Annotated in this window: 313 protein-coding genes, 7 tRNA genes and 1 other RNA gene (1 of these 321 running past the window's edge); 194 read left to right on the plus strand and 127 right to left on the minus strand. The window is 70.5% G+C overall.

Annotation, left to right across the window (positions count from 1 at the left end):
- The 5 genes from RWH44_RS11880 to ffs form a co-directional block, all read left to right on the plus strand.
- Nucleotides 1-1,238: the 3' portion of an extracellular solute-binding protein gene (locus RWH44_RS11880; RefSeq protein ID WP_316004729.1), read on the plus strand. 121 nt of this gene lie to the left of the window's left edge; 1,238 of the gene's 1,359 nt are visible here — the last part of the coding sequence; its start codon lies off the left edge, out of view; the stop codon is at nt 1,236-1,238.
- A gap of 2 nt (nt 1,239-1,240) precedes the next feature.
- On the plus strand, nt 1,241-2,173 hold the full coding sequence (locus tag RWH44_RS11885) for a carbohydrate ABC transporter permease (protein ID WP_298873596.1): 933 nt from the start codon (nt 1,241-1,243) through the stop codon (nt 2,171-2,173).
- Nucleotides 2,170-3,081, plus strand: coding sequence for a carbohydrate ABC transporter permease (locus RWH44_RS11890; protein ID WP_298873594.1), 912 nt, complete (start codon nt 2,170-2,172; stop codon nt 3,079-3,081). The genes RWH44_RS11885 and RWH44_RS11890 overlap by 4 nt, the downstream gene beginning before the upstream one ends.
- A gap of 29 nt (nt 3,082-3,110) precedes the next feature.
- The gene (locus tag RWH44_RS11895) at nt 3,111-6,137 is read left to right on the plus strand and encodes an alpha-mannosidase (RefSeq protein ID WP_316004730.1); all 3,027 of its coding nucleotides are present in this window, start codon (nt 3,111-3,113) and stop codon (nt 6,135-6,137) included.
- Nucleotides 6,138-6,240: 103 nt separating this feature from the next.
- Nucleotides 6,241-6,337, plus strand: an RNA gene (gene ffs, locus RWH44_RS11900) — signal recognition particle sRNA small type.
- 50 nt (nt 6,338-6,387) lie between these two features.
- Here ffs and RWH44_RS11905 read toward each other — a convergent pair.
- The 3 genes from RWH44_RS11905 to RWH44_RS11915 form a co-directional block, all read right to left on the minus strand.
- Complete coding sequence (locus RWH44_RS11905) at nt 6,388-7,173, minus strand: COG4705 family protein (protein WP_316004731.1); 786 nt, start codon at nt 7,171-7,173, stop codon at nt 6,388-6,390.
- On the minus strand, nt 7,170-7,802 hold the full coding sequence (locus RWH44_RS11910) for a DedA family protein (protein WP_298873591.1): 633 nt from the start codon (nt 7,800-7,802) through the stop codon (nt 7,170-7,172). The genes RWH44_RS11905 and RWH44_RS11910 overlap by 4 nt, the downstream gene beginning before the upstream one ends.
- 135 nt (nt 7,803-7,937) lie before the next feature.
- Nucleotides 7,938-8,615, minus strand: a complete 678-nt coding sequence (locus RWH44_RS11915; protein ID WP_298873590.1) for an NUDIX domain-containing protein — start codon at nt 8,613-8,615, stop codon at nt 7,938-7,940.
- An 88-nt stretch (nt 8,616-8,703) separates the two neighbouring features.
- On the opposite strand from RWH44_RS11915, the gene pta reads away from it, so the two are divergent.
- From pta to RWH44_RS12015, 20 genes are all read left to right on the plus strand, one after another.
- Nucleotides 8,704-10,848 (plus strand): phosphate acetyltransferase, encoded by a 2,145-nt coding sequence (gene pta / locus RWH44_RS11920; RefSeq protein WP_316004732.1) that lies wholly within the window; start codon nt 8,704-8,706, stop codon nt 10,846-10,848.
- Nucleotides 10,845-12,071, plus strand: coding sequence for an acetate/propionate family kinase (locus RWH44_RS11925; protein WP_316004733.1), 1,227 nt, complete (start codon nt 10,845-10,847; stop codon nt 12,069-12,071). The genes pta and RWH44_RS11925 overlap by 4 nt, the downstream gene beginning before the upstream one ends.
- A gap of 104 nt (nt 12,072-12,175) precedes the next feature.
- Nucleotides 12,176-12,910, plus strand: a complete 735-nt coding sequence (locus RWH44_RS11930; RefSeq protein WP_316004734.1) for an HAD family hydrolase — start codon at nt 12,176-12,178, stop codon at nt 12,908-12,910.
- A gap of 121 nt (nt 12,911-13,031) precedes the next feature.
- Complete coding sequence (locus tag RWH44_RS11935; RefSeq protein WP_298873570.1) at nt 13,032-15,569, plus strand: glycoside hydrolase family 65 protein; 2,538 nt, start codon at nt 13,032-13,034, stop codon at nt 15,567-15,569.
- A 464-nt stretch (nt 15,570-16,033) separates the two neighbouring features.
- Entirely contained in the window at nt 16,034-19,060 is a 3,027-nt protein-coding gene (locus RWH44_RS16110) for a DNA polymerase III subunit gamma and tau (protein WP_437127292.1), read from the plus strand.
- Nucleotides 19,060-19,653, plus strand: a complete 594-nt coding sequence (recR, locus tag RWH44_RS11945; protein ID WP_056229546.1) for a recombination mediator RecR — start codon at nt 19,060-19,062, stop codon at nt 19,651-19,653. The genes RWH44_RS16110 and recR overlap by 1 nt, the downstream gene beginning before the upstream one ends.
- A gap of 206 nt (nt 19,654-19,859) precedes the next feature.
- Entirely contained in the window at nt 19,860-20,396 is a 537-nt protein-coding gene (locus tag RWH44_RS11950) for a hypothetical protein (RefSeq protein ID WP_316004735.1), read from the plus strand.
- Nucleotides 20,393-22,099, plus strand: a complete 1,707-nt coding sequence (locus RWH44_RS11955) for a protein kinase domain-containing protein (RefSeq protein WP_316004736.1) — start codon at nt 20,393-20,395, stop codon at nt 22,097-22,099. The genes RWH44_RS11950 and RWH44_RS11955 overlap by 4 nt, the downstream gene beginning before the upstream one ends.
- A 440-nt stretch (nt 22,100-22,539) precedes the next feature.
- Nucleotides 22,540-23,556: a phosphate ABC transporter permease subunit PstC gene (gene pstC / locus RWH44_RS11960; RefSeq protein WP_298873563.1), complete on the plus strand. Its 1,017-nt coding sequence runs from the start codon at nt 22,540-22,542 to the stop codon at nt 23,554-23,556.
- The gene (gene pstA, locus RWH44_RS11965; protein ID WP_316004737.1) at nt 23,556-24,875 is read left to right on the plus strand and encodes a phosphate ABC transporter permease PstA; all 1,320 of its coding nucleotides are present in this window, start codon (nt 23,556-23,558) and stop codon (nt 24,873-24,875) included. Before pstC (RWH44_RS11960) ends, pstA (RWH44_RS11965) begins: the two co-directional genes overlap by 1 nt.
- Nucleotides 24,872-26,467: a phosphate ABC transporter substrate-binding protein PstS gene (pstS, locus tag RWH44_RS11970; RefSeq protein ID WP_316004738.1), complete on the plus strand. Its 1,596-nt coding sequence runs from the start codon at nt 24,872-24,874 to the stop codon at nt 26,465-26,467. Before pstA (RWH44_RS11965) ends, pstS begins: the two co-directional genes overlap by 4 nt.
- 145 nt (nt 26,468-26,612) lie before the next feature.
- Complete coding sequence (locus RWH44_RS11975; RefSeq protein ID WP_316004739.1) at nt 26,613-29,291, plus strand: hypothetical protein; 2,679 nt, start codon at nt 26,613-26,615, stop codon at nt 29,289-29,291.
- A gap of 88 nt (nt 29,292-29,379) precedes the next feature.
- Nucleotides 29,380-30,480 carry a hypothetical protein gene (locus RWH44_RS11980; protein WP_298873555.1) on the plus strand — a complete coding sequence of 367 codons (1,101 nt, stop codon included), beginning with the start codon at nt 29,380-29,382 and terminating at the stop codon, nt 30,478-30,480.
- A gap of 29 nt (nt 30,481-30,509) precedes the next feature.
- The gene (locus tag RWH44_RS11985) at nt 30,510-32,069 is read left to right on the plus strand and encodes an Ig domain-containing protein (protein WP_316004740.1); all 1,560 of its coding nucleotides are present in this window, start codon (nt 30,510-30,512) and stop codon (nt 32,067-32,069) included.
- 148 nt (nt 32,070-32,217) lie between these two features.
- A complete protein-coding gene (locus RWH44_RS11990) occupies nt 32,218-33,381 on the plus strand; it encodes a COG1470 family protein (RefSeq protein WP_316004741.1) in 1,164 nt (387 codons plus the stop codon).
- Nucleotides 33,378-34,169 carry a hypothetical protein gene (locus RWH44_RS11995; protein WP_316004742.1) on the plus strand — a complete coding sequence of 264 codons (792 nt, stop codon included), beginning with the start codon at nt 33,378-33,380 and terminating at the stop codon, nt 34,167-34,169. The genes RWH44_RS11990 and RWH44_RS11995 overlap by 4 nt, the downstream gene beginning before the upstream one ends.
- Nucleotides 34,170-34,477: 308 nt before the next feature.
- Nucleotides 34,478-35,296 (plus strand): sortase, encoded by an 819-nt coding sequence (locus RWH44_RS12000; RefSeq protein WP_316004743.1) that lies wholly within the window; start codon nt 34,478-34,480, stop codon nt 35,294-35,296.
- A gap of 443 nt (nt 35,297-35,739) precedes the next feature.
- Nucleotides 35,740-36,513, plus strand: a complete 774-nt coding sequence (locus RWH44_RS12005) for a phosphate ABC transporter ATP-binding protein (protein WP_437127297.1) — start codon at nt 35,740-35,742, stop codon at nt 36,511-36,513.
- Entirely contained in the window at nt 36,510-38,174 is a 1,665-nt protein-coding gene (locus tag RWH44_RS12010) for a phosphate ABC transporter substrate-binding protein PstS (RefSeq protein WP_316004744.1), read from the plus strand. Before RWH44_RS12005 ends, RWH44_RS12010 begins: the two co-directional genes overlap by 4 nt.
- Before the next feature lie 36 nt (nt 38,175-38,210).
- Nucleotides 38,211-39,023, plus strand: coding sequence for an LmeA family phospholipid-binding protein (locus RWH44_RS12015; protein WP_316004745.1), 813 nt, complete (start codon nt 38,211-38,213; stop codon nt 39,021-39,023).
- 146 nt (nt 39,024-39,169) lie between these two features.
- Here RWH44_RS12015 and RWH44_RS12020 read toward each other — a convergent pair whose 3' ends face one another.
- Nucleotides 39,170-40,567 carry a threonine/serine exporter family protein gene (locus RWH44_RS12020; protein ID WP_316004746.1) on the minus strand — a complete coding sequence of 466 codons (1,398 nt, stop codon included), beginning with the start codon at nt 40,565-40,567 and terminating at the stop codon, nt 39,170-39,172.
- A gap of 182 nt (nt 40,568-40,749) precedes the next feature.
- Between RWH44_RS12020 and RWH44_RS12025 the strand changes: the two genes are divergently transcribed.
- The 7 genes from RWH44_RS12025 (at nt 40,750) to RWH44_RS12055 (ending at nt 48,388) form a co-directional block, all read left to right on the plus strand.
- The gene (locus RWH44_RS12025; RefSeq protein WP_298873538.1) at nt 40,750-42,036 is read left to right on the plus strand and encodes an aspartate kinase; all 1,287 of its coding nucleotides are present in this window, start codon (nt 40,750-40,752) and stop codon (nt 42,034-42,036) included.
- A 222-nt stretch (nt 42,037-42,258) separates the two neighbouring features.
- Nucleotides 42,259-43,329, plus strand: a complete 1,071-nt coding sequence (locus RWH44_RS12030; protein WP_316004747.1) for an aspartate-semialdehyde dehydrogenase — start codon at nt 42,259-42,261, stop codon at nt 43,327-43,329.
- Nucleotides 43,330-43,428: 99 nt separating this feature from the next.
- Nucleotides 43,429-44,901, plus strand: a complete 1,473-nt coding sequence (locus tag RWH44_RS12035; RefSeq protein ID WP_437127293.1) for a malate:quinone oxidoreductase — start codon at nt 43,429-43,431, stop codon at nt 44,899-44,901.
- 7 nt (nt 44,902-44,908) lie between these two features.
- Nucleotides 44,909-45,514, plus strand: coding sequence for a thymidine kinase (locus RWH44_RS12040; RefSeq protein ID WP_316004748.1), 606 nt, complete (start codon nt 44,909-44,911; stop codon nt 45,512-45,514).
- 176 nt (nt 45,515-45,690) lie between these two features.
- Nucleotides 45,691-46,719 (plus strand): UDP-glucose 4-epimerase GalE, encoded by a 1,029-nt coding sequence (gene galE, locus RWH44_RS12045; protein ID WP_316004749.1) that lies wholly within the window; start codon nt 45,691-45,693, stop codon nt 46,717-46,719.
- A gap of 62 nt (nt 46,720-46,781) precedes the next feature.
- Nucleotides 46,782-47,555: a FadR/GntR family transcriptional regulator gene (locus RWH44_RS12050; RefSeq protein ID WP_316004750.1), complete on the plus strand. Its 774-nt coding sequence runs from the start codon at nt 46,782-46,784 to the stop codon at nt 47,553-47,555.
- 11 nt (nt 47,556-47,566) lie between these two features.
- Nucleotides 47,567-48,388, plus strand: a complete 822-nt coding sequence (locus RWH44_RS12055) for a siderophore-interacting protein (protein ID WP_316004751.1) — start codon at nt 47,567-47,569, stop codon at nt 48,386-48,388.
- A 104-nt stretch (nt 48,389-48,492) separates the two neighbouring features.
- Here RWH44_RS12055 and RWH44_RS12060 read toward each other — a convergent pair whose 3' ends face one another.
- Together RWH44_RS12060 and RWH44_RS12065 are read right to left on the minus strand one after the other, a co-directional pair.
- Entirely contained in the window at nt 48,493-49,272 is a 780-nt protein-coding gene (locus RWH44_RS12060) for an HAD-IIB family hydrolase (protein ID WP_316004752.1), read from the minus strand.
- A gap of 132 nt (nt 49,273-49,404) precedes the next feature.
- The gene (locus tag RWH44_RS12065) at nt 49,405-49,659 is read right to left on the minus strand and encodes an META domain-containing protein (RefSeq protein ID WP_316004753.1); all 255 of its coding nucleotides are present in this window, start codon (nt 49,657-49,659) and stop codon (nt 49,405-49,407) included.
- Between the two features lie 274 nt (nt 49,660-49,933).
- Between RWH44_RS12065 and RWH44_RS12070 the strand changes: the two genes are divergently transcribed.
- Nucleotides 49,934-51,937, plus strand: a complete 2,004-nt coding sequence (locus tag RWH44_RS12070) for a hypothetical protein (RefSeq protein ID WP_316004754.1) — start codon at nt 49,934-49,936, stop codon at nt 51,935-51,937.
- Between the two features lie 230 nt (nt 51,938-52,167).
- Here the strand turns inward: RWH44_RS12070 and RWH44_RS12075 are convergent.
- The 4 genes from RWH44_RS12075 to RWH44_RS12090 form a co-directional block, all read right to left on the minus strand.
- Nucleotides 52,168-52,244 (minus strand) — tRNA-Pro (locus RWH44_RS12075).
- 156 nt (nt 52,245-52,400) lie between these two features.
- Nucleotides 52,401-53,897 (minus strand): hypothetical protein, encoded by a 1,497-nt coding sequence (locus RWH44_RS12080; RefSeq protein ID WP_316004755.1) that lies wholly within the window; start codon nt 53,895-53,897, stop codon nt 52,401-52,403.
- A gap of 114 nt (nt 53,898-54,011) precedes the next feature.
- The gene (locus RWH44_RS12085; protein ID WP_316004756.1) at nt 54,012-54,935 is read right to left on the minus strand and encodes a metallophosphoesterase; all 924 of its coding nucleotides are present in this window, start codon (nt 54,933-54,935) and stop codon (nt 54,012-54,014) included.
- Nucleotides 54,932-57,631 carry a transglycosylase domain-containing protein gene (locus tag RWH44_RS12090; RefSeq protein WP_316004757.1) on the minus strand — a complete coding sequence of 900 codons (2,700 nt, stop codon included), beginning with the start codon at nt 57,629-57,631 and terminating at the stop codon, nt 54,932-54,934. Before RWH44_RS12090 ends, RWH44_RS12085 begins: the two co-directional genes overlap by 4 nt.
- Nucleotides 57,632-57,747: 116 nt before the next feature.
- On the opposite strand from RWH44_RS12090, the gene sp36 reads away from it, so the two are divergent.
- The 3 genes from sp36 (at nt 57,748) to RWH44_RS12105 (ending at nt 59,277) form a co-directional block, all read left to right on the plus strand.
- Nucleotides 57,748-57,966 carry a Sp36 family protein gene (gene sp36 / locus RWH44_RS12095; RefSeq protein ID WP_316004758.1) on the plus strand — a complete coding sequence of 73 codons (219 nt, stop codon included), beginning with the start codon at nt 57,748-57,750 and terminating at the stop codon, nt 57,964-57,966.
- Nucleotides 57,963-58,430 (plus strand): RidA family protein, encoded by a 468-nt coding sequence (locus tag RWH44_RS12100; RefSeq protein WP_316004759.1) that lies wholly within the window; start codon nt 57,963-57,965, stop codon nt 58,428-58,430. The genes sp36 and RWH44_RS12100 overlap by 4 nt, the downstream gene beginning before the upstream one ends.
- 142 nt (nt 58,431-58,572) lie before the next feature.
- A complete protein-coding gene (locus tag RWH44_RS12105) occupies nt 58,573-59,277 on the plus strand; it encodes a phosphatase PAP2 family protein (RefSeq protein ID WP_316004760.1) in 705 nt (234 codons plus the stop codon).
- Nucleotides 59,278-59,366: 89 nt separating this feature from the next.
- On the opposite strand, the gene acs is transcribed toward RWH44_RS12105, so the two are convergent.
- The gene (gene acs / locus RWH44_RS12110) at nt 59,367-61,334 is read right to left on the minus strand and encodes an acetate--CoA ligase (RefSeq protein WP_316004761.1); all 1,968 of its coding nucleotides are present in this window, start codon (nt 61,332-61,334) and stop codon (nt 59,367-59,369) included.
- Between the two features lie 406 nt (nt 61,335-61,740).
- Between acs and RWH44_RS12115 the strand changes: the two genes are divergently transcribed.
- The 13 genes from RWH44_RS12115 to RWH44_RS12175 all read left to right on the plus strand — a co-directional run bounded on the left by RWH44_RS12115 (nt 61,741) and on the right by RWH44_RS12175 (nt 73,383).
- Nucleotides 61,741-62,751, plus strand: coding sequence for a TadA family conjugal transfer-associated ATPase (locus tag RWH44_RS12115; RefSeq protein ID WP_316004762.1), 1,011 nt, complete (start codon nt 61,741-61,743; stop codon nt 62,749-62,751).
- 32 nt (nt 62,752-62,783) lie between these two features.
- Nucleotides 62,784-63,620 (plus strand): type II secretion system F family protein, encoded by an 837-nt coding sequence (locus tag RWH44_RS12120; protein WP_316004763.1) that lies wholly within the window; start codon nt 62,784-62,786, stop codon nt 63,618-63,620.
- A 42-nt stretch (nt 63,621-63,662) separates the two neighbouring features.
- Complete coding sequence (locus RWH44_RS12125; protein WP_298873507.1) at nt 63,663-63,899, plus strand: DUF4244 domain-containing protein; 237 nt, start codon at nt 63,663-63,665, stop codon at nt 63,897-63,899.
- Nucleotides 63,900-63,952: 53 nt separating this feature from the next.
- Nucleotides 63,953-64,378, plus strand: a complete 426-nt coding sequence (locus RWH44_RS12130; protein ID WP_316004764.1) for a TadE family type IV pilus minor pilin — start codon at nt 63,953-63,955, stop codon at nt 64,376-64,378.
- Between the two features lie 11 nt (nt 64,379-64,389).
- Nucleotides 64,390-64,707 carry an Rv3654c family TadE-like protein gene (locus RWH44_RS12135; protein WP_316004765.1) on the plus strand — a complete coding sequence of 106 codons (318 nt, stop codon included), beginning with the start codon at nt 64,390-64,392 and terminating at the stop codon, nt 64,705-64,707.
- A 60-nt stretch (nt 64,708-64,767) separates the two neighbouring features.
- Complete coding sequence (topA, locus tag RWH44_RS12140) at nt 64,768-67,674, plus strand: type I DNA topoisomerase (RefSeq protein WP_316004766.1); 2,907 nt, start codon at nt 64,768-64,770, stop codon at nt 67,672-67,674.
- Nucleotides 67,671-68,345: a dTMP kinase gene (gene tmk, locus RWH44_RS12145; RefSeq protein ID WP_316004767.1), complete on the plus strand. Its 675-nt coding sequence runs from the start codon at nt 67,671-67,673 to the stop codon at nt 68,343-68,345. The genes topA and tmk overlap by 4 nt, the downstream gene beginning before the upstream one ends.
- Before the next feature lie 65 nt (nt 68,346-68,410).
- Nucleotides 68,411-69,589, plus strand: a complete 1,179-nt coding sequence (locus tag RWH44_RS12150) for a DNA polymerase III subunit delta' (RefSeq protein ID WP_298873498.1) — start codon at nt 68,411-68,413, stop codon at nt 69,587-69,589.
- Nucleotides 69,586-71,127 carry an alpha/beta hydrolase gene (locus tag RWH44_RS12155; RefSeq protein ID WP_316004768.1) on the plus strand — a complete coding sequence of 514 codons (1,542 nt, stop codon included), beginning with the start codon at nt 69,586-69,588 and terminating at the stop codon, nt 71,125-71,127. The genes RWH44_RS12150 and RWH44_RS12155 overlap by 4 nt, the downstream gene beginning before the upstream one ends.
- A 56-nt stretch (nt 71,128-71,183) precedes the next feature.
- Nucleotides 71,184-71,855 carry a deoxyribose-phosphate aldolase gene (deoC, locus tag RWH44_RS12160; RefSeq protein ID WP_316004769.1) on the plus strand — a complete coding sequence of 224 codons (672 nt, stop codon included), beginning with the start codon at nt 71,184-71,186 and terminating at the stop codon, nt 71,853-71,855.
- Between the two features lie 65 nt (nt 71,856-71,920).
- Nucleotides 71,921-71,993, plus strand: a tRNA-Thr gene (locus RWH44_RS12165).
- A 211-nt stretch (nt 71,994-72,204) separates the two neighbouring features.
- A complete protein-coding gene (locus tag RWH44_RS12170; protein WP_298873495.1) occupies nt 72,205-72,600 on the plus strand; it encodes a hypothetical protein in 396 nt (131 codons plus the stop codon).
- Nucleotides 72,601-72,804: 204 nt separating this feature from the next.
- Entirely contained in the window at nt 72,805-73,383 is a 579-nt protein-coding gene (locus tag RWH44_RS12175) for an isochorismatase family protein (protein ID WP_316004770.1), read from the plus strand.
- Here RWH44_RS12175 and RWH44_RS12180 read toward each other — a convergent pair.
- The 3 genes from RWH44_RS12180 to RWH44_RS12190 form a co-directional block, all read right to left on the minus strand.
- Entirely contained in the window at nt 73,372-74,496 is a 1,125-nt protein-coding gene (locus RWH44_RS12180) for an ATP-binding protein (RefSeq protein WP_316004771.1), read from the minus strand. The two genes, RWH44_RS12175 and RWH44_RS12180, sit on opposite strands and share 12 nt — an antisense overlap.
- A 106-nt stretch (nt 74,497-74,602) precedes the next feature.
- Nucleotides 74,603-76,189: a molybdopterin-dependent oxidoreductase gene (locus RWH44_RS12185; protein ID WP_316004772.1), complete on the minus strand. Its 1,587-nt coding sequence runs from the start codon at nt 76,187-76,189 to the stop codon at nt 74,603-74,605.
- 43 nt (nt 76,190-76,232) lie between these two features.
- Nucleotides 76,233-77,189, minus strand: coding sequence for a DMT family transporter (locus RWH44_RS12190; RefSeq protein ID WP_316004773.1), 957 nt, complete (start codon nt 77,187-77,189; stop codon nt 76,233-76,235).
- Nucleotides 77,190-77,269: 80 nt separating this feature from the next.
- Here RWH44_RS12190 and RWH44_RS12195 point away from each other — a divergent pair, with 80 nt between their 5' ends.
- Both RWH44_RS12195 and RWH44_RS12200 read left to right on the plus strand, forming a co-directional pair.
- Nucleotides 77,270-77,758: an Lrp/AsnC family transcriptional regulator gene (locus RWH44_RS12195; RefSeq protein ID WP_316004774.1), complete on the plus strand. Its 489-nt coding sequence runs from the start codon at nt 77,270-77,272 to the stop codon at nt 77,756-77,758.
- Between the two features lie 76 nt (nt 77,759-77,834).
- On the plus strand, nt 77,835-78,533 hold the full coding sequence (locus tag RWH44_RS12200) for a hypothetical protein (RefSeq protein ID WP_316004775.1): 699 nt from the start codon (nt 77,835-77,837) through the stop codon (nt 78,531-78,533).
- A 7-nt stretch (nt 78,534-78,540) separates the two neighbouring features.
- Here the strand turns inward: RWH44_RS12200 and RWH44_RS12205 are convergent, their stop codons facing one another.
- The 4 genes from RWH44_RS12205 to RWH44_RS12220 all read right to left on the minus strand — a co-directional run bounded on the left by RWH44_RS12205 (nt 78,541) and on the right by RWH44_RS12220 (nt 82,024).
- Entirely contained in the window at nt 78,541-78,726 is a 186-nt protein-coding gene (locus tag RWH44_RS12205; protein ID WP_316004776.1) for a hypothetical protein, read from the minus strand.
- Between the two features lie 92 nt (nt 78,727-78,818).
- Entirely contained in the window at nt 78,819-79,859 is a 1,041-nt protein-coding gene (locus RWH44_RS12210; protein ID WP_316004777.1) for an aldo/keto reductase, read from the minus strand.
- 132 nt (nt 79,860-79,991) lie between these two features.
- Nucleotides 79,992-81,020: a methionine synthase gene (locus tag RWH44_RS12215; RefSeq protein ID WP_316004778.1), complete on the minus strand. Its 1,029-nt coding sequence runs from the start codon at nt 81,018-81,020 to the stop codon at nt 79,992-79,994.
- 20 nt (nt 81,021-81,040) lie between these two features.
- Nucleotides 81,041-82,024, minus strand: a complete 984-nt coding sequence (locus RWH44_RS12220; RefSeq protein ID WP_316004963.1) for a putative oxygenase MesX — start codon at nt 82,022-82,024, stop codon at nt 81,041-81,043.
- A gap of 120 nt (nt 82,025-82,144) precedes the next feature.
- Between RWH44_RS12220 and RWH44_RS12225 the strand changes: the two genes are divergently transcribed.
- From RWH44_RS12225 to RWH44_RS12240, 4 genes are all read left to right on the plus strand, one after another.
- Nucleotides 82,145-83,092 carry a LysR family transcriptional regulator gene (locus RWH44_RS12225; protein ID WP_316004779.1) on the plus strand — a complete coding sequence of 316 codons (948 nt, stop codon included), beginning with the start codon at nt 82,145-82,147 and terminating at the stop codon, nt 83,090-83,092.
- A 61-nt stretch (nt 83,093-83,153) separates the two neighbouring features.
- On the plus strand, nt 83,154-83,768 hold the full coding sequence (locus RWH44_RS12230; RefSeq protein WP_316004780.1) for a hypothetical protein: 615 nt from the start codon (nt 83,154-83,156) through the stop codon (nt 83,766-83,768).
- A gap of 182 nt (nt 83,769-83,950) precedes the next feature.
- The gene (locus RWH44_RS12235) at nt 83,951-85,144 is read left to right on the plus strand and encodes a low temperature requirement protein A (protein WP_316004781.1); all 1,194 of its coding nucleotides are present in this window, start codon (nt 83,951-83,953) and stop codon (nt 85,142-85,144) included.
- 145 nt (nt 85,145-85,289) lie between these two features.
- Complete coding sequence (locus RWH44_RS12240; protein ID WP_316004782.1) at nt 85,290-85,748, plus strand: helix-turn-helix domain-containing protein; 459 nt, start codon at nt 85,290-85,292, stop codon at nt 85,746-85,748.
- 133 nt (nt 85,749-85,881) lie between these two features.
- Here RWH44_RS12240 and RWH44_RS12245 read toward each other — a convergent pair whose 3' ends face one another.
- A complete protein-coding gene (locus RWH44_RS12245; protein WP_316004783.1) occupies nt 85,882-87,180 on the minus strand; it encodes an RES family NAD+ phosphorylase in 1,299 nt (432 codons plus the stop codon).
- A 309-nt stretch (nt 87,181-87,489) separates the two neighbouring features.
- Between RWH44_RS12245 and RWH44_RS12250 the strand changes: the two genes are divergently transcribed.
- Entirely contained in the window at nt 87,490-88,299 is an 810-nt protein-coding gene (locus tag RWH44_RS12250) for a hypothetical protein (protein WP_316004784.1), read from the plus strand.
- A gap of 16 nt (nt 88,300-88,315) precedes the next feature.
- Here the strand turns inward: RWH44_RS12250 and RWH44_RS12255 are convergent, their stop codons facing one another.
- The 6 genes from RWH44_RS12255 to RWH44_RS12275 all read right to left on the minus strand — a co-directional run bounded on the left by RWH44_RS12255 (nt 88,316) and on the right by RWH44_RS12275 (nt 96,033).
- Entirely contained in the window at nt 88,316-89,665 is a 1,350-nt protein-coding gene (locus RWH44_RS12255) for a DNA methyltransferase (protein WP_316004785.1), read from the minus strand.
- Nucleotides 89,666-89,739: 74 nt separating this feature from the next.
- Nucleotides 89,740-90,255: a DUF1643 domain-containing protein gene (locus RWH44_RS16085; protein ID WP_367575652.1), complete on the minus strand. Its 516-nt coding sequence runs from the start codon at nt 90,253-90,255 to the stop codon at nt 89,740-89,742.
- Between the two features lie 6 nt (nt 90,256-90,261).
- Nucleotides 90,262-92,067 carry a hypothetical protein gene (locus RWH44_RS12260; RefSeq protein ID WP_316004786.1) on the minus strand — a complete coding sequence of 602 codons (1,806 nt, stop codon included), beginning with the start codon at nt 92,065-92,067 and terminating at the stop codon, nt 90,262-90,264.
- A gap of 9 nt (nt 92,068-92,076) precedes the next feature.
- Nucleotides 92,077-94,716, minus strand: coding sequence for an ATP-binding protein (locus tag RWH44_RS12265; protein WP_316004787.1), 2,640 nt, complete (start codon nt 94,714-94,716; stop codon nt 92,077-92,079).
- 174 nt (nt 94,717-94,890) lie between these two features.
- Nucleotides 94,891-95,514 carry a DUF3846 domain-containing protein gene (locus tag RWH44_RS12270; protein ID WP_316004788.1) on the minus strand — a complete coding sequence of 208 codons (624 nt, stop codon included), beginning with the start codon at nt 95,512-95,514 and terminating at the stop codon, nt 94,891-94,893.
- Between the two features lie 171 nt (nt 95,515-95,685).
- Nucleotides 95,686-96,033: a hypothetical protein gene (locus tag RWH44_RS12275; protein ID WP_316004789.1), complete on the minus strand. Its 348-nt coding sequence runs from the start codon at nt 96,031-96,033 to the stop codon at nt 95,686-95,688.
- Between the two features lie 247 nt (nt 96,034-96,280).
- Between RWH44_RS12275 and RWH44_RS12280 the strand changes: the two genes are divergently transcribed.
- The gene (locus RWH44_RS12280) at nt 96,281-97,093 is read left to right on the plus strand and encodes a GIY-YIG nuclease family protein (RefSeq protein ID WP_316004790.1); all 813 of its coding nucleotides are present in this window, start codon (nt 96,281-96,283) and stop codon (nt 97,091-97,093) included.
- Here RWH44_RS12280 and RWH44_RS12285 read toward each other — a convergent pair.
- From RWH44_RS12285 to RWH44_RS12305, 5 genes are all read right to left on the minus strand, one after another.
- Nucleotides 97,090-97,401 carry a hypothetical protein gene (locus RWH44_RS12285; protein ID WP_316004791.1) on the minus strand — a complete coding sequence of 104 codons (312 nt, stop codon included), beginning with the start codon at nt 97,399-97,401 and terminating at the stop codon, nt 97,090-97,092. The two genes, RWH44_RS12280 and RWH44_RS12285, sit on opposite strands and share 4 nt — an antisense overlap.
- Nucleotides 97,402-97,522: 121 nt before the next feature.
- On the minus strand, nt 97,523-98,332 hold the full coding sequence (locus RWH44_RS12290; RefSeq protein WP_316004792.1) for a hypothetical protein: 810 nt from the start codon (nt 98,330-98,332) through the stop codon (nt 97,523-97,525).
- 299 nt (nt 98,333-98,631) lie between these two features.
- A tRNA-Lys gene (locus tag RWH44_RS12295) sits at nt 98,632-98,707 on the minus strand.
- Nucleotides 98,708-98,747: 40 nt separating this feature from the next.
- Nucleotides 98,748-99,746, minus strand: coding sequence for a FecCD family ABC transporter permease (locus RWH44_RS12300; RefSeq protein ID WP_316004793.1), 999 nt, complete (start codon nt 99,744-99,746; stop codon nt 98,748-98,750).
- Nucleotides 99,743-100,795, minus strand: a complete 1,053-nt coding sequence (locus tag RWH44_RS12305; protein WP_316004794.1) for a FecCD family ABC transporter permease — start codon at nt 100,793-100,795, stop codon at nt 99,743-99,745. The genes RWH44_RS12300 and RWH44_RS12305 overlap by 4 nt, the downstream gene beginning before the upstream one ends.
- 47 nt (nt 100,796-100,842) lie before the next feature.
- On the opposite strand from RWH44_RS12305, the gene RWH44_RS12310 reads away from it, so the two are divergent.
- Nucleotides 100,843-101,871, plus strand: a complete 1,029-nt coding sequence (locus RWH44_RS12310) for an iron-siderophore ABC transporter substrate-binding protein (protein ID WP_316004795.1) — start codon at nt 100,843-100,845, stop codon at nt 101,869-101,871.
- Between the two features lie 110 nt (nt 101,872-101,981).
- On the opposite strand, the gene RWH44_RS12315 is transcribed toward RWH44_RS12310, so the two are convergent.
- Nucleotides 101,982-102,653, minus strand: a complete 672-nt coding sequence (locus RWH44_RS12315) for a fasciclin domain-containing protein (protein WP_316004796.1) — start codon at nt 102,651-102,653, stop codon at nt 101,982-101,984.
- A gap of 310 nt (nt 102,654-102,963) precedes the next feature.
- Between RWH44_RS12315 and sigK the strand changes: the two genes are divergently transcribed.
- The 4 genes from sigK (at nt 102,964) to RWH44_RS12335 (ending at nt 106,358) form a co-directional block, all read left to right on the plus strand.
- A complete protein-coding gene (gene sigK / locus RWH44_RS12320) occupies nt 102,964-103,566 on the plus strand; it encodes an ECF RNA polymerase sigma factor SigK (protein WP_298873472.1) in 603 nt (200 codons plus the stop codon).
- Nucleotides 103,563-104,384: an anti-sigma factor gene (locus RWH44_RS12325; protein ID WP_316004797.1), complete on the plus strand. Its 822-nt coding sequence runs from the start codon at nt 103,563-103,565 to the stop codon at nt 104,382-104,384. Before sigK ends, RWH44_RS12325 begins: the two co-directional genes overlap by 4 nt.
- A gap of 70 nt (nt 104,385-104,454) precedes the next feature.
- Complete coding sequence (locus RWH44_RS12330; RefSeq protein WP_298873470.1) at nt 104,455-105,093, plus strand: DNA-directed RNA polymerase subunit beta; 639 nt, start codon at nt 104,455-104,457, stop codon at nt 105,091-105,093.
- 380 nt (nt 105,094-105,473) lie between these two features.
- Entirely contained in the window at nt 105,474-106,358 is an 885-nt protein-coding gene (locus tag RWH44_RS12335) for an aminodeoxychorismate lyase (protein ID WP_316004798.1), read from the plus strand.
- A gap of 67 nt (nt 106,359-106,425) precedes the next feature.
- Here RWH44_RS12335 and pstB read toward each other — a convergent pair whose 3' ends face one another.
- The 4 genes from pstB to RWH44_RS12355 all read right to left on the minus strand — a co-directional run bounded on the left by pstB (nt 106,426) and on the right by RWH44_RS12355 (nt 110,624).
- Nucleotides 106,426-107,205, minus strand: coding sequence for a phosphate ABC transporter ATP-binding protein PstB (pstB, locus tag RWH44_RS12340; RefSeq protein ID WP_264631205.1), 780 nt, complete (start codon nt 107,203-107,205; stop codon nt 106,426-106,428).
- Nucleotides 107,206-107,224: 19 nt separating this feature from the next.
- Entirely contained in the window at nt 107,225-108,307 is a 1,083-nt protein-coding gene (pstA, locus tag RWH44_RS12345; protein WP_298873465.1) for a phosphate ABC transporter permease PstA, read from the minus strand.
- Nucleotides 108,304-109,341 (minus strand): phosphate ABC transporter permease subunit PstC, encoded by a 1,038-nt coding sequence (gene pstC / locus RWH44_RS12350; RefSeq protein ID WP_437127294.1) that lies wholly within the window; start codon nt 109,339-109,341, stop codon nt 108,304-108,306. Before pstC (RWH44_RS12350) ends, pstA (RWH44_RS12345) begins: the two co-directional genes overlap by 4 nt.
- A 155-nt stretch (nt 109,342-109,496) precedes the next feature.
- Entirely contained in the window at nt 109,497-110,624 is a 1,128-nt protein-coding gene (locus RWH44_RS12355) for a phosphate ABC transporter substrate-binding protein PstS (protein WP_298873463.1), read from the minus strand.
- A 159-nt stretch (nt 110,625-110,783) separates the two neighbouring features.
- Between RWH44_RS12355 and RWH44_RS12360 the strand changes: the two genes are divergently transcribed.
- Nucleotides 110,784-114,728 carry a Pls/PosA family non-ribosomal peptide synthetase gene (locus RWH44_RS12360; protein ID WP_316004799.1) on the plus strand — a complete coding sequence of 1,315 codons (3,945 nt, stop codon included), beginning with the start codon at nt 110,784-110,786 and terminating at the stop codon, nt 114,726-114,728.
- Nucleotides 114,725-116,023 carry a M1 family metallopeptidase gene (locus tag RWH44_RS12365; protein ID WP_316004800.1) on the plus strand — a complete coding sequence of 433 codons (1,299 nt, stop codon included), beginning with the start codon at nt 114,725-114,727 and terminating at the stop codon, nt 116,021-116,023. The genes RWH44_RS12360 and RWH44_RS12365 overlap by 4 nt, the downstream gene beginning before the upstream one ends.
- A 20-nt stretch (nt 116,024-116,043) precedes the next feature.
- Here the strand turns inward: RWH44_RS12365 and RWH44_RS12370 are convergent, their stop codons facing one another.
- The 4 genes from RWH44_RS12370 to RWH44_RS12385 are packed head-to-tail and all read right to left on the minus strand — an operon-like array spanning nt 116,044 to nt 120,411.
- Nucleotides 116,044-116,562 carry a 4'-phosphopantetheinyl transferase family protein gene (locus RWH44_RS12370; RefSeq protein WP_316004801.1) on the minus strand — a complete coding sequence of 173 codons (519 nt, stop codon included), beginning with the start codon at nt 116,560-116,562 and terminating at the stop codon, nt 116,044-116,046.
- Complete coding sequence (locus tag RWH44_RS12375; RefSeq protein ID WP_316004802.1) at nt 116,559-117,497, minus strand: NUDIX hydrolase; 939 nt, start codon at nt 117,495-117,497, stop codon at nt 116,559-116,561. Before RWH44_RS12375 ends, RWH44_RS12370 begins: the two co-directional genes overlap by 4 nt.
- The gene (locus tag RWH44_RS12380; protein WP_316004803.1) at nt 117,494-119,662 is read right to left on the minus strand and encodes an RNA degradosome polyphosphate kinase; all 2,169 of its coding nucleotides are present in this window, start codon (nt 119,660-119,662) and stop codon (nt 117,494-117,496) included. Before RWH44_RS12380 ends, RWH44_RS12375 begins: the two co-directional genes overlap by 4 nt.
- Before the next feature lie 56 nt (nt 119,663-119,718).
- Complete coding sequence (locus RWH44_RS12385; RefSeq protein WP_316004804.1) at nt 119,719-120,411, minus strand: winged helix-turn-helix domain-containing protein; 693 nt, start codon at nt 120,409-120,411, stop codon at nt 119,719-119,721.
- A gap of 117 nt (nt 120,412-120,528) precedes the next feature.
- Here RWH44_RS12385 and RWH44_RS12390 point away from each other — a divergent pair, with 117 nt between their 5' ends.
- The 4 genes from RWH44_RS12390 (at nt 120,529) to RWH44_RS12405 (ending at nt 123,746) form a co-directional block, all read left to right on the plus strand.
- Nucleotides 120,529-120,819 carry a hypothetical protein gene (locus tag RWH44_RS12390; protein ID WP_298873450.1) on the plus strand — a complete coding sequence of 97 codons (291 nt, stop codon included), beginning with the start codon at nt 120,529-120,531 and terminating at the stop codon, nt 120,817-120,819.
- A 131-nt stretch (nt 120,820-120,950) separates the two neighbouring features.
- The gene (locus RWH44_RS12395) at nt 120,951-121,550 is read left to right on the plus strand and encodes a heme-binding beta-barrel domain-containing protein (RefSeq protein WP_298873448.1); all 600 of its coding nucleotides are present in this window, start codon (nt 120,951-120,953) and stop codon (nt 121,548-121,550) included.
- Nucleotide 121,551: 1 nt separating this feature from the next.
- Nucleotides 121,552-122,640, plus strand: coding sequence for a CAF17-like 4Fe-4S cluster assembly/insertion protein YgfZ (gene ygfZ, locus RWH44_RS12400; protein ID WP_316004805.1), 1,089 nt, complete (start codon nt 121,552-121,554; stop codon nt 122,638-122,640).
- The gene (locus tag RWH44_RS12405; protein ID WP_316004806.1) at nt 122,637-123,746 is read left to right on the plus strand and encodes an FUSC family protein; all 1,110 of its coding nucleotides are present in this window, start codon (nt 122,637-122,639) and stop codon (nt 123,744-123,746) included. The genes ygfZ and RWH44_RS12405 overlap by 4 nt, the downstream gene beginning before the upstream one ends.
- A gap of 85 nt (nt 123,747-123,831) precedes the next feature.
- Here RWH44_RS12405 and RWH44_RS12410 read toward each other — a convergent pair whose 3' ends face one another.
- Nucleotides 123,832-124,620, minus strand: coding sequence for a class I SAM-dependent methyltransferase (locus RWH44_RS12410; protein ID WP_316004807.1), 789 nt, complete (start codon nt 124,618-124,620; stop codon nt 123,832-123,834).
- 60 nt (nt 124,621-124,680) lie between these two features.
- Between RWH44_RS12410 and RWH44_RS12415 the strand changes: the two genes are divergently transcribed.
- On the plus strand, nt 124,681-125,427 hold the full coding sequence (locus tag RWH44_RS12415) for a phosphoglyceromutase (protein WP_298873440.1): 747 nt from the start codon (nt 124,681-124,683) through the stop codon (nt 125,425-125,427).
- A 57-nt stretch (nt 125,428-125,484) separates the two neighbouring features.
- Here the strand turns inward: RWH44_RS12415 and phoU are convergent, their stop codons facing one another.
- The gene (gene phoU / locus RWH44_RS12420; RefSeq protein WP_298873438.1) at nt 125,485-126,168 is read right to left on the minus strand and encodes a phosphate signaling complex protein PhoU; all 684 of its coding nucleotides are present in this window, start codon (nt 126,166-126,168) and stop codon (nt 125,485-125,487) included.
- Nucleotides 126,169-126,340: 172 nt separating this feature from the next.
- On the opposite strand from phoU, the gene RWH44_RS12425 reads away from it, so the two are divergent.
- Both RWH44_RS12425 and RWH44_RS12430 read left to right on the plus strand, forming a co-directional pair.
- A complete protein-coding gene (locus RWH44_RS12425) occupies nt 126,341-127,555 on the plus strand; it encodes a sensor histidine kinase (RefSeq protein WP_316004808.1) in 1,215 nt (404 codons plus the stop codon).
- Complete coding sequence (locus RWH44_RS12430) at nt 127,552-128,235, plus strand: response regulator (protein ID WP_298873432.1); 684 nt, start codon at nt 127,552-127,554, stop codon at nt 128,233-128,235. The genes RWH44_RS12425 and RWH44_RS12430 overlap by 4 nt, the downstream gene beginning before the upstream one ends.
- Nucleotides 128,236-128,302: 67 nt before the next feature.
- Here the strand turns inward: RWH44_RS12430 and RWH44_RS12435 are convergent, their stop codons facing one another.
- The gene (locus tag RWH44_RS12435; RefSeq protein WP_316004809.1) at nt 128,303-128,866 is read right to left on the minus strand and encodes a DNA modification methylase; all 564 of its coding nucleotides are present in this window, start codon (nt 128,864-128,866) and stop codon (nt 128,303-128,305) included.
- Between the two features lie 174 nt (nt 128,867-129,040).
- Between RWH44_RS12435 and RWH44_RS12440 the strand changes: the two genes are divergently transcribed.
- Both RWH44_RS12440 and ispD read left to right on the plus strand, forming a co-directional pair.
- Nucleotides 129,041-129,523, plus strand: coding sequence for a CarD family transcriptional regulator (locus RWH44_RS12440; protein ID WP_056229249.1), 483 nt, complete (start codon nt 129,041-129,043; stop codon nt 129,521-129,523).
- A gap of 88 nt (nt 129,524-129,611) precedes the next feature.
- Entirely contained in the window at nt 129,612-130,814 is a 1,203-nt protein-coding gene (gene ispD, locus RWH44_RS12445; RefSeq protein WP_316004810.1) for a 2-C-methyl-D-erythritol 4-phosphate cytidylyltransferase, read from the plus strand.
- Between the two features lie 9 nt (nt 130,815-130,823).
- Here the strand turns inward: ispD and RWH44_RS12450 are convergent, their stop codons facing one another.
- A complete protein-coding gene (locus RWH44_RS12450) occupies nt 130,824-131,285 on the minus strand; it encodes a GNAT family N-acetyltransferase (protein WP_298873429.1) in 462 nt (153 codons plus the stop codon).
- 68 nt (nt 131,286-131,353) lie between these two features.
- Between RWH44_RS12450 and cysS the strand changes: the two genes are divergently transcribed.
- From cysS to RWH44_RS12465, 3 genes are read left to right on the plus strand one after another with little or no spacing between them, the layout of a single operon-like run.
- Nucleotides 131,354-132,748: a cysteine--tRNA ligase gene (gene cysS, locus RWH44_RS12455; RefSeq protein WP_316004811.1), complete on the plus strand. Its 1,395-nt coding sequence runs from the start codon at nt 131,354-131,356 to the stop codon at nt 132,746-132,748.
- Nucleotides 132,741-133,736 (plus strand): 23S rRNA (guanosine(2251)-2'-O)-methyltransferase RlmB, encoded by a 996-nt coding sequence (gene rlmB / locus RWH44_RS12460; protein WP_298873427.1) that lies wholly within the window; start codon nt 132,741-132,743, stop codon nt 133,734-133,736. Before cysS ends, rlmB begins: the two co-directional genes overlap by 8 nt.
- A gap of 19 nt (nt 133,737-133,755) precedes the next feature.
- Entirely contained in the window at nt 133,756-134,397 is a 642-nt protein-coding gene (locus RWH44_RS12465) for an NAD(P)-dependent oxidoreductase (RefSeq protein WP_298873426.1), read from the plus strand.
- A gap of 207 nt (nt 134,398-134,604) precedes the next feature.
- Here RWH44_RS12465 and RWH44_RS12470 read toward each other — a convergent pair whose 3' ends face one another.
- Both RWH44_RS12470 and RWH44_RS12475 read right to left on the minus strand, forming a co-directional pair.
- A complete protein-coding gene (locus RWH44_RS12470; RefSeq protein WP_298873425.1) occupies nt 134,605-135,927 on the minus strand; it encodes a DUF4032 domain-containing protein in 1,323 nt (440 codons plus the stop codon).
- Between the two features lie 83 nt (nt 135,928-136,010).
- Nucleotides 136,011-137,114, minus strand: coding sequence for an ABC transporter ATP-binding protein (locus RWH44_RS12475; protein ID WP_316004812.1), 1,104 nt, complete (start codon nt 137,112-137,114; stop codon nt 136,011-136,013).
- Nucleotides 137,115-137,327: 213 nt separating this feature from the next.
- On the opposite strand from RWH44_RS12475, the gene RWH44_RS12480 reads away from it, so the two are divergent.
- The 3 genes from RWH44_RS12480 (at nt 137,328) to RWH44_RS12490 (ending at nt 138,820) form a co-directional block, all read left to right on the plus strand.
- A complete protein-coding gene (locus RWH44_RS12480; RefSeq protein ID WP_316004813.1) occupies nt 137,328-138,281 on the plus strand; it encodes a DsbA family protein in 954 nt (317 codons plus the stop codon).
- Nucleotides 138,282-138,322: 41 nt separating this feature from the next.
- Nucleotides 138,323-138,700: a hypothetical protein gene (locus tag RWH44_RS12485; RefSeq protein WP_316004814.1), complete on the plus strand. Its 378-nt coding sequence runs from the start codon at nt 138,323-138,325 to the stop codon at nt 138,698-138,700.
- Between the two features lie 47 nt (nt 138,701-138,747).
- Nucleotides 138,748-138,820, plus strand: a tRNA-Thr gene (locus RWH44_RS12490).
- A 33-nt stretch (nt 138,821-138,853) separates the two neighbouring features.
- On the opposite strand, the gene RWH44_RS12495 is transcribed toward RWH44_RS12490, so the two are convergent.
- From RWH44_RS12495 to RWH44_RS12505, 3 genes are all read right to left on the minus strand, one after another.
- Nucleotides 138,854-139,327: a nucleoside deaminase gene (locus RWH44_RS12495; RefSeq protein ID WP_316004815.1), complete on the minus strand. Its 474-nt coding sequence runs from the start codon at nt 139,325-139,327 to the stop codon at nt 138,854-138,856.
- A 78-nt stretch (nt 139,328-139,405) separates the two neighbouring features.
- Entirely contained in the window at nt 139,406-139,687 is a 282-nt protein-coding gene (locus RWH44_RS12500) for a hypothetical protein (RefSeq protein ID WP_316004816.1), read from the minus strand.
- Between the two features lie 11 nt (nt 139,688-139,698).
- Complete coding sequence (locus RWH44_RS12505) at nt 139,699-141,507, minus strand: amylosucrase (protein ID WP_437127298.1); 1,809 nt, start codon at nt 141,505-141,507, stop codon at nt 139,699-139,701.
- Nucleotides 141,508-141,727: 220 nt separating this feature from the next.
- On the opposite strand from RWH44_RS12505, the gene RWH44_RS12510 reads away from it, so the two are divergent.
- Nucleotides 141,728-142,669, plus strand: coding sequence for a DMT family transporter (locus RWH44_RS12510; protein ID WP_316004817.1), 942 nt, complete (start codon nt 141,728-141,730; stop codon nt 142,667-142,669).
- Between the two features lie 162 nt (nt 142,670-142,831).
- Here RWH44_RS12510 and RWH44_RS12515 read toward each other — a convergent pair whose 3' ends face one another.
- Together RWH44_RS12515 and msrB are read right to left on the minus strand one after the other, a co-directional pair.
- Nucleotides 142,832-143,401 (minus strand): nitroreductase family protein, encoded by a 570-nt coding sequence (locus RWH44_RS12515; RefSeq protein WP_298873418.1) that lies wholly within the window; start codon nt 143,399-143,401, stop codon nt 142,832-142,834.
- A complete protein-coding gene (msrB, locus tag RWH44_RS12520) occupies nt 143,398-143,817 on the minus strand; it encodes a peptide-methionine (R)-S-oxide reductase MsrB (RefSeq protein WP_298873417.1) in 420 nt (139 codons plus the stop codon). Before msrB ends, RWH44_RS12515 begins: the two co-directional genes overlap by 4 nt.
- 72 nt (nt 143,818-143,889) lie before the next feature.
- Here msrB and RWH44_RS12525 point away from each other — a divergent pair, with 72 nt between their 5' ends.
- The 9 genes from RWH44_RS12525 to RWH44_RS12565 all read left to right on the plus strand — a co-directional run bounded on the left by RWH44_RS12525 (nt 143,890) and on the right by RWH44_RS12565 (nt 150,317).
- On the plus strand, nt 143,890-144,879 hold the full coding sequence (locus RWH44_RS12525; protein ID WP_316004818.1) for a DUF2332 family protein: 990 nt from the start codon (nt 143,890-143,892) through the stop codon (nt 144,877-144,879).
- A gap of 9 nt (nt 144,880-144,888) precedes the next feature.
- Nucleotides 144,889-145,143: a DUF3263 domain-containing protein gene (locus RWH44_RS12530; RefSeq protein ID WP_298873415.1), complete on the plus strand. Its 255-nt coding sequence runs from the start codon at nt 144,889-144,891 to the stop codon at nt 145,141-145,143.
- A 35-nt stretch (nt 145,144-145,178) separates the two neighbouring features.
- On the plus strand, nt 145,179-145,781 hold the full coding sequence (locus tag RWH44_RS12535) for a LytR C-terminal domain-containing protein (protein WP_316004819.1): 603 nt from the start codon (nt 145,179-145,181) through the stop codon (nt 145,779-145,781).
- 131 nt (nt 145,782-145,912) lie between these two features.
- Nucleotides 145,913-146,113, plus strand: a complete 201-nt coding sequence (locus RWH44_RS12540) for a cold-shock protein (RefSeq protein WP_076676782.1) — start codon at nt 145,913-145,915, stop codon at nt 146,111-146,113.
- A 171-nt stretch (nt 146,114-146,284) separates the two neighbouring features.
- Nucleotides 146,285-147,904: a chaperonin GroEL gene (groL, locus tag RWH44_RS12545; RefSeq protein WP_298873413.1), complete on the plus strand. Its 1,620-nt coding sequence runs from the start codon at nt 146,285-146,287 to the stop codon at nt 147,902-147,904.
- Nucleotides 147,905-148,030: 126 nt separating this feature from the next.
- Entirely contained in the window at nt 148,031-148,435 is a 405-nt protein-coding gene (locus RWH44_RS12550; RefSeq protein WP_316004820.1) for a YbaB/EbfC family nucleoid-associated protein, read from the plus strand.
- A gap of 4 nt (nt 148,436-148,439) precedes the next feature.
- Entirely contained in the window at nt 148,440-148,754 is a 315-nt protein-coding gene (locus RWH44_RS12555; protein ID WP_316004821.1) for a hypothetical protein, read from the plus strand.
- A gap of 77 nt (nt 148,755-148,831) precedes the next feature.
- A complete protein-coding gene (locus RWH44_RS12560) occupies nt 148,832-150,040 on the plus strand; it encodes a hypothetical protein (RefSeq protein WP_316004822.1) in 1,209 nt (402 codons plus the stop codon).
- Nucleotides 150,041-150,044: 4 nt separating this feature from the next.
- The gene (locus RWH44_RS12565) at nt 150,045-150,317 is read left to right on the plus strand and encodes a hypothetical protein (protein WP_316004823.1); all 273 of its coding nucleotides are present in this window, start codon (nt 150,045-150,047) and stop codon (nt 150,315-150,317) included.
- 287 nt (nt 150,318-150,604) lie between these two features.
- Here the strand turns inward: RWH44_RS12565 and RWH44_RS12570 are convergent, their stop codons facing one another.
- The 5 genes from RWH44_RS12570 to RWH44_RS12590 form a co-directional block, all read right to left on the minus strand.
- Entirely contained in the window at nt 150,605-152,272 is a 1,668-nt protein-coding gene (locus tag RWH44_RS12570; RefSeq protein WP_316004965.1) for a sensor histidine kinase, read from the minus strand.
- A gap of 136 nt (nt 152,273-152,408) precedes the next feature.
- Nucleotides 152,409-153,101, minus strand: a complete 693-nt coding sequence (locus tag RWH44_RS12575) for a response regulator transcription factor (RefSeq protein WP_076676776.1) — start codon at nt 153,099-153,101, stop codon at nt 152,409-152,411.
- Between the two features lie 69 nt (nt 153,102-153,170).
- Nucleotides 153,171-154,820 carry a DNA repair helicase XPB gene (locus tag RWH44_RS12580; protein ID WP_316004824.1) on the minus strand — a complete coding sequence of 550 codons (1,650 nt, stop codon included), beginning with the start codon at nt 154,818-154,820 and terminating at the stop codon, nt 153,171-153,173.
- Between the two features lie 47 nt (nt 154,821-154,867).
- On the minus strand, nt 154,868-156,598 hold the full coding sequence (locus RWH44_RS12585) for a helicase-associated domain-containing protein (protein ID WP_316004825.1): 1,731 nt from the start codon (nt 156,596-156,598) through the stop codon (nt 154,868-154,870).
- A 1-nt stretch (nt 156,599) separates the two neighbouring features.
- Nucleotides 156,600-156,881, minus strand: coding sequence for a multidrug ABC transporter ATPase (locus RWH44_RS12590; protein WP_298873404.1), 282 nt, complete (start codon nt 156,879-156,881; stop codon nt 156,600-156,602).
- Nucleotides 156,882-156,987: 106 nt separating this feature from the next.
- On the opposite strand from RWH44_RS12590, the gene RWH44_RS12595 reads away from it, so the two are divergent.
- A complete protein-coding gene (locus RWH44_RS12595; RefSeq protein ID WP_076676768.1) occupies nt 156,988-157,371 on the plus strand; it encodes a cold-shock protein in 384 nt (127 codons plus the stop codon).
- Nucleotides 157,355-158,053 (plus strand): DUF3027 domain-containing protein, encoded by a 699-nt coding sequence (locus tag RWH44_RS12600; RefSeq protein ID WP_316004826.1) that lies wholly within the window; start codon nt 157,355-157,357, stop codon nt 158,051-158,053. The genes RWH44_RS12595 and RWH44_RS12600 overlap by 17 nt, the downstream gene beginning before the upstream one ends.
- A 65-nt stretch (nt 158,054-158,118) precedes the next feature.
- Here RWH44_RS12600 and serC read toward each other — a convergent pair whose 3' ends face one another.
- A complete protein-coding gene (gene serC / locus RWH44_RS12605; protein WP_316004827.1) occupies nt 158,119-159,240 on the minus strand; it encodes a phosphoserine transaminase in 1,122 nt (373 codons plus the stop codon).
- Nucleotides 159,241-159,339: 99 nt separating this feature from the next.
- Here serC and RWH44_RS12610 point away from each other — a divergent pair, with 99 nt between their 5' ends.
- From RWH44_RS12610 to RWH44_RS12645, 8 genes are all read left to right on the plus strand, one after another.
- Nucleotides 159,340-160,038: an iron-dependent transcriptional repressor DtxR gene (locus tag RWH44_RS12610; protein ID WP_316004828.1), complete on the plus strand. Its 699-nt coding sequence runs from the start codon at nt 159,340-159,342 to the stop codon at nt 160,036-160,038.
- Nucleotides 160,039-160,497: 459 nt separating this feature from the next.
- Nucleotides 160,498-161,214 carry a M23 family metallopeptidase gene (locus RWH44_RS12615; protein WP_316004829.1) on the plus strand — a complete coding sequence of 239 codons (717 nt, stop codon included), beginning with the start codon at nt 160,498-160,500 and terminating at the stop codon, nt 161,212-161,214.
- 341 nt (nt 161,215-161,555) lie between these two features.
- Complete coding sequence (locus RWH44_RS12620) at nt 161,556-162,053, plus strand: HNH endonuclease (RefSeq protein ID WP_298873390.1); 498 nt, start codon at nt 161,556-161,558, stop codon at nt 162,051-162,053.
- A 246-nt stretch (nt 162,054-162,299) separates the two neighbouring features.
- Nucleotides 162,300-163,046: a 3-oxoacid CoA-transferase subunit A gene (locus tag RWH44_RS12625; RefSeq protein ID WP_316004830.1), complete on the plus strand. Its 747-nt coding sequence runs from the start codon at nt 162,300-162,302 to the stop codon at nt 163,044-163,046.
- On the plus strand, nt 163,043-163,681 hold the full coding sequence (locus tag RWH44_RS12630; protein WP_316004831.1) for a 3-oxoacid CoA-transferase subunit B: 639 nt from the start codon (nt 163,043-163,045) through the stop codon (nt 163,679-163,681). The genes RWH44_RS12625 and RWH44_RS12630 overlap by 4 nt, the downstream gene beginning before the upstream one ends.
- Before the next feature lie 3 nt (nt 163,682-163,684).
- Complete coding sequence (locus RWH44_RS12635; protein WP_316004832.1) at nt 163,685-164,851, plus strand: thiolase family protein; 1,167 nt, start codon at nt 163,685-163,687, stop codon at nt 164,849-164,851.
- Between the two features lie 75 nt (nt 164,852-164,926).
- Nucleotides 164,927-165,703 (plus strand): IclR family transcriptional regulator domain-containing protein, encoded by a 777-nt coding sequence (locus tag RWH44_RS12640; RefSeq protein WP_316004833.1) that lies wholly within the window; start codon nt 164,927-164,929, stop codon nt 165,701-165,703.
- A gap of 196 nt (nt 165,704-165,899) precedes the next feature.
- Nucleotides 165,900-167,051 carry a SpoIIE family protein phosphatase gene (locus RWH44_RS12645; protein ID WP_316004834.1) on the plus strand — a complete coding sequence of 384 codons (1,152 nt, stop codon included), beginning with the start codon at nt 165,900-165,902 and terminating at the stop codon, nt 167,049-167,051.
- Between the two features lie 69 nt (nt 167,052-167,120).
- On the opposite strand, the gene opgC is transcribed toward RWH44_RS12645, so the two are convergent.
- From opgC to RWH44_RS12665, 4 genes are read right to left on the minus strand one after another with little or no spacing between them, the layout of a single operon-like run.
- A complete protein-coding gene (gene opgC / locus RWH44_RS12650) occupies nt 167,121-169,721 on the minus strand; it encodes an OpgC domain-containing protein (RefSeq protein WP_316004835.1) in 2,601 nt (866 codons plus the stop codon).
- 5 nt (nt 169,722-169,726) lie between these two features.
- Complete coding sequence (locus RWH44_RS12655; protein ID WP_316004836.1) at nt 169,727-170,143, minus strand: ATP-binding protein; 417 nt, start codon at nt 170,141-170,143, stop codon at nt 169,727-169,729.
- A complete protein-coding gene (locus RWH44_RS12660) occupies nt 170,136-170,471 on the minus strand; it encodes an STAS domain-containing protein (RefSeq protein WP_316004837.1) in 336 nt (111 codons plus the stop codon). The genes RWH44_RS12655 and RWH44_RS12660 overlap by 8 nt, the downstream gene beginning before the upstream one ends.
- Nucleotide 170,472: 1 nt before the next feature.
- Nucleotides 170,473-172,389: a glycosyltransferase family 2 protein gene (locus RWH44_RS12665; protein ID WP_316004966.1), complete on the minus strand. Its 1,917-nt coding sequence runs from the start codon at nt 172,387-172,389 to the stop codon at nt 170,473-170,475.
- 363 nt (nt 172,390-172,752) lie between these two features.
- On the opposite strand from RWH44_RS12665, the gene imuA' reads away from it, so the two are divergent.
- The 5 genes from imuA' (at nt 172,753) to RWH44_RS12690 (ending at nt 180,739) form a co-directional block, all read left to right on the plus strand.
- Nucleotides 172,753-173,469 (plus strand): DnaE2-dependent mutagenesis accessory factor ImuA', encoded by a 717-nt coding sequence (gene imuA', locus RWH44_RS12670; protein ID WP_316004838.1) that lies wholly within the window; start codon nt 172,753-172,755, stop codon nt 173,467-173,469.
- Nucleotides 173,469-175,013: a DNA polymerase Y family protein gene (locus tag RWH44_RS12675; protein ID WP_316004839.1), complete on the plus strand. Its 1,545-nt coding sequence runs from the start codon at nt 173,469-173,471 to the stop codon at nt 175,011-175,013. Before imuA' ends, RWH44_RS12675 begins: the two co-directional genes overlap by 1 nt.
- A 132-nt stretch (nt 175,014-175,145) precedes the next feature.
- Complete coding sequence (locus RWH44_RS12680) at nt 175,146-178,685, plus strand: error-prone DNA polymerase (RefSeq protein ID WP_316004840.1); 3,540 nt, start codon at nt 175,146-175,148, stop codon at nt 178,683-178,685.
- 66 nt (nt 178,686-178,751) lie between these two features.
- Nucleotides 178,752-179,882, plus strand: coding sequence for a DUF2510 domain-containing protein (locus tag RWH44_RS12685; RefSeq protein WP_316004841.1), 1,131 nt, complete (start codon nt 178,752-178,754; stop codon nt 179,880-179,882).
- 191 nt (nt 179,883-180,073) lie between these two features.
- Nucleotides 180,074-180,739 carry a peroxiredoxin-like family protein gene (locus RWH44_RS12690; protein WP_316004842.1) on the plus strand — a complete coding sequence of 222 codons (666 nt, stop codon included), beginning with the start codon at nt 180,074-180,076 and terminating at the stop codon, nt 180,737-180,739.
- A 40-nt stretch (nt 180,740-180,779) separates the two neighbouring features.
- On the opposite strand, the gene coaBC is transcribed toward RWH44_RS12690, so the two are convergent.
- Entirely contained in the window at nt 180,780-181,991 is a 1,212-nt protein-coding gene (coaBC, locus tag RWH44_RS12695; RefSeq protein ID WP_316004843.1) for a bifunctional phosphopantothenoylcysteine decarboxylase/phosphopantothenate--cysteine ligase CoaBC, read from the minus strand.
- 314 nt (nt 181,992-182,305) lie between these two features.
- Between coaBC and RWH44_RS12700 the strand changes: the two genes are divergently transcribed.
- The 15 genes from RWH44_RS12700 to RWH44_RS12770 all read left to right on the plus strand — a co-directional run bounded on the left by RWH44_RS12700 (nt 182,306) and on the right by RWH44_RS12770 (nt 196,312).
- A complete protein-coding gene (locus RWH44_RS12700; RefSeq protein ID WP_316004844.1) occupies nt 182,306-183,112 on the plus strand; it encodes an NRDE family protein in 807 nt (268 codons plus the stop codon).
- Between the two features lie 14 nt (nt 183,113-183,126).
- Nucleotides 183,127-183,199: transfer RNA gene (locus RWH44_RS12705), tRNA-Arg, on the plus strand.
- A 285-nt stretch (nt 183,200-183,484) separates the two neighbouring features.
- Nucleotides 183,485-184,675 (plus strand): thiolase family protein, encoded by a 1,191-nt coding sequence (locus RWH44_RS12710; protein ID WP_316004845.1) that lies wholly within the window; start codon nt 183,485-183,487, stop codon nt 184,673-184,675.
- Nucleotides 184,676-184,799: 124 nt separating this feature from the next.
- Nucleotides 184,800-185,648, plus strand: a complete 849-nt coding sequence (locus tag RWH44_RS12715) for an enoyl-CoA hydratase/isomerase family protein (RefSeq protein ID WP_316004967.1) — start codon at nt 184,800-184,802, stop codon at nt 185,646-185,648.
- Nucleotides 185,645-186,520, plus strand: coding sequence for a 3-hydroxyacyl-CoA dehydrogenase family protein (locus RWH44_RS12720; protein WP_316004846.1), 876 nt, complete (start codon nt 185,645-185,647; stop codon nt 186,518-186,520). Before RWH44_RS12715 ends, RWH44_RS12720 begins: the two co-directional genes overlap by 4 nt.
- Complete coding sequence (gene paaZ / locus RWH44_RS12725; protein WP_316004847.1) at nt 186,517-188,589, plus strand: phenylacetic acid degradation bifunctional protein PaaZ; 2,073 nt, start codon at nt 186,517-186,519, stop codon at nt 188,587-188,589. The genes RWH44_RS12720 and paaZ overlap by 4 nt, the downstream gene beginning before the upstream one ends.
- Nucleotides 188,590-188,600: 11 nt before the next feature.
- On the plus strand, nt 188,601-189,107 hold the full coding sequence (paaI, locus tag RWH44_RS12730) for a hydroxyphenylacetyl-CoA thioesterase PaaI (protein ID WP_316004848.1): 507 nt from the start codon (nt 188,601-188,603) through the stop codon (nt 189,105-189,107).
- The gene (paaK, locus tag RWH44_RS12735) at nt 189,107-190,417 is read left to right on the plus strand and encodes a phenylacetate--CoA ligase PaaK (protein ID WP_316004849.1); all 1,311 of its coding nucleotides are present in this window, start codon (nt 189,107-189,109) and stop codon (nt 190,415-190,417) included. The genes paaI and paaK overlap by 1 nt, the downstream gene beginning before the upstream one ends.
- 186 nt (nt 190,418-190,603) lie before the next feature.
- Complete coding sequence (gene paaA, locus RWH44_RS12740; protein WP_316004850.1) at nt 190,604-191,578, plus strand: 1,2-phenylacetyl-CoA epoxidase subunit PaaA; 975 nt, start codon at nt 190,604-190,606, stop codon at nt 191,576-191,578.
- Complete coding sequence (paaB, locus tag RWH44_RS12745) at nt 191,578-191,883, plus strand: 1,2-phenylacetyl-CoA epoxidase subunit PaaB (RefSeq protein ID WP_055838158.1); 306 nt, start codon at nt 191,578-191,580, stop codon at nt 191,881-191,883. Before paaA ends, paaB begins: the two co-directional genes overlap by 1 nt.
- Before the next feature lie 149 nt (nt 191,884-192,032).
- Nucleotides 192,033-192,908 (plus strand): 1,2-phenylacetyl-CoA epoxidase subunit PaaC, encoded by an 876-nt coding sequence (gene paaC / locus RWH44_RS12750; RefSeq protein WP_316004851.1) that lies wholly within the window; start codon nt 192,033-192,035, stop codon nt 192,906-192,908.
- The gene (gene paaD, locus RWH44_RS12755) at nt 192,902-193,387 is read left to right on the plus strand and encodes a 1,2-phenylacetyl-CoA epoxidase subunit PaaD (protein WP_298873349.1); all 486 of its coding nucleotides are present in this window, start codon (nt 192,902-192,904) and stop codon (nt 193,385-193,387) included. Before paaC ends, paaD begins: the two co-directional genes overlap by 7 nt.
- Entirely contained in the window at nt 193,387-194,550 is a 1,164-nt protein-coding gene (gene paaE, locus RWH44_RS12760) for a 1,2-phenylacetyl-CoA epoxidase subunit PaaE (protein WP_316004852.1), read from the plus strand. The genes paaD and paaE overlap by 1 nt, the downstream gene beginning before the upstream one ends.
- 9 nt (nt 194,551-194,559) lie before the next feature.
- A complete protein-coding gene (locus RWH44_RS12765) occupies nt 194,560-195,330 on the plus strand; it encodes an enoyl-CoA hydratase/isomerase family protein (protein ID WP_298873345.1) in 771 nt (256 codons plus the stop codon).
- A gap of 124 nt (nt 195,331-195,454) precedes the next feature.
- Entirely contained in the window at nt 195,455-196,312 is an 858-nt protein-coding gene (locus tag RWH44_RS12770; RefSeq protein WP_316004853.1) for a hypothetical protein, read from the plus strand.
- 119 nt (nt 196,313-196,431) lie between these two features.
- Here the strand turns inward: RWH44_RS12770 and RWH44_RS12775 are convergent, their stop codons facing one another.
- On the minus strand, nt 196,432-196,716 hold the full coding sequence (locus RWH44_RS12775) for a Fe-S cluster assembly protein HesB (RefSeq protein WP_298873340.1): 285 nt from the start codon (nt 196,714-196,716) through the stop codon (nt 196,432-196,434).
- 113 nt (nt 196,717-196,829) lie between these two features.
- Complete coding sequence (locus RWH44_RS12780; RefSeq protein WP_316004854.1) at nt 196,830-197,630, minus strand: helix-turn-helix transcriptional regulator; 801 nt, start codon at nt 197,628-197,630, stop codon at nt 196,830-196,832.
- Nucleotides 197,631-197,821: 191 nt separating this feature from the next.
- Between RWH44_RS12780 and RWH44_RS12785 the strand changes: the two genes are divergently transcribed.
- Both RWH44_RS12785 and RWH44_RS12790 read left to right on the plus strand, forming a co-directional pair.
- Nucleotides 197,822-198,175 (plus strand): DUF485 domain-containing protein, encoded by a 354-nt coding sequence (locus RWH44_RS12785; RefSeq protein ID WP_298873336.1) that lies wholly within the window; start codon nt 197,822-197,824, stop codon nt 198,173-198,175.
- Nucleotides 198,172-199,788 (plus strand): monocarboxylic acid transporter, encoded by a 1,617-nt coding sequence (locus RWH44_RS12790; protein ID WP_316004855.1) that lies wholly within the window; start codon nt 198,172-198,174, stop codon nt 199,786-199,788. Before RWH44_RS12785 ends, RWH44_RS12790 begins: the two co-directional genes overlap by 4 nt.
- A 104-nt stretch (nt 199,789-199,892) precedes the next feature.
- Here the strand turns inward: RWH44_RS12790 and RWH44_RS12795 are convergent, their stop codons facing one another.
- Nucleotides 199,893-200,426, minus strand: a complete 534-nt coding sequence (locus RWH44_RS12795; RefSeq protein ID WP_316004856.1) for a methylated-DNA--[protein]-cysteine S-methyltransferase — start codon at nt 200,424-200,426, stop codon at nt 199,893-199,895.
- Between the two features lie 226 nt (nt 200,427-200,652).
- Between RWH44_RS12795 and RWH44_RS12800 the strand changes: the two genes are divergently transcribed.
- Nucleotides 200,653-204,333, plus strand: coding sequence for an AAA family ATPase (locus RWH44_RS12800; RefSeq protein ID WP_298873330.1), 3,681 nt, complete (start codon nt 200,653-200,655; stop codon nt 204,331-204,333).
- Nucleotides 204,334-204,461: 128 nt separating this feature from the next.
- Complete coding sequence (locus tag RWH44_RS12805; RefSeq protein ID WP_298873328.1) at nt 204,462-204,674, plus strand: hypothetical protein; 213 nt, start codon at nt 204,462-204,464, stop codon at nt 204,672-204,674.
- 70 nt (nt 204,675-204,744) lie between these two features.
- Here RWH44_RS12805 and mscL read toward each other — a convergent pair whose 3' ends face one another.
- The 3 genes from mscL to RWH44_RS12820 are packed head-to-tail and all read right to left on the minus strand — an operon-like array spanning nt 204,745 to nt 206,083.
- Complete coding sequence (mscL, locus tag RWH44_RS12810) at nt 204,745-205,164, minus strand: large conductance mechanosensitive channel protein MscL (RefSeq protein ID WP_298873326.1); 420 nt, start codon at nt 205,162-205,164, stop codon at nt 204,745-204,747.
- Between the two features lie 34 nt (nt 205,165-205,198).
- Complete coding sequence (locus RWH44_RS12815; protein WP_298873324.1) at nt 205,199-205,468, minus strand: FmdB family zinc ribbon protein; 270 nt, start codon at nt 205,466-205,468, stop codon at nt 205,199-205,201.
- Between the two features lie 18 nt (nt 205,469-205,486).
- Nucleotides 205,487-206,083, minus strand: a complete 597-nt coding sequence (locus tag RWH44_RS12820; protein ID WP_298873322.1) for a 5-formyltetrahydrofolate cyclo-ligase — start codon at nt 206,081-206,083, stop codon at nt 205,487-205,489.
- A gap of 63 nt (nt 206,084-206,146) precedes the next feature.
- Between RWH44_RS12820 and galU the strand changes: the two genes are divergently transcribed.
- The 5 genes from galU (at nt 206,147) to RWH44_RS12845 (ending at nt 209,951) form a co-directional block, all read left to right on the plus strand.
- Complete coding sequence (galU, locus tag RWH44_RS12825; RefSeq protein ID WP_298873321.1) at nt 206,147-207,037, plus strand: UTP--glucose-1-phosphate uridylyltransferase GalU; 891 nt, start codon at nt 206,147-206,149, stop codon at nt 207,035-207,037.
- 14 nt (nt 207,038-207,051) lie between these two features.
- On the plus strand, nt 207,052-207,675 hold the full coding sequence (locus tag RWH44_RS12830; protein ID WP_316004857.1) for a GNAT family N-acetyltransferase: 624 nt from the start codon (nt 207,052-207,054) through the stop codon (nt 207,673-207,675).
- An 81-nt stretch (nt 207,676-207,756) separates the two neighbouring features.
- Nucleotides 207,757-208,830 carry a large exoprotein gene (locus RWH44_RS12835; protein WP_316004858.1) on the plus strand — a complete coding sequence of 358 codons (1,074 nt, stop codon included), beginning with the start codon at nt 207,757-207,759 and terminating at the stop codon, nt 208,828-208,830.
- A gap of 170 nt (nt 208,831-209,000) precedes the next feature.
- Nucleotides 209,001-209,076: transfer RNA gene (locus RWH44_RS12840), tRNA-Ala, on the plus strand.
- Between the two features lie 119 nt (nt 209,077-209,195).
- Nucleotides 209,196-209,951, plus strand: a complete 756-nt coding sequence (locus RWH44_RS12845; RefSeq protein WP_316004859.1) for an alpha/beta fold hydrolase — start codon at nt 209,196-209,198, stop codon at nt 209,949-209,951.
- An 85-nt stretch (nt 209,952-210,036) separates the two neighbouring features.
- Here RWH44_RS12845 and RWH44_RS12850 read toward each other — a convergent pair whose 3' ends face one another.
- The 7 genes from RWH44_RS12850 to RWH44_RS12880 all read right to left on the minus strand — a co-directional run bounded on the left by RWH44_RS12850 (nt 210,037) and on the right by RWH44_RS12880 (nt 217,989).
- Nucleotides 210,037-210,474 carry a VOC family protein gene (locus RWH44_RS12850; protein WP_316004860.1) on the minus strand — a complete coding sequence of 146 codons (438 nt, stop codon included), beginning with the start codon at nt 210,472-210,474 and terminating at the stop codon, nt 210,037-210,039.
- A 72-nt stretch (nt 210,475-210,546) separates the two neighbouring features.
- Nucleotides 210,547-212,133 (minus strand): hypothetical protein, encoded by a 1,587-nt coding sequence (locus tag RWH44_RS12855; protein ID WP_316004861.1) that lies wholly within the window; start codon nt 212,131-212,133, stop codon nt 210,547-210,549.
- Nucleotides 212,115-212,858, minus strand: a complete 744-nt coding sequence (locus RWH44_RS12860; protein WP_316004968.1) for an ABC transporter ATP-binding protein — start codon at nt 212,856-212,858, stop codon at nt 212,115-212,117. Before RWH44_RS12860 ends, RWH44_RS12855 begins: the two co-directional genes overlap by 19 nt.
- Nucleotides 212,859-213,032: 174 nt before the next feature.
- A complete protein-coding gene (locus tag RWH44_RS12865; protein ID WP_316004862.1) occupies nt 213,033-214,325 on the minus strand; it encodes an ABC transporter permease in 1,293 nt (430 codons plus the stop codon).
- Complete coding sequence (locus RWH44_RS12870) at nt 214,325-215,221, minus strand: ABC transporter ATP-binding protein (RefSeq protein ID WP_316004863.1); 897 nt, start codon at nt 215,219-215,221, stop codon at nt 214,325-214,327. Before RWH44_RS12870 ends, RWH44_RS12865 begins: the two co-directional genes overlap by 1 nt.
- Entirely contained in the window at nt 215,218-216,219 is a 1,002-nt protein-coding gene (locus RWH44_RS12875) for a permuted SH3 domain-containing protein (protein ID WP_316004864.1), read from the minus strand. The genes RWH44_RS12870 and RWH44_RS12875 overlap by 4 nt, the downstream gene beginning before the upstream one ends.
- A 270-nt stretch (nt 216,220-216,489) precedes the next feature.
- Entirely contained in the window at nt 216,490-217,989 is a 1,500-nt protein-coding gene (locus RWH44_RS12880; protein WP_298873300.1) for an amino acid permease, read from the minus strand.
- Between the two features lie 175 nt (nt 217,990-218,164).
- Here RWH44_RS12880 and RWH44_RS12885 point away from each other — a divergent pair, with 175 nt between their 5' ends.
- The 3 genes from RWH44_RS12885 (at nt 218,165) to RWH44_RS12895 (ending at nt 219,688) form a co-directional block, all read left to right on the plus strand.
- Nucleotides 218,165-218,506 carry a histone-like nucleoid-structuring protein Lsr2 gene (locus RWH44_RS12885; protein ID WP_316004865.1) on the plus strand — a complete coding sequence of 114 codons (342 nt, stop codon included), beginning with the start codon at nt 218,165-218,167 and terminating at the stop codon, nt 218,504-218,506.
- A gap of 55 nt (nt 218,507-218,561) precedes the next feature.
- Nucleotides 218,562-219,281, plus strand: a complete 720-nt coding sequence (locus RWH44_RS12890; RefSeq protein ID WP_316004866.1) for an acetolactate decarboxylase — start codon at nt 218,562-218,564, stop codon at nt 219,279-219,281.
- Nucleotides 219,282-219,349: 68 nt separating this feature from the next.
- Entirely contained in the window at nt 219,350-219,688 is a 339-nt protein-coding gene (locus RWH44_RS12895) for a histone-like nucleoid-structuring protein Lsr2 (RefSeq protein ID WP_298873294.1), read from the plus strand.
- 62 nt (nt 219,689-219,750) lie between these two features.
- Here the strand turns inward: RWH44_RS12895 and RWH44_RS12900 are convergent, their stop codons facing one another.
- Nucleotides 219,751-220,824: a Glu/Leu/Phe/Val dehydrogenase family protein gene (locus tag RWH44_RS12900; protein ID WP_298873292.1), complete on the minus strand. Its 1,074-nt coding sequence runs from the start codon at nt 220,822-220,824 to the stop codon at nt 219,751-219,753.
- A gap of 248 nt (nt 220,825-221,072) precedes the next feature.
- On the opposite strand from RWH44_RS12900, the gene RWH44_RS12905 reads away from it, so the two are divergent.
- Entirely contained in the window at nt 221,073-221,549 is a 477-nt protein-coding gene (locus tag RWH44_RS12905) for a YbaK/EbsC family protein (RefSeq protein WP_316004867.1), read from the plus strand.
- Between the two features lie 166 nt (nt 221,550-221,715).
- On the opposite strand, the gene RWH44_RS12910 is transcribed toward RWH44_RS12905, so the two are convergent.
- The 4 genes from RWH44_RS12910 to RWH44_RS12925 form a co-directional block, all read right to left on the minus strand.
- Nucleotides 221,716-223,668: a glycogen debranching N-terminal domain-containing protein gene (locus RWH44_RS12910; RefSeq protein WP_316004868.1), complete on the minus strand. Its 1,953-nt coding sequence runs from the start codon at nt 223,666-223,668 to the stop codon at nt 221,716-221,718.
- Nucleotides 223,665-224,498: a carbohydrate ABC transporter permease gene (locus RWH44_RS12915; RefSeq protein WP_437127299.1), complete on the minus strand. Its 834-nt coding sequence runs from the start codon at nt 224,496-224,498 to the stop codon at nt 223,665-223,667. Before RWH44_RS12915 ends, RWH44_RS12910 begins: the two co-directional genes overlap by 4 nt.
- Before the next feature lie 77 nt (nt 224,499-224,575).
- On the minus strand, nt 224,576-225,691 hold the full coding sequence (locus tag RWH44_RS12920; protein WP_298873284.1) for a carbohydrate ABC transporter permease: 1,116 nt from the start codon (nt 225,689-225,691) through the stop codon (nt 224,576-224,578).
- A 2-nt stretch (nt 225,692-225,693) separates the two neighbouring features.
- Complete coding sequence (locus tag RWH44_RS12925; protein WP_316004869.1) at nt 225,694-226,932, minus strand: sugar ABC transporter substrate-binding protein; 1,239 nt, start codon at nt 226,930-226,932, stop codon at nt 225,694-225,696.
- A 219-nt stretch (nt 226,933-227,151) separates the two neighbouring features.
- Between RWH44_RS12925 and RWH44_RS12930 the strand changes: the two genes are divergently transcribed.
- On the plus strand, nt 227,152-228,156 hold the full coding sequence (locus tag RWH44_RS12930; protein ID WP_316004870.1) for a LacI family DNA-binding transcriptional regulator: 1,005 nt from the start codon (nt 227,152-227,154) through the stop codon (nt 228,154-228,156).
- Between the two features lie 287 nt (nt 228,157-228,443).
- Here RWH44_RS12930 and RWH44_RS12935 read toward each other — a convergent pair whose 3' ends face one another.
- Nucleotides 228,444-229,217, minus strand: a complete 774-nt coding sequence (locus RWH44_RS12935; protein WP_316004871.1) for an IclR family transcriptional regulator — start codon at nt 229,215-229,217, stop codon at nt 228,444-228,446.
- A gap of 61 nt (nt 229,218-229,278) precedes the next feature.
- Here RWH44_RS12935 and hutH point away from each other — a divergent pair, with 61 nt between their 5' ends.
- Genes hutH through hutI form a run of 3 tightly spaced genes read left to right on the plus strand, consistent with a single transcriptional unit; the run spans nt 229,279 to nt 233,752 of the window.
- Entirely contained in the window at nt 229,279-230,838 is a 1,560-nt protein-coding gene (gene hutH, locus RWH44_RS12940) for a histidine ammonia-lyase (RefSeq protein ID WP_316004872.1), read from the plus strand.
- Nucleotides 230,835-232,568, plus strand: a complete 1,734-nt coding sequence (gene hutU / locus RWH44_RS12945) for a urocanate hydratase (protein WP_316004873.1) — start codon at nt 230,835-230,837, stop codon at nt 232,566-232,568. The genes hutH and hutU overlap by 4 nt, the downstream gene beginning before the upstream one ends.
- Entirely contained in the window at nt 232,565-233,752 is a 1,188-nt protein-coding gene (gene hutI, locus RWH44_RS12950; protein WP_316004874.1) for an imidazolonepropionase, read from the plus strand. Before hutU ends, hutI begins: the two co-directional genes overlap by 4 nt.
- Before the next feature lie 19 nt (nt 233,753-233,771).
- Here hutI and RWH44_RS12955 read toward each other — a convergent pair whose 3' ends face one another.
- From RWH44_RS12955 to RWH44_RS12975, 5 genes are all read right to left on the minus strand, one after another.
- Nucleotides 233,772-234,236, minus strand: coding sequence for a SixA phosphatase family protein (locus RWH44_RS12955; RefSeq protein WP_316004875.1), 465 nt, complete (start codon nt 234,234-234,236; stop codon nt 233,772-233,774).
- Complete coding sequence (locus RWH44_RS12960) at nt 234,233-235,300, minus strand: arginase family protein (protein ID WP_316004876.1); 1,068 nt, start codon at nt 235,298-235,300, stop codon at nt 234,233-234,235. The genes RWH44_RS12955 and RWH44_RS12960 overlap by 4 nt, the downstream gene beginning before the upstream one ends.
- Entirely contained in the window at nt 235,297-235,650 is a 354-nt protein-coding gene (locus RWH44_RS12965; protein WP_298873267.1) for a gamma-glutamylcyclotransferase family protein, read from the minus strand. The genes RWH44_RS12960 and RWH44_RS12965 overlap by 4 nt, the downstream gene beginning before the upstream one ends.
- A 77-nt stretch (nt 235,651-235,727) precedes the next feature.
- The gene (locus RWH44_RS12970) at nt 235,728-237,002 is read right to left on the minus strand and encodes a DUF445 domain-containing protein (protein ID WP_316004877.1); all 1,275 of its coding nucleotides are present in this window, start codon (nt 237,000-237,002) and stop codon (nt 235,728-235,730) included.
- Entirely contained in the window at nt 237,002-238,162 is a 1,161-nt protein-coding gene (locus tag RWH44_RS12975) for an acyl-CoA dehydrogenase family protein (RefSeq protein ID WP_316004878.1), read from the minus strand. Before RWH44_RS12975 ends, RWH44_RS12970 begins: the two co-directional genes overlap by 1 nt.
- 110 nt (nt 238,163-238,272) lie before the next feature.
- Here RWH44_RS12975 and RWH44_RS12980 point away from each other — a divergent pair, with 110 nt between their 5' ends.
- Nucleotides 238,273-238,677 (plus strand): pilus assembly protein CpaE, encoded by a 405-nt coding sequence (locus RWH44_RS12980; protein ID WP_316004879.1) that lies wholly within the window; start codon nt 238,273-238,275, stop codon nt 238,675-238,677.
- Between the two features lie 73 nt (nt 238,678-238,750).
- Here RWH44_RS12980 and RWH44_RS12985 read toward each other — a convergent pair whose 3' ends face one another.
- Nucleotides 238,751-239,956, minus strand: coding sequence for an MFS transporter (locus tag RWH44_RS12985; RefSeq protein WP_298873259.1), 1,206 nt, complete (start codon nt 239,954-239,956; stop codon nt 238,751-238,753).
- A 499-nt stretch (nt 239,957-240,455) separates the two neighbouring features.
- On the opposite strand from RWH44_RS12985, the gene nrdH reads away from it, so the two are divergent.
- The 6 genes from nrdH (at nt 240,456) to RWH44_RS13015 (ending at nt 246,143) form a co-directional block, all read left to right on the plus strand.
- On the plus strand, nt 240,456-240,689 hold the full coding sequence (gene nrdH, locus RWH44_RS12990; protein ID WP_055838040.1) for a glutaredoxin-like protein NrdH: 234 nt from the start codon (nt 240,456-240,458) through the stop codon (nt 240,687-240,689).
- Nucleotides 240,690-240,717: 28 nt separating this feature from the next.
- The gene (gene nrdI / locus RWH44_RS12995) at nt 240,718-241,158 is read left to right on the plus strand and encodes a class Ib ribonucleoside-diphosphate reductase assembly flavoprotein NrdI (protein ID WP_298873256.1); all 441 of its coding nucleotides are present in this window, start codon (nt 240,718-240,720) and stop codon (nt 241,156-241,158) included.
- A complete protein-coding gene (nrdE, locus tag RWH44_RS13000) occupies nt 241,140-243,296 on the plus strand; it encodes a class 1b ribonucleoside-diphosphate reductase subunit alpha (protein ID WP_316004880.1) in 2,157 nt (718 codons plus the stop codon). Before nrdI ends, nrdE begins: the two co-directional genes overlap by 19 nt.
- 38 nt (nt 243,297-243,334) lie before the next feature.
- Nucleotides 243,335-244,309, plus strand: coding sequence for a class 1b ribonucleoside-diphosphate reductase subunit beta (gene nrdF, locus RWH44_RS13005; RefSeq protein WP_074696716.1), 975 nt, complete (start codon nt 243,335-243,337; stop codon nt 244,307-244,309).
- Between the two features lie 110 nt (nt 244,310-244,419).
- On the plus strand, nt 244,420-244,998 hold the full coding sequence (locus RWH44_RS13010; RefSeq protein WP_316004881.1) for a TetR/AcrR family transcriptional regulator: 579 nt from the start codon (nt 244,420-244,422) through the stop codon (nt 244,996-244,998).
- Nucleotides 244,995-246,143, plus strand: coding sequence for a GDSL-type esterase/lipase family protein (locus RWH44_RS13015; protein WP_316004882.1), 1,149 nt, complete (start codon nt 244,995-244,997; stop codon nt 246,141-246,143). Before RWH44_RS13010 ends, RWH44_RS13015 begins: the two co-directional genes overlap by 4 nt.
- Nucleotides 246,144-246,227: 84 nt before the next feature.
- Here RWH44_RS13015 and RWH44_RS13020 read toward each other — a convergent pair whose 3' ends face one another.
- The 3 genes from RWH44_RS13020 to RWH44_RS13030 all read right to left on the minus strand — a co-directional run bounded on the left by RWH44_RS13020 (nt 246,228) and on the right by RWH44_RS13030 (nt 249,144).
- Nucleotides 246,228-247,154, minus strand: a complete 927-nt coding sequence (locus tag RWH44_RS13020; protein WP_316004883.1) for a nucleoside hydrolase — start codon at nt 247,152-247,154, stop codon at nt 246,228-246,230.
- The gene (locus RWH44_RS13025) at nt 247,151-247,987 is read right to left on the minus strand and encodes a PfkB family carbohydrate kinase (protein ID WP_316004884.1); all 837 of its coding nucleotides are present in this window, start codon (nt 247,985-247,987) and stop codon (nt 247,151-247,153) included. The genes RWH44_RS13020 and RWH44_RS13025 overlap by 4 nt, the downstream gene beginning before the upstream one ends.
- Before the next feature lie 131 nt (nt 247,988-248,118).
- Nucleotides 248,119-249,144, minus strand: a complete 1,026-nt coding sequence (locus RWH44_RS13030) for an FUSC family protein (protein ID WP_316004885.1) — start codon at nt 249,142-249,144, stop codon at nt 248,119-248,121.
- A gap of 306 nt (nt 249,145-249,450) precedes the next feature.
- On the opposite strand from RWH44_RS13030, the gene RWH44_RS13035 reads away from it, so the two are divergent.
- The gene (locus RWH44_RS13035) at nt 249,451-249,915 is read left to right on the plus strand and encodes a DUF3817 domain-containing protein (protein ID WP_316004886.1); all 465 of its coding nucleotides are present in this window, start codon (nt 249,451-249,453) and stop codon (nt 249,913-249,915) included.
- A gap of 29 nt (nt 249,916-249,944) precedes the next feature.
- On the opposite strand, the gene RWH44_RS13040 is transcribed toward RWH44_RS13035, so the two are convergent.
- From RWH44_RS13040 to RWH44_RS13055, 4 genes are all read right to left on the minus strand, one after another.
- Complete coding sequence (locus tag RWH44_RS13040) at nt 249,945-250,490, minus strand: hypothetical protein (protein WP_316004887.1); 546 nt, start codon at nt 250,488-250,490, stop codon at nt 249,945-249,947.
- A gap of 167 nt (nt 250,491-250,657) precedes the next feature.
- Entirely contained in the window at nt 250,658-251,761 is a 1,104-nt protein-coding gene (locus tag RWH44_RS13045; protein ID WP_316004888.1) for a class I SAM-dependent methyltransferase, read from the minus strand.
- A gap of 55 nt (nt 251,762-251,816) precedes the next feature.
- Nucleotides 251,817-251,966 carry a hypothetical protein gene (locus RWH44_RS13050; protein ID WP_298873232.1) on the minus strand — a complete coding sequence of 50 codons (150 nt, stop codon included), beginning with the start codon at nt 251,964-251,966 and terminating at the stop codon, nt 251,817-251,819.
- A gap of 24 nt (nt 251,967-251,990) precedes the next feature.
- Nucleotides 251,991-252,803: an EI24 domain-containing protein gene (locus RWH44_RS13055; protein ID WP_316004889.1), complete on the minus strand. Its 813-nt coding sequence runs from the start codon at nt 252,801-252,803 to the stop codon at nt 251,991-251,993.
- 75 nt (nt 252,804-252,878) lie between these two features.
- Here RWH44_RS13055 and RWH44_RS13060 point away from each other — a divergent pair, with 75 nt between their 5' ends.
- The 5 genes from RWH44_RS13060 to RWH44_RS13080 all read left to right on the plus strand — a co-directional run bounded on the left by RWH44_RS13060 (nt 252,879) and on the right by RWH44_RS13080 (nt 259,140).
- Entirely contained in the window at nt 252,879-253,709 is an 831-nt protein-coding gene (locus RWH44_RS13060; protein WP_316004890.1) for a hypothetical protein, read from the plus strand.
- 87 nt (nt 253,710-253,796) lie between these two features.
- Nucleotides 253,797-256,322 carry an ATP-dependent Clp protease ATP-binding subunit gene (locus RWH44_RS13065; RefSeq protein ID WP_316004891.1) on the plus strand — a complete coding sequence of 842 codons (2,526 nt, stop codon included), beginning with the start codon at nt 253,797-253,799 and terminating at the stop codon, nt 256,320-256,322.
- A gap of 204 nt (nt 256,323-256,526) precedes the next feature.
- Nucleotides 256,527-257,225 (plus strand): MmpS family transport accessory protein, encoded by a 699-nt coding sequence (locus RWH44_RS13070; protein WP_316004892.1) that lies wholly within the window; start codon nt 256,527-256,529, stop codon nt 257,223-257,225.
- Between the two features lie 245 nt (nt 257,226-257,470).
- Nucleotides 257,471-258,352, plus strand: coding sequence for an LLM class flavin-dependent oxidoreductase (locus RWH44_RS13075; protein WP_316004893.1), 882 nt, complete (start codon nt 257,471-257,473; stop codon nt 258,350-258,352).
- Nucleotides 258,349-259,140 (plus strand): LLM class flavin-dependent oxidoreductase, encoded by a 792-nt coding sequence (locus RWH44_RS13080; RefSeq protein WP_316004894.1) that lies wholly within the window; start codon nt 258,349-258,351, stop codon nt 259,138-259,140. The genes RWH44_RS13075 and RWH44_RS13080 overlap by 4 nt, the downstream gene beginning before the upstream one ends.
- A gap of 26 nt (nt 259,141-259,166) precedes the next feature.
- Here the strand turns inward: RWH44_RS13080 and RWH44_RS13085 are convergent, their stop codons facing one another.
- Entirely contained in the window at nt 259,167-259,658 is a 492-nt protein-coding gene (locus tag RWH44_RS13085) for a GNAT family N-acetyltransferase (RefSeq protein ID WP_316004895.1), read from the minus strand.
- A 131-nt stretch (nt 259,659-259,789) separates the two neighbouring features.
- On the opposite strand from RWH44_RS13085, the gene RWH44_RS13090 reads away from it, so the two are divergent.
- A complete protein-coding gene (locus RWH44_RS13090; RefSeq protein ID WP_316004896.1) occupies nt 259,790-260,197 on the plus strand; it encodes a DoxX family protein in 408 nt (135 codons plus the stop codon).
- 353 nt (nt 260,198-260,550) lie between these two features.
- Here RWH44_RS13090 and RWH44_RS13095 read toward each other — a convergent pair whose 3' ends face one another.
- Nucleotides 260,551-262,215, minus strand: coding sequence for a RecQ family ATP-dependent DNA helicase (locus RWH44_RS13095; protein WP_316004897.1), 1,665 nt, complete (start codon nt 262,213-262,215; stop codon nt 260,551-260,553).
- Nucleotides 262,216-262,402: 187 nt separating this feature from the next.
- Between RWH44_RS13095 and RWH44_RS13100 the strand changes: the two genes are divergently transcribed.
- Complete coding sequence (locus RWH44_RS13100) at nt 262,403-263,947, plus strand: ATP-dependent DNA ligase (protein ID WP_316004898.1); 1,545 nt, start codon at nt 262,403-262,405, stop codon at nt 263,945-263,947.
- A 4-nt stretch (nt 263,948-263,951) separates the two neighbouring features.
- Nucleotides 263,952-264,578: a hypothetical protein gene (locus RWH44_RS13105; protein WP_316004899.1), complete on the plus strand. Its 627-nt coding sequence runs from the start codon at nt 263,952-263,954 to the stop codon at nt 264,576-264,578.
- 296 nt (nt 264,579-264,874) lie between these two features.
- On the opposite strand, the gene RWH44_RS13110 is transcribed toward RWH44_RS13105, so the two are convergent.
- A complete protein-coding gene (locus RWH44_RS13110; RefSeq protein WP_316004900.1) occupies nt 264,875-265,735 on the minus strand; it encodes an NYN domain-containing protein in 861 nt (286 codons plus the stop codon).
- A 293-nt stretch (nt 265,736-266,028) separates the two neighbouring features.
- On the minus strand, nt 266,029-267,012 hold the full coding sequence (locus tag RWH44_RS13115) for a Gfo/Idh/MocA family protein (protein ID WP_316004901.1): 984 nt from the start codon (nt 267,010-267,012) through the stop codon (nt 266,029-266,031).
- A 178-nt stretch (nt 267,013-267,190) separates the two neighbouring features.
- Between RWH44_RS13115 and RWH44_RS13120 the strand changes: the two genes are divergently transcribed.
- The 10 genes from RWH44_RS13120 (at nt 267,191) to RWH44_RS13165 (ending at nt 279,540) form a co-directional block, all read left to right on the plus strand.
- The gene (locus RWH44_RS13120) at nt 267,191-268,513 is read left to right on the plus strand and encodes a M20/M25/M40 family metallo-hydrolase (RefSeq protein ID WP_316004902.1); all 1,323 of its coding nucleotides are present in this window, start codon (nt 267,191-267,193) and stop codon (nt 268,511-268,513) included.
- Between the two features lie 129 nt (nt 268,514-268,642).
- Entirely contained in the window at nt 268,643-269,668 is a 1,026-nt protein-coding gene (locus RWH44_RS13125) for a LacI family DNA-binding transcriptional regulator (protein WP_316004903.1), read from the plus strand.
- Between the two features lie 317 nt (nt 269,669-269,985).
- Complete coding sequence (chvE, locus tag RWH44_RS13130; protein WP_316004969.1) at nt 269,986-271,089, plus strand: multiple monosaccharide ABC transporter substrate-binding protein; 1,104 nt, start codon at nt 269,986-269,988, stop codon at nt 271,087-271,089.
- Between the two features lie 107 nt (nt 271,090-271,196).
- A complete protein-coding gene (gene mmsA, locus RWH44_RS13135) occupies nt 271,197-272,723 on the plus strand; it encodes a multiple monosaccharide ABC transporter ATP-binding protein (RefSeq protein ID WP_298874211.1) in 1,527 nt (508 codons plus the stop codon).
- Nucleotides 272,710-273,981, plus strand: coding sequence for a multiple monosaccharide ABC transporter permease (gene mmsB, locus RWH44_RS13140; protein ID WP_316004904.1), 1,272 nt, complete (start codon nt 272,710-272,712; stop codon nt 273,979-273,981). Before mmsA ends, mmsB begins: the two co-directional genes overlap by 14 nt.
- A gap of 131 nt (nt 273,982-274,112) precedes the next feature.
- Nucleotides 274,113-275,300, plus strand: a complete 1,188-nt coding sequence (locus RWH44_RS13145) for a Fic family protein (protein ID WP_316004905.1) — start codon at nt 274,113-274,115, stop codon at nt 275,298-275,300.
- A gap of 153 nt (nt 275,301-275,453) precedes the next feature.
- Nucleotides 275,454-276,644: a substrate-binding domain-containing protein gene (locus RWH44_RS13150; RefSeq protein WP_316004906.1), complete on the plus strand. Its 1,191-nt coding sequence runs from the start codon at nt 275,454-275,456 to the stop codon at nt 276,642-276,644.
- Between the two features lie 81 nt (nt 276,645-276,725).
- The gene (locus RWH44_RS13155; RefSeq protein ID WP_316004907.1) at nt 276,726-278,048 is read left to right on the plus strand and encodes a sensor histidine kinase; all 1,323 of its coding nucleotides are present in this window, start codon (nt 276,726-276,728) and stop codon (nt 278,046-278,048) included.
- On the plus strand, nt 278,036-278,701 hold the full coding sequence (locus RWH44_RS13160) for a LuxR C-terminal-related transcriptional regulator (RefSeq protein WP_316004908.1): 666 nt from the start codon (nt 278,036-278,038) through the stop codon (nt 278,699-278,701). Before RWH44_RS13155 ends, RWH44_RS13160 begins: the two co-directional genes overlap by 13 nt.
- Entirely contained in the window at nt 278,698-279,540 is an 843-nt protein-coding gene (locus RWH44_RS13165) for a hypothetical protein (RefSeq protein ID WP_316004909.1), read from the plus strand. The genes RWH44_RS13160 and RWH44_RS13165 overlap by 4 nt, the downstream gene beginning before the upstream one ends.
- Nucleotides 279,541-279,610: 70 nt before the next feature.
- Here RWH44_RS13165 and RWH44_RS13170 read toward each other — a convergent pair whose 3' ends face one another.
- Together RWH44_RS13170 and RWH44_RS13175 are read right to left on the minus strand one after the other, a co-directional pair.
- Complete coding sequence (locus RWH44_RS13170) at nt 279,611-283,912, minus strand: DUF3418 domain-containing protein (RefSeq protein ID WP_316004910.1); 4,302 nt, start codon at nt 283,910-283,912, stop codon at nt 279,611-279,613.
- A gap of 104 nt (nt 283,913-284,016) precedes the next feature.
- Nucleotides 284,017-285,177, minus strand: coding sequence for a glycoside hydrolase family 3 N-terminal domain-containing protein (locus tag RWH44_RS13175; RefSeq protein WP_316004911.1), 1,161 nt, complete (start codon nt 285,175-285,177; stop codon nt 284,017-284,019).
- 281 nt (nt 285,178-285,458) lie between these two features.
- Between RWH44_RS13175 and RWH44_RS13180 the strand changes: the two genes are divergently transcribed.
- Complete coding sequence (locus tag RWH44_RS13180; protein WP_316004912.1) at nt 285,459-286,688, plus strand: glycosyltransferase family 4 protein; 1,230 nt, start codon at nt 285,459-285,461, stop codon at nt 286,686-286,688.
- A 155-nt stretch (nt 286,689-286,843) separates the two neighbouring features.
- Here the strand turns inward: RWH44_RS13180 and RWH44_RS13185 are convergent, their stop codons facing one another.
- The 8 genes from RWH44_RS13185 to RWH44_RS13220 form a co-directional block, all read right to left on the minus strand.
- A complete protein-coding gene (locus RWH44_RS13185; protein WP_316004913.1) occupies nt 286,844-288,094 on the minus strand; it encodes an LCP family protein in 1,251 nt (416 codons plus the stop codon).
- Nucleotides 288,095-288,236: 142 nt separating this feature from the next.
- Nucleotides 288,237-289,412: an ABC transporter substrate-binding protein gene (locus RWH44_RS13190; protein WP_316004914.1), complete on the minus strand. Its 1,176-nt coding sequence runs from the start codon at nt 289,410-289,412 to the stop codon at nt 288,237-288,239.
- A gap of 73 nt (nt 289,413-289,485) precedes the next feature.
- A complete protein-coding gene (locus RWH44_RS13195; protein ID WP_316004915.1) occupies nt 289,486-290,268 on the minus strand; it encodes an ABC transporter permease in 783 nt (260 codons plus the stop codon).
- A complete protein-coding gene (locus RWH44_RS13200) occupies nt 290,265-291,068 on the minus strand; it encodes an ABC transporter ATP-binding protein (RefSeq protein WP_316004916.1) in 804 nt (267 codons plus the stop codon). The genes RWH44_RS13195 and RWH44_RS13200 overlap by 4 nt, the downstream gene beginning before the upstream one ends.
- Nucleotides 291,065-292,036 carry an ABC transporter permease gene (locus tag RWH44_RS13205; protein ID WP_316004917.1) on the minus strand — a complete coding sequence of 324 codons (972 nt, stop codon included), beginning with the start codon at nt 292,034-292,036 and terminating at the stop codon, nt 291,065-291,067. The genes RWH44_RS13200 and RWH44_RS13205 overlap by 4 nt, the downstream gene beginning before the upstream one ends.
- Before the next feature lie 7 nt (nt 292,037-292,043).
- Nucleotides 292,044-293,090: a TIGR03842 family LLM class F420-dependent oxidoreductase gene (locus RWH44_RS13210; RefSeq protein WP_316004918.1), complete on the minus strand. Its 1,047-nt coding sequence runs from the start codon at nt 293,088-293,090 to the stop codon at nt 292,044-292,046.
- An 11-nt stretch (nt 293,091-293,101) separates the two neighbouring features.
- Entirely contained in the window at nt 293,102-294,538 is a 1,437-nt protein-coding gene (hydA, locus tag RWH44_RS13215; RefSeq protein ID WP_316004919.1) for a dihydropyrimidinase, read from the minus strand.
- Between the two features lie 2 nt (nt 294,539-294,540).
- Nucleotides 294,541-295,389: a nitrilase-related carbon-nitrogen hydrolase gene (locus tag RWH44_RS13220; protein WP_316004920.1), complete on the minus strand. Its 849-nt coding sequence runs from the start codon at nt 295,387-295,389 to the stop codon at nt 294,541-294,543.
- 115 nt (nt 295,390-295,504) lie between these two features.
- Between RWH44_RS13220 and RWH44_RS13225 the strand changes: the two genes are divergently transcribed.
- From RWH44_RS13225 to RWH44_RS13235, 3 genes are read left to right on the plus strand one after another with little or no spacing between them, the layout of a single operon-like run.
- Nucleotides 295,505-296,899, plus strand: a complete 1,395-nt coding sequence (locus RWH44_RS13225; RefSeq protein WP_316004921.1) for an aminotransferase class I/II-fold pyridoxal phosphate-dependent enzyme — start codon at nt 295,505-295,507, stop codon at nt 296,897-296,899.
- A 53-nt stretch (nt 296,900-296,952) separates the two neighbouring features.
- Nucleotides 296,953-297,789, plus strand: coding sequence for an aldo/keto reductase (locus RWH44_RS13230; RefSeq protein ID WP_298873167.1), 837 nt, complete (start codon nt 296,953-296,955; stop codon nt 297,787-297,789).
- A 19-nt stretch (nt 297,790-297,808) separates the two neighbouring features.
- Complete coding sequence (locus tag RWH44_RS13235; RefSeq protein ID WP_316004922.1) at nt 297,809-299,632, plus strand: thioredoxin domain-containing protein; 1,824 nt, start codon at nt 297,809-297,811, stop codon at nt 299,630-299,632.
- 232 nt (nt 299,633-299,864) lie between these two features.
- Here RWH44_RS13235 and RWH44_RS13240 read toward each other — a convergent pair whose 3' ends face one another.
- A complete protein-coding gene (locus RWH44_RS13240) occupies nt 299,865-300,626 on the minus strand; it encodes an AAA family ATPase (RefSeq protein WP_316004923.1) in 762 nt (253 codons plus the stop codon).
- A 30-nt stretch (nt 300,627-300,656) separates the two neighbouring features.
- The gene (locus tag RWH44_RS13245; protein WP_316004924.1) at nt 300,657-302,228 is read right to left on the minus strand and encodes a dolichyl-phosphate-mannose--protein mannosyltransferase; all 1,572 of its coding nucleotides are present in this window, start codon (nt 302,226-302,228) and stop codon (nt 300,657-300,659) included.
- A 23-nt stretch (nt 302,229-302,251) separates the two neighbouring features.
- On the opposite strand from RWH44_RS13245, the gene rsmI reads away from it, so the two are divergent.
- Nucleotides 302,252-303,070 carry a 16S rRNA (cytidine(1402)-2'-O)-methyltransferase gene (gene rsmI, locus RWH44_RS13250; RefSeq protein WP_316004925.1) on the plus strand — a complete coding sequence of 273 codons (819 nt, stop codon included), beginning with the start codon at nt 302,252-302,254 and terminating at the stop codon, nt 303,068-303,070.
- A 109-nt stretch (nt 303,071-303,179) separates the two neighbouring features.
- On the opposite strand, the gene RWH44_RS13255 is transcribed toward rsmI, so the two are convergent.
- From RWH44_RS13255 to RWH44_RS13275, 5 genes are all read right to left on the minus strand, one after another.
- On the minus strand, nt 303,180-305,342 hold the full coding sequence (locus RWH44_RS13255) for a glycosyl hydrolase 53 family protein (protein ID WP_316004926.1): 2,163 nt from the start codon (nt 305,340-305,342) through the stop codon (nt 303,180-303,182).
- A 37-nt stretch (nt 305,343-305,379) separates the two neighbouring features.
- Nucleotides 305,380-306,300 carry a sugar ABC transporter permease gene (locus RWH44_RS13260; RefSeq protein ID WP_316004927.1) on the minus strand — a complete coding sequence of 307 codons (921 nt, stop codon included), beginning with the start codon at nt 306,298-306,300 and terminating at the stop codon, nt 305,380-305,382.
- Entirely contained in the window at nt 306,297-307,931 is a 1,635-nt protein-coding gene (locus tag RWH44_RS13265; protein WP_316004928.1) for an ABC transporter permease subunit, read from the minus strand. The genes RWH44_RS13260 and RWH44_RS13265 overlap by 4 nt, the downstream gene beginning before the upstream one ends.
- Before the next feature lie 72 nt (nt 307,932-308,003).
- Nucleotides 308,004-309,239, minus strand: a complete 1,236-nt coding sequence (locus RWH44_RS13270; protein WP_316004929.1) for a sugar ABC transporter substrate-binding protein — start codon at nt 309,237-309,239, stop codon at nt 308,004-308,006.
- A gap of 116 nt (nt 309,240-309,355) precedes the next feature.
- Nucleotides 309,356-311,380 (minus strand): beta-galactosidase, encoded by a 2,025-nt coding sequence (locus tag RWH44_RS13275; RefSeq protein WP_316004930.1) that lies wholly within the window; start codon nt 311,378-311,380, stop codon nt 309,356-309,358.
- Nucleotides 311,381-311,547: 167 nt separating this feature from the next.
- On the opposite strand from RWH44_RS13275, the gene RWH44_RS13280 reads away from it, so the two are divergent.
- The 3 genes from RWH44_RS13280 to RWH44_RS13290 are packed head-to-tail and all read left to right on the plus strand — an operon-like array spanning nt 311,548 to nt 315,171.
- Nucleotides 311,548-312,564 (plus strand): LacI family DNA-binding transcriptional regulator, encoded by a 1,017-nt coding sequence (locus tag RWH44_RS13280; RefSeq protein WP_316004931.1) that lies wholly within the window; start codon nt 311,548-311,550, stop codon nt 312,562-312,564.
- Nucleotides 312,565-312,613: 49 nt separating this feature from the next.
- A complete protein-coding gene (gene metG / locus RWH44_RS13285; protein ID WP_316004932.1) occupies nt 312,614-314,188 on the plus strand; it encodes a methionine--tRNA ligase in 1,575 nt (524 codons plus the stop codon).
- Entirely contained in the window at nt 314,185-315,171 is a 987-nt protein-coding gene (locus tag RWH44_RS13290) for a TatD family hydrolase (RefSeq protein WP_437127295.1), read from the plus strand. Before metG ends, RWH44_RS13290 begins: the two co-directional genes overlap by 4 nt.
- 249 nt (nt 315,172-315,420) lie before the next feature.
- Here RWH44_RS13290 and RWH44_RS13295 read toward each other — a convergent pair whose 3' ends face one another.
- Nucleotides 315,421-316,875 carry a sugar porter family MFS transporter gene (locus tag RWH44_RS13295; protein ID WP_298877142.1) on the minus strand — a complete coding sequence of 485 codons (1,455 nt, stop codon included), beginning with the start codon at nt 316,873-316,875 and terminating at the stop codon, nt 315,421-315,423.
- Between the two features lie 66 nt (nt 316,876-316,941).
- Between RWH44_RS13295 and rsmA the strand changes: the two genes are divergently transcribed.
- Both rsmA and RWH44_RS13305 read left to right on the plus strand, forming a co-directional pair.
- Nucleotides 316,942-317,781, plus strand: a complete 840-nt coding sequence (gene rsmA / locus RWH44_RS13300) for a 16S rRNA (adenine(1518)-N(6)/adenine(1519)-N(6))-dimethyltransferase RsmA (RefSeq protein WP_316004933.1) — start codon at nt 316,942-316,944, stop codon at nt 317,779-317,781.
- A 427-nt stretch (nt 317,782-318,208) separates the two neighbouring features.
- Nucleotides 318,209-319,144: a phosphodiesterase gene (locus RWH44_RS13305; protein ID WP_316004934.1), complete on the plus strand. Its 936-nt coding sequence runs from the start codon at nt 318,209-318,211 to the stop codon at nt 319,142-319,144.
- On the opposite strand, the gene RWH44_RS13310 is transcribed toward RWH44_RS13305, so the two are convergent.
- Entirely contained in the window at nt 319,095-320,675 is a 1,581-nt protein-coding gene (locus RWH44_RS13310) for a stealth family protein (protein WP_316004935.1), read from the minus strand. The two genes, RWH44_RS13305 and RWH44_RS13310, sit on opposite strands and share 50 nt — an antisense overlap.
- 240 nt (nt 320,676-320,915) lie before the next feature.
- Between RWH44_RS13310 and RWH44_RS13315 the strand changes: the two genes are divergently transcribed.
- The 9 genes from RWH44_RS13315 (at nt 320,916) to RWH44_RS13355 (ending at nt 328,601) form a co-directional block, all read left to right on the plus strand.
- Nucleotides 320,916-321,848, plus strand: coding sequence for a 4-(cytidine 5'-diphospho)-2-C-methyl-D-erythritol kinase (locus tag RWH44_RS13315; protein ID WP_316004936.1), 933 nt, complete (start codon nt 320,916-320,918; stop codon nt 321,846-321,848).
- Between the two features lie 466 nt (nt 321,849-322,314).
- Nucleotides 322,315-322,617, plus strand: coding sequence for a DUF427 domain-containing protein (locus RWH44_RS13320; RefSeq protein ID WP_298877155.1), 303 nt, complete (start codon nt 322,315-322,317; stop codon nt 322,615-322,617).
- A 13-nt stretch (nt 322,618-322,630) separates the two neighbouring features.
- Nucleotides 322,631-323,455 (plus strand): ABC transporter ATP-binding protein, encoded by an 825-nt coding sequence (locus RWH44_RS13325; RefSeq protein ID WP_316004937.1) that lies wholly within the window; start codon nt 322,631-322,633, stop codon nt 323,453-323,455.
- The gene (locus tag RWH44_RS13330; protein WP_316004938.1) at nt 323,452-324,132 is read left to right on the plus strand and encodes an ABC transporter permease; all 681 of its coding nucleotides are present in this window, start codon (nt 323,452-323,454) and stop codon (nt 324,130-324,132) included. Before RWH44_RS13325 ends, RWH44_RS13330 begins: the two co-directional genes overlap by 4 nt.
- Nucleotides 324,129-324,890, plus strand: coding sequence for an ABC transporter permease (locus RWH44_RS13335; protein WP_298877165.1), 762 nt, complete (start codon nt 324,129-324,131; stop codon nt 324,888-324,890). The genes RWH44_RS13330 and RWH44_RS13335 overlap by 4 nt, the downstream gene beginning before the upstream one ends.
- Before the next feature lie 38 nt (nt 324,891-324,928).
- On the plus strand, nt 324,929-325,846 hold the full coding sequence (locus RWH44_RS13340) for an ABC transporter substrate-binding protein (RefSeq protein ID WP_298877168.1): 918 nt from the start codon (nt 324,929-324,931) through the stop codon (nt 325,844-325,846).
- 289 nt (nt 325,847-326,135) lie between these two features.
- Nucleotides 326,136-327,929, plus strand: coding sequence for an ABC-F family ATP-binding cassette domain-containing protein (locus RWH44_RS13345; protein WP_316004939.1), 1,794 nt, complete (start codon nt 326,136-326,138; stop codon nt 327,927-327,929).
- A gap of 103 nt (nt 327,930-328,032) precedes the next feature.
- Entirely contained in the window at nt 328,033-328,170 is a 138-nt protein-coding gene (locus tag RWH44_RS13350; protein WP_316004940.1) for a hypothetical protein, read from the plus strand.
- The gene (locus RWH44_RS13355) at nt 328,146-328,601 is read left to right on the plus strand and encodes a hypothetical protein (protein ID WP_316004941.1); all 456 of its coding nucleotides are present in this window, start codon (nt 328,146-328,148) and stop codon (nt 328,599-328,601) included. Before RWH44_RS13350 ends, RWH44_RS13355 begins: the two co-directional genes overlap by 25 nt.
- A 128-nt stretch (nt 328,602-328,729) precedes the next feature.
- Here the strand turns inward: RWH44_RS13355 and RWH44_RS13360 are convergent, their stop codons facing one another.
- Together RWH44_RS13360 and RWH44_RS13365 are read right to left on the minus strand one after the other, a co-directional pair.
- Nucleotides 328,730-329,242: a hypothetical protein gene (locus tag RWH44_RS13360; protein ID WP_298877186.1), complete on the minus strand. Its 513-nt coding sequence runs from the start codon at nt 329,240-329,242 to the stop codon at nt 328,730-328,732.
- A complete protein-coding gene (locus tag RWH44_RS13365; RefSeq protein ID WP_437127300.1) occupies nt 329,239-329,691 on the minus strand; it encodes a MarR family winged helix-turn-helix transcriptional regulator in 453 nt (150 codons plus the stop codon). Before RWH44_RS13365 ends, RWH44_RS13360 begins: the two co-directional genes overlap by 4 nt.
- A gap of 128 nt (nt 329,692-329,819) precedes the next feature.
- Between RWH44_RS13365 and RWH44_RS13370 the strand changes: the two genes are divergently transcribed.
- From RWH44_RS13370 to RWH44_RS13400, 7 genes are all read left to right on the plus strand, one after another.
- Nucleotides 329,820-329,891, plus strand: a tRNA-Gln gene (locus tag RWH44_RS13370).
- Between the two features lies 1 nt (nt 329,892).
- Nucleotides 329,893-331,341 carry a bifunctional UDP-N-acetylglucosamine diphosphorylase/glucosamine-1-phosphate N-acetyltransferase GlmU gene (gene glmU / locus RWH44_RS13375; RefSeq protein ID WP_316004942.1) on the plus strand — a complete coding sequence of 483 codons (1,449 nt, stop codon included), beginning with the start codon at nt 329,893-329,895 and terminating at the stop codon, nt 331,339-331,341.
- Nucleotides 331,331-332,365 (plus strand): ribose-phosphate diphosphokinase, encoded by a 1,035-nt coding sequence (locus RWH44_RS13380; protein ID WP_316004943.1) that lies wholly within the window; start codon nt 331,331-331,333, stop codon nt 332,363-332,365. Before glmU ends, RWH44_RS13380 begins: the two co-directional genes overlap by 11 nt.
- 404 nt (nt 332,366-332,769) lie before the next feature.
- Nucleotides 332,770-333,276, plus strand: a complete 507-nt coding sequence (locus RWH44_RS13385) for an FMN-binding protein (protein WP_316004944.1) — start codon at nt 332,770-332,772, stop codon at nt 333,274-333,276.
- 4 nt (nt 333,277-333,280) lie between these two features.
- On the plus strand, nt 333,281-334,159 hold the full coding sequence (locus tag RWH44_RS13390; RefSeq protein WP_316004945.1) for an FAD:protein FMN transferase: 879 nt from the start codon (nt 333,281-333,283) through the stop codon (nt 334,157-334,159).
- Nucleotides 334,160-334,190: 31 nt separating this feature from the next.
- Entirely contained in the window at nt 334,191-335,744 is a 1,554-nt protein-coding gene (locus tag RWH44_RS13395) for an FAD-dependent oxidoreductase (RefSeq protein ID WP_316004946.1), read from the plus strand.
- Between the two features lie 20 nt (nt 335,745-335,764).
- The gene (locus RWH44_RS13400) at nt 335,765-336,241 is read left to right on the plus strand and encodes an NUDIX domain-containing protein (protein ID WP_316004947.1); all 477 of its coding nucleotides are present in this window, start codon (nt 335,765-335,767) and stop codon (nt 336,239-336,241) included.
- 36 nt (nt 336,242-336,277) lie between these two features.
- On the opposite strand, the gene RWH44_RS13405 is transcribed toward RWH44_RS13400, so the two are convergent.
- From RWH44_RS13405 to RWH44_RS13430, 6 genes are all read right to left on the minus strand, one after another.
- Nucleotides 336,278-337,723 (minus strand): sensor histidine kinase, encoded by a 1,446-nt coding sequence (locus RWH44_RS13405; protein ID WP_316004948.1) that lies wholly within the window; start codon nt 337,721-337,723, stop codon nt 336,278-336,280.
- A 119-nt stretch (nt 337,724-337,842) separates the two neighbouring features.
- Complete coding sequence (locus tag RWH44_RS13410; protein ID WP_298877220.1) at nt 337,843-338,577, minus strand: response regulator transcription factor; 735 nt, start codon at nt 338,575-338,577, stop codon at nt 337,843-337,845.
- Between the two features lie 5 nt (nt 338,578-338,582).
- Complete coding sequence (locus tag RWH44_RS13415) at nt 338,583-339,104, minus strand: VanZ family protein (protein ID WP_316004971.1); 522 nt, start codon at nt 339,102-339,104, stop codon at nt 338,583-338,585.
- Entirely contained in the window at nt 339,059-340,654 is a 1,596-nt protein-coding gene (gene gnd, locus RWH44_RS13420) for an NADP-dependent phosphogluconate dehydrogenase (RefSeq protein WP_298877223.1), read from the minus strand. The genes RWH44_RS13415 and gnd overlap by 46 nt, the downstream gene beginning before the upstream one ends.
- An 85-nt stretch (nt 340,655-340,739) precedes the next feature.
- Nucleotides 340,740-341,252, minus strand: a complete 513-nt coding sequence (locus RWH44_RS13425) for a gluconokinase (RefSeq protein ID WP_316004949.1) — start codon at nt 341,250-341,252, stop codon at nt 340,740-340,742.
- A gap of 41 nt (nt 341,253-341,293) precedes the next feature.
- On the minus strand, nt 341,294-341,989 hold the full coding sequence (locus RWH44_RS13430) for a FadR/GntR family transcriptional regulator (RefSeq protein WP_298877229.1): 696 nt from the start codon (nt 341,987-341,989) through the stop codon (nt 341,294-341,296).
- 140 nt (nt 341,990-342,129) lie between these two features.
- Between RWH44_RS13430 and RWH44_RS13435 the strand changes: the two genes are divergently transcribed.
- The 3 genes from RWH44_RS13435 to RWH44_RS13445 are packed head-to-tail and all read left to right on the plus strand — an operon-like array spanning nt 342,130 to nt 345,314.
- Nucleotides 342,130-343,518, plus strand: coding sequence for a GntP family permease (locus RWH44_RS13435; protein WP_316004950.1), 1,389 nt, complete (start codon nt 342,130-342,132; stop codon nt 343,516-343,518).
- Complete coding sequence (locus tag RWH44_RS13440) at nt 343,515-344,294, plus strand: SDR family oxidoreductase (protein WP_316004951.1); 780 nt, start codon at nt 343,515-343,517, stop codon at nt 344,292-344,294. Before RWH44_RS13435 ends, RWH44_RS13440 begins: the two co-directional genes overlap by 4 nt.
- A gap of 18 nt (nt 344,295-344,312) precedes the next feature.
- Nucleotides 344,313-345,314, plus strand: coding sequence for a zinc-binding dehydrogenase (locus RWH44_RS13445; protein ID WP_316004952.1), 1,002 nt, complete (start codon nt 344,313-344,315; stop codon nt 345,312-345,314).
- Between the two features lie 246 nt (nt 345,315-345,560).
- On the opposite strand, the gene RWH44_RS13450 is transcribed toward RWH44_RS13445, so the two are convergent.
- Complete coding sequence (locus tag RWH44_RS13450) at nt 345,561-345,686, minus strand: hypothetical protein (protein ID WP_298877244.1); 126 nt, start codon at nt 345,684-345,686, stop codon at nt 345,561-345,563.
- A gap of 319 nt (nt 345,687-346,005) precedes the next feature.
- Here RWH44_RS13450 and RWH44_RS13455 point away from each other — a divergent pair, with 319 nt between their 5' ends.
- Nucleotides 346,006-346,644, plus strand: coding sequence for a 50S ribosomal protein L25/general stress protein Ctc (locus RWH44_RS13455; RefSeq protein ID WP_298877247.1), 639 nt, complete (start codon nt 346,006-346,008; stop codon nt 346,642-346,644).
- A gap of 108 nt (nt 346,645-346,752) precedes the next feature.
- Nucleotides 346,753-347,337 carry an aminoacyl-tRNA hydrolase gene (gene pth, locus RWH44_RS13460; protein WP_316004953.1) on the plus strand — a complete coding sequence of 195 codons (585 nt, stop codon included), beginning with the start codon at nt 346,753-346,755 and terminating at the stop codon, nt 347,335-347,337.
- A 137-nt stretch (nt 347,338-347,474) separates the two neighbouring features.
- On the opposite strand, the gene RWH44_RS13465 is transcribed toward pth, so the two are convergent.
- Together RWH44_RS13465 and RWH44_RS13470 are read right to left on the minus strand one after the other, a co-directional pair.
- Nucleotides 347,475-347,954, minus strand: coding sequence for a hypothetical protein (locus tag RWH44_RS13465; RefSeq protein WP_316004954.1), 480 nt, complete (start codon nt 347,952-347,954; stop codon nt 347,475-347,477).
- Between the two features lie 107 nt (nt 347,955-348,061).
- On the minus strand, nt 348,062-348,550 hold the full coding sequence (locus RWH44_RS13470; protein ID WP_316004955.1) for a hypothetical protein: 489 nt from the start codon (nt 348,548-348,550) through the stop codon (nt 348,062-348,064).
- 420 nt (nt 348,551-348,970) lie between these two features.
- Between RWH44_RS13470 and mfd the strand changes: the two genes are divergently transcribed.
- Nucleotides 348,971-352,558 carry a transcription-repair coupling factor gene (gene mfd / locus RWH44_RS13475; RefSeq protein ID WP_316004956.1) on the plus strand — a complete coding sequence of 1,196 codons (3,588 nt, stop codon included), beginning with the start codon at nt 348,971-348,973 and terminating at the stop codon, nt 352,556-352,558.
- Nucleotides 352,559-353,126 lie beyond the last annotated feature (568 nt).

The raw sequence follows: 353,126 nt of genomic DNA on the forward strand, positions 1-353,126 counted from the left end.
AGACCACGGCGACGTTCAACCAGATGCAGACGCTGATGGAGAACGCGAAGAAGCAGTACGAGGCCGCCCACGAGGGCATGACGGTCGAGCTCGTCCCGATCCAGGCCGAGGGCGCCGACTACTACACGAAGCTCGCGCTGATGAACAAGTCGGCCAGCACCGCTCCCGACGTGCAGTACGAAGACACGTTCAAGATCCAGTCCGACGCCGCGGCCGGCTACCTCCTGCCGCTGGACGATTACCTCGCGAAGTGGGAGGACTGGTCCCAGTTCGCCGACGGCGCCAAGCAGGCCGGCCTCGGAGCCGACGGCAAGACCTACGGCGTCTCGCTCGGCACCGACACCCGCGGTCTCTGGTACAACAAGGCCCTCTTCGAGGCCGCCGGCATCTCCGTGCCGTGGCAGCCCAAGACCTGGGACGACGTGCTCTCGGCCGCCGAGAAGGTCAAGGCCTCCAACCCCGACGTCATCCCGATCAACGTCTACTCGGGCAAGACCGCCGGCGAAGCGGCATCCATGCAGGGTCTCGAGATGCTCATGTACGGCACCGAGGACACCCTCTACGACACCGACAGCAAGAAGTGGGTCGTCGGCAGCCAGGGCTTCAAGGACTCGCTGCAGTTCGTCAGCGACGTCTACCAGGGCGGTCTCGGACCGTCGCTGCAGCAGGCTCTCGACCCCAACATCTTCACCAGCGTGACCGCCGACTGGCTGCCCTCGAGCAAGCTGGCCATCGCCCTTGACGGCTCCTGGCAGTCGGCCGCGTGGGTCGACGGCGGCACCGCCGCGTGGCCCGAGTGGAGCGACGCCCTCGGCATCGCCGCGATGCCCACGCAGAACGGCCAGGCGCCCGGCACCACCAGCATGTCGGGTGGATGGACCCTCGCGATCGGCAAGAACACCAAGAACGCCGACGCCGCGTGGGACTTCCTCTCCACCGCCGTGAACAAGGACAACGCCACCGCCTACGGCATCGACAACAGCCAGATCGCCGTGCGCGCCGACGTGGCCGAGTCCAGCGAGTACCTCGACGCCAACCCGAGCTTCAAGACCTTCTCGAGCTTCGTCGACACCACCCACTTCCGCCCCGCGACCGAGGACTACGACAAGATCTCGAACCAGATTCAGGTCGCCATGGAAGCCGTCATGACCGGCCAGTCCAGCGTGGACGACGCGGCCGCCGCCTACGACCAGGCCGTCATCGGCATCGTGGGCGAAGACAACACCCAGCAGGGCTGATCGTGACCGCCCTGGCTTCCCCCGGGGCGACCGGAACCGGCCGGGGGTCGCGCGTGAAGACGCGCGGCCTCCGGTCGTCGGCCCGGGCGCTCCCCCTCCTGCCGGCGGCCCTGCTGCTGGCCGTCTTCCTTCTCGGCCCCATCCTGGTGTCGCTGTGGGGCTCGCTCACCAACGCGACGCTGTCGGGATCGACCGCCGTCGCCAGCGACTTCGTCGGCTTCGACAACTACATCCAGCTCTTCAAGGCCCCCGACTTCCCTGTCGCGGTCGTCAACACGATCGTCTTCGTGTTCTTCTCCGCCGTGATCGGCCAGAACGTCCTCGGTCTGGCCCTCGCCCTGATGATGCGCTCGGGCAACCGCGTGGTGACGGCCGTCGTCGGCACCATCGTCGTGACCGCGTGGGTCCTCCCCGAGATCGTCGCGGCGTTCGCCGCATACGCGTTCTTCCGCGACAACGGCACCCTCAACGCCGTGCTCGCCGTCTTCGGCGTCGAGCCCGTCAGCTGGTTGTTCACCCTGCCGGTGCTCATGGTCATCTTCGCGAACATCTGGCGCGGCACCGCGTTCTCGATGATGGTCTACTCCGCCGCGCTGTCCGACGTCCCTCCCGAGATCACCGAGGCGGCCGAGGTCGACGGCGCGAGCGGCTTCAAGCGCCTCATCCACGTCACCATCCCGATGATCCGCTCGACCATCGGCACGAACTCGATGATCGTCACCCTTCAGACCCTGTCGGTGTTCACGCTCATCTTCGTCATGACCGGTGGCGGCCCCGGCACCAAGAGCACGACGCTGCCGATCCTCGCCTACCAGCAGGGTCTGAAGTTCGGCGAGCTGGGCTACGGCACCGCGATCGCCACGATCATGCTCGTCATCGGCGCGGTCTTCTCCTTCTTCTACGTCCGCGCCCTGCGCGAGGAGGTCTCGTCATGAGCGCCACCACGACCCTCCCCGAGGTGACCGGCCGTACCCGGTCGGCCGCGCGGGTTTCGAAGAGCGCGAAAGCGTCGCTGTCGTCGCCGCGCACCCGGGCCCTCCGCGTGCTGAGCAACACGCTGCTCATCGTGATCGGCATCCTGTTCGTCGTTCCGCTCATATGGCTGGTCACGGCCTCGCTCGACGCGCAGCCGACGCTCGCGATCAAGATGCCCGAGGTGATCACCCTCGACAACTTCGCCGCGGTGATGAAGCCCGACCTGCTGTTCCTCCCGCTGTGGAACAGCGTGCTGCTGGCCGGCGGCACCGCGATCGCGACGGTCGTGCTCGCCTCGCTGGCGGCCTACCCGCTCTCGCGGTACAAGATGCGCGTCGGAAAGCCCTTCCTCTATGCGGTGCTCTTCGGCACGTGCCTGCCGATCACGGCGATCATGGTGCCGGTCTACAGCCTGTTCGTGCAGCTGAACCTCATCGACTCCGTCGGCGGCACCATCCTCTTCCTCACCGCGAGCGCGCTGCCGATCGCGATCTGGATGATGAAGAACTTCATGGACGGCGTGCCGGTCGAACTCGAGCACGCGGCCTGGATGGACGGCGCGGGATCGATGCGCACGCTCGTGCAGATCGTGCTCCCGCTCATGCGCCCCGGGATCGCCGTCGTGTTCATCTTCACGTTCATCCAGGCGTGGGGGAACTTCTTCGTCCCCTTCGTGTTGCTACTCAGCCCCGACTACCAGCCGGCCGCGGTCAGCATCTTCAACTTCTTCGGGTCGTTCGGAGCCGTGGCCTACGGCCAGCTCGCGGCCTACTCGATCGTCTACTCCCTTCCGGTCCTCGGCCTGTACGTCCTCGTGCAGCGCGGACTCGGCGGCACCTCGGCCCTGGCCGGCGCCGTCAAGGGCTGACCCGTCCCCCCAGACAAGGAACACACCCCATGCACGACCGCACAGCGCTCATCGAGATGCGCATCGAACGCTTCATCCGCGAGCGTCTCGCTCCCTCCGTCTACCGCCTGCGCCAGCCGCTCACCGTCTCCGCGTGGGTGGCGCCGGGCGAGCCCGTCACCTTCGCCGAGGCGCGGGATGCCGACTACCGCCCGTTCGCGATCGGCACGCCGTGGGGCCGGGCATGGGGGACCACGTGGTTCGCCGTCGCGGGGGAGATCCCCGCCGAGTGGCGCGACGACGCGGGTGCCCTCCCCGAGGGCACCGTCGCCGAGCTCGTCATCGACCTCGGCTTCACCGCCGGCCAGAGCGGCTTCCAGTGCGAGGCGCTGGTGTGGAACCGCGACGGAGCGCCCATCAAGGGCGTGTCGCCGTTCAACAACGCCAGCCCCGCCGCGGTCGACGCCGAGGGCCGGGTCGACGTGCTGGTCGAAGCGGCATCCAACCCCGACGTCGGCAGCCTCTTCACCTTCGAGCCGACGCCCGTGGGCGACCCCGCCACCGCGGGGGAGGCTCCTCTCTATGTGCTGCGCGAGATGTCGATCGGCCTCCGCGACCTCGCGGTGTGGAACCTGCTGCAGGATTTCCGCCTCCTCCACGGCCTCATCGCCGAGCTCGACGCCACCTCCGCGCGCCGCGCGACCCTGGTGGAGGGGATGGATGCCGCGATCGACGCCGTCGATCCGCACGACGTCAGCGGCACGGCGCAGGCCGGTCGCGACGTGCTGGCCCCGCTGCTCGCGGCGCCCGCGGCATCCAGTGCCCACGTGCTGCACGCCGTCGGTCACGCGCACATCGACTCCGCGTGGCTGTGGCCGGTGCGCGAGACGGCGCGCAAGGTGTCGCGCACGTTTAGCAACGTGCTCTCGCTCATGGACGAGGATCCCGAGTTCGTCTTCGCGAGCTCGTCGGCGCAGCAGTTCGCCTGGATGAAGGAGCACTACCCGGCGCTCTGGGAGCGGCTCAAGGCGCGCGTCGCCGAGGGACGCTTCGTGCCCGTGGGCGGCATGTGGGTCGAGTCCGACACCAATATGGTCGGCGGCGAGGCCATGGCTCGGCAGTTCGTCGAGGGCAAGAGCTTCTTCCTCGAGGAGTTCGGCATCGACACCGAAGAGGTGTGGCTGCCCGACTCGTTCGGCTACAGCGGAGCCCTGCCGCAGATCATGAAGGCCGCCGGCGCCCGGTGGTTCCTCACGCAGAAGATCTCGTGGAACGAGACCAACCGCATCCCGCACCACACCTTCCGCTGGGAGGGCATCGACGGATCGCGCATCTTCACGCACTTCCCGCCGGTCGACAAGTACAACTCCGAGGTCACCGCGGCCGACCTCGCGCACGCCGAGCGCAACTTCGCCGACAAGGGACGCGCGCGCACCTCGCTCCTGCCGTACGGCTTCGGCGACGGCGGTGGGGGACCCACGCGCGAGATGACCGCGACGATCGCCCGTGCGCACTCGCTCGAGGGCGCGCCGATCGTGAAGCACTCGACCCCGCGCGAGTTCTTCGAGACGGCCGAGGCGGAGTACGCCGACCCGGCCGTGTGGGCGGGGGAGCTGTACCTCGAGTTCCACCGCGGCACGTACACGAGCCAGCTGCGCACCAAGCAGGGCAACCGCCGCAGCGAGCACCTGCTGCGCGAGGCGGAGCTGTGGGCCGCCACCGCCACCGTGCGCACCGGCGCCGCCTATCCGGCCGACGCGTTCCAGCGCCTGTGGCGGCTCGTGCTGCTGCAGCAGTTCCACGACATCCTGCCCGGCACCTCGATCGCCTGGGTGCACCGGGATGCCGAGCGCAACTACGCCGCGATCCAGGCCGAGCTCGAGCAGATCATCGCCGACAGCCTCCGCGCCCTCGTCGGCGAGGGCGACCGCACGCTGCTCGTCAACGCCGCGCCCCACGCCCGTGCCGGCGCCCCGGCCCTGGGCATCGCGTCGGCGCCGGGTATGCGCGACGTCACCCCTCGCGCCGAGGGCGACGGCTTCGTCCTCGACAACGGCATCGTCCACGCCGTGATCGACGCCCGGGGTCTGCTCATCTCGCTCGTCGACGTGGTGACCGGCCGCGAGGTCGTGCCCGCGGGCCAGGTGGCAGGACTCTTCGAGGTGTTCCGCGACACGCCCACCCAGTGGGACGCGTGGGACATCGACGAGACCTACCGCCGCCACGCCACACGCCTCGACAGCGCCGACGTCGTGCGCGTCGACGGCGACGCGGTCGTCGTGGAGCGCTCGATCGGCGACTCCACGATCGTCACGCGCTTCGCGCTCGCCGCGGGCGCGCGGACCGTGCGTCTGTCGCTGGACGTCGACTGGCACGAGCAGCAGAAGCTGTTGAAGCTCGGCGTGCCGGTCGACGTGCACACCGACCGGGCGGCATCCGAGATCCAGTTCGGACACATCGTGCGCCCGACCCACACGAACACCTCGTGGGACTCGGCGCGCTTCGAGACCGCCGCGCACCGATGGGTGCGGGTCGCGGAGCCGGACTTCGGCGTCGCCGTGACCAACGACTCCACCTACGGGCACGACATCACCCGCCACGAGCGCGACGGCGGCGGCACCTTCTCGCTCGTGCGCCTGTCTATCATCCGCTCGGCGATGTTCCCCGACCCGGGGCAGGACCAGGGCGCGCACCACCTCGAGGTGGGCATCGTCGTGGGGGCAGACGTCCTCGACGCCGTCGCGGAGGGCTACCGCACGAACCTGCCCGCGCGGACGGTGACGGATGCCGCGGCGGAGACCGTGGCGCCCCTGGTGGCCATCGATGCTCCCGGTGTCGTGGTCGAGGCCGTGAAGCTCGCGCAGGACGGGTCGGGCGACGTGGTCGTCCGTCTCTACGAAGCCCTGGGGGAGCGCACGCAGGCGCGTCTCGAGGCCGGCTTCGACGTCAGCCGCGTGAGCGAGACCGACCTGTTGGAGCGCGACGTGGATGCCGCCGCGATCACCGACACGCAGGGCACGATCGTGGATCTCGAGCTGCGGCCGTTCCAGCTCGTGACGGTGCGGTTGTCGCGCTGACCGTCCATCGACATGCGGCCGGGGTGCGATGCGCACCCCGGCCGCTTCGTCGTTCGGACGATCTCCGCGGGTGGGAGCGGCCCCGCGGGTCGGGTAGGCTGTACTCGGCTCTCCGCGTGGCGGTATCCCGGCCAACTCCCCCAGGACGGAAACGTAGCAAGGGTAACCAGGCTCTATCGGGTGCGCGGAGGGTCTTTTTCTTTGCCCGGATGCCGGGCGGTCCCGAGACGGTGGGTCCTCTCGTGGGTCCTCAGGTGCCGGATTCGCGGCGGAGGGGTCCGTTGCTCACGGAAGAGCCGCGCGGGAGTCCGGCTCCCACGCTCAGCGCCGACACCAGCAGCACGATGAGCACCAGGGTGATGCCTCCGACCGTTCCGGATCCCCACCCGAGGCCTCCGCGTCCCGGCTCCACGCCGAGCCAGTCCGCGATCGACGCCCCGAGCGGGCGCGTCACGACGTACGCGGCCCAGAACCCCACGACCGGCCCCGCGAGCCGGGCGGAGCGCAGGCCCAGGATGACCGCCATCACCGCGGCGAAGAAGAAGGCCCCGCCGAGGTAGCCGAGGTCGGCGGTCGAGGCGAGCAGGTCACCGGCGGCGGTACCGGCTGCGAAGGTCGTGATCACGGCGGCCCAGTACAGCAGTTCACGTCGATCGGTCGTGACGTCGTGCACGTCGACCGAGCCCTCCGCGCGGTGCCAGACGACGAAGACCACGGCCAGCGCCAGAAGGAACACCGGCGTCGATACCGCGTACGGGATGCCGAGGGCGACGTGGACGACGTCGGCGGCCATCGTGCCGAAGATCGCCACCATCGACACCGCCGCCCAGTACATCGCCGGGACGTAGCGGCGCAGGCGCAGTTGCGCGCCCAGCACGACGACGAAGACGAGCGCGGTCAGCAGGACGGTAGGCACGGGGTCGAATCGCGTCACGAGGAAATCGGACACCGCTTCACCCATCCCGGTCGTCAGCACCTTCACGACCCAGAACGACGCGGTGGGTTCGGGAACGCGCGAGCGCGACTGTCGGTTCATGCCCCGGTTTCCTCTGCGGCGCGGGCGGCGCGTCGCCGTCGCCGCACCGCCGCGATGACCACCGGCAGCACCGATACCGCGACGATCACGATGACCAGCACGTCGATGTTGTGGGCGACGAACGGGATGCCGCCCAGCAGCACGCCCACGAGCGTCATCGCGCACGACCATCCGACGGCGCCGACGGCGTTCCACACCAGGAAGCGGCGGTAGGGCATGTCGGCTGCGCCGGCGACGAGGGGGACGTAGGTGCGCACGATGGGGACGAAGCGGCCGACCACGAGCGACAGGCCGCCCCACCGGGCGAAGAAGGCCTCGGCCTCGGCGAGACGGGCGGTGGTCAGCAGCCGCGCGTCGTCGCGGAACAGGCGCCGCCCGAACCGGCGGCCGAGCCAGAAGCCCACCTGATCGCCCGCCAACGCGGCGAGCGAGGCGACGAGGGCCACCTGCCAGGCGGCGATGCCGAGGGGGTCGCTGAGGATCGCCGCCGTCACCAGCAATGAATCGCCGGGCAGGAAGGGGAACAGCACCCCCGACTCGATGAACACCAGCAGGGCGATACCGGCGAGCACGTAGGGGCCGAACGCCTGCAGCACGGATGCGGCATCGAAGGGGTTCAGGGCGGTCACGGGCGATCCTCCGATCGTCGGCGGAGTCCGCCGCGGCGTCGGGGGCGCGCGCCCCGACCGAGACGAGCCTAGAGAAGCCTCACCCAGACGGCGCCAAGAATCGACGGCGCGAGGGGGTGAGGTCTTCCGCGGGGGTCAGCGCCGGCGGGCGAACGGTCCGTCCAGCACCGCCCACTGCAGCAGCATGATGGTCTTGGCATCCTGGATCGATCCGTCGCGGATCATCGACAGGGCGTCGTCGATGTCGTATTCGAGGATCTCGATCTCCTCGTCCTCCTCCGCGAGGCCCCCGCGGTCGCCCTGGCGCCTGGATCCGTCGTAGGCGGCCGCGAAGAAGTGAAGGCGCTCCGTGACCGATCCCGGGCTCATGTAGACGTCGAAGACGTGCTCGACCTCGTCGACGCGGACACCGGTCTCCTCCTCCGCCTCGCGGCGGATCGCCGTCACCGGATCGTCGTCGTCGAGGAGCCCCGCCGCGGTCTCGATGAGCATGCCGTCGGGGTGATCGTTGACGTACACCGGGTAACGGAACTGGCGGGTGAGCAGGACGGTGCGACGGGCCGGGTCGTAGAGCAGGATCGTCGCGCCGTTGCCGCGGTCGTAGGTCTCGCGCGTCTGCGTGCTCCACAGGCCGTCGTCACCGCGGTAGCGGAACGTGGTCGCGCGCAGCACATGCCAGCCTGCGGCGAGCAGACGCACGTCGGCGACCTCCACGCGCGGGTTGCGGTCGAGGTCGAGACCCGTGAGGTGTAGGCCGGTGCGGCCACGGTGGTCGGGGACGGTCGTGCCGGGTCGTGCGGGCTCGGAGGTCACGAGGGCGAGCTTAGGCGTCGGTCGTCCGGATCACTCGACGCCGAAGCAACCCCGGAGCGGTGTCGGGGGCCCGCTCTAGGCTGGACGCGTGACGCAGAGCATCTACATCACGTCGGCCGAAGGTCATTCGGGCAAGTCCACCGTGGCCCTGGGCGTCCTCGACGCGCTGAGCCGGGTGACGCCGCGCGTCGGCGTCTTTCGGCCGATCTCGCGCTCCACCGCCGAGCGCGACTACGTGCTCGAGATGCTGCTCGACCACGACGGCGTCGACCTCGCGTACGACGACTGCGTGGGGGTCACCTACGACGACGTGCGCGACGACGCCGATGCCGCCCTCGGGCGCATCGTCGAGCGGTACAAGGCCGTCGAGGCGCAATGCGACGCGGTGGTCGTCATCGGCAGCGACTACACCGACGTGGGCAGTCCCGCCGAGCTCGCCTACAACGCGCGGATCGCCGCCAATCTCGGCGCCCCGGTCCTGCTTGTGCTGGGCGGGCGCGCACAGCAGGGGCAGGGCGAGACCCTCGGCCTCTCGGTCGCCCGCACCCCGCAGGAGGTCGGCCAGATCGCGACCCTCGCGGTCTCCGAGCTGCTGCACGAGCGCGCCGAGGTGTTCGCCGCGATCGTCAACCGCGCCGATCCCGATCACCTCGACGAGATCATCGCCTCCGTCCGCCACATCATCGACGCGGCTCCCGTGCGCCCCACCGGCGAGCGTCGTGCGGTGCCCGTGTGGGCCCTGCCCGAAGACCGCTTCCTCATCGCCCCCTCCATGCGCGGCGTGCTGCGCTCGGTCGAGGGCGAGCTCATCAAGGGCGACCCCGAACTGCTCACCCGCGAGGTCCTGGGTGTGGTCGTCGCCGGCATGTCGATGGTCAACGTGCTGCCGCGCCTCAAAGAGTCGGCGGTGATCGTCATCCCGGCCGACCGCACCGAGGTGCTGCTGGCCACGCTCCTGGCCAACGCCTCGGGGACTTTCCCCTCGCTGGCCGGCGTCGTCCTCAACGGCGGGTTCGAGCTGCCCGACGCGATCGTGCGGCTCATCGACGGCCTCGGCTCCCCGCTGCCGATCATCGCCACCGACCTCGGCACCTACGACACCGCCGTGCGCATCATGAACACGCGCGGGCGCCTCGCGGCCGACTCGCAGCGCCGCTACGACACCGCGCTGGCCATGTTCGAGCGGCACGTCGACACCGAACTGCTCACGCGGGAGCTGGGCATCGCCCGCCCCAGCGTCGTCACCCCGCTCATGTTCGAGTACGGCCTGGTCGACCGGGCGCGCGCCGACAAGCGCCGCATCGTGCTGCCCGAGGGCACCGACGACCGCGTCCTGCGTGCGGCGGCGACCGTGCTCTCGCGCGGCATCGCCGACCTCACCATCCTCGGCGAACCGATCGAGGTGCGCGGCCGCGCGATCGAGCTCGGCATCGACATCCGCGACGCCGAGGTGCTCAGTCCCTTCGACGCCGTGCACGTCGACAAGTTCGCCACCGAGTACGCCCGGCTCCGCTCCCACAAGGGCGTGACCTACGCCCAGGCCGCCGACACCGTCACCGACGTGTCGTACTTCGGCACGCTCATGGTGCACCTGGGCCTCGCCGACGGCATGGTCTCGGGCGCCGCCCACACGACCGCCCACACCATCCGCCCGGCCTTCGAGATCATCAAGACCGCTCCGGGCGTCTCGGTGGTGTCGAGCGTGTTCCTCATGGCTCTCGCCGACCGCGTCCTGGTCTACGGCGACTGCGCCGTCATCCCCGATCCCACCAGCGAGCAGCTCGCCGACATCGCGGTGTCCTCCGCCGCCACGGCCGAGCAGTTCGGCATCGAGCCGCGCGTGGCGATGCTGTCGTACTCGACGGGAGAGTCCGGCACCGGCGCCGACGTCGAGAAGGTGCGCACCGCGACCGCCCTCGTGCGAGAACGCGCGCCCGAGCTGCTCGTCGAGGGACCGATCCAGTACGACGCCGCCGCCGACGCGGCGGTCGCCCAGGCCAAGATGCCCGGCTCCCAGGTCGCCGGTCGCGCCACGGTCTTCGTCTTCCCCGACCTCAACACCGGCAACAACACCTATAAGGCCGTGCAGCGCTCGGCCGGCGCCGTCGCGATCGGACCGGTGCTGCAAGGGCTCAACAAGCCCATCAACGACCTGTCGCGCGGCGCGCTCGTCGACGACATCGTCAACACCATCGCGATCACCGCGATCCAGGCCCAGGGGAGCCCCGAATGAGCGTCGTGCTCGTCGTCAACAGCGGATCGTCGTCGTTCAAGTACCAGTTGCTCGACATGGCGCGGGAGCAAGTGCTGGCCTCCGGCCTGGTCGAGCGCATCGGCGAGCCCACCGGGGTCGCGAAGCACACGATCCTCGCTCTCGCGTCTGCTGAGGGCCCGGCGCCGACGGTGACGGATGCCACGTACACGATCGAGCGCGAGATCCCCGACCACACCGCCGGCTTCGCCGTCATGCTCGAGGCCTTCGCCGCGCACGGACCCGCGCTCGACGCGCACCCGCCGGTCGCCGTGGGCCACCGCGTCGTGCACGGCGGGGCGCGCTTCTTCGCCCCCACCGTCGTCACGCCGCTGGTCGAGATCAACATCGACGAGCTGTCCGTGCTCGCGCCGCTGCACAATCCCGCGAACCTCGCCGGCATCGTCGCGGCCAAGAAGGCCTTCCCCGACGTCCCGCACGTGGCCGTCTTCGACACCGCCTTCCACCAGTCGCTCACCCCCGAGGCCTACACCTACGCGATCGACCGCGAGATCGCCGAGGCGCATCGCATCCGCCGTTACGGGTTCCACGGCACCAGCCACAAGTTCGTCAGCGAGGCCGCTGCGGCTTTCGTCGGGCGCCCGCTCGGCGAGCTGAAGCAGATCGTTTTCCACCTCGGCAACGGCGCGTCCGTCGCGGCGATCGAGGGCGGCCGGTCGGTCGACACGTCGATGGGTCTGACCCCGCTCGAGGGGCTCGTGATGGGCACGCGCTCGGGCGACCTCGACCCCGCCGTGCTCCTGCAGCTCGCCCGCCGCGCCGACATGTCGACCGCCGACCTCGACACCCTGCTCAACAAGAGGTCCGGTCTGCTCGGCATCGCGGGGGTGTCCGACATGCGCGACATCCAGGAGCGACGGGATGCCGGCGACCCGGCCGCACGGCTCGCCTTCGACGTCTACATCCACCGCCTGCGGGCCTACGCGGGCGCGTACCTCGCCCAGCTGGACGGCGTCGATGTCATCTCGTTCACCGCGGGAGTGGGGGAGAACGCCCCCGCCGTCCGGGCGGAGGCGATGGCCACCCTGGGCTTCGCCGGCGTCGAGATCGACCCCGAGCGCAACGCGGCGCGGGAGCGCGGCATCCGTCGCATCTCCACCGATGCCTCGCGCGTCGAGGTGCTCGTCGTGCCGACCGACGAAGAGCTCGAGATCGCCCGGCAGACGCTGTCGGTCACGGACTGATCCATCGCGCCGCACTACGCTCGTCGCGTGGGGCCTCGTCCCGATATCCGCGACGCGTGCCGAACACCGCCCCCGAGTCCGCCCCACCTGAACCGGAGCCCGCCGTGACCGACACCGCAGACCTGCCCGACCTCACGTCCTTCGACGGCGTGCTGTTCGACCTCGACGGGGTCCTCACCCCCACCGCCGAGGTGCACATGCGCGCGTGGAAGACGATGTTCGACGAGCTCTTCGCGGCGTGGAAGATCGAGCCGGCCTACACCGATCGCGACTACTTCGAGTACGTCGACGGCAAGAAGCGCTACGACGGCGTGGCCAGTCTGCTGCGCAGCCGCGATGTCGAGGTGCCGTGGGGCGACCCGTCGGACGACCCGAGCGAAGACACCGTCTGCGGGGTGGGCAACCGCAAGAACGAGGTGTTCTCGCGCATCCTCCGCAGCGAGGGCATCCGGCCCTACCCCGGGTCCATCGCCCTCCTCGACGTGCTCCAGGCCGCCGGCACCCCGATCGCCGTCGTGTCGAGCTCGAAGAACGCCGTCGAGGTGCTCGAGGCCGCGGGCCTGCGCGACCGGTTCCCCGTCGTGATGGACGGCGTGGTCGCCGAGCGCGACCACCTGGCATCCAAGCCCGCCCCCGACGTGTTCGCCGAGGCGGCTCGCATGCTGGGCGTCGATCCCGCGCGGTCGGTCGCGGTCGAAGACGCCCTCAGCGGCGTGCGATCGGCCGTCGCGGCCGGGTACGGCGTCGTGGTGGGCGTGGACCGCGGCGTCGGCGCCGACGACCTCTCCGCAGCCGGCGCGACCGTGGTCGTCGACGACCTCTCCGCGTTCGTAGACTGAGCCGTCGCCTGCGCGCGACGCCCCCGTCGCCGTTCCCGAGCGGCGAGACCGTGCACCACCCGTGCCGACGACTCGATGCCGTCGCGCTCCGACCTGAACCCGCCACCGGAAGGCACGCCCGATGATCGATCGCGATCGCTTCCCCATCGACGAGTGGCGACTCGTCGAGACCCAGTTCTCGCTCGACGACGTGGGGGTCACCGAGACCCTCTTCGCCGTCGGCAACGGCTACCTGGGCCTGCGCGGCAACTCCATCGAAGGACGCTTCGCCCTCGAGCAGGGCACGTTCATCAACGGCTTCCACGAGACCTTCCCGATCCGTCACGCCGAGCAGGCCTACGGCTTCGCCGAGGTCGGCCAGACGATCATCAACGCACCGGATGCCAAAGTCCTGCGCGTCTACGTCGACGACGAGCCGCTCTCGCTCGACGTCGCCGACGTGCGCGAGTACGAGCGCGTGCTCGACATGCGCCAGGGCATCCTCCGCCGCGACATCCTGTGGGTGACGCCCTCGGGCAAGCGCGTGCGCATCCAGGACGAGCGCTTCGTGTCGTTCGACGAGAAGCACCTCGCCGTGCTGCGCCTGACCGTCACCGTCCTCGACTCCGACGCGCCGGTCACCGTCAGCAGTCAGCTGCTCAACCGCCAAGACGGCGAGGGCATCTACGGCGGCTCGCCGATGGCAACCCCGCAGTCCGGGTTCGACCCGCGCAAGACCGAGAAGCTCAGCGATCGCGTGCTCCAGCCGCGCGAGTACTGGCAGGACGGCGAACGCTCGGCCCTGAGCTACGAGGTCAGCGAATCGGGCATGACCCTGGCCGTCATCGCCGACCACCTCGTCGACACGCAGAACGAGTACACGTCGCGGCGTCTGATCGAGCCCGACATCGCGAAGAACGTCTACCGCGTGCACGCGCGCGCCGGCGTGCCCACCACCATCACCAAGCTGGTGAGCTACCACACGTCGCGCGGCGTGCCCACGGGCGAGCTCCTCGACCGCTGCCGCCGCACCCTCGACCGCGCCGTCGAGACGGGCATCGACCGCCTCGTCGAGCAGCAGATCGCCTGGTACGCCGACTTCTGGGACCGCTCCGACGTGCGCATCGGCGGCCACGGCGACCTGCAGCAGGCCACCCGCTGGTGCCTGTTCCAGCTGGCGCAGGCCGCGGCCCGCGCCGACGGCCAGGGCGTGCCCGCGAAGGGCGTGACCGGGTCGGGGTACAGCGGCCATTACTTCTGGGACACCGAGGTCTACGTCCTGCCGTTCCTCGCGTACACGTCGCCGCTGTGGGCGCGCAACGCCCTGCGCATGCGCTATCTGATGCTCCCCGCGTCCCGCAAGCGCGCGCACCAGCTCAACGAGGCCGGCGCCCTCTTCCCCTGGCGCACGATCAACGGCGAAGAGGCCTCGGCGTACTACGCCGCCGGCACCGCGCAGTACCACATCAACGCCGACGTCGCCTTCGCCCTCGCGAAGTACGTCCGCGCCACCGGCGACGAGGAGTTCCTGGCCCGCGAGGGCGTCGACATCGCCGTCGACACGGCGCGCCTGTGGTCGACGCTCGGCTTCTGGCGCTCCAGCGACGCCGCCGCCGACGGTGAGCACGACTCGTTCCACATCCACGGCGTGACCGGGCCCGACGAGTACACCACCGTCGTCAACGACAACCTGTTCACCAACGTCATGGCGCGCTTCAACCTCCGCTTCGCCGCGCGCACGGTGCGCGACCTCGCCGAGAACGACCCCGAGGCCTACGCGCACATGGCCGACCGCATGAACCTCGACCCCTCGGAGCCCGAGCGGTGGGAGAAGGCGGCCGAGGCCATGCACATCCCGTTCAGCGAGGCCCTCGGCATCCATCCCCAGGACGCCGTGTTCCTCGAGCGCGAGATCTGGGACCTCGAGAACACCCCGCCCGACCAGCGTCCGCTGCTGCTGCACTTCCACCCGCTGGTGATCTACCGGTACCAGGTGCTCAAGCAGGCCGACGTGGTGCTCGCGCTGTTCCTCCAGGGCAATCACTTCACGGATGCCGAGAAGCTCGCCGACTTCGAGTACTACGACCCGCTGACCACCGGCGACTCCACGCTGTCGGCGGTCGTGCAGTCGATCCTCGCCGCCGAGGTGGGCTATCAGGACCTCGCGTTGGAGTACTTCCGCCAGGCCGCGTTCGTCGACCTCGGCGACCTGCACCACAACGCCTCCGACGGCGTGCACGTCGCCTCGGCCGGTGGGGTGTGGACGGCGCTCGTGAGCGGCTTCGGCGGCATGCGCGACCACTTCGGTCGGCTGACCTTCGACCCGCGCCTCCCGGCCGACTGGCCGGAGCTGTCGTACGTGCTGCACTGGCACGGCACGCGGCTCGACGTCACCCTCACCGCCTCGGCCCTGACGCTGCGGGCCGGGGGAGAGGGCGGCACGGTCGCTTTCGCGGTGCGCGACGTCGACTACACCGTGGCGCCGGGCGAGACCGTTCGCGTGGCCCTGCACGGTCAGGGTCCGGTGCGGCCGGGCCGTCCGTCCATCCGCCAGCTCGAGGGCTCGGTGCGCGAGGACGGCACCCTGCTCTCGGCATCGGTGCCCATCGTCACCGCGACGATTCCCATCGTGAGCGACGACGAATCGCCCATCGCGGTGGGTCTCGACGGCGGCTTCTGACTCCCGCTCGGACGCGGCGTCACTCCTTCGGGGGTGTCGCCGCGTTCGTCGTCGCGGCGGCGGGAACGGTCGTCTCCCGCTTCGAGGGGGCATCGGACGGCCGGCCCCGGGACGTCGACGTGGGCCGTCGAGAACCGGGGATCCGCTGAGAGCAGGACGGATGCCGTGCGATCGGCCTGCCCCGGGGTGATTCCCTGTTCCGGGGCCGGGGCCGGGGCCGGGGCCGGGGCCGGGGCCGCGGGCGTGCGGCGACGCGCGGGACGTTTCGGCCGCACGACGTGCGATGGTTCGCGGCGTCGCCCGAGCGGCGCTGGTCGCCGGGAGCAGGGGATCCGCCGAGAACAGGACGGATGCCGCGGGCATCGGCCTGCTCCGGCGCGATCTCCTGTGCCGGCGCGCGCGGTGCGCACCCGGTCGGGGTCGGTCCCGGGAGCGATGTCGGAGGGACGCCGTAGGCTGGAGGGGTGACGACAGCCCTGTACCGCCGATACCGCCCCGAGGCGTTCGGCGAGATGATCGGGCAGTCGCAGGTGACCGAACCGCTCATGACCGCCCTGCGCAGCGACCGCGTGGGTCACGCGTATCTGTTCTCCGGTCCGCGCGGCTGCGGAAAGACCACGTCGGCCCGCATTCTGGCGCGCTGCCTCAACTGCGCGGCCGGTCCCACCGACACCCCCTGCGGCGTGTGCGACAGCTGCGTCGAGCTCGGTCGCGGCGGCGGCGGATCCCTCGATGTCGTCGAGATCGACGCGGCGAGCCACAATGGCGTCGACGACGCGCGCGACCTGCGGGAGCGGGCCATCTTCGCGCCCGCCCGCGACCGCTTCAAGATCTTCATCCTCGATGAGGCGCACATGGTCACCCAGCAGGGGTTCAACGCCCTGCTGAAGCTCGTCGAGGAGCCCCCCGCGCACGTGAAGTTCATCTTCGCGACCACCGAGCCCGAGAAGGTGCTCGGCACCATCCGCTCGCGCACCCATCACTATCCGTTCCGCCTCGTCCCGCCCGCGGCCATGCTCGAGTACGTGCAAGAGCTCTGCGAGAGCGAGGGCGTCGGCGTCGAAGCGGGAGTGCTGCCGCTCGTCGTCCGCGCCGGGGGAGGGTCGCCCCGCGACACGCTGTCGCTGCTTGACCAGCTCATCGCCGGCAGCGACGCGGATGCCGAAGGCCACGTGCTCGTGCGCTACGAGCGAGCCGTCGCGCTGCTGGGCTACACGCACTCCGAGCTCCTCGACGAGGTCGTCGACGCGTTCGCCGCCGGAGACGGGGGAGGGGCGTTCGCCGCGGTCGACCGTGTCGTGCAGACCGGTCAAGACCCGCGCCGCTTCGTCGACGACCTGCTCGAGCGCCTGCGCGATCTGATCGTCGTGGCCGCCACCGGCGCGGGGGCCTCGGCCGTTCTGCGCGGCATCCCCGACGACGAGCTCGAGCGCATGGCGCGACAGGCCACCGCCTTCGGCGTGCATCGCCTCTCGCGGACGGCCGACCTCGTGGTCGCCGCGCTCGACGAGATGACCGGGGCCACCTCTCCGCGTCTGCAGCTCGAGCTCCTCGTCGCCCGCGTGCTCACCCACGCCGGCGTCGCGCAGGGCACCGCCCCGGCGACAGCCCACGATCTCGACGTCGCGCACGCAGGAGCCTCCGCTCCCGTCGCTCCCGCGACCGGGCGTCCGGCCTCGCCCGCCGCCGACATCGCCGCCCCCGGCGTCGCCGATCGGCACAGCGGGCGAGCGACGCCCATCCCGCGTGTCGCCGCTCCCGCGGCCGCGTCGCCCGCGATCGCGTCGCCGGGCGCACCGCGCATCGCCGCCCCCGGCGTCGCCTCGCCGAGCGTTGCCGCGCCGAGTGTCGCCGCGCCGACCGTCGCCTCGCCCGCCGTCGCCTCGCCCGGCGCGTCACCGAGGGTGGCGTCGCCTGGCGTCGCCGCCCCGACCGTGGCGGCCCCCGACGCGTCGCCGAGGGTGGCGTCGCCCGGTGTCGCAGCGCCCACGGTGGCGTCGCCGGGTGCCGCACCCGCGGCGTCGCCCGTAGCCGCACCGACCGTGGCCGCACCCGGCGATGCATCGACGGTCGCGTCTCCCGCTCCCGCGTCGGCGCCCCCGGCTGCTCCCGGTATCGCCGACCCCGGCGCGACGTCGGACCGGTCGCAGACGGATGCCGCCCCGCCCGCAGTCGCGAGCCCGCGGGGCGCTCACGCGGCTTCCGCCCGCCCGGAGACTGCGCCGAGCGCGTCGGCGACGCCCGCCGGCTCCGAGCCGTCTCTCGCCGACGACGACGACGCGCCGCCGCCGTTCACCGACGACGATGCACCACCGCCCTTCGACGACGACGGCGACGCGCACCCGTTCGACCTCGCCCCGACGCCCGGTTCGCAGGTCGCGCCGGCGCCGGCACCCGGTGCATCGCGCTCCGCTGCGGAGGGCGCACCGTCTACCGATGCGAACGCCCCCTCCGACGCATCCGCGTCCGAGCCGAGTGCGCCGTCCGAGGCGGCCGCCACCTCCGAGGCGACCGCGGCCTCCGAGGCGCCAGCCCCCGCTGAAGCGACGCCCCCGACCACGTCGACCGGGAGCCCCGGCACTCCTGAGGCGTCCGCGCAGACCTCCCGTGCGGCGCGTCTCACCCCGGCATCCGACCGTCCGATGTCATCCGCACCGACGGACGCCAGCGCCCCCACCGACGACCCCACGCCTCTCGAGCCGACCGCGCCGACCCCGCCCGCGATCCCCGTCGGCCCGATCGAACTGGGCCACGTGCGAGACGCGTGGCCCGAGGTGCTCGGCCAGCTCGAAGTCTCGAGCAGGTCGTCGTGGTTGGTGGTGTCCACGGCCACCGTCGCCGCCTTCGACGCCGACGTGCTCACCCTGGCCTTCCGCACCGCGGCAGACCTGACGGCGTTCAAGACCCGCACCCCCGAGGGCGGTCCGAGCGAAGACCTGCGTCAGGCGATCCAGGCGGTCCTGGGCGTTCGCGTGAAGTACCTCGCGCGCCTCGACGGCGATGGCGGCCCGGGCGGCTCCCCGCGACGACCGGCCGACGCCCCGTCGTCCGGACCGGGGATCACCCGTAGCCCGGTCGCTCCGGCATCCGGTCCGCGAAGCCCGTCGACCTCGGCGCCCTATGCCTCCTCGGTGACGGAGTGGGCGGTCGCCCCCATCCCGTCGTCGGACGGGGGAGCGCCCACCGCCCTGGCCGTCGACGACGAGCCCGACGACGCGGTGGTCGAACCCGCGCAGACCGCGCCGCCCTCCGGTGCGGTGCTGCCCCCGCGCGAGGTCGCGCCGTCGGTGTCCGCGCCCGATGAGGTCGACGACGACGACGTCATCCCGCCCGCCGACGAGACCGAGGCGCCGCTGCCTCCCGTCGTCGTGCCCCGCATGGCTCCGCTTCGCGGCGGCGTGCAGCGCTACGGCGAGGCCGTGGTGCGGCAGATGCTCGGCGCCACGTACGTGCGCGACGAACCCTACGAGCCCCCGACGAGGTTCAGCTGATGTACGACGGCATCGTCCAAGACCTGATCGACGAGTTCGGGCGGCTGCCCGGGATCGGCCCGAAGTCGGCTCAGCGCATCGCGTTCCACATCCTGCAGTCGCCGTCGTTCGACGTCTCGCGTTTGTCGACGCTGCTCGGCGAGATCCGCGACAAGGTGAAGTTCTGCGAGATCTGCGGCAACGTCTCCGAGCAGGATCGCTGCTCCATCTGTCGCGACCCCCGGCGCAACGCCACCCTCATCTGCGTGGTCGAAGACGCGAAAGACGTCGCGGCGATCGAGCGCACGAGGGAGTTCCGCGGCCTGTACCACGTGCTCGGCGGGGCCATCAGTCCCATCGCGGGCATCGGACCCGACGACCTCCGCGTCACCCAGCTCATGCAGCGACTGGCCGACGGCACCGTGCAAGAGGTCATCCTCGCCACCAACCCGAACCTCGAGGGCGAGGCGACGGCCACCTACCTCAGCCGGCTGCTGCACACCCTCGAGATCCGCGTCACGCGCCTGGCATCCGGTCTCCCGGTCGGCGGCGACCTCGAATACGCCGACGAAGTGACCCTCGGTCGCGCCTTCGAAGGGCGTCGCACGCTCTGACCGCCCCTCCATCGCGTCGAGCCGTCGCGGTGTCCGGCGAGCAATGCCCGTGCCGCGCGCGTGCGTCATTCGTTGCGGGGTGGTGAACCGCCCGTTCACCCGTTGCTCGCGGCGCGGCAAGGCGGGAGGAGCACTTTCATCTCTGCGGAGCAGTGCCGGACGACCCGTAAGTCCCGCACAGAGGTCCGTCAGACAGGGGCCATTCCGTGAGCGACCAGCTCTCCGTCGCGCCCGCCCGCCGGGGCCGCGTGATCTTCGACACTTTCCGATCGTCCTACGATCCGCGACTCGCCGCGTGGCTGCTCTTCCGCTCGTACGTCCTACCCGAGTTCGCCGCCTCCCCGATCGCCGCCGAGGAAGTCGTGCCCGGCGCCGGACTGGTCTCGCTGGGAGTGTTCGGCGTCTGGCGCCTGCTCGCGACCAACAACCGCGAACTCGCCCGGTGCGCCGCGGTGTTCTCGTCGCCGGCCGCCGCCGTCGAGGCGGCCGTCGCCGACCAGCGACGCATCGCCGACCTGCATTTGAGCGCCGTGCGCGGTCCCACGGCCACCAAGCACGCCTGGGTGCTACGCGGCGGAGGACGCCCGGTCGTCACCAGCGCGCGGTGGTATGAGTCGGCCGGGGAGGCGGTGGCGGCCGGCCGGATGGCGACGGCCGTCCTCGCCTCCGCCGCCGTCACCGAGACCGTCAGCATCGGGACGGCCTCGGGTCGGCGGTCCCGCGTGCTCGAGCGCTCCACGTGACGGGCCAGGGCGATCCGACGAGCGGGACCAGCCTGATCGCCGGGCGGTTCCGTCTCGGAGAGCTGCTCGGGTCGGGAGGAACGGCGTCGGTGTTCGCCGCCGTGGACTCCGTCACGGGCCGACGACTGGCGGTCAAGGTCCTGCACCCGCACCTGTCGGAGAGCGCGGCGGTCCGCGATGCGTTCCTCGCCGAGGCCCGGCGCGCGGCGCAGGTCGTGCACCCCGCCGTCGTCGTCATCGTCGACATCGGCGTGTTCGACGACCATGGCATCCCGATCGCCTGGATCGCGCAGGAGCGCGTTCCGGGTCGCCCACTGTTCGAGCACGTCCGCGCAGAGGGGCCGCTGACGTCGACTGAGGTCGTGACCGTCGGCGCAGACGTGCTGGCGGGACTGGCAGCGGCGCACGCGGCGGGCGTCGTGCATCGCGACGTGTCACCCTCGAACGTCCTCGTGCGGCGGGAGGACGACGGTGCCCTTCGCGCGACTCTTCTCGACTTCGGTCTCGCCGACGCCGCGGGCCGCACCGCTCACGGCGACGACGTGCTGCGAAGCGCCGTCTCGGGGGTCCCGGCCGGCGTCGTCGGCAACGTGCAGTACGCCTCTCCCGAGCAGCTGGCCGGTCGGCCGGTTGGGCCGCGTGGCGATCTGTACCAGGTCGGCGGTCTCCTCTTCTTCGCGCTCACCGGGCGCCCGCCGTTCGATGGCGGTGACCGGCTCGCGGTGATGCGGGCGCATCTGAGCGCACCGCCGCCCGTTCCTTCGGTGGGCCGGCGCGGGATCCCCCCGGCGCTCGACCGCGTGGTGGTGCGCGCCCTGCTGAAGGAGCCCGACGACCGTTTCGCCGATGCCCGGGAGATGCGAGGAGCGTTGCTCGACGCCCGGGTGCAGGCGATGCGGACGCCCCCGACCGCACAACCCCGACCGACCACGACGACCGTCGCCGCGACTCTCCCTCCCACGCTCGCTCGCCCCGCCGCCGCCGCTGCTCGCTCCGCCGCCGCACCGCCGGCCGTTCCGGCGCCACCGCTACCCGTGCGTCGCTCGACGGGGTGGGGCACGGTCGTCGCGATCACCGTCGTCCTCGTCGCGGCCGCGACGGCCGTGCCCCTCATGGCAAGCGCGGGGCGTGAGGTCCCCGTCGCGCGGTCGGCGACCCAGGCGCCCCACCCCACGCCGTCCGCCGTCGCTTCGGATCCCGCGCCGCCCGTCGCGAGCCCGACCACCCCGCCCCCCGTCACCGTCCCCGGACTCACCACCCTCGCCGATGCGCCCTCCGTCCTCGCGTCGGCCGGACTGCGAGTGGGAGACGTCGCCGTGCGCGACGAGGCCGCCGTCGCCGGCACCGTCCTCGAATCGATCCCCGGTGCGGGTTCCTCGGTGCCCCGCGACAGTGCGGTGGCTCTGGTCGTGGCATCCGGGTCGAACGTGATCCCGGAGGTGTCGGGGATGGATGCCGCGACGGCGACCTCGCGCCTGCGTGCGGCCGGCTTCGCCACCATGCTCGTGGCCCTGGTGTCCGAGCGTCCGGAGGGGCTCGTCGTGGCCCTCGAGCCGGCGGCCGGGAGCTCGCTCACCCTCGGCACCGAGGTGCGCGTGCTCGTGGCGACGGCTCCCGTCCCCACGCACGCTCCTTCGTCGCCGTCACCGACCTCCTCGCCGACGCCGACCCCCGCGCCGACGCCCACACCGTCCTCTCGCTGACGGGTCCGGCGGGCTCGCGCCGCGGAACGGCGCGGCCACGCGCCCTTCGCGACGGCGATGACCCGGGATCCGGACACCGCTCGTCGTCGACGGTGCGGCGTCCCCACGCGCCCTCGCGCCCCCGCGCCTTCCCTCAGCGCGACCTCGCGCCCCGCGCCCCCACGCGCACTGGCGCCCCGCGCCCCCGCCCCCGGCCCCTGCGCCCGCCGACGTCCGTCGTTCACCTTCGCTCGCTCGGCGTTCACTCGGCGGCCAGGGCGTGTGGGGGATCGGTCCCGGCCGCGTTCACAGCCCGCTCCTACCGTCGCTGATACCGGCTGCCCCGAGCCGGTTCCCGGCACACGAGCGACGCGCGTCGCCGGTCCTGCGCACGCGCCCCCGTTCCGCCCGCCCCGGACCGTGGGGCAGCGCACGGCCGACCGCGCTCGATGGAGAACGCGATGACCGACATCACCACGGAGGTCCTGCCTCGGCAGGCCGCGGGGCCGATCGAACCGCGATCGCTCAAGAGCGCCCCGGTCGTGGTCGACCGGATCTTCCGCGGCAGCGCCTACACGGCGGGCGCCATCACGGTGGCCGTCATGCTGGCCGTGGGCGTCTTCCTCACGGCGCGCGCGGGAGATGCGCTCCTGGTCGCGGGACCTTCGTTCCTCACCACCCAGGAGTGGTCGCCGGAGACCGGCACCTTCGGCGTCGCCGCGGTCCTGTTCGGCACCGTCACGATCGCCATCGTCGCGATGTCGGTCTCGGTCCCGCTCGCCCTCGGCACGGCGCTGCTGATCAGCGAGATCGTGCCTGCGCGCCTCCGGTCCCTGCTCATCACGATGGTCGACCTGATGGCGGCCGTCCCGAGTGTGGTGTTCGGGCTGTGGGGGGTGTTCTTCCTGCAGGCGAACGTCATCCCCGTGGCCGAATGGATCTCCACCTACTTCGGCTGGATCCCGATCTTCCAGGTCACGGATGCCGCGGGCGCGCGCCTCACCGAGGCGGGGGCGTTCACTTCGTCGGCCTTCATCGCCGGTATCGTCGTCGCGCTCATGGTGGTCCCCACCCAGACCTCGGTCATGCGGGAGGCGTTCTCGCAAGCCCCCCTCGGCGAGCGGGAGGGAGCTCTGGCGCTCGGCTCGACGAGATGGGGGATGATCCGCGCGGTGGTGCTCCCCTTCGGTCGGGGCGGCATCATCGGCGGCACGATGCTGGGCCTCGGACGCGCCCTGGGCGAGACGATCGCGGTGGTCATGATCATCTCGCCGATCTTCTCCATCAACACGCAGCTGCTGAAGACCGGCACCAACTCCGTCTCGGCGCTCATCGCCCTCCGCTACGGCGAGGCGAGTCAGTTCGGACTGTCGGCTCTGATGGCGGCCGGCCTCGTGCTGTTCATCATCACCCTGATCGTCAACTTCACGGCATCCACGATCGTGGCCCGGAGCCGCTCCGGGGCGGAGAGCAACTGATGGCCATCGTCACCCCCGACACTCCTCTGGCCGACGAGGGCACCCCCGGCGAACCGATCCGGACCACGATCCCGCTCCGTGACGGTCACGTCGGCGAGCGTCGCGATCTGCGGACCGTGCCCTTCGGCGACCGCTTCGACCTGCTGGGCAGTGCGGCGGCGGCGCTCGCGGTGTCGACGCTGCTGTTTGGGTGGCTGACGCCGATGACGGGCCCCATCGGGTGGGTCGTGCTGTCGTTCGTGGGTTTCCTCGGGATCTACGCGGTCATGTCGTCGCTGCGTGCCGACCGCCTCGCCGTGCGCGAGCGGATCGTGACGGCCCTGTTCTATTCGGCGGGGGTGATCCTGCTGGGTGCGCTCCTGTTCGTCCTGTTCTTCACGCTCATCCGTGGTTCCTCCGCCCTGATGAACGGCAATTTCTTCGTCGAGACGATGACCACGGCCGGACCCCTCGATCCGCTGACCACGGGCGGCATCGCGCACGCGATCGTGGGCACGCTCATCCAGATCGGCATCGCCCTCTCCATCACCATCCCCCTCGGGGTGATGACGGCGGTCTTCCTGAACGAGATCGGCGGGCCGTTCGCCCGCTTCGTGCGGACGGTGTCGGATGCCATGACCGCGCTGCCCTCGATCGTGGCGGGGCTGTTCGTCTACGCCGCCGTCGTCACGCTCATCACGCACGAGCGCTCGGGTTTCGCGGCATCCCTCGCCATCAGCGTGATGATGCTGCCCATCATCATCCGCGCCTCCGACGTCGTGCTGCGCCTGGTCCCGAACAACCTCCGCGAGGCGTCCTACGCGCTGGGCTCGAGCCGCTGGAGCACGGTGTGGAACGTCGTCCTCCCCACCTCTCGTTCGGGCTTGGTCACCGCGGTCATCCTCGGAACCGCGCGTGGCATCGGCGAGACCTCGCCCGTGCTGCTGACCTCGGGCGTGACGGCGCAGATGAACCTCAACCCCTTCTCGGGGCCGATGATCTCGCTCCCGCTGCAGGTGTTCGACTTCGTCAAGTCGCCCGAGCCCAACATGATCGCGCGCGGGTTCGGTGCGGCGGCCACGCTCGTCCTGCTCGTGCTGACCCTCTTCATCGTCGCGCGCCTCATCGGCGGCCGTGGCCCGGGACAGCTCTCGGACCGTCAGCGCCGCGCCGCGGCTGCGGCCTCCGCACGGGACGTCCGGCGGATGGCCGACGGCGCCGCCGCCCTCTCCCGCGCCGCCCGCCGACTCACGGCGCCGAGCCGTTCGGCATCCCGTCTCCCGTTCCGCCGCGGCACCGCCGCCCCTCACCCCCGATCCTCCGAGGAGAACCCGTCGTGAACCTTCGTCGTCACTGGGGCCGCATCGCGGCCGCGCTCGCGGTCGTGACGCTCGTGGCCCTCGTGCCCGTCCCGGCGCAGGCCGACGGGTACGTCCCCATCTCGGGGTCGGGCTCGACGTGGTCGCAGAACGCCCTCGATCAGTGGCGCAAGAACGTCGCGAACAACTACGGCATGACCGTCAACTACTCCGGCACGGGGTCGTCGGCGGGTCGCAACGACTTCATCAATCAGACGGTCGACTTCGCGGTCAGCGAGATCCCGTTCCAGGGCCAGCCCGAAGACGGTTCGCCCCCCGAGAAGCCGACCACCGGATACGCCTACATGCCGATCGTCGCCGGCGGCACGTCGCTGATGTACAACCTCAAGATCGGCGGGAAGCGGGTGACCAACCTGCGCCTGTCGGGAGAGGTGATCGCGAAGATCTTCGCCGGCCAGATCACGAAGTGGAACGACCCCGCCGTGCAGGCCGACAACCCGGCGCTGGCGATGCCCGACGTCTCGATCACCCCTGTCTACCGCTCGGACGGATCGGGGACGAGCGCGCAGTTCACCCTGTGGATGTCGAAGCAGTTCGGCGGCGTCTGGACCTACGGCATGCGCTCGCAGTTCCCCCAGGTGACCCCGGCGTTCAAGGGGCAGAACGGCTCGCTCGGCGTCGCCGGCTACGTCAGCCAGAACTACGGCGAGGGCGCGATCACCTACGTCGAGTACTCGTACGCGATGAAGTCGGGCTTCCCGGTCGTCAAGATGCTCAACAACGCCGGCTACTACGTCGAGCCGACGTATCAGTCGGTCGCTGTCGCCCTGATGTCGGCGGCCATCAACCCGGACCTCACGCAGAACCTCGACGGGGTCTACAACAGCACCGATCCGCGCGCGTATCCGATGTCGAGCTACTCCTACATGATCGTGCCCACGCAGACGAACAAGGTCTTCACGGCCGAGAAGGGGCGCACGCTCAGCCGGTTCGCGACCTACATGCTCTGCGAGGGGCAGCAGCAGGCGTCGGCCCTGGGGTACTCGCCGCTGCCGATGAACCTCGTGCAGGCGGGCTCCGACGTGCTGAAGAAGATCCCCGGAACCGAAGGGGGCGTCGACTTCGCGAACTGCAACAACCCCACTTTCAAGCCGGGGGACTCTCCGGAGAACAATCAGCTCGCCCTCACCGCCCCGGCCCCGCCGGACTGCGACAAGAAGGGTGCGACCCAGTGCGTCGAGGGAACCGGAGGCGCACAGGAGCAGACGCCGGCGACCGGGGCGGGAGGGGTGAGCGGGGGATCGAACAGCGCCGCCGCCGCGGCCGGGACGACGGGTGCGTCCGACGCTGCCGCCGCGAGCGATCCTGCTGCCGCGGGGGCGGCTGTCGCGGCGACCGCGGCGGAGCCGGTGTACGACGCCAACGGCAACCTCGTCTCCGCCGCTGCTGCGGGCGGCGCGACGGCCGCGGTCTCGGCGCCGTTCTCGCTCGCCGAGAACGGGTGGGGTACGCCGCAGTTCATCATGCTCGCGGCGGGACTGCTCGTGGTCGCCGCGATCCTCATCCCGCCGTTCCTGGGCCGGCGCGCACGCGACGCTCGCCGTCCGAGATGACCGTTTCACCTGGTCTTTTCACCCGTTCGCACGTGGAGCCCACGGCGGCGGTGCCTCGTTACCGCCGCGTTCATCCCGCCGACACCCGCCGCCCGTCAACTGGTCTCGACGCTCGATCGAGTCGTCCGTTCGAGAAGGAATCCCCGTGACTGAACCGCGCCAGCGTCTCCGCGCCGCGCCCCCCTCCGGGGGCCGTCGAGCGCGACGGGCGTCGTCGCCCCGACGCCGCGACGAGACGATCGCCCGACTGCGTCGCCTGCTGGCGTCGGCAGCGGTCGGGGTGACCGCGGGCATCGCCATCTTCGGTGTCACGGGTGGGAGCGGCACCCTGTTCGCGACGGGTCAGGCCGCCGTCGCCGACGACTCCTCGGCGGTGACCGTCACGGCCAAGGAGCAGGACGCCGACGCCGCCGACGCCCCGTTCCCCGACCTGGCGGTGACGGTGTCGCAGACCCGCGCGCTGGAGTCGCAGGGCATCGTCGTGTCGTGGACCGGGGGCAAACCCTCCACCGTCCCCAGCTCGCAGATCGGCGGCGCCGACTTCCTGCAGGTCTTCCAGTGCTGGGGCGACGACCCCGCGAACCCCGGAACCCCCGACCGCACGACCTGCCAGTACGGTCTGGGCGGTGTGCCCGGATCGCACCGCGACGATCCGCGCGACAGCGACGCCTCGGTCGCCGACCAGGACAAGGCCTACACGGTCTACGGGGACGGGTTCGCGACGCCCACGTACACCTCCATCCCGTTCCGCGCGGCCAACGGCCGCGTGATCGCCAACGTCTCCGACGGGAAGTTCGCGTACACGAAGGACGCCGAGGGCAGAGACGTCCTGGCCGACATGAACACGAACGAGTTCTTCTCGAAGTACACCACCAACATGGTCGCCTGGGCGGGTTCAGGTGGTGACGGTACCGGCTCGGTGAAATTCGAGGTGCAGACCGCTCTGCAGTCCCAGGGACTCGGCTGCGGATCACCGGTCACCGCCGCCGACGGCAGCGTGTCGGGGTCGAGCTGCTGGCTCGTCATCCTGCCCCGCGGCCAGGCCGACGCAGGAGCGTCCTTCATCACCAAGTCGGGTCTGTTCTGGGATGCCTGGAAGCACCGCATCGCGGTGAAGCTCGATTTCAAGCCGCTCGGGGTGCGCTGTCCGATCGGCGCGAGCGAGCGCCAGCTCGCGGGGAGCGAATTGATCAGCCGCGCGATCTCGTCGTGGCAGCCGGCGGTGTGCAACCAAGCGGGCGGATCGGTGTATTCGGCGATCACCGGCGCCGAGTCGGATGCCGCCCGCGCCGCCAACGGGACCGCCCCGGCGCCGCTCGCCCTCACCTCCCGCCCACTCGATCCGAGTCTGGGCGCGGACGCCCTCCGTTACGCCCCGGTCGCGGTGACGGGAGCTGCCATCTCGTTCGCGATCGACCGCAACCCCCGGCCCGGTGACGACACCGTCCCCGAGGCGGACCGCTCGCGCGTCGGACTGCCGTTCACATCGCTCAAACTCACGCCGCGGCTCGTCGCCAAGCTGCTGACCAACTCCTACCTCGACTCTCTGCCGACCTTCGCCGATCGCGATCACCTGAGTCACCTGGACGGGGGGACACGCGTCTTCAACCCGCGCAATCTCGTCAGCGACCCGGACTTCCTCGCCATCAACGACCCGGAGTGGAAGTATCAGTCGCTCGCGGCCGCGTCGCTCGCCGATGCCCTCGTCCCGCAGGGGCGATCGGATGCCGCGTACACGATCTGGCAATACGTGTTGAGCGACGAGTCCGCTCGGCGTTTCCTCGAGGGCACCCCCGACGACTGGGGCATGACGGTCAATCCGTGGAGCGCGACGACCGATGACGCGAACGCGTCGAAGCAGGCGATGATCCTGCCGCGCGAGGACTTCCCCAAGGCCGATCCGATCGAGCAGGCCGCGACCGCGGCCTCCGGACCGGTCAACCTCGTCACCTGGCGGCCGTACGTCAACGACCTCGATGCCGGCGCCTACAACACGCTCCGCGGCGACGGACTCACCCTCGGCGGTTGGGACCCGATCGCCACGCCGCCGAAGTACGGCAAGGCGGACCGGAGCCTGCCCGGTCGCCAGACGGTGATCGCCGTCACCGATACGGCATCCGCCGCGCGGTATCAGATCGTCACGGCGGAGCTGAAGAATCCCGCGGGCGAGTTCGTGGGGGCGACGACGGATGCCATGGCCGCCGCGGCCGCGGCCATGACGCCCGACTCCGGCCAGGCGCAGGTGGTCTCCTTCGACCCGGCGTCCCCCGCGGCCGCCGCGGCGCGCGGCGCCTACCCGCTCACGATGCCCGTGTACGCCGCGGTCAACCCGAAGGCGATGGACGCCGACCTCCGCCGCAGCTACGCCGCCTTCATCCGATTCGCCGCCACCGACGGCCAGCAGCCCGGCACGGCGATCGGGCAGCTCCCACAGGGCTTCCTCCCGCTACCCGACGCCTGGCGCGACCTCGCGAAGGTTGCCGCCGACGACATCGAGGCGGGACGGATGCCGACCTCCGGGAGCGGCCCGGTGGCGACGACGCCGGCGTCGTCGACCACGCCGGTAGCCGGCATCCCGTTCCCGAGCGGGGGTGTGGTGGGAAGTGCTCCCGCCGCAGCGGTGACGGCGAGTGGCTCGACCGCCGCCACGACCGTCGCCGACCCGTCGGCGACGGGAGCACCCGCGCCGGCCCGCGCGGGAGCGACGACCCCCGATGATCCCGACCTCGGCGCCCTGCCGGCCGCCCTCCCCGTCAGCGTGGCCGGCGGTCTCGCCTCCGCCTTCGCCGTCCCGCTGCTCGGCCGCCTCCGTCGACGCCTCTGACGTCACGACGCCGACGCCCCCACGACCCGCCCTCTCCCAACTGAACACCCGACCCACATCACTGCATCACACATCGAAAGGCATTGAGTTGAAGCTCAAGAAGCTGGTCGCCATGGGCGCGGCCTGCGGTATCGCGATCGCCGGGTTCGGCGTCGCCTCCATGGCCTCGGCCGAACCGGTCTCGAACAGCTACGCGCTGGTCGGCTCCGACACGCTGCAGGACTCCGTCAACGCGATCACGAACGGCACGACCCTCACGGGCTCGCTGGTTCGCGTGACGTCCAACAACAAGACGCTCGGCAACTTCGACGCGTTCGGTGCGACGGCGATCCAGACCAAGCAGGGCGGCCCGTTCTTCGGTCGCCCCGCCGGTTCGGGCGCGGGCGTCACGGCCCTGCGTGCCTCGATCACCGGCGCGCTGTACAGCGGCAACGCGGCGGTGCCGACCCGTCCGATCACCGGTCAGGTCGACATCGCCCGCTCCTCCAGCGGCCCGGGCTCCAACGCCAACGCCAACGGTCTGCTGGCCTACGTCCCCTTCGCCCGCGACGCCGTCGGCTTCGCGTACAAGGGTGGGGACTCGTCGTGGGCCACCCTGAGCGCCGCTCAGCTGAAGTCCATCTACGAGTGCACCACCACCTCCATCGGCGGCGTCACCGTGAAGCCGCGCCTGCCCCAGAGCGGTTCGGGCACGCGGAACTTCTTCCTCGGTGCGATCGGCAACCCCGCCCTCGGCTCGTGCGTCACCGACGCCAACGGGACCACGCCCGAGAACGACGCGTCGGTGCTCGGCGCGAACGACCTCATCCCGTTCAGCGCGGCCAGCTGGATCGCGCAGGCCAACGGCGCCACCGGCATCAACACGACCACCGCCTCGGGCGTGAACTTCGGTTCGCCGGTCGGCGGTGAGCCCGCCTTCACCGGCACCGCGCCCAACCTGGTGCCCAACACCGACTTCTACAAGGACGCGACCTTCGGCCGCGACACCTACCTGGTTGTCGAATACGCGCGCATCGTCCCCGGTGACGCCAAGTACGACGCGGGCCTGGCGAACCTCGTCAACCCGTCGGTCGCCAACAGCCTCACCAGCTTCGGCGCGCTGCCGGTCTCCGTGGGCGGCGTGAAGAAGAAGTTCGGCTTCCTCGCCCCCTCCACCACCACCATCCAGCGCGCGTTCGCGACGCTGTGACCCTCGAGAACGGAAAAGGACTCCATCTCATGAACATCAAGAAGTTCGGGACGATCGTCGCCGCGGCGACGGCGGTCTCGCTTCTCGCGGGCGGCTTCTCGGCCACCGCGGCGAACGCCGCCACGACGGCGCCGCAGTTCTACCTCCTCGACGGTGGCGACGGGCACCTGCTCGCCGACGACACCGTCATGCACTGGGACTCGCAGGTCCTGGCCACCCCCGGACCGACCGTCGACGACATCACCGTGCTCTTCCCGGGCACCCCCGACGCCACCGGCGTGGCCTACTTCATCGCCCCGCCGGGCAAAGAGAACAGCATGGCGGACTGGACCGCGTCCAGCGACGGTGCGCTCACCCCCAACACGGTCGACATCATGTCGCCGAACCTGACGCTCTCGGGCTTCCTGTTCGGCAACTGGGCCCAGGTCAAGGCGAACGGCGGTGATTTCAGCCTCGGCTTCGCGTGGACTCGCAACAACGGCCTCAACATCGCCAACGCCGGCGTGAAGTACGTCGGCATCCACGTCAAGCCCGGTGGTGACTGGACGTTCGACCCGCAGAGCTCGGGACCCTCGGCCTCGGCTCCGACCACCGTCACCGGCACTGTCGACGGCATGGTCGTCGGCACCGCGTTCTCGCAGACGCTGACCGCCGACGGCACCGCACCGATCACGTGGTCGATCAAGGACGGCGGCTCGCTTCCCGCCGGCCTGCGCCTCGATGCGTCCACCGGCGTCGTTTCGGGAACGCCCACCGCCGGCGGTGCGTACAGCTTCACCGCTGTCGCGACGAACAGTGCGGGAAGCGCCGAGAAGGCCTTCTCGGGCACCGTCACCACCGGCAAGACGGGACCCGACAAGCCCTCGGGCTCCTCGGCGAACAAGGTCGACGTCGCCGACCCGGCCAAGGGCGCCAAGACCGTCGTCGTCCCCGCGGGTGCAGCCAATAAGGGCAAGACGCTCGAGGCTTGGGCCTGGTCGGAGCGCACCGACCTGGGCCAGGTGACCGATGACGGCAACGGCAACTTCTCGGTCGACATCTCTAGCCTCCCCGGCGGCGAGCACACGATCGCCCTCGTGACCCCCGGCGACGCCGACTTCGGCATCCTCGCCTGGGACACCTTCACGAAGGTCTCGGAGTCGGGCGACCCGGTCGCCGACAACATCGACCTGACCGCCGCCGTGACCGCGAGCGATCTGTGGTCGCTCAACGCCGAGGCCACCAAGGTGGACTTCGGCAGCGTCGCGCGCGACAAGAGCGTGACCAAGCCCCTCGGCAAGGTCACCGTCGTCGACGACCGCAACGTCCTCAAGGGCTGGGACCTCACTGCCGCGTGGAGCCCCTTCACGAACGGTGCGGGCGACGAGATCCCCGCGACCGCTCTCGCGGTGGCGCCGAAGGCGTTCTCCGGTTACACCCCCATCACCGGTGTGACCGTGGGCACGGGCTCGAAGATCGCCTCGAGCACGGCCGTTTCGACGCTCACCACGGGTGCGCTCTTCGACGCCGACCTCACCTTCACCGCTCCGAAGGACGCGCAGACGGGCGACTACACGTCGACCCTGACGGTCACTCTCACCTCCAAGTGAGCTGACCCGCGCTCCGACCGCGCGGAGGGATCGGATCGATCCCTCCGCGCGGTCCTGCGCCGGCGAGCGCTCGCGCTCGATCCGTGCCCATCAGCCCTCGTTCACCTCGGCGACACGCCTCCGTCGCCCCCATCTGCGGAGATAGAACGTGCTCTCCTCGACCTCGCGGCGCCGCTTCCCGGCTCTGGGCGCCGCATCGATCGCCACCGCCGCGATCGCCGCCCTCCTGTGCTTCCCGACGGTCGCGTCCGCCGCGTCCGCCCCCGGCGCAGCGTCCGCTCCCGCGATCGCCGCCCCCGCGTCCGCTTCACCGTCGATCCTCGCCGCCGAGGGCGATGCCGCCACCGTCGGTGTCGCCACCCGCCCCGCGGGCGAGGACGGCCGGCCCGACGGCCGGTCCCGGTTCACCTTCGCGGCCGACCCCGGTCAGAGCGTGACCGACCGTGTGCTCGTGGGCAACACCGGCACAGCGCGCCAGGACTTCACCGTCTATGCCACCGACGCGTTCAACGACGACGCCGGCGAGTTCTCGCTCCTTCCCACCGCGACCGCGCCGACCTCGGTCGGGCGGTGGATCCGTTTCGACGACGGCAGCGACCGCGCCACCTTCTCGCTCGAACCGCAGGAGGTGCGTCTGCTCACCTTCACCGTCGCCGTTCCGGCGGACGCGACGCCGGGCGATCATGTCGGCGGGGTCGTGGCATCCGTCATCGAGAGCGGCGCGCAGGTCACCGTCGACCGCCGTGTGGCGACCGCGATCTTCGCGCGCGTGTCGGGAGATCTCCAGCCGCAGCTCTCGCTCACCAGTTACGACGCGTCGTACGAGGGAGAGTGGTGGAATCCGTTCTCCGGCTCCGTGCGGCTGCGCTACACCGTCACCAACCCCGGCAACATCGCGCTCGCCGCCAACCTCACCTCGGGGGTCGGCACATGGTTCGGTATCCCGACGACGGGCGAGCAGGGGGGCGGCGTCCCGGTGCTCCTTCCTGGCAACAGCGCGAGCTACGACTACACCGTCGACGGTGTCGGCCAGTGGCTCTACCTCAACCCGCACACGGTGCTCAACCCGTTCGTCGAATCCCCCGATCCGTCCATGCAGCTCACGATGGTCCCGATCACCCGGGATGCCGTCACCTTCGCCGTGCCGTGGACCGTGCTCATCGCCGTCGTGCTCGCCGCCACGGTCATCCTGCTCATGCGCTGGCGTCGACGTCGCGACGAGGAGCGGGCCCAGGAGTGGATGGACTTCGTCGCGCGCACCGCGGCCGACGACGCCGCTGCCCTCGTGGGGGCCCGGGCGGACGGCTCGTGAGCCGCGCCCGGCGGCCGCGTCCCGTCGGGATCGCCGTCGCGCGTGCCGTCCTCGCCCTGGCGGTCGTCGCAGGGTCGCTCGGCCTCGGCTCCGCGGCATCCGCCGACGATTCCGGCACCCTCACCGTGACCATCACCGACGGTTCCACGACGCCGTCGCCCAGCCCCATCGCCCCCGCGGGAGGCGGTCCGGGCAGCGCGGCCGGCGGCTCGAGCGGCTCGGGCAGCACCTCCGTGAGCGGGGTGCGATCCGTCCCCGCCCCGGCGTCGGGAGCCGGCGGCGGTTCCCCCGCGGGGGGCGGGAGCGCGCCGACGAGCGAGGTGAGCATCGCCGGAATGCTCTACGTCGGCGGGTTGAACGCCTCGGCGGCACCCGCGGTCGATCCGACCGGGGGCGTCGTCGACGTGTGGTTCACGATCCGTAACGCCTCGTCGACCCCCATCGACGCGACTGCGGACTTCTGGATGGACACGAGCATCTTCCCGCAGCGCCTCGACGCCGTCGACGATGTCGCCGTGACCGCCCTGCAGCCGGGGGAGACCCGTGTCGTCAGCGCCCGCCTGCAGCACGGCGGACAGTGGACCCTGCTGTCGACCCATGTCACCGTCACCCCGCCCGACAGCGTGGACGGGATGACGCTGACTCCGGTCACCCGTGACGCGCTGGCGCTGATGTTCCCCTGGGTGCTCATCTCCCTCCTCGTGCTCGTCGTCGTCAGCGTGGCGCTCGTGGAGGTCATCCGTGGTGGGCTGCGCCGTGCCGCGATCGCCGTGGCGGTGACGCCGTGACGCTTCTCGACCGGTTCGGGTCGCGGCTGGGCGATACCGCCCGCGCGGTGGCCGCGGCGCTCCCGTCGATCGGGGCGCGACCTTCCGGTGCCGTCGGGCTGCCCGCTGTCGAATCCCGGCGGGCGGGCGTCGTCGCATCCATCGCGTCCGCTCCGGTCGACGCTCCACGCCCGGGCGAGTCGATGCCGCGCGCGGTCGCTCGGGGCGGCAGCCCGGTCGCGGGGCCGCCGCCGCGACCGCCCCGTCGGCCCCCGCGTCCGCGTCCCGCCTACGCCCCGCTGGCTCCGGGTCAGGTCTTCCTCCGCGGCATGCTCGTGTCTCTGTCGGTGCTGGTGCTGGTGTTCCTGCTGAACCTCCTCGTCATCAGCCACGTCTCCCACTTCGCCGCACAGCAGCAGGCGCGCGACGACTTCCGTATGCAGCTGGCGGCCGGGACGGCGCCGGTCAGCGAGGGCGACTTCGAAGACCATCTGCTTCCGGACGGGGCTCCGGTCGGCATCCTGTCGATCCCGCGTCTCGGCGTCGACGAAGTGATCTCCGAGGGCACGACCTCGGGAGTGCTCATGCGCGGGCCCGGACACCGACGCGACACCGTCCTTCCCGGTCAGGCGGGGGTGAGCGTGGTGATGGGGCGCGCCGCGGCGTTCGGCGGGCCGTTCGGTCGTCTGCAGTCCCTCCAGCCGGGGGAGACCTTCACCGTGCGCACCGGTCAGGGAGAGCAGACCTTCGAGGTGCTGGGCGTCCGCTACGCGGGGGATCCGACACCACCGGCTCCGGTGCGGGGCGAGAGCCGGTTGATCCTGATGACCGCGCGCGGGGCGCCGTACCTGCCCACGGGTGTCGCCTACCTCGATGCCCGCGCCACGGGCACGGCGAAGCCCGCCGGCACCCGCCAGACGACCTCGATGACCCTTTCCCCGCAGGCGAAGCCGCTCGCGACCGACATGACGACGGTGTGGGCGCTCGTCTTCGCCCTGCAGTTCCTCGTTGCGGCGGAATTCGTCGCCGTCTGGGCCTACCGCCGCGTCGGGTGGCAGAAGACGTGGATCGTCTTCGCGCCCGTCCTCCTGCTGGCGAGCGTGTTCGTCTCCGACCAGCTCATCCGCCTCCTCCCCAACCTCGTGTGAGTGAACCCGTCATGACCTCTTCCCTCGAATCCCCGCAGCCCGATGATGGCGCCGCCGACGAGTGGACGCTCGACGACCCGGAGCGCACCGACGTGGTCCACGCGGGCCCTCAGGCCGAACCCGACCCCTACATGACCGACGTGCTCGACGCCGACGAGGCTCGCATCCTCGCCGAGCTCGAGCTCGACGGTGTCACCGGCGACATGGCGGGCGCTCCCGCCGCGCTGCCGCGCTCGCGCCGGAGCGGGCGCTTGTTCGCACGCTCCTCGAGCGCCCCCGCGCAGGCCGCCGACGCCGACGCCCACACGGCGGTCTTCGCCCCGGTCGTGGAGCCCGCGCAGGCATCGACCTCCGCGGTCTCGCTCCTCGGCGGCGCCTCGGCGACGGCGGAGCGCCTGGCCGCGGCCGAGCACGCGCTCGCCGGGGGGACGCAGCGCGCCCCGCTGTCCGAGCTCGACGCCCGCTCGATCTCCGCGTGGTTCGGCGACCATCAGGTGCTGCTCGACGTGTCGCTGACGATGCCGGCGGGCCAGGTGACGGCCCTGATCGGCCCGTCCGGATGCGGCAAGTCGACGTTCCTGCGCATCCTGAACCGCATGCACGAACTGGTGCCCTCGGCATCCCTCGCCGGCGAGGTGCTGCTCGACGGCGACGACATCTACGACGCGGGTCATCGCCTCATCGACGCTCGCAAGCACATCGGCATGGTCTTCCAGAAGCCCAACCCCTTCCCGGCGATGTCGATCTACGACAACGTCATCGCGGGCCTGAAGCTCACGGGCGTGCGTGCCTCCCGGGATGAGAAGGATCATCTCGTCGAGACCTCGCTCGCATCGGCCGGCCTGTGGAAAGAGGTGAAGGACCGTCTCCGCGCCCCGGGCGGCGGCCTGTCCGGTGGTCAGCAGCAGCGCCTGTGCATCGCGCGATCGCTCGCGATCAAGCCGCGCGTGCTCCTCATGGACGAGCCCTGCTCCGCCCTCGACCCCACCTCGACGCGCGTGATCGAAGAGACGATGGGCGAGCTGCAGAAGGAGCTGACGATCGTGATCGTCACGCACAACATGCAGCAGGCGCAGCGCGTGTCGCAGCAGTGCGCGTTCTTCCTGGCATCCCAGGGGCAGCCGGGCCACATCGTCGAACACGGCGACACCGACGCCATGTTCGACTCGCCCATCGACCCCCGCACCTACGACTACGTGAACGGACGCTTCGGATGATCCCCACCCGCCCGCGCGCGACGGCGACCGCGATCGCCGTCGCGGCTCTGCTCGTGGTGCCGACGACGGCGGCGTACGCCGAGGACTCCGCATCGATCTCGGGCGAGGGATCGACGTGGGCGCAGAACGCCGTCGATCTCTGGCGCCGCGACGTCGCGGCCGCCCCCGGCCTGACCGTCTTCTACGCGGGTGTCGGCTCCGCGGCGGCCGTATCCGATCTCGCGGCCGAGCGCGTGGACTTCGCCGTGACCGACATCCCCCTCGGAGATGGGGCGTCGACAAACGTGCCGTCGGTCCCGCACGCCTCCGTTCCCGTCGTCGCAGGAGGGATCGCCTTCGCGTACGACCTGGTGGTGGACGGTCGTCCCTTCCGCGACCTGCGTCTGTCGGGAGACGCGGTGGCGGGCATCTTCTCCGGTGTCATCACGCGATGGGACGACCCGCTCCTGCGGGCCGACAATCCCGGCGTCGCGCTCCCGGCCCAGGACATCACCCCCGTGGTGCGCGCGGACGCGGCGGCGACGAGCCTCGGACTCACTCGGTGGATGCAGAGCGAGCACTCCGACGTCTGGTCCCTCGGCGCCTCCACGGTGTTTCCTGCCGTCGGTCCCGCGTTCCGTGCCCGGAACGGATCGCTCGGTGTCGTCGGGGATCTCGCGCAGAGCTACGGTCGCGGAGCGATCACCTACGTCGAGAACGCCTCCGCGGTCGGTGCCGGTCTCCCCACCGCGAAGATCCTGAACACCGCCGGGTACTACGTCGCTCCGACGCCGGAGGCCGTGTCGATCGCCCTGGGGGGTGCGACACCGGATGCCATCGGCACCGGTGTGTGGCGGCATCCCGACGCCCGCGCCTACCCCCTCGCGACCGTGTCGTCGGCGATCGTGCCGACGCAGCCGACGCGGGTCTTCACGGCGGAGAAGGGGCGCACCCTCTCGCAGTTCCTCGAGCACGCCCTCTGCCGGGGCCAGCAGGATGCGGCCGGTCTCGGCAACGCGCCTCTCCCGCTCGGACTCGTCCGGTCCGCCGCCGGAGTCCTGGCCGCGATCCCGGGGAGCGCAGGGGGGATCGACCTGGCCACGTGCGCCAATCCGACCTTCGTCCCCGGGGACTCCGCGGTCGACAACGTCCTGCTGAGGAGCACGCCGATGCCCCCCGACAGCGACAAGCGGATGCCGTCGGGCTCGGAGGGATCCACCGGTACCGACATCGACGTCACCGTCACGGCATCCGATCTCTTCCAGCTCACGGCACCGACCGCGACCTCCATCGACTTCGGGGATCTCGGGCGCGGTCGCGACGGCGTCGCACGCACTCTCGGACGGTTCACCGTCGTGGACGACCGCAACCGCCTCGCCGGGTGGAGCATGCAGATCACCGTGAGCGACTTCATCGGAACCGGTGATCCTGCGCCGCGGTTCTCGTCGTCGGCGCTGGGCATCGATCCGCGCGAGGTCGTCCACCACGACGGCGTCGTCGTCGCGTCGTCGCAGGAGGCGGGGCGGGCGGTCTACCCGATGACCCTGGCGTCCGCCGCTCCGGGGACGACCACGACCCTGGAGGGGGCGACTTTCGACGCCGATCTCGCCCTCCGCGTCCCTCGCGACGCCGCGGTGGGCGACTACCGCTCCACGGTGACCCTGACCCTGATCGCCCGGTGACCTCGTGCGCCGGACTCCCTGGAAAGAAGGCGCGGCATGACCCTCTTCGACGAGCGGACCGAGACACTGCCCGCACCACCGCGCGTCGACGAGTCCGAACCGGCGGGGTCCGGGTCGGGCGTGGCGATCGCGCTTCTCGCGGGGCTCGTCCTCGTGCTGCTGGCGGCGGGGATCTTCATCGCCGAGACCCTCGCCCGGGCCGAGGCCGAGCGGGCGATCGAGGACGGGGTGCGCAGCGCCCTCGCGCTGTCCGACGGAGAACGTGTCGAGGTCGAGGTCGGCGGGCCGGTACTGCTGCAGAACGTGCGCGGACGCCTCGACAGTGTTCGCCTCACGGTGTACAGCTTCCCGACCGGGCGGGCCAACGCCGATCTGACGATGTTCGTCGAGGGACTCCACGGCGTGGGGGATTCGTGGGGGGCGGACCGGATCTCCGGGGCCGCGACCGTCTCCGCCGCACAGGCCACGGCGCTCTTCCTTCCGACCGAGGCCCAGGGGCGGATGCGCGTCGGCTTCTCCGGCGGCGACATGGTCATCAGCCCGTCCGCCCCGGGCGGCCTCGCGATGAGCGCCGCGGTGACCCCGCACGTCGAGAACGGGCGGTTGAGCGTGGGGCTGACGTCGGTGACCATCGGCGACAAGACCCTCACCCCCGATGAGGTCGCCGCGCAGACCGGTCTCGATCCCGCCGCCTTGCAACCCGCATCGGTCTGCCTCGCCGACGAGATGCCGCGGTTCCTGCAGCTGCGGGACGTGCGGATCACCGACCAGCAGCTCCGCTTCGAGGTGGACGCCGACCCCGCCCTGCTGGACGCCGCGTCGGGCGACGAACACGGTTCCTGCCCGTAGGGCGCGGACGCCGAGCGCGCACCGGCGGGGGACGCGTCCAAACCGCCGAGAGGCGGGCGCACGTCCGGAGCTCCCGGTCGGATGCCGGACGCGCCGTCGCCGGTGAGCCGCCCCTCGGATCGTTCACCAGTGCCGGGCGTGGCCTCTCAGCGCCTCACCCGCGCCCGCACCCGCGTCACGCTCGACAGCGTCGCGCGCACCGGCTGCCCGAGGTAGATGCCGAGCGACGCCCCCACCGCGAGCGCGATGCCGATCGTCGCCGCGCCCGCGAGGGTGGTGACGCCGGTCATGAGCACGGCCGGGTCGTCTCCCGACTCCACGATCCCGAGCAGTCCCCGGAACACCGCGGCCCCGGGCACGAGCGGCAGGATGGCCGCCGTCGTGATCGCGACCGACGGCACGTGCAGCCGGTAGGCGACGACGATGCCGACGAAGCTGCCGATGAACGCGCCCACGCCGCTGGCCGCGGCCACCTCGAATCCGAGTCCGGTCGCCGCGACGTAGCCCGCCCACGCGACCAGGCTGAGGGCGGCGCTGACGACGATGATGCGCGCCCCCGCGCCGTTGAAGACCGCCACCGCGACCGCGATCACCGCGGCGCCGACGAACTGGAACACGACCGGTCCGAGGGGGAGGGCGTTCGACGGCGGAGACATCCCGAGCCCGAGCACCCGCACCGTCTCGAGCCCGGCCAGGATCCCGAGCACCACGCCCAACGTCTGCGTCGTGAGTTCGAGGATGCGTCCCGTGGCCGTCAGCGCGAAACCGTCGATGGCATCCTGGGCAGCACCCACCACGGTGAGCCCCGCGAGCATGAGCACGATCCCGGATGCCACGATCACCGACGGTCTGATCGCGGCGGCCGCCTCGATGCCGGTGTAGCGCAGCAGCGGCGACAGCGCCGCGACGACGGTCAGCACGAAGCCGCCCGCGATCTGCGCGAAGAAGTAGGGCACGCGCGCGCGGGCCATCACGTACTGGGTCGTCGCGGCCAGCGCCGCGGCGATGAACGACAGCACCAGCGCGAGCCAGTTCGCACCGAACATGATCGCGACCCCGGCGGCGAGGGTGGCCTGTGAGGCGATGACGATCGCCGGACGATAGCGGAACGGGAGGCGGCGGATGGCGCGGCAGCGGGCGATCGCATCGTCGAGGGCGAGCCCGCCGGCGACCTCGGTGACGAGGGCCTGCAGGCGCTGCAGCTTCGCGTGATCGGGGACCGATCCGCGCACGACGCGCAGAAGGGTCGTGGGGTGCGAGGCGCCCGGGCGACTGTGCGCGATGGTGATCGAGTTGTAGGTGACGTCGACGTGGACGGGGTCGAGTCCGTACGCCCCGCACACGCGCACGATCGTCAGCGTCACCTCGTTCGCGGGAGCGCCGACGACGAGCATCGTTTCGCCGATGCGGATCGCGAGGTCGAGGATGCGCGAGGCCAGTGCCTCGTCGATGACGGGGAGCAGCGTCGTGTCGAGCGACGTCGTGTCGTCGGTGTGCACGAGTCGTCGCAGCGACGACAGCCAGCGGCCGGGGGTGGGCGGCATCCGATCGCTCCAGGAAGGGGGGAGGGGTGGAACCCGTCGATCCTATCCGCGGGACCTCCGCGCATCCGCCCGGGCGACGCATGGCGGAGCGGTCATACGTGCGCCCCTAGGATTGTCCACGGCGCGGCACGAGCGCCGGCGTCGTGACACCCCGACGCACGACCCCTCCGGGAGTTCTCCTCATGGCTCTGATCGTCCAGAAGTACGGCGGTTCCTCCGTCGCCGACGCCGAGAGCATCAAGCGGGTCGCCAAGCGCATCGTCGACACGCGTCGCGCCGGCCACGAGGTCGTCGTCGCGGTCAGCGCCATGGGCGACACCACCGACGAGCTGCTCGACCTCGCGGGCCAGGTCGCCCCGATCCCCGCTCCGCGCGAACTCGACATGCTCCTGTCCAGCGGGGAGCGCATCTCGATGGCGCTGCTGGCTATGGCGATCCACTCGATGGGCTTCGAAGCGCGCTCGTTCACCGGCAGCCAGGCCGGCATGATCACGGATGCCACGCACGGCGCGGCCCGCATCGTCGACGTCACCCCCGTGCGCCTGCGCGAGGCGCTCGACGAGGGCGCGATCGTCATCGTCGCCGGCTTCCAAGGCTTCAACCGCGACACCCGCGACATCACGACCCTCGGTCGCGGCGGCTCCGACACCACCGCCGTCGCGCTCGCCGCGGCGCTCAACGCCGACGTGTGCGAGATCTACAGCGACGTCGACGGCATCTTCACCGCCGACCCGCGCGTCGTCCCGCTCGCGCGCAAGCTCGACCGCGTCGGCAGCGAAGAGATGCTCGAGCTCGCCGCCAACGGCGCCAAGGTCCTCTACATCCGCGCGGTCGAGTACGCGCGGCGCCACGGCGTGCTCATCCACGCCCGGTCCACGTTCAGCTCGGGCGAGGGCACCTGGGTGCTCGACGCCTCGAAGAAATCCCCGCTCGTCCCCGAGGGAGCCACCATGGAAGAGCCCATCGTCGCCGGCGTCGCCACCGACCTCAGCCAGGCCAAGATCACCGTCATCGGCGTGCCCGATGTGCCGGGCAAGGCCGCCGACATCTTCAAGATCGTGGCGAAGTCCGGCGCGAACGTCGACATGATCGTGCAGAACGTCTCGGCCGCCGCCACCGGTCGCACCGACATCTCGTTCACCCTCCCCAAGACCGACGCCACGACCGCCCTCAAGGCGCTCGCCGGCGAGCAGGCCGAGGTCGGGTTCGAGAGCCTCGTGCACGACGACCAGATCGGCAAGCTGTCGGTCGTCGGCGCCGGGATGCGCACGCACTCGGGCGTCTCGGCGACGCTGTTCGAGGCGCTCAGCATGGCGGGCGTGAACATCGAGATGATCTCGACCTCCGAGATCCGCATCTCCGTGGTCGTCCGCGGCGTCGACCTCGCCGAGGCCGCCCGGCTCGTGCACACCGCCTACGGTCTCGACGGCGACGCCGAGGCGACCGTCCACGCCGGCACCGGTCGCTGACCCGCGCCCGACACGTCGTCGGGACACCGCGTCCCTGCGCACGTCGCAGGAGTTTTCCGCCTCGCGGCGCTCGCGTCGGCGGAAATCCGCCACCTCGCGCAGCGTGGCCGTCAATTCTCCTGCGTCGGGTCCCGGCCGTCGCCAGAGCCCCAGCGACCCGCGCTACCCTGACCCGAACGCCGCGTTCGCGGCATCCACCACCCGAAGCACCGAGGTACCCGCATGACCCGCATCTCCGATTCCGGAATCTCCCTCGCCGTCGTCGGCGCCACCGGCCAGGTTGGCACCGTCATGCTCGAGATCCTCGCCGAGCGATCCTTCCCGATCCGCGAGCTGCGCCTGTTCGCCACCGCGCGCTCGGCCGGTACGTCGATCGAGTTCGGCGGGCACTCCGTGATCGTCGAAGACGTGGCCACGGCCGACCCGGCGGGCGTCGAGGTCGCGCTCTTCTCCGCCGGCGCCACAGGTTCGCGCGCCCACGCCCCTCGCTTCGCCGCGGCCGGTGCCCTCGTGATCGACAACTCCAGCGCGTGGCGCATGGATGCCGAGGTCCCCCTCGTCGTGAGCGAGGTCAACCCGCACGCGATCGACCAGGCGGTCAAGGGCATCGTCGCCAACCCCAACTGCACCACGATGGCCGCGATGCCGGTGCTGAAGGTGCTCGACGCCGAGGCGGGTCTCGAGCGTCTGATTGTGAGCACCTACCAGGCCGTCTCCGGTTCCGGTCTCGCCGGCGCGCGGGAGCTGCTCGGCCAGGTCGAGGGCGTCCTCGCGCAGGGCGACGTCGAGCGTCTCGTGCGCGACGGGTCGGCGCTGGACTTCCCCGAGCCCGAGAAGTACGTCGCACCGATCGCGTTCGACGTCATCCCCTTCGCCGGCAACCTCGTCGACGACGGCCTCAACGAGACCGACGAGGAGAAGAAGCTGCGCAACGAGAGCCGCAAGATCCTCGAGCTGCCCGACCTCCGCGTCGCGGGGACCTGCGTGCGCGTCCCCGTCTTCACCGGGCACTCGCTCAGCATCAACGCCGAGTTCGCTCGCGAGCTCTCGCCCGAGCGTGCTCGCGAGATCCTCGCGGATGCCCCCGGCGTCCAGCTCGAGGAAATCCCTACGCCGCTGCAGGCCGCAGGCACCGACCCCAGCTATGTCGGCCGCATCCGCGCCGACCAGTCGGCCCCCGAGGGTAAGGGTCTCGTGCTGTTCATCAGCAACGACAACCTGCGCAAGGGCGCGGCGTTGAACGCGGTGCAGATCGCCGAGCTGGTCGCCCAGAAGCGTCTCGCGACGGCCTGAGGCCACGGCATCCGGGCGCGCGTTGCCAGGTGTCTCGACATCGAACCGACCGATCTCTCGATGTCGAGACACCTCACGGCCCGCACCTAGAATCGACGGGTGACTGAAAACGTCGATGTTCTCCTCATCGGTGGCGGCATCATGTCCGCCACTCTCGGCACGCTGCTGAAAGACCTCCAGCCCGATCTGAAGATCGCGGTCCTGGAGCGGCTCAGCGACGTCGCGCAGGAGAGCTCCAACGCGTGGAACAACGCCGGCACGGGCCACGCCGCCCTGTGCGAGCTGAACTACACGCCCGAGGGCAAGGATGGCTCGATCGATCCCGCCAAAGCGGTGACGATCAACGAGCAGTTCCAGCAGAGCCGTCAGCTGTGGGCCTCGCTCGTGGCCGAGGGAGTGCTCGACGAACCCTCGACGTTCATCAACGCGACGCCGCACATGACCTTCGTGCGTGGCGAGAAGGACGTGGCCTTCCTCCGCAAGCGCTACGAGGTCCTCAAGCAGCAGCCGCTGTTCGCGGGCATCGAGTACAGCGAGGACTCCCGCGTCATCAACCAGTGGGCGCCCCTTCTCATGCAGAAGCGTCGCAAGGGCGAGCCCTTCGCGGCGACGCGCGTCCCCGCCGGCACCGACGTCGACTTCGGCTCGCTCACGCGCCAGCTCTTCGCGAACCTGCGCGAGAAGGGCGTCGAGGTCGTCACGAACCACGATGTCAAGAAGCTGAAGAAGCAGAAGGACGGCTCGTGGGAGGTGTTCTACCGCCATGTGATCGGCGGCACCCCCGGCTCCATCAACGCCAAGTTCGTGTTCGTCGGCGCGGGGGGCTGGGCGCTCAAGCTCCTGCAACGCTCCGGCATCCCCGAGATCAAGGGCTACGGCGTCTTCCCCATCGGCGGACAGTGGCTCAAGACCTCGAACCCCGACATCGTGTCGAAGCACCGCGCCAAGGTCTACTCGCAGGCTTCGGTCGGCGCGCCGCCCATGTCGGTCCCGCACCTCGACACGCGCGTCATCGACGGCGAGTCCTCGCTGCTGTTCGGGCCGTTCGCGACCTTCAGCCCGAAGTTCCTCAAGAACGGGTCGATGCTCGACATCGTCACGCAGGTGCGCCCGCACAACATCGGGCCCATGCTCAAGGTCGCCGTCGACAACCCGGGCCTCATCAAGTACCTCGTGAGCGAGCTGCTGAAGACCCACTCCAAGAAGGTCGACAGCCTGCGCGACTTCATGCCGACGGCGAAAGACGAGGACTGGGAGCTGCTCGACGCCGGTCAGCGCGCCCAGGTCATGAAGCGCGACAAAGAGAAGGGCGGCGTGCTGCAGTTCGGCACCGAGGTCGTCACCTCCGCCGACCACTCGATCGCCGGGCTCCTGGGTGCGTCGCCGGGCGCCTCGACCGCCGTGTCGATCATGCTCGGCCTCATCAAGACCTGCTTCCCCGAGCGGATGCCGCAGTGGGAGCCGCGCCTGCGCGACCTCATCCCGAGCTACGGCGAATCCCTCAACACGCACCCCGAGGCTGCTCGCAGAGAGCTGGATGCCACCGCTCGCGCGCTCGCGATCAACCCCTGAGGCTCGCGTGGCGAAGCTGTACTTCCGCTACGGCGCGATGAACTCGGGAAAGTCCACCGCACTGCTGCAGGCGGCGTACAACTACGAGGAGCGGGGCCAGCGCGTTCTGCTGGCCAAGCCCGAGATCGACACGAAGGGCGCCGACCAGATCGACAGCCGTCTCGGCGTCACCCGGCCGGTCGATTTCCTCGTGGGCCCCGGCGACGATCTGCGGGTGAAGTTCCATGCCACGGCCGGTCACGCTCCGGTGGCTTGCCTGCTCGTGGACGAGGCGCAGTTCTTCACGGCGGGTCAGGTCGACGACCTGCTGCGGATCGCGGTGCTCGACGGCATCCCGGTGCTCGCCTACGGCATCCGCACCGATTTCCGTACCGAGGCGTTCCCGGGGTCGGCGCGACTGATGGAGATCGCGCACAGTCTCGAGGAGCTCAAGACCATCTGCCGCTGCGGTCGCAAGGCGATCTTCAACGCACGGCTGGTCGGGGGGCGGTTCGTCTTCGACGGCGACCAGGTCGCGATCGACGAGGGTCAGATCGCCGGAGAGGTGACCTACGAGTCGATGTGCGCGGCCTGCTACCTGCGCGAATCCGGCGGTCGGCTCGACGGACGCTGAGGCGCCGGCGTCTCGCATCCCGTGTCCTGACGTGCCCCTCCGACCGCTCCGCGGCTGCAGGGCGGCTTCCGGCTGACGTGTGCGTCGCCGGAATACCACTGCGCGATCAGCGTCGCGCCGTCCCGACCGGTGGACGGCGGCGCGGACGGCTCTGCGCCGAGCGATAGCCTGGGGGTATGCGCGTCCTCCTCGCCGGCGGTGCCGGTTACATCGGAACCCACACGGCCGTCGCCCTCCTCGAGGCCGGCCACGACGTCGTCCTGCTCGACGACCTGTCCGGCACGCACGCGGTCGCCGCGGAGCGGGTCGAACGCATCACCGGCAAGCCCGCGCCGCTGGTCATCGGCGACGCCGCCGACGAGGCCGTCGTCACGGCCGTCTTCGACGAGCACGGTCCGATCGACGCGGTCATCCACCTCGCGGCGTTCAAGGCCGTGGGGGAGAGCACCCAGAAGCCGCTGGCCTACTACTCCAACAACCTCGACACGACGTTCTCGCTGCTGAAGGTCGGTATCGCCCGCGGCATCCGGTCGTTCGTCTTCTCGAGCACGGGTACGGTCTACTCCGACCCGGCCGACCTGCCGTTCACGGAGGAGTCGACCACGAGCATCGACCTGTCGAACGCCTACAGCAAGTCCAAGCGCATGAACGAGGTCGTGCTGGCGGACGTGGCCCGGGTGAACCCCGAGCTCAACGTCACGGTCCTGCGGTACTTCAACCCCGTGGGCGCGCACGCCTCGGGTCTCATCGGTGAAGACCCCGCCGGCATCCCGAACAACCTGATGCCGTTCGTCTCGCGCGTCGCGATCGGCACGCTCGACGAGATCGGCGTCTTCGGCGACGATTACGACACTCCCGACGGCACCGGCCTGCGCGACTACATCCACGTCGTCGATCTCGCGGAGGGCCACGTCGCCGCCCTCGAGCAGGCGCAGCCCGGGCACCAGGTGTTCAACCTCGGCACGGGGCGCCCGGTGAGCGTCCTCGAGCTCGTCGCGTCGTTCGAGAAGGCCGTCGGCCGCGAACTGCCGAAGAAGATCCTCGCGCGTCGTCCGGGCGACGTCGCCGCGACCTACTGCGACCCGACGAAGGCCGCCGAGGTGCTGAAATGGCGCACGCGTTTCTCGATCGACGACGCCTGCCGCGATTACTGGAACTGGCAGACGGTGAACCCGGCCGGGTACCAGACCACCGCCTCGGAGTGACCCCGCGCGCGTAAGGTGATGTGGTCTGGCCACATCGTCGGGCCGGGCGAAGGGGGAACCTCATGCCGGACAGCGCACCGCGGGCATGGCAGGTCGTGCTCGAGCGGATCGAGGGCGATCTCCGTGACGGCCGCCTCGGTCCGGGCGACCGATTGCCGCCCGAACGCGAACTGGCCGCGCAGCTGGGCGTGGGTCGTTCGAGCGTGCGCGAGGCCGTGCGCGTGCTCGAGGTGCTCGGTGTCGTGCGTACGGCTACCGGTTCCGGTCCCTCGGCGGGGGCGATGATCGTGACCACCCCGCGCGGGGGACTGGCGGCGTTCCTGCGTCTGCAGGTGGCGGCGAACGGTTTCCCCCTGAGCGACGTGGTGCGCACCCGCGTCGTGCTCGAGTGCGATGTCGCCGAGCGGCTCGCCCGAACCGACGCCGACCTGGCCGAGATCACCGGCATCCTCGACGCGATGGATGCCGAGTCCCTTCCCCCGCGGGAATTCCTTGCTCTCGACGCGCGCTTCCACCAGGCGCTGGCGGAGGCATCCGGCAACGCCGTCGTCTCGGCGATGATGGCGGGGCTGCGCAGTTCGATCGAGGCCTACACCCAGGCCGGAGCCGCTCGTCTGAGCTCGTGGACGGTTACCTCCGAGCGGCTGCGGGGGGAGCATCGGCATATCGTCGACGCCGTATCGCGCGGAGACGCCGCCGCCGCGCGCGAGCGCGTGCGCGCACACATCACCGACTATTACACCGAGGTGGCGCAGGCTTTGAGCCCGTCCGACCCCGCCGACGACGCGATCGACGGCGCGGTGCGCGCCGCCGTCCGCGCCGCGGCGACCGCGTGAGAGGAATCCCCGTGACCGATCGTCCCGCGCGCGCGCCGCGCCCCCAGCACATCCTCCACGTCGTGGATACCCGGCGGCTGAGTCCGCACCTGGTGCGCGTGCGCGCTCGAGGGACGGATCTGGCGGCGTTCCGCGACAGCCCTCACACCGACGCGTACGTCAAGATCACCTTCGCGAAGCCCGAACTGGGCCTCGAGCCGCCGTACGACCTGGTCGCTCTGCGCGAGACGCTGCCGGCGGAGGACCTTCCCGTCACCCGCACGTACACCGTGCGCGCCGTCGACGGCGACGAGCTGACCATCGACTTCGTCGTGCACGGAGACGAGGGCCTCGCCGGTCCCTGGGCAGCGCGGGCCCAGCCCGGCGACCGGCTCGTGGTCTCGTCCCCCGGCGGGGGATACGCCCCCGACCCGTCCGCAGACTGGCACCTGTTCGCCGGTGACGAGTCCGCGCTGCCTGCGATCGCGGCCGCGCTCGAAGCGCTGCCCTCGGATGCCGTCGGCGCGGCGTTCCTCGAGGTGCAGAGCGCTGATGAGCGCGTGCCCCTCTCGGCTCCCGCCGGCATCGTGGTGACCTGGGTGCACCGGGGCGAGGCCCCGGCGGGCTCCACCCCGGTGCTGGCCGAGGCGGTGGGTGGGTGGCATCCCCTCAAGGGGCGCGGGCAGGTCTTCGCGCACGGGGAACGCGAGGCGATGAAGGCGCTGCGCGACATCGTCTTCACCCGGTGGGGGCTGCGACGGGAGCAGGTGTCGCTCTCGGGGTACTGGGCGTACGGCCGCACCGAGGACCGGTTCCAGGCCGAAAAACGCGAACCGATCGGGAAGATCCTCTGAGGGTGACCCAATCCTCAGAGGCGTGTCGAGATCCGGCCCGCGGGGCTCCCGGGCAGGTTGCGTAGCTCGAGCCCGACTTCGCTCCGGTTCCCCGGCGCGGCCGGTCAGGCCTGGTCGCGCTCCGGGAGAGTCGGGATGAGCTGCTCGAGGAACGCGGCGGTGTCTTCCCAGCCGTGCACGGCGTGGCAGGCGACGCCCATCGCGAGCACCGGGTAGTCGTTGCCGTCGGGGTCGAGCCGGTCGCCGACGAAGAGCATGTCGTCGAGCGGGATGCCGGTGGTGTCGGCGAGCTTGCCCATGCCGTAGGCCTTGTCGATGCCGCGGTGGGTGATGTCCACCGAGGTCGAGCCGCCCGAGCGCACCTCGAGGTCGGGGATGCGCGCGGCGACCGCCTCGCGCAGGCTGTTCTTCTTCTCACCCGTGGGGTCCCACGCCATCTTCGCGTCGAGAGGGGCCGACTGGCCGAGGGCGGAGAACGTGATCTGCGAACCGCGGTCTTCGAGGATGTCGCCCCAGGGCTCGGCCTCCCACAGGCCGAGCCGCTCGGCCTCTTCGCGCACGGCCGACAGGGCGCGCTGCTTCTCGTCATCGGTGAGGGAGTGGGCGTACACGGTCTCGATGCCGGCCGGGGTGAGACGGTAGTACTGCGTGCCGCAGGTCGGCATGAGGTGGAACCGCGAGAGCAGTTCGGGGGAGGCCTCGGGCAGGCGCTCGACGACCTGGGTGCGGAACTGCTGCAGCTGCCCGCCGGAGATGATGGCCACCTCGACCCGCTCGGCCAGGGCGAGCAGCAGCTCGCCGATCCGCGGATCGATGGCTGACTTCGACGGGGCGAGGGTGTCGTCGAGGTCGAAGGCGACGAGGCGGGGCGTGGCGTCGGACACGGGGCTCCTAGGGAAGAGGTGGTCGCGCGCGGGAGAGTGTCGACCCTCATCAGGAGACATCGCGCGGGGCTCAGCGATTCTACCGGGGCCACTCGGGGTGCCCCTGCGGATGATCACCGGGTGACAGGCCCCTCAGACCTTGCGCGTGAGGATGCCGATCTGCGCGCCACGCCGGTCGAAGACGGTCATCGTGTCACCTGCGATGTCAGCCGATCCGATGGCGCGCAGCCACGTGTCGACCCCGAGGCACGCCTTGAGCGTCCCGATGCCGAGCGAGAAGGTCAGGTGCCCACCCTCGGTGGTGTACGTGCCCAGGATGCCATTGCATCCGTCGCTTCCCCTCACCTCGCCGTCGAGCAGCGCGAGGTGCTCCGTGCCGGCTCCCACCCACTCCTCGCCGCGGAACGGAGATTGCGCTCTCCCGCCCCGAAGAATCATCATTCCAACGCTCATGAATGCGACGGCCGATAGAGCCCCCCACCAGCGAATCATGAGAATCTCCTCATCTGTGACGGAATGCGAAAAATGTTCTTATGCAACGCTCAGGTTGTCGTAAGGTAAGCCGCGACGCTGAGAGATGGGTGGGGGCCCTGTCACCGGTTCCTGTCCTGCTCGGAGTGCGTTTTCCCTAACGACACGAGAAGAGACGATGACACGAAACATGAAGCGTATGGGGTGGGCCGGTGCGTCCGCCGCTCTCGCGCTCACCGCGTCCGGCTTGCTGGCCCCCGGGGTCGCCTTCGCCGGTGACGATCAGTCGGTTGCGCTCACATCGGGCCCCGAATTCGACGCCACCGCCAAGCAGCTGCTGAGCAGTGACGACCAGGTGCAGGCTGTTGCGAAGGACGGAAACGGCAACGTCGTCGTTTACGCCACGGCCGACGAGAGCGCGCTCCAGGGCGAGGCGAAGACCTTCGTCGAGTCGAAGTCCAACGTCGAGGTGAAGGTCATCTCGAGCCCGATCATGGCGCTGGCCGAGAATGATGTCGTCGCCGGTGCCGGCTACTTCTCGACGGATCCTGCGAACCCCGGCCTCGGAGGTCTGTGCTCCATCGGCTTCGCGGGTTGGAGCCCGCAGGGCAAGCCGGCGGTCATCACGGCCGGCCACTGCAACGAAGACGGTCTCTTCTCGCAGAGCTTCCTGACGCTGCCGTCCGGCGACCCCGCCGGCGGTGGGGCGGAAGACAACTCCACCGCCGCCCTCGGGGATGATCTCGGTACGCTCGCGTTCACCCAGTTCGGCGGCCCGGGCAACTCCGAGGGCGCTGACGGTGATGCGAACTCGGTCGACATCGCCGCGATCGACGTCACGAATTCCGATCTCGACCTGCTTCCCGAGATCACCGACTGGACGACGGCGAAGAGCGACGACCTCTCGTCGTCGGTGATCGACGTGAAGGCAATCGGTTCAGCTCAGCTCGAGCAGCCGGCATCGAAGTCGGGCCGTACCACCGGATACACCACCGGTACCGTCACGGGCATCGACGGATGGTCGCGCATCACCAAGCCGGACAACACCTTCCGTTGGGTGAAGGGATTCGCGGTCGAGAGCGACTCGCGCATCGTCAAGGAGGGCGACTCCGGCGGAGCCGTCTTCCAGGGGAACACCGCCGTCGGTGTCGTCTCCGGCGGAGACCAGGACGGCGTCCTGATGTGGGCCGCGGACTTGCAGGCCGGTCTCGCGCAGACCGGCGGCTACACGGTCGCTCTGAAGATCGACGCCCCCGCACTCACCACTCCCGCCGACGGCGGCACGGTGGGCATCGGCGGCGCGATCTCCGGTACCGCCCAGGTCGGAACCGCGCTGAAGGTCAAGCCGTCCACCGGCGACGCGTTCGATGTGACCGTCGACGGGGCGGGCAACTGGAGCTTCCCCGCTCCCGACAAGCTCGGCGCCTACTCCTTCTCGCTCACCTCGGTCAGCGGCTACAACACCTCGGCCACCGTCGACGCGTCGGTCCAGGTCAAGGCGGAGGCCCCGGTCATCACGAGCCCGGCCAACGGCTCGACGATCGAGAACGAGCTCACGGCGATCTCGGGCACCGGTCTCGCCGGCGCCATGGTGACCCTGACGGGCGACGTCAAGGGCACCGCGAAGGTCGCCGCCGATGGCAGCTGGTCCGTCGAGACCGATCTGAGCATCGGCCAGTACGAGGTCACCGCCACCCAGGCCCGCGACGGCGAGACGTCGGCTGCGGCCACCGTCGAGTTCACCGTCGCCCCCTCCGCGCCGGTCATCACCGGCGTCCAGGACGGGGAGTCGTACACCGGCGCCGCTGTTCCCACGGCCATCTCGGGAACGGGCCTCACCGGTGCCGACATCACGGTGACGATCAACGACGCCAAGGTCGGCGAGACCGTCGTCAAGGACGGCACCTGGTCGGTCGTGCTGAAGGACGCCCTCGCCGCCGGTGACTACGCCGTGGTCGCCACGCAGACGGTCGACGGTGTCTCGAGCTCCGCTTCGGTGCGATTCTCGGTCACGGCCGCTCCGGCACCGGCACCTTCGCCCAGCGGCACTCCCGCTCCGGGCGGTAACCCCGGCGGCGGACTCGCCAACACCGGTATGGGTGACGTCGCCCCCCTCGCGTGGGGCGCTCTGGCCCTCATGCTGGGTGGCTTCGGTGCCCTCGGATACCGCAAGGTGCGTCGCGCCACGCGCTGAGCACCCTGAGTGAGCGCCCCCGGTGCCTTTCCGTTTCGGAAGGCTCCGGGGGCGCTTTTCTCTGGGAAAGGACTGGAGTGATGCACGGCGTTTCGGCGGGCCGCGCCGGGGACTGGCCGAGCCCGTCCGTGCCGAGTCCGAGCAGGGGTGGTCTGGTGGTCGGGAGAGGGCCGTCGCGAAGGAAAAGGAGAAGGGCCCCCGCTGAGCGGGAGCCCTTCTCGATGATGCGATGGTCGGGGTGACAGGATTTGAACCTGCGGCCTCGTCGTCCCGAACGACGCGCGCTACCAAGCTGCGCCACACCCCGTTGCAACTTGAAAAGTCTACCCTGCCGCGGGCCATGCTCCGAACCACGACGGCATCCGGGCGTGCCGTCCTCGACGACAGACCGGTTGCACGCTGAGCTCCCGGGCGGTGAGGTGCGGGCGGCGGCTCCCTGTCGGTGAACCGCCGCCCGGTGTCCTCAGGTGCGCAGAGCCCGACGTCGACGCCCGAACGCGCACGCGACTGCGCCCAGTCCCAGAGCGGTCACCGCGGCCCCCACCGCGCCCGGGAGTGCGGCGGCGGGCGATCCTGTCGCGGCGAGCGAGGCGAGCGCGGGCGGAGCCGCCGGGGGCAGCGGTTCCGCGCCGGTGGGAGGGGGAGTGGGAACAGGGGTCGTCGTGGGCGCGGGCGGTGCGACCTGCTCGGTCTGGGTGGGGGAGGCGAACCGCTCCTTCCATCGGAATCCGAGGGGGAGGTGGGCCGAGACGCCCGGGTCCTGCTCCTCCCGGTCGATCCGCCACACGGCGGTGTAGACACCCGGGCCGGGAAGCTCGGAACTCTGCACCGTATAGGTACCCGCCCCTACCGACGGATCGGTGGTGAGGCTCAGGTGCGTGAGGGGCGAGAGGTTCGCGGGGATCTCATCGGCTTCTGCGGGCCACGCGCCCGTGCGGTAGACGTCGGCCGTCGCCGTGATCGGCACGAAGGACCCGTCGCTGCGTCGAGGCCAGATGCCGTCGACGGGTGAGACCGTGACGTCGTCGACGAACCGCCCGTCGGTGATCCGCGCCGTCGTCTCGATGCGCGGGGAGAACTGCACGGGCCGGGGCGCGGCATCCTGCGTCGACAGGTCGAACCGCGTGGGTTCGGCCGGGCCCGCGGAATCCTGCTGCCCGGGGGTGGTGTAGAAGTGGACGGCCGCAGCGGGAACCGTGAAGGAGCCCGTCGCGCGAACGGTATAGGGACGGCCGTCCTCGGAGGCCGAGGAGGGGGCGATGATCGGGTAGGTCTCGCCGCCGCGGACGTTCTCGCGGACACCGCTGCCCGTGTCGGCGAAGACGGCGTTCTCGAGGTGCACTCGGCCCGTCGCCGCCGGGTCGACGTCAACGCGCACGGATCCGCGGGTGGGATCGCCCTCGTCGGTCGTGAGCGACAGAGCGCCACCGATCCGCGGAACGGGTACGGCCTCGGCCTCGGCGAGGTATTGCATCGTCTGCGCCTGGATGGCGCCGCTGTTCTCGGGGCTGGCGCGTCGCATGATGAAGTCGATCGCGCCGGGCAGATCGTTACCCTCGTATCCCCAGGAGTGCAGCGTGGTGTCGCGGTCGACGACCGCTTTGACCGCCCAGGCGACGCTCGCGGCCTGCACCGGATCGTCGGTCTGCCCGTAGGAGGTCACGAGATGGTTGATCGACACGAGCTGCTGGGGAGAGAGCCCGTTGACGTCGCTGGATGTGCCGTGGTCGGTCGTCGCGTCTGTCGGCACGGGCAGGCCGGGGTGGATGCAGTACGTGTGGACGTCGCCCACCCGCATGGATCCGTGCCATCCCGTGCGGGAAAGCGGGGCCCACGTGCCGAAGCCCGTGCCACGTTCGGTCGCCTGAGCGGCGGGTGCGACGGCGAAGGTGCCGATGAGGATCGTGAGGAGGGCGAGCGCGGCCGGGAGACGACGCGTCGACGGAGGTGGATGGTGCATGAGGGATTCCCTTCGATCGAGGAGTTCGATCGTCCGGGATCCACCGGCCGGTGCATGCGGAGAAGGGACCGATCCGTGGATGGATCGATCCCTTCGCCGACTGTGGAGGAAAGGTCAGCGCGGCAGCAGCGTGAGCAGACTCGCCTCCGGCCGGCAGGCGAAGCGCACGGGAGCGTAGATCGAGTGCCCGAGCCCGGCGCTGACGTTCAGCGGCACGGTGCGACCCGCCGCGTTCCATTCGCTCAGACCTCGCGCCTGATCGAGGGGCAGGTCGCAGTTCGACACGAGAGCCTTCCTGCTGAAGGGCACGCGCACTTGGCCGCCGTGCGTGTGACCGGCCAGCAGGACGTCGGCACCGAGCTCGACGAAGGTGTCGAGCGTCCGACGATAGGGCGCGTGCATGACGCCCAGCGTGAGATCGGCGCTGGGGAGCGTGCCGAGCACCGGCGGGATGAGCTCGGGCTTGTCCCACTTCCGGTGCGCGTCGTTCACGCCGAAAGCCGTGACGCGAAGGCCCTTCACCTCCACCGACACCGCTGTGTCATCCAGAACACTCCAGCCGAGATCGTCGGTGAAGAACCGGTCCAGGGCGTCGACGTCGAGGTGCTTGTGGGCGGGGAGATTGCCCGAGGGGCCGAGGAAGTAGCGCAGCGGGTTGCGCGGAGCGGGTTCCTGGAAGTCGTTCGACCCGTGCACCACGAGGCCCGGGATGCCGCGGAGGGGGGACAGAGCGGCGCGGATACCCGTGAGTCCGTCGCGGTGGCCGAGATTGTCGCCGGTGTTGACGACGAGATCCGGCGAGAGCTCGGCCAATCGCGCCATCCACTCCTGCTTGCGATGCTGCCACGGCGCCATGTGGGCGTCGGACACGTGCAGGATGCGGACGGGCTCGGCGCCCTTCGGAAGGACGCGGAGGGCGTGATAACGCACCGTGAACAGGTATCGCTCGATACCCATGCCCCACACGGCCGCCCCGACGGCGGCCGCCCCCGCGACCCCGAGGGGCGCGAGGGCGGCCTTCACCACAGGACCGGTCACGAGGGGCAGTCCTTGGCGACGATCGTCAGGACCACGTTGGTGCTCTTGCTGGCCGCCGTTCCACCGGCCGGGTTGGTCGAGACGACCTGACCCTCCGCCGGGGCCTTGTCGTCCTTCGAACAGCCGCCGATCGAGACGGTGCCATACCCTGCGGCCAGCATGGCCGCACGGGCCGAACTGACCGGCTGTCCGGACACCTCGGGCACGGTACCGCTCTGCCCGTTGCCGGGGCTCAGGGTGATGACCGAGCCGGCCGGAGCGGACCCGCCGCCGGGGTTCTGGGCCGCGACACGGTCGTTTCCGAACTCCGCGTCGACCGGGTCGCCGATCGAGACACGGAAGCCCGCGTTCTGGAGCGTCGTCCGGGCACTGTCGATGGACTGACCCACGACGTTCGGCAGGTCGGCCTGCTTCGTCCGCAGGGCATTCGAGGGCGGGTCGGGGAAGGCATCTCCGCCGTAGAACTCGTCGGCTGCGCTCTGGGTCGCCCGAGCGATCGAATACCGCATGTCGGACAGCTGCTGACCGTTCCAGTACTTGCCGAACAGCGTCTCGATGCCGCGCCAGTTACCGACCCACACCGCCGTGGTGACCTTGGTCGAGGACTCGATCATCCACGTGTTCCATCCCTCATGCGTACCGGTCTTACCGAGCACGGGAGTGCCGTCGTAAGGGTTCGCCGAGGAGCCGGTTCCGCCGCTGGCCATGACGCCCTGCAGTGCGTAGCCGACCGCGGCCGCGACGTCGGAGGTGAGCGCGGGCTCGCACGCGCGCTCGGGGATCCTCCGCTCCGCGCCGTCGCTGTCGGTGACCTTGTCGATCACCTTGGGCTGGCAGTGCGTGCCCCCGTTGGCGACCGTGGCGTAGGCGCCCGCCATCGCGAGAGGCGACACCGGGTCGTTGCCGATGACGTTGTTCGCGACGGCCATGTCGATGTCGGTTCCGTTGCCGCGCGTGACACCGAGCTTCTTCGCCGTCTTGGCGATGTCGCAGAGGTCGAGTTCGGATGCCATCGCGAGATAGCCGGTGTTCAGCGAGTCGCGCGTGAAGCGCAGGGGGGTGCCGACGTAGCCGGAGCTGTTCCCGAAGTTGTTGATCGTGACCTTGCCGGCGTTGATCCAGTCTCCGGTGCAGGAGTTCTTCATGTTCGGAACCGGTCCGAGACGGCCGTTGAGGTTCTCGTTGAGCGAGTGCCCCTTCTCGATCCAGTCGACGAGGGTGAAGAGCTTGAACGTCGATCCCGCATTGAATCCGTCGGACCCGCCGTAGGTGCTGTCGCCGGCGAACACGATCGAGTTGTACGACGGGTCCGCTTCGGCCTGAGCAGGGTCCTGGGTGAACTTGGTGTTCTGCGCGATGGCGAGGACGCGTCCCGTGCCCGCCTCGAGGCTCACCGCCGTCGAACCGAAGTCCATGTTCGCGTACATGGCGGGCGCGTTGTCGTTCATCGCCTGCTGGGCGGCATCCTGAACACGCCAGTCGAGGGTGGTCTGGATCGTCAGACCGTCCTGGCGGAGGGCGCGCACCCGGTCGTCGGTCTCGTCGCCGAAGGCGGGGTCGTTGAGGATCGTCGCGACGACGTACTGGCAGAAGTACGGGGCGGCGGAGACGACGCAGCCCTGATCGGTCGAGGTGATCGACGGGGTGATCGGCTCGATCGCGAACTGCACGTACTGTTCGTGCGTGATCTTGCCGTCCGCCTCCATACGACTGAGCACGTAGAGCTGACGGCCCTTCGTCTCGCTGTAGCCGTCGGCGGCGTTGACGAGCTGCTCCTGCGTGATCTCGCCGTTGTCACGCAGCGTGTACAGCGCCTGGATCGTGCCCTGGTCGACGTCGTCGATCGATCCGTCGGGAGCCTTGTTCCACGCGGTCGTGCCGTCGTTGATCGATCCCTCGGGGATGTCGATGCGAAAACGGTTCGGGTTCTGCACCATGCCCGCGAGAACGGCGGCCTGTCCGACGTTCAGCTGCGAGGCCGGGACGTTGAAGTAGCGCTTGGCCGCGGCGTCGATGCCGTAGGTGACGCCGCCGAAGTTGGCGATGTTGAGGTAGCCCAGAAGGATCTGGTCCTTCGTGTACTCCTTCTCGAGCTGCACGGCGTAGCGCATCTCCTGGAGCTTGCGCTGGTAGCCCGCGGCGCCGTCGGACTGGATCGCTTCGAGGGCGCACTTCTGCAGAGCCTCGTCGCGCGTCATGGCCGGCTGGGTGTCGGTCGCCTCGACGGCCTTCGCGTCGCGCTCGCAACGCTGGACGAGCACGTTCTTCACGTACTGCTGGCTGATCGAGGAACCACCCTGGGTCTCGCCACCGGAGGCGTTGCTGAGCAGGGCTCGCGTCGTTCCGATGAGGTCGACGCCGCCGTGCTGGTAGTAGCGGGGGTCTTCCGACGACAGGATCGCGTCGTACATGACCGGGTTGACCTGGTCGAAGGTGACGGGGGAGCGGTTCTGGTCGAAGAACTTCGCCAGCACCTGGTCGCCCGCCATCAGCGTCGTCGGCTGCATGAGCTCGTCGGGCTTCAGGTAGCTCGGCATCTTGTCGAAGATCGTGATGGCGCTGGATGCAGCGGCGCCGGAGACGGCGATGGCCGGCGTCACGGCGGCGGTGACGAGGAGTCCGGCGACCGCGCTCAGGCCGACGAGGCCGACGATGCCGCCCAGGGCACCGCTAGCCGTTCGTTTGTTCTCGGGCATAGGGTTGATGCTAAGCGACGTTGCTGGGCGATGCCTCGAAGGCGTGCGCTCGCGCGCGCACGAAACCGTCCCCGCGCGTGAGATCACGCGCGCCGACCCACCGCCGGGAGCCTCGAATGACCACGTGGGAATACCTCACCACGCCGCTGCTGATCCACAACACCGCCGCGATCCTGAACAACTGGGGCAAGCAGGGCTGGGAGCTCGTGCAGGTGGTGCCCGGCCCCGAGGGGGGGCTCGTCGCCTACTTCAAGCGTCCCGTCGGCGGCGGGAGCGCCAACGCCGGTCTCGGTGCCGCGGAGGCGGCCGCGCGTCAGTTCGAGGGTCAGCAGTGAGCGTCAGCGAGCGGCTCGCCGCCCTCGGCGTCGAGGTCCCCGCGGTCGTCCCGCCGGTGGCGTCCTACATCCCCGCGAAGCGCCACGGCGACCTCGTCCACACCTCGGGTCAGCTGCCCATGGTGCAGGGCGCCCTTCCCGCGACCGGCAAGGTCGGGGAGTCCGCGGGTCTGGTTACCCCGATGGATGCCAAGGGCTACGCCCGCCAGTGCGCGCTGAACGCCATCGCCGCTGCGGCGGCGCTGGTCGGCGGTGTCGACAACCTGACCGGTGTCCTCAAGCTGACCGGGTTCGTGGCATCCGTCCCCGAATTCACCGGGCAGCCGGGGGTCATCAACGGAGCGAGCGAATTCCTCGGCGAGGTGTTCGGCGAGACCGGCGCGCACGCGCGGTCGGCCGTCGGCGTGCCGGTGCTGCCGCTGGACAGCCCGGTCGAGGTGGAGGTCGTCTTCACCGTCGCCTGACGGAGCGATCAAGGAGGGGCCGTGGACGCAGACGCCGTCCGCGGCCCCTCGTCGTTCCCGCGGCCGTGCCGGTGGGGAACGACGGCGTCCGTCAGCGTGCGACTCGGCGGATTCTGAACGAGGGAGGAGGACGATCGGCCTCGTGACTCCTCCTCCCGTGCGGCCCGGCTCTTCGCTGGTCGACCCTCCCGTGCACCCGCGACGCTCGGTCGTGGTCGCCGTCGCGACCGTCATCAGCCTCGTCATGGTCGGACTCCTGCTGCGTCTGGGGGAGTTCGACGCGGCCGGATCCGCGGCCGTGCACCATCTCCGCGGAGGGCCGCTCGGTCCGGTGGCGGAGGTGCTCTACCTCGCCCTCAAGCCGCTGCCCGCGACGCTGACGATGCTGGCGGCGACGGGGGCGGTCGCGGGCCTCACCCGGTCGTGGCGGCCCGCCGTCGTCTTCTCGGGGACGATCGCGGTGACCTGGGGGTCGGCCGAGGCGGTCAAGCTCGTCGTCGACCGTCCACGACCCGGACTCAGCGAGGCGGCGATGGCGACGATCGGGCGCGCCGCCGACGCCTCCTTCCCGAGCGGTCACGTCGCCTTCACCGCGGCTCTCGTCGCCGTGTGCGCGTGCCTGGCGTGGGGCACACGGTGGCGCTCGGTCGTGATCGTGCTGGGTGCTCTCCTCGTGGTGTGCATGGCCGCCGCCGTCGTGATCGAGGGAGTGCACTACCTCGGCGACGCCGCGGCATCCCTCGTCTGGGTGGCGGGGGTGTTCCCGGCGGTACGCGGGGGGTGGGCGATGGCCGTCGCGAGGATGGATGCCACGCTGCGGCGCCGACGCTCGCACCGGGTCGTCTGACTCACGGCACGACGGATCTCACCCGCCACCGTCACGCTGCCACGACGGCGGGAGCGTGACGGGGACACGGCGTCCCCGGCCGGCGGACGTCACTTCACCTGGGCGCTGATGACGCTCATCACGGCGGTGTCGGCGAGCGTCGTGGTGTCTCCGACCTCGCGTCCTTCCGCCACGTCGCGGAGCAGGCGGCGCATGATCTTGCCCGAGCGGGTCTTCGGCAGCTCCCCGACGATGTAGACGTCGCGCGGGCGCGCGATGGGGCCGATCTGCTCGCCCACCCATCTGCGCAGCTCGTCGCCGAGTCCTTCGACGGGGTTCTGCTTCAGGTAGCGGCTCTTGATGATCACGAAGGCGACGACGGCTTGGCCGGTGGTCTCATCGGATGCCCCGACCACGGCCGCCTCTGCGACACCGTCGTGCCCGACCAGGGCCGACTCGATCTCGGCGGTCGAGAGGCGGTGGCCCGAGACGTTCATGACGTCGTCGACGCGACCGAGCAGCCACACGTCGCCGTCGTCGTCCAGGCGGGCGCCGTCGCCGGCGAAGTAGTAGCCCTTGTCGGCGAACTTGTCCCAGTACGTTTCGCGGTAGCGGTCGGGGTCGCCCCAGATGCCGCGCAGCATGCTGGGCCAGGGTTCGGTCACCACGAGCAGACCGCCGCTGCCGTTGCCGACCGGCTCGCCGCCGTCGTCGACCACCGCGATCGAGATCCCGGGCACGGGCACCTGCGCCGAGCCCGGCTTGGTCTCGGTGACCCCGGGCAGGGCCGAGATCATGATCGCGCCCGTCTCGGTCTGCCACCACGTGTCGACGATGGGCGTCTCGTCGGCGCCGATGATCTCGCGGTACCAGACCCACGCCTCGGGGTTGATGGGCTCACCGACGGAGCCGAGCAGGCGCAGCGACGACAGGTCGAACTTCTGCGGCACGTCGCGTCCGATCTTCATGAAGGAGCGGATCGCCGTGGGCGCGGTGTAGAAGACCGTGACGCCGTGGTTCTGGATGAGCTCCCACCAGCGACCCGGGTGCGGGGTGTCCGGGGTGCCCTCGTAGAGGAGCTGCGTCGCGCCGTTGGCGAGCGGGCCGTAGGCGACGTAGGTGTGGCCGGTGATCCAGCCGATGTCGGCCGTGCACCAGTAGACGTCGGTCTCGGGGTGCACGTCGTGCACGACGCGGTTCGTGAACGCCGCTTGCGTGAGGTAGCCCCCCGAGGTGTGCAGGATTCCCTTGGGCTTCCCGGTGGTCCCCGAGGTGTAGAGGATGAACAGCGGGTTCTCGGCGGGGAAGGCCTCGGCCTCGTGCTCGCTCGAGGCCTGCGGCACGACGTCGTGCCACCAGATGTCGCGGTCGGGGGTCCATTCCACCTCGTTCTCGCCGCGCTTGACGACCAGGACGTGCTCGACGGTCTCCTGGATGCCGGAGCCGTTGCGGTCGGCGAGGGCCTGGTCGACCGCGGGCTTGAGGGGGGACACCTTGCCCTTGCGCCAGCCGCCGTCTGCGGTGATGACGACCTTCGCTCCGGCGTCGTCGATGCGCGCGCGGAGGCTGTCGGCCGAGAACCCGCCGAAGACGACGGAGTGCACGGCGCCGATGCGGGCGACGGCGAGCATCGAGGCGATGGCCTCGGGGATCATCGGCAGGTAGAGCGCCACACGATCGCCGCGTTCGACGCCGAGGCCGAGGAGGACGTTGGAGAGGCGCTTGACCTCGTCGGTCAGCTCCGCGTAGGTGACGTTGCGCTGGTCGCCGGGCTCGCCTTCCCACCGCAGCGCGATGCGATCTCCGTTGCCGGCTTCGACGTGACGGTCGAGGCAGTTGTAGGCCACGTTCAGCTCGCCGTCGGCGAACCACTCCGCGAACGGGGGGTTGGACCAATCCAGCACCTGGGTGAAGGGCCTGTGCCAGTGCAGTTCGCGGGCCTGGTCGGCCCAGAAGCCCTCGCGGTCGGCGGCTGCGCGCTCGTACAGACTCCGGTCTGCGACGGCGTTCTCGGCGAAAGCGGCCGACGGGGCGAACCGGCGGGTCTCGTTGAGGAGGTGGTCGATCTGGCTGCTCATCGCGGCGCTCCTTCGCGTTCACGTCACACCGCGTCGATGCGCGGCGTTCTACCCGGGTCACGCTAGCGACCGCTCATTCCGGGGGCCACCTCCGATAGTTGGCATCGCCGTCGCCCGGGAAACAGGTGATATATCGCAATGAATAGGTCGCGAGAGTTGGTCCGGCTCATTCACGCGCGTACTCTTAGAACGCCCGAACATCGCTTCCGGCACTCGCGTCGGGGGGAGCCCCCCAATTTTCCTCCGGCGCGCGGCGGCATCCCTCGCCCCCCACTGTAGGGATGCCGCCCCCTTCTTTTTCCGGCCGCTCACACCTTTCCTCCCCAGTGAGGAGAGCCGGCCTGTTGTCCACGGAAGCCCATCCGCGCCCCGCGACGGGGCCCCGCCGATGCCTACCGTCGTGGTCGTGGCATCCCTTCCTTCCCTCGCATCGACCGCCCCGCCCGTGGCCCGGCCGGCGGATCCTGGTCGCGCCGACGACGGGGCCGATGACGATGCCGCGCTGACATTCCTCCGCCCCTTCCTCGACGACCCCGTCGTCACCGACCTCTTCATCAACGGAGAGCACGGGCTCTTCGTCGACCGTGGCGCCGGGATCGAACGGGTGGCGTCCTGGCGGGCGAGTGAAACGGAGGTGCGGCGTCTGGCGGTGCGCCTGATCGCGCGGGGCGGTCGCCATCTCGACGACGCCTCCCCGTGCGTCGACGTGCGGTTGGAGCGGGGCGTGCGCGTGCACGCGGTGCTCGCGCCGGTCGCCGCCCGCGGAACGACCATCTCGGTGCGCGTCCCCCGGTGGGACACTCCCGACCTCGCGCTGTTGGAGCGGACCGGGATGCTGTCCGAGGTTCAGCGCGAACGCCTTGAGGACTTCGTGGACCGACGGCAGAACCTGCTCATCACGGGGGCGACGGGCGCGGGCAAGACCACTCTTCTCTCCGCACTCCTGGCCCGAGTCCCCACCACGCAACGCATCATCACCATCGAAGAGGTGGCCGAGCTGCGTCCCGCGCATCCCCATCACGTCGCGCTCGAGGCGCGCCAGGCGAACATCGAGGGAGCCGGCGGCATCACCCTCGCACGGCTCCTCCGCGAGGCGTTGCGCATGCGCCCCGATCGCCTCGTGCTGGGGGAGTGCCGCGGCGAAGAGCTGCGCGAGCTCCTGATGGCGCTGAACACCGGGCACGACGGGGGAGCCGGCACGCTCCACGCGAGCGGCCTCGCCGACGTCGCGACGCGTCTGGAGGCGCTGGGGGCGCTCTCCGGAATGGATGCCGTGACCACGGCGCGGCAGGTGGTGAGCGCGGTCGGTGCGGTGGTCCACGTCGACCGATCGGACGGGCGCCGACGCGTGACCGCGTGGGGGAGACCGGTCATCCGCGACGACCGACTCGTCATCCAGCCGGAGGAGTGGTCGTGACGGCCCTAAGAACAGACCCTTACGCGACCGTGGTGCGTCTCGCTGTCCTGCTCGGGGGCGGAGCTTCGCCCGCTCTCGCGTGGCGGCACCTGGCGGAGGGAGGAGACCCCACCGCGGCAGCCGCGGCCCGGGCCGCTGACCGGGGTGAGGACGTCGGCGCCGTGCTGACCGCGGCGGGCGGGGCCTGGGTCGACATCGCGGCCGTCTACAGCGTCGCCGTCGAGACGGGGGCTCCCTTGGCCGAGACGCTCCGTTCCGTGGCGGGCGCTCTGCGCGACGCGGCCGAAGTGGCCTCCGAGGTGCGCATCGCGCTGGCCGAGCCGCTCGCGACGGCGCGCCTGCTCGGTTGGCTTCCCGCGGCGGGTGTGCCCCTCGGGGCGCTTCTCGGCGCCGATCCCCTCGGCATGCTTCTCGGCGATCCCCTCGGGCGCGGGTGCTTGGTCGGCGGGGTCGCCCTGGTCGCCGGGGCGCACGTGTGGTCGCGGAGGCTGGCGCGGTCGGCGCGTCCGTCCGCGAGGGTGCCGGGACTCGAGGCCGAGCTGTGGGCGGTCGCGCTCTCGGCGGGCGCGCCTCCCGAGCGTGCGCGCGCGGTGATCGCCCGCCGTGCGCGCAGCCCCGGCGAGTCAGGGGCGCCCGCCATCCACGAGACGCTCGATCTGGCGCTGCGAGCCGGCGTCCCCGCCGCGGAGCTGCTTCGCGCCGACGCCTGGGCGTCCCGGCACCGGGCTCGCACCGAGGGGCGGGAGGCGGCGGCACGCCTCTCGACGCGTCTGCTCCTCCCGCTCGGGGCGTGCACCCTGCCCGCTTTCCTCCTGCTCGCCGTCGCACCGATCGTGCTCGGCCTGCTGCGCTCCGGCGTTCTCCCGTGACCGCTTCATCGATCCCGAACACCCCAACATGAAGGAGACCCCATGTCCGACCTCGATCCTCGCGCCCCGTTCGTCCACGACCCCTCGTCGTTCCCCTTGCTCACCGGCGCCCGCGCGCGCCGAGCGTTCCTCGACGAGCGCGGCGCCGCCACCGCGGAGTACGCCATCGCAACGATGGCGGCCGTGGCCTTCGCCGGGCTGCTGGTCGTCATCATGCGCAGCGACGAGGTGCGCGGCATCCTGACCGACCTCGTGCGCCGCGCGCTCACGGTGCAGTGACGCGGTGGTGTCGGTCGGGCGCCGTCGCGCGCTCGCGGCGGTGCCTGCGGAGAGTGGGCGCCGCCTCGCGCGCGCGGCTGCGCCTCCGGGCCGTTGGCGCGGCCTCGCACTCGCGGCTGGGCGAGTCGGCTGCCACGGCCGCCTCGCGCGTGCGGCTCGGCGACCGGGGCGCGGTCGCGGCGGAGTTCGCCGTGACCCTCCCGGCCGTGCTGATCGTCCTGGCGCTGGGAGTGGGGGTGCTCGGCACCGCCGCGACCACGCTGCGTCTGCAGCACGCGGCGACCGAGGGTGCTCGGCTCCTCGGCCGTGGAGACGACGTCGGAGCGTCGGCCGCGCTCGCCGCAGCCGGCGGCTCGATGACCGTGACGCACGACGACGGTCTCGTGTGCGTGTCGACGTCTGCGACCCGTTCGGTTCCGCTCGCCCTCCCCCTCCCGCCGGCCGCGGCGCGCGCTTGCGCGCTCGACGGTGGCCGCTGATGGCGGGCAGCGTGTCGACCGTCGGTGTGCTGGCGGTCGTCGCCGGTATGGCGGTGGCGGTGGCAGCGGTCGGAGGGGCCGCGTTGACGGCGCGGCGGGTGGCCGGCACGGCGGATGCGGCTGCCCTCGCGGCGGCCGATACGGCCAGTGGCGCGGTGAGCGGCTACCCGTGCGACGCGGCGGCGCGAGTGACCGCCGCAGCCGGGTGGCAGCTGACGGAGTGCCATGTCGACGGCCTGATCGCCACGGTCACCGTCGCCGGGGCGTACGGTGGAGTGCCCCTCGATGCGCGCTCGCGAGCCGGACCTCCCGATGTCTCGAGCCCGTGAGACCTCCCGGAACCCGAACAGGGAGGCGTGTGTATGGTGTGCATCGAAGAAAGGACCCCAGTGGCAAACGGAAAGAAGCTCGTCATCGTCGAGTCCCCGACGAAGATGAAGTCGATCCAGGGATACCTCGGCGACGACTACGAGGTGCTCAGCTCGGTCGGTCACATCCGCGACCTCGCGTCGAAGAAGGAGATCCCGGCCGACAAGAAGGCGGCGTACGGCAAGTACTCCATCGACGTCGAGAACGACTTCGACCCCTTCTACGTGGTCAACGACCGCAAGACGAAGACGGTCGCCGAGCTCAAGCGCGCGCTGAAGACCGCCGACGAAGTCCTGCTCGCCACTGATGGTGACCGAGAAGGCGAAGCCATCGCGTGGCACCTGCTCGAGGTCCTCAAGCCCAAGGTCCCCGTCCGCCGCATGATCTTCCACGAGATCACCAAGGACGCCATCCGCGATGCCGCGGAGCACACGCGAGACCTCGATGTCTCGCTCGTCGACGCTCAGGAGACGCGCCGCGTCCTCGACCGTCTCTACGGATGGGACGTCTCGCCGGTGCTCTGGCGCAAGGTCGGTTCCGGACGCGAGGGAACGGCGCTCAGTGCCGGCCGCGTGCAGTCCGCCGCCACGCGCATGGTCGTCGAGCGTGAGCGCGAGCGCATGGCGTTCGTCTCGGCGTCGTACTGGGATGTCGAGGCACTCGCGTCGCAGTCGGGCTCGTCGTTCACCACGCGACTGAACCGTCTCGACGGAGCCCCCATCGCCCGCGGTGGAGACTACGACGACAACGGTCAGCTCAAGAGGGCCGTCGTCGTCCTCGACGAGTCTGCTGCTCGCTCGCTGGCCGACGCGATCACCGCCGCGGGGCGCGCCACGGTGTCGAAGGTCGAGGCGAAGCCGGGCACGCGCAGTCCTCGTGCTCCGTTCACGACCTCGACCATGCAGCAGGAAGCCGGCCGCAAGCTCTCGATGAGCGCGAAGCACGCCATGGGCGTCGCACAGCGTCTGTACGAGAAGGGCTTCATCACCTATATGCGTACCGACTCGGTCGCGCTGTCGGGGCAGGCGATCTCGGCCGCCCGCGCCCAGGCCGTGGCTCTGTACGGCGACAAGGCGGTTCCCGCGAACCCCCGCGTCTACAAGAGCAAGTCGAAGAACGCGCAGGAGGCGCACGAGGCCATCCGCCCCTCGGGCGAGACCTTCCGCACGCCCGCCTCGCTCGCGTCGTCGCTGGACCGCGACGAGCAGAAGCTCTACGACCTCATCTGGAAGCGCACCGTCGCCAGCCAGATGGCGGATGCCAAGTACGAGACGACGACGGTCACCCTCACCGTGCAGGCCGCGGCGCAGGTCGCCGAGTTCACGGCATCCGGAACCGTCTACACCTTCAAGGGCTTCCTCGAGGCGTACGAAGAGGGCGCTGACGAGAAGCGCAACGACGACGACGCCGACCAGTCGCTGCCCGCCGTCGCCGTGGGCGACGAACTGGCGATGAGCGATGTCGAGCCCAAGGGGCACAGCACCTCTCCCAAGCCGCGCTACACCGAGGCGAGCCTGGTGAAGGCGCTGGAGGAGAAGGGCATCGGTCGCCCGTCGACCTTCGCGAGCATCATCGGCGTCATCCTCGATCGCGGCTACGTCACCAAGCGGGGCCAGGCGCTCGTTCCGAGCTGGCTCGCCTTCAGCGTGGTGCGACTGCTCGAAGAGCACTTCGCCGACCTCGTCGACTACGACTTCACGGCGGCGCTCGAAGACGACCTCGACGCGATCGCCCGCGGGGAGCAGCGCCGGACCGAGTGGCTCAAGTCGTTCTACTTCGGTTCGGAGAAGCAGGTCGGCCTTCGCCACATCGTCGACAACCTCGGCGAGATCGACGCGCGCGAGCTCAACTCCACGCGTATCACCGACACGGCCGTGCTGCGGTTCGGCAAGTATGGTCCCTACCTCGAGGTCACCGATCCCGCGGCGGACGCCGATGCCAAGCCGCGGATCGTGAACATCCCCGAGGACCTCGCACCCGACGAGCTCACCCCCGACAAGGCGCGGGAGCTGATCGAGGCGCCGGTCGCCGGCGATCGCGTGCTGGGGGAGAACCCCGAGAACGGCAAGCTCGTCGTCGTCAAGGACGGTCGCTTCGGACCCTACGTGCAGGAGGTCGACGCCGAGGAACCCGAAGAGGTCGATCAGGCCACGGGCGAGGTCGTCGAGGCCCCGAAGAAGCGCGGCGCGAAGAAAGAAGCCGCCCCGAAGCCCCGTACGGCATCGCTCTTCCGCTCGATGTCGGTCGACACGATCGAACTCGACGCGGCTCTACAGTTGCTCTCCCTCCCGCGCGTCGTCGGTGCCGATCCGGCGACCGGCGACGAAATCACCGCTCAGAACGGGCGATTCGGCCCGTACCTGAAGAAGGGCACCGATTCGCGATCGCTCGACAACGAGCAGCAGATCTTCGACATCACGCTCGAGGAGGCGCTCGCGAAGTACGCCGAGCCGAAATACGGCGCGCGTCGCGCCTCGAGCGCGCTGAAGGAGTTCGACGCCGACCCGGTGAGCGGCAAGCCGATCAAGCTGAAGGACGGTCGATTCGGCCCCTACGTCACCGACGGCGAGACGAACGCCACGGTTCCCCGCGGTGAGAACGCCATGGAGATCACCTTCGAGCGTGCGGTCGAGCTGATCGCCGACAAGCGGGCCAAGGGCCCGGCGCCCAAGAAGACGACCACCGCGCGGAAGACGGCCACCACGAAGACGGCGGCGAAGACGACCGCCGCCAAGACGACCGCCACGAAGACGGCGGCGACCAAGGCGACGGCGACGAAGACGGCTGCGTCCAAGACCACCGCGACCAAGACGGCGACGACACGGACGACGGCAGCCAAGACCACGGCAGCCAGCACGACGGCAGCCAAGACCACGGCAGCCAAGACCACCTCGACCACCCGCAAGGCCCCGGCGAAGAACTCGTGACCGGCCTCGAATCCCGGCCGCTGCACGCCCCACGGGCGGCACCGGCCGGGGGTCCGGGGCTCTTCGTCACCTTCGAAGGGGGAGACGGCGCCGGCAAGACCACCCAGGCGTCGATGCTGGAGGAGTGGCTCGCGGCCGACGGTCGCGACGTCGTGCGTACCCGCGAGCCGGGAGGCACCGAGGTGGGCGTGCGGATCCGGGAGATCGTCCTGCACCACCGCGGTCACATCGCCGCCCGCGCGGAAGCGCTGCTGTACGCCGCCGATCGCGCGCATCACGTGGAGACCGTCGTCCAGCCCGCCATCGCCCGTGGTGACGTGGTCATCCAGGACCGTTATCTGGATTCGTCGGTCGCATACCAGGGCGCGGGCCGTGTGCTCGACGCCGACGACGTGCGCGCGCTGTCGCTGTGGGCGACGGGGGGCCTGCTTCCCGACCTGACCGTGCTGCTCGACCTCGACCCGACGGCGGCACGGCGACGGCTCGATGCCGCCGACAAGCCCTTCGACCGGCTCGAGGCGGAGAAGAGCGACTTCCACGCGCGGGTCCGCGCGGGCTTCCTGGCGCTCGCGCTACGCGAGCCCGAACGCTTCCTCGTGCTCGACGCGACCCAGGCGCCGGAGATCCTGGCCGCGCGGGTGCGGGACGCGGTCGCCGAACGCCTGCGCTGAGCCGGACGTGCACCGACAGCCGATGCTCAGCGGCGGTGTCGGACCCCGGGATTAGGCTGGAACCCATGTCCGTCGCGCTCGAGCCGTCTCCGCGGGCCGCCGGCGCGGCCCCCTTCCCGTGGGACGCCGTGTGGGGTCAGGACGAGGCCGTCGCGAGCCTGCGCCACGCGGCATCCGACCCGTCCGCCCTCGCCCACGCGTGGCTCATCACCGGGCCGCCCGGTTCGGGGCGATCGACTCTCGCCTACGCGTTCGCGGCGGAGCTCATCGCCGACCCCGGCGACGAGCGGGCGCAGCATCAGGTGCTCGCGCGCACGCACCCCGACCTCACGGCTCTCCGGACGGAACAGGTCGTCATCCGTATCGACGAGGCACGCCGTCTCGTCGAGCGGGCCTCCTTCGCGCCCTCGCTCGGCCGTCACCGCGTGATCGTCGTCGAAGACGCCGACCGCATGGCCGAGCGCACGTCGAACGTTCTGCTGAAGGCTCTCGAAGAACCGCCCGAGAAGACCGTCTGGGTGCTCTGCGCGCCGAGCGACGCCGATCTGCTCCCCACCATCCGTTCGCGCGTCCGCGTCCTGCGGCTCCGCGAGCCCTCCGTGGCCGACGTCGCGGGTCTCATCGTCGAACGCACAGGGGTCACGCCCGACGTCGCCGAAGAATCGGCCCGTCACGCGCAGCGCCACATCGGCATGGCGCAGCGTCTCGCCACCGACGACGACGCCCGGGCGCGCCGCGCCGAGACACTGGCGGCGGTGCTGGCCGTGCGGGGGATCGGCGACGCGGTCGAGGTCGCCGGGCAGATCGTGCGTCTGGCGACCGACGACGCGAAAGCGCTCACCGCCACCCGCGACGAGGAGGAGCGACGGGCTCTGCTCCGCATGCTGGGGGTGGCAGAGGGGGCCGCGGTTCCTCCGTCGGTGCGCGGGCAGGTGAACGCGCTCGAAGACGATCAGAAGCGCCGGGCCACGCGGAGCCTGCGCGACGGGATCGATCGGGTGCTCACCGATCTCCAGTCGCTGTTCCGCGACGTCGTGATGGTGCAGTACGGCCGCGAAGCCGACCTGGTCAACGTCGAGCGCCTCGACGCTCTGCGCGCGCTGGCGACGCAATGGACCCCGGCACGCACCCTCGGGGTCCTCGATCGCATCTCCGTGACGCGCCGCAACCTCGAACAGAACGCGGCACCGCTCCTCGCCCTGGAGAGTCTCATGATCACCGTGGCGAACGGATCCGCGCCGTGAGCGTGCGACGGCGCCTGACCGCCCTGGTCGCGGGCCTCGCGGGCGTCGCGCTGGCGCTCACGGGCTGTCTGTACGCGCAGATACCGCCGATGGCCCCCGACGGAGGCCGCTCCCTCGCACCGCAGACCGAGGGCATCGATTCCGCCCTCCTGCCCTACTACGGGCAGACGCTGACCTGGACCGCATGCGGCAGCGCCGGCTTCGACTGCACCACCGTCACCGCTCCGCGCGATTACTCCGACCCGTCGGCGGGTGACCTGCAACTCGCCGTCATCCGGCATCGCGCGACCTCCGGCGAACCGCTCGGGTCGCTGCTGACCAACCCGGGCGGCCCGGGCGTGAGCGGCGTCGACACCGTCCGCGACTCGTTGTCGCTCGTCGCCGACGAGGCGCTCACGCGGTCCTTCGACGTGATCGGGTTCGACCCCCGAGGCGTCGGCCAGTCGACGGCGGTGTCGTGCTACGACTCCGCCGGGATGGATGCCTACCTGTACGACATCCCGCCGGGAAAGCGCGGCAGCGACGAACGCAACGCGGCCCTCGAGCAGCGGCAGGCGGACTTCGCGAAGGCCTGCGAGGCCGGGAGCGACGGCATCCTGCCCTACATCTCCACGGAAAACGCGGCGCGAGACATGGATCTGCTGCGGGCCGTGCTCGGTGACGAGAAGCTCAGCTATCTCGGCTTCTCGTACGGCTCCCTGCTCGGCGCGACGTATGCCGGGCTGTTCCCGGAACGCGTCGGGCGCATGGTGCTCGACGGAGGCATCGATCCGAGCCTGGCCGGCAGCGACAGCGGGATCGCGCAGGCGGTCGGCTTCGAGAACGCGCTGCGTGCGTTCATGGCCGATTGCCTCCGCGCCTCGGACTGTCCCTTCTCGGGATCGGTCGACGACGCGATGGATGACGTGGCGTCCATGCTCGCCCGCGCCGACTCGCGCCCTCTCAGGGGCGCCGACGGGCGCCTCCTCGGCGCCGACTCGCTGCTCACGGCCATCATCGCCGCGCTCTACAGCGACGAGAACTGGCCCTACCTGCGCGTGGCCCTCGCCGACGTGCAGAACGGCGACGCCTCCGTCGCCTTCCAGCTCGCCGACTTCTACAACGGCCGCGTCGACGGGCAGTACATCGACAACACCATGCAGGCCCTGCGCGCCTATAACTGCGTCGACTACCCTCGCGAAGACGATGCCGACGAGGCGGCGCTGCAACAGGAGCTGGAGCAGAAGGCTCCGGTCGTCGCGCCCTACTGGGTCGGTCCCGACGCGTGCGCCGCGTGGCCGGCGCCGCCTACCGGGGAGCCTGGCGCCATCACCGCCCCGGGGTCGCCGCCCATCCTCGTACTGGGCACCACGGGCGACCCCGCCACGCCCTACGCCGAGGCCCAGGCGCTGGCCGATCAGCTCTCGCAGGGAGTCCTGGTCACCTACGTCGGCGAGGGGCACCTGGCCTACAACAAGGGCAACGACTGCGTGAACGGAGCCGTCGACGACTACCTCATCGACGACACCGTGCCCGCCCCCGACCTGCGCTGCGAGTAGCGCCGCGGCGACGCCGTGCGCCTACGCTTGATCCGTCACATCCCGAGGAGACCCCTATGACCGCGCCCATCGCCGACCTGGCGAGCTACATCGACCACACCCTGCTCAAGCCCGAGGCCACGCGCGCCGACGTCGAGCGCATCATCGCCGAGGGCGCCGAGCTCGGCACCTACAGCGTGTGCCTTTCGCCGTCGTTCCTGCCGGTCGAGCTGCCCGACGGCCTCAAGCTGGCCGTCGTGTGCGGATTCCCCAGCGGGAAGCACCACGCCGAGGTCAAGGCCGCCGAGGCGGCGTTGTCGGTCGCCCAGGGCGCGCACGAGATCGACATGGTCATCGACATCGGCGCCGCCATCGAGGGGCGCTACGAGGTCGTGGAGGCCGAGATCCGCGCCGTCCGCACCGCGGCTCCCGCGCCCACCGTCCTGAAGGTGATCATCGAGTCCGCCGCGCTGTCCGACGAGGCCATCGTGGCCGTGTGCGAGGCCGCGGTCGAGGCGGGTGCCGATTTCGTCAAGACGTCGACGGGCTTCCACCCCGCGGGCGGTGCCACCGTCCACGCGGTGCAGCTGATGAAGCGCACGGTCGGGGACCGCGCCGAAGTGAAGGCGTCCGGGGGAGTGCGGACGCGCGCCGCGGCCGAAGAGATGATCGCCGCGGGGGCCTCTCGCCTCGGGCTGTCGTCGAGCCGCGACATCCTCGCCGACCGCTCCGCGACGGGCGACTACTGACCGCGTACCGCGAGGGCCGCGGAAGCATGTAAGATCGATGATCGTGCACGCGACAGCGCGCACATGCCGCCTTAGCTCAGACGGCAGAGCGATTCACTCGTAATGAATAGGTCAAGGGTTCGATTCCCTTAGGCGGCTCCGAAGGCCCCCACCCGCTTCCACCGGGTGGGGGCCTTTCTTCGTCATCGAGATCTCACCGGTCTGACGGTCATCGCACCGCGCGTCCTCGCTCCCGTCGCCACGCGGCGTCTGGAGGCCCCCAAGGGGCCGGGAAGCTCCACGGGTGTCCCGATAGGCTGGAGAGCCGTTCCGCGTCCGCGTGACGCGTCGTCAGCCCGCAGGAGTCCCCGTGTCGAACGCCCTCGATGCCCTCATCGAGATCTTCACGTGGGTCGGGCTGGGCGGCGGACTGCTCCTGGCCTTCGCGGCGGTGGTCCTGCTGCTGCTCGACGGCACGTGGGCACCGGCGCGGGCCGTCGTCGAATCGGTCGACGGAGGCCGCGTCGTGCGGTGGTTCGACGACCGGGGCGGCGTCAACGAGGCGCCCCTGTCGGCCCACGACGACGCGAAGATCGGCACGGCCGACATGGCCGACATCTTCTACCGCCGCGGGGTGCCGCATCGCATGCGTCTCACGCGGAACTCGCCCGTGGTGCGTTTCGTCTCCCTGCTCGCCGCCGGCGTCCTGGCGCTGGGGGCGGTGGCGTTCGTCGTCTCGATCGTGCTGCTGTTCGCCCGCGGGTGACCCCACTCGGCGCCTGAGCCCGGGCCGTGGTCGGCGCGGGTCGCGTCGCGCCCCCGACCCGCCTCGCGCCCGCCCCACCCGTCCCCGACCCGCGTCGCGCTTGACCCGCGTCGCGCCCGACCCGCGCCCGCCCCACCCGCCCCGTACCACGCGCGTCCGCCCCGGCTCCGGCCCGCCCCCGCCCGACGCGCGTAGGCTCGCCTCATGAGCCGCGCCCTGTTCATCGTCGACGTCCAGAACGACTTCACCGAGCGCGGGGCGCTGGGCGTGCAGGGTGGCGATGAGGTCGCCGCTCGCATCTCGGGCTATCTCGCGGCGCACGCCGACGACTACGCGCTGGTCGTGGCCTCGCGGGACTGGCACCACGGCGAGGACGACAACGGCGGGCACTTCTCCGCCACCCCCGACTTCGTCGACACCTGGCCCGTGCACTGCGTCGGCGGCACGTACGGCGCCGACTACGACGAGGTCTTCGACACCACGCGCGTCACGCACCACCTGAAGAAGGGCCAGGGGAAGCCCGCCTACTCGCTCTTCGAGGGGGTCTCCGACGACGGCGAGACCGCCGCGCAGCTCCTCGAGTCCCACGGCATCCGCGACATCGACATCGTCGGCATCGCGACCGATTACTGCGTTCGCGCGTCGACCCTGGATGCGGTGGCGGCGGGCCGCGGTGTGCGCGTGCTCACCGACATGATCGCCGGGGTGCACCCCGATTCGAGCGCCGCAGCACTGCGCGAGATCGAGGCGGCCGGCGCGGTGCTGACCCGCTCAGTCGACTGAGTCCCCGAGCGCGACCGGTTCGTCGTCGTCGGAGCGGGGGATCGTCAGCGTCACGGTCGTGCCCTCACCCGGGGCGCTGGTGATGCGGATCGACCCCCCGTGCTCGGAGACGACGCGCTGCACGCTCGACAGACCGATACCCCGGCCGCCGTCCGTCGCGACCGCGTAGCGCCCCCGGTGGCCCTCCTGCGTGATCGTCGCGAGATCATCGGGGTGGATGCCACGACCGTGGTCGCGCACGCGGACGGCGGCGCCCTCGTCGGTCTCGAACGTGTCGATCTCGATGACATCGTCGGAGTACTTCGCCGCGTTCTCGAGGACATTGGCGATCGCACGACGCAGTCCCAGCACGTCGGCGCGCACCGGGACGGCATCCATGATCCCGAACCGGACGCGGCCGAGTTCGCCCGGCAGCACGAGGGAGACGGCACCGCGGGCGACGAGGTCGAGGGTCGCCCGACGCCGACCGCGCTCGGAGGACGAGTCGACGTCGGCCATGAGCGCCTGGGCCATCGCCACGATGTGGTCGCTCGCCTCTCCGGCGAGGCGCAGCAGGCGGTGGTCCGGCGGCAGTTCCTCGCCGATGAGGTCGAGATAGCCGCGAAGTGCGGTGACGGGGGAGAGCAGGTCGTGCGCGAAGGTCCTCTGCAGGGCCGCCTGTTCGTCGGCGGCGCGCTTCTCGCTCGTGAGATCCCGCACGATCTTGACGAACCCGAGCACCTGGCCCTGGTCGCTTCGGATGGCGGAGATCGTCACGCGCGCCCAGAACTCGCTCCCGTCGCTGCGGACGCGCCAGCCCGTGTCCTCGACGTGGCCGTCGCGCTGGGCAGCGGCCAGCAGCTGGTCGGGGAGACCCCGCTGCTGCGCCTCCTTGCGGTAGAAGCGCGAGAAGTGCGAGCCCAGGATCTCGTCTTCGCTGTAGCCCTTGATGCGCTCCGCGCCGAGGTTCCAGCCGCGCACGAAACCACCGCTGTCGAGCTTCACGATCGCGAAGAGATCGACCTGCTCGTCCCAGTCGCGGGGGACCGAGCGACGGATGCTCGTCAGAGGGTGGTCGCGCATCGCCCCCGGAGTCGCGGGGAGGGTGGGAGGCTCATCCGGTACGGAGGTCATGCGACGCTGTCGTGGGTCGGGATGCTTGCTGAAGGCATCTTCCGATCATGTCGCCCACCCGCCGTGATGAACAGCGATTGACATCACGACCCACCCTCGATCTCGGTCACGAAACGGTCACGAGTGTGCGCTGCCATCCGCTCGACCCGTCGGGAGCGATCGGGGCCTGCTCCTGGATCTGCAGGTTGCCGTCCTTGTCGGTCGCGCGCACCGCGATGTAGTGGCTGCCGGCCTCGGCGGCCCACTCGAGACGCCACTGCACCCACGACTGATCGTTGATCGGCGTCGACAGCTGGGTCTCCTGCCAGTCGCCGTTGTCGATCTGGACCTCGACCTTCTGCACCCCGACGGGCTGCGCCCACGCCATTCCCGCGATGACCACGGTGCCGGCGGGCACCGGAGCGCCGATCTTGGGCGTGTCGACGCGCGACGAGAGCTTGATGGGAGCCTGCGCCGCGTAGCCGCGGGGAGTCCAGTACGCCTCGTCCTTGTCGAAACGCGTGACCGTCAGCTTCGTGACCCACTTGGTCGCCGAGACGTAGCCGTACAGGCCCGGCACCACCATGCGCACCGGGAAGCCGTGCTCGAACGGCAGGGGCTCGCCGTTCATGGCGACCGCGAAGATCGCATCGAGGTTGTCGTCGGTCAGCGCGCTGAGGGGAGTGGATGCCGTGTACCCGTCGACGCTCTCCGAGAGCACCATGTCGGCGTCCGACTGGACGCCCGCCATGCGCAGAACGTCGCGGATCGGGACGCCCGTCCAGATCGCGTTGCCGACCAGGCTTCCGCCGACCTCGTTCGAGACGCAGGTCAGGGTGACGCCGTACTCGTTCAGGCCCATGTTGACGAGGTCGTCGAAGCTGAGCTCGACCGGGGTGTCGACCATGCCGTCGATCTGCAGGCGCCAGGTCGTGGGGTCGACGTTGGGCACCGTCAGTGCGGTGTCGACGCGGTAGAAGTCGCCGTTGGGGGTGATGATGGGGCTCAGCCCGTCGATCTCCCAGTTCGCGCCCTCGGGCACGGTGACCGTGGTGCGCGGCGCGGGCAGACGCAGGGCCTCGCGAGCGGCGGCGACGGAGGAGGTCGTGGCGTTGAGGATGCGCGATCCCACGCCGACGACGACCGCGCCGACGGCGGTCAGACCGGTGAGCAGGAGGAACTGACGGCGGCTCGTGCGCGCCTTCTCGCCGTCGCGGTCCTCGGCCGCGGCGACCCAGCGCTTCAGTCGCGCGATGGTGAGGATGAGGACGGCGACGCCGCCGATCGTTCCCAGGACCGGGGGCAGCCACGCGAGGGCCCCGGCTCCGGCGCGGGTGATGATCGCCACGGTGGCGAGGACGCCGCCGATGCCGACCAGCACGGCTCCGACCGGACGGAACCGGTACTGCAGCACACCGGCCACGGCGGCAGCCACGGCGGCGCCGAGTCCGACGCCGACGAGCAGGGCGATCTTGTCGGTCTCGCCGAACAGCGTGATCGCGAGTTCTTTCAGCGGACGCGGCACGATGTCGACGATGAACGAGCCGACGGCCAGGACCGGGCTGGCGGAACGGGCCACCAGTGCGGCGAACAGTTCGGCGATCGCCAGAAGGGTGGCGGCCGACACGATGCCGGCCAGGGCTGCCCAGATCCAGGCGTGCGGTCGGCGCACCGTGGTGGTGTCGGCGGTGGGGGCCGCGGTGTCGGTGGTCATGGCATCCTCGTTTCCGGTGCCGCGCACGCGCGACCCTGCCTCATCACCTGTTCGGAGCGGACGCGGGATCGGATGCCATCGGGCGCGACGCCGTGCGCGCAGGGGCGAGGGCGAAGGCGGCCACCCCGCAGGTGATCAGCACCAGCGCGACGACGAGCCCGGCGGAGAGCGGCTCGCCGAGCAGGGGGACGGCCACCAGAGCGGTCAGCACCGGGCTCAGTGCTCCGGCGGCGGCGGGGATGCTGCTGCCGAGGTTCTTCACCGCGACGACGTAGCAGGCGGTCGACAGTAGTCCCGTCCCGACGCCTTGCACGAGGGCGTAGGCCGCCCAGGCCGGGAAGTCGACGTTTCCCTGGAACGCCTGCGACGGCATCGCGCCGGTGGCGGCGAGGGCGAGCGCGGCGAGGAGCGACGCGACGGAGACGACGGCGATGACCCCGACGGGATCGAGCCGCGTCCGCGCGAGACCGATCGTGTACGCCGCCCAGACGAGACCCGCCGCGAGCAGAACGGCGATACCGCCGGCATCCACGATCCCGCCGATGAGGATCGTGCTCGCCGCGACTCCCGCCACGATCGCCGCGAGCGCGATGAGCCGGGTCCGCGACACCGTCGTCCGCCGGTGCAGGAAGAGCAGGATCGTGACGAAGAGGGGGACCGTCCCGGGCACGAGGAGTCCCGTCAGAGCGGCCGAGGTGAGGTGTGCGCCCCACGCGAAGAGGAGGAAGTGCGGGAGCCCGGCGAGCAGGACGAGGGCGGTGACCGTCGCCGGCTCCCCGCGCAGTCGGCGCAGCGTCCGAGGGATCCACGGGGCGAGCAGGACGGCGGGGACGCCGAAGCGCACGATCGCCGCGTCGCCGATGCCCATCCCGGTCGCCTCGAGCGCTCGGGTCGACAGGGCGAACGACGACCACAGGCAGACGACGGCGGCCACGGCCGCGATCCCGACCACCGTGCGGCGCGACAGGGCCGAGGGGCGGGGCAGGACGAACGTGGTCACACTGCGAGCGTAGGAAGGAGGGCGGCGCAGCGGATTGCGAAGATTGCTCGCTCGACTCGTCGTTTGGCAGAATCTGCCACATGGAAGCCCTCGACGCGATCGATCGCCTCATCCTCGCGGAACTGCAGCGAGATGGTCGTCTCACCAACCAGGACTTGGCCGACAGGGTCGGGCTCTCGCCGTCGCCGTGTCTGCGCCGCGTGCGCCGGCTCGAAGAGGCGGGGACCATCTCGGGGTACCGCGCCGTGGTTTCGCCGAAAGCCGTCGACCTCGAGATCACGGCGTTCGTGCGCCTGCGGTTGGCCTCGCACGAGGGGGCGACGGTGGATGCCGTGGAGCAGCGCCTGCGCGCGATCCCGTCGATCGTGGAGGCCCACCTGCTCGCCGGCGACTGGGATTACCTCGTGCGCATCGTCACACCGACCTTCGAAGCGTACGAACGCCTCCTGCGGGAGCACCTGCGCGCGATCCCCTCCCTCTCCTCGATCGACACCACCTTCGCCTTCGGGGTCACCAAGCCGCTCTCGCCCCTGCCCGTCGACGGTGCGAGCGCGCCCCGTGGGAGCTGACGCGCACCTCGCTACGATGTGACCACCCCGCTCGGGCGTCGCCGGGGCCCCACCGCTCGAGAGGAGCCGCACCGCCGTGGACGACCTCGCGCGCTGGACCGCGGCCCTGACCACGATGGTCGGACTCGGGGTGACGTTGGGCCTGAATCCGGCGCTCTATGCCGCGACGGCCGACGCCCTCGCGCAGAACACCCGGGTCGTGGCGCGCGTGGGCTGGATGGTCGCCGGACTGGCCACCGGGGCGACCGTGCTGTACCTCGCGCTGCAGAGCTTCGACCCGACCGAGTTCGTGGCGGCGGCGGAGCGCGGCACGACCGAGGCGGTGCTCGATCGTCGCGTCGACCTCGCCGCCGGCGCGGTGTTCCTCGCCGGTGCGGTGGCCGTGGGGATCTGGAGACTCCGGAGGCCCGCGCAACCGCCGCATCGCTCGACCGCGTCGTCGCATGCCCATGGGTGGAGCTCGTACGTGCTCGGCGTCAGCTGTTCGATCGTGGGGTTCACCACGTTGCCCATCATGTACATGACCGGTCGCGTGGCCGACGGGGTGAGCGATCACCCCCTCCTGCGGTGGCTCGCGTACGCGGTGTTCCTCGCCGCTCTCGTCGCCCCGTTCGTGCTCCTCGCGACGGCCTGGATGCGATTTCCCACGACGGCCGCGCGCGTGAACGGCGTCTACATGCGGCTGATCGAGAAGGACCACCGCGTGTTGTACGCGGTGGTCCTTCTCGTCGCGGGCGTCGCCTGTGTCATCCTCGGGGTCGTCCCCGGGCGGTGATGCGCGGTCAGCGTGCCCGGCGCTGCTTCGCGAGCTTCGCCACCACGCGACGGCGCACCCTCTGCACCTTGGGGTCGGTCCACACGCGGTAGGCCACGGTCCCCGCGGCCACCGCGCGCCCGATCGCCGTCCGCGCGATCACCGCTCCCGCCAGTCCCACGGCTCCGGTTCCGATCCATCGTGCAACGCCCATGGCGCCTCCTTCAGTCAGCTGGAGACCCAGCCAACGCGATGAAGAGAGGGATGCCGTGCCGCTTGCGCCGCGAGCGGCGGTGTGCTGTCCGCTCAGGCGATGCGCTCGCCGACACCGGCGGCGAAGGGCTCGAGTGCCGCGATCACGTCATCCGACAGTGCCGTGGTGCTGGCGGTGACCGCGTCGTCGATCTGGCTCGTGCGCGAGGCGCCGATGATCGCGGTGGTGACGACCGGGTCGCGCAGCACCCAGGCGACGGCGAGCTGGGGGATCGAGAGCCCGGCCTCGCGCGCGACGCCGTCGATGCCGCGGATGCGCTCGAGGTAGTCGTCGGTCAGCGCCGAGGCGTCGAGGAACCGGCTGTCGGCGGCCCGGGAATCGGCGGGCACGGTGCCGTCGAGATACTTGGCCGTCAGCAGGCCCTGCGCGAGGGGTGAGAACACCGCGCTGCCCACGGCGAGGCCGCGCAGCGTCGGGAAGAGCTCCGCCTCGGGCGTGCGGTCGAAGAGCGAATACCGCGGCTGGTGGATGAACAGGCGCACGCCCTCGGCCGCGAGGAGCTCGTGCGCGCGTCGGGTGAGGTCGGCGGGGTAGTTCGAGATCCCGGCGTAGAGGGCCTTGCCGCTGCGCACGATGTCGGCGAGGGCGTGCACGGTCTCTTCGATCGGGGTGTCGGGGTCGACGCGGTGCGAGTAGAACACGTCGACGTAGTCGGTGCGCATGCGCGTGAGGCTCTGCTCGAGGGAGCGCATCAGGTACTTGCGCGAGCCACCGTCGCCGTACGGCCCCGGCCACATGTCGTAGCCCGCCTTCGTCGACAGGAACAGCTCGTCGCGGTAGCGCCGGAGGTCGCTGTCGAGCACCGTGCCGAACGTGCTCTCGGCGGCGCCGTAGGGCGGGCCGTAGTTGTTGGCCAGGTCGATGTGCACGATGCCGCGATCGACCGCGTGACGCAGGATCTCGCGCTGGACGTCGAGCGTGCGCCCGGTGCCGAAGTTCTGCCACAGCCCGAGGGAGATGCGGGGAAGGGGGATGCCACTGGCCCCGGCACGCTGGAAGGGCACGTCGTCGTAGCGGGTCGGTGCGGCTTCGAAGGGGGAGACGAGGCGGGGGTCATCGGCGGCGATGGGCATGGGACTGCTGCTCCTCGGAACGGGGAAGGGATCGTTCCGACTCTGCCACGTCATCCGCATTCTCGACGGGAATCGGCCCGCGTGGGGCGGTCGGTCAGGGGCCGGGTTGCGGTCGCGGCCCCTGACCGGGCCTCAGTCCGCGAGCTCCTCGCGCAGCAGCGCCGCTCCGGCGGTCAGCGCGCTGACCTTGTCGAACGCGACACGACGCGGCAGCGGCGCCATGCCACAGTTGGAGCTGGGGATGAGCTTGTCGGCATCGACGAACTGCAGGGCGCGGCGGAGGGTGTCGGCGACTTCCTCGGGCGTCTCGATGCGTTCGCTGGCGACGTCGAGGGCGCCGAGCATGACCTTCTTGCCGCGGACCAGCTCGACGAGGTCGATCGGCACGTTCGAGTGGTGGCTCTCGAGCGAGACGATGTCGATGCTCGAGCGCTGCAGCAGGGGGAACGACTCCTCGTACTGGCGCCACTCCGAGCCCAGGGTGGCCTTCCAGTCGGTGTTGGCCTTGATGCCGTAGCCGTAGCAGATGTGCACGGCGGTCTCGGCGCGGAGGCCCTCCGCGGCGCGCTCGAGGGCGGCGATGCCCCAGTCCTTCATCTCGTCGAAGAAGACGTTGAACGCGGGCTCGTCGAACTGGATGATGTCGACGCCCGCGGCCTCGAGCTCGCGCGCCTCGTCGTTCAGGATGGTCGCGAACTCCCACGCGAGCTTCTCGCGGCTGCCGTAGTAGCGGTCGGACAGGGTGTCGATCATCGTCATGGGACCGGGCAGCGCCCACTTGATCGGCCGGTCGGTCTGCGCGCGCAGGAACGCGGCATCCTCGACGAACACCGGACCACGTCGGCTGACGGCGCCCACGACGGTCGGCACGCTCGCGTCGTAGCGGTTGCGGATGCGCACCGTCTCGCGGTTCTCGAAGTCGACGCCGTCGAGGTTCTCGATGAAGGTGGTCACGAAGTGCTGACGCGTCTGCTCGCCGTCGCTGATGATGTCCAGGCCACGGCGTTCCTGCTCCTGCACCGCGGAGCGCAGCGCGTCGTGCTTGCCCTCGACGAGCACGTCGCCCTCGAGCTCCCACGGCGACCACAGCACCTCGGGCTTGGCGAGCCACGCGGGCTTGGGGAGGCTGCCGACGGTCGAGGTGGGCAGGAGCGTCGTCACGGGGCTGGTTCCTTCGAAGGTCATCGGACGGGAGCGGCGTGGTCGGCTGCCCACGCGTCGAGGATGTGGCGGTGGGGCTTCACGAAGTGCTCCTCGGCGTAGCGTCCCTGCGTCACGGCGAGCTGGCTGCGCTCCTCGCGGTCGTAGTCGATGCCGGTCCGCACGAAGTCGGGCTCGTCGAGCGTGGGGCGGTACACCTCGCCCGCCGGGCTGACGGCGTTGTAGATCTCGGGGCGGTAGATCTTCTGGAACGTCTCCATCGTGGCGATCGTCCCGGCCAGCTGCAGGTCGGAGTACTCGGAGGTGAGGTCGTCGCGGAAATAGAACGCCAGCGGCGCGACGCTGCCGCGCGGCATGAAGTACCGCACCTGCAGGCCCATGCGTCCGAAGTAGTCGTCGGTCAGCGAGAAGGAGTCCTGCGCGTACTCGACGCCGAGCACGGGGTGCACGACGCCCGTGCGCCGGTAGGTGCGGCTCGTCGACACGCTGATGCAGATCACGGGCGCCTGCGCGAAGCGCTCGCGGTAGGCGTCGGAGTCGAGGAAGTGCTGGAAGATCTTCCCGTGCAGGATGCCGAAGTCCTCCGGCACCGTGAACCCGGTGCCGCCGGCGTTCGCGGCGGGCAGCACGACGCTGAAGTCGTAGTCGCGAAGGTACGAGGAGAAGTTGTTGCCCACGATGCCGCGGTGGCGCTCGCCGGTGCGCGTGTCGAGGATGCTGACGTCGAGCACCTCGATGACGGGGAACTCCTCGTCATCCGCCCCGTCTCCGAAGCGCAGGTGCACCGAGACGATGTCGAGCTCGACGCGGTACCGGTCGGCATCTCCCGGCACGAGTTCGTTCAGTCGGTGGTTCATCATCGACAGGGCGTTGCGCAGGTTCTGCTGACGGCCCGCGCCGCGCGCCAGGTTGGCGAAGTTCGTCGTCACGCGCGAGGCCTCGGCCGGGGCGTAGTCCTCGTCGAAACGGGTGGTGGTGATGCTGAACGTGATGTCGTTCGCCATGACGGGCCAATCGGGTGCGGGGGCCGGGTGGGCCCGCGGTTGGTGGTGTTCTCCATCGTGCGCCGAGGGCTCGGTCATCGGGTAATTCCCGCCGACTATGCAGTGCTATAGCTTTGAGCTATGGCTAAGCGGTCGAGCGGGATCACGCTCCAGCAACTGCAGTACTTCATCGAGGTCGCCGCCGAGGGCTCGATCTCCGCCGCCGCCGATCTGCTCTACGTCGCGCAGCCCACCATGTCGGCCGCCATGAAAGACCTCGAGACCCGGGTCGGCCGCGACCTGCTCACCCGCTCGGCCCGGGGGATCACGCTCACCAACGACGGCGTGGAGTTCCTCGGCTACGCCCGCCAGGTGGTGGAGCAGGCCGAGCTCCTCGAGCGGCGCTACCTCGGCCGCCCGCCCTCGCGGCGCCTGCTGGGCGTCTCGGCCCAGCACTACTCGTTCGTCGTCGACGCGTTCGTGCGCATGGTGAAGGCGACGGATGCCGCGGAGTACGAGTTCTCGCTCCGCGAGACGCGCACGTTCGACATCATCGAAGATGTCCGCACCCTCCGCAGCGAGCTCGGCATCCTGTTCCGCAACGATTTCAACCGCAACGTGCTCGACAAGCTGCTGCGCGATTCGGGGCTGGCCTTCCATCCGCTGTTCGTCGCGGAGCCGCACATCTTCGTCTCGCGGCGGAACCCCCTGGCATCCCGCCCGCGGGCGACGCTCGACGACCTCGTCGACCTTCCGCGCCTCACCTTCGACCAGGGCGCGAACAACTCCTTCTACTTCGCCGAGGAGATCCTCTCGACGCTGTCGAGCCGCCAGGAGATCCGCGTCTCCGACCGCGCGACCATCTTCAACCTCATGATCGGCCTCGACGGCTACACGATCTCGACGGGCATCATCAGCGACGACCTCGACCCCGAGATCGTCGCCGTGCCGCTCGAGGTCGACGAGCAGATCGAGATCGGCTGGATCGACCGCACCGCGATCCCCCTCACCGAGCAGGCGCAGCGCTACCTCGGAGAGGTGCGCGCGGTGGTCGCGGAGTTCGGGGTCGAGCTCCTCGACGAGGGATGACGGATGCCGCGGCCCCGCCGCATGCCGTCGCGGTGATGCACCGTGCGGCACACTGACCCGCATGCACGGGGGAGCACGACGCGGTATCGGTTCGGTGGCCATCGGCCTTTCTGCTTTGCTGGCGACGGGGTGCGGGGTGATGCCCTCGCCGGAGGCGGAGCTGCAGGACGCGCTCGCGCGCTCGGTGGACAGGGCGCAGGACACGTTCTGGCCGTACCGCGCCGACATCGTCTCCGACCCTGAGGCCGCGATCGCCCGGATCGGATCCGTCTCCGACGTGCGACCCGCGTACGCCGATCCCGCCGTCGTCCCGGCCGGGGGGTCGTTGAAGCTCCTCGGCCTCGCGGCATCCGATGACGGCACGTCGCTGATCCTCGCGACCTCCGCAGGGGTCGAGACGGGCGGCGGTCTCTTCTACGACCAGCGCAGCGCGGCGGTCTGCTTCGAGCTGCGCTTCCCGGCCGGCGAGCGGAAGATCCACACCTTCGCCTCCGACTGCACCGACGGGCAGGGGCACGGCCTCGCCGACGTCGCCGAGGTCATCGACTACACGCGCTACGGGGAGCCACGGTCGATCGACGGCCTCGACGTGCGGCGCACCGTGACCACCGAGGACTATCCGTCGATGCCGTGCCAGTGCGCCAGCGGTGGGACGTGCGACTGCCCGGGCGGGTGAGGCGGTCGGTGCGGCCGCTCTCGCAGAAGACGCGGTCACGGTGGGACCGACCTTCTCGGCTCCGTTTCGGGTTCTCGTCGTGACGGCTCGAGCCGGTCGTCGTCCGGTGCGAGTCGTGCGGGCCCACGGACGCGGATGTTGTCGCTCCGCCTGGGGCCAGCGCGTCAGTGTCAGGATGGGGCATGGCATTCGGGATGGCCCGCGACGTGTTGCGCCCCACGGACTCCTCGCGCGCGGATCGGGTGACGTACGTCGAGCTGTTCTTCGACCTGATGTTCGTTCTCGCGCTGACGCAGTTGTCCGCTTACCTGTACGAGAACCAGACTCCGCTCGGCGGTTTCGAGGGCATCATCATGGTCTGCGCACTGTGGTGGGCGTGGGTGTCGACCACCTGGGTGACCAACTGGCTCGACCCCGTGAAGCTTCCCGTGCGCGGAGCGGTCGTCGCGCTGGGTTTCGTCGCGCTCGTGATGAGCGTCTCGATCGCGGAGGCATTCGGTGATCGAGCGTGGGCGTTCGCGCTGTCGTACGTCGTCCTGCAGGTCGGGCGCACGGGGTTCATCGTGTGGGCGACGGTTCGTCACGACCGGCGGGTGGCGCACGATTTCGCTCTGATCCTCGGATGGACCGTCGTCGGCGGCGCCCTCTGGATCGTCGGTGCCGTGCTGCCGCATGCGTGGCAGCTGCCGTTGTGGACGGCGGCTCTCGCCCTCGAACTGCTCGGCACGATTCTGGGGTACCCGATACCGGGTCGAGGGAAGGTGCGGCTGCAATCGTGGGATCTGTCCGGTCCCCACATCGCCGAACGGACGGCGCTCTTCGTCCTCATCGCCGTCGGCGAGGGGCTCCTCGTCACCGGCCTCGCGTTCGTCGAGAAGGAATCATCCGCGTCGTCGGTCGCGGCGCTGGTGACGGCGTTCGTCGCTGCCACGGCCGCGTGGTGGATCTACTTCGATCACGGCGAGCGCGTCGGTGCGGAGGCGATCGAGGCGTCGGACGAACCGGGCCGACTCGCTCGCACGGCGTACACCTGGGTGCACCTTCCGATCATCGCCGGGATCGTGTTGATGAGCGTGGGCGACAAGGAGATGCTCTCGCATCCCGACCAGCGAAGTGTCGCCGCGACCATCGTCATCGTCGGCGCGCCAATCCTCTTCCTCGCCGGCACCGCGCTCTTCCGGCGCACGCTCGAAAGACGGTGGTCGCGAGCTCAGCTGGTCGGCCTCGTCGGTCTGGCCGTGCTTGCGGCGATGGCTTTCTTCCTCCCGTTCTTCGACGCGCTCCGGCTGTCGATCGCGGCCGCGGTCCTTCTCGTCGGTGTTGCCGCGGGGGAGACCGTCGAGCGGGTGCGTCGCGGGCGCAAGGCGGGGGGATGACTCTCCTCCCGTCAATCGATCGCTGCTGACGAGGAGCGCCCGCATGCTGGAAGCAGAACCGCCCATGGCAACAGGGTCGCGCGAAGTGCTCGGAGGTCGGGACTCCCGCGGAGATCGCTGAGGCGGATATCCGAGGAACGTTGACGTGGTGGGCACGGTAGGACCAGCCTCTAAAAAATCAGCAGGGCTGCTTCCACCCCTGGAAAAACTGCAGAAGTTGGCTGAACTCGCCGCGGTCGTGCCCGCAGATCCCGATACTGACCTGGACGAAACTGGCCGCTCGTGGCTGATCCGCCGCCGTCTCAGCTACGAGCAGGTTGCAGAACTAGTGGAGCTGTATCGATCGGGTGTTGGAACGCCGGCGCTGGCTAAGCGTTTTGGCATCTCGAAGCCGAGTGTGCTCGAGCTGCTCCATGATCGAGGCGTCCGTATGCGCCGTCAGCCACTAACGAAGACGCAACGAGCTCGGGCGGTACGGCTGTACGAAGAGGGTCTCGCCATCAAGCCGATCGCGGCCGAGCTTGGTTCCAGCTTCGGTGCTGTCCACCGCGTGCTCAAGGCAGAGGGTGTCAGGCTGCGTCCGCGCCCTGGTCAGTACATGTAGCCTTCTTGGTTTCATTGCGGGCATGCGCGAATAGCGCTTTCGCGGTCGAGACTGTCGTTCACAAATACCACTGGGGAACGCTTCACTGGGATCGGCGCAATACGGACCGGCGTGGCCGTTCAAGAGCGCTGGCCTACCCACCGGTATCGAAGAGCGAGGTGTCCTCGGCCCCGTCAGTCTTCACGCCCCAAACTCGTGCTGTCTTTACCATGATGCTCCGGTCCACGCGGTACCGGTGCACTGTGTTTGGATCGATGATGAACAGCGCGTCCTCCGAACCACGCTCTGTGCCTCGCTTGTAACGGTCCATCCGACTGGCGGGCTTGTCGACTTGCTCAAACCAGCGAGGGTCACCGAAGAACAGCACGACGTTCTTGCCACTCTTGTTGACACGCGAGGGGTACACAATGCCATCAAGTCGAGGCCTCGCCCAATATCGGAAAGCGTCTGTGAGCACCTGTGTTGGGGCGTAATCCACCGGATGATTCCCATCCAGGATGACCGGCTGTGTGATTCGCTGGACGTAATAGGCCAGCGAGGCCAGCCGGTCGTCGCCCTCGCGAGGTGGGGAGTCGTCAAACACGCTGCGAATAGTAAGCGACGACGTGAGGTCGAGAACGCGGAGACGCTGCTGAAGGACGAAAGCGCCAGCCACTGGCTCGTCATAAGGGCTGTGGGTGGCTACCTCTGCGCACGCAGTCTCCGCATCAAAGGCAGCATAAAACATGGGCACCCCTTGTGCATTCATGCGACCTGCGCTCGCGCGGTCTGCTGGCGCTGGACCGAGTTCAACTGCGGGCGACTCGCGTGCGTCTCGCTCGAGCTTGCGCGAGTCGCGCTCTATACGGGCGCGATACAACTTCGTTCCTGGCTGTAGATGTTGTGTGAGCCCGACGTGCTTCTCTGCGAACACCAGGAGAGACCTCACGAAGGTCCAGTTTCTCTCGGGAGCAGTCTCAGCACGGTCGTTCGAGGGCGGTGTCAGTAGTCGGGACTCGTGCTTCACGCTCTGCTCAAAGTCGTCCCATTCGAACTCGACGCCGGCTTCATAGTCCATGTCGTACGGCTCGAACCAGTCCAGCTCCTCATAGATGAGAGCCGCGACACGTCGGCCCAGGTCATCTACGACATCCCCCGCGACACATCCGTCGAGAAGGTTCGCTACTACTTCTTCCGTCGTCATCGGCTCGAGCAGTTGCTCACCGTCGAAGAACTGGCCCTCGTGGTTGTAGTACTGCGTCGCCGCCCAGTCCACTAGTTCCGCGACATGCTGCAGGTTTACGACCGGTCCACCGAATCGGAGACCGTCTGGCGGACACAGCGCGCAGCTGCCTTCCTCTGCGAATGGAGCGATACGGCGCAGGAGGTGAGCGTCAGAGATGTGCGCGACGCACATCGCGTCCGTTGTCGCGGTCACGCGAGGAAGTTCCATCTGCTCATCGTGCCGGACTTTGTCATCCCAACATGTTGCCACCCTGCGCGACACCTAGAACTAATGTGGGCGCTGCGTACATGCAGCCATCGGGTACGTAAGCATGGCGGAATTGGGTGTCGAGGTGTCGCCTACAACGAAAGCTGGAGTCGGATGAGATAGGCCGGACGATGCTGAACGCTACAGGCCGGTCGGAGGTGGAATCGAGGCCTCTCCGCGGACTGGAAGGCTGTCGCGGCGGAACTCGGTCTAGTCTGGTGCGCAGGCGGATCGGGCAGTAGAAGACGGCGACGCTCGCATGTCTGCCCGATGCGCGACAGGGACCAGGTTGACGCCGAGAACTGGGGAGAGATGGGTACGAGCGAGGACGAGCGCGAATTTCTTGAGGAGGCATCTCAGGCGGTAGATTCTGAGGTTTGCTTCTTGCCTAGCGCTACGGATCAAGCAGTTCGTGTTCTCGGAGCCATCCGCGATTCCGCCACCTGGGTTGCAAGCGATCGTCCCGACTTTTATTCGTTGCCCAATCAAATTGGTCTCGAAGTTATGCGCGTGGACGATCATCCGAAGGTCGGAAAGGTCACGAATCCAACACTGGCGAGGGAGCGCGAAGTCAAGCGCGAGCTTCTTGCTGCATTCCCCTCGATCGCTAAGGATGCGAGAATATCCGTTCTTGCGAGCACGGACCTGCCAAGCTATCAGGACCATAATATTGAGGCCTACCGTGACATCTTCCATCGCGTTCTCACGGGGCATGCGCGGAAGGTTGAGGCATACCGAGAGAACCATCCCGGATATTTGATAGTAATGCTCGTCCGGGACGAATCTTCAGCATATGCGATCACCGAGCAGCCGGTCCCCGTCTTGAGAAACGGGCAGTCAACGCCTGCTAGGCCTCATCTCTGGTTTCTAGACTCTCACTTTACAAATGTGATCGCTGAATCGAACGCGGACTTCATTATCTGGTCGACTCCGTATAAGCATGTGTGGCATCTCGACCCAAGTGGCCAGCGTGTGAAAATGGATCTGCCGGCGCTCGCGATTTATGATGTCGCCGAGATGGCGCGCTGGTCAGAGTCTGTGACGTACGATCCAAGATTTATCGTGAGCCTCGAAGAATAGGCGCAGGTGAACGGAATCAAGCGACATTCTTGCGCATGATGAGGATTGTTTCTCTCGCCATAGTTTCGCCTGCCGCGTTCCGTCTTGCCATGCGTTTCCGTGATGGAAGTAGTCGATCGATGCTGCGCACGTGGCGATAGTTGAGCGCCTCGAGTATCTCCTGCGTGAATGCCACCAGGGGGACATCGGCGTCCGCGACGCGTCGCTCGCCCAGAGTCAGGAATATGTAACCGCCCTGGCGGAGTGCACGGTCGGCCGAACGAAGTGCCCGGCGATAGTCGTCAACGAAGGTAATAACCTTCTGCGTCGTCCCATTTTTGTAACTGCGGTCATTAATCCACTTGGTTAGGGAAGGCACCTCTTCCGCAATCTGAGATGGCACCCCCTTCGCAGCGGTGAGTCGACGTCCCCCCAGACTGACCGTGTCGAGCGTTCCAGGACGTGAGATTCTGTCGATGACTACCTCCCCAACGAGATCGCTCGCTGCTATCCATTGGAGCGGCAGGTAACTGTACTGACCGTACGGCACGGTTGTGTGGTTGTCGCCATATGGAGGAGAAGTCATGATTGCATCGACAAGGGTACCGTCGGGCAGCCCCTCCATGACGTCCTCACAAAAAAGCGTGACAGTCCCGTGATTCGGCGGCAATGCGGTCTCATGGTCTCGGATGCCGTCCACGTTGCTTGAGAGAATTAGCCCAAATTGCTTCAGCGCGTCAGGCGATCTATTCTCCATATCCTCATCTGAGTACTTATGCAACTTAAATGTCGAGAGGCGGGAATTTGATACGAACCGAACAGTTTCGGCTAGGCACACCCATAGAAAGCGTCGTAATCTTTTGTCTTCTTCGCCTCTGATGGCCTCGTGAAGACGGCTCAGATCTCTGATCACGGTCGGATCAAACCACTTGTCGCGGTGCGCGAAGTTCAGAGTCCACTCGGAAGTCGAATATATGGCGCGGTTCAAGACACGCTTTCCGCCGTCCCGAGCAAATTCGCTCTGTGGCGGGTGAGCTTTGACATGACTGAGTAGCACGGCCATGGGGTTGATGTCTGAGCCGATAAACGAAAGGCCCAGATAAAGGGACTCCAGTAGGACAGTTCCGGATCCCATGAATGGATCGTAAATCAGCTCCACGCCGGGATCTGTCTCAAGTAGATCCTCCAGAAGGGCTCGTTGCAGTTCTGGGACCATCATGGCCGGATATTGGAAGTACCCGTGGCCGCCCACCCGGCCGCTTATTCCCCTGAAGTCCCAGTAGTGCGGGTTCTCCTGCGCTCGTTTGTCGAGGCGCGCCTCGAGTGACTCTGCGGGGCCCTCGGTCAGAGTCGGGAGGTCGCTTCGAAGCGCATGCTCAGGTATCATCTCGCGTCGAGCCTAGTCCCAGGGAGGCGGCATCTAAGCATCACGCGGCCCGGACATCGTTGTTCCTAACACGATCACGCACTGAGGGCATCGCTGATGGGTACCTGGCGAAGCTGCTCCACCAATCGCTCCTCGAAAGTTCCACCTGAGGTCCGACCGTGCCGGTCACTCAGGTACTGGTGCCAACGAGATGGGTGACGAGCATTCCCGACTTGCCATACGTACGCATGCGATGCCAGCTCGAGCTGGCGCCGTAGCCACGCCTTCTGGTCGTCGAGGTGGGCTTTGGCTAACCCCGACACGGGAATCGTCCCGAATCCAAGCAGGACTGCGTCCGCCGATCTCAGCTCGCGACTGATTAGATCGCGTGCCTTCAGCCAACCGTGACGATCGCAACCGAGTAGGCGGATGTCTCGCGAGCTTTTGCTCGGCTCAGCGAACAGATTCGCAATCGTGATATCCGGGAAGCCAAGCAGAGTGCCGGCGGCCTGCACTCGCCGCGCCGTGCGGCTGTATTGATCCAGGGAAGGGTTCGCGAGAATTGCCAGAAGGCGGCGCGTGTACTTCCCTCTCTTAGTCAGTCCTGGCATCGCGCGTTAGATCACGTACTCCGGGGCCGCCTGGACAGAGCCGGGTGGCATCGTGTGTCGCATGATCTCGGCGGGCGTATCGGGCCTGGACTGGTACTGCGACAATTGAACAAGCAGCGCCTTCGCGTGCGCCTCAACCAGGCGACTCACGCGTCTCACCCCGAATGTAACGGCCCCAGTGTCCGCCGTCACCTGAAGGCTTATCGTCCCGTCCACGAACAACTGACCGAATGCCGCTTCGTAGAGCCGCTCGGCAACCTGAGCCCGCTCTGCAAACTGGTCCTTCGCGGGTAAGAGCACAATGCTGGCCTCTGCGGTTTTAACTCGAGATGCGGTCCAGTCGCGTAGCTTCTTCGGAATCTTCGCCCATCCTGCGGAAAGAGCGTGAGGGTTTGCAAGAGACTTGTTGATCTTCGATGATCCGTCTGTGGAAAGAACACACGCATCCAGAACCTGAGGCGGAAGGTAGATCCTGCGCGCAAGATTCGCAAATAGGCGAGCCTTCGTCTCAGGCCTCAAAGTGCCCACCGGGAACAGGCGCGCGGCAGACCCATCGGTAATTCGGGGTTCTTCCTCGAGCATGGCCAGAGTGAAGGCGGTCGGCGCGTGAGCCCGCTCGCCGTTCTTTCTCACCATGAGATCGCATGACTGGGCTAGAAGGATGGCGTGGCCAGTACGTCCATCTCGCCCGGTCAGTTCGTAAATGTCGCCCACTTCGGTCGCGCTCTTCGCCGCGATTAGGTCGGCCGTGTCATCGAATCGCTCTCCCCATTCCAGGGCGCGCGTATCTGACGAGCGGGGGAGAACGTCAGAGATCGTCCTCGCGGCGGCCCTTCTGAGCCTTTCCATCTCTGATGTGGGTGGATTATGAGCGAGGTGTTTCTCGGTTCGGCGGCGAAAATATGATCGAGCAAGCCTCAAGAGGCCGTCGCCTTCAAAGACGCCCTCGTCATATGCGCTCGCAGCGGATGCGAGGATTACGTAGTAGCCGATTCCTTCGAGAAAATCTTGCGTCTCTCTGAACGCTTCAGCCAGGGCGCCGTTGGTGTGTTCCTTCACGCGGGCGAGTTCGGTCACATGAAGGAAGAAACGAAGACCCTCGACAAAATCTTGTGGCGCGCGTACTCGATCTTTTCCAATGGCTGGAATTGCCTTCTTGATCTTCGATCGAAGTTCCTCCGAGACTTTCACCTCAGCTTCCGGTCCGCGCGCGTCCTGGGTCAAGATTCCGCAGTAGACGCCGCTTCGTTCCGTCTCATGAAGCTCGCGAATGAAATCGTCGCCGCCTGTTGGCCCAGCGTTTGCTCGGGACAAATTTCGGTCGAAGAAAATAAGAGTGCCGGGGTGCCCCTCGCTCAGGAGGGTGTCGCGCTGAGCTCGCCATTCTGCGACGGAGAGCGGGATGTACTCGACCCTTCGTGGCAGGTACGGTTTGATGGCGTCTAAGGTGGCAAGGTTGCGAGGAGTGTCGTCCGGCGCGGGGAGCGCTCGGATGATGGACAACTTCTCCGTATTGTCGAGATCCTGCCAAAGTGAGTCTATGTCGTCTCGAATTTCGTCTCCTAGTGAGGAGTCGCGACTATCTTCCACAAGTTCATCGATCCCGTGGATGGCAGCCGCAGCGGAGAGTTCGGCTCTCACATCAAGGTAGCCGACCTTGACGTCGATCAAATTCTGCTGATCTGCTTCCGCGTCAAGGTCGTCGTCGATGACAAGGAGGCGAGTAATCTTCAGCTGTTGGAGCAACTCGCTGATCGCGTTGCGCACTTCCGGACTAGGTGCGGAATCTGCAGACAAGACACCAGTGCTCATCATCAGTCCTCAGCGTTGAAGGTTGACACGAAAGCGGAAGCGGTTGCCAGCAGTATTGCGCGCTGGGTCGAGTGAGATTGAGAAGCCTTCCGATGCGAGCAGCTGCTGCACGACGAACAGTCCGAGACCCCTGCCCTGTCTTGCGGGCTTTCGGGTGACGAAGGGATCGAACAAGAATTCGTCGACGGTCGGATCCACGCCTGGTCCGTTGTCTTCGAGGGTAAACCCATTCTCATTGATTGTGATCAGCACGCGACCGTGATCTACCCAGCCGCGCCGAATCGACTCCATTACCCAAAATTCGCTATTGAGTATGAGGTTGTCCAACACTTGACCGAGTTTTCCGCGGCTCATCTTCACGGAGAGGGGCGCGGTCGTTGCCACCTCGAACGAGATCTGATCACCCCGCCATCTGGCGTTGAAGTATTCCGCGGTCTCCGCGACAACGTGACCCACGTTCACCGTCTCCCTCCGGTCTCGTACGTAACGCATCGACGAGTCAAGATGAGAGACTTGCTTGTGGAGCGACTGTATGGAGGAACGGACCTGTTCGATGTATTCACCGAATCTCGAATTGCGTACTTCTACGTCGTTATACTGCGCGATTTGACGGCTACGCTCTCTGAGCCTGTCAGTAACGTTGAGTACCTCGTGTGAAACCGCCTCGGCAGTGATCCCAAGGGACACGACCTCCCAGACTTCCCTAACCTGACGCTCGGCCTCGATGAGCCGTTCCAGAAGGAGGTCCACGACCTCGCGCCGATCTGCAATCTCACTTGTGGCGGTCTGAACCGCCATCAGCTGATTTTGGAGGGCATTCAGCGCACCAGCCATGTCGTGAGCAATTTTTGCGTTCTCCGAGATGAGATCCGGCGTGACAACATAAGAGGACTCGAGACGCTTCTGCTGAACTTGGAGTCTCGTCAGTTCATTTTGCGCATTCCGTGATGCAGCAGTTGCGGCCACGGCCTTGGTTTGCGCTTGATGAGCTCGCTCGAATTGCTGAGTAATGTCGCGCGCAAGCTCCTTTGACGATGACCGCTCGCTTAGGCCGTTACGGTCCTGCTTCCTAAACTTGAGGTAGTCGTTGTAGCCGCGCCGAACGACTGTCTGAAACAGCTCGGATAGCTCGAGCCAATTCCGGAGTATCAGCTGAAAATTTCGGTAGGGTGCAAGATCGCGAAATTCTTCGCGATTACTAGTCTCCTCGAGGGCGGAGTTGTGTTCCGCGGTGAGGTTAATGTGACCGACCACGTTATCTGGGCGGAGCGTGTAGTAGGAGCTTCCTGTGGTCCACTGCGCACCCAGATTGAGCCAGTCCTCTCGCATCCGGATGCCGAAGCCGTTTCGGTAAAGCCTCACGCCTGTGACCGCCTTGACCCATTGCGAGTAGTCCCCGCGGTCATCAAAAACGTTCTCTGCGGCGCGCCGTGCAAGCATGTCGATGCGACCCTCGAAAGGGCCAGGGTCTGCGATTGCGCCGTCCTTCCCTGTTTCGATTCCAGGGATGCTACTTGCTACGACGGCTGTCTCAAAGAAGCAAAAGTGTCGGTAGTCACCTCGCTGAAGTTTTAGTCTTTCAGCGCGCGGCTTGCGATTGCTGGAGAACCATTCGAGGAAGGCCGCGCCGTCGTCGGGTTCAATGAATTCCGCCCAGTCGGCGGCTCCTTCGGGATTCCTATCGGGACGAAGATACTCTTTTCGCATGCCTCCCCGCACGTGCAGTACGCCAGAGTGGTACTCCAATTCATACGTCACAGGGGCGATATCGAGAGCCTGATGTGTCAACTCGCGGAGATCAATCCGGGTGCCGTTCACGCGCAGAGTAATACGAAATCCCTGCGCATCGTCGTACGGGGATATCATGTCAGCGATATCTCGCTGGAATAGTGCTCTCGAACGGTCCCAATGGTCCGGCTGTCGGAGGCCGCGAATATTGATAGTGGTTCCGGTGCGCGACGGATCATCTGTCTGACGGATGATGATCGGGACGTCCGAAAGGGCGTCAACGTCGGTGAAATCGTCCCAGAATATCGAGGCGACGAGCGTGGCGTCGGCGGTCTGTGTCCGAGTCTTTAGATCGAGCGCTCGACCGAGGCGTTGCGCCCCCAGGCGGCCGAGCCCTTTATCGCCTAGTGGTGTGCGATTGTATTGAGTGGTGCGCTCTCCGCGCGCCTTCATCTGCCGCTTTGGACTGGCAGAGACTGTGAGCCAGCCGCGCTTAATGTCGTCTATTGACATTCCTATGCCGTCGTCCGCAATCTCGATATTCCCCTGGACGGGCTCGGGCATCCGTCGTAACCGGTCCTCGAGAACGAGAATCTGGTCCATTGCCTCGTCGTGCGAGATGACGGGACTGTCTTGTCCGTCAATCACGAGATGGAGCCCTTGTAGCTCGGATTCTATGGCGCTGCGCTGAGCGATAATGGTTCGGGCTTCGTCCGGGGATATACGTTTCCCTGAACGGAGTTCGGTCCACACCGCCGTGTCGATTACAACCCGGACGCTTGGAGAATCTGCATCATAAGAGTTTTTCATCAACTCGGTTAGCGCCTGAACATCGTCGGTGATTAGGTCTTCGCCGAGCTTGAAGACGACGGACGGGTGCACGGTCAGCGCGAAAAGTTCTTCCTTCGGCGTCGACGTCACTCTTGCCCCTCCCTAGAGATCATCTTCCACAGACTAGCTTTTCTGCAGCCACGCCCGGCGCGGTGGGGCGTCGAGCCGTGACGCAACGTGCTGCACAGGGGAGCTCGGATCGAGGTCAGCCTGTTGAGGTTGGGTCTGCTCCGCTAGACGTGCGGAGTTGGATGTGTGGCCGCGCTATTGCCGAGGGGCCGATCTCCGCCCGGGGCTGCGATGCAAGGTCGACGGTTGAGGCGTGATTTCGAGTTCTGCAAGCGAAGAGGCGGCGACCATGCACAACGGTCGCCGCTTCCGTCGCGGCTGCTCGCCCTCATCGCTGCAGGCCTCAACGCGCTCAATCTCCACTTCAAGAGCGCGTGACATCTCCTGTAGGAGCGCCGCCCAGATCACCGTTTCGAAGTAGTCGTCGCGGTAGACCGGCTCCTCGTGCCACCGGTTCCCATCGAGCTCCCGGCTCCGGACTCGGTAGACCCCAGGTTCGAGCAGCCGCTGACGGATCTCGCTCGGCAGATCGGTACTCTCGCCCTCGTCGTCGGTCAGTCCGACGACCGCGACGTCTTCGACGAGCCGCGCGTCGCGCGCCTCTGGAACGTTGAACCGCCACAGGAACGTGGCGCGCCGATTGAATGGCAGGTCGCGGATGAGTCCTTCCTCGTTGACATACATCGTGACGCCGAGGTCCGGGATGTCGACCGCTTCAATCCAGCCGCCTACGGCCCGCTGAAAGTCTTCGAGCGAATCCAGCGCGTCAGTCCTGAGGGGTGCGGTGTTGTCTGCCGGAATGATGATGCCCTGAACCATGGTGGTGTTCCTCCTTTGTGCGTGCGACCGGGAACCGGGGTGGTTCTCGTTGAATCGCAGAGCACAAACGAGGTCGGGTAATAGGTGCGGGGGAGTTGGTGCGGGGCGGCCGGCGAGCAAGCGTCCGAGTGAGACGTCGCTCGAGCCGGCCGCCCGGGTGAGGTGAAGCCGTCAGGTGCCCTGCGGCTTCGGCGGCGTGCGCGGGGGCTTCGGTGCCGGTGTGGCGTCGAAGATGGCGGCGATGGCGTCGCGTTTGCCTGCCGCCTCGCGCTCGATGTCGTCGCGCACATCCTTCGCGCGGCGTTGGATGGCTGGGTCGGCTTTGGTCTTGTCGATCCAGGCTTCGATGGCGAGGCGGACTTCGTCGGTGACGGTCCGGTCGTTGAGCTGGGCGATGATGTCCAGCTGAGTGCGGGTGGCCTCGTTGAGTCTGACCGCGAGGGGTCTGATCGGGCCGTAGCCGAGTCCGTTGGCGGACACAGCCGAGGCGGGCGGAGTAGTGGTGTTGGACTCGCTCATGGACGGGTCACCTTCCTTGACGGGTGCGGCCCGAGAACTCGAATGGTTCTCTCCAAGACCGCATACCGGCAACGAAGCTGTGGAGCGGGTGCCAGGACTGAACTGCAACACCCGCTGCCACCAGTGAACGACGGGACGCGCGGCGCGCCAACCGTCCGATCGAACAAGAGCCGAGGTGCATTGGAATATGGCGGGGTGGCGTGAAGCTCGCGATACTGTGGCGCTCAGTCTGACAAGGAGCCGCGCAATGCCTCTCACGTTCGGTCCGATTTTGCTCGACGCGGGCATTGACCCAGCACGAATCCTTGTCATTCGTCACGCCTTCGTGCAGGAGCACGAGGAGAGCGGCCTTCGCGGACTCCATGCGGACTCCACGCACAGCGAGATCTTCGACTACACCCGCCAACAGTCAGCGGATGCGCGTCGTTTCCCTGTCTCTCCGCCAGGGATCTGGGTCGTTTTCATCCGAGAGGGCGGCGATCGAGCGCGGCTTTGGTCTGTGGTCGAGAACCGAGGCGAGGTGGCGAACACCGGCGTGCTGAGGACTTTCGACGTAGTGGAGACCGGCCACCTTGCGGATCTCCGATCTCGCCTAGTGATCGAATGGAAGTCGCCTAGGACGTGGCGCATGAGCGGGACCGCTGCCGCGTCATATGCAGTGATGAGCATCGCGGACGCCGAGCCTGTTCCGTTCCCGGGCTTTGGTCAGCTGCTGCTCGACTACTCGACCATGCAGGCGGTGCTGCGCGAGCCCCGCTACGCCTCATGGCGAACCGCGCTGTCGTCCGTTCTCGGCGTCTATCTCATTACCGACACTCGCAGCGGCAAGCATTACGTGGGCAGAGCCAACGGCAAGGAGAGTGTTCGGCAGCGGTGGGGTGCCTATGCCGCCAACGGCCACGGCGGCAATGTTGAACTTCGCGGCCTCGACCCTTTGGGCTTCCGGTTCTCGTTACTTCGTGTTTTTGATCCGTCGACGCCTCCGCGGGAGATCGACGCGGCTGAGCGGCACTTCAAGGACGCGTTAGATTCGCGGCGACACGGACTGAACAGAAACTAGTCATCATCATCATCCGCGGTGTCGTCATCCTCCCCGTACCAGAATTGCTGAGCGCTACCGACCTGACTCATCACGGACTCGAAGTCGGCGGTAGCGTTCTCCAGATCAATTTCCGCCTGGGCGTGTTGAGCTTTTAGAGCAGCGGTGAGCGCCTCATCGCCGCGAGCGTATGCGGCGTCAATCTCGGCCACGAGTCGCTCTTCTCGAAACTCGGCTTCCTCCTGAAGAGCGCCGGCCTTTCGGGCTTCTTCTTGAAGTCGCTCCAGATCTGCTGCCGCCTGGTCGGGATCGTCATCTGCTCGCGTCATGCCTCTAGAGTGCCATCGGAGCGTTGAGGAGGGACAGGCCGGTCGTGGGTGCGACGGGCCTGTCCCTCCTCAGGTGTTCGTCTACGCCATCAGGACATTAAGTTCGACCTAAGGCGAGCCGTCAGCAGGACGGCGATGCCAGCCAAATTAGCGTGCTGGCGCCAATCCCCGTTGTAGCCGTTGCCCTGGCGTCGAACCCAGTCACTGCCAAGCCATCGCTTACGGTCAGTGCTGCGTATGCCGAGCCGCTGGTCGCTCCGCGCACCTCGATCTCGTGTGCGCCTATGGCCACATCCGATTGGATGGTAACGGTCTTCGAGATCGTCCCATCCGCACTTGCGGTGGTCGACAGCAGCTTGACCGGTGTGGAGTGGAGCCAGATCTCGACCTGCTCACCGGCCGCGAGGCCGGATGCATTCACCGTGATCGGGTTTCCGCGGGCGACCGTGGTCGACGACAGCGAGATAGCGATCGGTTTCGATGTAGCGATCGGAGAAGGGGAGGGCGTCTCGGTTGACTGCGGGGTGGGCGTCGCAGTCGGCTCAGTAGTAGGTTCCGGTGATGGCGTGCCCGTGGGCTCGGGCGACGGAGTCGCCGTGGCGGTTGGAGTGGGCGTAGGGCTAGGGGTGGGGTCGACCTTCTCGGGCACGGTGAAGGTGTAGGGCTCAACGATGTCCTTGATGGGGAGACAGTCGCAGTACCGCAGGTACGTACTCATGATGTGCCGGGTGTAGGTCCCCGGCTTCAAGGTGACACTCTGATCGAATGTCGCAGGCCCGTCGACTCCGGTGAGCTGCTTGCCGAACGTCGTGCGCTCTCCGGCAGCGTCATCGACGTACACATCCAGCAGAGGGTCGATTCCTTCCCGCTCTATGTCGGGACGCAGGTCGTAGTCGAAGGTGATCGTGACCTCTCCGGTGTTGGAGTACATCGATGCCGCACTCTCAATACTGGAGCGCCCCGGCGACCTATACGCCGGTGCTACGGACGAACAGCGACGGATGCTGAATCAGGCGGTGTTCTCGCGCATCTATGTCGAAGCAGACGAGGTGACGGGCGTGGAGTTTAACGAGCCGTTCGACGTGCTCATCGCCGCCGACGAGCAGTACGCGAACGCCACCAGCAGCGGAGAAACCAAAACCGCCCCTGCGAACAGGGGCGGTGGGAAATCGTCGGAAGTCGCGACTCTCGTAAACATCGCCAAGGACGATATTTCGAGTAACGCTGACGTGGTGGGCCCGGAGGGGCTCGAACCCTCGACCCGCGGATTAAAAGTCCGATGCTCTGCCAACTGAGCTACAGGCCCTGATGACTCCAGCCTACCGGGACGCCCGAGCCCGACGTGCTCATCGACGCGAGCGGGCGACGATCCAGAACAGATAGGCGCCGCCGACGACCCCGGTGAGCAGTCCCACCGGGATCTGCAAGGGCGCGAGCGCCCGCTGCGCGACAACGTCGGCGATCACGAGGACGGTCGCGCCGGTCAGGGCCGACCCGAGCAGGGGGATGCCGCTCGTTCCGAAGAGCCGTCGGGCGAGCTGGGGCGCGGCGAGGGCGATGAAGCCGATCGGGCCCGACACCGCGGTCGCCGTTCCGGTCAGCAGCGCCGCGACGACGAGCAGCACCAGCCGCACCCGCGGCGTGCGCACCCCCAGCGAACGGGCGGTGTCGTCGCCGAGTTCGAGCGCACGGAGGTCGCGGCAACGCAGCACGAGAACGAGACTCAGGATGCCGATCGACGCGATGAGCAGGACGACGTCATCCATCGAGGTGGCGGCGAGGCTGCCGTGCAGCCATTGGTCGGCGTTACGGGCGATCTCGATCGGCGCACGCGTCAGCAGGTAGTCGTTCACCGCGGCAAGCAGCATCGACAGGGCGATGCCCGCGAGGATCGTGCGCTCGCGCGAGACGCCGACGCTGCGCGCGATGAGCATGACGACCGCGACCGTGAGCAGTCCGCCCATCCACGCGCCCGCGGCGGGCGACGCCGTGGGCGCCACGACGATGAGTCCGACGAGGGCTCCGGTGGCCGAGCCGGCGGTGAAGCCGACGATGTCGGGGCTCGCGAGCGGATTTCGGGCGAGAGTCTGGAAGACGGCGCCGGCCAGTCCCAACGCTGTTCCGATCAGCAGGGCGGCGAGCACGCGCGGCACCCGCAGCCCCAGCACGACGACGCTCGTGCGCGCATCCGCACCGCCCGAGAAGACGGATGCCACGTCGCCCAGCGACGCCTGGAACGATCCGGTCGTCACGCCCACGACGGCGGCGCCGAGGGCGACGACGACGATCGCCGCCGTGACCGCGGCGTACCGACGTCGTCGCGCGACGGCCGCGGCGGCGGTCATGAGGCCCTCCGGATGACGAGCCACAGCAGCAGGGGAGCGCCCAGGAACGCGGCGACGATCCCCGCTTCGATCTCGCCCGGGGGAGCGATGACCCGCCCGATGACATCGCTCGCGACGGTGAGGGCCGCCCCGGTCGCCGCGGCGAGGGGGAGGCATCCGCGGACGTCGATGGCCCCGAGCCCGCGCACGAGATGGGCGACGAGCAGTCCGATGAAGGCCAGGGGTCCGGCTGCGGAGGTGGCCGTCGCGCACAGCAGTGTGATCGCCGCACCCGCGCCGATCACCACGAACGCGGGGGACACCCCGAGAGCGCGCGCCAGGTCGGCACCGAGGCGCAGCTGATCGAGACCGCGCGAGACGATGATCGCGATCGCGACGCCCACGACCGCGAACGGCAGCAGCTGCAGGGCGACATCGGGGTCGCGCCGCTCGAACGACCCGACCGCCCAGAAGCGGAACGACTCGAAGGTGTCGTCGTCGACGAGCGTGATGATGCGCACGACCGCTCCGAGGCACGCGCTCAGCGCCACTCCCGCCAGCACGAGACCCACGGTGTCGCCGCGCCGACCGGCCCGGGCCGCGGCCGTCACCAGCACCGCCGCGCCCGCGGCGCCCGCGAACGCGAACCAGACGTAGCCGCTCGCCGTTCCCACGCCGAAGAAGGCGATCGCGGTGACCACTCCCACCGCAGCCCCCGCGTTGACCCCCAGCAGTCCCGGGTCGGCGAGCGGATTGCGGGTCACGGCCTGCATGAGCACTCCGGCGACGCCGAGGCACGCGCCGGTCAGCAGCGCCGTGAGGGTGCGCGGCGCGCGCAGCTCGTGCACGATGACGCCCACGGCATCCCGTCGGTCGGAGAAGAGGGTGGCGATGACGTCGCCCGGGGCGAGAGGGCGGGATCCGATCGCGAGACTCGCGACCGCCAGCAGTGCCACTGCCCCGAGCATGGCCAGGGTGACGACGATCGTGCGCGCGCGGGTGCGGCGACGCCGCGCGAGGACGTGTTGTGCGACGACCGATGGCGGGGCGGCGGCGGTCACGTCGGGCACACAGGTAAGGATAACCTAACCGTGTGACCGTCTTTCGTTCTTCGTCCGTGACCCACCGTTTCCGTCCCCGGTACCTGCTCGGTGCCCTCGCCGCGGCGACCCTGCTGACCCTCGTGGGGTGCGCGGGGACCGCCGCCCCCGCCGTGTCCGTCGACTCCGAGGCCGGGTCGACCGGTGACTGGGTCGTGGCGCGCGACCTCGAACCCGGGATGGGCTCGAGCGAGGGCGACGGGGTCTTCCCCCGCGAGGTGACGCACTTCGCCGGCGTGACCCAGATCGCCGCGGCGCCCACGCGCATCGCGGTGGTCTCCACCGGTCAGCTCGACGCGCTGCTCACCCTCGGCCAGGTGCCCGCCGCCGCGACCCGCGCCGAGAACAGCGGCCTCGTGCCGGCGTACCTCAGCGAGGCCTTCCCTCAGGATGCCGCGGCCCTCGATGCCATGACCGACATCGGTCAGCGGACGGAGCCCGACCTCGAGGCCATCGCGCAGACGGCCCCCGATCTCATCCTCATCAACGCCACGCGCGGTGCCGAGCTCTACGACGCCCTGTCGGCGATCGCGCCGACGGTCGTCACCAAGGGCAACGGTGTGAATTGGAAGAGCGACTTCCTGCTCATCGCCGATGCTCTCGGCGACGAGGGGGCGGCCCGCGGCATCCTCGATTCCCTCCAGGGCGAGAGCGCGGCGTTCGCGGCCGGACGAGAGCAAGGCGCGACGACCGTGTCGTTCCTGCAGTCGACCGGTGACCGGACGCGCATCATGGGCGTGCCGTCATTCACCGGCGGTCTCGCGCAGGACCTCGGCCTCGGCCGCCCGTTGTCGCAGCAGTTCGATGAGACGTCGCAGGAGATCAGCGCGGAGCAGATCGACCTCGCCGACGCCGACCACGTGTTCTACGCGGGCACGGGCGAGGGGGTCGCCTTCATCGAGGGTGCTCCGCTGTGGTCCACGCTCGCATCGGTCGCCGACGGGAAGGCCGTGGCGGTCGACTACGACCCGTGGTTCCTGAACGCCGGGCCGACCGCTGCTCGCCTCGTGCAGGACGAGATCATCCGCGAGGTCGGCGCCGACTGACCCGCAGACGAAAGCGAGCGCCGAACCCCCTCGCCTGGGGTCCGGCGCTCGCCGTCAGGTCCGATCAGACATCGATCGGTCGGTAGCGCGATTGCTCACGCTCCGAGGACTTACATCGGGGGCATCAGCACCGAGTCGATGAGGTACACGGTCGCGTTGGCGGTCTGGACGCCACCGCAGATGACGTTGGTCGAGTCGTTGACCGTGATGGCGTCACCCGAGCCGGCGACCGTCAGGTCCTGGCCCTCGACGGTGGTGTGCGTGCCGTCGATCTCGTCGGGGGTCAGCTGGCCCTGGACCACGTGGTACGTGAGGATCTTGGTCAGCAGGTCGCTGTCGGTCTTCAGCGTGTCGATGGTCGCCGAGTCGATCTTGGCGAAGGCGTCGTCGACCGGGGCGAAGACGGTGAACTCGCCGCCGTTGAGCGTGTCGACCAGGTTCACGTTGGGGTTCAGCTGGCCGCTGACCGCCGCGGTGAGCGTGGTGAGCAGCGGGTTGTTCGAGGCGGCGACGGCGACCGGGTCAGCGGCCATGCCCTCGACCGAACCAGCGCCCGAGGGAACGGCGGCGGCGTAGTCGGCGCAACCGGGGCCCACGAGGTTGGCGGCGGGGTCCATCATCGACGCCGACGCGGAGGGCGACGCCTCCATCGAGGGGGCCATCGAGCTGCTGTCCTCGGCGGTGCCGCCCGAGGTGGTGCCACCGGAGCAGGCGGTGAGAGCGAAGGCCGAACCCAGAACGAGGGCGAGACCGGCGACGACAGGCTTCTTGTTGGTGAGCATGACATTCCTCCGAAATCGTTCGGATCGCGTCTGCGACCCGGCAGGGACACCCCGGTGCGAGGGGCGGTTCGCCGTGGAGCGGCTTACACAGGGTCTTCGGGACCCCCCGGGGATCGGATTGCGAAATGTTGCGACAGCGGGCGGAATGGCATCCCATTTGCGGTAGAAAGGCCCGGTCAGCGCAAATTAAATATTCTTGAGACTGTTTTTGCCCACGGCCCCACAGCGTCCTCGCGTACGCTGTCGTGCCACTCCCTAGCTCAACCGCGACGCGCGCGCACGTGCGAGGGACTCTCGGCGTCGGTAGGCAATGATGGATGCCATGGTGATCGACGGCTACGACCTCCCCGACGACGGGGCGGGCGCTGCCGACCAGATCGGTACTCTTCTGCTGCGCGTCGCCGATGGCGATCGCTCCGCGTTCGCGGCGGTCTACGACGCCCTCTCCGCTCGCGCGTTCGGACTCATCCTCCGCGTCCTCGTCGACCGCGCCCAGAGCGAGGAAGTCCTCCAAGAGGTTTTTCTCGAGGTGTGGCAATCCGCCGCACGGTTCACTCCGAATAGAGGTCAGGGAAGATCGTGGGTGCTCACGATCGCGCATCGGCGAGCGGTGGACCGGGTTCGGTCGTCGCAGTCGAGCACGGATCGGGATGTACGCGCGGGATTCCGCGATATGGACGTCGCCTACGACGACGTCTCCGAGAGAGTAGAACTGAAAATGGAAGGGCGGCGCGTCGTCGATGCATTGGCGACGCTTCCCGACGCCCAGAAGGAAGCCCTCACGCTCGCCTACTTCGGTGGATACAGCCAGAGTGAGATCGCAACCCTCGTCGGGGCGCCGCTGGGTACGGTCAAGACCAGGATGCGCGACGGTCTGTCGCGACTGAGGATGGAAATGGGGGTGGACAAGTGAACGAGAGGGATTTCGCCGACCTCGCCGTCGGACACGCATTGCATGCGTTGTCGGAGGCAGATGAACGCGCGTACCAGGAGGCACTGGCGGGCAATCCGCACTGGGACCACCACGTCCGCGACGCGAGCGACATCGTCGCCGCGATCAGCGCTTCCGTCGAGCCCGTCGAGCCTCCTCCGTCCGTGCGCGCATCCCTGTTCGCGCGCATCTCGGAGCTCCCCCAGGACTCAGCCTCACCCGCGATGTCGGGAGATGACCTCTCGCCGCGCCTCGACGACGAAGACTTCGCCGCCCTGGGTGCCGCCCCTGTCGAGCCCGAGCGCGAGACCGTCGCCGTCGGCCCGTCCGCGGCATCCGGGTGGGGACCGCGTCGATGGTTCACGCTCGCAGCTTCGTTCGCGGCCGTCCTCGTGCTCGGTTTCGGTGCCGTGACCGTCAGCCAGATCTTCGCCCCGCCGGCCGCCGTCGTGGCGCTGCAGCAGATCGAAGACGCCCCCGACGCGCAGTCGGCGACCGCGACGATGGCCGATGGCACCGTGGCGACCGCGCACTGGTCTCCGTCGACGGGTCAGAGCGTGCTCGTCACCGACGGCATGCCCGCTCCCGAGCAGGGCAAGACCTACGAGCTCTGGTTCGTCCGCGATCAGACGCCGATCGCCGCGGGCACCTTCAAGCCGGATGCCGACGGCAAGGCGACAGCGGTCCTGCAGGGCGAGATGCACAGCGGTGACGTGATCGCCGTGACCATCGAGCCCGACGGCGGCTCGCCCGACGGCACTCCGAGCACGGCGCCCGTCGTCACTGTCGCGACGGCCTGACCCGCGGTCGTCGGACGGTCGCCTCGTGCCGTCCGGCCCGCCCCCGCGGGGCACGCCCTAGCCTGGAACGATGAGCGATTCACCCCGCGAATTCCACAAGCCGGTCCGGCGACCCGCCGAGCTCTTCGACCGCCTGTTCTCGGCGGAGGACCCCGCCGAGGTGTCGCGCGTCGCCCACAGCACGGCTCAGGCCCTGCTGTCACGGGTTCGCGCGGATCCGAGCGTCGATGTGGTGGAGCGCCTCGTCGCGTTCACCGATGATCACGGCATCGACGACATCGCGGAGCTCTGGTCGCGGTCGCCCGCTCGGTCGCTCCCGGGTGCGCTGTGGCGCCTGTACCTGCTGCAGCTGATGATCCACGACGACGCCGCGACGGCGGCGCTGCTCTACGAGCGTGGACGGGTGGAGATGGCCACCGTCGACGCGGTCGTCGCGGGCGCGCCCGCCCCGGCCGGACCGGAGGAGCTCGTGCAGCTCATCGACACCATTCTGCGCGGTCTCTTCGAGGGCGACTTCGCGGTCGCTCTCGATCGCGCCGCCGCGTTCTGCCGCGTCCAGGCCGCCGGTTCGACGCATCTCGCCGACGATTACGAGAACACGGAGTCCGAGCGCGCGACGGCGCTCACCACGCGCGCGCTGCGCCTTGCGACCTACGCCGACGACCTCTCGGCCTCCGCGTCGCTCTGGCGCCGCGACGCCCTCACCTGAGCCGTCGCACCCTGCGCCAGCGGCCCTCTCCCTGTTGAGCGTCCAGCACACGCCGCGTCCGCGCACACTCCATCGGCGTGTCCTGGACACTCGCAGCAGGGCAGGGTGCCGTGGGTCACGCCGTGCGCGTGAGGGGAGGGGAGCGGCTGGGCGGAACGACGTCACGCGAAAGCCCCGCGTCGGCGATGGATGCCGGAAAAGAGAAGTGCCGGACCGCAGAACGCCTCTCGGCGCAAGGCCGCTCATAGCGGCAGAAGATGGAGCCCGGGGTTACTGCGGCCCGGCTAGAGAAGTGTAACAAGGCCGCCCCCGAGACATTCCCTCCGCGGCCCCCGTTGACAAGGCCCGGGCGTGTCGGCACCTCCGTCTAGGCTCGCAGCATGGCTTGGCGTTTCGCTCTCATGATCGACCCCGTGGCATCCGACGACGAGGTCGGCGACGTCGCGAGCACGCTCCGCCCGATCGATCCGACCGCCCCGGCCCTGCAGCTTGGCGATCTGAGCGCGCAGCGCGGCGACGGCGTGTTCGAGTCGATCGGGGTCGTCGACGGGCACCCCCACGAGGTCGGCCCGCACCTCGAACGTCTCGCTCATTCGGCGTCGCTCTGCGATCTGCCGGCACCCGACCTCGCGCAGTGGCGCGCCGCGGTCGAGCGCGTCTGCGCCGAGGCGGGACCGGGGGAGAGCGTCATCAAGCTCATCCTGAGCCGCGGCGTCGAGGGAGGCCCGACGCCGACCGCCTGGGTCACTCTCGCGACCGCCCCCGACAACGCCGCGGCGCGACGCGACGGTGTCCGCGTCGTGACGCTAGATCGCGGGTACCCGCTCGACGTCCCGGCCCGCGCGCCGTGGCTCCTCCTCGGCGCGAAGACGCTCTCGTACGCCGTGAACATGGCCGCGATCCGAGAAGCGAAGCGCCGGGGAGCCGACGACGCGGTGTTCGTCACGACCGACGGGTTCGTGCTCGAAGCGCCCACGGCATCCGTGCTCCTGCGCATCGACGGCCGGTTCGTCACTCCCGCGCCGAGCGCCGGGATCCTGCACGGTACGACGCAGCTCAGCGTGTTCGCGCACCTCGAGCAGCGTGGCCTCGCGACAGCGTACGAGAACGTTCCCGTTGCCGACCTGGAGCGGGCGGATGCCGCCTGGCTCATGTCGAGCGTGCGCCTCGCGGCCCCGATCTCCGCCGTCGACGGCCGCCCCCTCTCCGTTGACCACGCCCTGACCGATGAGCTGAACGGCTTCCTGCTCGGTCGCCGCGGCTGACCCGAGACCGCCGAGGGACGAAGAAGGCCCCCGCCGGAGCGGGGGCCTTGCACTCGCATCGGACTGCTTACCCGAAGCGTCCCGAGACGTAGTCCTCGGTGGCCTGCACAGTCGGCGCCGTGAAGATCGTCGAGGTGTCGTTGTACTCGATGAGCTTGCCCGGCTTGCCGGTGCCCGCGATGTTGAAGAACGCCGTCTTGTCGCTCACGCGCGACGCCTGCTGCATGTTGTGCGTGACGATGACGATCGTGTACTCGTTCTTGAGCTCGGAGATCAGCTCCTCGATCGCGAACGTCGAGATCGGGTCGAGGGCCGAGCACGGCTCGTCCATCAGCAGCACGTCGGGAGACACCGCGATGGCGCGCGCGATGCACAGACGCTGCTGCTGACCACCGGACAGGCCGCCGCCGGGCTTGTCGAGGCGGTCCTTGACCTCGTTCCAGAGGTTGGCGCCCTGCAGCGACTTCTCGACGAGGGCGTCGCCGTCGCTCTTCGACAGGCGCTTGTTGTTCAGGCGCGCACCGGCGAGCACGTTCTCACGGATCGACATCGTGGGGAACGGGTTCGGGCGCTGGAAGACCATGCCCACGTGACGACGCACGAGCACGGGGTCGACGCCCGGACCGTAGAGGTCGTCGCCGTCGATGAGCACGCGGCCCTTGACGTGGCCGCCGGGGATGACCTCGTGCATGCGGTTCAGGGTCCGCAGGAACGTGGACTTGCCGCAGCCGGAGGGTCCGATGAAGGCGGTGACGGAGCGAGGCTCGATGTCGATCGAGACGCCCTCGACCGCGAGGAAATCGCTGTAGTAGACGTTGAGGTCCTGGACCTCGATGCTCTTGGACACGAAAGGTGCCTTTCTGGGCTCAGCGCGCCTTGGGCGCGAACACCGCCGCCACGATACGGGCGATCAGGTTGAAGATGACGACGAGGACGACCAGGAGGAAGGCGGCTCCCCAGGCCTGGGCCTGGGAGGCGTCGATGTCCTGCCCGGGGAAGCTGTACGCGGTGTACGCCATGACGGGGAGGGTCTGCATCGGGCCTTCGAACGGATTGGCGTTGAAGTTGTCGGTGAAGCTCGCCGCGATGAAGATCGGCGCGGTCTCACCCACGACGCGGGCCACTGCGAGCACGACGCCGGTGATGATGCCCGAGGCCGCCGTGCGCAGCACGACCTTGATGATGGTCGCGGAGCGCGGCACGCCCAGGGCGAGGGAGGCCTCACGCAGGTCGGCCGGCACGAGACGCAGCATCTCCTCGGTGGAGCGGATGACGATCGGGATCATCAGCACCGACAGGGCGATGGATGCCGAGAACCCGCTGAACGCCTTCGGGCCCACGATCAGGCTGAACAGCGAGAACGCGAACAGACCGGCGACGATGGAGGGGATGCCCGTCATGACGTCGACGAGGAAGGTGATCGCCCGACGCAGCGGGTTGTTCGGCTGGGCGTACTCGACCAGGTAGACCGCGGCCAGGATGCCGATCGGCACCGAGATGAGGGCGGCGATCCCCGTGATGATGAGCGTTCCGGTGATCGCCTGCCAGGCGCCGGCGGTTGCGACGACCTCGAGGGTGTCGGGGTCGAACGCCGTGCCGCCGACCTGGGTGATGAACTGCAGGTTCACCACGGCGAGTCCCTTGGACACGACCGTCCAGAGCGTCGAGATCAGCGGGGCGACGGCGAGCAGGAACGCCGCGGTCACGAGTCCGCGCACGACGCGGTCGACGGCCTTGCGACGGTTCTCGACGATGCTCGAACCGACGCCGATGGCGATCAGGTAGAGCACCGCCGTGAGGATGAGCCATGCCGCGAGATTGAACCCGCCGAACAGCAGCTGCAGGCCCGCGACGACGATCGCGACGCCCACGAGCACCATCGGCTCGATGAAACGGGGCAGCTGGCCGCTGGTGAGAGCCAGCGGCGCGGAGGGAGCCGTGACGGTCATGAGCGCTTGCCCTTCTTGCGACCCTTGGCGCCGGGGCCCGTCGCGCCGATGATGTAGCGGGCGAACATGTTGACCGCCAGCGAGATGACGAAGAGCATGAGGCCCGTGCCGATGAGCGCGGAGCGCTGCAGGTCGGTCGCGATGGGGAAGTTCAGCGCGATGTTGGCCGCGATGGTCTGCGAGTTGTACCCGTCGGTCAGCAGCAGCACCGAGTAGATGAGGCTCGGGGAGATGATCAAGGCGATCGCCATGGTCTCACCGAGCGCGCGACCGAGCCCGAGCAGCGTGGCCGAGACCATGCCGCTGCGGGCGTAGGGGAACACCGAGAGGCGGATCATCTCCCAGCGCGTGGCGCCCAGGGCGAGTGCGGCCTCTTCGTGCAGGCGCGGGGTCTGCAGGAAGATCTCGCGGGTGATCGAGGTGACGATCGGAAGGATCATCACCGCGAGCACGACGCCACCGGTGAGCATCGTCGAGCCGGTCGACGACACGGGCCCCTGGAAGAGCGGGATCCACCCGAGGTACTGGTTGAGGAACTCCCCGACGGGCAGGAGCAGCGGGCGCATGACGATGATGCCCCACAGGCCGAACACGATCGAGGGCACCGCGGCGAGCAGGTCGACCACGTATCCGAGGGCGCCGGCGACGCGGCGGGGCGCGTAGTGCGAGATGAAGAGCGCGATGCCGATGGCCACCGGGGTCCCGATGATCATGGCGATGAACGCCGCCCACACGCTGCCGAACAGCAACGGGCCGACGTACTCCCAGAAGTTCGACCACTGGCCGTTCTGGTAGCCGGCGAGGTCTCCCTCGCTCCAGTTGGCCGTGATCGCCGGGAGGCCGCGGATGATCAGGAAGATCGCGACGCCCGCGAGGATGATCATGATCGACACCGCTGCCGTGGTCGACAGACCGAGGAAGACGGAGTCACCGAGTCGGCGCTTGCCCACGATGCTCGTACGGGCCGGGGTCGAGGCGTTCGGATCGGTCGGTTCGGTCGGGGCGGTCTCGGTGTCGGAGACGGTGTCAGTCACGGGGGACCTCACGCTCGGCACGGGTCATGGGTGCTCCTCGGTCGGGTGGTCTCTGAGGATTCGGCTCAGCGGAGCGTTCGATCGGGTCGACCGTTCCGATCAGCCCGGCCCGACCCGCACGCGAGGTGCGGGCCGGGCCGAAACCGAAGAGATGTTTACTTGATGGCGGCGAGCGTCTCGGCGGCCGCCTCGAGCACCGAGTCGGGCAGCGGGGCGGAGCCGGCGTTCTTCGCGGCGACCTGCTGGCCGAGGGTGCTGGTGACGAAGCCGAGGTACGACTTCACGAGCTCGGCCTGCGTGGCGTCCTTGAACGTCGAGCAGGTGATCGCGTACGACACGAGCGGGATCGGGTAGGAGTCGGCGGTCAGCTTCGAGTAGTCGAACTTCTTCGACAGGTCGCCCTCGACACCGTTGCTGGCGTCGACCGCGGCGGCCTCGAAGGTCGCGGTGACGGCCTCGGCGCTGTAGGGGACAGCGGTTCCGTCGGTGACGATCGCTGCGGCGTTCAGGTCGCCGATGGCCGAGTGGTCGGCGTAGCCGATGGTGCCGGAGCCGGCCTTGACGGCCTCGACGACGCCCGAGCCGCCCTTCTGCTTCGAGACGTTGCCCTCGATCGGCCAGTCCTTGCCGGCGGGGGAGGTCCACACCGACGACTGGGTCGCGGCGAGGTAGTTCGTGAAGTTCTGGGTCGTGCCCGAGCCGTCCGAACGCGCGACCGTGGTGATGGCGCCGGCGGGGAGCGCGGTGCCGTTGTCGGCGGTGATGGCCGGGTCGGACCAGTCGGTGATCTGGAGCGCGAAGATCTTGGCGATGGTCTCGCCCGAGAGCTTGAGATCGGTCACGCCGGGGATGTTGAAGATGATCGCGACGCCGTCGAGGTAGACGGGGATGTTGACGCCGCCCTCGGTGCACAGAGCCTCGGACTGCGCGGTCTGGTCGGCGTTGAGGGGGGCGTCGGAGCCGGCGAAGTCGTACGCGCCGCTCAGGAAGTTGGTGACGCCACCGCCGGAGCCCTGCGACTTGTCGTAGTTGATCGTGACGCCCTTGGCCTGCGCGTTGTAGGCGCTGGTCCACGCGGCCTGCGCGTTGGACTGGGCGCTGGAGCCGCCCGCCGTGATCGTGCCCGAGAGGTTCGGGTCGATGCTGAACGCCACGTCGGACGAGGTGGGCGATGCCGAGGAGCCCGCGGCGTCGCCGGAGCCCGAGGTGCCGGCGCAGCCGGCGAGAGTCAGGGAGGCCACGGCGGCCAGGGTGCCCAGCTGGGCGAGTCGGGAGAGCTTCACGGTGTGAATCCTTCGCATGTTTGGGAACGGAACCCGGTGCAGGGTTCGTCGGGAACGGTAAACAGCGACTCTTAAGAGTGTGCGTTGCGTGGGTGAACGGAAGGTGAACCGGGGTGGCCCGTACGGGGTGTTTCCCGGGGCCTTGTACTGTTCACCCCCGTGACGACCTCTGCCTCCGCCGCCCAGGCTCCGCTCGATCGAACGGATGCCGCGGCCCCCGCGCGCACGCTCATCGATCTGCTGTCGGCGGTGGCCGCGCGGCATCCGGAAGCATCGGCGATCGACGACGGCTCCGGCGCCCTCAGCTATCGAGAGTTGCTGGCCCGTGTCTGGCGGACGGCGGCGGCCCTGCACGACGCGGGAGTGCGACGCGGCGACCGGGTGGGTGTGCGCATGCCCTCGGGGTCGAAGGAGCTGTACGTGTCGATCCTCGCCGTGATGGCCGCGGGGGCGGCCTACGTGCCCGTCGACGCCGACGATCCCGACGAGCGGGCGCGGCTGGTCTTCGGCGAGGCGGGCGTGCGCGGCATCATCGCGGGCGACGGGGAGTTCGTCTCGGACGAGACCGCGGGCGACCTCGTGCGGCTGTACGACGGAGCGGCGCCGCATCCCAGTACCAGCGCCGTGCCGATCGTCGCACCGCCCACCGTCGACGACGACGCGTGGATCATCTTCACGTCGGGCTCCACGGGGGTGCCCAAGGGCGTCGCGGTCACGCACCGCTCGGCGGCGGCGTTCGTCGAGGCCGAGGGGCGCATCTTCGTGCAGGACGAGCCTCTCGGCCCCGGCGATCGCGTGCTCGCCGGCCTCTCCGTCGCCTTCGACGCGTCGTGCGAGGAGATGTGGCTCGCCTGGGGGCATGGCGCGTGCCTCGTCCCCGCCCCGCGCTCCCTCGTGCGCTCCGGCGAGGACCTGGCGCCATGGCTGCTCCGGCAGGGGATCACGGTCGTGTCGACCGTCCCCACCCTGGCCGCGATGTGGCCGGCCGACTCGATCGAGAACGTCCGTCTGCTGATCTTCGGCGGCGAGGCCTGCCCGCCGGAGCTCGCCGCCCGCCTCGTCGCCGAGGGGCGCGAGGTCTGGAACACCTACGGCCCCACCGAGGCGACCGTGGTGGCATGCGCTGCTCCGCTGGACGGATCGCTCCCGGTGCGCATCGGCCTACCCCTCGACGGGTGGGCACTCGCCGTGGTCGACGGCGAGGGTCAGCCGGTGGCCGAGGGCGAGGTGGGGGAGCTCATCATCGGCGGCGTGGGGCTGGCGCGCTATCTCGACCCGGCGAAGGATGCCGAGAAGTACGCGCCGCTGCCCACCCTCGGCTGGGCGCGGGCGTACCGCTCGGGCGACCTCGTGCGCTTCGAGTCGGAGGGACTGGTGTTCCAGGGTCGCGCCGACGACCAGGTGAAGGTCGGGGGCCGCCGCATCGAGCTCGGCGAGGTCGAGTCCGCCCTCCAGGACCTCCCGCAGGTGAGCGCGGCGACCGTCGCGGTGCGCACGACCGAAGCCGGCGTGCCGGTGCTCGTGGGGTACCTCGTGATGGAGGAGGGCCGCGAGCTCGACCGGTCGGCCGCCCGTGCGCTTCTGGCCGAGCGCCTGCCAGCGGCGACGATCCCGCTGCTCGGCGTCGTCGAGGCGCTCCCCGTGCGCACGTCGGGGAAGGTCGATCGCGCGGCGCTGCCGTGGCCGCTCCCGGGGGTGGAGGCTCCGGCCGCCACCGACTTCTCGGTCGACGAGTCCTGGCTCGCCGAGCAGTGGCAGGCCGTGCTGGGACTGCCGGTGACCGATCGCAAGGCCGACTTCTTCGACCTCGGCGGCGGATCCCTCGCCGCCGCCCAGCTCGTCTCGCGCATCCGTGCGCGCGTTCCCGAGTTCTCGGTCGCCGACATCTACGACGTGCCGCGTCTGGGCGCGATGGCCAAGGCGCTGGGGCCGCAGCTGGTCGACGAGACGCCGGCATCCTTCCACCGCGCCGTCCCCACGCCGCGCGCGACGCAATGGGTGCAGACGGTCCTGGGCGCTCCGCTGTTCATCCTCTCCGGCATCCGCTGGCTCATGTACCTGCTCACCGCCTCCGCGATTCTTCGGCTGCTGCCCGGCTTCGACGTGCTGCCGAGCGTTGCGTGGCCCGCGCTGGTGATCGGACTGCTGGTGTTCGCGACGCCCTTCGGGCGCATGGCGATCGCCGTGGCATCCGCTCGTCTCCTGCTCGCGGGTGTGCGGGCGGGCGACTACCCGCGCGGTGGCTGGGTGCACATCCGTCTCTGGCTGGCCGAGCAGATCTCCGATCAGGTGGATGCCGTGGGCCTGGCCGGAGCGCCGTGGGTGTCGTACTACGCCCGCGCCCTCGGCGCCCGCATCGGCCGCGACGTCGACCTCCACGCCCTGCCACCCGTGACGGGACTGCTCGTGGTCGGAGACGGCGCCTCGATCGAGCCGGAGGTGGATCTCACCGGGTATTGGATCGACGGCGATCTCGTGCGCATCGGCGAGGTGCGCATCGGTGCGGAGGCGACGGTGGGGGCGCGCTCCACGCTCGCGCCGGGAACGCGCATCGGGCGACGCGCCGAGATCGCCCCGGGTTCGGCCGTGTTCGGACGCGTCAAGGCGGACCAGTCGTGGGCCGGTTCCCCCGCCGTCCGTGTCGGCGGCACCGCGAAGGACTGGCCGACCGAGCGCCCGGCGATGCCGACCCGCTGGCTGTGGGCCTACGCCGCCTCGGCGATGCTGCTCGCGATCCTGCCGCTGGCCGCCTTCACCGTCGGAGGGCTCGTCCTCGCGCAGGGCATCCGCGGGTCGGCGACCCTCGCCGCGGCCGCGGGGGCGGCCTTCGCGTGGCTCGTGCCCGCCGTCGCGGTGACCGGGCTCGTGTTCGCGGCCTCCGTGGTGCTGCTCGTGCGCGTGTTCTCGCTCGGCCTGGTCGAGGGAACGCATCCGGTCCGCAGTCGCATCGCCTGGCAGGCGTGGACCATCGAGCGCCTCCTGGATGCCGCCCGCACGATCCTCTTCCCGCTGTATTCGTCGCTGTTCACCCCCGTCTGGCTGCGGATGCTGGGCGCGCGCGTCGGCCGCGACGTCGAGGCGTCCACCGTCCTGCTCATCCCGTCGATGGCCCGCATCGAGGACGGGGCGTTCCTCGCCGACGACACGATGGTCGCCTCGTACGAACTGCGCGCGGGATGGATGCGGCTCGGGCCCGTGCGCATCGGCAAGCGCGCCTTCCTCGGCAACTCCGGGATGGCGGCTCCGGGCCACCGCGTGCCGCGCGACGGGCTCGTCGCCGTGCTGTCGGCCGCGCCCCGGAAGGCGAAGGCCGGGTCGTCGTGGCTCGGTTCGCCCGCGGTGCGCCTTCGACGCCTGTCGGCGGAGGGCGACGAGTCGCGCACGTACCGGCCGACCGCGGGGCTGCGGCTGGCCCGCACCCTGTGGGAGCTGTGCCGTTTCGTTCCCGTCGTCGTGACGTGCGGGATCGGTCTCGGCGTGATCTTCGCGCTCGCCGCGCTGTGGGAGGGCCTCGGGCCGGTGTGGACCCTGCTGCTGTCGGGCGTCGTGATGCTCGCCGCCGGCGCCGTCGCGGCGGGCGTCTCCACCGCCGCGAAGTGGGCGATCGTCGGCGTCATCCGGGCGGGGGAGCAGCCGCTGTGGTCGAGCTTCGTCTGGCGCACCGAGGTCTCGGACACCTTCACCGAGATGGTCGCGGCGCCGTGGTTCGCCCGCGCGGCGGCCGGTACCCCGGCCCTCGCGGTCTGGCTGCGGAGCCTCGGCGCGCGCATCGGCCGGGGCGTCTGGTGCGACAGCTACTGGCTGCCGGAGCCGGATCTGGTGACGCTCGGCGACGCGTCGACGGTGAATCGGGGATGCGTCGTGCAGACGCACCTTTTCCATGATCGAATCATGAGCATGGACACCGTCGAGCTCGAGCCCGGGGCCACACTCGGGCCCCACAGCGTCGTGCTGCCCGCCTCGACCCTGGGTGCACACGCGACCGTCGGTCCCGCCTCGCTGGTCATGCGCGGCGAGACCGTCCCCGTCGGCTCGCGGTGGAGCGGCAACCCCATCGGCCCCTGGCGTGCGGTGAAGGTGCGCGCCTACCAGTCGACGACGTGAGCGGCGCCGACCCGTACGCCCCGCAGAGCGGAGACACCTCGTACGACGTCGAGTCGTACGACCTGGCGCTGAGCTATCGCGTGCGCACCAACCGCCTCGAAGGGGTCGCGACGGTCTCGGGCATCGCGCGAGAAGCACTGTCGTCGTTCGCCCTCGACCTCGTCGGCCTGCGGACGAATCGCGTCCGGGTGGACGGCGCACCCGTGCGGTTCTCCGCGGGCCCGCGCGTGCTGCGCGTCACCCCCGGCCGCACGATCGCCGCGGGGGAGCGTTTCGCGGTGGAGGTGACCTACGGGGGCGCCCCGGCGCCCCGACGCTCCCGGTGGGGCACGGTGGGCTGGGAGGAGCTCACCGACGGCGCCCTGGTCGCGGGGCAGCCGATCGGGGCCCCCACGTGGTTCCCCTGCAACGACCGGCCCGACGCCCGCGCAGGAATGCGGATGGAGATCACCGTCGACGACGGCTACACGGTCGCGGCCACCGGTGCGGCGGGAGCGACCACGCGCCGCGGCGGGCGGGTGACGACGACCTTCTTCTCCGGCGTTCCCACGGCGACCTACCTCGCGGCGGTGCACGTCGGCCGGTACCGCACGCGTCCGCTCGTCGGCAGCGGTGACGGCGTCGTCCCGCCCGTGACCGTCACGGCCCCGCCCGCGTTGACGGCGGCCGCCGATCGCGCGTTCGCGACGGTGCCCGAGATGCTGCGGCTGTTCGACCGTCTGTTCGGCCCCTACCCCCAGGAGGCGTGCAGCCTCGTCGTGACGGCCGACGAACTGGAGATCCCTCTCGAGGCGCAGGGGCTCGCCGTCTTCGGCATGAACCACCTCGTCCCCGCCGCACAGCGGCTCGTCGCGCACGAACTCGCCCACCAGTGGTTCGGCAACAGTGTCGGGCTCGCGCGCTGGAGCGACATCTGGCTCAACGAGGGCTTCGCCTGCTACGCGGAGTGGCTGTGGTCGGAAGAGTCCGGCGGCGCCGACGTCGAGACCTGCGTCGCCGAGAACCACGCCGGCCTGGCCGCCCAGCCCCACGACCTGCTGCTGGTCGACCCCGGCCCCGACGACATGTTCGACGACCGGGTCTACAAGCGCGGCGCAATCGCCCTGCACGCCGTGCGACGCACCCTCGGCGACGCCGCGTTCTTCGATCTGCTCCGCGCCTGGACGGCCGAGAACCGCCACAGCCTGGTGACGACCGACGACTTCCGTCGCGCGGTCGAGGGGGCCGGCGGAGCGGATGCCGCGGACGTGCTGTCGCGATGGATCGATCACGAGGCGCTTCCCCCGCGTCCCTGAGCGGACCGCGCGCGACGGGCTCAGCCGAGGGCGACGGCCGCGACGAGGCCGTCGGGTGCGTCGAGGTCCCAGCCGCGCCACACGATGGACGAGGGCGCATCGTCGGGGGTCCGCGGCCGGATGACCGCGTTCCACGGGGAACCGGGACCGCGCACCTCGACGCGCGCCGGGTCGACCGCGAGTCCCCGGCCGTCCGCTTTCAGCACCGCCTCGACGCGGGCCCAGTCGATCGCCGTCGCCGTGGCGTCCGCGAGGACCCGCTCCAGTCCGCGCGCCCCACCGGGAGCCGTGTCGACACCGAGTCGCGTACGCTCCCGCGTCATCGCGACGACCGCCCACCCCGGCGCGTACGAAACCGAGACCACGGCATCCGCCCCCTCCACGTGCACGCGACCGTGATCACCGCCGCAGGTCGGGCACCGCGAGGCGAAGCGCGCCTCGGGCACGAGCTGGGCCAGCAGGCGCCGCGACACCGCTCGCCGCGCCGTGCCCGCGGGCACCTCGCCCCAGGCGACGACGACCCCCGTGGGGAGCGTCACACCTGCGGCTCGTGGGTCTCGATCGCCACGATGCCCGCGCCCGGGTGCTCGACGGGCACGTGCACCACGGAGAACGCCGCCGGCTCCAACGCCGAGGCGCTGCCCAAGTACGACCCGCTCATCGTTCCCGTGGCGAGGGCGAGCTCGTGCAGGATGTCGGGGAGCACGGGGCCGTGGCTGGCGAGGACGACCGGTTTGCGCGACCGCACCCGCTGACCGATGACCGACCGCGCGTCGGCGCGCCCCTCCTCCCAGGCGTCCTGGCTGATCGACGGGGAGAACTGCACGCGTTGGCCGATCGCCTGGGCGATGGGCGTCGCGGTGCGGACGCACCTCTCGGCGGGGCTCGAGATGACCCGTCGCACGCCGAACGCGAGAAGCGGCCCCACGATCGCCTGGGACTGTCGACGACCGCGCGGGGTGAGAGGCCGCGCGTCGTCGGCGCCCTCCCAGTCGTCGCGCGAGCGTGCTTTGGCGTGGCGGAGGACGACGATGGGGAAGGTGGGCAGAGCGCGTTCGTCGACCAGACGCTGGAACTCGTCGAGGATCTCGACGTCGACGGGGTAGCTCAGATTCTTGCGCGCCTTCTTCAGGCTCATCCACTCGATCGCCGCGACCTCCTTGTTCGGCACGAAGCTGGAGGTGCGCACGGCCGCGTCGGTGGCTTCGGCCGCCCAGTAGTGCACGATCTTGGTCCGGCCGTTCGGCATCCGGTATCTCGACACCCCCACGGGCACGCCGAGGGCCACGCGGATGCCGGTCTCTTCCCGGATCTCGCGGACCGCGGTCTCGGCGAGGGTCTCACCGGGGTCGACCTTGCCCTTGGGGAGCGTCAGATCGCGGTACTTGGTGCGGTGGATGAGGAGCACGCGGAGCTTGCCCTCGACCATGCGCCACACGACACCGCCCGCGGCGTAGACGGCGGTCTCGGTCACCGGGCCGTCCGTGCGCGTCGCTTGCGCTGCACGAGCGCCATGGTGTGCTCCTGCAGGTCGACCAGGGGCGCTCCGTCGGCGTCGACGCTGCGACGCGTCCACTCGCCTTCCGATCCCAGGTGCCACGAACTGGTTCGGTCGTCCATGGCCAGGTCGAACAGCGTCGTCAGTTCGCGCAGCTGGTTCTCGTCGATCACGCGCACGAGCGCCTCGACGCGGCGGTCGAGATTGCGGTGCATCATGTCGGCGCTGCCGATGAAGATCTGCGGGTCGCCGTCGTTCGCGAAGGAGAAGATGCGCGAGTGCTCCAGGTAGCGGCCGAGGATCGACCGCACCGTGATGTTCTCGCTCATCCCGGGCACGCCCGGCTTGATCGAGCAGATGCCGCGCACCCACACCTCCACGCGCACACCGGCCTGGCTCGCCCGGTAGAGCGCGTCGATGATCTGCTCGTCGACCATCGAGTTGACCTTGATGCGCACGCCCGACGGCTTGCCGGCGAGGGCGTTCTGGCGTTCCTTCTCGATGTGTCGCAGCAGGCCCTTGCGCAGGTGGAGGGGGGCGACGAGCAGGCGCTTGAACTTCTTCTCGATCGCGTAGCCGCTGAGCTCGTTGAACAGGCGGGTGAGATCGCGCCCGACCTGGTCGTCGACCGTGAACAGGCCGAAGTCCTCGTAGATGCGGCTCGTCTTGGGGTTGTAGTTGCCGGTGCCGACGTGGCTGTAGTGGCGCAGCCGCCCCTCTTCTTCGCGGATGACGAGGGCGAGCTTGCAGTGGGTCTTCAGACCCACGAGACCGTAGACGACGTGCACGCCGGCCTTCTCGAGCTTGCGGGCCCAGACGATGTTGTTCGCCTCGTCGAAGCGCGCCTTGACCTCGACGAGCGCGAGCACCTGCTTGCCGGCCTCGGCGGCGTCGATCAGGGCCTGCACGATGGGGCTGTCGCCCGAGGTGCGGTAGAGCGTCTGCTTGATGGCGAGCACGTGGGGGTCGCGTGCGGCCTGCTCGAGGAAGGCCTGCACGCTCGTCGCGAACGACTCGTAGGGGTGGTGCACGAGCACGTCGCCCTTGCGGATCGCTCGGAAGAGATCGGCGCGCCCGTTCTGCTCGGGCGGCTGGAACGCCAGGGCGGTCTTGGGCACGTGCGGCGGGTAGTGCAGGTCGGGGCGGTCGATGCGGGAGAGGTCGAACAGGCCGCGCAGATCGAGCGAGCCGGGCAGGCGGTAGACCTCCTGCTCGGTGATGTCGAGCTCGCTCAGCAGCAGCGCCCGGGTCACGTCATCCATGTCTTCGGTGATCTCGAGGCGGATCGGCGGACCGAACCGGCGACGCAGCAGCTCGGCCTCGAGGGCCTGGATGAGGTTCTCGGTCTCGTCCTCCTCGATCGTCATGTCCTCGTTGCGGGTGAGGCGGAAGGCATGGTGGTCGAGCACCTCCATCCCCGGGAACAGGTCGCCGAGGTGGTTGGAGATGAGCTCCTCGAGGGGCAGGTAGCGCACGCCCGGGCCGTCGCCGGCGACCTCGACGAAGCGGGGGAGCATCGGCGGCACCTTGAGGCGCGCGAACTCCTGCCGCCCGGTGCGGGCGTTGCGGATGCGGATGGCCAGGTTGAGCGAGAGTCCCGAGATGTAGGGGAAGGGGTGCGCCGGGTCGACCGCGAGGGGCATGAGCACCGGGAAGACGTTGCGCTGGAAGTACTCGGTCAGACGCGCGGCGGTGTCGTCGTCGAGCGAGTCCCAGGTGACGACCTCGATGCCGGCCTCGGCGAGGGCGGGGCGCACCTTCTCGGTCCACGCTGCAGCGTGGCGCAGCTGCAGGCGGTGGGCCTCGGCGGAGATGTCGGTGAGGACGTCGAGCGGGGCGCGGCCGACGTTGGTGGGGACGGCGAGACCGGTGACGATGCGGCGCTTGAGGCCGGCGACGCGCACCATGAAGAACTCGTCGAGGTTGCTGGCGAAGATGGCCAGGAAGTTCGCGCGCTCCAAGACCGGGACGGTCGGGTCTTCGGCCAGCTCGAGCACGCGCTGATTGAACGCCAGCCAGCTCAGCTCGCGGTCGAGGTACCGGTGGTCGGGAAGCTGATCGTCTTCGGCCTCGACGGCCTCGTCGAAGTCGTCGTCGTCGGCGTCGCCGAGTCCGGCATCCAGCGCGTCGTGTTCCATCATCCCCACATCATGGCAGGGGTCGGTGACACGGGAGTGAACGGGCGGTTCCGCGCGTCTCAGGCGGGGGTGGATGCCGCTGCGGGCGCGTCGTCCTCGTAGACGTTGAAGCGGTAGCCCACGTTGCGCACGGTGCCGATGAGCTGCTCGAGATCGCCGAGCTTGGCGCGCAGTCGTCGCACGTGCACGTCGACCGTGCGGGTGCCGCCGAAGTAGTCGTAGCCCCACACCTCGCTGAGCAGCTGCTCGCGCGTGAAGACGCGCGAGGGGTGCGTGGCGAAGAAGTGCAGGAGCTGGAACTCCTTGTAGGTGAGGTCGAGCGGTTTGCCGTGCACCTTCGCCGAGTACGACGATTCGTCGATCGTGATGCCGGAGGTCTGGATGCGGGTGGACACCTGATCGACCGTGCGGCGCCCCATGGCGAGGCGGATCCGCGCGTCGATCTCGGCCGGGCCGGCGCCGACGAGCACGACGTCGTCGATGCCCCAGTCGGTGGACACGGCCGTGAGCCCGCCCTCGGTGACGATCAGGACCAGCGGGGCCTCGACGCCGGTGGTCGACATGATCTTGCACAGCGACTTCGCACCGACCAGGTCGAAGCGGGCGTCGATGAAGATGACGTCGGCGCTGGGGGCGTTGATCAGCTGCGCCGCTTCGGCGGGGATCTGGCGCACGCGGTGGCTCAGCAATTCGAGCGCGGGCAACGCCGCACCGCCGCCGGGGGCGGAGCTGAGAACGAGAAGCTGAGCCAAGTTGGACCTCCCCGCGCGGCCTGCCGCGCACCCGATCATCTTAGGGTGACGCGCCCCGGCGCACCGTCACCGGCGCTTCGCGTGCACCGACGAGGCCTCCTGGGCGATGATGGGGGCATGTCCACTCCCGACCTCGCTCCGCGGCGCACCTTCGGCGGGATCGTCGCCGTCTGGGTGCTCGCCGCCCTGGCCGGCGTCGCGATCGGCCTCTTCGCCCCGGCGGAGTGGCGCGCCCAGTGGATCAGCGTCGCCCTGGGCGGTTGCATCATCGCCGCGTTCGCCGTGCAGCTCTGGTACGGCCGCTCGCAGGCCTTCATCCAGCGGATGGCGCTCAGCAGTCTCGGCGCGCTCGTCGTGCTCGGCGTCATCACGGCCGGTTTCGCGCTGGCCGAGCTCGCCGCCCTCTAAGATCGAAGCATGGACCTCCTCGCGCTCGAACTGTTCTTCGTGGGACTTCTCGGCCTCGCCTCGTTGGCGATCGCGTTCGTGTCGGGAACGGTCATCTGGAACCTCTATCGCGGCCAGCGCTGAGCGCTCTCGTGATCGAGATCCCGACCGACCTCCCGGCCGACCTCGTCCCCCTGTCGTGGCTCGTCGGCGTCTGGGAGGGCACCGGCGTCATCGACTACGAGGCCGACGGTCGCGCCTTCTCGGGTGAGTTCGCGCATCGCGTGAGCTTCAGCCACGACGGAGGCGCCTTCCTCAACTACTCGGCCGACGCCTGGCTGCTCGACGGCGACGAGCGACGCCCGCTGGTCTCCGAGATCGGATACTGGCGTCTGGCGCGTCCCGCCACCGACGCCGACGCCGGTCCGGCACTGCTCCCCGCGACCGCCGCGGCCGTCGAGCGCACCGCCGACGACGTGGAGTCCCTGCGCAACGCCGACGGCGGATTCGACATCGAGGTCAGCCTCGCGCACGCCGACGGCGTCCTCGAGCTCTACGTCGGGCAGGTGAAGGGCCCGCGCATCGACCTCGCGACCGACGCGGTCGTGCGCACCGCCGGCGCGAAGCCGTACGCGGCCGCCACGCGGCTCTACGGTCTCGTCGACAATCACCTCCTCTGGGCGTGGGACATCGCCGCCCTCGGCCGCGAGCTCGGCTCGCACGCCTCGGCCCGTCTCGCGCGGGCGGAGTGAGATGAGCGCGCTCACCGACGTCCCCGGTGCCGTCGTCGACGAGCGGGGTCTACGCCATGTCGGCTCGCCCGTGGCGGAGCAGCGGAGGCTGGCATCCGGTGGGGCCCTCGCACCCCTCGGCGACCGTCGCGTCATCTCTGTGGGCGGCGAGGATCGACGGAGCTGGCTCGACTCGCTGTCGTCTCAGGCGCTCACCCACCTCGCTCCCGGCGTGTCGACCGAGCTGCTCATCCTCGACCCGCAGGGTCGCGTCGAGCACGCCGCGGCGGTGGTCGACGACGGCGAGACCACGTGGCTCCTCGTGGACGCGTCCGACGCCGAGGCCCTCGCGACGTGGCTGAACCGGATGCGTTTCCGTCTGCGGGTGGAGGTGCGCGACCGCTCCGACGACCTGTTCGTCGTGGGGGGCACGCGTGCCGCCGTCGCGGCGCTGACGACGGTCGCCCCGGCGTGGGTGGATCCCTGGCCCGAGGTCTCGCCCGGGGGGTGGGCCTACGCCCGGGTCGAGCCGCACCCCGGCGCCGAGCGCGACTGGGCGGAGGCGATCGTGGATGCCGCGGAACACGTGCGTCTGATCGATGCCGCCGTCCGTGGCGAGGTCGCTCTGGCCGGTCTCGACGCCGTCGAGGCGCTGCGCGTCGCGGCATGGCGTCCCCGCGTGGGCGTCGACGCCGACGAGCGGCTCCTGCCGCACGAGATGGACTGGCTGCGCACGGCCGTGCACCTGTCGAAAGGCTGCTACCGCGGGCAGGAGACGGTGGCCAAGGTGCACAACCTCGGTCACCCGCCGCGCCGCGTGGTCGCCCTGCAGCTCGACGGCAGCGACAACATCCTGCCCGCCCGGGGCGACGAGGTGCGCGCCGGCGATACGGTCATCGGAACCATCACGTCGGTGGCCGTCCACCACGAGGAGGGGCCGATCGCCCTCGCCCTCGTCAAGCGCACCGCTCCCGAGGACGTACCCCTCGTCGTCATGACCGCCGACGGTCCGCTCGCCGCGTCCGCCGAGACGGTCGTCCCGGCTGATGCCGGAGCGACCGCCGCGGTTCCGCGACTGCCGCGCCTGGGCCGCCGCCGCGCGGCGGAATGAGCGGCGACGAGTCGTCGACGACCGTCGGGGTCGTCGTCCCTCGTTCGCGCTGGCGGTCGACGCTGTCGCGTCGGCTGCATCGCGTGCGCGAGTCGGTGCCCGCGATCGCGCAGATCGTGGTGGCGGCGACCGCCGCGTTCGCCTTCGCGCACGTCGTCCTCGGCCATCCCGTCCCGCTGCTCGCCGCGACCGTGACGGTGTCGAGTCTCGGCCTCGTGCGCGACGCGCGCCCGTGGCGGGTGGCCGAGACCGTCGTGGGCATGCTCGTCGGCATCGCCATCGCGGAGGTCGTGCTGCTGGTCGCGGGCAGCGGGTGGTGGCAGATCGCCCTGGCGATGACGCTGACCCTGGTCGTCGCGCGATTCCTCTCCCCGCAGCCGGGTTTCGCCCTGGCGGCCGTCGTGCAGTCGCTGATCGCTCTCGTGCTCGTGACGGGAGCGCCCTTCCTGCGATTGGTCGACGGGGCGATCGGCGGTGTCGCGGCCCTGATCGTCACCGCGCTGATCCCGCGCACGCTGCGGCGCACCGAGCTCCGCGACGCCGACGAGCTCTTCGACGCTCTCGACGCGGCGATGGCGACGATCGTCCGCGCGCTGCGCCGAGGCGATCGCGCGCGGGCCGAGCGCGGCCTCGAGCGCGCGCGCTCCCTGCAGACCTACGTCGACGCGTGGTCCGGGTCGCTCGAGTCGGGCCGCGAGGTGGCGCGCATCTCGCCGTTCCTCCGCCGCCAGCGCACCGAGCTGCAACGCCACGCACGCGTGCGGGAAGCGCTGGATCTCGCGACGCGCAACCTGCGGGTCGTCGCCCGCCGTGCCGCCTACCTGTGCGCCGACGGGCAGCCCCGGCCCGTTCCCGCCGATCTGCTCGCCGAGCTCGCCCGCGCCGCGGGGCTCGTGCGGGAGGGGCTCGACGACATCTCGCTCGAACCCGCCGCCCGCGAGACGCTCTCCGCCCTCACCCGTCGCCTCGACCCCGCGAGGCTGCTCCCTGAGGGCGGGGTCGGCGAGCTCAACCTGATCGCCGCGATGCGCCCGCTCGCCGTCGATCTGCTCGTCGCGGCGGGGATGCCCTCGGCCGAGGCGCGTGCGCTCCTGCCGCGCATCTAGCGTCGGCGGCCCCGCTCGGCTCCGGCCCATCGCCGACCGGCCGGTTTCGGCGGTCCGCACGCGGATCGCACGATGGCTGCACGGATCAGCCGGGAGCGACGGCCTCCCACGCCACCCCGACCTCGCCCAGGCGCCACCTGTCCGTCCGCACGAGCGGCCAGCCCGCGTCGGCGAGGGCGGCCATCGCCGTGCGCCAGCGGTGGGTCGGGCCGAAGGGAGCCACCGCCGCCGCGCGCGTCCATTCCCGATCCAGGGATGCCACGAACTCGTGCACCCGCTCGCCGGCGACGTTGCGGTGGATGAGCGCCTTCGGCAGCCGCTCCGCCGCGATGGCGGGGGATTCCAGGTGACTCAGGCTCAGCGACACCGTGAGGCTGCGAGGGACGGCATCCGCTCCCACCTCCGCCCAGGTGGCGATGCGTCCGATCTCGTCGCACGTGCCCTCGACGAGGATGCCGTCGGGCTGCAGGCGGTCGCACATGCGCGCCCAGGCGTCGGCGACGTCGGCCTCGTCGTACTGCCGCAGCACGTTCATCGCGCGGATCACGGCGGGGCGGCGTCCGCCCGCCACGGGGACCTCGAAGCCCCCACGGGCGAAGGCGACGCCGGCGACCCCTGCGGCCTGCTCGCGTGAGCGGGCGACCCGGTCGGGGTCGATCTCGAGGCCTAGGACGGTGGCATCCGCTCGTTGCCGCCTCAGACGGGCGAGGAGCTCGAGGGGCGTCACCGCGCTGGCCCCGAACCCGAGGTCGACGACGAGGGGGTCGTCGGTGCGGCGGAGGACGGGGTGGCGGGCTATCCAACGGTCGACGCGTCGCAGGCGATTGGTCCCCGTGGTGCCGCGCGTGGGGCGTCCGACGGGCGAGGGTGTCACTCGGACATGATGCCAGCAACCACTCGCGGAGCGCGGGTCCCGCGTCGATAGCATGGAGTCATGCCTCACACGCTGATCCTCCTCCGCCACGGGCAGAGCGAGTGGAACAAGACCAACCAGTTCACCGGCTGGGTCGACGTGCGACTCACCGACCAGGGCAAGGCCGAGGCCCAGCGCGGCGGCGAGCTGCTGGCCGAGTCCGGCGTGCTGCCCGACGTGCTGCACACCTCGGTGCTCAGCCGCGCGATCCAGACGGCCAACATCGCCCTCGACGCGGCCGACCGCCTGTGGATCCCGGTGAAGCGCTCGTGGCGCCTCAACGAGCGCCACTACGGCGCGCTGCAGGGCAAGGACAAGGCGCAGACCCTCGAAGAGTTCGGCAACGAGCAGTTCATGCTCTGGCGCCGGTCGTTCGACGTGCCGCCGCCCCCGCTGCCCGCCGACGACCAGTACAGCCAGGTCGGCGACCCGCGCTACGTGGGGATCGACGGCGAGGTGCCCGACACCGAGTCGCTCGCCATCGTCATCGACCGCATGCTGCCCTACTGGCACTCCGACATCGTGCCCGACCTGCAGGCCGGAAAGACCGTGCTCGTGACCGCGCACGGCAACTCGCTGCGCGGCCTCGTGAAGCACCTCGAGGGCATCAGCGACGCCGACATCGCCGAGCTGAACATCCCCACCGGCATCCCGCTCGTCTACCGTCTCGACGACGACATGAAGCCCCTCGGCCCCGGCGAGTACCTCGACCCCGAGGCCGCTGCCGCCGGTGCGGCCGCCGTCGCCGCGCAGGGCAACAAGCACTGACGCCGACACGACGAAGGGGTGGATGCCACGGCATCCACCCCTTCGTCGTGTGCGCGGTCAGATGACCGGGCTGGGCTCCTGCTCGGTCTCGTCGTCGGCGCCGGCCCAGTCGCCGGTGGCCAGGTAGACGACCTTCTTGGCGACCGACACCGCGTGGTCGGCGAAGCGCTCGTGGTAGCGGCTGGCGAGGGTGGCGTCGACCGTGGCCGTGGCCTCGCCCTTCCAGGACTCGCCGAGGACCTTCTCGAACACGCTGATGTGCAGCTCGTCGATGTCGTCGTCGGTGTCGCGGATCGACTCGGCGATGCGGAGATCCTGCGTGCGGAGCAGCTCGGCGAGCTTGCGCGCGACCTCGACGTCGAGTTCGCCCATGCGGGTGAACGTCGTGCGCAGGCCCTTGGGGATGGCGCGCTCGGGGAAGCGCGAGCGCGCGAGCTGGGCGATGTGCTCGGCCATGTCGCCCATGCGCTCGAGCGATGCGCTCACCCGCAGTGCGGTGACCACGATGCGCAGGTCGCGGGCGACGGGCTGCTGGCGGGCCAGGATCTCGATGGCCAGCTCGTCGAGCTCGACGGCCTTCTCGTCGATGACCGCATCGGCCTCGATGACCTCTTCGGCGAGGGAGACGTCGCTCGTGCCGAAGGCGCGCGTGGCGCGGTCGATGGCGACCGTCACGAGGTCGGCGATCTCGACCAGGCGGCTCTGGACGTCCTCGAGGGACTGGTGGAATACTTCGCGCATCGCGGGTACCTTCCTCGTCGGCGGCACGGCACATGGGTGTCCCGCAACCCTCGGGGATTCTTCCCAGCGAAGGTTAACGAGTGGTGCTGTGACAGTGAATAGTAGCTGCTGCCCGACGCCGGGCGGGGGTGAACGGCGGGTGACGTCGCATCCGCCCCTCTACGCTGTGGATATGGAACAACCGCAGCTCTCGCTGCTCGCGCTCCTGGCAGGCCTTCTCATCGGGGCCGCGGTGGTCGGCCTCATCGCCGGAGCCATCCGCGCTCGCAACCGCACTCTGGCTCAGACCTCCACCGAGGTGCCGGAGGGCGTGGAGGCCATGCTGGATGCGATGGACGACCCCGCCTTCGTATGCGACACCTCGTCGACCGTGCTGGCGCTCTCGCCGGCGGCGGAGGTCTTCGGAGTCCACGCGGGCGAGGTGATCGCCAGCGAAGAGCTCAAGCGCGTCGCCCGCGTCGCCCGTGACACCGGCTCCGGCATCGCCGAGAACCTGCGCCTGCGCCGGGGCGCTGCCCCGGCCGAGCCGAGGCTGGTCGCGGTGCGCGCCACCCCCATCTCGGGACGACTGACGCTGCTGGTGCTGCGCGACATCACCGAGCGCGAGCGCGTCGAAGAGATGCGGCGCGACTTCGTCGCCAACACCAGCCACGAACTGAAGACGCCCGTCGGGGCGGTGAGCCTGCTCGCCGAGGCCATCGAGTCCGCTGCCGACGATCCCGCCCAGGTGCGGCACTTCTCGACGCGCCTGCAGGCCGAAGTGACCCGGTTGAGCGCGCTGGTCAACCGCATCCTGAGCCTGTCGCGCCTGCAGGCGGCCGACGAGCTGCGCGACGTGCGGGATGTGTCGATCGACGAGGTCGTGACCGCCGCGGTCGAGGCGTATGCGGTGCAGGCCGACGCCGCCCAGGTGACGGTGGTCCGCGGCGGCACGAAGGGGCTGTGGGTGCGCGGCGAGCCGCAGATCCTCACCGAGGCGCTCGGCAACCTCGTCGCGAACGCGATCGCGTACTCCCCGGAGGGGTCCAAGGTCGGCGTCGGGGTCAAGCTCGACGACGGGGTCGTGGAGATCGCCGTCACCGACCGCGGGATCGGCATCCCCGAGAGCGACCAGCACCGGGTGTTCGAGCGCTTCTACCGCGCCGACCAGGCCCGCTCGCGGCGCACCGGGGGAACGGGGCTCGGCCTGTCCATCGTGAAGCACGCGGTGCAACGGCACGGCGGCGAGGTGCGTCTGTGGTCCCGGCCCTCCCGCGGCTCGACCTTCACCATCCGCCTTCCGCTGTCGGAGACACCCGATCTCGACGGCGTCCGTTCCAAACCGCGTCGCAAGGGCCGCAAGGCCATCGCAGCGATCGCCCCACCCGTGAAGGGAGACACCGCATGACCCGCGTTCTGATCGTCGAGGACGAGCCCGACCTCGCCGACCCGCTGGCCTACCTCCTGCGCCGCGAAGGGTACGAGGTCGAGATCGCCGAAGACGGCGCGCTCGCGCTGACCGCCTTCCGCGAGCGGGGAGCGGACATCCTGCTGCTCGACCTGATGCTCCCCGGGATGCCCGGGACCGAGGTCTGCCGCCAGCTCCGTCTGACCTCGCAGGTACCGATCATCATGCTGACCGCGAAGGACTCCGAGGTCGACATCGTGGTGGGCCTGGAGCTCGGCGCCGACGACTACGTCACGAAGCCGTACTCCACGCGCGAACTGCTCGCGCGGATGCGGGCGGTGCTGCGTCGCCGCACGCCCGATGACGCCGATCTCGACGACCGGGTGCTCTCGGGTGGGCGTGTGGTGCTCGACATCGACCGGCACACGGTCGCCGTGGACGGGAGCGAGATCAGCATCCCCCTCAAGGAGTTCGAGCTGCTCGAGGTGCTCATGCGCAACGCCGGTCGCGTGCTCACGCGCGGTCAGCTCATCGACCGCGTCTGGGGGACCGACTACTTCGGCGACACCAAGACGTTGGACGTGCACATCAAGCGCATCCGCTCGCGCATCGAACAGAACCCGAGCGAGCCCAGCATGCTCGTCACGGTGCGGGGCCTCGGTTACCGCTTCGAGGCCTGACGCCGGTCGGACTCACCACGAACGACGAAGGCGCCGACGGAAATCGTCGGCGCCTTCGTCGTTCGTGTCAGGACGTGGGGGTCGCGGAGGGCGACGGCGTCACGGTCGGCATGACCGGGATCGGGGTCACCGAGAACGACGGAGTCGGCGTCGGGGCGAGGGGGGAGAGGTACTCGAGAGCCCCGTCGAGCACGGGCACCTGCATGAGCGAGCCCTCGCCGTCGCCGGACTGGAAGTACACGGGCACCGTCGTGCCGGGCATCGCGTCGATGCCGTCGAGACGCAGCGGCTCGGTGTCGCTGGTGAGGTCGCCCAGGCTGACGGTGCGGTTGGCCGGCACGTTCACGGTCGCCTTGACGGCCGAGGAGCCCTCGCCGACCTCGACGCGCAGCGTGAGCGGGTCGGTGGTGTCGTTGACGATGGCCGCGACGAAGTTGCCGGTCGTGCCCTCTTCGTCGGCGACGATGAGGGCGTTGCGCACGTGCAGCGGGCCCGCGGCGGCGGGCACGTTCACGCCGTCGGAGGCGGAATAGTCGATGGTGGTCGCCTGCGGTGCGATGAGGTTGCACCCCGTCGTACCCAGGACGACAGCGGCACCCACGGCGATGGACGCGATCAGGCGCGTTTTCACGGATCCTCCAAGAACGGCAGACGACATCGGAATCATCCTACGTGGTCCGCGGTGGCGCCCCGGTCCCGCCTCCCGCCTCGCGTACGCGGGGGCGAGGGGTGGCATCACGGTGGGCGGAACCTTAGCGCATGCGGGCCTGTGGTATCCTGGATGTTGCCGAAAGGACATAACTCCATGCTTTTTGAGGTTGGCGAGACCGTCGTTTACCCGCACCATGGCGCGGCCACGATCATCGAGGTCAAAGAACGCGTTATCAAGGGCGAGACGAAGAAGTACCTGAAGCTCAACGTCACCCAGGGAGACCTCGTGATCGAGGTCCCTGCCGACAACGTCGACCTCGTCGGCGTCCGTGACGTCATCGGCAAAGAGGGTCTCGACCGTGTCTTCGAGGTGCTGCGCGCGCCCTTCACCGAGGAGCCGACCAACTGGTCGCGTCGCTACAAGGCGAACCTCGAGAAGCTCGCTTCGGGCGACGTGATCAAGGTCAGCGAGGTCGTTCGCGACCTGTGGCGCCGCGATCAGGATCGCGGCCTGTCGGCCGGCGAGAAGCGCATGCTCGCCAAGGCGCGCCAGATCCTCGTGTCGGAGCTCGCTCTGGCCGAGAAGACCGACGAAGACCGTGCGAGCGTCGTGCTCGACGAGGTCCTCGCGTCCTGACGTCTTCGACATCGGCGCGCGTCCTGCGGGGTGCGCGCCGACAGTCGTCGTGGGCGCTGCGAACGCGCGGCCGCGCTAGCGTGAACGGGTGACTCTCACTCCGGTTCCGCGTCTCGCTGTCATCGTCGTCGCCGCCGGTTCCGGCACCCGTCTGAAGGGTGGTGCGCCCAAGGCCTTCGTCGGCCTCGACGAGCGCAGCATCCTCCACCACGCTCTCCGTGGCGTCTTCGCGGCCGCCTCCGCGCAGGTCGTCGTCGTCGTGCCCCGCGGGTTCGAGGGCGAGGCTCTGACCGACGCGCGCGATGCCGCCGGTGAGCGCGCCGACCTCGTCACGATCGTCACGGGCGGCGAGACCCGCCAGGCGTCGGTGGCCGCGGGACTCGCGGCGCTGTGGGCCGACGTGGAGATCGTCCTCGTGCACGACGCGGCCCGCGCGCTCACGCCCCCCGCGGTTTTCGACCGCGTGGTGGGCGCGATCGATGCGGGGGCTGCCGCGGTGATCCCGGCCGTGCCGGTGGTCGACACGATCAAGCGCATCGACGCCGAGGGTCGCGTGATCGCGGCCGTGGACCGTTCCGAGCTGGCGGCGGCGCAGACCCCGCAGGGGTTCCGTCGGGACGTCTTGGAGGCTGCCTTATGTGACGCGGAGGCCGACCACACCGACGACGCCGCGGCCGTGGCATCCGCCGGTCACCCGGTTGTGACGGTGGAGGGAGACGCGGTGGCGTTCAAGATCACGACGGCGTCCGACCTCGACCGCGCGCGAGCACTCGTCTCCGAACGCCCATCGATCGTCGCCGCCCCGACGCGGGCTCCGCGCGGGCCCCAGGTGGGCATCGGAACCGACGTGCACGCCTTCGGGGGCGAGGGCACGCTGTGGCTCGCGGGCCTCGAGTGGCCCGGAGAGGCCGCCCTCTCGGGACACTCCGACGGGGACGCCGTCGCTCACGCGATCGTCGACGCTCTGCTCGCCGCCGCGGGGCTCGGCGACATCGGGACGCATTTCGGGACCGACCGCCCCGAGTTCGCCGGCGCCCACGCCGACGCCTTCCTCTCGCACACGGTCGGGCTGCTCTCGGCCGCGGGCTGGCGGGTGGGCAACGTCTCGGTGCAGGTGCAGGCGAATCGGCCCCGTTTCGCCTTGAGGCGCACGGAGGCGGAGAAGGCGCTCTCGGCCGCGGTCGGTGGGGCGCCCGTCTCGGTCAGCGCCACCACCACCGACGGGCTCGGATTCACCGGGCGCACCGAGGGTGTAGCCGCATTCGCGACCGCGCTCGTGCTGCCGGCCTGAGCCTGCGGGTCAGAGCCGCCGCGTCATGAACGTCGACAGCGGGTCGGGAGCGTAGGGCGGGAACGCCGGGCACTCCTCGAATCCCTCGCTCGCGTACAGCCGGCGCGCGGGGACGAAGTCGTCGGTGCTGCCGGTCTCGAGCCAGAGGCTGCGGATGCCGCGCTCCTGCGCGTCCTCGACGATGTGACGGAGGATGGCGCGACCGATGCCCTGACCGAGGAACGCCTCGACCACCCGCATCGACTTCAGCTCCGCGCGATCGTCGCCGAGGTCTTTGCAGGCCCCGATCCCGGCGAGCTCGTCGTCGACCCACGCCGACCACACCGTGATGCCGTCGGCGGTGAGACCGTCGAGGTCGAGGGCGTGCACGCTCTCGGCGGGGGTGTTCTCGTGCATCCCCGCGAGGTGCGCGGCCGCCAGTGCGCGCGTGGCATCGGAGGTGAGGTCGTCGGGGCGGATCAGCAGAGGCACCCCGGCACCCTAGCGGGGTCGTGTTTCACGCACGGGTCGTGCGGAGGGGCGGCCGGTAGGCTGGGAGGGTGACCGTTCGGCTGTATGACACGAAAGCGCAGGCTCTGCGCGAGTTCGTCCCTCTCGACCCCTCGAACGTCACCCTCTACGTCTGCGGACCGACCGTCCAGTCCGGTCCCCACATCGGTCACGTCCGGGCGGCTCTCGCCTTCGACCTGCTCCGCCGGTGGCTGCACCACCGCTTCGGGCGGGTGACCTTCGTGCGCAACGTCACCGACATCGACGACAAGGTGCTCGCGAACGCCACCGAGACTGAGCCGTGGTGGGCGCTGGCCTATCGCATGGAGCTCGAGTTCTCGCGGGCGTACGCGGCCGTCGGCATCCTTCCGCCCACCTACGAGCCGCGCGCCACCGCGTCGGTGACGCAGATGCAGGAGCTCATCGCCGAGCTCATCGAGCGCGGCCACGCCTACGCCGCCGAGGGCGACGTGTACTTCGACGTGCGCTCCTGGCCCGCTTACGGCGAGCTCACGCGACAGGGCCTGGATGCCATGGAGCCCGCCGCGGACGCCGATCCCCGGGGCAAGCGCGACCCGCACGACTTCGCGCTGTGGAAGGGCGCGAAAGAGGGGGAGCCGGCGTCGGCGACGTGGGCCTCGCCGTGGGGTGCGGGTCGCCCCGGCTGGCACATCGAGTGCTCCGCGATGTCGCGGCGCTACCTGGGCCCCGAATTCGACATCCACGGCGGCGGCCTCGACCTGCGCTTCCCTCACCACGAGAACGAGATCGCGCAATCCACCGCCGCGGGCGACGCGTTCGCGAGGTACTGGGTGCACAACGGCCTGGTCACCGTGGACGGGCAGAAGATGTCGAAGTCGCTGGGCAACTTCACCCTGGCCGCCGACGTGCTCGACGAGCACGACCCACGCGTCGTGCGATACGCCCTCGCGGCCGCCCACTACCGCTCGAGCCTCGACGTGTCGGACCGGGCGTTCGCCGAAGCCGCCAGCGCGCTCGAGCGCATCTCGACGTTCCGCCAGCGTGTCCTGCGCGCAGCCGACGCCGATCCGCTCGTGATCGTGCCGGGCGAGGTCCCCGCGGAGTTCGCCGCCGCCATGGACGACGACCTCGGGGTGCCCCAGGCGCTCGCGACGCTGCACGAGACGGTGCGCGCCGGCAACGCCGCGATCGACGCGGGAGACACCGCCGCCGCGGTCGCCGCTCATCGCTCGGTCGCGGCGATGCTCGGCATCCTGGGATTGGATGCCGCCGAGCCCGCCGTCGCCACCGGTGCTGCGGACGCCGCACTGGACGCCCTCGTGCGGGAGATGATCGCGCAGCGCGCCCGCGCTCGCGCCGACAAGGACTGGGCTGCCGCCGACCGCATCCGCGATGCCGTCGCCGCCGCCGGAATCACGCTGGAGGACACTCCGGCCGGAACCAATTGGAGTATCGATGCCTAAGCCAGGACGCCCGGGAGCACGCAACCCCGGCAAGAAGAAGGGCCCCCTCAAGGGCACCGGCGGGCACTCCCGCAAGGCGCTCGAGGGGCGTGGTCCCACCCCCAAGGCCGAAGACCGCGCCTGGCACCCCGCCGGCAAGCGCAAGGCCGCCGAGGAACGCTACGCGGCCGCCGGTGGCAAGGGCCGGCCCGGTGTGCGCGCGGTCGGCAACCCCAACCGCAAGAGCCCCAAGGCCGCCGACGACACCGAGACGGTCACCGGCCGCAACTCCGTGCTCGAGGCCCTGCGCGCGAAGATCCCGGCCACGGCGATGTACATCGCGCAGCGCGTCGAGATGGACGACCGCGTGAAGGAGATGCTCTCGATCGCGACGAACCGCGGCATCCCCGTCCTCGAGGTGACGCGGCCCGAGCTCGACCGCATGGCCGGGTTCGACGGCGTCCACCAGGGCGTCGCGCTGAAGGTGCCGCCGTACGCGTACGCCCACCCGCAGGATCTGCTCGAGAAGATCATCGACCGCGGTGAGGTGCCGCTGCTCGTGGCCCTCGACGGCGTGACCGACCCGCGCAACCTCGGTGCCATCATCCGCTCCACGGGTGCCTTCGGCGGTCAGGGCCTGATCATCCCGCAGCGTCGTTCGGCGAGCGTCAACTCCGCCGCGTGGAAGACCAGTGCCGGTGCCGCCGCGCGCATCCCGGTCGCTCTCGCCGCGAACCTCACGGCCACGCTCAAGGAGTTCAAGAAGCAGGGCGTGTTCGTGCTGGGACTCGACGGCGACGGCGACGTGTCGCTCCCCGCCCTCGAGCTCGCCGACCGTCCCGTCGTGATCGTCGTCGGATCCGAGGGCAAGGGTCTGTCGCGCCTGGTCACCGAGACGTGCGACCAGGTCGTCTCCATCCCCATCTCCGCCGCCACCGAATCGCTGAACGCCGGTATCGCCGCATCCGTCGCCCTGTACCAGGTGTCGACGCTGCGCGGCACTGTCTGACTCCCCGAGAGGAACGCTCATGCCCCGCATCGCCGTCATCGGAGGCACCGGCTACGCCGGCAGCCACATCGTGACCGAGGCCGTCCGTCGCGGCCACACGGTCGTCTCGATCGCGCGCACGGTGCCCACCGAGCGCGTCGAGGGGGCGACCTACCTCGAGGGCACCGTCCTGGACGTTCCGGGCCTGGTCGCCCAGCTCGAGGGCGTCGACGTGGTCGTCTCGGCCGTCGCCCCCCGCGGCGACATGGAGGGCAAGCTGCGCCCCGCCGTGGCGGAGCTCGTCGCGGCCCTGCCGGAGAACGTGCGCATCGGCGTCGTGGGCGGGGCGGGCGGATCGCTCGTCGCCGAGGGCGGGCCGCGCCTGATCGACACCGACGGTTTCGCCGAGGAGTACAAGCCCGAGGCGCGCGAGGCCATCGGCATCCTCGAGGACCTCCAGGCCGACGACACCGGCCGGGACTGGTTCTACGTGCACCCGGCCGGCGGCTTCGGCTCCTGGGCGCCGGGGGAGCGCACCGGCACCTACCGCGACGGCGGCGACGTGCTCGTCGTCGACGACAAGGGCGACTCGTTCATCGGCGGGGCCGACTTCGCCGTGGCCGTGCTCGACGAGATCGAGACCCCGAAGCACACGCGAGAGCGCTTCACGGTCGGCTACTGAGCCGTCGCGACACCGAGGCCGCGGCATCCCGGATCTGATCCCGGATGCCGCGGCCTTCGCCGTGCGGCCGCGCGTCGCCGCTCTGCGCAAGGGCGCACGATCGCCGCGAGGTGACACCTCGCGGCGGTGGCGGAACGCGGGGTCTCGGACCCACGGTGCGACCTCGCGGGTGGAGGATGGCCGCACCGTCGGCGACGCGCGGGCGGCTCAGACCAGGTCGCGCCAGTTCACCGCGTCGGTGTCGGTCGTCGGGACCTCTCCCGTGGCGGGAGCGTCGGCGTCGGAGACCGTCGGGAGCGACATCGTGTCGGTCGGCGGACCCATGACGGTCGCCTCGTCGCGGCGGTGGCGCAGAACGTCGTCGATGTACGAGCTGACGACCTCGGCCAGGGGCACGGACCGGCCGCGCGCCTGCGACATGTACCAGCGGTGCTCCAGCACCTGGTGGAACACCTCGGCGGGCTCGAGCTTGGCGCGCAGGTCCCACGGGATCGCCATGACGATCGGCTCGAACACGCGCGTGAGCCATTCGTGCGCGACCATCTCCTCGTCGGCGCCGAGGCGCGACACCCGAGCGCGGAACTCGTCGAGGTCGTTGAGCAGGCGGCGGGCCTGATTCTCCTCGACGTCGAGCCCGGTCAGCCGCAGCAGACGGCGCTGGTGATGCCCGGCATCCACGACCTTCGGCTGGATCGAGACCTGCGTCCCGTCGCTCGCGGTGCGGATCGACATCTCGCCAATGTCGAAGCCCAGGGCGTTCAGGCGGTGCACGCGCTCGGTGATGCGCCACGACTCGTCGACAGCGAACGTCTCCTTGTCGGTGAGGGCTCCCCACAGCGAGTGGTACGAGGCGACGAGGCCGTCGGCGATGGCGATGGCATCCACACCGCCCTCGAGACGCCCGCCGGCCTCGAGGTCCATGATCTCGCCGGCGATGTTGGTGCGGGCGATGTCGAGGTCGTGTGCGCGCTGGCCCGGGCTCAGGCGGTTGCCGTGCAGCTCACCGGTCTCGGCATCGACGAGGTAGGCGGCGAACTCGCCCGCGTCGCGACGGAAGAGGGTGTTCGACAGCGACACGTCGCCCCAGTAGAACCCGACGTTGTGCAGCCGCACGAGGAGGACGGCCAGAGCATCGACGAGGCGCGTCGCGGTGTGCGGTCGCAGCACCTGCGTGAACAGGGCGCGGTAGGGGAGCGAGAACTTCAGGTGCGCGGTGACCAGGGCCGCGGGCAGCGGGCGTCCCGAGGCGTCGGTGCGCCCCGCGATCACCGCGACGCGGTCGACGCAGGGAGCGTCGAGACGGTCGAGGTTGCCGAGCATGTCGTACTCGCGTCGAGCCATCTCCTCGGTCGTCTCCTTGATGGCCACGACGCGACCGGAGAGGTTCGCGAAGCGCACGAGGTGACGCGAGATGCCCTTGGGCAGGGCGACGATGTGGCTGCTGGGCCAGTCGGCGAGGCCGGTGGACCAGGGCAGCTGCAGGAGGCCCGGATCGACGGTGCTGGCGGTGATGCTGAGCGATTCGGACACGGGAACCTCCGGTGAAAACGGTGCGGCGCGCCCCCGGCCCGACGAGGTCGGGGTTCCGGGGACGCGCCGCGTCGGTGCGTGGGTCAGGCCGAGGCGATGGCCCGGTCGGTCAGGCGCTCGCCCGACTCGAGGTCGAACACGTGCACGTGTCCGGGGACCGGGGCCAGAACGACCGTCTCGCCCGCGTTGGGGTGACGACGACCGTCGACGCGCGCGACCAGGTCGGTGCGCTTGCCGTTGATGTCGGTGTGACCGTAGAGGTAACCGTCGGCGCCGAGCTCCTCGACGAGGTCGACGACGACCGAGAGGCCGCGGCCGTCGGCCGGGGCGACCTGGATGTCTTCCGGACGGACACCGATCGTGACCTCGGAGCCGTGCGCCTTGCCGATGGTGTCGGCCTCGACCGGGACCACCATGTCGCCGAACTGGACGCCACCCTCGGCGAGGTCCGCCGTGAAGAGGTTCATCGCGGGCGAGCCGATGAAGCCGGCGACGAAGACGTTCTTCGGGGTCTCGTACAGATCGCGCGGGGTGCCGACCTGCTGGAGCAGGCCGTCCTTGAGGACCGCGATGCGGTCGCCCATGGTGAGGGCCTCGGTCTGGTCGTGCGTGACGTAGACCGTGGTGACGCCGAGGCGGCGCTGGAGAGACGCGATCTGGGTACGCGTCTGGACACGGAGCTTGGCGTCGAGGTTCGACAGCGGCTCGTCCATGAGGAAGACCTGGGGCTGACGGACGATCGCGCGGCCCATGGCGACGCGCTGACGCTGACCACCGGAGAGCGCCTTGGGCTTGCGGGTGAGGTACTGCTCGAGGTCGAGGAGCTTGGCGGCCTCGAGGACGCGAGCGGCGCGCTCCTCCTTGCCGACACCGGCGATCTTGAGCGCGAAGCCCATGTTCTCGGCGACGGTCATGTGCGGATACAGCGCGTAGTTCTGGAAGACCATCGCGATGTCGCGGTCCTTCGGGGGCACGTCGGTGACGTCGCGGTCGCCGATGAGGATGCGGCCCGAGTTGACCTCTTCGAGGCCGGCGAGCATGCGCAGCGAGGTGGACTTTCCGCAGCCCGAGGGACCGACGAGGACGAGGAACTCACCGTCCGCGACGTCGAGGTTGAGCTTGTCGACCGCGGGGCGGGTTCCGCCCGGGTACAGACGGGTTGCGTTGTCGAAGGTGACGGACGCCATGTTTTCTTCTCCTTCACCGGCAGGTACGTGCCGGACGATCCGTAGTGAATGGAATGAACGGGGGCGACCCCGTGCGCCCGACAGTGGACGCAGGGTCAGTATCGCACGTGTCTGGTCATTTCTCAGCCAGCCTGGTTAGCATCGTTGATCGTTCGCCCCACCCGCGCGTTCCCCCCGATTTCATGCGGCAGACGTTTATGCCCGGAAGGTTTCATGTCCCACGACCAGTCCCCGAACGTTCCCGCCGAACGCGACCGTCGCGAGGCGGTGCGTGAGAAGGCGCAGCAGGTGAAAGCCAAGCAGACGCGCTGGCGCATCGCGCGCCGCTCGTTGCTGGCCGTCGGGGCCGTCGCGGTGATCGCCGTGGGAGCGGTCGGCGTCTCGGCCGCGCTGAACTCGCGCGAGGCTCGCTCGCAGGCACTCCCCGACGCCGCGACCGACGACGGTTTCGTCGTGACCTCGGCATCCGGTGTCGCCGACCCCCTCGCCGACCAGACGGTCGACGGCAGCGCCGCCACGATGTCGGCGGATGCCGCGCCCACGGCCGCTGCGACGCCGGAGCCCACCGCGACCGCCGCTCCCGTCGACATCCGCGTGTACGTCGACTACATGTCGACCGAGGCGCACGAGTTCCAGGCGGCCAACGCGACGCAGTTGTCGAAGTGGGTCGACGACGGCGCGGCGACGCTCACGTACTACCCGGTCGCGATGCTGACGTCGAAGTCCAACGGCACGAAGTACAGCCTGCGTGCGGCGGGTGCGGCCGCGTGCGTCGCGACCCACGCCTCCGACCGCTTCTTCGCCTTCAACCACGAGCTGCTCACGAACCAGCCCGCGGTGGATTCCGACGGGTACAGCGACCAGCAGCTCGCCGACATGGCCCAGGGTGCCGGTGTCAGCGACGTGGCGACCGTGCGCGGCTGCATCGAGGACGAGACGTACACCTCGTGGGCGAAGGCCGCGACCGACCGCGCCATCAAGGGTCTGCCCGGCACCGATGGTCACGCGCTCACCGCGACCCCGACGGTCCTCGTCAACGGCACGGAGTACGTCGGCAACATGGATGACGCGAAGGAATTCGCCCAGTTCGTGCTCACGGTCGACAGCAACGCCTACTACTCCACGGCGACTCCCACCCCCACCCCGTCGACGACCCCCGCGGGTTGATCGCGCCGCTGCGACGCAGCGACTTATGAGATTCTGGTGAAATGGAAGACGAGCTCGAGGACTCCCCGCCGCGGCGGTCCCGTGATCAGCTGCGAGCGTGGGTCGAGGAGTTCCTCTCGCAGGGTCATGCCATGACCGGCACGATCAAGGTCGTCGACCAGGAAGACGCCGACGGGCAGGACACCGGTCTGGTCGTGATGACCATGCGCAACACCACGGCGTCGGTCTACATGCAGCCGCGCGGCTACGACGACCCTCTGTGGGAGGCGACGCTCACCGCGCGTCCCGACGACCTCACGCTCAGCCCCCACGACATGGCGAGCCTCGCCGCCGAGCTGGTGATCGCCGGCAACCTCTGCTCGTTCCTGCAGTTCAAGTCGCTCGAGTGGGATCGACACAGCGGCCGACACGCGGAGTGAGCGCGTCGAGGTCATAGACTCGATCGCCGAGGCGATGATCGCCTCCCGCCGGCTTGGCGCAATTGGTAGCGCACCGTACTTGTAATACGGGGGTTGCAGGTTCAAGTCCTGTAGCCGGCACCTCACCCACGGAACGACCCGGGCGTCCGGCGCTCAGGACCCGCGACGCGCGGTCCACTCCCGGAACGGCGCCGTCGCGTCATCCACCCGGACCTGCTCGGCGGGCAGCGACCGGTGCTCCGGAGCCTTCGCGTACTCGTCGTAGAACGTCGCCAGCGATATGAGCCGGTTGCCGTCTTCGTAGTGCTCGCCCTCCTCCTCGCGCGTGACGGCGAAGAAGAGGCGGTCGGGCTGGGCGTAGTAGACGGCGCCCAGGCACATCGGGCACGGATAGGCCGTGACGTACATGTCGTAGCCGGACAGGTCGCCGATGCCCTTCTCGGCCGCGGCGCGGATGGCGCGGATCTCGGCGTGGGCGGTGGGATCGCCGTCCTGCGCGACGTGATTGACCGCCTCGACGACGATCTCCCCGTCCTTGACGATGAGACAGGCGAAGGGCTTGCCTCCGGCGTCGACGTTCTCCTGGGCTCGCGAGACGGTGAGGGCGGACAGTTCCTGGTGGTTCATGGCTCGACGCTAGGTGGCCGCCCGCCCGGCGTCGGGGGCTGGGCTCCCGGGGGCAACCGTGCTACCGCCTCCGCTGGTTCACGAGAGGGCGTTCGCGAGCGCGACGAGGAAGACGCCGGCCGCGGCGATCGTGACGAGCCCCGCGAGCAGGGCGCCGGCGATCGCGATCGGCCGCAGGGGGCCGGGCCGCGTGCCGGTCTCCCAGGCGAACAGGAGGGCCGCGACGCCGACGACGAGCATGATCAGGTCGCCCACGAGACCGGCCGGTGCCCACACGACGCTCGCCATCGCCGCCAGCCCGGCGAGCAGCGCCAGGACGTGGCGCACGTGATTGCCGGGCGGGGCGGCGTCGGAGCTCATGGCGGGGCTCGTCAGCGCGGCTGAACGCGCAGCCACCGCGTCCCGTGCGCACCGAGGGTCAGCCCCGCCCCCAGCCAGACCGGCGCCGAGGAGACGAGGTCCAGCGCCTCGGGCGCCAGGCCCGACAGGGTCAGTCCGTCGATCTCGACGGCCGAGTCGGCGACGTTGGCGACGACGAGGACGGCGAAGCCGGTGTCGCCGGGGCGGAGGAAAGCGACGACCGACGGAACGTGCGCGTCGAAGGCGATGAGCTCGTTGCCCGCGAACTCCGGGGTGGAGCGGCGCACGTCGAGCAGGCGCGAGAGACGGGCGAACACGCGTCCGGCCGGGGTGGCGGCATCCGCCCGGTCCGCGTAGTTCTGCGCGGGACGGAACGGGCGGTGCACCCACCGACTGTCGCCCGCTTCCTCGGGGCGGTCGGAATAGCCGTAATCGTTGAGCTGGGCCACCTCGTCTCCGAGGTAGAGCAGCGGGATGCCGCCGGTCGACAGGGCGAGCGCGTGGGCGAGGATGACGCGGTCCTCGCCGCCGGCGTCGCCGGCCTCGATCCCGGCGAGGGAAGCCGTGGTGCCGGTGACGCGGGCGTCGCCCGTGCGCGGGTTCTCCTGGAACGGCACGCCGCGCGCGAACGTGCCGGGGGCCTGACCCACGTAGAAGTCGTTCAGGAACCGGCGGTGCGGGTAGCCGTCGATGCCGAGCTCGGCGGCGTCCTCATCGGCGAAGGTCCAGCCGATGTCGTCGTGGCTGCGGACGTAGTTGACCCACGCCGTCCCCTCGGGCAGGGCGTGTCGACGCTCGAGGGCCTGCTGCAGCAGGCGTCCGTCGCGGGTGGCCAGCGCCTCCCACGTGAGGGCCATCTGCAGCGGGTTGTAGGAGAGCTGGCATTCCTCGGGGGAGATGTAGGAGACGACCTCGTCGGGGTGCACGATCGCTTCCGACTTGAACAGCAGTCCCGGGGCGGCCATCCGCAGCACCGCGTTGAACGCCTGCAGCAGCAGATGCGCCTCGGGCAGCGACTCGCACGTGGTGCCCAGTCGCTTCCAGATGAAGGCCACGGCATCCATCCGGAGGATCTCCACGCCCTGGTTCGCCAGGAACAGCATCTCGCCGGCCATCGCCTCGAAGACGGCGGGGTTGGCGTAGTTGAGGTCCCACTGGAAGTGATAGAACGTCGCCCAGATCCAGCGCCCGTCTTCGAGCTGCACGAACGAGCCCGGGTGGTCGTCGGGGAAGATCTCGCGCGTCGTCTGCTCGTAGGCGTCGGGCATCTCGCGGTCGGGGAAGATGAGGTAGAAGTCCTCGTACCCGCGCTCGCCGGCGATGGCCTTCTGCGCCCAGCGGTGCTCGTTGCTGGTGTGATTGAAGATGAAGTCGACCACGAGCGAGATCCCGGCCCGGCGCAGCTCCGCGGCGAGCTCGGCCAGTTCGGCCATCGTCCCCAGCTCGGGGTTCACGCGACGGTAGCTGGACACCGCGTAACCGCCGTCGCTGTTGCCCTCGGGGCTCTCGAACAGCGGCATGAGGTGCAGATAGGTGAGGCCGAGCTCGCGGAAGTACGGAATGGAGTCCCGGATGCCGCTGAGCCCGCCCGCATAGCGGTCGACGTAGCAGACGCCCCCGACCATGCGCTCGCTCTCGAACCACTCGGGGTCGCTCTCGCGCGCGCGGTCCAGGGCCTTGAGGTCGGCGGGGCGCGCCGCCCAGGAGCGCCGTGCCAGATCGACCACGGATGCCAGACGCTCGAAGCCGTCGACCCGCTCGCCGTAGAGCTGGGTGAACAGGTCGTGCAGACGAGGGAGGTGCACCTCGGCGTTCGCCAGGAATTCGCGGTCGACGTTGTCGGCGGTGAGATCGGCGAGGATCGCGGAGACGTCGTGGGAGGTGCGCTGGAGCTGTGTCACGAGGGAAAGCCTGACGCATGCCGGGGCCTCTCGTCGACAACGATCCGAGAGCGGACCGACCCTGGTGGCGCACCGGCCCTCCCGGCGCCTCGCCGTACGATCGAGGGTGGCCCCCGAGCGGGGGAGCGAGGGGAGAGCGGTGTCGGAGCGCGGAACCGTCGGCATCGCCGGCGCCGGAGCGGTGCTCATCGGCGCCCTCACGGCTCTCCAGGCCCGTATCAACGGCACCCTCGGAGCCGAGATCGGCGACGGGTTCGTCGCCGCCGCGATCTCCTTCGGTTCGGGATTGCTCATCCTCATCGTGCTCTCGGCCGTGCTGCCGCAGGGGCGCAGCGGGTTCGGACGCCTCGTATCCGGCATCCGGTCGCGCACGATCCCCGCGTGGATGCTGCTCGGCGGTCTCGCCGGAGCGTTCACCGTCGCGAGCCAGGGGCTCACGGTGGCGACGATCGGGGTCGCCCTGTTCACGGTCGGCTTCGTCGCCGGGCAGACCACCGGCGGGTTGGTGCTGGATCGTGTCGGGTTCGGGCCGGCGGGTGTCGTGCCGGTGACGGTCCGACGCGTCGTCGGCGCGCTGCTGGCCATCGCCGGGGTCGTGGTGTGCCTGTCGGGGGACGCGCTCGGCGGCGTCCCCCTCTGGATGCTCGTCGTACCGGCGATCGCCGGCGCGGGCGCCGCCTGGCAGCAGGGGACGAACGGGCGACTGCGCGTGCGCGTGGAGAGCCCGCTGACCGCGACGCTGGTGAACTTCATCGGCGGCACCGTGGTGCTGCTCGTGGCGGCGTCGGTGCACGTCGGTGTCGTGGGCGCTCCCCGCGTCGTGCCGACGGAACCGTGGCTCTACATCGGCGGAGCGGTGGGCGTGATCTACATCTTCCTGTCGGCGGTGGTCGTGCGCCGCACGGGCGTGCTGCTGCTGGGGCTCGGGTCGGTGGTCGGCCTGCTCACCACCTCGGTGCTGCTCGACGCGCTGTGGCCCGCTCCCGCCGCCCCCGCGACGGCGGTGGCGCTGCTCGCCGCAGCGGTCGCGATCGCCGGGGTCGCCGTGGCCGCCGTCCCGTGGAGGCGCCGGAGTCGCTGAGTCCCGTACGGGACGGATGCCATGGGCCCGCCGTTCGGCCCTGCCCGGCCGCGGCCGGTCGGTTTCGCCCGCCCCGGCCGTGGGGCGGCGAGATCACCCGCCGAGAACGCGACGACGCCGCCGACCGGAGCCGGCGGCGTCGGGGCCGTTCGATCGTGCGCGTCAGAGGCGCGCTTCGTCGACCTTGCGCTTCTTCTTGCCTCCCGGCATGCGGGAGAGGTGCTTCGCGGCATCCACCGTCTTGCGTCGCACGGGCCGCGACATCTTCGGCTTGCCGCCGACGTAGAGCCAGCCCAGCAGCACCTCGTGCTTCGCCAGCCCGTGCGCCTTGGCGAGCACCCTGTGGCGGGTGTTGTCGTCGGTGCGCCAGAACACCCCGAATCCGGCCTCGTCGAGCACGAGGCTCAGCATGTGGGCGACACCGGATGCCACGGCCTCCTGCTCCCACGCGGGGATCTTCTTCGAGCCGAGATCGGCCACCACCGCGATGATGAGCGGCGCGCGACGCGGCTTGGAGGAGTACCCCTTCTTGCCGTCCGCCTTGTTCAGCGCGCGCGCGAGGAGATCGCGATCGGCGCCGCGGATCTCGATGAGTCGCCACGGCTTGAGGCTCTTGTGGTCGGCGACGCGACCGGCCGCGGCGACGAAGGCCTCGAGCTCGGGGCCGGTGGGGGCGAGGTCGGTGACCTTCGACCACGACCGGCGGTCGCGCATCGCCTCGAGGGCGCTCATGCCTCGTCGGCGGGGGAGTCGGCGGGGGTGAAGTTCAGCGACAGCGAGTTCATGCAGTAGCGGTCGCCCGTGGGGGTGCCGAAGCCGTCGGGGAAGACGTGGCCCAGGTGCGAGCCGCAGTTCGCGCATCGCACCTCGGTGCGCTGCATGCCGTGGCTGTTGTCGTCGAGAAGCTCGACCGCCTCCGGCCGCACCGACTCGTAGAAGCTCGGCCACCCGCAGTGCGAGTCGAACTTCGTGCCGCTGCGGAACAGCTCGTTGCCGCACGCGGCGCAGGTGTACAGGCCGGCGCGGCTCTCGTCGAGCAGCTCACCGGTCCAGGCGCGTTCGGTGCCCGCCTGGCGCAGGACGGCGTACTGCTCGGGGCTGAGTTCGGCGCGCCACTGGTCGTCGGACTTGTCGACGGCGTAGGTCATGTGTTCTCTCCTTCGTCTGCCTCCATTGTCTCGTGCCGGGCGCCGGTCAGGTCGTGCTGCGATGATTCGACGGTGGATCAGGATGCCGTGCATGCCGTCGTCGAACGCTACGGGCGGTTCGCCCGCGACGAGGCGCCCGGCAGATCCGCGGTCTACGAAGCGTGGGCGCGTCGGGTGGTGGACGATCCCGCGGTCGCGGCGGCCCTCGCACCGATCCCCGACACCCGTCGTCAACCCCCGCTGGTCTTCGCCGTGATGCGCGTGCTGGGGGCGCCGATGAGCGACGTCGACGCGTGGGCGCGATGGGTGGTCGCCAACGCCGAACAGGTCGCCGCGCAGTGCGCGGCGCGCAGCGTGCAGACGAACGAGCCGTTGCGGTGCGCGGCGCTGCTGCCGGCACTCGCTCGCATCGAGGGACCGATCGCGCTGCTCGAGGTCGGCGCGAGCGCCGGGCTGTGCCTGTACCCCGACCGGTATTCGTACCGGTACCACCGGGGAGACGAGCTCGTCGCCCTCGATCCCGCGGACGGTCCCTCCGCCGTCGAACTGCACAGCGACCTCACCGGTGACCCCGCGCTGCGGATGCCCGAGATCGTCTGGCGCGCGGGAATCGACCTCCACCCCCTAGACGCCCGCGACGAGGACGACAGGGGGTGGCTCGAGGGTCTGGTGTGGCCGGGGGAGGAGGGGCGCCGCGAGCGCATCGCCTCCGCTCTCGACATCGCCGCCGCGGACCCGCCGCGACTCGTGTCGGGCGACGGTGCCGAGGCCCTGCCCGCGCTCGCCGCCGACGCGCCGACGGGCGCCACGCTCGTGGTCACGACGCCGGGGGTGCTGGCGCACGTGCCGCGCGCGCGACGCGGCGCGATCATCGACGCCGCCCGGGCCGCGGGCCGCTGGGTGACACTGGATGCCCCCGCGCTCCACGACGGGTGGACGAGCGTGCCGCGTCGGGAGCGAGGCGGTTTCGCCCTCGCCCTCGACGGCGAGGTGCTGGCCGAGGTGGATCCGCTCGGCGCGTGGGTGGCGTGGCATCCGGGGCGGACGGCGGCAGCGCAGTAGCGTGGCCGCGTGCCTCTTTCGGACCGCGATCTCGCCTTCCTCGCCTTCGAGGGTGAATGGCGGCGCCACGCGGGTGCGAAGGAGGAGGCGATCCGGGCCGAGTTCGGTCTTACGCCTGCCCGCTACTACCAACTGCTCGGACGATTGATCGACACTCCTGAGGCCCTCGCGCACGATCCCATGCTCGTGCGCCGTCTGCGGCGGCGACGCGACGACGGGGCCGCCCAGCAGCGCGCGCGGCTGGGCCGGACGGCCGCCCGCTGACGGGGCGCCCCGGCGTCGACCGATAGCATCGTCCAATGGCCAGATCGACCTTCCCTCGGGATCGCTTCGACGACCTGCCGGACTCCACCGGCCGCGTCGGAGCGCACCGGGCCGAGAGACCGCGCCTGCGCGGATGGATCGTCTTCCTCTGGGCGGCCATAGCCACGCTCGTGCTCATCATCGTGGGCATCTTCGGCTCCCTCGTGGCGTCGGGCCGCATCAGCTTCGGAGCCGACGACGTGCCCGCTCCGACGGTCTCGGCCGAACCGACCACGCCCGCCGTCGTCGACACCTCGTACTCCGTCGTGGTGCTCAACGGCACCGGCCAGGACGGCCTCGCTGCATCGGTGCGCGATCAGATCGTGGCGGCCGGCTGGTCCGGCGACACGGTCGAGACGGGCGACTCCGACACCACCGACTTCGCGCAGACCACCGTCTACTACCTCCGCGACGCCGACGCGGCGGCGGCGCAGGGCCTCGCGCAGACCATCGGCGGTGCCGAGGTCGCGCAGAGCGATTTCCTGCAGCCCACCGACGACCCGAACACCCCCGACGACGAGAGCGCCGTCAAGCGCCTCGTCGTGGTGATCGGACTCGACCGCGCCTCCGGCGCGACCCCTTCCGCCACGGCCCCGTGACCCCGGGTACGCCGCGTGTTTCCGCGGCGTAACAAGTTGGGGGCACGCGCGTCAACAATGGCCGGAGGGGCCGGTTCGGCGGCGTCCGGCGTGCTTACGATGACCGAGTCATCCAGCAACAGGAGATTCGCATGACGCAGGGCACCGTCAAATGGTTCAACGCCGAGAAGGGCTACGGGTTCATCACCGTGTCCGATGGGCAGGACGTGTTCGTCCACTACTCGAGCATCGAGATGTCGGGTTTCCGCGTCCTCGAGGAAGGTCAGGCGGTCGAATTCACCGTCGGCACCGGTCAGAAGGGCCCGCAGGCGGAGTCCGTGCGCCTGGCCTGATCCGCTGGCTTCAACGCCGTGGCATCCCTCTCGGGGATGCCACGGCGTTCGTCGTCTCGCGACAGTGCCGCGGCTTGCACTCCCCAGGGGCGAGTGCCAGAATGAGTTAGCACTCGCTTTCGTCGAGTGCCAAAATCTGGAAGTCACCCGTCCGGGAGGGACGACACACTTATGGCAAAGATCATCGCTTTCGACGAAGAGGCCCGCCGCGGTCTCGAGCGCGGCCTCAACACGCTGGCCGACGCCGTCAAGGTGACCCTGGGCCCCCGCGGTCGCAACGTCGTGCTCGAGAAGAAGTGGGGCGCCCCCACGATCACGAACGACGGTGTCTCGATCGCCAAGGAGATCGAGCTCGACGACCCGTACGAGAAGATCGGCGCCGAGCTGGTCAAGGAGGTCGCCAAGAAGACCGACGACGTCGCGGGTGACGGCACCACCACGGCCACCGTTCTCGCCCAGGCGCTCGTTCGCGAGGGCCTGCGCAACGTCGCCGCCGGCGCCGACCCCATCAGCCTGAAGAAGGGCATCGAGAAGGCCGTCAAGGCCGTCACCGACGAGCTCCTCGCTTCCGCCAAGGAGGTCGAGTCCAAGGAGCAGATCGCCGCGACCGCGTCGATCTCCGCCGCCGACCCCGCGATCGGCGAGCTCATCGCCGAGGCCATCGACAAGGTGGGCAAGGAAGGCGTCGTCACCGTCGAGGAGAGCAACACCTTCGGCACCGAGCTCGAGCTCACCGAGGGCATGCGCTTCGACAAGGGGTACATCAACCCCTACTTCGTCACCGACCCCGAGCGTCAGGAAGCGGTCTTCGAAGACCCGTACATCCTGATCGCGAACCAGAAGATCTCCAACATCAAGGACCTTCTGCCGATCGTCGACAAGGTGATCCAGGAGGGCAAGGAGCTCCTCATCATCGCCGAGGACGTCGAGGGCGAAGCTCTCGCAACTCTCGTGCTCAACAAGATCCGCGGCATCTTCAAGTCGGTCGCCGTCAAGGCTCCCGGCTTCGGCGACCGTCGCAAGGCGCAGCTGCAGGACATCGCGATCCTCACCGGCGGCCAGGTCATCACCGAAGAGGTGGGCCTCAAGCTCGAGAACGCGACCGTCGACCTGCTCGGCCGTGCGCGCAAGGTCATCATCACCAAGGACGAGACCACGATCGTCGAGGGTGCCGGTGAGTCGGAGCTGATCGAGGGTCGTGTGACCCAGATCCGCCGCGAGATCGAGAACACCGACAGCGACTACGACCGCGAGAAGCTCCAGGAGCGCCTCGCGAAGCTCGCCGGTGGCGTCGCCGTCATCAAGGCCGGAGCCGCGACCGAGGTCGAGCTCAAGGAGCGCAAGCACCGCATCGAAGACGCCGTGCGCAACGCCAAGGCAGCTGTGGAAGAGGGTGTCGTCGCCGGTGGTGGCGTCGCGCTCATCCAGGCCGGCAAGAACGCCCTCGGTGACCTCAACCTCACCGGTGACGAGGCCACGGGTGCCAACATCGTGCGCGTCGCCATCGAGGCCCCGCTCAAGCAGATCGCGCTCAACGCCGGTCTCGAGCCTGGTGTCGTGGCCAACAAGGTCGCGGAGCTGCCCGTCGGTCACGGCCTGAACGCCGCCACCGGCGAGTACGGTGACCTGTTCGCACAGGGCATCATCGACCCCGCCAAGGTGACCCGCTCTGCGCTGCAGAACGCGGCATCCATCGCCGGTCTGTTCCTGACGACCGAGGTTGTCGTCGCCGACAAGCCCGAGAAGGCCGCCGCTCCCGCGGGCGACCCGACCGGTGGCATGGACTTCTGATCCACGCTGACGCCTGAGAACGCCCCCTCCTCCGGGAGGGGGCGTTCTTCGTTCACGGGCCGGACTCGAATGAGAGTTCTCTTATCCGGCCTCCGCCGCGTGCAGCCTCCGACTACGCTCGGTGGAATGAGTGATCTGTTCTCTTCTCGTGAGGCGGAGGCGGCGATCGCGCGGATCGAGCAGCAGGTCGCCGAGGCGCAGCTGCGGGCGGAGCAGGCACAGCAGGTGCAGGTCGACATCGATGCCGTGCGGGCGACGGCGACGGCGCCGCGTCGCGAGGTGTCGGTGACGGTGGATGCCACGGGCCGGTTGGTCGGTATCCGTCTCGCCGACGCGGCGTACGAGTTGCGCCCCGACGCGTTGGAGCGGCTCATCGTCGAGACGGCGGGGGATGCGCAGCGGCTGGCGGGGGAGCAGGCACTGGAGATCTCGCGTGCCGCGTTCGGTGCGGACTCGGCGATCGTGGAGCGGTTGGCGGGCGAGATCGAGCGGCAGTCGCCGCCGTCCCAGCCGATGGGCTTCCGGGTCTGACGCCGTGGCGGAGCGTATCGCCGTCGATGTCGGGCTGATCGGCTCGCACGCGTCGCGGTTGGGGGCCGTGGCATCCGATATCTCCGTCGCCCGTGACGCGGGCTCGGCGGGCGGGCTGCACGCGGAGGCGTTCGGGGTGTTGTGCGCGTTCCTGGTGCCGCCGGCGACGATGGCCGCGGATGCCGCGGGGTCGTTGATCGGCGCGGCGGGAGAGATGGTGCGTCGCTCGGCAACCGAGATCGTCGGTGTGGGGGCTGATCTGGAGGCGTACGAGCAGAAGGTGCTCGAGTGGGTGCGGTCGCTGGAGGCGGGCCTGTGAGCAAAGCCCTCATCGCCGGTCCCGTCGACACCGCGACCCCGTTCAGCGGGGCGGGTCTGCTGGATTCCGGTGCGCAGTTGGTGGTGGCGATCGAGTCGGGCAACTGGGTCGAGGGCGGCCTCGCCGCCTTCAGCACCGTGGCGGATACCGTCGCTGCGGTGATCGATCCGTTGGGCTCGCTGATCGCGGCGGGCCTGGGGTGGTTGATCGACCACTTCGAGCCGATCAAGGGGTGGTTCAACGACCTCACCGGCGATGCCGGCGCCGTCGCCGGGTTCGCGCAGACCTGGACGAACGTCCAGAGTCAGCTCGACGCGTCCGCTGATTTTCTGGACCGGGTGGTCACCGACCTCGACGACATGGCCGGTGAGGCGATCGAGGCGTACCGCCGGTTCCAGGTGGACGCGGCCGCGCACATCCGCGCGTCGGGGCAGTGGGCGGGTGCCATGGCCACGGGCCTGCAGATCGCCTCGACCATCGTGCAGGTCGTGCACGACCTCGTGCGCGACATCCTGTCGCAGCTGGTCGGCTCCGCGATCTCGTGGGCGACGCAGGCCGTGGTCACCGTCGGCATCGCCACCCCGTGGATCGTCGCGCAGGTCTCCTCCCGCGTCGCGAGCTGGACCGCGAAGATCAGCTCCAAGCTCACCGGACTGCTGCGCTCGTGCGGCAAGCTCGGCGACCTGCTGGGCGAGCTGAAGGCGCTGATGTCTCGCGCCGGGTCGATGTTCGACGGCACCCTCGTGAAGCGGTCCGCCGCCACGTCGCACGGTTCGACGCCGCGTGCTCCTCGTCCCCGATGGGGCGACGAGGACGGCGTCGTCGACGTGCAATCCGTCCTGGATACACCGACACCGGAGCCGCCCGTGGGACCTGTCACACCGTCAGACGTCGTCTTCGACATTCCCCAGGACGCGCACGTGTTCTGGTCGGGGCGAACGGACATCGCGACCGAGGCAGGCACGGGGACGTACGGAAGCAGCGGTATCGCTGCCGGCCTTGCGAAACAGCATGACGCCACCACTCTCGAGATGTATCTCACTGAGAATCGCATCGCCATGCCCAAGTGGGGCGATGAGGGCGCCGAGGCGGCGTGGGGGGAGATCTCTCGACGATACGCGGATGCCGCCAGCGGAGAGGTGCATGTGGTGCTCGGCGCCCAAATGCGGCCTGGCAATATTTGGGAGACTCGCGAATTCGGAGCGCTCCAGGCCAATCCGGACGTGACCCGCATTGTGGCCATCGACCCGCGCACCGGTGGCACTCGGACCATCTTCGAAAGGTGAGAGCATGACAATTCTCGATGACGCCGTCGTGGCGTACGTGTGGCGGCCCTCGTCGTCGATTCCCGGTAAGCATCCTGACGCGGTGTCTGACCCCGCACTACGCGCTCGAGTAGAAGAGATCATCGCGGAACTCGATGCGATCCGACCTGGGGCGGACGCCGCCGACCTCATGCCATGGGCCGATAGAGAAGCACGTGCTGTGGCCGCAGGCCACCCGGAGCTCGGCGAACCGGGGATCAAGGCGTTGCGTGATCTGCTCAGCTGGACCTGGCGCTGACGGGTTGCAAGACTCCCGCATAGCGTGCCAGCGGGTTCGGAGCAGATGAAAGCCGCTCGAGAATGAGTTGAGAAAGGTCTCGAGATGGCCTTGACAACTATCCGACGTGGGCAATCGAGCGAAGAACTCGGATGTGCGATCTTGCGCACCCACGATGAACGAGGACGCGCGGCCTTGCGTGATCTGCTCGGGTGGATCTGGCGCTGACCGGGAGAAACGTCGACGGAGAATACTCGAGCGTGGTGATCGGACTCCGCCCGCACGAAAATGCCCCGCGCGTCCGGCCGTCAGGCGTCGGGATCGGGCCGGTAATCGTCGGGAAGGCGCTCCAGCGGCTGCGTCTCGATGAGGGCGTGCTCGGCCGCATCGCGGCGGTCGGCCAGAGGCAGCGAGACGCGGAAGGTCGCGCCTCCGCCCGGCGTGTCGACCACCTCGACCGTGCCGTGCAGCAGATCGACGATGGATGCCACGATCGACAGCCCGAGACCCGACCCGCCGGTCTCGCGCGTGCGCGAGGTGTCGGCGCGCCAGAAACGCTGGAAGATCTGATCGCGGATCTGCTCGGGAACACCCTCACCGTGGTCGATGATCTCGATCCAGCCCATGTCGTTCTCGGCATCCACTCCGATGCGCAGGCCGATGGGGGAGTCGTCGGCGGTGAAGCGACGCGCGTTGCCCAAGAGGTTGGCCACGACCTGGCGCACCTTGTTCTCGTCGCCGAGGACGATCGGCGCGAGTCGCGGGGCGGAGCGCGTGAGTCCGGCCGGTGGCGTCACGGGGGCGTCCCCCGTCGTGGCGGCCGGGTCGGCGGCATCCTTCTGCCGACGGCGCAGGCGCGACAGCGTGGCTCCAGCGATCGCCATGGCCGACGTCGAGGGGGCCGCGCGGCGGCGGGTCGCGGCCTCGGCGGGGTGGCCGCCCGAATCGAGCAGCGGATCGAGGGTGATGGTGGGCAGCACGAGGGGGCCGCGCGACGTGGTGTCATCGACGGTCACCTCGCGCTGAGGGGAAGTCACGCGTAGGTCGAGAGCCGCATCGCGCGCGATGGGCCGCAGGTCGAGCTCGGTGATCGAGACGTCGCGACGCTCGTCGAGGCGGGCGAGGGCGAGGAGGTCTTCGACGAGCGCGCCCATGCGGATCGCCTCCTTCTCGATGCGCTCCATCGACTGGGCGACATCCTCATCGGAGCGGATCGCGCCCATGCGGTACAGCTCGGCGTAGCCGCGCATGGTCACGAGCGGTGTACGCAGCTCGTGGCTCGCGTCGCCGATGAACCGGCGCATCTGCCGCACCGTGGCATCCCGCTGCCCGAGCGCGCCGTCGATGCGCGCGAGCATGGCGTTGATGGCGGTCTTGAGCCGCCCCACCTCGGTGTCGGGCACGATGTCGGTGAGACGCTGACTGAAGTCGCCCGCGGCGATGTCCATCGCCGTCGTCTCGACCTGGCGGAGGTTGCGGAAGGCCAGCGTCACCAGCCACCGCGTGAGCAGGGCCGTGGCGATGAGGATGAGCAGCGCCACGAAGGCGTAGATGCCGAGGTACGCCGCGACGATCCGGTCGGTGGGCGCCAGGGGCTGCACCACCATCTGCGTGTAGACCCCGGGGTTGCCCGGCACTTGGAGGACGCCGACGCGCGCGAGGAAGTGCGCCCCGGAATCGGGGTCTTCCAGCTCGATGCGCCGATCGATCTGGCCGTACGTCTGCTCCACGGTGAAAGTGTCGGGCAGCTGCGGCAGCACCTTCGACGACGTGCCGTTGTAGAAGGCCTCGCGTCGACCGTCGGGCCCGTAGACCACGACCATCGACCCGATCTGCGGGGCGTTCTCGACCTGCGTGAACTCGATGCCGCCCTCGACCGGCGTCGTGGTGAAGATGCTGTTGGCGATGCTGCCCGCCGCCTGCTGGGCCAGCTGCTCATCGAGGTTGTTCACCAGCGTGGTGCGCAGGAACACCATGGTGCCGATGCCCGCGGTGAACAGGCCGATCGCGAGGAGCGCGACGGTCACGCCGGTGACCTTGGTCCGTAGGCTCAGACCCCGCCACCAGCGCGTCAGGGCATCGTCGGAGGGTGACAGGACGGATGCCTTCCGCTCAGGCGCTCTTGCCCGACTTCAGCATGTAGCCGAAGCCGCGCTTGGTCTGGATGAGCGGCTCGGAGGAGTGCGGGTCGATCTTGCGACGCAGGTAGGAGATGTAGCTCTCGACGATGCCGGCGTCGCCGTTGAAGTCGTACTCCCAGACGTGGTCGAGGATCTGCGCCTTCGACAGCACGCGGTTGGGGTTGAGCATGAGGTAGCGCAGGAGCTTGAACTCCGTGGGGCTGAGGTCGATCGACACGTCGCCGACGCTGACGTCGTGGGTGTCCTGGTCCATGGTCAGCTCGCCCGTGCGGATGATCGACTCCTCGTCGGCCTGCATCGTGCGGCGCAGGATCGCCTGGATGCGGGCGACGATCTCGTCGAGGCTGAAGGGCTTCGTGACGTAGTCGTCGCCCCCGGCGTTGAGGCCCTCGATCTTGTCCTCGGTCTCGTCCTTCGCGGTGAGGAAGAGGATGGGTGCGGTGTACCCGGCTCCGCGCAGACGCTTGGTGACGCTGAAGCCGTTCATGTCGGGCAGCATCACGTCGAGCACGATGAGATCGGGTTCTTCTTCGAGCACGGCCGAGATCGTCTGCGCGCCGTTGGCCACGGCTCGCACCTGGAAACCGGCGAAGCGCAGGCTCGTGATGAGCAGGTCGCGGATGTTCGGTTCGTCGTCCACGACGAGGATGCGAGGAGCTGTCATCCCCTCATTATCGTGATCCGACCCAGCAATGTCCTGGATATGGAACGGAAAGCCGCGTGCTGCTATGCGTCAGACGGCCGCGGCGTCGATCCCGTCGGCATCCAGGATGGTGTACGCGTAGCCCTGTTCGGCCAGGAAGCGCTGGCGGTTCTGCGCGAAATCCTGGTCGACGGTGTCGCGCGCGATCAGCGTGTAGAAGCTCGCCGTGTGGTTCGACTGCTTGGGTCGCAGCAGGCGTCCGAGGCGCTGGGCCTCCTCCTGGCGCGAGCCGAACGAGCCCGAGACCTGGATCGCGACCGAGGCTTCGGGCAGATCGACCGAGAAGTTGGCGACCTTCGACACCACCAGCAGCGGGATGCTGCCGTCGCGGAAGCCCTGGAACAGTTCCTCGCGCTCGGGGATGGGGGTCGAGCCGGTGATCTGCGGGGCGTTGAGGGCCTCGGCCAGTTCGTCGATCTGGTCGAGGTACTGTCCGATCACCAGGACGCGCTCGCCCGGATGCCGCTCGACCAGGCGACGGGCGACGTCGATCTTGGCGGGGGCGGTCGCCGCCAGTCGATAGCGGTCCTCGTCGGCGGCCGCGGCGTATTCGAGGCGCTCGTCGGCGGGCAGGTCGATGCGCACCTCGTAGCAGGCGGCGGGGGAGATGAAGCCCTGGGCCTCGATCTCCTTCCACGGCGCGTCGAAGCGCTTGGGGCCGATGAGGCTGAACACGTCGCCCTCGCGACCGTCCTCGCGCACGAGCGTCGCCGTCAAGCCGAGACGCCGGCGCGCCTGAAGGTCGGCGGTCAGCTTGAAGACCGGCGCCGGGAGCAGGTGCACCTCGTCGTAGAGCACGAGACCCCAGTCGAGGGCGTCGAGCAGGGCGAGGTGGGCGTACTGGCCTTTCCGCTTGGCGGTGAGGATCTGGTACGTCGCGATGGTGACGGGCTTGATCTCCTTGACCTGACCGGAGTACTCGCCGATCTCCTCCGGGGTCAGGGTCGTGCGGCGCAGCAGCTCGTCGCGCCACTGCCGTGCGCTGACGGTGTTGGTGACGAGGATCAGGGTCGTCGTGCGGGTGTCGGCCATGGCCCCCGCGCCCACGAGGGTCTTGCCCGCACCGCAGGGGAGCACGACGACGCCGGAACCGCCCTCCGAGAACGAATCGACGGCCTGGCGCTGGTACGGCCGCAGGCTCCACCCGTCTTCGGCGAGGTCGATCGGATGCGGAGTGCCCGGGGTGTAGCCGGCGAGATCTTCCGCGGGCCAGCCGATCTTCAGCAGCTCCTGCTTGATGTGGCCCCGGGCCCAGGCGTCGACGATGAAGCTGTCGGGGGTCGGGTGCCCGATCAGCAGGGGCGCGATGCGCTTGTTGCGCGACACCTCGCTCAGCACCGCCGCATCGGTGGAGCGCAGCACGAGCTCTTTGTCGTCGTTGCGTTCGATGACCAGGCGTCCGTAGCGGTTGACCGTCTCGCGGATGTCGGTGCTCACGGAGGCGGGGACGGGGAATCGCGACCACGTGTCGAGCGTCTCGAGCATCGCGTCGGCGTCGTGGCCGGCCGCGCGGGCGTTCCACAGGCCCAGGCGCGTGATGCGGTACGTGTGGATGTGCTCGGGTGCGCGCTCGAGCTCGGCGAAGACCGCGAGCTCGTGCCGCGCCGTCTCCGCCTGGGGGTGCGCGACCTCGAGGAGGACGGTGCGGTCGCTCTGCACGATCAAGGGGCCGTCAGACATAGCGTTCGAGTCTACCGGGGTCGCGAGCGACCCGGCGTTCGCGGGTCTCAGTCGACCGGGGCGACCCCGTCGATGTGCGAGAGGGGGAGGGTGCGCTCGACATCTGCCGCGCGGTCGCGGCCGCGCAGGCGTCCGCCGCCGAGTCCGGTCGCCTCGAGGCGGAACACGCGCGCCGACCCGTCGGGCAGCCGCACGGTCACGTCGACGACGGCGCGGGCGCGCACCGCCTGGTCGAGCTCGCGCTCGAGCCACGCGGCATCCGAGTCCTGGGCGCCGTTGCGCAGGCGCTCCAGGAGCGGGGCGTAGACCTCGTCGGGATCGGATGCCGGCTGCTCGGCTCCGGCGAGCTTCGCGCGCTCGAGTGCGCGCGGCCGGCCGTGCGCGTCGACGGCGACCGCGGGATAGTGCGCGTCGGTGAGCGCCCAGAACACGACGTCGGCCGACACGTGGGAGACGAGGTCGTCGCCGTCGTCGCGCGCCAGGGCGATCGAGCGCAACGACTGGTCGACCTCCATCGAGCGTCGTAGCGTCTCGTCATCGGTCGTCACCCGGGTGAGCGATGTGTCGGCGTCGACGCCCACGCGCACGCGGCCGTGCTCGGCGGACGTGCGCTCGATGACGTACGCGAGCGGCTGCGGGAGGCCCGTCAGCGAGATGTCGGTGAGGAACGCCCGGAGCGAGTCCGCGGTCTCGCCCGCGGTGATCGCCGCGCCCACGGTGCCGGCGCTGAAGCGGTAGCTCGACGCCTGCGCGCGGGACTCGCGCGCCGCCATCGTGCGCAGTCGCACGTCGAGGTGGGGTGCCAGGGGCCCGGGAGCGATCGCCGTCAGGTCGTTCTGCAGGTAGACGCGGTCGACCTCGGGGGGCAGCAGCTCCTTCAGCGCGGAGGTGTCGAGCTCGCCTCCGGCCGCGAGGGGCACGGCCCACGGGGCCACGCGTCCTGCCGCGTCGAGGAGGCCCCAGCGCACCAGCCGCCGGATCCACACCGTCGCGCGCTCGGGTCCGTCGGGGTCGAAGGGGGTGGCGTCCGCCCAGCGCTCGGTGGGGATCCACCCTCCGCCGTCGGCGCGATACGCGCGGGGGAGCGCGTCGCGCAGCGCCTCGGCCGTGCGGCTCCAGCGCTCGAGCGTCGGCAGGCGCAGCCATTCGCGTCCGTGCTGCGACACCAGCCACGCCCGGTCGTTCGCCCCCAGCAGGCCCACGTCGGCGGCGAGTCCGACCAGCAGATCGGCTTCCGCAGCGGTGCTGACCGCCCCCGCGTCGACGAGACGGCGCCGCTCCGTGGCGCCCAGCGAACCCGACCCGATCCGGCCGAGGGGGGATTCGAGCGTGAGCATGAGGATGTCGGCGACGGAGGCCGCGTTGGTGAAGGCGGCTTCCGCGGCCGCCGCCGCCGTCTCCGCGGATGCGGCGGGCGCCGACGCGGGCTGAGGGTCGGGAAGCCCGTCGGGGAGCGCCTCGCGCACCGCGCCGACGACACTCGGGAACGGGATGCCGTCGTCACCGACCAGGGCGTGCGCCGCCAGCGCGTCGCGCGCGGCGCCGGTTGCTGGAGTGCCGCCGACGGCATTGGTGAGTGCGACCGCTTCGTCGCGCGTGAGAGCGGGGAGCTCGCGGGCGACCGAGGCGGGGTCGAGCAGTGCCTCGGCGGCGTCGAACATGTCGCGCCACGGGCTCGAGGGCGACACGTGCCGTCCGGCGAACAACCGCGCGAGGTCGGCGTCGTCGCGCGCGCTCAATGAGACCGCCAGAGCGCGTTGTGCGGAGGTCTCGGGCACGTCAGCGGGCCTTGTTGGCCCGCGCCCTTCGGACGAAGCTCATGATGAGCACGGCGAGCAGGCACCCGAACGCGACCGGGGGCGCGATGTAGACGATGACACCGATCGTCGGCCAGAGGCCCGAGCCCATGTCGGCACCGGCGCTGGAGCCCACGATGATCGCGAAGAAGCAGACGATCGACAGCACGAGCAGCCCCAGCGACATGAACGCCAGGATGCGGTCGATGCGTCGGACGGGAACGTCGTCGCCCGGCGTACTGCCGCCGGTGGTGCGGGTGCTCATCGCGCTCAGCCTACTGCCTGGCGCCGGTGTCGTAGTCTGGAAGACCGGGATCCGCTCGGTTCCCGCGTTCCGCCGCGCATTCGCGCACATATCCAGCGAGGTGTCCATGCCCACCGGCAAGGTCAGGTTCTACGACGACGAGAAGGGCTTCGGCTTCATCAGCACCGATGACGGCCAGGACGTGTTCCTGCACGCCACGGCTCTGCCCGCCGGAACCCCCGCTCCCAAGGCCGGGACGCGCCTCGAGTTCGGTGTCGCCGACGGAAAGCGCGGTCTCCAGGCGCTGTCGGTGCGCGTGCTGGACGCCCCGGTGAGTCTCTCGAAGCGCTCGCGCAAGCCGGCCGACGACATGGCGATCATCGTCGAAGACCTCGTCAAGCTCCTCGACGGCATCGGCGGCGACCTGCGTCGCGGTCGATACCCCAACGGTCCGCACGCCCAGAAGATCGCCGCGGTCCTGCGCAAGGTCGCCGATGACTTCGAAGCCTGAGCAGGGGGAGACCGCGCAGGTCGCCGACGAGCGCCTGACCGGAGCGCACGACCTCGCGCTCGCGGCTCTGCACGAGATCACCCCCGCCGACACCGTCGGCCCCGCCGCGGGGTACGCGCTCGAAGACGACGGCGTCGTCTCGCTCCGCTTCCACACGCGCCTGTCGGGGTATCCCGGCTGGTTCTGGACGGTGAGCGTGGCCGTCGTCGAGGAGTCGGAGCCGACCGTGCTCGAGGTCGAGCTGCTGCCCGGTGACGGAGCGCTGCTTGCCCCCGACTGGGTGCCGTGGGCGACGCGACTCGCCGAGTACCAGGCGGCCCAGGCCGCCGCTGCAACCGACGACGCCGACGCCGACGCGGATGACGACGACATCGACGACGACCCCGAGGACGAGCACGACGAGGAGGACGACGACGAGGAGGACGAGCCCAAGGCCCGTTTCCACGCCGGCGACCTCGACGGCGTCGACATCGACGAGTTCGACGCGGACCACGCGGTCGACCAGCGGTCGGGCGACGAGGACTCGGATGCCGAGGACTCGGATGCCGACGACAGCGACGCCGATGACGACGATCGCGATGACGACGACGACGACAGTGATGACGACGACGCCGACGACAGCATTGACGACGACGACAGTGATGACGACGACGATCGCGACGAGGGCGACCGCAGCTACTGACGCATCGCTCCCGACACGACGAAGGCCGCCCCGCGTGATGCGAGGCGGCCTTCGTCGTGTCGGGTTCAGGCGCCGGGCAGGCGCTCGATCGTGTAGTCGATCGCCCCGATGAGACGGCGGACGTCGTCGGGCTCGATCGAGACGAACGTCGCCACCCGCAGCTGGTTGCGGCCGAGCTTGCGGTAGGGCTCGGTGTCGACGATCCCGTTGGCGCGCAGGCTCTTCGCGATCGCCGCGGCGTCGATGCTGTCGTCGAAGTCGATCGTCACGACGACGGGGGAGCGGTCGGCCGCGTCGGCGACGAACGGGGTCGCGACCCTGCTGGCATCCGCCCAGTCGTACAGCGCCGACGACGATTCCGCGGTGCGGGCGCCCGCCCACGTCAGGCCGCCGTTGTCGAGGATCCAGCCCAGCTGCTCGTCGAGGAGCAGCAGGGTGGCCAGTGCCGGGGTGTTGAGGGTCTGCTGCAGGCGCGAGTTGTCGAGCGCGTTCTTAAGGCTCAGGAACTCGGGGATGTAGCGGTCGGATGCCGCGATGCTCTCGATGCGCTCGATCGCGGCGGGCGACACGGCGGCGTACCACAGGCCGCCGTCGGAGCCGAGGTTCTTCTGCGGGGCGAAGTAGTAGACGTCGGCCTGCGTCACGTCGAAGTCGATGCCGCCCGCAGCGCTCGTGGCGTCGATCACGGTCAGCGCTCCCGCGTCGCCCGCGACGCGCACCACCGGGGCGGAGACGCCGGTCGAGGTCTCGTTGTGGGGCCACGCGTAGACGTCGACGCCCTCGACGACCTCGGCGACGGTGCGGGTGCCGGGCTCCGCCTTGCGGACGTCGGGGGCCTGGAGCCACGGGGCGGCCGCGGCGGAGGCGAACTTGCCGCCGAACTCGCCGAACACGAGGTTCTGGCTGCGGTTCTGGATGAGACCGAAGGCCGCGGCATCCCAGAAGGCGGTCGACCCTCCGTTGCCGAGGATGATCTCGTAGCCGTCGGGCAGCCGGAACAGCTGCGACAGGCGCTCGCGCGTGCTGGCGACGAGGTTCTTCACGGGCGCCTGGCGATGCGAGGTGCCGAGGATGGACGCCCCGCGGGTGACGAGGGCCTCGAGCTGCGCACCGCGCACCTTCGAGGGGCCGCACCCGAAGCGACCGTCGGCGGGCAGGAGTTCGGCGGGGAGTTCCACGTGCGGCATGGGTCCGATTCTAGGGTCCCGCCCCTCGGGCGCCGGCGCCCGTGTCGGAGGGGGTCGGTAGGCTGGGAGGACTTGCCGCGCGACATCGAGGACTCCTGAATGACCGATCTGATCGACACCACCGAGATGTACCTGCGCACCATCCTCGAGCTCGAGGAGGAGAAGATCGTGCCGCTGCGCGCGCGCATCTCCGAGCGCCTCGGCCACTCGGGGCCGACGGTGTCGCAGACCGTGGGACGCATGGAGCGCGACGGCCTCGTGGTGGTCTCCGAAGACCGACGCCTCGAGCTGACCGCCGACGGGCGTCAGAAGGCCGTCGACGTCATGCGCAAGCACCGACTCGCCGAGCGCCTGTTGAGCGATGTGATCGGTCTCGACTGGGCCTACGTCCACGACGAGGCCTGCCGGTGGGAGCACGTCATGAGCGAGCAGGTCGAGCGCCGACTCGTCGAGCTGCTCGGCCACCCGACCGAGTCGCCCTACGGCAACCCCATCCCCGGCCTCGACCAGCTGGGCGACACCGTGAGCTCCACGTTCGATGACGGTGTCGTCGGTCTGGTCCGCAAGCTCACCGACGCGGGTGGTCCGATCTCGGGCACGGTTCGTCGTCTCGCCGAGCCGGCGCAGGTCGACCCCGAGTTGCTGCAGCAGCTGAAGGCAGCGGGCGTCCTGCCCGGAGCGCGTGGCGACTTCCGCTTCAACGAGGGGTACGTGCTGGTGCAGATGGAGGGCGTCGACGAGGGGCTCGAGCTCCCCGTCGAGGTCGCGTCGCACATCTTCCTCGTCGCCGAGGCCTGAGCGGCGCGATCGCGGCCGAGGCTGAACCTTCGCCGGGCATCGGGTGATCACCAGGAGCGGAGCGTGACATGTTCGTTATCTTCGGGTAGCCTCTGAGAGTCCACAGGCGAGAAGCCCGCCGTCGGACCCCTCGCGGTTTGCCTCATCGGCTCGTCGTCCGCAGAGGGTGAAGCCCGCACATCGTGCCCCCATCATCGAGTGCTGACGAGCCAGCGTCCCAGACGCAGAGGCGCCGGAGGAAGTTTGGCTGAACACAACGATCCCGCTGCGGACCTACCCGAGGTCCCTGCAACGGGTCCCACTCGCAAGAGCGTGCGCGCAGAGGTCGCCCGACCGACCCGCCGCCCGATGCAGTCCCGCTCCGCAGCGACCGCACCCGCCGTCCGCACCGCTCCCGCTCCCACCGGCTCGGCCCGGCGTCGAGGGGGGAAGTCGTTGCGCAGTGCCGTGATTCTCTCGATGGTCGCAGGTCTCGTGGCGACCGTCGCGATCCCCGCCTACGCGGCCACGATGCCCGCGGCTCAGACGATGTCGCTGCAGCAGATGTCGGCGCCCGACAACCAGTCGCTCGTGGTCGCCTCCGACGCGACGGCGGAGGGCCTCGATCGCAGCAGCTACTCCGCCACCACGGCGGAGGAGATCCAGAAGAAGAAGGACGAGGAGGCCGCCGCTGCCGCCGCCGCTGCCGCTGCCGCGGCCGCTGCGGAGCGTGCGCGCCAGTCGGCATCCACCGCGAGCTCGTCGGTCTCGAACGTCGACCTGAGCATGACCGCTCCCGGCTCGGGCGAGGTGCGCTGGCCGCTGACCAGCTACATCCTCGGCCGCGGGCTGTGGGACTCGGGCTACCACCAGGGTGTCGACCTGCTCGCCCCCGGCGGTCAGCCGATCTTCGCCGCCGCGGCGGGAGTCGTGAGCGTGTCGTCCGAGAGCTACGGCGGCTACGGCGTCGGCATCGTCATCGAGCACGTGATCAACGGCCAGAAGGTGTCGACCACCTACGGCCACATGACCTACGGCAGCCGCCAGGTGCAGGCCGGCCAGACGGTCGCCGCCGGTCAGCTCATCGGTCTCGTCGGCTCCACCGGCAGCTCGACCGCGAACCACCTGCACTTCGAGGTGCACATCAACGGTTCGGTCGTCGACCCCTACGCGTGGCTGCAGCAGAACGCGGGCTGATCCCTTCCCCGTGAAAGCGGCGTGCCGGAGACGATCGTTCTCCGACACGCCGCTTTCCGTTTCCCCCCTCACCCGACCCCGGGCGTGTCGCAGTGGGTTAGCCTGTCAGCGACGTCGGAAGAACCGGAGGGACCGCCGATGAACACCAGCCCGCGCATCCGCACCATGGATGCGCTCGGGCTGCTCGTTCTTCGGCATCGTGTGTTCGGATGCCGCGGCTTCGCCGCGATCACCCAGGCGCTGTCTGTCTAGACAGCGCCTTTTTTCATACCCCTGCGCCTCACCCGTCGTCGCGAGTCGAACATCCGAGAAGCCGTCTCGGCCATTCGAGAGGAAGCGAAATGCGCACACTGGTCCTGAACGCGGGCTACGAGCCCCTCGCGGTCGTGTCGTTCAAACGAGCCCTCGTGCTCGTGATGAACGAGAAGGCCACGGTCATCGAACACATCGAGGAAGACCCCGTCTGGGCGGCGGCGGGAACCTACGATCGCCCGGCGGTGATCATCCTGACGCGCTACGTCCGGGTGCCGGGGGCGCGTCAGGTGCCGGTCACGCGTCGCGGCGTCCTGCGGCGCGACGCACACCGGTGCGGATACTGCGGCAAGGCCGCCTCGACGATCGACCACGTGCTCCCGCGGTCTCGCGGCGGCAAGGACACGTGGGAGAACCTCGTGGCCTGCTGCCTGGCCTGCAACAACATCAAGGGCGATCGCACCCCGCAGGAGATGCGGTGGGAGCTGCGACTCGTGCCCGCGCCGCCGCGCGGATCGTCGTGGACGGTGCGCGGCGTCGACAAGAGCGACCCGCGGTGGGAGCCCTACCTGGCGCTGGCCGCCTGATCTGACTCACACGGAAGGCTCGGCCGGGCTCTCGCTCGGCCGGGCCTTCCGCGTGCGTCCGCACCCGGCCGGGCTGTCCGTGCGCGCGCGAGTGGGCTGCTTCCGTGTGCGTTCGCGTCCGGTTGGGCCTTTCGTGTGCGTTGGCACCCGTCGGTCGGTGCGGGGCGGCCTCATCCGGGGTCTGGATTCCGCTCGACCACCGTTGTACGCTAGGCGAATGCTTGTTCGCTCAACGAACGTCGACGCATGATCGACAAGACCGTCTCCGACATCGCAGCCGCCGTCTCCGGCATCCGCGACGGTGCGACCGTGATGATCGGCGGTTTCGGTCGTGCCGGCCAGCCGGTCGAGCTCATCGACGCGCTCATCGCCCACGGGGCGTCGGGGCTCACCGTCGTCAACAACAACGCCGGCAACGGCGACACGGGCCTCGCTGCCCTGCTCGCCGCGGGTCAGGTGCGCAAGATGATCTGTTCGTTCCCGCGGCAGAGCGACTCCTGGGTCTTCGACCGCCTGTACCGCGCGGGCGAGGTGGAACTCGAGCTCGTGCCCCAGGGCAATCTGGCCGAGCGCATCCGAGCGGCGGGAGCCGGTATCGGTGGCTTCTTCACGCCCACCGGTTTCGGGACCCAGCTCGCCGAGGGCAAGGAGACGCGGCGCATCGACGGACGCGACTACGTGCTCGAATACCCCATCCGCGCCGACGTCGCCCTCATCAGCGCTCGACGTGCCGATCGCTGGGGCAACCTCGTCTACCGCGAGACCGCGCGCAACTTCGGCCCCATCATGGCCGCGGCCGCCACGACCACCGTCGTGCAGGTCGACGAGATCGTGCCGTTGGGCTCGCTCGACCCCGAGAGCGTCGTCACCCCGGGTCTCTACGTCGACCGCGTCGTCGCCGTCGGCGAGCGTCGATGGCTCCGCGACGGCGCCTTCGTCGGCGGCGTCGACATCGAAGGACGCCCCCTGGAGTCCGAGGAGGGCCCCGCATGACCACGCGCATCTCCCGCACGCAGCTCGCCGCGCGGGTGGCATCCGACATTCCCGAAGGCGCGGTCGTGAACCTCGGGATCGGCGCTCCCACGCTGGTGGCCGACTACCTTCCCGAGGGCCTCGAGATCGTGCTGCACACCGAGAACGGCATGCTCGGCATGGGTCCCGCACCCGAGCGCGGACGCGTCGACCCCGACCTCATCAACGCCGGTAAGCAACCCGTGACCGCGCTCGCGGGGGCGGCGTACTTCCACCACGCCGACTCGTTCGCGATGATGCGCGGCGGGCACCTCGACGTGTGCGTGCTGGGTGCGTTCCAGGTGTCGGCCGGGGGCGATCTCGCCAACTGGTCGACGGGGGAGCCCGGGGCGATCCCCGCGGTCGGCGGGGCGATGGACCTCGCGATCGGTGCGAAGGACGTCTACGTCATGACCGACCTGCTCACCAAGGGCGGCGAGCCCAAGCTGGTCGCCGCCTGCACCTACCCGCTCACCGGCGTCGGCTGCGTCTCGCGCGTCTACACCGACCGCGGTGTCTTCGACGTCACCGCCTCCGGCTTCCGCGTGCGCGAGCTGTTCGGCGACAACACCCACGCCGAGATCGAGGCCCTGCTCGGCCTGACGCTGGAGGTCTGACCCATGCCCGCATCCTTCGTCTACGACGCCGTGCGCACCCCGTTCGCCCGGCACGGCAAGGCTTTCGCCGACGTGCGCCCCGACGATCTCGCCGCGACCGTCATGGCATCCGTCGTCGACCGCACCGGCATCGACCCCGCCCGCATCGAGGACGTGATCTTCGGCGACGCCAACCAGGCGGGGGAGGACAACCGCAACGTCGCGCGCTTCGGCGCGCTGCTCGCGGGCTTCCCGTCGTCGGTGCCGGGCACCACCATCAACCGCTTGTGCGGATCGTCGCTGGACGCCGTGATCCAGGGCTCGCGCGCGATCGAGGCGGGCGACGCCGAGCTGATCCTCGCCGGCGGCGTCGAGTCGATGACACGCGCGCCGTTCGTGGTCGAGAAGAGCCCGCGCCCCTTCCCCGCCGCGAACCAGACGATGTGGAACACCTCGATCGGCTGGCGCATGACCAACCCGCGGCTGAGGTCGGACTGGACGATCTCGAACGGCGAGAGCGCCGAGAAGCTCGCCGAGATCTACGACATCTCGCGCGAGGACCAGGACGCCTTCGCCGCCCGCAGCCACCGCCTCGCCGCGGCGGCCTGGGCCGCGGGGCGCTTCGACGACGAGATCGTGCAGGTCGAGGGGCACGCGCTCGCCCGCGACGAGGGCATCCGCGACGATTCGACGGCCGAGGTGCTGGCGGGGCTGCGACCGGCGTTCCGAAGGGACGGCTCGGTCACGGCGGGCAACTCCTCGCCCATCAACGACGGCGCCTCCGCGGTGCTGCTGGGGGCGGAAGGGGCGGTGGATGCCGAGCCCCTCGCGCGCATAGCGGGACGCGCGGCGTTCGGCAACGACCCCGACGTGTTCGGCGTCGCCCCAGTCGAGGCGGCCAATCGGGCGCTCGCGCGAGCCGGACGCTCGTGGGCGGACGTGTCGTTCGTGGAGCTCAACGAGGCGTTCGCGTCGCAGACCCTCGCGTGCGCGAAGCTGTGGACCGAGCTCGACCCCGAGCTGCTCAACCAGAATGGGGGAGCGATAGCCATCGGGCACCCGCTCGGCGCCTCGGGCGGCCGGATCATCGCGCGCGCGGCGCACGAACTCGCGCGCCGCGGGGGCGGAGTCGCGGTCGCCGCGATCTGCATCGGCGTGGGCCAGGGGCTGGCCGTCGTGCTCGAGCGCTGACTCGTGGGCGTCTGCTGCGGGCGGTGCCTTCCGGGCGGTGCGTCGTGGACGCCGACCCGCGGATAGGGTGAGGCGGTGGACGAGCGGGATGCGACCGACGGCGGCGACGTGGTGCAGGCGTTCGTCCGCGGCCTCGCGGTCATCCGCTGCTTCGACGCCCAGAACCGGTCGCTGACGCTCAGTGACGTGGCCCGCCGCGCCGACGTGACGCGCGCCGCGGCCGGTCGGTTCCTGCGCACCCTCGAGGCGCTCGGTTACGTCCGCAGCGACGGGCGGATGTTCACTCTCACGCCGCGCGTGCTCGAACTCGGCTTCAGCTACCTCTCGGCATCCACTCTTCCGGACGTGATTCAGCCGCACCTCGAGGCCCTCTCGCGCGCGACCGATGAGAGCGCCTCGGCGGCCGTGCTCGACGGTGCCGACATCGTGTACATCGCGAGGGTGCCGCTGCGGCGCATCATGTCGGTGGGGATCACGGTGGGAACGCGCTTCCCCGCGGCGGCGACGAGCATGGGGCGCGTCCTGCTCGCGCACGCGGAGCCCCGCGTCGTCGACGCCGTGCTGGCCGCGCCGCTGCCGGCGCGGACGCCGCAGACGATCACCGACCCGGCCGCCCTGCGCGCGGAACTGGAACGGGTGCGCGAGCGCGGATGGGCGCTGGTCGACGGCGAGCTCGAGCCCGGGCTCACCTCGCTGGCCGTGCCCGTGCGCGGCCGCGACGGCGCGGTCGCCGCGGCGGTGAACGTCTCAATGAGCAGCGGGCGGCACTCTCGGGAGACGGTGGTCGAGAGGTTCGTGCCGACGATGATCCGCGAGGCTGCCGCGATGCAAGCGGACCTCCGGTTGCTCTGACGCGTCTCAGTACTACGGAGATCCTCCGGCGGATCGCCCGTTGCGGCCGTTTCCCTCGATAGGGTCGAGATGTCGGCGTGATCGATTCCGCGACGACGTGGGGGAGTCTTCCGAGTCGAAGCAGCTCCGCGTCCGCGAGAGAGCGCCGGTCGCCGCGGATCAGCGCGGTGCAACGCCCGCGGAAGGACAGCCCCCGATGACCTCCGACATCCCCGCCCCCGGATCCGCCGTCGATCGCACGGGCCTGATGGACTCGCCGCCCGAGGAACGATTCGATCGCATCACGCGCCTCGCACGCGAGCTCTTCGACGTCGACTACGCGCTGGTCAACATCGTCGATGACGACGAGGTCTACACGAAGGCGCAGCCGGACGGACCGCGGTTCGGGCGCTCGCCGCGCGAGGCCGTCTTCTGCGGCGAGACGGTGAAGCAACAGGGCATCCTCGAGGTCGACGACGCCACCGCCGACGACCGCTTCCGCGACATCGCCGCCGTCACCGGGTACGGGATGCGCTTCTACGCGGGCTTCCCCTTGCGCACCGACGACGGCGACGCCGTGGGCACCCTGTGCCTGCTCGACTCCGACCCGCGCTCCCTGACCGACGCGCAGCGCAGAAGCCTCGAGCAGTTCGGACGCTGGGCGCAGGCGGAGGTGCGGCAGAGCGAGGCGGACGCGCCCGCTTCCGTTCCGTCAGCCGTACGCGAGGAGCGAGGAAGCGCCGACGGGGTGCGCTTGGCATCCCTCGCCATCCCGCACGGCCTCGTGAGCGGTGACAGCAGCGGCTGGCAGCAGGTGGGCGGTCGGGTCGTGGTCACCCTCGCCGACGTGATGGGCAAGGGCGAGGCCGCCGGGGCCGTCGCCGAAGCCCTGCTCGCCGCCCTGCAGGCTCGACGCGACATGGACCCCGTCGAGGCGATGCTCTCGGTCGAGGGCGAGGCGCGTACCGACGGCCGCTACCGCGACGTGTTCGCGACCGTCTTCCACGCCGTGGTCGACGCCGCGTCCGGCACGGTCGACTTCGTCGACGCCGGTCACGGTCTGACCCTCGTGCTGCACGCCGACGGCACGAGCGAGCGCCTGGACTCGCGCAATCTCCCGCTGGGCCTGCGTCCCGCCGACGTCGAGTGGGAGCCGGGCCGCGTGCGCGTCGGTCGCGGCGACCTGATCGTCAGCGTGTCGGACGGCGCCCTCGACGCGTACGACTCCACCCTCGAGAGCCTCCGCATGATCGGAGACGACCTGCGCGCGGCTGCCGACACCGGCGGGTTCTTCGACGAGCTCGCGCTGAAGGTCTCCACGCACGAGGTCGACGACGACGTCACCGCCATCGTTCTGTCGGTGCACTGACCGACCCCGGAAGACGGATGCCGGGTCCTCGCGGTCGCGCGAGGCACCCGGCATCCGTCGTTCCGGCCGTCAGCGGGGGATGACGCCGAAGAGGAAGCGCTTTCGGACCATGAAGAAGATGATCCCGATCACCGCCGCGTGGATGAGCGTGCCCTGCCAGAAGCTTCCGCGGTCGAGCCCGGGGATGTTCGCGACGGCGAGCACGAAGAACACGTGCACGATGAAAACGTACAAGCTGGCCTGGCCGAGGGGGATCCAGAGCCAGCCCATGCTCTTCTCGATCGGCTTCCAGGCGACCGTCAGCACCGCGTAGGTGCACACCAGCACGAGCGGCAGGTCGAGCAGACGACCCCACTCGAGGAAGATGCGCTGGTAACCCGAGTCGTACAGGCTCGCGTACAGATCGGCGGGGAAGGGTACGGGGGTGAAGCCGTACGTCTGGCCGGCCCAGAGGTAGACCAGGATGCCGGCGTAGCCGACCACGAAGAGACCGACGCCGATCTTGCCGGGCAGCGTCGTGAGCGCGCGGATGATCTGGCGACGGTAATACCCGATCACGAGGCCGTGGGTGAACAGCACCTGCCACAGCGCGAGGGGGAACACCGCGTCGAACTGCGACGGCAACCGCAGGAAGCCGGGAGCCAGGTCGTGCAGCGCGTACACCACCCAGCTCAGCGCGAGCACGAGCCACCACAGGCGCCGCTTGATGAGCCACATCAGCGCGGGATACGCCAGGCTCAGCACGACGAACAGGCCCATGATGTTGAAGGGCCACGGCCCCATCTCGAGCAGGAGGAACTGCCGCACCGCGTACCACGGCGGCGGGTAGTCCAGCAGGCGCTCGCCGTTGGGGTAGAGGTCGTACACGCGCCCGCTGTCGCCGGAGCCGCCCTCGCCCGTCCCTCGATCGGTGAAGGTGGTCACCGCGGAGGCGTCGACGAAGGGCAGGAAGCCGATCGCGAAGACGAGCAGGATGACGGCCAGCGCGACGACGTACTGCTTGCGCGCGCGTCCCCACGCCGCCACCGCCGCGCCCCACTCGCCGGCCCGGGCGATCGCCGCGGGGAAGACCATGCCCAGCACGATGCCGCTCAGCAGCACGAACAGCTCGGCGCCGGTGATCGCGCCGATGGCCTTGAGCGAGGCGTACGCGAACGGGCTCGTGACCTCGATGTGCGTCACGACCACCACCACGATGATGAAGCCGCGCACCATGTCGATGCGCAGGTCGCGACTGGCCGAGCTGTCGTCGTAACGCCACTTCGGCAGGGCGCGGCCGACGATCCCGGATGCCAGGAAGGCGACCGCGAGGACGGCGGCGCTGCCGGTGATCCAGTTCATCTCCTCGTTCGGCTCTGACCCGCCCTGGCGCACCTGCACGGTGGCCGCCACCCCCTGCTCGGGGGTGACCACATCGGAGACCGGTCCCCACCGGATCAGGCCGGTCGAGAGCAGGTCGTCGCGGAGGGCGGTGGCGAGCTCGCCGTTCGCGGTCGCGCGCCAGTCGACCTCGCGGCCACCGGCCTCGGCCTCTTCGCGCACCACCTCGAGCCACGTGATCCCGGCGATGAGGGGATGGTCGCCGAGCTCGGCGAGCACCTGCGTCCACCACCCGCGCTTGACGGTGAGTTCCGAGTCGCCCTCGCGACCGAAGTCGTACAGGGCGCCGGTGTCGAGCAGGAGCGGCTTGCCCTCGCCTACCGCGAAGCGGTCGTAGAACGACTCGCGCTGGCCGGTCGTGTAGCCCCAGCGCTCGTCCAGCCGGGCGGCGACCTCACCGTCCTCCGGGGCGGTGTTCTGCTCGAGCGGCACGTCGCGGCCGGCGGCGGCCGCCGCCTCGCCCTTGCCGAAGTAGTACAGCGACAGCCCCACGCGGTCGACGGAGTCGGCATCCGGGAAGTACGGACCGTACGGGTCGTCGGCCTCGGTGAACAGGCCGTCGCCGTCGGTGTCGATCGCGGCGCGATCGCGGGCGGTGATGGCGTCGAGGCGACCGTCGGCGCGCTCGAAGGGGTATCCGGCGCCGTACGAGGGGCTCCACACCATCTCGGCCTCGGACGAACCGGCGTGCACCGCCGCGGCGACGTCCTCGAACGCGGCGACGTAGGCCGTGGGCTGTTGTCCCCACGACACCCACGAGCCGTTCATCTCGGGGGCGAAGCGCACGAACTGCTCGGTGCCGTACTGCGAGTGGTAGCGCTCAAGACGCATGGTCAGCTCGGCCGCGTCGGCGTCGGTCAGGGCGTCGAGCTCGACCGAGGGCTCGAGCGTGAGCACCAGCGAGGCCCCCTGCCCCGCGACCTGCAGGGCGGCATGTTGCCACTCCGAGATCGAGCGGGCATCGAGCGGGTACGACAGGCGCACGCTGTACATCGCCGGGGTCTCGCCGAGGCGGTTGCGGTAGCCGTCGGGGCCGTCGTTCCCCCAGTCGAGCTCGGGGCCGAAGCGCACGCCGTCGATCGCGGGGGCCGGCGGGGTCGTGCTCGGGGTGGCGGACGGCGTCGCCGATGCCGCGGGCGCGTCCGGGGTGGCGGTGGATGCCGGAGTCGCGGGCGCCTTCGTGACCGCCGCGGCCGCCGGTGCGGCGGGCGCCGCCGCAAGGGCGGGGGCGGCACCGATCAGAAGGAGCGCGGCGGAGGCCCCCACAGCCGCCGCGACCCGTCGGACCACGCGCCTCACTCTCGTCTCGTCTCCAATGTCCAGACGTTCCGGTCGCCCTCGCGACGCAGCCCGACGTCGTCGACGCCCGCGTTGGCGAGGGCGAGACCGCGGCCGCTCTCCTCATCGGCATCCGCCATGTGCACCGTCGCCAGGTCGAGCAGGGGCGGGTCGCCGTCGTCGCGGAAGGTCGCGCTCAGGGTCTGCGCGTCGGCGAACAGGTCGAGCGTGAACCGGCGCTCGTCGGACTCGCCGCGCGAGTGCTCGACGATGTTGCCGGCGATCTCGATGACCGCGGTCTCGAAGCCGAACCTCGTCATCGGCGCCACCTCGCCGACCTCCTCCCACCACTCGGCGAGCAGGTCGAAGATGGCGTCGAGGCTCGCCGGGACGACGGCCGCGTCGAGGGAGCGGCGTGCTTCGGACTCAGTCACGGAGGGCCTCGTCGACGCTCGGACGCGGGCGCAGGACCCGGTCGAGGTTGGTGAGACCGAGAACCATCGTGACCTGCTCGCTCGGCGCCGCGAGGCGGAGGTCGCCGCCCGCTTGGCGCGCGGTCTTCAGGCAGGCCACGAGCGCGCCGAGGCCCGACGAGTCGACGAACTCGGTCTGCGAGAGGTCCACCACCACGATGCCGCCCTTGCCGCGGGTGATCTCGGCGGTGACCGTTTCGCGGAACGACTTCGCCGAGACCATCGTCAAACGGCCGCGCGGCGTCACGACCGTCCCGTCGGCACGGGGATCGATGTCGACCTGGAGCATGTCAGTAACCTTTCGGTTGGTGATCGGAGGCGGAGTACAGCACCGCGCGGACGATGATGCTGAAGACGGCGAGGTCGTAGAGGACCCACGCGATGTTGATCAGCGGAGCGATGCCCTCGGCCTGCCCCGCGGCGTACCGCACGGCCACGACGCCGAGCGAGGCGACGAGGGCGACCATCACCCACAGCTGCGGCTTGACGAGGTCCCAGCGGGGGCGGTTCTCGACCGAGCGGGTCTTCGGGGTGACCGAGAACCCGAGCGAACGACCGCGGTAGACGTTGTCGAACGCGCTCGTGACGGAGCGGATCCACACAGGGAACAGGGCGAGCGAGTACTGCGCGCCCCTCCAGGTCGGTCGGCCGTTGGCGACCACCAGGAACAGCACCTGGTTGATGACGAAGAAGGGGATGAAGCGGGCGAAGAAATCCACGCTCCACGCCTGGACGGGCATGACTCCAAATGACAGGTACAGCACCGGCGCGGCGACGTACACGATCGCGGCGAACCCCGACAGGTAGCTCCACATCGTGCCGAAGTACATCAGACGCTGTCCCCAGTTCATGCCCTTCTGCACGAGCGGGTTCTCGCGGAACATGACCTGCATCGTGCCCTGCGCCCAGCGCAGGCGCTGGGTGAGCATGGTGGGGAGGTCCTCCGGGGCGAGGCCCTTCGCGAGCACCTCGTCGTGGTAGACCGACTTCCACCCCAGGCCGTGCAGACGCATCGAGGTGGCCATGTCCTCGGTGACCGAGATCGTGGCCAGCGGCATGATGGCCTGCGCCTCTTCCTCGCGTCCCACGTCGAAGGACTCCACGAGCATGCTGACCGACTCCACCGCGGCCAGGGGCGACAGGCTGCGCTCGCCGAGGGCTTCGAGAGCGAGGTCGTCGATCGCCGCGAGGGCGGCGGGGTCGCCCGTCACCTCGGCCAGCTCGGCGAGTTCGGCGCGCACGTCGGCGATGTCCTGATCGGCGAGTTCCCGGCGCACCGCCACGATCTGCCGCTGGAACCCGTAGGTCAGGTCGGCCAGGGCGTCGCCGCGCGCGATCCCGGCCTTCAGGTCGTCGAGCGCGCGGGAGACGCGATCGAGGGATGCCACGATGCGGGCGTCGGACGCGTGCTCGCGCCGCGCGCGGGCGAGCACGCGACGCGAGGAGCGGATGCCGCGGTTGACCGCGAGCGTGACCTCGCCGACGTAGCGCGAGACGCCGAGTTGCATGAGGGCCTCGCGGCGCAGGATGGCGTTAGAGCCGCAGAAGAAGGCGGCGTTCCACCCGTCCTTGGACTGCTGGATGGGTCCGTAGAACAGCGGTGCCTGACTGCCGAGCGGATCGCTCGCGGGGACGTTGGTGAACCACTGCGGCGTCTGGACCAGGGCGACGCGGTCGTCTTCGAACCAGCCGAGCGTGCGGTCGAGGATGTCGGGGGACGGGATCTGGTCGGCATCCAGGATGAGGAAGAACTCGCCCTCGGTCACCATCAGGGCGTTGTTGAGGTTGCCGGCCTTGGCGTGACGCGGCCTGTTGCGCCACGCCTCCGAACGGGTGATGACGCCGATGCCCTCGGCCTCGGCGAGGGCGCGCAGTTCGGGGCGGTCGCCGTCGTCGAGGATCCAGGTCTCGTGGGGGTAGCGGATCGCCTTGGCCGCGCGTGCGGTCTCCATGACGAGATCGAGGGGCTCGTTGTAGGTGGTCACGAGGACGTCGACCGTCACCTCGTGCTGCAGCGGGGGAGCATCGTGCCGCTCGCGCAGTCGCCAGGCGCCGAGGCCGAAGAGGAGCGAGTCGATGAGACTGTAGGTCTCGGCGAGCACGAGGGGGACCGCGATCCACCAGGACTCCCAGTTGACCGACGCCAGCCACCGCCATGTGATGTAGTTCAGGCCCGTCGCAGCCGACAGGATGACGATCACGCGCACCAGGGCGAGGCGTCGTGTGCGCGAGACATCACGACGCCTGGCATCCCGCCGCAGATCATCGCGGCGGATCGTTGTTTCGACGACCAATTGGGGGGACCTTCCGTCGCTGTTCATCTTCTATGGAAGACGGGGTCTGTCGTCGATCCTTGACGCGCGCGTCGTCGGGACGAGAGGGTACGCTCCCGCGGACACGGGTTCGTTGCGGCGGGTTCCGTCGTGAGGGATACGACGCGGCGGGTCCGACCCGGCTGATGCATCGCGACGGGCCCGATGATCCGGCGATGTCGGAGGTCGATCGTATCTTCGACCACAGGGATTGAGACACTAGAACACATGTTCTAACCTGTGGGAGTGAGGGCGATCGTGAGAGACCAGGTACAGGCCGTACCCGACATCACCGCGCTGCGCGATCGCCTCGAGCGCATGCAGGGGCGGCGCATGGACGCCCCCGTGCTGCCCACGCATCCGGCGTTCTCGTCGCTGCTGCCCGGCGGGGGGCTGCGCTCGGGATCGGCGTACGCGCTCGCCCGCTCGGCATCCCTCCTGCTGGCCCTCATGGCGCGTCCCTCGCAAGACGGCGCGTGGTGCGGGGTCATCGGCATGCCCGAGCTCGGGGCCGAGGCGGCCGAGAAGTACGGGCTCGATCTCGACCGGCTCGTCTTCATCCCCGACCCCGGACCGCGCTGGCTCGCGGTGACCGCGACGATCACCGAGGTGCTCCCCGTGGTGGCCGTGCGTCCGCCCGTCGGTTCCCCGGCCGCGCGGGGAGGGGCCGAGACCACCCGGCTGGCGGCGCGACTGCGCGACCGGGGGTCGGTGCTGCTGGTGCAGGGCGCGTGGCCGCAGGCGGAGGCCGTGATCGACGTGGCCGACCCGCACTGGACCGGGCTCGGACAGGGGCACGGCTACCTGGCCGGTCGCGAGCTCACGGTGTCGGTCAGCAGTCGTCGCTCGCCGAACGCCCGCCGCGCCCGCATGCTGTTGCCCGCGGCCGATGGCTCGATCGAGCTGCTGGGCGCCCCCGCCGAGCGCCTCGTGCCCCGCGAGCGCGAGGCCTACCCCGTGCGGGCGGTGGGCTGATGGCGGCGCCGACGCGCAGTCTCGTGCTGTGGTTCCCCGACTGGCCGATCACGGCGTTCGTGCGCGAGGCCGTGTCTCCTCCGAAGCCGGATGCCGCGGTGGCGGTGTTCGCGAACAACGTCGTCGTCGCGTGCTCGTGGGCGGCTCGCGCGCAGGGCGTGCGACGCGGGCAGAAGCGGCGCGACGCGCAGGCCCTGTGCCCCGGGCTGCAGGTGGTGCCCGCCGACCCCGTGCGCGATGCCCGCGCTTTCGCCCCCGTCGTCGCTCGCGTCGAGGAGCACGCCCCCGGGGTGCAGGTGGTGCGTCCGGGGCTGTGCGCCTTACGGGCCCGGGGTCCGGCTCGCTATTACGGGGGCGAGCTCGAGGCGGCGCGCAAGCTGCTCCGCCTGCTCGACGACGACGGGTTCGCCGGGGTGCGGGCGAGCGTGGCCGACGGCGTCTTCACCGCCGAGCAGGCGGCGCGTACTGCCGGTGTCGACGAGCCCGTGCGCGTCGTTCCGCCGGGAGAGGCGGGAGCCTTCCTCGCGCCGCTGTCGATCGCGACCCTCGACGACGACGAGTTCGGCAGCCTCCTCTCGCGCTTGGGGGTGCACACCCTGGGCGAGCTGGCGGGCCTCCCGGTCGAGAGGGTGCGGGAGCGCTTCGGCGAGCGGGGGGTGCGTCTGCACGCCCTGGCGGGAGGTCTCGACTCGCAGCCGGTGCAGCCGCGCACACCCCCGCCCGAGCTGCACCGAGACGTCGCCTTCGAGCCCCCTCTCGAGCTGGCCGACCAGATCGCCTTCGGCGTGCGCGTGGCGGCCGAGGAGTTCATCGCTCGCCTCGGCGCGCACGACCTGGTGTGCACCGAGCTGCGTGTCGTCCTCACCGGCGAACGGGGCGAGCGCAGCGAGCGCGTGTGGCTGCACCCCGGTTCGTTCGACGCCGCCGGCGTGGTCGACCGCGTGCGCTGGCAGCTCGCCGAAGACGCCCAGGGCATCTTCGGCAGCGGGGTCGCGGGCGTGCACATCGAGCCCGAGGCGGTCGACGCCGCCGCTCATCACGCCCGGGGACTGTTCGGCGCGGGTCCCGACGAGCGCGTGCACCACGCGCTCTCGCGCGTGCAGGCGATGCTCGGGCACCGCGCCGTGGTGACGCCGGTGATCGGCGGTGGGCGGTGGCTCGCCGAACGCCAGGTGCTCGTGCCGTGGGGCGACCGCGCCGTCACGGCGAAGGAGCGCACGCGCCCCTGGCCGGGGAGCCTCCCCGACCCCCTGCCGGCGACCGTCTATCCCGAGCCTCGCCTGGTGGGGGTCACCGACATCGCGGGGGCACCCGTCACCGTGGGGGAGCGCGACGCGCTGAGCGCTCCACCGGCGGTGCTCGAGACGGCGGGGCAGCGTCGACGCATCCAGGAGTGGGCGGGCCCCTGGCCGATCAGCGAGCGCGGATGGGATCCGCTGCGCGCCCGGCGGGCGCACCGGTTCCAGGTCGTCGACGCCGACGGGGGAGCGTGGTTGCTCGTCGTCGAAGAAGGGGAATGGCGAGCGGAGGGACGCTATGACTGAGGGCGTACTCGAGCGTGGGACCCCGAGCGGCGGCGCGTCGGGCTCTGCTCGGATCGCTGCACGCGCCGCGGTGTGCCGCCGTGCTCCGGGCGGGGCGCGCGGGTCGGCCGCCGCCGGGACGGAGGTGCGCTGATGGGCTGGACCAACCCGCCGGTGAAGTGGTCGGAACTCGAACGACTGCTCAGCGACGCGCGGCGGCCCACCGGCGCCCCGCCGAACGGCGACGGCGGCGACAGTCCGGCGTGGTCGCACAAACGCGGCGCCTACGTGCCCCCGACGATCGAGCGTCCGGCCGACACCGTGCCGTACGCCGAACTGCACGCGCACTCGTCGTACTCGTTCCTCGACGGGGCGTCGTCACCCGAGGAGCTCGTGGAAGAGGCAGAACGCCTCGGCCTGCACGCCCTCGCCCTCACCGATCACGACGGGTTCTACGGCATCGTGCGTTTCGCCGAGGCCGCCGAGGCGCGTGCGGTGAAGACGGTCTTCGGGGCCGAGCTGTCGCTGGGGCTGCCCGGCCCGCAGAACGGCGAGGCCGATCCGACCGGGTCGCACCTGCTCGTGCTCGCGCGCCGCGAAGAGGGGTACCACCGGCTCGCCGCCGCGATCACCCACGCGCAGCTCGAGGGGGCCGAGAAGGGGCGTCCGGTCTACGACCTCGACGACCTCGCCGAACGCGCCGGGGGACCGCGCGACCCCCATTGGGCGGTGCTCACCGGATGCCGCAAGGGCGCGGTGCGTCAGGCCCTGGCGTTCGAGGGGCCGGCGGGTGCGGCACGCGAACTCGACACCCTCGTCGACCTGTTCGGGGCCGAGGCCGTCTACGTCGAGCTGATGGATCAGGGCGACCCGCTCGACTCGCGCCGCAACGACGTGCTCGCCGGCCTCGCGGCCGAGAGAGGGCTCGCGACCCTGGCCACCAACAACGTGCACTACGCCGCCCCGCAGAAGCAGCTGCTCGCCGCCGCCGTCGCCGCGGTGCGGGCGAACCGCGGCCTCGACGAGCTCGACGGGTGGCTCCCCGCCCACGCCGGGGCGCACCTCCGCTCGGGGGCGGAGATGGCGGCGCGTTTCGCCCGGTATCCCGGCGCCGTGGCGCGCACGGTGGCGCTCGCCGACGAGATCGCCTTCCCTCTGCGCCGGGCCAAGCCGGCCCTGCCGAAGCAGAGAGTGCCCGAGGGGCATACGCCCATGTCGTGGCTGCGGCACCTGGTCTGGGAGGCGGTGCCGACGAAATACCCGAACCTCTCCGACGACGACCGCCGCCGCATCGAGCGCGAGCTCGAGGTGATCGAGATGAAGGACTTCCCGGGATACTTCCTCATCGTCTACGGCATCGTCGCCGAGGCCCGCCGCCGCGGCATCCTGTGCCAGGGGCGCGGGTCCGCCGCGAACAGCGCCGTCTGCTACCTGCTGAACATCACGGCGGTCGACTCGATCTTCTATCGGCTGCCGTTCGAGCGGTTCCTGTCGAGCCTGCGCGACGAGGAGCCCGACATCGACGTCGACTTCGACTCCGACCGGCGCGAAGAGATCATCCAGTGGGTGTACCAGGAGTACGGGCGCGAGCGCGCGGCGCAGGTGGCCAACGTCATCCAGTACCGCCCGAAGAACGCCGTGCGCGACATGGCCCGCGCGCTCGGGCACTCGCCGGGGCAGCAGGACGCCTGGTCGAAGCAGGTCGAGCGCTGGGGCGCGACCCTCGAGACCGGGTCGGACCACGACATCCCCGATCAGGTCATCGAGTTCGCCTCCGAGCTGCTGAAGGCGCCGCGGCATCTCGGCATCCATTCGGGGGGAATGGTGCTCACCGACCGGCCGGTGGGCGAGGTGGTGCCCATCGAGCACGCGCGCATGGAGAACCGCACGGTCATCCAGTGGGACAAAGACGACGCGGCCTGGATGGGGCTGGTGAAGTTCGATCTGCTGGGCCTGGGCATGCTCGCGGCGTTGCAGTACTGCTTCGACCTGATCCGGGATGCCACGGGCGAGAAGTGGGAGCTGTCGACGCTGCCGAAGGAAGAGAAGGCCGTGTACGACATGCTGTGCCGGGCCGATTCGATCGGGGTGTTCCAGGTGGAGTCGCGCGCGCAGATGGGACTGCTTCCGCGCTTGCAGCCGCGGAAGTTCTACGACCTGGTCGTGCAGATCGCGCTCATCCGCCCGGGACCGATCCAGGGCGGGGCGGTGCATCCCTTCGTGCGGCGCAAGCTCGGTCAGGAGAAGATCACCTACGTGCACCCCAAGCTCGAGCCGGTGCTGTCGCGCACGATGGGTGTTCCGGTGTTCCAGGAGCAGCTCATGCAGATGGCGGTGGCCGTGGGCAACTGCTCGGCCGAAGACGCCGACCTGCTGCGGCGGGCCATGGGATCCAAGCGCGGGCTCGAACGCATCGACTCCCTCCGCGAGACGCTCTATGCCGGCATGGCCGAGAACGGCCTGGTCGGGCAGGTCGCCGACGAGCTGTACGCGAAGATCCAGGCGTTCGCGAACTTCGGGTTCGCCGAGTCGCACTCGCTGTCGTTCGCGCTGCTGGTCTACGCGAGTTCGTGGATCAAGCTGCATTACCCGGCGGCCTTCCTCGCGGGGCTCCTGCGCGCGCAGCCCATGGGGTTCTACTCGCCCGCGACCCTCACCGCCGACGCCCGCCGTCACGGTGTGGTGGTGCGCCGGCCCGATCTGCTGCGCTCGGAGGTGCAGGCGTCGCTCGAGGTGCTCGACGACGCCGCTGCTTCCGGAGCGGGAGGGGATGCCGGGGTGCCGCCGGAGGCGTCGGTCGGCAGGGGCGACGAGAGGCGGCGGGGGTCGCGGGATGTCGCGGACGCCCCCGGCTCCGACGACGCACCGCGCCGCGGGGTCGGGGCGCCGACGGGGCGTGACACGTGCGCGGATGCGCATCAGCCGCCGACGGGGGAGTTCGACCCCTCCGAACCCGACGAGACCCTCGCCCATCGCCGAGACGGGGGATTCGCCGTGCGGCTCGGGCTCGCGGAGGTCACCGGGATCGGGGTCAAGGTCGCCGAACGCATCGTCGCCGAGCGCAAGAGCGGGGGCGCGTACCGCGACCTGCGCGACCTCGTGCGACGCACGGGACTCGTCACCGCGCAGATCGAGGCGCTCGCCACGGCGGGGGCGTTCGAGTGCCTCGGGCACACCCGGCGCGAGGCGATCTGGCTCGCCGGATCGGCGGCGATGGATCGTGCCGAGTTCCTCCCCGACTCCCTGGTGTCGGTGCAGCCGCCGCTGTTCACCGACCCCTCCAGCTACGAGGTGCTCGCCGCCGATCTGTGGGCGACGGGACTCTCGGCCGACGACCACCCGCTGACCCATTTCCGCTCCGCGCTCGACGCCCGCGGGGTGATCACCTCGCGCGAACTGCGCACGTTCGAGACCGGTCGACGCATCGAGGTCGCGGGTCTGGTCACCCACCGGCAGCGGCCGGCCACGGCATCCGGGATCACGTTCCTCAACCTCGAAGACGAGCACGGGCTCATGAACATCATCTGCTCGGTGGGGGTGTGGAACAGATACCGGCGCGTCGCCCGCGAGTCACCCGCGCTCATCGTGCGCGGAATGCTCGAACGCTCGGTCGAGGGGGTCACCAACGTGGTCGCCGACGGGTTCACCGATCTGCGCGTGGGAGTCGCGCACGCCTCGAGGGACTTCCGATGACGTCGGGCGCTCTCACTAGACTCGGGGCGATCTCGCCCGGTTCCGCACCAGACAGGGGAAACGACCATGACCGACACGCCCACACCGCCCGACGGCTGGTACCCCGACCCCGCCGGAGGCGGCGGCCTGCGCCGCTGGGACGGCACGAGCTGGACCGACGAGGTGCGCGCCGTCGACGGATCGACGCCGACCGCCCCGGAGGCCGCGGGGCCGTCGACGAGCGAAGACAGCGCCGTCGCCCCCGACGCATCGGCCTCGAACTCATCGGAGTCCGTCGCGGTCTCGGACGCCCGGGAGTCCCTCGCTCCGACCGACCCGGACGAGGCCGTGACCGCCTCGGAACCTGCCGCTGAGTCCGCCGCCGCTGAGTCGTTCGCCGCTGAGTCCGCCGCGGCGTCGGAGCCGTCAGCCCCGGAGCCCGTCGTCGCTGCGGACCACACCGCCGAGCCCGATCCGGTCGCCGCCGCAGCCCCGGCCGCAGTCCGCGCCGCGCCCTCGGCCGTGCCGCCCATCGTCGCCCCGCCTGTGGCGCCCGTGCCTCCGGCACCCTCGTCGTCTTCCTCCGCTGCATCCGCTCCCACGTACGGGGCGTACGCGTCCGCGGCGAGCACTCCGAACTCGCCCAGCGCGTCGGGCTACGCGGGTGCGCCCGCCTCCCCGGGTGCGCCGGCGTACCCGGGTGCCGCAGCGTCGACGGACGCGGCCCCGCGCACCGACATCCCCACCAACACCGTCTGGGTCTGGCTGCTGGCCTTCCTCCCGCTGGTCGGGGTGCTCTCCCTCTTCCTGTTCGACTGGTCGACCTTCATCCAGGAGTCGTTCTACGCACAGGTGTACGGCGGAGGATCCACGGCCACCGAGACGATCGTCTCGGCCGTGGTCACTCTCGCGAGCGTCGTCTACTACGCCGTCACGGTGCTGTTCGCGTTCCTCGACTGGCGTCAGCTGCGGGCTCGCGGGGTGGAGCGGCCGTTCCACTGGGCGTGGAGCTTCTTCGTGGTGATGATCAGCAGCGCTCTGGTCTACGTGATCGGTCGCGCCGTGATCCTGCGGAAGCGCACGCGCAGCGGTCTCGCGCCGATGTGGGCGGCGATCGCGGTCAACGTGGTGTCGCTCATCGCGATCATCGTGTGGGGGATCTACCTGCTGTGGCAGATCATCCCGCTGATCGAAGAGCTGCAGTACTACGGATACTGAGTCGACGGACGGGTGAGGGCGTCCGCGTCCTCACCCACCCGGACGCCGTGCGGCGCAACGGTCGCGCTCCTCGCGCATGACGCTTCGTGACGCCATGCTTCGCAACATGACGGCGCCGGAGCTTCACGCTTCTCACCGGCATACGCTCCTCGAGCCGGCGCCTGACGCCGAACATCCCGGGGAGGCCACGCATGTCCACACCGTCCATCGCCCAGCAGATCGACGACTTCACCGGCGGGTTCGAGTCGCAGATCGGCGACCGCCTCGCATCGGTGTTCTCCGAGGAGCAGTCCGACCTGCGCGACGCGGGAGTGCCTCACGCAGCGCTCGGTGTCGGAGACCCGGCGCCGGACGCCGAACTCATCACCGCAGAGGCCGTTCCGACCACCTTGGAGGCCGAACGCGGCGGTGCGGCATCGGTCGTGGTCTTCTATCGCGGCGCCTGGTGCCCGTACTGCAACATCACCTTGCGCACCTACCAGGAGCACTTGCTGCCCGTGCTGCGCGAGCGGGGCGTGCGCCTCATCGCCGTCTCCCCGCAGACGCCCGAGGGGTCGACGCAGAGCGTGACCAACGGCTCGCTCGCCTTCACCGTGCTCTCCGACCCCGCGAACGCGCTCGCCGAGAGCTTCGGCATCGTCACCGAACCGAGCAGCGCCGCGCGGGCAGCGCACACCGAGCTCGGCTTCGACGTGGCCGACAGCAACGCCGACGACTCCGCTCGCATCCCGTTCCCCTCCGTCTACGTCATCGACGCGGACGGCGTGATCAGATTCGCCGACGTGCACGTCGACTACACGACGCGCACCGAGGTCGACGAGATCATCGCCGCACTCGAGGGGATCGGCAAGGGCTGACGTGAGGGCGAGGATCGCGCGGCGCCCCGTACTCGGCCCGTCAGCTCCCGGGTGACACGCGAACCGCCGCGATCGCGTCGAGCAGCGCGTGGGCGGTGTCGTCTTTCGATCCGGATGCCGTCGCGACGACGCGTCCGTCCCGATCGACGATCGTGAGGGCGTTGTCCAACGCCTCGAATCCTCGCGTCCACCCCACGGCGTTCGCGGCCAGGAGGTCGACGCCCTTCCGCGCGGCCTTGGTGCGGGCGCGCTCGAGGAGCTCGTCGTCATCGGCCACGGTCTCCGCGGCGAAGGCGACGATCGTCTGCCCCTCCCGTCGGGCCGCGACGAGCCCGGCGACGACGTCCCGGTTCTCGGTGAGTTGCAGGGTCAGTCCGCCGGGGGAGTCCTGCTTGCGGAGCTTGTGCGCCGATACCTCGGCCACCGAGTAGTCGGCGACCGCCGCGGCCATGACGATGACGTCGGCGCCGGGGGCCGTGGCATCCATCGCCCTTCCGAGCTCGTCGGCGGTTCCCACCGACACGACCTCGACGCGGGGGTCGGGGCGCACGTCGGCGTCGAGGTGCGCGGCGACGAGGGTCACCCGCGCGCCGCGGTCGGCGGCGGCGCGGGCGATCGCGACACCCTGTCGTCCGCTGGAGCGATTGCCGAGGAAGCGCACCGGGTCGATCGGCTCGCGCGTGCCACCGGCGCTCACCACGATCGAGACGCCCTCGAGGTCACGCTCGCGTTCGACGAGGGCGAGCGCGGCCGCGACGATCTCCTCGGGTTCGGACATGCGCCCGGGGCCGGAATCGCCGCCGGTGAGCACGCCGTCATCCGGGCCCACGACGTGCACGCCGCGAGCGCGGAGCACCTCCATGTTGTGGACCGTCGCGGGATGCCGCCACATCTCGGTGTGCATCGCGGGAGCCACGACGACCGGGGCCGTCGTGGCGAGCAGGGTCGTTCCGAGCAGGTCGGACGCGAGTCCGGCGGTCATCGCCGCGAGGGTGTTGGCGGTCGCCGGGGCGACGATCACGAGGTCGGCCGACTGCCCGAGAGCGACATGGCGCACCTTCGCGACGTCGTCGTGCACCGAGGTGGTCACGGGATTGCGGCTGAGCGCCTCCCACGTGGGCAGGCCCACGAATCGCAGGGCGTCGTCGGTGGGGATCACGTGCACGTCGTGCCCGGCCTTCACCAGCAGCCGCACGAGGCCGACGGTCTTGTAGGCGGCGATGCCCCCGGTCACTCCCACCACGACGAACATCGCCCCAGTCTTCCAGGTCGACGCACTGGGCGGGGAAGGGTCCGACGCCCGTGGGGTCAGGGCATCCGGTCTGTGAATGCCGCTCGGGGTGGACCGGGGCAGGGGATTGGGCGAAGACAGGATGCCGGGGGCGGGGGTGGTCCTGGTCTCGAGTGAGTGCCTGTTTCGGTGGGGTGCGGGCCCGGGGCGGTGGGGCTTGCCGGGGCAGGGGATCCGGCGAAGACAGGATGCCGAGGCTGGGGACCGTCCTGTTCCCGTGCCGCCCGGGCGAGGTCACGGCACCGGGCGCCCGCGGCGCGGGTACCGTGGGAGAAATGTGCACGGTCGTGATCGACGTTCCCGCCGAACCCGGCGAACCGGTGCGGGTGCTGGCCGTCCGCGACGAGGATCGCGAGCGTCCCTGGCGCGGGCTCGGCGCGTGGTGGCCCGAGCGCCCCGGCATCCTGGGCGTGCGTGACGACCGCGCGGGAGGGGCCTGGCTCGCCGTCGATCCCGACGCCCGGCGGCTCGCCGTGCTGCTGAACCGCGAGGATCTCTCCGACCGTCGCGACGACGAGGTGGTGAGCCGCGGCGCCATCCCCCTCGATGCGGTGGGCGACGGCATCCCGGAAGTCCCTCCCACCCGCGGCTTCAACCTCGTCGAGGTCGATGCCCACGGTGCGCACCTGGTGGAGTGGGACGGCCTCGAGGCTCGACGCACGCGACTCGCCCCGGGAACGCACATGATCGCCCACCACGCGGTCGACGACCCCGGCACCCCGCGTATCGCGCGCTGGCTCGGGGCGTTCCGCGACGCCGGGCTCGCACCGGGGGAGGACTGGTGGATGCCGTGGCTCGGCGTCGTCGAAGCGTCGACCTCCGACCCCTCGGCGTCGGTGCTCCGCCGCGACGAGCATGACGGACACGTGCTCGAGTCGCTGCTGGTGTGCGCGGCGACGATCGGTCCGGACGGTATCGAGGTCCGTGAGGCGAGTCCGGTCGAGCCGGGCGCGTGGGACGACGGTCTCGTCGAGGGGCTGCAGCATGGCATCCGGGCCCTGTCGTCGCGTCCCGCCGCGGCGGAGACTTCCTCGTCTCGCGCCGCTTCGTCTCGCGCCGCTTCGTCTTCCAGGGCGCAGTAGGCTGGAAAAGCCCCGCCTCCGTAGCTCAGGGGATAGAGCGCCGCACTCCTAACGCGGGCGTCGCAGGTTCGAATCCTGTCGGGGGCACCTCATCGCCAGCGCTCGTCCGCCCACCTCGGCGGCATCGCCGCGACGCCACCGGATCCCAGGTTCAGCGGTTCCGCGCCGGATCATCCGTTCCGCGCGAGACCACGCCTCGCGGGCCTCGGCGATCGTGTCGCCTCGGTCTGATTCCGTGACGTCGGCGTCGGGCCCGCCAGGGATCGTTGCTCCTCCGCCTCCCGCATGGCATGATTACTGAACGATCGGTCGGAAAACCTCGAAGTCGAGGTGGACGCGACCCCGCCAGAGCCGGCGGGGGAGAGGATGGCGATGTCGCAGGCGTTTCTCATCGGCGGTGCGCGCACCCCGGTCGGGCGGTACGGCGGGTCGTTGGCATCCGTCCGCCCCGACGACCTGGCGGCCCTGGTGGTCGGCGAAGCCGTGGCCCGCGCGGGAGTGCCCGCCGAGGCGATCGACGAGGTGATCCTGGGGGCCGCGAATCAGGCGGGTGAAGACAACAGGAACGTCGCCCGCATGGCCGTGCTGCTCGCCGGACTCCCGGATGCCATCCCCGGCCTCACCGTCAATCGCCTCTGCGCCTCGGGGATGAGCGCGATCGCGCTCGCGTCGCAGGCCGTCCGTTCGGGCGACGCCGACATCGTCGTGGCCGGCGGCGTGGAGTCGATGACCCGGGCGCCCTGGGTGCAGGCCAAGCCCGACCGCGCCTGGGCGAAGCCGGGAGCGGCCTTCGACACCTCGATCGGCTGGCGCTTCACCAACCCGCGGCTCGCGGCGCGCGACAAGGCCACCTTCTCGATGCCCGAGACGGCCGAGGAGGTCGCCCGGGTCGAGGGCGTCTCGCGCGCCGATGCCGACGCCTTCGCTCTGCGCAGTCACGAGAGGGCCGTGCGGGCTCAGGATGCCGGACGCTTCCGCGACGAGATCGTCGCCGTCGAGACGGTGCGAGGTGTGGTCGACACCGACGAGGGGCCGCGGCGGGACACCTCTCTCGACGCGCTCGGAGCGCTCCACGCCGTGGTCGCGGGCGGCGAGGTCGTCACCGCCGGGAACTCGAGCTCCCTCAACGACGGGGCCTCGGCGATCGTCGTCGCGAGCGCCGAGGCGGTCGAACGCCACGGGCTGCGGCCGCGGGCGCGCATCGTGTCGCACGCCTCGGCGGCGCTCGCCCCCGAGGTCATGGGGCTCGGTCCCGTGCCCGCGACCGAGAAGGCGCTCGCGAAGGCCGGGCTGTCGGCATCCGACCTCGGCGCCGTCGAGCTCAACGAGGCTTTCGCCTCGCAGTCGCTCGCGTGCGTGCGGCGCCTCGGACTCGACCCCGAGATCGTCAACGCCGACGGCGGCGCGATCGCCCTCGGGCACCCGCTCGGGTCGAGCGGATCACGGCTGATCGTGACGCTGCTCGGGCGCCTCGAGCGCGAGAACGCACGATACGGGCTCGCGACGATGTGCGTCGGCGTGGGCCAGGGCACCGCGATGATCGTGGAGCGGATCGATGGCTGAGACGACGACCCCGGTGTCCGAGAACGCGCAGGTCCCTGAGCCCGTCGGATGGACCGGGACCCTTCGCGGTGTCCGGGGGCCGGAGGCTTCGACAGGCTCAGCCACCGGCGCGTCGGGCTCAGCCATCGGCGCGTCGGGCTCAGCCATCGGCGCGTCGGGCTCAGCCATCGGCGCGTCGGGTCCCGACGACTCCGCATCGAAGGTCCCTGAGCCTGTCGAAGGGACCGGGACCCCCGCAACGCCCCGCCTCCGCGTCGACAGGAGCGACGACCGCGTCGTCGCCACCCTCGACCGACCCGACGTGCGCAACGCGATCGACCAGGCGATGGTCGACGAGCTGCACGCTCTCTGCGCCGAGCTCGAAGAGGCCCCGCGCACGCTCATCCTCACCGGAGCCGGAGGGATCTTCGCCGCCGGCGCCGACATCGCGCAGCTGCGCGAGCGCACCGGCGACGACGCCCGCCGCGGCATCAACGCCACGGTCTTCGACCGCATCCGCCACCTGCCCATGCCGGTGATCGCGGCCGTCGACGGCTTCGCGCTGGGCGGGGGCGCCGAGCTCGCCTACGCCGCCGACCTCCGCATCGGCACCCCGCGCGCGCGCTTCGGCAACCCCGAACCGGGACTCGGCATCATCGCGGCGGCCGGAGCCTCGTGGCGGTTGCCCGAGATCGTCGGTCACGCCCGCGCGAGCGAGCTGCTGCTGACGGCCCGCACCATCGACGCCGACGAGGCTCTCGCGTGGGGCCTGCTGTCGAGCGTGCACGAACCCGACGCACTGCTCGCAGCGGCGCACGCGATCGTCGACCGGATCGCGGCGAACTCCTCGCGCGCGACGATCCTCACCAAGCGCGCCCTGCTCGCTCCCCGCGCGCGGCACCCCGCGATCGACGGCGAGCTGCAGGCCGAGCTCTTCGACAGCGCGGAGAAGCGCGCCCGCATGACCGCGTTCCTGGAGAGGAAGAAGAAGTGACCACGCTCCCCGACGTCGCCGCGCCCGCAGCGGCATCCCTCCCGACGACCGTCGGCGTGCTCGGCGGGGGCCGCATGGGCGCCGGGATCGCGCACGCGTTCCTCCTGGCCGGTGCCCGCGTGCACGTCGTCGAGCGCGATGCGCCGGCAGCCGACGCCGCCCGCGAGCGCGTCGAGACGGCGTTGGCCCGGTCCGCCGGGAAGGGCATCGAGATCCCGGATGCCGACACCCTCACGACCAGCACCGACACCGCCGCCTTCGCCGGCGCGGGTCTCGTGATCGAGGCCGTCCCCGAGGATCGAGCGCTCAAGCTCGACGCTCTCGCACGGATCGAGAGGGCCGTCGACGACGCCGCGGTCGTGGCATCCAACACCTCCTCCATCTCGATCGACGCGCTCGCCGGAGCGATGCGGCATCCGCAGCGCTTCCTCGGCCTGCACTTCTTCAACCCCGTGCCGGCCTCGGCGCTGGTCGAGGTGGTCACGGGCGCGCGCACCGACGCGCGAGTGGTCGACGATGCCCGCGCGTGGGTCGCGGCCATCGGCAAGACCGCGGTCGTCGTGCGCGATGCGCCCGGTTTCGCCTCCAGCCGCCTCGGCGTCGCCCTGGGGCTCGAAGCGATCCGGATGCTCGAGGAGGGCGTCGCGAGCGCGCACGACATCGACACGGCGATGGAGCTGGGGTACCGGCATCCGATGGGCCCCCTGCGCACGACCGACGTCGTCGGACTCGACGTGCGCCTCGGCATCGCCGAAGAACTCGAGCGCGCGTTCGGTGCGCGCTTCACCCCGCCCGCGCTGCTGCGAGAGCTCGTCGCCCAGGGGCACCTGGGTCGCAAGACCGGCCGCGGATTCTACGAATGGAGCGAATGATGACGTTTCTCCCCAGCTATGTGAGCGGCTCCTGGTGGACGCCGCAGAACGACCCCGACGCCGCGATCGTGCGCGATGCGTCGACGGGTGAGGAGATCGTGCGGGTCAGCACGCGCGGGCTCGACCTCGCGCGAGCCGTCTCGTACGCCCGCGAGATCGGCCGCACGAGCATCGACGCCCTCACCTTCCACCAGCGCGCGATGGTGCTGAAGAACCTCGCGATCGCGCTGAACGAACGTCGGGAGGAGCTCTACGCGCTGTCGGAGCGCTCCGGCTCCACGCGCCGCGACTCGCTCAGCGACGTCGACGGGGGAATAGGCGTGCTGTTCACCTTCTCGTCGAAGGCGCGACGGGAGCTGCCCGCCGGAAAGGTCGTGCTCGACGGTCCGGTCGAGCCGCTGTCGAAGGACGGCTCGTTCCTCGGACGGCACGTCTACACCCGCCTCCCCGGCGTCGCGGTGCAGATCAACGCCTTCAACTTCCCGATGTGGGGCGCGCTCGAGAAGTTCGCGCCGGCGTTTCTGGCGGGCCTGCCCACGATCGTCAAGCCCGCGACCCCGACGGCGTACATCGCCGAGGCGTGGGTGCGCATGGTCGTCGAGACGGGGCTGCTGCCCGAGGGAGCCCTGCAGCTGGTGAGCGGGAGCGTCCCGGGCCTGTTCGACCTGCTCGACCTCGGCGACACCGTCGGCTTCACCGGCAGCGCCTCCACCGCCGAACGCCTGCGCGCGCAGGCCAAGCCCGGCGTGCGCTTCACGAGCGAGACCGACTCGATCAACGCCTCGATCCTCGGCCCCGACGCGGTGCCCGGCACCCCCGAATTCGACGCGTACGTGAAGCAGCTGCTGGTGGAGATGACCACCAAAGCGGGGCAGAAGTGCACCGCGATCCGCCGCGCGATCGTGCCGGCCGGGATGACGGATGCCGTGGCCGCGGCCCTGCGCGCGAAGATCGCCGAGCGCGTGGTCATCGGCGACCCGCGCACTGAGGGCGTGACGATGGGCCCGGTCGTCTCGACCGAGCAGCGCGACGAGGTGGTGCGTCAGGTGCGGGCCCTCGAGCAGGCCGGTGGGCGCTTCGTGGTGGGATCGGCCGAGCCGCCCGCGGGGGCCCCGGCCGAGGGGGCGTTCCTCCAGCCGATGCTCTTGGCCTTCGCGGATGCCGCGACCCCCGCCGTCAACGACATCGAGGCCTTCGGGCCGGTCGCCAGCATCGTGGAGTACGCCGACGTCGCGGAGGCCGCGGCGATCGTGGGCCGGGGTGGCGGGTCGCTCGTCACGAGCGTCGCCACGCACGACCCCGACGTCGCGACCGAGCTGCTCACCCGCATGGGCGCGATGAACGGTCGCGTGCTCTTCCTCGACCGCGACGACGCCCGCACCTCGACGGGCCACGGCGCTCCCGTGCCGCATCTCGTGCACGGCGGCCCCGGCCGAGCGGGCGGCGGCGAGGAGCTCGGCGGCATCCGCTCGGTGCTCCACTCCATGCAGCGCACCGCGATCCAGGGCTCGCCGCGGATGCTCACCGCCCTCACCGGGGTCTGGCATCCGGGAGCGCAGACCGACGCCGCCGGCATCCATCCCTTCCGCAAGCCGCTCGCGGACCTGCGGATCGGGGATGCCGTGGAGTCGGCCGAACGCGAGGTCACCCTCGACGACATCGAGGTGTTCGCGCGGTTCACCGGCGACACGTTCTACGCGCACATGGACGAGGAGTCCGCGGCGGCGAACCCCTTCTTCCCGGGGCGCGTCGCGCACGGCTACCTGCTCGTGTCGTGGGCGGCGGGATTGTTCGTCGACCCCGCCCCCGGCCCGGTTCTGGCGAACTCGGGCCTGGAGAATCTGCGCTTCGTCACGCCCGTGTCTCCCGGTGACCGCATCCGCGTCGCCCTGACCGCGAAGCAGATCACTCCGCGCGAGACCGACGAGTACGGGGAGGTGCGCTGGGATGCCGTGATCCGCAATCAGGACGATGAGCTCGTGGCGCAGTACGACGTGCTGACGCTCGTGGCGAAGACGTGGAGCCCGGCCGTCGCGCTCGCTCCGCAGCAGGCGGGAGCCCTGGCGTGAGCCTGCGGCCGATGATGCGGAACGACCGCGCGTCGGCGATGCTCGGCATGGTCGTCGAGCACGACGCACCGGGGGAGTCGCGCGTGTCGATGACCGTGCGCGACGACATGCTCAACGGCTTCGCGATCACCCACGGCGGGCTCGTGTTCACCCTCGCCGACACGGCGTTCGCGATCGCATGCAACGAGGACGAGCGGGTGACCGTCGCCGGCGGTGCCGACATCACCTTCTTGAAGTCGACGACCGCGGGGCAGACGCTCACGGCGACGGCTCAGCGTCGCGCTCGCAGCGGCCGCACGGGCCTGTACGACATCCGCGTCACGGACGAGACCGGCGACCTCGTCGCCGAGGTCCGCGGTCGCAGCATCACGACGGACCGTCGCCCGCCGGCGGCGGTGGCGGACCCCGCGGCGGACGCGGGGGTTCCGGTCCCTTCGACAGGCTCAGGGACCTCTGCAGCGACCGCATCACCCGATCCCGAGCGCGACGACGCGCTCTCCACCACGGAGGTGTCCTGATGACCGTGACCACCGCATCGCGCCCGGATTTCCTGGCATCCGTCGATCCCACCGGCATCCCGCTCGAGAGCCTGCGCGCGCTGCAGCTCGAGCGTCTGCAGTGGACCGTCCGCCATGCCTACGAGAACGTCGCGCTGTACCGGCGGAAGTTCGACGAGGCCGGGGTCGGTCCCGATGACATCCGCACGCTCGACGACATCCGTCTGCTGCCGTTCACGACCAAGGCCGACCTCCGCGAGACCTACCCCTTCGGAATGTTCGCGGTGCCGATGGCCGATGTCCGGCGCATCCACGCCTCCTCGGGCACGACGGGGCGCCCGACCGTCGTCGGCTACACCGCGGGAGACCTCGACCGGTGGGCCGATCTCGTCGCGCGGTCGCTGTCGGCCGCCGGCATCCGGGCGGGCGATCGCGTGCACAACGCCTACGGCTACGGACTGTTCACCGGCGGCCTCGGCGCGCACGCGGGCATCGAGCGGCTGGGGGCGACCGTGATCCCGATGTCGGGCGGGCAGACCGCACGGCAGGCGCAGCTCATCCAGGATTTCGAACCGGATGCCATCCTCTGCACGCCGAGCTACCTGCTGACCATCGCCGATGCGCTGGAAGCGGCGGGGGTCGACCCGCGCTCGACGTCGCTGAAGGTCGCCGTGCTCGGCGCCGAGCCGTGGACCAACGAGATGCGCCGCGAGATCGAGCGCCGTCTCGACCTGGTCGCCGTCGACATCTACGGCCTCAGCGAGGTGATGGGCCCGGGGGTGGCCTCGGAGAGCGCTCTGACGAAGGACGGCCCGCACGTGTGGGAAGACCACTTCCTGCCCGAGACCATCGACGGCGAGACGGGCGAGCCCGTGGCCGACGGGGAGCTGGGCGAGCTGGTCTTCACCTCCCTCACGAAAGAGGCCTTCCCCGTCATCCGCTACCGCACGCGCGATCTCACGCGCCTGCGCCCCGGCACGGCCTTCCCGGCGATGCGCCGCATCGAGAAGATCACCGGTCGCAACGACGACATGATCATCCTGCGCGGGGTGAACCTCTTCCCGACCCAGATCGAGGAGATCGTGATGGGCATCGAGACCCTCACCCCGCACTTCGTGCTCGAGCTGCGCAGGGAGGGGCGGATGGATGCCATGACCGTGCGCATCGAGCGTCATCCGGCCCTCGAGCGCGAGGTGTGCGAGGCCGCCGGCGTCGTGTTGCAGCAGCGCATCAAGGTGCTCATCGGCACCACGGTCGACGTGCGCGTCGAGGAGCCCGGCATCCTGCCCCGCTCCGAGGGCAAGTACAAGCGCGTCTACGACCTGCGCTGAGCGGGGGCCGTCGGCCCACGCCGAGGACGCACCGCGTCGTCGACACCGCACCCGTTCGGCGCCGATCGGATGCGGTCTCGACCGACGCCCCCGTGCTCGCCGCACACGAGGGGTCGGGGGTCATTGCGGACCGCCATCCTCGCGGATACACTTTACTGAACGATCGGTCTGTAAAAGGAGTCGACGATGACGACAGCACTGACGGCGGATGCCGGCACCCTCGACGGCGAGGCGATGTTCGACGCCCTCATCGAGGCCGACGGGCGGATCGAACCGCGCGACTGGATGCCGGAGGCATACCGCCGCACGCTCATCCGGCAGATCTCGCAGCACGCGCACTCCGAGATCATCGGGATGCAGCCCGAGGGGGCGTGGATCACGCGGGCACCGAGCCTGAAGCGCAAGTCGATCCTGCTCGCCAAGGTGCAGGACGAGGCGGGCCATGGCCTGTACCTCTACTCCGCGGCGCAGACGCTCGGCATCACCCGCGACGAGATGACGCAGCAGCTCGTCGACGGCAAGGCCCGCTACTCGTCGATCTTCAACTACCCCACCCCGACCTGGGCCGACATTGGCGCGATCGGCTGGCTCGTCGACGGAGCCGCGATCTGCAACCAGGTGCCGCTGTGCCGCGCGTCGTACGGACCCTACGGGCGCGCCATGGTGCGCATCTGCAAGGAGGAGTCGTTCCACCAGCGCCAGGGCTTCGAGATCCTGTTGACGCTCATGCAGGGCACCGAGGAGCAGCGGGAGATGGCTCAGGATGCCGTGAACCGCTGGTACTGGCCGAGCCTCATGATGTTCGGACCCCCCGACGACGACTCGCCCAACTCGGCGCAGTCGATGGCGTGGAACATCAAGCGCTTCAGCAACGACGACCTGCGGCAGCGGTTCGTGTCGATGCTCGTACCCCAGGCGGCGGTGCTGGGCGTGACCCTGCCCGACCCCGACCTGCGTTTCAACGACGAGACCGGTCAGTACGACATGGGCGAGATCGACTGGACGGAGTTCCACGAGGTGCTCGCCGGGCGCGGCCCCCTGAACACCCTGCGCCGGCAGCACCGCCGCGAGGCGCACGAAGAGGGCGCCTGGGTGCGCGAGGCCGCCGCCGCCTACGCCGCGAAGAAGAACGCCGCCCGCACCCAGACGGCGGCCGCCTGATGGCCACGCCCGGCGGCAGCCCCGCCGAGACCTGGCCCCTCTGGGAGGTCTTCGTGCGCGCGAACCGCGGTCTGAGCCACGTGCACGTCGGCTCGCTCCACGCTCCCGACGCCGAGCTCGCCGTGCGCAACGCGCGCGACCTCTACACCCGCCGCGGCGAAGGCGTGTCGGTGTGGGTCGTCCCCTCGGATGCCGTGACCACGAGCGACCCGGGAGCCAAGGGGGCGTTCTTCGAGTCGCCCGCGGGCAAGAACTACCGGCACGCGGTGTACTACACCGCGTCCGAGGGGGTGCCGCACCTGTGAGCTCGTCGATCGATCAGGGGTCCCGCTCCCGTCGACAGGCTCAGGGACCTCGGGATGGCGTCGCGGCGGTGGCTGAGCCTGGCGAAGCCCCCGACGCGGAGTCCCGCTCCCGTCGACAGGCTCAGGGACCTGGGGATGGCGTGGCGGCTGTGGCTGAGCCTGTCGAAGCCCCCGACGCGGGCGGCCACCGCGACGACCCGCACGGCGTCGATCCCCACGGAGACGTCTCGCTCGACGCGCGCGAACTCTCCGCCGAGCTCGCCGGCGGCGAGGACCGCGCGAGCGACCCCGACGTCGCCGCGTACGCGATGCGCCTCGGCGACGACGCCCTGATCCTGGCGCAGAACCTCTGCGGCTGGGTGGCCCGGGCCCCCGAGCTCGAGGAAGACGTCGCCCTCGGCAACATCGCCCTCGACCTCCTCGGCCACGCCCGCTCGCTCCTGCGTTACGCGGGCAGTCACGACGGTCGGAGCGAGGACGATCTTGCCTACTGGCGCGACGAGCGCGACTTCCGCAGCGCATGGCTGTTCGAGCTGCCGAACGGCGACTTCGCGCACACGATCGCCCGGCAGTTGCTCGCGTCGACGTACCTGCTCGAGCTGTACCGCGAGCTCGCGGCATCCACCGATCCCGTGCTCTCGGCGGTCGCCGCCAAGGCCGAGAAGGAGGTGGACTACCACCGCGATCACGCCGTGCAGTGGACGCTCCGTCTCGCCGGCGGCACCGACGAGTCGCGTCGCCGCTTCCTCGTCGGCCTCGACGACACCTGGCCGTACCTCGACGAACTGTTCCGCGACGAGCCGCTGCACGACCGGCTCGAGGGCGTCGCCGTGCGCCCCTCCACCCTGCGGGGCCGTGTCGACGACGTGCTGGCGGCCGTGCTCGCCGAGGAAGACGTGCCGGTCCCGTCGTCGATCCCGGCGTCGTCCGCGGGAGGACGTCAGGGACGGCACCACCCCGCGTTCGGGCCGCTCCTCGGCGAGATGCAGGTGCTGGCCCGCCGGCATCCGGGGGCGACATGGTGACCGCGACGCTCGAGCGCGCCCGCGAGGTCGTCGCGGCCGTCGTCGACCCCGAGGTGCCCGTGCTCACGATCGACGATCTCGGGGTGCTCCGCGACGTGCGCTTCGACGGCGAGACCGTGACCGTCACGATCACCCCCACGTATTCGGGATGCCCCGCCGTCGACGCCATCCGCGACGACATCGTGCTCGCCCTCACCTCCGCCGGCTTCGGCGACGCGGTCGTGAAGACGACGCTCACCCCGGCCTGGACGACCGACTGGATGAGCGAGGCGGGCAAACGCAAGCTCACCGAGTACGGCATCGCACCGCCCACCGGCCGGGCCCCCGCGGGTCCCATCCGCGTCAAGCTCAGCGTCGCGTGCCCCCGGTGCGGCTCGCTCGACACCCGCGAGGTCTCGCGTTTCGGCTCCACCTCGTGCAAGTCGCACTGGGAGTGCCGCGCGTGCCTCGAACCCTTCGACCACTTCAAGGCCCTCTGATGACGATGACGGATGCCACCCCCTCGAGCCCCGCGGGAGCCTCGACCCCGGGGCCCGTGCGCGAGACGGGCGGTCGTGCCCGCGCCCGGTTCCACACGTTGCGGGTCGCCGACGTGCGCCCCCTCACCCCGACGGCGATCGAGGTGACCTTCGACGTGCCCGACGAGCTCGCCGACGCCTTCGACTACGCGGCGGGCCAGTACGTCGCCCTGCGCGCCCGCGTCGACGGCGACGACCTGCGCCGTTCGTACTCGCTGTGCCGCCCGCCGGCGCGCGGGACCATCAGCGTGGGCATCAAGCGCGATCCCGACGGGCGCTTCTCGACCTGGGCGCACGAGGGCTTGCGCCCGGGGGATGAGATCGACGTGATGAGCCCGCAGGGCACGTTCGTCTCGAAGGCCTCGACGGCGACCGGACACGTCGTCGCGATCGCCGCCGGATCGGGCATCACCCCGATCATGGCGCTCGCGACCGACGTGCTCGAACGCTCCGCCCACAGCCGCATGACGATCGTCTACGCCAACCGGTCCTCGACCGACGTGATGTTCGTCGACGAGCTCGCCGACCTGAAGGACCGCTACCCCGCGCGCCTCACGCTGCATCACGTGCTCTCGCGGGAGCAGCGCGCGGCGCCGGTGTTCTCGGGACGCATCGACGACGAACGCCTGCGCCTCATCCTGTCGCGCCTGATCGACCCGGCATCCGTCGACGAGTGGTTCCTGTGCGGCCCGTTCGCCCTCGTCGAGCTGTGCCGCGAGGCGCTGGCCGAGGCCGGGGTCCCGCGCGAGCGCTTGCGTTTCGAGCTCTTCACCGCGGGCGACGGCGACGCGCCCGCGCAGACCGGGGGAGCGCGACCCGTGCGCGTGCGCGCCGACGAGCCGGTACGCCGCATCGACTTCACCCTCGACGGCCAGTCGGCGTCGGTCGACAGCCCGGTGGACGCGAACGAGACGATCCTGGCCGCCGCCCTGCGTGTGCGGCCCGACGTGCCCTTCGCGTGCGCGGGGGGTGTCTGCGGAACCTGCCGCGCACGCGTGGTCGAGGGGGCGGTCTCGATGACCGAGAACTACGCCCTCGAACCCGACGAGATCGAGCGCGGCTACGTCCTCACCTGCCAGTCGCACCCCACCTCCGACGCCGTGCGCGTCGACTACGACGGCTGAGGGGATGCCGTGATCGACTACCGCCTCGACGAGGGCGTCGCCGAGATCGTCCTGAACGCTCCGACCCGCCGCAACGCCCTCGGTCTCGACGACCTGCGAGAGCTCGGTTCCGCCTACGAACGGGCGGAGTCCGACGGAGCCCGGGCAGTGCTGCTGCGCGGAGAAGGACCGTCGTTCTGCGCCGGCCGCGACATCGCGGGCGTCGATCCGGCGACCGACGACGTCGGCGGCTACCTCGACGACACATTGACGCCCCTGCTCCGCCGGATGGCGGCCTTCCCGGCCCCGACGTTCGCGGTCGCCCACGGCGCGTGCCTGGGCGTCGGGCTCGGCCTGCTCATCGCGACCGACGTCGTGTACGTCGCCGACACCGCGAAGATCGGCTCGCCGTTCGCCGCCCTCGGCGCGACGCTCGACTCCGGCGGTCATGCGCTCTTCGCCGAGCGCCTCGGCATCCACGCGACCCTCGACCTCATCTACACCGGCCGCATGCTGTCGGGTGAGGAAGCGGTGCGCGCGGGCCTGTTCTCCCGCGTCTTCGCGGCCGATGAGGTGACGGATGCCACGGCGCTCGCCGCCCGCACCGCTGCGGCAGGTCCCACGGCGGCGTTCCGCGCGAGCAAGCGCATCGTCTCGGCGATCCGCGACCAGCGCCTGGGGCTGTGGGATGCCATGGCCCTGGAGAACCGCGCCCAGGCGGCGCTCGCCGCCACCGACGATTACCGCGAGGGGTTCGCGGCGTTCTCGTCCAAGCGTCGACCGGAATTCACGGGGCGTTGAGGCGGGCGCGGCAGGCCGCTTCCCGCGTCGACGGGACATCGCATGCCGTCGCCGGGGCATGGTGGGTGCGCAGGGGCGGAGCGTCGCCCCACCGCGCGCGGCACCGCCCTGCTTGAATCGGGAGATGCCGCGCATCGACGATGACGACGAACTCGCGACCCTCCGGCGCCGGGCCTTCGCCCCCGGCGCCGACATCTCGGCCGACCCCGCGGCGCTGGAGCGTCTGATCGAGCTGGAGGAGCGTGCCGCTGCCCGCGACCTCGCGTCGCGCGGCGGCGGATCGCGCGCGGATGCCGCCCCGAACCCGGCAGCGCGCGGCTCCGGTGCGGACACCGCGCCCGTCACGGGGCTCGACGGCCGCCCCCGCGACGGCGCTCCCGGCGGCGACCCCACGGCGTCGAGCGGGGATCCGTCGAGACCGGACGCCGACGACGCCTCCGCGGACGGGCCCGGCGTTTCCCGCCCGGCACGCATGCGGATGCCACGCCTCCGGCGCTCCACGGTGCTCCTGCTGGCGGGGGCGGGGGCGATCGCGGCCACCCTGGTCACGGCGCTCGTGCTCGTTCAGCGCGTGCAGACGGATCCCCTGCAGGTGGGCGCGACCCAGGTCGCCCGGCTGACGCCCGACCCGGCGTTCGAGATCCCGAGCTCGCTGTACCGCGGCATCACGGGCAGCGTGAAGGCCTACACCGCGTTCGAGGGCTTCCGGGTGGTCTCGTACCCGTCGTTCCGAGCCGGCGAGGAGGCGGCGCGCTGCATGACCGTGTACCAGCCCGACCTTCTCGATGACAGCGACGACGGCTTTTCATACGACGGTCAGTTCCTCCTGCCGTCGTGCGGGGCGGGGCTCTTCCCCGCGACCTTCACGATCCTCCTCGCCGAGGACACGCCCGAGCGTGGCCCCACGGACCTGCCCGCCGACACCGCTCTGCAGTTCGTCTACGACGAGGAACTCGACGAGGTCGTGGTCTTCGAGGGCTGACCCCGTCCCGCCCTTGCGGCGTCGCACGGCGGTCGCGACGCCCCCGTCGCCCGTGATTCCGCCGCACATGACGATGCCCCGACCCGAAGGTCGAGGCATCGTCGAAACGCGTCAGCGTGTCACGCGGCGGTGGTCACCGCGAACTGCACCGATCCCTGGGGATCGATCTGCGCGTCGAGCACGCGGTCATCGAGCACCGTCGCGGCGTCGGTGTCGAGGAAGACCCGCGCTCCGGAGTTCTCGACGACGGTGTCGGCGGGCTCGGGCGCGTCGACGACCGACAGCGCGAACTGCGACTCGGGCGAGCCCGCTCCGGCGATGCGCACCCCGCCCTGCGGGGCGTCGGGGAACTGCGCGGTGATGGTCTTGACGGCGGTCGTGGCCTCTTCGGTGAGCGTCAGCATGGGTGACTCTCCTTCTCTGATCGACGACAGGAGTCAGCCACGATGCCGAGAATCGCTCCGGCTCTCAACTCCTCGCGACCATTTCCAGGGGTTTCCCACCGGCCGTCCAGGCGTCAGGGGAGCAGGCCCGCGCGACGCGCGCGCGTCACCGCGGCGTGCCGCGTCGAGGCGTCGAGCTTCGACATGGCCGAGGCCAGGTACGACTTCACCGTGGTCTCGCGCAGACCCAGGGATGCCGCGATCTCGCCGTTCGTGGAGCCCACGGCCGCGCACGCGAGGACGTCGATCTCGCGGCGCGACAGGTGCACGTCGGTGTCGACGCCCGCGGTCGGAGCGTCTCCCGTCAGCGCCGCCAGACGCGTCTCGATGTCTTCGAGGCGGCGGCGCACCGCGTCGTCGCCGATGGTGGCGGCGAGGCTGCGCAACTGCGCGTAGCTCTCGCGGATCTCCTCACGAGCGCCCGCACTGAGCCCGCCCTCCGGTGCCGGCGCGGCCGCCATCCGGCGCTCCACCTCGGCGCGCACGCGCAGCTCCGTGCCGAGCTCGCCGGCCACATCGAACGCCGGACGGGCCTCGACCTCGCCGACCTGCGCCTGCGCCCATGAGCCGCAGTACAGGATGCCGCGGGCCGCGCCGCCGACGAGGACGGGCACGGCGAAGAGCGTGGCGATGCCTTCGCCGAGGATCGCGCGGTCGTAGTCGTGCGTGATCGAGCGCGACGTGCGGTAGTCGAGGGTCATGCGGGGACGCCGCTCGACGAGCGCCCGGCCGCCGAGGCCGCGGCTCGCGTGGACGACGAGGCCCTCGATGCTCCGCGTGCGCGCGCCGACGATCGTCGACACGTGCACCGCTCCGTCGTGTTCGAGCCCGCCGAAGGCCACGGGGAAGTGCGTGCGCCGAGCGAGCTCGCTCACGGCGTGCGACACCAGTCTCGTGTCGTCTCGAAGTGTGGACGGTGCAACCACGCACTACCTACTTCCGGGGGTGACGGCTTCGTCGCCGCGTTTCGTAGCGTCGACCCTACCACCGGGGAAGCGCCAGCCGACCCGGACTTTTCCCCCTAACGGTGCAGTGTTGCGCCGCACTCATGAGGCAAGGAGGCCACATGACGGACCGTCGCATCGACGGCGCCCACACGGGCGGCGTCGACTACATCGCGGTCGAGGAGTCCGCCCCGTTCCAGGAGCTGAAGCGGCGCCAGCGCAGCTTCGTCTTCCCGCTCGCGGTGGCGTTCCTCGTCTGGTACTTCGCTTACGTGCTGTTGTCGTCGTTCGCCCCGGATTTCATGGCCCAGCCGGTGTCGGGAGCGATCACCGTCGGGCTGCTGCTCGGACTCGGGCAGTTCGTCACCACGTTCGCGATCACCATGGGCTACGTCGCCTACGCCAATCGGCGACTCGACCCCGGAGCCGAGCAGTTGCGCCACGAGCTCGAGCAGGCTGACGGGGGTCGCGCATGAACGACGTGCTCGCCACCCTCGACGCGGCCGTCCAGACGGTCGAGAACAACCCGGTGCTGAACATCTCGATCTTCGGCGCGTTCGTCGCCGTGACGTTGTTCATCGTCATCCGGGCCAGTCGTAACAGCAAGACCGCCGCCGACTACTACGCCGCCGGTCGCTCGTTCACCGGGCCGCAGAACGGGTTCGCGATCGCCGGCGACTACCTCTCGGCGGCGTCGTTCCTCGGCATCGTCGGTGCCATCGCGATCAACGGTTATGACGGGTTCCTGTATTCGATCGGCTTCCTGGTGGCGTGGCTCGTGGCCCTGCTGCTGGTCGCCGAGCTGATGCGCAACACCGGCAAGTTCACGATGGCCGACGTGCTGTCGTTCCGCCTGAAGGAGCGTCCGGTCCGCATGGCCGCCGCCATCACGACCCTCGCCGTGTGCTTCTTCTACCTGCTCGCGCAGATGGCGGGTGCCGGGGGACTGGTCTCGCTGCTGTTGGGCATCACCGAGCGCGTCGGTCAGTCGATCGTGGTCGCGGTGGTCGGCATCCTGATGATCGTCTACGTGCTGATCGGCGGAATGAAGGGCACGACCTGGGTGCAGATCGTGAAGGCCTTCCTGCTCATCGGCGGCGCGGTGGTGATGACGGTCTGGGTGCTCGCGATCAACGGCTTCAGTCTCAACACGCTCCTCGAGAGCGCGGTGGCGGCCTCGCCCAAGGGCGATGCGGTCCTCGCGCCGGGGCTGCAGTACGGCAAGAACCCGTGGGACTTCATCTCGCTCGCCCTCGCCCTCGTGCTGGGCACCGCGGGTCTGCCGCACGTGCTGATGCGCTTCTACACGGTGCCCACGGCGAAGGAGGCGCGACGCTCGGTGGTCTGGGCCATCTGGTTGATCGGGCTGTTCTACATCCTCACGCTCGTGCTCGGATACGGTGCCGGCGCCCTCGTCGGGGCGGACACGATCCTCGCGGCTCCGGGTGGGGTCAACGCCGCAGCGCCCCTCCTCGCGTTCGCCCTCGGCGGTCCTCTGCTGCTCGGCTTCATCTCGGCGGTGGCGTTCGCGACGATCCTCGCGGTCGTGGCGGGACTCACGATCACCGCGGCGGCCTCGTTCGCGCATGACATCTACGCGAACGTCGTGAAGAAGGGCGACGTCCCGCCCGACGGCGAGGTCAAGGTCGCCCGGCGGACCGTGATCGTCATCGGCGTCCTCGCGATCCTCGGCGGCATCGGCGTCCAGGGACAGAACGTGGCCTTCCTCGTCGCCCTCGCCTTCGCGGTCGCGGCCTCGGCCAACCTGCCGACGATCCTGTTCTCGCTGTTCTGGCGCAAGTTCACCACCCGCGGCGCGGTGTGGAGCATGTACGGCGGCCTCGGCTCGGCGCTCGTGCTCATCTTCCTCTCGCCGGTGTTCTGGGGCACGCCCACGAGCGTGTTCGCCGACACCGGGGTGGCCGTCTGGCCGCTGAACAACCCCGGCATCGTGTCGATCCCGCTCGGGTTCTTCCTGGGCTGGCTGGGCTCGGTCACCTCGCGCACGGCCGAGGACCGCCGCAAGGCGGCCGAGATGGACGTGCGATCCCTCACCGGTTACGGCGCCGAGAAGGCGTCGAACCACTGACGCGACCGCGCCCGGTCCCGCTCCGGCGGGGCCGGGCGTCGTCGTGCCGAGCCCTCGTGCCGCCCTCCGCGCGCTCGCCGATCATCGCCCCGAGGCGTCCGGCTTCACCCCGCGGCGCGGAGCCTCTCGCCGAGCACCACCCTGCTCTCGAGGTCGAGCAGGTGCTCCTTCACCTCGGGGTGGCCGCCGTACTCGCCGATGGACCCGTCGGCGCGCACGACCCGGTGCACGGGGACGACGATCGAGAACGGGCTCGAGGCGCACGCCGTGCCCACCGCCCGAGCGGCGCGCGGGGCGTCGGCCATCAGCGCCACCTCCCCGTACGAGGCGACCTCGCCGTAGGGGATCGCGCAGGTCGCCTCGAGCGCTGCGCGCGTGAATCCGCGAACGAGGCGCCAGTCGAGAGCGACGTCGAACGCGCGCCGTTCGCCGGCGAAGTACGCGTCGAGCTGCGCGACGAGGTCCGCGCCGACGGATGGGTCGGGCTCGGGCACGACGCCCAGGCGCTGCGAGATCTCCGCGCGGGCGAGGTCGATGCCGTCGTGGGCGACGTCGAGGCGCACCAGGGCGTCGTCGATGAACGTCAGCAGGATCGGCCCGACGGGGCTGTCGTATTCGGTGCTCGTGACTGTGTTCATCTCTTCATCTTCTTCACCGTCGCCGAGCCCCGCGGGGTGATCCCGCGGAAGTGGGGAGGATGCCGCCGATCCGCCGCCTGGGGAGGAAGCGCCGGTGGCGCGGCGTGTCGCCGATTGTCGCGAAACTCGCCGCCGCTACAGGGGTTCCCCGATCGCCCGGCTTAGTCTGACAGGTGTGTGGCGAGCTGAGGACGGTACCGTGATCGGTGCCGACGGAGACGATTCGATGTCGTCCGTCGATCCGGGCGAGCTGCGATTGTCGGAGCCCGGCATCGTGGTCCGCCACGTCGCCGACCCCGAACGCGATCGCATCCGCGCCGAGGCGGCAGCCCTGGGCGGGCGTTCGACGCTGCTGCGGTTCGACGACGCGCTCGACGCGGGCATCGACATCACCAAGGCCCACCCCGGCTCGCTCCCGCAGTTCATCACCGGTCGCGCGACGATGCTGTCCAACCTCTTCCGCGACGAGGTCGCCCTGCGCACGGCCCGCATGGCGGCCGACCGCATCACCGCCAAGAACGTCGAGTTGCGCACCGCGCGCGGACTCGAGCCCGTGCACCTGGCCGTCGGTCTCTCGGCGTGGAAGATCGGGGGAGTGGAGTGGTCGGCGCCCGTGCTGCTGCGCCCGCTCGCGATCCGCCGTCACCACGGCGACTTCGAGCTCAAGCTGCACGGCGCCTTCGTGATGAACCCCGAGCTCGCGCGCGCGTTCCGCACGCATCTCGGCATCCAGATCGACAGCGCGGCGCTCGCGGGTCTCGCCTACGACCAGGGCGTCTTCAAGCCGCAGCCCGTCATCGACCACATCCGTCGCCTGACCTCGCACGTGCCGACCTTCGTGGTGCACCCGCGCCTGATCATCTCGTCGTTCGCCGACGTGGGCTCCGGCATGGCGCGCGACACGCACGACCTCGACGACCCCCTGCTGAACGCCCTCGCCGGGCACCCCGACGATCGCGCCCGGGTCAGCGTGCGCCGTGCCGACCCCGCCGTCGTGAGCCCCGACGAGCGCGCGCCCGCCGCCGACACGCTGCTGCTCGACGCCGACGCCGAGCAGGAGCGCGTGCTCTCGCGCATCGCGGCCGGTCACTCCCTCGCCGTGCACACGCTGCCGGGCACCGGCGGCACGCAGACGGTGATCAACGCGATCGGTCAGCTCGTGCACGACAACAAGCGCGTGCTCGTCGTCAGCGCCCGCCGCTCGACGCTCGACGGCATCCGGCACCGCCTCGCCGGCGTCGGTCTCACCGGACTCGCCGTCTCCCCGCACCACGTACGCCGCGACCTCATCCGCGCGATCGGCCGCAACGAGAAGGCCGAGCAGCCCAAGGTCGCCGAGATCGACGACGCCCTCGTGCGCCTGCGCACGGTGCTGCGCGACTACCGCTCGGCCGTGACCGAGCCGCATCTGGCGCTGGGGGTCTCGGCGCTCGATGTGCTGCGCGCGCTGACGTCGCTGGCATCCACGTCTCCCGCCCCGTCCACCGAGGCGCGGTTCGATCTCGCGACGCTCGAGCGTCTCGCCGGTCGTCGCGATGCGGCGACCCGCGCGCTCGCGATGGCCGCGCGCTTGGGCGAGTTCCGCTTCGGCCCCGATGATTCGCCGTGGTACGGAGTCAGCTTCACCCGCACCGAAGACGCGCGGGCCGCCCACGATCTGGCGGGCAAGCTGCACGCCACCGAGGTGCCGCGCCTGCTCGAGCGCGGTTACGAGCTCATCGCGCAGACGCGTATGCGTCCGTTCCAGACGGTGTCCGAGCTCGGCGCATACCTCAAGCTCCTGCAGGGCATCCGCGAGTCGCTCGACCGCTTCAGCCCCAGCGTGTTCGAGCGCCCCCTCGGCGAGCTGATCGACGCGCACTCGCCGCGTCGCGATGCCTCGGCGATGAGCGGTCCGAACCGCCGCCGACTCAAGCGCCTCTCCAAGGAATACGTGCGCCCGGGCGTGCACGTGCCCGACATGTACGAGGCGCTCGTGCGCATCCAGCAACAGCGCACCGAGTGGCAGCGCGTGGTCGAGGCCGGCGTCACCCCCGAGGTGCCGCTGGGTCTGGCCGACGTGCACGTCGCGTGGCAGCGCACCGATGCGTTGCTCGGCGAGCTCGACCAGGTCCTCGGCCGTCAGGGCTCCGACCGCCTGGCGACCCTGCCCGTGCAGCGTCTGATCCGCACCCTCGCCGGGCTCGCCGCCGAGTCGACCTTCTTCGACAACCTCGTCGAGCGTGCGCAGCTGCGTTCCGAGCTCGCGCGCCTGGGCCTGGAGCAGCTCCTCGTCGAGCTGTCGGTGCGTCACGTTCCCGAGGAGCGCGTGGGTGCCGAGCTCGAGTTCGCGTGGTGGCAGTCGGCCCTCGAGCATCTGCTGCGCACCGACCGGGCGCTGCTGGGCGCCAACACGAGCGTCGTCGACCGTCTCGAGCGCGACTTCCGGCTCGTCGACGAGGCGCACGCGGCCGCCGCGGGACCCCTGCTGGCCGCGCAACTCGCGACGCAGTGGCGCATCGGCATCGTAGACCACCCCGACGAGGCTGCCGCGCTCAAGCGTTCGCTGAAAGACGGGCTGCACACGGCGCAGGAGATCTCGGATGCCGCCCCCACCCTGCTGCGCACCCTCGCGCCCGTGTGGCTGGCGTCGCCCTACGAGGTGCCCGATGTGCCGCACGATCTGGCGTTCGACGTCGTGATCATCGCGGATGCCGCGGCCCTGTGCCTCGCCGAGGCGACGCCGGCGCTGCGCCGCGCGCGGCAGGTCGTGCTGTTCGGCGATCCGGTCGTGCAGAAGCCGACGCCCTTCCGCGTGAGCGCCGCCATCGCCGCCGCGCCCGACGACGCCGACGAGGTGCCGTTCGATGAGACCTCGGTCTTCGAGCGCATCGCGGAGCTGCTGCCGGTCGAGACGCTCACCCGCAGCTACCGCGCCGGGGGAGAGGACCTCTCGCAGCTGGTCAACGACGCGTTCTACGGCGGAGAGATCGTCTCGCTGCCCTGGGCCGGTTCGTACCTGGGCCGCGGCAGCCTGAGCGTCGACTACGTCGAGGGCGGAGTCGGAGCCCCCGATCCCGTCAGCGGTGCCGTCGAGAGCCCCGACGCCGAGGTCGCCCGCGTGGTGACCCTCGTGGTCGAGCACGCCGTGAACCGCGCGTCGGAGTCGCTCATGGTCGTCACGGCGAGCCGCAAGCACGCCGAGCGCGTGCGCGCCTCGGTCGTGGCGGCGCTGGCCGGCCGCTCCGACGTCGCGGAGTTCGTGTCGAGGGATGCCGCCGAGCCCTTCGCCGTGCTCACCCTCGAGGAGTCCGTGGCCGAGAGCCGCGACCGCGTGGTGTTCTCGCTCGGCTTCGGTCTGACCCGTCACGGGCGCGTGCTCAGCGACTTCGGCGACCTGTCCACGCCCGACGGGGAGCGCCTGCTCACGGTCGGCATGACCCGCGCGCGCCGCTCCATGGTGATCGTGTCGTCGATCCGCCCCTCGGCGTTCGACGACGGCCGCCTCGAGCACGGCGCCGCGACCCTCATGGGCATCCTCGGCAACGTCGCCGCCCGCGGCCGCGAGAGCCGCCTCGAAGACCTCGCCGATCCGCTCACCCGCGCGCTGGCGCGGGAGCTGCGCCGCCTCGGCGTCGAGGTCGACGTCGACTACCGCGGACTCCTTCCCCTCGTCGCCCGCTACAAGGGCAAGGCGGTGGTGGCCGAGAGCGATCCCGAGACCATCGGGGAATCGCTGCGCGAGACGCTGCGCCTGCGCCCGCAGATCCTGCGGCGCCTCGGTTGGCACTACGTGCGCGTGCACGCGTTCGACCTCTACAGCGACCCGGCGGGTGTCGCCGCGCGCATCGCGGAGCTGTTGGGCGTCGCGCCCGACGACTCCGCCGCGCCCGACGCCACGACCGAGTCCCTCGACCTGCCCGGCTGAGTCCGCGATGACCGAGGATCCGGATGCCACCGGCTGAGCCCGTCGACGCCTCCGACGCCGCGGACGTCCCGGTCCCTTCGACAGGCTCAGGGACCTCCGATGCGGCGACCGCGGCTGAGCGTGCGGCGGTGGCTGAGCCCGTCGAAGCCTCCGACGCCCCCGCCGATCGCCAACCGGTCGTTCGCGTGCGCGGTGCCCGCCGCGCGCGGCTGCTGGCGGCCCCGGGAACGACGGCCGAGCCGGCCCCCGCCGACGATCCCGCGCGCGGCACGGGCACGCGGCCCACGGCATCCGGACCCAACGACGAGCGCATGATGCGCGAGGTCCCCCCGCACTACTGACGGAGACGGCGACGGCGTCCGGCCGGACCCGTGGTCCCGCGCGGACGCCGTCACATCGGCTCCGACTCGCTCAGAGCTTGTTCTGACGCTCCAGGAGGTCGCGGATCTGCACGAGCAGCTCCTGCTCGGTGGGCAGCTTCGGCTCCTCCGATGCCGCCTCGGCCACACCGGCGCGCGCCGCGGCGCGAGCCTTCCAGTGGTTCATGGGGTACACGAACACGAAGTACACGATCGCGGCGACGGCCACGAAGTTGATGATCGCCACCAGGATGGCGCCGAATTCGAACGTCGAGGTGCCGCCCAACAGGGTCGGGACGGTGACGTTCAGATCGCTCAGGTCGCCGACCTGGAACAGGAACCCGATCAGCGGGTTGATCAAGCCCTGCACGAGGGCGTTGACGATGGCGGTGAACGCCGCTCCGATGACGACCGCGACCGCGAGGTCGATGACGTTGCCGCGGAGGATGAACTCCTTGAATCCTTTGATCATGCGCTGGCTCCCCTTCTGCCGCGCCGCCTCGGACTCAGGAGGCCGAAGAGGGAGCGGACGTCTTCGTTTCCGACTTCGATGATGCCGAAGAACCGGACGACGCGCCACCGGACGACGACGCGCTCGACCCGCGGGAATCGGTGCGGTAGAACCCCGAACCGTTGAAGGTGACCCCGATCGATCCGTACTGCTTGCGCACCTCTCCACCGCACTCCGGGCACTCGGTGAGCGCGGCGTCGGAGAAGGACTGCACGGCGTCGAAGCGGTGGCCGCACTGCTTGCAGGCGTAGGAGTAGGTGGGCATGGGTCTTCCTTCGGGTGGTCAGGCGTGATGAGAGGCGAGCGCGATGGTCCGCGTGGGCGTGACCACGCCCGTGACGGGCTGGTCGTGCACGTCGCGGGGCACATCGTCGACGAATTCCGAGTCGAAGATCACCGCGTACACCGGCGGGCACTTCTCCATCGAGCCCAGGGTCTTGTCGAAGTAGCCGCGTCCCCAGCCCAGGCGCATCCCGTGTCGGTCGACGGCGGCCGCGGGGATGACGAGCAGGTCGACGTCGTTGACGGCGATGGGGCCGAGCACGTCGCCGACGGGCTCGGGCAGGCCGAACAGTCCCTCGGCGATCTCGGTCTCGGGGGTGGCGACGCTCCAGTCGAGGAGCCCGTCCTCGCGCGTGATCGGAAGCAGCACCCGGATGCCGCGCGCCACCGCCGCGGTCACGAATGCGTGGGTGCCCGGTTCGGTGGGCGTCGACAGGAAGCACGAAATGCTTCGCGCGCCCAGCCGGTCGACGAGGGCGTCGAGCTGCTCCTTGATGCCGGCCTCCGCCGCGTCGCGGGTCTGGGACGACACGATCTGGCGTCGTTCGCGCAGATCGGCGCGCAGTGCGCGCTTGGCCTGCTCGATGCGATCCGGCATGCGGGTAAGTCTACGTGCGCGCGTGTTGACGCCGACGACACACGCTCCCGCTAGGGTATGCCCATGCCTCATAAGCCCTTCAAGGCCGTGATCCCGGCCGCAGGACTCGGTACTCGCTTCCTTCCTGCCACCAAGGCCATGCCCAAGGAGATGCTGCCGGTGGTCGACAAGCCGGCCATCCAGTACGTCGTCGAGGAGGCGACCGCCGCCGGCATCCAGGACGTCCTGATCATCATCGGACGCAACAAGAACAACATCGCCAACCACTTCGACTCGATGCCGGAGCTCGAGACGAAGCTCCGCGAGAAGGGCGACCACGACAAGCTCGCCAAGGTGGAGCACTCCTCCGACCTCGCCGACGTGCACATGGTGCGCCAGGGTGAGCCCAAGGGCCTCGGCCACGCGGTGCTGCGCGCGCGCAGCCACGTCGGCGACCACCCCTTCGCGGTCCTCCTGGGCGACGACCTGATCGACGAGCGCGACCCGCTGCTCGAGAAGATGATGGCCGAGTACGACAAGCGCGGTGCCACGATCATCGCCCTCATGGAGGTCGACCCCGCGCAGATCCACCTCTACGGTGTCGCCGCGGTCGAGCCGACCGAAGACGACGGCGTGGTCAAGGTCACGCAGCTCGTCGAGAAGCCCAAGGCGGAGGACGCCCCCTCGAACCTCGCGATCATCGGCCGCTACGTCCTCGGTCCCGACGTGTTCGACATCCTCGAGCGCACCGAGCCCGGCAAGGGCGGCGAGATCCAGCTGACCGACGCGCTCGAGGAGCTCGCGACCGGTGGTGGCGATGGCGGCGGCGTGTACGGCGTCGTGTTCCGCGGGCGCCGTTACGACACGGGTGACCGCGTCGACTACATCAAGGCCATCGTGCAGCTCGCTGCCGACCGCGACGACCTGGGCCCCGCTCTGCGTCCGTGGTTCAAGGAGTTCGCGCAGGGTCTCTGACCCGGCGGAGCACTATGGATCTATCGATCCCGAGGCGGCACGGCGAGGTGTCGATCCGTCTCATCCGCAACCGCGACGCGCGTGTGCTGCAGCAGCAGCTGATCGACAACCGCCCGTGGCTGCGTCCGTGGGAGGCGACCAGCCCCGACGGCCCCGTGTCGTTCGACATGCGGCTCGGCATCCGTCGCCTCCTCCAGCAGTACCGTGACGGCCTCGGCGTCCCCTTCGTGATGGCGTGGGACGACGAGGTCGCCGGGCAGCTGAACGTGTGGGGCGTCTCGCGCGGCTCGCTCGCGTCGGCGACGATCGGCTATTGGGTGGCGGAGGAGTTCGCCGGACGCAACATCACGACGATCAGCGTCGCGATGGCCACCGACGTGTGCTTCACCGAGCTCAACCTGCACCGGATCGAGATCTGCATCCGCCCCGAGAACCACGCGAGCCTGCGGGTGGTCGAGAAGCTCGGCTTCCGCTACGAGGGGCTGCGCCGCCGCTACATCCACATCGACGGAGACTGGCGCGACCACTACGCCTTCGCCCTGGTGCGCGAAGAGGTGCCGCACGGCGTGCTCGATCGCTGGGCGCGGGGGCAGGTTCCGCCCGACGCGGCGCGCATCCCTCCGGCCGACCGTCTGTGAGGGTCGTCGCAGCGCATATGACCTGCGTTGCGGCGAACTCTCGGCACGACACGCGGGGGGATGCCGAGGTGTGATCTCTCGGTGACCTACCTTTATCCCATGGGTGGCCAGGTGCTGAGCGGCGGGGTGATCGTCTTCGTGGCGGTCGCGCTGTGGTTGGTCTATCTCCTGCCGTCGTGGCAGAGCCGGCATCGGTTCACCTCCGCCGAACGAAACGCCGTGCGTCTCAATCAGGCTCTCCGCGTGCTCGCGGAGACGGCGGAGACGCCGCGCGAGGTGCACCTCGAGCTCACCGCCCGCACCGCGCACCAGCAGCAGAAGCTGGCTCGTCAGGTGCAGGCGCAGAAAGCGCAGACCGAGCTGGCGGCGGCGAAGGCCCGTCTCGAGGTCGCGAAGCTCGAGAGCGCCCGTGACCGCGACGTCGTCAAGGAGCAGCGCGCCGCCGCGATCGAGGTGGCCCGCGCCGAGCGCGCCGCCGCCGTCGAGGTGGCCCGGGCCGAGCGTGCCGCGGCGCTGGAGAAGACGCGCGCCGAACGCGCAGAGGCCGTGGAGCGCGCACGCGCCGAGCAGGCCGCCGCGGTCGCGATTCCCGCCGCTCGCCGCTCGCGGGTGCGCCGGCGGTTCCGTCTCGTCGTCTCCGTCGCGCTGCTGGCCGGACTCATCGCTGCGGGCTTCGGCGCCGTGCAGCTCGTCGGGGGAGCCGCTCCGCTGCTCCTGCTCGCGGGCGCGTCGGTGGTCGTGGCATCCCTCGTCATCCTGCGTCGGATCTCCGTCGTGGCGACCCGCACCGCGCAGCGCCCCGTCGAGGTGTCGGTGCGCCGCTCCGTGGCCGAGGTACAGGACGTCGCCCTCGTGCCCGAACCGCGCCCGACGTGGACGCCCCGTGAGCTGCCCCGCCCGCTCGTCGCCTCGGTCGGCTCCCGTGCTGCAGCGACCGTCGACGAGCAGCTCGCCCGCGAGGCCCTGCGGGCCGCGGCCCGCGAAGAGGCCGCTCGGCACATCGCCGCCGAGCAGGCACCCACGCCGATCGAGACGGCCCGCCCGGCCGCTGTCGCCCCCGTCGCTTCGCCGTACGCGGCCATGGGCTACGTCGACGACAGCGAGATCGAGAGCCACGTACAGCGCCTCCTCGCGCGTCGCGCATCGGGGGAGTGAGCCGCGCTCCCTTCCGTCGAACGGATGCCGTCGAGCGGCGCCTTCGACTCGGCATGCTTCCTCCGGTACATCCCCGTGTGAGCCCGGTTCGTCGTCACGTCGCGGCGCGCCCGGGCTGCGGCCCGCGTCGGGTGACGTGCACGTGGCGTGATAGTGTTTACGAGGTTTCCGGGCCTGTGGCGCAGTTGGTAGCGCGCCTCGTTCGCATCGAGGAGGTCAGGGGTTCGAATCCCCTCAGGTCCACCAGAACCGCAGCGGCGCCTCTCCTTCGGGAGGGGCGCCGCTCTCGTTCTCCCGGGTCACCGCGGCGCCCATCCCGCTAGGCTCTGGCTCATCCACGATCCTCCGAGCACGGGAGCCGCGCCATGATCCTCGCCCACGACGTCTCCGGTTCCGGTCCGCTCCTCGTCCTGGTGCACGGGATCACCGAAGACCGCCGCAGCTGGGATCCCGTCGATCTCAGCGGATCGTTCACCGTCGTGCGCGTCGACGTCCGCGGCCACGGCGATTCGGAGGCGGCGGAGCCGTACGACATCCCGACCCTCGCGACCGACATCCACGACACCGTCGCGCAGCTGCAGGAGAAGGGTGCCGTTCCCGACGGCCCGCCGATCGTCGTCGGGCACTCGATGGGCGGCATCGTCGCCACGGCCTACGGCGCGCTCTTCCCGGCGCGGGCCGTGGTCAACGTCGATCAGCCGCTGCACCTGGCCGGGATGCAGCAGCAGATCCAGCAGGCGGAGGGGATGCTGCGCGGAGAGCAGTTTCCGCTGTTCATCCACGGCATGTTCGCGCAGATGGCGGGGGAGCTCGACCCCGGCGAAGTCGAGCGCGTGAACGCTCTGCGCGCCCCCAAGCAGGACGTGGTCCTCGGGATGTGGAGTCCGCTCCTCGACGGCTCACCCGAAGAGCTCGCCGGGCTGGTCGACCGGCTCACGCGCGTGCCCGCCGATGTGCCCTACCTCGTCATCACCGGGCTCGACGCGGGTCCCGAGTACGCGGCGTGGCTGCAGCAGATCATTCCGCACACCGTGCACGAGGTGTGGCAGCCTCCGACGCACTACCCGCACCTCGTCGATCCGGCGCGCTTCGTCGCCCGCGTCGACGCGTTCGCGGGCTGAGCCCAGCGCACCAGCGGGCGTCACGGCCCGTCGGCAGCCCCGCTCCCGTGGCCGCGCATCACCGTGGCAGACCCGCCTGGCGGGGTCATTCCGCCGCAGTGCCCTCAGCCCACCCGCCGGGCGCGGCGACGTTGAACATCCACGCCACACCCCACGGGTCGGTGAGCTCGCCGTAGAAGTCGCCCCACACCTGCTTCTCGAGCGGCTGCTTCACTTCGGCGCCGCGCTCGACGAAGCGATCGTAGAAGCCGCGGACGCGGTCGAACTCGTCGCTCATGAACGCCGCGTGCGCGCGCGTGGCGCCCCACCCCTCGGCGGGCTCGTCGAACCCGTCGGCGCCCATCACGGTGAAGCCCTCGGCGCGCAGCTCCGAGTGCATCACCCCGTCGGCGGGGGCGTCCGGGATGCCGAAGTCGGCGAACGTGTTGATCGTCAGCTCGCCACCGAAGACCGACTGGTAGAAGGCCATCGCCTCACGGGCGGAGCCGGCGAACGAGAGGTAGACGACGAGAGAGGTCGACATGGTGGCATCCTTCATCTTCGAGAGCGGATCGGCCCTCACGTTAGTCCCGTGACGGGGGAGAGGGAAGGTCTCTCAGGCCCCCTGGAACGTGCGCAGCTGCGCGAGCAGGCGGGGGGCGCTCGCGTCGAAGGTGCGACCCCCGACGAGGATCCCGATCACGAAGACTGCGATGCCCAGCGCGGGGCCAATCCCGAGGGCGAGCCACCCCGCGGTCGCGGATCCCGTGACGGTGGAGATGATCGCGGGGACCACCGCCGGCAGCGACACGACCGCGGCGAGACCCCAGCAGAGCAGGAACGCCAGGAACATCGAGAACGTCGAGCCCGGCACCCGCTTGAAGGGCGAGTCGCCCGGCGCAGGGGTGGGAACGACGAAGAGCGCGGAGCTGACGGCGCTGACGCCGAGACCGACCAGGGTGAGCGCGAGCGAGGCACCGAGGACCGCCGGCAGGAGATCCCACCGCCCTGCGATGGCGACGGTGGCGACGTCGATGATCAGCACGAGCGGGACGCTGACGGTCGCCGCGCCCAGCATGCGTCCGAGGCGGTCGTCTCGCCCGGTGATCCCCGTCTGCAGCACCGTCGCGAACGCCGTGCCGTCGTACGAGACGTCGGTGTACGCCAGGACGCCCGCGAAGAAGCCCACCAGCAGCCCCGACAGTGCGAACAGGGGCCCCGACGTCTGGCCACCGGAATACACGAGCATCAGGATCGGCATGACCGGCAGGATGAGCAGCTGCCGCAGGTAGCGCATGTCGCGCGTCCATGACGTCAGCGATCGCGCCCACGTCGCGCCCACGGGAGTGGAGGGCATGACGCCGAACCACGCGAGCGACCCGCTGCGGCTCCTCGCCGCAGAGCGGGAGGGCGGAGCGACGACGGATGCCGACAGGCTCCGCCACCACAGGAACCACAGCAACGCCAGGGTGGCCACGGCGATGAGCAGGCGGAGGGCGCCCGTGAGCCACGCCCCGGTGGCGAGGTCGCCGGGCACGGCCCAAGCGGCGCCGATCGGCGTCCACGACAGCGCGTCGACGATGCTCTGCAGCTGCACTCCCTGGTCGGTGGCGGCGCGCAGGGCGTTCATGACGCCGATCAGGAGCGGACTCGCGAAGATCAGCGCGAGGAAGCCGACGAGTCCCACGATCTCGCGCGTGCGACGCCCGCTGCCCAGCCCTCCGGCCAGCGCGGCGACGGCGCGCGACGCGACGACGCAGATGAGCACGCCGAGCGGCACGCACACGACCGCCGCGATCGCGGCCACCGGCTCGCGCGCCCACACCAGGAAGGTCGCGAGCGCCCCGAGGGTCGTGGCGATGCCGGGCACGCCGGTGAGGCCGCCCGCGGTGATCGCGACCATCATCTGGCGCGTCGTCATCGGGAACGGCGCGAGCTTCGCAGGGTCCAGGGTGGTGTCGATTCCCGCGGCGAAGACGGGGCCGATGACCCATCCGAGGGTCAGCACCGCCCCTGCGGCGGTGACCGCGGCGCGCGCGACATCGAAATCGAGGGTGCCGACGAAGAACAGCCCCACCCCCACCAGCAGCAGCATCCACAGCGCCCCGAGCAGGCCGAGGATGAAGCCGACCAACTGCATCGGGCTCCGCACGAGGGTGTTCCCCAGCACGCGGAATCGGATCTTCAGGACTGTCGCAACCACTGCGGCCCCTCCGAGTGGTGACGACCGCCCACGAGCTCGACGAAGCGGTCCTGGAGGGTCTGCGCACCGCGCACCTCGTCGACGGTCCCGGATGCCAGGAGCCGGCCCTGCGCGATGACCGCGACGTGGTCGCACATGCGCTGCACGAGGTCCATCGAGTGGCTCGACACGATGACCGTGCCGCCCGAGGCCGTGTAGCCGCGCAGGATGTCCTCGATGTTCGCCGCCGAGACCGGGTCGACCGACTCGAAGGGCTCGTCGAGCACGAGCAGGCGCGGGGCGTGCACGAGGGCGCAGGCCAGGGCGACCTTCTTGGTCATGCCCGCCGAGTAATCGACCACGGGTGTTCCGGCGGCCTCGCCGAGGTCCATGATGCGCAGCAGGTCGGCGGTGCGCGAGGCGACCTCTTCGCGGGACAGGCCGAACATCATGCCGGTGTAGGTCACCAGCTGCTCACCGGTGAGCCGGTCGAACAGCCGCACGCCGTCGGCGAGGTTGCCGATGAGCCTCTTGGCCTCGACGGGCTGCGCCCAGACGTCGACGCCGTGGATGCGGGCCGTTCCGGCGTCGGGACGCAGCAGCCCGGTGGCCATCGACAGCGTCGTGGTCTTGCCGGCCCCGTTGGGACCGACCAGGCCGTAGAACGACCCCGTCGGCACGGTGAGGTCCAGTCCCGCGACGGCTACCTTCTCGCCGAACCGCTTGACGAGTCCGCTCAGCTGCATCGCGGGCTGCTGGTCGGTCGCGGCCGGGGGGACGACGGCATCCGGAAGGACGGGCGGAGGAGCGACGGCCTGCGGGGGAACGGTCGGCGGGGTGTCGCGGGAGGCGTCGGTCACGATCTCGAACCTATCTGCGTGGTGCGGGCCTTTCCCAGGCCCTCGGACGAATGGGTGTGGTCAATATCGGATGGCGTCGATCACCTTCACGCGCACGGCCACGAGGGCCGGGAGCAGGCCCGCGATCGCGCCCACGACGGTCGCGGCGATCAGGCCGGTGACGGCGGCATCCACGGGGAACGGGGGGAAGTCGCTCACCATCCCCTGTCCGATGAGGTCGCGCACGGCGGGGGACTGCACGACGAGGATCGACACGATCACTCCCGCAGCCCCCGCGACGACGGTCGCCACGACGCTCTCGAGCATGACGGCGAAGAAGACGCGGCTCGCCGTCGCTCCGAAGCTGCGCCGGATGCCGATCTCGCGAACGCGCTGCTTGACCGTCACGAGCGCGATGTTGACCAGCCCGAGGGCGCCGAGCAGCAGCACGAGCACTGCGATGCCGATGACGACCATCTTGGTGACGAGGAAGGGGTCTTCACCGTACGTGGCCCAGTCGCGCCGATCGGCGGTCACCTCGACGCCGGTGCCGAGGGCCGCGCGCAGGTCGCGCTTGACGACGTCGGTGAGCTGATCGGCGATCTCGGGCGGCACCCACATCTCGTACGAGGGCATGCTCGGACCACCGTAGGGGTCGTTCGACGAGGCCGCGGCCTCACCGCGTTCGCTCGCGGCCGCCTTCTGCATGGCCTGCAGCTGATCGGTGAGCATGAACATCGTGGGCTCGGTCTCCCAGGTCGCCACCGGGGTGACGCCGACGATGACGGCGCGCACCCCGCCGGAGGGGATCCCCGACGCGGCGTTCGGCACGCCCTGCCCGCCGAGAGCGACGACCGGATGGCTCTCGAGCGGGGGCCGGCCCAAGCGGTCCCAGAAGATCTCGCTGACGATGATGCGCGGCGCCAGCTGCTGGGCGTCGAGGTCGGTGAACCACTCGCCCTCGCTCATCTGCACGCGGTGCATCTCGCCGTAGGGCTGGTCGACGGCCTGGGTCGCGACCTGCACGATGCCGTCGGGGAAGGGCACGGCCTGCATGAGCGGCAGCGCGCGGCTGGCGTAGGCGATGCCGTAGCGGTCGACGACCTCGTTCCAGGCCGCATCGATCTCGGATGCCGCGAGGGTGCCGCCGTCGGTGCGATAGGCCGAGACCGACAGACTCGCCGGACGGCCCGACTGCCGCTCGCTGAGCTCTTGATTGGCCTGCTGCACGATCGCGCCGAGAGCGACGACCGTGGTGAGCGAGCAGACGGCGACGGCGACGCCCACGAGCGAGAGCAGCACGCGCGTGCGGTGCACACGCACCTCCTGCCATGCCTCGAGCAGAGCGCCCACCACCGCGCTGAGGGCCCGCATCAGGACTCTCCTCCGTCGCCGTCGGTCGCGGCCTCGTCGTCGGAGGACGCACCGTCGCGTTCGTCGTCGCGCCCCGCCACCGCCGTTCCCACCGCCGTCGCCGTGCCGGCCAGGCCGAGCGAGGCGAGGCCGCCGTCGTCGATGGATGCCGACTCCGCCGACGACGGCGCCATCTCGCGCCGGTCGCGCCGCGTCAGGGGCTCGAGCGAGGGGTCGTCGACGGGCGTGAGCACACCCCGGTCGAGGCGGAAGTGCCGACGCGCGCGCCGAGCGATCGTGGGGTCGTGCGTGATGATCACCTGCGCCGCTCCCGTGCGCTCGGCGACCTCGTCGATGAGCTCCATGACGCTCTGCCCGGTGTCGAGGTCGAGGGCGCCCGTGGGTTCGTCGGCGAGGATCAACCGTGGTCCGCGCACGAGGGAGCGCGCGATCGCCACGCGCTGCTGCTCGCCGCCCGACAGGCGGTCGGGCATGCTGTTCAGTCGGTGCTCGAGCCCGACGAGGGCGAGCATGTCGGCGGCGATCTTCTTCCGCCGCCAGAACGTCCGCCCCGATGCGTAGAGCAGCGGCATGGTGACGTTCTCCAGCGCGGTGCGCCCCGGCAGCAGGTTGAACTGCTGGAAGACGAAGCCGATCGCCGCTCCACGGAGGCGATCGCGCTGCGCCGACGAGTACGACCTCACCGGCCGGTCGTCGAAGAGGATCTCGCCGCTGGTGGGCAGGTCGAGCAGTCCGAGCATGTTGAGCAGGGTCGATTTCCCCGAGCCCGAACGCCCCACGATCGACACGTGGTCGCCCGGCTCGATCTCCAGATCGATCCCGTTGAGGATGGTCAGGGCGGGCTGGTCCTGCGGGATCACCGTGCGGGTGACCTCGCGCAGCGAGAGCAGACTCATCCGCCGAGGGCCGCTTCGCAGTACATCGATCCGTCGGGATAGGTCGTGCACCCGTCGTTCGCCGGAGCCATGGCGCCCGGGGCGAACTCGAGGATCTCATCGCCCTCCGCGAGGCCCTGCGTGATCTGCACCTGCGTGCCGTCGGTCAGGCCGAGATTGACCGGCCGCTCCTCGGTCGCGCCGTCGGCGCTCATCACCCACACGGTGCCGCTCTGCGCGGCCCCGCGCACCGCGGTGGTCGGCACGACGAGGACGTTCTCGGCGCGCCCGCCGGCGATGGTCATCTCGGCCGCGAGTCCGGAGAACACCGTGACATCACCCGGGACGGTGCACGTGGCGGTCGTCGACGACCCGCCACCGCCACCGCCGCCGGTGCTCGTTCCGCCCGGGGTCGCCGTGTCGTCGGTCGACCCGCCCCCGGTGCTGCCGGCCAGGGGAGTGGTGATGCGCAGATTGCCGCACGCGAAAGCCGCGGGGCCGCCGGTGATCGTCACCGTCGCCTCGGTCGGACGATCCAGCAGACGGTACTGCTGGGCGGGCTCGAGGGTGCCGCTGACCGAGAACGTCGGCGGGGCCACCGCGCCCGCCGTCATCCCGATCGTGATGTCCTGTCCCGAGATCACCGAGAGCGAGCTCAGGATGCCGGCCGCCGGCGCCGTCACGTCCTCGTAGCGGAAGATGGCCGGCTTGGGCTTGCCCTCGGCATCCACGCTGTCGGCGGGATCGCGCTCGATGGGGACCTTGACGTCGAAGACGACGTCGCCCTGGTTCACGCTCGCCCCCTGGGCGATGAAGATCTTGTTCACCGTGCCGGCGGCGGTCGCCTTCATCGGCACGGCGGGATCGGCCGCCACGGTGGCAGAGACGACCACGTCGTTGGTGATCGTCCCCGACGCCGCCACCGTTGTCGGCTCCACGATCGTCCCGGTTGGGACCGCGGGAGACGCGTCGGCAGGGCGATCGGGGAAGAACGCCAGCTTGATGAGTGCCGCCGCCACGAGGGCGACGAGAAGGATACGCAGAATCGGAAAGACCCACGTGCGTGCGATCCCCATGAAACCCCCCGGAACGGAAATCGTCGTCATCGAACATCCCCACCCTAGGGGGGCTCTCGCGGCGGCCACGGCCACTTCGACACTCGCGCGCGAGAAATCATCCTCGAGGATGACCTGGGCGGGTCCGAGCCCCGGTGCCGGTCCGGCAGACGACGGATGCCGCGACCCCGGCCGTTCGAGACGGGTGGGGCCGCGGCATCCGGTGGGCGGGGCTCAGTCCTCGGGCGGTGCCACGACGTGCGGCTTCGAGGGATCGAGGGGTGCGCCGGTGGCCAGGCGCGCGTGGCTGCGGGAGTAGGCGAAGTAGATCGCGAATCCGAGGGCGAGCCAGATGAGGAAGCGCAACCAGGTCTCGACCGAGAGGTTGAGCATCAGGTACGTGCAGATGAGCGCCGACAGGATCGGCAGCACCGGGCTGAACGGCACGCGGAAGCCGCGCTCGAGGTCGGGGCGCTTGCGCCGCAGCACGATCACGCCGACGGAGACGAGCACGAAGGCCGAGAGCGTGCCGATGTTGACCATCTCCTCAAGCACCCCGATGGGCGTGAGACCGGCGACGACGGCGACGATCACCGTGACGATGATCGAGATCACCCACGGCGTGCGGAAGCGCGGGTGCACCTTGGCGAGGCCGCCGGGGAGCAGCCGATCGCGCGACATCGCGAAGATGATGCGCGTCGCCCCGATCAGCAGCGTCAGCACGACGGTGGTCAGACCCGCCACGGCGCCGGCCGCGATGACGGTGGCCATCCACGTCTGTCCGTGGAACGCGAACGCGTTGGCGAGGGCCGCCGACGGGTTGAGGTCGGAGTAGGGCACCATGCCCGTGACCACGACCGCGACGGCGCAGTAGAGGATCGTGCAGATGACCAGAGACGCGATGATGCCGATCGGCAGGTCGCGCTGGGGACGCTTCGTCTCCTCCGCGGTGGTCGCCACGACGTCGAAGCCGATGTAGGCGAAGAAGACCAGTGCGGCTCCCGCGAGGATGCCGCCGACACCGAAGGTCGCCGGCTCGAGACCCGAGAGGAACTGCAGCAGCGGTTGCGTCAGACCGGACGCCGACTCGGTGGGCACCGACTCGGGCACGAAGGGGCTGTAGTTGGCGGGGTTGATGAACATGATGCCGGCGATGATGACGAACAGCACGATGAACAGCTTCACGGCGACGAGCACGAGGTTGACGCGCAGCGACTCCTTGATGCCCAGGGTCATCAGGCCGCCGAGCACGAGAACGAGCAGGATCGCCGGCAGGTCGACCACGCCGCCGTAAGAGATCTCCGGGGGCAGGATGATGCCGATCTGCTGGAGGAAGGTGCCGAGGTAGGCGCTCCACCCCTGGGCGACGACGCTCGCGCCGAGGAACATCTCCAGGATCAGGTCCCACCCGATGATCCATGCGAACAGCTCGCCGAGCGAGGCGTACGAGAACGTGTACGCCGACCCCGACACCGGCACGGTCGAGGCGAACTCGGCGTAGCACATGGCCGCGAGGCCGCAGGCGATCGCGGCGATGATGAAGCTGATCACCACGGCCGGTCCCGCCACGTCGTGCGCGGCGCGGCCGGTGAGGGTGAAGATGCCGGCGCCGATCACGACGCCCACGCCGAAGACGGTCAGATCGACCGCGCTCAACGACTTCTTGAGGCGGAACTCCGGCTCATCGGTGTCGGCGATGGACTGCTCCACCGACTTGGTACGGAAAAGGCTCACGCGACGCTTCCTCTGTCTCGGGTGATGTCCCAGGAGCGAACACCACCCCCGGAGAATAGTCCCTCGCAGCGCCCGCGCCTATCGGTGAGGCGTTCCTCCGGCGCACCCACTATCACGCGGATAGTCATGCAAGTAATTCATCGAATGTCGGTGTAAGGTTTTTCGTATTATGGCTATGAAGCACATCACGCACCTCGTCGACGATCTCGATGGAACTGTCCTCGAAGACGGACAGGGAAAGCAGATCACTTTTTCGGTCGAAGGCCGCGCTTATGAGATCGACCTTTCCGACCGCAACGCGGACAAGTTCTATTCGGCGATCGCGCCTTTCGTGGATGCCGCTCGTTCGGTTTCCCGCGGTGCGTCCACCTCGCGTCGATCGCGCGCTCCCCGTCGCTCGAGCGATGTCGATCTCGGAGCCGTCCGCGAATGGGCGCGGGCGAACGGCCACACGGTGAGCGACCGCGGTCGTGTTCCCGCGTCGATCCTCGACGCCTACGCCGACGCGAATTCCTGAGATCGCCTCGCATTCACCGGTCGGTCCGCCGACCGCTGATGTCGCGTCGAGCGCGGTGACGCAATTCGCCGTGCTCGACGCGCTGCTGGGCGGCGTGTATTCCGCGGGGATTCCCGTATCGGCCGTCTCGGAACTGGGCGATACCGGTGTCGGCTGCTGCGAGGGCCTCGGCGGCGAGGTCGTCGTCCTCGACGGCACTCCGTTCGAGTGCACACCGGACGCCCCGCCGCGACCGATGGACCCGGGCGAGCTGCTGCCCTTCGTCGACGTGTGCGCGATGGGCGACACGGCCGAGACGGTGGTGCGCGACGCCGACTTCGCGGCCCTCGAGGAGCACGTCGAGGCGCGGTTGGCCAGTCGCAACCTCTTCCACGCGGTGCGTCTGGACGGCGTGATGGCGCGGATCCGCACGCGCGTCACACGGCGCCAGGAGCCGCCCCTCCGCCCGCTCGCGGAGGTCGCCGCAGAGCAGATCGAGACGGTGTCGTCCGACTGCGCGGGCTCTCTCGTGGGTTTCTGGATGCCCCGCATCTATCAGGGCATCACGGTCGCCGGGCTCCATCTGCATTTCCTCGCCGACGACCGCACCGTGGGCGGCCACGTTCTCGACCTGCGCGTGCGCGAGGGCGGTCTGCGTATGACGGCGTATTCGCGTTTCGTGCTCCGGCTGCCGGACGACGAGCAATTCCTTCGGACCGAACTCACGCACGACGAGGATCACCGGATCGTCGCGGTCGAGAGCCGGGCGCCCGTTCCGGACGACGGTGAAAGCTGACGGAGATGCGGGTGAATTCCTAATAGCGCGCCCCCGGGCGCCGGAAATACCCGTCTTACGATCGGCGCATGGCGAAAAAGCACATCACGCAGGTGATCGACGATCTCGACGGTTCGGTCATCGACGACGGGGAAACCGTTCATTTCTCGCTCGAAGGGCGCTCCTACGAGATCGACCTCTCGAGTGAGAATGTCGAGAAGATGCGCGAGGCGTTCGAGCCCTTCATCTCCGCCGGGCGCCCCGTCGGCTTTTCCTCGCCGTCCGTCCGAAAAGACTCGCGGCGTCGCCCCGCGCCCACGCGCGATCTCGTCGACGTCCGCACCTGGGCGGAGAAGAACGGTTATTCCATCAATGCGCGCGGACGTATTTCCGCGGCCGTCCTCGCGGCTTACGATGCCGCGCACTGAACACGGAGAAAAGAGCCGGATGCCGTGGGAAACGGCATCCGGCTCTCTTCGTCCCGGGCGTGTCAGACGAGGGCGCCGTCGCCCGCTCCGACCGCGAGGCGCTCGGCGGCGAGGCCCTCGGCGGCGGCCAGCGGGGTGACCCCGCGCGACTCGGCCTCGTCGAAGACACGGCGTACGGTGTCGCCGATGTCGGCTACGCGCCCCATGATCTGCTCGAGCGTGCCGCGCTGCTTGGCCACGAGGTCGAGGTAGATCACGCCGCCGGCGTTGACGACGAAGTCGGGGGCGTAGAGGATGCCGCGACGGGCGAGGCGCTCGGCGCCCGATCGCTCCGCGAGCGGGTTGTTGGCGGGACCGCAGACGGCGCGTGCGTCGAGCGCGTCGATGACCGCATCGGTGAGCACGCCGCCGATGCCGGCGGGGACGAAGACATCGGCCGGGACGAGGTGCGCCTCGCTCGGCTCGACCCACGCGGCGCCCAGCTCGGCGGCCAGCGCGCGCTTGGCCGGGTTGACGTCGGTGACGGTCAGCGTCGCACCCTCGCTCGCCAAGCGCTCGGCGAGCCGACTGCCGACCTGGCCCAGGCCGGCGATCGTGACGCGGCGCCCCGAGACGTCGCTCGTGCCGACAGCACGTTCGAGAGTGGCGACGAGGGAGGCGTAGACGCCGAGGCTCGTCGGGCCGGCGGGCTCGCCCGACCCGCCGACGGTGTCGGGGAGGCCCACGACGTGCGCCGTGCGCTCGCTCACCACGAGCATGTCGTCGGTGGTGGAGCCCACGTCCTCTGCCGTGCGGTACAGACCGCCGAGGCTCTCGACGGCGTCGCCCAGGTCGAGGAAGGCGGCGCGACGGCGGTCGGCGTCGAGGACGGTGCCCTCGGGCAGGCCGATCACGCTCTTGCCTCCACCCGCGTCGAGTCCGGCGGCGGCGTTCTTCAGCGTCATCGCGGCGGACAGCCGCAGGGCGTCGCCCAGGGCGTCGGTCCACGAGGGGTAGGTCCACAGTCGCGCTCCGCCGAGGGCGGAGCCGAGGACCGAGGAGTGCAGGGCGACGGCGATGAACAGGCCGCTGCGGCGCCCGGTCATCACCTCCACGCGCTCGTGGGTGAAATCGGGCAGGGGCAGGGCGTTGGTCATCGCGTTCCTTGTCGTCGGTCGCCTTGTGGGCGGCACGTTCCGGATGCCGCGGCGTTGCGGCATCCAGGATCCATTCTGACGCCCGGCACGCCTCGGCGCGAGTGCGCCGGGCCGCGGGGAGCGGGTGAAATGCCGAGATCGCGCGTTCGGGACGAGACGGCTCGTTTCGGCGCGACGGACCTGCGATCTCGAGCGGATCGTGTCATCCGGCGGTGGATCGCGTGAGCGGCGCCCCTAGGCTGTCGGGCATGACCGACGACCTGCCCGCCCGGAGCCGTCTCGTCGCCTCGTCGCTGGAGGCGGCCGGCATCCCGGGGAAGATCATCGTGCTCCCCGATGCCGCGTCGACGGCGGCCCTGGCCGCCGCGGCCCTCGGCATCGAGGTCGGCGCGATCGCCAACAGCCTGGTGTTCTGGAGCGACGACGAGCCGCTGCTGGTGATGACCAGCGGGGCGCACCGCGTCGACACGGCGGCGCTGGCCGACCGGCTCGGGCGCGGGGCCATCCGGCGGGCCACGCCGGAACAGGTGCTCGCCGCGACCGGCCAGCCGATCGGGGGAGTCGCGCCGACCGGACACCCCGCTCCGCTGACCACCGTGGTCGATGAAGACCTCGCGGCCTTCCCCGAGATCTGGGCCGCGGGCGGGACCCCGCACACGGTGTTCCCGTTGACCTTCGACGAGCTCGTGTCGCTGACGGGCGGGACGGTGACGCGGGTCGCCTGAACGCGCGCGCGTCGGCTTCTCGCCCGGGTTCGGGGCGCGATCGGGCCGTCGGGGCGGGCGATTCACGCCCCGAACAGGGGGATGCGCCCCGAACCGTGCGGAAACCGTCGCGCGGGAGGGAGAAGGGCCGGGCGGCGACGCTCGGGAACGCCGCCGCCCGGCGGGCTCACGCCTGGGGGGAGGGCGTGAGGGCGGTGAGGCACACGACGGCGGCCGCGGCCGACCACGCCTGCGGGCGGCACGCCGCGGGATACGGCGTGGGCACGGAGGAGTGCGTGCGCGGATCGCCGCTGTGCAGCTCGGGCACGCGGTAGGCGAAGCCCTCGGCGGCATCCAGGAGTCCCTCGACGACGGTGCGGGCCTCGGCGGTCAGGCCCGCGCGCAGCATGCCGTGGGCGGCGATGGCCGTGTCGTGCACCCAGACGCTGCCTCCGTGGTACGACAGGGGCCAGTAGCCGGCGGCACCCGTCGACATCGTGCGGATCCCGTACCCGCTCGACATGCTCTCGCCGAGCAGAAGCGACGCGATGTGCCGCTCCTCGTCGGGGGAGAGGATGCCGGTGCCGATGAGGTGCCCGATGTTGCTGGTCAGCGTGTCGACGGGACGCTTGGCGTTGTCGAGCGCGACGGCGGGGTAACGGCCCTCCGGCGTCTGCACCCAGTACGTCTCGGCGAAGCGCTCCTTGAGGTCGCGGGCCCAGGCACGCCAGAACGCGACGTCGGCGGCATCCGCCGTCTCGCCGAGGGCCTCGAGCAGGTCGGCACCGGCGAGGGCGGCCTCGTAGGCATAGGCCTGCACCTCGCACAGGGCGATGGGTCCCTCGGCCAGACGACCGTCGCGCCATTGGATCGAGTCGCCGGAGTCCTTCCAGCCCTGGTTCGACAGTCCCGTGCCGAGGCGGTCGATGTAGTCGAGGAATCCGTCGCCGTCGCTGTCCCCGCTCTCGCGGATCCAGCCCAGCGCGCCGCGCAGCGTGGGCAGGAGCTCGCGCACCTCGGCGTCGGGCATGCCCGCGCGCCACGCGTCGGCGAGCAGGCAGATCCACAGCGGGGTCGAGTCGACGCTGCCGTAGTACTTCGGCGGCAGCACGATGCCCTCGCCCGGGATCTCGAGCGACGACGCCCGCAGCTCGTGCAGGATCTTGCCCGGCTCCTGCGCCGTCTGGGCGTCGTCGTCCGTCCCCTGCAGGCGCGCGAGCACGCGGAGGGTGGATGCCGCGATCTCGCGGTCGAGGGGGAGGGCGAGACGGGCGGCCCAGATCGAATCGCGTCCGAAGAGCGTGAAGAACCAGGGCGCACCGGCCGCGAAGAACTCGTCGTCGGGGTGCTCGGGGAGCACGAGGCGCAGGGCGTCGAGATCGTCGAGGGCCCTCGACAGCCACCGGGCCAGGCGTGGATCGGGAGACGCGGAGGCCACGGCGGCGGCATCCCAGCGGGCCGGGACGGCGGGCGAGTCGACGACGAGGGTGTCGTCGCGCAGGGTCAGCGTGAAGCCCACCTCGACCTCGCCGAACGCGGGCACGTCGACCTCCCACGCGGCGTCGAGGCCGTCGGCACCGGATGCCACGTCGGCACCCGGGGCGAGGAGGGCGAGGCCCTGAGCGCCGGCGTCGACCCGGGCACCGGAACCCTCGACGACGGTCTCGGTCGCGCGAGGGTGGGCGTGGCCCGATTTCACCTCGTGCAGCTGGGCGAACTCCGTCGTCAGGCGCAGCCGGAGGGTGGCGCGGATCGGCCGGTCGACGCGGGAGCGGAGCGTCCACGTCTCGCTGACGACGCCGTCGCCGACCCGGCGGTCGCGCATGAGCCGCACCTTCGGGTCGGGGGTGGTGTCGTCGACACCGCGGACGAGCCCTCCGAAGACGACGCGGGACGCGCCGTCGGGAGCCGTCGAGATCCACTCGATCGGCGATTCGTCGCACGAAGCCGTCAGGGCGCTGACGTGACGGACGTCGCCGTGGTAGACACCGTGCACCGCGGCGGTGCCGATGGCGCCGGTCGCGTCGGACCACACCTGGGTGGGGGCGCGCAGCACGATGAGGGCGTCGTTGAGCAGCGGTTGCAGGGGCATGGTCTCGGTGGTCGTCCCGTTCGGCGAGGTGGTGGGGGCGGTGGTCATTCTTTGACGGCTCCTTCGCTGGCGTTCATGATGCGGCGCTGGAAGATGAAGAAGACCACGGCGACCGGGATCGTCATCAGGGCCGCGGCCGCGAGTTTGAGGGGGAATTGGCTGCCCTGACTGAGCTGTCCGCTGGCCAGGGACGCCACGCCCTTGGTCAGGGTGGTCAGCTCGGGCGACTGGGTGGAGATGACGAAGTGGCTGAGCTCGTTCCACGATCCCTGGAACGACAGGATCACGATCGTGATGAGGGCGGGACGCGCCATCGGCAGCACGACCGACCAGAACACGCGGAACGTGCCGGCGCCGTCGATGCGGGCCTGCTCCTCGACGGACGGGGGGATCGACTCGAAGAAGTTCTTCATGATGAACACGCCCGCGGCATCCACGAGTAGGGGCAGGATCATGCCCGCGTACGAGTCGTACATGCCCAGCTGGTTGATGACGAGGAACTTCGGGATCAGCAGGACGACGGCCGGGACCGCCATGACCGCCACGAGTCCGGCGAACACGATGCCGCGGCCGCGGAACTGCAGCCGGGCGAGGGCGTATCCGGCGAGGGAGTTGAAGAAGACGCGTCCCGCGGTGACGAAGACGGTGACCACGACGGAGTTGCCGAACCAGACGGGGAAGTCGGAGTTCAGGAAGAGGCGCTCGTACGCGGCCCACGTGAAGGGCTGCGGCACCAGCGAGATCGGGTCGGCCGCGGCCCCGGCATCCGTCTTGAAGGAGGTCGCCACCTGCACGAGGAACGGATAGATGTAGACGAGGGCGAGCACGAGCAGCAGCACGTACAGGCCGATCTGCCACCGCAGGGTCTTGCCCGACATGCGGTGCTTCGCGGGCTTCACAGGGCCGTCGACGCGCTGCTCGGCGAGCACGGTCGTCTGCGGGGATGCCGTGGCGGTCATCGCTTCGCTCCCTTCGAGCCCGTGCCGGGCATCTCGTACTGCCGGATGCGTCGGCGCGAGACCGGGCGGTCGCGCAGCACGAAGCGCTGCAGGATCGTGAGGGCCACGATGATGACGAACAGCACGAAGGCGATCGCCGCACCCTGTCCCCACTGCTGCGAGAGGAAGGCGGAGGAGTAGCTGAGGTAGGCGGGGGTCAGGGTCGTCTTCCCAGGACCGCCCTGGGTGCCGGTGTAGATCTGGTCGAACACCTGCCAGGTGCCGATGAGGCCGAGGGTCAGCACGGTGAACAGCACGGGCTTGAGCTGGGGGAGGGTCACCCGCCAGAAACGCTGCCAGCCGTTCGCGCCGTCCATCATCGCGGCCTCCTGCACGTCGGCGCCGATGTTCTGCAGACCCGCGATGAACAGCAGCATGAAGGTGCCCGAGGTGGTGAAGACGGCCATGAGGATGAACGCCGACATCGCCACCGAGGGGCCGGCGAGCCAGTCCCACCACGAGACGCCGAGCATCGTGTTGCCCGTGAGGAACGCGGGGCCGCTGGTCACGCCGACGGCGCCGAGCAGGTTGTGCACGACCCCGGACGGGTCGCTGAACCAGTTCGGCCCGTTGATGCCGAGCCACGACAGCACCTCGTTGACGGCACCGGATGCCGAGAAGAGGAAGAGCCACAGCACCGTGATCGCCACGGAGCTGGTGACCGAGGGGAAGTAGAAAGCGGTGCGGAACAGGCCGCGTCCACGCAGGACCGCCCGGTTCACCAGGACGGCGAGGAACAGCGAGAGCGCGGTCTGCAGCGGCACGACGAGCAGGACGTACCAGGCGTTGTTGCGCAGGGCCGTGCCGAAGTCGCGCTCGGCGAGGCCGCCGCCGGTGGTGACGGCGGCGTAGTTGTCGAGACCGACGAAGCCGACGTTCGAGGAGAACGGGCTCCCGCGCCCGGTCCAGTCGGAGAAGCTCACCCACAGCGCCATGAGCACGGGGACGAGGAGGAACACGCCGAGGATGATCAGCACCGGGGCGGTGAACAGCCACCCGGCGGCGGCCTCGCCGCGCCGGATCCCCGAGGAGGGGGACCCGGCGCGACGCGGCGCTGTGGTGAGAGCACTCATGATTACTTGACGATGGCCTCGAGGTTGGACTGCGCCGTCGACAGCAGCGCCTGCGGGTCGCCGGTCTTGAGCGACTCGAGCTGGGCGTTGAAGTCGGTGATGACGTCGGCGGCCCCGGCCATGTTCGGCGGGAACTGCGCGTAGTCCGCCCCGGCGAGGAAGGCGCCGAGGTCGGGGTTGGCGCTGGTCCACGCGTCGGCCGCGGACTGGATCGACGGCATGGGGCCGAAGGCCTCCGAGAACGCCAGCTGCTGGTCGGTGCCGGTCAGGTACTCGACGAGCGAGCGGGCCTGCTCCTGGTTGCCGCTGTCGGTGGCCATGCCCCAGCAGTTCGTGAACTGCAATGTGCCCTTGCCGCCGGGGCCCGCGGGGAGCTCGGCGACCTGGTACTTCACGTCGGGGTAGTCGGCCGACATGGCGCCGGTGATCCAGTTGCCCTCGATCGTCATCGCGGCCTTCTGGGTGCCGAACGCCTCGCCGCCCCAGCCCGCTCCCACGTCGGAGGCGAAGGCGAACGTGCCGTCGTTCAGGTGCGTCTTGACGTAGGTCAGAGCCTCGACGTTCGCGGCGCTGTCGGCGGTGGCCGCGCCGTCGGTGACGAGCCCGCCGCCGGCCTGCGCCATGAAGGCACCGACGCGCTGATACTCGGCGCCGAACGCCAGGCCCACCCGGCCGTCGGCGGTGAGCTTCTGGGCGACGGATGCCAACTGGTCCCACGTCGTGGGGATGTCGGCATCCGTGAGCCCGGCGGCCGCCCACAGGTCGGTGTTGATGATGAGCGCCAGGGTGGAGAAGTCCTTGGGGGCGCAGTAGAAGGTGCCGTCGACGGTGAAGTTGTCGACGAGCGAGGGGTAGAAGTCGTCCTTGTTGGCGAGGTCGTCTCCGTAGGCCTGGATCGAACCGTTGGAGGCGTAACCGGCCAGGGCCTCGGGGGCGAGGTAGAACAGGTCGGGCGGGGAGCCGGCCGCGAAGCCCTGGGAGAGCTGCTGCGGGAGGTCGTTGGCGGTCTGGACCTCGGCCTCGACGCCGGACTGCTCGCTCCACGCGGCGACGGCATCGGTGACGGCCTTCGTCTCGGCGTCGCCCGAGGAGCCGATGAGGATGCTGAGCTTTCCGCTGCCGGAGGCCTGGCCCTCGCCGGGGGCGTCGGTGAAGCCCGAGCCGCACGCGGTGAGCGTGAGGGCTCCGGTGGCAAGCAGTGCGCCGGCGGTGAGCCAGAGGCGGACAGGGTGCCGTGTCATGTGTCTCTCTCCTTCGATGAGGCATGCGACCCCTCCGGGTGCTCGGAGGGCCGTCTATTTGAACGTTCAAATGGCGGTTCGACTACGGTAAGGAACGGCGAGGCACGATGTCAAGCCGTCGATCGTCGCCCTAGGCTGACGGGCGTCCACCGCGTGCGGTCGGGGCGACCTCGCGACCGCGGGGGCGTCGGGCGGCCCGCACCGGGGGGAGGAACACACATGACCAAGGCGCCCACGATCGACGACGTCGCGCGCATCGCGGGCGTCTCGCGCCAGACCGTGTCGAACGTCGTGAACACCCCCGACATCGTCCGCGAGGCCACGCGCCTGCGCGTCGAGGCCGCGATCGCCGAGCTCGGCTACCGCCCGCACGCCGCGGCCCGGCGCCTGCGCACGCGGCGCAGCTCGACCATCGGCATCCATCTCGATCCCTACGCGGGCGGCATCGCCGGAGTCGTGCTCGACCGCTTCGTGCACGCCCTCACCGAGAGCGCGGGCGAGCGCGACATGCGCGTGCTGCTGTACGCCGCGCGCACGGCCGAGGAGGAGATCGACCGACTCGCCGATCTGCTGGAGGGGGGAGAGGTGGATGCCGTCGTCATCACCGGCACCTTCCACGGCGACCCCCGCACGGGGTGGTTGAACGCGCGGGGGCTGCCGTTCGTGTCGTTCGGGCGGCCGTGGGGCGAGGACGACGTCGAAGCGCCCGCTCACCTGTGGGTCGACGTCGACGGTGCGGCCGGTACACGGGCGGCGACCGCCCACGCGCTCGAGCGCGCCGACGGGCGCGTCGCCTTCCTCGGCTGGCCCGCGGGTTCGGGGACCGGCGATGAACGCGAGCGCGGTTGGAGCGAGAGCGTGGGAGCCGCGCGCGGACCGCGCTGGGTCGTCGAAGACAACGTCGCGCTGGCCCGCGATGCGGTCGAGGCCGGCTTGCGCGTCGCCCCCGACGTCACCGCCATCGTCTGCGCGAGCGACTCCCTCGCGATCGGCGCGCACCTCGCCACCGCCCTGGCCGGCCGCCCCGACATCCGGGTCGTCGGCTTCGACAACACCCCCGCGGCCGAGGCGCTCGGGCTCTCGAGCGTCGAGCAGCTGCCCGAGCGGGTGGCATCCGGTGCCCTCGACCTGCTCATGGGCGAGAACGGCACCGTGGTGGCACCGCGCCCCGCGACGGCGGGCGCCGCGCACGTGCTCGTGGAGCCGCGGCTGGTCGTGCGCTGACGCGCGGTGGGCGGGTGCCCGGTACTCGGGCCCGTGCGGTGGTGTGCGGTGGTTCGGGTCGTGACCTGCGTGTCGGGGCGGGGGTTGTGCGCTCCGAAGGGAGGAATGCGCCCCGAACCCGGGTCGACAGGGGAGAAGCGTCCCGGGGTCGGGGTGGTGGTGGCTCCGCGCGAACACCGTCGTGTTTTGGGGCGTGATTCGCGTGCTGGGGCGTGAATTGCGCGCCCCGAACGGCGGAATGCGCCCCAAACCACTGCGTGGCGGGGGAGTCGCACGCGAAACTCGCGTCAGGCGTGGCGGCCGATGCGACGCGCGAGCTCGGCGGCGGCGGCGGATGCGGCGGATGCCAGGGCGGCGGCGTCGCGCTCCGCGCCGTCCGACGGCCACGTGACCGCGACGGCGGCGGCGGGCCAGCCCGCGTGATCGAGCACCGCGGCGGCGACGGAGCGGAATCCCGGGGTCACCTCGCCGTTCTCGCTCGCATGACCGGCCGCGCGCACCGCGCGCAGGAGCTCGCGCAGCTCGCGCGGAGTCGCGGGACCCACGCCGTGGCGCTGCGTGAGGGCGGTGGCATCCGGGAAGAGGGCCCGCACCTGCTCGCGGGGGAGGGCGGCGAGCATCGCCCGACCGGTCGCGGTGAGGTGCGCGGGAAGGCGCACGCCCACGTCGGTCACCAGCGCCGGGCGCCGCGGGGCCCGCTCCTCGACGATGTAGAGCACGTCACGACCGGCGAGCACGGCGAGATGGGCGCTCTCTCCCACGCGATCCGACAGGGCGGCGAGCAGCGGTCGGCCGAGGCGTGCGAGGGGCTGCTGCCGCGCGTAGCCGCCGCCCAGCTCGAAGGCCGCGGTGCCGAGCCCCCAGCGTCGATCGCCCGGCAGGTGCACGACATAACCGTGCTGCTCGAGGGTCGAGAGCAGGTGGTAGACGCTCGAACGGGGGATGCCGAGGTCCGTCGCGATCGTCTGCGCGGCCACCGGGCCGGGCTGGCGCGCGAGCAGGGAGAGGATCCGCAGCGTCTGATCGGCGGCGGGTACCTGCGGACGGGGAATGTCTGGCATGACAGACACAGGATGCCAGAACCCCGTCGTTCCGCGACAGGCGACGCGGTGGAATCGGCTCATGCACTCGAGCCTCACCGTCGCATCCGTCACCGTCGGATCGACCACCCTCAGCCCCCGCGACGTCGTCGAGGTCGCCCGCCACGGAGCCCGGGTGATCGTGGACGACGACGCCCTGCAGCGCGTGGCCGACACCCGCGCCCTCATCGACGCCCTCGCCGACGACCCGCAGCCGCACTACGGCATCTCGACCGGATTCGGGGCGCTCGCCACGACCTTCATCGGCGTCGACCGCCGCGCGCAGCTGCAGGCGAGCCTGATCCGCTCGCACGCCGCCGGCACGGGGGCCGAGGTCGAACGCGAGGTCGTGCGCGCCCTCATGCTGCTGCGTCTGCAGACGCTGGCGACCGGACGCACGGGCGTGCGCCCCGTCGTGGTCGAGACGTACGCGGCGCTGCTGAACGCCGGCATCACCCCCGTCGTCCGCGAGTACGGCTCTCTCGGCTGCTCCGGCGACCTCGCCCCGCTGTCGCACGTGGCGCTCGCCGTGATGGGCGAGGGGGAGGTCCGGGATGCCGCGGGGGCGGCCCTCCCCGCCGCCGACGCCCTCGCCGCCGCCGGCATCGAGCCGCTCGTGCTGCGCGAGAAGGAGGGGCTGGCGCTGATCAACGGCACCGACGGCATGCTCGGCATGCTGCTGCTCGCCCTCCACGACCTCGAGGAGCTGCTGACCACCGCCGATGTCGCCGCGGCGATCTCGATCGAGTCGCAGCTGGGGACGGATGCCGTCTTCGCGGCCGACCTCATGGCGCTGCGCCCGCAGCTCGGGCAGGCGGAATCCGCCGCGAACCTCCGCGCGTTCCTGGCCGGTTCGCCGATCGTCGCGAGCCACCGCGGACCCGAATGCACGCGCGTGCAGGACGCCTACTCCCTGCGTTGCGCGCCCCAGGTGCACGGCGCGGCCCGCGACACGGTCGCCCACGCCGCGCAGATCGCCGAGCGCGAGCTGGCATCCGCCGTCGACAACCCCGTCGTCACCGTCGACGGGCGCGTCGAGTCGAACGGCAACTTCCACGGCGCCCCGGTGGCGTACGTGCTCGACTTCCTCGCGATCGCGGTGGCCGACGTGGCATCCATCTCGGAGCGTCGCACCGACCGCGCCCTCGACGTCGCCCGCAGCAACGGACTGCCCCCGTTCCTCGCCGACGAGGTCGGCGTCGACTCGGGCCTGATGATCGCCCAGTACGCCGCCGCGGGGATCGTGTCGGAGCTCAAGCGCCTCGCCGCTCCCGCCTCGGTCGACTCGATCCCCTCGAGCGCGATGCAGGAGGACCACGTCTCGATGGGCTGGGCCGGTGCCCGCAAGCTCCGCCGCGCGATCGACGGACTCGCGCGCGTGCTCGCGATCGAGGTGCTCACCGGATGCCGCGCCCTCGACCTGCGCGCGCCCCTACAGCCCGCCGTGACCACCGGTGCCGTGCGCGAGCTCGTGCGCTCGCGCGTGCAGGGCCCCGGACCCGACCGCTTCGTCTCGCCCGAGATCGAGGCCGTCACCGACCTCGTCGCCTCCGGAGCGGTCGCCCGGACCGCCCTCGCCCAGATCGAAGGAGATCACGCATGACCGACATGATGAACCCCGTGCAGGGCGCCGTCGAGGCCGTCGCGGCCGGGGAGACCGCCGCCACGCCATCCGCCCCGCCCGCTCCCGGGCCGCGCCCGGTCCGCGCCGCCCGCGGCGCCACCCGCACCGCGAAGAGCTGGGGAGCCGAGGCCGCCAAGCGCATGCTCATGAACAACCTCGACCCCGAGGTGGCCGAGCGTCCCGACGACCTCGTCGTGTACGGCGGCACGGGGAAGGCCGCTCGATCGTGGGCGGCCTACGAGGCGATCGTGCGCACGCTCGACGAGCTCGAGCCCGACGAGACGCTGCTCGTGCAGTCGGGCAAGCCCGTCGGCGTCTTCCGCACGCACGAATGGGCGCCGCGCGTGCTCATCGCCAACTCCAACCTCGTGGGTGACTGGGCGACGTGGCCCGAGTTCCGCCGGCTCGAAGAGCTCGGCCTGACGATGTACGGCCAGATGACCGCGGGGTCGTGGATCTACATCGGGACGCAGGGGATACTGCAGGGCACCTACGAGACCTTCGCCGCGGTGGCAGCCTCGCGAGGTCGCGAGTCGCTCGCCGGCACCCTCACCCTCACGGCCGGCTGCGGCGGCATGGGCGGCGCGCAGCCCCTCGCCGTGACCATGAACGGCGGAGCGGTGCTCATCGTCGACGTCGACCGTGCCCGTCTCGACCGCCGCGTCGCCCACGGCTATCTCGACGAGGTCGCCGACGATCTCGACACCGCGATCGAGCGGGTGAGCTCCGCCCGCGAGGCGGGCGAGGCCCTGTCGGTCGGCGTCGAGGGCAACGCGGCCGAGGTCTTCCCCGAACTGCTCGCCCGCGGCATCCGGATCGACATCGTCACCGACCAGACGAGCGCGCACGATCCCCTGTCGTACCTGCCGGTCGGGGTGTCGGTGCAGGACTGGGCGGCCGAGGCCGCTCGCGATCCGGAGGACTTCACCCGCCGCGCCCGCGAGAGCATGGCCGCGCACGTGCGGGCGATGGTGGGGTTCCAGGATGCCGGAGCCGCGGTGTTCGACTACGGCAACTCGATCCGTCGCGAGGCGGAGCTCGGCGGCTGCGACCGCGCGTTCGCGTTCCCGGGGTTCGTGCCCGCCTACATCCGCCCGCTGTTCGCCGAGGGGAAGGGCCCGTTCCGCTGGGTGGCGCTGTCGGGCGACCCCGACGACATCGCGAAGACCGATCGCGCGGTCGCGGAGCTGTTCCCGCACGACACCGCCTTGCACCGCTGGCTCGAGAAGGCCGGAGAGCAGGTGCACTTCGAGGGGCTTCCGGCGCGCATCTGCTGGCTCGGCTACCAGGAGCGCCACCTCGCGGGGCTGAAGTTCAACGAGATGGTCGCGTCGGGCGAGCTGTCGGGGCCGATCGTCATCGGCCGTGACCACCTCGACGCAGGCTCCGTGGCCTCGCCCTACCGCGAGACCGAGGCGATGGCCGACGGATCCGACGCGATCGCGGACTGGCCGCTGCTGAACGCGCTGCTGAACACCGCGAGCGGAGCGTCGTGGGTGTCGATCCACCACGGCGGCGGCGTCGGCATCGGTCGCAGCATCCACGCCGGGCAGGTGTGCGTCGCCGACGGCACGGAGCTGGCCGCCGAGAAGCTCGCTCGCGTACTCGTCAACGACCCCGGCACCGGGGTGATGCGCCACGTGGATGCCGGTTACGACCGCGCTCGCGAGGTCGCCGCCGAGCGGGGTCTGACGGTGCCGATGTGGTGAGCGCACCCGCACAGGCGCACTTCTGGCTGACGGGCATCGGCGAGCTGACGACGAACGCGGCCGTCGACGGCGATCCGTGCGGCACGATCAGCGATGCGGCGGTGCTCGTCCGCGACGGGAGCATCGCGTGGACGGGACGGGCGGATGCCGCGCCCGTCGGCGCCGAGGGGGTGCCGGTCGTGGACGCCGCGGGGCGCGCCGTGATCCCGGGCTTCGTCGACAGCCACACCCACCTCGTCTTCGCCGGCGACCGCGCGGCGGAGTTCGCGGCGCGCATGGCGGGGGAGACGTATGCCGCGGGCGGCATCCGCACGACGGTCGCCGCCACCCGAGCGGCCTCCGACGACGAGCTGCGCTCGCGCGTGCGGACCCTCGTCGACGAGTGCCGCGCGCAGGGCACGACGACCCTCGAGATCAAGACCGGCTACGGCCTCGACGTCGAGTCCGAGACGCGGCTCGCGCGGCTCGCCGCCGAGGTGACGGAGGAGGTCACGTTCCTCGGCGCCCACGTGGTGCCCGCGGAGTTCGCGGGGCGCGCCGACGCGTACGTCGACCTCGTCGTCGGGGAGATGCTCGCCGCGGTATCGCCGCACGCGCGATGGATCGACGTGTTCTGCGAGGTCGGCGCCTTCACGGCCGCGCAGGCCCGGCGCGTGCTCGACGCGGGTCGCGCGGCGGGTCTCGGCATCCGTGTGCACGGCAACCAGCTCGGTCACGGCGACGGAGTCGCGCTCGCCGTCGATCGCGGGGCGGCGGCCGTGGACCACTGCACGTTCCTGACCGACGCCGACGTGGCCGCGCTCGCCGGTTCGGACACGGTCGCCACCCTGCTGCCCGGGGTGGAGTTCTCGACGCGCCAGCCCTATCCCGACGCGCGACGGCTGCTCGACGCCGGTGCGACCGTCGCCCTGGCCAGCGACTGCAATCCCGGGTCGAGCTTCACCAGCTCGATGCCGCTCATGATCGCCCTCGCGGTGCGGGAGATGGGGATGACGCCGGCCGAGGCCGTGTGGGCGGCGACGGCCGGGGGAGCGCGGGCACTTCGGCGTACCGATATCGGCCGGATCGCGCCGGGGGCCCGAGCCGACCTCGTGATGCTCGATGCGCCCAGTCGCGTGCACCTCGCCTACCGGCCGGGCGTTCCGCTCGTACGCCGCGTGTGGAAGGACGGCGTCGCTGTCTGACGCGCACGGCGTCGCCGTGTCACGGCGTGAACAACGCGTATTCGTCGGGGGCGACGGCATCCACGTCGTCCCAGGTGCCGTCGTGCCAGGTGAAGACGGCGACGGCGCACGTGACCATGCGCACGTCGCGGTCGGCGAGGCGCGAGACGAGCGCGCTCATACCCGGGTCGTGGGCGACGACCATGACCTCGTCATTGCCCGCGGCACGGGCCGCCGCGAGCAGCCGATCCGGCTCGGCGAGGTAGAGCTCGGACTGCTCGGTCACCTCGGCGTCGAACGTGCGGGCGAACACCGCGGCCGTCTCCCGCGCCCGCAGGGCCGTGCTCGACAGCAGCACCTCGGGTCGCACCCCCGCCCGCAGCACGGCGCGCGCGACCGCCGGGGCGTCGCGACGGCCGCGGTCGTTGAGGGGCCGGTCGTGGTCGTCGAGGCCTTCGTCGGCCCAGTCCGATTTCGCGTGACGCGCGAGCACGAGTTGGATCATCGTCTTTCCGCCATTCCTGCCAGAAGCTCCAGAACGCACAGTGCGGCGAGTCGCACCGTTCGGGCGTCGTCGGTGTCTGCCGTGGCATCCACCTCGACGATGTCGGCGCTGGTCACGCCGGGGTCTCGGGCGAGCCCGCGCACGAGCGCGCGCAGCTCCCAGGCGGCGAGTCCGCCGGGCACGCTCGCGGGGCATCCGGGGGCCACGGCGCGGTCGCACACGTCGACGTCGATGTCGAGGTGGATGCCGCCGGCGGGGGCCGGAGGGGCGGCGGCGTCGGCGGCGCGGGTATCGACCTCGACCTCGACCTCTACCTCGGCCTCGGCCGCGGTCTCGGCCTCGGCGACGCGCGTCGGGGGGTCGGCCGCCGCGGCGGCGGGGTCGGCCGCGGTCTCGTGCGCTGCGGCGGAGGCGGCCTCGGCCGCGGCGGGCGCTTCGGCCGCACCGGCCACGCGCAGAGCGTGCGACACGACCTCGTCGATCCCGCGGCGGCGCACCTCGTCGAGGGTGATGACGGTGATGCCGGCGTCGGCGGCGCGACGCGCGTACGCGGCGGAGTTGGCGAAGTCGGCGATCCCGATCTGCACGATGCGACGCGGGTCGAGACCGTCGGCGATGAGGCGGCGGACGGGCGATCCGTTGGATTCGCCGTCGCGCAGGTCGAAGTGCGCATCGAGGGTGATGAGCCCCCGTGAGCCGCGCCCCTGTGCGACCGCATAGGTCGCGGAATTGTCGCCGCCCAGCGCGATCACGACACGCGCAGACGCCAGAGCGGCGACGGCCGCGCGAACCCGCGCCTCTCCGTCACGGCCGTCGGGATCGTCGACATCGCCCGCGTCGGCGATGGACAGCGCCTCGGTCAGGTCGACCGCGGGCGGGCCGATCAGCGTCGGGGAGTAACGGCGCAGAGCGGCGCGGATCGCCGCCGGGGTCTCGCCGGCTCCGGTGGGCGACAGCGACGTGCGCCAGGCGGGAACGCCGAGGAGGACGGCATCCGCCTCTTCCGTCGGCGCGGGCCAGTCACCGGCTCGGGGCCACAGGGGATCGACCGACAGCGCGCTCATGCGGCCACGTAGACCCAGGCGCGCAGACCGCTCGCCAGCGAGACCGAGGCGCGGCGGTAGAGCGAGACCTCGTACTCGTCGGCCGCGTCGAGCTCGTCGGCCGTGAGGCGCAGGACGCGTCCGAACACGCGGTCGCGGGGATCATCGGTGCGGCGCAAAATCGGGTGCTTGTCGAGCCCCGACAGCTGGGCCACGCGCTCGTCTCCCACGTCGATCCACTCGAGACGGTAGCCCGGCAGCGCGTCGTCCTCTCCGTCGAGCAGACGGCCGAACGTGTCGAGCTGCACGTCGGGCAGCTGCAGCGTCCCATAGGTGAAGAGGCACTCCGCCGGCCCCGAACCGTCGCTCACGAGGCTCAGGCTACCCAGCGCGGCGCGTCGGCGGGCGGTGCGACGCGACACCAATGTGCCGACGCGGGCGCGAATCATCACGATCCCCAGATGAAGTGGGCCACCGTGAAGATGACGACCCCGGCCAGGGCCCCGACGATCGTGCCGTTGAGGCGGATGTACTGCAGGTCGCGGCCGACCATGAGCTCGATCTTCTCGGTCGTCTCCTCGGCATCCCACCGCTCGACGGTGTCGGTGATGATCGAGGCGATGTCGTGGCGGTAGCGCCCCACGACGAAGACCGCCGCGTCGGTGACCCAGCCGTCGACGCGCTTCTGGAGCGTCTCGTCGTGCTGCAGCCGCTCGCCCACCTCGGCCAACGCCGCGGACGCCCGTCGGCGCAGGGCGCTGTCGGGATCGGCGAGGGAGCGCAGGAGTCCGGCCTTGGCGGTGTTCCAGGCGTCGGCGGCGAGCTGGCGCACCCGCGGACTGTCGAACACCGCGGCCTTGGCCTCTTCGAGTCGAACCATGGTGGCGGGGTCGTGCTGCAGGTTGTCGGCGAGGCGCGCGAGGTAGCCGTCGATCGCGCCGCGGGCCTGATGGCGGGGGTCGGCACGCACGGCGTCGACGAACTGCACGGCCTCGCGGTAGACGGTGTCGTCGACGAGCCGTGCCGCCATGCTCGGGACCCACGACGGCAGGCGGCGCGAGACGAGGCCCTGGAACGTGTCGCGGTTGTTCGCGAGCCACACGGCGATGTTGTCGAGGGCCAGGTCGACGGCGCCGTGGTGCGCGCCGGATCCGACCACGCGCTGCAGCCATCCGCCGATCGACGGGCCCCAGTCGGGCGAGAGCAGGTGCTCGCGCGCGAGGTCTTCGATGAGCCCCTGCACGTCGTCGTCATCGAGGGCGGTGAGCACGCTGGTGGCGAGCGTGGCGCCCTCCGCGGCGACACGGTCGGCGTGCGCCGGGTCGGCCAGCCATGCTCCGGCCCGCGCCGAGAGCGGGGTCGACTCGAGCTTCGTGCGCACGACGTCGCCCTCGAGGAAGTTCGTCTCGACGAACTCGCCGAGCTGCCGCCCGATCTCGTCTTTGCGGCGGGGGATGATCGCGGTGTGGGGGATGGGCAGGCCCAGCGGATGCCGGAACAGCGCCGTCACCGCGAACCAGTCGGCGAGAGCACCGACCATGCCGCCCTCGGCGGCGGCCCGTACGTACTGCAGCCACTCGACCTCGCGCTGCAGCGAGAACGACACGGCGAAGACGAGCGCCATCGCCAGAAGCGCGCCGAGGGCGACGCCCTTCATGACGCGGAGCGCGCGGCGGCGCTCCTGGTCGGCCGGGCTGAGCGCGGCCGTGGGCGTGCGGGCCATCAGGCGGTCACCGGTCCGAGCCACGCGGCCGCAGCGGTCGAGTGCGCGGACTCCGGGTCGGAGGGGTGGAACATGCCGGCGAGCACGTCGCGGTAGAGCCGGCTCAGCTCGGTGCGGGAGAAGTAGGCCGAGCCTCCGCCGACGAGGATCGCGTCGTCGACGACGGACTTCGCCATCGTCACCGCGCGATGCTTCACGCCCGCGAGCAGCGAGAACCACCGCCCGCCGTGGTCGGCGAGGGAGTCGACGTCGCGGGCGAGGGCGGCGAGCTGCGGGGGGAGCGCCTCGTAGGCGAGGGCCATGTCGGCCACGCGCCAGCGGATGTCGGGGTCGTTGGCGTAGGTGGTGCCGGTTTTCTTCGAGCGGCGCGACGTCGCCGCCTCGACCGCGAGATCGAGGGCGCGACGTGCGATGCCGGTGTAGACGGAGGCGAGCAGGATCTCGAACACCGCGAAGATCCCGAACACCAGCGGGTCGGGCTGCGGGCCCGGGTCGAGTCGGCGCACCACGCGATGCGCGGGCGCGTGCGCGCCGTGCAGCTCGGTGGTGCGGCTCTGCGTTCCGCGCATGCCGAGGGTGTCCCAGTCGTCTCGGGTGACGACGGCGTCGTCGCGGTCGAGGAAGGCGAACACCATCTTCGGCCCGTCGGGCGACGCGCTGTCGAGCCCGTGGACGCCCAGGTGATCCCACGCGGGGGAGAGGGAGGTGAAGATCTTCGTGCCGGTGAAGCGGTAGCCGCCCTCGCCGTCGGGCTCGGCGGTCGTGTCGCTGCCGAACAGCACGAGGTCGTTGCCGGCCTCGCTGATGCCGAACGCGAAGACCTCGCCCGCCGCTGCGCCCTCGTCGACGAATGCGAGGTCGTCGATTCCGCGATCGCGCAGCACCTTGGCCACGCCGGTCCACACGAGGTGCATGTTCACCGCGAGCGCCGTCGCGGGCGCCGCACCGGCGAGACGCTGCTGCAGCAGCGAGGCCTCGACGAGGCCGAGGCCCGCGCCGCCCCGCTCCTCGGGCACCAGGATGCCGAGGTACCCCGCCGCGCGCAGCTCGTCGAGGTCGTCGTGCGGGAAGGTGTTCTCGCGGTCGTGCACGACGGCGCGCTCGCGCAGGCGCGCCAGCAGGTCGTCGGGCAGGTACCGAGCCGGATCGAACGAGGTCATGGCATCCATTCTGCGCGTACCCGCCGACATCACGGCCGGGGGTGGCGCGAGGCTCCCCGGCTCGTGCCCGTTCGGCCGCCCCCGGTCGATCGCCCCCCAGAATGGATGCCATGATCTCGACCGAGATGGCCCTGGCCCTTCGTGAGGCAGGTCTCGTGTGGCATCCGCGATCCGGCGACCGCTTCCAGCTCGACGAGCCCGAGTTCGATGCCGACGTGTTCACCGTCAGCGAGATGACGGTCGAGCCGCGCGAGTACCCCACGGGCCGCATCCTGGCCTTCAACGGAACGACCGAGTGGGCACTGGATTCGGTCGCGACCGAGGAGGCGCTGTGGCTGCCGTCGGAGCTGCAGCTGCGCGAGCTGCTGCGCTCGACCTTCCGCTCGCTGCGCCGGCTCTCCGACACCTACGAGGTCGAGATCTCGGTCGGCGGATCCACCCTGGTGTTCGACCACCCCGCCCCCGAGGACGCCTACGCGCTCGCCGTGCTGGAGCTGCTGCGTCGCACGCACTGACCGGCGCGAGGGTTCCCTCGGCCCCGCGGCGCCGTTCGGGGCGAACGCGGATGCCGGCGGGCCCGGCATCCGGTCAGGTGATCGTCTCGACCGGCTCGGTGTCGGGGATGGGGCTCGCGTCGCGGTGGCGGAGGTCGGGGAAGCCGCGCACGAAGACCGCGGCGACGACGAAACCGGCGACCGCGAAGGCCGCCGCCGCGACGTAGGCCCCGGTGGGACCGATGCCGTCGATGAGGAGCCCCGCGACCGCCGAACCCGCGGCGGCGCCGATGAGCTGGCCGGTGCTGATCCAGCCGTAGGCCTCGGCGGTCTCGCTGAAACGGACGCTCGCGGAGGTCATCGCGAACATCACGGCGAGGGCGGGGGCGATGCCGGCGCCGGCGACGAGCAGGGTCGCACCCAGCCACCACGCGTTGAGCGAGACGACCGTCAGCGACAGACCGAGGGCGACGATCGCGAAGCGGCGCGCCATGGCCCAGGGGCCGATCGGGATGTGACCGAACGAGAGCCCGCCCGCGAGGCTGCCGACGGCGAACACGGCGAGGATGAGCCCGGCTTCGAGGCCCCCGTGGTCGAAGGTCGCGACCACGCCCGCCTCGACCGCGGCGCACGCCCCGATGAGGAGGAACCCGGTCGCGGTGGCGAGGATCACGGGCGGCTTGGTCAGCACGCGCCCCAGACCCCGACGGCTGCGCGGGATGCGGACGCGTCCCACCTCGGGGCTGAGGATGAACCAGGCGCCGCCGCCGAGCAGGATGACGACCACGAGCAGCAGCCCGGGGACGGTGCCGACCTGCGTCGCGACCAGGGTGATGAGCACCGGGGCGAGCACCCAGATGATCTCCTGCAGCGAGGCGTCGAGGGAGTACAGCGGGGTGAGCTGCTTCGAGTTGACCATCTTGGGGTAGATGGTGCGCACGGCCGATTGGATCGGCGGCGTCGAGAGACCGGCGACGAGGCCGAGCGTCATGTAGAGCGGCAGTGGCATCTCGATGAGCGCGAGAGTGGCGATGGCGGCCGCGCACGCGAGGAGCGTGACGGTGAGGACGCGGCGCATGCCCCAGCGCCCCATCCAGCGGCTCGTGACCGGGCCCGCGACGGCCTGCCCGATGCTCGTGGCGGCCAGCACCAGTCCCGCTGCGCCGTAGGAGCCCGTGACGTGCTCGATGTGCAGCAGGACGGCGAGGCTCGTCATGCCGTTGGGGAAGCGCGCGGTCAGCTGCGCGGCGATGATGCGCCCCACGCCAGGGGTTCGGAGCAGTTCGCGGTAGCCGGCCACCGCTCAACGCTACCGCCGAGCTCCGACATCCGTGTCGACGGCCGGTGCTGCGGGACGGGGTGGTGCGGACACCTCGCACTCTCGTGTCGCGATCACGCCGTGGGCGGGCGGCGGATGCCGTGATGCCGCGCCGGTCGTGCGATCTCGACGGGCGGTCGGTGCAGCCCCTCGGCGACACGCCGCGACACGCCGGGAGACGAATTCCCCCGCCTGTGCGATGTCGGAACCCCCGTCTAGCGTCCGATCTGTGGAGAGACGGACTCCGTCGCCGCGACAACCGCGGAATCGCGCCTGTTAACAGCACTCGAGAGGAGGCCCGATCTGTGGATGGATTCGTGGACAACCTGTGTTGTATCTGGGGAGAGACGGTGGAAAATCACACGGATGTAACTACTACCCCTTGTGGTGCCTTCCGATGTCCGTCCCCATATGTAGTATTGAGGTCCCGGCGAGCCCTGCCCGCCCGGACGACGATTTTCCAGGGGAGAGAGAGAACGACATGGCGATCACGGTCTACACCAAGCCGTCCTGCGTCCAGTGCACCGCGACCTACCGCGCACTCGACTCGAAGGGCATCGAGTACAACGTGCTCGACCTGTCCGAAGACCCGTCGGCGCTCGAACAGGTCAAGTCGCTCGGGTATCTTCAGGCACCCGTCGTCATCACCGACGAGGACCACTGGTCGGGCTTCCGCCCCGACAAGATCGACGAGCTCGCGTCGCGCCTGGCCTGACCCGGCGACACGCTCTCAGACCCCCGTCATGAGCGCTGTCGTGTCGGCGACCGAGGCCCCTCTGCTCGTCTACTTCTCGAGCGTGTCCGGTAACACCGCACGTTTCATCGAGAAGCTCGGCAAGCGGGCCGTGCGCATCCCGCTCCGGCCGACCGACCCGCCCCTCCACATCGACGAACCCTTCGTGCTGGTCACCCCCACCTATGGCGGGGGTGCCGGCCGGGGTGTCGAGAAGGGCGCGGTCCCCAAGCAGGTCATCCGGTTCCTCAACGAGGAGCGGAACCGACGCAACATCCGCGGGGTCATCTCCGCGGGCAATACGAATTTCGGCGAGGCGTTCTGCCTCGCAGGCGACATCGTCGCGCGCAAGTGCGCGGTGCCGCACCTTTACCGGCTGGAAGTTTTCGGCACCCCCGACGATGTCGAGCGGGTCACCGAGGGATTGGAACGATGGTGGAAGTTGAGCTGACCGACGTGGACTTCAAGACCGAAACGCGTTTCGAGGGACTGGATTACCACGCCCTCAACGCGATGCTGAACCTGTACGACGCCGACGGCAAGATCCAGTTCGACGCCGACAAGCGCGCGGCGCGGGAGTACTTCCTGCAGCACGTCAACCAGAACACGGTGTTCTTCCACTCCCTCAAGGAGCGTCTCGACTACCTCGTCGAAAAGGAGTACTACGAGCCCACCGTGCTCGCGAAGTACTCGATGGAGTTCATCCAGGAGCTCAACGACCGCGCCTACGGCGCGAAGTTCCGCTTCGAGACCTTCCTCGGCGCGTTCAAGTACTACACGAGCTACACGCTCAAGACCTTCGACGGCAAGCGCTACCTCGAGCGCTTCGAGGACCGCGTCGTCATGACCGCCCTCGCCCTCGCCGACGGCGACCAGCGTCTCGCGGTCCAGCTCGTCGACGAGATCATCTCGGGTCGCTTCCAGCCGGCCACCCCCACGTTCCTGAACGCGGGCAAGGCTCAGCGCGGCGAGCTCGTGTCGTGCTTCCTGCTGCGCATCGAAGACAACATGGAGTCGATCGCCCGCGGCATCAACTCAGCCCTGCAGCTGTCGAAGCGCGGCGGCGGCGTGGCCCTGCTGCTGTCGAACATCCGCGAGTCGGGTGCGCCCATCAAGCAGATCGAGAACCAGTCGTCGGGCATCATCCCCGTCATGAAGCTGCTCGAAGACAGCTTCAGCTACGCCAACCAGCTCGGCGCACGCCAGGGCGCGGGCGCGGTGTACCTCAACGCGCACCACCCCGACATCCTTCGCTTCCTCGACACCAAGCGCGAGAACGCCGACGAGAAGATCCGCATCAAGACGCTGTCGCTGGGTGTCGTCATCCCCGACATCACGTTCGAGCTCGCCAAGAACGGCGAGGACATGTACCTCTTCTCGCCGTACGACGTCGAGCGCGTCTACAAGAAGCCGTTCGGCGACATCTCGGTGACCGAGAAGTACCGCGAGATGGTCGACGACCCGCGCATCAAGAAGACGAAGATCAACGCGCGCGAGTTCTTCCAGACCCTCGCCGAGATCCAGTTCGAGTCGGGCTACCCGTACATCATGTTCGAGGACACGGTGAACAAGGCGAACCCCATCGCCGGACGCATCAACATGTCGAACCTGTGCTCGGAGATCCTCCAGGTCAACACGCCGACCACGTACAACGAAGACCTCTCGTACGACAACATCGGCAAGGACATCAGCTGCAACCTGGGCTCGATGAACATCGCCCTGGCGATGGACGGTCGCGACCTCGGCCTCACGGTCGAAACGGCGATCCGCGCCCTCACCGCGGTGAGCGACCAGAGCCACATCGCGTCGGTCCGCTCGATCGAAGACGGCAACGACCGCTCGCACGCGATCGGCCTCGGGCAGATGAACCTGCACGGCTACCTCGCTCGCGAGCACGTCCACTACGGCTCCGAAGAGGGCATCGACTTCACGAACATCTACTTCTACACGGTGCTCTTCCACGCGCTGCGGGCCTCGAATCGCCTCGCGATCGAGCGCGGGACCTCGTTCGACGGCTTCGAGAACTCCACCTACGCCTCGGGCGAGTTCTTCGACAAGTACACCGATCAGGTGTGGGCTCCCGAGACCGAGAAGACGAAGGAGCTGTTCGCCGGCATCCAGATCCCGACGCAGGACGACTGGCGCGAGCTGAAGGCCTCCGTGCAGGCCCACGGCATCTACAACCAGAACCTGCAGGCGGTGCCCCCGACCGGTTCGATCTCGTACATCAACAACTCCACGAGCTCGATCCACCCGATCGCCTCGAAGATCGAGATCCGCAAGGAAGGCAAGCTCGGTCGCGTCTACTACCCGGCGCCGTTCATGACGAACGAGAACCTGGAGTACTACCAGGACGCGTACGAGATCGGCTACGAGAAGGTCATCGACACGTACGCCGCCGCCACCCAGCACGTCGACCAGGGCCTGTCGCTGACGCTGTTCTTCAAGGACACCGTCACCACGCGCGACATCAACAAGGCCCAGATCTACGCCTGGCGCAAGGGCATCAAGACCATCTACTACATCCGCCTGCGTCAGCTGGCGCTCGAGGGCACCGACATGACCGAGTGCGTCTCGTGCATGCTCTGAGCTGCTGACCACCCATCGATCAAGGACACAGGAACGACATGGCTGAGAAGCTGCAGTTGCTGAACCACGTGCAGGCCATCAACTGGAACCGCATTCAAGACGACAAGGACCTCGAGGTCTGGAACCGTCTCGTGAACAACTTCTGGCTCCCCGAGAAGGTGCCGCTGTCGAACGACATCCAGTCGTGGAACACGCTCACCCCCGAGGAGCAGACGCTCACGATGCGCGTGTTCACCGGGCTCACGCTGCTCGACACGATCCAGGGCACGGTCGGCGCGGTCTCGCTCATCCCCGATGCGATCACTCCGCACGAGGAGGCCGTCTACACGAACATCGCGTTCATGGAGTCGGTTCACGCCAAGAGCTACTCGTCGATCTTCTCGACGCTGTGCTCCACGAAGGAGATCGACGAGGCCTTCCGCTGGTCGACCGAGAACGAGTTCCTTCAGAAGAAGGCGCGCATCGTCATGGATTACTACCGTGGCGATGACCCGCTCAAGCGCAAGGTCGCCTCGACCCTGCTCGAGTCGTTCCTGTTCTACTCGGGCTTCTACCTGCCGATGCACTGGTCGAGCCGCGCGAAGCTCACCAACACGGCCGACCTCATCCGCCTCATCATCCGCGACGAGGCCGTGCACGGGTACTACATCGGCTACAAGTTCCAGCGCGGACTCGAGACCGTCGACCAGGCCCGTCGCGACGACATCAAGGACTACACGTTCTCTCTGATGTACGAGCTCTACGACAACGAGGTGGGCTACACCCAGAGCCTCTACGACTCGGTCGGCCTGAGCGAGGACGTCAAGAAGTTCCTGCACTACAACGCCAACAAGGCGCTGATGAACCTCGGCTACGAGGCGATGTTCCCCGCCTCGGTGACCAACGTGAACCCGGCGATCCTGTCGGCGCTCTCGCCCAACGCCGACGAGAACCACGACTTCTTCAGCGGGTCGGGTTCGTCGTACGTCATCGGCAAGGCCGAGGCGACCGAAGACGACGACTGGGACTTCTGAGTCCCCTCTCCGCGAAGGCCCCGCATGATTCGACGTGCGGGGCCTTCGTCGTCGGTGCGACCCTCTCCTATGGCATGAAGGTTAAAACCTAATACCTATAGGATGGGTGTATGCACCGCGCCCCGCTCACCCCGCGATCCGTCATCCGCGCCGCGGCCGACCTCGCCGACGCCCACGGTCTCACCGAGGTGACGCTCTCCGCTGTCGCGCGCGACCTCGACGTGCGCACCCCGAGCCTCTACAGCCACGTGCGCGATCTCGCGGCGCTCCGCGACGGGATCACCGTCCTCGCGCTCGGCGAGCTGGGCAATCGCGCGAGCGACGCCGTGGCGGGTCGCGCCGGCAAAGACGCCCTGCGCGCGCTGTGCGATGCGCACCGCGACTACGCGCGCGCCCACCCGGGCCGCTGGGAGAGCCTGCAGCGCCGGGCCGGCGAGGCCGCCGTCCGCAGCGACGAGGCAGCCCGGTCCAGTCGGGCTCCGGCGGCGGTGCTGCGCGGTTATGGCATCCCCGAGAGCGACCGCGTTCACGCGATCCGTCTGATCGGGTCGTTCCTCAACGGCTTCCTGCACCTCGAGCACATCGGGAGCTTCGCGCACAGCGCCCCGCCGGCGGACGAATCCTGGGTGCTGCTCATCGACCGCCTCGACGGTCTCCTGGCCCACTGGCACACGAAGGACGAGACATGATCACCACGCCCCTGACTCTGGACCTTGTGCGCGGCGGTGCCGAGCTCGAAACGGTCGAGCGCGGCCTGCGCCTGCACCGCCTGCCGCTTCCGTACCGCGGGCGGGAGGCGGACGGGCAGCTGACGATGGTGGAGCGGCAGCCGTCCGGCATCCATCTGCGTTTCCGTACGGCGGCCACCGTCGTCGCTCTGCGACTGCACGCCACGCGGGTGTCGTACCGCGGTCTCGATCGCGCGCGTGGTCAGGTCGACGTCCTGGTCGACGGCGTCCTCGTGCGGCGTCAGCGCCTCGACGACGGCGACGCGCTCGAGCTCGATCTCGCAACCGGCGGGGCGACGCCTCGGCCCGGTAGCGCCGACGTCGTGACGGTCGGCGATCTCGCTCCCGCCGAGAAGACCGTGGAGATGTGGCTGCCGCACAACGAGCAGATCGATCTCGTCTCGCTGGAGTCCGACGCGCCGCTCGCCCCGATCGACGACGCGCGGCCGGTGTGGGTGCACCACGGCAGCTCGATCAGCCACGGCTCGAACGCCGCGGCGCCGACCGAGATCTGGCCCGTCGTCGCGGCCCGCGCGGCCGGGGTGCAGCTGCACAACCTTGGCTTCGGCGGCAGCGCCATGGTCGACCCCTTCCTGGCCCGGGTGATCCGGGATCGGGATGCCGACCTCATCAGCGTCAAGCTCGGCATCAACGTCGTGAACGCCGACGCGATGCGGGTGCGCGCCTTCGTCCCGGCGGTGCACGGGTTCCTCGACACGATCCGCGAGGGACACCCCGACACGCCGCTGCTGGTGGTGTCGCCGATCTTCAGCGGCATCCACGAGAAGACGCCGGGTCCGGGGGCATTCGACCCGGAGAGCCTGCGCGCGGGCGCCGCGCGGTTCGTCGCGACAGGGTCTCCCGACGACGTCGCGCGGGGCGCACTGACGCTGGAGGTCGTGCGCGATCTGCTCGCCGCCGTCGTGGCTGCCCGCTCCGACGATCCCGCGCTGCACTACCTCGACGGTCTTTCGCTGTACGGCGCCGACGATGCGCGGGCGCTGCCCCTGCCCGACGGCCTGCACCCCGACACGGCGACGCACCGGCTGATCGGGGAGCGGTTCGCCGCGGCGGCGTTCGGCGCCGACGGCCCTCTGACGACCTGACCCTGGCGGCCTCGGGCGCCGACGGACCGCTGCCGGCCTGTACGCCGCGTCAGTCGGTGAGCAGGCCTGTCGCGGGCCAGCGGGTCACGCGGGCCACTCCCGCGACTCAAGCCGTTCGAGCAGCAGCTCGACGGCGGACCCCTCCATGCCGCGCACCCAGCGCTGCGTGTCCGACCCGCGCGACGAGATCGTGCGCCCGCGTTCGCCGCGCTCGAGGCGCACCTCGACCTGTCCGGAGGTCACGCTGACGCCGCGCAGCGCTCCCGCGGCGACCATCGCGGCGAGAGGGTCGTGCAGGGCGCACCGGCGGTCGGGGAAGACGCGGCCGGCGTAGAAGTCGAGGTACAACGGCAGCATCGCGGCCAGAGCCTGCGGCAGGGCGCCCGGGATCGCTTCGAGGCGCACGAGGTCCGTCTCGTCGAGCGTCTGCGTCATCGTGACGTCCAGCGGCACGAGCGTGGTGTCCCAGTCCTGCGCGAACACCACGGCCGCCGCCTCGGGGTCGTTGTGGATGTTGGCCTCGGCCCACGCCGTCACGTTGCCCGAGTGCGCGAAGGCGCCGCCCATCACCACGAGGTGGTCGAAGGGCGCGACCCCGGGCGCCTCGGCGTAGGCGGCGAGGTTGGTGAGCGGGCCGAGGGCGAGCACGGTGAGATCCGGATGCCGCCTCGCCAGGTGGTCGATGAGCTCGACCGCGGGTCGCGCGTCGTGGGCCCGGGCGGCGGCGGTCAGCGAGATGCCGCCCACGCCGTCGTCCCCGTGCACGTGCGGGGCCCCTCCGGCGTAGGCCCGACCGCGGAAGTCGTGCGCACCGACGGCGACCGGGATGTCGTGCACCCCGGCGAGCTCGAACAGCGAGAGCGTGTTCGCGGCGGCACGAGCGGCATCCGTGTTCCCCGACACCGTCGTGACGCCGACGACCTCGACGGCCGGTTCGGCGAGCAGGTAGGCCAGGGCCAGTGCGTCGTCGATGCCGGTGTCGCAGTCGACGAGGATCGGGCGGCGGCTCACGCGTCGACCCCGTAGGTGTCGAGGTGCGAAAGGCGGGGCTGCGAGGCGGGGTCGGCGACCGCGGCGGCCCCCACGGCGCACGCGCGAACGAGGGCGGTCTCATCGGAGTCGCCCCGCAGCAGACCGCACACGAGAGCCGCGCAGAACGCGTCGCCGGCACCGACGGTGTTGACGACGGTCGTGGCGACTCCGGGGGTGGATGCCGCGAGCTCGCCGTAGCGGTACAGGCGCGCTCCCGCGGCGCCGAGCGTCACGCACAGCAGTGCCACCCCGTGCACCTCGGGCAGCTGGGCGTATTCGGTCTCGTTGACGATCACCACGTCGCACTTCTCGAGCACGCCGGGCGGAAGCGACCGGGCGGGGGCGGCGTTGACGGCCAGGAAGCTCGCGGCGCGCGCGGCGGCGGTCACGACGGCATCCGATACCTCGAGCTGCAGCAGCACGGCGCTGTCGGGCTCGATGCCCAGGTGCGTGGCGTCGATCTCGGCGTTCGCCCCCGGGCACACGACGATCGAGTTCTCACCGGTCGCATCGACGACGATCAGCGCCGTTCCCGTGGCGGCAGACGCGGTCTGCACCGCGGAGGCGTCGATGCCGTCCGCCGCGAGCTGCGCGCGGATCCCGCGGCCGTCGAGATCGTCGCCGACCGCACCGATCAGGCGTACGGCGGCGCCGAGGCGAGCGGCGGCGACCGCCTGATTGGCGCCCTTGCCGCCCGGGCCGCGCTGGAGTACGCCGTCGGCGACGGTCTCGCCCGCGGCGGGTGCGCGACTCACGCGCGCGGTGAGGTCGACGTTGATCGCGCCGACGACGGTGAGGGAGGGGGAGGGCATTCGCGGGTCCTTTCGGAGTCAGTGCGGCAACGCGAACACGGATGCCGGAATGATCCCGCCGTCTCGGCCCGCGCTGATGCGACCGGCCGCGTCATGTCCGAGTCGGCGGGGGGAGGGAACACTCATCGTCGTCATCCTCGCGCTCCGCGGCGGCGGATTCCGGCCGACACGATCGCCACCACCGTGCCGACAGCGACGCCGATGACCGTTTCGATCACGCGATCGCGCAGCAGCATCTCGGGCGAGGCGGGGGAGGCCAACGAGATCATGAGCAGCGCGAGCGGGGTGATGAAGAGCATCGCGATGCCGTAGTTGCGTCCGACGAACAGCTCGGCCCCGGCCTGCAGCACGACCGCGACCACGATCACGAGCCACGGCGGCAAGTGGAGGGCGAGCAGGCCCGCCGCGATCAGCACGCCGAGCAGCGTGCCGACGAGGCGCTGGACGCCCCGGATCAGGCGCGCGGTGACGTGCGCACCGCCGACCGCGGCGACCGCACCGACCATCGCCCAGTACCAGTGCGTACCCACGAGCAGCGCCCCCGCGAGGCCCGCGAGCAGTGCTGCGGCGCCCACGGTCGCCGTCATCTCCCACGCCACCGCGCCGATCGGCGGCCGGGGACGGGTCGGACGCGCCCACGATCCGCGGCGCGCCAGCACGAAGACGGTCGTGACCAGCAGGCTCCAGGCCACGCTCGCCCCGCCGACGACGACCACGGTCGCGAACGTCGACGCGGTCGCCGGGAAGCTCGCGGTGGCTCCCGCGGCGAACACCGCGAAGAGGGCCCCGGGCGGATGCCACTGGGCGCGGTAGGCGAAGAGCGTGACGATCGCGGCGAGCACGGCGACGACCGCGACACTGACCAGGGCGGGGGTCGACAGGGCCGACAGGGCCGTGCCGACGAGCATCGAACCCACGAGGATCACCCCCGCCGTCGCCTGCATCCGCACACGGGCGCGCGGGGCATCGGTGCGGCCGTAGAGGGCGGCGAACGCGCCGAAGCTGGCGTAGACGGCGAGGTCGAGGCGGTTCAGCAGCAGGAGGACGACGAGCGGGACGCCGACGCTGAGCACGGCGCGTATCGCGACCCGGTGGTCGCCCCGGTGGGGCCCGACCCGGATGACGCCGGTCCACACGCGTCCCCGGGATTCCGCCACCCCTCCAGCCTACGCGCCGGGCCGGTGGCATCCGTCCCGGGATCGTCGCGTCGCGGCCGAGGCATCCGCGCGTCGATCCGGTGGGGTCGAGGGATGGATGCCGACCGCGAGGGATCCCCGATCGAACCGAGCCCCGAGCTCGACCCGACGACGGCTGCCGAGGGGGAGCGTTCCCGACCCGAGCCGGGACGGCGACGATCGGCCGATCGAGTCAGGCCCGCCGGGACGTCTCGACGTCGAAGGGTGGCCGGGTGAGTCGCTCGGCCCTTCCGTAGGGTGGGAAGCCCCGACCGACCGAGGAGAGACGTGTTCCGCACGCCCCTTACCCTGTTCCGCACCCTCGCGATCGCCGAGGCGATCTCGTGGACGCTGCTCATCGCCGGCCTGATCCTGCGGGCCACGGCCGACCTGCCGATCGCGGTGTCGATCGGCGGCGGCATCCACGGGTTCGTCTTCCTCGCCTACGGCGCGACCGCCGTGCTGGTGGCGCTGAACCAGCGCTGGGGCGTCGGACCGGCCGCGATCGCGATCGTCAGCGCCGTCATCCCCTACGCCACGGTCCCGACGGAGATCTGGCTGCACCGCACGGGACGCCTGCGCGGCGCCTGGCGGCTCGACGAGACGTCGGATCCGCGCGACCGCCGCCCGATCGACCGCCTGCTGCGGTTCTTCCTCCGCCGGCCCGCGGTGCTCGCCGTGGCGCTCGTCCTCGTCGTCGCGATCGTGTTCGCCGTGCTGTTGATCGTGGGTCCTCCCGGCGGCAAGGGCTGACGGCACGTCGCGCCCCGTCGTGGGGCGTGTCAGCGGACGTGGATGCGCACGCTCGCGGGAGCGATGCGGCACGTCGCCAGGAACGTCGTGACGGTGCCCGAGACGGTCGCCGCGGCGCGTCCGACGCCGAGGAGCACCACGAGGCTGCGGCGCGCGCGCTGGGTCGCGGCGTGATCGACGAAGCGGTGCACCGAGTCGCCCGTCCGACCGGCGGTCGTCACGTCGAGCTCGACGCCGAGCACCGGTCCGGTGATCGACTCGACGCGCCACTGGACCGTGACGACGCCGCCGCCGCGACTGGTCATGACCAGGGTCGTCGTGCCGCATTCCTCGCCGCCGACCTGCTCCGTGCGCAGGGGCTGGGATGCCGGGGTGGTGTCGGCTCCGCAGAGGGCGATGCCGTGCAGGCGGGCGTACTCGCGACCCGTCGCCGTGATGCTCGAGCAGTCGGCGAGGGCCGGCGTCGACACGGTCTGGTCGAGCGGGTCGGCGCGGATGTCCGCCCTGGCGGGCGCGGGGCCGATGAGCAGGGCAGCGACGACGGCGAGAGAGGTCGTGACGGCGCGCACCCGCATGGTCGTCCACCTCCTCGTCGAGCGTCCTCGAATCTACGCCGCGGCGTGCACGTCCGCCACGGCCGGCGCGCGGGCGACGACTGAGGTGGGACGGGCGCGTCCGACGCGTGCACGCGCTGCTGCCCCGACGCGCGCGAGACGCTCCCGCTGCGCCGATGCGACGCGGGTCACCGCCTCGTCGACACCGTCACGGTGAACTTGCGGTCGCGGGCGACCTGGCGGGTGGGGCCGACGATGCGCTCGAGGGCGGGGCGGTACTGCAGGGCGGAGTTCCACACGGTCCACAGCTCGCCGCCCGGGCGCAGCACGCGCGCGGCGTCGGCGAACATGCGCGGGGCCAGACCGTCGGCGAGGGCCGCACCGGCGTGGAACGGGGGGTTGAGCGCGATGAAGGAGCTGCTGGCATCCGGTCTCGCCCCCAGCACGTCGTCGCGTTCGACGCGCACGCGATCGGCGACGCCGTTGGCCGCGGCGGTCGCGCGGGCCGAGGCCACGGCGACCGCCGACTGGTCGCACGCGAGGACGTGCAGAGCGGGATGCCGCGAGGCCAGGGCCGCCGCCACGACCCCCGTTCCGCACGCGAGGTCGATCGCCTCATCGCCGCGAGGGGCGGGCAGATGGGCGAGCAGCAGGCGGGTGCCGATGTCGATCGAGGCCCCTGCGAACGCGCCGCCGAAGGCGCGGATGCGGATGCCGTCGATCTGCGCCTCCTCGGGAACCGGGACGGCGCCGTCGTGGGGCCCTCGGGCGAGGAGCACGCGCGACTTCTGCCGGGCGTGCGAGACGTCGACCCGGTCGAAGTGCCGGCGGAGCACGTCGTTCATGGCGACCGTCATGTGCTTGATGCGCCCACCCGCGAACACCTGCACCCCGGGGTCGGCGTGCAGGGCGATGAGTCCGGCCGCATCGGCCAGTGCCCGCAGCGAGCGAGGCAGTCGCATCAGCACGACGCGCGCACCGCGCAGCAGCTCGTCGTCGAGCGGGAGGGAGGTGAAGGCGTCATCGAGCCCGGCGTCCGCGGCGTTCGCGGCGAGTGCCCGCTCGCCGAGCAGCTCGTCCTGGTGCACGCGGATGCCGCGGGCCCCCGAGTTGGCCGAGGCCAGGGTGAGCGCGCCGTGCGTGTCGCCGATGACGACCAGGGCGCCGACGGGGAGGTCGGCGCGGGCGGCGGCCGATTCGTCGAGGATCAGGCGGTCGGCGGCGTCGACGGCCACGAGGTCGGGACCCTCGAGGTCGGGGCGGCGACGGAGGGCGTCGAACGAGAAGGGCACCGTGCAACGGTACCCGGCGGCTCGGCGCCGCTCACGCGGACGCCGAGCGGAAGGCTTACCGCGTGCCGAAGTGGAAGGGCAGGGCCAGCGACGCCGTCACCAGCAGGATGCCGAGGGCGAAGAACAGCGCGGGGGCCGCGAGCGAGAACGACAGTCCCGTCAGCAGCATGCCGCCGACGAACAGGATGAGCGAGACGATGAACATGAAGATCCCTTCGGTCGCTCCAGGCTATCGTGCCGCGTCGCGGGAACGGTTCGCGCCCGTGGCGGGTTGCGCGCCGGGCGCATCGGCATCCGCTGCCGGAGGGGACGACGCGGCGGAGCCGAGGGCGGCGTGCACCCACAGCGTGCTGCCGGCGACGGCGGCGGGCATGACCGCCACCGCACCGAACGGCACGAGGAAGCAGAGCTGGGTGGCGGCGCCGAAACCCAGCGCGCGGGCGCGGTGCGCGCGGATGACCGCGCGACGCGCTCGACGGTCGAGGCCGCGCGCCGAGAGGGCCCGCGAGGTCAGCTCATCGGCCAGCAGCCAGCCCGTGAGCGTGACGCCGGCGACGAAGCCCAGTGCTCCGCCGACGAAGGGGATGAGTCCGAGCAGCCACGCGACGAGGGCGGCCGGGATGCCGCGGAGGATGAGCAGGGCGCTGTCGCCGACCGCTCGCCAGAAGCCGTAATCGGCCTCGGGGACCTCGCCCGTGGCGCTGCGCTCGGTGGCGCGCCAGATGCGGTCGTAGAACGGCTCGCCGACGGCGAGGGTGACGGCGGTGAACGAGACCACGGCCAGCAGCAGAGCTGCACCGAACGACGCGACGCCGATCGCGGTGCGCAACGCCCCCGCCCAGAACGGCGCCCACCCGTCGGCGAAGGGCGTCCAGTCGTCGACGAGGCCGGGTAGGACGAGACCCCACGCCACGAGGGCGCCGCCGAAGACGAGCCCCACCAGCGTGCCGGGGATGAGACCGAGGGCCATGGCGCCCGGGGTGCGGCGCCACTGGCCCAGCCCGCGCACGAGCAGGCCGGCTCCGGCGAGGAATTCGCGCATGCGGGCAGTCTTCCAGACACCGCCGACACCGGCCGGGCGCCCGACCGTGTCGGCGGCTCCTGCCAGGATGCGGGTATGCGCATCCGCACGACCTCGACCCAGCGCACGTACCGGTACGTGCGGCTCGCGATCATCGGGGCGACGGCGTTCCTCGCGGTGGGTGTGGGGATCGAGGTGGTCGGGGGAGGGGCGCTGCCGTCGGTGAGCGCGGCGTACTACACGCCCGCCGGCCCCGTCTTCGTCGGGGCTCTGAGCGCCATCGCCCTCGCCCTGCTCGCCCTGTCGGGGCGCAGCCTCGAGCAGGGACTGCTCGACGTCGCGGCGGTGCTCGCGCTCGTGATCGCCTACGTCCCGACCTCCGTCTCGTGCGGAGCCGCCGCGCCGTGCGTGCCGATCGCCGTGCGCGAGACGGTGGCGAACAACGCCGGGGCGGTGGCATCCGTGGTCCTTCTGGGGGTGGCGGTCGCGCTCGTGCTCGCGCGCGTGCAGGGCACGCTGACTCGCGGGGTGGTGGCCACGGCCGCGGTGGTCGTGGCGATCGTGCTCGGGGGCATCGCCTGGGCGTCGGCGGCACCCGAGGCCTTCCTCGCGCGCGCGCACGAGGTCGGGGCCGTCGCGTTCTTCGTTCTCATCGCCGTGGTGGCGGGGCTGGCGGCGTGGCGGCCCCGGGCGGGGCGGGTGGCGCGGAGCCGCCTGCGGGTGGCCTACGCGACAGTGGCGGCGACCATCGTGCTGACCCTGGTGCTGCTGGTCGTCGGCGTGCTCGCGGGCGCGGAGCAACGCGGCATCCCGGTGGTGCTGGTGGGGGAGTCGGTCGCGCTGGCGCTGTTCGCCGTGTTCTGGATCGTGCAGACGGTGGAGCTCTGGGACGAGGTCGACCCGTCGCTCGGAGCGGCTCGGGAATAGCCGATCGGGTGACGCGTTGAACTTGATACGACGGTGCTCAAGTTGCAGACTTGAGTCAACCGCACTCACGTATCACAGGAGACGGAATTGCCCGAAGACTTCACCCCCGGCGCCGGAGAAGACGGCGCCCAGTCGTTCGACGAGTTCCTCGCGCGCTACCTCGCGGGCGAGCAGGCACGCGCCGAGCGGTCCATCGACCTGAGCCGCTTCCTCAGCGCCCGCACCCAGGACGCGCTGCAGGCGGCGGGGCGGTTCGCCCTCGGACGCGGCCAGCGTGAGCTCGACGCCCTGCACGTGCTTCACGTGCTCGTCGGCCGCTCCCCGGCCAAGGATGCGGTCGCGCGCCTCGGCGCCGACCCCGCGGCCATCGCCCGGGCCGCCGAGAGCCGTCTGCCCGCGGCCGGTACCCCCGCCCAGGTCGACGGCGCGGTCGTCGCCGGTTCGGTGCAGCGCGCGCTGTTCCACGCCTTCCAGGTCGCACGTGCCGCGGGCTCCACCTACGTCGACCCCGACCACCTCTTCTTCGCCCTCGTCCTCGCGCAGGACGCCCCCGCCGGGCAGATCCTCGCGCAGACCGGAGTCACCGCGGAGGCCCTGACCCAGGGCGTGCGCGAGACGGTCGTCGGCGGTGACGAGACCGAGGCCCAGGCCGAGTCGGCATCCACGACTCCGAACCTCGACCGCTTCGGCACCGATCTCACCGCCCGCGCCGCGGCGGGCGAGCTCGACCCCGTGATCGGGCGCGCCGACGAGATCGAGCAGACCATCGAGATCCTCAGCCGTCGCACGAAGAACAATCCCGTGCTGATCGGCGAGGCCGGCGTCGGCAAGACCGCCGTCGTCGAGGGGCTCGCACGCGCGATCGTCGCGGGCGAGGTCCCGGAGCAGCTGCGCGAGACGCGCGTGGTCTCGATCGACCTCGCGGCGATGCTCGCCGGCGCCCGCTACCGCGGCGACTTCGAGGAGCGTCTCACCCAGACGATGGACGAGATCTCGGCATCCGACAAGCTCGTCGTCTTCATCGACGAGGTGCACACGCTCGTCGGTGCCGGGGGCAGCGGCGACGGGTCGATGGACGCCGGCAACATCCTCAAGCCGCGTCTGGCGCGCGGCGACGTGCACCTGATCGGTGCGACCACGCTCCGCGAGTACCGCACGATCGAGAAGGACCCCGCTCTCGAGCGGCGCCTGCAGCCCGTGCGCGTGGGCGAGCCCTCGATCACGGATGCCGTGCAGATCCTGCGCGGGCTGCGGTCGGCGTACGAGCAGCACCACGCCGTCACCTACACCGACGACGCCCTGCGTGCCGCGGTGGAGCTCAGCGACCGCTACCTCTCGGAGCGCGTGCTGCCCGACAAGGCGATCGACCTGATCGACCAGGCCGGCGCGCGCCTGCGGCTGAAGCTCGGCGTGACGGTCGACACCTCGGCGCTGCTCGAGCGTCTCGCGAGCCTCGAGGCCGAGAAGAACGCCGCGGTCTCGGCCGAGCACTACGAGGAGGCCTCGCGGTTGCGCGACGAGATCGCGGCGGTGCAGGCGCGCCTCGACGAGGCGACCAGCCGCCCGAGCGCTGCGGCCGTGGTCGACGAGCCGGAGATCGCCGCGGTGATCAGCCGCGCGACCGGCATCCCCGTCGCGCGCCTCACCGCGACCGAGCGCGGCCGCCTCGCCGAGCTCGAGACCGAGCTGCACGCGCGCGTCGTCGGACAGGACGACGCGGTCGCGGCCGTCGCCAAGGCCGTGCGCCGCAACCGCACCGGCATGGGCGATGAGAACCGTCCGGTCGGCTCGTTCCTCTTCCTCGGGCCTACGGGCGTCGGAAAGACCGAACTGGCCAAGGCCCTGGCCGGATCCCTCTTCGACGACGACGGCGCCGTGATCCGCTTCGACATGAGCGAGTTCGGCGAGCGCCACACGGTGTCGCGCCTGATCGGTGCCCCTCCCGGATACGTCGGCTACGACGAAGCCGGTCAGCTCACCGAGCGCGTGCGCCGCAACCCCTACGCCGTGGTGCTGTTCGACGAGATCGAGAAGGCCCACCCCGACGTGTTCACCCTGCTGCTGCAGGTGCTCGACGACGGTCGCCTCACCGACGGCCAGGGGCGCACGGTCGACTTCCGCAACACCGTGATCGTGATGACCTCCAACCTGGGTGCCGAGGTGCTGGCATCCCGCTCCGGGGCCATCGGCTTCACGACCACGGGGCGCGAGTTCGCCGACGACGACCTGCGCGACCGCGTGATGGGCAAGCTGCGCGAGGCCATGCGGCCGGAGTTCCTGAACCGCATCGACGACATCGTGCTGTTCCGCAAGCTCGAGAAGACGCAGCTGCGCGAGATCGTCCGGCTGCTGCTGGGCGCGACCACCCGTCGGCTCGCCGCGCGCGAGGTCGCGCTGGAGGTCACGGATGCCGCCGTCGACCGCCTGGCCGAGGTGGGCTACGAGCCCGAGTACGGCGCCCGGCCCCTGCGCCGCGTCATCCAGCGCGAGATCGACGACCGCATCGCCGACCTATTCGTCTCCGGCGCCCTGAGCGACGGTGCGACGGTGACCGTGGATGCCACGCCCTCGGGCTTCGTGGTGATGCCCGTCGTGCCGGCGCTCGCCGCCTGACCCGCGTTTCGACGCCCCCGGTGCTGCGGCGCCGGGGGCGTCTGTTCAGGCATGTGCGTGAGGGCGGGCGCGTCGCGTCCTTCCCGCCGGGGCCTCCGCGACGGGCGAACTTTCCTGCGAAATTACTATGTATCGAATGTGAGCCGCTAGCGTCGTTTCGAGCCCGCCCATTGGGGGTCGCGGGCCCGAAACGAAAGAATCATCATGAGCACCTCTGTACCCGCGTCCGCGCCTGCTCCGGCGGCTCCGTCACCCAAGCAGAAGAACGGCGTCGGCCTCGCGTCCCTGATCGTCGGCGCTGTGGCGGTGGTTTTCGCCATCATTCCCATCATCAGCTTCATCGCGTGGTTGCCCGCGCTCGCCGCGATCGTTCTTGGCATCGTTGGACTCGTCCTGAAGAACCGCGTGCGCGGCTTCGCGTGGGCGGGACTCGCTCTCGGTGTCGTCGCGTGGATCATTGCGATCGTCGTATCGGCCGTTTCCCTCTTCGGTGTCGCCGGTGCGGTCAGCGAGAGCATCGAGAACGCTACCGTCGCACCGATCACCCCGGTGGAGGAGTCCTCCGGCGACGGAGCCGCCGCCGAGGCGGCGCCTGTCGCCGGGGGTAACCTCGTCTACGAGGTCACCAGTGACGCGGCGACCGTTTCCAACGTCACCTACCTGACGGCGGACTCGACGGGCAGCTCGACCAAGCAGGATGTCGATGTCGCCGCGCCGTGGAAGACCGAGTTCGCCGTCGACGACGCTGGCATGTTCGACTTCTCGGTCTTCTCGCTGGTGGCTCAGGCCGATGAAACGGCCACGTCCGTCTCGTGCAAGATCACGTTCAACGGCGAGGTCATCTCCGAACAGACCTCGACGGGACAGTTCGCCGTCGTCACCTGCTCCGGCTCGACCCAGTGATCTGAGACGACGCCCCCGGTGCTGCGGCACCGGGGGCGTCGTCGTCGGTGGACACGGTTGTGTCGTTATGTCGTTGTGCCGTCCTGCGGAGGTGGGGGTCGTCGTGCCCGCGTCCGCGGCTCCGTGGCGGCGTGTCATCGTCCGACTCCACAGGACGGAGGAACGGAAGGGCCGAATGCCGCGGGCGGAATGCCGGATGCCGCCAGCCCTGCCGCGATGTCGGAGGTTCGGGGCAGAGTAGACCCATGAGTCGTATCGGCACGATCTTCAGCCCGTACCCGCATCCGCCCGAGGAGCTGCGCGACGCCGCTCGTGCTGCCGAAGACGCCGGTGTCGAGGAGCTGTGGCTCTGGGAGGACTGCTTCCGTTCCTCCGCGTGGGCGGCTGCGGCCGCGGCCCTCGCCGTCACCGACCACCTCCGTATCGGCGTCGGCATCGCGCCGCTCCCGCTGCGCAACGTCGCCGCCTCCGCGATGGAGGTCGCGACGATCGAGCGCATGTTCCCGCAGCGGCTCCTGCCGGGCTTCGGGCACGGCGTGCAGGACTGGATGCGACAGGTCGGCGCGAAGGCCGCGTCGCCCCTGACGCTGATGCAGGAGCAGCTCCCGGCCCTGCGCGCACTGCTGGCGGGTGAGACGGTGAGCGCCGAGGGGCGGTACGTGAAGCTCCGCGACGTCGCCCTCGACTGGCCGCCGGCGACCGCTCCCATCGTCTACGCGGCTGCGGAGGGGCCCAAGACGCTCGCTCTTGCGGGCGAGGTGGCCGACGGCGTGGTGCTCGACAGTCGTCACACCGTGGCCGAGATCGCCGCCGCGGTCGAGACCGTGCAGACCGCGCGCCGCGCCGCCGGCCGCGAGGGCCGGGCCGACGTCGTGGCCTACGTGCTCACCGCCTTCGGCCCCGACGCACACGATCGTGCGACCGCCGTGCTGCACGACCGGCCCGACGCCGCCGACCGCGTGCTCGCAGGCTCCGTGTCCGAGGTCGCCGAGGGTGTCGCGCGATTCCAGGCGGCGGGCGTCGACGACGTGGTGCTCCTGCCCACCGACGACGTCGACCTCCGCGTCTTCTTCTCGGCGGTGGGTCAGGTCGCGGTCGCCTTGCCCGACGCCGGGGGCGTGTCGTGACCCGCGGCGCCGTCTCGCTCGGCGTCGCCGGGTCGCTCGGCCCCGACGCGATCGCCCGGATCGCCCCCGAGGTCGAGAAGGCCGGCTTCCACACGCTGTGGGTCAACGACACCCCCGACGGCGACGCCCTCGCGGCGCTCGCCGCGGCCGCGGGCGTGACCGAACGGCTGCACCTGGCGACGGGCGTCGTGCCCGTGGATCGCCGGCCCGCGTCCGCGATCGCCGCCGATGCGGCATCCCTGTCGCTTCCGCTCGATCGCGTGACGATCGGCATCGGTTCGGGCATGGCGCGCCAGGGGGCGCTCGCTCGCGTGCACGACGCGACCGAGGAGCTCCACGCGGCAGGTCTCCCGCGCGTGCTGGTCGGAGCGCTGGGCCCGAAGATGCGCCGCCTCGCCGCCGAGCGCGCCGACGGCGTGCTGCTGAACTGGGTACCGCCCACCGAAGCGGCCGAGCAGGCGGCCGCCCTGCACGCGATCACGCCGACGACGCACGTCGCGGTCTACGTGCGCACCGCCATCGACGCCGCGGCACGCGAACGCCTCGAGGCCGAGACGGCGCGCTACGCGTCGTTCCCGAACTACGCCGCGAATTTCGCACGGATGGGGGTGGATGCCATCGACACGACCATCCGCGATGTCGCCGAGCTCGGCGATGCCCTCGACGCCTACACCGCCGCCGCCGACGAGGTCGTGCTGCGCGCGATCGTGCCCGACGACACGGTCGAGGCCTACGTGGACTTCGCGCGGCGGACGGCACCGAACCCGGCGGGAGGCGGAGGGGCGTGATCTGACGGGGGGAGACGCCCTCCGGATCAGCGAACGAGGCGTACCGTCTCCTTCATCGGTCCGAACGACGACTGCGCCCCATCCGCGACGAAGCCGTTGCGGCGGTAGAACGCGCGAGCGCGGGGGTTGTCGGCGGCCACCCACAGTGAGGCCGGCCGTTCGCCCAGGACCGCGTCGAGGAGTCCCTGCCCCGCCCCGGTCCCGTGGGCCGCCGCGAGCACGTAGATCATGGTCAGTTCCTCCGGTCGCACAGCGTCGTCATCCGGGGTCTCCTGAACGGCGGCGAATCCGACGATGCGCTCTCCGGCGACGGCCACCACGGTCGAGAAGACGGCATCGGCGAGATTGGTGCGCCACATGCCGATCCGCGGCTCGACGGCGAACCACGGATTCGTCTCCGGATCCTCGACGAACCGCCCGTACGTCTCGCGCCACGACGTGGCGTGCACGATCGCGATGCCCTCGGCATCCTCGGGCCTGGCCGGACGAATGGTGATGTTCGACTCCGCGGGCGTCATGGCGCGAGCCTAGAAGACCCGGGCGCGAGTCGCCCACGGGCGCGCGCCTCTTCGCCTGGGCGGGCGGGCGTTCCGAGCCTCGATCCCTCGCGATCGACCCCGCCCCGCGACCACGGTGGCAGACTGACCGGATGCCACGACGTCGACGTCTCACCCTCCGCTCGGTCTCGCGCGGGGTGCTGGCCCTGCTGCTGGTGGCGGCCGGTGCCGGTCATCTCACGTGGGGGCGTCGCGGTTATCGCATCGTCGTTCCGGGGTGGGCGACGCTTCTGCTGCACACCGACAAGGACGCCATCGTCGTCGCATCCGGAGCCGTGGAGGTGGTGCTCGGTGTCGCGCTGGTCGCCCTGCCGGCCGAGCGTCGGCGCATCGGGGCGGCGATCGCCGCGTTCTTCATCGCGGTGTTCCCGGGCAACGTGCACCAGTGGCGCACCGGCCGCGCGGCGCCGGGACTCAACACCGACCGCTCGCGCTTCCTGCGCCTGTTCCTGCAGCCCCCGCTGGTGGCCTGGGCGTGGTGGGCGACGCGGGACCGCTGATACCCGGCGGTTCCTTCGCGAGACGATCAGAGTGTCGCCGGACGCTCTCGCCGTCGCACACGGACCATGTCCCACTCGTAGTCGGTTGGAGGCGCGCTGACCCGCCATATGTGGGACACACACCGCTAGAAATGGGACATGGTCGGCGTTCCCCCGCCTCGCGCCGCTCCGCACAGCACAGCACACCCGCCGCCACTGTGCCGCCTCCGTTTCCGCCACGGCCCCGCTGTCCCGCGCCGCCGCGCCGCCCGCATCGCGCCGCGCACCCGGCCGCCACTGTGCCGCCTCCGCCACGGCCCGTCTCCCGGCAGCTCTGCAGCGCTGACGCGCCCCGCGCCCCGCTGCTCTGCGCCTTACGCCGCCTCGCCCAGCCCCAGCACGCCGGTCTCGAACGCCGCGCGCGCCAGAACCTTGTAGCCGTGCTCGGGGAAGAACACGGTGAGGCGGTCCTCCTCGACGCCCATGACCGTGCCGGTACCGAACTCGCCGTGGTGCACGGCGGAGTCGATGCGGATGCCGTCGGCGTCGGCCGCAGCGGCATCCGGTGTCTCCGTCTCGACGGGCGCCGGGGCGGTGGCGCTCGCGTCGCAGCGGTCGCACGATCCGCACTGCGCGGGGGTCTCGACGCCGAAGTACTCCAGCAGTGCGCGACGGCGGCAGTGCGAGGTCTCGGCGTAGCCGCGCATGATCTCGATGCGCGAAGCGCGGATGCGCTCCTCGGCCTCGTCGCGGTCGCGCACCGCCTTCACCGCGTCGCCGGCCGATGCCTTCGTGCGCGCCGACACCCCGTCGGGGCCCGACTCGGCGAGCTCGCACGCCACGAGCTGGTTGAGCACGCGACCGATGGCGCGGGTGGAGCGGCCCGACGACTCGGCGATGTCCTTCGCGCGCAGCGGCTTCTTCGACCGCCGCAGTTCGTCCCAGACACCGGCCACGTCGGCGCGCTTGCTGTGCCCGCCGGCGAAGAACGAGCGCAGCGAGAAGTCCTCGGCGCGGTAGTGCAGGATCGCGCGAGCGGGGCGGCCGTCGCGCGCCGCGCGGCCGATCTCCTGCGCGTACGAGTCGAGCGACTCGGTCACGTCGGCGTGCACGACCAGGCGCACGTCGGACTTGTCGACGCCCATGCCAAATGCCGAGGTGGCCACGACGACGTCGAGGTCGCCGGCGCTCCACGCGGCGTGCACCTCGTCGCGGCGCTTCTGCGCCATGGCGCCGTGGTAGGGCGCCGCCCGCAGGCCGAGCTCGGCGAGTTCGTCGGCGTACGCATCGGTCTCCTTGCGGGTCGCCACGTACAGCAGCGTCGGGCCGTCGGCATCCTGCACGTCCGAGATCACGGCGCGGCGCTTGTCGTCGTCGTGCTCGTGGCGGCGGACGGCCATGTGGATCTCGGGGCGGTCCATTCCGCGCACCTCGAGGTGCGGGTCGCGCATGCCCAGGCTCGAGACGATGTCGTCTCGGACGGGGGCGGATGCCGTGGCGGTCAGCGCCAGCACCGGGGGGTGGCCCAGGGCCTCGATCGCGTCGCCGATGCGCGCGTAATCGGGGCGGAAGTCGTGACCCCAGGCCGAGACGCAGTGCGCTTCGTCGATCACCACGAGGCGCACGTCGGCCTTCGCGAGCCGGTCGAACACCTCGCTGTTGGCCAGCTGTTCGGGGGCGAGGAAGGCGTACACCGCGTCGTCGCCCTCGATGGCCGTCCACGCGGCGCGCTTCGCACGAGCGCTCGTGCGGGAGTTCAGCGCCACGGCGGCGGGAGCATCGGGAGCGCGGTCGATCGAGTCGATCTGGTCGCGCTGCAGGGCGAGGAGGGGCGAGATGACCACCGTCACGCCGCCGAGCTCGCACCCGGCGATCTGGTACACCGCCGACTTGCCGGCGCCCGTGGGGAAGACGACCAGGGTGTCGCGTCCGCCGACCACCGCGTCGATGGCCTCGGCCTGGCCCGGGAGCAGTTCGTCCCACCCGAAGACCTCACGGGCGGTGCGGGCGGACTGTTCGAGGGTGGCGGGAGCGTTCACGGGGGCCTCATTCCTAGGGGGAAGGTCATCCAGCACACCCCAGGGAGCGCGCGACCATCCGGGGGTTGCGGGCGGGGCCGACGTATGGTCTGCGACGCGAGCGCCGCGCGGCCCTGGGCGGTTGGCATGCGCGGGGCGCGCGCGCAAGCGCCGCGGCGATGTCGGAGGGGGATGCCAGGATGCCGACATGCTCTTCGGCGACATCGAGACGGCGCTCGCGGCGGTGACCGGCACCCGCTCGCGCTTGGCCAAGGTCGACGCCCTCGCGGGGCTGCTGCGCGGACTCGCGCCCGACGAGATCGTCCCCGCGGTGGGAATCCTCACCGCTTCGCCGCGCCAGGGTCGGCTCGGCGTGGGGTGGAAGACCCTGTCGAATCGCGGGGGAGCGCACGCCGATGCCCCGTCGTTGACCGTCTCCGATGTCGACGGCGCGTTCGACCGGCTCGCGGCCCTCGGCGGCAGCGGGTCGGCGGCGCAGCGCACCGCCCTGCTCGACGAGCTGGCCGGCCGCGCGACGGCGTCGGAGTGGCATCTGCTCGTGCGGGTGATGACGGGCGAGCTGCGCACGGGCGCCCTCGAGGGCGTGCTCGTGGATGCCATCGCCCGGGCCTCCGATCGCGACGGCACCGCGGTGCGGCGCGCCGCCATGCTCTCGGGCGACCTGGGCGAGACCGCTCTCGTCGCCCTCACGGGCTCGGACGCCGATCTCGACGCCGTGGGGCTCGTCGTGGGCCGCGGCGTGCAGCCCATGCTCGCGTCGACCGCGACCTCCGTCGCCGAGGCTCTGGCCGTGGCGGGACGCGCCTCGGTGGAGTACAAGCTCGATGGGGCGCGCGTGCAGGTGCACCGTCACGGCGACGAGGTGCACGTCTACACCCGCACCCTCGCCGACGTCACCCATCGCGTGCCCGAGATCGTGGAGGTCGTGCGGGCACTGCCCGTCGAGGCGGTGATCCTCGACGGCGAGACGCTGTCGCTCGACGACGACGGTGCCCCTCGCCCCTTCCAAGACACCATGGCGCGGTTCGGGGCCGAGGCCGCGCGCGAGATCGCCCTGCGACCGTGGTTCTTCGACATCCTGCACCTCGACGGACGCGACCTGGTCGATGAGCCCCTCGCGGCACGCCTCGACGCGCTCGAACGGGTGGCGGCGGCATGGCGCATCCCGGCCGTGGTGACCGACGACCCCGATGCCGCCGACGCTTTGGCGCGCGACGCGCTGGGCGCGGGTCACGAGGGCGTGATGATCAAGGGACTCGACGCGGCCTACACCGCGGGCCGGCGCGGCAAGAGCTGGCTCAAGGTCAAGCCGGTGCACACGTTCGACCTCGTCGTGCTCGGCGTCGAGCGCGGGTCGGGTCGCCGATCGGGCTGGTTCTCGAACCTCCACCTCGGTGCGCGCGACCCCGACGGGGTCTTCGGCGAACCGGGCGGGTTCGTCATGGTCGGCAAGACCTTCAAGGGCCTCACCGACGAGCTGCTGACCTGGCAGACGGCGCACTTCGCCGAGCGCGAGACCGGTGAGATACCGGGTGGTATCCGCGTCGTGCCCGACACCGTCGTCGAGATCGCCATCGACGGCGTGCAGCGATCGGTCCGCTACCCCGGTGGAGTGGCTCTGCGCTTCGCCCGGGTGAAGGGCTACCGCTCCGACAAGCCCGCGGCCGAGGCCGACACGATCGACACCCTGCGCGCGCTGCTCCCCGGCGGCGGCGCGACGACGGAAGGATGACGGCATGAGTCTGGCCCCTTGGCTCGACGGCGAGCTCGGATACCGCAGCTTCGGTACCCCCGGCGCTCCGCGCGTCGTCGTCGTGCTGCGCACCGGAGATGTCGCGATGACCGATCCCGACGCCCGCGTGACCTCGTCGTTCGATGTGCGCGTCGTCGCGGTCGGCCTCGACGCCCCGGAGCTGGAGGACCCTCCCGTCTTCGGCGGCCAGACGCCCGCCGGACTCACCGTCGAGGCGCTCCGCGCGCTGCTCGACCGCGAGGCTCCGGGCACGCGGGTGGGGCTGGTCGGCGAACGGTCGGCGGGGCCGATCGCGGTCTACCTCGCCGCGGCGATGGGCCCGATCGTGGACCGCCTCGCGATCGTCGGCGTCGAGAGCCCGGTCGATCCGCTCAGTCGCGACCTGCGCACCCCCCTCCTCGACCAGCTGGATGCCGAGGTGCTCGTCGTCGTGGGCGGCGAGGGGCCCGCGGACGCCGACGACGCGCGGTGGTACGTCGACCGCATGCGCGTGGCCGAGATGGCGGTCGTCCCCAGCGACGAGATCGGCTCCGTCAACGGCCACGTCACCCTGACCGCGGTCTGGGAGCGGGTGCTCGCTCACGTCGCCCCCGGCGCCGAGCGTCGCTGACCCGCCGCGCCCTCACGTCGCACCGCTGTGCCCTGGCCAAGCCTCGACCGCGCCGCGCCGCTGCGCCCTCACGTCGCACCGCTGCGCGCGGGCCAGGCCACGACCGAGCCGCGCCGCCGCGCCCTCACGTCGCACCGCTGCGCGCGGGCCAGGCCACGACCGAGCCGCGCCCCCGCACCGTCCTCGAGTGTCCAAGACACCCGGTCGTTCTCCGCGGGCATCCGGGTGTTCCGGAGGCCCGATCACGAAACGACCGCCGGGTCCGGCCGCGTCGAGGCGACCCGGCGCCGTCTGCCTCAGCCCCGCGAGAGGGCGCGGACCTGCACGACGTTCGACTCCTCGTCGACCTCGACCTGGTCGGTCTGCGCCTTCAAGAAGTCCGAGAAGCTCCGGAACCCGAGAGCCTTCTCGCTGAACGACGGGTCGAGGCGCTTCATGAGGTCCTTCACCGCCGAGGCGTGCAGCCACTCCCCGTCCGCGCGCTCGGCCTCGAGCTGCATCGCGCGGTCGAGCAGGTCGACCGCCGGGTCCTTCGAACGCTTGCGCGCGCGGGGGCGTGAGGGCGCGGCATCCTTCTTCGTCTCGGCGAGCTTCGGGATGCCGGGCAGCGAGTCGTACGCGTCGAACCGGTCGCACGCCGCGGCGAGCGACTTCGCCGTCGAGCCCGCCACACCGACGCCCACGAAGTACCGGCCCAGGCGCTTCACGCGCTGGGCGAGCGGGACGTAGTCGCTGTCGCCCGCGACGATCACGACGTGCGTCAGGTCGGGGAGGCGGAACATGTCCTCGACGGCATCGACCGCGAGACGGATGTCGGCGCCGTTCTTCGCGTATGCCGCCGCGGGGAAGAGCTGCACGAGGTCGACGGCACGGGCCACGAGTTGCGAGCGGTACTCGGCGTTCACCGGGGCCGACCAGTCCGCGTAGGCGCGGGTGAGCACGAGGGTGCCGAACGACGCGGCGTAGTCGATCACGGCGCCCACGTCGATCGTCGCCTTGGTGAGGCGCTCCGCGATCTCGGGCTCCATGGGGTTCTCGGCGATCTTCTGCCGGTCGCGCGAGTACGCGTTGCGCCCGTGAACGCGGTCGTACCACGACATCACGATGTTGTCGAAGTCGAGGTACACGGCGACGCGGGCGGTCTGGGTATCGGGCATGCCCCCCAGTCTGACCGCTCGCGGCCCCTCGCGGGTAGCCGCGCCACGATCCGGCATCCGTCGCGAAGGCCCCGTTGCGCGGGACGACATGACCACCGGAGCCAAGAAGACCCCCCGGATGCCGCCGAACCGGGACCGACGCGGACCGGCGAGGCTTCGCACCGACGCTCACGCCGCCCGGGCTCCACACTGCGTCGCACGCGAACGCGCACGCCCCCGGCGACGCCCCGCGAGAACACGACGCCCCGCCCGACCACGGGGGCCGGACGGGGCGGAGGACGGTCGGTGCGGGCTCAGCGCTCGCCGGGGTACACCACGCCGATCTGGCGACGCACCTCGTCGAGCACGCCCATGATCGCGACGGTCTCGTCGATCCCCAGCACGTCGCTCGAGATCGCGCCGTCGGCGACGAGGCGCTCCGCCGCGAGGGCCTGGAACTGCATGCCGCGCCCCTCGATCTCGCTGGCGAACTCCTCCACGACCGTGCCGTCGGAGGCGATCACCCGGAACGAAGTGGGGGTGTACCAGACGCGGTCGATCTCGATGCGGGCCTCGGTGCCCACGACCTGCGCGGTGTCGGCCCCGGCCGCGCGCGACGACGACACCGTGGTCGAGATGGCGCCGCCCTCGTGCACGAACATGGTCGCCACTTCGGCGTCGCTGCCGGCATCCGAGATCCGGGCGAGCGCCGAGACGCGCTCGGGCAGTCCCAGCACGTCGACGGCGAACGAGATCGGGTAGATGCCGAGATCGAGCAGGGCACCGCCGCCGAGGGCGAGGTCGTTGAGGCGGTGCGCGGGGTCGGTCGAGATGCGCTGCGTGTGGTCGGCGGCGACGACGCGGATCTCGCCGAGCGTGCCGGCGGCGACGATCTCGCGGATGCGCACCATGTGCGGCAGATACCGCGTCCACATCGCCTCCATCGCGAGAAGGCCCTTCTCGGCCGCCTTCTCGCGGATGGCCGCCGCTTCGGCCTCGTTCAGCGTGAACGGCTTCTCGACCAGCACGTGCTTGCCGTGGTCGAGGGCGAGCAGCGCGTTCTCCACGTGCGAGGGGTGCGGGGTGGCGATGTAGACGATGTCGACGTCGGGGTCGGCCACGAGCTCTTCGTACGAGCCGTGAGCGTGCGGGATGTCGTATCGCGCGGCGAACTCGCGCGCGCTGTCGATGCGGCGCGAGCCGACGGCGGTGACGTCGAGGCCCGCGGTGCGCAGGTCGGAGGTGAAGGCGTGCGCGATGCCGCCCGTTGCGAGGATGCCCCAGTGCAGTCCGGTCATGCGCTCCACCGTATCCGTGCGCGAGCCGCCCGGGCGCGGGCGGGACGTTCCGCGCACTCCGCGTCGACCGCTGCGGGGGAGGACTGCCGGCGGCCGGGGCGCGGATAAGGCGTCGACGGAGACCGGACGCCCCGCCGAGCGCGCGGGGTCGCCCCCGCGGCCGCTCTAGGCTCGTCGCATGACGCCCGTCGAGCGCTTCCGCGAGCTGCTGTCCGTCCCCACCGTCTCCCGAGCCGATCCGGCCGAGGTGGACGACGACGCATTCGTGCTCTTCCGCGCCACGCTCGAGCGTCTCTACCCCCTCACGCACGCGCATCTCGAGCGCGAGGTCGTCGCCGGACACTCGCTGCTCTACCGCTGGCGGGGCGCCTCGCCCGAGGCCCCGCTGCTGCTCCTCGCCCACCAGGACGTCGTCCCCGTCGACGGGCAGTCCTGGCGTCACGACCCCTTTGCCGCCGACGTCGAGGGGGAGGGGGCGGATGCCACGATCCACGCCCGCGGGGCGATCGACGACAAGGGAGCGCTCGTCGCCGTCTTCGAGGCGGTCGAGGAGGCGCTCTCCGAGGGCGTCGTGCCGCGCACCGACGTCTGGCTCGCCTTCGGTCACGACGAGGAGACACGGGGGACCGGGGCCCGCGCGATGGCGCGGATCCTCGCGGAGCGGGGAGTGCGCCCGGCTCTGGTGCTCGACGAGGGCGGGGCGGTCGTCGACGGCGCGGTTCCCGGGGTCGCGGCGCCGACGGCGATGATCGGGGTCGCCGAGCGCGGGGTCGCCACTTTCGACCTCGTCACGCGCGAGGCGGGCGGGCACGCGTCGACGCCTCCGCCGATGCCGGCCACCGCGCGGCTCGCGCGCGCCGTCGACCGCCTTCGGCGCCGCCCGTTCCCGCGTCGTCTCGCTCCTCCCGTGCACGCGATGCTCGCGACCGCCGCGGCCCACGTCGCCGAGCCGCTGGCCTCGGCGTTCCGCCGCCCGCGGCTCTCGGCGCCCCTGCTCACCGCCGTGCTGTCGGCCCTCGGCCCCGAGACCAACGCCCTCGTGCGCACGACCGCCGTGGTCACGCGGCTGGAGGGCTCGCCGGGTGACAACGTACTCGCCACCACCGCGCGGGCGAGCGTCAACGTGCGACTGCTCACCGGTGACACCCTCGCCGACGCGGCGATCCATCTGCGCCGAGCGGTGCGCGACCCCCTCGTCGACATCGAGCTGCGTCACGGCGACGATCCCTCTCCGGTGTCGCCGTGGCGCGGGGCGTCGTGGCGGCGACTGTCGCGGGCCGTCGCCGACGCGCTCGGCGACGACGTCGTGCCCCTGCCGTACCTGCAGTTGGGGGCGAGCGACAGCCGCTTCTACACCGGGCTGACGGATGCCGTTTACCGCTTCGCCCCGTTCCACCTCACGCGCTCCGAGCGCGACGCCCTGCACGCCCCCGACGAGCGCATCCGCGTGGACGTGTGGCTGCGCGGCATCCGGTTCTACGGCGCCCTGCTGCGTTCCTGAGCGGCGTCAGACGGGTCGTCAGGACGGCCGCACCCACGGCGGGACACGACGGGAGGGCGATCGCCGCCGCGTCGGCTATCCTCGTGTGACCGGTCACGCAACCGCGCGCGACCCGCAATGAGGCGGCTGATGAGCGACACCGACATCCCGGAGACCACGGGGCGCGCCCCGAGCATCCGCGACGTCGCGCGGCTCGCGGGGGTGTCGTACCAGACCGTCTCGCGGGTCATCAACAACAGCTCGGCGCTGCGCCCCGAGACCGCCGCGAAGGTGCGCTCCGCCATCGCGGAGTTGAAGTTCGTGCCGAATCAGGCGGCGCGCGCCCTCGCCACCAGCCGGTCCAAGCTAATCGGCGTGCTGGGCCCCCGCACCCCCACGCACGGCGTCGCCTCGATGGTGCAGGCGATCGAGTCGGCCGCGCGCGCTGCCGGGTACCGGCTGACGATCACCAATCTCGCCACGAGCGCCCCCGACGACGTGAGGTCCTCGATCGACCACCTCATGCAGCAGTCGATCGAGGGATTGATCGCCGTCGCGCCGCAGACGCGGGTGGTCCCGATCCTCGACGAGCTGAAGCTCCCCGTGCCCGTGCAGATCGTCGCCTCCACCGGGACCGCGACGTCGCACAACGACCAGACCGCGGGTGCCCGTGCGGCCGTCCGCCACCTCATCGAGCTGGGGCACACCCGCATCCTGCACATCGCCGGCCCCCGTGACTGGGTCGAGGCCGATCACCGCATGCGGGGCTATCTCGCCGAGATGGATGCCAACGACCTCTCGCCCCGTCCACCGGTGCTGGGTGACTGGACCGCGCAGTTCGGGTTCGAGGCCGGTCTCGAACTACTGCGCACCGAGGATGCCACCGCGGTCTTCGCCGGCAACGACCATATGGCGCTCGGGTTCATGCATGCCGTTCGGGCCATAGGTCGCTCCGTGCCCGAGGACATCTCGGTGGTGGGCTTCGACGACGTTCCGGAATCCGCGCACCTCTGGCCCCCGTTGACGACCGTCCGCCAGGACTTCGTCGGCATCGGGACCCGCGCGATGACCGACCTCCTCGCCGCCCTGGGCGAGGCGACGGGCGACGAGGCGACGTCGGAGCCGGCTCAGCTGCGCCTCATCGTGCGCTCGTCCACCGCCCCGCCCTCGCGCTGACTACGTCACGTTTCGGCAACGGCTGGTCGGTGATCGCGTCGGGACTTGACAGCTTCCGCCAGCGGAGGGGTAGCATCACACACACAATGTGAACGGTCACATGACCGGTCGCACAGGCCGACGGGACTCGCTGCGGAGCGGATCCGTCGAGACGAAGAAGTTTCGAACGACGCGGGAGAGCCGCCTCGCCGAACGGCTTCGTTTCGCCCCGCCGGTCTCTGCGCCCGGCCGGTGCGTCGCTCGCTGAAGCGGTGGGCTCCATGGGGAGAGACCGCGCCACATACCCAACGGAGGGAACCAGAGTGAAGAAGCACAGCATGCTCAAGGCGGTCGCGGGAGCGGGCGTCCTCGCGCTCGGCATCGGCCTCGCCGGTTGCGCGGGAGACCGCACCGGCGCCGGCAGCGGAGACTCGCAGGAGGCCGGCGGCACCATCGGCGTCGCCATGCCCACGCAGCAGTCCGAGCGGTGGATCGCCGACGGCAACAACGTCAAGTCGCAGCTCGAGGAGCTCGGCTACCAGGTCGACCTGCAGTACGCGAACGACGACATCCCCACCCAGGTCTCGCAGATCGAGAACATGATCACCACGGGCGCCAAGGCCCTGATCATCGCTTCGATCGACGGCACCACGCTCACCGACGTGCTGCAGCAGGCCAAGGACGCGAACATCCCCGTCATCGCGTACGACCGCCTCATCAACGGCACCGAGAACGTGGACTACTACACGACGTTCGACAACTACAAGGTCGGCGTGCAGCAGGCCACCTCGCTCCTCACCGGCCTGGGTGTCCTCGACGCCTCGGGCAAGGAGACCGGCGCTGCCGGCCCCTTCAACGTCGAGCTGTTCGCCGGTAGCCCCGACGACAACAACGCCACGTTCTTCTGGAAGGGTGCCATCGACACCCTGCAGCCGTACCTGGACAAGGGCACGCTCGTCGTCCCCTCCGGCCAGACCGAGTTCGGCCAGGCGGCCATCCTCCGCTGGCTGCCCGAGACGGCGCAGAAGCGCATGGAGAACATCCTCACCGTCATCGGCGGCACCAAGCTCAACGGTGTGCTCTCGCCCTACGACGGCCTGTCGATCGGCATCATCTCGGCCCTCACCTCGGGCGGCTACTCGGCCAGCGACCTGCCCGTCATCACCGGTCAGGACGCCGAGGTCGGCTCGATCAAGTCGATCATCGCCGGTGAGCAGTACTCGACGATCTTCAAGGACACGCGCGAGCTCGCCAAGCAGGCCGTGACCATGGTCGACGACATCCGCAAGGGCGAGGAGCCCGAGGTCAACGACACCGAGACCTACGACAACGGCGAGAAGGTCGTTCCGTCGTACCTGCTCGAGTCGACGATCGTGACGAAGGACAACTACAAGGAGATCCTGGTCGACAGCGGCTACTACTCCGAGTCCGACCTGGGCTGATCGCCCGGGAGGCCCCGGTCTCCCACCCGCCTCCGGCGCCCGCCCCACCATTCCGACCGGCCACGAGCCGGTTCTGCAAGGAGGACCTCGTGAGCACCATCCTCGAGATGCGCTCGATCACCAAGGAGTTCCCCGGCGTCATCGCGCTCGCCGACGTGTCGCTGACCGTCGAGCGCGGGACGGTTCACGCCATCTGCGGCGAGAACGGCGCCGGCAAGTCGACCCTCATGAAGGTGCTCAGCGGTGTGTATCCCGCGGGCGACTACCGCGGTGAGATCGTCTTCGACGGCCAGACCGTCGAGTTCAAGGACATCCGCGACAGCGAAGCGGCCGGCATCGTCATCATCCACCAGGAGCTCGCCCTGAGCCCCTACCTCTCGATCGCCGAGAACATCTTCCTCGGCAACGAGATCACCCACCGCGGTCTCATCGACTGGGATGCCACGAACCGCGAGGCCTCGAAGCTGCTCGCGCGCGTGGGACTCGGCGACAGCCCCGACGTGCCGGTGAACGAGATCGGCGTCGGCAAGCAGCAGCTCGTCGAGATCGCCAAGGCGCTGTCGAAGGACGTCAAGCTCCTCATCCTCGACGAGCCGACCGCGGCTCTCAACGACGACGACTCCGAGCACCTGCTCGATCTGATCCGCCACCTCCGCGGCCAGGGCATCACCTGCATCATCATCAGCCACAAGCTCAACGAGATCCGCGCGATCGCGGACGAGGTCACGATCATCCGTGACGGTCGCACCATCGAGACGCTCGACGTCGCGACCGGCGGCACGAGCGAAGACCGCATCATCCGCGGCATGGTCGGCCGTGAGCTCGAGAACCGCTACCCCGACCGCGACGTGGAGATCGGCGAAGAGGTCCTGCGCATCGAAGACTGGAACGTCAGCCACCCCACGGATGCCACCCGCACCGTCATCCATCAGGCCAACCTGAACGTGCGCGCCGGCGAGGTCGTCGGCATCGCGGGCCTCATGGGCGCCGGACGCACGGAGCTGGCGATGAGCGTCTTCGGCAAGAGCTTCGGCTCGCGGATCTCCGGCAACGTCTACATCCGCGGGCAGAAGGCCGACACCTCGACCGTCCCCGCGGCGATCCGCAGCGGCCTGGCGTACGTGACCGAGGACCGCAAGGGTGCCGGTCTCAACCTCATCGACACGATCAAGCGCAACATCTCGCTGGCCGGGATGCGCAAGCTCGTCAAGGGCGGCTGGGTCGACGGCGACGAGGAGTACCTGGTCGCCAATCGCTACCGCAAGTCGATGAACATCAAGGCGCCCAGCGTCGATGTGGTCGTGGGCAAGCTCTCGGGCGGCAACCAGCAGAAGGTCGTGCTGTCGCAGTGGCTGTTCTCCGACCCCGAGGTGCTCATCCTCGACGAGCCCACCCGCGGCATCGACGTCGGTGCCAAGTACGAGATCTACACGATCATCAACTCCCTCGCGGCGCAGGGGAAGGGGGTGCTCGTCATCTCCTCGGAGCTGCCCGAGCTCCTCGGCATCTGCGACCGCATCTACACCCTCAGCGAAGGCCACATCACCGGCCAGCTGCCCATCGAAGAGGCCACCCCGGAGGCCCTCATGGTGCTCATGACGAAGGAAAAGGAAGCCGACCATGTCAGCGCTTGACAACACCGTGACCCCGCAGGGTCCCGCAACGCCGAAGGGCCCCGTCGGCGGTGGCGCCGGTAGTGGCAGTGGTGCCGGCGGCATCGTGCAGTTCTTCACGTCGCGCCTGCGCGAGATCGGCATCTTCATCGCGCTGATCGTCATCGTGCTGCTGTTCCAGGCCCTCACCGGCGGGCGCCTGCTCACCGCGGGCAACGTGTCGAACATCATCGTCCAGAACAGCTACATCCTGATCCTCGCGATCGGCATGGTGATGATCATCATCGCCGGCCACATCGACCTCTCGGTGGGATCGGTCGCGGCCTTCGTCGGCGCCGTCTCCGGCGTGCTGATCGTGCAGTGGGGCCTGCCCTGGTGGCTCGGCATCCTGCTCTCGCTCGTGCTCGGCGCGGTGGTCGGCATGTGGCAGGGCTTCTGGGTGGCGTACATCGGCATCCCGGCGTTCATCGTGACCCTGGCGGGCATGCTCCTGTTCCGAGGCCTCACGCAGATGACCCTCGGCAACACGCAGATCACGCCCTTCCCGACCGAGTACCGCCAGCTCGGCGGCGGGTACCTGTTCCCCGACCTCTTCCCGGCGTCCAGCTCGCCGGCGGAGTGGATCACGGTCGCCCTCGGCGTGCTCACCCTCGTGCTCTTCGTCGCGTCGCAGGTGCGTCAGCGCGCCAAGCGCGCGGCCCTGGAACTGCAGAACGAGCCGACCGCGGCGTTCCTGGTGAAGGTCATCGGCGGCGGCGCCCTCATCGCGTACCTGACCTACCTGCTGGGTGTCGCGCCCGGATCGCGCGGCACGCCCATCGTGCTCGTCGTGCTGGCGCTGCTCATCATCGGGTACTCGACCGTCATGAGCCGCAGCGTCTTCGGTCGCCACATCTACGCCATCGGCGGCAACCGCACCGCCGCGAAGCTCTCGGGCATCAACACCCGTCGCGTAGACTTCATGCTCTTCGTGAACATGGGCGTTCTCGCGGCCCTCGCCGGCATCGTCTTCACGGGTCGACTCAACTCCGCGGGCCCCGGCGCCGGAAACCTGTTCGAGCTGGATGCCATCGCCGCATCCTTCATCGGTGGTGCCGCCGTCCAGGGTGGTGTCGGTCGCGTGGTCGGCGCGATCGCCGGTGGTCTGGTCATGGGTGTGCTCAACAACGGCATGTCGCTCATGGGCATCTCGACCGACGTGCAGCAGTTCATCAAGGGTCTCGTGCTGCTGCTGGCCGTGGCCTTCGACGTGTGGAACAAGAACCGCACCCGCGGTTGAGTCCCGCTCCGTCCGCAACGCCCCGTCGCCTCGTGCGGCGGGGCGTTGCCTGTTTCCGGGGGATCGTCGCGCTAGTCGCGCGGACAACAGCAAGGACAGCCAGATGGACAAAAAAGGGGTACGATATTGATATGCCCGAGCCTCGCCGCTATCTGACGACCCATCCCTGGCTGACCTTCACCCTTGACCTCGGTCGTTTGGGGTTTCGCACGTGGCTCTTGCTCGGCGAGGCTGACTCCAAGTGTCAACACCTCGCGGGCGCCCCGCTGACTCCCGATGTGGCAGCGGAAATGCATTCTGTCTACCTCAGCAAGGGGATTCACGGCACGACAAGCATCGAGGGCAACACGCTTTCTGAGCACGAAGTGCGGCTTCGCATCGACGGAGACCTGCCACTCCCTCGCTCGCGAGAGTATCTCGGAACGGAAATCGACGCGGTTCTCGAGTTGTGCAACGAGCTGGCGCTCGATGTTGCGGATGGTCGGACGCCGGGACTCAGTGTCGCCAGGATTAAGGAATTCAATCGGCGCCTGCTGGACGGGCAGCCGGCGAAGGAGGATGTCACACCGGGGCAGACCCGGGCGCATAGTGTCACGGTAGGTATCAGTTCCTATCGCGGCGCCCCTGCAGAGGATTGTGATCATCTTCTGGAAAAGATGGTCGACTGGCTGAACGGGATGCAAGCGCCGGAAAATCAGCCGGAACTCCGCTTCCCATTGGCAGTTCTCAAAGCTGTCCTTGCTCATCTCTACATCGCCTGGATCCACCCCTTCGGCGATGGAAACGGCAGGACTGCGCGACTCATCGAGTTTCAATTGATGATCGAGGCGGGTGCGCCGACGCCGGCGGCCCATCTTCTCTCTAACCACTACAACCGCACGCGCGAGGCCTACCTGGTTGAGCTGGACCGAACGAGCCGTGCTCCCGGGTTCCCCGTCGAAGGATTCATCCAGTACGCGCTTCAAGGCTTCGTCGATGAATTGCGTGATCAGATCGGCGTCGTCCGTGCTCATCAGAAGGATGTGATGTGGCAGAAGATCGTTCACGACAAGTACCGAGACGAGGACACCCCGGCCAAACGGCGGCAGCGTCATCTTGTCTTGGACATGCCTGCGGGTGTTGTGGTTCCCCGAGCCAAGCTCCGTGAAGTGAGTACTCGAGTCGTCGGAGAGTATGTCGGCTCCGGCTCCAAGACCCTCACCAGGGATATCAATGAGCTGGTGAGTCGAGAACTCATCGTCCGCAAGGGCGGGGGGTTTCTCGCCAACCGCGCCATCGTCGATGCATTCTTGCCGCTCACCCTGGGGCGGCCGGACTAAACACTCTCATCAAGGGTCTCGTGCTGCTGCTGGCCGTGGCCTTCGACGTGTGGAACAAGAACCGCACCCGCGGTTGAGCCTCGCTCCGTCCGCAACGCCCCGTCGCCTCGTGCGGCGGGGCGTTGCCGCGTTCCGTGGGGGAGGATGGATCGGATGACACCTTCCCGAGCCCTCCGTGCGGCCGCCGTTCTCGTCGCCGTGACGGTCGGTCTCATCGCCTGCGCCCCGGCGCGCGCGACCGCGCCCGGCTCGAGCGACGGCGCGGGCGTCATCGGGGTGGCGTTGCCGACGACGGCCGACGCGGTGTGGAGCCGCGGAGCGGACGCACTGAGCCGCGAGCTCACCGCGCGCGGGTATCGCGTCGACCTGCAGTTCGCCGCCTCCGACGCGCGCACCCAGGCCGCCCAGGTGCGCAACATGCTCACGAAGAGCGTGGATGCCGTGATCGTCGCGCCGTTGGCATCCGGTGACCTGTCGACGTCGGTCGCCGCCGCCGACGAGACGGGGGTACCGGTCATCGCGTTCGGGCGGTCGCTCGAGGGCTTCGGCGTCGCCGGGGCGATCGCGTTCGACCCGGCCGCGCTCGGGCGCGCGCAGGCGCAGGCTCTGCTCGCCGACCTCGCCGATGCGCCCACCGTCGAGGAGGTGTCGCCGAGCCCGACCCCGTCGCCGACGACGTCCGACGCGACGGGCCTCGTCCCGATCGAGGAGCCGGGTACGGCGCGGGTCGCCGTGCTGAGCGCCTCGGAGTCCGACGCCTGGGAGAGCGCGCGATACGAGGCCGCGATGGCCGCTCTGCAGTCGGCGATCGAGGCGGGTCGCATCGAGATCGTGTCGGGGGCGACGCGCGATGCCGCCCTCGTCGACGGCGACACCGCCGAGGGACAGGCCGGCGCGGCCGAGAAGCGCGTCCGAGCGCTCCGGGAGGGTGCGCTGGACGAGGTGCCCACGGCGGTGCTCGCTCTCGGCGACGCGGTGACGCGCGGCGTCGTGACCGCGCTCACGACCGACCCGCCCGAGGCCGACGGCGAGACCGCCTCGCCGACCCCCTCGCCCGCCGCGACCGACGGCGGTGCCGACGCCGGGCCCGCCCTCGCTCCGCTCGTCGTCGGATCCGGCGCCGACCCGCTGACCGTGCGAGCGCTGCGCGACGGCGACCTCGACGCCGCCGTCTTCGCCGATCCGCGGGCGCTCGTGTCCGCGACCGCCGACGCCGTCGAGGCGGTGCTCGACGATCGCGACGTTCCCGTCGAGGCCGCGGACGAGGTGTCGCCGAGCATCTTGCGCGCCGACGACGTCGAAGAGCTGATCGCCTCCGGCTGGATCTCGGCCGACGAGCTCTGACGGCGCCTTTCGGGTTATCCCGAAGCGGCGCGGGGGCTGACCGGGCGGTGCTCGCGCCGGCCGCGCCCTAGCGTGGACCGCATGACCACGGCATCCGTTCTCCCGCCTCCTCCGCCGGCTCCCGGCGCGCCCGTCGACACCGCCCCGCCGACGAGCGGCGTGCCGGAGAAGGTGCGCGTCGCCTCTCCGGGCCGCGTCGCCGCGGCGGTCGCCCACCTGGCCGCGTTGGGCGTGATCGGGCCGGCCGTCTTCACGGGGCTCTTCAGCCTGCTGGGCTCGGGTTTCGGTCTGCTCGCCGCGCTGCTGGCGGGCGTGATCGTGCTCGTCGTCTTCGTCTACGCGCTCTTCGCCGTCGCCTGGTTCGAGCGGGCGCGCGTCGACGGGCTCTACGGCCTGGGGCTTGCGCCGCTGCGGCCGCGCCGGAGTGCGAAGCCGGGCTTCGTCGGGGTGCTGCACTCGATCTGGCTGCAGGCCATCGATCCGCTGCAGTGGCGGGCGGTGGCGTCGTTCTCGATCGCGACCGTGATGGGGCTCGTGACGGTGACCGCCCTCGCCGGACTCGCGTGGGGCCTCGCCCTGGTCGTCAGTCCGATCTTCGGGTGGTCGAACACCCGGTTCCTCGACCTGATCCCGCTGCAGGGTGCCGCGGTTCCGCTCGGGGGCGCCGTCGCGATCCTCGTCGCGATCGCCGCCGTCATCGGCCTCGCGATCCTCGACGGCGTCATCGTGCGGGCGATCTTCGTCCCCTCGCGTGAGGCGCAGCTCGTCGAGCAGGCCCGCACCTCCGATACCCGCCGGGCGGGAGCGGTGCGCGCGGCCGAGGTCGAGCGCACGCGCATCGAGCGCGATCTGCACGACGGCGTCCAGCCGCGCCTGGTCTCGATCGGCATGACGCTGGGCCTCGCGCAGACCAAGATCGACGACGACCCCGAGGCCGCCAAGGCGCTCGTGGCCGAGGCGCACGCCTCGACCAAGTCGGCCATCACCGAACTGCGGCAGCTCGCCCGCGGCATCCACGCCTCGGTGCTCGAGGATCGGGGCCTGGATGCCGCCCTCTCGGCGCTCGCGTCGCGCTCGCACATCCCCGTGACCCTCGACGTGCGGCTGCCCCGCCGCTGCGGACGCGCCGCCGAGGAAGCGGTCTACTTCGCGATCGCGGAGACCCTCACCAACGCCGCCAAGCACTCCCGCGCCGCGGCGTGCCGCGTCGACGTACGGGTGCGCGACGACGGCTCGTTGTGGGCCCGCGTCGAGGACGACGGGCTCGGCGGAGCGCGGGTCGTGCCCGGCGGCGGGCTCGACGGCATCGTCAACCGCGTGACGGCCGCGGGTGGCACCGCCCGCATCGACAGCCCCCAGGGCGGACCGACCACCGTGGAGGTGAACGTCCCGTGCGCATCCTGATCTGCGAGGACTCCGTGCTGCTGCGCGAGGGACTCGTGCGCCTTCTCGCCGACGACGGCCACGAGGTGGTCGCGGCCCTGCCCGACGCGAACGGCCTGGAGGCCGCGGTCGCCGAAACGGCGCCGGAGCTGTGCATCCTCGACGTGCGGCTGCCGCCGACGTGGACCGACGAGGGCATCCGCGCCGCGATCGCGCTGCGGTCCCGGCATCCGGGACTCGCCGTGCTCGTGCTGTCGCAGTACGTCGAGGAGCGCTACGCGAGCGACCTGATCGCCGACGGCCAGGGGGCCTTGGGCTACCTGCTCAAGGACCGGGTGGCCGACGTCGCCGACTTCCTCGCGGCCGTCGCATCCATCGCCGCCGGCGCCACCGTGCTCGACCCGGAGGTCGTGGCGCAGCTGCTCACCCGGCGGCGACGCGATGAACGCCTGCAGAGCCTGACCGAGCGCGAGCGGGCCGTGCTGGCGCTGATCGCGGAGGGGCGCTCGAACCAGGCCATCGCCGCCGCGCTGTTCGTCAGCGAGGCGAGCGTCGAGAAGTACATCACCGCCATCTTCACCAAGCTCGGCCTGGAACAGGACGAGACCGGCAACCGCCGCGTCATCGCCGCCCTCGTGCACCTGGGCCACGATCACACCGGAGCGACCTCATGACCACGCAGGCCCCCTTCTCCGCCCCCGCCGCCCCCTTCGCCGCCCCCGAGCCGCCCCGCCGTCGCGGCGCCGCTCTCGCGGTGTCGGTCGTCACGATCGTGGTCGGCGCGTGCGTCGCGCTCGGCACGATCGCCGGCACCGGGGCATCGGCCGTCGTGGTGTTGCGCGACGCCGATCGCGGCTCCGTCCGCGTGGACGACACGGCACGGGCGGTCGGGTCGCTCGACGTCGACGTCACCGGGGGAGCGCTGACGATCGCGTACGGCGACGTCGAGAACGCGCGGCTCGACGCGACGAGCGGGCGGGCGGGATGGACGTTCGAGCGCCGCGGAGACGCCCTGCGCGTCGCCTCGCCGAACGGGACGTTCGTGGGCTGGGGATCGGGATCATCCGCCACGATCACGCTCCCGCTGGACTGGGCGACCACCGGTCCCGGCGTCGACGCGCAGATCAGCGGTGGCACGCTCGACCTCCAGGGCGAGTACGGCACCGTGTCGATCAGAGTGGCCGGGGGGACCGCGACGCTCGACGGCGCCGCGGCCGACCTCGACCTGTCGGTCTCGGGAGGATCGGCGTCGGTGCAGCTGCGCGACGTCGGTACCGCCGCGTTCGACGTGGCCGGCGGCGAGATCACCGGTCAGCTGCGCGGATCCACCCCCGTGCGCACCGACATCGAGCTGGCGGCCGGCTCACTCGATCTGCGCCTGCCCGACGACGAGTACCGCGTGAGCGTCGACGACGGCCTGGGCTCCGTCGACAACGCCCTGCGCACCAGCGCCACGGCCACCGCCGAGGTCGACGTCACCGCGACGATGGGCGAGGTGCGCCTGCGCTCCTGAGCGTCCGGGATCGCGTGAGTCGCCAAAATCTGTCGCTTCGGGAGCCCCCGAAGCGACAGATTTTGGCGACTCACGCCCCCTTCAGCGCCTTCGTGATGCGCTGCGGCGAGACCGGCTCCGCGGTGCCGAGACGCTGGGCGAACAGGCTCACGCGCAGCTCCTCGAGCAGCCAGCGCGTCTGCACGAGGGTCGCGGGGGCGTCGTCGGGGAGGGGGATCGTGCCCCCGGCCTCGGTGAACGCGGTCGCGGAACGCTCGTACTCGGTCTGCCGCTGGCGGTCGCGGCCGGGGTTGTCCGACAGGGTCTTCACGCGCTCCAGCGCTCCCGCCAGATAGCGGGGGTAGTGCTGCAGGCGGTGAAGCCCCGTTCGCGACAGGAAGCCGGGGAAGATCAGGCCCTTCACCTGCCCCCGCACGTCGTTGAGCGCTCCCAGCAGCGTGATCGACGCGGCATCCTTCATCGCCCTCTCGACCTCGCGCTGCGCGAGCAGGATCTTGGCCGCGAGCGACACCGTCTGGAAGGTGCGCTCGACCGAGACGGCGGAGAACGCATCCCGCACGCGCTCGAAGTCGGCCTTCGTGCGCACGACACCGCTCGGCGCCTCACGCAGGAGCACGTCGTCGGCGAGGGCTACGCGCGCGTCCTCGATCAGCGCCTTCGCGTTCTGGTACGGGGATGCCGCGAGCGCCAGCTTCTCGTTCGCGGTGAGGTGGTCGAGCACGTACGTCGCGGGCGAGGGCACGGCGAGCAGCATCAGACGACGGATGCCGGCGCGGGTGTGCCGCGCGGCATCCTCCGGGGTGGCCTCCACCCGCAGAGCGACGCTGTCTGCCTCGTCGACGAGAGCCGGATAGCCGCGCACGACGCCTCCCGCGACGGGGGTGTCGACGACCTCGGTGAGCTCGTCGAGGTCCCACGTGGTGAGTTTCGTCCGGGACGCGAAGGCGGGGGAGGCCTCGGCGACCTTCGCGGCCGACCGTGGGGCGGGTCGCTCGCGCGTGACGGCGGACTCGACGCTGGAGCGGGCGCGATCGGCCAGGCGACGCTGCAGCGCCCCGAGGTCGCGGTCGCTGCCGATCGCCCGGCCGCGGGCGTCGACCGCGCGGAACGAGGGGAGCAGGTGCGCGGGAACGCGCTCGATCTCGAAATCGGCGGCGCTCACCCGCTGGTTCGCCACGCGCTGCACGAGGGCGGCGAGGGAATCGACGAGCGTCGTCTTCGGCAGACCGTTCGCGTGCTCGGGGCCCTTCTCGGCCAGTTCGGCGCTGAATTTCTCGGCCCAGTCGGCGGCCGGTACGACGTTGCGCCGAATCGTCTTGGGCAGGGCTCGCAGGAGCGCGGTCACCAGCTCGTCGCGCATGCCCGGCACCTGCCAGTCGAAGCCGTCGGGGCGCAGCTGCGCGAGCAGCGGCAGCGGCACGACGACCGTGACGCCGTCGTCGGGCGCGCCGGGCTCGAAGCGGTAGGCGAGGTTTAGCGTCTGGTCGCCCTGGCGCCAGCGCGCGGGGAAGGCGCGGTCGTCGCCCTGCGCGCGGTCGCCGGTGAGGTCGGACTCGCGCAGGTCGAGCAGATGGGGCGTGCGGGCGCTGGCGTCCTTCCACCACGTCTCGAACGAGCGCACGTCGGTGACCTCGGCCGGGATGCGGGCGTTGTAGAACGCGAACACCGCCTCGTCGCCGACGAGGATGTCGCGACGGCGCTCGCGCTCCTCGATCTTCTCGAGCAGCCGGCGCTGCTCCTGATTGCGGCGCAGGAACGCGGTGAGGCGCTTGTCGAGCACCGAGGGGTCCCACTCGCCCTCGACCAGCGCGTGTCGCACGAACATCTCGCGCGCGAGCGGGCGGTCGAAGCGCGCGAGCTGCACCCGGCGGCGGCCGACGAGCTCGACCCCGAAGAGGGTGACCTTCTCGTAGGCGGCCGCGGAGCCGGCATCCTTCGACCAGTGCGGCTCGCTCAGCGAGCGCTTCACGAGGTCGGGGGCGAGCTCCTCCGCCCACGCCGGGTCGACGGCGGCGACCGTGCGCGCGAACAGGCGCGAGGTCTCGACGAGCTCGGCGGCCATGACCGCCGAGGGGCGCTTCTTCTTCAGCCCCGAGCCCGGGAAGATCGCGAACCGCGCGCCCCGCGCCCCGATGTACTCGCCCTTCGTCGGCCGGGCGTCACCGGGGGCCTTGCGGTCCTTGGTCTGCGCGATGGTGCGGGGATCCAGGATGCCGAGGTGCGACAGCAGTCCGGACAGGATCGCGCGGTGGATCGCGTCGCCCGCGGCGTGGCCCTCTGGTGCGGCGTGCCCCTCTGAGGCCGGCCCCACGGACCCTCGTCCCCTTTCTGACGGTGCATGTCCCGAAGAGTGCGACTTCGAGCGCCCTGCACCGGCCATAAGTGGGACATGGCTCTTCGCGCCGCGCGCGGCAGCACGACCCTCGCCGGGCACGCCGTTGCCGGAGCCGCCGCGCCCGCCGGAGCCCTCGCCCGAGGCGCCCAGCGACCGCAGCTGCCGGTGCACGTCGATCCACTCGCGCACCCGCACGTAGTTGAGGTGCTCGCTGCGGCAGAGGCGCCGGAACGCGCTCGAGCCGAGCTCGGCCTGCTTCTCCTGCAGGTAGTCCCACAGGTTCAACAGCGAGAGGAAGTCGCTGGTGGGGTCGGTGAATCGTGCGTGGAAGCGATCGGCCTCCTCGCGGCGATCCTCGGGGCGCTCGCGCACGTCCTGGATCGACATGCCCGACACGATCGCGAGCACCTCGCTCGACACGTCGCCCCGGCGCGCCTCGATCAGCATGCGGGCGAAGCGCGGGTCGATCGGCAGCCGGGCGATCTCGCGACCGATCTCGGTGAGTCGGGGTCCGGTGTCGTCACGGCGCCCCCGGCGCTGTCGCGACGGGTCGCCGTCGTCGCGCACGTCGCGCTCGCGCGAGGCGTCGGTGCGCGAGGTGTCCGCGCGCGACCCGGGCGCGGGCAGCTTCACGGCGCCCAGCTCGACCAGCAGGTCAAAGGCCGCCTTCACGCCCCGCGAGTCGGGCGGGGTCAGGAACGGGAACGCCTGGATGTCACCGAAACCGAGGGAGAGCATCTGCAGGATGACGGATGCCAGCGAGGTACGCAGGATCTCGGGCTCGGTGTACTCGGGGCGACGGGTGAAGTCGTCTTCGGAGTACAGGCGGATCGCGATACCCGGCGACGTGCGGCCCGCGCGGCCCGAGCGCTGCTGCGCCGAGGCCTGCGACACGGCCTCGATCGGCAGGCGCTGGATCTTCGACCGGTTGCTGTAGCGCGAGATGCGTGCGGTGCCGGTGTCGACGACGTACCGGATGCCGGGGACCGTGAGACTCGTCTCGGCGACGTTCGTGGCGAGGATGACGCGGCGGCGCACGCCCGCGACGCTCGAGCGCTCGAAGACGCGGTGCTGCTCCGCCGCGGAGAGGCGGCCGTACAGCGGCAGCACCTCGGTGGGGGCCGCGTCTTTCTGGTACGCCCCGCGGATGGCATCCGCCGCGTCGCGGATCTCGGCCTCGCCGGGGAAGAAGACGAGTACGTCGCCCGCCGGCTCCCGGTCGAGTTCGCGCAGGGCCGCGACGACAGCCCCGACCTCGTCGACGTCGTCATCGGCGGAGCGCCCGGGCTTGCCGGCCGGCCGTGCAGAACTCCGGAGATTCGACGGCGGAGAAGCCGCGCGACCGCGAGATGACGGGGCCCCGCCGTCGTCGGCATCCGGAATCTCAGGAGTTTCGCCCGCGCCGTCGGCGCCGTCGAGCGGCCGGTACCGGATCTCGACCGGGTACGTGCGCCCCGACACCTCGATGACCGGCGCCGGCACCGGGTCGCCGCCGGGCTCGGCGGGGGGAGCGGCGAAGTGACGCGCGAAGCTCTCGGGGTCGATGGTCGCCGAGGTGACGATGACCTTGAGGTCGGGGCGCTTCGGCAGGATGCGGCGGAGGTACCCGAGCAGGAAGTCGATGTTGAGCGAGCGCTCGTGCGCCTCGTCGACGATGATCGTGTCGTAGCGGCGCAGCAGCCGGTCGCGGTGGATCTCGTTGAGCAGGATGCCGTCGGTCACCAGAGCCACGCGCGTGTCGGCCGAGACCTTGTCGGTGAAGCGCACCTTGTAGCCGACGGTGGAGCCGAGCGGCACCTGCATCTCCTCGGCGATGCGCTCGGCGATGGTGCGCGCGGCGATGCGGCGGGGCTGCGTGTGGGCGATCGAGGTGCGCCCGAGCTCGAGGCAGATCTTGGGCAGCTGGGTGGTCTTCCCCGACCCCGTTGCGCCCGCGACGATCACGACCTGGTTGTCGCGGATGGCGCGCGCGATCTCGTCCCGCGCGGCGCTGACGGGCAGCTCGGGCGGGTAGACGATGACGGGTTCGACAGACACAGCCTTCCAGCGTATCGTTCGCGGGCCGCGTGAGTCGCCAGATTCCGTCGCTTCCTGGCCCCCGCAGGCGACGAATTCCGGCGACTCACGCGAGGGGAGGCGGGCTACGGCATCTGCGCCTTCTGCGCGAGGATGCGGCGGGCGGCGGCGTCCACCTTCGCGGCGAAGGCGGGGTCGGACTCGGCGCGCGAGAGCACGGCCTGGTGCATCTCGGGGTACACCGAGGGGTCGGCCGAGACGAGGAGCAGGTCGACGCCGGCGTCGACCGCGAGCGTCGCGCGATCCGCGGGAGACCACGGCTGCACCTGGCGGGCGGCCGAGAGGTCGTCGACCGTGACCACCCCGTCGAACCCGACGGCGTCGCGCAGCACGCCCACGACCGCGGGCGAGAAGGCGGCGGGAGCGGAGGGGTCGATACGCGCGTAGATCGCGGTCGAGAGCATGACCACGGCGGGTCCCTGGGGCAGCACCGAGGAGTACACCCCGACGTCGGGGCCGTCGGCGGTGACCGTCTCGTCGGTCACGCCGGTGGAGTAGTCGGTGTTGTCGTCGACGTGCCCGAGGCCCGGGAAGTGCTTGAACGTCGGCAGCACCCCTCCGTCGCGCATCCCCGCGGCGAACGCGCCCGACTTGGCGCCGACCGTGGCTCCGTCGTAGCCGTACTCGCGCGCGAGTTCGCCGATCGGGGGATTGGATGCCGCGAACTCCGCGCTCGTGACGATGTCGGCGACCGGGGCGAGGTTCATGTTCACCCCGGCCGCAGCCAGCTGCGCGCCCCAGGTCGCCGCGCTCGCGCGGAGGGCGGCGTCGTCGGACGACGCCTGATCGAGGGCCGAGGGGATGTCGTCGAACCCCGGGCCCGAGAGCACCTGCACCGTGCCGCCCTCCTGGTCGGTGGCGACCCACAGCGGGGGCCGGCCCGCGGGCACGGTCGAGGTGAACCCGCTCACGAGCTGCGCGATCGCCGGGGTGCCGGCATCCGACCGCCCGTGCAGGAAGACGCCGCCGATGTGGTCGTTCTGCACCGCCGCCATCGTCGTCGGGTCGGCGCCGTCGACCGAGGTGCCGACCATGAACATCTGCCCGACCTTGTCGGCCAGGCTCATGCCCTCGAGCGGATCGGGCGTGCGCGTGGGGGTGGGCGTCGGCGTCGGGAGGGCAGTGGCGGATGCCGATGGGGTCGGCGGGGCGGCCGCGGGAGCGCAGCCCGCGAGGGCGAGCGCCGCGGTCGCGACGAGCAACGAGAAGCGGGCGGGGGTCTTCACCCCTCGATGCTGTCCCATCGACCTGAACGTCCGGTCCCCGCGCGGGGGGCTTGCGTCGCCGGAGAACCGCGGTCGGGTTCGAGGGACTCGTGCGATCGTCCCCGCGCCGGTGCCGATGCGGGAGCGACACCGGTCGTCTCGCGCGGCGCGCCGGCCTGCGCCGGGTGAGCGTGGAGGTGATTGGCTCTCCGCTTCCCCGCCGTCCGCGGGGCGCCCCCGGCGCGGCATCGGTCCACCCGGCTAGCTTCCGTCACGCAGCTCTCGCCCGATCCGAGGATTTCGTGACCCATTCTTCCGTCCCCGTGCCGTCGTCCCGCCCGCACGGGCGACGCATCGTGTTCGTCGATCATGCCGCCACGCCCGGAGGCGGGCAGCTCGCGCTTCTCTGGCTCCTCGAGAACAGTCCGCACCTCGACGCTCACGTGATCTTCCTTTCGGCGGGACCCCTCCTCGCTCGATTCCGTGAGGCCGGAATCCCCACCAGCGTGCTGACGTCGCGTCCCTTCGACCGCCGCATGCTGGTCACCGCGCTGCCCGCGCTCGCTGCCGAGGTCGCGCGCCAACGCGCCGACGCCGTGGTGGCGACGAGCATCGCGGCCGCCAAATCGCTCGCGTTCGTCCCCTTGCGTGTGCCGCGACTCGTCTACCTGCAGGAAGACCTGGCGCGCGCCTTCGGCCGGGGCCTGACGACGCAGCTGATGTTCCGGACGGTCTACCCGGCTTACGACGGGATCATCGCCAACAGCAGGTGGACCGCTTCGACCATCCCGGTCGAGCTCTCGGAAGTACCGCGCGCCGTCGCCTATCCGCCGTCGAACGCGATCCGGCTGCGCCGGCTCCGACGGTTCGGGGAGGGCGGGGTGGTCCGGGTGGCCACCTTCAGTCGGCCGGAGCGGTGGAAGGGCCTCGACCTCGTGGTCGATGCAGCGGAGCTGCTGATGCGGGACCGTTCGTGCCCGCGCTTCCAGGTCGACATGTTCGGAGGAGGCGCGGTGATGGACGAGCGATACACCCGAGATCTGCGACACCGGGTCGAGGCGGGACGGTTGCCCATCCGGCTCCACGGTCATATCGACGACGTCGCCGCTCGACTGCTCGACTCCGACGTGGTCGTCGTGCCTTCGCGTCTTCCCGAGCCGTTCGGGCAGGTCGTCGCGCAGGCCAAAGCCGCGGGCGCGGTCGTGATCGTCTCGGATGCCGGCGGCGCGTTGGAGCAGGTCACGCCCGGCTTCGACGGCCTGTCGTTCGCGCGGGGCTCCGCGTCGGCCCTCGCCGACAGCCTGCGATCACTGCTCGACGATCCCCGCCTCGGGACGAGATTGTCGGACGCCGGCATCGCGGAGGCGCACAGGTGGGGCGACGACGTGCTGGCCGCACGCTTCACCCGCGCCCTCGACGAGATCTGCGATCGAACCCGCGGGGCGCCCCGCAAGAGACGCCGCGCGTTCGGCCTGATCCGGCCGTGGCGGTCCGTCCGAGCGGGCAGCGTGAAGTCGGCGATCACCGGATGACGTCTGCTCGAACGGACGCTTCCCGTCCCCGCCGGACGCCGTGCCCCGCTTCAACCGGGCCCGGTTGAGGGGCGCGACCATTCGACCCCGGCTGCGAAGCGGGGGTCCCGGGCTCACCCCGGTGGCGGTCCCGTGAGCGAACGTGTCGGGAGGGATCAGCCGTTCCCCGCGGAGCAGGTCGCCTGATCCGCCTTCGTGCCGTTGATGTTCTCGGGCAGGTCGACGACGCCGGGTGCACCACTGGCATCGGGGGAGGCGCTGGCATCCGGAGCGGGGGTCTCCTCGGACGGAGCGGCGGGTTCCTCGGTGGGAGCCGACGGATCGGCGACCACGCCGCGGCCCGCTTCGCCGGTGATGGTGAGGGGAGCGTTGGCGGCGAGCGCCTCGAACAGCACCTGCGCCGAGGCCTCGTCGGGGGCGACGCGGTTGCTGTCGAACGGGTCGTCGACCACGGGGTACTGCACGAAGGTGATGTCGGAGAACGGCACGTCCTTGAGCGTGTACGCCAGCTGCGCGATGCGGACGGGGTCGGCGAGGCTCTCGCTCGGCTGGATGTTGTTGACGGCCGTGTTCGCGAGGCCGATGAGCGTGCCCGGGTTGGACAGCACCTCGTCGCTGCGCAGCTTGTTGACCAGCCGCGACATGTACTGCTGCTGGTTGCCGATACGGGCGAGGTCGCTGCCGTCGCCGATGCCCTTACGCGTGCGCAGGAAGGCGAGGGCGTCGAACCCCTTGACCACGCGGGGGCCGGCTTCCCACTGGATGCCGGCATCCGGGTCGTCGATCCCGTCGCCGCCGATGCACACCTCGATGCCGCCGATCGCGTCGGTGATGTTGACGACGTTGCCGAAGCTCACCTTCGCCGCGAAGGGGATGCTCTGCCCGGTCAGGTTGGAGACCGTGTCGGCGACGCAGGACAGACCGCCGTCTTCGAACGCGGTGTTGATCGAGGCCCGATCGGTGCCGCCGAACACGGAGCCGTCGTCGTTCGTGCACTCCGGGATGGCGACCTGCAGGTCGCGCGGGAACGACACCACGGTGGCGCGCCGCGGGTTCGCCGAGACGTAGAGCAGCATGTTGACGTCGTTGCGCGCGCCGTCGTTCTCGGGGTCGGTGCAGCGCGGTCCGAACGCCGCCGCCACGACGTCGTCGCACTCGTCGGTGCCGACCACCAGCACCGCGAAGGGCTCGGTGTACTCGCTCAGCGCGGGTGGCTCTGCCGGAGCGTCCTTCAGCGGCACCGAGGCCTCCTGCAGGCGACTCGTCAGCGACCAGGCGTAGAAGCCCCCCACCGCCACGCCGGCGACGACGATCACGGCGGCAGCGATCGCGACCAGCTTGAGGCCGCGGCGGACGCCGGACTCGGGGCGCCGTCGCGCGTGTCTCGGGGTGGGGCTGGCGTGCATGGGGGTAGTCAATCACGCGAGGACGGACACGTCCTGATGCCGGGCCGCGGCGGCATCCGTCGGTGGGTCGGAGACCGCCCCGCAGCGACGACGGGGCGGCCGGATGATCCGACCGCCCCGCCGCCTCTCAGGCCTGCGCGGATTACTGTCCGCCCTCCGTGAGCGTCACCTCGATCGGGGTGTACTCGCCGTCGACGGTGACCCCCTCGTCCTTCAACGCGCTGAGGGCCGCCTCGATGTAGTCGTTGGAGTACGCGGATGCCGCGGGCTCGGTCGTGATCAGGTTCAGCCCGTCCTGGTTGACCGCCTTGAGAGCGCCGTCGACGGTCTGCTGCCACGCGTCGGCGTCGATCATGCCGAAGTCGCCTCCGGTCCAGATGAGCTTGTTCACCTCGTTCATCTGCCACAGCTGGTGGGTGGGACCGACCGGGAAGGCGTCGACTCCCGGGGCGGTCGCGGCGGTGTACGTGATGTCGGCGGCCTCGGTGGGGTTGTCGCGGGCGAACACCCAGCCCTTGATGACGGCCTTGAGGAACCGCGTAGCGGCGTCGGCGTAGGCGGGGTCGTCGGCGAGGCGCGTCGTGTCGGCCCAGATGGCGTCCTGGAGCATGGCGCCGGCGGTGTCCTCGTACGAGATCACGTCGATGTCGTCCATCGTGTACAGCTTCCCGGTGGCGGGGTTCACCGTCTCCAGCAGCTGCGCGAGCTCGTTGTAGGTCATGGCCTGCGCGGCATCCACGTCCTTGTCGAGGAGGGCGTTCATCGAGAAGTCCTGCGTCGTGATCTGCACGGTCGAGGCGTCGAGCCCCTTGTCGGCCATGGCCGCGAAGATCTCCCACTCGTTGCCGAAGCCCCACGAGCCGATGCGCTTGCCCTCGAAGTCGTCGACGCTCGTGATGCCCGAGCCCTTCCACGACACCTGGGTGGTCCCCGACTTCTGGAACACCTGCGCGATGTCGGTGAGCTCGACGCCCTGGTTCTCGAGGGTGCCGAGGACCTTGGGCACCCAGGCGACGGCGAAATCGACGTCTCCGGCGACGAGGGCGTCCTGGGGGACGATGTCGCCACCCGAGGGCAGCACCTCGACGTCGTCGAAGCCCTCCTCCTGGAAGTAGCCCTTGTCGAGGGCGACGTAATAGCCGGCGAACTGCGCCTGCGGGAGCCACTGCAGCTGGAGCTTGAGGGAGGTGAGCGGAGTGAAGTCGCCGTCGGCGGCGGCCTGCTCGGAGCTTCCGCCGCCGGAGCAGGCGGAGAGCGCGAGGGCCGCGACGCCGACCCCGGCGATCGCGCCGAGGGCGCGTCGGGTGCTGTGTCTCATGGTGGGTCCTTCCGGATCGGGTGGAGCGCGTGTGTCGGGTGGTGCAGGCTCTTTCGTGAGGGGTGGATGCCGGTCAGCTCCGCGGGCGGCCGGCGCCGAGACGGCGCGCGACGACGCGTTCGAGCAGCGCGGTGACGAGGAAGAAGACGAGACCGATCGCGATGCCCCCGGCCACGAACGCCCAGGCGAGGGCGGCGCGCCCCGATTTGGCGTAGGTGGCGATGGCGGTGCCGATCCCGTCGGCGGGGCCGCCGAAGTATTCGGCCACGAGGGCGGAGATGACGGCGAGGGATGCCGCGACCCGCACGCCCGTGACGAGGTAGGGCAGGGCGGTGGGCAGGGTCAGGCGGAGGAACGTCTGGCCTCCGCTCGCGGCGGTGGCGCGGAACAGGTCGCGCTGGACGGGGCGTGTCTGGCGCAGCCCCCGGAGGGTGTTCACGAACACCGGGACGAAGGCGGCGATGCCGGCGACGGCCTGTCGACCGAACTGGCTCGACGCGCCGAACATCGTGTTCAGGATGGGGGTGAGCGCCACGATCGGCACGACCGCGAGGGCGGCGACCAGGGGAGCGGTCATGCCGTCGACGGGCCGCCAGGTCGCAGCCAGCGCGGCGAGCAGCACGGCGATCACGGTGCCGGCGAGGAGCCCCACGAGCGCGTTCGTCCCCGTGATGCCCGCGGCCTCGGCGATGAGTCCGACGCGTCCGACGAACTCCGCGCCCACGGCGAAGGGATCGGGGAGCATGCGCGGGGCGTTCCCGGAGGCGACGAAGGCGTACCAGGCGAGCAGGCCCGCGAGACCGACCACCAGGGGTGCGGTCCATCGCGCCCACGCGGGCAGCGGTGCGGCGGTCATCGCTCGTTCGCCCGGTGCATCGGCGAGCCGTGCAGTGCCTCGCGCACCGCCGTGACCCGGGCGAAGTACTCGGGCGACTCGCGCAGCGATTCGTCGCGCGCGCGCCCGGGGCGGGTGTCGATCACGTCGGTGATGCGGCCGGGGCGCGGGCTCATCACCACCACGCGGTCCGACAGGAACACCGCCTCCGGGATCGAGTGGGTGACGAAGACGACGGTCGCCCCCGTCTCAGCCGCGATGCGGGCGAGTTCGGACTGCAGGCGCTCGCGCGTCATCTCGTCGAGGGCGCCGAAGGGCTCGTCCATCAGCAGCAACCGCGGCGAGGCCGCGAGCGCGCGGGCGATGGCGACGCGTTGCTGCATCCCGCCCGAGAGCTGGTCGGGGTAGCGGTCGACGAAGTCGGAGAGGCCGACGAGTTCGGCGAGTTCGGCGACGCGCGCGTCGCGACGGGTGCGCGTCCAGCGGTGCAGCTCGAGGGGGAGGGCGATGTTCGCCGCGACCGTGCGCCACGGGAGGAGCCCGGCCTGCTGGAAGGCGATGCCGTAATCCTGGTCGAGGCGGGCCTGCCGCGCGGTCTTGCCGGCCAGGGCGAGCTCCCCGCCGCTGGCGGTGTCGAGGTCGGCGATGAGGCGCAGCAGCGTGGATTTGCCGCAGCCGGAGGGACCGATGAGCGAGATGAACTCGCCGGGCGCGATGTCGAGGTCGACGTCGGTCAAGGCGACGACCTCGCCGCCCGCGCTCGGGAAGACCTTGCTCAGGCCCCGCGCCCGGACCGCGCTCGTGAGGGTGTCGGTGCTCATGCGGTGTCCTCTCCGCGACGGAAACGATGAAGGGCGACGCCCACCAGGGCGACGCCGCCCGCGGCGACCAGGCCCATCGCGACGGTGCCGAAAGTGGGTGCCCAGGGGGCCGCCGGATCGGACGAGGCTTGCCCTGCGAGCTGGATGAGCATGCGGCCGATGCCGCCGCGCAGACCGATCGACACCTCGGCGACGACCGCACCGACCACAGCCGAGGCCGCGGCCAGGCGCAGGGCCGGGAGCAGGTGCGGAACCGCCGCGGGAAGACGCAGGTGCACGAGCGTCTGCCCCCAACCCGCCGAGCTCGCGCGCATGAGATCGAGGTGCAGGGCGTCGGGCGCCTCGAGACCGCGGAGCATGCCGACGGCGACGGGGAAGAAGGCCAGATAGGAGGCGATCAACGCCACCGAGAACCACTGCGGCCAGGGGACTCCGGAGCGGTCGATCTGCGTCCCCAGCGCATTGACCACCGGTGCGAACGCGATCAGCGGCACGATCTGGCTGACGACGATCCAGGGGAGCAGACCCGCCTCCACCACCCGCCAGCGTTGCATCGCGATGCCGAGCAGCGAGCCCACGACGACGCCGATGAGCCAGCCGAGGGCGGCGAGGGCGAGCGTGGTCCCGGCCGCCTGCACCACCGAGACGATCAGGGGCGGGGTGTCGCCCCCGCTCGTGGGCGCGAACAGGCGCGCGATCATCTCCCCGACGTGCGGCATGGCGCGATCGTGCGTGCGGGGGAGCAGGATGACGCCCGACCCGGCCGATCCGTCGCCGCCGACGGTCACGCCGTCGGCGGGTCCGAGCAGCTTGTACAGCTCCCAGGCCGCGATGACCGCGGCGACGCCGGCGACTCCCCAGCCCACCCTCACCGCCGCGGCGCGCCCACGCGCGGAACGGGGAGCCCGCGGCATCCGTTCCTCCCCGACGATCCCGGCGACCCCGGGGGCGACGACCTGATCCGTCACGGCCGGCTCACCGCTTCGCCGTCACCGGGGGAGTGAGCGCGGGGATCACGGTCTCGCCGTAGACCCGCATCGTCTCCTCCTTGTTGTCGTGCTGGAGGTAGCCTGCGAACTGGGTGACGCCGAGCGCACGCAGCTTCTCGAGCTTGGCGATGTGCTCCTCGGCGGTGCCGAGCACGCAGAAGCGCTCCACGATCTCGTCGGGCACGAAGTCGACGTGGTCGTTGTTGCTCTTGCCGTGCGAGTTGTAGTCGTAGCCCGTGCGACCGGCGATGTAGTCGGTGAGCGCCGCGGGCACGTTCCCCTCGGTCCCTGAGCTTGTCGAAGGGCCGTATTTCGCGACGATGTCGGCGACGTGGTTGCCCACCATCCCGCCGAACCACCGGCACTGCTCGATCATGTGCGCGCGGCTCTCCGGTGTGTCCTCGCCGATGTACATCGGCGCGGCGACGCAGAACGCGATCTCGTCGGGGTCGCGCCCAGCGTCCTCGGCGGCTTTGCGGACGGTCGCGATCATCCACTCGGCGATGTCGAGGTCGGCCAGCTGCAGGATGAAGCCGTCGGCCACCTCGCCGGTGAGTTTGAGGGCGAGAGGGCCGTAGGCGGCGACCCACACGTCGAGCTCCGACCCGCGGCTCCACGGGAACTGCAGCGTGGCGCCGTTGTACTCCACGGCGCGGGAGTTGCCGAGCTCGCGGATGACGTGCACCGATTCCCGCAGGGCCTTCAGCGTCGTGGGGCGCCCGTTGGTCACGCGCACCGCGGAGTCGCCGCGGCCGATGCCGCAGATCGTGCGGTTGCCGTACATCTCGTTAAGCGTGGCGAACGTGGATGCCGTGACCGTCCAGTCGCGGGTCGCGGGGTTGGTCACGAATGGTCCCACGATCACGCGGCGCGTGGCCGCGAGGATCGCGGAGTGGATGACGTAGGGCTCCTGCCACAGCAGGTGCGAGTCGAAGGTCCACACGTGGCTGAAGCCGTGGGCCTCGGCCAGCTGCGAGAGCTGCACCGTGCGGGCGGCCGGGGGGTTCGTCTGCAGGACGACGCCGAAATCCATGGGTGCTCCGCTCAGATCAGGTACTGGCTGAGGCCGCGCTTGACGAAGCGGCCGTCGCCCTTGGTGCCGAGGTAGGCGCCGTCGTCGACGACGACCTTCCCGCGCGAGATGACCGTGTCGACGTGCCCGTCGATCTCGTAGCCCTCCCACGCGGAGTGGTCCATGTTCATGTGGTGCGTCTTGCCGACGCCGATGGACGTGTGCCCCGAAGGGTCGTAGACGACGATGTCGGCATCCGCTCCCGGGGCGATGACGCCCTTCTTGCCGTACATGCCGAACATGCGCGCCGGCGTCGTGCTGGTCAGCTCCACCCAGCGCTCGAGGGTGATCTGTCCCGTCACGACGCCCTGGTACATGAGGTCTAAGCGGTGTTCGACCGAGCCGATGCCGTTGGGGATGGCCCGGAAGTCCCCCTGGCCGAGGGTCTTCTGGTCCTTCATGCAGAACGGGCAGTGGTCGGTGGAGACCATCTGGATGTCGTTGGTGCGAAGCGCCTGCCACATGTGGTGCTGGTGGCCCTCGTGCTTCGAGCGCAGCGGGGTCGAGCACACCCACTTGGCTCCCTCGAAGTCGCCCCACTCCTCGCTCGAGGCGCCGAGCTGGTCTTCGAGCGAGAGGTAGAGGTACTGCGGGCACGTCTCGCCGAAGACGTTCTGGCCGTTGTCGCGGGCCCACGCGAGCTGCTCGACGGCCTGCTTGGCGCTCACGTGCACGACGTACAGCGGCGCCCCGGTCAGGTGCGACAGCATGATCGCGCGATGCGTGGCCTCCTCCTCCATCTGCCACGCGCGGGCGACGCCGTGGAAGTACGGCGAGGTCTTGCCCTTCTCGATGAGCTGCTCGGCCAGCACGTCGATGACGGGGCCGTTCTCCGCGTGCATCATCGTCAAGAGCCCGGTGTCGGCCGCGACCTGCATCGCGCGCAGGATCTGGGCGTCGTCGGCGTAGAAGACGCCGGGGTAGGCCATGAACATCTTGAAGCTCGAGATGCCCTCGTCGATGAGTCCGGGCAGGGCCGCGAGGGAGTCGGCATCCACCCCTCCGACGATCTGGTGGAAGCCGTAATCGATCGCGCAGTTGCCCGCGGCGAGCTCGTGCCAGTGGGCCAGGCCGTCCTGCACGCGCTCGCCGGCGCGCTGCACGGCGAAGTCGACCATCGTGGTCGTCCCGCCCCAGGCCGCAGCCCGGGTGCCCGTCTCGAAGGTGTCGGACGCGCTCGTCCCGCCGAAGGGCAGCTGCATGTGCGTGTGCGCGTCGATCCCGCCGGGGATGACGTACTTGCCCGTGGCGTCGATGACGGTGTCGACGGATGCCGCGAGGTCGTGGCCCAGCAGGGTCGACCCCGGCGCGAGGACCGCGGCGATCGTCTCGCCGTCGAGGAGCACGTCGGCGGCGGTGCGGCCCGTCGCCGAGACGACGGTGCCTCCCGTGAGCAGGGTGGTGGCCATCGTCAGGCCTCCACGATCTCGCCGTAGGTGTCGGGACGGCGGTCGCGGTAGAACTGCCAGTCGTCGCGCATCTGCTGCACGAGGTCCATGTCGAGGTCGCGGATGAGGATCTCCTCGTGCTCGGCCGAGCCCACGGCACCGACGTGGTTCCCCCGCGGGTCGATGACCTGGCTCGTGCCGTAGAAGGTGACGGCATCCTCGCCGTACTCGTTGTCCTCGCGGCCCACCCGGTTCGGCTGCAGCACGAAGTAGCCGTTGGCAACCGCCGCGCACGGACCCTCGACCTCCCACAGGCGGTTCGACAGGCCCGGCTTGGTGGCGTTGGGGTTGAAGACCATGTGGGCGCCGTTCAGTCCGAGCTCGCGCCAGCCCTCGGGGAAGTGCCGGTCGTAGCAGATGTACATGCCGACCTTGCCGACGGCGGTGTCGAAGACGGGGTAGCCGAGGTTCCCCGGGCGGAAGTAGAACTTCTCCCAGAACTTGTCGAGGTGCGGGATGTGGTTCTTGCGGTAGCTGCCGAGCACGGTGCCGTCGGCGTCGACGAGCACCGAGGTGTTGTAGTAGACCCCGGTCTGGGCCTCCTCATAAATGGGGAGAACGCTCACCAGGCCCAGCTCCTTCGCGAGGGCGGCGAAGCGCTGCACGATCGGGCCGTCGACGGGCTCGGCGTAGCGGTAGTACTTCTGGTCCTGCGTGATGCCGAAGTAGGGGCCGTAGAACAGCTCCTGGAAGCACACCACCTCCGCCCCGCGGGCCGCGGCGTCGCGGGCGAACTGCTCGTGCTTGTCGAGCATCGATTCCTTGTCACCGGTCCACGTGGTCTGCGTGATCGCCGCTCGCACCGTCGTCATGGGTTCTCCTCGTCCGTGCCGGGCCCGCGCCGGGCGGGGGCCGTGTTCTGTTACTGTCGCGCCTGAACATTTCCCGACGATTTCTTCGGGTGACTTCGCCGTTAATTGGAGGACGATGCTCGCGCCCACGGCTCTCTCCTCGCGTTCCGCGGCGGGATTGGCGGCCGAGATCGCCCGCCTCGTCACCGACGGCACGCTCGAACCGGGCGAGCGCCTGCCCACCGTGCGCGAGGTGGCCGCCGAGCTGGGCCTGTCCACCGGCACGGTCGCCGCGGCCTGGCGCGCGCTCGCCGAGGCCGGCGTCGTGACCTCCCGCGGACGCGCCGGGACGTTCGTCCGCGCGGAGCGGCGGGAGTGGCTGAGCCCGCGCGTGCGGGGGATGGCCGCCCCCGAGACGCCCGGGGCGACCCCTCACACGCCGCGGGGACTCGGGGGACGGGTGGGAGCCGGCATCCGGCTCGACCTGTCGCTCGGCACCCCCGACCCGGCGATGCTGCCGTCGATCGAGCGCGCCCTCTCGCTCGCGCGCCCGCGCGCCGACACCGGTCGCTACCACGACCTTCCCGTGCTGCCCGAGCTGCATGAGGTGCTCGCGGCCGACTGGCCGGTGCCCACGGTCGAGGCGCTCACCGTCGTCGACGGCGCCTTCGACGGCATCTCCCGCGCGGTCGACCAGGTGGTGCGCTTCGGCGACCGGGTCGCGGTCGAGTCGCCCGGATTCCCGTACATCTTCGACCTCGTCGACGCCACCGGCGGCGTCGTGCTCCCGCTGCAGAGCGACGCCGACGGCATCCTCCCGGCCGCCCTGGCCCGGTCCCTCGCGCAGCGCCCGTCGACGCTGCTCGTGCAGACCCGCGCGCAGAACCCCACCGGGGTCTCGATGTCGGTCGAGCGGGCGCGGCGACTGGCCGACGTTTTGCTGACGGTGCCGGGCGGCCGCGGGGTCACCGTCATCGAAGACGACCACTCCGCGCTCATCGCCACGGCCCCGGCCGTCACCCTGGCGCGATGGATCCCCGCCCAGGTCGTGCACGTGCGCGGCTTCAGCAAGTCGCACGGTCCCGATCTGCGCATCGCCGCTCTCGGTGGACCCGCCGACATCGTCGAGCGGATCGTGCGTCGCCGCATGCTCGGCCCGGGCTGGACCTCGCGCCTGCTGCAGTCGGTGCTCCTGGAGCTGCTCACCGATCCGCGCTCGATCGCCCCCGTGCGCACCGCCCGGCTGATCTATCGCGACCGCCTCGACCGGCTCACGGCGGCCCTGCGCCGCCTCGGCATCGACGTCGGGGCGCCCGACGGGATCAACCTGTGGCTCCCGGTGCGCGACGAGCGCGCGGCCCTGGTCTACCTGGCCGCCGAGGGCATCGCGGTGGCGGGCGGGCGTCCGTTCCTCGCCGACCCCGCGCCCGAGGTGCAGAGGGTGCGGGTGACCGCGGGCTCGGTCACCGAGAACGTGCGTCTCGTGGCCGAGGCGCTCGCCCGCGCCGCCGCGGCTCCGCCCCTGTCGTAGGCGGTCGTCAACCCCCGGGTCCGGTGTCGGAGGGGGCTTCTAGGGTGGATGCCATGACCGTTCCTTCTGTTCAGCTCAACGACGGAAACTCCATCCCCCAGCTCGGCTACGGCGTGTTCCTCGTGCCCGCCGACGACGCCGAGCGCGCCGTTTCCGAGGCCCTCGAGGTCGGCTACCGCCACATCGACACCGCCGCCATCTACAAGAACGAAGAGGGCGTGGGCCGCGCGATCGCCTCCAGCGGCATCGCGCGCGACGAGCTCTTCATCACCACCAAGCTCTGGAACGACCGCCACGAGGGCGACGAGCCGCTCGCCGCGATCGACGAGAGCCTGCAGAAGCTCCAGCTCGACGCCGTCGACCTGTACCTCATCCACTGGCCCACGCCGAAGAACGACAACTACGTCCACGCGTGGCAGAAGATGATCGAGATCCGCGAAGCCGGAAAGACCCGCTCGATCGGCGTCTCGAACTTCCTCGTGCCGCACCTCGATCGCATCGTCGCCGAGACGGGCGTCACCCCCGCCGTCGATCAGATCGAGCTGCACCCCGCCCTCAGCCAGCGCGAGATCGCGGCCTGGGGCCAGGAGCACGACATGCACATCGAATCGTGGGGCCCGCTCGGCCAAGGCAAGTACGACCTGTTCGAGCTGCCCGCGGTGAAGGATGCCGCAGAGGCGCACGGCAAGAGCCCCGCCCAGGCCGTGCTGCGCTGGCACATCCAGCACGGCTTCATCGTGTTCCCCAAGTCGGTGCGCCGCGAGCGTCTAGAAGAGAACTTCGACCTGTTCGACTTCGAGCTCTCCGCCGACGAGATGGCCGCGATCGACGCCGTCGACCCGGGCGACGGCTCGGGCCGCGTGGGCACCCACCCCGACGACCTCAACTGAGGTCGGCGCACCCGCGCAGATGAACCGCCTCGCGAACGCCTCGAGCCCCTACCTGCGGGCCCACGCCGACAATCCCGTCGCGTGGTTCCCGTGGGGGGCCGAGGCGTTCGCGCTCGCGGCCGAGAGAGATGTCCCCGTGATGGTCTCGATCGGCTACAGCACCTGTCACTGGTGCCACGTCATGGCGCGGGAGTCGTTCCAAGACGCCGAGACCGCCGCGGCCCTGAACGACGGCTTCGTGTCGATCAAGGTCGACCGCGAAGAGCACCCCGACGTCGACGCCGCCTACCTCGATGCCGCCAGCGCCTTCACTCCCCACCTCGGTTGGCCCCTGACCGTGTTCGCGAGCCCCGAGGGGCGGGTCTTCTACGCCGGCACGTATTTCCCACCGACGCCGCGCCCGCCGCAGCCCTCCTTCCGGCAGGTGCTCGCCGCGGTCCGCGAGGCGTGGACCGAGCGACGCGGTGAAGTGGATGCCACCGGCTCGTCGCTCCGCGATGCTCTCGCCGCCGCGGCGACCGCCCCCGCCGACGCGCCGCCCGCCCTCGACCAGCTCGCCTCCGCCGCCCGCGCGATCGCCGCGCGCGAGGACCGCGAGTACGGCGGCTTCGCCGCGGGGCCGGCTTTCGAGACGCCCAAGTTCCCGAACACCCCCGTGCTGCGGTTCCTGCAGCACCCCGCTCTGACCGAGACGGTGCCGGATGCCGCGGGCGTGGCATCCCGTGCCCTCGCCGCCATGGCCGGCTCCGACCTGCACGACACCGTCGAGGGCGGCTTCTTCCGCTACGCCACGCGCCGCGACTGGAGCGTGCCGCACTTCGAGCGCATGCTCACCGACAACGCCGGCCTCGTCGAGGTCGCGTTCGCCGCGGGCGACGAGGCGGCCGCAACCGACGCCGCGCGTTTCCTCGTCGACGTCCTGCAGCTGCCCACCGGCGGGATCGCCGCCGCGCAGGACTCCGAGTCGGTCATCGACGGCGCCCGCAACGAGGGCGGTTACTACCGGCTGCCCGCCGAGGAGCGCGCGCGGCTTCAGCCCCCGGCCCTCGACGCGAAGGTCGTCACGGGCTGGAACGGGCATGCGATCGCTGCTCTCGCCCTCGCGGGCACCCGCACCGATCCCCGCTTCCTCGAGGCGGCGCGCTGGGCCGCCGACGCCGTGATCGAGGGCAACGTCGCCGACGACGGCACGCTGCGCCGCGCGTCGCTCGACGAGATCCGCTCCGCCGCGCCCGCGACCCTCGAGGACTACGGCGGCCTCGCGCGCGGCCTGGTGGCCCTCGCCCGGGCGACCGGCGAGGTCGCCTACGCCGAGCGCGCGCGGACCCTCCTCGACCTGTGCCTCACCGACGACGGCATCCATCCTCCCGGCGGTGGTGACGCGGTGCTCGTCGCGCAGGGCATGCAGCCGCACGGCGTCCCCACCGATGGCGCCTCGCCCTCCGGACCGTCGGTCTTCGCCGCGGCCGCCCTCGACCTGTGGCGTCTCGGCGCCGGGGAGCGTTACCGCGACGCCGCCGAAGCGCTGGTGCGCGCCGCCGCCGAGGTCGCCCTCGCCTCGCCGCTCGCGCACGGGGCGGTCCTCGAGGTCGCCCTCGGGCTCATCACCGCCCCGCGACAGGTCGTCGTGGTCGGAGAGGCGGATGCCGCGATCGCCGACGCCGCCCGTCGGGTCGCCGCCGACGTCGTCGCGGTGGTGTCCCCGGCGCAAGCGCAGGCCTTCGCCGCGGCCGGCTTCGAGCTCTTCGAGGGCAAGGTCGCCCAGGGCGGCGAGGCAACGGCCTACGACTGCCGCGCGTTCACGTGCGCGCTGCCGACGACGGATCCGGCGGCGCTGGTCTGAGGCGGGCCGCCCATCCCGGTCGGCTTACGACGCGGCGCGCGGGTTCGTCGCGAGAGAGGGCCCCGTGGTGTTGCGGGCAGGGGGCTCGCGGGCTCGTGAGACGTCGCGGTTCTGCCGAGCCGGCGGGAACCCGCGGATGCTCCGGCGAAGGCTGCAAGGTCCGCGCTCATCTTCGCGGATCGGCACTGCGCTCCTGAGCCGCGCCCGTCGCCCCGCGATGCGGCTGTCGCCCTCACTCCAGCAGATGCCGCAGGAACCTCCCCGGCGCCTCCAAGAACCCCCGATGCAGCCGCACCAGCTCGAGGTCGTCCCACGCGCTCTCGCGGATGCCCCAGTCGCCCAGCTCGAGGATCGTCGCTCCCGGCAGGGCGGCCAGAACGGGGGAGTGCGTCGCGCAGATCACCTGCGTTCCGCGCGAGCGCATGCGATCCAGGGATGCCAGCCAGCGCAGCGTCGACGAGAACGACAGCGCCGCCTCGGGTTCGTCGAGGCAGGCGAGCCCGGCGACGTAGCGCTCGTGGTCGAGGGCCTCGTCGAGCAGGGCGTTGAACGACTCGCCGTGACTCATCGCGTGGAGGTCGCGTGCCCCGTCGCGCAGGTCTTCCCGCCACGAGTAGTAGCTGTGCATGGTCTCGGCCCGCAGGAAGAAGCCCCATCGCGGAGCGCGTGGGCTCCGCTCGATCCGCAGCCATTCGCCCAGCGGGCTCTCGGTGCGGCGTGTCTCGCCTCCGCCGTTGGTCGACCCGCCCTCCGCGGGAAGCCCCGCGGCCTCGGCGATGCCCTCGATGAGCGTCGACTTGCCCGACCCGTTCTCCCCGACGAGGAAGGTCACACCGGGGGCGAACTCCCATCCGTCGGCACCGGCGACCTCGAGGAAATGCGCCACCGCGGGCACCGTCGCGGGCCAGGTGCCGGGGTCCACCGGCGCGTCCTGGAAGAGCTTGACCCGCTGCACGGGGCGCGGGTCGTGCAGCCAGTCATCCCCTCGCGTCATGCTCGCCCCTCGGCATCCGCCCCGCCCACGTCAGATCCAGGTGGGCAGCCAGTTGTGCAGTCGCCAGAACTCGTAGGGCACGGGGAGTCCCGCCCACACGGGGTACCAGAACGCCGACACGACGACGCACAGCGCGAGGAAGGCGAGCACGACGACCTGTCCGCTCAGGCGGGTCGAGCCCCTCACCCCCCGCGCGATCTCGCGCAGGGTGAACGCGAGCGCGAGCACGAGGAACGGCAGCATCGCGACCGTGTAGAACTGGAAGATCGTGCGCTCGGGGTACAGCAGCCACGGCACGTAGGTCGCTGCGAGGCCCGTCAGCACGAGGGCGTACCGCCAGTCGCGCACCATCACGAAGCGCACGAGCAGGAAGAGGGATGCCGCGACCCCCGCCCACCAGATGATGGGGTTCGCGATGCTCGAGATCGCCTCGGTGCACCCCGTCGGCAGCGTGCAGCCGTTGACGCCCGCGTCGTCCTGGTGCCAGTACATCGACGTGGGACGGATCAGCAGCGGCCACTGCCACGCGGGGCTCGCGTAGCTGTGCGGGGTGACCAGGCCCACGTGGAAGGCGTACATCTCCTGGTGGTACGACCACAGCCGCTGCAGCGGTTCGGGCACCCAGGCCCAGAAACCGGTCGCCTCCACCGGGGTCCCGCGCTTGTAGCCGCCGGTGGTGAAGAGCCACCCCGACCAGCTCGCCACGTACACGACGAGAGCGACCGGCACGAGCAGCACGAACGAGGCGAGGCCCTGGCGCACGGCATCCATCGGCCACTGCACGATCCCGGCGCGTCGGCGCGCGAGGGCGTCGGTGACGACGGCGTAGACGCCGACGGCGGCGATCACGTACAGACCCGACCACTTCACGGCGGTGGCGGCTCCCGCGGCGACGCCGGCGGCGACCAGCCACGGGCGGTTCCAGAGGACCGGCCCCCACATCGGGTGCTCGAGCCCGCGCGCGGCAATGAGAGAGGCGATCCGATCGCCCGAACGGCGGTGATCGAGGGCGACGAACCAGAACGTCAGCACGATGAAGAACGTCAGGAAGATGTCGAGCAGCGCGATGCGGCTGAGCACGATGCCGAGGCCGTCGATCGCGAAGAGACCGGATGCCACGGTGGCCAGCGGGATCGACCCGGTCAGCGTCCGGGCGAAAAGGTAGATCGCCAACACCGTCGCCGTGCCGATGACGGCGGCCGAGATGCGCCACCCCGTCGCCGAGTCGGGTCCGAGCAGCGCCATGCCGGCTCCGATGAGGATTCGGCCCAGGGGCGGATGCACGACGTAGCTGCCGATCCCGGTGAACACGTCGGTGTCGCCCGCCGCGAAGCTCGCGTCGGCGTCGTCCGGCCACGTCGAGGGGAAGCCGAGCACCCACTGACTCCAGGCGTCTTTGACGTAGTACGTCTCGTCGAAGACGAGCTGGTGCGGGTTGCCGATGTCGACGAGGCGCAGGATCGCGGCGACGAGGGTCACGAGGGCCGGAGCGAGCCAGCGCCACAGCCGCATACCGCGGGGAGTCGCCAGCAGCGCGTCGCGCCAGCGATCGAGTCGCGTCTGCTCGCCGGCGGGGAGCAGGGGGGAGACGGCTGTGCTCACGGCCCCCAGCCTAAGGTGGAACGGTGATCATCCTGGCGGCGACCCCCATCGGCAACCTGGGCGACGCCTCGAAGCGTCTGATCGAGGCCCTCGAGAACGCCACGGTCGTGGCCGCCGAGGACACCCGCACGACGCAGCGCCTGCTCGCCGGTCTCGGCGTCGAGAACCGTCCGCGCCTGATCGCCCTGCACGACCACAACGAGAAGGACCGCGCCGCCGAGCTGGTCGAGCTCGCCCGCGACGACGACCTGCTCGTGCTGAGCGACGCCGGGATGCCGACCGTGAGCGATCCCGGCTTCGGGCTCGTCGCCGCCGCGGCCGCCGCGGGCGTCACGGTCACGGCCATCCCGGGGCCGAGCGCCGTCGTCACCGCGCTCGCCGTGGCCGGCCTGCCGACCGACCGCTTCGCCTTCGAGGGCTTTCCCCGCCGCAAGCCCGGTGAGCGCCGCAAGGCCTTCGCGCAGCTGGCGGCGGAGGAACGGACGCTGGTGTTCTTCGAGTCGCCGTCGCGATTGGCATCCACTCTCGACGACCTCGCTTCGGCGTTCGGCGCGGATCGTCCCGCCGCCGTCTGCCGCGAGCTGACCAAGCTCTACGAAGAGGTCAAGCGGGGGACCCTCGCCGAGCTCGCCGCGTGGGCGGCCGAGGGCGTCCGCGGCGAGATCGCGATCGTCGTCGGCGGCGCCTCGGCGCGCGAGGTGGCCTTCCCGGATGCCGTGACCCAGACGCTCGAGCTCGTGCGCGGGGGAGTGCGGCTCAAAGAGGCGGCGGCCGAGGTGTCGTCGCAGACCGGGCACTCCTCGCGCGAGTTGTATCAGGCGGCGCTAGCGGTCAAGCGCTGAGTCACCCGATTCTTTTCGCGCGCGGGGTCGGGATCCGTCGTCCGGCGCTCGCCGCGGCGACGGATCCCGACTTCTCACGGGGCCGATCCGCAAGGCGGCCCCGCGACGGTCAATGCCGGCGTCGTCGCAGCATCAGACCGGTGCCCGCGGCCAGGGCGAGGAGACCCGCCGCGGCGAGGCCCAGCGGGAGCGTCGTTCCGGTTCGGGCCAGCCCCGGCACGGGCGTCGGGCTGACGGACGGCGAGGCGGACGGCGACGGCGAGGCGGACGGGCTCGGCGACGGCACGATCGGCCCGCCGGGCTCGGCGGGGGTGGGCTCGCCCGGCGTCGGTTCACCGGGTTCGGCGTCGGCCACGCGCTCCAGCGCGAGGTCGTCGATCGTGCCCCACGCGCCGGCGGGGAGGTCGGCGTCCACCCGCACGGTCAGGCTCTCGCCGTCGGCGATCTCGATCTCGCCGGTGCGCGGTTCCGACCACACCCGCCACCCGCCGGCCTCGAACGAGGCGGTCGACGTCTCGGCATCCGAGATCAGCTCGAGGGTCGCGGTTCCCTCGCCGAAAGCCCCGCCCTGCAGGGCGGCGGTGGCGACGTACCGGCCGGCCGGGAGGCCGTCGACGCGCTGCGTGAGGATGAAGGAGGCCGCGCCCTCGGCGAAGAAGTGGGCCGAGCGCTCGCCCGTGCGGGGGTCGTCGGTGGCGCGGAGCGAGAGCGGACCCTCGACGTCCCACATCGAGACGTCGGAATCCTCGAAGCCGGGGTTGCGCAGCAGGTTCTCTGCCGAGACCGCGACCACCGCGAGCGCGGCATGGTCGTCGGCGGTCGTTCCGGCGATCTCGTAGGCACCCGGCTGGGACAGGTCGGGCGCGGGCTCCCACGTCACCCGGCTCTGCTCGCTCGTGCCGTCGCTGAAGCGCACGGTCACTCGTTCTGGCAGGCGCAGCTCGTCGCCCGTGGTGAGGGCGAGGCGGACGGTGTCGACGCCGGTCACCTCGCGGGGCGCGACGGCTCCCGTGCGGACGTACTCGAACGTGCGCAGCGACTCGACGGGGGTGCCGTCGGAGGCGAAGAGCGCCTGGTTGTCCCACGCCGATCCGCCGAAGTACTCACCCGCGTCGTCGGGGTCGTACTCGCCCGCGAAGCTCGACGCCCAGCCCGAGCCGTCGCGCTCCCAGAGCACGCGGTTGCGGGCGAGCTGATCGGGCGCGCCTACGGGCAGCCACGCGGGCTCCCAGTAGTACGCACCGATCCCCGCGCCGCCGACGTCGGCGACGGCCTGGACGACATCGCGCAACGCCGTGGCCTGGCCTTGGACGCTCACCGGGTACGCTTCGGCCTCGGCGGCGGAGTCGATCACGTTGGGGTGCCCGTCCGCGTCGTCGAGCGTCCGCACCCAGGAGGTCTCGGCGACCATGACCTTCTTGTCGTACGTGTCGGCCACCTGCCTCAGAACGGCGGTGAGGTTCTCGGTCGTCCCGTGCCAGAACGGGTAGTACGACGAGGCGAAGACGTCGTAGTCGACGTCGTAGGCGTCGAGCTGAGCCGCGTAGGTCGCGTAGTGCCCCGGGCGCTCCGGGTTGGTCACGTGCACCGCGACGAGGGCGTCGGGAGCGACCTCGCGAACGGCGGCGGCTCCGGCCGAGAACACGCGGGCCATGTCGGGCCACCCGGTCACCCCGGCCACCCCACCGTTGGTCTCGTTGCCGACCTGCACCAGCTGCACGTCGACGCCGGCCGCGACGAACTCCGCGAGGGCGTCGCGCGTGAAGTCGCCGACAGCGGCGGCGATCGCCGCCCCATCCCGCCCCGCCCACGCCTTCGGCGCCTTCTGCTTCGCAGGGTCGGCCCAGAAGTCGGAGTAGTGGAAGTCGACGGCGACCCCCAGACCCGCCGCGGTTGCGCGCTCGCCGATCCGCACCGCGCGGTCCACGTCGACCGTGCCCCCGCCGTAGCCGCGACCGGCCCCGTCGAACGGATCGTTCCACACGCGCACGCGCACGTCGGTCACCCCGTGGTCGGCGAGCACCTCGAACAGGTCGGCGGGGCGACCCTCGTCGTCGCGGAACACGACGCCCGACTCCTCGAGTGACAGCACCGACGACACGTCGACGCCGAGGGCGAAGTCGGATGCCAGGTTCTCGACGCGCGGGACCGTTATCCCCGCCTCGACCGGCTCCGCTTCGGGCGCGGCGTGAGCCGCCGTCAAGGGCGCCACCACGAGGGCAGCACCGAGGGTCAGGGCCGCGAGGGCCGTACTGCGGGGGTGTTTCGGCATCCGGATCTCCATCGATCGGTGAACGGGTCGGTCGGGCTCAGCCCTTGACCGATCCCTGGGTGAGGCCGCCGACGATGTAGCGCTGCAGCGACAAGAAGAGGGCGAGGACGGGGATCGAGGCCAGCACCGAGCCCGCCGCGAACAGGCCCCAGCGAGAGGTGAGCTGGTTCGAGACCCACTGGTACATGCCGACGGCGAGCGTCCAGTTGTCCTCGGAGACGAGGATGATGCGCGCCAGGATGTAGTCGCCGAAAGCGGCGATGAAGGCCAGCAGCGCCACGACCGCGAGGATCGGGGTGACCAGCGGCATGATGAGCCGCCAGAAGATCTGGGCGTGGGTCGCGCCGTCGATCTTGGCCGACTCGTCGATCTCGATCGGGATCGTGTTGAAGAACCCGTACATCAGGAAGGTGTTCGCACCGAGCGCGCCGCCGAGGTACACGCAGATGAGCGCGAGCTTGGAGTTGATGCCGAGCGCGGGGACCACCTCGCCGATGGTCAGCAGCATCAGGAAGATCGCCACGAACGCCAGGGCCTGGGGGAACATCTGCACGATGAGCAGGCCCGTGAGGCTCGCCCGCCGCCCCGAGAAGCGGAAGCGCGAGAAGGCGTAGGCCCCCGCGGCCCCCATGAGCACCGCGCCCACGGACGCGACGCCGCCCACGAGAAGGGTGTTGCCGACCCAGGTCCAGTAGCTCGTGCCCGAGAGAGCCGCGAAATTGGAGAAGTCGACGGCCGAGAACAGCGCGCTGGACGAGGCGAGACTTCCGCGCGGGTTGAGCGAGGCCGAGACGACGTACACCAGGGGGAAGAGGGCGTAGAAGGCGACGAGCACGGCGACGGGGTACTTCCAGCCGACCTCGGCGAGCCAGCGGCGTTTCTTCGCGGGCGAGGTCCGAGATGCCGGGTGGTTGCCGTCGCGCGAGGCGACGCCGGTGGAACGGGCGATGCCGGTCATGAGAACTCCTCGAGCTTGCGGGTCTGGCGGAAAGCGAGGGCCGAGATCGCGCCGACCACGACGAAGACGACGATCGAGAGGGCGCTGGCCAGGCCGTAGTCGGCCGCTCCGCCCGAGACACCGGAGATGTCGTAGATGGCCGAGATGAGGATGTCGGTCGATCCGAGGGCGTACGGCGCACCGGGTATGGCCGGTCCGCCGTTGTTGAACATGTAGATGACGGTGAAGTTGTTGAAGCTGAACGCGAATGACGAGATCGCCAGCGGAGCGGTCGACACCAGCAGAAGCGGCAGCACGATCGAGCGGAACGAACGCCAGCGCCCGGCGCCGTCGAGCTGGGCGGCTTCGAGGGTGTCCGAGGGGAGGGCCTGCAGCGCGCCGGTGCACACGAGGAACCAGTAGGGGTAGCTGAGCCACACGTTCACCCACAGCACCGCGAGCTTCGCCAGCACGGGGTCGCCGAGCCAGTTGATCGGGAGTCCGAAGAAGAAGACGTCGTTGATGACGCCGAACTCCGAGTTGAACATCCCGCGGAACAGCAGCGCCGACATGAACGCCGGGAAGGCGTAGGGGAGGATGAACAGGGTCCGCAGGAACTTCCGCGCCCGCACCCGAGGATCGTTGAAGATGAGCGCGAACAGCAGACCGAGACCGAAGCTCAGCACCACCGACAGGATCGCGAACGCGAACGTCCATCCCGTGACCGACAGCAGCGGCGCGACCAGGGCGCCGTCGGTGAACACGCGCAGGAAGTTCTCGAAGCCGACATTGACGTACCACCCGGTGGGCAGGCTCTCGCCGTCGGCCGAGGTGAAGGTCCCGCGGTCGGTCGCCGCATAGACGGTGCCGCTGGTGGTGTCGGTGATCGTCTGGGCGTCCTCGTCCCACACGAGCGTCGAGGTGTAGACGGTCGCCGTCGACCCGTCGCGCGTGCGCAGCGCCCCGTCGTTCGGGTCGTCCGAGAGGGGCACGCGCAGGGCAGCCGCCGTGCTCTGCAGCCCGGGGTCGGTCAGCAGCTCGGCGCGAGGCACCACGGTCCAGCCCGACACCTCGGTGGGAGCGCCGCTCTGGCCGACGACGCCGTCGACGGCGGTGAGCGGCTCGTCGGGGGTGCCCACGCGCACGACGTCGTCGTCGGCGATGGCGAGCCCGTACTGGCCGAGACGCTCGACCACGACCATGGGGTAACTCGGCGAATCGTCCACCCGGCGTTCACCCTGGATGAGGGTGGCGTCCACCGCCTGCTCCTGCGAACCCGCGTGACCGGTTCCGTAGTTGGTGAAGGCGATGTAGGCGGTGTACCCGAAGATGAACACCTGGAAGGCGAAGAGAAAGATCAGCCCCGGCAAAAGGTACTTCAACGGCAGGGCGCGCCGAGTGAAGTAAACCACGTCGGCGACGACGAGCAGGACGGCGGTGATCGAGGCCAGCAGCCACGAGTCCGCACCGACGGCGGTGAGGATCGTCAGGATGCCGAAGGCGTTGACGACCGCCATGATCGCGAGCTTCACGAGGAAGCCCACGCCGATGCCTCGCCACCCGCGGGCGTGCGACTCGCGTCGCGGCGTCCGCAGCGGCTCGGGGGCGGTGGGGGCGGCGCCCGGAGGCGCGACGGGTGGGGTGACCGACATGGGTGCTCCGATTCGTCGGGAGGGTGCGGTGCCGTGGGCGGTCGTGGCGGGGCGCGACCGCCCACGGGGTCGTCAGCCGGCCAGTGTGCTCTGCAGGTCGGTGATCATCTGGTTCCACGTCGAGACGGGCTCGGCACCGGAGATGATCTGCGCCTCGGCGGCGTTCCACAGGTCCCAGACCGACCCCATCTCGGGGATCGACGGCATGGGCACGCCGTTCTGCGCCGATGCGAGGAAGCCCGCGATGATCGGGTCGGAAGCGACCTCCTCACCCAGGGCGGTGTAGGCGGGGATGCGCGGATCGGCCTCGTACAGGGCGCGCTGGGCGTCCTCGGTGCCGAGGTAGTTGACCAGGAACTCGGTCGCCAGCAGCGCGTTCTCGCTCTGCGAGCTCAAGTAGAAGCCCTGCACGCCGACGAACGGGGCCGCGGTCTCGCCGCCCGCGCTCGGGATCGGATTGACCGCGACGTCGATGCCGTCGAAGGCGCTGATGGCCCAGGGGCCCTGGATCGTGTAGGGCGCCTTACCGGTGGCGAACAGCTCGTTGTTGATGTCGTAGTCGATCGTGGTCGAGAGGAACCCGGCCTGCCCGTTGGTCGACAGCCACTGCGCGAACGCCTCGCCCGCGGCTCCGCCCATGCCCACGTCGGACGTGTACGACCCGCTCGTGTCCTGCACGAAGACGGGGGCGCCGAACGAGGTCTGCAGCCCGTACATGGTGTACCCGTCGCCGGTCTCCCCGGCGGTGTTGATGACGAAGGGCCGCTCCGCACCGGAGGCCTGCCCTCGCTGGATCATGTCGTCCCACGTGGGGGGAGCCTCGCTGCCCACGAGTGCCGTGTTCTGCACGAGGGCGACGGTCTCCAACGAGTAGGGCAGGGCGTAGAGCTGTCCGTCGTAGGTCATCGCCTCGAGGGCGACGGGTTCGAAGTTCGACGCAGTGTCGCCGAGGTCGATCGTGTCGACGACGCCGGCCGCGACCAGTGCCCCGAGCCAGTCGTGCGCGCCGACGGTGATGTCGGGGCCTTCGCCGGTGGGGACCTGGGCGATGAAGTCGTTGCGGAGGTCTTCGAAGTTCTTCTGCACCAGGCGCACGGTCGCGCCGGTCTCCTCCTCGAAAGCGGCCGCCGCGTCGGTGATCGCCTGCTCGCGCTCCGCGTCGGTCCACACGACGATCTCGGGGCCGTCGGCCGCGGGGGCGGCGTCGCCGCTCGAGCCGCTCCCGGTGCAGCCGGTCAACGCCAGGGCCGTGACGGCGAGGATGCCCGCCGATCCGAGCAGCGCGCGTGCGTGTGCTGTCCTGCGCATGAGAATCCCTTTCTGTTCGACCGCAGCCTTTGCGGTCGGGTTCGGTTCGACCGCGGTCGTCGCGCTCGAAGTGGGGGGGTGCCGACGACCCGCGTCGATGCGGGTCCGGCAAGTGCTCAGCGGGTGGCTTCCTCCGCCCGGTCGGTGCGGACGACGGCGATGCCCCCGGCGGGAACGGTGACCGACCCGTCGGTGGCGGCCCCGGTGAGCAGTTCGGTGCCGTCCAGCTCCAGCTCGACGGTGTCGCCGCGGTGGTTCACGACGAAGGTGAAGTCGTGGGCCGCGCCGCGGCGCACCACGACCTCGCAGCCCGCGGGTGCGGAGGATGCCGCGATCCCGGCGTCGACGTAGGCCGCGGCGAGCGTTGCGGCCAGGCCGTCGGCATCCAGGCTCGTCGACACGTACCAGCCGGAGCCGGAGCCCTGGCGGTGGCGCGTGATGGCCGCGCGGCCCGCGGCGGGGCCGTCGGCGTAACGCGCGACGGTCTCGGCCCCGCAGACCAGGAGGTCCTCCGTCCAGGACCGGGCCGTCAGGCGGGAGCCGTCGGCGCGCTCGAGGGTGACGGCCTCGCCTTCGCGGAGCGGCAGGAATTCCTCGACGCGAACGCCCAGGACCTCGGCGAGGGGCGCGAGGTACCCACCGGCGTGCACGGCGTCGTTCTCGTCCACGATGCCGGAGAAGAACGACACCACCAACGTTCCGCCGCCCGCGACGTAGGCGGCGAGATTCGCGGCATCCGCGCTCGTGAGCAGGTATTGGGCGGGGGCCACGACGAGGCGGTACCCGGACAGATCGTGGCCGGGGAGGGCGAAGTCGGCGGTGACGCCGTCGCGCCACAGCTGTTCGTAGTACGCGCGCACCTGCGCCTGGTGGGTCACCTCGACCGAGGGGCGCCACTCGAGATCCTGGGCCCAGAACGACTCGAAGTCCCACAGCACGGCGGCTTCGGCTTGCACGCGCGCACCGCGCACCTCGCTCAGGCGGCCCAGTGCGTCGCCGAGATCGACGACCTCGCGCCAGACGCGCGAGGCGGTGCCGGCGTGGGGGAGCATCGCCGAGTGGAACTTCTCGGCCCCCGAGCGTGAGGCGCGCCACTGGAAGAAGAGAATCGCGTCGGCGCCGCGCGCGAGATGCGTGATCGAGTTGCGCGCCATCTCGCCCGGGCGCTTGGCGACGTTGCGTGGCTGCCAGTTGACGGCCGACGTCGAGTGCTCCATCAGGATCCACGGTGCGCCGCCGCCCACCGAGCGCGAGAGGTCGGCGGCGATCGCGAGGCCCACGTGGCCCTCGGGGTCGGCGGCCCACAGGTAGTGGTCGTCGGAGACGATGTCAACCTCGCGGCCCCAGGCCCACAGATCGGTGGTCCAGCTCTGGTTCGCCATGAAATTGGTGGTGATCGGCTGCGACGCGTGGGCGCGAATGGCGTCGCGCTCGATGCGGAAGCATGCCCGCAGCTGGGCGTCGGTGAAGCGGGCGAAGTCGAGGCGCTGCGCGGGGTTGACGACGCTGGGCGCGTCGGCCGGAGCGCCGACGTGCTCCCAGTCGGTGTAGTGCTGTCCCCAGAAAGCGGTGCCCCAGGCGGTGTTGAGGGCGTCGAGCGAGCCGTAGCGCTCGCCGAGCCAGGTGCGGAACGCCGCGACGGAGGCGGGGGAGTAGTCCTCTCCCACGGGTACGCCGTACTCATTGTGGACGTGCCACAGCACGACCGCGGGGTGGGTGGCGTAGCGGGCGGCGAGCGCGTCGGCGATCCGGGCGATCGCGGCGCGGTACGCGGGCGAGGAGTGCGAGGCCATGCCCCGGGAGCCGAAGCCCATGGTGCGCCCATCACGCGTGACGACCCGCGCCTCGGGGTGGGCGTGGAAGAACCACGCGGGCGGCGACGCGGTCGGCGTGCCGAGGTCGACGTGGATGCCGTTGGCGTGGAGCAGGTCGAGCAGGTCGTCGAGCCACGCGAAATCGAACTCGCCCTCGGTCCGCTCGATGAGTGCCCACGAGAAGATGCCAACGCTGACGAGGTTCACCCCGGCCTCGCGCATGAGCCGGACGTCCTCGTCCCACACCGCGCGGTCCCACTGCTCGGGGTTGTAGTCACCGCCGTAGGCGATGCCGTCGAGAGCGGGCCAGGGGATAACGCGGGTCATGACACTCCATCGGATCTTCGGTCGGTCGGACTGGGACCGGTCACAGCCTCCGATGGGCGCGAGGGATGACGCAACGTCATCGACGGGTTCGTTACCCAACTGTGACCGGTCCCAGTCGCAGCCGTGTCGACGCTCGAGGCGGCGCTCCCGGCCGATAGCATTCCCGCATGGAGCAGACCCCGACCGTTCGTCGCAAGCCGACGATCCGCGACGTGGCGGCGGCCGCGGGAGTCTCCCGCGGAACGGTCTCCCGCGTGATCAACGGCGGGCACTGGGTCTCGCCCGACGCCCGAGCCGCGGTCGATGAGGCCATCCGGCGCACCGGCTACACGGCCAACCACGCCGCGCGGAGCCTCGCCACCGGCCGCGCCGGCTCGCTCGCTTTCCTCATGACCGAGCCCCAGCACCTGCTGTTCGACGACCCCACCTTCGCGCTGCTGCTGCGCGGTGCCGCCGAGGCGTTGTCGAAGCGCGGCATGACCCTCGTGCTCCTCATCGCGGGAACCCCCGCCGAGCGGGCAAACGTCGCCCACTACGTCAGTGCGGGCCACGTCGACGGCGTCCTGCTGATCTCGTCGCACGAGGCCGACCCCCTTCTGGAGTCGTTGCTGGATGCCGGCATCCCCACCGTGGCGTGCGGGGTGCCCCTCGGGCACCACGCTGAGGTGCTGAGCGTCTCGGTCGACGAGGCCGGATCGGCCCGCGCCATGACGGCGCACCTGCGCGCCCAGGGGCATCGGCGCATCGCCATGATCGCGGGCCCCGACGACACGCCGGGGGGACGCTTCCGCCTCGTCGGCTTCCGGGAGGAGATGGGGGTCGACTTCGACCCGTCCCTGGTCGAGGTGGGGGACTACTCGCTCGAGTCCGGCGCGACCGCCATGGAGCGACTGCTCGCGCGCTCACACGACATCGACGCGGTGTTCGCGGCATCCGACCTCATGGCCGCGGGCGCGGTGCAGGCCCTGCGGCGGGCGGGACTGCGCGTGCCCGCCGACGTCGCGGTCGCGGGTTTCGACGACTCGGGACTCGCCGCCACGCACGAGCCGCCCCTGACGACGATGCGCCAGCCGTGGGAGCAGCTCAGCGAGCGCATGGTCACGCTGCTCCTGGACGCCATCGATGGGCGCGCGGTCGAACCGGTCGTGCTCCCCACCTCTCTGGTCGTGCGCGCCTCCGCCTGATCCCCGTCATGCGACCGGGCCGACAGCGGGCTCCCCGTAGAATCTTCAGGTGACTTCCGGCCGATCCTTCTACATCACGACGCCGATCTACTACCCCAGCGATCTGCCCCACATCGGGCACGGGTACACGACCGTGGCGGTCGACACGCTCGCGCGCTGGCACCGCCAGGCGGGCGATGACACCTGGATGCTGACCGGCACCGACGAGCACGGCCAGAAGATGCTGCGCGCGGCCGCCGCCAACGGCGTCACCCCCCAGGAGTGGGTCGACAAGCTCGTCACCGAATCGTGGTTCCCGCTGCTCGAGACGCTCGACGTCGCCAATGACGACTTCATCCGCACCACGCAGCCGCGCCATGAGGAGCGCGTGCAGGAGTTCGTGAAGGCGCTCTTCGACCGTGGCTACATCTATGCCGGCGAGTACGAGGCGCTGTATTGCGTGGGCTGCGAGGAGTTCAAGCCCGAGGCGGAGATCGTCGACGGCACCGGCCCCTTCGAGGGGCTCAAGGTCTGCGCCATCCACTCGAAGCCGCTCGAGCTGCTGCAGGAGAAGAACTACTTCTTCAAGCTCAGCGAGTTCCAAGACCGGCTGCTCGAGCTCTACAAGACCGAGCCCGACTTCGTGCGGCCCGAGTCGGCGCGCAACGAGGTCGTCTCGTTCGTCCGCAGCGGACTGAAAGACCTCTCGATCTCGCGTTCGGCGTTCGACTGGGGCATCACCGTCCCGTGGGACCCCTCGCACGTCATCTACGTGTGGGTCGACGCGCTGCTGAACTACGCCACGGCCGTCGGCTACGGCAACGACCCCGAGCAGTTCGCGCGCCGCTGGCCCGCGTTCCACGTGGTCGGTAAAGACATCCTGCGCTTCCACGCCGTCATCTGGCCGGCCATGCTCATGGCCGCCGGTCTCGACGTGCCCCGCGGTGTCTTCGCACACGGCTGGCTGCTCGTCGGCGGCGAGAAGATGTCGAAGTCCAAGCTCACCGGCATCGCGCCGACCGAGATCACCGACGTCTTCGGCTCCGACGCGTACCGCTTCTACTTCCTCTCGGCGATCGCGTTCGGTCAGGACGGCTCCTTCTCGTGGGAAGACCTCTCCGCCCGCTACCAGGCCGAACTGGCCAACGGCTTCGGCAACCTGGCATCCCGCACCGTCGCGATGATCTCGAAGTACTTCGACGGCGTCGTTCCGCAGGCCGGCCCCTCGACCGAGCTCGATCTCGCGATCCAGAAGGTGGTGGCGGATGCCGCGAGCACCGCCGACGCCGTCATCGAGCGCTTCCGCATCGACGAGGCCATCGCCGCGATCTGGACCATCGTCGACGCGCTCAACGGCTACATCACCGAGAACGAGCCGTGGGCGCTCGCCAAAGACGAGGCTCAGCGCGAGCGCCTGGGCACCGTGCTCTACACCGCGGCCGAGGGGCTGCGCGCCCTGGCGGTGCTGCTGTCGCCGGTCATGCCGGAGTCGACCGCGAAGCTGTGGGTCGCCCTCGGTGCCGAAGAGGGCCTCGGCGCGCTCGCCGCGCAGCCGATCCGCGAGGCCGGCGCGTGGGGTGTCCTGCGCCCCGGGGCGACGGTCACTGCACTGACGCCGCTGTTCCCGCGCGTCGAGCAGGCATGACGCAGATGCCCCGCGAGTCGGCGGCGGCCGCCGAGCCAGCCGAAGCGTCCGCTGCTCCCGGCTCCACCCCGGTCGATCGCCCGCGCGGAACGATCGACGGCGGCGACCCCAGCCAGTACGTCCGCGAGCGCTCGACCGACGGTCGCCGCGACGTGAGCTACCCGCCCGCGCCCGAACCTCTCGGCATCCCGGTCTACGACAACCACACCCACCTCGAGATCGAGGACGGCGACACCGGTCTCTCCCTCGACGAGCAGCTCGAACGCGCACTCGCCGTGGGTGTGCACGGCGTCGTGCAGGCGGGCGGCGACGTGGATTCGTCGCGCTGGTCGGCGTGGGCCGCGCGGTCGCACCCCCGCGTGCTGGCTGCCGTGGCCATCCACCCCAACGAGGCTCCCGTCTACGAGCGGGCTGGAGAGCTGGATGCCGCGATCGCGGTCATCGACGAGCTCGCGGCCGAGCCGCGGGTGCGCGCGATCGGCGAGACGGGCCTGGACTTCTTCCGCACCGAGGCCGACGGCATCCCGGCCCAGATCCGCTCCTTCGAGGCGCACATCGCCCTCGCGAAGAAGCACGCGATCGCGATGCAGATCCACGACCGCGACGCCCACGACGCCGTGCTCGAGACCCTTCAGCGCGTCGGTGCCCCCGACAAGACGGTGTTCCACTGCTTCTCCGGCGACGCCGACATGGCCCGCATCGCCGCCGACCGCGGCTACTACCTGTCGTTCGCCGGCAACGTCACGTTCAAGAACGCTCAGAACCTGCGCGACGCCCTCGCCGTCACTCCGCTCGATCGCATCCTGGTCGAGACCGACGCACCGTTCCTCACCCCCGCGCCCTACCGCGGTCGCCCGAACGCCCCGTACCTCATCCCGGTCACGTTGCGTTTCCTCGCCGCCGTACTCGGAACGGATGCCGACGAACTCGCCGCCCAGGTCGCGGCGAACACGCTCGCCGTCTACGGCGCGTTCGAGGACTGACCCGCGCGGCGCTTGCGTCGCCGCGACGTGTTGGCTCGCGGCCGGCGCCTCGCGGCGTGTGCCCGCGTGTGCATGAAGTCAGCGATTCGCGCATCCTCCGCCGTCGGTGCCTGGATGCCGCTGACTTTGTGCGCATCGCGGAGGTTGTGCGCGGACCGGCGCAGGCGCCGGCACGCGAGGCGCCGGAACGCGAGAGGCCGGCACCCCACGGGCGCCGGCCTCTCGGCATCCGGATTCAAGCGGTCGGAATCAGGCCTTCGCCTTGGCCTTCTTCACGAACAGCGTCTCGGTCTGCTCGAGCTCCATGCCCTTGGTCTCGGGGATGCGCAGCAGCACGTAGACGAACGACAGGGCGGCGAACAGGGCGTACATGCCGTAGGTGAGCGGCAGCGACCAGCTCGACATCGCCGGGAACGACACCGTGATGGCGAAGTTGGCGATCCACTGCGCACCGGCGGCGACGCCGAGCGCCTTGCCGCGGATGCGGCTCGGGAAGATCTCGCCGAGCAGCACCCACACCAGCGGGCCCCACGAGGCGCCGAAGCCGACGACGAAGACGTTCGCGGCGACGAGCGCGACGCTGCCCCACGGGGCGGGGAGAGAGACGTCCTGGCCCGAGCCGGTCGCGAACGCGAACGACAGGGCCATCGCGCCCAGCGACACGGTCATGAGCAGCGACCCGGTGATGAGGATCGGTTTGCGGCCGACACGGTCGACCAGGAAGATCGCGACGAAGGTCACGACGACGTTCGTCACCGAGGTGATGACCGAGATGAGCAGCGAGTTGCTCTCGTCGAAGCCCACGGCCTTCCACAGCGTGGTCGAGTAGTAGAAGATCACGTTGATGCCGACGAACTGCTGGAACATCGACAGCAGGATGCCGGTCCAGACGATGCCCTGCAGCCCGAGCACGGGCCCGCGCAGCGAGACGTTCTTGTTCTTGCGGTCGGCCTCGATCGTGCTCGAGAGGTCCTTCATCGTCTTGTCGAGGTCGGCGGGCGGCACGAGGCGCGCGAAGATCGCCTTGGCCTCGTCCTTCTTGCCCTTCGCGAGCAGGTAGCGCGGCGACTCGGGAACGGTGAACGACAGGATGCCGTAGACCGCCGCGGGGATCACCCCGACCAGGAACATCCAGCGCCAGGCCTCCAGACCCAACCAGAACTGGTTGGCCGCACCGCCGGCGGAGTTCGCCAACAGAGCGTCCGAGAGCAGGGCGCCGAAGATGCCGAGCGTGATCGCGAGCTGCTGCAGCGATGCGAGAGAACCGCGGATCTGCCGGGGAGCGACCTCGGCGATGTAGGCGGGAGCGACCACCGACGCGATGCCGATGCCCAGTCCGCTCATCACGCGCCACAGGATCAGGTCGGGGACGCTGAAGGTGAGGGCGGCGCCGATGGACGAGACGAAGAACAGCACCGCCCCCAGCAGCATGACCTTGAGGCGACCCCACCGGTCCGACAGCGCGCCGGCGATGATCGCGCCGACCGCGCACCCGAGCAGCGCCACGGCCACGACGAATCCGGTCAGCACCTGCGAGAGCTCGAAGTTCCCCTCGATCGCGTCGACCGCGCCGTTGATGACCGACGAGTCGAAACCGAAGAGGAAACCGCCGACCGCCGCGGCGACCGACAGGCCGATGGCTCGTCGCCCGTAGGGGCTTCTCAAGGTGAAGGCGTTTGCGGGGATCGACTGTGTGTGACTCACCCGAACACGCTACTCCCGGCTCGCGCTCGGCAAGGGTTCTGGCGGAGCCCTGACTACAGTGGAACAATGCCCGTTTCCCTCCTCGGTGCCGCCGAGATCCGTCGACTCGCCGCCGACCTCGACGTCACCCCCACCAAGAAGCTCGGGCAGAACTTCGTCGTCGACGCCAACACGGTGCGCAAGATCGTGCACGCCGCCCGGGTGACGGCATCCGACCGCGTCGTCGAGATCGGGCCCGGCCTCGGATCCCTCACCCTGGCGATCCTCGAGACCGGCGCCTCCGTCGTCGCCGTCGAGATCGACCACCGACTCGCCGAGCGCCTTCCCACCACCGCGGCCGCGCACGACGTGCCCGAGGGGCGCCTCGAGGTCATCGACGCCGACGCTCTGCGCGTCGACGAGCTGCCGGGCGAGCCGAGCGTGCTCGTGGCCAACCTGCCCTACAACGTGTCGGTGCCGGTCCTCCTGCACTTCCTCGAGACGTTCCCGTACCTGCAGCGCGGTGTCGTCATGGTGCAGGCCGAGGTGGGGGAGCGCCTCGCCGCGCCTCCCGGGTCGAAGGTCTACGGCGCGCCGAGCGTCAAGGCCGCGTGGTACGGGTCGTGGCGGCTGGCCGGCACCGTGTCGCGCCAGGTGTTCTGGCCGGTTCCCAACGTCGACAGCGTGCTGGTGGCCTTCGATCGGGATGCCGAACCCCGCGGCACCGAGGAGCACCGCCGCCGCACCTTCCAGATCGTGGATGCCGCCTTCCAGCAGCGCCGAAAGATGCTGCGGCAGGCGCTCGCGGGCGTGCTGGGCGGCACGGCCGCGGAGGCGTCGGAGCGCCTGCAGGCGGTGGGTGTGGATCCGACGCTGCGCGGCGAGCAGCTGACGGTCGACGACTACGCCCGCATCGCCGCCGTCTGAGCGGCCGCGGCACCCGCTCCTTGCCGCTGCGCGCGCTCCCGGCCGCGACGTCCGGTCCCTGCCGCGACGCCCGTTCTCGGCCGCTGCGCCCGCTCGCGCGTGCACAACGGCGGGCGGAGCCGGCGACACGCCGCGGGGCGCCGGCGGGTGCACGGCGTGTCGGGTGGGACATCCGCCGTTGTGCACGCCCGCCCTCGAGGCCGCGCGCCCGTCTGGGACGCCGGCCGTGTCCGTGCGACAGCCGATGGACCCGCGACGACGGCGTCGACGGCAGCGACGGCAGCGACGGCATGACGGCGCGTGACGATGCGAGGCGAATTCTCGCCGTGTTCATCACATGTTCCTGAAACATGCCGGTAACATTTCGAGCCAACCGGGAGCATCACGCCGGTGACGAGGTCGTACCCGACGGCCCGAGAGGAACGAGATGCGTTACGCCGAGTACCCCCGTGCCGAGCGAGTGCTGGTGCACCTGAGCGACACCCACCTCCGTGCCGGCGGTGCGCCGCTGTACGACGACGTCGACTCCGAGGCGTATCTCGCCCGGGCGGTCGCGGCGATCGAGGCCTCCGGCATCCGTCCGAACGCCCTCGTGTTCACCGGCGATCTGGCCGACTTCGGCGAGAGCGATGCGTACAATCGCGTCGCCGCCCTCGTCGAGCCGCTCGCCGAGCGCCTCTCCACGCGCGTGGTCTGGGTGATGGGCAACCACGACGACCGCGCGGCTTTCCGCTCCCGCCTGCTGCCCGGCGATGCGGCCGCCCCGACGGCCCCGGTCGACCGCGTCGACGAGTTCGACGGTCTGCGCATCATCACCCTCGACACCTCGGTCCCCGGTGCGCACCACGGCGAGGTCGCCCCCGAACAGCTGCGGTGGCTGGCCGAGGTGCTCGCCACCCCCGCGCCCCTGGGCACCATCCTCGCGATGCACCACCCGCCCGTGCCGAGCGTCCTCGACCTCGCCGCCTCGGTCGAGCTGCGCGACCAGCGGAGCCTGGCCGAGGTGCTGCGCGGATCCGACGTGCGCGCGATCCTCGCGGGGCACCTGCACTACTCGACCTTCGCGACTTTCGCCGGCATCCCGGTCTCGGTGGCCTCGGCCACCTGCTACACGCAAGACCTGATGGTGCCCGTCGGGGGCACGCGGCCCCAGGACGGCGCGCAGGGCTTCAACCTCGTGCACGTCTACGACGAGACGGTGGTGCACTCGGTCGTGCCGCTCGCCGCCAGCGAAGCCCTTCAGTACGTGGATGCCGAGGAGTCGCAGCGACGGCTGCGCGACGCCGGCGTGGTGATGCCGGCGTCGCGGGCGTTCAGCGGACCGGTGTCGCCGCCGACGACGCCGTTGCCGATCCTTCGCTGACCGCGGTCTTCTCCCACGGCGCGGCGACGGGGAAATACCGCTCGAGGCACGCGCGCAGCGCGGGCACCCGCACCTCCTCGGGGATCTCGGGCACGCTGCCGTCGTTGAGGCAGAACATGTCGGTGTCGCGGCGCGACACGAGGCGCTCCATCGTGCGGAGCGAGTCCAGCTGCGTGGTCTGCACGTAACGCGTGCGGGGCTGGCTCGTGATGACCGCGCGTCCGGTGGCGAGGGCGTAGTAGTGGTACAGGCTGTTGGTCACCGAGATGTCGGTCGCGGATCGGAACCGACTGGCCGCGGTGCGGGCGTAGTCGTCGGCGAACTCGCGCTCGAGTTCGAACGCGACCGAGCGACGCAGCGGCGTCGCGCAGTGCTCGAGGTCGAGCGTGATGACGCGACCGAAGCGCTCCTTCAGCAGCGCTCGGTTCACGCGCAGGCCGTTGTCGTGGCCGGAGCGGTCGATGTGCGCCGGACCGCTGCCGATGCGCACCCCGCTCTCCACGAAGCGGCTCACGCCACCGCCGCTGAAGAACAGCTCGGGGGTGACCGGGCGCCCGAAGAACATGTCGTCGTTGCTGTAGAGGAAGTGCTCGGCGAGGCCCGGGATGCGGTGCAGCTGCGCCTCGACGGCGTGCGAGTTGTGCGTCGGCAGCACCGACGGGTCGGCGAAGAACTCCTCGCTGCGAACGATCGTGACCTTCGGGTGATCGGCGAGCCATTCGGGGGTGGGGGAGTCGGTCGCGATGAAGATGCGGCGCACCCACGGCGCGTACATGTGGACGCTGCGCAGGGCGTAGCGCAGTTCGTCGACCTGGCGGTAGCGGGCGGCGTTGTCGTCGCCGTCGCCGACGACGTAGCCCTTCATGCGGGCCGCGCGCTGGCGCTGGAACTCGCTCGAGGAGCCGTCGACCCACGAGAAGACCATGTCGACGTCGGCGGTGAACTCGTTGGGGTGCGCGTCGAACATGCCCGACACGGTCGTCCAGCGCCGTCCGTAGCGCTCGACCTCGACCAGGTCGAGGTCCGCCGCGGCGAAACGACGACGCGTGAGGGCGCTGGGGCGGGGGGCCTCGATCGTCTGCTCTCCGAAGCGCCAGAGCTCCAGACGCGGCGCGAGGGAGGCGCCGTAACGGTACGAGCCCTCGGTCGAGGTGCGGGGGCGGAAGACGGCGTAGGCCTGGACCGAACCGGCGGAGGGGTTCACGCTGTGCGCGGGCACGGGGTCTTCGCCTCGGGCCTTGAGGTAGAACGGCCCGAGCTCCGGATCGCGCAGCGCCGCGAGCGCCGCCTCGGCATGTGCGGTGTCGACCACGAGCTTCGGGCGGCGGTTCGCGTCGCGCACGAGCAGCACGCGGAGCCCGGCCGCCTCGATGGCGGATGCCGCGGTGAGCAGGTCGTCGCGCTCGGCGATCGAGGGGGTCGAGGTGTCGTCGACGACGTGCAGGATGCCGTCGTGCATCCGGATATCGGAGCGGGAGAGCAGCGCGCGCCAGGGGTCGGTGTCGATCGACAGGGGGACCATCGGGCGCATACTGCCTCCTCGGGGGTAGGTGACGGGTCCCGGACACCGTAGGGTTCCGGGGTTACGAAGACGTTTCGGCGGCGGCGCCGAACGGCGGGGAGCGGAGCGCTACTGTCGAAGAGTGACTCTCATCGCTCGCTCCGGCCCGGTCTGTCCCGAACCGCTGTGCGAGCGGCGGCGGGAAGCGGGCCGACGTTCCAGTTTCGCACACCCCGACACGGTTCGTCGCGCGGCGGGGAAGGGGCACCGATGAACGGCCTCACCCCAGCGTCCGTGCGCGTGCGCGCCCCCGGGAAGATCAACGTCTTCCTCGAAGTCGGCGACGTACAGGACGACGGCTACCACGAGCTCGCGACGGCGTTCCAGGCCGTCTCGCTCTACGAGGAGATGGTGGCCACCCCGTCCGACGACATCACGATGTCGGTCACCGCGAAGGGCCCGGTCGACATCGAGGGCGTGCCCACCGACGAGCGCAACCTCGCGGTCCGAGCGGCGCAGCTCCTCGCTCGCGCGGCCGGTGTCGATCGCGGCGCGCACCTCGCGATCCGAAAGGCCGTGCCCGTCGCCGGCGGAATGGGCGGCGGCTCCGCCGATGCGGCGGCCGCCCTCGTCGCGTGCGACGCCCTGTGGGGTCTCGGGATGCCGACGAGCGAGCTCGCCCGCCTGGCGGCCCACCTCGGCGCCGACGTGCCCTTCGCCCTGCTCGGCGGCACCGCCGTGGGCACCGGTCGCGGTGACGAGCTGAGCCCGGCGCTCGCCCGCGGACGCTTCGACTGGGTGCTGGTGCCCAACGAGGTCGGGATGTCGACACCCGTCGTCTACGGCGAACTCGACGCCCACCGCGAGCGCCACGCGGTCGACATCGGTCCCGCTCGGCGTGTTCCCGCGGTCGACCCCGACGTGCTGCACGCGCTGCGTCAGGGGGATGCCGAGATGCTCGCCGCGACCCTGCGCAACGACCTGCAGGCCCCGGCGCTGCACCTGCGGCCCGATCTGGCGCGGGTCCTCGAACGCGGCGAGAGCTCGGGCGCGCTGGCGGGACTGGTCTCGGGATCGGGTCCGACCCTCGCCTTCCTCGCCGCCGACGAGTCGTCGGCCATCGATCTGCAGGTGACACTGAGCGCCGCGGGTCTCGTCGCCCTGCACGTCCACGGTCCCGTCCCCGGCGCGCGCGTGGTCTGACGGCGTCACGGCTCCCGGTCCCTTCGACGAGCTCAGGGACCTGGGATGCGACAGAGGTGGCTGAGCCTGTCGAAGCCACTGGTACCCGTGCGCTCCCGGTCCCTTCGACGAGCTCAGGGACCTGGGGTGCGGCGGAGGTGGCTGAGCCTGTCGAAGCCACCGGTAGGCGTGCGCTCCCGGTCCTCGACAAGCTCAGGGACCTGGGTGCACCGGTAGGCGTGCGGGCCGGTCCCTTCGACAAGCTCAGGGACCTCGGATGCGGCGGAGGTGGCTGAGCCTGTCGAAGCCACGGGGGCGCGGCACGGCCACAGTCGCCGTCGCGGGCCCCGGCGGCCGCGGCACCATAGCCCAGGTCGACACACGGGGCAATCTTCCGCTGACCGGTTCCGCACCTCGCTAGCCTCGACCGAGGTGGATCGTCACCCGTGGGCGCTGTGCCCGCGGGGCGCCACGGAGGGGGTTACCCATGAAGGCAGTGCTCGACGGCGTCGTGATCGCCGAAGCCGACCGCGACGACCTGGCCTCGATCGAGGGCAACTGGTACTTCCCGCCCCAGGCGGTGCGCGAGGGTGCTCTCCAGAAGAGCCCCACGGCGTACACGTGCCCGTGGAAGGGAGCCGCGCAGTACTGGAACGTCTCCCTCGACGGCGCCGAGCTGAAGGACGGCGCGTGGTCGTACCCCGACCTTCGTGACGGAGCGGTCGAACGGGTCGGAAAGGATTTCGCCGGCTACGTCGCCTTCGACCGCAAGGTCGTGGTCTCCGACTGAGGCGGCGATACGCATGATCGAGTTCTCGGCCGTCTCCAAGGTCTTCCCCGACGGCACGCGCGCCGTCGACGACTTCCACCTCGTCATCCCCTCGCGCAAGACGACCGTCTTCGTCGGCTCCTCCGGGTGCGGCAAGACAACCCTACTGCGCATGATCAACCGCATGGTCGAGCCCTCGTCGGGCACGATCTCGATCGACGGCGACGACATCGGCGGAAAGGCGGCGGTGCAGCTGCGTCGCAGCATCGGCTACGTCATGCAGAACTCCGGGCTCCTGCCGCACTTCACCGTCGCCGACAACATCGCCACGGTCCCCGTGCTGCAGGGGCAGAACCGCAAGACGGCGCGCACGCGCGCGCTCGAGCTGATGAAGACCGTCGGTCTCGACACCGCCATGGCCGACCGCTACCCGAGCCAGCTCTCGGGTGGTCAGCAGCAGCGCGTGGGCGTCGCCCGTGGTCTCGCCGCCGATCCGAACATCCTGTTGATGGACGAGCCCTTCGGCGCGGTCGACCCGATCGTGCGAGACGAGCTCCAGCAGGAGCTGCTGCGCCTGCAGAGCGAGATCGGCAAGACCATCGTCTTCGTCACCCACGACATCGACGAGGCGTTCCTCCTGGGCGACCAGGTCGTCATCCTCGAGAAGGGCGCCAAGATCGCCCAGGTGGGCACCCCCAGCGAGATCGTCGAGAACCCCGCGAGCGACTTCGTCGCGAGCTTCATCGGCGCGGTCAAGGGCAAACGTGCGCTGCACCTGAAGCAGACCCCGACGGGCACCGTCGTGGTGGATGCCGAGGGTCGCACGCAGGGCGCGCTCGTGGAGGATTCCCACCCGTGAACTGGGTCGGCAACAACCTCGACCTCATCGGGCAACTGACGCTGGTGCACCTGCGTCAGAGCCTGATCGCCCTTGTCGTCGGATTCGTCATCAGCATCCCGCTCGGCTGGGTCGCGTGGCGGTATCGTCTGGTGCGCAGCGGTGTCATCACGATCACCGGTCTGCTGTACACGATCCCCTCGCTCGCGCTGCTCATCCTCGTCCCGGTGGTGACGGGCTGGTACAGCATCGTCAGCGAGACGAACCTGATCGTCGCGCTGGCCATCTACGCCGTCGCGATCCTCGTGCGGGCCGTCGCCGACGGGCTCGATTCGGTGGATGCCGGCGTCCGTCAGGCGTCGACGGCGATCGGCTACGGCTCGTTCCGGCGCTTCTGGGCCGTGGAGTTCCCGCTCGCCGGCCCCGTCGTGCTGGCGGGACTGCGCGTCGCCTCGGCCAGCACGATCGCGCTGGCCACGGTCGGCATCCTGGTCGGCATCCAGAACATCGGTTACCTCTTCACCAACGGCCTCCAGCGGCGCATCATCCCGGAGGTGTTCGCGGGTGTCATCGCCGTGGTGGTCCTCGCTCTGGTCATCGACCTGCTCCTCGTGATCGCCGGACGCCTGCTGATGCCGTGGACGCGGCGGGCGGCGGTTCCGTCGGCGCGACGCACCCGGACGGCGGTGGCCGCATGAACCTCCTCGGCGACGCCATCGGGTGGATCTTCTCCGGCGACCCCGGCCGCGGATTCGACGCCATTCCGCTCGCGATCGGCGTGCAGCTGCTCTACACCCTCATCGCCGTCGTCATCGCGGGCGTCATTGCGATCCCGCTCGGGTGGTACATCGGCCATACGGGCAAGGGACGCGAGATCGCCGTCGCAATCTCGGGGGCGGCGCGCGCGATCCCGTCGTTCGGCCTGCTGATCCTGCTGACGCTGCTCCTCGGCGTGCTGCACAAGCCCGAGGCGGCGGTCATCTCCTTCGTCGTGCTCGCGATCCCTTCGCTCCTCGCGGGGGCGTACACCGGCTTCGAGGCGATCGATCGCCGCGTCATCGACGCCGGCCGGTCGATGGGCATGACCGAATCGCAGATCCTCTGGCGCATCGAGGTGCCGCTCGGACTCCCGCTGCTGGTCGGCGGTATCCGCGCCGCGACCCTGCAGGTGCTGGCGACCGTCACGATCGCGGCCTACATCGGTCTCGGCGGGCTCGGGCAGTACATCATCGCCGCCATTCCGCTCCGGCGCTTCGACATCCTGATCGGCGGCGCGATCCTCGTCGCCGTGCTCGCCCTCGTCATCGACGGGCTGTTCGCCCTGCTGCAGCATCTCGTCGTCCCCCGCGGCATCCGCGCCGCCGGCTCCGCACAGCCGCAGCGGCGCTCCGCGCGCCAGCGCCGCGCGGAGGCCATCGCCGTCGGTGCGCACGCGTCGCCGGCCGCGACCTCCTGACCCACCCGAATCCCGCATCACCAGAAAAGAGAGCACCCATGTTCACAGCACGAACCCGGAAGGGCCTCGGCGTCTTCGCCGGCCTCGCTGTCGCCTCCGTCGCCCTCGCCGGCTGCAGCGGCGGCTCGAGCGACCCGCTCAGCAACGGCGGCGGCGACGCCTCCGCGTCGTCCGACACCATCGTCGTCGGTTCGCAGGCGTACTACTCGAACGAGATCATCGCCGAGATCTACGCTCAGGCCCTCGAGGGTGCCGGCAAGACGGTCACGCGCCAGTTCCAGATCGGCCAGCGCGACGCCTACATCCCGCTGCTCGAAGACGGCACCGTCTCGGTGTTCCCCGAGTACACCGGCAACCTCCTGCAGTTCTTCGACGCCGAGACCACGGCCCGCACCGCGGACGACGTGTACGCGGCCCTGCCGGAGGCGCTTCCCGAGGGCCTCGAGGTGCTCGATCAGTCCGAGGCCACCGACCAGGACTCGTACACCGTGACCGCGGCGTTCGCCGAGGCGAACGGCCTCACGAGCATCGCCGACCTGGCCAAGGTCACCTCCGGCGTCACCCTGGGCGGCAACGCCGAGCTCGCCGAGCGCCCCTACGGTCCGACCGGACTGCAGTCGACCTACGGCGTGAACGTGCAGTTCTCGCCGACCGGTGAGACCACGGTCGACGACCTCGTCGCCGGCACCATCCAGGTCGCCAACGTCTACACGGCCGACCCCCGCATCCAGACCGACGACCTCGTCACGCTGACCGACCCCAAGGGTCTGTTCCTCGCGTCGAACGTCGTCCCGGTGGTCAACTCGAGCATCGCCTCCGAGGTGTCCGACGTGCTGAACAAGGTCAGCGCGGCGCTCACCCCCGAGGGCCTCGTCGAGCTGAACGTCAAGTCGACCGTCGACCAGGAGTCGACCGCCGACATCGCCAAGGAGTGGCTCGCCGCCAACGGCTTCTGAGCCCACCCCTCCGCGCAGCGGGGCCGTCCGGTCTTCCGGGCGGCCCCGTCGTGGTTCCGGGGGAGGGTCGTCCGGGGGTGCGGGCGGCTCCGCCGCTGACGCGGCACCGACGGCATCCTCGCGAGACGGCGTCATCCTGGCATCCCGCGTCATCCGGCGCGAGTCGTCACCATGGCGCCGTCTCGCGGTTCGGCGATGGCGCCTCCTCGTCCGCGGATCGAGGGCGGGCTCTCCCGTCTCGCTCGTCGAGGCCGGCGGGACCCCGCGCACCGCGTAGCCTGGGACGGATATGGCACATCTGCTCGGGGGCGAAGCCCTGCACCTGGAATACCCGACCAAGGTCGTCTTCGACTCCGTCTCGCTCGGCGTGAACGAGGGCGACCGCATCGGCATCGTCGGTCGAAACGGCGACGGGAAGTCGAGCCTGCTCGGCATGCTCGCCGGCATCCGCGAACCCGACGGCGGACGCGTGACCGTGCGCGGCGGCGTCACGGTGGGGGTGCTCGACCAGCAGGACACGCTCGACGATGACGACACGATCGGGCACGCCGTCGTCGGCGACCGTCCCGAGCACGAGTGGGCGGGTGACCCGCGCACGCGCGACGTGATCGCGGGCTTGCTCGGAGACCTTCCGTGGGACGCACGGCTCGGCGACCTCTCCGGTGGCCAGCGCCGCCGCGTCGCCCTGGCGAAGCTGCTCTCGGGCGACTGGGACGTGCTCTTCCTCGACGAGCCCACCAACCACCTCGATGTCGAGGCCATCACCTGGCTCGCCGGTCACCTCAAGAAGCGTTGGGCCCCGTCCGCGGGCGGGCTCCTGGTCGTCACCCACGACCGGTGGTTCCTCGACGAGATCTGCACCGCGACCTGGGAGGTGCACGACCGCATCGTCGAACCCTTCGAGGGCGGATACGCGGCGTACATCCTGCAGCGGGTCGAGCGCGACCGCCAGGCGGCATCCATCGAACAGCGCCGGCAGAACCTCGCGCGCAAGGAGCTCGCGTGGCTGCGCCGCGGGGCTCCGGCGCGCACGTCGAAGCCGAAGTTCCGCATCGACGCGGCGAACGAGCTGATCGCCGACGTCCCCGAGATCCGCGACAAGGTCGCCCTGCAGTCGCTCGCTGTCGCGCGCCTGGGCAAAGACGTCGTCGACCTTCTCGACGCGGGTGTGGCGTTCGGCGACAAGACGGTGCTGAAGGATGTCGAGTGGCGCATCACTCCGGGCGAGCGCACCGGCATCCTCGGAGTGAACGGCGCCGGCAAGTCGACGCTGCTCAGCCTGGTCACCGGCTCGCTCGAACCGACGAGCGGCCGCGTGAAGCGCGGGAAGACCGTGAAGGTCGCGACTCTCACCCAGCGTCTCGACGAGCTCGATCAGCACCTGAACGACCCCGTTCGCGTCGTGATCGCGGGGCTGCGCACGACGTACGCCTTCGGGTCGGGATCGAAGGCGCAGGAGCTCACCCCGGGGCAGTTGCTCGAGCGTCTCGGGTTCTCGAGCGCGCAGCTCTCCACTCCCGTCAAAGACCTTTCCGGCGGCCAGAAACGGCGCCTGCAACTGCTGCTCGTCATCCTCGACCAGCCCAACGTGCTGATCCTCGACGAGCCCACCAACGACCTCGACACCGACATGCTGGCCGCCATGGAAGACCTGCTCGACTCGTGGTCGGGCACGCTCATCGTCGTCTCGCACGACCGGTACTTCCTCGAGCGCGTCACCGACCAGCAGTACGCGATCCTGGATGCCAAGCTCCGCCACCTTCCCGGGGGAGTCGACGAGTACCTGCGCCTGCGGGCGCTGCAAGATGCCGGGCCCTCGCGCGACGCGGCATCCGGTGCTTCGCCTAACGCCGCGGGACTGCAGGGCGCCGATCTGCGCGCGGCGCAGAAGGAGGCCTCGGCCGCCGAGCGCAAGATCGAGAAGCTGCAGCAGCAGATCGACCGGGCCAAGGCCGCCCTCGCCGACCACGATCAGGCCGACTACGTCGGTCTCGGCAAGGAGATGGAGCGCATCAGCGCGATGGAGACCGAGCGCGACGAGCTGGAGGGGCGCTGGTTCGAGCTCACCGAGGCGATCGGCTGATCTTCGCGTACCGTCCCACGCCGTGTCGATCGGTGGAGTTTCCCCCGGGACGTGGATAGCGTGGCTTGTCGTGCTCGGGGGGCGAGCACAGAGATGGAGACGCATGTCCGACGATGCCGAGCGCTTCTACGAGCTGCACGACGACATCATGCGCGAGGCGCGCGCCTCCGAGGATGCGGCGGCGACCATCGCGTCGGCGCAGGCGGGGATCACGCAGTGGCCGCAGATCGCGACGAGCTGATGAGTGCGTCGAGCACGCCTCCCGAGGACGTCATCCGGACGACGCGTCCCCGAGTGACGGGGATCCTGGCGATGGTCCTCGCGGTGATCCTCGTGCTGGTGGCGGTCGCGTGGTTCCTGGTGGGGGCTCCGGCTGTCGGTCCGGCCGTGGCCTGTCTCCTCCTCGCCGTCGTCAGCGCCGTCATCGGGGGACTGTCCCTCCGGGTGGCCGCGGGACGTCGCGACACCCTGCCGTCGACGGGTCCGCTCACCCTGCTGACGGTCCTCGCCTTCGCGATCGGATTCGTCGGCGCGGGACTGGGCATCGTGCTGGGCGCCATCGGCTCCTCTCCGGGCGCCATCGGCGCGGGGGTGACGACGTTCGTCCTCGGCATCCTCGTCGCGGTTCAGGGAGTCCTCGTCTACGGTGCCGCGCGGAAACGCGCCACCTGACGAGGATGCCGCGGTCGTCTCGCGCGACCGTCGACGGCGAACACCGCCCGGACGATCGCGCGAGCCGTACCCGGCACCCGCGTCGCGCCCCGTGACGATCGACCGGTGTGCGGGCAGGGCTTCCGGGGTCAGTGGATCGCGTACTCGAGGATCGCGATGAACACACCCAGGCATGCGGTCGCGAACCCGCCGACGAGCCGTCCGAAGAGCCGGGCGCCCCGGCGTCGGTAGGCGCTGTATCCGAGCAGGAACAGCACGAGGAACGTCGACCACATCGACAGGTCGGAGGCGTCGTCGATCGACATGCCGGTGATCCCGGCGTACACGAGCACGAGCACCGACGGCACGGAGGCGTAGAGCATGCCGGCGCCGTGGCGCATGCCCTCGCGCGTGGCGTGCCGGAGGCCGTGGTCGGCGTGCTCGGTGAGGGTGTGGGCGAAGACGTGGGCGATGAAGAAGACGACGAGCGAGGTCGACGCGCTCAGCAGCACCTCCCACACCGACTCGGCGTGGTCGTCGGCGATCGTCACGAAGGCGGCGAACACGATCAGGCCGTAGATCGCGGCGGGGGAGCGGAAGCGCACGTCGAACCACGCGCGCACGCGCGCCCACCGCGACGGGGACTCGGCGGGCGCGCTCATGCGTCGAACCCCAGGCTGAGCTTGCGCAGCAGCGTCGCGAGTCGCTCGCGGTCGTTCTTGGCCAGGCTCTCCAGCAGGAGCGCCTCGGCGTCGACGAGGCGCGTGATGGCGGCATCCACCCGGACGCGGCCGTCTTCGGTCAAGGTCACCAGGATGCTCCGTCCGTCACCGGGGTCCGCCTCGCGGCGCACGAATCGGCGGGCGACGAGCCGGTCGATGCGATTGGTCATGGTGCCACTCGACACCAGCGTCTGCTGCAGAAGCTGCTTCGGACTCAGCTGGTACGGCTCGCCCGCGCGCCTCAGGGCCGAGAGCACGTCCCACTCCCACGACTCGATGTCGCTGCGCCGGAAGGCCTCCTTGCGGGCGATGTCGAGATGCCGAGAGAGCCGTGCGACGCGCGAGAGCACCTCGAGGGGCGAGAAGTCGAGGTCGGGGCGCTGGCGCATCCACGCATCGACGATGCGGTCGACTTCGTCGCTGTCCCGGGTCACGGTCTCATTATGGCGTTCGTCATCCGGCGGGCCCTCGCGAGGGGGTGGTGTCTGGCAGACTTGACCGGTGCCCGCGGGCACGGTCCGCCGTGGTGTAACGGCAGCACGACAGCCTTTGGAGCTGTTAGGTCCAGGTTCGAATCCTGGCGGCGGAGCATGACATCACCGACCGAGTTGGCCATCGTCGTCCTCGCTGCGGGTCAGGGCACGCGCATGCGCTCCCGTCTCCCGAAGGTGCTGCATCCGGTGGGTGGTCGCCCCCTGGTGGGCCACGTGCTCGACACCGCGGCATCCCTCGATCCCGCGCGCATCGTCGTGGTCGTGCGCCACGAGCGCGAGCTCGTCGCCGAGACCGTGGCGGAACTGGCGCCGGGCGTCGTGATCGTCGATCAGGACGACGTTCCCGGCACCGGTCGCGCGGTCGAGACCGCCCTGGACGCGCTCGACGGCTTCGACGGCGATGTCCTGGTGCTCAGCGCCGACGTGCCGCTGCTGGAGACCGGCACGCTCACGGAACTCCTCGCGACCCACCGCACCGGCGGGACGGCAGCGACCCTCCTCAGCGCGCGCGTCGACGAGCCCTTCGGCTACGGCCGCATCCTGCGCGACGAGTCCGACGCCGTGCGCCGGATCGTGGAGCAGAAGGATGCCACGGCCGACGAGGCCGCGGTCGGCGAGATCAACGTGGGCGTCTACGTCTTCCGCGCAGCGCCGCTGCGCGAGCAGCTCGCGCTGGTCGGGACGGCGAACGCGCAGGGCGAGAAGTACCTCACCGACGTCATCGGACTCCTGCGCGACGCGCAGCTCGGCGTCGCGGCATCCGTCACCTCCGATGCGGCGGCCGCGCTCGGCGTGAACGATCGGGTGCAGCTGTCGGAGGCGGGCCGCACGCTCAACGCCCGCACGGTGCGCCGGTGGCAGCTCGAGGGTGTCACCGTCGTCGACCCGGCCACGACGTGGATCGACGTGACCGCGACCCTCGCTCCCGACGTGACGATCCTGCCCAACACGCACGTGCGCGGGGCGACGGTCATCGCCTCGGGGGCGACCATCGGCCCCGACACCAGCCTGCTCGACTGCGAGGTCGGCGAAGACGCCACGATCACCCGCACCGACGGCACCCTCGCGGTCGTCGAGGCCGGGGCCACCGTCGGTCCCTTCGCGTACCTCCGTCCCAACGCGCGCGTGGGCGTCCGGGGCAAGGTCGGCACCTTCGTCGAGATCAAGAACTCCTCGATCGGCGAGGGCAGCAAGGTCCCGCACCTGTCGTACATCGGCGACACCGAGATCGGCCGCGGCGTCAACCTCGGCGCGGGCACGATCACCGCGAACTACGACGACCTCGCCAAGCACCGCACCGTGATCGGCGACGAAGTGCACAGTGGGTCGCACAACGTCTTCGTGGCGCCGGTTACGATTGGAGCCGGTGCCAAGACGGGTGCCGGTGCGGTGATCCGCAAGGACGTTCCGGCCGGTGCTCTGGCGCTCAGCGTGTCCCCCCAGCGCAACATCGAGGGGTGGGTCGAGAAGAACCGACCGGGCACCGCGGCGGCCGACGTGGTCGCGCGGGCTCGGGCTGAACAGGAAGCGGCCGATGGCTCGTAAGAAGAATCGTGTAGACCTCGACCGCGACAACGGCATCGCCCCCGGGCTCGTCGCCAAGACCAAGAAGCGACTCGTCGTCGCCTCCGGCCGGTCGCACCCCGAACTGGCGAAGCAGGTGGCCGAGCATCTCGGCACCGAGCTCGCCCCCACCGAGCACCGCACCTTCGCCTCGGGCGAGATCTACACCCGTTTCGAGGTGTCGATCCGCGGCTGCGACGTGTTCGTCGTGCAGTCGTTCGGCCCCCCGGTCAACGAGTGGCTCATGGAGCTGCTCATCATGCTCGACGCGCTCAAGCGCGCGTCGGCCAAGCGCATCACCGTCGTGGCGCCGTACTTCCCGTACTCGCGGCAAGACAAGAAGGGCCGCGGGCGCGAGCCGATCAGCGCCCGTCTGGTCGCCGACCTGCTCAAGACCGCGGGCGCCGACCGCATCATGAGCGTCGACCTGCACGCGGCGCAGATCCAGGGCTTCTTCGACGGCCCGGTCGACCACCTCTTCGCCAAGCCCGTGCTGCTCGAGCACTTCGAGCAGGGCCTCACCGGTGAAGACCGCGAGACCCTCACCGTCGTGTCGCCCGACATGGGCCGCGTGCGCGTCGCCGACACCTGGTCCGACAGCCTGGGCGCCCCCCTCGCGATCATCCACAAGCGTCGCGACCCGAAGGTCGCCAACCAGGTCTCGGTGCACGAGATCGTCGGTGACGTGAAGGGCCGCACCTGCCTCCTCGTCGACGACATGATCGACACCGGCGGCACCATCCAGAAGGCCGCGCAGGCCCTCAAGGCTTCCGGTGCCCGCAAGGTCATCGTGGCCGCGACCCACGCGATCTTCAGCGACCCCGCCACGGAACGGCTTCAGGATGCCGCGATCGACGAGGTCGTGGTCACCGACACCGTTCCGCTGCCCGCCGAGCGGCGTTTCGACCGCCTCACGGTGCTGCCGATCGCTCCGCTGCTGGCCCGCGCCATTCACGAGGTCTTCGAGGACGGCTCGGTCACGAGCATGTTCGGCGGAGACGCTTAAGCGCCCGTCCCTTCACGACGCAGCCGTCTCCCCGCGGGGAGGCGGCTGCGTCCGTTTCACCCTGCGAGGGGGCTGAGCGTGTCGAGGCCGCCGGTCCCTTCGACGGGCTCGGGGACCTCCGCCTGGGGGGCGGTTCGGGTCGCGCGAGGTGGCTGAGCGTGTCGAGGCCACCGGTCCCTTCGACGGGCTCAGGGACCTCCGCCTGGGGTGCGGGTCGGTGCGCACGTGAGGTGGCTGAGCCTGTCGAAGCCACCGGCCCCGCGCCGGGCTCAGGGACCTCCCGGGCGATGCGCGCACCTCTTGCGCTCATAGCTCGCGCAAAGGTGTGAACCGGGGAGCGGTGAAGGTCGTGTCCCTATCGTGAGCACGAACGCGCCGCGAGGCACGACCGAAGGAGGACCCTCTTGATCCGCACCACAGCCGTACCCCGTCCCGTCCGCATCGGCACCGCCCTGCTCGGCGTGGCCTGCATCGTGACCCTGGCCGGATGCTCCGGCGGCACCACCGACGCCGCCGCGCCCGCCGAGTCCGCGGCCGCTCCCGCCGCCTCGTCGACGCCCAGCGCGAGCGCAGAGGCGAGCGCCGCAACCGGCAGCGGCTCCTCCTCGACGGGCACCTACACCGACGGCACCTACGAGGCCACGGGGCAGTACGCGACCCCCGAGAGCGTCGAGACGATCGACGTGACCCTGACGATCGCCGGCGACACCGTCACAGCCGTCGAGGTGACCGGTGACCCGCAGGCGGCGGAATCCAAGCGGTACCAGAGCGAGTTCATCGGCGGCATCCAGGACGAGGTCGTCGGCAAGAAGCTCGACGAGATCTCCGTGAGCAAGGTCGCGGGATCCTCGCTGACCAGCGGAGGCTTCAACAAGGCCGTCGACGCCATCAAGACCGAGGCGAAGGCCTGACCGAATGAGCACTCCGACCGCGACGGGATCCACCTGGACCTTCGACGCGATCGGCACGTCGTGGGCGATCGACTCGGCCGCACCCGTGCCGCCGATCGCCCGCGACGCGGTGGCCGCCGTGATCGAGCGGTTCGACCACGAGTGGTCCCGTTTCCGCGAGGATTCTGTGGTCACCGCCCTCGCGGAGGGGCGCACGGCATCCGTCGCCCTTCCCGACGACGCGGATGCCATGCTCTCGCTCTACGACGACCTCGACGTCGCGACGGCCGGGGCGATCAACCCGCTGGTCGGCGACGCCCTCGCCCGCCTGGGTTACGACGCACGGCTGAGCCTGACGCCGGCGGGCGCGCCCGAACCGGTCGCCACGTGGCGCGACCGCCTGTCGTGGTCGCACGGCGCATTGACGCTCGCATCCCCGGCCACGATCGACGTCGGCGCGCTCGGGAAGGGACGCCTCGTCGACCTGGTCGCCGACGTGCTTGCGGAGTACCTCGACGGCGATCTCCTCGTCGACGCCTCGGGCGACCTCGCCGTGCGGGGCACGTCCGTGCGCGTCGGTCTCGAGCACCCCTACGACCCCACGCGCGCGATCGGCGTGGTCACGGTGCAGGACGCCGCCCTCTGCGCCTCGGCGATCAACCGCCGCGCCTGGGGCGACGGACTGCACCACGTCCTCGACGCGCGCACCGGCGCCCCGGTCCGCGCCTACGCGGCGACGTGGGCGCTCGCCGACACCGCGATGCGGGCCGACGCCCTGGCCACGGCGCTGTTCTTCGACGGCGGGCCCGAGCTCTCGGCATCCTGGGATGCAGCGTGGGTGCGCATGAGCACCGACGGACGCGTCGAGTGGTCACCCGGTTTCCCCGGCGAGATCTTCGCCTGATCCTCTTCACCCCTCGGAAGGGACCCCTGTCATGAGCACCACGCTCACCGCCGGCTCCACCCGCGTACTCGGGCTGATCGGGCGCGTCTCGATGTATCGACTGATCCTGTCGTCGCTGGGGCTGCTCGCGCTCTTCTCGCTCGTGCTGTCGTTCGCCGGCCTCGTCGTTCCCGGTCCGCTCGAGCTCGTCGTCAGCGCCGTCGTGCTCGTCGCCGCGTGCGCCGTGACCGACGTCGTCGCGCAGAGCGTGCTCCGGGTGCCGCGTCGCCTCGAGTCCTCGCTCATCACGGCGGCGATCCTGCTGTTCGTGCTGCGGCCGAGCATCGAGCCGCTGGGACTGGCCGGCCTCGCGTTGGCGGGGGTCGTAGCATCCGCGTCGAAGTACCTGCTCGCGTGGCGGGGGCGTCACATCTTCAACCCCGCCGCGACCGGCGCCACCGTCCTGACGATCGTGAGCATCTGGGCGCCCGATCTCGGCTCGTCGGCCTGGTGGGTGGGGTCGCCGTGGCTCGCGGGTCCCGTGCTCGTGCTGGGCGTGCTCCTGCTGCTGCGCACCGACAAACTGCCGGTCGTGGCGACGTTCTGGGTCGTGGCGATGGCCGTGGCGTTCGTTCGCACGACCGTCCAGTTCACCGCGGCGGGATTCCCGGTGGATGTGCCCACCGTGCTGCTGCAGGTGGCGTTCTCGTCTCCGTTCCTGTTCCTCGGCGCCTTCATGCTGTCGGAGCCGCTCACTCTGCCCCCACGCCGGGCGCAGCAGTTCGTCGTGGCCGTCATCGTCGGGGCGCTGGCCGGCTGGCCGCTCGCGGTGGGGGAGATCACCCTCGGTCAGGAGCGGGCGCTACTGGTGGGCAACCTCGTGGCGTTCCTGTTCTGCCTCCGCGCGGCCGTGCGGTTGCGCGTCGAGCGGCGCCGCGAACTCACCCCCACCGTGCGCGAGCTCACGTTCCGCGCCGCCCGGCCGTTCTCGTTCGCGCCCGGCCAGTACCTCGAACTCGACGTGCCGCACCGTCGACCCGACCGCCGCGGAACGCGCCGCGAGTTCTCGATCGCTTCGGCGCCCGAAGACCTGCCCGAGGTACGCATCGCCTTCAAGGACGGGTCGCAGTCGTCGTACAAGCGCGCCCTCGCCGCGGTCGAGCACGGCTCGACGCTCGCGGTGACCGGCGTCTGGGGCGACTTCGTGCTGCCCGCACGGCCGACGGCTCCCGTGCTCATGGTCGCCGCCGGTATCGGCGTGACGCCCCTCATCTCGCAGCTGCGGCACCTCGCCGCGACGGGTCAGCGGCGCGACGCCGTCCTCGTGTACGTCGTGTCGGAGGCGGCGGAGCTGGCGTTCCGCGACGACATCGCGGCCAGCGGCATCCCCGTCGTGGTCTTCTCGCGTGACGAGCCGCACGACCTTCCGGCCGGGTGGACGTGGGCGGGACCCGACCGCGTGGATGCCGAAGCGCTCCTGCGGGCGGTGCCCGACCTCGCCTCGCGCGCGGCCTACGTCTCGGGCCCGCCGCGGCTCATCTCCGCGCTCGCACCGACGCTCGCGAAGGCCAAGTCGCTCACGACCGACGCGTTCGCGGGGTACTGACCAGCGGTTACAGTGAGCCGGTGCCCACTCCGGACTTCGTTCTCGACCTGCGTCGACGCGTCGGCACCCTGCCGCTCCCGCTCGTCGGGGTGACCGCCGTCATCGTGCGCGGGAACGACGTGCTGCTGGGTCGGCGCAGCGACAACGGCCGGCTCACCCCGATCACGGGGATCGTCGATCCGGGCGAGGAGCCCGCCGACGCCGCCGCGCGCGAGGCCGCCGAGGAGGCGGGCGTCGAGATCGACGTCGACCGTCTCGCCTGGGTGCACCAGATCCCCCGCGTGACCTACGCCAACGGAGACCGGGCCGACTACCTCGATCTCGTCTTCGCATGCCGGTGGGTGTCGGGGGAGCCCACGCCGGTCGACGGCGAGATGACCGACCTCGGGTGGCATCCGCTCTCGAAGATCGACGACGTGCTCGACGTCGAGATGGCGGCACGCGTCCGCGCGGGGCTCACACCGGGGTCGACGCGCTTCGAGCGCGGCGCGCGCTGAGGGGACGGGCGCGCGACGCGCGCTGCGCCTGACCCCTCACACCGGATCGGCGGGCTTCGCGGGCAGGCGCACCTCGAACGTCGTGTCGCCGGGAGAGCTCCGCACGGTGATGGTGCCGTTGTGGGCGTCGACGATCGCGCGCGCGATCGAGAGGCCGAGTCCCGTGCCGCCGGTCTTGCGGTCGCGGGAGCGGTCGGCCCGCGCGAAGCGCTCGAACAGCTGCGAGGCGACGGAGGGGTCGATGCCGGGGCCGTCGTCGTGCACGCGCAGCACCGCCTCGGCGCCCTCGTGCGCGACCGACACGGTCACCGTACTGCCGGCGGGCGTGTGCGTGCGGGCGTTGGCGAGCAGATTCGCGACCACCTGGTGCAGGCGCGACGCGTCGCCGGCGAGCTCGACGGGCTCGTCGGGAACGTCGATGCTCCACGAATGGTCGGGACCGGCCGGGCGGGCATCTCCCACCGCTTCGACAGCGAGCTGCGTCAGGTCGACGGAGCCGTAGACGAGCTCCTGCCCTTCATCGAGCCGCGCCAGCAGCAGCAGGTCTTCGACGAGCGTGGTCATGCGCAGCGACTGCGCCTGGATGCGCTCGAGCGACTGCTCGGTGGTCTCGACCGCGAGGGCGGTGCGCTGCCGGCTCTCGTCGTCCTGGGCCTGACGCATGGCGCGCAGTGACAGCTCCGAGAAACCCCGGATGGATGCCAGGGGCGTGCGCAGCTCGTGACTGGCGTCGGCGACGAACCGGCGCATGAGCTCCTCGTTGCGTTGGCGGGCGGACAGCGAGGCGTCGACGCGGTCGAGGAGGGTGTTCAAGGCCAGGCCGACCTGCCCGATCTCGGTGTGGTCGTCGACCTGATCGGCCGGAACGCGTTCCGTGATCGACACGTCGCCCTGGTCCATGCGCAGCGACGCGACGCGCGTGGCGGTCTCGGCGACCGAGCGGAGGGGCCGGAGGCCGAGACGGATGACGATGGCGATGATCGCGCCGAGCAGCAGCAGGCCGCCGGTGGTGACGAGGGCGACGGTCGTGAGGATCGCACCGATCGTGCTCGTGACGCTGGAGAGGGGCAAGCCGACCAGGAAGAGACTGTCGCCGCCGGGCGCGGGGAAGGTGCGCACCAGGTACTCGCCGAGGTTGGGCAGTTCGACGGTCTGGGCGTTCGACTCCTCCGCCGCCTGCAGGCTGTCGGCGATACGGCTCAGGTCGTCCGCCGACAGGGCGCGGGCTCCCTCGTCGCCCACGACGGCGCCGGTGATCCCCGCACCCCGCGAGTTCATGACCAGCAGCGTGCCGGGATCGAAGAACCCGGATGCCAGAACCTGTTCCGCGGAGTTCTGGAAGATCGTGCGCTGCTGGATGGAGGCGGCCGCCTCATCGACCTGCGCCCCGAGGTTGACGTAGAGGACGCCGCTGAGGATCGCGCTCGTGGAGATGCCGATCATCACGAGGATGAACGCCACCATCCCGATGACCGCCGTCATCAGCCGCGCCTGCAGCGTCCAGGGTCGTCGCCGTAACCGCTGGAACCGGGTCTCGGCGGCGGGCGCGGAAGGAGCAGGTGCGGCGGGGGGAACCGGGGGAGCCGGCCGGGGAGGCAGGGTCACTGGGGGGCTTTGATCATGTAGCCGACGCCGCGGACCGTGTGGATGAGCGGCTCGTTGCCCGCGTCGATCTTCTTGCGCAGGTACGAGATGTAGAGCTCGACGACGCTGGAGCGCCCGCCGAAGTCGTAGTTCCACACGCGGTCGAGGATCTGGGCCTTCGACACCACGCGGCGTTGGTTGCGCATGAGGAAGCGCAGGAGCTCGAACTCGGTCGCGGTCAGTTCGATCTCGCGATCGCCCCGCACGACCTCGTGGCTGTCTTCGTTCAGCGACAGGTCGCCCACGCGCAGGATCGGCTCGGAGTCGCGCGTCAGGGCGGTGCCGGCACGACGCATGAGTCCTCGCAGGCGCGCCACGACCTCCTCGAGGCTGAAGGGCTTGGTGACGTAGTCGTCGCCCCCGGCGGTGAGGCCCGCGACGCGGTCGGCCACGGCATCCTTCGCGGTGAGGAAGAGCACGGGCACGTCGTTGCCCGAGTGGCGCAGACGCTGCAGCACGGCCATGCCGTCGAGGTCGGGCATCATGATGTCGAGCACCATGGCATCCGGTTCGAAGTCGCGCGCGGCCGTCAGGGCGTCGAAGCCCGAGCCGGCGGTCTTCACCTCCCAGCCCTCCATGCGCAGGGCCATCGACAGCAGGTCGGTGAGCATCTGCTCGTCGTCGACGACGAGCACGCGCAGCGCGCTCCCGTCGGGGCGGGTGAAGGCGGGGGCGGCGGCGGTCGCGGTCATGGAACTCATTGTGCGCTCGTATCTATGAGCTTTCTATGGCGAGGCTTATGGGAATGCTGTGAGCCGGCGATCCGACGGCTGAGCAGGGCCGCGATCCCCACGCCGACGGCCGCTCCGAGCGTGTTCGCGACCACGTCCCGCACATCGGCGACCCGGGTGGGCAGGAACAGCAGCTGCGTGGTCTCGATCGCGGCGCTCGTCGCCAGGCCGAGGAGGATCCCGTGCCACCACCGGCCCCTCCAGGCGACGGCCAGGACGCCCAGGGGGACGAACAGCAGCACGTTGGCGCTGAATTCGACCGCGTCGAAGGTGATCCACGCCGTGCCGGGCCACGACGCCAGCGCGCGGAACACCTGCTGCAGGATGCCACCCACGCGGTCGTCGTAGATCGAGGGGCGCAGCGTCATCCACCACACCGCCGCGGCATAGACGCACGAGGCGGCGACGAGCAGTGCCCGTCGCCGCCTCGACCGACCGATGGTCAGTGGGTGTCTTCCGCCTCGATCTCGGTACGGTCGCCCGACCAGAGGGTGTGGAAGGTGCCCTCCTTGTCGATGCGGCGGTAGGTGTGCGCTCCGAAGAAGTCGCGCTGGCCCTGGATCAGCGCGGCGGGCAGACGATCGGCGCGCAGGCCGTCGTAGTACGCCAGCGACGAGCTGAACGCGGGAGCGGGGATGCCGCTCGCCGCCGACAGCGAGACGATGTGGCGCCACGCGTCCTGGGCGCGGCCGAGGGCCTCGACGAAGTACGGGGCGGTCAGCAGCACGGGCAGTTCGGCCTCGGCGTCGTAGGCCTCGGCGATGCGGTTGAGGAACTGCGCGCGGATGATGCAGCCGCCCCGCCAGATCTTCGACACCGCGCCCAGGTCGATGTTCCAGTCGTACTGCGCAGCTCCCGCGCGGATCTCGTCGAAGCCCTGCGAGTAGGCGACGATCTTCGACGCGTACAGCGCCAGACGCACCTGCTCGATGAATGCGTCGGCGTCTTCGCCCGCGAGCACGTCGGTGCCGGAGGGACCGGGCAGCTCGCGCGAGACCTCGCGCTGCTCGGGGTGGCTCGACAGCGACCGTGCGAAGGTCGCCTCGGCGATACCCGAGACGGGAACGCCCAGGTCGAGGGCGGTCTGCACGGTCCAGGCTCCGGTGCCCTTGGCGCCGGCCTGGTCGAGGATGACGTCGACGAGGGGCTTGCCGGTGTCGGCGTCGGTCTGGCGCAGCACCTCGGCCGTGATCTCGATGAGGTACGACTCCAGCTCGCCGCGGTTCCACTCGGCGAACACGTCGGCGATCTCGGCCGGGCTCTTGCCGGTGGCGCGACGGATGAGGTCGTACGCCTCGGCGATGAGCTGCATGTCGGCGTACTCGATGCCGTTGTGCACCATCTTCACGAAGTGACCCGCACCGTCGTGGCCGACGTGCGTCACGCACGGCTCGCCCTCGGCGACCGCGGCGATGGACTTCAGGATCGGGCCGAGCGTGGCCCAGGCCTCGTCAGAACCGCCCGGCATGATCGAGGGGCCGCGCAGCGCGCCCTCCTCGCCGCCCGAGACGCCCATTCCGACGAAGTTGATGCCCGTGTCGCGCACGGCCTTCTCGCGGCGGATGGTGTCCGTGAACAGGGCGTTGCCGCCGTCGACGATGATGTCGCCGGGCTCGAACACCTTCACCAGCTCGTCGATGACGAAGTCGGTCGGACGCCCGGCCTTGACCATGATGATCGCGGTACGCGGCTTCGACAGCGACGCGGCGAAGTCCTCGTACGAGAACGAGGCGACGAAGTTCGCCTCGGGGTGCTGCTCGAGCACGTGCTCGGTCTTGTCCTGGCTGCGGTTGAAGATCGCGACCGTGTTGCCCTCGCGGCTGGCGAGGTTGCGGGCGAGGTTCGAGCCCATGACGGCCAGACCCACCACGCCGATGTTGGCGCGGCCGTCGCCTTCGCCCGCGGGGCGCGAATCGGCCTCGGCGGTGGGGCGGTCCACCTCTTCGATGCCGGGCGCACCCTCGTGCACCTGAGCGGCCTGGTGGGGGGCCTGATCCTGGTCGGTCGAAGGTCCGGTCGGGGGAGTGGTCGACGTCATGCGTTGCTCCGTATTCAGGTGCGAAGTGGGTGGCGGGCTCACGCGGGCCGCCTCCGCCACTTTATCGGCTCGGCCCGCGCGTGTTTCAGGAGGGGGTGGATGCCAGGTGGAGGCGGTCGACGACCTCCTGCACCTGCTGTCCCGGCGTCAGGTCGAGGTCGACGTGGATGGCCTGCTCGTCGGCATCCGGGAATTCCAGGGTCTCGAACTGCGAGGTGAGCAGCGCGGGCGGCATGAAGTGCCCCTGGCGGCGCAGCAGACGGTCGAGCACGAGCTTCGGGTCGCCCATGAGCAGCACGAAGGTGACGTCGTCGCGGCGCAGCACGTCGCGGTAGGTGCGCTTGAGGGCGGAGCAGGTGATGATGCCCGGGCGGCCGGAGGCGACCTGCCCGTCGATCCACGCGGCGACGCGGTCGAGCCAGGGCCAGCGGTCGTCGTCGTTCAGCGCATGACCGGATGCCATCTTCGCGACGTTCTCGGCGGGGTGCAGGTCGTCGCCCTCCTGGAAGTCCCACCCGAGACGACCGGCGAGCATGCCGGCGACGGTGGACTTGCCGGTGCCGGCGGGGCCCATGAACACGAGGACGGGGACGGTCATTGCTTCTCTCTTCGTCGGGGGAAGGGGGCGGTCGGGAGGGGTCAGATGGAGCGGCGGACTTCGGTGAGCACGGCGGCGACGTAGAGCCGTGTGTGCTCCTCGGCGGCGTCGGCATCGGCCCGGCTGATCGCGACGGCGGTGGCGACGTGGTTGTCGAGCGCGTCGGGGTTCGGGATGCCGGGGGTCAAGCCGTGCATCGCGCGTCCCTCGATCGCGGCGGCGATCGGGGCGCGTGCGGCGGCGAGCATGAGGTTGCCGCTGGAGACGAGGATCAGGTCGTGGAAGGCGATGTCGGCCGCGAGGTACTCGGGCGAGTTGCCGAGGCCGGCGGCGCCGAGGCGTTCGAGCTCCTCGGCCAGGCGGAGGATCTCCCCGCGCTGCAGGTCGGTCGCCCGACGGGCGCTCAGCCGTGCGGCGACGGGTTCGATCGCGGCGCGCAGCTCCGTGGTGTTCGCGATGAGCTGGTCGCGGCGCTTGCCGGCGAGCTGCCACCCGATCAGCGCGGTGTCCAGGGCGCTCCAGTCGGCGGCCGGGCGGACGGTGATGCCGACGCGCCGGCGCTGTTGGAGCATGCCCATCGCCTCCAGCACGCGGACGGCCTCGCGGACGACCGTGCGCGAGACGCCGTACTCGGCTTCGAGGGTGGCGAGGGTCAGGACGTGGCCCGCAGGGAGCTCTCCGTCGACGATGCGCATGCCGAGGGCGTCCAGCAGTGATCCGTGTGACGCTCGCGCCATGACCCCTCCTTAGGTCGTTAGGTACGACCTTACCTTGTCAAAGATACGATCTTTGTGTGAAGATTCCTTCACTCACCCGTGGGTGCGGGTCGACACACAGCTTGCCCGATGCCGCGCCACCCTGAATCAACGGAGATCTCTTGGACGACTGGACCCAAACACTCGGCACGGCGCCCCTGCTCGCCATCGCCGCGGGAGCGATCGCGCTCATCCTCGTGCTCATCATCTGGCTGAAGGTGCACGCGTTCCTCGCGCTCATCATCGTGTCGCTCGTGACGGCGTTCGTCGCCGGCATCCCGGTGTCGGCCATCGTGACCACCTTGACCGGAGGGTTCGGAGGAACCCTCGGCACGGTCGCGCTGCTGGTCGCGCTCGGCGCGATGCTCGGACGGCTGATCGAGCACTCCGGAGGTGCGCAGTCGCTCGCCGAGACCTTCGTGCGCATCTTCGGTGAGAAGCGGGCGCCCTTCGCCCTCGGCATCGTGTCGCTCATCCTCGGCTTCCCGATGTTCTTCGACGCCGGTCTCGTCATGATGCTGCCGATCATCTTCGCGATCGCGCGCCGCGTCTCGGGCAACAACGTCCTGCTGTTCGGCCTGCCGGCCGCCGCCGCCTTCTCGGTCATGCACGTCTTCCTGCCGCCGCACCCCGGCCCCGTCACCGCGAGCGGCCTCTACGGCGCCAACCTCGGCCTCGTCCTGATCGTCGGCCTCATCATCGCCTTCCCGATCTGGTACCTCTCGGGTTACCTGTGGGGCAAGTTCATCGCGCGCCGCATCGTGCTGCCGGTTCCGGCCCTGTTCGGCGATGTCGACACCGACCAGCCGGCCAACCCGCCCAAGCCGCTGACGGTCATCGCCGTCCTGCTGCTGCCGATGCTGCTCATCTTCCTCAACACGGGTCTGACGACCCTCGGAGCCGCCGGCGTCGTGCCGACGGACAACACGTTCGTTCAGGTGCTCATCCTGCTGGGCAACTCGCCCGTCGCCCTCCTCATCACCGTGCTCGTCGCGACCGTGGTCTTCGGCTTCCGCCGCGGCGAGAACGGCACCGCGCTCGAGAAGGTCGTCGACTCGGCCCTCGGCCCCGTCTGCTCGGTGATCCTCATCACCGGCGCCGGCGGCATGTTCGGTGCCGTCCTGCGCGCCTCGGGCATCGGCGACGCGCTGGCCGACAGCCTCGGCGACCTGGGTCTGCCCGTCATCGTCGCGGCCTACATCATCGCCGTGATCCTGCGTCTCGCGCAGGGTTCGGCCACGGTCGCCCTCGTCACCGCCGCGGGCCTGGCCGCTCCGGCCGTCATGGCGGGCGACTTCTCGCCGCTGCAGGTCGTCGCCATCACCCTCGCCACCGCCGCCGGCTCCGTCTTCGCCGGTCACGTCAACGACTCCGGCTTCTGGCTGGTCGGCCGCCTCATGGGCATGGACGTCAAGACCACCCTGAAGACGTGGACGGTGCAGCAGGCGATCGAGTCGGTGCTGGGCTTCCTCGCCGCGCTCCTCGTGTTCGGCATCGGCGCGCTCCTGTGACCGGCTCGAACGCCGACCTGTTCGACGTCTCCGACCGCCTCGCCCTCGTCACAGGATCGTCGCGGGGCCTGGGCCGCGCGCTGGCGTCGACGCTGGCGCGCGGCGGGGCACGGGTCATCGTGCACGGCCGCGATGCGGACGCCGTCGAGCAGACGCGCGCCGAGGCCGAGGAACTGTCCGGACGCCCCGCGCACGCGGTGGTGTTCGACGTCACCGACGCCGCCGCGGTGCAGAGCGCCGTGGGCGACCTGCTCGAGAACGTCGGCGTGCCCGACATCCTCGTCAACAACGCCGGGGTGCAGCGGCGGGCGCCGATCCACGAGTTCGCCGTCTCCGACTGGGACGACATCGTCGCGGCGAACCTGTCGGGCGTGTTCTACGTTTCGAGGTTCGTCACGCCCGCGATGGTCGCGCGCGGATCGGGCAAGGTCGTCAACGTCGCCTCGGTGCAGTCGCGCCTGGCGCGGCAGACGATCGCGCCCTACTCGGCCACCAAGGGCGGCGTCGCACAGCTCACCGCCGGCATGGCCGCCGACCTCGCCCGGTTCGGCATCCAGGTGAACGCCCTGAGCCCGGGGTACTTCGCGACCGAGATGAACCGCGCCCTGGTCGACGATCCGGAGTTCACGCGCTGGCTGACCCAGCGCACGCCCGCCGCGCGATGGGGCGACTTCGACGAACTGCGGGGAGCCCTGCTGTTCCTCGCGTCCGACGCGTCGAGTTTTGTCTCGGGGCAGAACATCTTCGTCGACGGCGGGATGACGGCGGTCGTCTGACCGCGGAGAGGATCACCGATGAAATCCCTGCTGATCGAAAAAGCGCTCACCGCCGACGTGCGCGAAGTCGCCGTGCCCGAGCCCGGCGAGGGCCAGGTGCGCCTGCGCGTGGAGTACGTCGGCATCTGCGGCTCCGACCTGCATTACTACTACGAAGGAGCCAACGGCGCTTTCGTGGTGCGCGAGCCGCTCGTCCCGGGCCACGAGCTTTCGGGGCGGGTCGACCTCGACCCCTCCGGCGCCCTCGCGGAGGGAACGCCGGTCACGGTGCACCCCGCCCGCTTCGGCACGCCGCGCGAGGGTATCGAGAACGCGCCGCACCTGTGGCCGGGCGGTTCGTACCTCGGCAGCGCCTCGACCTGGCCGCACACTCAGGGCGCGGCATCCGAGTACCTGATCGTCGAGGCCGACATGGTGCGCGTGCTGCCGGAGGGGCTGCCGGTGCGCCGCGCCGTGCTGGCCGAGCCCCTCGCCGTCGCGCTGCACGCGCTGAATAAGGCCGGTGACGTCGCGGGCCGCGAGGTGCTGGTCACCGGCTCAGGGCCTATCGGCCTGATGGCCGTGGCCGCCGCGGTGGCCGCCGGCGCGCGCGTCACCGCGACCGACGTGCTCGCGGGGCCCCTCGAGCGCGCCACGGCCCTGGGCGCTGCGGCAACCATCGACGTGTCGACAGAGGCGGTCGAGCCGAACTCCTTCGCCGTCGTGCTGGAGTGCTCGGGCGTCCCCGTCTCGATCTCGACGGCGTTGAAGGCCGTGCGCCCCGGAGGCACGGTCGTGCAGGTCGGCATGTTGCCCGACGACCCGCGTCCGGTGAATCTCGCGCCCTTCATCTCGAAGGAGGTGCGCTACCTCGGTGCGTTCCGCTTCCTCGACGAGATCGACCGCGCGGTGGAGCTGCTGGCATCCACCCCCGGCATCGAGAGCGCGTTGACGCACGAGTTCGCGGTGACGGATGCCGAGGAGGCCTTCGCCACGGCGCGCGACTCGCAGCGCTCGGGCAAGGTCGTCTTCGCCCTCTGACCGACGAGAACGCCCCGGCCGCCGCCCGCGAGGACGGCGACCGGGGCGTTCGTGCGTCCGGCAGACGAAGCGCATCTCGCGAAGCGCCGCTCGCCCGCGGAGGGAGTCGATGCGTCACGCCGTGGCGCGGAAATCGAACCCGCCACGCGGGGTGCATCGCGAAGGGGTGCTCGAGGAAGAAGGGGCCACGCGGGAAATCGACGCCCGCGCAGCCGTGACGGTCTCGAGAGGAGCCGCCCGGGCCGGTCAGTGCTTCTTGTACGAGGCGTTGCGGCCGAGCGAGAAGAGCGCGCCGATCGCGGCGATGCCGCCGATCGCGGCCAGGCCGCCGACGACCCAGATCACGACGTGAGAGAAGAAGCCGCTGTCCATGATGATCCTCCGGGTCGGTGTGGCCCCTCGATCCTACCGTCGCCGTCGCGTGCTCCCGTCCGCGACGAACGGACCCGCGCGAGCGGGGTGAGAGAGAGCCGGTCGAGACGACGGGCCGTCGCTGTTAGACTTCCGGGGTACTTCGGCGAGGGATGCCATCGCCGTGCGCCCGCAGGGTGCACCCGGCATCCGTGATCGACGCGGTGATGCAGGCTCCCGGCTTTCCTCACGCGCTCGCGTTCGAGTCGAATCCAGACCACACAGGTGCGGACACCGTCCGCTCACAAGCTGCGGGACACGAGCCCGCGAGGAGAACAACATGTCGGAAGACAACAAGGTCGTCGCGGAGCTCCGCGAGAACTTCGGCAAGGGCTTCGCCCGTCGTCTGCGCGCCGCGGGCAAGATCCCGGCCGTCATCTACGGTCACGGCACCGAGCCGCAGCACGTCGCCCTGCCCGGCCACCAGGTCGCGCTGCTGATCCGTCGCGCCAACGCGCTGCTCGACCTCGACATCGCGGGCAAGGCCCAGCTCGTCCTGGTCAAGGACGTCCAGAAGGACCCCGTGCGTCAGATCATCGAGCACATCGATCTCATCGTCGTGAAGAAGGGCGAGAAGGTCCAGGTCGACGTCCCCGTCGTCGTCACCGGCGAGCCCTTCCCCGGCACCATCGCGATGCTCGACGCCACGTCGGTCTCGCTCGAGGTCGAGGCCACCCACATCCCGCAGAACGTCGAGGTCGACGTCGAGGGCGCCGAGGACGGCACGCAGATCACCGCCGCCGACCTCACGCTGCCCGCCGGCGCGTCACTGGTCACCGACCCCGAGACCCTCATCGTGGGCGTGTCGGTCCCGCTCGACACGATCGCCGCCGACGAGGAGATCGCCGAGGCCGACGCCGAGGTCGCCGAGGAGCAGTCCGAAGAGGCCGAGACGGCCGAAGAGGGCGACGACAAGTAATTCCGATCGGGCCGCCTCGGCGGTCCGTCGACGACGAGGGGACGCGGTTTCGCGTCCCCTCGTTGCCGTTCACGCAGGTCCTCTCGAGGATCCGGAAGGATGGACGCCATGGCGGACACCTGGCTCATCATCGGTCTCGGTAACCCCGGACCCCGCTACGAGGCGACCCGGCACAACATCGGTCAGATGGTCGTCGACGAGCTCGCCGCCCGTCGGCGCGAGGCGTTCCGCGCGCACAAGGCGAACGCGCGCGTCGCCGAGACCTGGGTGCGTCCGGGCGCGGCCAAGCTGGTCCTGGCCAAGCCCAACAGCTTCATGAACGTCTCCGGTGGTCCGGCCGCGGGACTCGCGCGGTTCTACGGCATCGACCCCGATCACGTCGTGGTGGTGCACGACGAGCTCGACATCCCCTTCGACACGCTCAAACTCAAGACCGGCGGCGGTCACGGCGGCCACAACGGCGTCCGCGACGTCGCCAAGGCCCTCGGCACCGCCGATTTTCCGCGCGTTCGCGTCGGAATCGGCCGACCGGCGGGCCGCCAGGACCCCGCCGACTGGGTGCTCGACCCCTTCGGCGCCACCGAGCGCACGACGCTGCCGATACTCGTCTCGGATGCCGCGGATGCCGTCGAGCTCCTGGTCGATGAGGGATTGCTCGCGGCTCAGCAGCGTTTCCACGCCCCGCGCGCCTGAGCTCCGCGCCCGATCCGCGCGCCGCCGCCGGGTCCCAGCGGTCGTCCGCTCGCACCGCCGTCGGCGAAACGAACCTGCTCCGACGTGACGACGGCCCCGATCCACCAGGACCGGGGCCGTCGTCGTGGCGGAACGGATCACGCGCCGGAGCCGACGCCGATCCCGATGCCGCCCACGAACGCGACGATGACGGCGATTCCGCCGAGGACGGAGATGGCGACGGCGGCGAAGCCCCACCCGCGTCCGCGGTTCTTGACCGCGGCGACGATGCCCTGGATGAATCCCCAGAGCGCGAAGATGCCGTAGACGGCGAACGCGGCGATGCCGAGCACGCTCGCGGCGATGGCCTTCTGCGACGCGTCCGCGGGGAAGGTCGTCGGGTCGTTCTGTCCGTCGAACCCGGCGTACTGCTGCAGTCCTCCGGCCTGGATGCCGGCCAGGACCGCGAGGACGACCCCCACGACCACGGCCGCAGTCGCGGCCAGGAAGGCGATCAGCCCGAGGCTCTGGGACGGCCGGCCTCCGTCGTACCTCGGCGCCGGGGGCGTCCGGCCCGCGTCCGCATACGCGCGGGCGCGATCGTCGGGCGCGTGGGGCGGGGGAGTGGGGCTGCTCACGGAATCCTCCTCGGATGGGTCGACGGGCCGGGGCCCGACCTCAGCCTAGGAACGACGTCACCACCGCTCCCGGGGTGGACGACGCACTCGTCGACGAGGTAGCGCGGCTAGATCGACACCCCGGTGCCACTCGGCAGTGTGGCCATACCGCCCACCAGAGCGAGGGCGACGAAGATCCCGAAGACCACGGGACCGAGCACGCCGATCACGATCGCCGCGATGCCCGCCCCCCGGCCGGAGCCGCGAACGGTCGCGACGATCCCCATCGCAACGGCGGTCACGCCCACGACAGTGGCGATCCAGAAGGTGACCTCCCCGACCAGCACGAGATCGCGAACGGGCGACAGCACCCGCAGATCGATCGTGGCCGGACCGGCGGCCAGGAGCCCCGGCCCCGCGCCTCGCGCGATACGGAACGCGACGAAGCCCGCGACGGCGGATGCCAGGACCCCCGCGACCAGCGCCAGCATCAGTGCCCATGTGCCCAGCGGCCGCCCCCTGCGGGTCGAAGGCGGGGGTGCGAGCAGGGTTCCGACCGGCGGCGCGGCGTTCGGTGCCGCGAACACCGGTCCATCCGGAGCGCTGGGGGAGGACATGCCGCCACTCTACGCAGCACCCGTCCCCGCAGCCCCGGCCGCTGCTCCCGGTTCACGCCCGCCCGTTCCCCGGCGGAGGTGGCTGAGCCTGTCGAAGCCACCGGGCTGGCGGCCGACGCTCTCCGGCGGAGGTGGCTGAGCCTGTCGAAGCCACCGGGCTGGCGGCCGACGCTCTCCGGCGGAGGTGGCTGAGCCTGTCGAAGCCACCGGGCTGGCGACTGACGCTCTCCGGCGGAGGTGGCTGAGCCTGTCGAAGCCACCGGGCTCGCGGCCGACCTTCCCCGGTGCAGGCCGCCGACACCGTCGACATCGCCGCCCGCTGACGCAGAACCGGCGATGCAGACCCGGCGACGCAGAACCGATCGCGCCGCATCCGTCCAGCCCCGCCCGGTGTCGGTGGCCCCGCGTAGACTTTCCCGAGTGACAGTTCCCGGGATCGTCCGCGCCCTCGAGCAGGCTGAGTCGTACCGCGAGGCCGCGTCCGCGTCCTCCGCCGACCTGTCGCTCTCCCTCGTCGATGGTCTCGACGCCCCCGTCATCGCGGGTCTGATCGAGCGTCGTCGCGCCTCGGGCGGGCCGGGTGCCGTTCTGGTGATCGCGCCGACGGGGCGTCGTGCCGAGTCCCTCGGGCCCGCACTGGAGGCCGTCCTCCCCGGCGCCCAGGTGCTGCACTTCCCGGCTTGGGAGACGCTGCCGCACGAGCGGCTGAGTCCCAGCCCCGAGACGGTGGGTCGCCGTCTCGACGTCCTGCGGCGCATCGCCGCGTGGGACGGCGAGGCGCCCCTGGTCGTCACCGCGTCCGTGCGCAGCGCCCTTCAGCCGCTCGCGCCCGGGCTCGGCGACGTCGAGCCCGTCGAGCTCGTCGTCGGCGGACGCGGGCACGAACTCGAGAGCGTCACCACCCGGCTGGTCGAACTGGCCTACCACCGTGTCGACATGGTGTCCCGACGGGGCGAGTTCGCGGTGCGTGGTGGCATCCTCGACGTCTTCCCGCCCGTCGCCGACCACCCCTATCGCGTGGAGTTCTTCGGCGACGAGGTCGACCAGATCCGCGCGTTCTCGGTCGCCGATCAGCGATCGCTACCCGGCGAGGTCTCCGAGGTCACCCTCGTCCCCAGCCGTGAGCTGCTCCTCACCGCCGGGGTGCGCGCTCGCGCCGTCGCTCTGCGCGACGGGTATCCGGGTCTGCGCCAACTGCTCGAGAAGATGGCCGAGGGGATCCCGGCCGAGGGCATGGAGTCCCTCATCCCCGTCCTGGTCGACGATCTGGTCACCCTGGTCGACTACCTCCCGGGCGGAAGCGCCGTCGCCCTCGTCGATCCCGAGCGTTCGCTCGCCCGCGCGACGACCCTCGGCGACACCAACCGCGAATTCCTCGAGGCCGCGTGGTCGGCTGCGACCGCCGGCGCCGACACCCCGGTCGACCTCGACTCCGGCGACTTCGTGACCCTCGACGACCTGCACGAGCGTGCCGGCGGGCGCGGGGGCGTCTGGTGGCAGCTCAGCGGCTTCGACTCCGGAGCAGCGGATGCCGAAGACGAGGGTCTCGTCATCGGAGACGATTCCGCGCAGCGCATCAAAGCCGACGCGGTGCCGTCCTTCCAGGGCAACGTCGAGGGCGCCACGGCGCACGTCGGCCAGCTGCTCGCCGATGGCTGGTCGGTCGTGGTCACGGCATCCGGACCGGGAATGGTCGATCGCGCGCGAGACGTGCTCGCGGAGCGGGGGATTGCGGCTCGCCGAGTCGACGACCTCCGCCTCGCGCCCGAGCCCGGTGTGGCTCATGTCGTCTGCGCGCCGATGGAGAGGGGTTTCCAGCTCGTCGAGGCGCGATTCGCGGTGATCAGCGAGACGGAGTTCTACGGGCGCTCGGTCGGCTCCGACAGCCGTGGTGCGAAGAAGCTCGCATCCCGTCGCCGCAACGTGGTCGACCCGCTACAGCTCAAGCCCGGCGATGTCGTCGTGCACGCGACGCACGGCATCGGCAGATTCCTCGAGCTGACGCAGCGCGAGGTCTCCAGCGGCGGACGCAACGCGGTCAAGACGACGAAGGAGTACCTCGTCCTCGAGTACGCGCCGGCGAAGCGCGGCTACCCCGGCGACAAGCTCTTCGTCCCCACCGATCAGCTCGATCTGCTCTCGAAGTACGTCGGCGGTGAAGCCCCCACGCTGTCGAAGATGGGCGGCAGCGACTGGGCGGCGGCCAAGGGCCGTGCCCGCAAGGCCGTGCGCGACATCGCGGTCGAGCTGGTGAAGCTGTACTCGGCCCGCATGGCCTCGAAGGGCTACGCCTTCGGTCCCGACACCCCGTGGCAGCGCGAGCTCGAGGAGGCGTTCCCCTTCGCGGAGACGCAGGATCAGCTGCAGACGATCGACGAGATCAAAGCCGACATGGAGAAGCCGATCCCCATGGACCGCCTGCTCTCCGGTGACGTGGGCTTCGGCAAGACCGAGGTCGCGGTGCGTGCGGCGTTCAAGGCCATCCAAGACGGCAAGCAGGTCGCCATGCTCGTGCCGACCACCCTGCTGGTGAAGCAGCACCTCGAGACCTTCGCCGAGCGTTTCGCCGGCTTCCCGGTCACCGTCCGCCCGCTCTCGCGTTTCCAGAGCGACAAAGAGGCGAAGGCGACTCTCGCGGGCCTGACCGACGGCACCGTCGACATGGTCATCGGCACGCACCGCATCCTCACCGAGAAGGTGATCTTCAAAGACCTGGGTCTGATGATCATCGACGAGGAGCAGCGGTTCGGCGTCGAGCACAAGGACGCGCTGAAGAAGCTCAAGACCAACGTCGACATCCTGGCCATGAGCGCGACACCCATTCCCCGCACGCTTGAGATGGCGGTCACCGGGATCCGCGAGATGTCGACGCTCGCGACCCCGCCCGAGGACCGGCATCCGATCCTGTCGTACGTGGGGCCGCGCAACGACAAGCAGATCGCCGCGGCGATCCGCCGGGAGCTCTTGCGCGAGGGACAGGTGTTCTACGTGCACAACCGGGTCTCCTCCATCCAGAGGGTCGCCGCCCATCTCTCAGAGCTCGTGCCGGAGGCGCGCATCGTCGTCGCCCACGGACAGATGGGGGAGCACGCGCTCGAGCAGGTCGTCGACGACTTCTGGGAGCGTCGCGCCGACGTCCTGGTGTCGACGACCATCATCGAGACCGGTCTCGACATCTCGAACGCGAACACGATCATCATCGACCGCGCCGACAAGTACGGCTTGTCGCAGTTGCACCAGCTGCGCGGACGAGTGGGTCGCGGACGCGACCGCGCCTACGCCTACTTCCTCTACGACGAGATGAAGCCGCTGTCCGAGACCGCGGCCGACCGCCTCGAGACGATCGCGGTCAACAACGACCTCGGAAGCGGGATGCAGGTCGCCCTCAAAGACCTCGAGCTGCGCGGCGCGGGCAACCTGCTCGGCGCGGAGCAGGCGGGCCACATCGCCGGTGTCGGGTTCGACCTCTACCTGCGGATGATCGGCGAGGCGGTGTCGACCTTCCGCGGGGAGGACGTCGACGGACCCACCGAGCTGCGCCTCGAGCTGCCGGTGGATGCTCGGCTCCCCGAGTTCTACATCGACAGCGAGCGTCTCCGCCTCGAGGCGTACCAGAAGCTCTCGGCGGCCGCGTCGGCGACGGCGAAGGACGACGCGATCGACCTCGTCGTCGAGGAGCTCCGCGATCGTTACGGTGAGCCGCCCTCCGAGGTGGAGGGTCTCGTCGCCGTGGCGCGTCTGCGCCGTCGTGCGGCGCAGGCCGGTCTCGCCGACGTCGTGGCGATGGGCTCCAACCTGCGTGTCGCCCCCGCCGATCTCCCCGAGTCGATGCGTGTGCGTCTCCAGCGCCTCTACCCCAAGGCGAAGCTGGTCGCCGGAGGCGACGCCATGGTGGTTCCTCTGCCTCAGGATGCCGACGACGCCACCCTCATCGCGTGGGTACGTCAGCTTCTCGATGCGCTGTGGCCCCTGCCGGCGGAGAAGAGCGCCGCGGCGGCCACCGCCTGAGCGCGCGAACGTCCGGAGCGGGGCCCGGTCGACCTCGAGTCGGCCGGGCCCCTGTCATTTCCGGCGTGTTTCCGCGGAATGACGGGAGCGACACGCCCGGGCGGGGGCGTCGATTCGACGGGTCGTTCATTCCCGCGTAACTTATTACTTGTTCGCCCCACAGGGGAGAGCGGAGCGGCCGAAAGGCCCCGCGTCCTCTCAAGCGGAGAACCACCCCGAAACCACACCGGATGGTGTAATGTTTCGGTTCGGTCACCCGGCCGGTTTCCACGATGTTGATCTCGTTCTGAGATCCCACAGGGGAAGCTCCTAGCGTCGGGTGGTCTTCTAAGAAGTGAACTGCCTCACGGGTAGGTCGAGATGACTGTTTCTGTGGGTGCGTCCGTTCCTTGAGAACTCAACAGCGTGCACTTGTCAAATGCCAATTTATTCCTCGTCGATCTTCGGATTGCGAGAAATTCCTTTGGATCAAAGACCAGCCCTTTTGGGGGTTGGCATATGGATACGTCAGTAATGATGTTTCTCTTTGGTCAGTTTCAAACTCGCTGCAGCATCGTTTTCCCGGTGT

This window comes from Microbacterium phycohabitans (genome assembly GCF_032464935.1).
Lineage (GTDB): Bacteria > Actinomycetota > Actinomycetes > Actinomycetales > Microbacteriaceae > Microbacterium > Microbacterium phycohabitans.

Bases quoted from the DNA above. Each gene is read 5' to 3' on its own strand.
- RWH44_RS11890 (WP_298873594.1), top strand. From the start codon at position 2,170: ATGAGCGCCACCACGACCCTCCCCGAGGTGACCGGCCGTACCCGGTCG.
- RWH44_RS11895 (WP_316004730.1), top strand. From the start codon at position 3,111: ATGCACGACCGCACAGCGCTCATCGAGATGCGCATCGAACGCTTCATC.
- RWH44_RS11905 (WP_316004731.1), bottom strand. From the start codon at position 7,173: ATGAACCGACAGTCGCGCTCGCGCGTTCCCGAACCCACCGCGTCGTTC.
- RWH44_RS11925 (WP_316004733.1), top strand. From the start codon at position 10,845: ATGAGCGTCGTGCTCGTCGTCAACAGCGGATCGTCGTCGTTCAAGTAC.
- RWH44_RS11935 (WP_298873570.1), top strand. From the start codon at position 13,032: ATGATCGATCGCGATCGCTTCCCCATCGACGAGTGGCGACTCGTCGAG.
- recR (WP_056229546.1), top strand. From the start codon at position 19,060: ATGTACGACGGCATCGTCCAAGACCTGATCGACGAGTTCGGGCGGCTG.
- pstC (WP_298873563.1), top strand. From the start codon at position 22,540: ATGACCGACATCACCACGGAGGTCCTGCCTCGGCAGGCCGCGGGGCCG.
- pstA (WP_316004737.1), top strand. From the start codon at position 23,556: ATGGCCATCGTCACCCCCGACACTCCTCTGGCCGACGAGGGCACCCCC.
- RWH44_RS11985 (WP_316004740.1), top strand. From the start codon at position 30,510: ATGAACATCAAGAAGTTCGGGACGATCGTCGCCGCGGCGACGGCGGTC.
- RWH44_RS12000 (WP_316004743.1), top strand. From the start codon at position 34,478: ATGCTCGTGTCTCTGTCGGTGCTGGTGCTGGTGTTCCTGCTGAACCTC.
- RWH44_RS12010 (WP_316004744.1), top strand. From the start codon at position 36,510: ATGATCCCCACCCGCCCGCGCGCGACGGCGACCGCGATCGCCGTCGCG.
- RWH44_RS12015 (WP_316004745.1), top strand. From the start codon at position 38,211: ATGACCCTCTTCGACGAGCGGACCGAGACACTGCCCGCACCACCGCGC.
- RWH44_RS12020 (WP_316004746.1), bottom strand. From the start codon at position 40,567: ATGCCGCCCACCCCCGGCCGCTGGCTGTCGTCGCTGCGACGACTCGTG.
- RWH44_RS12025 (WP_298873538.1), top strand. From the start codon at position 40,750: ATGGCTCTGATCGTCCAGAAGTACGGCGGTTCCTCCGTCGCCGACGCC.
- RWH44_RS12030 (WP_316004747.1), top strand. From the start codon at position 42,259: ATGACCCGCATCTCCGATTCCGGAATCTCCCTCGCCGTCGTCGGCGCC.
- galE (WP_316004749.1), top strand. From the start codon at position 45,691: ATGCGCGTCCTCCTCGCCGGCGGTGCCGGTTACATCGGAACCCACACG.
- RWH44_RS12050 (WP_316004750.1), top strand. From the start codon at position 46,782: ATGCCGGACAGCGCACCGCGGGCATGGCAGGTCGTGCTCGAGCGGATC.
- RWH44_RS12070 (WP_316004754.1), top strand. From the start codon at position 49,934: ATGAAGCGTATGGGGTGGGCCGGTGCGTCCGCCGCTCTCGCGCTCACC.
- RWH44_RS12080 (WP_316004755.1), bottom strand. From the start codon at position 53,897: ATGCACCATCCACCTCCGTCGACGCGTCGTCTCCCGGCCGCGCTCGCC.
- RWH44_RS12090 (WP_316004757.1), bottom strand. From the start codon at position 57,631: ATGCCCGAGAACAAACGAACGGCTAGCGGTGCCCTGGGCGGCATCGTC.
- sp36 (WP_316004758.1), top strand. From the start codon at position 57,748: ATGACCACGTGGGAATACCTCACCACGCCGCTGCTGATCCACAACACC.
- acs (WP_316004761.1), bottom strand. From the start codon at position 61,334: ATGAGCAGCCAGATCGACCACCTCCTCAACGAGACCCGCCGGTTCGCC.
- RWH44_RS12125 (WP_298873507.1), top strand. From the start codon at position 63,663: ATGTCCGACCTCGATCCTCGCGCCCCGTTCGTCCACGACCCCTCGTCG.
- RWH44_RS12150 (WP_298873498.1), top strand. From the start codon at position 68,411: ATGTCCGTCGCGCTCGAGCCGTCTCCGCGGGCCGCCGGCGCGGCCCCC.
- deoC (WP_316004769.1), top strand. From the start codon at position 71,184: ATGACCGCGCCCATCGCCGACCTGGCGAGCTACATCGACCACACCCTG.
- RWH44_RS12175 (WP_316004770.1), top strand. From the start codon at position 72,805: ATGAGCCGCGCCCTGTTCATCGTCGACGTCCAGAACGACTTCACCGAG.
- RWH44_RS12180 (WP_316004771.1), bottom strand. From the start codon at position 74,496: ATGACCTCCGTACCGGATGAGCCTCCCACCCTCCCCGCGACTCCGGGG.
- RWH44_RS12185 (WP_316004772.1), bottom strand. From the start codon at position 76,189: ATGACCACCGACACCGCGGCCCCCACCGCCGACACCACCACGGTGCGC.
- RWH44_RS12195 (WP_316004774.1), top strand. From the start codon at position 77,270: ATGGAAGCCCTCGACGCGATCGATCGCCTCATCCTCGCGGAACTGCAG.
- RWH44_RS12205 (WP_316004776.1), bottom strand. From the start codon at position 78,726: ATGGGCGTTGCACGATGGATCGGAACCGGAGCCGTGGGACTGGCGGGA.
- RWH44_RS12210 (WP_316004777.1), bottom strand. From the start codon at position 79,859: ATGCCCATCGCCGCCGATGACCCCCGCCTCGTCTCCCCCTTCGAAGCC.
- RWH44_RS12220 (WP_316004963.1), bottom strand. From the start codon at position 82,024: ATGGCGAACGACATCACGTTCAGCATCACCACCACCCGTTTCGACGAG.
- RWH44_RS12225 (WP_316004779.1), top strand. From the start codon at position 82,145: ATGGCTAAGCGGTCGAGCGGGATCACGCTCCAGCAACTGCAGTACTTC.
- RWH44_RS12230 (WP_316004780.1), top strand. From the start codon at position 83,154: ATGCACGGGGGAGCACGACGCGGTATCGGTTCGGTGGCCATCGGCCTT.
- RWH44_RS12235 (WP_316004781.1), top strand. From the start codon at position 83,951: ATGGCATTCGGGATGGCCCGCGACGTGTTGCGCCCCACGGACTCCTCG.
- RWH44_RS12245 (WP_316004783.1), bottom strand. From the start codon at position 87,180: ATGGAACTTCCTCGCGTGACCGCGACAACGGACGCGATGTGCGTCGCG.
- RWH44_RS12250 (WP_316004784.1), top strand. From the start codon at position 87,490: ATGCGCGACAGGGACCAGGTTGACGCCGAGAACTGGGGAGAGATGGGT.
- RWH44_RS12255 (WP_316004785.1), bottom strand. From the start codon at position 89,665: ATGATACCTGAGCATGCGCTTCGAAGCGACCTCCCGACTCTGACCGAG.
- RWH44_RS16085 (WP_367575652.1), bottom strand. From the start codon at position 90,255: ATGCCAGGACTGACTAAGAGAGGGAAGTACACGCGCCGCCTTCTGGCA.
- RWH44_RS12260 (WP_316004786.1), bottom strand. From the start codon at position 92,067: ATGAGCACTGGTGTCTTGTCTGCAGATTCCGCACCTAGTCCGGAAGTG.
- RWH44_RS12270 (WP_316004788.1), bottom strand. From the start codon at position 95,514: ATGGTTCAGGGCATCATCATTCCGGCAGACAACACCGCACCCCTCAGG.
- RWH44_RS12275 (WP_316004789.1), bottom strand. From the start codon at position 96,033: ATGAGCGAGTCCAACACCACTACTCCGCCCGCCTCGGCTGTGTCCGCC.
- RWH44_RS12280 (WP_316004790.1), top strand. From the start codon at position 96,281: ATGCCTCTCACGTTCGGTCCGATTTTGCTCGACGCGGGCATTGACCCA.
- RWH44_RS12285 (WP_316004791.1), bottom strand. From the start codon at position 97,401: ATGACGCGAGCAGATGACGATCCCGACCAGGCGGCAGCAGATCTGGAG.
- RWH44_RS12290 (WP_316004792.1), bottom strand. From the start codon at position 98,332: ATGTACTCCAACACCGGAGAGGTCACGATCACCTTCGACTACGACCTG.
- RWH44_RS12300 (WP_316004793.1), bottom strand. From the start codon at position 99,746: ATGACCGCCGCCGCGGCCGTCGCGCGACGACGTCGGTACGCCGCGGTC.
- RWH44_RS12315 (WP_316004796.1), bottom strand. From the start codon at position 102,653: ATGCTCACCAACAAGAAGCCTGTCGTCGCCGGTCTCGCCCTCGTTCTG.
- sigK (WP_298873472.1), top strand. From the start codon at position 102,964: ATGATGGATGCCATGGTGATCGACGGCTACGACCTCCCCGACGACGGG.
- RWH44_RS12330 (WP_298873470.1), top strand. From the start codon at position 104,455: ATGAGCGATTCACCCCGCGAATTCCACAAGCCGGTCCGGCGACCCGCC.
- RWH44_RS12335 (WP_316004798.1), top strand. From the start codon at position 105,474: ATGGCTTGGCGTTTCGCTCTCATGATCGACCCCGTGGCATCCGACGAC.
- pstA (WP_298873465.1), bottom strand. From the start codon at position 108,307: ATGACCGTCACGGCTCCCTCCGCGCCGCTGGCTCTCACCAGCGGCCAG.
- RWH44_RS12380 (WP_316004803.1), bottom strand. From the start codon at position 119,662: ATGATGGAACACGACGCGCTGGATGCCGGACTCGGCGACGCCGACGAC.
- RWH44_RS12390 (WP_298873450.1), top strand. From the start codon at position 120,529: ATGTCCACTCCCGACCTCGCTCCGCGGCGCACCTTCGGCGGGATCGTC.
- ygfZ (WP_316004805.1), top strand. From the start codon at position 121,552: ATGAGCGCGCTCACCGACGTCCCCGGTGCCGTCGTCGACGAGCGGGGT.
- RWH44_RS12405 (WP_316004806.1), top strand. From the start codon at position 122,637: ATGAGCGGCGACGAGTCGTCGACGACCGTCGGGGTCGTCGTCCCTCGT.
- RWH44_RS12415 (WP_298873440.1), top strand. From the start codon at position 124,681: ATGCCTCACACGCTGATCCTCCTCCGCCACGGGCAGAGCGAGTGGAAC.
- phoU (WP_298873438.1), bottom strand. From the start codon at position 126,168: ATGCGCGAAGTATTCCACCAGTCCCTCGAGGACGTCCAGAGCCGCCTG.
- RWH44_RS12425 (WP_316004808.1), top strand. From the start codon at position 126,341: ATGGAACAACCGCAGCTCTCGCTGCTCGCGCTCCTGGCAGGCCTTCTC.
- RWH44_RS12430 (WP_298873432.1), top strand. From the start codon at position 127,552: ATGACCCGCGTTCTGATCGTCGAGGACGAGCCCGACCTCGCCGACCCG.
- RWH44_RS12440 (WP_056229249.1), top strand. From the start codon at position 129,041: ATGCTTTTTGAGGTTGGCGAGACCGTCGTTTACCCGCACCATGGCGCG.
- rlmB (WP_298873427.1), top strand. From the start codon at position 132,741: ATGCCTAAGCCAGGACGCCCGGGAGCACGCAACCCCGGCAAGAAGAAG.
- RWH44_RS12465 (WP_298873426.1), top strand. From the start codon at position 133,756: ATGCCCCGCATCGCCGTCATCGGAGGCACCGGCTACGCCGGCAGCCAC.
- RWH44_RS12475 (WP_316004812.1), bottom strand. From the start codon at position 137,114: ATGGCGTCCGTCACCTTCGACAACGCAACCCGTCTGTACCCGGGCGGA.
- RWH44_RS12480 (WP_316004813.1), top strand. From the start codon at position 137,328: ATGTCCCACGACCAGTCCCCGAACGTTCCCGCCGAACGCGACCGTCGC.
- RWH44_RS12485 (WP_316004814.1), top strand. From the start codon at position 138,323: ATGGAAGACGAGCTCGAGGACTCCCCGCCGCGGCGGTCCCGTGATCAG.
- RWH44_RS12495 (WP_316004815.1), bottom strand. From the start codon at position 139,327: ATGAACCACCAGGAACTGTCCGCCCTCACCGTCTCGCGAGCCCAGGAG.
- RWH44_RS12500 (WP_316004816.1), bottom strand. From the start codon at position 139,687: ATGAGCTCCGACGCCGCCCCGCCCGGCAATCACGTGCGCCACGTCCTG.
- RWH44_RS12515 (WP_298873418.1), bottom strand. From the start codon at position 143,401: ATGAGCGCCCTCGAGGCGATGCGCGACCGCCGGTCGTGGTCGAAGGTC.
- msrB (WP_298873417.1), bottom strand. From the start codon at position 143,817: ATGACCTACGCCGTCGACAAGTCCGACGACCAGTGGCGCGCCGAACTC.
- RWH44_RS12535 (WP_316004819.1), top strand. From the start codon at position 145,179: ATGGCCAGATCGACCTTCCCTCGGGATCGCTTCGACGACCTGCCGGAC.
- RWH44_RS12540 (WP_076676782.1), top strand. From the start codon at position 145,913: ATGACGCAGGGCACCGTCAAATGGTTCAACGCCGAGAAGGGCTACGGG.
- groL (WP_298873413.1), top strand. From the start codon at position 146,285: ATGGCAAAGATCATCGCTTTCGACGAAGAGGCCCGCCGCGGTCTCGAG.
- RWH44_RS12550 (WP_316004820.1), top strand. From the start codon at position 148,031: ATGAGTGATCTGTTCTCTTCTCGTGAGGCGGAGGCGGCGATCGCGCGG.
- RWH44_RS12565 (WP_316004823.1), top strand. From the start codon at position 150,045: ATGACAATTCTCGATGACGCCGTCGTGGCGTACGTGTGGCGGCCCTCG.
- RWH44_RS12570 (WP_316004965.1), bottom strand. From the start codon at position 152,272: ATGGTGTTCCTGCGCACCACGCTGGTGAACAACCTCGATGAGCAGCTG.
- RWH44_RS12575 (WP_076676776.1), bottom strand. From the start codon at position 153,101: ATGACAGCTCCTCGCATCCTCGTCGTGGACGACGAACCGAACATCCGC.
- RWH44_RS12580 (WP_316004824.1), bottom strand. From the start codon at position 154,820: ATGTCTGACGGCCCCTTGATCGTGCAGAGCGACCGCACCGTCCTCCTC.
- RWH44_RS12590 (WP_298873404.1), bottom strand. From the start codon at position 156,881: ATGAGCACCCGCACCACCGGCGGCAGTACGCCGGGCGACGACGTTCCC.
- RWH44_RS12595 (WP_076676768.1), top strand. From the start codon at position 156,988: ATGCCCACCGGCAAGGTCAGGTTCTACGACGACGAGAAGGGCTTCGGC.
- RWH44_RS12600 (WP_316004826.1), top strand. From the start codon at position 157,355: ATGACTTCGAAGCCTGAGCAGGGGGAGACCGCGCAGGTCGCCGACGAG.
- serC (WP_316004827.1), bottom strand. From the start codon at position 159,240: ATGCCGCACGTGGAACTCCCCGCCGAACTCCTGCCCGCCGACGGTCGC.
- RWH44_RS12610 (WP_316004828.1), top strand. From the start codon at position 159,340: ATGACCGATCTGATCGACACCACCGAGATGTACCTGCGCACCATCCTC.
- RWH44_RS12615 (WP_316004829.1), top strand. From the start codon at position 160,498: ATGGTCGCAGGTCTCGTGGCGACCGTCGCGATCCCCGCCTACGCGGCC.
- RWH44_RS12620 (WP_298873390.1), top strand. From the start codon at position 161,556: ATGCGCACACTGGTCCTGAACGCGGGCTACGAGCCCCTCGCGGTCGTG.
- RWH44_RS12625 (WP_316004830.1), top strand. From the start codon at position 162,300: ATGATCGACAAGACCGTCTCCGACATCGCAGCCGCCGTCTCCGGCATC.
- RWH44_RS12630 (WP_316004831.1), top strand. From the start codon at position 163,043: ATGACCACGCGCATCTCCCGCACGCAGCTCGCCGCGCGGGTGGCATCC.
- RWH44_RS12635 (WP_316004832.1), top strand. From the start codon at position 163,685: ATGCCCGCATCCTTCGTCTACGACGCCGTGCGCACCCCGTTCGCCCGG.
- RWH44_RS12645 (WP_316004834.1), top strand. From the start codon at position 165,900: ATGACCTCCGACATCCCCGCCCCCGGATCCGCCGTCGATCGCACGGGC.
- RWH44_RS12660 (WP_316004837.1), bottom strand. From the start codon at position 170,471: ATGCTCCAGGTCGACATCGATCCCCGTGCCGACGGGACGGTCGTGACG.
- RWH44_RS12675 (WP_316004839.1), top strand. From the start codon at position 173,469: ATGGCGGCGCCGACGCGCAGTCTCGTGCTGTGGTTCCCCGACTGGCCG.
- RWH44_RS12680 (WP_316004840.1), top strand. From the start codon at position 175,146: ATGGGCTGGACCAACCCGCCGGTGAAGTGGTCGGAACTCGAACGACTG.
- RWH44_RS12685 (WP_316004841.1), top strand. From the start codon at position 178,752: ATGACCGACACGCCCACACCGCCCGACGGCTGGTACCCCGACCCCGCC.
- RWH44_RS12690 (WP_316004842.1), top strand. From the start codon at position 180,074: ATGTCCACACCGTCCATCGCCCAGCAGATCGACGACTTCACCGGCGGG.
- coaBC (WP_316004843.1), bottom strand. From the start codon at position 181,991: ATGTTCGTCGTGGTGGGAGTGACCGGGGGCATCGCCGCCTACAAGACC.
- RWH44_RS12700 (WP_316004844.1), top strand. From the start codon at position 182,306: ATGTGCACGGTCGTGATCGACGTTCCCGCCGAACCCGGCGAACCGGTG.
- RWH44_RS12710 (WP_316004845.1), top strand. From the start codon at position 183,485: ATGTCGCAGGCGTTTCTCATCGGCGGTGCGCGCACCCCGGTCGGGCGG.
- paaZ (WP_316004847.1), top strand. From the start codon at position 186,517: ATGATGACGTTTCTCCCCAGCTATGTGAGCGGCTCCTGGTGGACGCCG.
- paaI (WP_316004848.1), top strand. From the start codon at position 188,601: ATGATGCGGAACGACCGCGCGTCGGCGATGCTCGGCATGGTCGTCGAG.
- paaK (WP_316004849.1), top strand. From the start codon at position 189,107: ATGACCGTGACCACCGCATCGCGCCCGGATTTCCTGGCATCCGTCGAT.
- paaA (WP_316004850.1), top strand. From the start codon at position 190,604: ATGACGACAGCACTGACGGCGGATGCCGGCACCCTCGACGGCGAGGCG.
- paaB (WP_055838158.1), top strand. From the start codon at position 191,578: ATGGCCACGCCCGGCGGCAGCCCCGCCGAGACCTGGCCCCTCTGGGAG.
- paaD (WP_298873349.1), top strand. From the start codon at position 192,902: ATGGTGACCGCGACGCTCGAGCGCGCCCGCGAGGTCGTCGCGGCCGTC.
- paaE (WP_316004852.1), top strand. From the start codon at position 193,387: ATGACGATGACGGATGCCACCCCCTCGAGCCCCGCGGGAGCCTCGACC.
- RWH44_RS12770 (WP_316004853.1), top strand. From the start codon at position 195,455: ATGCCGCGCATCGACGATGACGACGAACTCGCGACCCTCCGGCGCCGG.
- RWH44_RS12775 (WP_298873340.1), bottom strand. From the start codon at position 196,716: ATGCTGACGCTCACCGAAGAGGCCACGACCGCCGTCAAGACCATCACC.
- RWH44_RS12785 (WP_298873336.1), top strand. From the start codon at position 197,822: ATGACGGACCGTCGCATCGACGGCGCCCACACGGGCGGCGTCGACTAC.
- RWH44_RS12790 (WP_316004855.1), top strand. From the start codon at position 198,172: ATGAACGACGTGCTCGCCACCCTCGACGCGGCCGTCCAGACGGTCGAG.
- RWH44_RS12795 (WP_316004856.1), bottom strand. From the start codon at position 200,426: ATGAACACAGTCACGAGCACCGAATACGACAGCCCCGTCGGGCCGATC.
- RWH44_RS12800 (WP_298873330.1), top strand. From the start codon at position 200,653: ATGTCGTCCGTCGATCCGGGCGAGCTGCGATTGTCGGAGCCCGGCATC.
- mscL (WP_298873326.1), bottom strand. From the start codon at position 205,164: ATGATCAAAGGATTCAAGGAGTTCATCCTCCGCGGCAACGTCATCGAC.
- RWH44_RS12815 (WP_298873324.1), bottom strand. From the start codon at position 205,468: ATGCCCACCTACTCCTACGCCTGCAAGCAGTGCGGCCACCGCTTCGAC.
- RWH44_RS12820 (WP_298873322.1), bottom strand. From the start codon at position 206,083: ATGCCGGATCGCATCGAGCAGGCCAAGCGCGCACTGCGCGCCGATCTG.
- galU (WP_298873321.1), top strand. From the start codon at position 206,147: ATGCCTCATAAGCCCTTCAAGGCCGTGATCCCGGCCGCAGGACTCGGT.
- RWH44_RS12830 (WP_316004857.1), top strand. From the start codon at position 207,052: ATGGATCTATCGATCCCGAGGCGGCACGGCGAGGTGTCGATCCGTCTC.
- RWH44_RS12845 (WP_316004859.1), top strand. From the start codon at position 209,196: ATGATCCTCGCCCACGACGTCTCCGGTTCCGGTCCGCTCCTCGTCCTG.
- RWH44_RS12850 (WP_316004860.1), bottom strand. From the start codon at position 210,474: ATGTCGACCTCTCTCGTCGTCTACCTCTCGTTCGCCGGCTCCGCCCGT.
- RWH44_RS12860 (WP_316004968.1), bottom strand. From the start codon at position 212,858: ATGCAGCTGAGCGGACTCGTCAAGCGGTTCGGCGAGAAGGTAGCCGTC.
- RWH44_RS12865 (WP_316004862.1), bottom strand. From the start codon at position 214,325: ATGCGGGCCCTCAGCGCGGTGGTGGGCGCTCTGCTCGAGGCATGGCAG.
- RWH44_RS12870 (WP_316004863.1), bottom strand. From the start codon at position 215,221: ATGAGTCTGCTCTCGCTGCGCGAGGTCACCCGCACGGTGATCCCGCAG.
- RWH44_RS12885 (WP_316004865.1), top strand. From the start codon at position 218,165: ATGAAGCACATCACGCACCTCGTCGACGATCTCGATGGAACTGTCCTC.
- RWH44_RS12895 (WP_298873294.1), top strand. From the start codon at position 219,350: ATGGCGAAAAAGCACATCACGCAGGTGATCGACGATCTCGACGGTTCG.
- RWH44_RS12900 (WP_298873292.1), bottom strand. From the start codon at position 220,824: ATGACCAACGCCCTGCCCCTGCCCGATTTCACCCACGAGCGCGTGGAG.
- RWH44_RS12905 (WP_316004867.1), top strand. From the start codon at position 221,073: ATGACCGACGACCTGCCCGCCCGGAGCCGTCTCGTCGCCTCGTCGCTG.
- RWH44_RS12910 (WP_316004868.1), bottom strand. From the start codon at position 223,668: ATGACCACCGCCCCCACCACCTCGCCGAACGGGACGACCACCGAGACC.
- RWH44_RS12915 (WP_437127299.1), bottom strand. From the start codon at position 224,498: ATGTCGGGCAAGACCCTGCGGTGGCAGATCGGCCTGTACGTGCTGCTG.
- RWH44_RS12920 (WP_298873284.1), bottom strand. From the start codon at position 225,691: ATGAGTGCTCTCACCACAGCGCCGCGTCGCGCCGGGTCCCCCTCCTCG.
- RWH44_RS12925 (WP_316004869.1), bottom strand. From the start codon at position 226,932: ATGACACGGCACCCTGTCCGCCTCTGGCTCACCGCCGGCGCACTGCTT.
- RWH44_RS12930 (WP_316004870.1), top strand. From the start codon at position 227,152: ATGACCAAGGCGCCCACGATCGACGACGTCGCGCGCATCGCGGGCGTC.
- RWH44_RS12935 (WP_316004871.1), bottom strand. From the start codon at position 229,217: ATGCCAGACATTCCCCGTCCGCAGGTACCCGCCGCCGATCAGACGCTG.
- hutH (WP_316004872.1), top strand. From the start codon at position 229,279: ATGCACTCGAGCCTCACCGTCGCATCCGTCACCGTCGGATCGACCACC.
- hutU (WP_316004873.1), top strand. From the start codon at position 230,835: ATGACCGACATGATGAACCCCGTGCAGGGCGCCGTCGAGGCCGTCGCG.
- RWH44_RS12955 (WP_316004875.1), bottom strand. From the start codon at position 234,236: ATGATCCAACTCGTGCTCGCGCGTCACGCGAAATCGGACTGGGCCGAC.
- RWH44_RS12960 (WP_316004876.1), bottom strand. From the start codon at position 235,300: ATGAGCGCGCTGTCGGTCGATCCCCTGTGGCCCCGAGCCGGTGACTGG.
- RWH44_RS12970 (WP_316004877.1), bottom strand. From the start codon at position 237,002: ATGGCCCGCACGCCCACGGCCGCGCTCAGCCCGGCCGACCAGGAGCGC.
- RWH44_RS12975 (WP_316004878.1), bottom strand. From the start codon at position 238,162: ATGACCTCGTTCGATCCGGCTCGGTACCTGCCCGACGACCTGCTGGCG.
- RWH44_RS12980 (WP_316004879.1), top strand. From the start codon at position 238,273: ATGATCTCGACCGAGATGGCCCTGGCCCTTCGTGAGGCAGGTCTCGTG.
- nrdH (WP_055838040.1), top strand. From the start codon at position 240,456: ATGGCGATCACGGTCTACACCAAGCCGTCCTGCGTCCAGTGCACCGCG.
- nrdI (WP_298873256.1), top strand. From the start codon at position 240,718: ATGAGCGCTGTCGTGTCGGCGACCGAGGCCCCTCTGCTCGTCTACTTC.
- nrdE (WP_316004880.1), top strand. From the start codon at position 241,140: ATGGTGGAAGTTGAGCTGACCGACGTGGACTTCAAGACCGAAACGCGT.
- nrdF (WP_074696716.1), top strand. From the start codon at position 243,335: ATGGCTGAGAAGCTGCAGTTGCTGAACCACGTGCAGGCCATCAACTGG.
- RWH44_RS13010 (WP_316004881.1), top strand. From the start codon at position 244,420: ATGCACCGCGCCCCGCTCACCCCGCGATCCGTCATCCGCGCCGCGGCC.
- RWH44_RS13015 (WP_316004882.1), top strand. From the start codon at position 244,995: ATGATCACCACGCCCCTGACTCTGGACCTTGTGCGCGGCGGTGCCGAG.
- RWH44_RS13025 (WP_316004884.1), bottom strand. From the start codon at position 247,987: ATGCCCTCCCCCTCCCTCACCGTCGTCGGCGCGATCAACGTCGACCTC.
- RWH44_RS13040 (WP_316004887.1), bottom strand. From the start codon at position 250,490: ATGCGGGTGCGCGCCGTCACGACCTCTCTCGCCGTCGTCGCTGCCCTG.
- RWH44_RS13050 (WP_298873232.1), bottom strand. From the start codon at position 251,966: ATGTTCATCGTCTCGCTCATCCTGTTCGTCGGCGGCATGCTGCTGACG.
- RWH44_RS13055 (WP_316004889.1), bottom strand. From the start codon at position 252,803: ATGCGCGAATTCCTCGCCGGAGCCGGCCTGCTCGTGCGCGGGCTGGGC.
- RWH44_RS13060 (WP_316004890.1), top strand. From the start codon at position 252,879: ATGCGCATCCGCACGACCTCGACCCAGCGCACGTACCGGTACGTGCGG.
- RWH44_RS13070 (WP_316004892.1), top strand. From the start codon at position 256,527: ATGAGCACCTCTGTACCCGCGTCCGCGCCTGCTCCGGCGGCTCCGTCA.
- RWH44_RS13075 (WP_316004893.1), top strand. From the start codon at position 257,471: ATGAGTCGTATCGGCACGATCTTCAGCCCGTACCCGCATCCGCCCGAG.
- RWH44_RS13085 (WP_316004895.1), bottom strand. From the start codon at position 259,658: ATGACGCCCGCGGAGTCGAACATCACCATTCGTCCGGCCAGGCCCGAG.
- RWH44_RS13090 (WP_316004896.1), top strand. From the start codon at position 259,790: ATGCCACGACGTCGACGTCTCACCCTCCGCTCGGTCTCGCGCGGGGTG.
- RWH44_RS13100 (WP_316004898.1), top strand. From the start codon at position 262,403: ATGCTCTTCGGCGACATCGAGACGGCGCTCGCGGCGGTGACCGGCACC.
- RWH44_RS13105 (WP_316004899.1), top strand. From the start codon at position 263,952: ATGAGTCTGGCCCCTTGGCTCGACGGCGAGCTCGGATACCGCAGCTTC.
- RWH44_RS13110 (WP_316004900.1), bottom strand. From the start codon at position 265,735: ATGCCCGATACCCAGACCGCCCGCGTCGCCGTGTACCTCGACTTCGAC.
- RWH44_RS13115 (WP_316004901.1), bottom strand. From the start codon at position 267,012: ATGACCGGACTGCACTGGGGCATCCTCGCAACGGGCGGCATCGCGCAC.
- RWH44_RS13120 (WP_316004902.1), top strand. From the start codon at position 267,191: ATGACGCCCGTCGAGCGCTTCCGCGAGCTGCTGTCCGTCCCCACCGTC.
- RWH44_RS13125 (WP_316004903.1), top strand. From the start codon at position 268,643: ATGAGCGACACCGACATCCCGGAGACCACGGGGCGCGCCCCGAGCATC.
- chvE (WP_316004969.1), top strand. From the start codon at position 269,986: ATGCTCAAGGCGGTCGCGGGAGCGGGCGTCCTCGCGCTCGGCATCGGC.
- mmsA (WP_298874211.1), top strand. From the start codon at position 271,197: ATGCGCTCGATCACCAAGGAGTTCCCCGGCGTCATCGCGCTCGCCGAC.
- mmsB (WP_316004904.1), top strand. From the start codon at position 272,710: ATGTCAGCGCTTGACAACACCGTGACCCCGCAGGGTCCCGCAACGCCG.
- RWH44_RS13145 (WP_316004905.1), top strand. From the start codon at position 274,113: ATGCCCGAGCCTCGCCGCTATCTGACGACCCATCCCTGGCTGACCTTC.
- RWH44_RS13150 (WP_316004906.1), top strand. From the start codon at position 275,454: ATGACACCTTCCCGAGCCCTCCGTGCGGCCGCCGTTCTCGTCGCCGTG.
- RWH44_RS13155 (WP_316004907.1), top strand. From the start codon at position 276,726: ATGACCACGGCATCCGTTCTCCCGCCTCCTCCGCCGGCTCCCGGCGCG.
- RWH44_RS13165 (WP_316004909.1), top strand. From the start codon at position 278,698: ATGACCACGCAGGCCCCCTTCTCCGCCCCCGCCGCCCCCTTCGCCGCC.
- RWH44_RS13185 (WP_316004913.1), bottom strand. From the start codon at position 288,094: ATGCACGCCAGCCCCACCCCGAGACACGCGCGACGGCGCCCCGAGTCC.
- RWH44_RS13190 (WP_316004914.1), bottom strand. From the start codon at position 289,412: ATGAGACACAGCACCCGACGCGCCCTCGGCGCGATCGCCGGGGTCGGC.
- RWH44_RS13195 (WP_316004915.1), bottom strand. From the start codon at position 290,268: ATGACCGCCGCACCGCTGCCCGCGTGGGCGCGATGGACCGCACCCCTG.
- RWH44_RS13200 (WP_316004916.1), bottom strand. From the start codon at position 291,068: ATGAGCACCGACACCCTCACGAGCGCGGTCCGGGCGCGGGGCCTGAGC.
- RWH44_RS13210 (WP_316004918.1), bottom strand. From the start codon at position 293,090: ATGGATTTCGGCGTCGTCCTGCAGACGAACCCCCCGGCCGCCCGCACG.
- hydA (WP_316004919.1), bottom strand. From the start codon at position 294,538: ATGGCCACCACCCTGCTCACGGGAGGCACCGTCGTCTCGGCGACGGGC.
- RWH44_RS13220 (WP_316004920.1), bottom strand. From the start codon at position 295,389: ATGACGACGGTGCGAGCGGCGATCACGCAGACCACGTGGACCGGTGAC.
- RWH44_RS13225 (WP_316004921.1), top strand. From the start codon at position 295,505: ATGCTCGCGCCCACGGCTCTCTCCTCGCGTTCCGCGGCGGGATTGGCG.
- RWH44_RS13230 (WP_298873167.1), top strand. From the start codon at position 296,953: ATGACCGTTCCTTCTGTTCAGCTCAACGACGGAAACTCCATCCCCCAG.
- RWH44_RS13235 (WP_316004922.1), top strand. From the start codon at position 297,809: ATGAACCGCCTCGCGAACGCCTCGAGCCCCTACCTGCGGGCCCACGCC.
- RWH44_RS13240 (WP_316004923.1), bottom strand. From the start codon at position 300,626: ATGACGCGAGGGGATGACTGGCTGCACGACCCGCGCCCCGTGCAGCGG.
- RWH44_RS13255 (WP_316004926.1), bottom strand. From the start codon at position 305,342: ATGCCGAAACACCCCCGCAGTACGGCCCTCGCGGCCCTGACCCTCGGT.
- RWH44_RS13260 (WP_316004927.1), bottom strand. From the start codon at position 306,300: ATGACCGGCATCGCCCGTTCCACCGGCGTCGCCTCGCGCGACGGCAAC.
- RWH44_RS13265 (WP_316004928.1), bottom strand. From the start codon at position 307,931: ATGTCGGTCACCCCACCCGTCGCGCCTCCGGGCGCCGCCCCCACCGCC.
- RWH44_RS13270 (WP_316004929.1), bottom strand. From the start codon at position 309,239: ATGCGCAGGACAGCACACGCACGCGCGCTGCTCGGATCGGCGGGCATC.
- RWH44_RS13275 (WP_316004930.1), bottom strand. From the start codon at position 311,380: ATGACCCGCGTTATCCCCTGGCCCGCTCTCGACGGCATCGCCTACGGC.
- RWH44_RS13280 (WP_316004931.1), top strand. From the start codon at position 311,548: ATGGAGCAGACCCCGACCGTTCGTCGCAAGCCGACGATCCGCGACGTG.
- RWH44_RS13290 (WP_437127295.1), top strand. From the start codon at position 314,185: ATGACGCAGATGCCCCGCGAGTCGGCGGCGGCCGCCGAGCCAGCCGAA.
- rsmA (WP_316004933.1), top strand. From the start codon at position 316,942: ATGCCCGTTTCCCTCCTCGGTGCCGCCGAGATCCGTCGACTCGCCGCC.
- RWH44_RS13305 (WP_316004934.1), top strand. From the start codon at position 318,209: ATGCGTTACGCCGAGTACCCCCGTGCCGAGCGAGTGCTGGTGCACCTG.
- RWH44_RS13310 (WP_316004935.1), bottom strand. From the start codon at position 320,675: ATGCGCCCGATGGTCCCCCTGTCGATCGACACCGACCCCTGGCGCGCG.
- RWH44_RS13315 (WP_316004936.1), top strand. From the start codon at position 320,916: ATGAACGGCCTCACCCCAGCGTCCGTGCGCGTGCGCGCCCCCGGGAAG.
- RWH44_RS13320 (WP_298877155.1), top strand. From the start codon at position 322,315: ATGAAGGCAGTGCTCGACGGCGTCGTGATCGCCGAAGCCGACCGCGAC.
- RWH44_RS13325 (WP_316004937.1), top strand. From the start codon at position 322,631: ATGATCGAGTTCTCGGCCGTCTCCAAGGTCTTCCCCGACGGCACGCGC.
- RWH44_RS13335 (WP_298877165.1), top strand. From the start codon at position 324,129: ATGAACCTCCTCGGCGACGCCATCGGGTGGATCTTCTCCGGCGACCCC.
- RWH44_RS13340 (WP_298877168.1), top strand. From the start codon at position 324,929: ATGTTCACAGCACGAACCCGGAAGGGCCTCGGCGTCTTCGCCGGCCTC.
- RWH44_RS13345 (WP_316004939.1), top strand. From the start codon at position 326,136: ATGGCACATCTGCTCGGGGGCGAAGCCCTGCACCTGGAATACCCGACC.
- RWH44_RS13350 (WP_316004940.1), top strand. From the start codon at position 328,033: ATGTCCGACGATGCCGAGCGCTTCTACGAGCTGCACGACGACATCATG.
- RWH44_RS13360 (WP_298877186.1), bottom strand. From the start codon at position 329,242: ATGAGCGCGCCCGCCGAGTCCCCGTCGCGGTGGGCGCGCGTGCGCGCG.
- RWH44_RS13365 (WP_437127300.1), bottom strand. From the start codon at position 329,691: ATGCGCCAGCGCCCCGACCTCGACTTCTCGCCCCTCGAGGTGCTCTCG.
- glmU (WP_316004942.1), top strand. From the start codon at position 329,893: ATGACATCACCGACCGAGTTGGCCATCGTCGTCCTCGCTGCGGGTCAG.
- RWH44_RS13380 (WP_316004943.1), top strand. From the start codon at position 331,331: ATGGCTCGTAAGAAGAATCGTGTAGACCTCGACCGCGACAACGGCATC.
- RWH44_RS13390 (WP_316004945.1), top strand. From the start codon at position 333,281: ATGAGCACTCCGACCGCGACGGGATCCACCTGGACCTTCGACGCGATC.
- RWH44_RS13395 (WP_316004946.1), top strand. From the start codon at position 334,191: ATGAGCACCACGCTCACCGCCGGCTCCACCCGCGTACTCGGGCTGATC.
- RWH44_RS13405 (WP_316004948.1), bottom strand. From the start codon at position 337,723: ATGACGGCGGTCATCGGGATGGTGGCGTTCATCCTCGTGATGATCGGC.
- RWH44_RS13410 (WP_298877220.1), bottom strand. From the start codon at position 338,577: ATGACCGCGACCGCCGCCGCCCCCGCCTTCACCCGCCCCGACGGGAGC.
- gnd (WP_298877223.1), bottom strand. From the start codon at position 340,654: ATGACGTCGACCACTCCCCCGACCGGACCTTCGACCGACCAGGATCAG.
- RWH44_RS13425 (WP_316004949.1), bottom strand. From the start codon at position 341,252: ATGACCGTCCCCGTCCTCGTGTTCATGGGCCCCGCCGGCACCGGCAAG.
- RWH44_RS13430 (WP_298877229.1), bottom strand. From the start codon at position 341,989: ATGGCGCGAGCGTCACACGGATCACTGCTGGACGCCCTCGGCATGCGC.
- RWH44_RS13445 (WP_316004952.1), top strand. From the start codon at position 344,313: ATGAAATCCCTGCTGATCGAAAAAGCGCTCACCGCCGACGTGCGCGAA.
- RWH44_RS13450 (WP_298877244.1), bottom strand. From the start codon at position 345,686: ATGGACAGCGGCTTCTTCTCTCACGTCGTGATCTGGGTCGTCGGCGGC.
- RWH44_RS13455 (WP_298877247.1), top strand. From the start codon at position 346,006: ATGTCGGAAGACAACAAGGTCGTCGCGGAGCTCCGCGAGAACTTCGGC.
- pth (WP_316004953.1), top strand. From the start codon at position 346,753: ATGGCGGACACCTGGCTCATCATCGGTCTCGGTAACCCCGGACCCCGC.
- RWH44_RS13470 (WP_316004955.1), bottom strand. From the start codon at position 348,550: ATGTCCTCCCCCAGCGCTCCGGATGGACCGGTGTTCGCGGCACCGAAC.